We start from the raw sequence: 452,697 nt of genomic DNA on the forward strand, positions 1-452,697 counted from the left end.
TGACGTTGTCCGCAGTCCGTGCACCACTGGATTGAGGCTGTGTCATCGCAATTGGACCTTCTGACTTGTGATCAATGATGCGTCTCGCCTTGGCGGCGGAACGTTCAATCCGAACGTTCAAGCTTTGGCTCGTCCGACAAAGCGCGTCGCGCGCTTTTCGAGAAAGGCGTTGAGCGTCACGACGCGATATCCGGCGCGGATATCGGTCAACACCAAATCGCTGACCATGATGACCTCCCGTTGCGGCTTCTGGTGGCCGAAGGTTGCGTGACGTACGCTTGGATTACTATTGACCGTCCGGTCAGTCAATTATAATCCGCGTAACGGCTTGGGATGATGACACCGGGCAATATCGAGCGAGCACGATTTCGGTCTCGGTTGTATTTCAGACCCGACAAGAACGTCAGGATGATCCGGCCGAGCATCGCCTGTCGGCAGCAAAAGCGCCGACGCGTAAGCACGGGACCGTGCTTACGCGCGGTGTCATGCTGCCACAAATCGGCCGAATATCACCGGCCACCTCCTGCCGCCATGAGGATCAGCCGGTGACGATGCAGTCGCCGGATATCGCCGGGTTTCGGTTCTCGACCGCGGATTTCGGCGAGCGCGACCGCTTGCCGATCTTTCGCGAGCAGATCGGGCGGATGATCGTGAAGCTCGATCCGGAGCCACTGAGCGGCACGTTCCATGCCGAAGCCAATGTGCGCGAGCTGCCTGGGCTCGGGATCGGATCCTGGGCGTGCAGCAACCTCAAGATCGCACGGCCGCGCGAGTTGCTCGACGGCAATGACGACCTTGTGCTGACGATCATCACGAGCGGCAACGCCCGCGCGTCGCAGCGCGGCCGCGACATCGAGCTGGGCCCGGGACAGGCCGTGCTGAAGTCGAGCGCGGAGGTCGGCAACATGGTGGTCCCGGTCTCGCCGAGCCGTTTCGTCGGTCTCAGGCTCCCGCGCAAGGCGCTGGCACTGCTGGTCCGCGATCCCGAGGACATGCTGAACCGGTCGTTGCCCGCGAACACCGAGGCGATGCGTCTGCTGGCGCTCAACATCAGGGAGCTTGACGACAGCTACCAGCTCGCGACGCCCAAGCTGCGCGGCGCCGTCGTCCGGCATCTGGTCGATCTCGGGCCACGTCGCAAACAGCGCTCTCGGCCAGCCTGTGTGCTGTCGCGCACACAACATCGCCGCCCAATCACGTCCGCTGCGGGCGATTTCAGACGTCAATGCACGACAACGTGTTTCACATTGTTGCCCGATGTCGCATATGTCCAATCCCCTGTCGCCTCAGTCCGAGCCTGCCAATCGTCTCGCGCTTAAAAGGCAGCCCCCCGGGTGATCGTTGCAATCGGCGGATTCGTCGACTGCGATGCATTGAGGCGACTTGAGACGATCGAGGAGAATGTGATGAAGTCTGCACTTCGAGGATATTTTCTTGCGCTCGGCGCGAGCCTGGCCTTGTCCGGCGGCGCCATGGCACAGGATATCAGTGTTGCCGTGGTCGGGCCGATGACCGGCTCCGAGGCGAGCTTCGGCCAGCAGTTCAAGAACGGTGCTGATCTCGCGATTGCCGATATCAATGCGGCGGGTGGCGTGCTTGGCAAGAAGCTGAAGCTGGAGGTCGGCGACGATGCCTGCGATCCGAAGCAGGCGGTGTCGGTTGCCGAGAAGATGGCAGGCGCGAGGATTCCGTTCGTCGTTGGGCATTTCTGCTCATCGACCTCGATCCCTGCGTCGGACGCCTATGCAGAGGGCAATGTGCTGCAGATCACGCCGGGCTCGACCAATCCGCAATTCACCGAGCGCGGGTTATGGAACACGTTCCGTGTCTGCGGCCGGGATGACCAGCAGGGCACGGTTGCGGCCGCCTACATTATCAAGAACTACAAGACCAAGAACGTCGCGATCATCCACGACAAGACGACCTACGGCAAAGGCCTTGCCGACGAAACGAAGAACGCCATCAACGCCGCGGGCGTGAAGGAAAAGCTCTATGAGGCCTATACCAAGGGCGACAAGGATTTTGCTGCCCTGGTATCCCGCTTCAAGAAGGAGTCGATCGATTTCGTCTATGTCGGCGGCTATTATGCCGAGGCAGCGTTGATCCTGCGCCAGATGCGCGAGCAGGGCGTCAATGCGGTGCTGATGGGCGGCGACGCCCTGGTCGACAAGCAGTTCGCCGCGATCGCAGGTCCGCTCGCCGAAGGCTCGCTGTTCACCTTCTCGCCCGACCCGCGCAAGAAGGCGACCGCGGCCGCGACCTTGAAGAAGTTCAAGGACAAGGGCATCGATCCCGACGGCTACACGCTCTACAGCTATGCCGCGTTCCAGATCTGGAGCCAGGCCGCGGCCCGTGCCCAGACCACCGACGCCAAGAAGGTCGCGGCGGCCATCAAGGCCGGAAGCTGGGATACTGTGCTCGGCAAGATCAGCTACACGCCGAAGGGTGACATCACCCTGATCGACTACGTCGTGTACCGCCGTGACAAGGACGGCAACTACGCCGAATTGCCGGCCGGTCAATGATCGCCAGAGCGTTTTCGAGCGAAGCGGATGCCGGTTCGCGTGAGGAAAACGCGTCAAAATCGAGAGCCTCCGTTCCGATGCAATCGGAACGGAGGCAACCCTGGCCAGGCTGAATCGTTTCCCGCTGCGCCCGTGGTCGGCGCATCCGGTCACACGTTCCGGGGAAAGCGCGCAGCGCCGGGGATCGGCGCGAGCCATGCGACGGCGCGATCGGTATAGATCTCGGCTTGCGGCTGCAATCCCTCCATGCTGTCGAGCGTGCCGGCTTTCACCACGACCTTGCCGGGCATCAATGCGGTCTTCGCCAGCAGAGGGGACCCGCAGCGCCCGCAGAAATGACGATGGACCGGATGGCCGCTGTCGCCCTTGTCGACGAACGCCACCGTCTCGCCCGACTGCTGGTAGTCGGTTTCGCGGATCACGAGGTTGAATGAAAACAGGCTGCCGCTTTGCCGCTGGCAATGTGTGCAATGACATATCGCGATGCTCCGCGGTTCGCTCTTGAGCGTGTAACGCACCGCGCCGCACAGGCAGCCGCCGTTCCGTTCCTGCATGCTGGTTTCTCCCATTCGATGACGCCGTCGCCGCGACAAGGACGCCGCCTCAGGCGTCGCCAATCACGGCATCGATGAATGTGGTGGCCGACTCCCTCAACTGCTTGCGGCTGTATCCGGCGCGCTCCATCACGGCGAGCCCGCGCGTGAACGTCACGATGACGCGCGCCAGCCGGTTTGCATCGGCCGTGCTGCGCCTGTTCGGCGCCGCGCTGATGGCTTTGCCGACCAGTTGCTCGAGCCGGGTGAGCACGTCCAGCACGCGCTGACGCACATCCGCGCTCGAAACGGACGCGTCCAGCGCGGTGCGCGTCGTCAGGCAGCCCCGCTGCGGCGTGCCGTTCGTCATGTTGACGATGATCATGTCAAAGAAGCCCCTCAGTCTCGCTGAGGTATCGCCCTGCGCCAGCGCGCTGCCCGCCGCGTCCAGGAATTGCGCGGCATACTGATCGAAGGCGCGCAGGAAGATCGCTTCCTTGTCGCCATAGGCGTTGTAGAGGCTGCCGCGCTGGACGCCAGTCGCGGCCGCGAGGTCCTGCATGGTCGCATCGTGCAGGCCCTTGCGCCAGAACACGTCGAGCGCGGTTGCGATCATCTCGTCCTCGTCGAACTGACGCACGCCCACCATTCGATCTACTCCATCGGGTCATTCTTGACATGGTCGTCAATATTGACAATGATGTCAAGAATGAAGCCGAGGAGGTCCGGATGATTACCGCTGTCACGACGTTCAAGCTGCCGAAGCCGATCACGCGCGAGGAAGCTCGCAGCATCTTCCTGAGCACCGCGCCGATCTATCGCGGCATTCAGGGGCTGTTCCGAAAGACCTATGTGCTGTCCGAGGACGGGATGACGGCCGGCGGTATCTATTTCTGGAACTCGAGGGTGGAGGCGGAAGCACTGTATACCGACGCGTGGCGCGTCCGCGCCCGCGAGAAATATGGCGCCGATCCGACGGTGACCTATTTCGAGAGTCCTGTGGTGGTCGACAACCTTGCCCAGCAGATTGTTGCCGACGATTAGCAACGATGCAGCGCTGGCGGATGCGCAACACGGGTGCGCGGCGGCGCCCGGACCAGCTCGCGCGCGATCCAGACCGCCGCCGGTCCATGTGCGAGCTCGGCAACCGCCGCGACGGATCTCAGCCAGATCGGCGCGAGCTTCGGTGATGGCGGCAGGTGGTTCGCGATCTGTCGGCGAAACAGCTCGTCATCGGGCAGTCCCTTGATCGGAGCGGTGAATGCCTCCGGCGGCAATCTTCGCGGCCACAGCGGAATGCCCGCCGCGGCCGCGGCGTCCGCGAGCGAGCGGCCGTCGATGACGCATGCGCGTGCGCGCGCCGAAGCGATCCCGGCTCGCGGGACCGCCAGCGCGAACAACAGCGCAGGAAAGCTCGCGGCAAGGTCCGCAAGACGCGTGTGCCGCATGGCAGCGCGCGGACCCTTCCCTGAACGTGTGGATGATACCTCCGCAGCTGATGTTCGAGCAGCACGGAGCGTGTGGCTCGCGACGAGAGGTCACCTGAAGCGTCGAGGTCATGACAAAAGTTCCGCAAGCGCGGAGCCCAAGGCCCGCGGCAGATTCGATTGCGGGTGGGTGTTGCGATTTTACCCGGGATCCGATCCCGGGACGCGCGTCAAATATCGCGCGGCGAACCCGGGAAGCGCACAGACCTGAACATCGTCGCCTCCTGCGTTGAAGTTGCGGAGCGCTCCCATAGCCTATTTCCCGCCGATAGGCAACGTGAAGCTGTGCATTGCATTTTAGCGATGTGGTGCGTGCGCGATGAGAGACCACACCGCGGCGTCGGCCGCCAAGGTCTCTTCACGATCCCGGTCAACGACGCTAGTCTGATGAGGAGCTAACAAGAAACGCAGGCGGGAGGCCATAATGACCCAACAACAATCCTCCGATCCAGGCTCCCCGGCACTGCCACGCCGCAGGCTCGGCCGCACCGGGCTCGATGTCTCCATTCTCGGCTTCGGCACAGCACCGCTCGGCGACCTGTTCGCACGGCTCGACGACACTGCTGCGATCGCAGCAGCGGAGCGGGCGTTTGCGCTGGGCGTCAACCTGCTGGATTCCTCGCCGCTCTACGGCCATGGCCTCGCCGAACACCGCAGCGGCACCGCGCTGCGCCGCGTGGCGCGCGACGACGTCGTCGTCTGCACCAAGGTCGGGCGCTGGATGGACCCGTTCCACGGCCGCGGCGACGGCTCCAATTTCGCCGGCGGCGCGCCGCATCGCGCGGTGTTCGACTATTCCTATGACGGCACCATGCGCTCGGTGGAGCAGTCGCTGCTGCGGCTCGGCACCGATCGCATCGACCTGCTGCTGATCCACGACGTCGACGTCTGGACCCACGGAGCTGACGCGATCGAGGCGCGGTTTCGCGAGGCGATGGAGGGCGCCTATGTCGCGCTCGACAAGTTGCGTTCGGAGCGCGTGGTCAAGGGCATCGGGATCGGCGTCAACGAGGCCGAGATGTGCGTGCGTTTCGCCAAGGCCGGAACGTTCGACACCATGCTGCTTGCCGGCCGCTACTCGCTACTCGAGCAACCCGCACTCGCCGAATTCCTGCCGCTGGCGCAAGCAAAGGACATCGGCATGATGCTCGGTGGCGTCTTCAACTCCGGCATCCTGGCGACCGGCGCGGTTGCCGGCGCCAAGTACAATTACAGGGATGCGCCGCCGGACGTGATGCAGAAGGTGGCGGCGATCGATCGGGTCTGCCGCGCCCACAACGTGGCGCTGCCGACCGCGGCGCTGCATTTCGCGCTCGGCCATCCGGCGGTGGCAAGCCTCGTGCTCGGCGCGCAGACGCCGCAGGAGGTCGAGCGCAACGTCGCCGCGTTGTCGTCGCCCGTGCCTGCCGCGCTGTGGCGCGACCTGAAGAATGAGGGGCTGCTCGACCAGCATGCGCCGGTGCCGGCATGATGCGGATCGACGCCCATCACCATGTCTGGACCCTGGCGCGCGCCGATTACGGCTGGCTGACGCCCGAGCGCGGGCCGATCTACCGCGACTTCGGCTTGGCCGATCTCGCGCCGCATCTCGCCGCGGCCGGGATCGAAGGCACCATCCTGGTGCAGGCCGCGCCGACCGAAGCGGAGACGGCATTTTTGCTCGATATCGCAAAGGGCGCCGAGCAGGTGCGCGGCGTGGTCGGCTGGGTCGACTTCGACGCCGCCGATGCCGCGGCGCGGATTGACGCGTTTGTCGGGCGCGAGCTCCTGGTCGGCCTGCGGCCGATGGTGCAGGACATCGCCGATGACGACTGGCTGCTGCGCCCCGAACTGGCGGCGCCGCTCGAGGCCATGGCGCGGCATGACCTGGTCTTCGACGCGCTGGTGCTGCCGCGCCATTTGCCGCGGCTCATTCAGGTGGTCGATCGCCATCCGGACCTGCAATTCGTGCTCGACCATTTCGGCAAGCCGCACCTTGCGACCGGCGACATCGCAGCCTGGAAGGACGACATCGCAAGCCTCGCCACACGATCCAACGTCGTCTGCAAACTCTCGGGCCTTGCGACCGAGGCGGCACCGAACTGGCAGGTTGCCGATCTCAGCGAGGCCGTGGATCATGCACTGGTATGTTTCGGGCCGCAGCGGATGCTGTGGGGCAGCGACTGGCCCGTCGTCAACCTCGCCGGCGGCTATGCGCACTGGTTCGCGGCGGCGGAGACCTTGCTGGCTGATTTGTCAAGTGACGCTAGGGTCGCGATTTTCGGCGGCAATGCGGCGCGCATCTATTTGTCAAGCCGCGGACGGCCAACATCCCGGAAATAGATTGCGGCCCGCGCCCAATTTGATCCACAGCGCGCCTTGATGAATCAATCCGGGATGGTTCATAAGCGGCGTCCGCGCTGTCGGTGATCCGGCGGCGCAGCGGAATTTCAGAGAGACAGGCGTGGCAAAGATTCATCATCAGATTGCGCAGGAGCTGGGGGTTCGCGACGAACAGGTCGAGGCAGCGGTGACGCTGCTCGACGGCGGCGCCACGGTGCCGTTCATCGCGCGATACCGCAAGGAGCTCACCGGCGCGCTTGATGATGCCCAGCTGCGCACGCTGGAAGAGCGGCTGACGTATTTGCGCGAGCTCGAGGAGCGCCGCACCGCGGTGCTCAATTCGATCCGCGAGCAGGGCAAGCTCGACGCCGCGCTCGAGGCCCAGGTCATGGCCGCCGACAGCAAGGGCCGGCTCGAGGACATCTATCTGCCGTACAAGCCGAAGCGTCGCACCAAGGCCGAGATCGCCAAGGAGGCCGGCCTCGAGCCGCTCGCCGATCAGCTCCTGACGCAGCCCGAGAGCGATCCGAACGAGGCCGCGACGCCCTTCGTCAATGCCGAGAAGCAGGTCGCCGACGTCGCCGCGGCGCTCGACGGCGCGCGCGCGATCCTGGTCGAGCGCTTCGCCGAAGATGCCGACCTGATCGGCGCGCTGCGCGAGGAGATGTGGTCGAACGGCATCATGGCCTCGACCGTCCGCACCGGGAAGAAGACCGAAGGCGAGAAGTTCAAGGACTATTTCGATTTCTCCGAGCCGCTGCCGAAGTTGCCGTCGCATCGCATCCTGGCGCTGTTCCGCGGCGAGAAGGAAGAGATCCTCGACCTCGCCATCAAGCCGGAGGCGCAGGAGCCGGTCGTAGGCCAGCCCGGCCTCTACGAGCTCAAGATCATGAACCGCTTTGCGATCTCCAACCAGGGCCGCAAGGGCGACAAATGGCTGACCGAGACGGTGCGCTGGGCCTGGCGCACCAAAATCCAGATCCACCTCAACATCGATTTGCGGCTGCGGCTGTGGACGGCGGCCGAGACCGAGGCGGTGCGCGTGTTCGCCTCGAATCTGCGCGACCTCTTGCTCGCGGCGCCGGCCGGCGCGCGCGCCACCATGGGGCTCGATCCCGGGTATCGCACCGGCGTCAAGGTCGCGGTGATCGATGCGACCGGCAAGGTGGTGGCGCATACGGCGATTTTCCCGCACGAGCCGCAGCGGCGCTGGGATGAGGCGCTCGCCATTCTCGGCAAGCTCGCGATCGAGCATGGCGTCGAGCTGATTGCGATCGGCAACGGCACCGCCTCGCGCGAGACCGACAAGCTCGCCGCCGAGCTCGTGAAGCGGCTGCCCGAGCGCAAGATGACCAAGATCGTGGTCTCCGAAGCCGGCGCATCGGTCTACTCGGCCTCGGCCTTCGCCTCGAACGAATTGCCCGACCTCGACGTCACCATTCGCGGCGCGGTCTCGATCGCGCGGCGCCTGCAGGATCCCTTGGCCGAGCTGGTCAAGATCGATCCGAAGGCGATTGGCGTCGGCCAATACCAGCACGATCTCGGCGAGGCCAAGCTCGCCCGCTCGCTCGATGCCGTGGTGGAAGACTGCGTGAACGCGGTCGGCGTCGATGCCAATACCGCCTCGGTGCCGCTGCTCGCGCGGGTGTCGGGCATCGGCCAGGGACTGGCGCAAAGTATCGTGCAGCACCGCGATGCCAACGGCCCGTTCAAGTCGCGCAAGGCGCTGAAGGAGGTGCCGCGGCTCGGCCCGAAGGCGTTCGAGCAGTGCGCCGGCTTCCTGCGTATCAGCAATGGCGAGGATCCGCTCGATTCATCCGGCGTGCATCCGGAAGCCTATCCGGTAGTGCGCCGCATCCTCGAGGCGACCAAGAGCGACATCAAGGCGCTGATCGGCAATGCCGACGTGGTGCGGGGTCTCAAGCCGCAATCCTTCGTCGACGATACGTTCGGATTGCCGACCGTCACCGACATTCTGCGCGAGCTGGAAAAGCCCGGCCGCGATCCGCGTCCGGCGTTCAAGGCGGCGGTGTTCAAGGAAGGCGTCGAGGAGGTCAAGGACCTAAAGAAGGGCATGATCCTCGAGGGCACCGTGACCAACGTCGCCGCATTCGGCGCCTTCGTCGATATCGGCGTGCACCAGGATGGGCTGGTGCACATCTCGGCGATGTCGCGGAATTTCATCAAGGACCCGCGCGAGGTGGTGAAGCCCGGCGACATCGTCAAGGTCAAGGTGCTGGACGTCGAGGTCGCGCGCAAGCGCATCGCGCTGACGCTGCGGCTTGACGACGAGATCGGGCCGAAGAAGGACAATGCGGCGCCGTCGCGCGATTTCTCCCGCGGCTCCGGCAAGATGACGTCGTCGGCTCCGCGCCGGCCGCAGGAGCAGTCCGGCGGCGGCGCGCTCGCCGACGCGCTGCGCCGCGCGGCCGAGAAGAACGGACGCGGCAAGCCGACCTGAGCCGCGGAGGAGGGCGGCGAGCCGAGTTCGCCGCCTTATTCGAAATCGACCACCTGACGCTTCTGGCTGAGTTGCCTAAGCTGTCCCCGTCATCCTGAGGTGCGAGCTCTTGCGAGCCTCGAAGGATGCACGGCCCCATTTCTGGCCGATTCATCCTTCGAGGCCCGCTCCGCGGGCACCTCAGGATGACGGGGCCGAAGGGGGCCGTCCCGGCTACAGCTCTCCGGCAGCAAACCTCGCCAGCGCATCCGCGACGCCCTTGCCGTAGGCCGGGTCGGCCTTGCTGCAATTCGCGACGTGCCGTTCCTGGATGTGCTTCGACGCGTTGCCGACCTGACGGGCGGTGTTGTCGAACAGGGCCTGCTTTTGCGCGGCATTCATCTTGCGGAACAGGTCGCCCGGCTGCTGCCAGTGGTCGTCATCCACGCGATGATCCCAATGCGCGGCCGCGCCTGACAATTCGAGTGGCGGCTCGTTCAGCTGCGGCTGATCGGTCCACTCGCCATGGCTGTTCGGCCAGTAGGTCAGCGTGGCGCCCAGATTGCCGTCGGTGCGCATCGCACCGTCGCGGTGATAGCTGTGGAATGGGCATTTCGGCGCGTTGACCGGGATTTGGTGGTGGTTGACGCCGAGCCGGTAGCGCTGCGCGTCGCCATAGGAGAACAGGCGGGCCTGCAGCATCTTGTCAGGTGAATAGCCGATGCCGGGCACGACATTCGCCGGCGTGAACGCCGCCTGCTCGACCTCGACGAAGAAGTTCTCCGGATTGCGATTGAGCTCGAAATACCCGACCTCGATCAGCGGATAATCCGCCTTGGGCCACACCTTGGTCAGATCGAACGGATTGAACGGGAATGCCTTGGCCTGTGCATCCGTCATCACCTGGATGAACAGCGTCCAGCGCGGGAAGTCGCCTCGCTCGATGCTCTGGAACAGGTCGCGCTGGTGGCTCTCGCGGTCCTTGCCGACCAGCACCTCGGCCTCGGCATCGGTCAGGTTCTGGACGCCCTGCCGGGTGCGGAAATGGAATTTCACCCAGGCGCGCTCAATGTCGGCATTGATCATGCTGTAGGTGTGGCTGCCGAAGCCGTGCTGGTGACGGAAGCTTTTCGGGATGCCGCGCTCGCTCATGACGATGGTGACCTGGTGCAGCGCTTCCGGCAGCAGCGTCCAGAAATCCCAGTTCATGTCGGGGTCGCGCACCCCCGTGCGCGGATGCCGCTTGATGGCGTGGTTGAGGTCGATGAAGCGCAAGGGGTCGCGGAAGAAGAACACCGGCGTGTTGTTGCCGACCACGTCCCAATTGCCTTCATCGGTGTAGAATTTCAGCGCGAAGCCGCGAATGTCGCGCTCGGCGTCCGCCGCGCCGCGCTCGCCGGCGACCGTCGAGAACCGCGCGAACATCGGCGTCTGCTTGCCGATCTCCGAGAAGATGCTGGCCTTGGTGTAGCGCGTGATGTCGTGGGTGACGGTGAAGGTGCCGTGCGCGCCGGCGCCCTTGGCATGCATCCGCCGCTCCGGGATCACCTCGCGGTGAAAATGCGCCAGCTTCTCGATCAGCCAGACATCCTGCAGCAATGCGGGTCCGCGCGGCCCCGCCGTCAGGATGTTCACATTATCGGCGACGGGGGCGCCGGAGGCGTGGGTCAGATACGGTCTTTTGGTCTCGTCGCTCATCGAAAGCTCCTTGCTGAAGGTCAGCACTTCGCCGTCCCGGCGCCCGCAGGGAGGCCAGGCGAAAGGCGATTGCATCGCGGATGGATGACGGCCGGCGAGGAAGGGAGAGCCCGGTGATCGACAAATTGTGAAGCGGGTCTGCGATCCCTCGACGCCGTCGTTGTTCTCCGACAGCTGCAGGATTAAGAACCGCGGCCGATCGATTCAACGAGCGCTATCCGCCGATTCCAGCCAAATGTCCGTCGATCCCGGCCAACGCAATCGTGGCCGCCGGTCCGGGCAACTGCCGCTCGGCATGCCGGCGCGCGAATTCTAAATCCGGTGTCAGAATCTGGCGCATTTGTCAGTTGAAGTCGGGCATCGGCTTGCGTCTTCTGATCATGCTCGCGTGCGGCGATACGAATTCGCCGCGGTCCCAATCAGGGAGGGTTTCATGAAGAACAGGCTTCTCACGTGTCTCACGGCAGCGACGCTCGCTGTCAGCGTTGCGCTTGCACCCGCTGCCCTCGCCAGAGGCGGCGGTGGTGGCGGCGGACATGGCGGCGGCGGCGGCGGCTTCGGTGGCGGCCACGGCGGCGCCATGGGTGCCATGGGTGGTGGCATGCACGGTGGTGGCTTTGGCGGCGGCATGCATGGCGGTGGTTTCGGCGGCGGAATGCGTGGTGGTGGCGCGGCGTTCGCCGCCATGGGCGGCGGCGGGCATTTCGCTGGGGGGCACGTTGGTGGTCCCCGCTTCGTCGGTGCACCGGCAATCGGCCCGCGCTTTGCCGGCGCCAGATTCCACGGTTCGCGCTTCTTCCATCATGGCGGCTTCTTCCGCCACCACCGCTTCCATCGCTTCGCATTCTTCGGCGCGCCCTATCTCTACGCCGGCTATGATTATGGCTGCTACCGCAGGGCATGGACGGCTTACGGTCTGCAATGGGTCAATGTGTGCGGGGACTATTGGTGATAGCCCAACCAACCGCACCGTTGTCGCGGTCGTCGCCAGACGTTCCATCCTGCCCCGGAATGGGATAGTCTGGCGGCGATCGTCGCGGGGCGGCCGCTCGGAGAGTTTGAGAACTCGGAGAGTTCGACACAACTCAGAGAGTTCAGGAATATGACCGGTGCTCACCGCCGCATTCTCGTCGTCGAGGACGACCCGGAAACCGCGGATCAGCTCGTCGAGGAGCTCACCACCAGCGGTTATGATGTGGATCTGGCGGCGAACGGCCGCGAGGCGCTGAGCCAGGGTGCGGCGCGCGACTATGCCGTGATCACCATCGATCGGATGCTGCCCGACATCGACGGCATCACGGTGATGCGTCAGATGCGCGACGGCGGCATCGCAGTGCCGTTCCTGATCATCAGCGCGCTCGGCGAAGTCGACGACCGGGTGCGTGGCTTGCGCGCCGGCGGCGACGACTATCTTGTCAAGCCGTTCTCCTTTGTCGAACTGCTAGCGCGGCTGGAGGCCCTTGGCCGCCGCAGCGAGACCGTTGCAAAGGAGACCATCCTGCGGGTCGGCGATCTCGCGATCGATCTGATTTCGCGGACGGCGAGCCGCCGCGGCCGCAGGATTCCGCTGCTGCCGAAGGAATTCCAGCTGCTCGAATACCTGGCGCGCAACGAGGGCCGCGTGGTGTCGCGCGCCATGCTGCTGCGGCATGTGTGGGACCTGCACTTCGATCCCTCGACCAACATCATCGACGTCTATGTCGGACGTTTGCGCCGCAAGGTCGACGACCAGCAAGCCTATCCGCTGATCCACACGATCCGCGGCATCGGGTACTGCCTCCGTGCTCCTGGCTAAGACCCTCAAGTCGTCGACGTTCCGCCTGGCGTTGATCGCCATCGGTGTCTTCGGCCTGATCGTCTCCGCGATCTTCGCCTATGTCTACTGGTCGACGTTGTCCTATGTGCGCGACAGATCCGACCGCGCGATCATGACCGAGCAGGCGAGCCTCGATGATGCCTATGCGCGGTCCGGCCGCGATGGCCTGACCGCGTTGATCGCGCAACGCGTCGCGGACAAGGGCTTTGCCGATCATGTGTATTTGTTGGTCGGTCCCGGATCGACCGTGCTGGCGGGAAATCTCAGACAGTGGCCGGCGGGCGCTGCCGAGAAGGGATGGGCTGAATTTCGTGCCTCCCTGCCACAGCTTTCCTCGGGCCCCTCCCTGCTGCGAGGCGTGACGGAAACCCTGTCAAACGGCGATCGGCTGCTGGTCGGCCATGACATCAGCGATCTCGACGGCTTCATGGCGCAGATCAGGGCCGCCGGCATTGCCGTCGTCGTGCTGATCATCGGGCTTGCGGCTGCTGCCAGCATCGGCGTCACGCGGCGAACCGTCGGCCGGATCGAGTCGATCAATGCGACCAGTCGCGCTATCATGCTCTCCGGCCTCGACCAGCGCATCCCGCTTCGCGGCAGCCATGACGAATGGGATCGCGTCGCCGAGAATCTCAATCTGATGCTGGACCGGATCCAGACCTTGATGGGAGACGTCAAGCAGGTCAGCGAAAATATCGCCCACGACCTGCGCACGCCGCTGACCCGGATGCGCGGCCGGCTCGAGAAGGCCTATCACGCCCCGCGGAGCGGCGAGGGGGATGCTGCGCTGATCGGCGACACCATCGCCGATCTCGACGCGGTGCTCGGGATGTTCGCGTCGATCACGCGGATTTCCGAGATCGAGACGCGAGCCCGCAAGGGTGCGTTTCGCACCGTCAATCTCGTCGAGATCGCCGCCGAGGTGGTCGAGCTCTACGATGCCGCGGCTGAGGAGGTTACCACCCGGCTCGACCTTGCCGGCGATCAGGCGGTGCTGGTTACCGGGGACCGTGACCTGCTGTTCGATGCGATTGCCAATCTCGTCGACAACGCCATCAAGCATGGCCGCCCGGGTGGGCGGGTGACGGTGATCTGCGACAACGATGAGCGAGGCGCGGTGATTTCGATCGCCGATGACGGCCCCGGCATACCCGCCGAGCAGCACGACCGCGTCTTCAAGCGGTTCTACCGGCTCGAGCAGAGCCGCTACACGCCGGGCAACGGCCTCGGCCTCAGCCTGGTCGCGGCGGTCGCGAGCCTGCACGGCGCACGGATCGAATTGCGCGACAATGCGCCGGGATTGTTGTGCAGGCTGGTCTTTCCCGCCGCGGAAACGTAGGGATGGCCGAGGGCGTCTGTGGTTCTACCCCTGGGCGCCGATGCACGGCTCACACCTCAGTCAACACACGTCGTCGTCCCGGCGCAGGCCAGGGGACCCATTACCCCGAATGACAATTGTGATGCTGCGCTGGGGCCACGATCTCGTTTACATTCAGATTCGGTGGTTATGGGTTTCGCCAGGACGACGATGTGGTAAGAGCAGGTCAAAACCTCCCCGCCATCTCCACCAGCCGCCGGTGCGCCGCCTCGCGGGCGGCGCGGATCGGCTCGGTGGGCCCGGTGGTAGGGCCGATCGGTACGAAGCGCACGTCGCTGATGCCGATGAAGCGCAGCGCCTCGCGCAGATAGGGCGTTGCCATGTCGATGCGGCCGCGGTTCATGCCGGTGACGAAGTCGCTGCCGCTTGCGAGGATCACGATCGTCGGGCGGTCCTTGAGCAGCGGCAGGTAGCCCTGCGCCGGATCGAAGCGGAAGGCCAGCCCGGGCTGGATGATGAGGTCGAGCCATTGCTTGAGCTTGTAGGGAATGCCGAAATTCCACATCGGCGTCGAGATCAGCACGCGATCGGCCAGCGACAGCCGCAGCGCGAGGCGCTCGGCGATTGCGAAGGCGTCGTGCTGCGAATTGGTGAAGCTCTTGCCGCCGATCCGGGCGTATTTGGCCTCGAGCAGATACCCATCGAATTCCGGTAGCGGCTCGCGCCAGAGGTTCATCGCGTCTATCTCCCAGTCCGGTCGCGCCCGACGGAAGCGATCGAGAAAGGCACGTGCGCCGGCCGCCGATTCCGAGTCGGGGCGCGGTGAGCAGTTAAGGTGCAGCAGCTTCGGCACCGCGCCTCCCTAGCCAAGTGCCTTGATCACGGTGTCGGCGTTGGTCACGACGGAGACGTTCTGGAGCGCGAAATTGATCGCGGCGTTGTGCCAGTCGGTATTCATGGTCGAGCAGCAATCCTCCGGCACGATCATGAAATAGCCTTTGTCGGCGCCGGTGCGCGCGGTGTGCTCGACCGACATGTTGGTCCAGGCTCCGGTATTGATGATCATGTCGCGGCCGGTCGCCTTCAGGATGGTCTCGAGCCGGGTGCCCTCCCAGGCGCTCATCCGCATCTTCTCGACCACGAAGTCGCCCGGGCGCGGTTCGAGCCCCGAGACCGGTGCCGCGCCCCAGCTGCCGCGCACCATCGCCTTGCTGTCGACCAACCCCTCGAACAGCGGCGCATTGAGCGTGACGCCGGGCGCGCCCGGCTCGACGACGAACCAGACATGGATGATGGCGACGCCGCGCGCTCGCGCAGCCTCGGCCACGCGGCGCACATTCTCGACGACATGCTGCTGGCGGGCGTGTGCGGGCGCACCGGACTCGGCGAACGCGCCGCCGTCCATGATGACGTCATTCTGCATGTCCTGGATGATCATCGCGCAGCGTTGCGGATCGAGCTGCATCTCGCCGGCGGCGAGATTCGGCGCAGGCGTCGACGAGGCGGCGCCGGCGCCGCCGCGCTTGCCGCTCATATAGGGCTCGTGGCGCGGGCCGACCTTGGTCGGGATCGCATAGACCGAATGGGTCGCGGTCAGATAGAGCGTGCGGAAGTCGGCGCCGCCCCAGGCGAGGTTGGCGACGAGCTCGGGCAGGCGGACCTTGCCGAGCAGGTCGCCGGCGGGCGAATAGACCCAGACGCCGCCGGGCGCGGTGACCCAGACATTGCCGCGCTGGTCGCACTTCATGCCGTCGGGCAGGCCGGGCTCGAGCTCGGAGCGGATGCCGGAGGCGAACACGCGCGGATTGCCGAGCGAGCCGTCGGCATTGACGTCGAAGGCGCGGATCAGCGCCTGCACGGTGTCGTTGACATAGAGGATGCGCTCGTCGGGCGAGAAGCACAGCCCGTTCGGCTGCTCGAACAGGTAGCGGTCGACCAGCAGTTTCGGCGCGCCGCCGCCGGGCGGCACGCGGTAGACGCCCTGGAAGCCGAGCTGGCGCGGCCGTTCGACGCCATAGACCGGCATGCGGCCGTACCAAGGATCGGAGAAATAGATCGCGCCGGAGGAATGCACACAGACATCGTTCGGACTGTTGAGCTCCTGGTTCTCGTAATGCGAAGCCAGCACCTCGCGCCGCCCGTCGGGCCGCTCGCGGATCAGCGAAGACGTCGCGTGCTCGCAGACGATCAGATTGAGGTCCGTGTCATAGGTCATGCCGTTGCATTTGTTCGATGGCCGCCTGACCTCGACGACGCCGCGCCGCGCATCCCAGCGCCGGCGCACATCGCCCGGCATGTCGGAGAACAGCAGGAAATGATCCGCCGGATGCCAGATCGGTCCCTCCGTGAAATCGAAGCCGGTCCCGACCTGGCCGACCGGCGCGTAGGGATCGATCAGGTCTTCGAACTCGCTGCGCAGCGTGACATGCGTCATCGCCTCGATCCTCTACGCCGGGAACCAGTTGCGCTGCGGCAGGCTCTGCACGACAGGCCCTGGTACCTGGTCATGCAGGCGGCCGACCACCATGCCGCCCTCGATCTTGGCCGGGCGATCGTGCACAGGAAGCAGATAGCGGGAGCTCGAGAGCAGCTTCTTGATCGCTGCCTTCTCGGCGCGCTTGCTGGTGCCGTGGTTGCCCGTGGTGCGCGGCTCGGCGTCGTGGATCTCGTTAAAGGGATTCACGATCTGGTCGTTGAAATCATAGATCACGTCGCCGCAGATCGTCGCAATCCCGTCGGCGGTGTGGACATGGATGTTCATCGAGCCTTCGGTATGGGCGTTGGCAGCGTCGCAATAGACGCCCGGCATCAGCTCGACCGGGCCGGTGATTTCGAGGTCGAGAAAGCGCAGCGCGCTCTTGGTGTGCAGGCGGTCGATCAGGTGCTTGATGTCCGGCGCCGGATACTGCGGGTGCATCAGGCCCGAGACGGAGTATTCCAGCTCCTTGCGGTTCAGCACGACGGTCGTGTTCATCGGGAACAGGTCGTCCTTGCCGGCATGGTCGATGTGCAGGTGGGTGTGACAGACGAAGCGGACGTCGCCCATCCGCACGCCGTGGCGGGCGAGCTGGTTCTCGATCATGTTTTCGTGGAACTGGAGCCCGCGCATGCCGAGCGTCTCCATGATCTGGTTGGAGCGATAGCCGGTGTCGACCAGCACGGGATAGGGGCCGCCGAGGATCAGGAAGCCGAGCGTCAGCACGCGGCGGGTGCGGCCGCAATTGTGCCCGAGCACGAGGAAGCTCGATTCCAGCTCGATATCGCCATAGTCCAGAATCTTGATCTCTAGCGGCATCTGTCTCCCTCCCAATTCGTGTTCGTTGTTATGTTCGACCCCGCGGTGCGGCTATGGCTGTAGCCGATAGACCCGCGCCGCCGTCGTGCTGAAGATCGCATCGCGCTGTTCGGGGCTCAGCCGTTCGGCTGCCGCCTTGAAAGCGGCGACGAGATCGCGATAGCTGGTCCACAGCTTCTCGATCGGAAAGTTCGAGCCGAACAGGCAGCGGTCGGCGCCGAAGATCGCGACGGTATCGGTCACCACGCCGGCGATATGCGCGGCATCGTTGCGATGGATGAAGGTGCCGAGCCCGGACAGCTTCGACACCACATTCGGACATCGCGCGAGCCGCGTCATCCCGCTGCGCCAGGTGGCGCGGCCCTGCGGCGACAGGTCCTCCAGCATGCCGGCATGCTGCAGGATGAAGGTCACGTCAGGGCAAGCCTCCGCGAGGCCGGCCGCATCGGCCATCTGCGGCGCGAACACCTGCAGGTCAAAACTCCAGCCGTAGTCGGCGAGGTGGCCGACATTGCGCCGGATCACGGGATCATTGCAGAGATCGGCACGCGCGGCGAAGCGGTACAGCGGGTTCTCGTGCCAGTGCAGCTGCATGCGCACGCCGTGCACCAGCGGATAGCGCTTCAATCGATCGAGTTGCGGGCGGACGTCGGCGACGGAGAAATCGGCATAGGCGACGAGGGCGTGCGGCCAGCCGTGCTGGTCCGCGGTCTGCTGCACCCAGGCGGCTTCGTCCTCGAATTGGCCGTTCGGCCAGTTGGTCTGGACATAGACCGAGCGGGTGACGCCGGTGCCCTTGAGGTCGCCGAGATACTCCTCGATCGGATAGTCGCGGCGAATCGGCTCATAGGGGCCGAAGATGCGCGGCTGCATCGGGCCGGACAGCCAGGCGAGATCGGCCTGCCGCCAGATGTGATGATGTCCGTCGACAATGCCAGTCACGCGGCTCTCCTTGTTCCAAGCGACAGCAGATGCGCGACAACAGCCGCGCTGGATCCGCCGTCCACGAGATCGTCGACAAAGCGCTGGATCGCGATCAGCGCCTCGGTTTGCGGCGTGAAGCCGGGCGAGGTTGCGAGCGGCGTCAGCCAGCTGACGCGCCAGGCCCGCCGCGACAGTTTTGCCACGGCATCGCGCAGCGCAGCCGGATCGCCGCGTTCCAGGCCGTCGGAGACGATCACGACCGCGGCGCCGCGGGCATATCCGCCGAATCGCGGCACGGCGAGGAACGCCTGCAGCGCATCGCCGATCCTTGTGCCGCCGTCCCAGTCGCTGACCAGGAAGGAGGCCGCGTTCAGCGCCTGCTCGCGCCGCTTCAGCCGCAGCGCCGGCGTGACGCGGGTCAGTCTTGTGCCGAAGGTGAAGACCTCGACATTGCCGGCCGCCCGCACCAGCACATGCGCGAGCTTCATGTTCTCCTCGGTGCGCGCCTTCATCGAGCCGGAGACGTCGATCAGGAACAGGATCTTGCGCGGGCGTTGGCGGCGTCGCGTCCGCCCGAGCCGCAGCACCTCGCCGTCATTGCGGACGCTGTCGCGCAGCGTGCGGCGCAGATCGGCGAACGGACCACTGCGTGCGCGACGGCGCCGGTGGCCGCGCCGTCGCGGCAGCCGCCGTGCCGCTTCGCGCGACAGTTTTCGCAGCGGATCGCTGGTCGCGGTCTGGGCAAAGCGGCGCTCGACCAATGCCTCGGCGCGCGCCGCGGCGAGGCCGGACTCATTGGCCTCGTCGGCAAGCGGCGGCTCGTCCTCGCCGCGGCCTTCCTCCTGCAGGCGAACGGTCTCTTCGTCCTCACCCTCGGCCTGCTCGATCGCCTCGGCGCCGCGGAAGTGGATGTCGAACAGCCGGTCATAGGTCGCGCGGCGCTCCGGCGGCGGCGCCAGCGTCGCGAGCCCGGCCAGGCGGATGTGCTCCAGGCTGCGCGGACCGAGCAGCTCGATTGCCGCGAGGAAGCTCGTCGTCTGCTCCGGCGCAACCGAAAAGCCGTTGGCGCGCAGCAGCGCGACGAACGAAACAAATATCCGCGCGGCGCGCGGCAGCTGCAGGTCGTTGTTCACGCGGCCGCCTCCGCGATGATCGCATCGAGCCGGGGCGAAATGAAATGCAGATCCTCCTCGTCCTTCAGCGCGACGCCGATCGAGCGTTTGAACGCGTCCGGCCAGCGCGCGCCGCCCTTGTTGAGCAGGGTCGCGGCCTCGGCCCAGTCGACCGCCTCGGCGATCCCGGGCGCCTTGCTCAGCGGCTCGCGGCGCAGCCGGCCGACGGCGGCGACCACCGCGCGGGCGGTGGCCTCGGCGACGCTGGACGCCCGCATCATCACGATGCGCGCCTCGCGCTCGGCATTCGGATAATCGATCCAGTGATAGACGCAGCGCCGCCGCAGCGCCTCGTGCAGATCGCGCGTCCGGTTCGACGTCAGCACCACGACCGGATGCTCTGCAGCGCGCACCGTGCCGCGCTCGGGGATCGAGATCTGGAAGTCGGAGAGGAATTCGAGCAGGAAGGCCTCGAACTCCTGATCGGCGCGGTCGATTTCGTCGATCAGAAGCACCGTCGCGTCGGGCGCGCGCAGCGCGGCCAGCATCGGGCGCTCGATCAGGAAGGCGTCGCCATAGATATCGATGCTCTCCTCGCCGGCCTGCCGGATCGCCAGCATCTGGCGCGGATAGTTCCACTCGTAGAGGGCAGCGGCGGCGTCGATGCCTTCGTAGCATTGCAGGCGGATCAGCCTGCGGCCGAGCACGGCGGCGATCGCTTTTGCAGCTTCGGTCTTGCCGACACCCGGCGCGCCCTCGAGTAACAGCGGCTTGCCCAGCGCAAGCGAGAGATAGGAGGCGGTCGCGATGCCGTCGTCGGCGAGATAATAGGCCGCGCGCAGCGCCTTCTCCAGCGCCTCTGGGCTGTCGATGCCGACGATGTTGCTGCGGACCGGCATGGAGAAACCTCAGCGCCGTGGCTGCGGACGCGCGCCGCCTTGCGCCCTGATGGCGCGCAACACCTTTTCCGGCGTGATCGGGAGATCGTCGATCCGCACCCCGACCGCGTTGAAGATCGCGTTGGCGATCGCAGGCAGCACGGGATTGGCGCACATCTCGCCCGGTCCCTTGGCGCCGAACGGACCGTCGGGCGCCGGGCGTTCCAGCACCGCGATGTCGTGCGGGCAGATGTCGCCCGGACCCGGCATCAGATATTCGACGAAGTCGCGCGGACCGTGCACCGGCTCCGGATAATAAGGCTCCGGCGTCTCGTAGAGCGCGTGGCTGACGCCCATCCAGGCGCCGCCGACCAGCTGCTGCTCGACCAGCCGTGGATTGAGCGCGCGGCCGAGTTCATAGGCGGAGTCCATCCGGACCATGTCGACCTCGCCGGTCTCGTCATCGACCTCGACTTCGGCGACCAGGCAGGCATGCGCGTAGCATGTCGCCGGCGACATCTCGCCGGTCTCGGGGTCGACGTCGGACAGCGGCACCAGGAAGATACCGCGGCCGGAGATCGTCTTGCCCTGCTTGAACTGCGCGGCGATGGCGACGTCCTTGGTGGAGATCGAGCGATGCGGCGCGCCCTTGACGTGGATATTGCCGCGGCCGTCGGTCTCGAGGTCGGCGGCATTCACCTCCAGCTCCTCGGCGGCGGCCTCCATCATCACACCGCGTGCCTCGCGCGCAGCCGCCATTACGGCGTTGCCGACGCGATGCGTGCCGCGCGAGGCGAACGAGCCCATGCAGTGCGGGCCGGTGTCGGAATCCGCGGTGTCGACATAGACGTCCTCGACCGGCACGCCGAGCGTCTCGGCGCAGATCTGCCGCGTCACCGACTTCATGCCCTGGCCGAGGTCGATCGAGGACAGCGCCACGGTGAACTTGCCGCTCGGGTTGGAATGCACCAGCGCCTGGCTGGGATCGCCGCCGAGGTTCATGCCGATGGGATAGTTGACCGACGCGATGCCGCGTCCGCGATGCCGGGTCATGGTCAGCGCTTCCTGGTGCCGAAGACGGAAGAGAAGCGGGTGGCGCCGTGCGACGGCGCGCCCGGCCGCGGCGGCGGAGACGACGGTGGCGGCGAAGAGGGCGGCGGTGGCGGCGGCTCGCGGGTCGCGGCCGGCGCGCGGTCATACGTCGTGCGCTGCTGGGATGGTGAGGCCGGCGGTGCATGCGGCTCGCGCGGGGTCGGCGTCACGGCGGCTCGCGCGCCGCCACCATCCTTGCGCGACGACATCCGCTTGAAGTCTTCGCGGAGCGGCCACTTGGCCTTCTCCGCCGCGACCTGCACGCATTCGATCAGCGCGGTGTTCTTGGCCTCGCGGCGGTGCGCCTTCATGTCGCCGTCGCGATACGCATTGAGGATCCGGAACTCCATCGGGTCCATGCCGACGAGATGGGCGAGCTTGTCCATCTGGCATTCGATGGCGAAATCCATCGCGGTGACGCCGAAGCCGCGCATCGCGGTCGCCGGCGTGCGATTGGTGAAGACGCAGTAGACGTCGCCATGAACGTTCGGGATCGTGTAGGGGCCGGGCAGATGGGCGGCGCATTTCACCGCTGCATAGCTCGACAGCCGCGTATAGGCGCCGCTGTCGAAGTAGGCGCGCACCTTGCGGGCGACGATGCGGCCGTCGCGCATCACGCCGTCCTTGATGTAGATGCGCTCGGCGCCGCGCGGCGGCCCGTACTGCATCTCCTCCTCGCGCCCGAACACATAGCGCACCGGGCGACCGGTCAGCATCGCGCCGAGGATGCAGAGCGGTTCGGTCAGCGTATCGACCTTGCCGCCGAAGCCGCCGCCGACCGTGCCGCCGATGAAGTGGAAGGTGTTGGACGGCACGTCGAGGATCTTCGCGCAGGTGTCGACCGAGAAGAACAGCGCCTGCGTCGAGGTGTAGACGATGTAGCGGCCGTTGGTGTCGGGAGCTGCGATCGAGCCGTTGGTTTCGGTCGGCGCGTGCTCGATCGGCGACATCTGGTAGCGCTGTTCCAGCACATGGTCGGCCGTCGCGAGTGCACGGTCGGCGTCGCCGAAGCGCAGCTGCTGGTGATCATAGGTCTCGTGATAGGTGAAGGTGTTCTTGGGATAGACCTCGTTGACCACGGGCGCGCCCGCCTTCAGCGCGTCCTCGACGTCGAACACCGCCGGCAGCGGCTCATAGTCGATCTTGACCTTTGCGATGGCCTCATAGGCCTCGCGCGGGCTGTCGGCGACGATCGCGACGATGGGTTCGCCCTTGTAGCGCACCTTGTCGACCGCGAGCGAGGGCTCGTCGTCCTTGCCGAAATTGATCAGGCTGAGCAGCGTGTTCAGGTTGCGCGGCACGTCGGAGGCGCGGATCACACGCCGGACCCCCTGCGACCGCTCGGCCTCCGAGGTGTCGATGCGGCGGAGTCTTGCATGGGGATGCGCGCTGCGCACCACCTTCAGATGCAGCATGCCCTGCAGCTTGTGGTCATCGAAATAGGGCGAGGTGCCGGTGACATGGCCGAGCATATCCTGGCGCTGCGTGCCTTTGCCGATCTCCTTCAGATTGTCGTCGCGCTCGTCGGCGAAGATGTCCTTGCGCAATTCCAGCATGGCACTATTCCCTTACGCACGCGCCCGGCCGCCGGAAGCGGCTGATAGCACGGCGTTGATGATCGGCTCGTAGCCGGTGCAGCGGCAGATATTGCCGGAGATCGCCTCGACCACCTCGGCGCGGCTCGGCTGCGGATTGCGGTCGAGCAGCGCCTTCGCGGCCATCAGCATGCCCGGCGTGCAGTAGCCGCACTGCGCGGCGAAATTGTCGGCGAAGGCGTGCTGCAGCCGGTGCAGATTGGGGCCGTCCTTGATTCCGTCGAGCGTCTCGACCGAGCGGCCGGCGACCGTTTCGGCGAGCGTCAGGCAGGAGAGATGCAGCTCGCCGTCGATCAGCACGCTGCAGGTGCCGCAGCCGCCCTGGCCGCAGCCGAACTTCGGCGTCATGTCGCCGATCAGTTCGCGGAGCGCGACCAGAAGGTTGGTGCCGCCGTCGACGAAGATCGCGACGTCACGGCCGTTATGCTGGAATTGAAGGGCAGTCTTGGCCATCACGAATTATTCCTGACCGGACAACAGACGGCGGAGATGCACGCCGACGATCTCGCGGCGATACCAGGCGCTGGCGAGCGCATTGTCGCCGGGTGACGTTCCCTCAACGGCTGCCGCAGCAGCTGCGCTGATGGTGGAGGCGTCGAGCGCGCGGCCTTCGAGCGCGCGCTCGACGGCACGGGCGCGGATCGGCGTCGGCGCCATCGAGCCAAGCGCGACGCGGGCGCCGACGATGCGGCTGCCGTTAACGGGCAGGTGCGCCGCGAGCGTGATCACCGCGCCGCCGTTGGGCTTGATCCGCGCGATCTTGCGGTAGCGGAGGGCCTCAGTGCTGCCGGGCCTGGCAAAGGAGATCGCCAGCACCAGCGATCCGGCCTGCCGGTCGCGCGATTGCAGGAACTCCTCGATCGGGATCTCGCGCCCTCCGAGGCCGCCCTGGACGGACACGGTGGCATCAAGCGCGAGCATCGCGACCGTGAAGTCGCCGTACGGCACTGGCGCGAACAGATTGCCCCCGACGGTGCCCATGTTGCGCACCGCCGGCCCGCCGATCGAGCGCGCCGGGGCGTGCAGGAAGGCGAGGTCGCGTTCGGCCAGGATGCGGGCGAAGGTGACGCCGGCGCCGAGCGTGATGCGCGAGCCGGTGGCATCGATCCGTGTCATCGCTTGGTCGCTGGCGCGCACGATGGTCGAGATCGAGATGTCGCCCTCGTTCAGCGCTCGCATCACCAGCGTGCCGCCGCCGAGATAGCGGGCGCTGCGATCCGAGGACAGCGCCGCCGCGGCGTCATGGGTGCTGGTGAAGGTCTTCACCGTGACTGGCATGATGGTGCTCTCCGCTTACGCGGCCTCCTTCAGATGCCGGCGGATGGCGTCGAAGCCGGCCTGGTAGATGTCTTCCGAAACCATCCGCGTGATGCGCTCGCTGTCCTCGGTTCGCGTCGTGAAGCGCGACTCCCAGTGCCAGAAGGTGCGGTCACCATCGGTGACCGGCAGCAGACGGACATGCGCCACGTAGTTGAACATCGGGATCGGCGTATCGAGCAGGCAGTAGCTGAACGATTGCTCAAGATCGGACAGCGCCAGCAGTTGCTCGCGCAGCTCGGCGCCGTCCTTCAGCTTGAAGCGCCTGACGCAGCCGATCTTGTCGGACGGCTGGGCGCGCTCGATGCCGCTGCTCGCGACCGCCGGATGCCAGCGGTCATGACCGTTGAAATCGCGCAGCACGGCCCACACCGCATCGGTCGGCGCATCCAGGATCGTGCTTTTGACGATATGCGGCACGGTCTATCCTCCGAACGCCCGCTTCAACGCGTCGAACCCGCCCTGGAACACGGCGCCGCCGATATTGTTGACGAGCTCCGTCTCGCGCTCCGGCGCGCAGTCGAATTCGGCGGTCCATTCCAGGAAGGTCTGGTCGCCGTCGGTGACTGGCGTGAGCCGCAGCGTCGCGACGTAGTTCTCGACGCCCATCGGCGATTCCAGGATCGAATAGGTGCAGAACATGTCGTAGTCGGACAGCCCGAGCAGCTTCTCTCGGATGCGATCGCCGTTGCGCAGCCGGAAATCCCTGACGCAGCCGATCTTGTCGGAGGGCTCGCCGCCCTCGATCCGGCTTTCGGCGATCGCGGGATGCCAGTTCGGCAGCCCGTTGAAATCGCGGACGCGGGCCCAGACCCGGTCGTTGCGGGCGTTGACGACGGTGGAAACGTAAACCCGTGCCATGGCGTGAGCTCAGTCCTTCTTGCGCGGCGTGCGCTCAGGTCGCGCCGGCTCGCCGCCGCCCTCGGGCGCCGGCGGCTTTTCCTCGGCGCCGCTCTTGCGCGCGGAGTCCTTGATGCCTTGCATGTCTCGGGCTTCGCGGATCAGGCCGGGCATCTTGGCGAGGCTGCCGCCCTCGACGCCGATATCCGAGAGGATCGAGTCGATCAGCGGCGCCTGCACGCGGTAGCGCAGCGCCGAGTCGATCACTTCGTCAGTGGCGCTGCGTCCGGTGCCGTTGCCATGCCCGTTGCCGTTGAGGCCGTCGACCTGGAGGATGCGGATGCCCTCGATCTTCTCCATCGGCTTGACGCTCTCGCGCACGATGCCCTCGATCCGGTCGAGCAGCTTGCGGCGGAACAGCGAGTAGCGCGCCTGATCGGTCAGCACGTTCTCGGCCTCGTTAAGCAGACGCTGCGCCTCGGCCTCGACCGTGGCACGGACCCGTTCGGCCCCGGCTGCGATCCTGGTTTCCTCGGCCTGCTTTTCGGCGAGCAGCACCTCGACGGTCTTGCGCCGCTTTGCGATCTCGCTTTCGCGCGCGGTGACGACGCGTTCCGGCCGCTTCGGTGGCGTGGATCCGGGCGTCCTCGGCCGCGGCTCGTGCCGCGGATTCTTCCAGTGATTTCTGATGCAGCGCGATGGCCTTTTCCATCAGCGCGGTCTCGACATCCTTCTCGCGGTTGACCTCGAGCTTGCGTAGCTCGCGCTCGCGGCCGATGCGGGCCTCGTCGAGGCCACGGTCGGAGGCGATGCGGGCGCGTTCGACCTCCTCGCGGGCGACGATCTCGGCCTCCTGCAGCGACTGGTTGCGAGCGACCTCGAGCTGTTCGATCGCACGGCGCCGCTCGATCCGGGCCGCCTCCAGCGCCTGCTCGCGGGAGACGTCGGTGGTGTCGATGTCCTTGCGCGCCACAATTTCGGCCTGCCGGACCTGCCGGTCGGCATCGATCCGCTCGGAGCGCTTGGCGGCGAGCGCGATCACGCGCTCCTCGTCGGCGAGCTCGATCGCCTTCTTCTGGTCGATGTTGAGCACTTCGCGGGTCCTGGAGGAGGCGATCCGCTCACTCTCCAACGTCAGCTCGACATCGATGCGTTGCCGCTCGATGGCGTCGCGGCGCTTCAGCTCGGCGGCCTCGATCGCCTCGGTGCGCGCGATCTCGAGCCCGCGGGTTTCGCGCTCGGCGCGGATGCGCTGCGCGGCGACCGACTTCTCCTGCGAGATCCGCGCCGCCTCGATCGCCTCGCGGGAGGCGATATCGGCTTCCTCGATCGCGCGGGTGCGGGCGATCTCAAGCGCCCGGACGTGCTCTTCCTGGGCGATCCGCGACGCTTCGGTGGCTTCGCGGGCACTGATCCCGGCGATCTCGACCGCCTGGTTGCGCTCGATCTCGAGCTTGCGTGTGGTGTGGTCGGCGGCGATGCGCTCGGCGGCCAGCATCTTCTCGCGCGCGATGCGGGCGGCCTCGACCGCCTTCTGCGCCTCGATCTCGGCTTCCTGGATGGTGCGGACCTGCTGGATTTCCAGCGCGCGGGTGCGCTCGTCCGAGGAGATGCGCTCGACATTGACCGTCATGGTCTGGGCGATGCGCGCCTTCTCGGTGGCCTCGCGCGCGGCGATCTCGGCCTCGTCGACCGCGCGGGTGCGCTCGATCTCGCGGCGCCGGGTCTCCTCCTCATTGGCGATGCGGGCATCGGTGACGACGCGGTCCTGCTGGATCCGGGCCTTCTCGATCGCCTCGCGAGCGGCGATCTCGGCTTCCTCGACCGTGCGCATCCGCTCGATCTCGCGCTGGCGCACCTCGCGCTCGGAGGCGATGCGGGTGGTGTCGACCGAGCGCTGGTTGGCGATCCGGACCTTCTCGATCTCCTCGCGCGCCAGCAGCTCCTTCTCTTCGACCGCCCGCGTCCGCTCGATCTCCTTGTGCCGGGTCTCGCGCTCCGAGGCGATGCGTGCTTCGGTGATCGCCTGCTCGTTGGCGATGCGCGCTTTCTCGATGGCTTCGCGCGCCGCAATCTGGGCCTGCTCCGACTCGGTCTCGCGCAGCGCGCGCTCGCGGGCGACTTCGGTGCGCTGCAAGGCGCGGCGCATCTCGATGTCGCGTTCCTGCTCGAGGCGGGCGGTCTCGCTTTCGCGCTCGATCTCCAGCGCCTGCCGCTCGGCCTCGAGATTGCGGGAGCGGATCTTGATCATCGAGTCCTGCTCGATGTCGTTGCGCAGCTTGCGCTTGGCCTCGATGTCCTCCATCAGGCGGGTCAAGCCTTCGGCGTCGAAGCGGTTCGAGGGATTGAAATATTCGAGGTCGGTCTGATCGAGATCGGTGATCGCGACCGACTCCAGTTCGAGGCCATTCTGCGCCAGTGCTTCGGCGGCATTGGCCTTGACGCGCGCCACATAGTCGCCGCGCTGCTCGTGCATCTGCTCCATCGTCATCTCGGAGGCGACTGAGCGGATCGCGGAGATGAACTTGCCGGAGAGCAGGGTGTGGAGCTGTTCGGGCTCCATGGTGCGGCGGCCGAGCGTGGCGGCAGCGATCGAGACCGCTTCGCGGGTCGGCTGAACCCGGACGTAGAAATCGGCCTCGATGTCGACGCGCATGCGGTCGCGGGTGATCACCGCGTCCTGCCTGGAGCGCACGATCCCCATCGGCAGCACGTTCATGTTGACCGGCGTGTAGTCGTGGATGAAGGGCAGCACGAAGGCGCCGCCATTGATCACCACGCGCTCGCCGAGGAAACCGGTGCGGACGAAGGAGACCTCCTTCGACGAGCGGTGATACAGCCAGTTCACGACATAGACGATGATGACGATCGCGACGATTGCGACGATGAGCCAGAGGATCAATTCACCGACCAGCATCCCCGACATCTCTTCCTCCCTTGGTCACGGCGGCTAGCGCGCGCCGATCGCCTTGAATTTGCGAACCTGATCCGTCAGCGCTCGCTCGACCGGCAGGCGTTCCATCGAGGAGGCGCCGTAGAAGCCGTGGCAGTTGCGGGTCTGCTTCATGATGAAATCGGCATCGGCGGGGTCCGCGATCGGACCGCCATGCGCGAGCACGATGATGTTCGAATTGACGCTGAGCGCGGCCTCGGCCCAGGCCTCGATGCGGGCAGGGCAGTCGGCGAGCTTCGGCGCGGTCTGCGCGCCGATCGTGCCGCCGGTGGTCAGGCCCATGTGGCAGACGATGATGTCGGCGCCGGCGATCGCCATCGCGGCGGCCTCCTGCTCGCTGAAGACATAGGGCGTGGTCAGCATGTTCTTCTCATGCGCCTTCGCGATCATGTCGATCTCGAGCGCGTAGGACATTCCGGTCTCTTCGAGATTGGCGCGGAAGGTGCCGTCGATCAGGCCGACGGTCGGGAAGTTCTGCACGCCGGCAAAGCCGATCGCCTTGAGCTGGTCGAGGAAGAAATCCATATCGCGGAACGGATCGGTGCCATTGACGCCGGCGAGCACCGGCGTCCTGGTCACGACCGGCAGCACCTCGCCGGCCATCTCGACGACGATGGCGTTGGCATCGCCATAGGGCATCAGTCCGGCGAGCGAGCCGCGGCCGGCCATGCGGTAGCGGCCGGAATTGTAGATCACGATCAGGTCGACGCCGCCGGCCTCCTCGCATTTCGCCGACAGTCCCGTGCCGGCACCGCCGCCGACGATCGGCTCGCCGCGTGCGATCATGGCGTGAAACTTCTTCAGCAGCGCTGCGCGTTCAAACCTGGGCATGGGTCACCTCGCCACTCTCCGCCGCACACCGGCGCGTCCGAGCAAGGGGCGGAACGCGCTGACGATGGCGGCGGTGAACTCGGGATCGTTGATGTTGCGTTTGATGCGGATGATCTGCCGGTTGCCGGTCTGGCGCACGGTGCGCTCCAGCGCGCGGAACAACGCCGCGTCGGCCTCCGGGTCCCAGAACGGCTGGCCGGGTGCATCGAGCGCGGAGACGCCGCCTTCGGCCAGGAAGAAGCGCACCGGTCCGTCCATCTGGTTGAGCCGTTCGCCGATCCAGCGGCCCATGCGCTCGTTCTCTTCCGGCGTGGTCCGCATCAAGGTGACCTGCGGATTGTGGATGTGGAATTTGCGCTGCCGATAGCGCTCCGGGATCGTGTCGGGTGCGCCGAAGTTCACCATGTCGAGCGCGCCGACCGAGCCGACATAGGGCACGCGGCTGCGGATGATGGCGCCGAAGCGATCCTCGGTCGCCGGGAACACGCCGCCCATCAGGAGGTCGCAGACCTCGGTCGTGGTGAGGTCGATCACGCCGGCGAGTTGGCCGGACTCGACCAGCTTCTCCATCGAGCGGCCGCCGACGCCGGTGGCGTGGAAGACGAGGCACTCGAAATCCTCGCGCAGGTTGGCCGCGATCTTCTGCACGGCCGGGGTGGTGACGCCGAACATGGTGATGCCGATCGCCGGAAGGTTCGCGCCTGCGCTGCGCTGCTTGCCGGCCTGCTCATCGAGCCGCGCCTTAACCATGCCGACCAGCGCATGAGCGCCGTTGCCGAGCACCGTGCGCGAAATCGAGTTGAGACCCTGCACGTCGGTCACCGAATACATCATGGTGATGTCGGCGGGACCGACATAGGGACCGACGTCGCCGGACGCGACCGAGGAGATGATCAGCTTCGGTACGCCGACCGGCAGCGCGCGCATGCCGGGCGCGACCAGCGACGCGCCGCCGGAGCCGCCGGCGGAGATGATCCCGGCGATATTGCCCTGGCGACGCAGCCATCGCTCGAACGCCTCCGCCATCGCCGTCACCGAGGCGCCGCGATCGGCGCCGAACACGCCGGAGCCGCCGCGGCCGTGGTTCAGTGCGATCTCCTGCGCGGTGACATCGCAGCTCGCCGCTTTGCCGCTGGTCGAGACGTCGACCAGTCGCGTGCGCAGGCCGCTGCCGGCGATGATATCGCGGATGAAGCGCAGCTCGGCACCCTTGGTGTCGAGCGTGCCGACGATGAGGACGACCGGTGGCCCGGACGTTCGGGAGGTCGTCGGTTCGCGTCGCTGCCGGGTTGCCTCCTCGAGCCGAGTGACCCCGGTGGACTGCGTCCGTGCGGCGGCCTCGATGCGGGCGATCGGCACCGGCTGCGACCAGCGGGTCGGCAGCACGGGATTGGAGACGTAGATGCGGGTCGGCCCCTTGCGTTCCGGCTGCGGGGCACCGGCCGCTTCGGCCTTCGCCGGTGCTGGCTCGGCGTCGGTCTCGTCGGCGCCATGGGTGCCGACGCCGAGCAATCGCTGCTGCAGCTCGCGGTCGGTTGCAAGGCGGGCGGAATCGATGATCCGGTTGATCCGGCCATTGACCATGATGGCGACGTTGCGCGACACCGCCGTCGCCACACCGATGTTCTGCTCGATGACCAGCACGGAGATGTCGCCCTCATCGCCGAGCCGCAGCAGCATGTCCTCGACCTGGGCGACGATCACGGGCGCAAGACCTTCGGTCGGCTCGTCCATGATCAAGAGATGCGGATTGGTCAGCAGCGCACGCGCGATCGCGAGCATCTGCTGCTCGCCGCCGGACAGCTGGTTGCCGCCGTTGGTCTTGCGCTCGGCGAGGCGCGGGAAGGTGTCGTAGATTCGCTCGATGGTCCAGGCGCCGCGCCGCAGGCCGCCGGCAAGCGCAAGGTGCTCGTCGACGGTCAGCGACCGCCACAGGCGGCGGCCCTGCGGCACATAACCGACGCCGAGCCGGGCGATCCGTGCCGGATTGAGCCGCGTGACCTCTTCGCCGCGAATCCGGATCGAACCGGCGCTGGCACGCACGAGGCCCATGATCGCCTTGCACAGCGTGGTCTTGCCCATGCCGTTGCGGCCGACTACCGAGAACACGCCGGACTCGAGCGTGAGATCGACGCCCTGCAGCGCATGCGAATGGCCGTAATAGACGTCGAGGCCCTTCACCTCGAGCGCGGGCATTGCGCGGCGGTCATTCATGGCCGCCTCCGAGATAAAGCTCCTGCACCTCGGGATCGGATTCGATCTCGCGCGGCAGGCCTTCCTTGAAGATGCGGCCGTTGTGCATCATCGTCACGCTCTCGACGACGCGCAGTGCGACGTCCATGTCGTGCTCGATGATGATGTAGCCGATATGCGCCGGCAACGAAGTCAGGATCTCGATCAGCTCGCGCCGCTCGGTCGGCGACAGCCCCGCCGCCGGCTCGTCGAACAGGATGAAGCGCGGCGCGCCGGCCAGCGCCAGCGCGATCTCGAGCTGCCGCTGCTGGCCATGTGCGAGCTCGGCGACGCGCTGGTCCTTCACGCCGCTGAGGTGAACCGCCTGGACCAGCGTTTCGGTCGCGTGCATCAGCGCATCGTTCTGCCCCGGGCGCAGGAACGAGAACCGGCCACGCGAGACGCCACGGCAGGCGAGGTAGACGTTGTCCTGCACCGTGAGGCCGGGGAACAGCGCCGAGATCTGGTAGGTACGGCGTAAGCCCCGGCGGATCCGCTCATAGGGCGGGAACTGGGTGATGTCCTCGCCGAAGAAGCGGATCGTGCCGGAGGAGGGCGGGAAGTCACCGGTGATGCAGTTGAACAGCGTGGTCTTGCCGGCGCCGTTCGAGCCGAGCACCGCGCGCCTTTCGCCCGGCCGCACAGTGATGGTGACGTCGGTCAGCGCCGCCAGCGCGCCGAACAGCCTCGTCACGCCGCGCAGTTCCAGCGCCGCGCCGGCGCCGACCACGGACAGCCGCTGCGCGACGCTATCCATGACGGCCTCCGCCTGAACGTTGCGTCGAGGATGCATTGCGCTGCCGCCAGCGTTCCCACAGGCCGATCACGCCATCCGACGACCAGAACACGATGGCGAGGAAGCCGAGCCCGATCAGCAGCCGGAAGCGGTTGCCGTCGAGCCCGAACTTGATCAGCACGTCGAGCGCGAAGGTCCGCAGCAGCACGAAGATCAGCGCGCCGATGAAGGGTCCGATCGGCCGCGTGATGCCGCCGACCACGGCGATGATCAGGACGTCGATGCAGGCTCCGACGCTGACCGAGCCGGGCGAGATCTGCCGGTAGTTCCAGACCTGCAGCACGCCGCCGAGCGCGGCGATGAAGGCGGCGAAGGCGTAGGCCGCGATGCGGTGCGCATTGGGGTTGAAGCCGAGCGCCGCCATGCGGCGGGAATTGTCGCGGACGCCCTGCAGCGCGAGGCCGAACGGCGCGCGCGAGACATACTGGACGGCGAAGTAGCAGATCGCGGCGACGCCGAGCGTGACATAGTAGAAGGCGATATCGGCGCGCCAGTCGACGCCCCAGAAATGCGGCGTCGCGACGGTGTTGATGCCGGTGTGGCCGTTGAAGATCGCCCAATTCTGGTTGGTGAAGTAGTAGAACGCCGCGCCGATCGCGAGCGTGATCATGATGGTGTAGATGCCCTCGGTGCGCACCGCGAGCGCGCCGCCGAGCGTGCCGAACAGCGTCGCCAGCGCCAGCGCCATCGGGGTTGCCAGCCACCACGGCCAGCCGAGGCTGATATTGGCGTTGCCGCTGATGCCGAAGACCGCGACCATGTAGCCGGCGAAGCCCGCGATGGTGAGCTGCATCAGGCTGACCATGCCGCCATAGCCGGCGAGGAACATCAGGCTGAGCGCGATGATGCCGAGGATCAGCGTGGTGGCGAAGATCTCGATCAGAAAGAAGCCGTTGGCGATCAGCGGCATGATCACGAGGATCAACGCGACCAGCCAGGCCGCCGGGTTCTGGAATTCCGGCCAGGCACGGATGAAGGCGCGGCGGGTCGCGTTGGCGGACGGGTCGGGGCGGAACTGGGTGCTCTGCAGCAGCGACATCTGTCATCGCCTCGCGAGCAGGCCCTGCGGCCGCAGCGCCAGCACCAGCACCATGATCAGGAAGGTGACGACGATGGCGTAGGTCGGGATGTAGACCGAGCCGAGCTGCTCGGCGAGGCCGATGATGACGGCGCCGAGCGCCGCTCCCGGGATCGAGCCCATGCCGCCGACGATCACGACGACGAGCGAGGCGAGCAGGAACCGCGTATCTTCGCCCGGCGACAGCGACTGGAAGGTGCCGCCGACCACGCCGGCGATGCCGGCAAGGCCCGCGCCAAGCGCGAACACCAGCACGAACACCAGCTGGATTCGCACGCCGGTGGCGGCCAGGATGTCGCGGTCGTCGACGCCGGCACGCACGATCATGCCGATCCGCGTACGGTTGAGCGCCAGCCACATCGCGATTCCGATCACGACGGACGCAGCGAAGATCACCAGCCGCACCAACGGGTATTGCAGATAGACCGGTTCGCCCGATGATTTGATCGCGGTCAGCAGCGGCAGCTGGATCGGGCCGATCAACCAGCTCGGGGTCTGGATCTGGTAGAAATCGCCGCCGAACACCCAGAGCATCAGATCGGCGAACACGATCGACAGCCCGATCGTCACCATCGTCTGCCTGAGGTCCTGACCCTCCATGCGTCGGAATACGACGAGCTGCAGGATCACGCCGACCAGCGCCACCACGATGAAGGCGATGATGAAGCTGAGGAGCCACGACCCGGTCCAGCTGCTGATCGCGTAGCCGACATAGCCGCCGAACAGATAGAGCGAGCCGTGCGCGAGGTTGACGTTGCGCATCAGGCCGAAGATCAGCGTGAAGCCGCTGGCCACCAGGAAGTAGAGCCCGCCGAGCGTGATGCCGTTCAGCACCGCGTTGAGGAACACGCGCTTGCGGCCGATCGCGGCCTCCAGCCCCGGCGGCCAGATCGCGAACACCAGCCACGCTAGCACCGCGACCGCGATGATCACGATCAGCGCCCAGGCCGGATGGCGTTCGATGAACCTGGCCATCTCCGTCGCGTTCCCTCACTGGTCGCGACCGTCTGCCGGGCCGCGTGTCCAGTATCCTACCGAGGGCGTAGGCTCAGGATTTGATCGACAGTATCTTTTATCGTGCGCTCCGGAACTCCTTCACGGCCGCAACACCTTGGCGGCGCGGCGATAGTCGGTCGGGGCCATGCCGACATTGGCGGCGAAGAAGCGGGTGAAGCCGCTCTGCGAGGAGAAGCCGAGGTCGAAGCCGATATCGGCGATCGGCGTCTCGGTCGCCACCAGCGCATCGAGCGCCTGCTCCATGATCAGCGTGTTCATGTAGAGGTGAGGGGTGACGCCGGTCTGGGTGCGGAACAGCCGGTAGAAATGCGGCCGCGACAGCCCGGCCTCGCGCGCGATCGCATCGAGCTCGATCTCGGCGCCGGGGCTTTCCGACATCAGCTTGATCGATTTGCGCACCCTGAAATCGGTCACCGCGGCCGCCGCGCGCGCATCCTGCGCGGCCTGCCAGCTCTCCTCGTAGCAGGAGTCGATCAGCTGCCGGAGTTCGCAATCGAGGCTGCGCAGCGACGGCGCGCCGCACACTAGTGCTGCGGTGCGGCGGATCAGCCGGTCGAGCGCTTCGGTGCGCGGAAAGAAGGTGCGGCCGAACCGCAGGCCCTGTGCCGTCGCGGGCTGCGGCGCGAACCATTCGGCGTTGACATAAAGCACGAAGAAGATCGCGCCGTGGTCCATGTCGGTCGGCAGAAAGTTGTGCGGTTCCCACGGGTTGACCGCGACGACGGTGTCGTCCTTGAGCAGCAGCCGCTGCTCCGAGACGTCGATCTGCGCCGGCGTTCCGCCGACATGAAAGATCAGATGCCCCTCGCGGTGCGCATGCACGTTGAAGGGACGGTTCAACTGATAGACCGTCGCGCGACCGAACCGGCCGTGGAAGACGGCAAGCGCCCTGCTCATGCCTCCCCTCCCGCGGGATGTTCTTGTCTTTTCGACAAGCGTTCATCATCCGCCCGCGGAAAGCAAGGGCGAGCAGGGCACATCATGCAACCGCGCGCCTCGTCATGGCCGCAGTGCCTGCACTGCAACAAATACGTCAGTACTTCTTGCACTCCGGGACCGTGCGGCTCGGCAGGCCGATCTTGGCGAACACCGCCGGATCGTAGCCCAGCGTCTGGTTGACGTTCGGGATCACCTTGACGACCTTGCTGAACAGTGCGCCCTTGCCGTCATCGACCACCTCGGTGACGAAATTGGTGCCGATCGCCTGGCGGTTGGAGTCGAGCTTGATCTTGCCGTTCGGCGCGTCGATCTCGATCTTCGCCAGCGCGTCCTTGAGCTTGGCCTGGTTGTTGGAGAGATCGCCATTGACCTGGCGCAGCGCCAGGATCAGCGCCATCGTCGAGCCGTAATAGTTGGTCGCGAGCAGCGACGGGCTTGGGAAGCGTTTGGCCGGCGGGAAGGCATCCTGATAGGCCTTGACGAATTTCTGCCAGCCCGGATCCTCCCAGGTATCGGCCTGGCCGCTGGCGGCGATGGTGCCGATCAGAGCGTTCTTGGCGTTGCCCTTCGACGACAGGATGGTCTGGTCGATCATGATCGAGCCGCCCATCAGATGCGCCTTGCCGCCGGCCTGCTGATACTGGTTGAGGAAGTTGACGGCATCGGCGCCGCCGAGGCCGAGATAGATCGCGTCGACGTCGTCAGGCAGCGCGGCGATCACGGAGGCAAAGTCCTTGGTGCCGAGCGGCACCCATTGTCGGTTGGTGACCTGGCCGCCGGCGCCGCAGAACTCGAGCACCAGGCCAAATACCTGGGTGTAGATGAAGGAGTAGTCCTCGCCGACGGTCGCGATCTTGCGATAGCCCTTGGTCTCATAGGCGTATTTGCCGAGGCCGACCTGCCACTGCGCGCCGTCCATGTTGTAGCGGAAGAAGTTCGGCGCCGGATCGACATAGGTCGTTTCCTGCGCGCCGGAGGCGGCGTTGACGAAGGTCAGCTCCGGATGGGTCTTGGCGAAGTTCTTGACCGCGATGCCTTCGTCGCCGGACAGCGGCGACAGCAGGATTTGCACCTTGTCCTGCTCGATCAGCTTGCGCACCGCGCGCACCGCGGAGTCGGGCGTCGCGTCGGTCGAGGCGACGACGAATTCGAGCTCCTTGTCGCCGATCTTCTTGCCGAGCACGTTGAGCGCCGTCTGGAAGCCGCGCATGCCGTCCTCGCCGAGCACCGTGTAGGTGCCCTCGAGCGTCGCGGTGACGCCGACCTTGATCTTCTCCTGAGCGAACGCCGTGCCCGAAAGCAACAGGCTGCTCAACGCAATCAGTCCCAAACTGCCTTTCAACATCGCGCTCCTCCCTCTGCGTTGTCGCCGGCGTCCACTTGGCGTGCGAAGGCTGATGGGCGTCCGGTTGTTGCCGGCAAAGCTAGCCGAAGGCGGGCGCGGCGCGGATGTCGTCGGCGCCAATTGGCTTAACGGGCAGTCTCATTTTGATTGTTGCGCCGCAGCGCGGCTCGCGGTGCAATGCCGCGGAGCTTGTTCGGTGTCATCAGCGGGCAAGCTGGTGACCAGTATTCCAGAACGGTCCTGCTTGAGCCGCGAGGTCACGGCGCACTGGATGCCCGCATGTGCGGGCATGACACAGAGAGAATGCCGTCCATGGCTCTCTCCGCACGTCGTCCCGGCTTTCGCCCATAGGCGCTAAAATAGGATTTGCGCCTTGGATTCGTTTGTGATTCCAAGATGGAATGGCACACGAATCGCTTGTGAACAAAGATTGGGCGCGCGTTGTCGCCCGACTTGGCGGAGCCGAGGCTCTGAACATTAGCGCGCGCAAGACGAAGGCGTTTGTCCGTCCGCGGGAGATCAGCAATGCGGTCGACTTGCTGCGCCTGATCTTGGCTTATTGCCTTGGTGAGAAAGGGCTGCGGTTGACGGCGGCATGGGCCACGTCGGTTGGGCTTGTCGATATCTCCAACGTGGCTCTGTTGTATCGCTTACGTCAGTGCGGAGATTGGCTGGCAATCTTGGTCGAGCAGGCGCTTGCCGACGCGGCGCCGAAGGCGAGCCGCGGTCGTCTGATCCGTATTGTTGACGCCACGACGGTCCCCAAGGCTGGGACGAGCGGCAGGAACAAGAACGCAGTGTGGCGTATCCATAGCGCGTTCGATCTTCCGCAGGAGCGCTTTGGTCACTTCGAGCTGACCGATCAGCGAGCGGGCGAGACGCTGGATCGGATACCGGCGGTTGCCGGTGAGATCCGTCTTGCCGATCGCGCCTATCTGCAACCGGAGCGCATGGCGCATCTCGTCGATGCCGATGCAGACTTCGTGATCCGGGCCGGCTGGAAGAGCGCGCGCTGGCTCGATGCCGAAGGTAATCTTGTTGACCTCACTGCCGAACTGCGCAACGCCTCGGCGCGTGGCCTGATCGATCGGCCGATTTGGATAAAGCGCAAGTCAGGTGCGCCGCCGCTCGCAGTGCGTCTGGTTGCCGCGAAGAAGCCGGCGCAAGCTGCTGCGGCTGCGCGACGCAAGGCGCGCCGGACTGCACAAAAGGGAGGTCATCAGCTCTCCAGGCAAACACTTGACGCCGCAGATTGGGTGATCCTGGTGACCTCACTCAGGCCAGAGGACTTCACGACTGCAGATATCCTCGCCCTCTATCGGCTGCGATGGCGCATTGAGCTCGGCTTCAAGCGGCTGAAAAGCCTGATTGGCCTGAAGGGACCTCCCGGAACCGACGAGCGGTCCGCCAGACCCCATATCCTCGCTCATCTGCTGATCATTCTATTGCTCGAGCCGCTCGTCGACGAACTCGAAGACTCTCCCCGCTTGCCCGACGCCGCCTGACCCACCCAGTGACGTGGCGTCTGCTGCGCCAGCTCGTCGCTTCGCTACGGCAAGCGATCATTCCACAGCCCGCAATCGCTCTACTCTGCAGAGCCAGTCACGCTCTCCGGCGACATCTACGCGAGCCACCCAGACATAAGCGCCACTATCAGACTATGATCAAACTATCTTAGCGCCTATGGGCTTTCGCCGGGACCCATACGCCGCGGCGGGTGTCGTGAACGGGACTCGTCGTTCCACATCGTTCAACAATCACGCTCGGTGGTTATGGGTCCCGGCCTTCGCCGGGACGACACCGAATGTATTGCGCTGCCGGTGAGTCATACTTCCGCGCTCTCGCGACATGATCTGTCCGAGCTTTGCATTTCGTTTCGCCACTCCGGAAACAGAGGGCGCAGGGAAAGCCGGGTGCCGATCGCACCCATGGGTCCCGCGTAATAAAAAACGCGGGAGGTAAGACCACGGCCGCGGGGGCGTGCGCCGTCGGGCAAAGCAGTGGCAGGGTCCGGATTGGTTAATGCGCCCACGCAACGCGTTGCCCGATGACGGGCTCTGCGTTGATCGGCCACGGCAGCAGACTGCCGGCCCGACCTGAACCTGTCCCTCTGCATTTGCGGATTGGATCGGCCGAGCTTGCACTCTGCTTTTAACTGGCGACGGTTCCGGCATCAGCGCCATGGAATCGTGATGACGCGTGTAGCGGATTGTCCGCAAGATGCGGTTGCCGGAACCGATGGTGGCGCGCATCGGAGAGTCGATAACTTCGACGAACGTCGAAGTTCCCCTACGTTTGCCCAACATTGTCCATCATGAGTCTATCAACTTCGCGTGTGGTGCCTGTTGAATGCGGAGACAGGGGATCGCCGGAACCCGAGGTGCACAGACTCGGGTCGCGTCAACAGGCAGGCGGAGCGGAACAATCAAGCAAATCGTGGTGCGACGATGCCTGCCGCCTTTGCCGGGGCGGGCAAGGCGAAGGTATTTCATCGCTGCAGCGCGGCGCGTTCTGCGTTCGGCGTGCGTCGCTGTCGTCGGTTGCTCGCTGTGCGAGCAGGCTCACGCGCTCGACTTCTTTGGCCTGTTCGGTTCCGACGATCCGCCGCCGGTCAGCGCCACGACGCTGTCCTATCGGCTGGAGATCGAAGCCAAGACGCCGGAGGGCAAGAACGATAGCGACGCCGAACAGGCATTGCGCGATGCCGCCGGCACCTATCGCCTTCGACAGGAACCGCCGCCGGACGGGGAAGGTCTCGCGCGCCGGCTGCAGGCGGATATCAATCCGCTGCTCGATGCCCTTTGGGGGCTTGGCCGCTACAACGCCCAGATCGATGTGACGATAGATGGAGTTCCAATCTCCCTCGACGAGATCGGGCTTGCCGCGGCCGCGCGCCGGGCCGACAGCTTTCGCAATCGGACCGTTGTGCCCGTCAAGGTCATCGCGCGACTTGGTCCGTTGTTCAAGCTGCGTGCCGTTGATGTAGACTATCCGCGCGACCAAGCGCCGCAGGGATTGCCGCGCCGCGCGTTTGCGCTGAAGTCCGGCGATCCCGCGATCTCTGCCGACCTGCGCGCCGCGCAGGTGAAGCTCGTCGACTGGTTCCGCAGCAACGGACATCCGCTCGCGAAGGTCGCCGACGTCAAGGCCACCGTCGATCATGGCACCGCCGCGATGGACCTTCGGCTGCGGGTCGAAGCGGGCCCCAAGGCCGGCATCGGCGCCGTGACGATCTCGGGCGGAGACGTCGATCCGAGAGTAGTGGCCACGCACGTCTACCTGAGGGAAGGCGAGCCTTATTCGCCAGAGCGGCTCGCCTTGGCGAAAACCTCGATCGCAAAGATCCCGGCCATCGGGGGAATTCGCGTCCGCGAGGCGGACCAGCTCGATGAGAATGGCAATCTGCCGGTCTTCATCGATTTGACGGAAAGGCCAAGGCATGCGGTGGGCCTCTCGGCGAAATATTCCACCGTCGATGGTCCCGGCATTGCTGGCTACTACGAGGATCGGAACATATTCGGCGGCGGCGAGCGCCTGAGGCTCGAAGCGTCCGCCTCGCTTTTGCAACGGATCGACGGCACGTCCTTCACCGGCTTCAATAGTCTGAGCGGCTCGGATTTCGGCGCACGCTTTACCGGCACCTTCATCAAGCCGGGCTTGTTCGGTACGGCCAACGATCTACTGATCGAGGCCACTGCGTTCCGCGAGCGTGTCGGCAACAACGACCTCGGCGGTTACACTGACGACACGGTGCGCGGCACATTCGGCGTGATCCATCGCTTTTCGGAGGCGGCTTCGCTGCAGGCCGGTCTCCAGGTCGAGCAATCGAAATCGCAGGACGTGCTGGGGCGGGTCGATGCGACATTGATCGGCTTCACGGCGACCGGCCGCTACGACACGACAGACAATCCGCTCGACCCCACGCGCGGTGTGCGCCTCTCGGCGACCGTCAATGCCTATCCGAAGCTGATGGGTTCCACGATCGATCTGTTCGAAGCGCGGGTTGCGGGCTCGGCCTATTATGCGCTCGACGAGCAGGCCGACTACGTGCTGGCGGGTCGGTTGGCCGCAGGCTCGCTTGCGGGCGCGCCGCTCGACCAGATTCCGGACGCACATCGCTTCTTCGCTGGCGGCGGCGGATCCGTACGCGGTTACGGCTTCAACACCATTTCGCCGATGATGTTCGGTCAAATCACCGGTGGTCGCAGCCTGATCGAGGGCTCCGCCGAGGTGCGGGTCAAGATCACTCCCACCATCGGCCTCGTGCCATTCTTCGACTTTGGCACCGCCTCCCGATCGTCCCTGCCAGGCTTCGACGACTATGTGGGCTACGGCGCGGGACTTGGGTTGCGCTATCTCACGCCGGTCGGCCCGATCCGCCTTGACGTTGCGACACCGCTGAACCCTCGCCCCGGCGACAGCCGTTACGCGATCTATGTCAGCATTGGGCAAGCCTTCTGATGCGCATCCGACGGCTGTTCATTATCGGTTCCGCCGTCGCGGCCTTGGGTCTCATCGCTGCCGCGGTGCTTGGTGTCGTTGTCTACGGAATGGTGGGCGGGAGCGGCGAGAACCAGCAGGATGTGCTGGCCAGTCTCGTCTCGCGGACGCTCTCGACGCCGGCGACCCAGGTCCATGTCGGCGCCGTCGATGGTGTGCTGTCCTCGGATGCAACGGTCCGCGACGTTAGCATCACCGACAAGGACGGTGTCTGGCTGACGCTCGACAAGGCGCGCCTCGTCTGGCGACGCAGCGCATTGTTGCTGGGGCGGCTGGAAATCGACCGTCTCGAGATCGGCACACTTGAGATCAGGCGAAAGCCGCTTCCGTCCGACCAGCCTGCCGCCGAGTCCGATCAGCCGATGCTGCCTGACCTTCCGGTGAAGGTGCAGGTGAAGGCTTTCGACCTGCGGGCCCTGACGCTGGGACAGTCGATTCTGGGTGAAGCTTTGAGTGTCGCGGCGACCGGCAATACCGAGTTCGGCTCGCCCTCGGAAGGGCTCGTCTTCAACCTCGATGCCACCCGCAAGGATTTTCCGGGCCACTTCAAGGCTGCTCTCGCCTACGTTCCGCAGGGAAATGCGCTTACCCTCGACGTCACGCTCGACGAGCCAGCCCACGGACTCATGTCGAAGCTCGGCCATCTGCCGGGCGAGCCGCCCGTCACATTCGCACTGGGAGGCAAGGGCACGCTCGACAGCTTTCGCGGTGCCCTGAAGTTGCAGGCCGGCCCCACGATCGATGCGACCGGCACGATTGCGCTTGACCGAAACGGCGCGGCCCGAGTGCTCGCAACGCGCCTTGCCAGTCACCTCGAACCATTGTTGCCGGCGATCGCCGCGCCGGTCTTCGCGGGCGAAACCCATCTCGACAGTACGACGCATTTTGGTGACGACGGCAGCGTCGCCCTGGGCGGGCTGACGCTGACGAGCCGTCTCGCACGGCTCGACGCGAAAGGTCTGCTCCGAGCCGACAAGGTCGTGGATTTTGCGGCTTCGATCCGCGCCTTGCCAAGCAACGGCGACGTGACCGAGACTGACCAAGGCTCGATCCGCAGCCTCGTCTTCGACAGCCGCGTCAACGGCCCAATCAAGGCTCCTACAGCATCGGTCAAGCTCGCGCTGTCGGGTGTTCATCTGCCGGACGGAGACGTCGAGACGCTTGATGCTTCGATCACGGCCGTTCCTCGTGCCGAGGCCAGCGATCCCGCAACGCGTATCATCCTTGACGCGAACCTGCGCGCTTCCGGCATCGCGCCACGCGACGCGAGTTTGGCGGCCGCGATCGGCAACACCGCGTCGCTCGTGCTCCATGGCGATACGGACCTGGGCGGCCGCGCCAGGATCGAGCGTCTCGGGATCGGCACATCAACGGTTCAGGCCACCTATACAGGCGATGTCAGCGCCGATCGCCTGAATGGCCGGGCAACCGGAACCGTGCCCGACCTCGGCGCCTTTGCCGACCTTGCCGGGTTGAAGCTCAAGGGTTCGGTGGCGTTCGGCCTCGATCTCGACACGGATTTACAGCGTGGCAGCTTCGATATCAGAATGTCAGGTGCCGGCGAGAAGCTTGCGACGGGACTTGCGGCGCTCGATGGGCTCGCGGGGGCGCGGCTCGCACTGGCAGCCGACATCTCTGCTGACGGCCGCGACACTTACACGGTCCGCGACGCGTCGATCGATGGTGCCCATGTTGCGGTTCGCGCCAAAGGAACAGTGACGCGCGACTCGAGCGACCTGTCGGCGCGTGTGGACCTGCCGGATCTCTCGGCGGCCGATGCTCGCCTCACCGGTGCGGGAGCTCTCGACGTCGGCCTGACCGGCGGGCTCGCACATCCCGGGGTTTCGTTCGTGGCCTCGGTGGATCGCGCCACCGCGATGCGGCGTCCGATTCCGCATCTCGGGCTCGCCGCGACGGTCAACGACATCAACGGAGTCTGTGCTGTCGAGGCCAAGCTCGACGGCTCCGTCGACGGCAAGCCAGCGCGCGGGATTGTTCAGCTGAGTCGTCGATCGTCGGAGCCCGACGATCGCGCAGCTCCCGCCGCTGCCGGTTGGCATGCAAAGACCATCGACATCGCGATCGGATCGGTATCCCTGAAGGGGGCAGCAACGATCGACGCCCAGAGATTCGCCAGCGGGCAGATTCGCTTCGCAGCCGGGGCGCTCGCCGATCTCTCGCCGCTTGCCCTTACAGAGCTCGCCGGTTCGGCCTCACTCGACCTTGCCGCTTCGGCCGATGGCGGCCAACAGTCGATCCGGCTTGCCGGCAAGGGCGCGGGAATCCGTGCCGCGGGTGCGGCCGTCCGCAGTTTCGATCTGCGCGCCGATGGCGCCGATCTCTACAGCCATCCGGTGCTCAATGCTGATGCGCAGGTCAATGGTGCCGAGTTCGGCGGTCAGACAGTCTCAAACGTCACGCTGGCGGCCGCGGGCAATGCCGATGCGAGCACGATCGGCCTGTCCGCCAAGGCTGCCGGATTCGATCTCGATGCCGCGGGTGCACTGACCACCAGGGAGCGGGTGCGGTTCGATCTCAACCGCTTCACCGCGCGCCGTGGCGCCAAAGCGATTGCGCTGCAGGGCCCCGCGGGCTTCACGCTCGACGATGGCTCGGTGTTGATCGAGCATCTGGCGCTCGGGATTGGACGTGGCCGCTTCACGATGGACGGCAAAGCCGGTCAGGTGCTCGACCTTAAGGCCATGGCCAGCGCGATCCCGCTCGGCGAGGCCGATGTCGCGATACCCGGTCTGGGCCTGAGCGGGACCCTCGACGCGTCAGCGGCCATTGCGGGCTCCATGAGCGCGCCGACCGGCCAGTACAAGGTCGCGGTCAAGCAGCTCACCGCGCCGCAGACCAGAAGCGCCGGCCTGCCGCCGATCGACGTTGCCGCGGACGGACGGCTCGATGGCAGCCGCGCGAGCCTGAACACCACAATTGCCGCGGGAAGAGCCGGCGCGATCACGGCGTCGGGCACGGTGCCGTTCGACGCCACGGGTCCGATCGCGCTGACCGCGAAGGGCCGCCTCGATGCCGCCGTCGCCAATGCCGCGCTTTCCGCCTCCGGCCGTACCGTGTCCGGCAGCGTTACGCTCGATGCCCGTGTCGGCGGCACGCGTACCAGGCCACAGATCGGCGGTGTCGCCACCATGAGCGGAGGTACCTTCCGTGACAGCATGCTCGGTACGCGCCTTGATGCCGTCGAGGCGAAAATCACCGCCGAAGGAGAGCGCATCGTCGTGGAGCGCCTGACCGCGGTGACGCCCAACGGCGGTACGTTGTCCGGCTCCGGTGAGGTAAGGGTCGCCCCGGATGCAGGTTTTCCAGGCACGATCTCGATTCGCGGTCAGCAGGCGACGCTTGCTTCCAGCGCGCTGGCGACCGCGCAGGCCAATCTCGCTATCGACGTCACAGGCGCCTTGGCGCGCGATCCGCGGATCGTCGGTCGCGTCGACTTGACTCGCGTCAACGTCGATATTCCGGATCGCCTGCCGTCGACGCTGAAGCCGATCGACGGCATCAACCATGTGAACGCCTCGGGGCAGGCCGCTGCACGGCTCGCAGCTGCGCGCAAGGCCGAGACGCCGAAAGGCAACAAGAAGCGTCCGGCGCTCTTCAACGCCGCGCTCGACGTGACAGTTTCGGCGCCGAACCACGTCTTCATCCATGGCCGCGGGGTAACCGCAGAACTCGGCGGCTCCGTTCATGTCGGCGGCACGAGCAACGCGCCGGTTCCGAAGGGGGCTTTCTCGCTCTATCAGGGCAAGCTGGTGGTGCTCGGAAAGACGCTGACGTTCACCAAGGGCAATCTCTCCTTCAATGGCGATCTCGCGCCCGAGCTCGATTTCGCGGCAGAGATACAGGCCTCTGACATCACCGCGCAGGTCGGAATCTCGGGCCCGGCGGCCGCGCCGGTCTTCGCCTTCCATTCGCAGCCCGAGTTGCCGCAGGACGAGATCCTGTCGCGCATTCTCTTTCAGAAGGGTTCGGGCAGCCTGACGACCTCGCAGGCCGTGCAGCTCGCCGGGGCCGCCGCTCAGTTCGCAAGCGGTGGCGAGGGAACGGTGGACCGCATGCGCCGCTCGCTCGGGGTCGACAATCTGGACGTCGGCGCCGGAGCGGGCGGTCCGATGGTTGGCGCCTCGCGCGCGATCGGCGACAGGCTGAGCGTGGGCGTGCGGACGGGCGCGAGCGCCAGCCAGTCAGGAGTGTCGGCCAATGTCGACGTGACGCGCCATATCCGCGTCGAGTCGGATGTCGATGCGAAGGGCTCGACATCCGTCGGAGTCGGCACGCGATTCGAATGGTAAGGGCGACCGAGATCGCGCCTCACTTCGTGGTGTAGCCGCCGTTGACGAGGATGGTCTGGCCGGTCATCCACCAGCCGTCCGACACCAGCAGGCGGATCCACGGCACGATGTCCTTGATGTCGGTGAGCCCGGTCCTGGAGAAGCCCGACAGCGACGCCGCCGATTTGTGATAGGCGACCGCGTCCGCGCCTTCGGCCGGATAGAAGAACGGCGTGTCCATCGGTCCGGGTCCGATCGCGGTGACCGAGATGCCGCGCGCGCCGAACTCTTTCGATGCCGCGCGGGTGAAATGCTCGACCGGCGCCTTGGTCCCGGCATAGGCCGCATAGAACGGCGTGTAGGCGCCGAGCAGCGAGGTCACCAGCGTGCAGATCTTGCCGTTGTCGTTGACGTGGCGGCCGGCCTCCTTGAGGAAGAAGAACGCGGACTTGGCGTTGACCGCGCTCATCGCGTCATATTCGGCTTCCGAGATCTCGATCATCGGTTTCTTCAACACCTTGCCGACGGTGTTGATCGCGATGTCGGGGCGGCCGATCGCGGCGACCGCGTCGGCGAACAGTTTTTCCATCGCGCCCGATGTCGTGAGGTTGGCCTGGAAGGCGACCGCCTTGCTGCCTGCGGCCTGCAGCGCCGCCACCGTCGCGTCGGCATCGGCCTTGGTGGCCGCGCTGTTGTAGTGGATCGCGATCGCAGCGATTCCGGTCTGATCGCAGCCGCTCGGCGATCTGACGCTGATGAATGTCGCAGGCCCCGGATATCTCGCACGCCGCGAACGCCCGACGATCTCGGCGCGCATTGGGCGGTCAACTACGCCTCGCCCTCCACCGGCCGCATCGAGGAGTGGGAGTGGAGCGAGCAGGGCGCAACGCGCACGATCGCGATGCGTGGCCGCGTCACCGTCAACAGCGCCGAGGCTTATATCGCCTGCTGCCTCGCCGGCCAGATTCCCGCGGACGACGTGAAGCGGCATATCGACGCCGCAGAGCTCGTTGAACTGATGCCGCGGCACCGCGCCGAGCCGATGCCGATGACCTTGCTCTATCCGCACCGTCAGCACCTGTCGCGGAGGCTGCCGGTATTTGCCGACTGGCTGACGGTTTTGCTGAAGCAGAAGCTGCTCGCGGCGGGGTAGGGCGCAGGCTGGTGTTCCCGGTCGGTGGGACGTATAATCCCTGTACTCGTGACGGTAATCTGATGACCACTTTGGTAAGCAAACTCGGCCCCGCAATCGCAGTGTTGGCGCTGTGCCTGAGCGGCCAGCAGGCCAGTGCCCAGGCCGGCCCGGTGCGCTACTGGACGCCGGGCTCGCTGTTCGGCTTCGGCGGCAGCCTTGCCGACGGCCAGAAGGCGGATACTTACGGAAACTTTCCGAGCTTTGACGCCGCCGGCGCGCAAGGCGGCGATTTCTCATACCTGAACGGCCGGCCCGACGGCTGGTTCGCCGGCAGCGAAGGCGGTCGCGTCGGCTGGAACGCACTCGGCCAATCAGCGGCGTTCGGCTCGCTGGAATATCAGGGCGCGCAGTTCGGATACAATTTCAGGGGCGTCGGTAATACGCCCGTGACCTTCTTCGCCGGCTTCGACACCCTGAAATACAATCCGCCCGGTGCCGGCGGACCGCTGGCGCCGTTCAGCGGCAATCCGGGTGTCAACGCCGGCTATTCGGCGCGCGCGGGACTCGAGTTCCGGCCGACTTCGAATCTCAGCCTGTCCTTCGGCGCGAGCTTCACCCAGCAAGGGGCGGAGCGGATGGACAGCGACATCCATTCGCAGCTGCTGCCCGGCCAGTCTCCGGTCCTGTTCGGCGGCCGCTAAGGCGCGATCAGATTAGGCTGAATCGTCATCGCGCTTTAGCTCTTTGTTTGAGCATGATCTTTTCGGAAAACCGCTTCGCACTTTTTCCGGATCAAGCTTTAGCGGGTCAGCGCAAGACGGCAGCGCTGCGGTCCTGATTCAACCAAAACTTCAGAACCCAAGAAGGCTCGAGCTCACGGGCACAGTCAGGATCGAAACATGGACATGCAGGGCAAGATCGCACTCGTCACCGCCGCGGGATCCGGCGCGGGCCGCGCCGGGGCACGCATCCTCGCGCGCGAGGGCGCGGCGGTCGCGGTGGTCGACCAGAACGAGGCCGGCGCGAAGGCGGTGGTCGACGAGATCAAAAAGGGCGGCGGACGCGCGCTGGCGCTGACCGGCGATCTGCGCGACGACGGCTTTGCGCGCGACATCGTCACGGCAACCGTGAAGGAATTTGGAGCGCTCGACTGCGTGTGGAATCACCTCGGCATTCCCGGTCCGTCCGTGATCGACGATCTGGAAGGCTGGGATCTCAGCGTCGATCTCAACCTGCGCTCGCAGCTGATCACCACCAACGCGGCGCTCGGCCAGATGACCGCGCGGCGCCAGGGCAGCATCCTGTTCACTGCATCGACCTCGGGCCTGGTCGGCTCACCGTGGAGTCCGACCTATTCGGCGGCCAAGGCCGGCGTGATCGGGCTGGCGCGCGCGCTCGCCAAGCGCCACGCCAAGGACGGCGTCCGCGTCAACGCGATCTGCCCCGGTGCGATCGACACGCCGATGCTGCGGGTGTTCGTCAACCGGCCGGACCAGCCGGGCCACAACGAGGCCGATCCAGAGGAGCTGATCAAGGCCGCGGTCACCCGCAATCCGATGGGCCGCGCCGCGCGTCCCGAGGAGATCGCGGAGGTCGCGGTGTTCCTGCTGTCGGACAAGGCGTCGTTCGTCACCGGCATCGCGATGCCGGTCGACGGCGGGACGGTGGCGTAGCGTCTTCCAGGAATTGCCCTAAAGCATGATCCGGAAAAGTGCGAAGCGGTTTTCCGAAAAGATCATGCTCAGACAAAGAGCTAAAGCGCGATGACGATTCAACCTAATCTCATCGCGCTTTAGAACTTCGCCCTGATGCCGGCATAGGCGGCGAGCGGCATGCCGGGCACGAAGGTGCGCGGATCGGTCAGCTGCGCCATCAAATTGGGCGCGGCTCCGGCGCTGGCAAAGCCGCCAGTCTCGTAGAACGCGCCGCCGAGATAATAATGCTGGTTGAAGACGTTGTTGATCAGGCCGAACACCTCGATATTCGGCGTGATCCTGTAGGAGGTGTGCAGGTTCACGACCGCGTAGGCCGGGACCTTCTGGCTCTGGTTGGTGTCGTCGCCGATCAGCCACTGGCTGCCGACCACGTTGATGTCGGCGCCGACCTTCCATGCGTCGGTGGCGAGGTACTCGACACCTGCCTTGAAGCGGTGCGCCGGAATGCCCGGGATATGGTCGCCCGGCTTGACGTTGATGAACCGGACGTCATCGTTGTTCGGGTCGGTCAGGGCGTTCGGGTTGTCGGGAGCCGGCAACGTGTTTGCGCTTCGATAGGTCGCATCGATGAAGGTGTAGTTGGCATAGGCGTTCCAGCGATTGACGCGGTAGTCGAGCTTGGCTTCGATGCCCTGCCGCAGGGTCTGCCCCGCATTCTGGAAATAGCCGAAATTGCCTGTGCCGATGGGGCTCTGCACCCGGATGATATCGTCGTCGGACAGAGTGTGGAACGCGCCGACGCCCCAGCTCAGCATGCCGGTCCTGGCGTCGTTGCCCCAGGTGCCGCGGAAGCCGGCCTCGATGGTGTGCGACACCACCTGCTTGAGCGGCGGATCGGACACCAGGAAGGAATCGATGACGCAGGGGCGGGCCGGATCGGAGCAGCCGAGCTCGAGCGGCGTCGGCGCGCGGTTGGCCTCCGAATAGCCGGCATAGAAGGTGAGGTTCGGGGTGATCTTGTAGGTGCCGCCGATCACCGGGTTGAGGCGCTGGAATCGGTTGCTGCTGTTGAGCTGGTCATTTGTCCCGGTCTGGTCCTGCAGATCGATCTGGGCATAGTTGAATCGTCCACCAGCAGTGACCGAGAACCTGTTCGTCACGTCGAAGGTATCGGTGAGATATACGCCGGTGTAGGTGTTGGTTGCGCGCAGGTCGACCGGGGCGAGACCGGCATCGGGCTGGTTGATGAAGATGCCGGTGCCGGTCACGAACAGGTTGTTCGGATCGATCGTTCCGAGCTCGCTGGTCGCCGTGAATTTCGTGTTGCCGTGGTCGACGCTGACGCCCATCACGACGTGGTTGTCGTGTCCGAACAGCTTGTCCGAGTTGGTCAGCTGGGCTGTGCCGCCGAAGCTGTTGGTCGCGGCCCGGTTGCGGTCGACTTCGCCAACGAAGGCGTTGCCCAGCGTGTTCGGAACCGAGGGACCTCCCGCCGGACCGAAAATCGGCAGGTCGTCGCCGATGCACAAACTGTCTCCCCCGTCGCAGGCATGCACGTCGGTGCCGTTGCCGTCGACATGGGTCTGCCGGAAGCCGCGGAAATAGGCATTGCCCTGGAAGGACCAGGTATCCGAGAAATTATGGTTCAGCGTGGCGTTGACGAAGGCGAGCTGAAGCAGCGTCGTCTGCGGCCAGGTGTAGACGCTCGACCAGCGCTGATTGAGCATCTGCACCGGCGTTGCCGCAACGTTGCCGAGCAGGTTGCTGGCGCCGGTGAAATTGACGTGAAATTCGGTGTCGTCGTTGCGTGCGCCAACGTCCACATACATGCGGTTGATGTGCGACGAATTGGCGTAGTCGCGCCAGCCGCGATCATACGCGGATTCGAACGCAGCGTAGGCGGAGATGTTGTCCCTGTGGCCGCCGGCCTGCACGCTGCCCTGCACGCGCCCGTAAGCGCCGCCGAACAGTTCAGCCTCGGAGCCCTGATAGGTGAAGCCGTTCTTCATCTGGATGCTCAGTGCACCGCCGATCGCGTTGAGGCCGAACACCGGATTGTTGGGAAACAATGCGACGCTGTCGATGGCCTTTTCCGGGATGAAGTCCCAGTTGACCACGTCGCCCCAGGATTCGTTGATGCGCACGCCGTTCTGATAGACCGCGATGCCCTGCGGCGTGCCCTGGACCGGCGAGGCGGTAAAGCCGCGGTAGTCGAGGTTGCGCTGGAACGGATTGCCGGTCTGGTCGCCGAGCGTGACGCCGGGCAGCTTGCGGTTCACAGCATCGAGGAAGTTGGTCGAGTAGTTGTGGCTGAAATCCTGCGTCGTCATCACCGCGGTGTTGGACGGGACCTTGTCGCGATCAATCAGGGTGGAGTCGCGGTCGGAGGGGGCAGGTGCAGCGGTGCCGACATCGGGTCCCGCTGCCGGAGCAACAGGTCCGGTTCGGGTTCGCGCGGTTCGCGTGGTCCGAACCACCGGCCGTGCCGTCGGCCTTGCGCTGCGGGTGCCGGCCAGAGGTGTGGGCGCAATCACGTTGACGGGCGGCAGTTCAGTGGGGACCGGATCGGCCGTCTGAGCATGCAGGACAGTCGATGGCAGTGCAGAGCCAATAACAGCCAGCACGGCCGCAGCGCCTCGCGTATAGACCGAAGAAGACAAAGACCGTGTTGCCGCACGCAACAACGCAGCAGCCATGACGCCCACCCCCAAGCCGCGGTTCGGCTTGATCCCCGACGAACCTTGGCTCGGAGACTGCGGGAACGCCCTTGCTTTGGCAAACAAGATCAATCCCGGGGGACCGGGATTCTTTTCCATCTGGAATCGGGAAAAATTCCCGATTTTGATGGACGGGCACACGCACACGATACGGGCGGGATGATTCCGGCCGACTTGGCGCAAATTCGTGCCCAAAAGGCGGGCATCGCCGCCTTTGGGACCGCCGATCGTCTCAGTCCTTGAACTCGCAGCCGAGGCGCTGCAGGGCCTCGTCGACCCAGCGGCGGTCGCTGGTGCCGGCGAGGATTTGCTGGATGGCCTTTTCCTCGGTGGCCTTCTTGGCTTCGGTCAGCTTGCAGATCGCCTCGGCGTCGTCATGGGGCACGCACAGCACGCCGTCGTCGTCGGCCACGATGAGATCGCCGGGCTCGACGATCATGCCGTCGATCGAGATGGCGCAGTTGATCTCGCCCGGGCCGTCCTTGTAGGGGCCGCGATGGGCGACGCCGGCGGCGAACACCGGGAACGATCCGGCGCGGATCGCGCCGGCATCGCGGATCGAGCCGTCGATCACGAAGCCCGCGACGCCCTTCTTCTCGGCCAGCATCGACATGATCTCGCCGATGATGGCGTTGACGAGGACGCCTCCGGCATCGACCACGATGACGTCGCCGGGCTGGGCCAGGTCGATCGCCTTGTGGACCATCAGATTGTCGCCGGGACGGGTCTTGACCGTCAGCGCCGGGCCGCCGAGCCAGCCGCCCGCATGCATCGGCCGCAGCCGGTTGGTGCCCGCGATCCGCGACATCGAATCGCTGATATTGGCGACCGGCAGGGTGCGGTAGCGCGCGACGAGGTCAGGCGACACTTTCCGCTTCGCTTTGTGAATTGCAAATCCTATGGCCATCGGTTTTCTCCGAGATTGATTGGTTGAAGTCGATTGTCGGTCTTGCTGCTTGGTTGGACCCTCATGGTGAGGAGCGCGGAACGCGCGTCTCGAACCATGTGGCCCGGTTAGTGGCCTGCATCCCTCGAGACGCCCGCTTCGCGGGCACCTCAGGATGAGGAGTTGGAGTGCTTGTCTCGGCAACGTTCAATGCGCGCGGCGTTCGAGATGGGCGTTGAGGCGAGGATAGACGCGGCGGGCGTTGCCTTCAAAGATCTTGGCCTTGTCCGCCGCGCTCAGCGGCAGCGCGTCGATATAGCGGCGGGTGTCGTCGAAGTGATGACCCGTTTCAGGATCGATGCCGCGGACCGCGCCGACCATTTCGGACGCAAACAGGATGTTCTCGACAGGGATTACCCTGGTCAACAGCTCGATGCCGGGCAAGTGATAGACGCAGGTGTCGAAGAACACGTTCTTCAAGAGATGCTCCGACAGCGGCGGCAGCTTCATGTCCTGCGCGAGGCCACGGTAGCGGCCCCAGTGGTAGGGCACCGCGCCGCCGCCATGCGGGATGATGAACCGCAGGGTCGGGAAGCGCTTGAACAGATCCGAAGTCAGGAACTGCATGAAGGCGGTGGTGTCGCCGTTGAGGTAATGCGCGCCGGTGCCGTGGAAGCAGGGATTGCAGGACGAGGAGACATGGACCATCGCCGGCACGTCGAGCTCGACCATCTTCTCATACAGCGGATACCACCATTCGTCGGTCAGCGGCGGATCGCACCAATAGCCGCCGGCGGGATCGGGGTTGAGGTTGCAGCCGACGAAGCCGAGCTGGGTCACGCAGCGCTCCAACTCCTCGATGCAGTTGGCAGGCTTGATGCCCGGGCTCTGCGGCAGCTGGCACACGGGGACGAAGTTCTGCGGGAACAGCGTGCAGACCCGGTGCACGAGGTCGTTGCAGATCGTGGTCCATTCGCGGCTGGTCGCTTCCTTGCCGACGTGATGCGCCATGCCGGCGGCGCGCGGCGAGAAGATGGTGACGTCGGTGCCGCGCTCCCTTTGCAGGCGAAGCTGCGCGCCCTCGACGCTGGAGCGGATCTCGTCATCGGTGATGCCGAGATTGGTGGTGAGCGGCCGGCGCGACTTGTCGGCGAGGCCGGCGAGCTGCTTGTCGCGGAAGATCTGCAGCTTGGCCGGCTCGGTGGTGTAATGGCCGTGACAATCGATGATCATGGTTGCTTCCTTGGCAGGGGTGTCAGTGTGCGACGGATGACGGGATCGCGCCCGTCAATTCCGTCTCGCGCGGCTTGACGCGCATGGTGGCGGCGATGGCGGAGGCGACGAGCAGGAAGCCGGCGATGCCGACCAATGCCCAGGAGAAGCTTCCGGTGGAGTCCTTGATCAGGCCGATGCACCACGGCCCGATCAGGCCGCCGAACTGCGCCAGCGTGTTGACCAGCGCGATCGAGGCGGCGCCGGCCGCGCCGGTCAGCAGCGAGGCATTGATGCTCCAGAACAGCGGGTTGCCGGCATTGAGGCTGAAGCCGACGATGCACAGGAACACGAAGGCCAGCACCGGGCTCGCGACATAGGCGCTGCCGAGCATCGCGACCGCGGCCAGCAGATAGACCGCCGCGAGATGAAACTTGCGATCGCCGGTCTTGTCCGAGCTGCGACTGACCACGATGGTGCCGATGACGCCGAGCAGCGGCGGGATTGCCGAGAGGAAGCCGACCTGGATGTTGCTGAGATCGCCCATGCCCTTGATGATCTGCGGCAGCCACAGCAAGAGGCCGTAGATCCCGACCAGTGCGCAGCCGAACAGCGCCGCCAGCAGCCAGACCCGGATATCGAGGACGCATTCGATCAACCTGTGCTTCCCCTGTTGTTCGATCTCGGCCCGCTCGGCGGCGAGTTCGCCTTCCAGCCAGGCCGCCTGTTCCTTGGTGAGCCAGCTCGCCTTGGCCGGGCGGTCGGTGAGATAATAGAGCGTGAACAGGCCGAGCAGAATGGTCGGCACGCCCTCGGCGAGGAACATCCATTGCCAGCCGTGGAGACCGGCAATGCCATCGAACCAGGTCATGATGCTGGTCGAGATCGGCCCGCCCAAAACCGCCGAGAACGAGCCGGCGATGATGTATCCCGCCACCGCGCGGGCGCGATAGCGCGCCGGGAACCAGTAGGTGAGGTAAAGCACCACGCCGGGCATGAAGCCGGCTTCCGCGACGCCGAGCCCGAACCGCATCACATAGAGGCTGAGCGGATTCCAGACAAAGGCGGTCAACGCGGCGACCAGGCCCCAGGTGATCAGGATGCGCGCCAGCCAGATCCGGGCGCCGAGCCAGTGCAGCATCAGGTTGCTCGGCACCTCGAGCACCATGTAGCCGAGGAAGAAGATGCTGGCCGCGAAGCCGAAGATCGCGGGGCTGAGGCCGAGGTCCTTGTTCATCGTCAGCCCGGCATAGCCGAGATTGATACGGTCGAGATAGTTGAAGAACATCATCACGAACAGGATCGGGATCAGCCGCCAATAGACGCGGCGGATGGTCTGTTGTTCGAGCTCAGTGACGGACGCTCCGGCCATTGCAATCCTCCCGTTCATTGTAATGGCGTTCATTGGGTTGCGGCGCCATTTCGGACGTTGTTTGGGTGTCCGGCCTCTCGTTCGTGCGGCGGGCGTTCGGCTCCGTCCGGCGCGCCGCCCGCTGCCATTGTTCTGAGGTCGATGCCCTGCTGCTCGGGCAGCAGCAATGCCGCGCAGAACGCGGCGGTGTAGCCGCAGATGGCGCAGATCGCCATTGCGTCGCCGAGATGCATCCGCGTCGAGAGAATGCCGACGGTCGCCGGCACGATCGAGCCGAGGCCGCGCCCTGCGCTCAGCGCAAAGCCGGCGCCGTTGGCGCGGATGCTGGTCGGAAACAGCTCGGCAAAGGTCGGCATCAGGCCGGAGGCGAGGCCGGCCTGCAGCGCGCCGAGGAAGAATCCGAGGATGATGGTGATGCCTTGGCCGATCGGCGCCTGGGTGTAGACGACGACGTTCAGTGCCTGGCAGACCAGGAACAGCATGAAACCCTTGCGGCGGCCGATGCGGTCGGCGATCAGGCCGAAGGCGATCGGTCCGACGAACGATCCGAAGATGTTGACTGCGAGATAGCCGGCGGTGTGCGTGACCGGCAGATGCAGCCCGGTTTGCAGATAGGTCGGCAGCCAGGTGATCATCACATAGGCCGCGCCAAGCGTGCCGGTGGTGAAGAAGGTCGCGACCAGCGTCTTGAACAGATGCTCGCCGGTGAAGATGGTCCAGAAGCTATGCGCCGGCGAGGCGGCGCGCTGTGCCTTCTCCTCGACGAAGATCGCGGATTCCGGCACGAAGCGGCGGACGAAGAAGACCAGCAGCGCGGGGAGGATTCCGATCGCGAAGAACACGCGCCAGGCCATGTCCTGCGACAGCCAGCCGAAGATGACGGGAAACAGCGCCACCGACAGCGCATTGCCGACGGCGTATCCGCTCTGGATCGCGGCGGCGACGCGGCCGCGCATGCCGGCCGAAACCACTTCGGTCGACCAGCACGGCACCGACCGCGGCCTCGCCGCCATAGCCCATGCCCTGGATGGCGCGCGCGACCAAGAGATACCAGAAGCCGTCGGCAAAGGCGGCGGCAAAGGTCGAGACCGCGACCAGGAGGATGGTGAATTGCAGCACGCGCACCCGGCCGAACCGGTCCGCGGCAATTCCGGCGACCCAGCCGCCCAGGGCGGTGCCGATCAACGAGCTGGAAGCCAGAATGCCGGCGTCAGGCCGCGACAGGCTCAGCGTTGCGATCAGCGCCGGCGTGACCAGCGCGTAGATTGTCGTGTCCATCGAATCGAGTGCAAGGCCGCCGAAGGCAGCGAAGAAGGTCTTGCGTTCGACGGTGGACAGCTTGGACAGCCACCCCAGATTCATGTTCGTTTCCTCTTGATGTCGCGGCCTCTTGGTGGGCCGTTTCTGCGAGATTTAAGGCGCGTCGAGTGCCGCCGGGTTGACCACATTGGCGCGATCGATGTCGCGTTGCGTGAGGACAGCTGCGATGTTGCGCGCGGCCTCGACGCCGGTCCGCGTGATCGATGCGCCGGTTTGGGCTGCGATATGCGGCGTCACGATCAGGTTCGGCGCCTGCAGGATCGGCCTGTCTTTCGCCGGCGGCTCCTCCGCCAGCGTGTCGAGGCCGGCACCGGCGAGATGGCCGCTGCGCAGCGCCGCGCACAGCGCGTCCTCGTCGACCAGCGCGCCGCGCGCGGTGTTGATCAGGAGGGAGCCGGGCTTCATGGCGTTGAGCCGCCCGGCATCGATCATGCCGCGCGTCGCATCGGTCAGCGGCGCGTGCAGGCTGACGATGTCGGAGACCGCAAGCAGCTCGGCGAGATCGGCGGCTTCGCGCGCCAGCGCCGGATCGACACGGCCGCTGCTCCGGCCGAGCGCGACGATGCTCATGCCGAGCGCGGCCGCCGCGCGGGCGACGTGCCGGGCGATGCGACCGAAGCCGACCAGGCCGATCGTGCGGCCGCGGATTTCGCGGCCGCGATAGGTGGCGCGGTCCCAGGCGCCGGAATGGGTTCGCGCGTTCAGGCTGACGACGTCGCGCCCGAGCGCGAGGATTAATGCGATGGTGTGCTCGGCAACCGCAGGCGCATTCGCGTCGCCCGCGACCATCACCAGCACGCGCCTGGCGGTTGCGGCATCGATATCGACGCTGTCGATGCCGGCGCCGTGCTTTGCGATCACGCGCAGGTGCGGATTGCCGGCGATGGTGGCGGCGGAGAACACCGGATTGCCGCGCATCAGGATCGCCTGCGTCGGCGCCCGCGCCATCTCATGCGCGAGACGCTCAGGCGTGACGGCATCGCGCATCAGCACGACATCTGCACCGATCTCGCTGAGGACATTGACGGCGGCCGGCGCGAGGCTGTCGCCGGTGACGAGAACGCGAAACGGAACGGTCATCTTCTATCGTCCGCTGCGATATTGCATGGCTGACCCGCTGCGAGCGCCGCGCCGTCGTGTCTGAACCTGACGCATTTCGCGCGCTTCTCCCTTGGAGGACTGGTGATTTCGCGCGAAGATCGGGAAACGGCCCCGTGAGGTCAAATACCTTGTTGACCCCCGACTTATAGGGAATCGGAATAAGCGATGGATTACAGGCAGCTTCGTTACTTCATCGCGGTAGCCGAAGAGCTCAGCTTCAGCCGCGCCGCCAAACGCTTGCATGTCAGCCAGCCGCCGCTGAGCACGCAGATCAAGGCGATGGAGGAAGAGCTCGGCACGCGCCTGTTGGCGCGGACGCGGCGCGCGGTGGAACTGACGCAAGCCGGACAATTGCTGCTGGAACATGCGCGGCGCGCGGTCAGCGAGCTTGATCTGGCGTCGGAGACGGTGCGCCGTGCGGCGCGCGGCGAGGCCGGCATGATCCGCGTCGGCTTCACCGGCTCGGTCCCGATGCTCGACATGTTCGCCGAGCTGTTCCGCAGCTTTCGCGCCAGCTATCCGCGGGTGAAGATCGAACTCCGGCACATGTCGACGGCAACGCAGCTGCGCGCGCTTGCCGACGCCGAACTCGATGTCGCGATTATGCGCCCGCCGCTCGATTTCAGGCCGGCGGCCGATCTGCAGGTCCATGTGGTGTGGCGCGACCGGCTGATGGTGTTCCTGCCGCTGGATCATCCGCTGGCCGGCGCGAAGGGCGCGCTCGAGATGGCCAACCTTGCCGAGCATGAATTCGTCGGTATGGCCGAGAGCGGCTGCGGTGTCGGTGATCAGGCCGCGATGCTGTGCCGGCGGGCGGGCTTTGCCCCGCGCGTGGTGCAGGAGGCGCATGAACTGCGCACCGTGCTCAGCCTGGTTGCGGCCGGGATCGGGCTGTCGATCCTGCCGTCGTGCTACCAGCAGGCCGGCGTGATGAATGTGGTGGCGAAGCCGCTGGACACGCCGGATGCGGAGAGCCGCATGCTGGTGGCGATGCGCTCCAACGCCTCGCTGCTGCCGCGCCGGTTCGTCGAATGCGCGCTGCAGGCAGCGTCGCGCAGCGCACCGCCGGAGGTCGCGGCAGTGAGTCGTTGATCGTGCCGCACGCCCTATACTTTCGTCGGCCGTAGTCTTCCGGCATCCCGTCTGGCCCTGCTCTTGCATCGTTCAATGTCAGGTGCTGGGGCGCGGATGTGTCGTGCTCTCGCCTGCGGCGGCAGCGTCGCAGGCGAGCAGTCTGTGACGCGCGCCCGCAGCTGGATCGACACGGAGACGACGACATGCACGCCATCACGCGTGCGGCACTGCTGCTCGGGACGATGTGGCTGACATCGCCGACCCTGGCGCGGGACGACGGCCGCTACGCCAATTCACCGCTAAAGCCCTGGTTCGAAAGCCTGCACAGCGGCTATGGACAATGCTGCTCGGATGCTGACGGCTATGTGGTCGCCGATCCCGACTGGGAGTCTGATCACGGCAACTATCGCGTGCTCATCGACAATGAATGGGTTGTCGTGCCGAACGAGGCCGTGATTACCGAGCCGAACAAGATCGGGCGCACCATGGTGTGGAAGCACTATGTCGACGGCCACCCGCGAGTGCGCTGCTTCATGCCGGGCAGCATGACCTGAGGCGCATCGTCCGGGCTGCAACTCAGGCCGGCGGGACGAACACCCGGTTCGGGAATGCCTGCTCGACGACGTCGAGAAACGCGCGAACCTTTGCGCCGACCAGCCGTCGCGAGCTCTGCAGTGCCCAGATATCGACCGGAGGTCTGGCATCCGTTCCCCAATAGGCAAGCCGACCCGCGGCAATGTCGTCATCGACCAGCAGCTTCGGCAGCAGGGCCGCGCCCGCGCCTGCGAGCACCGCATCGCGCATCATCAGCATCGATGAGAGACGCAGCATTGGCCGCGGCCTGAGCATCATTTCTTCGCGTTCATGTCGGATGCGCCAGAGCGTATCCAGCGGCGTCTGCGACATCAGAACGGCATCGACGGAGACGCCATTCGGATCGCGCGCGGCGGTCGTCGGCCGTTGTCGATCGGGATGCGCCACGACGAGCAGTTCGTCGTTGAGGAAGCGGCGGCCGACCAGACGTTCATCCGCTGACGGGTTGATGCGGATGACGAAGTCATAGCCGTCCTCGACCGGGTCGACCAGGCGATCCTCCGCGACGATCTCGAGCTGGACGTCGGGATAGGCGTGCGCAAAGCGCGCACCGATCCGGTCGAACGCGACATGGGCGAGCAAGACCGGCGCACTGACCCGCAAGCGGCCGCGCGGCGTCGACGCGCCGAGCACCACGGCTTCGCCGGCCTCGGCGATGTCGGCAGCGGACCGCTGGTACGCTCGTGCAGCGCGCGGCCCTCATCGGTCAGTCGCAGACTCTGCGAACCCCGCTCGATCAAGCGGACGCCGAGACTCTGTTCCAGTTCGGCGACGCGGCGGGACAGCGTGGCCTTGGCCCGTCCGGAAGCCCGGCTGGCGCGGCCGAGCCCGCCATGCGCGGCCACCAGATTGAAATCGGCGAGTGCCTGAAGGTCCATCGAACTGTTCCATATTCGAAACGGCCTGTTCAGATAATGCCATCTCCAAAGGAAAATTGGAACGTCTAGCTTCGCCGCAGCGGCAGACGATCTGCCGCAACAAAGGAGTTATTCGACATGACCATTCTGGTGACAGGCAGCACGGGCACCATCGGCACCCAGGTTCTCAATCATCTCGCCGGTCAGGGCGTCGACGTTCGGGCCCTGACGCGTTCGCCCGGCAAGGCGCAATTTCCGCAGCACGTGACGGCGGTTCGCGGCGATCTTGCCGACGTGGATTCGGTCCGTGCGGCGCTCGTTGGCGTCAGCACGCTTTTCCTGCTGGTGCCGAACGCCGCCGACGAACTGACGCAGGCGATGCTGACGTTGACTGCCGCGCGCGAGGCCGGCGTCAAGGGCATCGTCTATCTCTCGGTGTTCAAGGGCGAGGCCTATGCGGACGTGCCGCATTCGCCGGCAAGCACACGGTCGAGCGGATGATCGAGGCGCTCGATCTTCCCGCGACCATCCTGCGTCCGGCCTATTTCATCCAGAACGATCTTCGGCTGAAGGAGCCGCTGCTGAACTTCGGCGCCTACGGCATGCCGATCGGCGCGAAGGGCATCTCGATGGTCGATATCCGCGACATCGGCGAGGCGGCCGCGATCGAGCTGCTGCGCCGCGAGCGCGCGTCCGCCCAGCTCGGCCGCGAGACTTACGCGCTGGTTGGCCCCGACGTCGTGACCGGCGAGGGCGCGGCTGCGATCTGGCGCGATGAGCTTGGCCGCGCGATAAGCTATGGCGGCGACGATCTCGCAGCGATGGAGCAGCGTTTCAAGGCAGCGATGCCGGCATGGCTCGCGCTCGACATGCGCCTCATGTTTGGCCGGTACCAGAGCGACGGCGCGGTCGCGACGGCCGACGAGCTGGCACGCCTGACGAAGCTGCTCGGCCGCGCGCCGCGGGCCTATCGCGATTTCGCCCGCGACGCCGCCGCGCAGTGGCGCAAGGGCTAGCTGCGAATGAAGGCTTTACAGCGAAGCAAGCGCTTCCTTCACCCCTCCTCCGCGTGCGGGAGAGGTCGCATCGCATCGAAGATGCGATGCGGGTGAGGGGGAACCTCCGCGAATTTTTCTGGCTCCGTTGACGTGGTGACAGCCCTCACCCCAACCCTCTCCCCGTAAGAACGGGGCGAGGGAGCGCAGTTCCGTTGCGGCCGCCAAGCGAACACGATGTCTAGTTGCTACGGCGCACGAGGAAGCGCGTGACCACGCCGCCAAGCGTGGCGTGGTCGAGCGGTTCGGTGAGCGAGGTCTTGGCGGCTTCGATCAGGGCATCCGGCGCGCGGCCGCGATGCAGATCGCACAGCGCGTCGGCATAGTCGGCGGTGAATTCCGGATGCGGCTGCACCGACAGCGTCGTGCCGTTGGCGTAGAGCAGGGCGGCGTGCGGCATGAACCCGGACGACAGGATGGTGCGCGCTGAGGCGGGCGGGTCGACCACTTGGTCCTGATGCGAGCAGGCGACGGCGATCGTCTCGCCGTCGATCAGCCCGTTGTCCGGCGCGATCCGATAGATATGGCGCCCGATGCCCCAGGCTTTCTCGGATTTGCGCACCGTGCCGCCGAGCGCCTGCGCGATCAGCTGATGGCCGAAGCAGACGCCGACGGTTGGAATGCGCTTGTCATGGGCCGTGCACACGAAGGCTTCGAGCGGCGCGATCCACGCGACGTCGTCGTAGACGCCGGCGGCCGATCCCGTGATCAGGATCGCATCCAATGCGACCGGATCCGGCAGCGTCTCGCCATTGGCGAGGCTGACGACGTCGCAGGTAACAGAGGAATCGGCGGTGGCTACCATCCGCTGAAACATCTGCGGATAGCTGCCGTGGCGCTCGCGGAATTGCGGACTGACGAGCCCGGTTTCGATGATGGTGATGCGGGGCATGGAACGCGCTGACAGATGAGCGGGGATGCCTCAGCCTTTACTCCGAAAGCACTGGCGGCGACAAGCCGCGCGCGGCGGTCGCCGATCAATTCCGCGACGGTGCCGCCGCGTCGATCGTGGCGGTGTGCTGCGCTGTCGGCGCCGTCGTCGTTGCGACGATCACGGGCTCGGTGCGGTAGCGCGGCAGCTGATCCTCGAGCGAGTAGCCGACGCAGAGCGCGAGGCTCGACCAGACCGCCATGCTGAAATACAGCGACATCCAAGCGATCTCCTCGCGCCACTCGGCGATGTCGTGGGTCACGACCCAGCGCCGGCTGACGTCGCGCAAGCCTTCCAGCGGATGCAGCAGCGTGCCGCCGGCGGCGAGGTTGGCGCGCCAGCGATTCAGATACATCGGGACGTCGACGGTCATCAGGAAGGCGAGGAAGGCGGCGATGCCGAGGATCGCGACGATGAAGGCCCAGCGCACCGGGCCATGAAACTCCGGCAGCAGCCGGCACAGCGCGATCCCGACCAGGAAGAACACCACCGCCCAGATCGAGTTCTCGATCGCGTTGCAGAGATAATGGGTGGTCAGCACCGCATACCAGGAGAAGCATTCCGCGATCACGATCAGCGGCACGATGATCCAGGCGATGTTCACGGTGGTCTCGGCGCCGGTCATGGTGCCGAGCTGATGCAGGATGATCGCCCATTGCGCGGCGAAGCAAACCTCGGCGACGGTGGCGACGGTGCGGCCGACCACGACGCTCGACAGCCAGGTGTCGAACAGGCAGATGCGCTGCACGTCGGCGCGCGGCAGGACCGAGCGGAAGGCACAGCCGAACACATAGGCCGCGCACAGCAGCATCATCAGGCCGATGCCCGAGGTGTTGCTGAAGCTGCCATTGGCTTGTTCATTGAACTGGCGGTAGAGCGCGAACCAGATCGCGATATTGGCGGCGCTGACGAGGCTCAAGAAGCCCCACCACCGGACCACTGGATTTGACCAAGCCAGCGAAACCGGCCGTGCCCGCCACTCCATGCTCATTCACCGCTCCACGTGTAACCGAATTGATATTGAACTGTAGCAATTCTGTCATAGAAGCCGGCGAATCACGAACTAAAAATTGCGTGTGGGAGCGAGCCGGGCAGATCCGATTATGACAGTGCCCGATTATGACAGTGCCCGATTATGACAGTGCCCGATTGTGACAGTGCGCGATTGTGACAGTGCGCGATGGCGCGTGACCGTCAGCCGCGCAGCGCCGTCTCGGGAATGGTGCGACGAACCACCTCGCGCATCGCGAAGCTGGAATGGATGCGGGCGACTCCCGGCATCCGCGACAGATGCTGCTTGTGGATGCGCTCGAAGTCGGCGATGTCGCGGGCGATCACCTGCAGATGATAATCGTCGCTGCCCGACATCAGATGGCAGGACACGACGTCGGGACAGCGCGCGATCGCAGCTTCGAAGGCTGCGAGATAATCCTCGCTCTGCTTCTCCAGCGTGATGGTGACGACGACGGTCGTCACCAAGCCCAGCGCCGATGGTTCGAGGTCGACGCGATAGCCGCGGATCACGCCGATCTCCTCGAGATGGCGGATCCGCCGCGCGCAGGCGGTCGGCGACAACCCGACCTTCTCGGCAAGCTCGATCTGGCTGGCGCGGGCATCGCTGACCAGCTCGGCGAGGATCCTGAGGTCGATACGATCGAGACCGTCCACGCAGATTTCCTTCAAGAGCTGAGCGGAATGCGAAGGATATGGGCGTATTTTGCTGTGAGCAAGCCGGAAATCGCCGAGAAACGCCGTGTGACGGGGCATAGCCTTGACGACGGCGGAAACGAATCCTTCAAGGAGCGGACCATGCGCATCGGCGTGCCCAAGGAAATCAAGGTCGAGGAATATCGGGTCGGGCTGACGCCTGACTCGGTGCGGGAATATGTGGCGCACGGCCACGAGGTCGTGGTCCAGCGCGGCGCCGGTGACGGCATCGGTGCCGGCGACGACGTCTACACGCAGGCCGGCGCGCGGATCGCCGATACCGCCGAAGAGGTGTTTTCCGTCGCCGAGATGATCGTGAAAGTGAAGGAGCCGCAGCCGTCCGAATGGATCAGGCTGCGCGAGGGACAGATCCTCTTCACCTATCTGCATCTCGCGCCCGATTTGCCGCAGACCGCGGGTCTGATCGCCTCCGGCTGCACGGCGGTGGCCTATGAGACGGTGACCGACGCACATGGCGGACTGCCGCTGCTCGCGCCGATGAGCGAAGTCGCCGGGCGGCTCGCGATCGAGGCCGCGGGCGCCGCGCTGCGCAAATCCGCCGACGGCATGGGCAAGCTGCTCGGTGGCGTGCCCGGCGTTCCGCCGGCGCGGGTTGCGATCATCGGCGGCGGCGTGGTCGGCACCCATGCGGCGCGGATGGCGGCAGGCCTTGGCAGCGAAGTCACCATTCTCGACCGCTCATTGCTGCGGCTGCGCGCGCTCGACGACCTCTTCCTCGGCCGCGTCCGCACCCGTTACGCCACGCTGGAAGCGATCGAGCAAGAAGTCTTCGCGGCTGATGTTGTGATCGGCGCGGTGCTGGTGCCGGGCGCCAGCGCGCCAAAGCTGGTGTCGCGCGCGCAGCTTGCAGGCATGAAACGCCGCGCGGTGCTGGTCGACGTCGCGATCGACCAGGGCGGCTGCTTCGAGACCTCGAAGCCGACCACGCATCAGGCGCCGACTTACCTCGTTGATGACATCGTGCATTATTGCGTCGCCAATATGCCTGGCGCGGTGCCGGTCACCTCGAGCCACGCGCTCAATCATGCCACCTTGCCGTTCGGGCTGGCGCTGGCATCGAAGGGGCTGCGCGCGCTGGTCGAGGATCCGCATCTGCGCGCCGGCCTCAACGTGCATCGCGGCCGCATCACCAACCGCGCCGTGGCCGAAAGTCAGCATCTGTCGGCCGTGATGCCGGAAGAAGCGCTGGCGTCGTAGGAAATTCGAAAGATCTAACTGCAGCGCGGGTCTCAAGCTCCCCGTGAAAAGGGGAGGTCGCTTTGCTCGCCAGAGCAAAGCGGGTGGGGATCAACTCTCTCCACATAGAGCGTCGCCTGCGGCTGACCCCCATCCCGACCTTCCCCCTTTCAGGGCAGGGGTGTCCGGGGAAATTCAGGCATAGCGGAGCTCCATCTGGTCAGGTGAGATGGTTGATTTCCGACGGCTGGGGTTGATGGGCGGAGGTTTGTCGATGGCAGCGAGGGATCGACGCGTGAGCAGGAGCTGGCCGACGAGTTCGGCGAACCTGAGCGGGAGCATTTTGATGCAGTTGGTGTGAGCGGCGATGCGCAGCAGCAGGTAGGCAATCATCGCAGCGAGCACCTGAAGGCGGATCGCGTTGTCGTTGGCGCCGAGGAACTTGCGAATATCGAGATGCTGCTTGATCCAGCGGAACAGCAGCTCGATTTGCCATCGGCTCTTGTAGAGGGCGGCGATCTCGACGGCGCTACGGGCAAGGTCGTTGGTCAGGAGTGTGATCTTGCCGCCTTTCTCGCGTCTGATCTTGATGCGGCGGAGCGGGATTGGAAGGCGCGAATCGCCCTTGCTGGTGAGCTTCACCTCGTCATCGGCAAGGATTTCGAAGCCATCCCCGTTACGCTTGCGGATGGCGCGATGCCTGAGCGAGCGAAGACGGATGCTCGTCTTCGCCCGGGTAACGAAGAAAGCCTTGCTATCATTGATCTTCTGCCACCAGTCGAAACGGCAATAGCCCTTGTCAAACACATAGGTGGTGGCGGGCTGGATTGGGGTCTGTCGGCCGATCTCGATGTCATTGACGTTCGCGGCCGTCATCTCGACGCAGGTCGGGACATCGCTCCTTGGGTCGTAGACGACATGCAGCTTCATGCCGCGAATGCGGCCGTTCCACGTCGCCCAACTGCAGACCTTGCCGAGCGGGATCGGACTGGCGTCGATCAGACGCACCATCTCCATGCCTTCACTCCGCAGCTGGCGACGCGCCATCGCCGACAGCGCCGCAAAGGTTTGCGCGAAAATGCCGATCGGACGGCGGGCATTGGCATCGGACAACGTCGAGCGCGACAGCTTGCCGGTTCCCAAGTGATAGTGATGCTGCGAATTGGCGTTGAAGCCAGTCACCACCCCGCGCAGACTGCTGTTGCCGCTAAGCTGGGCATAGATCAGCGCCACCAGATGATCCCAGCTCCTGAACGACTTGTCGTAGGCATCCCCGTCCAGACGATCCACAACCGTCTGAAACTGCCGTCGATTGATCGGTTCAAGCAGCCTTCCAAAAATGCTACCGCGATATCGCATGCTCGGCCCTCTGTGTCTCGACAACCAGAAAAGACCGATTTGCCTCGGTCCTGCCGAGCATGCACCGCGACACAGTGAATCATTCCCCGGACACCCCTGCTTTCAGGGGGAAGGAGAAGACAGATATTTAGTCCGAATGCTTCGCTTCATCCGGGCTACGGCTCCGTCATCCGCACGACGCGTTATGCGTCCCAAGAGGTCATTTCTCAACGAATCTTGGCCCGGCTTCATCTGCCAGTTGTTTCAGCCGGCTCTGCATGACTTCAATGATGTGCGCGCGCTTTGCCGCGATACGTTCGATGGGGCCGCCGATGCCGATAGCCAGCGGAGCGCGTCGCTTTGGCAGGGGAACGAGCATGCCTATTGTGTTTGCGCCTGGCGTCGTGCGGCCGCCTGTCTCGGAAAAGCCGCGGCGGCGAATGCGCTCGACCTCTTCGAGAAAGGCGGATTCGCGAACGCGCGCCGACTGACTCGGCTCCTCGGCATTGTTGCGCCGGATAATGCCGCGAATTTTGGTGTTCGGCATTTGGCTCAGCAGCACATGTCCGAGCGCGGTCCGCACCATCGGTCGTATTTGACCGGCTTGTGCCGTGTACTGAAGCTGAGAGCCGCCGGGGACAACGTGCAGATATTGCATCCCGGCGGCGCCGGCCTGTTGTCCGAGCATGACGGTTTCGCCGCCCGTCGCGGTCCAGAGTTCCTCCATCAGATCGGTGAGCTTGGTATCACGGAACGGGGAACGACGGATCCAGTCACCCAGCAAATTGACCCGGTAGCTCGGGATGAAGAGCCGGGTCTTTCGCTCGTATTCCAGGTAGTTCAATTCAACGAGACATCGAAGCAACACTGACGTGCTCGACTGGGGCATCTCCAGCGCGGACGATATTTCAGTCACGGAAGCAGCCCGCTTTGTTTTCCGAAAGAACTCCAGAACTGCAAATGTCCGCATGGCCGATTTGACGACCGCCGTCTTATTCGGATTCGGCATGGCTGGCTCCTCGGCGGGTCAAGTACCGCACCTCCATCACATATGTGATGTTAGGGCAAAACTGCTTCACTTGACGACAACTTTGGCCCAGATTGGCGTCAATAAGATCAAGCCGCATGGAAACGCACAGAGCAGGGGAAGGCGGATGCCCGGCCGAAGTTTGCTCGAGAAGATCTGGGACCAGCATGTCATTGCTCGCCTCAGCGAAGACACAGACCTCCTTCATATCGACCGCCATCTGCTGCACGATCTCGGCGGCTCGCGCGGCCTGCTCGATCTCAAGAGCCGGGGCCTCAAGGTCCACAATCCCGAACTGACCTTCGCAACGCCGGATCATGCGCTGTCCACGGCGCCCGGCCGCGCCGGAACCAGCAAGATCGGACTGGAATTGCTGGCTGCGCTGCGGGTCGAGACCTCGGCGAGCGGCATCACGCTGTTCGACGTCGACCAGCCCGGCCAGGGCATCGTCCACGTCATCGGTCCGGAGCTCGGCTTGAGCCTGCCGGGGGCGACCATCGTCTGCGGCGACAGCCACACCTGCACCCATGGCGGCTTGGGGGCGCTCGCCTTCGGCATCGGATCGAGCGAGCTCACCCATGTGCTGGCGACGCAGGCGCTGATCCAGCGCCGCCCGAAGACGATGCGCGCGCGCTTCGAGGGCAAGCTGCCGCTCGGCGTCACCGCCAAGGACATGATCCTGGCGCTGATCGGCCATATCGGCGCCGCCGGCGGCACCGGCTATGCGGTCGAATATGCCGGCAGTGCGATCCGCGCGCTGCCGATCGAGGGCCGGCTCACGATCTGCAACCTCTCGATCGAGCTCGGTGCCAAGATGGGAATGGTGGCGCCGGACGAGAAGACCTTCGAATTCCTGCGCGGCCGTCCCTATGCGCCGCAAGGCGCGATGTGGGATCGTGCGGTGAAAGCGTGGCGCGAACTGCCGAGCGATCCCGACGCGGTGTTCGACCGCGAGGTCGTGATCGATGTCGAGAAGATCATCCCGCAGGTGACCTGGGGCATCAGCCCCGAGCACGTCGTCGGCGTCGATGGCGTGATTCCCGATCCGAAGGCGGTGGACGATCCCTTGCGGCGCGCCGCGATCGAGACGGCGCTCGAGTATATGGGCCTGCAGGGCGGCGCGCCGATCGCGGGCACGCCGGTCGATTGGGTGTTCATCGGCTCCTGCACCAACAGCCGGCTCAGCGATCTGCGCGCCGCGGCCGAGGTCGCGCGCGGCCGCAAGGTCGCGGCCGGGGTCCGCGCCTGGGTGGTGCCGGGTTCCGAGAACGTCAAGCGCGAGGCGGTCGCCGAAGGGCTCGACAAGATCTTTATCGACGCCGGCTTCGAGTGGCGCGAGCCGGGCTGCTCGATGTGCCTTGCCGCTAATGGCGAGGTGGTGGCGCCCGGGCAGCGCTCGGTCTCGACCTCGAACCGCAATTTCGTCGGCCGGCAGGGGCCGCGCGCGCGGACGCATCTGGCGAGCCCCGCGAGCGCCGCGGCATCCGCGATTGCCGGCGCGATCGCCGATGTCAGGATGATGGGACGCTAGAGCATGCCAAAGCCGTTCGACAAGCTCACCGCAACCGCCGCGCCGATCATGCGCGGCAATATCGATACCGACGTCATCATCCGCATCGAGCGGCTGGTGGGCAATTCGATCCGCGGCACGCTCGGTAAATGGGCGTTCGGCTCGCTGCGCTATCTGCCCGACGGCTCGGAGAATCCGGAGTTCATCCTGAACCGCGAACCGTACCGCGAGGCGGAGATTTTGGTGACCGGGCCGAATTTCGGCTGCGGCTCCTCGCGCGAGGGCGCGGTGTGGTCGCTGCAGGAGCGCGGCATCCGCGCCATCATCGGCTCCGGCTTCGGCGACATCTTCTTCGCCAACTGCTTCCAGAACGGAATCCTGCCCGTCATCGTCGACAAGGCGGTGGTCGATCAGCTTGCCGCCGACATCGAGGCGACGCAGGGCGCGGGCAAGGTCTCGATCGACCTCGAGGCCCAGACCGTCGTCTCGCCGTCGGGCGCGCGGCATTCGTTCGAGATCGATCCGCGGCGGCGCGAGGGGCTATTGAAGGGGCTCGACGAGGTGGCGCTGACGCTGCAGCGCGACGACGAGATCCGCGCCTTCCAGGCCTCCGACCGCGCGGCGCGGCCATGGATTCATTCGACAACGACACCCGCTTCAAGGACACCGGCATGAGCACGCAATCCAATATGGTCAAGGTCGCCGTCGTCGGCGGCGAGGGCATCGGCCCCGAGGTCACCGCGCAGTCGCGCCGCGTGCTCGACTGGTTCGCGGCGAAGCGCGGCGTTCCGATGACGCTGCGCGAGGCGCAATACGGCCTGATCCCGTATCTGGCGACCGGCAAGGTGCTGCCCGAGGACACCGCCGAGGCGATGGACGAGGCCGATGCGATCCTGTGGGGTGCGACCGGCGGGCCGGAGACCACCGAAGTGCCGGCCGCGGCACGCAAGGCCGGCAGTCTGCTCGGCCTGCGCAGCAAATACGATCTCTATGCCAATCTGCGGCCGATCGTGGCGAGCCCGGCCCTGTCGGCCTCCGCGCCACTCAAGGCCGAGGTGCTCGACGGCGTCGATTTCGTCATCATCCGCGAATTGACCAGCGGCATCTATTTCGGCGAGCCGCGCGGCATCGAGACGCTGCACGACGGCCAGCGCCGCGGCTTCAACACCGAGCAATACACCACGAACCAGATCCGCCGCGTGGCGCGCTCGGCCTTCGAGCTGGCGCGGACCCGGCGCAACAAGGTCTGCTCGGTCGACAAGGCCAATGTGCTGGAGACCAGTGTGGTCTGGCGCGAGGAGGTGATCAAGCTGCACAAGGAGGAGTTCTCCGATGTCGAGCTGACCCATCTCTATGTCGACAACGCCGCGATGCAGATCGTGCGCGAGCCGCGGCAGTTCGACGTGATGGTGACCGGCAACATCTTCGGCGACATCCTGTCGGACTGCGCGGCGATGGCTTCGGGCTCGCTCGGCATGCTGCCGTCGGCCTCGCTCGGCCCGGTCGATCGCTTCGGCCGGCGCAAGGCGCTCTATGAGCCGGTGCATGGCAGCGCGCCCGACATCGCGGGCAAGGGCATCGCCAATCCGCTCGGTTCGATCCTGAGTGTCGCGATGCTGCTGCGCCTGACGCTGAACCGGCCGGAGGACGCCGACCTGCTCGAGAAGGCGGTGCAGGCCGCGCTGGCCTCCGGCGCCCGCACGGCCGATATCGCCGAGGCCGGGGCGAAAAAGCTGTCGACTGTCCAGATGGGCGATGCGGTGCTCGGCGCACTCGACAGGATCTCGGCCAAGGAGCACGCGTGATGGCGCGCCTCACCATGCCCCACATTTCAAGGCGATCGGCGCTGACGGTCATCGCCGCCGGCGGCGCCGCGCTGGCGACCGGGCGTGCGTGGGCGCAGGCGGCCGCGGGCCGCGCGATCTATCCGGTCGCGGTGCCAGTCTATCAGACGCAGTTCGTCGCCGACCGTATAGGCTACTTCAAGGAGGCCGGGCTCGACTGCAAGCTGGTGCAGGGCGGCAGCGGCGTGAAGACCCGCGAGATCATAGCCTCGTCGCAGGGCGATATCGGCATCGGCGACGTCACCCATCCGATGCAGCTGACCAATCACGGCCGCGCCGCGCGCGTGCTGTTGCCGGTCGACACGCGATCGAACTCGGTGATGTTCATTATCCGCAAGGACCTGAAGGACCAGGGCATCAACTCGCTGGAGGCGTTCACGCAATGGAAGCGGCCCGATGGCCGCAAGCCGATCGTCTCGGTCTCCTCGCTCGGCGGCACCAACCATGTCTGGTCGTCCTACTATATGGAAACCATGGGGCTTGACGACAAGGTGACCTGGATCGGCACCGGCAATGTCGACACCATGCTGGGATCGCTGAAGTCGAAGCAGGTCGATATCCTCGTCAGCTCGCTGTCGCTGTTGAACGAGGCACAGCAGCAGGGCTGGGGCGAATTGCTGTTCGATGGCACCGACGAGGCGATCTGGAACAAGCATATCGGCGGCAAGGTGCCGGTCACGGCGCATTTCACGCTGCAAGCCACCATCGACAAGGACCCGGCCAAGATGCAGGCCTACGTCACCGCGCTGTGGCGGGCCTCGCAGTGGATCAAGACCCACAAGCCGACCGAGGTCTACGACGCCATCGAGCCCTATGTCGGCAGCACCTCGCGAGAGGCCAATCTGCTGGAGATTACGTCGATCCAGAAGGTCGCGGACTATGAGGGCTCGATCGACGCCGCGAGCTTCGCTCGCGGCGAGAAGGTCTGGTTCCGCGAGATGACCGGCATCAAGCCGCTCAAGATCGCCGACGTGGTCAATTCCAACCTGACCGAAGCGGCGCGAAAGGCCTATCCGGGTTGAGCGCGCTCGAGACAAGCGCAACCGTATCGCCGCGCGCCTCGGCCGATCGCCGCGTCGAGGTCAAGGGCCTGAGCAAGTCGTTCCAGCTCGCCAAAACCACGATCGAGGCCGTGCGCGACGTGACCTTCGACGTCCGCCGCGGCGAGTTCGTCGCGCTGCTCGGGCCGTCGGGCTCCGGCAAGAGCACCGTGCTCAACATGATCGCCTCGCTGATCCGCCCGACCGGCGGCGAGATCCTGATCGACGGCAAGCGCGTCGTCGCCGGCAAGGCGACGCCCAACGTCGGCTACGTGTTCCAGCGCGACACGCTGTTTCCGTGGCGGACCGTCGGCGACAATATCGGCTACGGGCTGGAGCTATCAGGCGTGCCGGCTCACGAACGGAAGGAGCGCATCACCGAATGCGTCGCGCAAGCCGGCCTGAAGGGATTCGAGAACGCCTATCCGTCGGCGCTGTCGGGCGGCATGCGCCAGCGCGCGGCGCTGATGCGGACGCTGATCGTCGAGCCGCAGATTCTCCTGATGGACGAGCCGTTCGGCGCGCTCGACACCCACACCAAGATCGACATGCACGAGGTGCTGCTCCGGATCTGGGAGCGCGAGCAGCAGACCGTGCTGTTCGTGACCCACGATCTCGGCGAGGCGTTGACATTGGCCGACCGCATCATCCTGTTCTCGGCGCGGCCGGGCCGGATCAAGGACATGTTCGAGGTCGATTTCGACCGCCCGCGCGATGCGGTGAAGGTGCGCGAAACCCCGCATTATGCCGAGCTGTTCCAGCACATCTGGCATTCGCTGGGCGAGGAATTCGTCAGGGGCCGCAGCACATGAAGAGGTACGGCACGCTCGGCACGGTCGGCTGGCAGGTCCTGATCTGCGCAGTCGTGCTGTCGGTCTGGCAATGGGGCTACGACCTCCGCACCAAACTGCCCTGGCTGGTGCCCGACCTGCTCGATCCCTACTTCATCTCGAAGCCGTCGATGATCTTCGACAACTTCCTGATCCAGAGCTGCCTGACCTCGAAGCTCGGCGCCTTCAACAGCTGGTTCAACGGCGACTTCGGAAAGTGCCTGGCGCGCAACGAGAACAACCTCTGGGCCGCGACCGCCATCACCCTGAAGAACACTTTCTTCGGCTTCGTCACCGGCGTGGTCAGCGGCTTCATCGCGGGGCTGATCCTGGGACGATCCGACCGCCTGAGCGCGATCTTTCAGCCCTTCATCACCGCGGTGAATTCGATCCCGCGGATCGCGCTGGCGCCGATCATCGTGCTGGCATTCGGGATCGGCGACATGTCGAAGATCGTGACGTCGTGGATCGTCGTCGTGTTCCTGGTGTTCTTCAACACTTTCGAGGGCGCGCGCTCGATCGACGAAGGCTTCACCAACGCCGCGCGGCTGCTCGGCGCCAGCGAATGGCAGATCACCCGGACGGTGGTGATCCCCTCGACCATGGCCTGGGTGTTCGCTTCGCTGACGCCTGCGATCTCCTTCGCGCTGATCGGCGTGATCGTCGGCGAGTTCATCGGCGCCGAGCGCGGCATCGGTCGCCTCATCATCGAATCGGAGGCGCGCGGCGAGGCCTCGGGCATGATGGTTGCTGTCGTGGTGCTGATGCTGGTCGGTGTGGTGCTGTCGGCGATCATCTGGCGGCTGCAGGCCTATCTATTGCGCTGGCAGCGGCAACGCAGCGCCGAATAGGCCGCGGGGCCGTGGCGACGTCGCATTTGCCGCCACGGCCGGCCCGGATCTAGGCTGCATTTTCCGATGGCGAGGTCTCGCCGTCGAGCCAGTCCTGTTCCTTTGCCAGCGCGCGCCAAGCCGCTTCCATTCGCTTGAAGCGATTGTAGGTCGGCCCGTCGTCGGCACGCTCGGCAAGTTGCGCGCAGTTCTCCGCATTGTCGCGGAAGTGCTGTGACTGTTTCATGGAACGTCCTCCTATTAGTTAAGGACGTGGGACATCAATTCAGGCTATTCAACGCGCGGAACATGGGTATTTCGCCACACAGATGAATGCCTGTTCAGCGAGTTCCCGGTGCGATATTTCGCAACTGAGCGTGAGCAATTGCAGCACGGTCGATACAGGAACGGTGCGTCGCACTCGACGTTCCTCCTTCACGTCGCAACTGGAGGAGGAGAGACGGCATGAGGACGTATCTGCTAACCGCGGCCATGGTGACCGCGATCGCATCGCCTGTGTTCGCCGATGATATCGGTGTCCGCGCAGGTCCCGTCGGCGCAGGCGTAACGGTTGGTCGGGCACCCGAATATCGCGATCGCGATCGTGATCGCACCACGGTGATCAGGGAGCGTGAGCCGCGCCATGACCGGACCACGGTCATCAAGAAGCGGGACGAATTCGGCAATCGCAGCAAGACCGTCATCCATAACGACGACGATTGACGCCAACTCAGGCGATCTTGTGTGAGCATGAACGTCCGTCGCTGACCTCGTCACGGCGGACGTTTGCTTGGTGCCCCAGGCATGGAGCGACGATGGCGGCCGAGACGGAGCTCAAATTCCACGTTCCCGCGCGCAAGCTCAAGGGACTGAAGAAACCGCTGGTCGCCGGCAGCAAGAGCGGTGCACCATCCGAGAGCGATCTCGTCTCGACCTATTTCGACACCGCGAAGCACAAGCTCAAGCGGCACGGACTGACGTTGCGCGTGCGGCGGGATGGCGGCAACTATGTTCAGACTATCAAGTCGGGAGCGGGTCCGCAGTTTGAACGGGGCGAATGGGAGACTGACCTAGCGGACGGAAACCTCAACCTCGACAAGGCCAAAGGTACGCCGCTTGAAGGGCTCACGTCTGGCAGGCTGCGTCGCAAGCTGAAACCGGTATTCGAGACGTCAGTGCGGCGTATCACCGTGCCGCTGCGGACCAAACGCAGCGAGATCGAACTCGCGATCGATCGCGGCTACACCACGGCCGGGCACCGTTCGCGCCGAATCGACGAGGTCGAACTCGAACTCAAGAGCGGCCGCCCGCTCGACCTGTTCCGGGTCGCAAGGGCGCTGGAGCGGAAGGCGGCGGCGGAGCTCGATCTGCGCTCGAAAGCCGAACACGGCTATGAACTTGCCGATGGCGAGGAGCATGTCGTCGTCTCCGCCGGGAGCATCGTGCTCGACGCCGGACTTACCGCCGGCGCGGCGTTCCGGGTGATCGCGCGCGCCGCGCTTCGTCACTTCTCGTCGAATGCCGAGGCCGTCCGCGAGGGCGAGGCGGAAGGCATTCACCAAATGCGGGTTGGGTTGCGGCGGCTGCGCGCCGCGATCTCGCTGTTCTCGAAGATCCTGACCGTGGCCCCGACGGAAGACATCAAGACGCAGCTGAAGTGGCTCACCAATGCGCTCGCCCCGGCGCGCGAGCTTGACGTGTTCGTCAAGGAAGATATCGAGCCAGCATCGCATGACGCGCTGCTGCGGCGCGGCGGAAAAGCGATCCGGCAGGAATTTTCCGGCCGCCGTGATCGCGCATTTGCCGGCGCGAGGCACGCGGTCAATTCGCAGCGCTATCGCTCCATGCTGATCGATACGTTGCAATGGATCGAGGCAAAGCAGACCGTTGCCGCGGAGGACGAAGGCGGTCCGATCGAGGACTTCGCCGCCGCGCTGCTGCATCGCCGCATCAGGAAGCTGCGCAAGGATGGCCGGCGTCTCGACGGGCTGTCGGCCGAGGAGCGGCACAAGCTGCGCATCAGGGCCAAGAAGCTCAGATACGCGATCGACTTCTTCGAAAGCCTGTTTCCGCGCAAGGGTGAGCGCAAGCAACTCGCGCGGCTGTCCAGGCACCTGAAGCGGGTCCAGGATGCGCTTGGCTCGCTCAACGATTTTGTCGCGCACCGCAAGCTGGCGGTCGATGCGACGCTGAAGTCCCCGCATCGGAAGGATCGCGCCAGCGCCTTCGCCTCGGGCGTTGTGCTTGGCCGAGAGGAACAGGCGGTCAAGCCGCTGATCAAGGTCGCTGCCAAGGAAGTGCGAGGACTCCAGAAATTTTGACGAGCGTGTGGTGGCGAACCCGGACATCTATGCTGCTGGTGATGCTCCCGACTGCCTCTCCCGCTCGGCCGCTTCGATGCGACATTCCTCTGCGTAGGCACGCAGGCGCTCGGCCGTCAACGAGTCCATGCCGGTGCGTGCCAGCCGCTCGGCGCGGTCGGCCTGATCTCTGAGATCATTGATGGTCCGGGTCATGTGTGCCTCCATGCCCGGACAATTTGAATCGAATTGCGACGTTCCCCGGCCGATCAGGACGTGGCTAACGGGTGGTTAAGGAGGCACGGTTGCTCAGGTCACCGGCGCCGGGTTGAACAGCGTCAGATCGTTGTGGATGCCCCAGCGGTCCGACCATGGCTTGGTGCGCCCGCTCGCGACGTCGAGGATCAGGCGGAACAGGTCCCAGCCGGTTTCCTCGATGGTCTTCTCGCCGGTGGCGATGCAGCCGGCGTCGAAATCGATCAGGTCCTTCCAGCGCCGTGCCAGCTCGCTGCGGGTCGCGACCTTGATGACAGGCGCGGCGGCCAGGCCATACGGCGTGCCGCGGCCGGTGGTGAACACCTGCAAGGTCATGCCGGAGGCGAGCTGCAGCGTGCCGCAGATGAAGTCGCTCGCCGGCGTCGCCGCAAACAGCATGCCCTTCTGCCGCGCCTTCTCGCCCGGCGACAGTACGCCCGCGATCGGGCCGGAGCCGGACTTGACGATCGAGCCGAGCGACTTTTCGACGATGTTGGCAAGGCCGCCCTTCTTGTTGCCCGGCGTGGTGTTGGCGCTGCGGTCGGCGCCGCCGCGGGCGAGATAGGCGTCATACCATTCCATCTCGCGGATCAGCGCGCGGCCGACATCCTCGTTGACGGCGCGGCGGGTTAGAAGCTGGATCGCGTCGCGCACCTCGGTGACTTCCGAAAACATCACGGTCGCGCCGGCGCGCACCAGCAGGTCGGCGGCAAAGCCCACCGCGGGGTTCGCGGTGACGCCGGAGAACGCGTCGCTGCCGCCGCATTGCAGGCCGATCACGAGATCGGCGGCCGGGCAGGTCTCGCGCTTGCGGGCGTTGAGCACCGTCAGCCTGGCCTCGGCCTGGGTCATGATGGCGTCGACGATGGCGCCGAAGCCGTCAAAGGCTTCGTCCTGCATCCGCACGATGGCATCGCCGACGCCTTCCGGCACCAGCCGTTCCGGCGCGAGCTTCTCGCAGCCGAGTCCGACGACGAGGATCTCGCCGCCGAAATTCGGATTGAGCGCGAGATTCTGCAGGGTGCGGATCGGCACCACGGCGTCGGGTGCGGTGATCGCGACGCCGCAGCCATAGGCGTGCGTCAACGGCACGACGTCGTCGACATTGGGATATTTCGGCAAGAGCTCGGCGCGGATGCGCTTCACGGCATATTCCATCGTGCCCTTGACGCATTGCACGGAGGAGGAGATGCCGAGGATGTTCTTGGTGCCGACCGAGCCGTCGGGATTGCGATAGCCCTCGAAGGTGAAGCCTTCGAGCGGCGGCAGCACCGGCGGCACCGCGGTCGCGATCTCGAGCTGATCGAGCGGTGGCGCCTCGGGCATGCGGATGCGTGCCTCGTCGACCCACTCACCGGCCAGGATCGGCGACAGCGCCGTGCCGATCACTTCGCCATAGCGGATGATCGGGGCGCCCTCGGCGATGTCTTCCAGTGCGGTCTTGTGACCTTGCGGCACGAAAGCGCGCAGCGTCAGGCCCGAGGCGAAGCGGGAGCCGGCCGGCAAGCCGAAATCATTCACGACGATCGCGACATTGTCGCGCTCGTTGAGCTTGATGTAGCGGGGCTGCTCCTGCGCGCCGATCGACTGGTCCATGTGGCTGGCTTCTCCTGACTCTTCACCTCTCCCGCTTGCGGGAGAGGGGGCAGCGCTTGCGCGGCTGCAACTCGTTTCAACTGCTTCAGCCCGGGAACGTGTAAGCCGTCTTCACCGTGGTGTAGAACTCGCGGGCATAGGCACCCTGTTCGCGTGCGCCGTAGCTCGAGCCTTTGCGGCCGCCGAACGGGACGTGATAGTCGACGCCGGCGGTCGGCAGGTTGACCATGACCATGCCGGCCTCGCTGTTGCGCTTGTAGTGCGAGGCGTATTTCAGGCTTGACGTGCAGATGCCCGAGGCAAGGCCGAACTCGGTGTCGTTGGAGATCGCCAGCGCCTCTTCATAATCCTTGGCGCGGATCACGCAGGCGACCGGACCAAAGATCTCCTCGCGGGCGATCCGCATCTGGTTGGTCGCCTCGGTGAACAGCGCCGGCTGCAGATAGAAGCCGGGCGTCTCGCGGTTCAACAATTCGCCGCCCCAGTGCAGGCGGGCGCCTTCGTCCTGCCCGATCTTGATGTAGCGCAGATCCTGGTCGAGCTGGCTCTGGTCGACGACCGGGCCGACATGCACGCCGCTCTTCAGCGCGTCGTCCACCGAAAGTCCCTTCATGCGCTCGGTCATCGCGGCGACGAAGCGGTCGTGAATTCCCGCGGTGACGATCAGGCGCGAGGACGCCGTGCAGCGCTGGCCGGTCGAGAAATAGGCCCCGTTGACCGCGACCTCGACCGCGACCTTCACGTCGGCGTCGTCGAGCACGACCAGCGGGTTCTTGCCGCCCATCTCGAGCTGGAACTTCTTCATGGGGTTGGAGAGCACGCAGGCCTGCGCGATCTTGCGGCCGGTCTGCACCGAGCCGGTGAAGGAGATCGCGGCGACATCGGGATGATCGAGCAGAGTCTGGCCGACCACCGAGCCCGAGCCGACCACGAGGTTGAAGACCCCCGCCGGAATGCCGGAACGCGCGATGATCTCGGACAGTGCATGGGCGGAGCCCGGCACCAGCTCGGCCGGCTTGAACACCACCGTGTTGCCGTAGCAAAGCGCCGGCGCGATCTTCCACGCCGGGATTGCGATCGGGAAATTCCACGGCGTGATCATGCCGACGACGCCGACGGGCTCGCGGGTGATCTCAACGTCGAGGCCGGGGCGCACCGATGCGCCTTTCTCGCCCAGCAGCCGCAGCGCTTCGCCGGCGAAGAATGCGAAGATTTGTCCGGCGCGCGCCACCTCGCCGATGCCTTCCGGTAGCGTCTTGCCCTCCTCGCGGGCGAGCAGGCGGCCGAGCTCTTCCTTGCGGGCGAGGATTTCGACCGAGATCCTGGTCAGCGCGTCGAAGCGTTCCTGCGGCGTCGAGCGCGCCCAGGTCGGGAATGCGCCCTTCGCGGCGGCGATCGCCTTTTCGGTCTGCGCCTTGTCGGCCTTGGCGTATTCGCCGACGACATCGGTCGTGTTGGAGGGGTTGATGTCCCGCGTGATGCCTGTTCCGTCGACCCATTCGCCGGCGATGAAGTTCTTCTGGTGAGCGGTCATGTTTCCAACCTTTCTTGTTAGCGCACGAGGCAGGGACGCTTGTCGTCGAAGGTCCACCCCTGGATCAGGAACTGCATGGCCAGCGCGTCGTCGCGGGCGCCGAGACCATGCTGCTTGTATAGCGCGTTCGCGGCCTCGATGGCACCGCGATCGAGCTCGATGCCGAGGCCCGGCCGATCCGGGATAGCGATCTTGCCGCCCTTGATCTGCAGCGGCTGGCGCGTCAACGCCTGGCCGTCCTGCCAGATCCAGTGGGTGTCGATCGCGGTCACCTTGCCGGGCGCGGCGGCGCCGACATGGGTGAACATCGCCAGCGATATGTCGAAATGGTTGTTGGAGTGCGAGCCCCAGGTCAGGCCGTTGTCGTGGCAGGTCTGCGCCACCCGCACCGAGCCCTGCATGGTCCAGAAATGCGGGTCGGCGAGTGGAATGTCGACCGCGCCAAGCCGCAGCGCGTGCGAGAGCTGGCGCCAATCGGTCGCGATCATGTTGGTCGCGGTCGGCAGCCCGGTGGCGCGGCGGAACTCGGCCATGATCTCGCGGCCGGAGAAGCCGGCCTCGGCCCCGCATGGATCCTCAGCATAGGCGAGCACGCCATGCATGTTGCTGCACAGCCGGATCGCCTCGTCGAGCGACCATGCGCCGTTCGGGTCGAGCGTGACACGCGCCTTCGGAAAGCGTTTTGCAATTGCGGTGACGGCCTCGATCTCCTCTTCGCCCGTGAGCACGCCGCCCTTGAGCTTGAAATCGGCAAAGCCGTAATGCGCCTGCGTCGCCTCGGCGAGCCGCACGATCGCCTCCGGCGTCATTGCCACCTGATGGCGCAGATCGAACCAGTCGGGCTTGCCGGTCTCGCCCTCGACGTAAGGCAGGTTGGTCTTCCTGCGATCGCCGACAAAGAAGAGATAGCCGAGCGTCTCGACGCTGGCGCGCTGCTGGCCTTCGCCGAGCAGCGCTGCGACCGGGAGATTGAGATGCTGGCCGAGCAGATCGAGCAGCGCGGATTCGACCGCGGTCACAGCATGGATGGTGACGCGGAGGTCAAACGTCTGCTTGCCGCGGCCGCCGGCGTCGCGATCGGCGAAGGCCTGGCGCATCGAGGCCAGGATGTTGTTGCAGGCGCCGATGGTCTGGCCGACGACGAGGTCGCTTGCGTCCTCGAGCGTCTTCTTGATCTTCTCGCCGCCCGGCACCTCGCCGACGCCGGTGTGGCCGGAGTTGTCGGTGAGGATAACGAGGTTGCGGGTGAAGAACGGCGCATGCGCGCCGCTCAGATTGAGGAGCATGCCGTCGCGGCCGGCGACCGGGATCACCTCCATCGCCGTGACAACGGGTGCCCCGGCAAAGCCGGTGCGGATCGTGTCCTGGATCATCTGCTCCTCCCCTTCGTCCTTTGCTGTTTTCCTGGCCGTTCGGCTTATTCCGCCGCCTGCTGCGCGGCGGCCTGCGGCAGCTTGGCGACCAGCGCCGCGAGCTCGGCGATCTCCTGCTCGGTAAGATCGGTCAGCGGCGGCCGCACCGGGCCGGAGTAGCGGCCGATCACCTTCATGCCGGCCTTGATAATCGACACCGCATAACCCTTCTTGCGGTTGCGTATCGCGATCAGCGGCAGGATGAAATCCTTCAGGCCTGCATGGATGGTCTGATGATCGCGCCGGCGCACCGCGGCGTAGAATTTGGTGGCGAATTCGGGCACGAAGTTGAACACCGCCGACGAATAGGTGGTCACGCCCATGTCGAGATAGGGCAGGGCAAAGGTCTCCGCGGTCGGCAGGCCGCCGATATAAGTCAGGCGGTCGCCGAGCCGGGTGTAGACACGGGTCATCAGCTCGATATCGCCGATGCCGTCCTTGTAGCCGACGAGGTTCGGGCAGCGCTCGCAGAGGCGCGCCAGCGTATCAGGCTGCAGGATCGCATTGTCGCGGTTGTAGACGATGACGCCGATCTTAACCGATGCGCACACCGCCTCGACATGGGCAGCGAGGCCGTCCTGCTCGGCATGCGTGAGATAGGGCGGCAGCAGCAGCAGGCCGTCGGCGCCGGCCTTCTCGGCGCCAACCGCGATCTCGCGCGCGATCGCGGTGCCGTAGCCGGTGCCGGCCAGCACGGGAACGCGGCCCTTGGTCTCGTCGACCGCGATCTTCACGACGTGGGGAACTTCACTCGGCGTCAGCGAGAAGAACTCGCCGGTGCCGCCGGCGGCGAACAGGCCGGCGACGTCATAGCCGCACAGCCAGTCCATGTTGGCGCGATAGGTCGCCTCGTCGAACGAATAGTCCGCGTTGAACGGGGTCACGGGGAAGGACAGGAGGCCGCCACCGATTCTAGCGGCCATCTCCTGAGGGGTCATCTTGCTCATGGCGCCACTCCTTGAATGTTTCTGGGAACGGGATGCGCGAGCAGCGCGCGTCCATGGCGGAATTTCTAGGGAATGGTTCGATGCGCGTCCAAGCCAAACGCGGTATCGAGCGATGCTAACTCTGCATCAATCGCCGCGCAGATGCGGCGCTGCGATTTCGGTCGCGATCTCGATCAGCGACGGCAGCAACTGGTTCTCGTGATCGCGCCGCCATACCATGAACAGCTCGACCGGCACGGGCGATCGCAGCTTCAGCGGCTTCAACTTGACGTCCGCGATCTTCAGGCTGGCGGCCGCTTCCGGCACGATCGCTACGCCAAGCCCGGCGCGCACCATAGCGAGGATCGAATGGATCTGGCTGAGATGCTGCACATAGCGCGGCAGCACGTCGGCGCGCGTGAACATCGACACCAAGAGATCGTGGAAGTAGCGCGCCTCGTAGGGCGAATACATCACGAAGGGCTGGTCGTCGAAATCCTTAATGCTCACGGTCTCGGCCGCGGCCAGCGGATGCTTCTTCGGGATCGCGGCGAGCAGCGGCTCGGCCACGACGCGCCGGCTGGCGAATTCCGGCCGCGCGATCGGCGGACGCAGCAGGCCGGCATCGATCTGCCCGGTGGTGAGCGCCTCGAACTGATCGCCGGAGACCATCTCCTTCAGCGAAAAATCGACCTCCGGCAGCCGTGAGCGGCAGGCCGCGATCAGGTCGGGCAGGAAGCCGTAGGCGGCCGCCGCGGTGAAGCCGATCTTGAGCGAGCCGGTCTTGCCGAGCGCGATGCGGCGGGCGACCTGCGAGGCGGATTCCGCGAGCTTGAGGATGCGCCGCGCCTCGGGCAGGAAGCTGCGTCCCGCCGGCGTCAGCCGCACCGAGCGGCTGGTGCGTTCCAGCAGCGGCGCGTCGATGATGTGCTCGAGCACCTGGATCTGCCGGCTCAGCGGCGGCTGCGTCATGTTGAGCCGCGTCGCGGCGCGGCCGAAGTGCAATTCTTCGGCCACCGTGACAAAGCAGCGGAGCTGGCTCAGGTCGAACATCGATGCAAGCCCGGAATTGATCGCGCGGGGATTTGTACGTTCTAGCATCGATGCCTCCCACTGGCCAAGAAGACAAACAAGCAGACAAAAAAGCAGACAAAGACGGCGGCCGAAGCCGCTGTTTGGTTTTCTGCTCCCTCTCCCCGCAGAAGGGCGGGGAGAGGTGAAGCGCGTTCACGCAGCCTTCAGCTGCACCCGCTTGATCTCGCCGACGATGAACAGATAGGCGATCGCCGCGACCAGCGCGTTGGCACCGACGAACACCAGCGCGCCGTTGAACGAGCCGGTGGCGGCCAGAATGTAGCCGATGACGATCGGCGTCGTGATCGAGGACAGGTTACCGAAGGTGTTGAACAAGCCGCCGGAGACGCCGCCGGCTTCCTTCGGCGAGGTGTCGGAGACGACCGCCCAGCCGAGCGCGCCGATGCCCTTGCCGAAGAAGGCGAGCGCCATGAAGCCGACCACCAGTGCCTGGCCGTCGACATAGTTGCAGGCGATGATCGACATCGACAGCAGCATGCCGCCGACGATCGGGATCTTGCGCGCTATGGTCAGCGAGCCGGTGCGGCACAGGATATAGTCCGAGATCACGCCGCCGAGCACGCCGCCGATGAAGCCGCACAGCGCCGGCAAGGTCGCGACGAAGCCGGCCTGCAGGATCGAGATCCCGCGCTCCTTCACCAGATAGACCGGGAACCAGGTCAGGAAGAAATAGGTCAGGGTGTTGATGCAGTATTGGCCAATATAGACGCCGAGCATCATGCGGTTGGCGAGCAATTGGCGGATGTGGTCCCAGCTGGGGCCGCTGTCCTGGGTCTTGCCGGCCTTCGCCGCGTCCATGTCGACCAGCGCGCCGCCCTGCTTGATGTAGTCGAACTCGGCCTCGTTGATCGCGGGGTGCTCCTTCGGCTCGTAGATGGTCTTGATCCAGGCAATGCCCATGACGATGCCGAGCGCACCCATCACGTAGAACACATGGCGCCAGCCATACTCATGGGCGATCCAGCCCATCAGCGGCGCGAAGATCACGGTGGCGAAATACTGCCCCGAATTGAAGAAGGCCGAGGCGGTACCGCGTTCATTGCCGGGGAACCAGGAGGCGACGATGCGGGCATTGGCCGGGAATGACGGCGCCTCGGCGATGCCGACCAGGAAGCGCAGGGCGAACAACAGGACCACGGCCGCGCCCGCGGACAGGAATCCGACCAGGCCCTGCATCGCGGTGAAGATCGACCAGACGATGATGCTGAGCGCATAGACCCATTTGGAGCCGAAGCGGTCGAGCAGCCAGCCGCACGGCACCTGGGCGACCACATAGGACCAGCCGAACGCCGAGAACACGTAGCCCATCGCGACGGGATCGAGATGCAGTTCCTTGGAAAGGGCGGGGCCGGCGATCGAGAGCGTGGCGCGATCGGCATAGTTCACGGTGGTGACGAGAAACAACATCGTCACGATCAAGAGCCGGACGCGGGATCGCCGCGTGTCTGCGGCGGACACAATTGCGCTCATTAGCGCCTCCTCGAAAATTTCCTCAGGGTCTGTCCTAGAGAGATGACGACAATGGGTCCAAGCCGAAACGGGTATTGATCCATACCGATTTTGAATGGATCGGCCCGGTGTCATTCCACCTTCGCCGCTATTGCCAGGGTTTCGCATTTAGTGTACCAATAGTACAGTTATTAAGGGCGCAGCGTTGCGCCCGGCTGCTCGAGGTCGAATGCTGATGACCACGCCGCGCGACTATGAGGTGTTCGAGGCAGGCGATGTGACGCTGCAGGGCGGTGCCGTGTTTCCGCAACTGAGGCTCGCCTACAAGACCTATGGCACGCTGAATGCGGCGCGGGACAACGTCATCCTCTATCCGACGTCGTTCGCCGCACAGCACACCGACATCGAATGGCTGGTACAGCCGGGCGGCGCGCTCGATCCCGAGCGCTACTTCATCGTCATCGCGAATCTGTTCGGCAATGGCCTGTCTTCCTCGCCGTCGAATTCGGTCGAGGTGCTCGGCGGCGCGCCGTTTCCTGCCTTCACCTATCATGACGCGGTCGCGATCCAGCGGCGGCTGCTGGTCGAGCGGTTCGGCGTGACCAGGCTCGCGCTGGTCTATGGTTGGTCGATGGGCGGCATGCAGGCCTATCACTGGGCCGCGCGGTATCCCGACATGGTCGAGCGCGCGGCCGTGGTCTGCGGCAGCGCGCGGTGCTCGCCGTATAATCGTTTGTTCCTCGAAGGTGTGAAGGCCGCGCTGACCGCCGACCCGGCCTACCGGGACGGCCGCTTCGTCAGCAAGCCCGCGGCGGGCCTTCGTGCGATGGGGCGCGTCTACGCCGGCTGGGCGATGTCGCATGAGTTCTATCGCGAGGAAGTCTGGCGCGCGGCCGGCTTCAACTCGCTGGAAGACTACCTCGCGGGATCCTGGGACGGTGCCTTCGCGCGGCGCGATGCGAATGATCTGATGGCGCAGATCGCGATCTGGCAGGCCGGCGATATCAGCCGTTGCGATCAATTCGGCGGCGACTTCGACCGGGCGCTGGCCGCGATCAAGGCGCATGTCCTGCTGATGCCAGGGCGTACCGATCGCTATTTCGACCCGCGCGACAACGAGGCTGAACTCGGCCGCCTGGTCAACGCGCGCTCGGCCGCGCTGCATGCGATTCCGTCGATCCACGGGCACCGGGCCGGCAATCCCACCAACAACGCCGAAGACCGCGCCTTCATCAACGCCGAAATCTCGGCGCTGCTGCAACGCTGACAGGTGAGACGACCATGAGCACCGCAGAGACCAGTGACGCCGGACCCCGCCTGAAGCCGCTCAGCCCGCTGACCTTGCGCGATTTGTCGACCAAGTCGAACCTTGCCGGCGCGGTGCGCGCGGCAAGCCATTACGGGATGATCGTCATCGTCGGCGCGCTGATCTCCCTGGTCTCATCGCGCTACGGTCTGCCATGGGCGCTGCCGCTGATTGCCGTGCAGGGCTACTTCGTCGCATTCCTGTTCATGGTGGTGCATGAGACCGCGCACAAGACGGCGTTCCGCAGTCCAGCGCTCAATCTTGTCGTAGGCAATCTGTCCGCCTTCATGATCGGACTGCCCTACCAGTATTACTGCCTGTTCCACTGGGACCATCATCGCTACACGCAGGATCCGGAGAAAGACCCGGAGCTGATCGTCGGCCCCAAGCCCGCGTCGGACACCCAGCTGGCGATCGCCTATTCGGGACTGCTGCAGGTGTTGGTTCGCATCCGCCTGATGTTTTGGCATGCACTCACCGGAAAGGTGGTCGTGCCGTGGATTCCGGAGCACAAGCGCGCCTCGATCGTGCTGGAGGCGCGGCTCTATCTCGCGGGCTATCTGCTGTTGCTCGCGGCCTCGTTCGCGCTGCACAGTGCGATCCTGCTGTGGGTGTGGATCGTGCCGCTCCTGGCCGGTCAGCTCATCCTGCGCCCCTATCTCTATGCCGAGCACACCGGCTGCGAGCGGACGCGGAGCGCGTTCGAGAACACGCGCACAACGATGACCAGCAGGATCATGAAATGGTTCGCCTGGAACATGCCTTACCATGTCGAGCACCACGCCTATCCCACGGTGCCGTTCCATGCGCTGCCGAAGCTGAACGCTATCGTCGATGGCCACATCGTGTATCGCGGCAGCAGTTACCGGGCCGTCACGCGCGAGACCTGGGTCTGGTTCCGCCGTCAGCGCCAACGCTCTGCTTGATAGTCAAGCGTCCGTGCGCGGCCGCAGCACCAGATTGACGAGATTGCGGGCGTAGGCCGGCGTCAGCGGCTTGATGCCGAAGACGTAGCGGTAGAACAGGCTGCCGTAGATTGCGTCATAAATATCGCCGGGTACGCCCGGTGCGCCGATGCTGCCGTCCTTCTGGCCGGCGGCGATGATCTCCAGCATCTTGCTGCGGCGCAGGCCGAGGTAACGCTCGTAGAACAGTTCTGCCGTGCTGGTCTTCGAGATGCATTCCGAGATCACGGCAAGCTGCACGCGGCCGAACTCGCCCTGCAACGCCTCGACATAGGTTGCAACGTGGCGGCGGATGCGGGCCACCGGACTGCCGGTTTCGGGCAGCGGCACGGCCCGCGAGGCCTGGTCGAGGAAGGCATCGATCAGCAAGGCTTCGCGCGACGGCCACCATTTGTAGATCGTCATCTTCGAGACGTTGGAATGCCTGGCGATCGCGTCGATGGTGGTCGCGGCGAGGCCGGTCGTCGCCATCAGTTGATAGGCGCCTTCCAGGATCGCGGCCGTGGTCGCGGCGGAACGCGGCCGCCCGCGCCGCCCCGTTGCCGCTTCCTCTGTCTGCGTCTTGCCGCTGGCCATGGCCGGACTTCGCGTCCTGCGTCTTTCAATCATTGCGCTGCATGCGGGCATAGCATGAAATCGCGCTCGGTTTCAGATCGTCGCCGTCGCTGATAGTGTACAACGCGCAGGCCAGAGCTTGCGTGCGGCACATTGCCCTCGCTCTGTCCAGCTCAGCCGCCGATCCAACAGGAGTGTCCCCGTGAAGACCGTCTACAGTGATCTGCACCGCAGCCATGATCCGCAATTCTTCCTTGTCCGCGGTGTGGTCCAGCGTACCACCGAACAGCCCGAACGCGCCGACCGCCTGCTGGCGGGCCTGAAGGCCGGCAAGCACACGCTGATCGAGCCGACCAAGTTCGGGCAGGGGCCACGGGCGCGCGTGCACAGTCCGGAATATCTGAGCTTTCTCGCGGACGCCTGGGACGAATGGTCGGCGCTCGGCAATGCCGGACCGGAGATGATCGCGAACATCCACCCGGTGCGCAATGCCGGCACGTACCCTGCTCATATCGTCGGCAAGCTCGGCTGGCACACGATGGACACCGCAGCCCCGATCGGTCCCGGCACCTGGGCCGGCGCCTGCGCCGCGAGCGACGTGGCGGTCACCGCCGCGCAGATGGTGCTCGACGGCGAGGACGCCGTCTACGCGCTTTGCCGCCCGCCCGGTCACCACGCCTATCGCGACCTCGCCGGCGGCTTCTGCTTCCTCAACAACAGCGCGATCGCGGCCGAGCATCTGCGCCAGAAGCATGAGCGCGTCGCGATCCTCGACGTCGACGTGCATCACGGCAACGGCACGCAGGGCATCTTCTACGAGCGGCCGGATGTCTTCACCGTCTCGATCCACGCCGATCCGTCGTTCTTCTACCCCTTCGTCTGGGGCTATGCGCATGAGCGCGGCGCCGCAGGTGGCTTCGGCACCAATCTCAACATTCCCCTCGCCAAGGGCACCGGTGACGACGACTACATGAAGGCGCTCGCGGTGGCGGAGAAGGCGATCCGCTCCTTCGCCCCGACCGCGCTCGTGGTCGCGCTCGGTCTCGACGCCTCCGAGAAGGACCCGCTCGCCGGTCTCGCCGTCACCACCGACGGCTTCCGTCGTATCGGCGAGGGACTGGCCCGATTCGGACTGCCGACGGTGCTGGTGCAGGAGGGCGGCTATCTCTCCGACATCCTCGGCGCCAATCTGACGGCAGTGCTCGGCGGGTTTGAGGCCGCGCGCTAGCGCGGCTTTGGGCGAGGTGGCGACCGGTCCGCGCGAACAAAGCCCGTCAAGGCCGGAATCCGGAGCATCGGCCTTGATTGGTCAAAGCCGATACCCCGGCCGCGAGGCGCGCAACAGAACGTCGTGGACTTGCGTGTCCGCAACCAAAATCACATCATGCCGTTGGTATTCGGCGCTGGCTTATGATTCTGCCTGGCGACTTCAGCCGGCCAGGTGGACAGCAACGCGAGGACGGCCATGAGTGACCTGCTTCGCATCGCCATCGTCGGCTATGGCGAGATCGCGTGCCGGCAGCACGTGCCTGCGATCGCGAAGACGTCAGGCGTGGCTCTCGTTGCGGTGGCCGATCCCGTCAAGACCCCGCCCGGCCTGCCGCATTTCCGTGATTTGCAGGAGTTGTTGCGCGACGGGCCGGAGATCGACGCGGTCGCGCTGTGTACGCCACCGCAGATGCGCCACGCGCAGGCCGCCGCCGCGCTCGCCTCGGGCAAGCACGTGCTGCTGGAGAAGCCGCCGGGCACGACGTTAAGCGAACTCAAGCCGCTGATCGCGGCCGCGCAGGAGGCGGGTCGGACATTGTTTGCCACATGGCATTCACGCTATGCGGCCGCGGTCGGTCCTGCGCGGCAATTGCTCGCGAGACGCACCATCAACAAGGTCACCATCATCTGGAAGGAAGACGTGCGCGTCTGGCACCCAGGCCAGGCCTGGATCTTCGAGGCGGGTGGCTTCGGCGTGTTCGATCCCGGCATCAACGCGCTGTCGATCCTGACCGAGATCCTGCCGCGTGCGGTCTTTATCAGGAGCGCGGCGTTGGACTTTCCGTCCAATCGGGAGGCGCCGATTGCGGCAGAGATCGAACTCTCCGACGCGGGCGGCTTGCCAATTCACGCCGAATTCGATTTCCGCCAGACCGGATCGCCGAGCTGGGACATCCTGTGCGAAACCGAGGCCGGGCCCGTGACGCTGTCGAAAGGTGGAAGGCAACTGCGCGATGGCGGCAGGCTGGTGGTCGATGCGCCGGATGAGGAATATCCCGCGCTGTACCGCCGCTTCGTCGCGCTGACCTCGGAAGGAAAATCCGATGTCGACCTCGCGCCCTTGCGGCTTGTCGCCGATAGCTTCATGCTCGGGCGACGGCGCCTGGTCGAGGCGTTCGAGGACTGACAATGACATCAGCCAGCATTGGTCGCGCTCCCTTCGGCAAATTGCACGACGGCACCGTGGTCGAGCGCGTGATCTTGCGCGGCGAACATGGTTTTGAGGCCGCCATCCTTCCGTTCGGCGCCACGCTGCAGGCGCTGCTTGCGCCGGATCGTGACGGGCATTGCGACGACATCGTGCTTGGCCACGATGAGCTCGACGGCTATCTCGCACAGCGCAAATTCTTCGGCGCGACGATCGGGCGCTATGCCAACCGGATCGCCGGTGCGCGCTTCTTGCTCGATGGCGAGACCGTGCAGCTTGACGCCAACAACGGTCCCAACGCGCTGCACGGCGGCCTGCAGGGCTTTGATCGCAAGCTGTGGCGGATCGTCGAACTATCGGATGATCCGGGACCGACACTGGTGCTGGAGCGCGAGAGCCCGCATGGCGAGGAGGGCTATCCGGGCAATCTCGCGGCGCGCGTGACCTATCGCGTGCGCAGTCCGATGGAGCTCTCGGTCACCTACGAGGCGACGACCGACCGGCCGACATGCCTCAATCTCACCAATCATAGTTTCTTCAATCTCGAGGGCGCGCGCTCGGGCATGCAGATCCTCGATCACCGGCTGACGATCGTCTCCGACCATTTCCTCGCGGTGGATGCCACGGCGATGCCGCTCCACGAACCGCCGCGGCCGGTCGACGGCACGCCGTTCGACTTCCGCAAGCCTACAGCCATCGGCGCGCGGATCAGGATGAATGACGAGCAGCTGCGGCTCGGGCGCGGCTATGACCACAATTTCTGTCTGGCCAAGGGGGCGGGCCTTTGCCTTGCTGCGCGCCTCGAGGCGCCGCACAGCGGCCGCGTGATGGAGCTGTTCACCGATCAGCCGGGACTGCAGTTCTATTCCGGCAATTTCCTCGACGGCTCGACCGCCGGCAAGGGCGATCGTCTGTACCGGCAATCCGACGCGCTCTGTCTCGAGCCGCATGCCTGGCCGGATACGCCGAACCGGCCCGACTTCCCGTCGGCGCGGCTCGATCCAGGACAGCTCTATCGGCGCAGCATCGTCTACCGCTTCTCAACCGCGTGAGTGACGCCATGACCGACCGTGCCGCCGAGCCGCTGATGGAAGAGGTGCCGACATCGGTGCTGTCGGCGGAGCGTTGCCATCTCGGCGAAGGCCCGACCTATGATGCGGCGACCGACACCGCCTGGTGGTTCGATATCCGCGAGCGCCGCCTGTTCGAGCATCGATTTGCAGGTGGCCGCACCGTCATCCACGGATTGCCGAAAATGGCGAGTGCATTGGCGCGGATCGACGGCGAGCGGCAGCTGATCCTTGCCGAAGATGGACTTTATGTACGGCACGTTGCAGACGGCCGCCTGGAGCTGTTCGCTGCGCTGGAGGCCGACAATCCGCTGACGCGCTCCAACGACGCGCGTGTGCATCCGTCGGGCACGTTCTGGCTCGGCACCATGGAGCGCCATGCCGAGCAGGGTGCCGGCGCGATCTATGCGCTGCACCGGGGCCGCATCGTGCGACTCTATCCCGGGATCACCATCCCGAATGCGATCTGCTTTTCGCCCGCGGGCGACATCGGCTATTTCGCCGATACCGCAACCAATGTGCTGCATCGCGTGCCGCTCGATCCATCAACAGGACTGCCGACCGGTGAACCCATCGAATTGATCAGGCATCAAGGCAGCGGCGGCCTCGACGGCGCGATCGTCGATGCCGACGGCCTGATCTGGAACGCGCGCTGGGGTGGCGGTCGCGTCGACGTTTACGATCCCGCCGGCCGGCATCTGCGTTCGCTGCGCGTACCCGCGAGGCAATCGAGCTGCCCGGCATTCGTCGGCCGCGACTTCTCGCGCGTGCTGGTCACTTCGGCCTGGCAGGACATGGATGAGGCGCAGCGTGCGGCCGATCCCGAGCGTGGCAGGACGTTCCTGCTCGAGGCCGCCGCGCGCGGTCGGGCAGAGCCTGACGTCAAACTATCCTGACGGATGGGTGCCGCGCGGCGTTGTTGACGCGACCGGATTATTTGGACGATAGTACAAATATGGTCCGCAAACCTGCCAGGTCTGACGTGAAGGCCGCCAGCGCCCGCAAGCCGAACATGCGCGAGGCGATCCTCGCCGCGGCGGAGGAATTGTTCTCGACCTACGGCTTCAACGCCGTCTCGGTACGCGACATCGCGCAGGCCGCCGGCGCCAATCCGGGCAGCGTGACCTATCATTTCAGGACCAAGGACGGCCTGCTGCTGGAAATCTATCGGCGCCATTGCGGCCCGATGAACCGCCGGCGCTCCGAGCTGTTGGCGGCGGCGCGGCGGGTGCGCGATCTGCAGGACCGGCTGGAGGCGATCGTGCGCGCCTATGTGTTGCCGGCCTTTACGTCCGGCAGCGATCTTGCCGGCGGCGGAACGCGGTTCACGCGATTGCGCGCGATCATGTCGGCCGAGGGCAATGAGGTCGTGCGCAAGATCATCGCGCAGACCTTCGACGACACCAGTCATGCCTTCATCGACGCGATTCATGAAAGCCTGCCGCATATTCCGCGTACCGATCTGGTCTGGCGCAGCCACTTCCTGCTCGGCGCGCTCTACTACACGCTGGTGACGCCGGAGCGCGTCTCGCGCCTGTCGCGCGGCAGCGCCGACGGCTCCGATGCCGGCCACGCCATCGAGGAACTGGTGCGCGCCACCGTTGCCGCGTTGCAGGCCGCGCCGCTCGACGAAGGGGCGCCCCGCAAGATCCCGGGCGCGAATCCGGGCCGAGTGGTGACCTGAACGTCCGGAGCTTGTCGCGATGGAGAAACTTCGGCTGCGCGCCGTGCTCGGCAATCATCCGCACATCCGGGCGGTGAAGAACGGTGAGCTTCGCTCCGAGCTGTTCGATCTCGACTTCAAAGAATTCACGCCGACCAACGCCGCGTTCAAGCCGATGGTGCGCGAGCAGGCCTTCGACGTCTGCGAGATGGCGATCGTGACCTATCTGATGGCAAGGGCGCACGGCAAGCCGCTGGTGCTGCTGCCGGCGGCGATGGTCGGCCGCTTCCAGCACGGCCATGCGCTCTATCGCGCCGACCTCGGTACGCTTGAGCCGGCCGATCTCGAAGGCAAGCGGGTCGGCATCCGCTCGTTCACGACCACGACCGGGGCATGGATGCGCGGCATCCTTGCCAATGACCATGGCGTGAACCTCGACAGGATCAACTGGGTCACGTTCGAGGATCCACATGTTGCGGAATATGTCGACAGCACCGAGCGCGCGCCGAAAGGCAAGACAATCGTCCAGATGCTGGGGGACGGCGAGGTCGACGCCGTGCTGGGCGAGACCTCCAGCGATCCGGAGCTCAAGCCGCTGTTCGCCGATCCAGCCCGAGAGGCGTCCCTGTGGTATCAGCGGCACGGCGTGGTGCCGGTCAATCATCTGGTGGTGGTGACATCGCGGCTTGCGGCGTCGCGGCCGGACGTGGTGCGGAGCCTGTACGAGCTGCTCAAGCGCGGCAAGGCAGCGGCCGGCCCGCCCAGCATGCCGGACCTGCTGCCGTTCGGCGTTGCGGCGAACCGCAAGCCGCTCGAATTGATGATCGACTATTGCGTCCAGCAGGCGTTGATCCCCCGGCGCGTCACGGTCGATGAGCTGTTCGACGACACAACACGGGACTTGAACTGATGACAATCTCCGGCGATCCGCGGCAATGGCAGGTCGGCATGCTCGGCTATGGCGAGGTCGGTCGCATCCTTGCCGAGGATCTGCGCCAGCAGGGCGTGAGGGTTTCGGCCTACGACATCAAGCTTGACCGCGGGCAGGGCGCGGCGCTGCGCGCACACGCGGCCGAGATCGGCGTCGAGCTCGCGCAATCCCATGCCGATCTCGCGGCGCGGGCCGATTTCATCATCTCGGCGGTGACGGCGAGCCAGGCGGTGCCGGTGGCCGCGGCCTGCGCGCCCGGGATCCAGAGCGGGGTCTGGTTTCTCGATTTCAACTCGGCCTCGCCCGGCGCCAAGCAGCGCGCGGCGGCGCACATCGACGGCGCCGGTGGCCGCTATGTCGAAGGCGCGGTGATGACTTCGCTGCCGCCGTACCGGATCAGGGTGCCGCTGCTGCTCGGCGGCCAAGGCGCGCGGGAGCTGGCGCCGCTGCTGGTCGCGCTCGGTTTTGCGGCGAAGGTCGCAAGCGACGAGCTTGGGGTCTCCTCTGCAGTCAAGATGTGTCGCAGCATCATGATCAAGGGGCTGGAGGCCATGGTGATCGAGAGCTTCACCACCGCGCGCGCCTATGGCGTCGAGGATGCGGTGCTCGCCTCGCTCAAGGAGACCTTTCCGTCGATCGACTGGGAGAAGCAGGGCGCCTATTTCTTTCAGCGGGTGATCGAGCACGGCCGGCGGCGCGCCGAGGAGGTGCGCGAGGTGGCGGAGACCGTGCGCGAGGCCGGGCTGACGCCATGGTCTGCCTCCGGCACCGCCGAGCGGCAGGGCTGGATCGCCGACCTTGCCGATGAGGGCGTGTTCGGACCCAGGGGAACGCCGGACTTCGCCCGCAGCGCCGACTGGCGTACCGAGGCCGACCGGATTCTCGCGCGCATCAAGTCGTAAGGTCTCGCCCGGAGAATCCGCCGCGTTCCCTGCCGACGCGCAATGCGCTATTGCTCCATGAACAGTTTGTTCTGGAGGCACTCCCATGAAGAATTCCGGCAAGGTCGTCGCCATCACGGGGGCGGCACGCGGCATCGGCAAGGCCTGCGCGGCGCGCTTCCTGTCCGACGGCGCCAGGGTCGTCATCTCGGATGTCGACGCTGCAGGGCTGGTCCACACCGCCCAGGAACTCGGACATATCGATCAGTTGCGGGCGGTCGAGGCCGACGTCAGCAAGCGCGCCGATGTCGATCGCATTGTCGCGACCGCGGTGAAGGAGTTCGGCCGGCTCGACGTCATGGTCAACAATGCCGGCGTCGCGCGCAACCGCGACTTCCTCGACATCAGCGAGGCCGAATTCGACGACGTGATGGGCATCAACCTCAAGGGCGCGTTCTTCGGCGTCCAGGCTGCGGCGCGCCAGATGATCGCGCAGGGCGGTGGCGGCGTCGTCGTCAACATGTCCTCGGTCAACGCGCTGCTCGCGATCCCCTCGCTCGCGACCTATGCGATGTCCAAGGGCGCGATGAAGCAGCTCACCTCGGTCGCCGCCGTGGCGCTGGCGCCGCACGGCATTCGCGTCGTGGCGGTCGGACCCGGCACGATCCTGACCGAGATGGTGGCGACGGCGATCTTCTCGTCCGAGGATGCGCGGCGCAGCGTGCTGTCGCGGACGCCGGCCGGCCGCTGCGGCGAGCCGAGCGAGGTCGCTGCCGTCGTGGCATTCCTTGCCAGCGACGATGCCTCCTACATCACCGGCCAGACCATCTATCCCGACGGCGGGCGGTTGATCCTGAACTACACGGTCCCGGTCAGCGAGAAGAAGTAGGGCAGGTTCAACCGCGAGCACACTGCCAAAATATCGAAAACAACCCCATGCAAAGGAGCCGCCGGCGCCGGCGTTCGACCAGGCGACTTGACACGTCGGGCAAATCAGCGGCATTCTTCCATTATTCAGAAATCGTGCGATCGTCATCCGGCGTCATCACCCGCGCATGCGCATGCGGGTGATATTCCAGAGGCGGTCGTGCTTGAGCCGATGGGCCGCCGCGGACTGGATCGCCCGGTTGAACCGGGCGATGACCGGTGAGGATGAGGACGCCGCTACCGGCCCTTGAACTGCGGCTTGCGCTTCTCCATGAAAGCGTTGCGGCCTTCGCGGAAGTCCGCACTGTCCATGCATTCGATGCCGACCTGCTTGATCGCCGCCATGTCGCGATCGGCGGGATCCTTCAGCACCTGCGCGATGGTGATCTTGGCGGCTTTGATCGCCAGCGGCGCGTTGCCCGAAATGGTGCGCGCGATCTCTATGGTCGCGTCCCAGAGCTCGTTGTCCGGCAGCACGCGATCGACGAGGCCGATCCGCAGCGCCTCGGCGGAATCGATCCGCATGCCCGTATACATGATCAGCCGCGCCCAGGACGGGCCGACCAGCGATACCAGATGGCGCAGCCCGTCATAGCCATAGGCGATGCCGAGCTTGGCCGCGGGAATGCCGAACTGGCCGCTGGCGCCGGAGATACGGATATCGGTCAGCATCGCGACCTGCATGCCGCCGCCGAGGCAGAAGCCGCGGATGCAGGCGATGGTCGGCTTCGGATAGTCGGCGAGCAGGGTGCGCTGGGCGGCGCTGCGCCGTGAATATTCCTCGGAGGCCTCGGCGTTGTGCCTTGTCTTCTCGAACTGGCTGATATCGGCGCCTGATACGAACGCCTTGTCGCCGGCGCCGACCAGGATCACGACGCGGACAGCCGGCTCGTCGCGCAACGCCGTCAGCGCCTCGCCGAGCCCCTCCCACATCTCCAGCGACATCGCATTGCGCTTGTCGGGATTGTTGAAGGTGATGACGCCGACACCGTCGACGACGTCCTGCAGGATCTTGCCGTCGGCAAGCGATTTGTTTGACATGTTGAGCCTATGAGGGTCCGGACCGATCGAGCGAAGGCTAGCACCCGGCCGACAGCCGGGGCAGGCGGTTTGGAGCACGGCGCGATTGCATTGCCGGGCGGCAACTCTCCCGGCAGTTGTACGGTTCGCAAAATAAACCGCCGCGAAACGGTTGCGCCATGGAGTGCGCCGCCGACGCTCCGTCCCGGTTTAACTTTTTCCTAGTTTTTCGACGGTATGGCTGTACGCACCTGCGCGCCAGGACCATTCCGCCACGCGCTGGGATGCGTGCCGCAGCTGCCCGCTACCATCGCGTCGGTAGCGGACTTCCCCACCACCGGACCGGCAGTGAAGCCGGTCAATCCCGACCTCCGTGCACTCACATCGCCTCGGGCGAGGTTCAGTCGTGTCCGTCGAAAAGTTTCTCAAGCAACGCGCGGTCAAGATCACCGTCAATGGCAGCTACACGTTGCCGAACTGGTACGATGCCCAGGGCAAATTGCGCACCTTCGCCTGCCGCACGACGCGCGTCTCGCCGTTCCGGATGATCGTGGACGTGCCCGTCGTCGGCAAGGTCGGCGACCGGCTGACTTCGTATTTCGAGGAGTTCGGCAAATTCGAGGGCTGCATCACCGACACGATGAGCGGCAGCTTCCTGCTCGAGCTCGAGATGACGCATGCCATGCGTGAGAAGTTCGCCGACAAGCTGACCTGGATCGAGAAGAAGCAAAAGGATCCGAGCATCCGCGAGGCGCGCAACAACCCGCGTTTCGTTCCCGTCGCGCCGCATGCCATGTTGACGCTGGCGGACGGCACCATGCAGAGCTGCTTCATCATCGACATGTCGCTGTCCGGCGCGGCGGTCTCCTCCGAGGCGCAGCCGCCGGTCGGCATGCCGCTTGCGATCGGCGCCTGCGTCGGGCGGGTGGTCCGGCATCTGCCGAACGGCTTCGCCATCAAGTTCGTCGAGACCTACAAGCAGAGCGAACTGGCCCGCCTGATCTCGCGCAAATCCAAGGAATTGCAGCAAGCGTCGGCCGACGGGAACCCTGTCGCCTGACGGCCGGGATCCGCCGGCTCCCTAGGTCAGCTGTTCCGGGTCTTCGGCCGCGCGCATCCGCGAGATAGTGTGCTCGGTTGCATTTGGACCGGCCGCCGCGATCGCGATCTCCCGCGCCAAATTGGTGCATTCGGCCCACATCAGGAAGAACACCAGCGGTGGCCGTTCGCGCGCTTCCAGCAGTTGCCGGCAACGCTCGGCCGCGCCGTCGATCGCCCACCACTGTTGGGCGACCACCATGACTCTGCGGAAGCTCCGCAACGTGCCGGAAAATTTTTGCGGATCGGCGCCCACGAGCGCGCCGCAATGGTTCAGCCAGTTCAGGCCAGCGTAGATCGCAATCCCGTAGTCTTCGATCGCGGTGCCGGTGAAATCGACGACGGTCTTGTCGTGCGCGCGCTGGCGCAGGAAAGCATCGATCATCTCCGCCTGGCGGGCCGGATCGACCAGCAGCGAGATGTCCTGCCGCGGCACCATCGGGACATAGCGCATCGCTTCAAGCCGCGTGTGCTCCCAGATCGCACTGATGTCGCCGAGCAGATCGCCGGACTTGCGTTTGCAGGCCGGATAGACCAGCACGCCATTGTCGGCGAGATCGAGATAGCGCGGGACCACCTTGTCGAGCGCGGCGACAAACGCCAATGGATCGGTAAGGCCGCGCAAGTCGCTGGCGGCGTCCTCCGCTTGTGCAGGCTTGTTGCCGCGTGTCCAGCCGAAATTGGCCATCCCCGGACGTCCTGATCTCAACCCGGCTATCAGGTTAGTTGGAAAATGCGGCGAAGCAAATGCGGCATTTGCTGCTACGCCGCCGTGCGTGCCCGCCGCTGCCGGTTGACGCGAGAGACCGCCGCGCCTAGCTGATGGTTAATGGCGCAACGCAGGTTGTTGCCGCTTTCGGGACCTATCGCCATGACCGCTTCTGATTGGCAATCGCATTGGCAGACTGTCTATCTGACCAAGGGAGAGCAACAGGTGAGCTGGTCGCAGGCCGATCCGCAGCCATCGCTGCGCCTGATCGAAACGGTTGCGCCCGGCCGCGACGCCTCGATCGTCGACGTCGGCAGCGGAGCTTCGCGACTTGTCGATGCGCTGCTGGCGAGCGGCTTTCATGATGTGACCTTGCTCGATCTCTCTGAAGCGGCACTGGCGAACGCGCGGGAGCGGATCGGCGCAGCAGGTGACGCGGTGCACTGGATCGTAGGTGACGCAACGGTCTGGCAGCCGCAGCAGACCTTCGACATCTGGCACGATCGCGCGGCGTTTCACTTCCTGGTCGAGGAACCAGACCGTGCAGCTTATCTCGACCGGCTGCATCGCGGCGTCAAAGCAGGCGGGCACGCCGTGATCGGCACCTTCGCGCTGGATGGCCCGGAGAAGTGCAGCGGCCTGCCGGTGCAGCGCTATGACCCCGCGACGCTCAGCAGGACCATTGGTCCGGCATTCGAGTTGATCGCGCATGAGGCGCACCGGCACGTCACGCCCTGGGGCGCGACGCAGTCGTTCCAGTTCAGTGTGCTGCGGCGCAAGTGACCGGCCGCGGAGGGAGAGGTGAGATGACGGACGCGCCACGGATGATCGGCGAGATCGCGAGCTACCACGCCCATGTCTATTACGACCCCGCGGCCAGCCGGGACGAGGCGGAGCGGCTGCGCAACTGGATCGGCGAGCGCTTTCTGGTCACGCTCGGACGCTGGCACGACGTCAAGGTCGGCCCGCACGATCAGGCGATGTATCAGGTGGCGTTTGCGGCCGAGTTGTTCCCGACCCTGGTGCCGTGGCTGATGCTGAACCACGGCAGCCTAAGCATCCTGGTCCATCCCAACACCACCAATCCGCGCCGCGACCACCACGACGATCCGCTCTGGATCGGCACGCCGCTCGCCGTCCACGCCGACAAGCTGCCCGAAGAGGCGGAGATGGAGCAGGCGCCGACGCCGAACACGTCGCCGACACTGCGTCCCTGAGCGTCGCGGCTGTTGCGTAAAGTTTGACGCAATTGTGCTGCAGCCAAGTCGTTTCAAACTCATCGCGTTTTGCAACGTGAGGTTAAGTCACCATTCCTAGGCTACCCGATAAATTTCAGGGTCGGGGCGCATTGGGCATGTTCTTTTCGTTTCGAAGCTGGTCGTTGTGGCGGGTGGTGGGACCGCTGCTGGCCATCGTGTTGCTGCTGGGCGGCCTGTCGACGGGCAGCCTGCAGGTGATGTCCGCGGTCAGGGCCTATGTGGCCGGCGAAAGCATGTGGTCGAAGGGGCAGAAGGACGCCATCCACTACCTGCAGACCTATGTCAGCACCGGTGCGCCGATCTATCTGCAGAAGTTCGATGCCGCGATCGCGGTGCCGCTGGCCGATCGCACGGCGCGGCGCGCGCTGGAAGCGCCGGGCGACAATGACGCGGTGGCGAGGGCCGGCTTCGCCAGGGCAGGTAATCATGATGACGACATCGGCGGCCTGATCTGGCTGTTCAAATATTTCCGCACGATGCACCACGTGGCCGGCGCGGTGACGGCATGGCGCAATTCGGGTGCGCTGCTCGATCAGCTGATTGAAATCCGGAACGAGGCGGCGAGCGACGTCGCGCTGCACGATCCGTCGGCTGCGACCATCAGGCATTGGGCCGAACGGATCGGTACGGTTGATGCGGCGCTGAGCACGCTCGCCGTCGATTTCTCCGATCATCTGGGCAAGGCGTCGCGTCAGGTCTCCGCGCTGCTGCTGCTGGTCAACCTCGTGATCGCGGCCTGCCTTGCCGGCATCGTGCTGGTCCATACGCGGCGGATGCTGTGGCGGCGCTGGCTTGCCGAGACCGCGCTCGCGGTCGAGAAGGAGCGCGCCCAGCTCACGCTGGCGTCGATCGGCGATGCCGTCATCGTGACGACGCAGGACGATCGGGTCGACTACATGAACGCCGCCGCGCAGCGGCTCATCGCGGCAGGGCAGGAGGTGACGGGACGGCCGCTGTCGTCGCTGTTCAACATTGCCGAACAGCCGGTGCGCGGATCGTTCGACGCCGACGACGAAAGCCGGCCGCAGCTCCTGGTGCGGCCGGACCACTCCAGCGTGCCGGTCTCGGTGGTCGAGACCCCGATCGTGTATGCCGGAGAACCGGCCGGCCGCGTCATGATCATTCACGACATGACCGCCGAGCGGCGGCTGGTCGAGGAATTGGCGCGGGCTGCCTCGCATGACGCGCTCACCGGCCTTGCCAACCGCCGGCAGTTCGAGTTCGAACTGCACAAAGCGATGTCGGGCTCGCCGGCCGTCGGCGCCGACCTGATGCTGATCGATCTTGATCAGTTCAAGATCGTCAACGACACCTGCGGCCACATGGCGGGCGACCGGTTGCTGAAGCAGGTGGCGAGGCTGCTGGCGACCGAAGTCGGCAGCAGCGGCCTCGTCGCGCGTCTTGGCGGCGACGAGTTCGGCATTCTCCTGCGTGACGACGGCTCCGCGACGCACGACGTCGCTGCCGACGTTGCGGAGCGGGTCAGGGCGGTGATCGAGCAGTCGAACTTCATTTATGAGGGATCGAGCTTCCGGATCAGCGCGAGCATCGGCCTGGTCGGGCTGGCCGACAGCGCCGGCGTGCAGGACGCGTTGCGGCTTGCCGACGTTGCCTGTTTCCTTGCCAAGGACAAGGGACGCAATCGCGTCCAGGAGCACCGCCCGTCCGACACCGGCATGGCCGTGCGCGTTGCCGAGATGAGCTGGGTCAATCGCATTCGCAAGGGACTGGATGAGGGGCGCTTCTGCCTCTACGAGCAGGAGATCCGCCCGGTGAACGGCGTGCTGAAGGGCAACGACCGGCGCGAGCTCTTGCTGCGCCTGCGCGACGAGAGCGGCGCGCTGGTGCCGCCCGGCAGTTTCCTGCCCGCCGCCGAACGCTACGGGCTGATGCCGCTGATCGACCGCTGGGTGGTTCGCCGCGCCTTCGAGATCATCGCCGAGCGCAAGCACCAGCCGCGCAAGATTGCGAGCTACGCCATCAACCTGTCCGGCGCCACCATCGGCGACAGCGACTTCGTCGACTTCGTCGCCGGGCTGTTCGCGCAGCTTGACGTTTCGCCGGCATCGGTGTGTTTCGAGATCACCGAAACCAGCGCAATCTCGAACCTCGACGAGGCGCAGAAGTTCATCGCGCGGCTGCGCGAGATCGGCTGCAGCTTCTCGCTCGACGATTTCGGCACCGGCATGTCCTCGATCGCCTATCTGAAGCACCTGCCGGTCGACATCATCAAGATCGACGGTTCGTTCGTGAAGGAGATCCTGAACAGCAAGGTCGATCGGGCGATGGTCGAGATGATCACCAAGACCGCGAAGATCATGCAGAAGCAGGTGGTCGCGGAATTTGTCGAGAACCTCGCGATCCTGGACGAGCTGCGCCAGATCGGGGTCGATTACGCCCAGGGTTACGCCATCGGGAAGCCGGTCCCGGTGCTCACTCTCTGGGAAGAAAAGATCGCCTGAGCCGCCGAAATCGTCCCGAATCGGGACATTTTCGGTCAATTCAGCCCGCCCAAGGCTGATTCTCTGGCACTTTCCATCCGAAAAACGTTTAAAAAACCTCTCGTTGTGCGCTTTGTCTCGATTATGCCTTACTCTAATTCCCTGATATGATGAGTGATCGGTGAATCCCGGTGGGCCGGGTAACAGGCCCCAGAGCACCGAACTTGGGGATTGATGGGTCAACGAACGACGAAACCTGCCCGGCGCAAGTCGAGCCGCGGCATGTCTCTGGTGGGCAGCACGGCGTTTGCCGTGAGCGCGCTTGCCCTGTCGTCTGGCCTTGCCGCCTGGATGGTCGGCATCGACCCCACCGCATGGCTTCACGGTCCGGCGCTCGCCAACACCACCGCCTCGCTGAACTTCGACGATCGCTTCGGCTCTCGCTCCACGATCAATTCGGCCTCACTCTATTATCCACTGCGCCGCGGGTTCCGTTCGAGCCGCGGCGATTTCAATTCCGAGTTCGGCCAGATCGAGGACGCGCTGTCCGGCCAGCTGCGCGACACGCAGACCGAACTGCCGACCAGCCAGTCGGCGACGGCGTCCGTCGCCGCCACGACCACAGCGACGACGTCCACCGTGCCGATGCCGCGGTCGCGGCCGGCCGAGGCCAATCTGCTTGCGCGTAACGATCAGCCGCCACCGCCACAGGCGCCGGTGCAGCAGGGCGACAACCGGACGTTCCTGCAGAAGATTGCCGACATGATGCCGGGCAAGATGCAGCTGGCCTCGCTCGATCCGAATGACGGATTGTTGTCCGGTCCGAGCCCCGATCTCGGCAAGCTCGGCTATGACAGCACCACGGCGGTCTACGACATCACCGGCCGCGTCGTGTACATGCCCGACGGCACCAAGTTCGAGGCGCATTCAGGCCTCGGCAATCTGCTCGACGACCCGGCGCATGTGAATGCCCGCAACGCCGGCGCGACGCCGCCCGGCATCTATGAGATGAAGCCGCGCGAGAAGCTGTTCCACGGCGTGCCCGCGCTGCGCATGACCCCGGTCGATGGCAGCGACACGTTCGGGCGCGTTGGCCTCTTGGTCCACAGCTACATGCTCGGACCGAATGGCGACTCCAACGGCTGCATCTCGGTCAAGCACTACGACAAGTTCCTGCAGGCCTACCGCAGCGGCACGATCAAGCGCATCGCCGTCGTCATCAACATCAAGGATGTTCAGTCGGCCTCGACCCGCGCGGCGTCGAACTCGTAGGCCGCGCGCCGGCGCCTCCGGCAAATTGCGCAGGCTCTTGCAGAGTCCAACCTTCGATCCGCTGACCGCCTCCAGCGCGGCCTGGTTGCTTCTTCCATCGTCTCGGAAAATTGCACCACGTTGTCGCCAGCTCTCCCTGGAGGCGGCGCCGGCTTGATTGTCTTCCCGACACGGTGCAATTATGTATACTGAAAATCGGACATAAATACCCTGATACCTCGTATTTGCCTATTTTGCGAACACGATGTATACATAGCGTATTCATAAACGCTGAGAGGCGGACCAGTGCCAAAACCCTTTCCAATGAACGCATGGTACGCGGCCGGCTGGGATGCCGAGATCAAGCACGCGCTGTTGCCGAGGACGATCTGCGGAAAGCATGTCGTGATGTACCGGAAGGGCGACGGCGAGATGGTGGCGCTGGAGGATGCCTGCTGGCACCGCCTCGTGCCGCTCTCCAAGGGCCGGCTCGATGGCGATGCCGTGGTCTGCGGCTATCACGGCTTGAAATACAATGCGCAGGGCCGCTGCACCTTCATGCCCTCGCAGGAGACGATCAATCCGTCGGCCTGCGTCCGCGCCTATCCCGTCGTCGAGCGCCACCGCTTCATCTGGCTCTGGATGGGGGATCCCGCGCTTGCCGACCCGGCGCTGGTGCCAGACATGCACTGGAACCACGACCCGGCCTGGGCCGGCGACGGCAAGACCATTCACGTCAATTGCGACTATCGCCTCGTCGTCGACAATCTGATGGACCTGACGCACGAGACCTTCGTGCACGGCTCGAGCATCGGCAATGATGCGGTCGCCGAGGCGCCGTTCGACGTCACCCATGGCGAGAAGACGGTCACCGTAACGCGCTGGATGAAGGGCATCGAGGCGCCGCCGTTCTGGGCCAAGCAGCTGCAGAAGCCGGGCCTGGTCGATCGCTGGCAGATCATCCGCTTCGAAGCGCCGTGCACCGTCAACATCGACGTCGGCGTCGCGCCGGCCGGTTCGGGCGCGCCGGAGGGCGATCGCTCGCAGGGCGTCAACGGCTATGTGCTGAACACGATCACGCCCGAGACCGAGAAGACCTGCCATTACTTCTGGGCGTTCGTCCGCAATCACCGCATTACCGAGCAGCGGCTGACTAGCGAAATCCGCGACGGCGTCGCCGGCATCTTCCATGAGGATGAGATCATCCTGGAAGCGCAGCAGCGGGCGATGGACGAGAATCCGGACCGGGTGTTCTACAATCTCAACATCGACGCCGGCGCAATGTGGGCACGGCGCGTCATCGACCGCATGGTGGCGAAGGAAAATCCGCCGCAGCAGCTGCAGGCTGCCAAGTAGACGAGGGGCGAGCCCATGGCGGAACGCGAGACCGATCGTTCAGTGTCGCAGACCGTGCGGGCGCAGCTTGCGCTGCGCGACCTCGTTCTCTCCGGCGGCCTGCGGCCCGGCGAGCGGATCTCGGAGCTGCAGGCGGTCGAGTTCACCGGCGTGTCGCGCACGCCGGTGCGGATGGCGCTGGTCCGGCTGGAGGAGGAAGGCCTGCTGGAGGCGATCCCTTCCGGCGGCTTCATGGTCAAGGCATTTTCCGAGCGCGACATTCTCGATTCGATCGAGCTGCGCGGCACGCTGGAGGGACTGGCCGCGCGCTTCGCCGCCGAGCGCGGCGTCTCGTCGCGCGATCTCGAGCCGCTGAAGGAATGCCTCAACGAGATCGACGGCCTGGTGCGGCAGGATCCGATTTCGGTCGAAGCCTTTTCGTCCTATGTCGCGCTCAATGCGCGCTTCCACGCGCTGCTCACCGAGCTGTCGCGCAGCCCGCCGCTGATCCGGCAGATCGACCGCGCCTCGGCGCTGCCATTCGCCTCGCCGAGCGGCTTCGTGATGGCGCAATCGGCGTTGCCCGAGGCGCGTCAGATCCTGCTGATCGCGCAGGATCACCATCGCATTGTGGTCGACGCCATCGAGAACCGCGAGGGCGCGCGCGCCGAGGCGATCATGCGCGAGCACGCAAGGCTTGCGGCACGCAATCTGCGGCTGGCGCTGCGCAACCGCAGCCATCTCGATCTGCTGCCGGCGCTGGCGCTGATCAATTCGGCAGCCGGCTGAGCGGAGAACGCCATGCGATTCATCGAGACCTGGACACCCGCCACGCTGCTCGCCGTGCGCGACCTCACGCCCGGCATCCGTGAATTCCTGCTGCGGCCGGATAACTTTACGGGCGCGCCCTATCCGGTCGGCAGCCATATCGATGTCGGCGTCACCATCGAAGGCCAGCCGCAGACCCGCTCCTATTCGCTGGTCGGCGAAGTCGATCCGCAGGGCTACCGGATCGCAGTTCGGCGCGCAGCGGATTCCCGCGGCGGCTCGCGCTACATGTGGTCGCTCGCGCCGGGCGTGCGCCTCAACATCACGCTGCCGACCTCGCTGGTGCAGCTCGACTGGACGCGGCGGCAGTTCTGCCTGATCGCGGGCGGCATCGGCATCACGCCGATCGTCGGTGCGGCACAGGCGCTCGCCCGCCGCGACGCCGGCGTGACGCTGCACTATGCCGTGCGCACGCGCGGCGATGCGGTCTATCTTGAACCGCTTGAGCGTGCGCTCGGCGACCGCCTCACCGTCCACGCCGGCGACGAAGGCAGGCGGCTCGACCTCGAGCGCGTCTTTTCGGCGCTGCCGCAGGACACGATGACACTGTTCTGCGGCCCGATGCGGATGCTGGACGCGGCGCGGCGCGCCTGGGAGGAATCCGGCCGCCCGCTCTCCGACTTGCGCTACGAGACCTTTGGATCGAGCGGGCTGCTGCCGACCGAGCCGTTCCGCGTGCGGCTCAGGGGCGAGGGGACTGAGCTGGGGACCGAGTTCGTCATCCCGCGCGACCGGTCGATGCTGGACGTGCTCAACGAAGCCGGTCATGAGGTGATGAACGACTGCCGGCGCGGTGAATGCGGGGTCTGCGCGCTCGACGTGGTCGATGTCGACGGCGAGATCGACCATCGCGACGTCTTCTTCAGTGACCATCAGAAGCGGGAGAGCCGCAAGATCTGCGCCTGCGTGTCGCGCGCCCGCGGCACCATCACGGTCGACACCCTGCATCGGTCGGACACGCCCTGACGAGCCGATCGGCGCGGACGGTCGATCGGCGTTACGCCGCGTGCACCGAGTGCTGCGGATCGTGATCGAGCAGTGCGGAGATCTCGCTGCCTGACATCGGCCGCCCGATCAGATAGCCCTGGACCTCATCGCAACTGGTCTGGCGCAGATATTCGAGCTGATCCGCGGTTTCGACGCCTTCGGCCACGACGCCGATCTGCAGCTCCTGCGCGAGGCCGATCACCGATTTGACGATCGCGGCGCAGTCCGGCTGGGTCAGCATGTCCCGGATGAAGGATTGATCGATCTTGATACGGCTGAACGGCAGCTTGCGCAGATAGGTCAGCGACGAGAAGCCGGTGCCGAAATCGTCGAGCGCGACCGTCAGGCCGAGCTCGAGCAGCGCGTGCAGGATCGCGGGCGCCGATCCGTATTTCGAGATCAGCATCGACTCGGTGATCTCGATCTCGAGACGGTTCGGCGCGACGTTCGCCTCGGCCAGAGCGTCGACGATCGTCTGCAGGATGCCGACGTTCTGGAACTGGACCGCGGAGAAATTGACCGCGATCCGGATGTCATCCGGCCAGCGCGACAGCATCGCGCAAGCGTGGCGGATCACCCACTCGCCGAGCTGGTGGATCAGCCCGCTTTCCTCGGCGATCGGGATGAAGACGGTCGGCGGGATCAGGCCGCGCGTCGGATGCTGCCAGCGCAGCAGGGCCTCGAAGCCGGTGACGCGGCCTTTGCGGATGTCGAGGAACGGTTGGTAGACCAGAAACAGCTCGTCCGCCTCGATCGCGTGCTCGAGATCCCGCTGCAAGGCGCGGCGGTCGCGCGCCGACCGGTCGTCGCTAGCCTCGAAGAAGCAGATGGTACCGGGCGCGGATTTCTTCGCCCGGTAAAGCGCGATGTCGACATGCTTGAGCAGGTCGTGGGACGTGCTGCCGTCTCGGGGCGCCAGCACGATGCCGATGCTGACCATGCGGTTGACCTCCAGCCCGTCGATCGGGAACGGCTCGGCAAAGGCCGCGACGAACCGTTCGGCGATCGCCAGCGCATCCTCGGGCCTTGCCAGATTCGACATGATCAGGGCGAATTCGTCGCCGCCGATCCGTGCGACATGTTCGGCCGCGCGCGTGCAGCGCTGCAACCGGGCCGCGACCTGCACCAGGAACTCGTCGCCTGCCGGATGGCCGAACCTGTCGTTGACCTCCTTGAAGCGATCGAGATCGAGCAGCAGCACCGCGAATTCTTCGCCCGACCGCGCCAGCCGGTTCAGTGCGCTGTTGAGCGCTTCATTGAAGGCGACGCGGTTCGGCAGATGCGTCAGCGGATCCTGCCTCACCGTCCGTTCGGCCTCGTGCTGGGCGATGATCCGCCGCCTGAACTCGAACGCGTTGACGAACACGCCGCGCAGCAGCACCGAGCCGTAGACCACGACCAGCACGGCCATCAGGAGGTAGACGAAATCGCCGTCCCGGCCGAGGCAGATCGCGGTGCCGACGAAGATCGGCGCGGTGAACGCAATCGCGGCGATCGGGATGGTGGAGAACGCGAAGGCGCCGCCGGCCAGCATTCCGGCGCACAGGCAGGTGATGACGAGCTGGGCGCCGCTCGATGCGTTCGCGAAGAAGGCGACGGGGACGACGCCCCAGGCCGTCCCGAGCGCCAGCGCATTGCGCACCAGCCGGTACATGGTTCGGCGCGACACGAATTGCGGCTTGGCGATGCGGCGCGATGCCCGCGCCTGCAGGCCGAAGAACAGCGCCGCGCTGCCCACCGCGGCCGCCCACACCAGCGCGAAGGCCCAGTCCGGCGATTGCCACAGCGCAATCGCCAGCACCATCGCGTTGCAGGCATTGGCCAGCATGATGCCGAAGGAATAGCCGAGCACCAGCGAGACCTGTTCGGCGCGGATGTGGCCGGCAAGCGCTTCATCCGTCGGTGGTGCACCGAAGGCCGCGAGGTCGCCGGCGAACAGGGTCGCGAAATATGATCTCAGATGGGTACGCATCACTACGTTGCCTGCCCGGTTTGGCCATGGCGCCGTGGCGAAGAATTCTCTGCAAACCTTTGACAAACTATGAACTATTGGAACGGACCGTGCCGCGGCGGGCCGCTCCTTCGGTTCCACCGGCGGGCATTGCTAACAAATCGATACAAGTGCGTGACGCGGGGTCACGGAGCGGCAAAGCTTGCCGCGCGCCGCGCTGCTTGATCCCCCGCGGGTTTTTCGCAATGAGTCGGGTTCCCGCGAACGGCAAAAACCAGAAGGTGCGCATGAGCCTCCCGATCACGAACCACGATCCCGGGTTCCGTATTACGCGAGCCAGCCATGTCGTCCTGAGCGTTCGTGATCTTGCGGCGAGCCGGCAGTTCTACGAAAAGGTGATCGGGCTGATCCTGACCGCGGAGGAGGGCGGCGCACTCTATTTCCGCGGCGTCGAGGAGGCCTGTCATCACAGCCTTGTGTTGCGCAAAGGCGAGAGCGCCGCCTGCGCGCGGCTCGGCCTGCGGGTCTTTCAGGACGGTGACCTCGACCGGCTCAAGGCCTTCTTCGAAGCGCAGGGATGCCGGGCCGCCTGGGCCGAAGTGCCGCATCAGGGCCGCACCCTGCATGCGACCGATCCGGCCGGCACGCCGCTGGAGTTCTGCGCGACCATGCCGGTCGAGTCGCGCATGATCACCAAATTCACCCGCCATGCCGGCGGCTCGGCGCTGCGGCTCGATCACTACCAGGTGCTGACGCCGGAGCTGCGCAAGGCGTGCGAGTTCTACACCGCGGCAGGCTTCCGGCTCAGCGAATACATCGCGCCCGCTGATACCTTCGACCTGCGCGGCGTGTTCCTGCAGCGCAAGGGCAATCCGCACGACATCGTGTTCTTCAACGGCGCCGGACCGCGGCTGCATCATTTCGCATTTCTCGCGCCCGAAGTTCATCATCTGCTCAACGCCTGCGATGTCGCCGGCGAGCTCGGCTATGGCGCGGCGGTTGAACGCGGCCCCGGGCGTCATGGGCCGGGACACGCGATGTATGTCTACATGCGCGATCCCGACGGGCATCGCGTCGAGCTGTTCAACACCCACTATCAGATCATGGACATCGAGAACGAGCCGGTCGGCTGGGATCCGTCCGACCACACGATCTCGTTCCCGTGGGGGTTGCCGGCGCGGCAGGCCTGGTTCGAGGAGGCGACGCCGTTCGAAGGTGTCGCGATCCGCGAACCCGAGGTGAAGCCGAAGCCGCTGACGCTCGAGAGCTACCTCGCGAAGTAGCATGTCATTGTCAGCCGATAATCCCATCCATGACGTGGCCATCGTCGGCCTCGGGCCGGTCGGTGCCATCTTCGCCAACCTGCTCGCGAAATCCGGCTTGAGGGTCGCCATCGTCGAGCGCGTTGCCGACATCTACGACAAGCCGCGCGCGATCACGCTCGACCACGAGGCGCTGCGCGTGCTGCAGGCGATCGGGCTCGGCGATTTCATGGAGCAGGCGATCGCCCCGCATAACGGCTCGCACTATCTCGGCGTCGACGGCGAGATCATCAAGATCTTCGACCCGATGCCGCCGCCGTTCCCGCTCGGCTGGATTCCGAACGTGACCTTCGTGCAGCCGGACGTCGAGCAGGCGCTGCGCGACAAGCTCTGCGACTATCCGCATGCCGACATTTTCCTTGCGGCCACGGGCGTGGCGCTGCAGCAGGACGATGGCGCGGTGATGCTGACGGCGCGCCGCGAGTCCGGTGAGGAGTTCTTGATCCGCGCGCGCTATCTGGTCGGCTGCGACGGCGCCAACAGCTTCGTCCGCAAGCAGCTCGGCATCGGCCTCGACGACCTCGCCTTCGATGAATGGTGGATGGTGGTGGACACGCTGACCAGCGATCCCGCCAAGCGGCCGGCCAAGAGCTTTCAGTATTGCTGGCCGTCGCGTCCCGGCACTTTCGTGCCGGGTCCGCGCAATTTGCGACGCTGGGAGATCAAGTTGCTGCCCGGCGAGGACCCCGAGGCGGCCGGCGCGCCCGACAACGTCGTGACGCTGCTCAAGGGTTTCACCGATATCTCCGACCTGACGATCTGGCGCTCGGCGGTCTATCGCTTTCACGCGCTGCTCGGCCGGCGCTGGCGCGACCGCCGCGTGCTGCTGATGGGCGATGCCGTGCACCAGACGCCGCCGTTCCTCGGGCAAGGGCTGTGCGCCGGTATCCGCGATGCGGTGAACCTGGCCTGGAAGTTGCGGCTGGTTCTTCGCGGCGACGCGGGCGGTGCGCTGCTCGACAGTTACGAGATCGAGCGCAAGCCGCATGTCCGCGCCGTCGTCGCCAGCGCCAAGGAGTTCGGCAAGATCATCGGCGAGCTCGATCCGGTGGCCGCCGTCGAACGCGACATGCGGCTGCGCGCCGACCTGAAGGCCGGCAAGGCCGAAACCATCAGGCAGAAATTCATCCCCGATCTCGTCTCCGGCCTGATCGCGCGCGATGCCGCGCTTGCCGGGCGGCTGTTCGTGCAGCCGCATGTGCGCGCGCCGGATGGGCGGACGTGCCGGCTCGACGATCTGCTGCAGCCGGAATTCGCGATCGTGACGACCGCGGCGGAGCGGATGGCGTGGCTGTCGGACGCGTCCGCTGCCGCCTGGCAGCGTCTGTCAGGCGAGCGCGTCGTCATCGCCACATCAGGCGAAAGCGCCGATCGAGGCGGTATCCTGACCGTGATCGAACGCGACAGTTTGTTCGCGGACTGGATGCGGCAGCATGACTCCGCGGCCGTCATCGTGCGGCCGGACCGCTACGTCTTCGGCGCCGCGCGCAATGCCGGCGAGCTCAGTATGCTTGTCGGGCAACTGCTCCAGAACCTCAGCGCAGGGCACTAGTCTTTTCAAGGCTGCGCTTTGTCTGTACCACCGGAAGAAAGAAATTCCGGGGGAAACCAGTGAACAACAATAACGATGCGGCGGAGTATGATTACGTCATCGTCGGTGCCGGCTCGGCCGGTTGCGTGCTCGCCAACCGCCTGAGCGCTGACGGCAAGCACTCGGTGCTGCTGCTCGAGGCCGGCCCGAAGGACAGCAACATCTGGATCCATGTGCCGCTCGGCTACGGCAAGCTGTTCAAGGAAAAATCCGTCAACTGGATGTACCAGACCGAGCCCGAGCCGGGCCTGAACGGGCGGCAGGTGTTCCAGCCGCGCGGCAAGGTGCTCGGCGGCTCCAGCTCGATCAACGGCCTGCTCTATGTGCGCGGCCAGCATGAGGACTATGACCGCTGGCGCCAGCGCGGCAATGCCGGCTGGGGCTATGACGACGTCCTGCCCTATTTCCGGAAGGCGGAAGATCAGCAGCGTGGCTCCAACACCTATCACGGCGCCGGCGGCCCGCTGCCGGTGTCGGATTGGCGGCATCATGATCCGCTGTCGGAGGCCTTCGTGCATGCCGCAGCCGAGGTCGGGATTCCCACCAATCCGGATTTCAACGGCGCGACCCAGGAGGGCGCGGGCTTCTTCCAGACCACGACGCGGCGCGGCCGGCGCGCCTCGACGGCGCGGTCCTATCTGCGGCCGGCGTTGACGCGCGGCAATCTTCATGTCGAGACCTCGGCGCTGGCGCAGCGCATCCTGTTCGACGGCAAGCGCGCGAGCGGCGTCGCCTACAAGCAGAACGGGCAATTGCGCAAGGCCAAGGCGCGCAGGGAGGTGCTGGTATCGAGCGGTGCGTACAACTCGCCGCAATTGTTGCAGCTCTCCGGCGTCGGCCCTGCCGATCTGTTGAAGCAGCACGGCATCGACATCGTGCTCGATGCGCCCGGCGTCGGCAACGACCTGCAGGACCACATGCAGGTCCGCATCGTCACGCGCTGCGCGCAGACCGTCACGCTGAACGACGTCATCAATCATCCCGTGCGCCGCGTCATGGCGGGCCTCCGCTACGCCGCGCTGCGCAAGGGGCCGCTGACGATCGCCGCCGGCACCTCGGGCGCGTTCTTCAAGACCAGCCCGCGGCTTGCCTCGCCCGACATCCAGATCCACTTCCTGCCGTTCTCGACCGACAAGATGGGCGAGCAGCTGCATCCGTTCTCGGGCTTCACGGCCTCGGTCTGCCAGCTGCGTCCGGAGAGCCGCGGTTCGCTGAAGATCAGGAGCGCGGACCCGGGCGTGCCGCCGGAAATCCGCATCAACTATCTGGCGACCGAGACCGATCGCCGCGCCTTCATCGACGGCATCCGTATCCTGCGCAAGATCCTGGCGGCACCGGCGCTGAAATCCTATTCAGTGGGCGAGGTCGATCCCGGCGCCAAGGTGGTCAGCGACGACGACCTGCTCGATTTCTGCCGGCGCACCGGAAGCACGGTCTATCATCCGACCTCGACCTGCCGGATGGGCAACGATCCGCTCGCGGTGGTCGACCAGCGGCTCAAGGTGCGCGGCATCGAAGGTCTGCGCGTGGTCGATGCGTCCGTCATGCCGGACCTGATGTCGGGCAACACCAATGCGCCGACGATCATGATCGCGGAGAAAGCGTCGGACATGATCCTGGAGGATGCGAGGTAGGACGCCATCCGTCATCCTGAGGAGCGCGTAGCGCGTCTCGAAGGATGCACGGCCCCGGTCTGACGGCTCGGAAAGCTCCGGGCCGTCGACCCTTCGAGACGCGCGCAAGAGCGCGCTCCTCCAGCGACAAAGGCGAAGCCTTTGCGCGGTGACGGTGATAGAGTGGGCGACTGGACGTCAGCCCTTATACGCGCGCACCCGTGCGACCATCTGCTCGACATGGGCGATCGGCGTCTCGGGGAGGATGCCGTGCCCGAGATTGAAGATCATCCGCCCCTTGCCGAAGTTCTCCAGCACATCGTCCACCGCGCGGTCGAGCGCGGCGCCGCCGGCGATCAGGGCCAGCGGATCGAGATTGCCCTGCACCGCGACGCGGCTTTGCACGCGCTCGCGGATCATCGACGGCTCGGTGGCCCAATCGATCGAGACCGCATCGACGCCGGTTTGCTCGATATAGGCCGGCAGCATGCCTGCCGCGCCGCGCGGGAAGCCGATGATCCTGGCATCGGGGACCTGCTTGCGCACCCCGGCCACGATGCGCCGGGTCGGCTCGATCGCCCAGCGGGCGAACTCGCGCGGCGGCAGCACGCCGGCCCAAGTGTCGAAGATCTGCAGGCAGTCGGCACCGGCCTTCAACTGGCCGACGAGATAGTGGATCGAGTTCTCGACCAGCACGTCGATGATCTTGGCGAACGCATCCGGATGGCGGTAGGCAAGCATCCGCGCGGGTGCCTGGTCCGGCGTGCCCTGTCCGGCCACCATGTAGGTCGCAACCGTCCACGGTGCGCCGCAGAAGCCGATCAGTGCGATCTCGGGGGCGAGTTCGCGACGGACGCGGCGCAGTGCTTCAAAAACCGGCTCGAGCGTGTCGAAGTTGGCATCGGTTGCCAACGTCGCGATTTCGCCGGGCGTTGCCAGCGGATCGAGCCGCGGTCCTTCGCCGGCCTCGAAGCGCACCGAGCGGCCGAGCGCGTAGGGGATTACCAGGATGTCGGAGAAGATGATCGCGGCGTCGAAGTTGAACCGGCGGATCGGCTGCAGCGTGACCTCGGCGGCGAATTCGGGCGTGAAGCAGAGATCGAGGAAGCCGCCGGCCTTGGCGCGCAGCTCGCGATATTCCGGCAGATAGCGGCCGGCCTGCCGCATCATCCAGAGCGGCGGCACGGCCTGGCGGTGGCCCGATAGCACGTCGATGAGCGGCTTCTTGGTGGGATCCTGGGGCACGCGGATAGTTCCTGATCACGGTCAAATTTGCGCCCCTGATACACGCTGCAGCGCAATGGGCCAAGGCGGTTCTGGAACCCCCCTTTGCGCGGCCGCGTTGTCCCCCGAATGGAGGGACGACATGGCCGACAAATTCGATCCTGCCCCGCACGACAAGCATGCCGAGAAGCCGCACGAGGCGCAGGCTGCCGACCGCAAGGCCCGCACCCGGCTGAAGGAGGGGCTCGAGGATACCTTCCCGGCCTCCGATCCGGTCAGCGCCACGCAGCCCGCGCCGTCAAAGCACGACGGCAATCGGGACAATTAGCTGGTGTATGCCAGCGCCTGCTAACCACGATGCCAAGAGAGTTCCACATGCGGCGAACTATTCGCCGCGGAGCGATGGCCCGGAGCACCGGGCCCGTCCGCATACCGTGATCGCCGGGATAGTCTAGACGGGGCCGCTTGCGGGGCGCTGCATCCGGTCAGATTCGAAGGTCACGCCGAGCCGGCGCTCCAGGCGCCAGGCCACAATGCAGTGCCGCCGGATCGGTTCGCTCTCGATCTCGAGGTCGAACGCGAGCGGGATTGCGACGTCGCTTTCCACGGCGAGCCCCGCACCGCCGGTCGAGAGGTTGAGCACAAGACATCCGACACTGCTGTTGCGGAAGAAGATCGTCCCGCGCTTCAGCAGGATCGTTCGTTGGCTGTCGGTCTTGTATCTTATCGTTGTGCTCACGGCAGTCTCCTACCCCCGATGTGATGCCCGTCGCGATCGGTCCCCTCAAGCGCGATGGTCGCGCTTTCGCTTCTTTGTTCGAGCATGATCTCCGCGCAAACGCTTTGCGTTTGTCGCGAGGGAAAACCGCTTCGTACTCTTCCGGATCATGCTCTAGTTCACCAGCACGGCGCCATCGCAGCGGATGCCCAGCACCCAAACGTCGACCTGGCCGAGCCCTATGCCGAGCGTCGCGAGCAGCGACGCGAGCACCTGATCGACTGAACTCGTCACGCCGTTCAGGATGCTCATGACGAGCGCCCCCAATCCCGGGATCGGCAGCCCGAGCGGGCCGAGATTGATGGTCAGCGAGAGGTCGCCGAGCAGACTTCCTGTCAGCGATGAAAGGAAGTTGGTCGTCGTCACCGTCTTCTTGGTGCCCGACTGGATGTCGCTGTAGCTGAAATTGACATTGGTCGGCGTGGTGTTGCCCATGCCGGCATGGGCGAGGCCGGTGACGGTGGCGAGACCAAGGTTGACCAGTGTCGCCGGCGGCGGATTGGGCTTGGTCGTGAAGTTGGTCATGTCGGCGATCGTGACGTTGCCGATCCATGCATCCACGATCCCAGGCGTCACGCCGATCGTGACCTGCGAGGTGTTGATGTTGGGGTGGCCGCAGGACACCGCGTTGAGTGTCGCGGTACCCGAGGCGACCTCGACATAGACCGGGAGATTGATCGCAGACACGGTGCCGGAGCCGAGCACATTGATCGTCGCCAGGATCCTGGTCTGCGCGGTGTGGACGCTCACACCCTGGGTGCCGATCGCGATCCAACTCGAGCCGACCGGTCGCTCGCCGATCGTTGCGATCACGGAGACGTTGGCGATGCCGGGCAGGCCGAGATTGATCGAGGTCGCGATCTGATGGTTGCCGTTGGCGATCTGGGCCACCGTGGAAATCAGGTCGAACACCGAAACGCTGGCGCCGACCTTGGGTTTCTGCCCCACCGTGAGATTGGCGAAGGGACCGAGGTCGACCAGCGTGCCCGGCGAAATCTTGGTGGTGGAGCCGGTGACGGCCTGGGAGATCGTCGACAGCGCGGTGGTCGCCGCGTTGGCGCCGTTGGTGATCTGCTGGGTGGTCAGCGCCGACGCGACGATGTCGCCGACCTTGATGTTGCTGCTCAGCAGGTCGCTATAGGTGACGCCGGTCAGGTTGACCCGGGTCGCCAGTGCCGACAGGAAATCCAGTGCGTCGATCTTGGCGCTGATCAGCGCGTTGTAGTCCATCACCGAGAGCGACAGCGTGGTGCCGAGCATCGAGCCGAGCAGCGCATTGAGCGCGCCGCCGTTGACCGAGAGCAGCCTCGACCCGATCGCGAACGAGGCCATTTCGGTCGATGTCGCGGTGGCGGTCGTCTTGATGGTGAAGCTGTTCGCGCCGGTGAGGTACCGCGCGAAGTAGAGCGGGGTCTGGGTGTTCAGCGTGACCCGCGCGGCGTTGGGAGTGCCGACCGCCGGGGTCACGAAACGGGCCTGCGGCGCGATGGCGCTGTTTGCGGTGTAGGTTCCTGTCTCGACCTTGACCAGCGCACTGGCCGGGTACTTGTTCTGCGTAACCGTCGCGGTGGCGGCGTTGACCGGATTGTTCAGGTTGGCGGCGGCGACGATCGCGGCGAGATCGGCGGTGCTCTGCGTCTTGCGCCGGTCGGCGAAGATCGTGCCGAGATCGATGGCGAGCCCGGCGCACCCGATCAGGAGCGTCATCAGGCCGGCGCTGATCATCGCGAAGTTTCCTCGTTCGTCGGCGCCGAAGCGCCGCATCAGCATGAGGACGCCTCTCATCCTAGAATCCCCCGTACTGAATCGCCGCGGAGCGGACGATGGTGCTCGCCGGGGCGGGGACGAAGGGCAGCTTGTAGATGAAGTTGCCGGCCGCGTTGTAGTTGACCGTCACGACGTAGACGTTGGCATTCGATGGAGACGGCGCGGCATTGACCGTGAGATTGCCGGGAACGAGCAATGGATAGGTCGACGCGTTGGCGGTGACATAGCTCGTCGCGAGGCTGTTGCGTTCGGTGTCGGTCATTCCCGCGATGGATGACCGCGCCGCTTCGGCGGCGAGTTGCTGAACGCCATGCACCATGGCGAGATACGAGCCGAAGACGATGATGCCGAAAATGAAGGCAAGAAACAGCGGCAGCATCAGCGCGAATTCGACGGCGGACGCACCGCTTCGGCAGCGAAAAAAACTGGTCATTGCAACACACCTCGAAACGCCAACGACGACGTCACGTTGCGAGGCTTTGATTAAGGAAAACTATGAAAACGCTTTCACGAATCAGCGGCCGCAATTCAGACTTATCGGGTCAGTGAAGCATTATGGGGCGATCAGAATATTTGATGCGATACCCGCAAAAACCCGGGGTGTGGTGCGGTTGAGGTGCTGCAGCGTGTGGAGATGTAGTTGTTGGATACCGTGATATGCGGAGCAATGCACGTAACAATACATATGACCTGCAATATCAGTGCCTTGGCGGGTAATTGTGGCTAAACGAAAGTGCAACCAAATGTTAGTATAGCCTGATGGCATACTGTGGAGATTGGAATTGCGTCCCGTGCTGAGACTGGAGGGCTCGCGATGCATAGACCGCGTCAGCATTTGAATATTCCTACTGAAATCGTTCGTACCGTCGTTGCGATCGCGGAGACAGGCAGCCTGTCGAAAGCCGGGGAGCGTCTCGGCCTCAGCCAGCCGGCGATCAGTTCGCAGGTCAAGCGCCTGCAAAGCCTGATTGGTGGCGCACTCTTCGTCAGAACCGCAAACGGCACCACGACCACCGAGCTCGGCAAGGTCGCCGTGCAGCAGGCGAGGCGCATCCTCGAAGCCAACGATCAACTGCTTCGGCTCGGCGGCAATCATGAAGGACCCCAGCCGTTGCGGCTGGGAATCAGCACGATGCTCGCGGAGGAATTCCTGAAGCTGCATCCCTCCGATGCACTCGCCGACGTTCTGCTGCACGCCGACATGTCACCGGCCGTCATCAGGGGGGTGATCGACGGCTACATCGACATCGCGTTCGTCTACAGCAACCCTTCGCAGGAGAACGAAGACGAGGTGACGATCGCCGCCGAAGCCGAGGAGCGGTCGGTGTGGGTGCGATCGCGCGATTTTGTGCTGCGGCCGGGCGCCCCGATCCCGATCCTGGCCTGGCCAGGTGACGACTGGATGATCCGGACGCTCACCAAGCACAACATCACGTACAAGATCGTGTTCAGGAGCCCGAACCACCAGCTGCGACTGGAAGCCGCCCGGGCCGGGTACGGCCTGACGGCGTGCCCCGAGCGGATGATCCCGTCCTCGCTGATCTCGGCGAAGGACTATTATCTTCCGGAGCTTCCGTTGCAGAAGCGCCTGCTGTGCGTTCGCCCTGGTCTCGAAGGCAGCCGCGCCACGGCGATGGTGCAGCGGTTGTCCAGCCTGTTCTTCAGCGGCGCGAAGCCGATGCGTCAGGTGAGCAACATGTAGCTGGTGCTGCCGCGGTCCGGCGGCACCGATCAATAGTGCGGTGGGCGTTCGTTGGCGGGGCCGGGCGCCTGGCGTTCGGCCTCCTGAAGCCGGTCGCGCAACTCGGCGATCTGGCGCGTCAGCGCGTCGATCTGCTTCCATTGTGCCGTGATGGTCTGGTTCAGCGTCTCGATGGCCTCGTCCTGATAGGTCAGGCGAACCTCCAGCGCATCGATCCGCTCGCTCAGCTTGGCCGTGTCATTCATGGACGGCAGCCTCGCAGGGGGTACTCTCGCGCTCCGCGTCGCTCGAACGCGCACCCGCACGCTCGCGCAGGCCGTGGCCGAGCGCGACACGCTCGTCGAACACAAAACAGTCGCCGCGCCAGCGGCTGTCCAGCTGCGGGGTTTCCTCGAGATATTTCAGAATGCCGCCCTTGAGGTGATAGACCTCGGCAAAACCTTGCGCGAGCAGATAGGCGCTGGCCTTCTCGCAGCGGATGCCGCCGGTGCAGAACATCGCAATCCTGCGGTGCTTGGCCGGATCGAGGTGCCGCGCCGCAAATTCCTTGAATTGTCCAAAGCTCGCGATCCTGGGATCCACCGCGCCTTCGAACGTGCCCATCGCGACCTCGAACGCGTTGCGGGTATCGAGCACCATGATGTCAGGCGCGGCGATCAGCTCGTTCCAGTCGGCGGCATCGACATAGGTGCCGACCTGCCGCGTCGGATCGACCGTGGTGTCGCCGAGCGTGACGATCTCCCTTTTCAGCCGCACCTTGAGCCGCTGGAATGGCATCTGCGCCGCTTCGGAGAACTTCAGCTCGAGATTGTCGAGGCGGCCGCCGAACAGTGCTCCGTGCCTGAGCTCCGCAACGAAGTCATCGATGGCTTGGCCGGTGCCGGCAATGGTGCCGTTGATGCCCTCATGGGCGAGCAGCACGCTGCCCTTGAGATCGAGCGCGGCGCAGAACGCGCGCAGCGGCTCGCGCAGCGCGCGGAAGTCCGGCAGCGCGGCGAACTGGTAGAAGGCGGCGACCTTGAAGGGCATCGCCGGGGTTTATCAGGCCGGCCAGGCCGGCGAAACCCGCAAAGCCATGCATTGTCGGGATAATTCCCCTGGCATGCCAGGCATTGCTCAGCCGGGGATGAGTGTGCCATGTACTTTGTACTCCCTTGGCATCATCCGCCGCAGCCGCATCAGACCATCACGATCAAGCGAGCACTCCGTTATGAGGAATTTCCATTTCGCCGGCCGTTCCACGGTCCACGCCCAGAACGCGATGGTGGCGACGTCGCATCCGGAAGCGGCGCTCGCGGCCATCGAGGTGATGCGCGAGGGCGGCACGGCCGCCGACGCGGCGGTTGCAGCCTGTGCGCTGCTCGGCGTCATCGAGCCGCAATCGACCGGCATCGGCGGCGACTGCTTCGCGCTGATCCAGCCGAGGGGGGAAGGCAAGATCACCGCCTATAACGGCAGCGGCCGGGCGCCGATGGCGGCGACCGCCGACTGGTATCTCGAGCGCAAGATCCATTCGGTGCCGCTGACCTCGGCACATGCGGTCAGCATTCCCGGCGCGGTCGATGCCTGGGACGTGATCCTGAAGGACCACGGCAAGTTCGGCTTCGACCGGCTGCTGCAGCCCGCGATCAAGGCCGCCGAAGAGGGCTACGTGGTCGCGCCGCGCATCGCCTTCGACTGGAAGAACGGCTTCGAGAAGCTGAAGAACGGCACCAACACCGAGCGCTATCTGTTGCCGCACGGCAGGCCCGCGGTTGCCGGCGACGTGATCCGCCAGCCCGAGCTCGGCAAGACGCTGCGCGCGATCGCGCAAAAGGGCCGCGACGCCTTCTATAGCGGCGAGATCGCCGCCGACATGGTCGACACGCTGCGCGGCATCGGCGGCCTGCACACGCTCGAGGACTTCGCCGCGCACTCGACCGAGGCGACCTCGCCGATCGGCACGATGTACAAGGGCTACGACGTCTGGCAGTGCCCGCCGAACGGCCCCGGCATCACCATGCTGGTCATGCTCAACATCCTGTCGCGCTTCGACCTGACCAAGTTCAAGCCGCTCAGCATCGAGCGCTTCCATCTCGAGGCCGAGGCGGCACGCATCGCCTACATGATGCGCGAGCAGCATATCGGCGATCCCCAGCACGTGCATGTCGACGTTGCCGGCATCCTCGCCAGGGAATTCGCCGAAGAGCACATCAAGAACATCCGGATGGACCGGCTGCTCGAACTGCCGAACGTCGCGCCGCCGATGAATCCGTCGACGGTCTACATCACGGTGGTCGACAAGGATCGCAACGTCTGCTCGTTCATCAATTCGATCGCGCATTCGTTCGGCTCGGCGATCGTCTCCAACAAGACCGGCGTCCTGCTGCAGAACCGCGCCGGCGGCTTCCGCATCCAGCCCGGACATCCGAATTGCATCGCACCGGGCAAGCGTCCGCTGCACACCATCATCCCGGCGCTGGTCACCAGGAACGGCCGTGCGCTGATGCCGTACGGCGTGATGGGCGGGCAGTACCAGCCGGTCGGCCAGACCCGTGTGCTGACCAACATGCTCGACTATGGCTGCGACATTCAGGAAGCCATCGATATGCCGCGCGGCCTGCACTACGAAGGCGTCTACCAGCTCGAGGACTCTGTGCCGGCGGAGATCGTCGAAGGCCTGAAGAAGATCGGTCACAAGACCACCAGCGTGGTCGCGCCGCTCGGCGGCGGGCAGGGCATCTGGATCGATTGGGACAAGGGGACGCTGACGGGCGGCTCCGACCCGCGCAAGGACGGCTGCGCGCTCGGCTACTGATTGTCGCGGGCGATCAGGGGCCGGCGCAAACAAGGTTGTTGTCGCGGGGGGTGCTAGTCCTGCCCGACGGAAGCCCGTCACCGGCATCACCTACTCGTATCTGGCGGCGCAACTGATCGGTGATCTCATCGCGAGCGCGTCGTCGCCATTGCTCGGCGATTTTGCGCTGGACCGCGACGCCGGCATGGCCGGTCACTGAAAAATGGCTAGGGATTCGACCCGCACTGGGCTAGAGACGGCCGTCCTTCACGAGAGGTGCAAGATGCGATCTTCCCGACGCACGATCATCAAGACTGCATTTGCCGGCCTTGCGGCGGCAGTCTCCACGTCCGTTGTCAGCGGGACGGCAACGGCCCAAACTGCAGGAAAGCCCATGACCACAGCTTCAGGCCTCCAGATCATCGACAGCAAGGTCGGCACCGGCGCCTCGCCGAAGACCGGCCAGACCTGCGTCATGCACTATACCGGCTGGCTCTACGAGAACGGCCAGAAGGGCAAGAAATTCGATTCCTCCGTCGATCGCAACGAGCCGTTCGAGTTTCCGATCGGCCAGGGTCACGTGATCAAGGGCTGGGACGAGGGCGTCGCCACCATGAAGGTCGGCGGCAAGCGCACCCTGATCATCCCGCCGAACCTCGGCTACGGCGCGCGCGGCGCCGGCGGCGTGATTCCGCCAAACGCCACGCTGATGTTCGACGTCGAGCTGCTTGGCGTCAAATAAGCCGATGGGCGTCAAGTAACCGGCCCACAGCAACAGGGGCGCAGCGATGAAGATTTCGATCCTCGACGATTATTTCGACACGCTGCGCACCCTCGATTGCTACCGCAAGCTCGACGGGTATGACGTCAAGATCTGGAACGATCATGTCCAGGACGTCGATGCGCTCGCCGAACGGCTGCGCGATACCGAAGCGCTGGTCCTGATCCGCGAGCGAACCCAGATCCGCACGCCGCTGCTCGAACGTCTGCCGAAGCTGAAGCTGATCAGCCAGCGCAGCGTCTATCCGCATATCGACATCGACACCTGCACGCGGCTCGGCATCATCGTGTCGTCGAGCCAGCATGCCGATACGCCGTCCTACGCCACCGCCGAGTTCACCTGGGGCATGATCCTTGCGGCGATGCGCGCGATCCCGCAACAGATGGCGGCGCTCAAGGCCGGCAAGTGGCAGATCGGCGTTGGCCATACGCTGCGCGGCAAGACGCTCGGCATCTATGGCTATGGTCGCATCGGCGCCGTGGTCGCGGGCTATGGCAAGGCGTTCGGCATGAATGTGCTGGTCTGGGCGCGCGAGCCGGCGATGGCGAAGGCGCGTGCCGACGGCTATGAGACATCAGCCAGCAAGGCGGATTTCTTCGCCCGCTGCGACGTGCTGTCGCTGCATATGCGGCTGGTCGACGCGACGCGCGGCATCGTCAAGGCGGAAGACCTCGCGCGGATGAAGCAGACCGCGCTGATCGTCAACACCAGCCGCGCGCCGCTGATCGAGCCCGGCGCGCTGGTCAACGCGTTGCGTGCCGGCCGGCCAGGCATGGCCGCGATCGACGTCTACGAGAAGGAGCCGCTGCGCGACACGGCGGACCCGCTGCTCAACATGGACAATGTGGTCTGCACGCCGCATCTCGGCTACGTCTCGCGCGACGAGTACGAAATCCAGTTCACCGACATCTTCGACCAGATATTGGCCTACGCGGCCGGCACGCCGACCAATGTCGTGAACCCGGATGTTCTGGCACATCCGGATGTGCTGGCACATCCGCGCCCGCGCGGCTGAGCAGCGTCGTTCATGCTCGATCGGCCGGCTCGATGGGGCGGCCGTGTCATCTCTCGTTCAGCGAGGCCAGTGAGCCGCTGAGGTCACCCTGCCGACAATCCTCTTGATGCCGCCGAGTGCCTTCTGTCCCTTGCCCTTGGCTTCCAGGATCGCGCCTCGGCCCTGCATCGCCGGAGAGCCGGTGACCTTGCCAAGACGCCGCTTGAACCTGCCGATCGCCTCGTTGGCCGTGCCCTTGATCCTATCGGTCGCGCTACCCATGAAATTACTCCTTCGGAATACGCTGAGGTAACGCGCCGGAACATGGCGATGTTCCGATTCGGCGAGGTTCCGATTTTCCGCTCGCCTGCGCGGCTGCTTTTCGCTAGCGTTCCACGCACGAAATTAGGCCAACGAAAGCAAGAATGATGAGCGGTTCCCACGATCACACCCATTCCCACGACCATCACCATCACGACGAGCGCTGGAAGCACGACGGCGTCCGCGTGATTCCCGGCAACCAGCTCGATCCGAACGTGCCGTCGACCGCCGGCATGGACCGCAAGGCCGCGATCAATTTTGCCCGGGTCGGGGCGCAGAAATTGTGGGCAGGCACCGTCAGCATCAAGCCGGATGCCAAGACCGGCGCGCATCATCACGGCCATCTCGAAAGCATCATCTATGTCGTGAAGGGCAAGGCGCGGATGCGCTGGGGCGAGAAGCTGCAGTTCACCGCCGAGGCCGGCCCCGGCGATTTCATCTTCGTGCCGCCCTACGTGCCGCATCAGGAGATCAATGCCAGCCGCGACGAGGTGCTGGAATGCGTGCTGGTGCGCTCCGACGGCGAGGCGGTTGCGATCAACCTCGATATCGAGCCGATCGAGAAGCCGGAGACCGTGCTGTGGGTCGACCCGGTGCACCGCCATCCCGACGAGAAGAAATAGCGCGCGGCGCCGCTATGCTGTCATTCCGGGGCTCGCGAAGCGAGAACCCGGAATCTCGAGGTTCCGGGTTCGCGCTATGCGCGCCCCGGAACGACATCCCAGGAAGGGCTGAGATACCAGGGAGGCCAGCATGACGCTCGTGCGTTACGAGAGCGCCGACCACGTCGCGACCATCACGATGGACCGCGTCTCCTCGCACAACGCGCTCAACAACGCGCTGTGCGACGAGTTGCAGCAAGCCTGGCGGCGCTTTCGCGACAGCGATGACCGCGTCGCGGTGCTGGCTTCGGCCGAGGAGAAGTACTTCTGCGTCGGCGCCGACGTCCGGGATTTCCCCGCCAATATGTGGCAGGCGGTGCCCGGGCTCGGTGTCGAGCTCGACAAGCCGGTGATCGCGGCGACGTCGGGCTGGGTGGTGGGCGGCGGCTTCGTTCTGGTGCAGATGGCCGACATCTGCGTCGCCTCGGAGACGACGCGGTTCGTCTATCCGGAAGCCAAGATCGGCACCACCGGCGGCGGTGTCTCCTCGGTGCTGGCCCGCATGCCGCACAAGATCGCGATGGAGTTCCTGCTCGTCGGCGAGGAGCTGTCGGCCGAGCGGGCCTACCAGATCGGCTTCGTCAACCGCATCACGCCACCGGGGCAGCACCTTGCGGCGGCGCAGGAGCTGGCGGCCAAGATCGCGGGCAACGCGCCGCTGGTGGTGCAGGCGCTCAAGAAGCTCGCCCGTGACGCGATGCCGAAGGGGCCGCTGGAGACGGTCGCCGAGGTGCGCCGGCAACTCGACGCCATCAAGGACAGCGACGACCTCAAGGAAGGCGCCAGGGCGTTCAGCGAGAAGCGCAAGCCGAGATTTACGGGACGATGACCTTCTCCGTCATTGCGAGGAGCTCGCGACAAAATTGCAAGCAATTTTGCGCTGAAGCGACGAAGCAATCCATCTGTCCCTGAGCGGAGATATGGATTGCTTCGCTGCGCTCGCAATGACGGGGCCTAACCCCTACGCAAACACCCGGTGATCGATCACACCGTTCGGCACCACATAGCCGTAACGCGTGTTCGACGGCTCTACGCCAGCCTTCTCATACTGCGCCTTCATCATCGCAAATCGATCGCCCTTGAGGTCGAGCATCGCGCGCTTCGGCTGGATGTTGTAGAGCCGGGCGTTGTTGTCGCCGAAGATCGCCGTCTTGACCGGCCCGTCGGCGGGGCCGAGCGGTGCATAGCCGAACTTCTTCTGCATCATCTCGGGGATCTCCAGCCGCCGCAGGCCCTCGATCTGCCATTGCGGCGCGCCGGTCCACAGCGCATCGGTACCCCAGCAGATGTGGTCGACGCCGAGCCCCTTGATCAAGGTACCCATCAGCGCGGCGCAGACATTGGGCTCGGCGACCAGCGTGGTCGCGAACAATTGCCCGACGTCGCCATAGACATTGTCGACGCCATACTGCGCCGGGATGTCGGCGAGATCCGAGGTCCAGGCGATGCGGCCGGTGCGCTCGAACTCGGCGAGCGCGACCTTCGGATCGCCGCCGACATGGCGATAGGCCGAGTGGTAGATGATGAAGTTGAGCTGCGGCCAGTCCTTGGCGGCCTTTCCGACATCGGCAACGTCGGCGAAGCCGCGCAGATTCGGATACTGCTTCTCGATCCCGGGCGGAAACAGTCCCTTGTGGACGCAGACGTTCTTGATGCCCGCCTTCACCATCTTCTCATAACCCTTGTAGGCGACTTTCTCGTCGTCCAGCCGCCAGGGGTAGCGGCTGATCTCCTTGTGGGTGTTGTCGCCGATCGTGTAGCCCTTGCAGGATTCCGGCTTCAGCGCCAATGCGGCGTCGAGCTTGTCGAGCCAGCCGGGCTGCCCGGGCGTGAAGATGGCGTGGCAGAACACGCGCCGCGAGCCGGCCTCGTCGTTCATTTTCTTGCGCGCGTCGGCCATCTGCTCGTTGGTCAGGAACCAGTCCTGCTCGATATCCGACGGCGCCGAGGAGATCAGCGCGATCTTGGTGTCGGAATCGAGAAACATCTCCTTCTTGTAGTTGTTGAACTTGAGATCCTCGATGGTCTGCTCGTGATCGTTGAGCTCCTTGTTCCAGCCGGCCTTGCCGACCGCCTTGCGCATTTCCACAAAACCCATGATGCGGGTGTCGTCGCGCAGGAAATGCGTGTGCATGTCCATGATGAACTGGTCTTTCAGGGAGTTGGCGCGCTCCTGCGCCATTGCGGGTGTCGCGGCCTCCGCCGGCGTCACGGCGAACAGCTCCCCGTAGACCTGGTTCATCGCGACGAAGCAGGCGGCCATGCCGGCCGCGGTCTGGAAGAATCTGCGGCGGTCGAGGCCCTGCTTGCCGCCGAGATCGTCGGCCATCGCGAGCAGCCGCGCCTCGACCTCGCGCTGCCGTTCATTCTGCGGGTCGGGATAGAATTCGTCGCTGGAGACGATCTGGGTCGGGATCGGCGTCTGGTGCTGGCACAGTTCGGAGGGCATCAAGGCGGCAAGTTCATCGTCGGTGAGATTGCTGCTCATTCTTCGCTCCCACTTCTCGCCGGATTTTTCCGGTCGGATCGCCGCGGAGACTAGGACCAAGTCCGCCCGTCGTCCGCGCCGTTTGCCGGAAAACGCATTCACAAAATCGTGCATCGGATTGGCGGAGGCGAGATGCGCCCGTCGCGCAACCGGACATGCCCGCTGCTATGCTCGATCGCGCCGGATCGGACGAAGAAATCCGGAAGGGAGCGAACCATGATGTCATCTGACCATTCGCGGCGCAGCATGATCAAAGGCATCGGCATTGCAACGGCAGCCGGCGTGCTCGGCGCAGCGTCGGCACAGGCCGCGACCGCGGTTCCTGCCGAAGGAGAAATATGGAGCAACGAATACTGGGCTAAGAAGGGCGACATCCCCCTGTGGATGTTCCGCAAGCGGATCGGGGCGCCGAAGCCGGGCGAGCCGGCGCGGCCCGTGGTGTTCTTCGTCCACGGCTCGTCGGTGACATCGCGGGTGTTCGACCTCACGGTGCCGGGCAAGGGCGAGTATTCGCTGCTGAACACATTTGCCCGCTACGGCTTCGATTGCTGGACCATGGACCACGAGAACTACGGCAAGTCCGGCCGCACGTCGGGCAATGCGGATATTGCAAGCGGCGTCGAGGATCTGAAGGCCGCGGTCGAGGTGATCGCGCGCGAGACCGGGCAGGGGCGATATCACTTCGTCGGCGAATCCTCGGGCGCGCTGCGGGCCGGCGCATTCGCGATGGCCGCGCCCGAGCGCATCGACCGGCTGGTGTTCGCCGCCTTCACCTACAAGGGCGAGGGCTCGCCGACGCTGGCAAAGCGCGCCGAGCAACTCGCCTATTACCGCAGTCACAACATGCGCAAGCGCGACCGCGACATGATCCGCTCGATCGCGACCCGCGACAGGCCCGGCACGTCGGACCCCGCCGTGGTCGAGCTGCTGGCCGATGTCGAGATGCAGTTCGGCGACCAGATCCCGACCGGCACCTATCTCGACATGACCGCCAATTTGCCGGTGGTGCATCCGGAGAAGGTGCTGGCGCCGGTGCTGCTGGTCCGCGGCGAATATGACGGCATCGCCGCGGTTCCGGACCTCGAGGAGTTCTTCAACAAGCTGCCGAACGGCGATCGGCAGTTCATCATCCTGCCCGGCACCGCCCATTCGGTGGCGCTTGCCACCAATCGGGAGCTGTTCTGGCATGTGACGCGGGCATTCCTGACCATGCCGACACCGATTGTGACCTGACGTCACCCTGCGGCAGGACGCCGCAAGAAAAATCGGCGCGGTGATGTCGGGACGCGGCGAGGCGGTTCGTCCTCGGGGCACAACCCGCGAAAAGGAGCGCCTTTCATGGCCAAGCCGACAATGATCTTCGTCAACCTGCCGGTCAGCAATCTCGCCCACGCGACCGCCTTCTATGAGGCGATCGGCGCGACCAAGAACGCGCAATTTTCCGACCACACCGCCTCCTGCATGGTGATCTCAGACACGATTCACGTCATGCTGCTGACGCACGACAAGTTCCGCGAATTCACCCCGAAGAAAATTGCCGACACCAAAACCACGAGCGAAGTGCTGATCTGCCTGTCCGCCGACAGCCGCGACGCGGTCGACGGCTACGTCGCCAAGGCGAAGGGCGCGGGCGGCAGCGCCGATCCGTCGCCGCAGCAGGATTACGGCTTCATGTACGGCCGCAGCTTCGAAGATCCCGATGGTCACATCTGGGAAGTGATGTGGATGGACGTCGAGGCGGCGATGAAGGCGCAGTCCGCCGCGGCGACCGCCTGATCGCATCCCGTCATCACGAGGAGCTCAGCATGTCCAAGGTATCTCCCTGCCTGTGGTTCAACGGCGAGGCCGAGGAGGCCGCGAACTTCTACGTCTCGCTGCTGCCCGGTTCGCGGATCGAGACCGTCCAGAAGAATGTCATCGACAGCCCCGGCGGAAAGGCCGGCACGGTGCTGCTGGTCGAATTCACGCTCGCCGGTCAGCGCTTCATGGCGCTGAACGGCGGGATGAGGATGGAGCATACCCACGCGGTCTCGTTCGCGATCGACTGTGTCGACCAGGCCGAGGTCGATCGCCTGTGGGACGCGTTGCTCGCGGCCGGCGGCACCGCCGAGCAGTGTGGCTGGCTGCGCGATCGCTATGGCGTCGCATGGCAGATCGTGCCGGCGGCGGTCCGCCAATATCTCGGCGGGTCCGACGCCGGCGGCGCTGCGCGCGTGATGCAGGCCGTGCTCGGGATGATCAAGCTCGATATCGAAGGTCTGCGCCAGGCCTATGAGGGCGACGCGGCGGCGTAAGGCAGGGCTTCGCTGGCACCGCCCGGCTCGCCGCCTTCGCTAAAGCTTCGGCGAGCCAGGGATTCGTGGCCTCGTCGAAGCCTTGGCGTAGACGGGACCGGGCGATCCAGCATTCCAGAGATTTCGGTGCTCGGCCGACAGGCCGCGGCGTACTCGATGCCCGCATGAAGCGGGGCATGACAGTATGGGCATCGATGGTTCCGTCACATGACCGTGGCGACGGATCGCGGATGCAGCTGATATCGTATATTTGTCACAAGCTGTGTTCCCCTCGCACCATGCTTGCCCTTTGAACACCGTATCCAAATCTCCTTCTGTTCCGCGACGTCCCGCCGCGCGCACGGCGATCGTCGCAGCAATCGTCTTCATCGTCGCCCATGTCGTGCTGCTGCTCGGGATCACGGCGCCGGACAAGCTCTATTTCGACGAGGTGCATTACGTGCCGGCGGCGCGGCAGATGCTGCTGCCGGTGCGCGAGGGCCCGATCCTCAATCCGATGCATCCGCCGCTTGCCAAGGAGATCATCGCCCTCTCGATCAAGGCATTCGGCGATGGGCCGCTGGGATGGCGCTATCCCGCGGCGCTGTTCGGTGCGCTGGCGCTGGTCGGCGTCTATCTCGGCGGGCTTGCGCTGTTCGCGTCGCAGCAACGCGCGATCGCTGCCGCGCTGCTCGCCTTCTTCAACCAGATGCTGTTCGTGCAGTCGCGGATCGCGATGCTGGATATTTTCGCGCTCGCTTTCGGCCTGTTCGCGATCGCGGCGTTCGTCCACGGCTTCAGGCAACAGCAGCCGCAATTCGCCCTTGCGCTGGCGGGGCTGTTCGCGGGGCTTGCCAGTGCCTGCAAATGGAGCGGGCTGTTCGTGCTCGCGACCTGCATCGCGATCGTCGCTGCGATCCGCTTGATGCAGGGCTGGCGCACGCGCTTTGCCGACGCCAATGCGGAGGATTGGTACCGGCCGGAGCTGTGGCCGGATTTTCGTGTTCCGCACTTCATGGTCTGCTTCGTGCTGATCCCGGCGGCCGTCTATCTCGCGACCTTCGTGCCGCTCTACGGCCTCTCGTTCACGGATATCATGGAGGCGCAGCGTTGCATCTTTGCCGACAACACCACGGCCGCCATCGCGGGCCACACCTATATGAGCTCATGGCCGTCCTGGCCGTTCCTGGTGCGCCCGGTCTGGTACCTGTTCGAGAAGGTCGACGATGACAGGTTCGCCGCGATCGTGCTCCTCGGCAACCCGTTGGTGCTGTGGCCGGCATTGATCGCGCTGATCATTGCGCTGCGCGACTGGATCGTCGGGCGCGGCCGTGATGCATTTCTCGTGCTGGCGTTCTACCTCGGCCCGTATCTCGCCTGGGCCCTGCTGCCGCGCACGCTCGGTTTCATCTATTACTATCTCCCCGCGGCGACCACCGCGAGTTTCGTGCTGGTCTACGCCTTGACGCGCAAGGGTGCGCCGCGCTGGCTGCTGTGGGCGTTCGTTGCGGTTGGATGCGCAGGGTTTGTTGCGATGCTGCCGGTCACGGCCGCTGTCATCGAGACGTCGATGGCGACGTTCAACCGCCTGATGCTGTTTCAGGGCTGGATATGACGGTCTTTAAAGCAAAGTGATCCGCCTGCCGGGCATGGCAGGCGGATCGAGGCTGCGGGAGATTACTGCGAGGCGGTCTTGGTATCCATGTTGACGACCTGCACGCGGCGATTGGTCGGGTCCATCGGCGCGCTCGGGTCCTTCGGCCGGGTCTTGCCGTAGCCGACCGTCACGAGATCCGAGCCGTTCAGGCCGTAATGCTCGACCAGAAATTTCTTGATGGTGTAGGCGCGGCGCTCCGACAGGTCCTGGTTATAGGCCTCGCCGCCGATCGCGTCGGTGTGGCCGGCGACGACGAAGGTCGAGCCCTTCATGCTGGCATCGGACAGTGCCTTGCCGAGCTCCTGCACCGCCTGGGTCGAGCCCTTGCTGATGTCGGCCGAGTTGTAGTCGAAGTGGATCTCCAGATCGATCTTCGGCTTGTTCGCCGCGATGTCGGCGATCTCCTGGCGTTCAACGCGCGACAACGAACGGGTCTGCCGGTTGCGGATGGTGTTGAGGAAGCTTGCCTCCTTGGCGGAAGCCGCGAGGTCGACCTGCGTGCCCGCGGAAAGGCCGCGGGTGGCCGACTTCGGCTTCAGCGCATTGAGAATCTGTGCGGCCGGAACGGCCTCGCTGCCGGCCAGTGCGACGCCCGCCGTCATCGACAGCGCGGCGCCGATCGTCAGAAAAGACAAGGAAAAAGAGCGGGTCATGGTTTTCGTCCTCAAATGTCGGGCTAGCCAATCCGGCTTGCTGTCGTTTTGATGCTGGGAGGATAGGACCGGTTCAAAGCTCGGAATGTGATCTGGGTCACGGTTGGGTGTGCCGCCCCGCTTGCGCCAGGCAGGCAGACGGGAAGCGAGGACATCATGGCCAACGTCAATCGTGTCCTCCGCTCGATCAATGACGAAGCTGCCTCGCGCTGCGTCGATATCTTCCTTCGCCCGGACGGCAGCATCGGCTTCGAGGAATATCGGCGGGACGTCGAAGATGGCCGTGGCTGGTTTCCGGTCGGCGGTCATTCGTCCCGCATCTTCCATGGAGAAAGCGCCGCGCTCGCGGCGGCGATCGGGGACGTTCCGTGGTTGCGGCGGGTCGTCGGATCGACGTAGCCGTTCCGAATGATGCGGAGCTGATTTCCGCCGCGCGGCTCTCCACAGCTGCGCGAATCTCACTACATTGCTGGGGCAATGTCCCGCGCCGCCGAACCCCTTTCGTTGAACAATGCTGCCGCCCGCCATATCTGGCTGCGCGCGCAGCGGCTCGATACCCAGGTGCCGTTCGGCGAAGGGGCATCAGCGGTGGCGGCCGCCGTCGATCATCTCGGCTATGTGCAGATCGACACCATCAACGTGATCGAGCGCTGCCATCACCACATCCTGTTCAGCCGCATTCCGGACTACCGCCGCGCCGACCTCAAGCAGGCGCAGAGCCGGGACAAGAGCGTGTTCGAGTACTGGACGCACGCGCTGTCCTACATTCCGTCCAAGGACATCGGCTTCTTCCTGCCGGCGATGAAGGCGCACAAGCGCGAGGGCCACAAATGGTTCTCGTCGGTGACCCCGGCGGATACGCGCAAGGTGCTGCGGCTGCTTCGTGCCGGTCCGCTGACGATCCGCGACATCGATGACGACGTGCTGACCGAGAAGGAGCATCTCTGGCAGAGCCGCAAGCCCTCCAAGCGCGCGCTGCAGCTCGCCTTCTACGGCGGCGTGGTCACGATCAGCGAGCGCGCCGGCATGCTGAAGACCTATGAGTTGATGACCCGGCACTTCGGCTGGGACAAGCCGCCGAAGCCGGCCCCGGCCTCGGCCCGGACGGCCTATCTGCTCGACCGCGCGCTGCGCTCACAGGGCATCGTCAGCCTGGATTCGATCTGCCATCTCGACGCGCCGAGCAAGAAGGCGGTGCGCAGCCTGATCGAGGCGAGGGTGCGCCGCAAGGAGCTGGTGCGGATCGCGCTCGATGGCGCCGGCAAGCAGGAGCATTGGGCGCGGCCCGAGGTGCTGGACGCGACCGGCGAGGGTGATCCCACCCTGGTCCACATCCTCTCGCCGTTCGATCCGCTGATCATCCAGCGCAAGCGCACCGAGCTGTTCTTCGGCTATGGCCACCGTTTCGAGGCCTATGTGCCGAAGGAGAAGCGCCTGTTCGGCTATTTCGCGCTGCCGGTGCTGGTCGGCGACGACATCGTCGCCGCCCTCGACCTCAAGACCGACCGGCAGAACAAGAAGCTCCTGATGCAGAAATGGAGCTGGGTCGGCAACGGCAAGAAGCAGGCGGCACGCAAGGAGCTGAAGCGGCGCATCGAGGAAGAGCTCGACCGCTTCGAGCGCTTCCAGCTGGCTGAATAGGGGTGGCTCCGTCATTGCGAGCCAACGGGTCGCGCGAACGCGCGCCCGATGACAGGCTCCGCGAAGCAATCCATCGCGCCACAAGCGGATAAGTGGATTGCTTCGCTTCGCTCGCAATGACGCCGTGCACAAAACGCACAGGTTTCCCGTTTGCGCTGTGAGCTATGAGTTTTTGCCATTGCTCAATGTGGGGCCAGCCAATAATCCTCACGGCAAGCAACACCCGGGGAAAGCTCATGAGCCAGACAGCTACTATCGCGCCCGATCGCGGCGCCCGCAGCGAGATCGAGACGTCGACGATCCGCGCGATCTCTTGGCGGCTGATCCCGTTCCTGATCCTGGCCTACTTCTTCTCCTATCTCGACCGCGTCAATCTCGGTTTTGCTGCGCTCACCATGAACAGCGAGTTGAAGTTCTCGCCGGTGGTGTTCTCGTTCGGCGCCGGCATCTTCTTCATCGGCTATTTCATCTTCGAGGTGCCGAGCAATCTGGCGCTGGAGCGGTTCGGCGCCAGCAAGTGGATCGCCCGCATCATGGTGAGCTGGGGCATCCTCTCGGCGTTGATGGCGGCGGTCTATGACGAGCACAGCTTCTATGCGCTGCGCTTCTTCCTCGGCGTCGCCGAGGCCGGCTTCTTCCCCGGCATCATCCTCTATCTGACCTACTGGTATCCGGCCGAGTATCGTGCGCGCTTCGTCGCCGCCTTCGCGCTCGCGGTGCCGATTTCGACCGTGATCGGCGCGCCGATCTCCGGCCTGTTGCTCGGCCTCGACGGCGTGATGGGCTTGAAGGGCTGGCAGTGGCTGTTCGTCATCGAGGGCATTCCCTCGGTGCTGCTCGGCATCGTCACTTGGTTCTATCTGACTGACCGGCCGGAGAAGGCCGAGTGGCTCTCGGCCGAGCAGAAGGCGTGGCTCAAGGCGAAGCTCGACGCCGAGGTCGCGGCCAAGCAGGCGGCGAAGCATTTCACCTTGGGCGAGGCGCTGTCCTCGCCCAAGGTGCTGGCGCTCAGCGCGATCTATTTCGGTTTCGTCGCCTCGCTCTACGGCATGCAGTTCTGGCTGCCGCAGATCGTCAAGGCGTTCGGTCTGACCAACGCGCAGACCGGCTTCGTCACCGCGATCCCGTACGCATTCGGCACCGTCGCGATGATCCTGTGGGCGCGCCGTTCCGATGCCACGCGCGAGCGCGTGTTCCATGTCGGCGCGCCGCTGCTGCTGACCGCGCTGGCGCTCGGCGTCTCCAGCTACATCACCGACCCGGTCATGACGATGGTGGTGCTGACGGTCGCCGCGATCGGCGTGTTCTGCACCTTCGCGGTGTTCTGGACGCTGCCGACCGCCTGGCTCTCCGGTACTGCCGCGGCCGGCGCGATCGCGCTGATCAACTCGATCGGCAACCTCGCCGGTTTCGGCGGGCCCTATCTGATCGGCTGGGTCAAGGAGGCTACCGGCAGCACGTCGACCGGCCTGCTGGTGCTGTCGCTGTTGCCGCTCGCCGCGGGCCTGCTGGTTTTCCTCGGCAGCCATGAGACCAAGACCGAGTTCGCCGGCGCGAAGTAGCTCGCCCTCAAATCACGTGTTCCCGTAGCCCGGATGGAGCGCAGCGCAATCCGGGGAGCCGCCACCGGTGATGTCCCGGATTTCGCTCCGCTTCATCCGGGGCTACGCATTTTCCGATCTCTGCACCCGCCAAATCCGACCCCGCTCACGAATTGGTTATCACTGACGAATATTGACATTTATCAGTGATAAATCGATACTCTTCATCAGTCGTCAGCCCGATGGAGATTTCAGATGTTCGTTCGTTCCGTTTTTTCGAGCTATTACAGGCTCTTGACGGGAGCATCATTGGCTTTTGCGGTGTTCGCGCTGACCGGCTGCAATGAAAAGGCGGCTGAAAACGCCGATCCGGGGCGCCCCGTTCTGGTGGCGACCGTCCATTATGAAGCTGAAACCCCTGAGCGCAGCTTTGTCGGCACCATCAAGCCCCGTATCGAAGCCGATATGGGCTTTCGGGTCGCCGGCAAGGTGGCCAAGCGGCTGGTCGAGGTCGGACAGACAGTCGACGTCGACCAGCCCTTGGCCACCCTCGACGAGGTCGACCTGAAGCTGCAGGCCGAGCAGGCCGAGGCCGAATTCCGCGCCGCCACCGGCGTGCTGGCGCAGGCCGCCGCCGCCGAGCAGCGCGCCAAGGATCTGAAGGCGAAGGGCTGGACCACCGACGCGGCACTCGATTCCGCCAAGGCCGCCGGCGACGAGGCCCGCGCGCGGCTGAACCGTGCCGAGCGCTCGGTCGAGCTGACCAGGAATTCCCTCTCTTATGCAACGCTGGTGGCCGACACCCGGGGTGTCGTCACAGCGACCATGATCGAGCCCGGCCAGGTGGTTGCCGCGGGCCAGGCTTCGATCCGTGTCGCCCGACTTGGCGAGAAGGAAGCTGTCGTCGCGATCCCCGAGACGCTTCTTGCTCGTGCCAGGTCGGGCGTAGCCACGGTGACGCTGTGGTCGGACGCCAAGAAGAGCTATGCCGCCAGGCTGCGCGAGGTCGCGCCGCAGGCCGATCCCGCCACCCGCACCTATCTCGCAAAATTCTCGCTGCCGGACGCGGACGAGGCGGTCTCGCTCGGCATGACCGCGACGCTGACGCTGGCCGACAAGGCGAGTGAGCGCGTCGCCAAGTTGCCGCTGTCGGCGCTGTACAGCCAGGGCGGCGATCCCTCGCTCTACATCGTCGACCACAAGGGCGACATCGCGCTGAAGCCGGTCAAGGTGAAGGCCTATGAGAGCAACAACGTCGTCATCTCCGGCGGCGTCGACGATGGCGCCAAGGTGGTCGCCCTCGGTGTGCAGAAACTCGATCCGAGCCAGAAGGTGCGGGTCGTGTCGTCGCTGTCGTTCTAACCCTCGCATAGCAGCGGAAACGGTTCTGGGACTGGTCTAGAACTTGGAGAGTTCGATGAAGCGCTTCAACCTTTCAGCCTGGGCGGTCAGCCATCCGACGCTGGTGCTGTTCCTGATGATCATCCTCGCCGCCGCCGGCTTCTTCTCCTACGAGAAGCTCGGCCGCGCCGAGGATCCGTTCTTCACCGTCAAGGTGGTGAACGTCTCGGTGATGTGGCCGGGCGCGACCTCGCAGGAAATGCAGATGCAGGTCGCCGATCCGATCGAGAAGAAACTGCAGGAGCTGCCGTTCTTCGACAAGGTGCAGACCTATTCCAAGCCGGGCTTCACGGCGATGCAGGTCTCCTTCAAGGATTCGACTTCGCCGAAGGACGTGCCCTATCTCTTTTATCTGTTGCGCAAGAAGCTGGTCGACGTGCAGGGCGAGCTGCCCTCCGGCATCCTCGGTCCCGTCGTCAACGACGAATTCTCCGACGTCGATTCGATCCTCTATATGATGACCGGCGACGGCGCCAATTATGCGCAGCTCAAGAAGGTCGCGGAGGGTTTTCGCCAGCGCCTGCTGAAGGTGCCGGGCGTCACCAAGATCGATCTCTACGGCACCCAGGACGAGCGTATTTTCGTCGAGTTCTCGCATGCCAAGCTGGCGACGCTCGGCATCACGCCGCAGGCGCTGTTCGACTCGCTCGCCAAGCAGAATAACGTCACCCCGGCCGGTACCGTCGAGAGCTCGTCGCAGCGCGTGCCGCTGCGCGTCACCGGCGCGCTTGACGGCGTCAAGGCGGTTGCCGAGACGCCGGTCGAGAGCAACGGCCGCGTGTTCCGCCTCGGCGATATCGCGACCGTCAGCCACGGCTATGTCGATCCGCCGAGCTTCAAGGTGCGTCAGGAAGGCAAGCCGGCGCTCGGTATCGGCGTCGTCACCGCCAAGGGCGCCAACATCCTCGAGCTCGGCAAGGAGGTCCAGAAGGCGACCGCCGAGTTCCTGAAGGCGGTGCCGCAGGGCGTCGATATCCAGCAGATCGCCGACCAGCCCAGGGTGGTCGAGCACGCCGTCGGCGAGTTCGTGCACTCCTTCGTCGAGGCGCTCGCGATCGTGCTGTTCGTCTCCTTTGTCGCGCTCGGCTGGCGCACCGGCATCGTAGTCGCGCTGTCGGTGCCGCTGGTGCTCGGCATCGTCTTCATCGTGATGAACGCAATGTCGCTCGACCTGCACCGCATCACGCTCGGCGCGCTGATCATTGCGCTCGGCCTTCTGGTCGACGACGCCATTATCGCGGTCGAGATGATGGTGGTGAAGATGGAGCAGGGCTGGGACCGCATGAAGGCGGCGTCCTTTGCCTGGGAATCCACCGCGTTTCCGATGCTCACGGGGACGCTGGTCACGGCCGCTGGCTTCCTCCCCATCGGCTTTGCCAATTCTGCGGTCGGCGAATATGCCGGCGGCATCTTCTGGATCGTGGCGATCTCGCTGGTCGCCTCCTGGTTCGTCGCGGTGATCTTCACGCCCTATATCGGCGTCAAGCTGTTGCCCAACATCAAGGTGCACCAGAACCACGATCCGCACGCGATCTACGAGACGCGGATGTATCGCGGCCTGCGCAGCGTCGTGCAGTGGTGCGTCGATCACCGCATCAAGGTGGTGGCGGCGACCGTCGGCGTCTTCGTTGCCTCCATCGTTGCGTTCGGCCACGTCCAGCAGCAGTTCTTCCCGCTGTCGGAGCGGCCCGAGCTGTTCCTGCAGCTGCGTCTGCCCGAGGGCACCGCCTTCAACGTCACCGAGAAGGCGGTGAAGCAGGCCGAAGGGCTGCTGAAGGGCGATGACGATATCCAGACCTACACCGCCTATGTCGGCCAGGGCTCGCCGCGCTTCTGGCTCGGCCTCAACCCGCAGCTGCCGAACGAGGCCTTTGCCGAGATCGTGATCCTCGCCAAGAACGTCGAGGCGCGCGAGCGCGTCAAGGCCAAGATCGAGCAGGCCGCCGCCGACGGCGCTTTGAACGAGGCACGGGTCCGGGTCGACCGCTTCAATTTCGGTCCGCCGGTCGGCTTCCCGGTCCAGTTCCGCGTGATCGGCCCCGATGCCAACAAGGTGCGCGACATCGCCTACCAGGTGCGCGACGTCATGCGCCAGAACAAGAACGTCAAGGACGTCCAGCTCGACTGGAACGAGCAGTCGCCCTACCTGAAGCTCGCCGTCGACCAGGATCGGGCGCGTGCGCTCGGCCTGACCCCGCAGGACGTCTCGCAGGCGCTGGCGATGCTGATCTCGGGCGCGCCGGTCACCACGATCCGCGACGGCATCGAGAAGGTCGGCGTGGTCGCCCGCGCGGTGCCGTCCGAGCGGCTCGATCTCGGCCGCGTCGGCGATCTCACCATCACCACGCGCAACGGCGTCGCCGTCCCGCTGCAGCAGATTGCCAAGATCGAATATGCGCATGAGGAGCCGATCCTGTGGCGGCGCAACCGCGACATGGCGATCACCGTGCGCTCCGACGTCGTCGACGGCGTGCAGGCGCCCGACGTCACCAACCAGATCTCGCCGAAGCTGAAGGACATCCAGGCCCATCTCGAGCCAGCCTACCGGATCGAGCCGGGCGGGGCGTTCGAGGAATCCGCCAAGGGCAATGCGTCGATCTTCATCCTCTTCCCCGTGATGGTGATGGTGATGCTGACGCTGCTGATGATCCAGCTGCAGAGCTTCTCGCGCCTGTTCCTGGTGTTCCTGACCGCGCCGCTCGGCATCGTCGGCGCCTCGCTGGGGCTCAACGTCGCCAACCAGCCGTTCGGCTTCGTGGCGCTGCTCGGCCTGATCGCGCTCGCCGGCATGATCATGCGCAACGCCGTGATCCTGGTCGACCAGATCGAGAGCGACGTGGCGTCTGGCCTGACCCGGCGCGAGGCGATCGTCGAAGCCACCGTCCGGCGCGCCCGGCCGGTGGTGCTGACGGCCCTGGCCGCCATCCTCGCCATGATCCCGCTGTCGCGCTCGGCGTTCTGGGGCCCGATGGCGATCACCATCATGGGCGGTTTGTTTGTTGCGACTTTCCTGACCTTGCTGTATCTGCCGGGCCTTTACGCCCTCTGGTTCCGCAAGACCCTCGAGGAGAGCGGCTCCGAGCAAACCGATACTGCGCCGCAGCATGCCGGCGATGCGCAACGCGCATTTCCACTTGCTGAGGCGGCCGAATAATTGAAGATTGAGCAGGCCAACATGACACTGATCTCGGAACATAGCGAAACCGACACCCGCGAGCGGATTCTCGTGGTGGCGGAGCGCTTGTTCCGGCAGATCGGGTATCAGAAGACGACGGTCGCCGACATCGCCAAAGAGCTGCGGATGAGCCCCGCCAACGTGTACCGCTTCTTCGATTCGAAGAAGTCGATCCACGAGGGCGTGGCCCGCGGCCTGATGGGCGAGGTCGAGATCGAGGCCCGGCGCATCGCGCGCTCGGAAGGGCCGGCGGCGCCACGCTTGCGCCAGATGATGACGACCATCAATCGCATGAACACCGAGCGCTATGTCGGCGATTCCAAGATGCACGAGATGGTCGAGATCGCGATGCAGGAGGACTGGGACGTCTGCGTCGCGCATATGGAGTGTATCGCCTCCATTATCGGCGAGGTGATCGCGCAAGGAGCCGCGTCGGGGGAGTTCGAGATCACGGACCTGCAGCTCGCCTCGCTCTGCGCCTGCACGGCGATGATGCGGTTCTTCCACCCACAGATGATCGCCCAATGTGCCACCAAGCCGGGCCCGACCATCGACCAGATGATCGATTTCGTGATCGCCGGCCTGTCGCCGCGCGGCCGCGCCAATTGAGCGCCAGCCCTTGAGCGCCAGCACTGACATTTTCGTCAGTTGACTTCCTTGTCATTCCGGGGCGATGCGTAAGCATCGAACCCCAATGCGCAATCGCGCATTGTGGAATCTCGAGATTCCGGGTCTGGTCCTTACGGACCATCCCGGAATGACGAGGACGCAATCGTGACCGCCAAAGACCTGCATTTCTACGAGCCGAAGAACGGCCACGGCCTGAAGCACGATCCGTTCAACGCCATCGTGGCGCCGCGGCCGATCGGCTGGATCTCCTCGCGCGACAAGGGCGGCAACGTCAACCTCGCGCCCTACAGCTTCTTCAACGCCTTTTGCTACGTGCCGCCGATCATCGGCTTCTCCTCCACCAACTGGAAGGATAGCGTCGCCAACATCCAGGACACCGGCGAGTTCGTCTGGAATCTGGCGACGATGGATCTCGCCAGACACATGAATGCGACGGCGGCGCATGTCGCGCGCGATGTCGACGAGTTCAGGCTCGCGGGCCTCACGCAGGTCGCCGGCAAGCTCGTCAACGTGCCGCGGGTCGCCGAAAGCCCGGTGTCGTTCGAATGCAAGGTCAGCCAGATCGTCCAGCTCCAGGGCGCCGACGGCAAGAAGGCCGAGGCCTGGCTGACGCTCGGCGAGGTGGTCGCCGTCCACATCGACAAGGCCTTCATCAAGGACGGCGTCTACCAGACCGGCCTCGCGCATCCGATCGTCCGCGCCGGCCGCCGCGGCGACTACTTCGAGATCAAGCCGGAAAACATGTTCGAGATGATCCGGCCGGATTGAGTGCTGCTCTATCCTCCCTCTCGCCGTTCTTCACGGGGTCGAGACGAGCGAAGCTCGCTCTTAGAGGGTAGGGTGAGGGGCTGCTTCCACCAGCTGTGATGGTCGTGAGACCTGTACCCCCTCACCCGAAATTCAAGCTGCGCTTGAATTTCGACCTCTCCCCGCAAGCGGGGCGAGGTAAGGGACGTTGCTCCGCTGCGGATTCGTGCGCTCCGCAACGACGGCCCGCACCACAACAATGTGAAATTTTCGCGCACGGGGATGAAAAACCGTCACTCGCAACCTCTCCGAGAGCAGTCTAACCTCCACTCGCCAGGCCGGATCAACGGCCGGCCAACAGAGTGGGAGGATGCGATGACACGCCACGAGCGGAGCGATCCGAACGAAGAACAACGCGATCCGAATGTTTCACGGCGCACGCTGGTTCAGGGACTGGCGGTTTCCGCCGCTGCCGTAGCCAGCATCGGCAGCGCGCTGGCCCAGAACGCGCCCGCGCCGGTCGGGCCGCCGACGACGATCACCAGCCCGCCGCGCGACTTCAGTCCGCGCGGTGCGCCGACCACCTATTTCTGGGACCCCGACATCATCGCGGTCGATCCGTCCTTCAACGACCTTGCCCAGCCCAACACCTCGATCAAGCGCCTCTATACCGGCCTGTTGTGGGCGGAAGGCCCGGCCTGGAGCTCGCAGGGCCGCTATCTGCTGTGGAGCGACATCCCGAACAACCGGCAGATGCGCTGGTCGGAAGATGACGGCCATGTCAGCGTCTTCCGCATGCCGTCGAACTACTCGAACGGCAATTCGTTCGACTTCCAGGGCCGCCAGCTGTCCTGCGAGCATCTCACCCGCCGCGTGACGCGCTACGAGAATGACGGCACCGCGACCGTGCTCGCCGACAACTATCAGGGCAAGCGGCTGAACTCGCCGAACGACGTCGTCGCGCATCCGGACGGCAGCTACTGGTTCACCGATCCGCCCTATGGCGGCCAGCTCTATGAGGGCGAGCCTGATGCCGCGGGCGGCCCGAGCAATCCGGCCGGCAAGCTCAATCCCCGGATCGGCCAGCCGGCGGGCTTCGTGCCGGCCAAGCGCGAGCTGCCGACCAATTGCTACCGCATCGACCCGTCCGGCCGCGTCGATCTCGTAGTGAGCGAGGACCAGGTGCCGGACCCGAACGGCCTCTGCTTCTCGCCGGACTACAAGAAGCTCTACGTGGTCTCGACCGGCAAGGGACCGGGCGATAGCGGACCCGGCGGCAAGGGTGACGTTTTCGTGTTCGATGTCGGCGCCGACAACAAGCTTTCCAACGGCAAGCGGTTCAGCGATTTCACGATCGACGGCGTGAAGTGCGGACCGGACGGTATCCGCTGCGACGTCAACGGCAATGTCTGGTGCTCGAGCAATGCCGGCCGCGCGGTCGGGTACAGCGGCGTGACGGTGTGGTCGCCGGAAGGCAAGCTGCTCGGCCGTATCCGGCTGCCCGAGGTCTGCGGCAACATCACCTTCGGTGGTCCCAAGCGCAACCGTCTGTTCATGGCCGCAAGCCAGTCGCTCTACGCGGTCTATACCGCAACCCAGGGAGCGGGGGCCGCCTAGCTCGTCTTGCATGGGGATGGCGTCTGCGCCATCCCCCGCTACCTGATTGTCGCACCTCAGCTTTCGGAACTGAACCCGCGGCGTGCCGTTAACAAAATGGCGCCTGGGCCGCGTCAATTTCGCTTTATCTGCGAAGCGAAGTGTTCACCGGTGAACGGCACTTTCCGATAAGATCACCCATCCGCGCCGCCGTTTCATGAGGGATCCGCCATGAGCTTCCGCCGCGACTATATGACAAAACCGATCTTCTCCTGGGCGCGTGGCGTGCTGCCGACGATGTCGGACACCGAGCGCGAGGCGCTGGAAGCCGGCGACGTCTGGTGGGACGCCGATCTATTCACCGGCAACCCCGACTGGTCGAAATTGCTGGCGTTCGCGCCGGCCAGATTGACCGAGGAAGAGCAAGCCTTCCTGCACGGTCCGGTCGACGAGCTCTGCAGGATGCTCGACGAGTGGAAGATCAACTGGGAATGGCGCGATCTGCCGCCCGAGGTCTGGGCTTTCATCAAGGCCAAAAAATTCTTCGGCATGATCATCCCGAAGGAATTCGGCGGCCTCGGCTTCTCGCCCTACGCGCATTCCGAGGTGGTGCGCAAGATCTCGTCGCGCTCGCTGACCGCGGCCGTCACCGTGATGGTGCCGAACTCGCTCGGGCCCGGAGAGCTCTTGATGCGCTTCGGCACCAAGGAGCAGCAGGACAAATGGCTGCCGCGCCTCGCCTCCGGACAGGACATTCCCTGCTTCGGCCTGACCAGCCCGGAGGCAGGCTCCGACGCCGCCTCGATGATCGACACCGGCATCATCTGCAAGGGCAATTTCGAAGGCCGTGAGGTGCTCGGCTTGAGGCTCAACTGGCACAAGCGCTACATCACGCTCGGCCCGGTCGCGACGCTGCTCGGCCTTGCCTTCAAGGCCTATGATCCCGATCACCTCGTCGGCAGCGAGGAAGAGCTCGGCATCACCGTCGCGCTGATCCCGACCCATCTGCCGGGCGTGTCGATCGGCCACCGCCACCTGCCGGCGATGCAGGTGTTCCAGAACGGCCCGAACTGGGGCAAGGACGTCTTCATCCCGCTCGACTACATTATCGGCGGCGAGGCACGGCTCGGTCAGGGCTGGAAGATGCTGATGACGGCGCTTGCCGCCGGCCGCGGCATCTCGCTGCCGTCGCTGTCGGCGGCCGGCGCTGCCTATGCCGCGCGGACCACCGGCGCCTATGCCCGCGTCCGCGAGCAGTTCGGCATCTCGATCTCGAAATTCGAAGGCATCGAGGAGCCGCTCGCGCGTATCGCCGGCACGGCCTATCTGCTCGACGCCGCGCGGCGGCTGACCTGCGCCGCGCTGAACGAGGGGCATCATCCCGCCGTCATCTCCGGGATCATGAAGTTGCACGCCACCGAGCGGATGCGGATCGCGATCGACGACGCCATGGACATCCATGGCGGCAAAGCCGTGATCGACGGGCCGCAGAATTATCTCGGCGGGCTCTACCGCTCGGTGCCGGTCGGCATCACGGTCGAGGGCGCCAACATCCTGACCCGCAATCTGATCGTGTTCGGGCAGGGCGCGATCCGCGCGCATCCCTATCTGTTGCTGGAGATGAACGCGCTCGGCGAGACCGACCGCGACAAGGGTCTGACCGCGTTCGACATCGCGTTCTGGAAGCATGTCGGCCACAGCTTTGCAACCATGTTCCGCGCCTGGGGCCGCAGCTGGAGTTTTGGGATGTTCGCACCGGCGCCGGATGCCGGCGATGCGACCGAGTTCTATCGCCAGCTGTCGCGCTATTCGTCGGCGTTCGCGCTGTGCGCCGACATGGCGCTGCTCACCCTCGGCGGCGCGCTAAAGCGCAAGGAGATGCTCTCGGCACGCTTCGGCGACATCCTGTCCGAGCTGTATTTGCTCTCCGCTGCTTTGAAACGCTGGCAGGACGAGGGCCGGCAGAAGGCGGATCTTCCCGCGCTCGAATGGTGCATGGCATCCGGCTTCAAGACCATCGAGAACCGCTTTGCGGAAATCTTCGCCAATCTGCCGAACCGCCCGATGGCTTGGCTGCTGAAATTCCTGATCCAGCCGTTCGGCGCCCGCGTCACGGGCCCGACGGACCGCGTCGTGCAGCAATGCGCGCAGCTCGTGCTGTCGCCGTCGGCGGCGCGCGACCGCCTGACGCCGGACCTCGCCTTTGTCGAGGATGACGGCGGCATCGCAAGGCTGGAGAAAGCCTTCCGCCTCGTCACCGAGGCCGAGGATGCCGCTAAGCAGCTGCGCGCGGCGCGTCTGCATGACTGGAAGGAGGCGGTCAAGAAGGGCGTTATCACCGAGGCCGACGGCGAGAAGCTTGCCGCTGCCCACGAGGCCGTCGCCAAAGTGATCGAGGTCGATGATTTTGCGCCGGAGGCGCTGTCCCCGATTTACAAGAAATCCGCCGACGTGCATCAGTTCTTCCAGGAGCTTGGTGAGCAGAGGGCGGCGAGCTGATGGCGCGACCAGTCTTTATTGTCGACGGCAGCCGGACGCCGTTCCTGAAGGCGCGCTCCGGTCCCGGCCCGTTCACCCCGGTCGATCTTGCCGTGCAATGCGGCCGGCCGCTGCTGGCGCGGCAGCCTTTCGCGCCCACCGCCTTCGACCAGGTCATCCTCGGCTGCGTCAACGTGATCGCCGACGAGATGAACCCGGCGCGCGTTGCGGCTCTCAGGCTCGGCATGGGCGAGCAGATGGTCGCCTTCACGGTGCAGATCAATTGCGGCTCCGGCATGCAGTCGATCGACACCGGCTATCGTTACATCCGCGAGGGCATCTCCGACCTGATCCTCGCCGGCGGTGCCGAAGCCTTGAGCCACGCGCCGCTGGTCTGGCCCAATTCGGGCGTGCGCTGGTTTGCCGACTTCGCCGGCGCCAAGGGGCTAGGTGCCAAGATCGCCGCGGCGCTGAAGGTGAAGCCGAGTTACTTCAAGCCGATCATCGGCCTCGAGCGCGGGCTGACCGACCCGATCACCGAGCTCAACATGGGGCAGACCGCCGAGAAGGTCGGTCATCTCTTCGGCATTACGCGCGCGCAGTCTGATGCGTATGCCGCCGAGAGCCATCAGCGGCTGGCCAACGCGCAGCAGCAGGGCTTTCTCAAGGGCGAGGTCGAGACCGCGTTCTCCCGCGACGGCAAGTTCTTCGACCATGACGACGGCGTCCGACCGGACTCGACGCCCGAGACGCTCGCAAAGCTGAAGCCGGTGTTCGAGCGTCCGTGGGGCCAGGTCACCGCCGGCAATTCCTCGCAGATCACCGACGGCGCCTCCTGGGTGATCCTGGCGTCCGAGAAGGCGGTGGCCAAGCACGGGCTGACGCCGAAGGCCGTCATCCTCGACAGCCAATGGTCGGCGCTCGATCCCTCGATCATGGGCCTCGGCCCGGTGCTCTCGGCGAGCGCGCTGCTCAAGCGCAATAGCCTGACCTTGCAGGATGTCGAGACCTGGGAGCTGAACGAGGCCTTCGCCACCCAGGTGCTGGGCTGCCTCGCGGCATGGAACGACGAAAAATTCTGCCGCGAGATCCTTGGCCTCGATGGCGCGGCCGGCGAGATCGACCGCGCGAAGTTGAACGTCGACGGCGGCGCGATCAGCCTCGGCCATCCGGTCGGCACCAGCGGCAACCGCATCGTGCTACATCTGGTCAATGCGATGAAGCGGCTCGGCACCAGGCGCGGCGTCGCCACCGAATGCATCGGTGGCGGGCAGGGCGGCGCGATGTTGATAGAGACGGTGTGATCATGGATTCACGGATCATGGACGTTCTCTCCGGCCGCGTGCTCGAACTCGGGCCGAAGCCTGCCGCCGACAGTCCCTACAAGAATTTCAAGCTGACGCGCGATGACGACGGTATCGCCTGGCTGCTGTTCGACCGCGCCGGCGCCAGCGCCAACACGCTGTCCGCCGATCTACTCGAGGAGCTCGATGCCATCGTCGCGGCGCTGGAGAACCAGCGGCCGACGGGTCTCGTGGTGCGCTCGGCCAAGCCAAGCGGCTTCATCGCCGGCGCTGACGTCAATGAGTTTCGCGGCGCCAGCGATTCCAGCGCGGTCGAGACCGCGATCGGCCGTGCCCATGCGGTGATCGACCGGCTCGAGGCGCTGCGCGTGCCCTCGGTCGCCGTCATCCACGGCTTCTGCCTCGGCGGCGGCCTCGAGGTCGCGCTGGCCTGCCAGATGCGGATCGCGATCGACGATGCCAGGTTCGGTTTCCCAGAGGTGATGCTCGGCCTGCATCCAGGTCTTGGCGGCACCGTGCGCTTCACCGAGCTGGTCAACCCGATGCAGGCGATGACCTTGATGCTGACCGGCAAGACCATCGACGCGCGCCGCGCCAAGGCGCTCGGCCTGGTCGACGCCGTCACCCAGGAGCGCCATGTCCGCAACGCGGCGAAGGATGCGGTGTTCGGCCGGCTGAAGCGCGCCAGGCCGGGCGCGCTCAACTCGATTCTCAATCTTGGTCCGGTCAGGGGCTTCCTCGCCTCGCGGATGCGCAGCGAGGCCGAGAAGGCCGCGCCGCGCAAGCATTACCCGGCGCCCTATGCGCTGATCGATCTGTGGGAGAAGCACGCCGGCAACCGCTCGGCGATGCTGAATGCGGAGAAGGCCTCGTTCGCCAATCTGATGGTGACGCCGACCGCGCAGAACCTGATCCGTATGTTCTTCCTGCGAGAGCAGATGAAGAAGCTCGCCGGCAGCGGCAACAAGGTTGCGCACGTCCATGTCATCGGCGCCGGCGCGATGGGCGGCGATATCGCGGCCTGGTGCGCCAACCAGGACATGCTCGTGACCTTGGCCGACATGAAGGCCGAGCCGATCGCGGGCGCCATGAAACGAGCGTCAGAGTTGTTCGGCAAGATCATGCGCAAGCGGATCGACCAGCGCGACGCGCTCGACCGGCTGATCCCCGACATGGACGGCGAGGGCGTCCGCAATGCCGATCTGATCATCGAGGCGGTGCCGGAAAAGCTCGAGCTGAAGCAGAAGGTCTATGCCTCTCTCGAGCCGAAGATGAAGCCCGGCGCGATCCTCGCCACCAATACGTCGAGCATCCCGCTGCAGGATCTGCGCACCACGCTGGCACGGCCGGAGCGGCTGCTCGGCCTGCACTTCTTCAATCCGGTGTCGCGGCTGCAACTCGTCGAGGTCGTCAGCCATGACGGCACCGATGCGGCGATGCTCAAGGAGGCGCTCGCGTTCGTCGGCGCCATCGACCGCCTGCCGCTGCCGGTGAAGAGCTCGCCGGGCTTCCTCGTCAACCGCGCGCTGACGCCCTACATGCTGGAAGCGATGATGATGCTGGACGAGAAGACCGACCAGCGCCTGATCGACGCGGCCGCCGTCGAGTTCGGCATGCCGATGGGGCCGATCGAACTCGCCGACCAGGTCGGCCTCGATATCTGCCTCGATGTCGGCGACATGCTGCGCTCGAAGTTCGGCGACACGCTGCCGCCGACGCCTGCGTGGTTGCGCGAAAAAGTCGCCAAAGGCGAGCTCGGCCGCAAGACCGGCAAGGGCTTCTACACCTGGAAGGACGGCAAGGCGGAAAAGGCGCCGCTGCCGGAGACCGGTCCCCGGGTCACCGATGAGATGATCGACCGCCTGGTGCTGCCGATCTCGAATGTCTGCGTCGCCGCCTTGCGCGAGGGCATCGTCGACAATCCCGATATGGTCGACGGCGCGATGATCTTCGGCACCGGCTATGCCCCGTTCCGCGGCGGCCCGCTCAACTATGCGCGCAGCCGCGGCGTCGACGATGTGGTGTCGGCCATGCAGGCCTTGATGCGCAAGTTCGGCGGACGATTTGCGCCGGATCCCGGCTGGGAGGCATTCAAGTGAGCGATTCGCAAGTGACCGGCTCGCAAGTGACCGCCGCCCACGCTCACGCGCCGCTGAGCAACGACGCCGAGCCGAAGGGCGATCTCTGCATCCGCACGCTGGCGATGCCGGCCGACACCAATGCCAATGGCGACATCTTCGGCGGCTGGCTGCTCAGCCAGATGGATCTCGGTGGCGGCGTGTTCGCCTCCAAGGTGGCGAAGTCGCGCACCGTGACGGTCGCGATCGACGCGATGAACTTCCGCAAGGCGGTCAATGTCGGCGATCTCGTCTCCGTCCACGCCAATCTGGTGCGCATCGGCCGCACCTCGATCACGGTGCATCTGGAGGCCTGGGTGCTGCGCCGCCGCGAGCAGCAGTCGATCCTCGTGACCGACGGCAATTTCACCTATGTCTCGATCGACGAGCAGGGCCATCCGCAACCGATTCAGCGCGACGGCGCGACGATCGAAACCTGACATTTTTCGCGCGCCAGTGCCGCTGATTCGGTGGGAAAGGAAACGCGTCGAAACTGGGTCCGGAGCGTGGGTTTGATTGCAAAAACCCGGAGTTTTTGGCGCTTCGCCGCGCAAAATAATCGAGGAACAAACAGCCAGCGACTCCGTTGTCGGGCCGAAGTCAAACCGAGGCTGACAATGTCCGACAGTTACGTGATCGAAGTGAGTTCGCAGACGGCGGGTATCGTGGTGCGCGATACGCGTGGTTATCAGTTCTTTGCTGCATCGCACCTTTTTGACCGCCTTGAAGGCCAGATCTTCCGCAATGCGCGCGAGGCCGAGCGCGCGGCGCGCCGGCTGCTCGCCGGTCAATCCATGCAGATGGCATCGTAGAACGCCTTCGCGTCATTGCGCATGGCCCGGGCGAAGCGTCCACCTTCGCCTAGGCCTTCCCTGACCCGGCACTGCACGTTGACCTCCGTGCCGAACGGTCGCACCATGGGCGACTCGCCGTTTCAAGGGGGCCGCCGTGGCCGGACTCTCCCATCGCCAGACTGAAATCCTCAACATCGCGCGCGCGTTCGGCCGGGTCATGGTCGAAGACCTCGCCAAGCGGTTCGAGGTGTCGGCGCAGACCATCCGCAAGGACCTCAACGATCTCTGCGACCAGCGCTCGCTGACCCGCATCCATGGCGGCGCGATCATCGCCTCGGGCGTCGAGAACCTCGCCTACGAGGCGCGTCGCTTCGTCGCCGCCGAGGAGAAGAAGGCGATCGGCGCTGCCGCGGCGGCACGGATTCCGAACGGCTGCTCGCTATTCATCAATATCGGCACCACCACGGAAGAGGTCGCGAGCGCGCTGACCTCGCATGAGGATCTTCTGGTCATCACCAACAACCTCAACGTCGCGATGCTGCTGTACCGCCATCCGCGCATCGAGGTAGTGGTGGCCGGCGGCACGGTGCGCCGCGCCGACGGCGCCGTCGTCGGCTCCACCGCGACGCAGCTGATCGGCCAGTTCAAGGTCGACTACGCCATCATCGGTGCATCCGCGATCGACGAGGAGGGTGCGCTGCTCGACTTCGACTATCGCGAGGTGCAGGTCGCGCAGGCGATCATCGCCAATGCGCGCAACGTGATGCTGGTCTCGGACTCGACCAAGCTGCGCCGCAGCGCGCCGGTGCGGATCGCCCATATGAGCCAGATCCAGACCTTCGTGACCGATTCACCGCTTCCTGCGGGCCTCGCCAATATCTGCCACAGCCGCGGTATCGAGGTGGTCGTCGCGATGGACAAGCCGCAAGTCGATCTCGACGACAACGCCGCCGACGCGGCACCCGCGGCGCTGCGCAGCGCGCAAGGCGCTTGATCTCTCAAGTTTTAGCGAACCTGTTTCGGATGCCTTTCGGCCGCTGTTGTAGCCTGCCTGAGGTGGAGCGGTTCATTGGTCAGCACGCAATTCAAGATCGTCACGGCATTGGGCATGGCGGAGATGTTCGGCGTCGTCTCGTTTGTCCTTGGCTTTAACGTCGCATCCGCGTGCGCGACGGCGCTGGCCGGCGCTGTTTCTGCGCTTGTGGTCATGCGTGCGTTCGATGGTGAGACCCAGCCGCCATCGAAGAGCGTCCCTGCCGACATCTTTCGCCTCGGCAGCGAGAGCCGCCAGGCTTGGCTTTCGGAACTGGAACAGCAGAACGGCCGTGGCAGGAAACTGCTTTACGGACTGTCGCGGATCTTCCTTTCGGGATCGCCGTGTCAGCGCATCGCGAGCGGGGGCTTCCTCGCGCAGTCGGTAATCGGCCTGGTGGCGATCGTCCTGTTCTGGCTTGGCCAGGCGATGGGCTTTGACATGCGGCTGTTCGTAATCCCGCCGTTCGGGAGCCCGTTTGCGGATGGCATCCCGATGTCGGCTGAAGCAATCGCGGGGGTGAGGTTCGAGCACCTCTTCCTGCCGCTGGTCGCGCTCTACGCCGTCACGTTTTCCCTGTTCCTGATCGCATTGCTTGGCGATCTCGCGACCATCCTGCGCGACTGGCGAGAGCAGTGGAAGTATCTCACGATGCCGCTGTTTTGCTTTGCATTCTGGGCACTCCTGGCGCACCGAAAATCATCGGGATATAGCGCCCTGCAAGTCGCGCTCGGCGGCGGACACCTCTGGGCCTATGTCGCGATCTTCGTGTTCTTTCCGCTTTTCTTTCTCGTGCTGTCGGCGTCGCTGCCAGGCAATCGGGCGATCCGATGAACAGGGCTCGCTCGATCGGGCGAATCTATCTCCGCTTCGCGCTCAAAGGTATGCGATCCTTTTCGTCGCATCGTTGGTCTTCTACGTCCTGTTCGCCAGCGGTCACACATTCGTCGCGTCGACCGGTGTGCTCTTGCTCGCCGTCTACTTTGTGCGCGACAGCCGAGCTTGCGCCAAGCGGGTAGGCGGTGAAGTTCACCGTACCTACGATCCCGAAAAGGCTCTGCCGGAATTGCGCGTCGGACGATCGCCACAGCGTCCCTGACCGTCCGCCACCGCCTTGCCTGGCGTCACGCCAAGCGTCGCTCGTCCCATCCCTCCAAAAGCCCTGACCACGGGCGCTCCGCCCAAAGAATCCCCAGCCCGAGTTCCCCATTTTCACTTTGCTTTCGTTTTTGGTTGTGATTTACTCCAATACGAAAGTAAAACCGTCAAAGCGAAGGCGGTTGCCGGGGGAAGCGTTCTTTGGACCAGATTTACGACCTCGCCATCATTGGAGGCGGCGTTAATGGCTGCGGCATCGCACGCGATGCGGCGGGCCGGGGTAACTCTGTTTTCCTCTGTGAAATGAATGACTTGGCTAGCGGGACGTCGTCCTGGTCGACCAAGCTCGTGCATGGCGGTCTGCGCTATCTCGAATATTACGAGTTTCGTTTGGTGCGCGAGGCGCTGATCGAACGCGAAATCCTCTGGCAGATCGCGCCCCACATCATTCGGCCGCTACGTTTCGTTTTGCCGCACCACGCCGGCCTGCGTCCGGCCTGGCTGCTGCGGCTCGGCCTCTTCCTCTACGACCATATCGGCGGCCGGCATTTGCTGCCGGCGACGCGCTCGGTCGATCTGACGCGCGACGCGGTCGGCAAGCCGCTGATCCCGGGCCGCTACACCAAGGGCTTCGAATATTCCGACTGCTTCGTCGACGATGCCCGGCTGGTTGCGCTGACCGCGCGCGATGCCGCCGATCGCGGCGCCGAGATCCGCACCCGCACCCGCGCGGTCGAGATCAGGCAAGTCGACGGCGTCTGGCACGTCACGGTCGAGGACAGCGTCACGGGTGTCCGCGACACGATCCAGTCACGCGTGCTGGTCAATGCCGGCGGTCCCTGGGTCGAACAGGTCCTGGCCTCGGGCGCCGGCGTCAACGCGCGCGCCAAGGTGCGCCTGGTGCAGGGCTCGCACATCGTGGTGCCGAAGCTCTACGACCACGACCGCGCCTACATCTTCCAGAACGCCGACGGCCGCATCATCTTCGTCATTCCCTATCAGGGCGACTTCTCGCTGATCGGTACCACCGATCGCGACTATGACGGCGATCCGGCCAAGGTGAAGGCGACGCAGGAGGAGATCGAATATCTCTGCGCGTCCGCCAGCGCGTATCTCGCCAAGCCGGTGAAGCCCGAGGACGTGGTCTGGAATTACTCCGGCGTGCGTCCGCTCTATGACGACGGCGCCAGCGAAGCCAAGGCCGCGACTCGCGACTATGTGTTCGAGCTCGATACGCCCGGCGGTGCGCCGCTACTGTCGATCTATGGCGGGAAGATCACGACCTATCGCCGCCTCTCCGAAGAGGCGCTGGAGCGGCTGTCGCCTTATCTCCGCGGCACAAAGGCGCAGGAGGGCTGGACCGGCAAGGCGCCGCTGCCCGGCGGCGACATGGATGTATCCGCGGTCGCGGCGCTGAGCGCCGAATTGATCCGCACCTATTCGTTTCTCGCGCAATCGCACGCCAATCGTCTCGCGCATGCCTATGGCACGCGCGCCAGCAAAGTCTTGGGCAATGCAACATCGACGGCCGATCTCGGCCGCTCCTTCGGCGCCACCTTGACGGAAAGCGAAGTCAGGTACCTGATGGCGAACGAATGGGCTCGGACTGCGGACGATGTCGTCTGGCGACGATCCAAGCTGGGCTTGCGGATGACGGCGGGTGAAATCGCCGCGCTCGACGAGTGGATGCTCGCCAACCGCGTGTCCGGTGAACGTCCCCTCCGCGAAGCGGGAGGACGGGCATGAGCGTCACATTGCAGAATGTCACGCGAACCGTGGATGGCATTCCGACCATCCGCGACGTGTCGCTGACGCTGGAGCGTGGCACGCTCAGCGTGCTGCTCGGGCCGACGCTGTCGGGCAAGACCTCGATCATGCGGCTGCTCGCCGGCCTCGACAAGCCGACCACCGGCCGCGTGTTGGTCGACGGCAAGGACGTCACCGGCGCCGACGTGCGGCAGCGTTCGGTCGCGATGGTCTATCAGCAGTTCATCAACTATCCCTCGCTGACGGTCTACGAGAACATCGCCTCGCCGCTGCGCGTGCAGGGCAAGCCGCGCGCCGAGATCGAGCGGCGGGTGGCGGGAAGCGGCCGGCCTGTTGCGGCTCGAGCCGTTCCTGAAGCGCACGCCGCTGCAACTCTCTGGCGGCCAGCAGCAGCGCACCGCGATCGCGCGGGCGCTGGTCAAGGGCGCCGACCTCGTGCTGCTCGACGAGCCGCTCGCCAATCTCGACTACAAGCTGCGCGAGGAGCTGCGCGCCGAGCTGCCGCGCATCTTCGAGGCCTCCGGCGCGATCTTCGTCTATGCCACCACCGAACCGTCGGAAGCGCTGCTGCTCGGCGGCGACACGGTGTGCATGTGGCAAGGCCAGGCGCTGCAAACCGGCGCGACGCCGAAGGTCTACCGCCATCCCGACACGCTGCGCGTTGCCCAGGTGTTTTCCGATCCGCCGCTCAACATCATCGGCATCGAGAAGAAAGGCGCGCAAGTGATCTATGCCGGCGGCGAGCAGGCGCCCGCGGCCGGCCTCTATGCCAATCTGCCCGATGGCCGCTACCGGACCGGCTTCCGCGCGCACCAGCTCGAGGTCGGGAACGTCGCGGCCGGCCGCCACAAATTTTCCGCCGCGGTGACGGTGACCGAAATCACCGGGTCGGAGAGCTTTGTGCACGTCCATGTCCACGGCTCGAACTGGGTCGCGGTTCTCCACGGCGTGCACGAATATGAACCCGGGCAGGTGCTCGATGCCGCGCTCGATCCCGACAACATCTTCGTGTTCGACGCCGCCGACCGCCTCGTCGCATCGCCCGCGACCTCGTTTTCGGGCAACGTGCATCGCAGTGCGCGCGCTGCAAACGCGTCAGCCGGCAACGGCACGTGAGGGAGATGCTTCATGGCCCGCATTGACCTCGTCGATCTCGCGCACTCCTACGGCGGCAACAACGCGCCGCAGGAATCCTTTGCGCTGAAGCCGGTCACCATGACCTGGCGGCAGGGCGGCGCCTATGCGCTGCTCGGGCCGTCCGGCTGCGGCAAGACCACGCTGCTCAACCTGATCTCCGGCATCGTGACGCCGTCGCGCGGAAAGATCCTGTTCGACGGCCGTGACATCACGCCGCTGTCGACGCAGAAGCGCAACATCGCGCAGGTGTTCCAGTTCCCGGTGATCTACGACACCATGACGGTCGGCCAGAACCTGGCCTTCCCGCTGAAGAATCGCGGCGTCGCGAAGGCCGAGGTCGACGCGCGCGTCAGGCAGATCGCCGATCTGCTCGACCTCACGCCCTATCTCAAACGCAAGGCGACGCGGCTCACCGCCGACGCCAAGCAGAAGATCTCGCTCGGTCGCGGCCTGGTGCGCTCCGACGTCGCGGCCGTCCTGTTCGACGAACCGCTGACGGTGATCGATCCCGAGCTGAAGTGGCAGCTGCGCTCCAAGCTGAAGGCGCTGCATCGCGAGCTCGACCTCACGATGATCTACGTCACCCACGACCAGACCGAGGCGCTGACCTTCGCCGACACCGTCGTCGTGATGCATGACGGCCGCGTGGTGCAGAGCGGCACGCCGGCCGAATTGTTCGACAAGCCGGCGCATACGTTCGTCGGCTACTTCATCGGCTCGCCCGGCATGAACATCGTGCCCGCCGAAGTCAGTGGTCACGAGGCGCGGGTCGACGGCCATGTCATCGGCCTGCATCGAAACTATGGTGTGCTACCTGCGGGCAAGAAGATCGAGATCGGCGTGCGGCCGGAATTCGTCGATGTCGCGGCGCCGGCGTCAGGGCTGCTGTCGGCCACCATCGAGCGGATCGACGATCTCGGCCGCATCCAGTTCGCCCGCGTGCGGGTCGGCGATACCAAATTCGCCGCGCGTGTGCCGCCGGGCTTCTCGGTCTCCGGCGACACCGCCGGGCTGATCTTCAATCCCGCGCACGTCCACGTCTATGCCGACAGCCATTTGGTGGAGGGGGTCGCCTGATGGACAAGACGATCAACCAAAAAGCCTGGTTCCTGGTGCTGCCGGTGTTCCTGGTGGTGGCGTTCTCGGCGGTGCTGCCGCTGATGACCGTCGTGAACTATTCGATGCAGGACACCTTCGGCAACAACCAGTTCTTCTGGAACGGGGTCGGCTGGTTCAAGGAGCTGCTCGATCCATCGACCGATCTCGGCGGGCGCTTCCTGGCCTCGCTCGGCCGCAACCTGTTCTTCTCTGCGGTGATCCTCGCGATCGAGGTGCCGCTCGGCATCATCGTCGCGCTGTCGATGCCGCGCGAAGGCTGGAGCGTCGCGGCCTGCCTCGTCATCCTCGCGTTGCCGCTGCTGATTCCGTGGAACGTGGTCGGCACCATCTGGCAGATCTTCGGCCGGCCCGATATCGGCCTGCTCGGCTATGTGCTGAACCACCTCGGCCTCAACTACAATTACGTGTCCAATGAGGTCGACGCCTGGGTCACGGTCATCGTGATGGACGTCTGGCACTGGACCAGCCTCGTCGCGCTGCTCTGCTACGCCGGGCTGAAGTCGATCCCCGACGCCTATTACCAGGCGGCGCAGATCGACGGCGCCTCGCGCTGGGCGGTGTTCAAGGCGATCCAGCTGCCGAAGATGAACCGCGTGCTGCTGATCGCGGTGCTGCTGCGCTTCATGGACAGTTTCATGATCTACACCGAGCCGTTCGTGGTCACCGGCGGCGGCCCCGGCAATTCGACGACCTTCGTCTCGATCGAGCTCGTCAAGATTGCGCTCGGCCAGTTCGACCTCGGCAAGGCCGCGGCGCTGTCGCTGGTCTACAATCTGATCATCCTGATCGTGTGCTGGGTATTCTACACCGTGATGGTCAATGCCGGCTCCGAGCGTCCGGCCAAGGAAGGAGCGGCGTGATGCATTCGATCCCCGGCCGCCGCCTGATCATGGCGCTGTTTTTGATCTTCCTGCTGTTGCCGATCTACTGGCTCGTCAACATGAGCTTCAAGACCAACGCCGAGATCGTCTCGACGATGACGCTGTGGCCGCACACGCCGACGCTGCAGCACTACAAGCGCATCTTCACCGACGAGAGCTGGTATTCGGGCTACATCAATTCGCTCGAATACGTGGTGCTCAACACAATCATCTCGATCGCGGTGGCGTTGCCGGCGGCCTATGCGTTCTCGCGCTACCGCTTCCTCGGCGACAAGCATCTGTTCTTCTGGCTGCTGTCAAACCGCATGGCGCCGGCGGCGGTCTACGCGCTGCCGTTCTTTAACCTGTATTCGGCGATCGGCCTGTTCGATACGCCGTGGGCGGTCGCGCTCGCGCACTGCATCTTCAACGTGCCGCTGGCGGTGTGGATCCTCGAAGGCTTCGTCTCCGGCGTGCCGCGCGAGATCGACGAGACCGCGTTCCTCGACGGCTATTCGTTCCCGCGCTTCTTCATCAAGATCCTGGTGCCGCTCATCGCAAGCGGCATCGGCGTCGCCGCCTTCTTCTGCTTCATGTTCTCCTGGGTCGAGCTGCTGCTCGCGCGGACGCTGACCTCGGTGCAGGCCAAGCCGATAGCGGCGATCATGACGCGCACGGTCTCGGCGGCCGGCATGGACTGGGGCCTGCTCGCCGCCGCCGGCGTGCTCACCATCATTCCGGGCGCGCTGGTGATCTGGTTCGTCCGCAACTACATCGCGCGCGGCTTCGCGCTCGGCCGGGTCTAGGAGGCGATCATGGAATCCATCGCATGGATGGCCTGGACGCTGCCGACCGCGATCTTCTTCGTGCTGCTGGCCTCGACGCTCGGCGTGATGACCTGGCTCGCGGCGGTTTATCCCGAGGCCGAGCGGGTCGGCGTGCTGCGCATCCCGACCACGCGCGGCGATCGTTTGTTCATTTCGCTGGTGCTGGCGGCGGTGATCCACCTGTTGTGGATCGGCCTCGTAGGCACCGATCCGATCCTCACCCTGCCGATCGGCGAGGGCGTGGAAATTTCGAGCCTGTGGCTCGCAACGCTGATTTCGCTTCTTTCAGCCGTGGCGATCTTTCGCACCGTCTGACGAAAGCGAAGAAGAGCAGATCCGGGGTCAACCCGGGCCTGGGGTTTTGTTTGTCGCTGCAACCGGAGGAATCATAATGCGACATTTGAGAACGACAAAGGATAGTCTTTTGACTATGACCAGCGCCGCCGCGCTGATCGCGGCTTCGCTCGCGGTCGCCACGCCGGCCCGCGCCGCCGACGATGCCGTGATCCAGAAGTGGATCGCGGAATTCCAGCCCTCGACGCTGTCGAAGGAAGACCAGAAGAAGGAGCTCGAGTGGTTCGCCAAGGCCGCCGAACCCTTCAAGGGCATGGAGATCAACGTCGTCTCGGAAACGATCACGACGCACGAATATGAATCGCAGACGCTGGCCAAGGCGTTCTCCGAACTGACCGGCATCAAGCTCAAGCACGACATCATCCAGGAAGGTGACGTCGTCGAGAAGCTGCAAACCCAGATGCAGTCGGGCAAGAACGTCTATGACGGCTGGATCAACGATTCCGACCTGATCGGCACCCACTTCCGCTACGGCCAGACCATCATCCTGTCGGACTACATGAAGGGTGAGGGCAAGGAGGTCACCGACCCGATGCTCGACGTCGACGACTTCATCGGCAAGTCGTTCACCACGGCGCCGGACGGCAAGCTGTATCAGCTGCCCGACCAGCAGTTCGCGAACCTCTACTGGTTCCGCTACGACTGGTTCACCAACCCCGAGTACAAGGCCAAGTTCAAGGCCAAGTATGGCTACGAGCTCGGCGTGCCCGTGAACTGGTCGGCCTATGAAGACATCGCCGAGTTCTTCACCAACGACATCAAGGAGATCAACGGCGTCAAGGTCTACGGCCATATGGACTATGGCAAGAAGGATCCCTCGCTCGGCTGGCGGTTCACCGACGCCTGGCTGTCGATGGCCGGCAACGGCGACAAGGGTATCCCGAACGGCCTGCCGGTCGACGAGTGGGGTATCCGCATGGAAGGCTGCCGTCCGGTCGGCTCCTCGGTCGAGCGTGGTGGCGACACCAACGGCCCGGCCGCGGTCTACTCGATCACCAAATATCTCGACTGGCTGAAGAAGTATGCCCCGCCGCAGGCCCAGGGCATGACCTTCTCGGAAGCAGGTCCGGTGCCGGCGCAGGGCAACATCGCCCAGCAGATGTTCTGGTACACCGCCTTCACCGCCGACATGGTGAAGCCGGGCATCGCCGTGATGAACGCGGACGGTACGCCGAAGTGGCGTATGGCTCCGTCGCCGCACGGCGCTTACTGGAAGGAAGGCATGAAGCTCGGCTATCAGGACGCCGGCTCCGTGACGCTTCTGAAGTCGACCCCGCCGGATCGCCGCAAGGCAGCCTGGCTCTATCTGCAGTTCATCATCTCCAAGTCGGTGTCGCTAAAGAAGAGCCATGTCGGTCTCACTTTCATCCGTGAGTCCGATATCTGGGACAAGTCGTTCACCGAGCGTGCGCCGAAGCTCGGCGGCCTGATCGAGTTCTACCGCTCGCCCGCGCGCGTGCAGTGGACCCCGACCGGCAACAACGTGCCCGATTATCCGAAGCTCGCGCAGCTGTGGTGGCAGAACATCGGCGATGCGTCGTCCGGTACCAAGACGCCGCAGCAGGCGATGGACGCGCTGGCCGCGGCCCAGGATTCGGTGATGGAGCGTCTTGAGAAGTCCGGTGTGCAGGGCGCCTGCGGACCGAAGCTGAACAAGAAGGAATCCGCCGAGTTCTGGTACAAGAAGGCCGAGAAGGACGGCACCATCGCTCCGCAGCGCAAGCTCGCGAACGAGAAGCCGAAGGGCGAGACGATCGACTACGACACGCTGATCAAGTCGTGGCCGGCCAACCCGCCGAAGCGCGCCGAAGCGAAGTAAGGCGCAAGCAAAGGCGTACCAGCCCACGCCATCCGAAGACGACGAAAGGCCGGGAGCGATCCCGGCCTTTTTGCTGATTGCCAGGTCATTCCGGGATGGTGCGCAAGCACCAGACCTCAGGTGCGCAACTGCGCACCGGGGAATCTCGAGAATCCGGGTTCGATGCGTCGCATCGCCCCGGAATGACGATGTGGAGAGAGGAGCGCTCCCTACTCCGCCGCCTCGGTCGCCTTCAGCGTCGGATAATCCGTGTAGCCCTTGGCGCCGCCGCCGTAGAAGGTCGCCTTGTCCCACTCGTTGAGCGGCGCGCCGGTCTTGAGCCGCTCGACCAGGTCGGGGTTGGAGATGAATGGCTTGCCGAACGCGATCAGGTCGGCTGCGCCGGCCTCCAGCACTTTCTCCGCTAGCGCGAAATCGTAGCCGTTGTTGGCGACATAGGCCTGCTTGAAGCGCTTGCGCAGCGAGGCGTAGTCGAACGGCGCGATATCGCGTGGGCCGCCGGTTGCGCCCTCGACGACGTGGAGATAGGTCAGCTTCAGCGCACTGAGCTGTTCGACGATGTAGTCGAACAGCGCTTGCGGATTGGAGTCGGTGATGTCGTTGGCCGGCGTCACCGGCGAGATCCGGATGCCGGTGCGATCTGCGCCGGCCTCGGTGGCGACCGCCTTGGACACGTCCAGCATCAGCTGGGCGCGGTTCTCGATTCCGCCGCCATAAGCGTCGGTGCGCTTGTTGGTGCCGTCGCGGGCGAACTGGTCGAGCAGATAGCCGTTGGCGCCATGGATCTCGACGCCGTCGAAGCCGGCCGCCAGCGCATTCGCCGTGCCTCGCTTGAAGTCCTCGATGATCCCGGGAATTTCCGACAATTCGAGCGCGCGTGGCTCGGACACGTCGGCAAACGTGCCGTTCACGAAGGTCTTGGTCTTGGCTTTGATCGCGCTCGGCGCCACCGGTGCGCCGCCGTTCGGCTGCAGTGCGACATGCGAGATGCGGCCGACATGCCAGAGCTGGATGAAGATGCGGCCGCCGCGCTCATGCACCCGATCGGTGACCTTGCGCCAGCCCTCGACCTGTTCCTTCGAATAGATGCCGGGCGTGTCCTGATAGCCCTGGCCCTGCTGCGAGACCTGGCTCGCCTCGGTGATCAGAAGGCCGGCGGAGGCGCGCTGGCCGTAATAGTCCACCGCGAGCGGGCTCGGCACCATGCCGGGCGGCACCGCGCGGTTGCGCGTCAGTGGCGCCATCACCAGGCGGTTCGGCAGCGTCAGCGCGCCGAGCTTGTAGGGCTCGAGAAGTTTGGTCGATTGGCTCATGTAAATGTTCCAGAGAATGACTGATGAAGGACAATTGTGCATTGCCGCGACGAGCGCAATGCCCGAGGCATTCGCGCTCCGCAGACTAGCCGCGCACAATTCCGCCCATGTGGCCGGCATCGAGGAACAGGGTGTGCGCGTTGACGTAGGAGGATTCATTCGAAATCAGGAACAGCGCAGTATAGGCGACCTCCCAGCCGGTGCCCTGGCGGCCGAAAGGCACTGTCACGGCGCGGTCCGATCGCCTGCGGCTGGCGTCGCGCCCCATCGGCGTGTCCATGAAGCCGGGCGCGATCACATTGCAGCGAATGCCCTTGTCCTCGCCGGCCCGCGCGATCGCCCGCCCCAGCGCGATCTGCGCCGCCTTGGAGGATTCATAGGCCGGGTTGCGGCCGCCGGCGCGCTGGCTCGCCATTGAGGAGATCAGGATGATCGCGCCGCCCGGCGCCATCACCTCCAGCGCCTTCTGCGCGAACAGCATGTGGCTACGCACATTGACGGCATAGTCGCGGTCCCAGGCTTCGGCCGTCATCTTGGGCAGCGACAGGCCGGAGGAGATGCCGACATTGAGCGCCAACCCGTCGAGCCCGCCGAGCTTCTGCGCGCAGCGTTCGACCGCGGGCGCGATCGCCGCGACATCGGAGACGTCGACCACATCGGTGAGGGCCTTGCCGCCTTCCTTGGTGATCTGCGCGACGGTGTCGTCGGCCGCGTCCTTGTTGACGTCGAGGCAGGCGACCGACGCGCCCTCGCGCGCGAACAGCACGCTCATGGCGCGGCCGTTGCCGATCGGCGGCGCTTCATCCACGGTTGTGCGCTGTCCCGCGCCGACCACGATGATGCGCCGCCCGGCGAGGCGGCCGTGGTTCTTCGCCAGTCCAAGCGCTTCGGCATGCAGCGAAGCGGACGGATCGATGGCTTTCGGTGCGTGGGTTGTGGTCGACATGGCGTGCTCCCTGACGTCTTGTTGTTGTCAGGGAGCAGTAGCACGGGCGAGGGCGTGAAGCGAAAATCCCGTCGCGGGGAATATGGATCGCCGAAGCGCGTCAGCTGACGCCGAGGAAATCGCGCTTGCCGATCTCGACGCCGTTGTGGCGCAGGATGTCGTGCGCGGTCACGGCGTGGAAATAGAAGTTCGGGAACGAGAACGCGCTGAGGAATTGCTGGCCCTTCAAGGTCATCGTGCGATCGGGGCCGATCGGGAAGGTGACGTCCCTGGCGTCGGCGCCGTTGAACTGCGCCGGCTTGAACGACTTCACATAGTCGATCGTCTTGGCGAGCCGCTGCTTCAGCTCACCGATGCTCTTCTCGGTGTCGGGCGTCGACGGCACTTCGCTATGGGTCAGCCGCGCGCAGCCCCGTGCGGCGTGATCGCAGACAAGTTGCACCTGCTTGGTCAGCGGCAGCATGTCGGGATAGAGCCGCGATCCCAGCAGCACCTCGGGCGCGATCTTCTTCGCTTCGCAATGCGCCTCGGCCTTGGTCAGCTCGCCGGTGAGGCTGTTGAGGATCTGCAGGTAGGCGGGGACGACGGCGTCATGAAAGGACATGTGATGCTCCCTGTTCTGATGAAATCCGGATGTTACCGAACGGCGATGCTGCAAGTGGGGCGGCAAGGGGAAGAATACAACTGCGGGCGGCTGTAACACTTGGTCAAATATTTCCCGCGGGCGGCATTCTTGATCCCGTCATCCCGAGGAGCGCGAAGCGCGTCTCGAAGGATGCACGGCCCCAGTGTGGCCGATTCATCCTTCGAGGCTCGCTCCGCTCGCACCTCAGGATGACGGATCGCCAGAGTCTGCGTAGCCCGGATGGAGCGCAGCGCAATCCGGGGAGACGCATCGGGGCTTGTCCCGGATTTCGCTGCGCTGCATCCGGGCTACGGAAAATGGGCGTTCGCTCTACCGCATCCCCGGTGCCGCGGCATCGGCGGCCGGCTGGGTGCGGGGCCCGCCGCGCATGCGCGCCAGGAGCTCCGCGGTCGGCCAGGAATCCGCCGGCAGGCCGTACTTCATCTGCATCGCCTTCACCGCACTGCGGCTTGCCTGTCCGAGCACGCCGTCGATCTTGCCGACGTCGTAGCCGGCGCGCGCGAGCAGTCCCTGCAGCTCCTTGATCTCATTGAACGGCAATTGCGCGACCGGACCGTGCGGCCGCTGCAGCGGCGGTGCGCCCGCGATGCGGCCGGCGAGATAGCCGGCGGTGGTCGAATAGATCAGCGAGTTGTTCCACTCGGTGTAGGCGGCGAAATTCGCATAGGCGAGGAACGCCGGACCCATCCGGCCCATCGGCAGCAGGAGCGAGGCCGGCATCTCGTCATTCGGCAATGGCTTGCCGTCGGTCAAGCTGACGCCAAGCGATACCCATTTCGATCGCGGCAGCTTGATGGTGAGGTCGGCCTGGTCCCACGGGAAATTTGCCGCCTGCGGCACGCGCACCTCCTGCAGCCACGGCTCGCCGCGCCGCCATTTCAATCCGGTGGCGATGTAGTTCGCGGTCGAGCCGATCACGTCGGGGCCGCTTTGCAGGAGATTGCGGTGGCCGTCGCCGTCATAGTCGACCGCGTAGTTGAAATAATGCGTCGGCAAGAATTGCGTCTGGCCGAGCTCGCCGGCCCATGAGCCGATCATCTCGTCGGGCGTCAGGTCGCCGCGCTCGATGATCTTCAGTGCGGCGATGGTCTCGCCCTGGAACATCTCGGAGCGGCGGCAATCATAGGCCAGCGACACCAGCGATTTCAGCGTCGGCAAATTGCCCATCTGGACGCCGAAATCGCTCTCCAGTCCCCAGAACGCGGCGATCACCGCCGGCGGCACGCCATATTCCTTCTCGGCGCGCGCGAACGCGGCGGCATAGGTCCGGATGTATTGCTGGCCCTGCTGCATGCGATAGTTCGCGGCCATGCGGCCGGCGAACTGGGTGAAGATCTGCCCGAATACGCGCTGGCCGCGGTCGCGGTTGACGATGCCCTGGTCGTAGATCAGGTAGGGGGCGGTCTCCGCGATCGTGCGCTGCGAGACGCCGGCGGCGACCGCCTTCTGCTTCAGCTCGGCGAGGAAGCGATCGAAGTTTTGCCCGTTGTGGCAGGACGCTGCGCGCGGCGAGGCGACGGCGGCCGGGCGCGGCCTGACTGGCGCGGGATTCAAGGGGCTGGGCAACGGCTGCTGCGCCGAGGCGAGGGTGGAGAGCGCCAGCGCCCCCGCGATCGCTGCGATCATGATCCGGGCGCGGAGGGGAGAGGCTGGCATCGATGTCACCGGCTGGAAAAGGGGAATTGAAGCCCAATCTGCATACACCAGGGCGACACCGGGCAACAACGGGGGTAGCGCCGTTAGACCAATTGGGCTGAGGTAGGTTGAGCCGCGGCCGCTATGATCGGCCGGTGATTCGCGCGCAGGGGTGTCGGCGGATCGATCACGCCCGGAGGGACCCATGTGGAGTTTTCTCGAGCGTCTTTTGGATTCGTCGACGTTTTCGCCGCACGGCATCTGCCTGCTGTGGGAGCCCGGAGCTGATCTGGCTCCACGTGATTTCAGACGCGATCATTGCCGCTTCGTATTTCTCGATCCCGTTCGCGCTGGCGATCCTCGTCTCCAAGCGGCGCGATTTCCAGTTCGGCTGGATGGCCTGGCCGTTCGCCACGTTTATCCTCGCCTGCGGCCTCACCCATGTGTTCTCGATCTACACGCTGTGGGTGCCGATCTACGGTCTCGAGGGCCTGCTCAAGGCGCTAACCGCTGTCGCCTCGATCTTCACCGCAGTGCTGCTCTGGCCGCTGATCCCGCGGATCCTCGCGATCCCGACCGAAGAGCAGTTGCGCGAGGCCCATGTCGCGCTCGCCGAGGAGGGACGGCAGCGCCAGCGATCGGAATTCCTGCTCGAGCGCCTTCGCGAGGCCGAGGCCAATGAGAGCAAGATCCGCCAGGCGCAGAAGATGGAAGCGGTCGGCCAGCTCACCGGCGGCATTGCGCACGACTTCAACAACATCCTCACCGTCATCACCGGCACGATCGACATCCTGGCCGAGGCGGTCACTCACAACCGCCAGCCCACGGAGATCACCGCGCTGATCCGCGACGCCGCCGAGCGCGGCGCATCGCTGACGCGGCATCTGCTCGCCTTCGCGCGCAAGCAGCCGCTGCAGCCGACCACGCTGTCGGCCAATAACGGGAGCGAAGCCCTTGCCGTGCTCGACAGCGGCGCGCCGATCGATCTGTGTTCACCGACGTCATCATGCCGGGCGCGATGAACGGACGCGACCTCGCCACCGAGGCGCGGAAGCGCCGCCCGGGCCTGCGCGTCCTCTTCACTCGGGCTATACCGATGACGCCATCGATCAGGACGGCAAGCTCGAGCAGGGCATCCTGTTCCTGGCAAAACCCTACAGCCGCGCCGAGCTCGCCCGCATGTTGCGCGTCGCGCTGCGCGAGGAGGGGGCGGTGATTGCACAGGAGCCGGCGGCGTAGCGAGAGATCGTAGCCCGCATGAGCGAAGCGACATGCGGGACCGGTCTTACCCCGCATGTCGCTTCGCTCATGCGGGCTACGGACGGCGCCGCACATGACCAATCATTAACCCGCGCCGCGTCGCTGCGACGCACTGGTTCCCCTTGCGGCTTCTGCGGCAAAGTCCCTACCTCAGCGGCGTCAGTTGTGGCAGCATTCCGCTCGCCGTGAGGGAACAACGATGAACTATTTCCGCACCGCGCTCCTGCTTGCCGGCCTCACCGCCCTGTTCATGGGGGTCGGCTATCTGATCGGCGGCGGCACCGGCGCCGTGATCGCGCTGATGGTCGCGGCTGCGACAAATCTGTTCACCTACTGGAATTCCGATCGCATGGTGCTGTCGATGTACGGCGCCCATCAGGTCGATGCGGGCTCGGCGCCCGAACTCTACAATCTCGTCGCCGAGCTCGCACAGCGCGCCGCTCTCCCGATGCCGCGCGTATTCCTGATGGACGAGGCGCAGCCCAATGCGTTCGCGACCGGCCGCAACCCGGAGAACGCGGCGGTCGCCGTCACCACGGGCCTGATGCAGCAACTCAGCCGCGAGGAGCTTGCCGGCGTGATCGCGCATGAGCTTGCGCATATCAAGCATCACGACACGCTCACCATGACGATCACGGCGACGATCGCCGGCGCGATCTCGATGCTGGCGCAGTTCGGTATGTTCTTCGGCGGCAACCGCAACAACAACGGCCCCGGCATTGTCGGCTCGATCACGATGATGGTCCTGGCGCCGCTCGGCGCCATGCTGGTGCAGATGGCGATCAGCCGCACCCGCGAATACGCCGCCGATAATTATGGCGCGCGCATCGTCGGTCAGCCGATGTGGCTTGCCTCCGCGCTCGCGAAGATCGAGAACGCCGCGCATCAGGTGCCGAACATGGAGGCCGAGCGCAATCCGGCCACCGCGCACATGTTCATCATCAACCCGCTGTCGGGCCACGGCGTCGACAACCTGTTCGCGACCCACCCCTCGACCGCGAACCGCATCGCCGCGCTGCAGCAGCTCGCCGCCGAGCTCGGCACCCAGACCGCGCCGCGCCCGGCCGGTGGAAGCTATCCGCCGCGCAGCCCGTGGGGCGGATCCGGCCAGCGCGGCCCGTGGGGGTAGGGTGAGACCAAGCCGTAGCCGCGAAGGCGGTGTGCTCCCTCGCCCCGTTCTTAGCAGGGGTGTCCGGGGAAATTCAGGCATAGCGGAGCTCCATCTGGTCAGGTGAGATGGTTGATTTCCGACGGCTGGGGTTGGTGGGCGGAGGTTTGTCGATGGCAGCGAGGGATCGACGCGTGAGCAGGAGCTGGCCGACGAGTTCGGCGAACCTGAGCGGGAGCATTTTGATGCAGTTGGTGTGAGCGGCGATGCGCAGCAGCAGGTAGGCAATCATCGCAGCGAGCACCTGAAGGCGGATCGCGTTGTCGTTGGCGCCGAGGAACTTGCGAATATCGAGATGCTGCTTGATCCAGCGGAACAGCAGCTCGATTTGCCATCTGCTCTTGTAGAGGGCGGCGATCTCGACGGCGCTACGGGCAAGGTCGTTGGTCAGGAGTGTGATCTTGCCGCCTTTCTCGCGTCTGATCTTGATGCGGCGGAGCGGGATTGGAAGGCGCGAATCGCCCTTGCTGGTGAGCTTCACCTCGTCATCGGCAAGGATTTCGAAGCCATCCCCGTTACGCTTGCGGATGGCGCGATGCCTGAGCGAGCGAAGACGGATGCTCGTCTTCGCCCGGGTAACGAAGAAAGCCTTGCTATCATTGATCTTCTGCCACCAGTCGAAACGGCAATAGCCCTTGTCAAACACATAGGTGGTGGCGGGCTGGATTGGGGTCTGTCGGCCGATCTCGATGTCATTGACGTTCGCGGCCGTCATCTCGACGCAGGTCGGGACATCGCTCCTTGGGTCGTAGACGACATGCAGCTTCATGCCGCGGATGCGGCCGTTCCACGTCGCCCAACTGCAGACCTTGCCGAGCGGGATCGGACTGGCGTCGATCAGACGCACCATCTCCATGCCTTCACTCCGCAGCTGGCGACGCGCCATCGCCGACAGCGCCGCAAAGGTTTGCGCGAAAAGGCCGATCGGACGGCGGGCATTGGCATCGGACAACGTCGAGCGCGACAGCTTGCCGGTTCCCAAGTGATAGTGATGCTGCGAATTGGCGTTGAAGCCAGTCACCACCCCGCGCAGACTGCTGTTGCCGCTAAGCTGGGCATAGATCAGCGCCACCAGATCCCAGCTCCTGAACGACTTGTCGTAGGCATCCCCGTCCAGACGATCCACAACCGTCTGAACTGCCGTCGATTGATCGGTTCAAGCAGCCTTCCAAAAATGCTACCGCGATATCGCATGCTCGGCCCTCTGTGTCTCGACAACCAGAAAAGACCGATTTGCCTCGGTCCTGCCGAGCATGCACCGCGACACAGTGAATCATTCCCCGGACACCCCTGCGTTCTTAGGGGAGAGGGTTGGGGTGAGGGGCTGTCTCCGCAAATACGGCGATAGCTGCACTCGCGGAAGCTCCCCCTCACCCGGAACGCATCTAGCGATGCGTTCCGACCTCTCCCCGCACGCGCAGGGGTGTCCGGGGAAATTCAGGCATAGCGGAGCTCCATCTGGTCAGGTGAGATGGTTGATTTCCGACGGCTGGGGTTGATGGGCGGAGGTTTGTCGATGGCAGCGAGGGATCGACGCGTGAGCAGGAGCTGGCCGACGAGTTCGGCGAACCTGAGCGGGAGCATTTTGATGCAGTTGGTGTGAGCGGCGATGCGCAGCAGCAGGTAGGCAATCATCGCAGCGAGCACCTGAAGGCGGATCGCGTTGTCGTTGGCGCCGAGGAACTTGCGAATATCGAGATGCTGCTTGATCCAGCGGAACAGCAGCTCGATTTGCCATCTGCTCTTGTAGAGGGCGGCGATCTCGACGGCGCTACGGGCAAGGTCGTTGGTCAGGAGTGTGATCTTGCCGCCTTTCTCGCGTCTGATCTTGATGCGGCGGAGCGGGATTGGAAGGCGCGAATCGCCCTTGCTGGTGAGCTTCACCTCGTCATCGGCAAGGATTTCGAAGCCATCCCCGTTACGCTTGCGGATGGCGCGATGCCTGAGCGAGCGAAGACGGATGCTCGTCTTCGCCCGGGTAACGAAGAAAGCCTTGCTATCATTGATCTTCTGCCACCAGTCGAAACGGCAATAGCCCTTGTCAAACACATAGGTGGTGGCGGGCTGGATTGGGGTCTGTCGGCCGATCTCGATGTCATTGACGTTCGCGGCCGTCATCTCGACGCAGGTCGGGACATCGCTCCTTGGGTCGTAGACGACATGCAGCTTCATGCCGCGGATGCGGCCGTTCCACGTCGCCCAACTGCAGACCTTGCCGAGCGGGATCGGACTGGCGTCGATCAGACGCACCATCTCCATGCCTTCACTCCGCAGCTGGCGACGCGCCATCGCCGACAGCGCCGCAAAGGTTTGCGCGAAAATGCCGATCGGACGGCGGGCATTGGCATCGGACAACGTCGAGCGCGACAGCTTGCCGGTTCCCAAGTGATAGTGATGCTGCGAATTGGCGTTGAAGCCAGTCACTACCCCGCGCAGACTGCTGTTGCCGCTAAGCTGGGCATAGATCAGCGCCACCAGATGATCCCAGCTCCTGAACGACTTGTCGTAGGCATCCCCGTCCAGACGATCCACAACCGTCTGAAACTGCCGTCGATTGATCGGTTCAAGCAGCCTTCCAAAAATGCTACCGCGATATCGCATGCTCGGCCCTCTGTGTCTCGACAACCAGAAAAGACCGATTTGCCTCGGTCCTGCCGAGCATGCACCGCGACACAGTGAATCATTCCCCGGACACCCCTGCCGCACGCGGGGCGAGGTGAAGTGAAGGCAGCTGCTACGCGCTCGCGGCGTCCAGCCGTTCGACCTGATCCTTGCTCAGCTCAAGTTCGGTCGCCGCGACCAGCGTTGCGACCTGCTCGGGCCTGGTAGCGCTGGCAATCGGCGCGGTGACGGAGGGTTTTGCCATCAGCCAGGCGAGCGCGACCGCGGCCGGCTCGGCGCGGGTTTCCGCGGCGACCTCGTCAAGACCGGCCAGGATGCGCATGCCGCGCGGGTTCATGTATTTTGGGATGCTGCGTGCACCGCGGGGGCTCTTGGCGAAGTCGCTCTCCGAGCGATATTTGCCGGTCAAAAATCCTGCGGCGAGCGAGAAGAACGTGATCACGCCGACGTCGTTCGCCTCGCAGACGCGTTGCAGCGCGCCTTCGTAGCTCGAGCGCTCGGCGAGGCTGTATTCGGGCTGCATGCTCTCATAGCGCGGCAACCCGTTCGCCTTGGCAATGTCGAGCGCACTCTGGAGCCGCTCCGCCGAGAAGTTCGAGGCGCCGATGGCCCTGACCTTGCCGGCCTTGATCAGCTTGTTGTAGGCCGCGAGCGTCTCTTCCTGCGGTGTCGTCTCATCGTCCTTGTGGGACTGGTAGAGATCGATGAAATCGGTCTGTAGCCGCCGCAGCGAATCCTCGACGGCGCGCGCGATGTAGTCCGGCTTCAGCCCGACATTGCCGCCTCCCATGTCCATGCCGACCTTGGTGGCGAGGATGACGCGGTTGCGGTTGCCGCGCGCCTTCATCCATTTGCCGATGATGGTCTCGGATTCGCCGCCGCTGTGGCCCGGCACCCAGCGTGAATAGACATCCGCCGTATCCAGGAATGTCAGCCCCTGATCGAGCACGGTGTCGAGCAGGCGAAACGACGACGTCTCGTCCACGGTCCAGCCGAATACATTGCAGCCGAAGCACAGGGGAGGGACAGTGAGGCCGGAGCGGCCGAGCGCGCGATGCTTCATGAGTTTTCTTTCGCTTGTTCTTGATGGCGGGCGCCGAACACTGAGGCAGATCGCCCTTGTTTGCAAGGCGTTGTCCCGCCACCGCCTAGCGGGCGCCGACGCGTCACTCGGCGGGCTCGGATGGATCGCGTTCGTCGGTCGGGTCAGGCGCGCTGCCCTTCAGTGCCGCATCGACCAAGGAGAGATTTCGTCGCAGAGCAGAAACGCGATTTTATTTGCCGCGGGTCTGATGTAGATTGCGCGGCGAGCTGCCACCGGTTGCGCCGAAATCCGGAGAATGAGCGGCAGCGCGACTGGCCATCGGCAGGCCATTTCTTCTCATTTTTCAGTACGAAATGCTCTGCCCGGGCCGCGCGCCTGGGTGAATGTTTTTTTCATTCCAACCAAACGGAGCGATTGCCATGCATTTCTGCTTCTCTGGTGAATACACCCCGCGTTCCCTGAACAACATCATGGAAAACCCGACGACGAATCGATACGAGGCCGCGAAGAAGTTGATTGAGGCCGCCGGCGGGAAACTGATTTCGATGTACAGCACGGCGACCGATGGCCCCGGCGTGATGGTGATCTTCGACGTGCCGGATCCGAGCTTCGCGCCTGCGGTCAGCGGCGTGGTGGTTGCGGCCGGCGCCATGCAGAACGTGCGGCTGGTCCGGCTCTTTACCCAGGACGAGATCAAGGTGGTGCGTCAGCACGCGACCAAGCTCAAGGCCGCCTACACGCCGCCCGGTGGCTAGCAGGCCGAGCGATCCAAAACGGCGCAGATTGATCTGATGGCCGGTGTCACTCTCGCGCGGCGGCGCTTGCTGGCGTCCCGCGCGGAGGCGAGGGCCGTTGCGCGCCGCTGATCCGGGGCGTCAACGGAATGGGCACTAGCTCAGGCGGATGTCCTGGCTACGTGCATGCCGGCCACAGCCCCGGCCGGTTGTGCCGTCGCATGACGTCCGCCGCCTCGCTCGGCCTCCGCTTCAGCAAGACGAGCGCAGTACGCGCTAAGGCGCGATGAGATCAGGGCGTGTACTCATGAATTCTTCGCGTCCGCTTTGATCTCGGAAGCTGACGTTGAGGCCGACATCGCCGTATGTCGGCCTTGGGCCAATAAGCAACATCCAAAGAAGTTCAGTTGACTAGGGGCGGGCCTCAAAGTTCATGTTGAACGGCGTCTCGGTCGCGCGACCGAACTACTTAGAGCCCGCCCCTATAACGCATGCTCGCATGTCCAGCTCTTCTTAGCGGACGACTAGCAAATGCGACAGGGGATGCGAAGTATCGCCTTGGCCGACCAGCGCCGCTTGGGGATGGAAAAATCACACCCCCCGCTTCTTCAGACCGAGCCCCTCGAACTGCGTCTTCTGCTCGTCACTCAGGTTCCAACGGAAATCGTCGACCGCGTCGTTCACGCTGATGATCGCCTCTCTCATCGCTTCCAACCGCGCCTTCGCGGCCTTAAGGCGGGCCGGTGGGGTGAGCGCGTCCTTTGGCGGGCATGGGTTTAAGGCTTCCATGGTGCCCATCGTGGTATCCTGCACCACTTCGAGCGCGGCGCGTTGCGTATCGTTCAGTTTCAGGCTGGCGACGATGTCGTCGAGGGGCCATTGCTGGGCGACGAGCTGGCGGTATTGCTTTTCGGCCTGTTGCTCGTCTTGCGGTTCACGGCTCGCCTGGCAGGCGGCGTCCTGCATCTCCTTCAGCTTCGCGGCCGCAGCGTTGGCGCGGCGGTCGCGTTCGGGCGTGTTGAGCTGGGCCTTCTGTTCATCGCTTAGGAGATCGTAGAATTTTTGAAATGGCGGCATAACGGTCGCAACTGCGCTCAGCATCGCGTTGACGCGGCTCTGCATGGCCGCGAATCGCTCCAGCGCGGTGGTTGCGGTCTGTGCTGTACAGGAAGCGCGGATGGTGTTGCCGGCGGAAATCCAGGCGCTCGCGAGCTCGTCGAAGGCTGCGCGCTGCGCCTCGTTCGCCGCGACCGCCAGGCCGATCCGCTCGAGGGGAAGGCCGGTCGTCTCGGCGGTGTCGCCGCTACAGAATTCCTGCACCGAGGGCGCTTTGCGATGCCGCCTCCCGGCGGGGCGCTCGGCCGCAAACGCTGAGAGATCGCTCGCAGCGTAAGGCGAGAAGATCGCGGCGTAGAGATCGCCGTAGCCATAGGCCCAGAAGCCGCTGCCATCATTGAGAAGCGCGTAGTCATAGAGATCGCTGTAGGCAAACGGCCAGAAGAGCGGACCGACCCAGCCGTATGAACCGTCGGAGTGCTGCCACCAGCCTTGCGCAGCTCGGCCGCCCTGCCAGCCGGCCAGCGCGGCGACGGCAGTGAGCTGCGCGCGCTCACTCGGGCCGATCGACTCGGCGGCGGGGCGAAGATCTTGCGGTCTTAGAGCAGCCATGCGGACGCGGCTGTGGCGCGCCGCCATGCGTGCGTGGCGGCGACCTGCGACCGACAGCACGCCGGCCATCGCGAAGCGCGCGACACTCACGGGGCCGCCAACGCGCAGGCGGAAGCCCGCCTCGGCCGCGCTCGGCAGCGCTCCCAGAACGCCAATTGCAACGCCGGCCGCAGCCATTCCAAGGCGGGACTTTGACATGATCTCTCCCTCGGTCTCTTCCTTGGCGGTCCAGGCCACATCGCGTCACAAATATGACTCGCAGCGGAACCGAAAGTTCCTCCCGCCGTTTTCATTGGGTGAACCTGCGGTCAGGTGACGACGTCAACGGATTAGTCGCGTCGAGTACACGCGCTGGGTCGAATCGTCATCGCGCTTTAGTTTGGTGTGTGATTCGCGCAAACGCGTTGTCGCGAGGGAAAGCCGCTTCGCACTTTTCCGGATCATGCTTTAGCGCACGTCGTCCTCGGTCGAATCCTCCTCCGTTTTCGGCGGCCAGGCGCCGCGCCGGACCAGCGCCTCGTGCAGGAGATGTGCTCGCTGTTCGTCGCACCCGATGGCTGCAAGGTGGTCGAAGGTGCGATCAGCAAGGACGGCTGGTGCAAGGCCTTTGCCGCGGTGGATTGATCGGTGGATTGATCCTTGGCTCACAACTCCCGCGCATTCGAGAACGCGAACGAGGACACGCGCCGCGTGGTCTCGTCCAGGATCAGGGTGCGCGTGATCGGCGGCTCGGCGCGCTGGCTGCAATTCTCGCGCTCGCAAAGCCGGCAGTTGACGCCGATCGGGGTGCCCTCGACCTTCTCCAGATCCATGCCGGTGGCATAGACGAGCTTGGCTGCATGACGGATCTCGCAGCCGAGCCCGATCGCAAAGCGCGGCTGCGGCTGCGGGTAGGGCGCCACCGGCCGGCGCACCATCTGCGCGATCGAGAAGTAGCGCGTGCCGTCCGGCAATTCGATCACCTGGCTGAGCAGGCGGTCCGGCATGTCGAAGGTCGAGTGCACGTTCCAGAGCGGGCAGGTGCCGCCGAACTTGGAGAACGGAAAGGTGCCCGAGGAGAACCGCTTCGACACGTTGCCGGCATTGTCGACGCGGAGCAGGAAGAACGGCACGCCGCGCGCGTTCGGCCGTTGCAGCGTGGTGAGGCGGTGGCAGACCTGCTCGAAGCCGGCGTTGAAGCGCTGCGCCAGCACATGGACGTCGTAGCTCAAGGCTTCGGCTGCGGAATGAAACGCCTGATAAGGCATCATCGCGGCGGCTGCGAAGTAATTGGCGAGCGTGATGCGGTAGAGCCGGCGCGCGGTATCGTCGAGCGGACCGGCGCGGCTGACGATGGCGTCGATCGAAGCGCCGCACTCGACAAAGCCGATCTGCAGCGCAAGCTGGAAGCTGCGGCCGGAGCTGTCGACCAGTTCGGAGATCAAGAGCTGCCGGCGATGCCGATCGAAACGGCGCAGCGTCTCGCGCATCACGTCGACCGGCATCACGCGAGTCAAAATCGAATGTTTTTCGCGGAGGCGCGTGGTCAGCGCCGTAAACAGGCCTTCGGTCGGCACGTTGAGCTCGTCGCGCAAATTCTCCGCGGCGGTCTCGAGCTCCGGAAAATAGTTGCGGTTGGCTTCGATCAGGTCGCGCACCCGCTCGATCGGATTGGCGTCGAATTGCGAGCCTTCGCGGTCGGCCATCTGCGCCGCCACCAGCGTCTCGCCGCGGCGCGCCTCGGTGTAGGCGGCGTAGAGCCGCTGCAGCGCGTGCGTCACGCCGGGGCAGAGTTCGGCGAGGTCCCGCAGCTCCTGCTTCGGCAGGTCGATCTGGCGGAACAGGGGATCGGAGAAGATCTCGTTGAGTTCCGCGAAGAAGCGGTCCTCGTCGGCGGTGGCGAGGTCGCGCAAGTCGAGGTCGTAGGTCTCGGCCAGCCGCAGCAGGATCTGCGCCGTCACCGGGCGCTGGTTGCGCTCGATCAGGTTGATGTAGGAGGGCGAGATGCCGAGCCCCTCGGCGATCTGGGTCTGCGACAGCCCCAATTGCTGGCGGATCCGCCGGAAGCGCGGACCGACGAACAGCTTCTTTCCGGATTCACCGGGCACGGGTTGGTCTCGCTTGCCGCAGCAAATTCTGACCGCCTCGCCCCGCGCGCGGGGAGAGGCCGGATCGCATCGCTAGATGCGATCCGGGTGAGGGGGACCCTCCGCGAGTCTCGCTGCGGAGACAGCCCCTCACCCCAATTCTCTCCCCGTAAGAACGGGGAGAGGGAGAAGAAAAACCGGCGGGCATGGCAGGCTTCCTGACCTATTTTGTGACAAAATTTACAAGTCGACATTTATTACAAGTTCGGATGTTACATGACATCACCAATAAAAAACAAGGCATCTGTACGAACTTCGCGTTTTCGCGTTTATCTCCTGACACGCAATTCGCAATACTCTGTCAAGAATGTCGATATGAGCAGATTGCGGAGATCAAGGTGCAGGCGGCTGGGCAAAGGCAGCCCGATTTTTTGAAGGAGACTGACGATGAGCAAGGGCAGCAATTTCTGGGTGATCGGCGGAGAGTTCGGGTCGATGAACTTCCACAAGCTCGTCGAAGGCTCGGCCCAGGTCCGCGGTCCGTTCAAGACCCGCAAGGAAGCCGAAGAGTGCTGGAAGGAAGTTTCGGAAGAGAGCCGCCACAAGGCCGGCGTGCGCTTCTCCATCGTCGAGGAGCCGTCGCGGGTTTCGGCCTGAGCGCCAGAATTTCAGAGCTAAGAAAACGTCCAAGGACGGCGGCCCCATCCGGTTCATCCGGGTGGGGTCGACCGCTTTTGGGACAGCGTCAGGTATCTTTGATCTGGGGATAAGTGGCGGCCTAAGTGCTTGGGAACCAACGCCCTTTGCGGACATCTTGGTTGCTGATAGGTTAATGCGCAGGAAACCCGTCACCACGAGACCGCAAGGCATGTCCGATCCGCAGAACACCGGCAGCGAGGCGCGCGAGATGCGGCCGACGCTGCGAGAGGCGTTGCGACGGGCGCGGATCGAGGCGGCCGATCGCACCGGTGTCGTCGTCGAGTTGCGCGACGCCGAGGTGGCGCGGCTCGAGATCCTCAACGATGCGCTCGATCCGCTGTTCGCGCAGGTGCCGGACAAGGTCGATCTGTTCGACCGCGGCATCAGCCAGGGCGAGACGCCGCGGCTGTGGATCGACGTCGTCGCGCATGTGCTGATGGGGCGCGACAAGCGGATCTACCGCTTCGTGCAGGACACGAGGTTCGGCCGCATCGTGCTCGCCGAATCGCATGACGTGGCCGCGATCGTCGATGCCGTCACCGACTATGTCGCGCGCCGCCTGATCGAGCGCGAGCATGCGATGGTGGCAACGCCGCTTCCGGTTGCCGAGCCGCCGGCGCCGCCGCCCGTCCCGGTGGTGACGCCGAGGCGCCGCGGCGGGATCGGCATGTTCGTGTTCGGCTTCGTCATGGGCGCGCTCGCGCTGTTCGGTCTCGCGCTGTATGCGAGCTTGCAAAACTTCTAGCCGCTCAAGGGGCGGGGCATCGTGGTCATAACACCCGCCTCGGCATTTTTCGGCGTCCTGGCGGCGGCCGCGGTGGTCGGCAGCGCCGTGCTGTTCGGCAAGTGGCAAACGTTGCGGCGTGCCGAATACATCCGCACCTTTCACTGGCCGGCGGGCCTGTTGGCGCGGCTCGAGAAGCGTCACCCCGGCTTCACCCGCAAGGACAGCGCGCTGGTCTCGCGCGGCCTGCGGCAGTTCTTCCTCGCCTATCTGATGAGCGGCAAGCGTTACGTCTCGATGCCCTCGCAAGCGGCCGACGACCTCTGGCACGAATTCATCCTCTACACCCGCGAATACGACGCGTTCTGCCGCCGCGCCTTCGGCGGCTTCCTGCATCACACCCCCGCGGTCGTCCTGGTGAAGGAGCGGCGCAGGAGCAATGAGGGGCTGCGCCGGGTCTGGTGGTACTGCTGCAAATACGAGAACATCGATCCGGTCAGGCCGACCCGGCTGCCGCTGCTGTTCGCGCTCGACGCCAAGCTGAACATCGCGAACGGCTTCATCTATCACACCGACTGCGAGGCGCTGCGCCGCAGCGGCATCGGTGGCAGCAGTCCCTATTGCGGCGGCGATTTCTCCGACTCCTCGATCGACGGATCGTCAGCCGGCTTCGGCGATGCCGGCAGCGACGGGAGTGGCGGCGGCGATGGCGGTGACGGCGGTGGTGGTGGCGGCGACAGCGGAGGCGGCTGCGGCGGTGGGTGTGGCGGCGGCGGGGGCGGCGATTAGGAAAGTCGTGCTTGCTTCAATTCGCGAATGCCGGCGTGCTCGCCGAGCCCGCGCACGGTCTGCTCGCAGCGCCACGCATTGCCGTCACGCTCGATCGTGAACAAATTGTAGGCCGCCGCCGGATAGTGCTTGCGCGCCAGCGCCGATGCCGACGGCACGCCGATCGCCGGGATCTTCCGTTCCGGGCCGTCGAGCCACATCGTCGAATGGATGTGGTCGTGGCCATGCAGCACCAGCTCGACGCCGTGGCGCCTGAGCAGCGCCAGCAGCTGATGCGAGTCGGTCAGCCGCTTGGCGCGGCCGTCGGAGTGCAGCGGGTGATGCACCAGGAGGACGCGGAAGGCGTCCTCCCGCGACAGCTGCGCGAGAATCGCATCGAGCGCATCGAGCTGAGGATGGCCGAGCCAGCCGGTCGCCATCAGCGGCGGGGTCGGCACCGCCGAGGAGACGCCGATCAGCGCCAGCGGCCCGCGGCGGCGCACGAACGGAAAATGCGTTGCCGCGCCGTCGGCGTCGCCGCGCAGATAGTCGCCGAAGTGACTGACGAAGCGATGCCGGGTCGCGCGCACATAGGCGTCGTGGTTGCCGGGGACCACGGTGACGTCGGCAGGCGAACCTACCCCCTCCAGCCATTGCCGGGCCGGATTGAACTCGGCATCCAGTGCCAGATTGACCAGGTCGCCGGTCACGGCAATGTGGTCCGGCTGCTGCGCCTGCATGTCCGACACCAGCGCGTCGAGCACGTCGCGGCGGTGATATTTGTGACGGTTGCGCGTCCAGTTCAGATAGCCGAAGGCGCGCTTGCCGGCGAGATCGCGCAGCCGCGCCGCCGGCAGCGGCGGCAGATGCGGGTCCGACAGATGCGCGAGGCGGAACGCCGCCATCATGCGATTCCCTTCGGATTGTCCGCGAAAAGTGGCCGGCAGCCGGTCATGTCGTGCTATCCCGAACGTCCTGCCCTGTATTGGCAAGAGCTGCGCAGGCGCGCAAGGATCAAAGCACGGATCAAACACCATGATGTCGAGGGTTCAGTGACGGTCCTGCTCGATTTACGCAAGCGCTACGAGCCGCAGATCAGATGGGTGTTTCATTTCTACTGGCGGCTCGTCCGCAGCATGACGCTCGGGGTCCGTGCCGTCGTGCTCGATGCCGACAACAGGGTGTTCCTGGTCAAGCACAGCTACGTCCATGGCTGGTATCTGCCTGGCGGCGGGGTCGAGGTCGGCGAAAGTTTTATCGAGTCGCTGCGGCGCGAATTGGAGGAGGAGGGGCGGATCGAGCTCAAGGGCGAGCCGGTGCTGCACGGCATCTTCCACAACAGCCACGTCTCGCCGCGCGATCATGTCGCGGTCTACGTCGTCAGGAACTACCGGCAGGACCGCCTGCCGGAGCCGAATCGCGAGATCGTGGCCTGCGGCTTCTTCGATCCGGCTGATCTGCCTGACGAGACCACCCCGGGCACGCGGCTGCGGATCGCGGAGGTGCTCGAGGGCAAGCCGCCGACGGCGACATGGCGGTGATGGACCGCGCCCGCGCCAGATGCTATCCCGCGCCCCACAATGACCGAATTGTCCCTGACCATCCTGCCCGAGACCCCGAAAGACGCCCAGGCGATCGAGCGTCTGCACGAGCGCACCTTCGGGCCTGGCCGCTTCGTGCTCAGCGCCTACCGGCTGCGCGAGCATGTCGATCATTTGCTCGATGTCTCCTTCACGGCGCGGATCGGCACGCTGCTGGTCGGCTCGGTGCGCCAGCTGCCGGTCACGATCGGCGATACGCCGGCCCTGATGCTTGGGCCGTTGACGGTCGAGCCGCCGTTCCGCAGCCGCGGCGTCGGCCGTGCGCTGCTCGAGCGTGCGATCAACGACGCCCGCGCCAAGGGCCATCGGCTGATCGTGCTGGTCGGCGACGAGCCATACTACGCGCGGGTCGGCTTCAAGCCGGTCCCGAAGGGGCGGATGACCATGCCCGGCCCGGTCGATTACAGTCGCCTGCTTGTCATGGAACTGGTCGACGGCGCGGCCGAGGGCGTGTCCGGGCCAATCCTGCCGGACTGGAGCAAGGCGATCTGACATCCGCGCGAGCGGTGCCGGAACGGTTGCGCACCATCGGAAACTGAAGCACAGTTGAGGCAAGCGCCGGGACAAGACCGGCGCATGTCATATCAACAGGGAGAGTGCGCGCCATGATCAAAGTCAGTGTGATGTATCCGAACAATCCAGGCGCACGCTTTGATCACGACTATTATCGCGACAAGCACATGCCGCTGGTGAAGGCGCGCCTCGGCGACGCGTGCAAATACTACACCGTCGACAAGGGTCTCGCCGGCGGCGCACCGGGGCAACCCGCAACCTATGTCGGAATGTGCCACATCTTCTGCGACTCGGTTGAGGCCTTCGCGGCCGGCATGGGCAAGCACGCCCAGGAGATCATGGGCGATATCCCGAACTACACCGATCTGCAGCCGGTGATCCAGATCAGCGAAGTCGTCGTCGGCCACTGATCGTCCAGACCGAGCAGGTTACGCGGCTCCCTCAGAGACGCTCGTAGCCCGGATGAAGCGAAGCGAAATCCGGGATCAGTCTCACCGCGGGAGCAGTCTCCCGGATTGCGTTGCGCTCCATCCGGGCTACGCGATAAATCCCTCTGCCGCTGGCGGCAGAGGGATGACCTTGGCTCAGAACTTCAGATTGGCGAACGCCCGTATGCCGAGGCCCGGCATCAGCACCTCGTCCTTGGTATAAGAAACGGAGTTGCGGATGTTCTGGTTGAGCAGGTTGTTGCCGACCAGACCAAGCGTCATCTCGCGTGCGCCGATCCATGACGAATTCAGCTTGGTGTTGTAGGTGATCTCCGCGTTGAGGAGATTGTAGCCCGCGGTCGGGGTCTCGCCGATGACAGCGATGTCGTTCTGCGCGAAGGCGTGCACCAGATTGATGCGGGTCAGCCAGTTGCTGTCGCGCCAATAGAAGCCGCCGCCAAGCCGCACCGGTGGAATCCGCGGCACGTTGGTGCCGTCGGTGAAGGTCGCGCGCACCACGTCGAACTGGTTCTCGATGCCCCAGATGCCGCCGTTGAGCGGGCCGATGTCGAGCTGGCTCTGGAACTCGGCGCCGCGGAAGATCGCGTCGCGCTGCGAGTAGCGCGCCTGGTTCAGTTCGAGGCCGGGGCCGAGCTGGCACGCGCTCTCGTCACACGTGTTGCCCGTCAGCCGGCGGAATATGAAGCCGTCGAACCTGGTGTAGTAGCCGGTGAGTTCGAACCGCAGCGGTCCGGTCGCCCGCCGTAGTCCGATCTCGATCGATTTTGCGGTTTCGATGCCGAGATTGGGATTGCCGATGTCGAACGTGGCAGTCGCATCGTGTGGGCCGCGCGAGAAGAGCTCGGCCGGTTTCGGCGCGCGTTCGACGTATTGGGCGGTCGCGCTTGCTACCAGATCCCATGGCAGATTCTGGATCAAGCCGATGCTGCCGCTCTTGGGTGTGAAACTGGGATTTTGCGGTGTCGCTGGACCGATGCTTGCGGGGTCGGTGGCCACGTCGAACACGGGGGGAATGAAGGCCGGCGTTGTGCCGGAAAGATCGACGTGTTCGATCCGCCCGGCAATCTGTGCTTTGGTGGTGTCGGTGAACTTCAGCTCGTTGAACACGTAACCGGCGACCCTGTTGTTCTTGTTGGGGTCCCATAATCCGTTGAGCGGGCTGGTCGGATCGTCCGGACTCGGGGCGGTCAGCTCCTGGTGCCCACCCTGCAGGCCGAATGCCGTGGTCACGGTGGCGAAGCGCGCGTTGAACGGCATCATCTGCACCTCGACGCGCGCCTCCTGCTCCTTGCTGGTGAAGGTCTGTCTCACGCCGTCGCTCAATGGATCGGCCGGATCGGCAAGGCCAATCTCGTTGTGGCGATAGTCGGTCGCGCCGACCCAGAACCGCACGGCGTCGATCGCCGCGGCATCGGGCCGGTACTCGCCCTTGACCGCGATCTTGGTCTGGTGCGCGTCGATCCGGGTCTGGTGATCGGCGCCGTCGATACCGGGGATGTGGTAGAGCGAGTCGTTCTGGGTGATCGCCGCGCCGATAAAGCCGCCCTGGAAGAAATAGGAGGCGCCGACTGACGCGCCGTCCGACTGCGTCGCGGAGTTCGGCTGGCGTCCATTAAACGGCTGGCCCGGGACGAACAGATAAGGGTAGCTCGGAATGCTGTAGCCGCTGGTGGTGCGGCCATAGACGTCGGCATGCACGGCGACATTGTTGCCGCCGGCGTCCAGCAGCATGCCGCCGTCGACGCCGCGATTGACCGAGCTCACCGACGTGCGGGTCTCGACATTGAGGCAACCCGGGCCGCCGGCATCGGCCAGCGGCGCCTTCACCGGCAGCCCGTAGGATTGGAACGGCGCCGCCGTGCAGGTCGGCATCGCATCGGGGATGCGGTTGTTGGTGGCGCTCACTACGCCGCCGATCGAGGTCGAGCCGTAACGCAGCGCGGCCGGGCCGCGCACCACCTCGATCTGATTGGTCGAGAGCGGATCGATCGGCACGAAATGGTCTTCGCCAAGATCCGAGGCGCCGCCACCGCCGAGACCGTTCTCGACAATGCCGACGCGGTTGACGTCGAGGCCGCGGATAATAGGCCGGCTGGATGCGCCGGGGGCGAAGCTCGAGCCGGTGATGCCGGGCTTCGAGAACAGCAGATCGCCGAGCGTGGCGGCGCCGGAGCGCCGCAGTTCCTCGTTCGGGATCACGGTGACGGTGGCGAACTGATCGGTGACGACGGGCAGCACGCCCTGCTGCGGTGCTGGCGCCGCCGCTGCGGGCGCCGGTTGTACCGCGGCGGCGCGTTCGCGGCTGCGGCTCGGCGCAGCCCGAGCAACACGGGTCGGCGTGCGCGTCGGCGCAGTCCGGTGCCGCTGGATCGGGCTCGGCGCCGTCACGGTGATGTCAGGCAGTTGCGTCGGCGTCTCCTGGGCCAGCGCGCCGCTACTCATTGCGCCCAGCAATAGCCAGCTCGCGCTCCCGATGTGGAATGCTCGTTTCTTCTGAAGTGTCATTGTCCCGATCCAAGTCCCGATCCAGGGCCCGTCGAAATGACGGATCGATCCCGATTTGCCCCGCTGGAGCAGGCCGCATGTGACGCGGCCGTCCGCTCAGGGCGTGCAGCAACCAGTCGATGTCAGGACAGGGGAGGGGCGCGGGAATGAAAGGCCGCAGGCGCCGACTTCAGATGGAGGAATTCGGCATTGGTGGTTCGGAACAGAAGCTCGACGGCTTCCGGCAGCAACAGCACCGGCGGCGCCGTGAACAGCATGCTGCTCGCGAGCGAGATGACGGCGCAGATTGCGCAATTGTCGGCCGGATGCCGGTCGTTGTCTTGCTTGGCGGGCGGCTCGGTCCCGGTCACCTGGACCGCGAGGTCCGGCGTCGCCGAGGTCCCGATATAGGCGAGATCGATCAGCGACAGCCCGGTCTGAACTGCGGGCGCCGCTTGCGCGGCCGCGATCGGATGGAAATGCCCGAACGACAGCATGAACTGGACGGCGAGCGCGAACAGCGCCAGCCGCGAGCCAGTCTTGATGTGTCGCCGGAACCACTGCATGCCGATAACGCCCGCCCAATCGGGAGCGCGTCAACACCCCAGCGCCCCGATGTTACATTATAACATCGGATGGCATCCGCGATGTCAACCGGCGTTCAGACAATCCGTGTCGATGCATTGCCTGTGTGTGCTTGATGCAACGCAGACGTGAGCCCGGCCGGACTCAGCGTCCCTCGCGCAGCCATGTTGCCGCGAATGCGCCGAGCAACAGCAGCAGGCCAACCAGGCCGGCGAACATCGGCAGCACGCCGACACCCTTCACGACGCTGGCGTCGCGCATCTTGACGCCGAGCCAGCCGTCGCCGCGGAAGATCGAGGAGGAGCGTACCGGCACGACGCGCGGCATGTCGACGCTCGAACCGTCGACGATGCGCCGGGCGTCGCCGCCGGTTGCCTGCGCCAGCGGCTTCAGCATGTCGGTGGTCGAGGTGACCTCCGAGAATTCCTTCGGGTTGGTCGGCCCGACATTGATCAGCGCCTTCAGCGTGCCGTCGGTGGCCTGCCACAGGCCGAGCTCGTTGGCGGGCAGCGTCGCGCGCCACTCGCCGGGATCGCCGGCGGTGAGCGTCAGTTCATGCGTGGTGCCGCTCGGCGACGTCACGGTGACCGGCGATACGGTGTCGGCCATGGTCTGGCGCACCACCATGAGATCCTTACCCTGCACCTGCATGCGCAGCGCCTCTTCGTCGAGGTCGGGCTGCTTCATCAGCCAGTGCGACACCCGCCGCAACAAATCGAGATGCGGGCCGCCGCCCTCGTAGCCGCGCGCCCACAGCCAGATGTGGTCCGAGAGCAGCAGCGCGACGCGGCCTTCGCCGAAGCGCGACAGCAGCAGCAGCGGCTTGCCGTCGGCTCCGGTCATGACCGGCGGATTGATCGCGTTGCGGGTATCGACGGTGCGGAAGAACCGGCTCCAATGCGGCGGCTCGGCATTCGAGCCTTCCAGCCCGCGCGTCACCGGATGGCGCTTACCGGCATCGCTCAGATGCGCGTAGAACGGCTTCTCGGTCACGCCGACCGGTTCGGCCGGCAGCACGGAGTCCAGCGGCGTGCGCCAGATGCTGGTGGTCGAGGCGTAGTCGGGACCGGCGGACACCAGCACCGCGCCGCCGGCGCGGACATAGCGCGCGATGTTGTCGAAATAGGCGATCGGCAGCACGCCCTGGCGGGCGTAGCGGTCGAAGATGATCAGCTGGAATTCGTTGATCTTCTGCTGGAACAGCTCGCGGGTCGGAAACGCGATCAGCGACAGCTCGTTGATCGGCGTGCCGTCCTGCTTCTCCGGCGGACGCAGAATGGTGAAGTGCACGAGATCGACGCTGGGGTCGGACTTCAAGAGGTTGCGCCAGGTGCGTTCACCGGAATGTGGCTCGCCGGAAACCAGCAGCACGCGCAGCTTGTCGCGCACGCCGTCGATCGCGACCACGGCGCGGTTGTTGACCGGCGTCAGCTCGTTCTCGAGCGGCGAGGCCTCGATCTCGACGATGTTGGGCCCGGCGTGCTTGATGTCGATGTCGACGCTCGAGGTCTGGCCGCTGGTCAGCGTGCGCTCGTTGATCACTTCGCCGTCGCGGCGGATCGTGACCTTGGCGCGCTCGCCGGTGACGCCCTGGTCGTCGAGCCGGAAGGTGATGGTCTGGGTCTGGCCGACGATGCCGAAGCGCGGCGCGGCGGTGATCGCGATGCGGCGGTCGCGCTCGTCCTTGCGGCCGGTGATCAGCGCGTGCACCGGCGCCTGGAAGCCGAGCGCCTGGGCGTTGGCGGGAATGTCGTGCACGCGGCCATCGGTGATCATGAAGGCGCCGGCGACGCGCTCGACCGGAACGTCCGACAGCGCCGACGTCAGCGCGCCGAACAGCTTCGTTCCGTCGGTCTCGCCATCGGCCTGACCGGCCTCGACGACGCGGACCTCGAGGCCCTTGATCTGCTTCAGGCTGTCGACCAGCGCCTGCCGCGCCATGTCGGTCTCCTGGTTGCGCGTGCCGAAATTCTGGCTCGGGCTCTTGTCGACCACGACGGCAGCGACCGAGGACAGCGGCTCGCGGTCCTCGCGGGTGAAGGAGGGATTGGCCAGTGCCAGCAGGATCAGCGCCAGCGCCGCGACCCGCACCGCGGCGCCCCGCGCGCGCGACACAAGCAGCAGCACGGCAATGACGACGATCGCGCCGAGCGCGAGCCACAGCACGAGCGAAGGAACCAGCGGTGTGAACGCGATGCCGTAGTTCATGACGTCACTCCGTCATTCCGGGGCGATGCGAAAGCATCGAACCCGGAATCTCGAGATTCCGGGTCTGGTCCTTCGGACCATCCCGGAATGACGGTGTTGGCAGCTGAAGCACTTGCATCTCTATTGTCCCAGCCGCTCGATCAAGGCAGGCGCGTGCACCTGGTCGGCCTTGTAGTTGCCGGTCAGCGTGTACATCACGATGTTGACGCCGGCGCGGAAGGCAAATTCGCGCTGGCGCGGCTCGCCCGGCGTCAGCGGCAGCATCGGCTGGCCGTCGGGGCGGATCGCCCAGGCGCCGGCGAGGTCGTTCGACGTGATGATGATCGGCGAGACGCCGTCGCCGCCGCGCGCCGGGCGCTGCGCAGCCTCGTCGTCGTCCTCGCGCGGCAGCGCCTCGACCCAGGTCTGACCGGAGTTGAAGCGGCCGGGGAAGTCGCGCAGCAGATAGAACGTCTTGGTCAGCACGTGCTCGCGCGGCACCGGCTCGAGCTCGGGCACGTCGAGGGTCGACAGCAATTCGCGCAGCGTCTGCATGCCGGGCGTTTGCGATGAGCCGCTGTCCCCCGGCGGCGCTTCGATGGCGTCACGGGTATCGAAGATGACCGTGCCGCCCTGCTTCATGTAGGCGTCGATCTTGTTGATGGCGTCCTGCGGCGGCTTCGGCGCGCCGGGCACGATCGGCCAGTAGATCAGGGGGAAGAACGTCAGCTCGTCGCGCGCGGGATCGATGCCGACGGGATCGCCGGCTTCCAGCGCGGTGCGCTGTCCGAGGAACAGCGTCAGTCCGGACATCCCCGCCTTGACGATGGAATCGACGTCGGCATTGCCGGTCACGACGTAGGCCAGCCGCGTCTGCGACACCGCCTTGATGGCGAAGTCGTCGCTGCTGGCGTTCTGCGCGCGGCTCGGCGAGGGCACCATCGTGGTCGCAAGGATGAAGGCCAACGCGAGCACGGCCGGTGCCGCGCGCCGCCGGATCAGCGCTGCAAGGCCGCCGCCGAGCATGGCCACCACGATCGCATCGAGCAGGAACAGCGCCAGCGCCGTCGACAGCATGATGCCGCGCAAATCGCGCGGCTCGGCGTTGGTGTAGCTCGCACGCGTCGCGCGCAGGGCCGAGGTGTCGAGCGGCGCGATGCGATCGGCGGAGGCGAGCGTGTTGACCGCGATCGGGCTCTCGGCAGTGCCGTAGAAGCCGGGCGGATGGTCGGCCGTGCCGCGATCGCGATAGTCCGCCGACATCGGCTTGGCGCTCGAGGGCGGCGGGCCGAAGACGCCGAAGCCGTCGAGCGTGCGCAGCGGCGCAACCGTCTCGGCATTGGGATCGCTGGCGACGCCCGGGCCGGGCTTCGAGGTATAGCCGGACATGTCGATCAGCCGGCGCAGCATCTCGACGAAGGTGCCGGACATCGGCAGATCCGACCAGCGCATGTCAGCGCCGACATGGAACAGGCTGACAACGCCCTTGCCGCGACGCTCGCCGGTGACCAGCGGCGTGCCGTCCTCCAGCGAGGCCCAGCTCTTGGTCGAGAGCACGGCGTCGGGCTCGGCCAGCACCTGGCGGTTGACGGTGATGTCCTTCGGCACGGTGAGGCCCGAGAACGGGCCATCGGCGGCGAACGAGGCCATGTGCTGCGGCTTCTCCCAGGTCAGGCTGCCGCCGAGCGTGCGTCCGCCGCGGCGGAGCTTGACGGGAACGAGGTCGTCATCGGCCTGGGCGAGGCGCGGACCTGCGAAGCGCACCAGCACGCCGCCTTGCTCGATCCAGGCATTGAGCCGGTCGCGAATCTCTGGCGATAGCGTGCCGACGTCGGCCATCACGATCATCGGCAGCCGCTGGTCGAGGAATTGCCCGATCACCTGCTGCGGCGCGCCGCGATCGCCGAGCCTGACATCGGCGAATGGCGACAACGCCCGGGAGAGATAGAAGGTCGACGCCAACAGCGGCTGCGCGGTGTCGTTGCTCGCACCCGAGACCACGCCGATGGCGCGGCGGCGCCAGCGCCGGTCGAGCAGCTGCACGGCGCCGGCCGAATGCTCGCCGGAGATTTCGAGCCGTGCGATGTCGTTGCGCAATTCGACCGGAAGATCGAAGGCGGCTTCGGTCTCGCGATCCTGCGGTCCGAATGTGTAGCGCGCCTCGCCGATCGGCGATCCCTTGGCGTCGACCGCGCGTACCGTTCCCGCCGCGATGCCGCTCTCGGTGCGCAGCACCTTCACCGTCATCTTGGCGGCGGCGTTCTCGGCCGCGACCAGCGCCTGCGCCGACTGCGCACCGCCCGCATAGATCGTCAGATTGCGGCTCTCGATCACCTTGCCGAGCCCCTCGGTGAATTCGCTGCCGCGTCCGGTGTCGACGCCGTCGGACAGCCAGGCGATGTCGCAGTCGCCGGTCGACTTGAGGAAACGTCCAAGCGCGCCGAGAGTTTCAACCCGATCGACCGAGTAGGGCTTCGGCGCGAGCTGGCGCAGCGCGACGCGCGCGGCGCCGGCCGGCATCAGTGTGATGTCGCGCGCGGGCTCGGACAGCGGCACCAGCGCGACGCCGCGGCGGTCGCTGTCGGCGTTGGCGATCAGTTCGTCCGCGGCCCTGATCCGCGCATCCCAGCTCGAGGCCGCGCTCCAGCCGTCGTCGAGCAGGATCACCAGCGGCAATTTGCCGGCGGCAACGCCGGTCTGTGGATTCCAGATCGGGCCGGCGGCTGCGAAGATGACGAGCGCGGCGGCGGCGAGCCGCAGCAGCGTCAGCCACCATGGCGTGCGCGACGGTGTCTCCTCCCTCGGCGCGATGTCGAACAATAGCCGCGTCGGCGGGAATTCGATCCGGCGCGGCCGCGGCGGCATCACGCGCAACAGCCACCACAGCACCGGCAGGCTGACCAGCCCCAGCAGCAGCAGCGGTTCGGCAAAGGAGAGGGGGAGGCCTGCGATCATGCGCTGCGTCCCGCCTTGACTATTGAGCGGCCGCCGCCCTTGCTCACCATCATGCCGGCATGCAGGAACAACAGCAGCTCGGCAGCGGAGCGGCTGGTGGTATGGGTCGAGAACAGCCAGTCGAGCCGATTGGTCTCGCCGCGGATCTGGTCGCGATGCAGCGCGACCCGGGCGACATAATCGCTCGCCCAGCTCTCGGCGCGGCCCGCGGTGATGACGCTGCCGATCTCCGGTTCGACGAATTCGACGCGCCCGGAATAGGGGAAGGTCTCTTCGGCGGGATCGACGACCTGGATCATGGTGCCGTGCGCGCCGGAGGAGGAAAGCCCGGCCAGCATCGTCGTGATCTCTGTGATTGGCGACCAGAAATCCGACAACACGACGACTTCGGCCAGCGACGACGGCACGAAGGACGGCGGCAGGCTCGCGCGCGTCTTCTCGTCGTGCAACATCGCTTCCGCCATCTTGTCGATCACGTTGAGGCTTGCCGTCGGATTCAGCAGGCCGGGAATGCCGACGCGTTCTCCGCCCGCAACGAGCAACTCGGCGAGCGCGAAGGCTACGATCAGTCCGCGCTCCAGCTTGCTGTCGCGCGCCTCGCGCGAGGCAAAGGCCATCGACGGCGAGCGGTCGGGCCAGATCCACACCGTGTGCGCGGCTTCCCACTCCTGCTCGCGGACATAGAGATGGTCGTCGCGTGCCGAGCGGCGCCAGTCGACGCGCTGCGACGGCTCGCCGGAGACGAAGCGGCGGTATTGCCAGAAATTCTCGCCCGAGCCGGCGCGGCGGCGGCCGTGCAGGCCATGGATGACGTTGGCAGCGACACGGCGGGCCTCAAGCACCAGACGCGGCAGCGATGCGGCGAGCGTTCGGCTTTCGCCATCGGCACGTCGAACCGCAAGGATCTCCTCGTTGTGGTGCCTGTTGTCTGCGGCCATCAACCGATCCGGGTCTTCAGTTGCTTGATCACGTCGGGAATGGTGCGACCCTCGGCGCGCGCCGAGAACGTCAGCGCCATGCGGTGCTTGAGCACGGGCTCGGCGAGATCGAGCACGTCGTCGATCGACGGCGCGAGTCTCCCGTCGAGCAATGCACGGGCGCGCACCGCGAGCATCAAGGCCTGGCTGGCGCGCGGACCCGGGCCCCATGCGATCAGCTTGCCGGCCTCGCCGCCCTCGGTGCCGGGACGCGCGGCGCGGACCAGCGTCAGGATCGCCTCGACCACGGAATCACCGACCGGCAGCCGCCGCACCAGGCGTTGCGCGGTGAGCAACGTCTCGGCGTCCATCGACGGCTTGGCCGCGGCCTCTTCGGCGCCGGTGGTTTCGAACAGAATGCGCCGCTCGGCGTCGCGATCGGGATAGTCGACGTCGATTTCCATCAGGAAGCGGTCGAGCTGCGCCTCGGGCAGCGGATAGGTGCCTTCCTGCTCCAGCGGGTTCTGTGTCGCGAGCACGTGGAACGGCTTTGGCAAATCATGCCGCGCGCCGGCAATGGTGATGTGCTGCTCCTGCATGGCTTGCAGCAGCGCCGACTGGGTGCGCGGGCTGGCGCGGTTGATCTCGTCGGCCATCAGCAGTTGCGCGAACACGGGACCTGCGATGAAGCGGAACGAACGCTTGCCGGCCGAGCTCTCGTCGAGCACTTCGGCGCCGAGAATGTCCGACGGCATCAGGTCGGGGGTGAACTGAATGCGCTTGGCATCGAGGCCGAGCGTGACGCCGAGGGTCTCGACCAGCTTGGTCTTGGCGAGGCCGGGCACGCCGATCAACAGCGCGTGGCCGCCCGACAGAATCGTCACCAGGGTGTTTTCGATCACCTGCTCCTGGCCGAAGATCACGGTGGAGACCGCTTCCTTGGCGGCCTTGATCTGGCCCGCGACCTGCTCGGCCGAACGGACGATCACATCCTCCAGTTTCTCGACGCTGTCTGCACCAGCCATTCGATCCGCTCCTTCTTGACGATGCGCGCACATCGGCGCGTCGTCATCATCTGTCGTCATCTCGGCCCTCATGCTAAACCTGAGCGAAGGCCATGTATTCGTTGAATTAAACTATCCCCACCTTATCGGTGTTTCAGGGTATGAACGGCATCACGATGTGGCGAGAATGACATCCCGACCACATCTCAGGATATGTGCACCAAACGTGCCAGATTGAAGGTAGGAAACTTTAAGGCAAACAATGGCGAAGCAAGGGCAGAGCGATTCCGGCAGGGAAACTACGGGCCTCGGGAGCAAGGGTCTCGAAGGGCTCACCACGGCCGCCAATCAAGCTGCGACATCGGGTTCGGCCGGACGCAAGGGTTTGCCGCCGGTTCACCTGTGGAATCCGCCATTCTGCGGCGATCTCGACATGCGAATCGCGCCTGACGGCACCTGGTTCTACATGGGAACGCCGATCGGCCGCCCCGCGCTGGTGCGGTTGTTCTCCACGATCCTGAAGCGCGAGGACGGCAAGCACTTTCTCGTGACACCGGTGGAGAAGGTCGGCATCCGCGTCGATGACGCGCCGTTCCTTGCCGTGGAAATGCAGGCCGGGGAAGACGCGCGCGGCCGCCTGCTCAGGTTCCGCACCAATGTCGACGATTGGGTCGATTGCGAGAAAGGCCACGGCCTCAGATTCGAGGCGGCCGAGGACGGCGGATTGACGCCCTATCTGCACGTCCGCGCCGATCTGTGGGCCAAGGTCACCCGCGCGCTCTATTACGATCTGGTTGACATGGGCGAGCAGCGGATGGTCGATGGTCAGGAGATGTTCGGCATCGAGTCCGGCGGCGAGTTCTTCGCGATGGCCGATGCCAGTCAGGTGAGGGACGCACTTTGAACGAGCCGTTGCTGAAGGTGGAGCCGGCGACGATCAGCTCGACGGAATTCTTCGCGCGGGCCCGCACGCGGCTCACTTTCGATGTGCCGCCGGGCCTGGTCGATCCGCATATCATTCCGCGCACCGGAGATTCCGGCAACGACCGCATGCTCGAGATCGTGGCGCAGGAGCAGCCGGTGCGGCCGGCCGCGGTGCTGATCCCGGTGGTCGATCACCCCGAGCCGACCGTGCTGTTGACGCAGCGCTCGCCCAATCTGTCGAGCCATGCCGGCCAGATCTCGTTTCCCGGCGGCAAGATCGACGCCACCGACGCCTCGCCGCTCGATGCCGCGCTGCGCGAGGCCTGCGAGGAAGTCGGACTGAAGCGGGAATTCATCGACCCGGTCGGCTATCTCGACCTTTATGGCACCGCGTTCGGCTTCCGCATCCTGCCGACGGTCGCCAAGGTGAAGCCGGGATTCACGCTTGCGATCAACGAGGCGGAGGTGGTCGATGCGTTCGAGGTGCCGCTCGCCTTCCTGATGAATCCCGAGAATCATCAGATCCACACCAAGGAATTCCGCGGCATGGACCGGTCCTATTACGCGATGCCGTTCGCCGAGCGCTACATCTGGGGCGCGACCGCGGGCATCCTGCGCGTGCTGTATGAGCGGATCTATCTGTCATGATCCGCACGGTATTGACCGAGATCGGAATCTTTCTGGTCCCCTTCGCGGTCTATGCCATCTTCCTCATCGCGACGCGGTCCGGCGTGACGCTGCCGGCGTCATGGCCGCTCGACATGATCGCAAAGCTGACGCTGGTGGCGCTGGTGATGGTCATCGTGAGCTTCGTGCTGCTGGCCGAATTGACTGGCGCGCCGCCGAATTCGATCTACGTTCCAGCCCATATCGAGAACGGCAAGCTGGTGCCGGGAGTTGAGAAATGAGCGAGGTGCGCCTGTTGTCCGACGCGCCATGGCTCGCTTCCGGGCCCGCGGCGCGCGTGCTCGATCTGCTCAATGCCGACGGCGAGGAAGCGCGGGTGATCGGCGGGGCCGTGCGCAACGCCTTGATGCAGATTCCGCTCGCCGACATCGACATCGCCACCACGGCGCTACCGGAGGAGGTGATCCGCCGCGCCAAGCGGGCGGGCATCAAGAGCGTGCCGACCGGCATCGAGCACGGCACGGTGACCTTGGTCGTCGACAGCCAGCCCTTCGAGGTGACGACGCTGCGCGAGGATACCGAGACCTATGGCCGCAAGGCCAGGGTGGCGTTCGGTCGCGACTGGGTGCGTGACGCCGAGCGGCGCGACTTCACCATCAACGGCCTGTCGGTCGACGCTTCGGGCGTCGTGCACGATCACGTCGGCGGCCTCGCCGACATCGAGGCGAGGCGCGTGCGCTTCATCGGCGATCCCGCGCAGCGGATTGCCGAGGACTATCTGCGCATCCTGCGCTTCTTCCGTTTCCACGCCGCCTACGGCGCGGGCGAGGTCGATCGCGCCGGCTATCTCGCCTGCATCGGCGGGCGCGCCGGTTTGAGCGGCCTGTCGGCCGAGCGGATCCGCATGGAGATGCTCAAGCTCGTGGTCGCGAACGGCGCCGCAAGTGCAATGGTCGCGATGGGTGACGGTGGTTTGCTGCAGCCGCTGTTCGGCGGCATCGCCTATACTGGACCGTTCGCGGCGATGATCGAGATCGAGCGGCTGATGAAGCTCGCGCCGAGCGCGATGCGAAGGCTCGCCGCGCTGACGGTCGCCGTGACCGAGGACGCGCGGCGTATCGCCAGCCGGCTGCGGCTCTCCAACGCCGAGGCCAAGGCGCTCGATTCGATGGGCCATCGCTGGTGGCGCTTGCCCGGCATGGACGAGGCGCATGCCAGGCGCAGGCTGTACCGGCTCGACGAGGAGCCGTATCGCGACCGGGTGCTATTGGCCTGGGCGCGCACCGGCGCGGGCCAGGATGTCGATCAATGGCGCGCGCTCGCCACGCTGCCGGAGCGCTGGCGCGCGCCGCACTTTCCGTTGCGGGCGTCGGATTTCATCGCGCGCGGCATTGCCGAGGGACCGGCACTCGGACATGTCCTGACCCTGGCGGAGGATGCCTGGTTGGCCGCGGACTTTCCGCTGGAGCCGAAGATACTGTCTGATATCGCCGACCAGACCGCGGCCCGTTTCACCCGCGACCATCGGCTTTGAATTTCCTCTGAGTTTTCTCTGAGTTTTCTTGCCGACGTCTCGATGCCGCCGTGGTCAGCGGCGGCACGGTGACGATTGGCTGAACGACGATCGGTCGAACGTCGCATGGAGGCGATGCTGCCGGCATCTGCCAGTCAGCATCGCGCCAACTGATCTCACGCCGCCTTGCGCTTCTTCTTGCGGTCGCCGTCGTCGTCTTCGTCCTCGTCGTCCTCTTCTTCCGCGTCGTCCTCGTCTTCGTCGTCTTCCTCTTCATCGTCCTCCGGATCGAGCTCGGTCGATTCGAGTGCGACAAGCGGCAAGGTTTCGCGAAACACGTCGCCGTCCGTACCCATCCACAGGCACTCGACCTTGTCCTCGTCGATTTCGACGACCGTGATCGGATGGCCGCCGGACTTCAGCATGACAACATCGCCTGGTTTCAGTTCCATGGTTTTCCCTCCGCGCTGGATGACGCGGGCGGCAGGCTAGCGACCGGTGATGACAGCCAAATCACGGCCGGCGCCAGCTTCAATGGAATTGACGTGGAAAACGGCCGCGATGCGCTATTTGCGCGCGGCAGGAACCAGTTCGCTCAGCGAGCGGATGATGCGGTCGGGCTTGATGGTCGATCCCGGCGGCAGCCCGACACCGTGCACGTCCATCCAGATCGCATAGATGCCAAGCCGCTGTGGCGCCACGACTTCCCACTCGAGATTGTCGCCGATCATCCAGGTGTCGGATGCGGTGACGCCGAGCGCTTCCATCGCGTGCAGGTAGGCGCGCTCCTCCGGCTTGCCGAAGCCGTGCTCGCCCTCGATCTGGATGTGATCGAAGCGATGGCCGAGCGCGAAGCGTTCGACCTTGGCGCGCTGCATGTCGGCGGCGCCGTTGGTGACCAGCGCGAGCTTGATGCCGAGCGCCTTCAACGCATCGATCGCTTCATGCGCGCCGGGGAAGACGAACATCTCTTCCTCGCGATAGGCGGTGAAGCGATCGGCGATGCGGTCCGCAAGATCGTCCGGCAGCGCGCGGTGACCGGCTGCCGCGAGCGCCGCGAAGCCGCCCTTCACGGTGAGCCGCCGAGCCTCGCCGAGCTTGATCCGCCAGATCGGCTCGGCGGTCGACCAGAATTGCCGTGCATAGGCCAAGAGCGCGGTCGCGACCTGATCCGGGGGGAGGGGCGCCAGTTCCGCGGCGAACTCCGTGGTGATCGTGTTCCAGGCGATCTCGGGGCGTCCATAGGCCGACAGGATGGTGTCATCCATGTCGATCAGCATCGCGCGCGGCAGGTTCATCACGGCCATTTCACCTCCGGCGGCAGCGACGACAGGATCGAATCCACATTGCCGCCGGTCTTCAGGCCGAAGATGGTGCCGCGGTCATAGAGCAGGTTGAACTCGACATAGCGGCCGCGGCGGACCAGCTGCTCGTCGCGATCCTCCGCGCTCCAGGCGGCCGCGAAATTGTGCCGCACCAGGTCGGGATAGATCTTCAGGAAGCTGCGCCCGACGTCCTGGGTGAAGGCGAGATCCGCCTCCCAGTCGCCGCTGTCGTGCCAGTCGTAGAAGATGCCGCCGATGCCGCGGGCTTCCTTGCGGTGCGGCAGGTAGAAATAGTCGTCGCACCATTTCTTGTACTTGTCGTAGTCGGCGACGCCGTTCGGTCCGCTGCACGCCTCCTTCATCGCGGCGTGGAAGGCGACCGTGTCGGGGTCCTCCTGGGTGCGCCGGCGGTTCAGCACCGGCGTCAGGTCGGCGCCGCCGCCGAACCACGCCTTCGTGGTGACGACGAAGCGGGTGTTCATGTGCACGGCGGGTACATTCGGATTGCGCAAATGCGCGATCAGCGAAATGCCCGACGCCCAAAAGCGTGGATCGTCGGCGGCACCTGGAATCTGCGCGCGGAATTCGGGGGCGAACTCGCCGTGCACGGTCGAGCAGTGCACGCCGACTTTCTCGAATAGCCGGCCCTTCATGATCGACATCACGCCGCCGCCGCCCGGCTTGCCGGTGTGGTCGGTGCGGTCCCAGGGGGTCCGCGCGAACCGGCCGGCGGCGCCGGGATAAAGCGTGGACGGGGCGTCGTCCTCGAGCTTCTCGAAGGCGGCGCAGATGTCGTTGCGTAGCGCCTCGAACCAGCCGCGCGCACGCGCCTTGCGGTCCTCGATGATGGCGGGATCTGTTGGCAGCATGACTAACCTTGCGGGCCGAAATAGGTGCAGCTTTCGTTGCAGCTGTCGCGATGGACGCTGACGCGGGTCAGCTTGCCTGCGTGTTGCAAGCGCTCCCAGATGAAGCGCGACAGATTCTCCAGCGTCGGCACGCCGATCGCCTCAATCTTGTTCAGGAACTTATGGTCGAGCGTCTTCTGCACCTCGGCCATGGCGCGTTCGAGGAGGCCGAGATCGACCACCATACCGGTCGCGGGGTCGGGCGTGCCGCGGACGGTAACTTCGGCTCGAAAGGAGTGGCCGTGAATCTCCTCGCTGGCGGCGCCAAAGGTCGTTCCGGACAGCGCATGCGCAGCCTCGAACCGAAACGCTTTCGTCAATTCCCACATCTCGTTCAACAACCCGATTCTGTTAGTTCATCTAATGCCGAGCGACTTGTGCGTCTGCACGCTAAGGCGCCATTGCGGGTGCTTCAGGCAATAGGCGATCGCCCGCTCAGTATTCTCGATCACGTCGGGGCCGTCCATCGGCTGCAGCGAGAAGCGCTCGAAGGCGAGGCCGGCGAAATCCTCCGGTGCGTTCTCCATTTGCGGATAGACCAGTTTGAGCTCGTGCCCCTTGCGGATCACGAGCTCGGCCGCGGCCTTGGGACTGACGCAGATCCAGTCGAGCCCGTCGGGCGGGACGATGGTGCCGTTGGTCTCGATCGCGATCGCAAAGCCGTGGCCGTGCAGGGCATCGATCAAGGCCGCGTCGACCTGCAGCAGCGGCTCACCGCCGGTCAGGACCACGTAGCGGTCGGCCTCGCCTCCCGTCCACTGCGCGGCAATGGTGCCGGCCAGCTCTTGGGCGGTCGCAAAGCGGCCGCCCAGCGTGCCGTCGGTGCCGACGAAATCGGTGTCGCAGAACTTGCAGACCGCGCCGGCGCGGTCCTGCTCGCGGCCGCTCCAGAGGTTGCAGCCGGCGAAGCGGCAGAAACACGGAGGCGCGGCCCGCATGGGCGCCTTCGCCCTGCAGGGTGAGAAAGATCTCCTTGACCGTGTAGCTCACCAAAAATCCCTTAAGTTGCCGAACCGGCGATTCCTGAACCGGTCTGCCGCAGCGCCTCGCCGACGGCCATGGCCGCCGTGACGGCCACATTGAGCGAACGCATGGTCGGCCGGATCGGAATCACCAGCCGCGCATCCGCAGCGGCCACCACCGCGTCGGTCACCCCTGCCGTCTCGCGCCCGAACAGCAGGACATCGGAGGCCGTATACGCGAAATCAAGATAGGATTTCGCCGCCCTTGTCGTGAACAGCACCAGCCGGCATCCGGCCTCGGCCCGCCATTCCTCGAATTTCGACCATGAGTCGTGACGCTTCAACCGCACATGGTCGAGATAGTCCATACCCGCCCGGCGGAAATTCCGGTCCGAGGTGTCGAATCCCGCCGGTTCGATGATATGGGCTGCCACGTCCAGGCAAGCGCAGAGGCGTAGAATCGTCCCTGTATTCTGGGGGATGTCGGGCTGGAACAGCGCGATCTGCATGGTGCGGGCGGCCTGTGAAATCCGGATGAAATTGTCTCAATAAAACATCGCTCGGCGCGGATTTCGTGCATTGCACGTGTGCGAGCCGATAGCGGGCTTGCGCTCGTCCGGCAAGGGTGCCAATAGAACGATTCTGGACTGCTGTTCCGCCATTTGGGGTGGGGAATAGCGGTTTTCTGCCGCCGCGGGGGCCGCGGGCGCCGGCAGCCTTTCTTGGGGCGCGTCCTGCGTCTCCAGGGCGGTTCCACCGGCTGCAGAAAAGAAAGGGCTAGGAATCGTGACGACAGCGTCTTCGGCGGACCATCCGACACGCCGTGATTTTCTCTTTGTTGCAACCGGAGCAGCCGCCGCGGTCGGCGCAGCCGCCACCGTCTGGCCGCTGGTTGCGCAGATGAACCCGGATGCCGCGACGATCGCGGCCGGCGCGCCGATCGAGGTCGATCTGACGCCGATCGCCGAGGGCCAGGACATCAAGGTCTTCTGGCGCGGCAAGCCGATCTACATCAGCCATCGCACCAAGAAGCAGATCCAGGAGGCCCAGAGCGTGGCGCTCTCGAGCCTGCCCGATCCGCAGCCCGACTCGGCCCGCGTCAAGGCCGGCCACGACCAGTGGCTGGTTGTGATCGGTATCTGCACCCATCTCGGCTGCATCCCGATCGCCCATGAAGGCAATTACGACGGCTTCTTCTGCCCCTGCCACGGCTCGCAGTACGACTCCTCCGGTCGTATCCGCCAGGGGCCGGCGCCCGCCAACCTGGCGGTGCCGCCTTACGCCTTCCTTTCCGACACCAAAATCCAGATCGGCTAAGTCCCGGCCCCTCGGGATTTCAGCTTCCACTTGGACCCATCGCGTCGTTTTTCTTCTTCAGGATCGCATCAATGAGCGGACCATCTGATTTCCAACCGAGCAACCCCGCCTTGAAGTGGATCGAACGGCGCCTTCCGATCTTCGGCCTGATCCACTCCTCGTTCGTGGCCTATCCGACGCCGCGCAACCTGAACTACTGGTGGACCTTCGGCGCCATCCTTTCGATGATGCTGGCGCTGCAGATCCTGACCGGCGTGATCCTGGCGATGCACTACACGCCGCACGCCGACCTCGCCTTCAAGTCGGTCGAACTGATCGTCCGCGACGTCAATTACGGCTGGCTGCTGCGCAACATGCATGCCTGCGGCGCGTCGATGTTCTTCTTCGCCGTCTACATCCATATGTTCCGCGGCCTCTATTACGGGTCGTACAAGGAGCCGCGCGAGGTGCTGTGGATCCTCGGCGTCATCATCTACCTCCTGATGATGGCGACGGGCTTCATGGGATACGTGCTGCCATGGGGCCAGATGAGCTTCTGGGGCGCCACCGTCATCACCAATCTGTTCTCGGCCGTGCCCTATTTCGGCGAGAGCATCGTGACCCTGCTGTGGGGCGGCTATTCGGTCGGCAACCCGACGCTGAACCGCTTCTTCTCGCTGCACTATCTGCTCCCGTTCGTGATCGCCGGCGTGGTCGTGCTGCACGTCTGGGCGCTGCACGTCGCGGGTCAGAACAACCCGGCCGGCGTCGAGGCCAAGACCGAGAAGGACACCGTTGCGTTCACGCCGTATGCGACGATCAAGGACATGTTCGGCGTGTCCTGCTTCCTGATCTTCTTCGCCTGGTTCATCTTCTACATGCCGAACTATCTCGGCGACGCCGACAACTACATCCCGGCGAACCCGGGCGTGACGCCGGCGCACATCGTGCCTGAATGGTACTACCTGCCATTCTACGCGATCCTGCGTTCGATCCCGAACAAGCTCGCCGGCGTCGTGGCGATGTTCTCGGCGATCATCATCCTGTGCTTCCTGCCCTGGCTCGACAGCGCACGGACCCGTTCGTCGAAGTATCGCCCGCTGGCCAAGCAGTTCTTCTGGATCTTCGTGGTGGTCTGCATCCTGCTCGGTTACCTCGGCTCGCAGCCGCCGGAAGGCATCTATGTGATCGCCGGCCGCATCCTGACGGTCTGCTACTTCGCCTACTTCCTGATTGTGCTGCCGCTGCTCGCCCGCATCGAGACGCCGCGCCCGGTGCCGAACTCGATCGCCGACGACGTGCTGGCGAAGAGCAAGGGCAGGGCCGCGACCGCGGCCTCTGTGATGCTCGCGATGGTCGTGGCCGGCAGCCTGCTCGTCGGCGGCACCCAGAACGCCAAGGCCGAGGAGGGTGGCAACGCGCCGCCGGCTCAGAAGTGGTCGTTCTCCGGTCCTTTCGGCACCTATGACCGTGGCTCGCTGCAGCGCGGCTTGAAGGTCTACAAGGAAGTCTGTGCGGCCTGTCACGGCCTGTCCTATGTCGCGTTCCGCAACCTCGCCGATCCCGGCGGTCCCGGCTATTCGCCGGCGCAGGCGGCGGCCTTCGCGTCCGAGTACAAGATCAAGGACGGTCCGAACGACCAGGGCGAGATGTTCGAGCGTCCGGGCCGCCCGGCGGATTACTTCCCGTCGCCGTTCCCGAACGAGCAGGCCGCGCGCGCGGCCAATGGCGGCGCGGCGCCGCCCGACCTCTCGCTGATCACCAAGGCGCGGTCCTACAAGCGCGGCTTCCCGCAGTTCGCGATCGACTTCTTCACCCAGTACCAGGAGCAGGGACCCGACTACGTCGACGCCATCCTGCAGGGCTTCGAGGACAAGGCTCCGGCGGGCGTCACGATCCCGGAGGGCTCGTACTACAACAAGTACTTCCCCGGCCACGCCATCAAGATGCCGAAGCCGCTGTCCGACGGTCAGGTGACCTTCGACGACGGTTCGCCGGCGACGGTCAAGCAGTACGCGCATGACGTCACCACGTTCCTGATGTGGGCGGCCGAGCCGCACATGGAGGAGCGCAAGCGGATCGGCATGCAGGTGTTCTTCTTCCTGGTCGTCTTCGCCTTCCTGATGTACTTCACCAAGCGCAAGGTCTGGGCCAACGCCCACTGATCTCGGGTACGGTATAGCGAGTTTGAGAAAGCCCCCCTTCGGGGGCTTTTTTGTTTGCAATCTCTCCGTCATTCCGGGGTGACGGGGTAGCATCGAACCCGGAATGACAGTGTCGTCAATTGCGTCGGCCGCCGAGTGCGGACAAGATGCCGGCCAATCAGCCGGCAAACATTGCGGAGGAACTCATGGGTACCAGCATCAGCTTCAAGCGTCCGGACGGCAAGGATGCGTCGGGCTATCTCGCCAATGCGGCGCGCGGCAACGCACCCGGCGTCGTCGTGATCCAGGAATGGTGGGGCCTGTCGGACCAGATCAAGGGCCTGTGCGACCGCTTCGCGGTGGCTGGCTTCGATGCGCTGGCGCCCGATCTCTACAAGGGCAAGGTGGTGCCGTATCACGACACCGATGCCGCGGGCAAAGAGATGAACTCGCTCGACTTCATGGACGCCACCACGCAGACGGTGCGCGGCGCCGCGCAGTATCTCGCCAAGAACGGCGCCAAGGTCGGCCTGACCGGCTTCTGTCTCGGCGGCGCGGTGACCATCATCGGCTCGGTGCATGTGCCGGAACTAACTGCGGGCGTGGTGTTCTACGGCATTCCGCCGGAGCAGGCGGCCAAGCCCGCCGACGTCAGGATTCCGCTGCAGGCGCATTTCGCCAACAAGGACGATTGGTGCACGCCGGAGCTCGTCAGCAATTTCGAGAAGGCGATGAAGGCCGCCGGCAAGTCGCTCGAGCTGTTCCGCTACGACGCCGAGCACGCCTTCGTCAACGAGCAGCGCCAGTCGGTGCACGACCGCGAGGCCGCCGAACTCGCCTGGGGCCGCGCCACGGACTTCTTCAAGAAGCACCTGGGGTAAGGCGATTGCCAAAACCACCGGCGTCGTCCCGGCGAAGGCCTGGCGAAGGCCGGGACCCATACGCCGTGGCTTTTGCAATGGGCACGCTGGCAGTCATCTCGCCAAATAACTAGGCCCTGTGGTTATGGGTCCCTGCTCCCGTGCGCAATTGCGCACTAGGCAGGGACGACGGCGAGATCTAACTCTCCGCCTTCACCCCGTCCCACCACGGGCAGGTCCCCGACATTAGCCTGAAATTGCCTTCCATCACCTGCACCGGTGCGCGCTTGCCCTCGGCGGCGGCGCGCATCCGCATCTCGCGCGCGACGGCGCGGTCCTCCGGCGACAGCCAGACCCGCTCGTGGCCCCACAGGCTCGGGCCGTCATGCATCTCGAACGGTGTCCAGTTCGCCGGATCGATCTCGCGGCCGCCCCACCCGCACTCGACCATGAAGGCGGACGGCGACCTCGCGTAGAACGACGTCATCAGGTCGTTGGTGTGACGGCCGAGCGTGACGTTGACGCGATCTTCCTGCTGGGCGACGTCGTAGGCTTGGCCGACATCGTCGAGCGAGAACAGCTCGACCATCAGATGATGCATGCCGTTCGTGCCGGTCTCGATCAGCGCCAGCGAGTGATGGCGGGCATTGACATGGAAGAAATAGGCGCGGAACGGTTTTTCGATGTAGTCGCTTAAGCCGAAACCGAGCACGTCGACATAGAAGCTCATCACCGGGGTGATGTGCTCGACGGTCAGCACCGCGTGGCCGAGGCCGAGCGGCCCGGTGCGGAAGCCGGAGATCGAGCGCCCCGGCCTGAACGGCGTGTCGTCGATCTCGGCGCCATGAAACGCCTCGAGGCGGTTGCCGCCGGGATCCCGAAACGAGATCAGGCCGCGCACCCGCCTGCTATCTGCGAGCGCCAGCGGCTCTGATGTCACCGCGACGCCGGCGCGCTCCAGCCGTGCCGCCAGCGCATCGAGGGCCGCACTGTCAGCCACCTCCCAGCCGAAGAACCGGGTGCCTTCGCCCTGAGCGCGGTCGATCACGATGCGTTGCTTGCGGTCGTCCATCCGGAACGCGAGCAGCGAATTGCCGCGTTCGACCGCCTGCAGCCCGACGAGGCCAGTGCCGAACCGCCGCCAGTCGTCGAGCGCGTCGGAGCCGAAGCCGGCATATCCGAGACCCAAAATCGCCATCTGCGCCTCCGCCATCTGTCTGTTTTTTGGGCGGCCGACCAGCCGCCATTTCAGCAAATCCTACGCGGATTCCTGCCCCTTCAAACCCGAAAATGCCGCCCGAAAGGGCGTCCAGGATTGGGGCAGGGGTGCCGGGCCATCTCTTGACACGGCCCGCGCCGGGTGGTGAGTAACGGGCATGAGCACCGTTGCCAGTCCATCCCGTCGTTGGTGGCCCACCTTCTCATAGGTGGCCGGTGCGTTTTCTTTTTTCACAAACGTCGAAGGTCGCCATCGCAGTGCGACCGATGGTTAGTTTATTTGCCCTTCGTTTGTCCTGTGTGGCGCTCTCTCGGCAAGTCTCGTAAGAGGATCACATGAACAGGACAGTCTTCTCCCTGCCGGCTCGAAGCGAATATCTGACCAATGGCGGCCTTGCGGTCGCGCGCGTGGTCGAGCAGTTCACCGGCGGCGCCAACCGTCTCGACGATTTGATCGCGCTGCTGGACCGCCGCCGCGGCGTGGTGCTGTCCTCGGGCACGACCGTGCCGGGCCGCTACGAGAGCTTTGACCTCGGCTTTGCCGATCCGCCGCTGGCGCTGGAGACGTCGGGCACCAACTTCTCGTTGCAGGCGCTGAACCCGCGCGGCGAGGTCCTGATCGCCTTCCTCGGCGACGTGCTGCGCGAGCCCTGCGTCGTGATCTCGGAGCGGACCCCAACGCGGCTCGCCGGCCATATCATCCGCGGCGCCGCGCCGGTCGAGGAAGACCAGCGCACGCGTCGCGCCAGCGTGATGTCGCTGGTGCGCGACATGGTGGCGGCGTTCACCTCCAATGCCGATCCGCTGCTCGGCCTGTTCGGCGCCTTCGCCTACGACCTCGTGTTCCAGATCGAGGACCTCGTGCGGAAGCGCGCCCGCGAGGCCGACCAGCGCGACATCGTGCTCTACGTGCCGGACCGTCTCTTGGCCTATGACCGCGCCACTGGCCGCGGCGTGGCGCTCACTTACGAGTTCGCGTGGAAGGGCAAATCCACCGCCGGCCTGCCGCAGGAGACCGCGCCGAGCCTCTATGCCAGGAACGGCCGGCAGGGCTTTGCCGATCACGCCCCGGGCGAGTACCAGGCGACTGTCGAGGTCGCGCGCGCGGCGTTTGCCCGCGGCGACCTGTTCGAGGCGGTGCCCGGGCAGCTGTTCGCCGAGCCCTGCGAGCGCTCGCCGGCGGAAGTGTTCCAGCGGCTCTGCCGCATCAATCCGTCACCCTATGGCGCGCTGATGAATCTCGGCGACGGTGAATTCTTGGTCTCCGCGTCGCCGGAGATGTTCGTGCGCTCCGACGGCCGCCGGGTCGAGACCTGCCCGATCTCGGGCACCATCGCGCGCGGCTCGGACTCGATCGGCGATGCCGAGCAGATCCGCAAGCTCCTGAACTCGGAGAAGGACGAGTTCGAGCTCAACATGTGCACCGACGTCGACCGCAACGACAAGGCGCGCGTCTGCGTGCCCGGCACCATCAAGGTGCTGGCGCGGCGTCAGATCGAAACCTACTCGAAGCTGTTCCACACCGTCGATCACGTCGAGGGTATGCTGCGGCCGGGCTTCGATTCGCTCGACGCCTTCCTGACCCACGCCTGGGCGGTCACCGTGACCGGCGCGCCGAAACTGTGGGCGATGCAATTCGTCGAGGATCACGAGCGGTCGCCGCGGCGCTGGTACGCCGGCGCGATCGGCTGCGTGAATTTCGACGGCAGCATCAACACCGGGCTCACCATCCGCACCATCCGCATGAAGGATGGACTTGCCGAGGTGCGCGTCGGCGCGACCTGCCTGTTCGATTCAGATCCCGCCGCCGAGGATCGTGAGTGCCAGGTCAAGGCGGCGGCGCTGTTCCAGGCGCTGCGCGGCGATCCGCCGAAGCCGCTGTCGGATTTCGCGCCCGACGCCACCGGCTCCGGCAAGAACGTGCTCTTGATCGATCACGACGACAGCTTCGTGCACATGCTGGCCGATTACTTCCGCCAGGTCGGCGCCACCGTCACCGTGGTCAGGCACGTCCATGCCCAGGACATGCTCAAGAAGAAGGGCTGGGACCTCCTGGTGCTGTCGCCCGGGCCGGGTCGGCCGGAGGATTTCGGCATCGCGAAAACCATCGACACCGCGCTCGAGAAGCAGCTGCCGATCTTCGGCGTCTGCCTCGGCGTGCAGGCGATCGGCGAGTATTTCGGCGGCCAGCTCGGCCAGCTCGGCCAGCCCGCACACGGCCGTCCCTCGCGCGTCCAGGTGCGCGGCGGCCGGCTGATGCGGAACCTGCCCAATGAGATCGTGATCGGCCGCTACCACTCGCTCTATGTCGAGCGCGACAGCGTGCCCGAGGTGCTGGCGGTGACCGCGACCACCGAAGACGGCGTCGCGATGGTGATCGAGCACAAGACCCTGCCGGTCGGCGGCGTGCAATTCCACCCGGAATCGCTGATGTCGCTCGGCAACGAGGTCGGCCTGCGCATTGTCGAGAATGCATTCCGGCTTAATGTGAGTAGCAAGTGAAGGCTAAGTTTAACCATCGTCATTCCGGGATGGTGCGTTAGCACCAGACCCGGAATCTCGAGATTCCAGGTTCGATGCTTCGCATCGCCCCGGAATGACCCTCAGAGCGAGACCAATGACCTTCGACCACGACATCAAGGCGACTGTTCGCACCATCCCGGACTACCCGAAGAAGGGCATCCTGTTTCGCGACATCACGACGCTGCTGGCGGATGCGAGGGCCTTCCGCCGCGCCGTCGACGAGCTGGTGCATCCCTGGGCGGGGGCGAAGGTCGACAAGGTCGCGGGCATCGAGGCCCGCGGCTTCATCCTCGGCGGCGCGGTGGCGCATCAGCTCTCCGCCGGCTTCGTGCCGATCCGCAAGAAGGGCAAGCTGCCGCACACCACGGTGCGGATTGCCTATTCGCTTGAATACGGCATCGACGAGATGGAGATGCATGCCGACGCCGTGCAGCCCGGCGAGCGCGTGATCCTGGTCGACGATCTGATCGCGACCGGCGGCACCGCGGAGGGCGCGGTGAAGCTGCTGCGCCAGATCGGCGCCAATGTGGTCGCCGCCTGCTTCATCGTCGACCTGCCCGACCTCGGCGGCGCGGCCAAGCTGCGCGCGATGGACGTTCCGGTGCGCACGCTGATGGCGTTCGAGGGGCATTGATCTCTTAGCCTCGCCCCGCGTGCGGGGAGAGGCCGGATCGCATCGAAGATGCGATCCGGGTGAGGGGACTCTCCGCGCACTCCAATCTCGGTCGAATTTGCGGAACCAGCCCCTCACCCCGACCCTCTCCCCGCAAGAGCGGGGCGAGGGAGCAGAGTCATCCCCGCTGCAGCAGCATGCTCAATTCGAGATCGCGGAACGTCGTGTAATTCCGCCGGATCCATTGATGCAGCTCGGTCGATGAATCCTTTTCCTGGCGCAGATAGCCGGTGAAGGAGAAGTTCAGCCGGTCGATATAGGTCTTCAGGAACACAGGCAGCGCGCGGAAGCGCAACACCCGGCTGGCGGTCATGACCGGCGGCAGCTCGCCGCGCACCACGAATTCGTTGTCGATGACGATCAGCGCGTTCGGCGGGATCGTGCCGAGCAGCGTCTGGTAGCCACGCACCGAGGCGCGGTCGGTATCGGCGACATACAGGATGACCGGCGCGACGCGACGGCGCAGCGCCTCCTTCATCAGCCCGATCTCGTCGCACATTTTGAAGAATTCGTCGAAGGCGTGGTAGCCGAGGTCGATCACCTTGCCGATGCCGTCATTGACGATGACGCGGTCCATCAGCTGCATCTTGCCGTAGGTGTCGATCACGTCCGCGGTTTCGGTGATTCGCGGCAGGTAGTCGAGCAGCGACGGCTCCTTCAGATTGATGTCGTAGCAGACCACGTCGCCGTTCTTGAGCAGCAGGAATTCGCCGAGCAGCCGCGCGATCAGCGTCTTGCCGACCTGCGGGCGGGGCGAGCAGATGATGTAAACGGGCGTGGACGACATCGCCCGCTATATCAGGCCAAATTTTCGCCTAATCCAGCCCCATCAAGGTCGAAGGTCCGACTATTTTTCGCCTTTGGCCGACTTGGCGCCGACGAGATCGGTCAGCTTGATCCGGTCGTACTCGCTCCAGACATTGGCGAGCCAGTGCCGGACGTAGCCGCGCAGCACGAAGGAGTAGTTGGCGGCGTCGTCGTTGATGCCCTTGTTGGCGACGAATTTCAGGAACGGAACCGAGGAGACCTCGACCTGCTCATAGGCCATTTCGTTGAGCTTCGGGATGGTCAGGTCCACGGCATCCTTGATGCGGTGGAAGTAGGAATTGTAGGTCGCCTGGTCCCACTGGAAGAACTGGGTGTCGTTGATGAAGTTCTTCACCAGGAAATATTTCGCGCCGCTCATGAAGTTGGCGGTTTCGGCGATCTCGTCCAGCGAAGCGATCGACGGGCCGAGGATATGGAACACGGCGAAGGTGATCTGGCCGGAACGCGCCGCGTCGAGGAAGCCGATATCGCGCAGCGAGGCCAGCGCGGGCGACAACAGGCCGGCGCGGACGTCGATCACGGTAACCGAGGGCCCCGAGTTCAGCGTGTCGAAGATCTTCATCTGGTCCGCGGTCGTCGTCATGTCGACGATCTCGGTGATGTCAGGATGGAAGCGCTTCAGCGTGCCGCGCGGCGATTCGGTGTCGAACGCCCGGGTCTGCACGTTATTGGCACTGAAATAGTCCAGGAGCGTCCGCGAGACGGTGGTCTTGCCGACCCCGCCCTTGTCGGCGCCCACCACGATCACAACCGGCTTTGCCATGGAAGTCCCTTAAAGCGCGCTCCCGATCGCGATGGCGATCGGCAAGTCCCCACACTGCTTTGGGCGCGAACATGGCAGAAACGAGGGAGAATTCAATTCCTTAAGGCGGCCACGATGGGTTTGGTGGGAATTTCCTTAATGGACTGAGTAGGCTAGGGCGCGATTAGCGGTGTCGTCCCCAAGGGCCCTGGAGAGGACCCAATGGTCCCTGCGTGGGGTTGTTGCCCGGCAGCGCTGGCGGATTGCTCTTCTGTGTCGGCGGCACATCGCCCCATGGGCCATGGGTCGCCGGCGGAGGCTGGTCGCCCGCCGCGGGCGGCTCATCCTGCGGCTCCGTCTCGTCCGACAGCGCCAGCGGTCCGGGATCGTGGCCGCCGGCGTATTTCACCAGGGCATCGACCCGGGACTTCACCGAAGGATGGGTGGCGAACAGGTCGGCAAACCCCTCGCGCGGATTGTCGACGCAGAGTTCCATCACCGCCGAGGTGGCGTCCGGCAGCTCGCCGCGGTTCTCGATCTTGCGCAGCGCCGAGATCATCGCGTCGGGGTTCTTGGTCAGCTCAACCGATCCGGCATCGGCGAGGAATTCGCGCGAGCGCGACAGTGCGAGCTTGACCACCTGCGACAGCAGCCAGGCCAGCAAGATCAGCGCGACCGCGATGATGATCACGATGATCGCGCCGCCGCCCGAGCCCTTGCTGTCGCGGTCCGAGGAGGATGACGAGGAGCGAGAGGATGAAGACGACCAGCCGCCTCCGCCGCCGCTCGAGTTCCACGACAGGTTCGTGAACAGGCGGAAGAACAGCTCGCCGAAGAAGCCGACCACGCCGGCGATGATCACCGCGATCACCATCAGCTGCACGTCGCCGTTTTTGATATGGGTGAGCTCGTGGCCGAGCACGGCCTCGATCTCCTTATCGTTCAGCGCCTTCAACAGGCCTGTGGTGACGGTGATAGCGTATTGACTCCGGTTCAGTCCGGTCGCGAACGCATTCAGCGCCGGGCTGTCCATCACCTTCAGCTTCGGCATCGGGATGCCGCGCGAGATGCAGAGATTTTCCAGGAGATTGTAGAGCCGCGGCTCTTGCTGCCGCGTCACGCTCTCGCCGCCGGTGACGGCATCGATCATCTTCTGGTGGAAGAAATAGGCGATCACGATCCAGGTCGCTGCCGCGATCGTCGCCCACGGGAAGGCCGAGACCAGGTCGCGCGAGGCCCGCGTCAGGTAGTAGTCGACGGTGCGGCCGCTATCGATCATCACCTCCGCGACCAGCGCGCCGGCATAGACCAGCACGTAGATCAGCAGGAACAGGCCGGCAAGTAGCAGCATCGAACGAAACTTGTTCGATGCGATATGCGTGTAGAGACCATAGGCGGCCATGGTGCGCGTCCGCTCTCACCGTCATTCCGGGGCGCGCGGCACGCGCGAACCCCAATGCGCAATTGCGCTTTGTGGAATCTCGAGATTAGTGAGTGAGATGAGATTCCGGGTTCGATGCGTTGCATCGCCCCGGAATGACCGAAGGGGTGTCATCTCGAAGGAAGTAATCAGAACTTCACGCTCGGCGCCGCCTCGACCTCCGTGCGGCTGGCGCCGAGGTCGAAGAAATCCTTGCGGGTGAAGCCGAACATGCCGGCGAACAGCGCGGCCGGCATCTGCTGGATGCCGGTGTTGTATTCCTGGACCGCGTTGTTGAAGAAGCGGCGGCTGGCGGCGATCTTGTTCTCGAGATCGGAGAGCTCGGAGGCGAGCTGCTGGAAATTGGCGTTGGCCTTGAGGTCCGGATAGGCCTCCGACAGCGCGATCAGCCGGCCGAGCGCGCCGGAGAGCTGGTTTTCCGCCGCCGAGACCTGGGCCGGGCCCTGCGCCGACATCGCCGAATTGCGCGCCTTGATGACGTCGTCGAGCGTGCCGCGCTCATGTGCGGCATAACCCTTCACCGTCTCGACCAGGTTCGGGATCAGGTCGTGACGCTGCTTGAGCTGCACGTCGATGTCGGCAAAGGCCTGTCCGACCCGCTGGCTGAGCGCCACGAGGCGGTTGTAGGCGCCGAATGCAAACAGCACGAGAAGCACGATGACGCCGATAACGATCCAGCTGGTCGACATGACGGGGCAGCTCCTGATGGACGAGACGGCGGCACCGTAGCCCAAGATCGGGGCGCAGGGCAGCCCGCCGCGGAAAGGTGGGCAAGCGTTAGTCGAAGGTTGGCCGACATCGGTTCAACATATTCCGTCGTCCCGGCGAAGGCCGGGACCCATGCGCCGCGGCCCGCGGTAGGGGCACAAGCGGCGACGGCTTCACTCACAACAAACTTCGGTGGTTATGGGTCCCGGCGAAGGCCGGGACGACGAGATACCGCATCGCCCCAGCGCCAGCGCCGGGCGCTTGCGTATTCGGCTCTGGCGCGGCGCGGGATCCGCGCAACCGATACGCCCTCGGGCGTGCACAGTTTCGCCGCGATCTCGACCTTGCCGACGTCCGGCTGCGCCAGCACGCGCGATGGCCTGTTCTCAACGCGCGCGCGGCTCAGCGCGACATAGGCGAAGCGCTCGTCCTCGAACGGGACGTCGGCGCCCTTGAGCTGCTTGTGCGCGCGGGAGCGCTGCAGGCGCTGCGAGAAGTGGCACCAATCGGGCGCGACCAGCGGACAGCCGCCGTCATGCGGGCAGGGGGCCACGACATGCGCGCCGGCAGCGATCAATCGCGCGCGGAGTGCGATGATCCGCGCGTAGCCGGCGGGCGTACCGGGCTCGACGACCAGTAGCGTATCGCTGGTCTTCGACCACAGCGCATCGGCCAGCGCCCCGCGCTCGGCATCGCCGAGTTCGCCGATCATGTAGCTGGCGACGACGAGGTCGGCGGGCTCGGCCTTGTCGAGCAGGGCGCGCGCCTCGCCGAGTTGATAGCTGGCGTCGTGCAGGCGAATGCTGCCGTGAAACAGCTCCTCGGCGAGCGTCCGCAACGCGCCGTTGGCATCAAGTAGGGTGAAGTCCCGCAGCGACGTGAACGCTTCCGCGGCGGCCCAGGTCACGGTCCCCGGACCGGCACCGACATCGAGCAGGCGCGCCGGCGCGAAGTCCGGCCTGATCTCCGTCAGGGCGTTGAGGCTCGCTGCGACGGCGGCATAGGTCGCCGGCATCCGCGCCAGCGCATAGGCCAGCGCATCGGTCTCGGTCCTGATCGTCGAGGAGCCGCCGCCCTCGCGATAGGTCTGCGAGATCACCGCCGCGCGGCCGGCGGCGTCGCTGCGCGACAGGCCTTCGAGCCTGGCGTTGAGGGCTGCGCGCAGTTCGGCGGGGAGATCGGGTGAGGTCATGTGACGGACTATCCCACGTCATTGCGAGCGGAGCGAAGCAATCCATAGCGCCGCGTGCTGAGGCATGGATTGCTTCGTCGCTATCGCTCCTCGCAATGACGATGCGGAGGCGCGGGTATCCAGAAAATGACGTCGACGCGTAGGTGCTACGCCTAAGCCACGTTCTGGTCGAGGATGTCCACCGCGCCCTGCAGGTCGACCGACACCAGCTGCGACACGCCGCGCTCGGCCATGGTGACACCGAACAGCCGGTTCATCCGCGCCATCGTGATCGGATTGTGCGTGATGATGATGAAGCGTGTCTCGGTCGAGCCGGTCATCTCGTTCAACAGGGTGCAGAACCGTTCGACGTTGTGGTCGTCGAGCGGCGCGTCGACCTCGTCCAGCACGCAGATCGGCGACGGGTTGGTCAGAAACACCGCGAAGATCAGCGCGAGCGCCGTCAGCGCCTGCTCACCGCCCGAGAGCAGCGAGAGCGTCTGCGGCTTCTTGCCGGGCGGCTTGGCGATGATCTCGAGGCCGGCCTCGAGCGGATCGTCGCTCTCGATCAGATGCAGCGCGGCTTCGCCGCCGCCGAACAGCTCGGTGAACAGCCGCTTGAAGTGGTTGTTAACGGTCTCGAACGAGGTCAGCAGGCGCTCGCGCGCCTCGCGGTTGAGGCTCTGGATGCCCTGGCGCAGCCGCTTGATCGCTTCGACCAGATCGTCGCGTTCGGTGGTCAGCGCGGTGTGCTGGGTCTCGACTTCCTTGAGCTCTTCCTCGGCACGCAAATTGACGGCGCCGAGCCGCTCGCGGTCGCGGCGCAGCTTTTCGAGCTCTTCCTCGACCTGCGTGACCGGCGGCAGCTCCTGGCCGGGTTCGATCTCGGCCATGCCGACGACCGCGCTGGGCTCGACCTCGAGCATGTCGTGGATCTCGCGCTCGATGTCGGCGAGGCGGCGGCGGGTGCCTTCCATACGCTCCTCGGCGCGCGCGGTAGCTTCGCGGGATGAGGACAGCGCTTCGAGCGAGGCCTTGGCGAGGCGATCGGTTTCCGCCATCGCGGCTTCCGCGGTCGCCAGCGCGTCGGCGGCGATGCGGCGATCGCCCTCGGCGTGCTCGATCTCCGTGATCAGCGCGCTGCGCTTCTCGGCGAAGATTTCGGGCGCATTGGCGAGCTCCTCGCGCTCGGCCGACACTTCGGCGATGCGCGCCTCGACGGTCTCGACCTGCGAAGCGGCGCTGGTCTTGCGGTTCTGCCACTCGTTGCGCTCGGCAACGATCGCCTGCACGCGGCGGTCGGCGAGCTCGGCCTCGCGGGCCAGCGCCTGCGCCTCGGCGCGGACTAGTGCCGCGGCCCGGCGCTGGTTGTCGATCTCGGCGCGAACCGCGGCGAGCTGGGCCTCGGTCTCGACACCCGGCGGCAGTTCGGCGAGCGCGGCAGCCGCGCTCTCATATGCGGCTTCGGCCTCGGCGCGGTCGGCGGCGACGCGGCTGTGCGCCTCGGTCAGCGCCGATTTGCGTGCGGCGTGGCGGTTGATCTCGCGCTCGGTGGCGGCATGACGTTCGCGCGCGGCGTCGGCCTCGCGGCGGGCGGCGCGGACGGCTTCGCGCGAGGCGCCCTCGGCGGCGGACGCCGAGCGCAATTCCTCTTCAGCCGTCTCCAGCGCCTGGCGCTTGGTGGAGGCATCGATGCGGGCCTGTTCCAGCTCGTGCTCGATGTCGACAAGACGGGCGCGCTCGGCAAGACGGCGGGCGGCGCCGGTCGGGGCATGCGCGTCGGCGACGAAGCCGTCCCAGCGCCAGACGTCGCCTTCGAGCGACACCAGCCGCTGGCCGGTCTTCAGCTGCGACACCAGCGCCGCGCCGCGTTCCTTGGCCACGACGCCGATCTGGGCCAGGCGGCGCGCCAGTTCCGGCGGCGCCTGGACATGGTCGGCCAGCCGCTCGACGCCATCCGGCAGCGCCGGATCTTCGCCGGCCACGCCTATATTGGTCCAGCGCATCGGCGCCGAGGAATCCACCGGCGCATCGAGGTCGTCGCCAAGCACGGCGCCGATCGCCTTTTCATAGCCCTTGGCGACGGTGATGCCGTCGATGATCGGCGGCCACAGATTCTTGGTCTCGCTGGTGACGAGCTTGGAGATGGTGCGGGCTTCCGTCTCGAGCCGCTGCACGCGCTTCTCGGCTTCGGTGAGCGGATTGCGCGAGGCTTCCAGCGTCTGCCGCGCGGCGGCGTGATGCGCCTCGCTGGTCTGCACGGCGGCCTCGGACTCGGCAAGGGTCTGCTGCGCCATCTCCATGGCGGCGGCCAGCGCGTCGATGTCGCCGAGATTGCCGGTCTCCTGCGCGAGCCTGGATTCCTCGGCCTGGACGTTGGCGATCTCCTGATCGAGCCGCGCCAAGCGGTCGCGATGCGTGCGCACGCCGGCTTCGAGCTGATTGCGCTTGGCGGTGAGATCGGCGAGCTGCGTGGTCAGCTCGGAGAACTGGCGCTCGGTCGCGGCCAGGATCTCCTCGGCCTCAGCGACGCGCTCGTCGACGCCGGAGCGCTTCTCGACGCGCGACTTGATCTCTTCCTTCAGCTCTGCGTCTTCGGTGTCGAGCCGCTGCAGCGCGATGTCGGCATCGGAGGTCTGCTGCTGCTCGCGCGCGATGTCCTGGGCGAATTGGGTGAGACGGCGATCGAGCTCGCCGACGCGCTCCTTGGCGCGCTGCTCCTCGCGGTCGAGCATCTCGCGCGTGTTGGTCAGGCGCTGCAGGCCGGCGGCGGCGCGCGCTTCGGCATCGCGCAGCGCCGGCAATTCGGCGGCGCGGATCGCCTGGATGCGGGCGGATTCGGCCTGCTCGCGGGTGCGCTCGGCCATCTCGCGCACGGAGATATCATGGGTCTGCGCGGCGTCGTTGACGTCGGCATTGGCCTCGATCCAGCGCAGATGGAACAGCATGGCTTCGGACTTGCGCACCTTGGCCGCGACCTCACGGTAGCGGATCGCCTGGCGCGCCTGCTTCTTCAGGCCTTCCATCTGGCCTGTGAGCTGGCCGATCACGTCCTCGACGCGGGTGAGGTTGGTTTCGGCCGCCTTCAGCCGCAGTTCCGCCTCGTGGCGGCGGGCATGCAGACCCGCAACGCCAGCGGCGTCTTCCAGCACGCGACGGCGCTGCTCGGGCTTGGCCTGGATGATCTCGCCGATCTTGCCCTGGTGGACCAGCGCCGGCGAGCGCGCGCCGGTGGCGGCGTCGGCGAACAGAATCTGCACATCTCTTGCACGGACATCGCGGCCGTTGATGCGGTAGACCGAGCCGGCCTCGCGCTCGATGCGGCGGGAGATTTCCAGGAGCTGGCTGTCGTTCACCGCGGCCGGCGCCGAGCGATCGGAATTGTCGATCGTCATCACGACTTCGGCGTGGTTGCGCGCCGGACGGTTGCCGGAACCGGCGAAGATCACCGCGTCCATGTCGGCGGCGCGCAGCGACTTGTGCGAGGTCTCGCCCATCGCCCAGCGCAGCGCTTCGACGAGATTGGATTTGCCGCAGCCGTTCGGTCCGACGACGCCGGTCAGGCCCGGCTCGATCATGAAATCGGTGGGTTCAACGAACGACTTGAAACCGTGCAGGCGGAGGCGCGTGAGCTTCATGTACACAAATCTCGTTTGGCCGGGCGCGAATCTCCCTGCCGTGACAATACCATGGAAGGCAATGTCGGTGTGTGGGTGAGTTGCTGCGTGCAGCTCTCATGAGCGGCGACAATGGCGATGCGAGCGCGTCAGGGCAACCGCTTGAGCAAGCTTTTCCCAAGGGATTTGCAGGGTTTTATGGCCCTTGCATGTCCTCGATGATTCGCATCGCGCGAATCAGGTTTTCAACAACCAAATGATGCGACGGCTGCGTGCCGTGATCGCAAATCATCCACAATTATCGTGCCTCGACTCGAAAGCGAGCCACGAAGACGTCAGGTTCGCGGGCTCCCGATCAGCTCTTCAGCAGCGGATCGATGTGCTTGCTGAATTCCTCGAACGAGGTCTCGCCCTTCAGCATCTCGCCGTTGACGAAGAAGGTCGGCGTCGAGTTCACCTTCAGCACCTCGTTGGCGTATTTCTGGTCGGCCGCGATCTTGTCGAGCAGCTTCTGATCCTTCAGGCAGTCCTCGACCTGCTGCTGGGTGAGGCCGGCCTGCTTGCCGATCCGGGTCAGTGTCTCGGTGGTGTTCTTCACCACCCAGTCGTTCTGCTGGCGGAACAACAGGTCGATCACGGCAAAATACTTCGGCGCGTCGTCCTTGGCGATACAGCGCGCCAGCATCGAGCCGGCGGCGGCCTTGATGTCGAGCGGGAATTCGCGGAACACGTAGCGGACCTTGCCGGGGTCGATGTAGGTCGACTTGATCTTCGGGAACACGGTTTCGTTGAAATTGGCGCAGTGCGGGCAGGTCATCGAGGCGTATTCGATGATGGTTACCTTGGCGTCCTGCGGGCCGAGCCCCATGTCCGGCAGCGACTGCGGCTTGGCGACCTCGGCGGCGGTCTGCGCGAACGCGTCGGTGATCAGGCGCAGCGGCGACAGGCCGGCGAGGGCGGCGAGCCCGGTCAGCGAGAGAGCGGTGGTGAAAGCGCGGCGCGTGATGATCAAGGTCAGCTCCCGGATTGGCGCATTCACGCCACAATGAAGGGGTCCCGAAAAGAAGCCTTCGCTAGCTTGAAACGGCCATTGTGGCAATGCCGCGGTCTCGCGGCTGGCCCGCCGAAAAGCGTCAATTTCGCTTGATCGAGGCACCCAAACGGGCCAGCGCCGCGCGCAGATCGTCGTCCTCGACGGCCGCAAGGTTGGCCGCCTCCCGGGCCACGGTTTTGGCGTCCGGCGGGCGCGGCCGTACCGGGCGGCTGCGGCGCGAGAGCGGCGCCTGTCGGATGGTCAGGCGGCCGACCGCATGCCAGCCGAAGAAGCGGTTCACCCGTTCCAGGATGACGTCGGAGGAGTGCTGGATCTCCAGCGCCATCGGCCCTTCGACCCGCAGCACCAGCGTCGCCGGCTCCTGCGGCTGTCCCTCCACCGGCCGCGGCCACTGCATCTTCAGCGGCTCGCAATAGGCCGCGATCCGCTCGCCCGCGATCTCGGTCCAGCGCGTCACCAATTCGCGCGCGGCAAAGCCCTGCTTGGCATAGGCGTCGGTGAAGACATCGCTGAGCAGGATCGACAGGGGCTTGGCGCTGATCGGGCCGGGTCTGGACATGGGAGGGTTATAGCAGTGGTGGTGATGTGGCTGAAACCGTGTTCATCATTGTGGCGGCGTTTTCCGTGCCGGGCGAAGAAAGACGTGGATGCCCGGGTCAAGCGCGGGCATGACATGGCGAGATGTGGCTTAAGATGCGTTCATGAGTTCTCGCGCTGCCGCCAAAATCAAATCGACCGATCAGCAGGCCGACCGCCCGGCGCGTCTGCTCGCCTGGTATGACCGGCATCGCCGGACGCTGCCGTGGCGCGCGGTGGCGGGGGAGCGGGCCGATCCGTATCGCGTCTGGCTGTCGGAGATCATGCTGCAGCAGACCACGGTACGGGCGGTCGGGCCCTATTTCGAGAAATTCGTGTCGCGCTGGCCCGACGTGACCGCGCTTGGGCGTGCCTCGCTCGACGACGTCCTGAGGATGTGGGCCGGGCTCGGCTATTATTCGCGGGCGCGCAATTTGCACGCCTGCGCGGTCGCGGCGATGGGCGACCACGGCGGGGTGTTTCCGGACACCGAGGAGGGCCTGCGCGCGCTGCCCGGCATCGGGCCGTACACCGCGGCCGCGATCGCCGCCATCGCCTTCGACCGCCGCACCATGCCGGTGGACGGCAACATCGAGCGCGTGGTCAGTCGGCTCTACGCCATCGAGGAGGCGCTGCCGCAGGCCAAGCCGCTGATCAAAGAGATGGCGGCGACATTGCTCGGCCCGTCCCGCGCCGGCGACAGTGCTCAGGCGCTGATGGATTTGGGCGCGACGATCTGCACGCCGAAGAAGCCGGCCTGCGCATTGTGTCCGCTGAATGACGACTGCGCGGCGCGCACGCGCGGCGATCAGGAAACGTTCCCGCGCAAGGCACCGAAGAAGAGCGGCATCTTGCGCCGCGGCGCGGCCTTCGTGGTGACGCGCGGCGGCGAGCTTCTGGTGCGCTCGCGCGCGGAGAAAGGCCTGCTCGGCGGCATGACCGAGGTGCCGGGATCGCAATGGCTGGCCGAGCAGGAGGACGCGGCGGCGCTGGCGCAGGCGCCGGACCTGAAGGGCGTCACGCGCTGGCACCGCAAGGCGGGCGTTGTCACCCACGTGTTCACGCACTTCCCGCTGGAGCTCGTCGTCTACACTGCCAGCGTGCCCGCCGCGGAGCCGCGCGCCGGATGGCATGCGCTGGGTGCCGGTGGCGACGCTGGACGGCGAGGCGTTTCCGAACGTGATGCGCAAGGTCATCGCGCATGGGCTCGATCTCTGACGATGCGATGAATCACATCATCGGCTCATTTTTTTGAGCATGATTTTTTCGGAAAACCGGTTCCCACTTTTCCGGATCATGCTCTGACCTGCTGACACCATGCTGGCAGCAGGGCTTCGCTATCACCTCCGGAAACCGGAGGCCGCCATGATCGCAACCGCACTCGACCGCATTCCGATGCCGCCCGTCGCAAAGCTACTGGGGTGGCGCGTGGTCGACGCCCGTCCGCAGGAGGGCTGGATCAGGATCGTGTTCGACGGCAAGCAGGAGTTTTGCAATCCGGCCGGCTTCATCCAGGGCGGCATGCTCTCGGCGATGCTCGACGACACGATGGGGCCGGCAGTGTTCGTGATGACCGAGGGGCGGCTCTTCACCACGACCATCACGATGACCGTGAATTTCCTGGCGCCGGCAAAGCCCGGACCGATCACCGGCGAGGCGACGGTGACGCAACTCGGCAAGACCATCGCCTTCGTCGAGGGAAAGCTGAGCGCCGCCGACGGCACACTGCTCGCGACCGCGAGCAGCAGCATCCGCCTGGTGGAGGCGGCGCGCGCGCTGCGTTGAAGCCGCGCCTGCATTGGTAGGTCCGTCATGCTGAGGTGCGAGCGGAGCGAGTCTCGAAGCATGCACGGCCACCGGCCGGGCCGTGCACCCTTCGAGACGCCGCTTCGCGGCTCCTCAGGGTGACGGTGATACATAGTGCGCCGCGCTACAACTCAGCCTGCCCGCTGCACGATCGGCGGCTTGGCGTTCAGTCCCTCGACCTGGAAACCGGCGACGCGCTTGTAGTTGGCGGCGATGTCTTCCAGCTCCTGCTGCGACAGCACGTCGGTGACGACCTTGAAGCCGTCAGGCGCGCGCTCCTCGACCAGCTGCATCACCTGCTCCGGGCCGTTGCGGCGATTCAGCATCACGAGGTCCGTGGTCGCAGGCCGCCGCTCGGCCTCATAGGCCGCGAGTGCCGCCTGCGTCGGGCCATGCGCCAGAATCTCGCGCGTCAGCACGCGCGCATCCAGGATCGCCTGCGAGGCGCCGTTGGAGCCGATCGGATACATCGGATGCGCGGCATCGCCCATCAGCGTGACGCGGCCAAAGGTCCATTGCGGGATCGGATCGCGATCGACCAGCGGATATTCGTAGGCATGCGGACAGTTCCGGATCAGGCCGGGGACATCGAGCCAGTCGAAATTCCAGCTCTCGAACCACGGCAGGAACTCGTCGAGCTTTGCGGTCCGGTTGTAGTCCTCGCGGCGCCATTGATAGGTCGGCGGCATGTGTCGCTCGGCGACCCAGTTGATGTCGAACTTGCCGTCGGGGCCTGCCTCCTTCGAGATCGGGTAGCAGACGAATTTCAGGATCTCGTGGCCGGCCATGATCATGGTGCGGCCGGTCAGGAAGGCATCGCCGCGGGTGATGCCGCGCCACAGGATGCGGCCGTTCCAGATCGGCGGCCCCTCCTGCGGATAGAGCTTCTCGCGCACCGCCGAATGGATGCCGTCGGCGGCGATCAGCACCACGCCGTCATAGCTGCCGGCGGGCTTGCCGGTGGCGCGATCGATGAAATCGGCGCGGACGCCGTCGGCGGTCTCGGTCCAGCCGGTGAGGTGATGGCTGGTGAGAATGTTCGCAGCCCCCAGCCGTTCGGTCGCGGCATCGAGCAGCAGCTGTTGCAGCCGGCCGCGATGGATCGAGAATTGCGGCCATTTGTAGCCGGCCTCGAGCCCGCGCGGCTCGCTCCAGATCGGCTTGCCGTGCTTTGAGAAATAGGCGAGCTCGCGGGTGCGCACCGCTGAAGCGTCGAGCACATCGTGCAGGCCGAGCTCGATCAGTTCGCGCACCGCATGCGGCAGCACGTTGATGCCGACGCCGAGCGGCCGCAGCTCGGGCACGCTCTCGAAGACGCGGGCCGGCACGCCGATCTGGTGCAGGCTGAGCGCCAGCGTCAGCCCGCCAATTCCGCCACCTGCAATGAGCACAGTCATGAAAGATCCCCTCGATTGGCCATGGTCATCGCACGACGGCACCGCCGCGGGCAAGGTCCGCGGCGCGCGGGGTGGACGGCAAAGGGGGCTACCGCTAACCTCCGCGCCGTCAGAACAAGAACCAGAGCCGCGTTCGCAACGAACCGACAAGGCTCGGAGAGGACAGCAACATGCTCAAGCTCTATTTTGCTCCCGGCACCTGCGCGCTCGCGTCCCACATCGCGCTGGCCGAGGCCGGCGCGCCCTACACGACCGAGAAGATCGACTTCAAGACCAACCAGCAGAACAGCCCGGAATACCTGAAGATCAATCCGAAGGGCCGCGTGCCTACTTTGGTGACCGATCGCGGCGTGCTGACCGAGACGCCGGCGATGCTGGCCTACATCGCGCAGACCTTTCCGCAGGCGAAGCTCGCGCCCGACGACGCCTTCGAATTCGCCAGGCTGCAGGCCTTCAACTCCTATCTGTGCTCGACGGTGCACATCTGCCACGCCCACAAGATGCGCGGTCCGCGCTGGGCGACACAGGAGACGTCGTTCGCCGACATGAAGGCGATGGTGCCGAAGACCATGGGCGCCTGCTTCAACCTGATCGAGCGCGACATGCTGAAGGGCCCGTGGGTGATGGGCGAGAATTACACCGTCAGTGACGCCTATCTCTACACGCTGACCCTGTGGCTCGACGGCGACGGCGTCGACATCGCAACGCTGCCCAAGGTGAAGGCGCATCGCGCGGCGATGGAGAGCCGCCCGGCGGTGCAGAAGGTGCTGGCGGAGCAGAGGGCGTAAGGCCCAAAAATTCGGTGTCGTCCCGGGCAAGCGCAGCGCGACCCGGGACCCATAACCACTAAGGATCGTTGTTACGCGACGTTGGGGCCGCAGCCCGCTCTCACAACGCAACCCTGTGGTTATGGGTCCCGGCCTTCGCCGGGACGACGTGTGGAGAGAGCTGGGCTACACCTTCCCCGTCTCCAGCTCGCGTCCGGTCTCCAGTATCAGCTTGCGCAGCCACAGCGAGCCCGGGTCCAACTGGGCACGGGTCGGATAGAACATGTGCTGCTCGTCGATCCCTGGATCGAGCGGCGGCGTCACCGTCATCAACGACAATTGCTTCGACAGCGCCGAGATCAGCCGGCGCGGCACAAAGGCGACGAGGTCGGTGCGCGCGGTGACGTGCAGCGCCTCGATATAACCCGGCACCACCAGCGCGATCCGCCGCTCGATGCCCTTGGCGCGCAGCCAGCTGTCGATCAGGTCCTCGTTCTGGCCGCGGATGATCACGGCGACATGGCGCGCGGCGAGGAACGCCTCGCGATTCTTCAGCTTCGTGCCGACGCCGTGGCCGCGCCGCACCGCGAGTGCATCGCTGTCGGTGTAGAGCCGCTGGCGGTGAAAGCCCTTGAAGGAGTCGCCGATCGAGATCACGAGATCGATGGTGCGGGCGAATTCGGGCGTGAAGATCGCAGGTCCCCGCCACGGCACCACGTCGATGGTGACGTTCGGCGCGATCTGCGTCACCTTCTCCATCAGCGGCGGCATCAGGAGCTCGACCGCGAGGTCGGGCATCATCAGGCGAAAGTGCCGGTCGCTGCGCGCGGCGTCGAAATCGTCGGAGACGAACAGCGCGCGCACCTGGTCGAGCGCATGGGCCAGCGGCGAGCGCAATGCCTGCGCCCGCGGCGTCAGCTCCATCCGCGCGCCGGTGCGCACCAAAAGCGGATCGCCGATCAGGTCGCGCAGCCGCTGCAGCGCGTGGCTGGTCGCCGGTTGCGACAGATTGAGCCGCATCGCCGCGCGGCTGACATTGGCTTCGCGCAGCAGGGCGTCGAGCGCGACCAGCAGATTGAGGTCAAGCGAATTCAAATTCATCGAGTGAATATATATCATACTACCTATCGATTGGAAGAATGCGCGCAGGCGCCGCAGGATTGCGGGCAAGGCGTTTTTCACGAGAGCCGAAGACCGCATCGCGTGAGGAAACGCCTGAAATCAGGGTCTATCAATCGCAAGGAGACGCGCCATGAGCGCAGCCGACAACAAGAAACTGGTGCAGGAGATGTTCGTGATCGCAGGCAGTCCCGATCCTGCGGTGCGCGAGAACTCGCTGTTCATGGCAACGCTTGCCGACGACGCGATCTGGACCGTGACCGGGCAATATTCCTGGTCGCGTACCTTCACCGGCAAGCAGTCGATCATCAACGATCTGCACGGCCATGTCCGCTCGAAACTGGTCGAGCGCGGCCGCACCGTCGCCCATCGCATCATCGCCGACGGCGACATCGTCGTGATCGAGGCCAAGGGCGACAACCTCACCAAGCAAGGTCAGCGCTACGACAACGACTATTGCCTGGTGTTCCGTTTCGACGGTGGTCGGATCAAGGAGGTGCGGGAATATTGCGACTCGGTCCTGACCGAGAAGGCGCTCGGCGCGTTTCCGGCGTAGCGGTCCGCCGCCAACGGACGGCACAAACGAAGACGGCGCCCATCCGGGCGCCGTCGTCTTGCCGTCGTGTGGATTGGCTTACGCCACCTTGGACTTGAGGTGGCCGAACATGATGTCGCGCGCCGCGTCGTCCATCTCGGCCTTGAAGGTGTGCTTGTCCTTCAGCGCGATCGCGCGCGCCGCCGCCGGCCGCGCCGAGATCTCGTCGACCAGCCGCTTGACGTTCGGATATTTGGCGTAGCCTTCCTCGCCGAGGATGAACGCCGCCATCCGCGCCCAGCCCCAGAACGCCATGTCGACGATCGTGTAGCTGTCGCCGACCATGTAGCGCTGTTTCGCCAGGTGATCGTCGAGGATCTTGTAATGGCGGTGCGCCTCGTACTGGTAGCGGTTGTTGGCGTAGTCGAGATCCTTCGGCGCGAAGTGCTTGAAGTGCACGGCCTGGCCGGAATAGGGGCCGAGGCCGGTCGCGATGAACATCAGCCAGGACAGCGTCGCGGCGCGATTGGCCGGCGTATTGGCGGGCAGGAACTTGCCGTGCTCCTCGGCGAGGTAGAGCAGGATCGCGTTCGAATCGAACACCAGCACGCCGTCATCGTCGATCGCCGGCACCTTGCCGTTCGGGTTGACCTTGAGGAATTCCGGCGCGAACTGCTCGCCCTTGCGGGTATCGACCGGGATCGCCTCGAACGGCAGGCCGGACTCTTCGAGGAACAGCGCGACCTTGTTCGGGTTCGGCGCACCATTGAAATAGAATTTGATCATGAAGGGACTCCCTTGGTTCTTGTAGCCGGCGAGATCGCGACGCGGCGGGGAAGGCCGCAGACCGGCTCCTCTTGCGCAAATTTCACGCCGCGGCGCAAGCGACGAGTTTGTGAATCAGGGTCGCGTGGCGCGCTGGTCAGCCGGCCCAGAAGAAGCCCAGGATACCCGCGACGACCAGCGCGATGCCCGCGACGTTCAGCGCGGCGGCGGAGCGGGTCGCAGCACGCAAATGGGAGACCTGCGCCGCGCGTTCTGATCCCCGCGCGTAGCCATGGACGATGATCTCTTCATTGAACTCGCCATGCGCCTCGAGGGCGAGCGTCAGGCCGACGCAGACGAGCAGGATGCCGAAAATGATCAGGCCGAAGAATCCGAGCAGGCCGATCAGCAGCATCGGAAACATGCCGAGCAGGAAGACCGGCAGCAGCGGCACCAGCAGCAATGTCTCGGATTTTCTGCGCATCGGGCGACCAGTCGAAGCGGCAAGTGGTGGGACCGAATCTAGTCCCGCCGTCGCGGCGCAACAAGGCGGGCCGCATTCAAGACGGCGTCATCTTTCCCAACGTGTCATTCCCCGGTGCGCAATTGCGCATCTGAGGGCGCCGGGAAGCGGCGAGCCCGGAATGACGAGGAAGATTAGTCGGCTTGCCTCAGCCCGCCGCCATCTCGGAGCGGATCTCGGCGCGCAGCTCGTCGATCAGCCGCAGGCCGCTCTTGGTCTCGACGTGCCAGAAGGTCCAGCCGTTGCAGGCGCCGGAGCCCTGCGCGACCGCGCCGATGCGGTGGATCGAGCCGACCTTGTCGCCGAGCATGATGGCGCCGTCGGCGCGCACCAGGGCGCCGTGGCGCTTCTTGGCGTCGACCAGCCTGGCGCCCGGCACGATCATGCCGCGTTCGATCAGTTCGGAGAACGCCACCCGCGGTGCCTCGCGCGCGGTCATGAACGGCGCCAGCGTTGCTTCCGGCAGCGGCTCGATCGCGGCGATGCGCGCCTCGGCGGCGGCGGCATAGGCCTTGTCGCGCTCGAAGCCGATATAGCTGCGGCCGAGGCGCTTGGCGACGGCGCCGGTGGTGCCGGTGCCGTTGAACGGATCGATCACGAGATCGCCGGGCTTCGAGGACGACAGCAACACGCGGGCGAGCAGCTGCTCGGGCTTCTGCGTCGGATGCACCTTCTTGCCGTCGCCGTCCTTGAGGCGCTCCTCGCCGGTGCACAGCGGGATCAGCCAGTCGGAGCGTGCCTGCACGTCCTCATTGGACGCCTTCAGCGCTTCGTAATTGAAGGTGTAGCCCTTGGCCTTCTCGTCGCGCGCGGCCCAGATCATGGTCTCGTGCGCATTGGTGAAGCGGCGGCCGCGGAAATTCGGCATCGGATTGGACTTGCGCCACACGATATCGTTCAGGAGCCAGAAGCCGAGGTCCTGCATGATCGCGCCGACGCGGAAGATGTTGTGATAGGAGCCGATCACCCACAGCGTTGCCGACGGCTTCATCACGCGGCGGCAGGCCAGCAGCCAGGCGCGGGTGAAATCGTCGTAGGCAGCGAACGACGAGAACTTGTCCCAGTCGTCGTTGACGGCATCGACATGCGACTCATCGGGGCGCTTGAGGTCGCCCTTGAGCTGCAGATTGTAGGGAGGATCCGCGAAGACCAGGTCGACCGAGCCGGCCTGAAGCTTCGACAATTCGGCCACGCAATCGCCAATGACGATGTGGCTCGATGGGGCACTCTCAAATTTAGTGCGGGGCGCCCTTGCAGACGCCCCGCGACGCGACACTACCATGACTCAAGAACTCTGACTCAGGCGACGCTGTCGGCGACGCGGGACTAAACAACCGACTGGCGTCACATTGACCCGGCAAAGTAAAAATCGACTTAATTGGAAATCTTCATGCAAAAGATTGCAGCATCTTTTGCGCGGCACGTCGCGATGCCACCGGCGTTGTGCTGCAACATCAGCGCGTTCGGCGAAAAAATTTGCGGATCATCAAACCGGCACGATTCGCGCGGTAAATTTGCGCTCATTGGCAACCGTTTGCACCGCAAGGGATGCGCCTCTTCCGGACTAGGCAATTATTGCCGGGCAGGATATTGATTAACAGAATGGAAATTTTAAGTTGGAGTGTCCCGCGTCGGGTCGCCGACTGGAATGAAGGGAAACCACCATGCGCTATGATGATTTCCGCCGCAGCGACGACATCGAAGATCGTCGCGATGAAGGCGGGATGGGCGGAGGGGGCGGTGGCGGCTTCGGCGTTCCGATGGGTGGTGGCGGGCTCGGCATCGGTACCATCATCGTGCTCGGCTTGCTCGGCTATGCCTTCGGCATCGACCCGCGCATCCTGATCGGCGGCGCCGAGATTCTCACCGGCGGCGGCCAGGCGCCGACCTACCAGACCGACCGGCAGTCGTCAGGCGGCCAGGCCAAGCGCGGCGCCCCGACCGACGAGATGGGCAGCATGATCGCCGGCATCCTGGGTGAGATCGACGATCGCTGGAGCGAGATCTTCAAGGCCAGCGGGCAGACCTACACCGGTCCGAAGATCGTGCTGTTCCGCAATGCCACGAATGGCGGCCGCTGCGGCATGGCGCAGTCGGCGATGGGACCGTTCTACTGCCCGCCGGACAAGACCATCTTCCTCGACACCGGCTTCTTCCGCGAGGTCGAGACGCGCTTCCGCGGCTGCTCGGGCAACGCCTGCAAGTTCACCGCGGCCTATATCATCGCGCATGAGGCCGGCCATCACATCCAGAACCTGCTCGGCATCATTCCGCGCGTGAATCGGCTGCAGCAGCAGGCCGGCAGCAAGGCCGAGGCCAACGCGCTGCAGGTCAAGGTCGAGCTGCAGGCCGATTGCCTTTCCGGCGTCTGGGTCAACCGCGAGGAGAAGAAGCGGCCGGGCTTCCTCGAGGCCGGCGACATCGACGCCGCGCTGACCACCGCGAACGCGATCGGCGACGACACGCTGCAGCGGCAGGCGACGGGCAGGGTGGTGCCTGATTCCTTCACCCACGGCTCCGCCGCGCAGCGCAAGGAGTGGTTCATGAGGGGCTACCAGCAGGGCACCGTGCAGGCCTGCAACACGTTCGGCGGTAGCTTGTAGCCGTGTGCCGGTAGCGTCATCCCCGGATGAGCGCGAACGCGCTCACTCGGGATATGTTCGCCTGTTGGCGAGCCTCGAAGGATGACGGAAGCCCGTGGCCCATCCTGAGGTGCTCGCCCAGTGATGCAAGTGCACCGCGAGGCGAGCACCTCAGGATGTCGTCAGCGGGATGGAAAGAGGTGCAAATGTCCTCACTCGACGAATCCAAATCATTCATCCCGCTCAATATCGCGGTACTGACGATTTCCGACACCCGCTCGCTGGCGGATGACAAGTCGGGCACCACGCTGGCCGACCGTCTCACCGCGGCCGGCCACAAGCTCGCGGCGCGCGAGATCGTCACCGACGATGTCGAGGCGATCAGAGCCGTGATCCGGCGCTGGATCGCCGATCCCGCTGTCGACGCCGTCATCACCACCGGCGGCACCGGCTTCACCGGCCGCGACGTGACGCCGGAGGCGGTCGAGCCATTGTTCGAGAAGCGGATGGACGGCTTTTCGATCGCCTTCCACATGCTGAGCCACGCCAAGATCGGGGCGTCGACTGTCCAGAGCCGCGCCACCGCTGGCGTTGCGGGCGCGACCTTCATCTTCTGCCTGCCCGGCTCGCCCGGCGCCTGCCGCGACGGCTGGGACGGCATTTTGGCGGCGCAACTCGACTACCGCACGCGCCCCTGCAATTTCGTCGAGATCATGCCGCGGCTGGATGAACATCTGCGCCGCCCGAAGGCGAAAGGCGCGAGCGCTTAGCCTCCCTCATTCCGGGGCGTGCGAAGCGCGAACCCGGAATCCAGAGATTGTGGCGCGAGATGCCGGGTTCGATGCTGCGCATCGCCCCGGAATGACGCCGGAGGGTAAAGAGCCCTATAACTCCAGCTCCCAGGTCTCGCCGACTAGGTCGACGCCAAAGCTGTGGTGCTTTTCTTCCTTGACCCGCTCGAAGCCGGCACGGGCGTAGATGCCGCGCGCGGCGACCAGGATGCTCTGGGTCCACAGCGTCATCTTCTTGTAACCCTTCTCGCGCGCGGCGCGGATGCATTGCTCGACCAGTGCGCGGCCGACGCCGAGCCCGCGCGCCTTTTCTTCCACCAGCAGCAGGCGCAGCTTGGCGACCCCGTCGCCGCCGTCGACCAGGAAGACCGAGCCGACCGGCTCGCCGTCGACCTCCGCGATCCAGCAATGCTCGCGCGCCGGATCGAACGATCGCAGAAACTGCGCGCAGATCTCGGCCACCAACGCCTCGTAGCTAATGTCCCAGCCATACTCCTCCGCGTAGGCTTGTCCCTGCCGCGAGACGACCCAACCCATGTCGCCGACGCGATGGCTGCGCAGCAGGAAGCCGACCGGTTTCTCGGCCGGCGGCTCCAGCGATTGCTCGATCGTGCCCATGGCGCGCACCACCGCGGCGCGACGGTCGCCGTCCATCTGCTTCAATAGCGTCCCGACCTCGCTGCGCGAGCGGCAGTCGAGATCGGCGGCAGCAGTGCGGCCCTTGGCGGTGAGGGCCACCTCGTTGACGCGCTTGTCGGCCTTCGATGGCTTCCGCGTCACGATCTGGCGCCTTTGCAGCGCCGCCAGCGTGCGGCTGACGAAGCCGGCATCGAGGTCGAGATCGCGCACCAGATCGGTTGCGGTGCAATTTTCGCGGTGCGCGAGCTCGTAGATGATCCGCGCTTCCTGCAGCGTGAATGGTGAGTGCAACAGCTTCGGCTCGATGATGCCGAGCTTGCGGGTATAGAACCGGCTGAAGCCGCGGACCGCGGCGACCTGGCTCTCGAGCGTGGTGTCATGGAAGTTTGATTTCATCAAGCATATTATTTGACGGAATCAAATAATCCGCAAGCGCTTTGTTCAGGCCACCATGATCCGGCTCCGCAGCATGGTGCGGGAGGAACGGCCGAGCCGGCGCAGCAGGCGCGCCTCGGAGCGGCGGGCATCGGGCCGGTAGCCGCCGATCCGCTCGTAATGCTCGCGCGCGATCAAAAGGCCCTGTTCGGCCGAGGGCCCGGTGATCATCCGGGCAACGAATTTGAGGCCGTCGCGCAGGCCCGGGTCGGTGTAGGGTGCGCGGGCGTGGCGGAAGATGCCGGCGCGGTCCTTGCCGCTGGCCGCCACCATCTGGATGAACTGGGTGGTTTCCTCGATCCAGCCGGCATCGAGCACGGCGCCCGGATGCAGGAACATCAGCCAGGGCGACCGCGCCTGCCGCGCGCCTGCCGCAAGCGCGGCGGCGCGCGTGCCCTCGAAGCGCAGGAAGCGGCAGCCGGCGACGTCGGCGACGCGCTCCATCACATCGCTGTGGCTGCGGTCGACCAGCAGCACTTCGCGGATGACGCCCGCGGCCGCGCCCGGCACCAGCGCCGCCAATGTTACGACCGCGGTGCGCTCGACGCCGTCGGTTGGAATTATCACGCTCAGCATGATTTTGAGGCTTCGATGGCTCAAACGGTGGAGAAACTCCGGCCGTGTTATCACCTTGTCATATTCAAAGCAGCCTGTTCGCCTGCAGAATTTTGTAGCGAGGTTTTGTGGAATTTCTCCGTTCATGTTCTTGATTTGTTCTCGTGCTGTGTTAGCTTCAAAGCATGAGCCGAGCATCCTCTCATGCCCTCAAGCACCCGCCGGTAACGGCGCCCTCCGATAACCCGGCGGGTGCACCTTCCCCTTTTCCCGAGCTTGCGGTCGCGATCGAGCGCGAGCGGCGGCGCGGCCGCGGCGCGCAGTCCAACGCCAGCGGCCGCTACGAGGCCGAGGCGCGCGTTGCCTTCGACGACGGCTGGCAGAGCCTCGAGGACCTGCCGCCATTTGCGACCAGCGTGGCGCTCGACACCTCGCGCAAGGTGATCACCCGCAACGACTCGCCCGACATCGGCTTCGACCGCTCGATCAATCCGTATCGCGGCTGTGAGCACGGCTGCGTCTATTGCTTCGCGCGGCCGACCCACGCCTATCTCGGCCTGTCGCCGGGGCTGGACTTCGAATCGAAGCTGTTCGCCAAGCCGGACGCACCCGCGCTGCTCGAGAAGGAGCTGGCGGCACCGGACTACGAGGCGCGGATGATCGCGATCGGCACCAACACCGATCCCTATCAGCCGATCGAGCGCGACCGGAAGATCATGCGCGGCATCCTCGAGGTGCTGGAGCGCGCCGGCCATCCGGTCGGCATCGTCACCAAGTCGGCGCTGGTCACCCGCGACATCGACATCCTGGCACGTATGGCCAAGCGCAATCTCGCCAAGGTCGCGCTCTCGGTGACGACGCTCGACCCGAAACTCGCCCGCACCATGGAGCCGCGCGCCTCGACCCCGCCGAAGCGGCTCGAGGCGATCAAGCGGCTCACGGATGCCGGCATCCCGACCACGGTGATGGTCGCACCCGTGATCCCGGCGCTGAACGATTCCGAGATCGAGCGCATCCTCGATGCCGCCGCACATGCCGGCGCCAGGGAGGCGAGCTATGTGCTGCTGCGGCTGCCGCTCGAGGTGCGCGATCTGTTCCGCGAATGGCTGATGGCCAACTATCCCGATCGCTACCGTCACGTCTTCACGCTGATCCGCGACATGCGCGGTGGCCGCGACTACGACTCGCAATGGGGCACGCGGATGAAGGGCACCGGCCCGATGGCCTGGATGATCGGCCGCCGCTTCGAGATCGCCTGCGAAAAGCTCGGCCTCAACAAGCGGCGGACCAAGCTGACCACCGATCACTTCGCCAAGCCGAAGCGCAGCGGGCAACAGCTGAGCTTGTTTTAGGTGCCAGCAAGTGATGATCGTCATTGCGAGGAGCGAAGCGACGAAGCAATCCATGCATCCGAATATGTGGAACAATGGATTGCGTCGCTTCGCTCGCAACGACGGGAAAGGTAAACATGAGTAACGCCCCGACCGCACGCTTCACCGTCCTCACGCTGGGCGTCAGCGACATGCGCGCCAGCATCGGCTTTTATGAATCGCTCGGCTTCTCCAGGAAGATGCGCGCGACCGGCGAGGAGGTCGCCTTCTTCGAGACCGGCGGCACCGTGCTCGGCCTGTTCCCGTGGCATCTGCTCGCTGCCGATGCCGGGCTGCCGGATCAGCCACGGCCTTCAGCGTTCCGCGGCGTCGCGATCGCCTGGAACTGCAACGACGACGCCGAGGTCGATCGTGTGATGGCGTTCGCGCTGTCGAAAGGCGCCAGGCTGCTGAAACCCGCGCAGCCGACCAGCTATGGCGGCTATTGCGGTTATTTCGGCGATCCCGACGGCCACGCCTGGGAAGTGGTGCGCGCGCCGGGCTTTGAGGTTCGCGACGACCGCCGGGTGTCAATCCCCGATTAGAGCGCCGATCCCGATTAGGGTGGCGGATTGAATAACGGGGAAGGGCGCCAGGTTCCCGGTTGCGCCGCGGGGCGGGCTTGACCACGATCCCCGCATGATTCGGGACAAGTCCAATCGCACGTCAAAGACCGCGTCGAAGAAGAAGCCGGCCGAGCCGGCCAAGCCGGACAAGCGCGTCATCGTGGTGACGCGGCCGAGCTTTCGGCGCGAGCGCGCGCTGATCAAGCGCGGCGTCTGGCCGGTCGCCGGCTGCGACGAGGCCGGGCGCGGGCCGCTGGCGGGCCCGGTGGTCGCCGCCGCCGTGGTGCTGGACCCAAATCGGATACCCAAGGGCCTCGATGATTCGAAGCGGCTGACCGTCGAGCGCCGCGAGGAACTGTTCGAGGAAATCTGCGCGACAGCAGCGTTCTCGGTCGCGGTGGCGTCACGGGCGCGGATCGACCGCGACAACATCCTGCGCGCCTCGCTGTGGGCGCTGGCGCGCGCGGTGCATGCGCTGCCGGAAATGCCGAAGCATGTCTTCGTCGACGGCCGCGACAAGCTCGCCACGCCCTGCGACTGCGACGCCGTGATCGGCGGCGACGGCATCGTGGCCTCGATCGCGGCGGCCTCGATCATCGCCAAGGTGACGCGCGACCGCCTGATGTGCGCGCTGGCGCTGGATTGCCCCGGCTACGGCTTCGAGCAGCACAAGGGCTATGCCGTCCCCGAGCACCTCGAGGCGCTCGACCGGCTCGGCCCCAGCAGCCATCACCGTAGCTTCTTCGCTCCCGTCGTCGCGGCGCGGCTGAAGCATTTCCCGGTCCCGGCGGAGCCCGACCTGTTCACGGTGGACGCCGAAAGCGAAGCCGCGGCATCCGAAGCGGCGTAAAGCGCGGCGGCGCCGCACTCTCGGTGTTATCGCCCGGCTCGCCGCCTCCGCTAAAGCTTCGGCGCGCCAGGGGGCCCTGGCCTCGTCGAAGCCTTGGCGAAGACGGGACCGGGCGATCCAGTATTCCAGAGACCGTCGTGCTCAAGCCTGGCCGCCGCGGCGTACTGGATGACCGCCTTCGCGGGGCATGACAGCGATGTTTGACTTTGCACCGTGGACACATCCAGCCCGGTTGCCTCCATCGCCGCCGCCGTTTATCAAAAAACCTCGGGATCGGATGGCGCCGCTTGATACGGGTGGCTGGGGCATTTCAGGCGTTTCATGCGGTTTACCTCCCTGGTTGTCGAACTGATCCGCGCCCGGCCGCGCCTCGTGGTCTGGATCGTGGTGCTGGCGCAGGCCGCGATCTGGCTGTTCCTGCCGGCCATCTTCTACGGCAGTCCGCCCGGCAACCTCGCCACCATCCTCGCCTTCGGCCGCGAATATCAGGTCGGCACCGACATGGGGCCGCCGCTCGCGTTCTGGCTCGCCGACATCGCCTTCCGCGCCGTCGGCAATCACGTGTTCGGCGTCTATCTCCTGGCGCAGGTCTGCGAGATCGTCACCTTCATCGCCTTCTACGCCTTGGCGCGCGCCATCGTCGGTGGCCCGCAGGGCGTGCTGGCAGTGCTGCTGTCGATGACGGTCGTGGTGTTCTCCTCGCCAAGCGTCGAGTTCGGCCCGCTGATCCTGGCGCGCCCGCTCTGGGCGCTGCTGTTGCTGCATTCCTGGCAACTGATCGGGCAGAACCGGCGCAACGCCTGGTTCGCCTGGTCGATCGATTGCGGGCTCCTGCTGCTGACGACGCCGGCGGCGATCGGCATGATCCTGCTCGTGACAGGCTTTGCGCTCGCAACCGAGCGCGGGCGGCGCATGCTCAAGTCGGTCGATCCGATCTACGCGCTGCTCGTCATCATCGTGCTGGCGCTGCCCTACCTGATCTGGCTGCTCCGCGCCGACGTGCTGGCGCTGCCCGCCTTGCCGGCATTCGCCGATCTCAAGGCGCACGCGCTGCGCTGGGGCGTGGTGCTCGGCGGGCTGATCGTGGCGACCGCCGCGATCGCGCTGCTCGCGATCCTCAATTCGCGCTGGTTCGCCCGCGATACGGAGGATGCCCCGATCATCTACCGTCCGCCGGTCAGTCCGCTGGCGCGGCAATTCGTGTATTTCTTCGCGTTCGCGCCGGCGATCGCGAGCAGCTTCGTCTCCGCGCTGTTCAATCTCGATCGCGCCTTCGGCGGCGCCGGAGTGGCGCTGTTGATGTCCGGGCTTGCCGTCGTGGTCGCGACCGGCGAACTGATCCCGCTCAGGCGGCAGCGGCTGCTGCGTTCGGTCTGGGCCTTGGCGGTCGCGGCGCCTGCAGCGCTCGCGCTGGCGGCGGCGCTGTTCCTTCCCTGGACCAGCACCACGGAGGCGTCCACCTCGCTGCCGGCAGCCGCGATGGGCCGCTTCTTCGATGACAGCTATGAGCGCCGCACCAACCAGCGCCTGCGCGCGGTGGCCGGCGATCCCGAACTTGCCAGCCTGATTGCGATGAACCGCCGCCGCCCGCATCTTTTGCTCGACGCCACGCCGCAGCGGACGCCGTGGCTGTCGGTCGCAAAATTCAACGAAACCGGCGGCGTCGTGGTGTGGCGCGCACAGGACACCGCCGGCACGCCGCCGCCCGACATCGCGCAGCGCTTCCCCGGCCTCGTGCCGGAAGTGCCGCGTTCGTTCGACCGGCTGGTCAACGGACGGCAGCCGGTGCTGCGGATCGGCTGGGCGATCGTGCGGCCGAAAGGGACGTGATTTGACGTGACGTGGAGCCGTAGCCCGGATGAAGCGGAGCGAAATCCGGGGCCGCTCTTTTACGCCACCTGATCCACCCGGATTGCGCGGAGCCTGTCATCGGGCGCGCGTCCGCGCGACCCGTTGGCTCCATCCGGGCTACGAAGCTACGCGCTCGCCACCTGCAACACCTTCGCGATCGCGCGCAGATCCTGCCACGACAGCCGCTTGTACGACGGCGAGCGCAGCAGATAGGCGGGATGGAAGGTGGCGACGGCGCGGATCGTGCGGGTGCCGGTGTCGTAGTCGATCCATTTGCCGCGCGTGCGCATGATGCCCTCGCGCGTTCCGAGCAGCGCCTGCGTCGAGGGATTGCCGAGCGTCACCAGCACGTCGGGATTCACGAGTTCGATATGGCGCTGGATGAAGGGCAGGCACACCTGCGTCTCCTGCGGCGTCGGCGTGCGGTTGCCGGGCGGCCGCCACGGGATCACGTTGGCGATATAGGCTTTGCTGCGGTCGAGCCCGATCGCCGCGATCATGCGGTCGAGCAGCTTGCCGGAGCGGCCGACGAACGGCAGGCCCTCGATGTCCTCGTCGCGGCCCGGCGCCTCGCCGACGAACATCACGCGCGCCTGCGGATTGCCGTCGGCGAACACCAGCCTGGTTGCGGTGTGCTTCAACGCGCAGCCGTCGAAATTCTCCATCAGCGTGCGCAGGGCTTCAAGCGTCGGCGCAGTCCGCGCAGCCTCGCGCGCGGAAGCGATCGCGGCATCCGGCGCCACGGTGATTTCGCTGCGCGGAACTGACGGCATCGGCGGCGGACGCAGCGGATTGAGTGCAACTGATGGGCGCGGCGCGGCTGGGGCGGGAACTGGCTCCGGCTCCTCGAGCCGGTTGATCGGCGCATCGCCAAGCGCGCAATCGACCCCGGCCTCAAGGTAAAAGGCCAGCAATTGCTGCAGTGTAGGGGTGGGCTCGGGCGGCAGGGCCATCATGGGCGCAATCTAGAGCATCGACCAGAAAAGTGGAGGGCGGTTTTCGGAAAAGATTATTCTCTTGCGGTACCCGGGCCGTGCAAACCCATGGAAGCGCAATTCCATGGTTGTCCTTCCGCCAAAAATCGGAAACAACGACCCGTGAAAAGCTTAGAAGCGTTCTCAATGGGCTGAGATCAAAGATCATGAGTGCTGAAGACCTTCCTCCGCGCGAGTCTATGGAATTCGACGTCGTCATCGTCGGCGCCGGCCCGTCGGGCCTGTCGGCCGCGATCCGGCTGAAGCAGCTCAATCCGGAGCTCTCGATCGTCGTGGTGGAGAAGGGCTCCGAGGTCGGCGCGCACATCCTCTCGGGTGCGGTGATCGATCCGGCCGGGCTCGACAAGCTCGTGCCCGATTGGCGCGACGACGCCGATTGTCCGCTGAAGACGCAGGTCAAGGACGACCGCTTCTACTGGACGACGTCGCAAGGCTGGTTCCGCCTGCCGAACTTCATCATGCCGCCGCTGATGAACAATCATCACTGCTACATCGGCTCGCTCGGCAATGTCTGCCGCTGGCTGGCACCGAAGGCGGAAGCGCTCGGCGTCGAGATCTATCCGGGCTTTGCCGCGGCCGAAGTGCTTTATGACGACAAGGGCGCGGTGCGCGGCATCGCCACCGGCGACATGGGCATTGCCAGGGACGGCAGCCATAAGGATTCCTACACCCGCGGCATGGAGCTGCTCGGCAAATATACGCTGTTCGCCGAAGGCGCACGCGGCTCGCTGTCCAAGCAGCTGATCGCGAAGTTCAATCTCGATGCCAACTCCGAGCCGCCGAAGTTCGGCATCGGCCTCAAGGAGGTCTGGCAGATCGACCCGGCGAAGCACAAGAAGGGTCGGGTGCAGCACACGCTCGGCTGGCCGCTGAACGACAGGACCGGCGGCGGCTCGTTCCTCTATCATTACGACGACAACCGCGTCGCGGTCGGCTTCGTCGTGCATCTGAACTACAACGATCCCTATCTGTCGCCGTTCGACGAATTCCAGCGCTTCAAGACCCATCCCGATGTCCGCGAGCTGTTCGAGGGCGGCAAGCGGCTCGCCTATGGCGCGCGCGCCATCACCGAGGGCGGCTACCAGTCGGTGCCCCGGCTCTCGTTCCCGGGCGGCGCGTTGATTGGCTGCGCGGCGGGCTTCGTCAACGTGCCGCGCATCAAGGGCGTCCACAACGCGATGGGCTCCGGCATGCTCGCCGCCGAGCATGTCGCGGCCGCGCTCGGCGCCGGACGCGCCAATGACGAGCTCGTCGAGTACGAGAACGCCTGGCGCTCGTCGGCGATCGGCAAGGACCTGTTCAAGGTCCGCAATGCCAAGCCGTTGCTGTCGAAGTTCGGCAACATGCTCGGAACGGTGCTCTCCGGCTTCGACATGTGGTGCAACACGCTCGGCTTCTCGCTGTTCGGCACCCAGTCGCACGCCAAGCCGGACCGCAAGACGCTCGATCCGTCCAAGCAGCACCAGCCGATCGCCTATCCGAAGCCGGACGGCAAGATCTCGTTCGACAAGCTGTCGTCGGTGTTCCTGTCCAACACCAACCATGAGGAGGACCAGCCGGTCCATCTCAAGGTCGCCGACCTCAATCTGCAGAAGACCTCGGAACACGACGTGTTCGCCGGTCCGTCCAACCGCTATTGCCCGGCCGGCGTTTATGAATGGGTCGAGGAATCGACGGGTCCGCGCTTCCAGATCAACGCCCAGAACTGCGTCCACTGCAAAACCTGCGACGTGAAGGACCCCAACGGCAACATCACCTGGGTTCCGCCGGAGGGCGGCGGCGGTCCGAACTACGAGGCAATGTGAGGCCAGGGTGAGCTCGAGGCGGCCGACCACATTTGCGTGAGGCGGCCGCGCGAGTTGCCGCAACCTCCGCTTGGCCTCTCCGCGCGTGGAGCGGCCGGATTGCACTTCAGGTTACAACGGAAGACGCAAAAAGGGGTGCCGTGGCACCCTTATCTCGCGCCTTTTTGCGTCCGCGCGCGAATATGCCCGGCCCGGTCACGATACCGCCATAGTGGAAGCGTCTTGCGGAGGCTGGCTGGATCGGCGGGCCTAAAGGCCTAATCTGCCAATTGATTCGTCATGGGTTGCCTTTGGGCGATCCTTGCGGATAAGCGCCAAAAGCGGCATTGTCCCCCGCCGTGATGCCGCCGCTTGGGTTCGCATTTTGAGACTGATCGCAAGATCTTGGCCGTAAAATCCATCTTGGCGTAAATCCCTGGAGCAAGGCGACCGTGATGCTGTCCACCCGATTCCACCGCCTGACGATTGCCGTTCTCGCTGCCGCAGCGCTTGCCGTGCCTGCGCAGCTTGCAGCGCAAACGCCGGACCATCCGACCGACAATGCCGCGCAATTCCCGTCCAAGAACGACCTGAAGTCGCTGACCACCGCCGGCAGCTATCTCGCCGCCCGCCACGCCAGCGTCGAGCGCGATGCGACCTCGGCCGCGACGTTCTACCGCTCGGCGCTGCGCACCGACCCGAAGAATTCCGAGCTGCTCGACCGCGCCTTCATCTCCTCGCTCGCCGACGGCGATATCGAGGAGGCGGTCAAGCTCGCCGACCGCATCCTCACCCAGGACAAGGCCAACCGCGTCGCGCGCCTCGTCGTCGGCGTGCGCGATCTCAAGCTGAAGAAATATGCCGCCGCGCAGTCCAACATCAACCAGTCGGTGCGCGGCCCGATCACCGATCTCGTCGCGACGCTGCTGTCGGCCTGGGCCGCCTATGGCGCCGGCGACAGCAAGGCCGCGGTCGCCTCGATCGACAAGCTGACCGGCCCCGAGTGGTACCCGATCTTCAAGGACCTGCATGCCGGCATGATCTATGAGCTGTCCGGCAAGGAGAAGGATGCCGGCGCCCGCTTCGAGCGCGTCTACAAGCTCGACGATTCGATGCTGCGCACGGTCGACGAATATGCGCGCTGGACCTCGCGCAACAAGGACGCGGCCGCCGCGACCGCGATGTACGAGGCCTTCGACAAGAAGCTGCCGCGTCACCCGCTGGTGCTGGAAGGCATCAAGGAGACCAAGGCCGGCAAGAAGCTGCCGCCGCTGGTCGAGTCGCCGCAGGCCGGCGCGGCCGAGGCGCTCTACGGCATCGGCGCGACGCTGACCCGCCGCGGCGGCGAGGACCTCGCGCTGGTCTATCTGCAGCTCGCGCTCTATCTGCAGCCCAACCATCCGCTGGCGCTGCTGTCGCTCGCCGATCTCTATGAATCGGTGAAGAAGCCGCAGATGGCGATCAAGGTCTATGAGCGGATGCCGGCGTCCTCGCCGCTCAAGCGCAACGCGCAGATCCAGCTCGCGACCAATCTCGATGCCGCCGACCGCAGCGACGAGGCGATCAAGATCCTCAAGGAAGTCACATCGGATCAGCCGAAGGACATCGAGGCGATCCTGGCGCTCGGCAATATCGAGCGCGGCCGCAAGAAGTTCGCCGACTGCGCCACCACCTATTCGCAGGCGATCGACGCACTGCCGGCCGGCGGCGACAAGAACGCCTGGGTCACCTATTACTATCGCGGCATCTGCGAGGAGCGCTCCAAGCAGTGGAACAAGGCCGAGGCCGACATGCGCAAGGCGCTCGAGCTGCAGCCCGAGCAGCCGCATGTGCTGAACTATCTCGGTTATTCCTGGATCGACCAGGGCATCAACCTCGACGAAGGCATGAAGATGATTAAGCGTGCCGTCGATCAGCGCCCCGACGACGGCTACATCGTGGACTCGCTCGGCTGGGCCTATTACCGGATCGGCAATTACGAGGAGGCGGTGAAGAACCTCGAGCGCGCGATCGATCTGAAGCCGGAAGATCCGACCATCAACGACCATCTCGGCGACGCTTACTGGCGCGTCGGCCGCACCCTGGAAGCCAAGTTCCAGTGGGCGCATGCCCGCGACCTCAAGCCCGAGCCGGAAGAGCTGCCGAAGATCCAAGCCAAGATCGACAACGGCCTGCCGGATGACACCTCCAACGCCGCCGCCGCCGAGAAGAAGAAGGACGACGACGGCAAGGGCGGCTGAGCGGCGGTCGTCGCGCTGCATCTTCATAAAATACCGTGATGCCCGGGCAAAAGCGCGAAGCGCGTCTTCGCGCAAGATGTCCCGGGCATTGACGTTTGCCCGTCATGGCCGGGCTTGACCCGGCCATCCATCCCTTCGAGAAATTCGTTCTTGGTTGATAGATGCCCGGGTCATAGGCGAGCGGAAGCGACGCCGTCCTTCAGACGGCTATGCCCGGGCATGACGAGTCATGGCGGAATTTCCATCCAAACAAAGGGATAGGATCGTACGGCGATTTACGCTAATCGCATCACGATGTTTGTTTTTTAGGGGTTTATCGCCGTGCCGGCGCTGATTGAAGAAGGGCGTGCCAAGGTCAACCTGACGCTGAAGGTTGTCGGGCGGCGCGTCGACGGGTTTCACGACTTGGAGAGCGTCGTCGCGTTTGCCGATTGCGCCGATCGCCTGATGCTCGAGCCGGGACCCGAGCTGTCGCTTTCGATGGCGGGGCCGCTGGCCGATGCCTGCGGCGACACCTCTGACAATCTGGTGCTGAAGGCCGCGCGGCTGCTCGGCGAGCGCGTCGCGGACCTCGAGGTCGGCCACTTCACGCTGGAGAAGGTGCTGCCGGTTGCGGCCGGCATCGGCGGCGGCTCGGCGGACGCCGCGGCGGCGCTGCGGCTGTTGGCGCGGCTCAATGAGCTCTCGCTCGACGATAGCCGGATCATGGAGGTCGCGCTGCAGACCGGCGCCGACGTGCCGGTGTGCGTCGCCTCGCGGGCCTGCGACATGACCGGCGTCGGCGAAGGCCTGCTGCCGCTCGACCTGCCGAAAATGCCGTGCGTGCTGGTCAATCCGCGCGTGCCGGTTGCGACCAGGGACGTCTTCAATGCGCTCGGCCTGCGCAATGGCGAGCTCCTGATCGGCGCCACCGACGTCGTGATGCAGGCGCCGTCATGGCCGGAAGCCGGGCGCGCGATCGACGATTGGATCGCGGCGCTGGAGCGCGGCACCAACGATCTCGAAGCCCCCGCGGCGCGCATCCAGCCCGTCATCAGTGACGTGCTGTCCGCGCTGCGTGAGACCCGGGGCGTTCGTCTGGTGCGCATGTCGGGCTCGGGCGCGACCTGCTTTGCAGTGTTCGGAACCGACGCCGACGCCGAGGCGGCCGGCGAACAACTCCGCGCCGGTCACCCCGGCTGGTGGGTGCATGCGGGCACGCTGAGCTAGTGCGCGCCCATTCTCTCTCCGTCATTCCGAGGCTCGCGCCAGGAGGCGCGCCCTCAGGCGCGCAATTGCGCACTGGGGAATGACGACGGAGAGGGGTGCGACAAAACAACCCGACGGGCAACTCAGCAAAACCTGTCAATCCTCGCGCGCGAAAATATTTCGCTTTATCCGAATCGCGAAGCTCGGACGGTGTCGCGAGAACGCGGAAGTTTGACTCACTGACCGTGCCACCTATTCGGTGTCGTCCCTGCCTAGCGCGCAATTGCGCACTAGGCAGGGACGACAGGGGCATTTGCGGCGCGCCCATCCCGCCCCAACGCCGGGCAGCCTTGCGGGGCCATTGCTTGGCAAGCCAAACCCCGTTTGCCATAACAGGATGAAACAACAACGTTGCGCGTGCGGGGCCGTTCGGAATCCGCCTGCAGCCAAAGAGCCGGGAGGATGCCATGGCCAATATCCGAGTTCTCGCCACCGATCTGGAGTTTCCCGAAGGTCCCGTCGTCATGCCCGACGGTTCGGTCGTGCTGGTCGAAATCCGCGGCCAGCGGCTGACGCGGGTCTATCCCGACGGGCGCAAGGAGATCGTCGCCAAGGTGCCGGGCGGCCCGAACGGCGCGGCGCTCGGTCCCGACGGCAAGATGTACATCTGCAACAATGGCGGCTTCTCCTGGATTCCGACCCGCAACATGATCATGCCGGGGCCGCAGCCCGAGGATTATCTCGGCGGCTCGATCCAGCGCGTCGATCTGCAATCCGGCAAGGTCGAGACCGTGGTGACGAAATGCGGCGAGCACGCGCTGCGCGGGCCGAATGACCTGGTGTTCGACAGGCAGGGTGGCCTGTGGTTCTCCGACCTCGGCAAGCGCCGCGCCCGCGACATGGATGTCGGCGCGTTCTATTATCTGAAGCCCGGCATGAACGAGATCGTCGAGGCCGTGCACGGCATCCTGCCAGCCAACGGCATCGGCCTGTCGCCGGACGAGAAGACCGTCTACATCGCGGAGACGCCGACCGCGCGGCTGTGGGCGTATGAAGTTTCCGAGCCCGGCACCGTCAAGCCGCGCGACGTGATCTATCGCGGCGAGCGCGGCAAGCCGATCGCCGGCCTCGGCGGCTACCAGATGTTCGACTCGCTCGCGGTCGAGGCATCGGGCAATGTCTGCGTCGCGACGCTGGTGTCGGGCTGCATCTCGGTGATCGCGCCCGACGGCACCGTGGTCGAGCAGGTGCCGACCGGCGACCGCGTCACCACCAACATCGCCTTCGGCGGCCCCGAGCTGAAGACCGCCTACATCACGCTGTCGGGCAAGGGCGAGCTGATCGCGATGGACTGGCCGCGGCCGGGATTGCCGCTGAATTTTCTGAATAGATGACGATTGCGGTTCGCGAAGCGCAATCGTCATTCCGGGATGGTGCGAAGCGCCAGACCCGGAATCTCGAGATTCCCCGATGCGCAATTGCGCATCTGAGGTTCGATGCTGCGCATCGCCCCGGAATGACAAAGATGGAGAGATCTCGAATGCCCTGGCTTGAACCGGTCACCCTTCGCGGCGCGCATGCGCGGCTGGAGCCGTTGTCCCACGATCATCGCGACGGGCTGGTCGAGGCGGTGAAGGACGGCGAGCTGTCAAAGCTCTGGTACACCGCGATCCCGCAGCCGGAGAACATGGCCAAGGAGATCGACCGCCGGCTCGGCCTGCAAAAGGCCGGATCGATGCTGCCGTTCACGGTGTTCGACGCCGACGGCAAGATTTCCGGCATGACGACCTACATGAACGTCGACACGCCGAACCGTCGCGTCGAGATCGGCTCGACCTGGTACGCCAAGCGTGTGCAGCGCAGCGCGGTCAATACGCAGTGCAAACTGCTGCTGCTGACCCATGCCTTCGAGAAGCTTGATTGCATCGCGGTCGAGTTCCGCACGCATTTCTTCAATCACCAGAGTCGGCGCGGCATCGAGCGTCTGGGTGCGAAGCAGGACGGCATCCTGCGCAGCCATCAGATCGCGCCCAACGGCACGTTGCGCGACACTGTGGTTTACAGCATCATCGCCAGCGAATGGCCGACGGTGAAGGCGCATCTGACCTATCAACTCAACGAAAAGCCGCGCTGACACTTTGGTCGGCGCCAGAAACGAGACGATGGAAACGTTCGATTATGTGATCATCGGCGCAGGCTCCGCCGGGAGCGTGCTGACCAACCGCTTGAGTGAAGACGCGGGCACCAGGGTGTGCGTGCTCGAGGCCGGGCCGAGCGACTGGCATCCCTACATCCATCTGCCGGCCGGCTTCATCAAGACCTTCCATATGAAGAGCGTGAACTGGGCCTATCAGCAGGAGGTGGGTCCCTACACCGGCGGGCGCAGCATCTATGCGCCGCGCGGCAAGACGCTCGGCGGCTCGTCCTCGATCAATGGCCACATCTACAACCGCGGCCAGCGCCAGGACTTCGACACCTGGGCGCAGCTCGGCAATCGCGGCTGGGGCTATCCCGACGTGCTGCCCTATTTCCGGCGCATGGAGAGGCGGATCGGCGAGGGCGACGACACCTATCGCGGCCGCGACGGCAACCTCACCGTCACCACCATGGACTGGCAGGATCCACTCTGCGAAGCCTTCATGGCAGGCGCGGTCAGCCTCGGCATTCCGCGCAATCCAGATTACAACGGCCAGATCCAGGAGGGCGTGTCGTACTGCCAGCGCACCATCCTGAACGGCCGCCGGGTCAGCGCCGCGACCGCGTTCCTGCATCCGGCGCGGCGGCGGCCCAATGTCGACGTGCGCACGCATGCCCATGTCACCGGCATCATCTTCGAGGGCAAGCGCGCGGTCGGCGTGCGCTACAACCGCGGCGGCAAGCACGGCGATCCCCTGGAGATCCGCGCCACCAAGGAGGTCATCCTCTCCGGCGGCGCCTACAACTCGCCGCAGCTGTTGCAGCTCTCCGGCGTCGGCTCGCCCGAGCTGTTGCAGGCGCACGGCATCGAGGTGCGCCACGCGCTGCCGGGCGTCGGCGAAGGTTTGCAGGATCATTACGCGCCGCGCTCGGTGGCGCGGGTCAAGAACATCAGGACCATCAACGAGCTTCGCCGCGGCTTCAGCCTGTGGGGCGAGGCGATCAAATGGGCGACGACGCGGCGCGGCCTGCTGTCGCTGTCGCCTACCATGGTCTACTGCTTCTGGCATTCCGGCGAGACCACCGAGAGCTCCGATCTGCAGCTCACCTTCACGCCGGCGAGCTACAAGGAAGGCGTGCAGGGCCAGCTCGAGGACGAGCCCGGCATGACGGTGGCGTCATGGCAGCAGCGGCCGGAGAGCCGCGGCTATGTCCGGATCCGCTCCGCCGATCCGTTCGCGCCGCCGATCATCCAGACCAACTACCTCGCCGAGGAGATCGACCGCCGCGTCGTCGTCGCCGGCATGAAGCTGGCGCGCCGGCTGCTCGCCTCCGAGCCGCTCAGTCCGTATTACGCCTATGAGGACTTTCCGGGCCCGAAGGTCACGAGCGACGACGAACTGCTCGCGGCCGCGACCGAGCGCGGCACCACCACCTTCCATCCCGGCTGCACCTGCCGGATGGGACCGGCGGACGCACCGTGGGCGGTGGTCGACGACCAGCTTCGGGTCCATGGCATGGAGGGCCTGCGCGTGATCGACGCCTCGATCATGCCGCGGATGATCTCAGCCAATCTCAACGCCTCGACCTTGATGATCGCCGACAAGGCCTCCGACATGATCCGCGGCAAGGCACCCGAGGCGGCTGCGAAGCTGCCGGAGTATGCGTGACGGAATAGAGGCGTACGCGATGTTGCTTTTTGATCAGCGCGCTGTGTCTAACACCGTCATGCTGAGGAGGCCGCGAAGCGGCCGTCTCGAAGCACGACGGCCCGAGTGGGGCCGTGCATCCTTCGAGACGCGCTACGCGCTCCTCAGGATGACGGGACTAATATCAGGAGCTCAGCCGTAGACGAACGCCTTGTCCTTGAGGTCGATCGCCGGGAATTCGTCCTTCTCGGCCCAGTAATCCTGGTTGTGCTGCCACTCCGGCTTGTCGCCGCGCTTCGGCAAGAGGTGCATGCCGCGCATCATGTAGCCGGGGTTGAAGTTCTCCGGATCGATCCACGGCAGCAGCGGCATGTTGTGGTCTTCGGGGCGCAGTTCCGGCGTCACCTTGTTCGCGCCGGTCGCCTTCATGTGCTGCAGCAGGCGGCAGACGAAGTCGCCGACCAGATCGACGCGCAAGGTCCAGCTGGCGCGGAAATAGCCGAACACCCAGACGAGGTTCGGCACGCCGGTGAACATCATGCCGCGATAGGTTACGGTATCGGCGAAGTCGAGCGGCTTGCCGTCGATCTCGAAGTCGATGCCGCCGTTGGCGGAGAGGTGGAAGCCGGTCGCCGTGATAATGATGTCGGCCTCGAGCTGCTTGCCGGACTTGAGCAGGATGCCCGTCTCGGTGAAGCGGTCGATCTCGTCGGTGACGACCGACGCCTTGCCGCCCTTGATGGCGTGGAACAGGTCGGCATCCGGCACGAAGGCGATGCGCTGCCGCCACGGCCGGTAGCTCGGCGTGAAGTGGGTGGCAATGTCGTAGTCCTTGCCGAGGACGGCTTCGACCGCCGCCAGCAGGTCCTTCTTGGCGCCCTCGGGCTCGGCGAAGGTCCGCCTGGTGAAGGCGTCCTGCTCGAACAGTATCTTGCGGCGGGTGATCTCGTGGATCCAGTGCTCGTCGACCTGCAGCCTGCGCAGCTCCTCGGCGATCTCGATGGCGTTGCGGCCGGTGCGGAAATAGGTCGGCGAACGCTGCAGCATGGTGACATGGCCGGCGTCCTTGGCCATCGCCGGGATCAGGGTCGCGGCGGTGGCGCCGGAGCCGATCACGACCACGCGCTTGCCCTTGTAGTCGAGGTCGTCGGGCCAGGTCTGCGGATGCACGACGGTGCCCTTGAACTTCGCCATGTCGGTCCATTCGGGCGTATAGCCCGCGTCGTGGCGATAATAGCCCTGGCACATCCAGAAGAAGTTGGTGGTGAAGCGCAGCCGCTCGCCGGTGTCGATGCGCGTCGCATCGATGGTCCAGAGATTGGTTTCGTTCGACCACTTCGCCGCGGTGATGGTGTGGCGATAGCGGATGTGACGGGCGATGTCGTTCTCCTCGATCACCTCGCCCATGTACTTCAGGATCTCGGCCGCGGTCGCGATCGGCGCGCTGGTCCACGGCTTGAAGCGATAGCCGAAGGTGTGCAGGTCGCTGTCGGAGCGGATGCCGGGATAGCGGTGGGTGGACCAGGTACCGCCAAAAGTCTTCTGCGTCTCCAGCACCACGAAGCTGGTGCCGGGGCATTGCGTGGTGAGGTGGTAGGCGGCGCCGACGCCGGAGATGCCGGCGCCTGCGATCAGGACGTCGAAGTGCTCTGTCGTGACGGGCTCGGCGGCCCGGATCTGGGTTTGGACGTTCATCTTCCCTGGTCTTCTTGCTTGTTGGCTTGTTTGTTGAGCTGCAGAAGCAAAACGCCGGAGCCATCGCCCCGGCGTTTGCCGATATCGGAACTAGACTTCGCGGCGGCTGAGGAAAGCGAGCCGCTCGAACAGATGCACATCCTGCTCGTTCTTGAGCAGCGCGCCATGCAGCGGCGGGATCAGCTTGCGCGGATCGCGCTCGCGCAGCATCTCGGGGGTGATGTCCTCGTTCAACAGCAGCTTGAGCCAGTCGAGCAGTTCCGAGGTCGAGGGCTTCTTCTTCAGGCCCGGCACCTCGCGGACTTCGAAGAAGATCCGCAGCGCCTCTTCCACCAGGCGCTTCTTGATACCGGGGAAATGCACGTCGACGATCTTGCCCATCGTCTCGTTGTCGGGGAACTTGATGTAGTGGAAGAAGCAGCGGCGCAGGAAGGCGTCCGGCAGTTCCTTCTCGTTGTTCGACGTGATCATCACGATCGGGCGCAGCTTCGCCTTGATGGTCTCGCCGGTCTCGTAGACGTGGAATTCCATGCGGTCGAGTTCGAGCAGCAGATCGTTGGGGAATTCGATGTCGGCCTTGTCGATCTCGTCGATCAGCAGCACCGGGCGCTTCTCGTTGGTGAAGGCCTCCCACAGCTTGCCGCGCTTGATGTAGTTCTTGATGTCGGACACGCGGGCGTCGCCGAGCTGGCTGTCGCGCAGTCGCGAGACGGCATCGTATTCGTAGAGGCCCTGCTGCGCCTTGGTGGTCGACTTGATGTGCCAGGTCAAAAGCGGCGCGTCGATCGCCTTGGCGACTTCCTCGGCCAGTACGGTCTTGCCTGTGCCGGGCTCGCCCTTCACCAGCAGCGGGCGCTCGAGCACGATGGCGGCATTGACGGCGACCTTGAGGTCATCGGTGGCGACGTAGTCCTTGGTACCCGTGAATTTCATCTATCTGTTTGCCTTGCTTCGTTCGTCGGCGGCCCGGGCCCCCACACGAAACGACCGCTCTCGCAGCGGTCGCATGTCCTCTCCGATATCTTGTCCGCTACAATTCTAATTGAAAAAGCCGGGCGGTCTAGCGCGGATTCCGCAGCGCAGCGGTACCGATGTGGGCTTCCGCATGGAATGTCATGCATCATCTTTCCGCTCTGCGGAATGATCGCCGGCGTGGCGCGACCTTGCCGCGATGGCGCGGGCGCCGCCACGGACCGACGGCGGCGGAGGTAACCCGGTGAAAGTGGATGGCTGATCTCGGGATGAAGCACGGCCGGGGGCCCTTGACGCCACCGGCCCAGCGGGCGATCTAGGTGGGTATGTTCCTGCAGTTTTTCACATCGCTGCGCGACGCCCAGGTCCCCGTGACGCTACGGGAATATCTGACCTTGATGGAAGCGCTTGACGCCGATCTCGCCGAGCAGACGGTCGAGAACTTCTACTATTTGTCGCGCGCTGCGCTGGTGAAGGACGAGCGCAATCTCGACAAGTTCGACCGCGTGTTCGGCACCGTGTTCAAGGGGCTCGAGAGCCTGCTCGATGCAATGGGCAAGGCCGAGATCCCCGAGGAGTGGCTGAAGAAGCTCGCGGAGAAATATCTCACCGAGGAAGAGAAGAAGCAGATCGAGGCCATGGGCTGGGACAAGCTCATGGAGACCCTGAAGAAGCGGCTCGAGGAACAGAAGGGCCGCCACCAGGGCGGCAGCAAGTGGATCGGCACCGCCGGCACCTCGCCGTTCGGCGCCCATGGCTATAATCCCGAGGGCGTGCGGATCGGGCAGGAGAAGAACCGCAACAACCGCGCCGTGAAGGTGTGGGACAAGCGCGAGTTCAAGGATCTCGACGGCAATGTCGAGCTCGGCATCCGCAACATCAAGGTGGCGCTGCGGCGGCTGCGCAAGTTCGCGCGTACCGGCGCGCCAGATGAGCTCGACCTCGACACCACGATCAAGGAGACCGCCAACCACGGCTATCTCGACGTGCACATGCGCCCCGAGCGGCGCAACGCGGTCAAGGTGCTGGTGTTCTTCGATATCGGCGGCTCGATGGATTCGCATATCGAGCAGGTCGAGGAACTGTTCTCGGCCGCCAAGAGCGAATTCAAGCACATGGAGTATTTCTACTTCCACAACTGCCTCTATGAAGGCGTCTGGAAGCAGAACAAGCGGCGCTTCACCGATCGCACGCCGACCTGGGACGTGCTGCACAAATATCCGCACGACTACAAGGTGGTGTTCGTGGGCGACGCCTCGATGTCGCCTTACGAGATCATGGTTCCCGGCGGCTCGGTCGAGCATGTCAATGAAGAGGCCGGCTCGGTCTGGCTCGATCGAATCATCCGCACCTATCCGCACGCGGTGTGGCTCAATCCGGTGGCGCAGAAGCACTGGGACTATTCGGAATCGACCACCATCATCCGCCGCCTGTTCTCCGAACGCATGTATCCGATCACGATCGAAGGTCTGGAGAACGCGATGCGGGAGTTGGTGCGGTAACCAATCCCGTCATTCCGGACGGTCCATGGGATCGATCCGGAATCTCGAGTTGATGAAATTCGATCGTCATTCCGGGTTCGATGCTGCCGCATCGCCCCAGAATGACGATCAAGAAAAGCCAGGGAGAGCCCCATGCCCCAGAACATCCACCGCGGCATCAAGGTGATGATCGACGAGGCCAATGCCGAGATCGAGACCATCAGCGCGGCCGACGCGATCACGCTGATCGGCAAGAACGACGTCGTCATCGTCGACATCCGTGATCCCCGCGAGATCGAGCGCGACGGCAAGATCCCCGGCGCGTTCTCCTGCACCCGCGGCATGCTGGAGTTCTGGATCGATCCGAACAGCCCCTATGCCAAGCCGATCTTCCAGGAAGACAAGAAGTTCATCTTCCACTGCGCCGGCGGCCTGCGCTCGGCGCTCGCCGCCAAGACCGCAAAGGACATGGGCCTGAAGCCGGTCGCGCATATGGGCGGCGGCTTTGCCGCCTGGCGCGAGGCCGGCGGGCCGATCGAGGCGTGGGAGCCGAAGAAGAAGGGCTAGGCAGGATGTCACACGCGGGCTTGACCCGCGTGTCCATCGCTTCAAGGCAAGATGGATTGCCGGATCAAGTCCGGCAATGACGATGGAGAAACACGCAAGATGACGATGACCGACGATCCGCTCGTTTCGACCGAATGGCTGGCTGCGCATCTCGGCGATGCCAACGTCAAGGTGCTCGACGCGACCTTCAAGCTGCCCGGCGTGCTGCCATTGCCGAAGGACGATTATCTCGCCGCGCATCTGCCGGGTGCTGTGTTCTTCGATGTCGACGCGGTGTCCGACCATGCCAATCCGCTGCCGCACATGTTTCCGAGCGCCGAGCAGTTCGGCCGCGACATCGGTGCGCTTGGCATCGGCAATGCCGACACCGTGGTGATCTACGATTCCGGCGGCTGGGTCGCGGCACCGCGCGCCTGGTGGATGTTCCTGTCCTATGGCCATCGCAACGTGCGCATTCTCAACGGCGGTTTGAAGAAGTGGCGCGCCGAGGGCAGGGCGGTCGAGAGCGGCGAGGTGAAGCCGAAGCCTGCGACCTTCAAGGCGAGCTACGATCCGCAGCGCGTGCGCAGCATCGAGCAGATGATCGCCAATGTCGAAAGCCGTGCCGAGCAGGTGATCGATGCGCGCGCCGCCGACCGCTTCGAAGGCCGCGCGCCGGAGCCGCGTCCGGGCATCCGCGCCGGCCACATCCCAGGCGCCCGCAACGTGCCCTACAACCAATTGTTCGATGCCGCGACCGGCGAGATGAAGCCGCTCGATGACCTGCGCAAGTCGTTCGCGGGCGCCGGCGTGAAGCTCGATGCGCCCATCGTCACGAGCTGCGGGTCCGGCGTCTCGGCCGGCGTGCTGACGCTTGCGCTCTACCGGCTCGGCGTCACCGAGAGCGCGCTCTATGACGGCTCGTGGTCGGAATGGGGGCAGGCGAGCGGCCCGCCGATCGCAACGGGGCCGGCCTGACAGGTCGTTCCTGCTTGCTAGCGCCGGGTGAGCGGCACCAGGGTCGGCTGGCCGAACGGATCGAGCTGCTGCTGCTGAACGACCTGCCGAACCGGCGGCGCGCGGACAATCCGCCGCCGCTCCTTGCGATGTGCCGGCTCGCTGACCGCGCTGCGCTCCGGCTTCTTCGCCTCAGCGGCCTTCGGCGCTACCGGCACTTCGACAACAACTTCGGGCCCACCCAGCGTTGCGATCTTGGTCGCGGCCGCGATCGCCTCGGGTGATGGCGGCGGGGCGGGCTCCGGCGCTGCCATTGCGGGTGCCGGCGGCGGAAGCGCGGGCTCGCTGGGGGCAGGCGGATCGGCGACGGCGGCGACCTTGGCCTCGGTGGCCGCCGGTGCGGCTTCGGCGGCAGCGGGCGTTGGCTCCGATGCCGGCGAAGGATCTGCGGTCGGAATCTGCGCCGCGCCGTCGGCGGGCTGAGCTGGCGCGGGGGTCTCCGTGGCTTGGGCCTCCGGCTTCGGCGGAGCGGGTGGGACCCGATCATCCGCCGTCACGGCGGCGACCTTCTCCGGCTCGGCTGCAGGGGCGGCGATCTCAGCGGGAGCGGCCGGCTCGGACGGGGCTGCCGGCGTATCGGTCGTCACCTTGTCGGCGGCGGGCGGATCGACCCGCACCATGGCAAGCACCGGCGGGGTCTCGGGCTGCTGCGCGAATTGCGGCTCGGGCGGCGGCGCCCGGCGGGCCGGAATGCTGGCGAACTCTTCATGCGCCGCGCGGAACAGCGCGGCTGCCCCTAACCCGAACACCAGAAGCGAAGTCGCCAGCACGATCGCGGCGAACAGAAAACGAAGGCCGGGGAGCATGGGCGCGGGTTCCCCCTTCTGCGGGAGGGTCTTCGATGTCGAGGGAACGCGGTGACCACACAAGAAAGCCGGCGTCGCGAGCGCGAATCAGGCCAATTCGAAGATATCGCAACGTCCGGGGACTGTTTGTTACAAAATGCGGGTGATTGATGACTTTGGCCACGTGGACAAACATTCCCGACCCGTGAGACATCTTTGCCGCAGCGTTGACGCGAAATCACAAAAGGCCCGGAATAGCCCGGGTTTCGCGGATTTGTCTTGAATGCGCCGCTATCTTCCTGCATTGGGCCGTTAACAGTCCGGTGTGGCTTGGGGACTATAACAGAGCAATGATGATCAACCGCATTCTGACGATTTGCGCTGCCGGGGCTCTCGGCGTGGCAGGAACCTCGCTTGCGCATGCGCAGCAGGGTTATCCGGCGCCCCAAGGCACCGCCTATTCGACGGCGCCCCAGCCCTACCCCCAGGGCAGCATGCCGGATTTCGACGCACTCAATGACGATGACGGGCAGGATTCGGCCGCATTGCCGCCGCCCGGCCCGGTGCTGTCGCCGAACGACCCGCGCTATGGCCGTCCGGCGAATGCGCCCGCCTATTCCGATCGTGGCGCGCCGACCGGCCCAGTGATGTCGCCGGACGATCCGCGCTATGGCCGCCCGATGAATGCTCCTCCGGTCTATTCCGACCGTGGCGCGCCGACTGGGCCGGTGATGTCGCCCGATGATCCCCGCTATGGCCGTCCGATGGGGCCGCCGCCGGTGATCTACGGCGATCGTCCGGGTGCGCAACAAGCCAATCGCGACAATGGCGTTCCGGCCGCCGGTGTTTCCTACGGCGACGACCGCGGCGGCATGCGTCCGCCCGAGGGCGTTACCGGAGCCGTGCCGCAGCAGCAGGCGCCGGTTGATGCCAACGGCAAGCCGGTGCAGATCGCGGCGCTGCCGCCGGACGACCAGCCAGAAGACGCCCCGGCGCAACTGCCGCCGAAACTGCGTCGCCAGGAAGTGTCGTTCGCGACCAAGGAGCCGGCAGGCACGATCGTTGTCGATACGTCGAACACCTACCTCTATTACATCCTGGGCAACGGCCGGGCGATCCGTTACGGCGTCCGTGTCGGCCGCGACGGCTTCACCTGGACCGGCGTGCAGAAGATCACCCGTAAGGCCGAGTGGCCGGATTGGCATCCGCCGACCGAGATGATCGAGCGTCAGCCCTATCTGCCGCGCTTCATGGCCGGCGGACCCGGCAACCCGCTCGGCGCCCGCGCGATGTATCTCGGCTCGACCGTGTACCGTATTCACGGCACCAACCAGCCGTCGACCATCGGCAAGTTCGTCTCGTCGGGCTGCATCGGCATGCTGAACGAGGACGTCTCCGACCTGTTCGAGCGTGCCAAGGTCGGCACCCGCGTGGTTGTGCTGCCCGGTGGTCCGCCGCCGGGAACGGCGACGGCTTCTGCCGCGCCCGCGAACCCGATGGCTCCCTCTGCGGCCCAGGCTCAGGCGGCCGCGCCGCTGCCCGGCACGCAGCCGACCACGGTGCAGCCGCTGCCCGCACCGGTGACGGTGCGCTAGGCCAACCGGCAAGTTCATCATTGAAAAAGGCGCGCGAACAGCGCGCCTTTTTTTGTTGCAACAAGCCGCGCATTTCGACGTTGCAGCTTGGGAAGCAATGCGATGCAGGACGTCTGCGAGACCTATCCGCCGCTGAATGCGCCAAAGCCTGTCGCCGATGACGTATGGATGATCGATGGTTCGATCATCCGGTTCGGTCCGCGCTGGTTCAAGATGCCGTTTCCAACGCGCGCGACGATCGTTCGTCTGCCGGGTGGGCGGCTGTTCATTCACTCGCCGACACCATTGCTGGCCGAGCTCAAGGCCGCAATCGTTGAGCTGGGCGTACCGCGCTGGATCATCGGTCCGAACCGTCTGCATTACTGGTGGATTCCGCAATGGAATGCTGCCTATCCCGACGCGCGCATCTTCCTTGCGCCCGGGATCAAGCAACAGGCGGACAATCGGCTGACCTTCGAAGGCGAGCCACTGGAACGATCATCCGGCTATCCCTGGGATGAGTGGATCGCGACGCTGCTGGTGGCAGGCAGCTACATGACGGAGGTCGTGTTCTTCCATCTGCCGTCGCAGACATTGCTGCTGACGGACCTGATCGAGAATTTTGAGGCCGGACGAGTCCGCTCGCCGTTGATGCGGTTCCTGATCTGGCTCGGCGGCGTGCGCGATCCCGACGGCAGCACGCCAACCGATCTGCGCTCGACCTTCCTGCAGGACAGGGACGCGATGAAGGCCGCGGTCGCCCGCATGATCGAATGGGATCCGGAGCGGATCATTCTCGCCCACGGGCGCTGGTACGACCGGGACGGCCGCGCCGAGCTCGAACGCGCGTTCCGCTGGCTCGGCTAGCCGCAGTGAATGCCGCTGTCAGGCCAGGCGCCGCGGCGGCTCGTTGCCCTTGGTGAAAGCATCGATGCACTCGACCATCTGCTGATAATGCGCCTGCAGGCTCTCGCGCGTCGCGTAGCCGAGATGCGGCGTGATCACGACGTTGTCGAGCTTGCGCAGCGGGTGATCCGACGGCAGCGGCTCGACCGAGAACACGTCGATGCCGGCGCCGGCGATCGTCTTGTCGCGCAGCGCCGCGAACAGGGCGTCCTCATCGACGATCGGCCCGCGCGCGGTGTTGACGAGATAGGCCGACGGCTTCATGCGGGCGAGATCGGCGGCGCCGACCAGTCCGCGCGAGCGCGGGCTCAGCACGACATGGATGGTGATGATGTCTGATGTCGCGAACAGCTCGTCCTTGCTGGCATAGCCGACGCCGGCCTCCTTGCACTTCTCCGGCGTCAGATTGGGACTCCAGGCGATGACGTTCATGCCGAACACTTTGGCCATGCCGGCGACCTTGCTGCCGAGCTTGCCGAGGCCGATGATGCCGAGCGTCTTGCCCTCGATCTCGGTACCGGCAAAGGTCTGCCAGGCCTCGCCGGCGTGCATGCGCGCATTCTCGCGGCCGATGCCGCGCGTCAGTTCCAGGATCAGGCCCATGGTCAGCGGCGCGGTGGGATCGCGGCTATATTGGGTGCCGCACAACACCACCTTGCGGTTCTTGGCGGCCTCCATGTCGATCGCCGCGTTGCGCATGCCTGACGTGATCAGGAGCTGCAGCCTGGGCAGCGCGTCGAGCAGGCTCTTCGGGAACGGGGTGCGCTCGCGCATCGCGCAGATGATCTCGAAATCCTTCAGCTTCGTCGCCGCTTCCGCCTCGCTCGCGAACGGCTTGTCGAACACGGTGACGTCGACCCGGTCCTTGACCTTCGGCCAGTCGGCCACCGAAAGCGCGATGTCAAAATAGTCGTCGAGGATTGCACAGCGGAGCCGCGTCATCGGGGAGGTCCATTCAGGGTGAGGACGACGGCGGGAGATCAACCGTCGGGATACCCGTCATGGTCGCGCGCAATCGGCAGGCGCGCAAGCGGCCGCGGGTTCAAAAAGCGGCGATTGTCACACGCGCGGCGACGGCTTCTTCGTGGCGCGGATATCGGCGAGCATCGAGCGGACCGCCGGCGACAGCGCCATCTGCTTGGCACGGCAGGCCGGACCCGGGCCGCGCATATAGTGCAGTTCCGGCCGGTAGGGATTGAAAGCCTTGGCGACGAAGGCGCGCCAAAAGGCGCGGAATTCGGCGAACAGCGTCGCCTCGCCTTTGGTCGTCGGGCGCGGAAGGGGTGCTGAAATGATGGTAGCCATGACGTGGCCTCAACTGTTTTGGCCGCGGTTCTGCCGCGAAAATCGCCGTTTTTCGGCGTTGAGAACGAGTTTTGGCCTGATTTATTAAAAGATGGTTTCAATTGTCGTGATTCGGCGCACACATGACGTCGAGCCCGTAATCATCCGTGGTGAAGCCGCGAAACGTGGTGAACGGACGGAAAACAGAGGTCCCGCGGTTGCGCTTTCGGGGGCCGGCCGTTACATCGGCGGCAGCAAAATTTCCACAAATCGGATCAATTCCAGGGACAGCGGATGGCTCGCCAGTTCATCTATTTCATGCAGGGTCTGACCAAGGCGTACCCGACCCGCAAGGTGCTCGATAACATCCATCTGAGCTTCTACCCGGACGCCAAGATCGGCGTGCTCGGCGTCAACGGCTCGGGCAAGTCGACGCTGCTCAAGATCATGGCCGGCCTCGACAAGGAGTATAACGGCGAGGCCTGGGTCGCCGAGGGCGCCCGCGTCGGCTATCTCGAGCAGGAGCCGCACCTCGATCCGGCACTCAACGTTCGTGAGAACGTCATGCAGGGCGTCGCCAAGCAGAAGGCGATCCTCGACCGCTACAACGAGCTTGCGGTCAACTATTCGGACGAGACCGCCGACGAGATGACCAAGCTGCAGGACGAGATCGAGGCCCAGGGCCTGTGGGATCTCGACAGCAAGGTCGACCAGGCGATGGACGCGCTGCGCTGCCCGCCCGACGATGCCGATGTCACAAAACTGTCCGGCGGTGAACGCCGCCGCGTGGCGCTGTGCCGCCTGCTGCTCGACCAGCCGGAATTGCTGCTGCTGGACGAGCCGACCAACCATCTCGACGCCGAATCGGTGTCGTGGCTGGAAGGCCATCTGCGCAACTATCCCGGCGCGATCCTGATCGTGACCCACGACCGCTACTTCCTCGACAACGTCACGGGCTGGATCCTCGAACTCGACCGCGGCCGCGGCATCCCGTACGAGGGCAATTACTCGTCCTGGCTGGTGCAGAAGCAGAAGCGACTCGAGCAGGAAGGCCGCGAGGATGCCGCGCATCAGAAGACGCTGGCCCGCGAGCAGGAATGGGTGGCGTCCTCGCCGAAGGCGCGCCAGGCCAAGTCGAAGGCCCGCTACCAGCGCTACGAGGATTTGCTCAAGAAGGCGAGCGAGAAGCAGACCCAGACCGCGCAGATCATCATTCCGGTCGCCGAGCGGCTCGGCGCCAACGTCGTCGACTTCGAAGGTCTCAGCAAGGGATTTGGCGATCGCCTGCTGATCGACGATCTCACCTTCAAGCTGCCGCCCGGCGGCATCGTCGGCGTGATCGGTGCCAACGGCGCCGGCAAGACCACGCTGTTCAAGATGATCACCGAGCAGGAGACGCCGGACAAGGGCACCATCACGGTCGGCGAGACCGTGCATCTCGGCTATGTCGACCAGTCGCGCGACGCGCTCGAGGGCAACAAGACGGTGTGGGAGGAGATCTCCGGGGGCAACGAGCTGATCCTGCTCGGAAAGAAGGAAGTCAATTCGCGCGGCTACTGCTCGGCGTTCAACTTCAAGGGCGCTGACCAGCAGAAGAAGGTCGGCGCGTTGTCAGGCGGTGAGCGCAATCGCGTGCATCTCGCCAAGATGCTGAAGTCGGGCGCCAACGTGCTGCTGCTCGACGAACCGACCAACGACCTCGACGTCGACACGCTGCGCGCGCTGGAAGAGGCGCTCGAGGATTTCGCCGGTTGCGCCGTCATCATCAGCCATGACCGCTGGTTCCTCGACCGCATCGCGACCCACATCCTGGCCTTCGAGGGCGACAGCCATGTCGAATGGTTCGAGGGCAACTTCCAGGATTACGAAAAGGACAAAATGCGCCGGCTCGGCCAGGACAGCATCATTCCGCATCGCGTGAAGTACAAGAAGCTGACGCGCTGACCAGTATGAACGGTCGAACGCGGCATCTCGCCGCGCTCGACCGTTCTTCGTTGGCAGGATCGTGACGGCATCGCGGCGCAATGTGCGGCCAGTTGTCGCTTTTCAAGCGCGCGGGATTGCGTAGATAGAGCGCTCCGCAATTTTCAATCCTGCGAGCACTCCACCATGTCCGCACTTTCTGAGGCGCGCGCCCCCGCGAAGGGCCGGTCGCTGCGTCCCGTTCCCATGCTGATCTTCGGATCGCGCTGGCTGCAATTGCCACTCTATGTCGGCCTGATCATCGCCCAGGGCGTCTATGTCGTGCTGTTCCTCAAGGAACTATGGCACCTGTTCGCCCATGCCTTCGATTTCAGCGAGCAGCAGATCATGCTGGCCGTTCTCGGCCTGATCGACGTCGTCATGATCTCGAACCTGTTGGTGATGGTGATCGTTGGCGGCTACGAGACCTTCGTCTCGCGCCTCAATCTGCAGGGCCATCCGGACGAGCCGGAATGGCTGAGCCACGTCAATGCCAGCGTGCTGAAGATCAAGCTGGCGATGGCCATCATCGGGATCTCCTCGATCCATTTGCTGCGCACCTTCATCGAGGCCGGCGCGCTGTCGTCAGGCAAGGGCAACTACACCGAGACCGGCGTGATGTGGCAGACCATCATCCACTGCGTCTTCATCCTGTCGGCGATCGGCATCGCCATCGTCGACAAGCTGTCGAACGACTCGATCGAAGGCGCCAAGCAGGCCGCGCATTGAGCGCGGCCGCCAAGGTTCACAGCAATCCGGTGTCGTGGTAAGGCTCACGACACTGATATCGCGGGCGTTGGCCTGATGCCGCGCCCATTGGACCGCTGCGTGAACAGGTTGTTGGATTTGACATTCCTCCGCGCGCTTGCCCTCGGGCTCCTGCTCGCATCCGTCGTCTCACCCGCGCGCGCCGCCGATGCTGCGTTCACCCAGTTCATCGCCTCGCTGTGGCCGGAGGCCAAGGCCGCCGGCGTGTCGCGCGAGACCTTCGATCGCGAGACGCGCTCGCTCGAGCCCGACTACAAGCTGCCCGACCTGATCCTGCCCGGACGTCCGAAGACCGGCGCACCGGCGCAGGCCGAGTTCGTGCAGGTGCCGGCCGATTACATCAGGGAAGCCTCGATCGCGCGGCTCGCCGCCGAGGGGCAGCGGCTGTTGCAGAAGTATCGCTCCTCGCTCGATGCGATCGAGAAGCGGTTCGGCGTCCCGGCCACCGTCGTGCTGGCGATCTGGGGCCGCGAGACCGACTACGGGCGCTATTCGCTGCCCTACGACACGCTGCGCGTGGTGGCGACGCAGGCCTATGTCGGCCGTCGCAAGGATCAGTACCGTACCGAGTTCATCCTGGCGCTGAAGATCCTCGGCGAGGGTGCGGTGACGCGCAAGGAGATGCGCTCCTCCTGGGCCGGTGCGACCGGCTACACCCAGTTTCTGCCGTCGGAATATTACAAGCACGGCGTCGATCTCGACGGCGACGGCCGCGTCGACATCTGGCATTCGGTGCCGGACGCGCTCGCCTCCGCCGCGCAGCAGCTGGTCAACAAGGGCTGGCAGCCCGGCGTGCGCTGGGCCTATGAGGTGCAGGCGCCGGCCAATGCCGACTGCACGATGGGCGTGCCTGAAGTGACGAAGCCGATCAGCCAGTGGCTGCGCGCAGGCTTCGTGCCGGTGCGCGGGCAGAAGCTCAGCGCCGCCGAGCAGGCGCAATCGGCGTCGCTGCTGCAGCCGGAAGGCAGCTACGGTCCCGCCTTCCTGACCACGCCGAACTACTTCGTGATCAAGGAATACAATTTCTCCGATCTCTACGTGCTGTTCGTCGGCCACCTCGCCGACCGCATGACGAGCCCGCAGCCATTCGCGACGCCATGGTCGGCGTCGAAGCAGCTGCGCTCCGCCGATGTCGAGGCGATGCAGCAGCAGCTGACGAAGATCGGTCTCTACAAGGACAAGCTCGACGGCAAGGCCGGGATGCAGACCCGCGCGGCGCTCGGCGCCTATCAGAAGCAGGCCGGGCTGAAGGTCGATTGCTGGCCGAGCGAGGCGGTGCTGCGCGCGATGAACGGGCAGCGCTGATCGGGCCGGCTCGCAGGGCCGCCTGTGGCGAAAAGCAAAAACCCGGCCGCGAGGCCGGGTTTTCGAATGTGATGCTGAAAACGTGTCGGTCGATCAGTCGCAAACCTGGATGCGACGGAAGCGCCAGCCGTAGCCGTCCCAGAAGCGCTCACGAACCATGCGGCACGGGGCCTCTTCGACGTAAACCGGCGCCGGTGCGACATAGACCGGGGCGGGGCGAGCGCCTGCGATAGCGCCGCCCAGCAGGGCGCCGCCGATCAGGCCGCCGGCAACGCCGGCCGCGACGGCGCCGCCGTCACCAGCCTTGGCAGCCGGAGCAACGGCCAGCGAACCGGCAATCGTGGTGACGGCGACAAGGGCAGCTAAAGTCTTCTTCATGTCTTTGGCTCTCCTGGAAGGTGGTGGCGTCGTGGTTCGGCGCCAGGTTGAGGTGACTCACACGCTGATCTCGAACTGCTGTCTTGCTAAACAGCGCAGAACAGTCAACCGAAAGTAAACGTCCGCAGGCTGATCGCGCAGAAAAGCGGTTTTTTCTGGCCATCTGCAGCAGATGTCCCGGAGAAACAGTCGGTTTTTCCGGGACATTTGGTTCGATTTAATCGAGATGAACGGCGATCAATCGCAAACGCGGACGCTGCGAACGCGCCAGGTGTAGCCGTCCCAGAACCGCTGGCGCTGCCAGAAGCAATCGGGACCATAGCCGGGCTCGGCGACATAGGCCGGACCGGGCGCATAGTAGCCGTATCCGGGACCGTAATAGCGGTTCTGCGATGCGATCGCGCCACCGACAATGGCGCCACCGATCAATCCCGCAGCGACGCCGGCGGCGACACCGCGTTGTGCCTGGGCGGGGGCGGGCACCGCCACAGTCGAAGCCGCCACAGCGGCAACGGCGCAAAGCGCCAGCAATGTCTTCTTCATGGCCTCACCTTTCTCGCGGCAGCAGGGACAGCGTGCATTGGCGATCTGTCTCGCCGGAGGGTTCCATATTCAGCTTGAATGATCAATGAACGACGCTGCCGCATTCGCGACCAAATGCTTGCAGTTTTTGCAATATCTTGCAACGCACAAGCCCGATAGCGCCGCGGCGAGGCGCCTACTCATGGGGGCCGGTGGCGAAGGCAGCGGTTATTGGCCCGTCAGCCACCCGGCGGGTGTCGGATTCCTGACCTCCGACCGATTTAGACTCATTCCAATATGAATCCCGCATCAGTTTGGAATTGCTACAAAAACCGCTTTTTCCTTTTGCATCCCGCGGGAGCCGACAATATCCATATTGCCAAGCATCACCGTTGGACCCCGCCTTTCTCCGATGATTGTCTGTTCCTGTAACGTCCTTAGCGACCACGATGTCCGCAATGCCGTCAATGGCGGTGGGTCCGTGACTCGAAATGCCAAGCAGGTGTACGGCTGCCTCGGCTGCAGTGCCGAATGCGGCCGCTGCGCGCGCACCATCAAGGCGATCATCGACGAGGCGCTCGGTCCCTGCGCTAAGGCCTGCTGCTCCGGCTGCCCCCACAGCGGCCATCCGCACGCCGCCAACGAGGACGCCGAGCCGGCCGAATTCGCGCTCGCGGCCTGCTAACGCTTCTCGTTTCGACGCGCTTCCTGACGGCGAACCGGCTTCCGTTTCGCTGGAAGACGCTGCGCTAATCCTTCGAATCCGGTTATCCACGCGCTGCTTCTGCGAAGAGTTGCTCTTGCCGATAATCTGATTTAGAAGCATTCTAAGTTTAGCGCCGGCCAAGGTTGGCCGCGACAGGTGGAGTGGATCATGCAAGGCGACCCGAAGGTCATCGATTATCTGAACAAGGGGCTGCGCAGCGAACTGACCGCCATCAATCAGTACTGGCTGCACTACCGGATGCTCAACAATTGGGGCCTCCTGGAGATGGCCAAGGTCTGGCGCAAGGAGTCCATCGAGGAGATGGAGCACGCCGACAAATTCGTCGATCGCATCCTGTTCCTCGACGGCTTCCCGAACCTGCAGGTGCTCGATCCCCTGAAGATCGGCCAGGACGTCAAGGAGATCATCGAGTGTGACCTCGCCGCTGAGATCGGCGCGCGCACGCTCTACCAGGAGGCGGCGACCTACTGCCATGGCGTCAAGGACTATGTCAGCCGCGACCTGTTCGAGCAGCTGATGAAGGACGAGGAAGACCACATCGACTTCCTCGAGACCCAGCTCGACCTGATCAAGCGCATCGGCCTTGAGCTCTACACCCAGAAGCACGTCGGTCATCTGAAGGGCGAGGATTCCTGACCGGCTGTCAGCCGCGCGCCGAGCGTCTGCCAAAATACGAGAGGCCGGCCTTGCGGGCGGCCTCTTTTGTTTTTGTGAACGAGCTATTCGTCAGTAGCACCGCGTGATGTTGATGGTGCGGTCGCCGCCGCGGCCGGGCACCGTGACGCTCTCGGTGGGGCAGCTCGACACATAGGGCCGATCCGACGGCACCACGGCCGGCGGATAGCGGTGCGCCCAATCCCACGGCACGTCCTGGGTGTAGGTGTAGCGGACGTCGCTCGAGACCGGCGCCGGGACCTCGGCGGCGAAAGGAACGCTCGCCGCGCCATCATAATATCCGCCCGCGTCCGGCAACACGATGCCGGGCACCCGCACATGATGGCGGAAAGCTGGATGATGCGAGGAGAACGTGCCGCGCGCTGCGGATCCGGATCTCGCATAGGTCTCGGTCGGGGAAGCAAGCAGCAGCGCTGCAACGCCAAGGTAAACACCAAGGGACGCCATCAGCGCCCCAGTTGTTCGATACGCCATTCTTCGAAGAGCCATGGCACGCACCAACTCGCGGTTACGGAGCATTTCTGCAGACGCTAGGCCGCGCCTCATGGCGCCCGCAAACTCATCCTTAATTATTGGTTAAAAAGTAAGGTTAACAGGGAGTAACTGTTTCAAATTGACGCGACCTCGCGCGCAGGCTTCCCGCGCAGGCGGCGGGCGCCGTTCAGACCGCATCCGCCGGAACGAAGCAGCTGATGATGATGCTGCCGCGGTGGTGCACGTACCACACCACGGCCTCGCCGACCGGGTTGCCGCGATCGCGGATCACGGCGCGCTCCGGCACCATCATCCACTCGCCCTCGATCGGCACCCAATAGGCGCCGCCCCGAACGTCGTAGCTGGTGCGATGGCCGTCGGAGATGTCGCAGCACGGCACGCCATTCGGCGCGATCACGCTCTTGAACCAGGCGCGGATATCGGGCGGCACGTTGTCATATTGGCCGTTGTCGAACGCCAGTGCAGCGCCCGCCATCATGGCGAGCCACGCAAGCACCGCGACATGCGTGAGCCTTCGCATTACCTTCCTCCGGCGAAAACTTCTACGTGACCCGCGCGTAGCGTCACGCGAATCCGGTGTTTGCGCGATTAGGCACGAACCGCGCGCGGGATGCATGCTCAAAGAATCGGCGAAACCGCGCAGTCAGGCGTGATGCAGTGCGGGATGGTTGCGCTCAGGTTGGTTGCTTCGTGCGCGCCTTCTTCGCGGCTTTCACCGCGATATTGTCCCGCGCCATTTCGAGCACGCTGCGCAGCGTGATCTGATCCGCTTTCGCGAGGCGGACATTGGTGCTGCCGCTCTTGCCCCAGCCGCCCGGCACCGGCCGGAGATCTCCGGCTCGGCCTCGACCACCATCGCCTGCTGCTCAGGTGTCAGCTTCACCATGCCCCAATCCTGGTCGGGATAGCCGAGCGTCGCGAAGATGCGCTTGCCGACGCGGAAGTCGGCGGTGCCGTGATGCGCGCCTTCAACGACCTCGGGCAGGCTCAGCGCAATGCGGCGGAAGCGATCAGCGGACATCGCCCTGGCCTCGATCGCTACATCGTGCGTTGCGGCGCCGTCTGCAACAGTTCCTGCAATTGCCTGGCATAGAACCGCGCGTCGCCGGTGGTGAGATGGCCGCGTGTCTCGCTGCTTGCCGGGATCAGATCAATCCTGCCGTTCTTGATCCGCTTCACTGCAGCTTCGGTGACGCCGGTCTCCGGCGGATTACGCTCATCGTCGGCCGCATTGATCGCAAGCAGGGTGGCCTCGATCTTCTCCAGTCCCGCCGACGGATCGTAATCGTGCGAGGCCTCCCATTGATACATGTAGTCGTTGGCATCTGATGTGACCGGCAGCGCCAGCTGGTCGTCGACCAGCTTGTCGGCCTGCGCCGCGGTCGGCGCCAGCGTCTGGTAGCCGAGCGTGCCGCCGGCACTGGCGAAGCGATAGGCGGCGACGGCGTATTTCATCATCCGCGGCTGGCTGGTGTAGTTGCCGCCATTGTAGTCGGGATCGTTGCGGATCGTTTCCAGCATCGTCCGCCGCAGCATCCAGTTGCGTGCCCCCATCGCTGTCGGCTGCGAGGCCATCGGCACCAGCACGTCCATCATCCGCGGATAGCGCACGCCCCAGATCCAGGTGTGCATGCCGCCCATCGAGTTGCCGATTACGAGCCGCAGGTGCTTGATGCCGAGCCCTTCGGTGACGAGCCGATACTGCGCGTCGACCATGTCGTTGTAGTCGTATTTCGGAAAGCTCGTCCGCATCGCGTCCGACGGCTTCGACGATTTGCCGTGCCCGATGCCGTCGGGGATGATGATGTAGTATTTCGCCGCATCGAGCGGCTGGCCGGGGCCGAACAGCTGGCCGGCAAAGCTCGGCGTCATCATGCTGGCCGCCGAGCCGCCGGAGCCGTGCAGCACCAGCACCGGCTGTCCGGTCGGCGCGCCGACCGTGGTGTAGTGCAGCCGCAGTTCCGGCATCACCTCGCCGCTGTGAAACTTGAAGTCCTTTGCGATCCATTCGCCATCCTGCGGCGTGGGATAGTCTGCAGCCATGGCCGGTACCGACATCGAGACAACAACAGCGGCCACAAAGGCCGCGCACCAACGGATCATTATGCTTCTTCCCACGCGCGGCGCATTTGTCCAGCCGCTTGCGTGCAAGCCTAGCATGACGGAAGGCGTCGTCCGATAGCGGCGCCGCGCCCCTGACGCAGAAGTGTCCGGTTAACTCGCCTTCAGCACGTTCAGCGCATACCATCCCCAATAGACGCGGTGACGCTGGATCAGGCCGTCATCGATCTCCATGACCTCGACCAGATCCATCTGATCGCCGTCCGGAGACTGCCGTGGATACTCCCAGGTGAGAAGGCGGTCGTCGCTGAAGAAGCCCTGCTTGAAGCGCCGCCGTTGCGGCGGGTTGGTGCGGAACACGCGCGTGATGAACTCGCACAGCGCGTCGCGGCCGCGGACGATCCCGTCTTTGGTCTGCATCAAATGCTGGACCAGCGGGCTCTCGATCGAGGCGTCGGCTGCGTAGAGCGCGAGCGCCGCCTCGAGGTCCTTGTTACCGAGCGCATCATCCCAGAGCCTGTAGATACGTTCCGCGTCGTTGCTGCCAGCTGTCATGATCGTTCCCTTGTGTTTGGTCGACTGCCGCCCATTTGAACGGAACAGGCCGCCGCGACGTTTCAGGAAAATCTGAAATGAGCTGCGTGGCACGGCGCATGCGGGTAGGACGTTTCGGCGCGATCTGGAGGACGATGCGGTGGGATCATCCCAGGGCTTGCAGACAGGATTTTCGCGGATCGCCGAGGCCTTGGGCGATCCGGTCCGCGAGGCCATGGTCAGTGCGCTGGCCGACGGCAAGGCGCTGCCGGCGGGCGAGCTTGCTGCGGTCGCCGGCATTTCGCCGCAAGGCGCCAGCGCGCATTTGCAGAAGCTGGTCGACGCCCGCGTGCTGTCGGTGTGGGCACAGGGCAGGTTCAGATATTACCGGATCAGGGACGACGACGTCGCGGCGCTGATCGAGAACCTCGTCGATCTTGCGGCCAAGGCCACCGTCGGGCGGCGGCGTGCGATGCCGGCCGAGCAGCTCAGGCGATCGCGGACCTGCTACCACCACCTTGCGGGTCAGCTCGGCGTGCTGTTGTCGAATGCGCTGATCCGCCGCCGCCTCGTCGTGATCGACGGCCGCGATGGTCGCGTGACCGAGCAGGGGTTAGCCTGGTGCCGGGCCGAGGCAATCGATTTCGATTCGGCGCGGCAGCCGCATCTGCGGCTCTGCAACGACTGGACCGAGCGCGTGCCGCATCTCGCCGGTCCGTTTGCCAATGCCGTTCTGGCGCGGCTGGTCGAGATGCGCGGCGTTGCGCCGCATCGGATTCCGCGCGCATTGCGGATCACCGATCGGGGGCGGGCGTTCTTCGACCGGCTTGGCGTCCAGGTTCCGTTCTGAAAGCGACGAGGTGAACTAGCGGCCGTCCTCGACCTCGGTCTCCGGGCGGTCGTTGCCGGAGGCGGTTTCGGTCAGCCATTTGCCGTCCGACGTCTCGTACTGGATCGCCTCGGTGCGGCCGGGGACGCGCTGCTCGTTGGCGGCGCGTCGGGCAGCGGCGAGTGCCGCGGCGTGGGTAGGAAATGGTTCCGAGAACACCCCGTTGACGGTATAGGCCCAGCCGCCGTCGTGCTGGACTACTTTGTAGATCACGTGGCTCATCCGGAACCTCGCTCCACCGTGGACGATGACACTGCCAGAATAGACCACGATGTCGTATTTTGCAGCAGCCGATCGTCCTGAGAGAGCCGCCCCGTTGCCGCGGGCGAGGGAGACCGACATGTGCCGCAATATCAAGACGCTGTTCAACTTCGAGCCGCCCGCCACCGAGGACGAGATCCACGCCTCGGCGCTGCAGTTCGTGCGCAAACTGTCCGGCTTCAACAAGCCGTCGCAGTCCAATGAGGCCGCCTTCAACCTGGCCGTGACCGAGGTCTCGAATGCCGCGCGCAGGCTCCTGATCTCGTTGCAGACCACGGCACCGGCGCGCGATCGCGAGGTGGAGGCGGAGAAGGCGAGGGAGCGTTCGCGCCTGCGGTTTGGCTGAGGGCGGGGCGCACCGTGATGCAGATCACGGTACGGCGCCACGCGTCCGGGCATCGGTGCAGTTCACCGATCCCGGAGCGACGCCATGAAGCCTGCCCTGCTCACGTCCTGTTCGATTGCGTTCGCCGTGCTCTGGACCTGCGGCATGCTGTGGTCGAGCGGGACGATCGACCTTGCCAACGTCATCATCCTGTCGGCTTGCGGGGCGCTCGCGGGCGTTGCCTGGTATTACGCCATGCGCTGGGTCTTCCAACTCATGCACCTCGCTCGACCCTCCGATCCTCCGGCCAATCCGGGCGCGGAGCGGTAGGCATAGGGCGCGGCACGGACAGAGCTGGCCGCGTCGCCGCGCCAGGACAAGAAGGACTACTTCTTGTCCTTCTTGCGGTGCTTCTTCTTTTTCTTGTGATCGTCGTCCTCGTCGTCATCTTCCGCGAAGTCGATGGCGTCGACGTCAAGCGCGATCGCCTCCGCTGCCGCGCGCTCGGCGGCATCGCGCTCGGCGAACTCGGCGGCTTCACGCTCCTTGGTGCGCTTGTAGTCTTCCCAGGCGTCGAAGATCATGTGCAGCCACGGCATCACCTGCTCGATCGACGGCAATTGTCCGGGCGGGCCGGCTTCACCGCGCGGGCCGGCCGGTCCCTGCGGTCCCTGTGGGCCAGCCTCGCCGCGCGGACCCTGCACGCCCGCCTTGCCTTGCGCTCCCGGCTTGCCCTGGGGCCCCGCCTTCCCGACCAGTCCGGGCTTGCCCTGCGGACCCGGCTTGCCGCGCGCACCTTCCGGCCCCGGCCGCCCCGGATGTCCTTGCGGACCGGGCCGACCCGGCTCGCCCTGACGGCCCTGCGGCCCCTGCGCCCCTCGTGACCCCTGGCGGGAGATTGTCTCGTCAGCCACTGATATGCTCCGTCGCGATTTCAAGCCGCTTGTAACAGAGGTTGGATGACGGCTTCAATTCTGCCGGGCGCGGATGATGCAAGCGATCAACAATCATAATTCGATGCGAAGATCGTGACGGGAGGACGCGTTGCGGATTCTGAACGACAGGCGCGGGGCAGTTGCAGGCGACGCAACAGGGACGCTGACGTTCGACATCGTGGTGACGCGGCACGATCTGCGCGACGAAGCGGCGTTTCGCAACACTGGCGTCCTCGATCTGTATGCCGAGCTGTTTCCCCCGAACGAGCGCGACGCCCCCGACGACATTGTGCGTTGGGTGTTGTCAGATGATGTCGGCGAGCGACGAGAGTTCAGCGTCGGTGATCAGCAGCTGTCATATTGCCTCGACTCGCGCTGCTTCATCCTGCGCGCGGAAGGGCGCGCGATCGGCCTCGGCTTCTTCACCTACGATCACGCAAGCGAGCTGATCTACTGCAACTATGTCGGCGTCGCGAAGGCGTGGCGCGGCGGCGGCCTGGCGGGCCGGTTCTATCGCGAGATGATCGAGATGCTCGACGCCTTGTTTCCGCGCAATATCGGCGTGGTGCTCGAGGTCGAGCCGTATGATCGCGATCGCCTGGCGGCGATCATCGGCGATCTCGAACTGACGGGCATGAGGCGGCTCGCAGCGGATCAACAGACCGAGATTCGCAGATTGCTGCGCGTCAACTGGTACGACAAGCTTGGCTATTGCTTCTTCTGCGACGCGCGCGGCATGCAGCCGCTTGAGTGTCGCTCGCCATGCCTCGATCCATCGCTATTGCCATCCGCTTGGGGCGGCGCGGAGGAAAATTATTGGTTGGCCTGGCAGTCGCGGGCCGGCGCGTCCTTGGCGGAGGGCGAGCGCGCGGGTGAGCTCTGGCAAAGAGCCGTCGCTGCGATCTATGTCGAGATCCTCGCAAAATCGCTGGTCGACGACGATCCGAAGGGGCGGCGCGACTATTGGAACTATGCGACGGCGCTGGTCGCGCAGACGCTGCAACAGGCCGCGACGACCGAGGTGCGTCTCGCTCGCTGCCTCGATGCCGACGGCAGCGAGCTGTTGTCGCGCTGGCGGCGGCTTTCGATCGATCTGCCGATCTAGCGTCGACGTGCCGCAAAGCGTGATGAGATCCGGTTGAATCGTCATCACGCTTAGCTCGTTGTCCAAGCACGATCTTCCCGGAAAGCCGCTTCGCGCGTTTCCGGATCTTGCTCTAGGCTGCGGCGTGCTCGCTCAGCGGCACGTCGATCCCGTCGGCCGAATATTCGCGGATCTTGTTCCGCAATGTCCGGACCGACAGCCCGAGCACGCGCGCGGCGCGGGTGCGGTTGCCGTCGCAGCGCGCAAGCGTTTGCAGCACGAGCTCGCGCTCGACTTCATCGACGGTCGCGCCGATCAGCAGTGGGACGATTTCATTTGGAGCCAGCGACGGCAGCAGAGCTTCCGGCGACGGTACGGTGGACGCGTAAGACATGAACTCCTCCCGATCAACGCCCGCTTCGTCGGTGAAGCGAAGACATCGAGAACCAACTACCCCGTAGATCAACGGTGTGCCGGTTTGGTTAACAAGCCCTTAACGCGCCCCTAACTCCCTGCTCTGTAAGCAAAATACCCAGAAATCGCCACGATTGCGGTTCCATCCGTCACAATGTGCGGTAGCCGCCATCGACCATCACGATCGATCCCGAGACATAGGCCGACAGGTCCGAGGCGAGGAAGATGGCGGGGCCGACGATGTCCTCCGGCTTGCCGGCGCGGCCGAGCGGGGTGTGGTCCATGAAGACCTTGACGAGGTCGGGATTGGTGGCGCGCACCTTCTCGTTCAACGGCGTCTCGATGAAGCCCGGCCCGATTGCATTGACGCGCACACCATCCTTGCCGAGTTCGGCGGCCAGCGCCTTGGTGAAGCCGAGCACGCCGTGCTTGGAGGCGGTATAGGCCGGCGAACTCGGCGTGCGCAGATGCACGAAGGACTGGATCGAGCCGATGTTGACGATGCGTCCCTTGTTCTTGCGCAGTGGCGCGAGGAACGAATGCGTCACGTTGAACACGCCGGTGAGATTGATCGAGATGATGTCTTCCCAATCCTTGATCACGGCCTCGTCGGTGCCGAGCATGCCGTTGCGGCGCGCGATGCCGGCATTGTTGACCAGGATCGAGACCGGCCCGGCCTTGTCGGCCACTTGCTTTGCCATCGCGACGCAGGCGTCGCGATTGGTCACGTCGAGCGCAAAGCTCTCCGCCTTGCCGCCGGCATTGCGGATCTCCCTGGCCGCTTCCGCCGCCGCATCGCCGTTCATGTCGAGCAGCACCACGCGCGCGCCCTCGCGGCCGTAGCCCAGTGCGATGGCGCGCCCGATGCCCGAGCCCGCACCGGTGATGACGGCGATGTGATTGTCGAGAAGGGCCATGGCGTTTCCTCGTTCTGATTTGTGAGCGTTGTCGACAACACTATTCAAAACTGCGCCAACCGAAACGCCAAGCCGCGTTTGCGCGTTGCTGTTATCCGGATTCGGATGACAGTTACGGACCGCGGACATGGACCCGCATATCAGACACTGGAAAGTTGCGATCGAGCGCTTTTGCGCGGCGCCGGATCCCGACTACCGCGAGATGGCCAAAATGGTCGCGGAGATCGCCGCGACCGACATCGACGAGACGCTGCGGCATGCTGCCGCACAGGTGCTGCCGATCCTGCGCCAGGCGGCGATGAAATCGGCCGACCGCCGCACCAAAGCGATGGCGCTGCGCCGTCTCGGCATCGTCAACGACGCACTGCACATGCTGTCGGCACCGCGGTTTGGCCAGCGCGGCCTGGCGCCGAAGGCGCTGACGCAGGAGGAGCAGTACCGGCAATTGCTCGGCCTGCCGTTCGGCCGCCGGCTCGCAGCGACCGAAGTCCAGCAGGCTTTCAAGCGCGCCGCCAAGACGGTGCATCCCGACGGCGGCGGCAACGGCGCGGCATTCCTCGAACTCGCCGCCGCGCGCGACGCCCTGATCAAGCATCACTGACGCTGGATCGCGTCATATCTGACAGCACAAGGACGGACGCCGCGCTGTTGCCGCGTGTCCGCCTGTGCGTGATCGAATGGCGTTCGCTCAGAACGCGCAGGTGCCGTTGTTCAGGAGGCCGGTCTTGTAGCTGAACGCAGCGTCGAAGGTCGGCAGCTCCTCGCTGACGATGGAGAAGTTCGCCGGCCACGGCGTGGTCGGGATGCTCTGGTCCCAGATCTGGCAGAAGCCGGTGTCCTGCCAGCGGATCAGATGATAGGGCGTGGCGCTTGCCGGGCTTGCCGCAGCAAGCACGGACACGGTGGCGGCAATGGCGGCACAGGCAATCGCAAGACGACGCATGGGAAATCTCCGGTTTGAAAATGAATGCTCCGCGGGGCAATCCTGGAGCTCAGGGGCCGATCGCCCCGGACATGCAGTGAGTATTGCAACCCCGGGAACAGGTTCAAACACCGGTCGTGCGAAAGCACCCGTCAACAAATCGGCCATCGCTGTGCCAAATTGCGCCTGTTTACGCGCTTGCTACAGTCGGAGCATCGCGATTCGCAGCCGTGTCACGACGCGAGCAAATCGACGAGAGCAAATCGACGTGAGTAAATCCTGGGGAGACCACACATGAAACCTTCATCCACCCTGCGTGCTGCGCTTGCCGCGCTGCTGGCGTTCATTGGCCTTGCGTTCTCTTCCGCGGCCCGCGCCGACAGCGGCTTCGTGACGCTCACGATCTACAAGGCCGGATGGATCATCGGTGGCTCCGGCGGCAGCGGCGTGTTGACCTTCCGCGGCCGCTCCTACCGGCTCTCCACCGGCGGCCTCGACTACGGACTGGTGTTCGGCGGCTCCAAGACCCTGCTACGCGGCCGGGTCAGCAACATCAACCGTCCGTCCGACGTTGCCGGCGTCTACGGTGCGGCCGGCGCGGGGCTTGCCGTCGGACGCGGCGCGCGTGCGATCGTGCTGACCAATCAGAAGGGCGCGGTGTTGGAGTTGACCGGCCACCAGGTCGGCCTGATGGCCAACGCCGATCTGAGCGGGCTTGCGATCACGATGCGGTAGAGCATTTCGTTCGGTTTATCCCCGTCATCCTGAGGAGCGCGTCTTCGCGCGTCTCGAAGGATGCACGGCCCGGCTGGTGACCGATTCATCCTTCGAGGCTCGCCGAAGTGGCTCGCACCTCCAGCGACAATGGCATAGCCATTGCGCAGGGATGACGGGGACAGTTAGTCTAAAGCGTTGAGTGCGCGAAGCCGCGTTCACCTGAACAGATGCAGCGCGGCGTATTGCAGCAGCATGATGGTCTTGGCGTCGACGATGCGGCCGTCGCTGATCATGGCGAGCGCGTCGTCGATCGCAAGCTCGAGCACCTCGATGTCCTCGCCCTCGTCGGCGAGCCCGCCGCCGTCACCGATGCGCATCGCGGCGTCGTATTCGGCGACGAAGCAATGCAGCTTCTCGGTCACGGCGCCCGGAGACGTGAAAGCCTCGAACACCTTGCGCACATGCGCGAGCCGGTAGCCGATCTCTTCCTCCGCTTCGGCGCGGATGCGTGCTTCCGGCTCGGCATCGTCGAGCATGCCGGCGGCAACCTCGATCAGCAGATCGTCATAACCGTTGGCGAAAGCGGGGAAGCGGAACTGGCGCACCAGCACGACGCAGCGGGTCGTCAGATTGTAGGGCAACAGCGCAGCGCCGTTGCCGCGATCGTAGACCTCGCGCACCTGGGTCTGCCATTCGCCGTTGGCGCGCCGGTAGTCGAACGTCGCGCTCTTCAGCTCGTAGCGGCGCTTCGAAAGCAGCTCGACGTGCTTGACGCGAACGCGGTCGGCGATGCTCATGCGTCGGTCCTCAGCCCTCTCACGGCGTCGCTTCGCGCCCGTCGAGCCATTTGGCCAGCATCACCGAGGTCGACTCGTCATAGCCGAGCGATTGGTAGAACGCGCCGGCCTTGGCGTTCTCCCGCCGCACCAGCAGTTGCAGCTTCGGCACGCCGGCGGCGCGCAGCCAGTCCTCGGCCGCCGCCATGATGGTGCGGCCAAGCCCCTTGCCCTGGCGGTTGGGATCGACCGCGACGTAATAGACCCAGCCGCGATGACCGTCGTGGCCGACCATCGCGGTCGCCACGATCGCATTGGCGTCGCGGCCGACCAGCACGGCTGAATTCGGTCCGCGCCGCGCCAGCGCGATGTCGGCAGCAGGATCGTTCCATGGCCGCGTCAGGCCGCAGGCCTGCCACAGCGCGACGACATCGGCGATGTCGTTATCGGTGATCTCTGCAATGGCGAGGGAGGCAGAGGAGGAGGGCATCGTCGCCTGCGCGGTCACAGCACCTTGCCCGGGTTCATGATGCCGAGCGGATCGAGCATCGCCTTGACCTGCCGCATCAGCTCGATCGCGACCTTATCCTTGACGTCAGGCAATTCGTCGCGCTTGAGCACGCCGATGCCGTGCTCGGCCGAGATCGAGCCGCCCATCCGCAGCACGATCTCGAACACGACGGCATTCACGTCGTGCCAGCGCGCCAGGAAGTCGGCCGCATTGGCGCCGACCGGCTGGCTGACATTGTAGTGGATGTTGCCGTCGCCGAGATGGCCGAACGGCACCGGCCGCGAACCGGGGATCAGCTTCACCACGGCAGCATTGGCTTCCTCGATGAAGGCGGGCACGGCTGCGACGGGCACCGAGATGTCGTGCTTGATCGAGCCGCCTTCCGGCTTTTGCGCCGCCGACATCTCGTCGCGCAGCTTCCAGAACGCCTGGCGCTGGCTCAGATTGGCGGCGATGACAGCGTCATCGACGATGCCGTCCTCCATGCCCTGGGCCAGGATAGCCTCCAGCGTGTCGCGTGCATCGTCGCGCGACGACGACAATTCCATCAGCACGTACCAAGGGTGCTTGCTCTCAAGCGGATCGCGGATATCGATGCCGTGGCGGATCGAGAAGTCGACCGCGACGTCGGCGAGCAGCTCGAAGCTCGTCAACGCACCGGCCGCTTGATCGCGCGAGATCGACAGCAGCTTGAGTGCGGCCGCCGGTGAAGCCAAGCCGACATAGGCGGTCTCGACCGCACGCGGCCGCGGAAACAGCCTTAGCGTGGCCGCGGTAATGATGCCGAGCGTGCCTTCGGCGCCGATGAAGAGGTTGCGCAAATCGTAGCCGGTGTTGTCCTTTTTCAGCTTCGACAGCGCGTTCAGCACACGGCCGTCAGCCAGCACGACTTCGACCCCGAGCGCCATTTCGCGCGCCACGCCATAGGCAAGGGCTCCGGTGCCGCCGGCATTGGTCGAGAGGTTGCCGCCGATCGTGCAGCTGCCTTCTGCGCCGAGCGACAGCGGAAACAGCCGGTCGACCTCGACTGCCTTCTGCTGCGCGACCTGCAGCACCACGCCGGCCTCGCAGGTCATGGTGTTGGATTCGACATCGATATCGCGGATCTTGTCGAGACGCCGCAGCGAGACCACGACCTCGCCATTGTGCGGCGTCTGGCCGCCGACCAGGCCGGTATTGCCGCCCTGCGGCACCAGCGCGATCCTGTGCTCGGTCGCGAGCTTGCAGATCGCAGCGACTTCGGCGGTCGAACCGGGGCGCAGCACCAGCGGCGAGCGGCCGTGGAACAGGTCACGCTCCTCGGTGACATAAGGCTCGATGTCGGCAGCGTCGGTCATCGCATATTTCGCGCCGACGATGGCGCGGAATTTTTCAAGCAATTCGGGCGGAAGCGGCGGCACCGCTGATTGGACGATGTTCATTTTTTCTTGGTCTTTCACTCAGTCGGGGATCTTTGCCTAAGCATGCCCTTCGCGCAAACGCTTCGCGTTTGTCGCGAGGGAAAACCGGTTCCCGCTTGGCGCCAACGCGGCCGTTCCGGTCCGGGTCATGCTTGTTACCGCCCAACGGCTGCGCGGCGCAGCCGGTCATTGATGGCTTCGCCCAATCCGTCCTCGGGAATCGGCGTCACCGCGATCGCATCCGCGTTTCTCTTGTCGAGGGTGCGAAGGTAGCCGAACAGATTGGCGGCGGCCTCGGCAAGATCGCCGCGCTCGGACAGGTTCATCTCCACGGAGGCGCATTCGCGCCGCGCGACCTTCGCCGGCCCGAACGACAGCAATGCTTCGCCGACATGGACGTCGCTGGCATTGAGCCGGACCGGTGTCCGCGGTGCGTAGTGCGAGGCGAGCATGCCGGGGGCAACCGGCTGGGCGTCGCTTTCCGCGTCTTGCGGCGGCGACTGCAAGGGCTGGCCGAGCACGCGCTCGATCTCTGCGCGCCTCAGCCCGCCCGGTCGCAGCAGCACCGGATCGGAGAAGCAGCCGACGATGGTGGATTCGACGCCGACCTCGCCCGGCCCGCCGTCGACGATCAGGTCGATGCGGCCCGCCAGATCGCCGTTCACATGCTCGGCGGTGGTCGGCGAGACGTGGCCGGAGAGATTGGCCGACGGCGCTACCACGGCACCGCCGAAAGCCTTGATGATGTCGCGCGCCACCTTGTGGGCCGGGATGCGTATGGCGACCGTGTCGAGCCCGGCGGTCGCGAGTTCCGCAACCGGGCAGGACAGCGCCTTCGGCAGCACCAGGGTCAGGGGACCCGGCCAGAACGCGTCCGCCAATCGCAGGGCCTGCCCATTGAATAGGGCAATCCGGCGGGCGGCGCCCAGATCGGCGACATGGGCAATCAGGGGATTGAAGGCCGGCCGGCCCTTGGCCTCGTAAAGCCGGGCGATCGCTGAGGCGTTGCCGGCATCGGCGCCGAGGCCGTAAACCGTCTCGGTCGGAAACGCCACCAGGCCACCCTCGGCCAGGACCCCGGCGGCGGTCGCCGTCGCGGCGGCGCCGGCGGACAAAACGTGCGTTTTCAGACCTGTATCCACTGTGACTAGATTCCTCAATTGGGTGGCTCGTGGTCCCTTGCGGTCCCCGAAACCCGACGCTATAAGCCGGCCCTCAGTCGGAGTGTGGCTCAGCCCGGTAGAGCACTGCGTTCGGGACGCAGGGGTCGCAGGTTCGAATCCTGCCACTCCGACCAGATTTCCTTAGGTTTTTTGTTCTCATCGGTGACCGTTCCCGAGTCAACCACCGATTTGACCACCGAAACATACCGCGCTTTTTGGCCAATGGCTGCTGCCGCCCCGTGCAAATGATCGGGATGGTGATGGCCATAGGTATCCTGCAAGACCTCCGACGACATGCCGAGGAACCCGGCTGCCTCCCAGATCGGCACGCCGCGCTGCATCAGCCAGGTCGCCGCCGTGTGGCGCAACGTGTGCGGAGTGACTTTCCCGGGCAGCTTGGCCAGATCCACGGCAGATTTGAAGCCTTTCTTGACGGAAGCGACCGGCTTGCCGTTGAACTCGACGAAGCAGGTGCTGATCAGCTTCCGGTCTTTCCAACGACGCATATGAGCAAGCAGCCGGGGTGGAAGGGGAGCTGGCGTCTGACGCTTCTTGGTGGCTCGCTTCCCGATCGGCCTGCGATAGAAGATACCACGCTCCAGATCAACGTACGAGTGCCCAAGCTCGGGGTATGGCGATGCCGCTGCGATCGCGCCGGCCCTGGTGCCAGTGTAGAGGCCGATCAGGATAAATCTGGCAACGTGTCGCAGTGGCCGGCGGTCCGTCCATACCGGATCGCCCTTTGAGCTGCCGGCGTGGACCGTCTGCTTTTCGCGGTAGCGCCAACATTGCCAAATCAGGGCTGCCGCCTCCGTGCGCGTCAGCCACCGGTCGCGCGCCTCGCCTTTCGGCGGGAGGGATACGCGAACCGTACCCCGGTGAAAGCCCTCTTTTGCATGATGGTTGATCGCAGCACGAAAGGTCTCGAGGTCACGCCGCGCGCCGCCCTTGCTGCCGCGATGTTTGACGTAAGCCGCGCAGGTTTGCGCGTTGACCGCCGACAGCTTCTTGCCGCCCCAAAAATCGTTGAGCCGGTCGATCCTCGCTTCAATTTCAAACTGATCACCGGGCTCACCGATATCGGTCAGATAGATCGACAGCACGTCGGCACAGTCGATGTCGTCGATATCCCGCCGACTGCGCTCCGGTTGATATTTCTGCGCGATGTAGTTTGCTAGCGCTTGCTCTGCTTCTCGAGGCGGCTTTGTTTCAGACGGGCCCGCAAGGCAGCCTGTGGCGATATGGCGCTCGCCGTCTTTGATGATCCAGACTGCTTGGGCGACGAGCTTTCCGCCGCGATATCGTGCCTTTCGCTTATAGAGACGGGCTCCCTTACTTTGACGCGGCACAGTTCCCTCATCTTCTCGATGTTTTCGAGCGTAGTATAATCTCTGCCGGCAATTCTTTCTATTTCGAGCCGGCCGCGGCGTGCTTCTCGTCGCAGGCCAGAAGCAGTCATCGATCCGTCTGGAAAAGCCAACGATGCGGCAGCAGACAGGCGGATAGGCATATCACGCGAAACCAGACTTGGGGAGAGATGCGCTCTGGCCATTCTAAGACCAAGTCATCTAGATCCGAGTGGCATGCATTTGTCGATGGTCCAAGTCCACTGTCGACGGTCCAAGTCCACGCGAGCCTTCCGATGGTCTGAGGGCAGCCAATTTTTCTGGTGACGTTACGACCTCAAAATTCGAGCAGTCGAAGCTTTGCGCGGCATGGCAAAGTCAACTAACCTTGGAGAAGTACACGGACCTTTGCAAGAATCGGTTCGTCGTCGCTCCATTGAGCGAGGTTCGCGCTCTTCCCTTACGCGATCAATGCCTCGCTTCGAGCGTCATAGTCCATTCCTATTAGTATAAGCGAAGGCTTCTACTGTGAAAGCGGAGCGTGCTCGCTAGTAGGACAATCGGCGGCTTCCGAGTGCAAATTGGAACACTGAGACGGGTTTTGAAATGGTCCAAATCGAAAGTGCCCTCATCGCATGTTACCTCATAACCCTTGGCCCATGTGTGCATCGCCAATGCAAGCCTAATGCGGTCCCGACGTTCATGTCCGAGTTCATGTCGACAGTGCGGGAGAGCGTCGCCAACCAATCGTGACAATAGTCCGCGCGCCGATGCTAGAGAATGCGAGTCCTATCAGAAGGTAGATATTTACGATTGAGTGCATGCTCTATAAGTCCTGACTAAGGGGCCGGCCTTTGTCAGGCGACAAATCGTGCCTCGGTGAGGTACGCGCGCTCGCTTGGGTGGCGCGCTAATCTTCTAGATATGGCTTCGCTGGATCCATTCAACCGACTAATAGGCAAATGAAGTCTCGCTGACTGATAAGAGAATCGCTGAAAGCTTATCAGTGCTGTCGGCCACTGCGCGCTGGCTTTGTTCGAGAATGCATCAAAGGCACTCACCGTTGACGATGCCGATCCCTAGTGGCTCCAGCCGAAGTCTCGTCAGAATGCCACCGCACGTAGCTCTATAACCATCAGCAGATGCGCGCAGGCGGAGGCCGCCCTAGGCGGCTTTACCCTCTAACATCGGGGGCTCGTCGATGGCCCCGATCTCGGGCATTGCCTGGCTCATAATGCCGTGAAGATCGCCTACCATTATCCCCCCACGACGTCGACGGCGTAGCTTCGCTGCAGTGCGCGGCTACCGCGATTGCAGCCGGTTTATGCCGTCATGTCCTGATCCTAATCGGCCGCGATGCATTTGCTGGCGGACGGGCTGCGACGCGTGTCCACCAGATTCCAGCGTTTCGCACGGTGGGTGAATTCGAACTGCCGTTATGAGCGGTGTCACGCGCGCAGCTATACGCATCGATGCCGCGCCGCTATATGAGCAGTACGACGCCACAATTCGCGATTTTGCGGAAATCGCAGTTACCATGCGCCAGCACGCCGCGTTGAACGACCGCGCCATCATGCGCAAGCCGATCACCATCGAGGATCATCACGCCTCGCGGATGATCTCAGATCCTTTCCGGCTGCTCGATTGCAGCCAGGAGAGCGACGGTGGCGCAGCGGTCATCGTGAGCCGCCCTGATGCCGCCCGCGAGCTCCCACGGCCGTTCTGATCAGCGGTACCGCAGATGGGCACCTGGATTCGCCCGCTTCCATTCACCTTCATCGTTCTCTGTCAGATCGAGGATCTGGGCTTTTGCGCAAAGGGGGAGGGCGGCCATTTCATCCGCGAAAAGGGAATTGGACCGAAGCCTCAGGCCGGCTCGGGTGCACATGCAGAGCTCGGCCCATAGTGCCAGCATGTTGCCGCTGCGATTGTATAACGCAATCTCCCTATTGATGGCGGCATCCCGGTCCGAATCACCCGTCGAGGCGGGTGGGATAGGGGTGGTCGATTTCGTACGACGCATTGTGCCATTACCAAAGCTGTTGTTGCCAGCGTCTGCATTGGACACCAAGAGTGACGACCAAATGCCACGTCATTTTCGCGCGCGGCAAGTGCCTAGTCTGAAGTAACGGACGCCCGGGGACTCTTGCCAACCGGACGGCGCGCTGCGGGCCGAAATGTGTCGGCCGCAAGACATCCGGTCCTTGTACTCCGTAGCCGCCCAGCGATATGGAAGCCGTCGGCTCAGACGAAGTATGGAAGCAACTGACAACCCTTCGGCAACATTATCGCTTGGCCCCGGCCCACGGCGACCTTCACGGCGAAAACGTGCGCGTGAAGAACGACCAGGCGATTCTCATCGACCTCGCTTCGGTGCTGCGGCAGGCTCCGCTCACCGCAGACCTCGCGGCTCTTGAGACGTGGTTCGCCTTCGAGCTGACTCCAGAATGCAATCGAGAGCAGTACGAAGATCTGGTTTGGTGGTCCGAAATAGATCGCCTCTATGCGCCGTCTAGTTTCATCCATGCCCAGGCCCTTGCGAGCCGACCGCCCAGTACTGTTGGATGTCCACGGTCGTGCGGCAACTGAGGCGGTTGGGAATGGCAAACCAATCGTGCCCAAGCGAGTATCAGGCCGCGGTCGCCGTGCAGCTCCTTCGACGATGCCAGTGGGACGATGGACCCGCCGCCGATCGCTATCGGCGCACGAAGGATTATGTCGTCCCGTTGAAATAGCGGCCCCAGAATTTCGGGAGACCGCCGTTCAATCCGCTCGCGTCCTTCAACAAGGATTGGCTGGCGGGTTGGGAGGTGTCGATGCCGAACATGGCCATGGCTGCCTGGTGCCTCTGGATTTGAGCTACGAGAAAGCTGCTCCCGCGATTTTACTCGTCGGCTGGGCGGTCGATGCTCATTTGTACGCCGGCGAACTCCATCAGCTTGGCGACTGCGTTCGGATATAGTTCTCGGACGCTCGAAAGAGGCTGTACGTCTAGCTTCCCCGTCAACTGTTCTACGTCGTCGTCGGTCGCCCACGCGTAGCAGGCGGATCCGAATACGAACTTCTTATTGGAGGAGCCGGACGTCATTCCGATCATGTCGCGCGGTCGCCCCGGGTCGCGACTGGTCGTCAAGTAGATTCCGCGCGGCAGTTGAGTGCCGGGGATCTCGCCTAACAAGAAGACCGAATTCTGGGATGCGTAGTAGAAGCCTTCGAACTCGGTCGTGGGTCCGCGCTTCGCCTCGAAGAGCGCGCGCCGTGCATCGCTTTCGCGCTGCTTCATCTCGATCCATGTGACTCGCGCTGACTCCGTGCCGATGAGAGTGAGGAAGATATATCGGCCGGTAGCCGCGTCCAATCCATCTTCATCTCCGACGGGCATGCTGTCCGATAGCTTCAGGATGTGGTCGGGCTCATTGGTCTCGCGCAGCTCCGCGGTCACTTCGTATTCTTCGCGGCACCAGATCACGAACCTATCGTAGGTCTCGACCGGCCAATCGGCGCGACCGTTTATGCCGTTCTTCGTGTGGCTGTCGAAAGCCAGCGAAGTCTTGTTTATCTTGCTCTTCTTTTGCTTTTTGCGTTCCTTCTCCAGGACCTGATCGAGAAGCTCCTCCATATGAGCGAGCTGTGCCTGTGAAAGCGCCTTCTTCTTCCGCCGTCCCACTTCAATCTCCCCAAGGTCACGCACCGCCGTCGGTCCGATCCGCCTTCGGGCGATTTTGGAAATTTTGCCCGAACTTTGCAAATGCTTTCGGGAATATCTGCCGAATTTACCGATGCGATTGCGATCGTTTCGACCGGAACGTCCTTCCTTCTCGCGCTTATTTCGGATGGGCCGCGACGCCCAGCTAAACGGAGCCGGCCGGGCTCTCCGGCCAGAAAGTAGAGATGGTCATGATGTACGCAAAAGCTTGCTGACCCGCACTTCCGGTCGCCGCGGAAAAGCGGCGACCGGAATTCGTCCCATCAAGAATAGGATTTCGAAATGTCTAGGTCTCGTAAGGCGGGCTTCATCGCCGGAATTGCGTTTGGCTGCAGTGTTATCGCTGCATCGCTTGCCCATACCGGTGTGAGCTTGACCAAGTACTGGCTGGAGCACGGGCCGTCGATCACGGAAGCCGTGAAATCGACCGTGGAGCACGCCGAGAACGTCGTGGCGGCGCCTGCGGAGGCCAAGGTGCCTCCGCCGGATCAGTATCTCGTCATGGGCTACAACAAGGATAGCGACCCGCTCCAGACTTGGCGCGTCACCGAACGCAAGAGGCTGGCGGACGGGACGGAGACCGGCGTCATCGTCACCGAGAAGAACGTGCGGCATCCGTTCACGGCCTATCACGTCGATGGCTTCTACATGATCGACTACCGTCCCGGTGAGGACAGCAATCCCGGCTTTGGTCGCTTCTACTTCCGTGTCTCCGCCAAGGGTAATCGTGCCCAAGCCGGCCGCGGTATCGTGCTGGATTGCGCGTGCCACAATGGCGCGATCACGGCCAACGCCAATGTGTCCGACGTCCCGGCCATGCTGTTGACCTCGGGCGAGATCACCGATGCGGACCGCAGACTGTTGCTCAGCGTCGATGTGCAGACCGCGGTTCCGCAGTCCTCGCTTGACAAGCTGATCAAGGACGACAAGTAGGCGGCATAGCGCGGAGTTTGCGAGACGATGGTCGAGAGCTCGAATTGAAAGTGGCGCGGAGGCATCGAGAGCGAGCCTCCGCGTACGGCCGTTGCGGCCATCGCATCCTAGAAGAGATCGAAGTCGGCCCCATTTTCCAACTTCGTCAGTCCTCCATAGGCGTCGATAATTCGCTTTTCCTTGTCTTCCGGCATGGCGTCATGGAAGGCCGGCCCGAGAACGAAATTCTCGACACATTCGATGATCAGCCTAGAGAGTTCGCGCTTCTTGTCGATTGGCTCCGTCGCGGCGAACAGCGCCGACAAATGCTCCTCAACCTTGGACTTCTGCTTCTTCGGGAAGGAGACGATGGCGACGGTCTTCTCGGCGTCGACGGGAATCACGGTCAACGCTGGACCGATGATGTCCCCTTTGGAGTCGATCTCCACCGAAAAGAGCGAAGCTGCCGCCAGAGTTGGCGTCTGCTCCTTCAATTCGATGATGCGATGGATCAACGGCGGATCCTTTCCCGCTGCCATCGGCTTGTCGAAATGGGTCCCTCTGTATCGGATGACGCGCCATCCCTTGTCCCAGAAGATGGCGGAGGGGCTCGGCGTATCCTCATCAACCAATCCGTCGCGAACGTGCTGCTGATGCAGCAGATCGATCCGATAGGCACCCTCTACGCATGCGTGGAGTTCGCGCATCACTGCACGATAGGCAAGCTGTGCGAACTGCGTCGCGTTGCTCGTATCCAAGGGCTCCGTGTCGGCCAGGCGGAAGAGTTCTTTGTCGTGCTTCGCGCACAGGCCGGTGAAGGTCGAAGCATCGTTGCGCCCGATGGACTTGAATTTCACGCCTGGTCGGGTCGCCGGGTCCACGTACGGCAAGGGCGCGACGACGTGGTTGTCCCGCTGAAGGAGGTCGAGGACCTTCGAGTTCTGGATCGAATGCGCGCGTATGGGCTTTTCTTTGCAGTCGAAGCCGACATGAAGGCACCTTTCGTACTTCTTCTTCCGGAGATCGAAGAAGCGAGCGATCTGGCTGCCGTCGGACTTCGTTGCCTCGACCAGCGATTTCGGTGCGGCCTTGTCCGGAGGCGAGGAGGCCGCGTGGGCGTCGGCATTCGCTGCTGTCATGGCTTTCCTCGATGCAATCGTCTCGCTGTTCAGTTTGGCATCAGCTCGTTCACGCTCGCGATCATTTTCGACCATTCTTCGGAGATGAGGGTCAGAACGCGCTCGTCGGCATTCTTTCCGACCGCGGCCTTGAACCAGTCGGCGTTCCGACGGTTGACGCGGTCGCGATAGCCGTTGCCCCATTCGCGCGCGCAGGTCTGCCAAAAGTCCGAGTCCGTCGCGAGATCCTCCGAATAGACGCCTTGTCCGACAAGCTGGACCTTTCGCACCAAGGCGTCGAATCCGTCCTCCATCGCGCGGATCGACTGGCGTACGAAGTGGTGTCCTTGCGCAATTCTTGGCCTCGTCGCGCAGGATGACGTGATTGTTCCAGAAACGGGATATGACTTCCTGCAGCAAGTCGAAGATCGAGCGTGCCACGATCAATATGTACTCCACCTCGGCGCGGACGAACGAAGCGATGAAACCGTGGCTCAACGAATCCCGCACCGCGTAGAAGTGCTCGAGTTTCGCTGCGCTGGTTGCGAGCAGGTGAAAGTCGTCCTCGAGCGCGTGCGTGAAGCCGACGAGATCCCGGTAGCTGAGGCGCTGCCAGACGAGCTCGATCAGCGGGATCCACAGATCGGTGTCGCTGGCCGGCTTGGTGTTGGTGACGTACAGCGATTGCGCGGTACCGACGATGCGGATCGGAAGGAGTTGGTCATCCGGCCCGTCGAACCAATGCGACCAGTTCTCGCCGTCCCACAACGGAAGGAGCCTTAGCGCGCGTCCCGAAAGGGCCTTGACGTCGAGGTATCCGAGCTTCGCGAGTTCATCGAGTTTCACTTCCCCGGTCATGGTGTACTTGTATCACCGAACGGGCATCTCGAACATCGCTGGCCATCATCGAGATCCCCTCATCGATAGCGATCGTCTGTCCGGGTCAGCTACAATGCAACATAATTCGGAACCTGCCGGAGTGGATGTCGGAATCGGCCGTGCGCGTCGGGCGCCTGTGGTTGCCCGGGCGACAGGTCGAGAAGACGCTGGCGAATTATACCAAGCAGATATTCTGTCTGACGGGGAATGAAAACTTCCCGTACTCGCTGCTGGGATCCGCGACAGCGGTGCGACTGGGAGACAGGTGCTTTCTCGTCTGGTGTCGGCATCAGACCATTCTCCGAACGACGTCACGATCACGATCGAACAAGGCAAGATCCTTGTGTCCGGGTCTCGCTTCGTGTTCGCAAACGACGACGACGGCACGGCTGATGAGGACTTCAAGGATCTTTGCGCCATGGAGTTCGTGCCGGAGAACTACGGCTCGCCGAACCTGGAATCGGCGTTCCTGCCGTTGGTGGAAGGCGACATTTGGCAGGGCGACGTCGGTGCGCAATTCTACCTGTTTGGCTTTCCCACCGAGCTGCGGCTCGTCGACTACCCTGCGCGGTTGCGGCCGCGCACGAGCCACGCCCAGAATTCAGATTGTGCAGATCGCGCAAGCCTCTCGACTCTCTTGATCTTCTTCTTCGAACGATCTGGCGAACACTTGCTCCAAGGTCAGGTTCGCGCCTCGAATAGAAGCCTGGGTCTTGCGTCGTTCGTATTCGTCTCGGATCCTCTGCATGCGATCGGGCTGCTCGAGTTCTGCGAGGCTCTCGCCGGAGGTCCACGTGAAGACGTTTCCGCTACCTTCGTAAGGGCGCTCGTACTTCTTCGCCTCGTCGAACAGGCCTGGATGGGCTTCCTTCAGTCGGACCCATTCGATCTTCTGCTGATAGAAGCAGAAGAAGCAGCCTGAGCGCGTCCTGCCCCAATCCGTGTAAGGGGGCATCCCAACGCCGCTGGACATGAGGATTTCGTGAATGTCGACGAGCTTCAATCCGTCATCCTTGAAGGGATAGATCGGCGTGATGTTCGGTTTGTGGCTGATGTAGCCGCTGCGCTCTTCATCCGCGCGCAGTCCGACGTAGTTGAGAACCGGCTCCTCTCCGACGAACTCCTCGAAGGGCTTCAGCTTGAGCATCTTCGTGCACCATCTGCGATGGTTCGAAGGGATCATGCCGCCGTACACTTCGTACCAATGATCGAAGCCGAGCTCAGCGTTCAGGCGATGAACCCGTTTGCCGAGGTAGTCTTCGATCCTTTCGAGGTATTGGTAGGTCTCCGGCAGTTCCTTCCGCGTATCGCTGAAGATGTACTCCATCTCCGGCACGCGATCGCGCATGTAGATGGCGAGAGCCGCGCTGTCCTTTCCTCCGGAAAGGCTGAGGATGTGCCTGGTCTTGTTCGTCTCAGCCATCGGTCGGCGCTTTCGTATCCTTGGGAGCCATCTTGAGTTGGTCGGCCACCACATGGGCGAGGACCGAGGAAGGATCTTTGGCGCTCGCCAGAAGCTTCTTGATCTGAGCGACCTTGTCCTCGGTTTCCTTCGTAAGCGTGCCCTTGCGAACGACGACCATTTCTTCATGCCCGGCGGTATCCACCACGTGGACGCTGACCAACGGAGTGGTGTTCGCGTCCTCGAGCTTCATATGCGCCAACCATCTGGCCAGACGGGCGGCGATCGCCCTGGACTCGAAGATGAGATTGTCGATCGTGTCGTCCTTCCAGGCATCGATGCGTTTGCCGGTGAGCAGACTGGCCACGCCGTCCAGCCAGGCCTGGTCGCCAGTACTGCTGTCGGAAGCGCGCTCGATGAACGCCCGCAGACGGTAATCAGTAAGCTTCAGCGTGTGCTGCCCGTAGTCGTTTGCGATCTGACCTCGCAGCTTATCGATGGTACGAGCACCGAACGCCTCCAATAGAGCCGCTTGCGCTGAGCTACGGACCCGGGAAGCAGCATCCGCAATTTCCAGCAGGGAGGTGTTGAGGATCTCGACGAAATTACCTGCCTGCTCCTCGTCGTATCCCTCCGGCTTCAAGGCGGAGAGGCCGCAGGCTTGAGGCAAGTGCGTGTAGATGAGGTCGATGGGTTCGTCTGCCTTCTTCAAGGCTGCTCGAATCGCCTGTGCCGACTTCGAGATCGTGCTGGTTTCCTTCCCGTATGCGGGTATGGCCTGCCACCAGCGATAGAGAGCCTCCACGAGAGGCTTCAACGATCCCTCTGGCCGACCATCGCTGGGCCAGATCTCCAAACCGGACGCGAGGCGTTCCAGGATGGCGGCCGTAGACTCCGACTTGCCCAGGTACTTCAGCGCGAAGTTTGAGGGATTCTTCGCCAGGCGCATGAAATGCGCGGCTGTAAGCTCGGGCTGGAAGCTATTGCGCTCGAAGATCGCGACTTGTCGGCGATGATGCAGCATGAATGCGGCGATCATCGGCAGAGAGGGGCCGGCGCGTAATCCGATCGGCGGCTTCGCAAGCTCCGCGGCGATCTCTTCGAACGAGCAATATCCCTTCGAGCGGAGGAACTCCTCGATCTTGGCCCAAACGGGTCCCCAATTCAGCTCGTCCGGAGAAGGCGGCAGAAACGACCAGCGTCCGTCCTCTTGCCGGTGAACGTTCGTCGATTGGAAAAGAGAAAGGTAAACCGTGCGCTCGGGCGGAGCGCCGGTGAAGCCGAGATAGGGCTGATCCGCGGTATCGACCATGGCTTCGAGCAAGCGCATACGCGCGCTGGCCGCAGCGCTGGACAGCTTCGACCGATTGATGAGCTCGTTCCGCAGGATCGGTCCCTTCGAGAATACGTCGTCGCAGATGTCGCTGAGCTTGCGGTTGAGCAGCGTGCGGTCGGCGATAGCAAGCGGCTTGGCGCGATAAACCCAGAGCTCCTTGGATCCCGGGAGCGAAGGCCGTCCGAACGGTTCGAGCGCGGACTGGAGTGCGCTGGAGGCGCTATCGATACGCCCACGCACTTCGCGTCTGGCGAGATCGTCGACCCGCAGGTCACCGCAATTCTGGTCGATCCAACGCCAGAGAGCCAAATCCCAAGCGGCGGCCAAAGCGTTCGGAGTGATCTGACGTACGCAGTAAAGCGTGAGTTCGTCGGCTACGTCGGCGACGGACTCGATCTTCCGGGCCACTTTCCGGATGTCTTGGTCGGGATAGACCGGTACGACGACGACCGTGCCGTCGTAGTCGGCAGCTACCTTGAACGAGGGATCACCTTCGCCGTTCCAGTAAGCGATCGAAAAGGCGCGCAAGGTTCCCGTGCGATGATAGTGCTTGTGCGCGACGAGCGGGCGGGCCGGCGGAAGAGCCGCGAGCACGGAATCCAAGCGCCTGATCTGAGGGTTCTGCGTCCTTGCCTGTTCGAGCCACCCGTCGAGATCGACGCTCGTGCTTGCCCAAAGGCTGTAGTCGTCGCGATGCGCGCGCACATATAGGAGCTTCCGCTCGACCAGCGTCTTGAGCGCCTTTTCGGTGTCCTTGGCGGTCGTTCCGAGGCACCAAGCAACGGTGGTTGGGTCGGCGCGCAGGCCAGGGGTCGGTTCGAGCACGGCAAGCAAGCCGACGCACTTCAAGGCACGCAGCGGCAAATCTTCGAGATCGACGCCTTCCGCTACCGCATTCCGGAGGAGTTCCCAGCGACGCTCCCGGTCCGCGGACCTGAAGCGGACGTCGCCCAGTGCGGCCACGTAATCGTAGAGATCCGCCAGGCTGTACCAGACGTCCGGAGAATGAGTGTTCGCGTGGATGAAGCGCTGGAACCCGTGCGGTTCGAGAGAATGCAGGAAGCTGAAGACCGACCGCTCGTTCTGGCCGAAGCGCCCGGCGATATTCGCGAGGCAAGCGACCGAAGCAGGGTGGAGCGGATAAAGTCGGGGGCCGATCTTCGATAGCTCGCTCTTTCGGGTCGTGAAAACGCCTTTGGCCGCGGCTTCGCCGAAGAGCTTTTGCGCGCGCGACGCGATTTCACCATCCTCCATTGGCCGATGAACGATGGCTTCCGCCAGCAGGAAGGCCGTCTGTTCGGTGGAGTCATGCAGCGAAATGTCTTCGTAGCGCTCTGCCGATCGGACCCATTCTGCTTCTACCCATTCACCCAGTCCGGCAGCATAGTCCGCGAAGCGATGATGCAGGAATGCGACGACCGCGAGCGGATCCTTCTGAACGCCTCCGGCCCGCTCGGCGAGCTGCTGGAAGAAGGAAGGATCGGACTCGTGCCGATGAAGCGCCGCGTACTCCAAGAATCGTCCCATCTCGTCGACGAGAAGGAGCACGCCGCCGCCCGGATTGAGTTCCACGGAGAGGCGCCGAAGAAGATTAAGCACTTCAACGTCGCTTCGGACGCCCTTGGCCCGCGATTTGGCCAGCGCCTCGCAATCTTTCGCGAGCGCCGCTGCCTTCGCTCCGCGGAATGAGCGTGCAGCTTGCGCGATCTCCGCCAAGAGGCAATCCGCGAAATTCGCGCGCCGACCGATGACCACCAACGGCAGGTACTTCGGAACGCCGGGCAGCGGGACGTCTTCAGTACGCAGCAACCTGGCGGCCGCTCCGCTTTTCCCGTCGACGCGATCTCCGAAGAATTTGGCCAGTAACAGGCCGAACGCCGATTTGCCGACGCCATACGGACCGGTGACGCGAAACGCCCTTTGAGTGGAATCATCGCGAAGACCGTTCAAGATGCGCTGCAGCGCATCCCGGACCGCCGGCGTAATGACGTAGCCCGAGAGAGCGTGCGGATCTTCAAGGTCTCGTCCCAGATCGACGGAACGGATGTACCTGCGCCCGATCGAGATTCGATCGGCGAGCAGGGCCGTGCGCTTCAGTGCTGCCACGCGGCATCCTCCAGACGGCTAAGCGGAGTTGATTGTGATCGGACGAGATCGACGCCGCCGGCACCATCGTCGCGAAGCGAAAGTCCTCTCACGACCTCCGTCAATTCGACGAGAGACCGATGCATCGACGCTTCGTCGAGTCTGAAGACCGTGCCTGGCGAGCGCCGGTCGACCATCAGAGAGCGAAAAGACAGCGAAAGGCTGTTGGGTGCCACGGACCGCCAAAAGTCTGCGACGGCGAAAGCCGTCGTCGCGACGTCGATGTCGGGCTTTGGACCACGTTTGAAACGGATGACGGGACTAGCGCCGGCGTCCGTGAGTTCGAGCAGCCCCAGTTCCTGGAGCGGACAGCCGAGACCCTCTTCGACGACCGCCGTAGCCGAGCCACGCCCTGCGTCGTACGTGCGGAGAAAGATGTCGACGTGCTGCGTTACGGTGCCCGATGTGATCGCACCGCGTGCTGATACGGCCTTGCCTTGGACCGCCTTCAGAAAGGCATCCTTCAGTATCTCCGTGTCGGCGAGATCAAGAAAGGCCGATGTCCAGGCCCCTAGGTTCGCCGAGGTCGTGATGTTCCAATGCAGGCGCCACAGAGAGGCGTTGCTTTCGAGGTACGGGTCATGCCCCTTCTTTTGGTCCAGGAGGGCGACGCCGAACTCAGTCGGAACGACGCGCTTGCCCTCGGCCTTAGTGAGCCCGAAGGCATCACCCCAAAAGCGGATCGATCGGACCATGTTCTTGCCGATACCGAGCGTCACGATCGCTGCGTCGTCGTCGCCGAACAGCTCCGGATCCTTGAGAAGCGCCTCGTGGAGCTTGGGGAGCCAGCCATAGCGGCAGGCAAACGACTCATGGCCGGAGAAGACTTCGAATTCTCGTTCAGACATTTCGATACCTGACCCTAGCGGCGGCCTTGATTGCGCGACTTGGCTGCTCTGTCGACACTGAGGGACCCTCCGGAAAGACGCAAGGCCTTCACCGCTTCTGCGATCAAGTCGACCGCGGCGTCGACTTCATTCGCCTGCGTGTCCCGCCCAAAGCCGATCCTCACTGAAGCCTGCGCGGCTTCCTGGGTGAGACCCATCGCGATAAGCACGTGAGATGGCGCGATTGCAGCAGATGAGCAGGCCGAACCGGTCGAAAGCGCGAGTTCGGGGAGACGGTACAAGAGTGACTCGGCGTCGATGCCGTCGAAGGCGACGTTGAGATTTCCTGCAATGCGCTCGACGAGAGAGCCGTTCACCTGAACGCCTTGGAGGGCTTCCAGTAGGCGGCCCAAGAAGCGCTCCCTGAGGCTTGCCAAACGGGAGGATTCTTCGGACATTTCGGCCTTTGCGATGCGGCAAGCGGTGCCAAGGCCGACACAAAGCGCAGTCGGCAGAGTGCCCGAACGAGTGCCGCGCTCCTGCCCTCCTCCGGTCAGGATTGGACTCAACGAGCGACGCAGCGATTGCCTGCAGTACAGGGCGCCGATCCCTTGGGGGCCGTAGAGCTTGTGTGCCGAGATGCTCAGCAGATCGATCTTCATTCCGCCGACGTCGAGAGGAATCTTGCCCACCGCCTGAGCGGCGTCGGTATGGAACGCGACGTTTTGGCTGCGGCAAGCAGCGCCGATATCGGCCAGCGGTTGGATTGTTCCCACCTCGTTGTTCACCGCCATCACGGAAACTAGGCGGGTATTGGTGGTGATCGCGGCTTCGATATCCGCGGGGTCGACGAGCCCGTTGGGGCTTACCGCGACCTCCGTTACTGAAGTGCCTTGCTTCGAGAGCGCTCGTAGCGTCTCCCGGACGCAGCTGTGCTCGATGGTCGTCGTAATCGCGTGGCGGCCGCGCCCCAGGGATCCTCGGAGCGCCAGGTTGGAGGCCTCCGTCGCGCCGGACGTGAAGACGATCTCCTCGGGCTGGGCTCCGATTAGCGCGGCCACTTCGGCCCGCGAAGCTTCGATCGCATCGCGAGCGGCGTGACCCTGGACATGCGGCGAGTGAGCGTTCGCGGCCCGATCGCGCCACCACGGCATCATGGCGTCGATTACGCGAGGGTCGACGGCGGTCGTTGCTTGATGGTCAAGATAAATCAATGGGTTATCGCGAGCTTGGTGCTGAGATTCAGACTTGCTACATCTACAACGAATAGCCGCAGGCTCACACGTTGCGGATGCATCTTTCAACCGCTTTGTTCACCCCCCGCGACGGCAGCTCGCCGCCGAGAATCCCATGAGCAAGACACCCGTTCGTCGCCCCAAAGCGAGTGGTCCAAAGTCGGTGCCTGATGACGGCACGCGGCGGTTCTACGAAGCGCACGCCGACGAGTATGCGCACACAACTCGCATTCGGGCCTTGGCCCCTCAGTTGGCAGATTTTTCTCGCCGTTTGGCCGGTGGCAGTGTCTTGGATCTTGGCTGCGGCGCCGGATACGACCTGGCGAGCTTCCGGCTTCTGGGCCACCCGGTGGCGGGGCTTGACTACTCGGAAGCGATAACGAAGATCGCGCGCTCTACCGCGCAAGCTCCAGTCGTCGTGGCCGACATGAGAGGAATTCCATTCCGATCACAAGCCTTCGACGGTGTCTGGGCGTCGGCCTCGTTTCTCCATCTTCCACGGCCCGATGTCGTCGCAGCGCTGGCTGAGGTGAGGCGCGTTCTGAAGCCGGGTGGGCTCCTGTTTGCTTCGCTGAAGAGGGGAACCGGCGAGCTCCTCGGCGGTGACGGAAGATTCTTCGCGTTCTACCAGGCTGATGATTGGCAGCAGCTATTGACCGCCGCGGGCTTTCGAACGATGACGACCGCATTCAACGGCGGACTTCGAAAGGGTGCAGAGGGCCTTCAGGAGCAGTGGATGACATCGCTGGCGACGTCGGAATGAAGCAGTTCTTTGCACTTTTGATCCTCGGGGCGCTCCTGATCCCGGTCGTTCAGCCCAGCTTGGCGATTGCGGAAGAGCCGGCTCGCGCAGCGCCGCAGGCTCCAAAGGCACCATCATCGCCGTCTACGAAGGTCGAGCCGCCGAAAGCGCCGGCCATCGCTCCAGTCGCCGCACCAACTCCTGCGGCTGCGGCTTCAAATCCGACCGTGTCGCCGTCGCCGTCCGGCGATCCCGGTCGGAATGTTGTGGTCCAGTACGCGTGCTCTCCTCCTAAGGATGGCGGAGGATGGACCGCGAAGGACCTTGCTCCTCTGTTGACCGGCTTGGCCGGCCTCGCCGGCGCGTTCGTCGCCGCGATTGCTATCATATTCAACAGTAGGACGAGCCGGGCGACCAACGTCCAGAAGGCGAATGAAGCGGAATTGGAATCCCTTCAGGAGAAGCTAGACAGTTTCTACGGGCCGTATCAGCAGTTATCGAACACGAACCAGTTGATCGCGACCGATCTGAAGGCGAGGCATGCGGCGGGCGCGGAAATGCGGATACTGTTGCTGCTGGTGGATCCGAAGTGGGAGGATCAGTTCACTCCGGGCGAGGTGACGCTCGTCAAGGAGATCCTGTCGATCGACGAGAAGCTGCTCGGCCTGATCCAGGACAGGTCCGGCCTTGTGAGCGAACAGGTGCAACCTTACCTGTGGCGAGCCGCCAGCCATTTCAGGATCATGCTGTTGGCCGCGGGGCACAAACTGGACGACGATCGGGATCGATACGCTCACTACGTCTATCCGAGGCAACTCGATGAGATCATCGAGTTGGAGATCAAGCGAATCCGCGATCGGATCGCTCTCATTCGCGCCGAGCCTCTTGTTCTGCATCCGCCGGCTCAGGAGTTGACAATTCCGGAACGTCTAGCGTTACCCGATTGGCCTGGCCGTCGCGTGGGTGCCGAGGAGACGACGTAATGGTCCCTGAGCGAAGGGCGAAGGTCAATTGCACATGACGGGCGGGTGCCGAGTAACCCTCGGCTACGCTTGCGATATTTTCAACTATTTGGTGCTATTGTCGGCCCAATCAACCGATTTTTAACCATCGGGGCCCCGCTCTTGAAATTCAAGGTAGCCGCTAGAACCGTCCTCGAGCTTGGGGCCGAACTGATCAGCTCGGACGCGATCGCCATTTATGAGCTTGTGAAGAACGCATTCGATGCGGGCTCGCCGGACGTAAAGGTCAGCGTCGAGGTGCTGTTCACGCGCAGCACGCTCTCTGAAATCGAAAGCGGCATAGCTGAGGAGCGGATCGAAACGGTCGAGGATGCGATTGCCGAGCTGAAGTCCAAGCTCAGGAAGCCCTTGACCGATCCTGCGGCAGCCAAAGCGTTAGCAAAACTTCAGGTCAAATCTCTCGCCGAATTCCGGCGGCGTCTCCACGAGATCTATTCGACCGAGAACCTAATCCAGATAGATGATACCGGGAGCGGAATGTCCTCTGACGACCTTGCAGAGGCATTCCTGACTATCGGTACCGCCAATCGGTTGCTTAAACCTTCGAAGGACAAGCGCCCTACGCTCGGCGAAAAGGGCGTTGGTCGCTTGTCGTCCATGCGTCTGGGAAGCAAGCTGGAGGTTCGAACGACTCGCTCGGGCGAGCGATTCTGGAATGTTCTAAACGTCGACTGGAGCGTCTTCTCCTCTGATCCACGGCGATTACTGGATCAGGTCGATCTGTCGATCGAGGTCGGCGAACGGAAGACAAATCCAAAAGTAAGCGGCACAAAACTGACTATCCGCGACCTCGCCGCTGATTGGGACCTTTCCAAGGTCGAAAAACTAGCCAGCGGAGAGTTCAGTCGCCTTGTCGATCCATTCCTGTCGGCGAAGGAGGGATTCCCGATCGAGCTGTCGCTTAATGCCGAGCCCGTGTCGACCAAGAGGATTACGCAAGCGCTGTTCAAGGCCGCTCACGGCTATTGCAAGGGAAACTATATGATCGAGAAGTCGCCGAGGCTCAAGGCGACATTCGACTATCGGCTATATTCCGAGAAGACAGACTTCGTGCTGACTCATCATGAGCTCGGCGACTTCCTGGGCGAGAACGTCCCGAAGTCGGCCTTGACCTCTCTCGGCCCCTTTTCGTTTGAGTTCTATTGGTTCAATCGACGCATTCTGAAGAAGATCGATGAAATCGGCGACCGAGCCCAGGTGAAGGAACTGGTCAACGCGTGGACCGGGGGGCTGATGCTTTACCGCGATGGCTTCCGAGTGAACCCTTATGGAAGCAAGGGGGACGATTGGCTCGACTTGAATACCCAGGCTTTCAAGTCGAGCGGATATCTGCTCAACACCGACCAAATCCTCGGTCGAGTTCAGATAACGCGCTCCGGAAACAAGCATCTAGTCGATCAGACGAATCGCGAGGGACTTCGCGACAACTTCGAAAAGCACGCTCTCATTTCCATCTTGCACAATTTTCTGACCAAGCCGCTCAAGGTTTGGATGGATGGAGTCAACGATGAATACGCGGGTCTTCGTGAACTCGATCTAACCGAGACGACCGAGAAGGTCGAAAGCTACAACCGGCGCGTCCGGGCGAATATCAAAGAGCTGAAGCGCACTTTTCAGGGGGAGGACGTAGTCGTTGACAGCCTTCAAAGCTCGTTCAACGACATGTATGTCGCCTATACTAAGGCCCAAAATTACGCCGAGAGGACGGAGGGCGAGAAGGATCGGCTGATCGAGCTCGCGGGTATCGGCCTCATGGTGGAAATCGTCGCGCACGAACTCGCCCGCACGACCAAATACACACTGGATTTGATCAGATCGTCGGGGGGCATGAAGCTCCCGCCGGCGGTGAGATCGCTGTTCCAGAATTTGGAGGCGCAGCTAGTCACTATCGAGCGTAGGCTTCGTGTGTTGGATCCATTGAGCGTATCCGGCCGTCAGAAAAAATCCGACTTCGATCTCGTTCAGGCTGTGCGCGACTCTTTTGAGGCCCGCGCAGACGTCCTGAGCGAGGCGGGAATCTCTTGGAAGGTCAACTCGCGGGCGCCGAACGGCCGTCCGATCAGGGTCAAGGCCGTCAAGGGAATGGTCGTTCAGATTGTGGAGAACCTGCTCTCCAATTCGATACATTGGCTGAATATTGCCAAACGCGATCGCAAGCGTCTACAACCGCACATTGAAGTGGAGGTTCGTCCTGAAGCGGGAGGCTCATTCGTGTTCTGGGACAATGGCACCGGGGTAGCCAAACAGTTCTCCGACGTTATTTTCAATGCGTTTTATACCACTCGTGGCGATGAAGGCGGTCGCGGACTGGGCCTGTACATCGCGCGGGAAAATGCCCGCCATCACGGGGGAGACCTATACATGACCCCCCAACATGCGGCGCATGAAGGTAGGCTCAATGCTTTTGAACTCGTGCTTACGGCAGCATCATGAACGATTTGGCTGATGTCTTTGCGCTCGTCCAAACTCATCAAATCAAGCAAGCCCTCATCATAGACGACGCTTATGATACAGTTCCGTTTGCGGATGACCTCCTCTTCTCGGATACGGATGCCGCAGCGACTGCGCTGTACGATCGCTCGTCGGGGCCCGTTCGAAAGGTGCTGGGGGCCATCCTGGAAGAAAAGGGCTTTGATTCCGAAGACTTCGCTGCTGGTTTGAAAGACGATAGCTTCGTTGAGAAGCTTTGGAAACTTGCTCAAGCTGGAAAATTGGCAAAGCAGGTGGTGTCGCAGCTGTTTGGATCCTTTGAGGCCGTCCAGGCGTCTAAGAAGAAGCAGCTCGAGTACCTCGAGGAATTTCTGTCGAAGTCGAAGATAGAATTCACGCCTCAAGGGCGCCGTGAAATGAGCGGGCCAGAGAATGTGCAGATCATCTTTCTCGATTTGTATCTTGGAATTACGGACACAGAAGCCGCGCTGGAGGATGCGGTAGAACGCATTCGTGGGCTGCTGGAAGGCAAGCCAGACGAGCAACGCCCGCTAATCGTCGTTATGTCGACTACGGGAAGCACCAGGCTATATGACGTAGCATCAGAGTTGCAGGTGCGGGCAGAGCTGATCGGATGTAAGTTTCGCGCGATCAACAAGGAAGACTTTCCGAAGGCGCTGCCGAAGGCCCTAATGGACCTTCTCAATCACAAGGACGATGCTCAACGCGTAGCGAAATGGATGGACGGATGGTTCGATGCCATCTCTTCCGCCGCCGTCGAATACCGCAAGCACATGCGCTTGTTGGATCTCTCCGATTTGGCCTACCTATTCAAGTTTCGGCTTGAGGACGATAGCACTGCCCTCGGCGAGTACCTGAATTCAATGTCGTCGACTTACGTTCAGTTCTGCATCGAGAAGCAGCTTGCATCGGGGCGATTTGATCGTCTGCTGGACGACATGAAGTTTGAGAAGTTTCCGGCGTCGCATTTCCTGCCGTCGGTTCAGATCCCCAAGCTGAAGTACGCATCTTCTTTCGTGTGCGAAGACGTGATCAGAAGCGAGGGCTATAATTTCGACGAGGCTAAGTCGGTGCTTCAGCTAGGCGATCTCATCGTCGAAAAGCCAAAGAAATGGGAAAAAAATCGGACGTTGGATCTTCACGATCAGCCCGTCTTCGTCGTCATCAGTCAGGCCTGCGACATCGCGCAAAAGAAGAGTGATGCGATTCTCATGCTGCGTGGAATTGTCCGCAGACGAGACTGGACGGCGGCCATATCCAATCGGCCGGAAACTACGGACGTATTCCTGTACGACAAAGATCAATTTCAGATCGAGTGGCAGAAAGCGCAGATTTCCGCTTGGCCCGTTAAGTTCGCGGATCGGCGATTGGCCAAGAAGGGGAATTATCTTCGAATTGGTCGGTTCCGCGATGTCGAGGCTCTGAAGCTGCAGCAAATATTCGCCAGCAATCTTACGCGCGTCGGCACGATCGCTGCTCCACATCAGCACATCGATGTCGGTATCAGCCTGACTGCGCCTGCGAAAGCAGGAGGTTATGTCGAGATTTTCAGATTCACCCCACTGCAGCGAATTGCGGCCGTTATGCAGGTGCGACCGGTTCGGGGCGAAACGTATCAGGTGTTGATCTTCAACGGGGATGCGGCCGAGAGAATTGCCGGCGTAATCGCTGACATCGATCTTTCGACGGTCAAGGATCCTTTTGCGGGGCAGATTCGGGCACTGGTCAAATCACCCGCCCAGCTAAACACCTTCAATGTGGCGACCAAGATTAAGTCGGGACTGGATTTCGGATCGGGCGTCAAGATCGATACGAAATGGCTGAAAAGCTTGGACGCGAGTAAGGATAAGGATCCGCGCGACCTCAAGCTCGTTATGGCGCTCAGCACGATTGAAGAAAGTTGAGACACCGGCTTCAATGGGAAGCGCAGGAAACGCCCCCAAACGCTAGAGCGAAGGATCGACGCGAACCATAGCGCCCAGGCGAGGAGGGCGTGGTTTCATCGGGATCCGACTCAGTTGCAGCGCCAGCCTCAGGCAGTCTGAGGCGAACGCCTTCGCCCGACACGTCGCTACGAAAAATGAACTCCACGCCTTGTTGCTCGAACGCTTGCCTGATCGCTTTCAATGCGTCGCGCCTGCGCTTGTTCTTGACTGAAAAATCCTCACCGCCTTCGAAGCGGGAAATGGTGTTCTGCTTCAAGCCCGCTAGTTGCGCGACCTGAGCCTGATCGAGGCCAAGTAGGCCCCTCGCCGCGCGCATTTGCGCCGGTGACAGCACATCAGCGGTTTCCGAACTGACTTCCACAGCGAATCGCCCCCTGCACGCAATTAAGGTTTAACAGATTTTTCGTGCTGTGGCATCGCGAAGTTGCTTTGCTAACCGGACATTTCAGGATAATATATCCCGAAATAGCCAACTGAAGCATCGAATTGAATTAACGGATCTACATGGGCAGCGACGCCTGGCGTCGAAATCCCGCGCGCCTGAAGGCCCTCGATGACGCGCAAGAGCATTGGCGCCTGCGCGGCAAGAAGGCGCCGCTCGAGGTCCACCACGCCAGCTACGAGCGGCTCGGCGCCGAGCGGGACAGCGATCTGATCGCTCTGTGCTGCCCATGTCATCGTGAGGTGACCAGCATGATCCGTGACGCCGCTATGTGATCACCACGCCGAAGCACGCCGATGTCGTGCGGTTCCAACATCGGTCGGGAGCATCTCGTCCAGGCCATTGCGCAAGCAGGTGTCCGAAAGGGACTCGGCGACTGGCGGCCCCAAAGCGGCACGTTCGAGGTGACGTTGATCGATTGAGAACTCGTGGCGGGGCGTGGTCCGGCGAGGCATGGCGTGGCCCGGTGAGGCGAGGCTAGGGTGAGACGACGGCGTAAGCCGGCGTCTCCAGACCATAGAGGCGTCGGCCTCCTATCAAAAACAAGGCAGCATCCGCACCACTCGGAGCGATCCGAGCGAGCGGGAAAGCATTGCCTCTTCGAGAGACAGATGACGAAACAGAAGACCAGCAAGATCGCGAAATGCCGGCGGACACCGCCTGCTCGGCGTGAGCTACCGACGGAGCCGCTCTCGTGGTGGCGCACCGTGCCGGCAGATCGCTTCGACGCGACGAGTGTAGAGCAGGTGGCCGCCGTAAGCGATCGTGGTAACTGAGACGATGGTCAGGGCAAGACGCCAAAAGCCGAGGTTCAGCTAGGCGACCATGCAAATGATCATGCGGCCGGTCGGGCTCGAAAGATTGTGAAAACGGATCTTTGGGGGAACGGTCCCGACCGCCCCCGAAAGATTGGGGCCTACCGATCGTTCGTTCCGACCAGGGCAGTTTTTGGAGCAAACACATAGAAGACAGCTTGTCGGAAGAGGGTATTGATCTTCCTGTATTCAGGCTGACTGTCCAATCCGCTGTCTATCGGAAGACCGCCTGCTCGAGTGTCGCTCCCATTTGAAGTTCACTCATTCGACAGTCATGGAAAAGTAGGCTGGGATCTTATGACTCAACAGTTTGGGCGGTCATTTTGACACGCCTTGAAATACAATGAGGCGTGCCCTACCCAAACAGTTCCGTAAGGCATTGAGTTCGCTTTCTTATTTCAGTTCCCTAGGGAGCGCCAAATGTTCGCTATTCCACGACATTTTACGATACGGCTCCATTCGCCGGGAGCTTTCCTGCTCGACGACTGATTGATCACGCCGGCCGCCTGAGCAGTTGCCGCCTTGTGCTCATTTGCGTCCCGGTGACGCAGCTTCGAGCCCTCATCGCGCCTTGGCGGGCAATCCCCACCACGAAACAAGCGGCGGGCGTCCCTCGTTTCCGCTATGATGAAGTCATGACGATCGGGATTACCGGACCCGGCCGGAAAGGACCACGGCAAAGTGGCGTGGTCAGGCTGATCGTTGCGGCCATCGTCATCACGATTTGCCTGATCCTGCTCTCGTTCGCGAGCGACTTCCTGGTCGATTGGCTGTGGTTTTCATCGATCGGCTACCTACAGGTTTTCCTGACGGCGATCGGCGCCAAGGCAATCGTCTTTCTCTCCGTCTTCGCGGTGACCACCGTCGTCCTCTCGCTGAACGGACTCCTGGCGGTGCTGTTTGCCATGCAGCAGCCGCTACAGAACCGATTTGCCCCGGGGAAGGTCGCCGGTTTTACGGCGCCGCCCGATCCGTTCGTAGAGCTGCGCGACCAATTAGCCCGGCCGCGGTTTGTCGCGCTCGGTGCGGGTGTGCTCGCCTTGCTGGTTGCCGCAGGCGAAGTCGGCAATTGGAACATCTTCCTGCAGTTTCTCTACCACGTGCCCTACGGTACGCAGGATCCGCTCTACAACAAGGACATCGGGTTCTATCTCTTTTCGCTACCCGCCTATATCGCGATCAAGAACTGGATGCTGCTGACAATTATCCTGGGCGCACTGTTTGCCGGAGCGATCTACTGGGTGCGCGGCGACATCGAATACGATGTTCACAACCGTTCAATTTCGCCGACCGTGATCGCGCATGGCTCGGCGCTGCTTGGCCTTCTGTTCGCGGTGAAAGCCTGGTCCTATGGGCTCGACCGCTATCTGCTGCTCTACGGCGACAATGGTGTCGTGGTCGGGGCGAGCTACACCGATGTCCATCTGGGGCTGCCGGCTCTGTGGTTGATGATCGGGCTTTCGATCATCGCGGCGCTCATCGCATGGGCCAATTTGCGGGCGTGCACCTACCGGCTTCTTGCCGCCGCGTTCATCCTCGTCGGCGTCGGCTCTGTCATGCTGTCGAGCCTCGTCCCTTCGCTTTTCCGGCACTTCGTCGTCAAGCCGACGGAGTTGGAGCTGGAGAAGCCCTACATCGAACGCAACATTGCGCTCACCAGGCAGGCCTACAATCTCGACCGGATCGCAACCAAGCCGTTTGCCGCTGAACAGAGGCTGACCTTCAAGACGCTGGAAGCGAACAAGGCGACCATCGACAACATCCGGCTGTGGGACTGGTTGCCGCTGTCGAATACCTACGCGCAGCTGCAGGAGATCCGTACCTATTACAAATTCCACGATCTTGACGTCGATCGCTATTGGCTCGACGGCTCCTACCAGAGCGTGATGCTCTCGGCCCGCGAACTCCGGGCCTCCCTGCTGCCGGCGAACGCCCAGGCCTGGGTCAACCGCCACGTGCTGTTTACGCACGGCAACGGCGCAGTGATGAGCCCGGTCACCCGCAAGAGCACGGAAGGACTGCCGTTCTTCTATTTGCGCGATATTCCGCCCGTTGCCGACGGTGGCCCCAGGATCGACGAACCGCGCATCTATTTCGGCGAAGAGAGCGACGACTACGTCATCGTCAAGGCCAGCATCCCGGAGTTCGATTATCCGAAGGGGAAGGACAACGTCTATGCGGCCTATGACGGCAGCGGCGGTGTGCCGATCGGAGCATTGGGATGGAGAACGCTGTTCGCCTACTACTTCAACGACGCGAATCTGGTCCTCTCAAGCTATATCACGGCCGACAGCCGGATCATGATCCGGCGCAACATTACGGAACGGGTGCGCACGATCGCCCCATTCCTCAGGCTCGATCATGATCCCTATCTGGTCGTCAGCAACGGTCGGCTGTTCTGGATGCAGGATGCCTACACCACGAGCTCCTATTTCCCCTCAGCGCAGCCCGTGCCGGAGCTCGATCTCAACTACATCAGGAATTCGGTGAAAATTGTCGTCGATGCCTATAACGGGACGGTCGATTTTTACCTGATCGACCCAAGCGATACCATTGCAGCGACCTACCAGCGCATCTTCCCGGACCTGTTCAAGCCGTTCATGGCCATGCCGGCGGATTTGCAGAAGCATATCCGCTATCCGGAGAATCTGTTCCTGATCCAGGCGCGGCTGTATCAGACCTACCACATGGAGCAGGCCGAAATATTCTACAACCGCGAGGACTTCTGGCAGTTTCCGCGACAGCCGGGCGGCGACGGCACTTCGGTGATGACCCCCTATTACATCATCATGCGGCTGCCCGGCGAGCCGCAGGCCGAGTTCTTCCTGATGCTTCCCATGGTACCGAGCCGTCGCGACAATATGATCGCGTGGCTCGCGGCGCGTTGCGACGCCCCCGACTACGGCAAGCTGATTGTCTACGAGTTCCCCAAGGACAAGCTTGTCTACGGGCCGTTTCAGATCGAGGCACGGATCAATCAGAATACCGAGATCTCGCAACAACTCACGCTGTGGAATCAGATGGGCTCGCGGGTGATACGCGGTGCGAACCTGCTGGTGATCCCGATCGAGAACTCGATCCTTTATGTCTCGCCGCTCTATTTGCGCGCCGAGCTTGGACACCTGCCGGAGCTGAAACGCGTGATCGCGGCCTACGGTGAGCACGTCGTGATGAAGGAGACGCTCGCTGACGCCCTGGCCGCGTTGTTCGCGGAGCCCGGTGCGGTGCCGGCGGTTTCAAACGCAACGGAAACGGTGTCCCCTGCAGGCGGGACGGCGAGCCCGGCGCAGCAGGCGCTCGATCACTACAATCAGGCGATGGAGCGATTGAAGGCGGGAGACTGGAAAGGTTTCGGTACCCAGTTCGATGCCCTGCGCGAGCCCCTTGAGGAAATGAACCGACGCTCCGCCGGTCACTAGAGCATGATCCGGAAAAGCGTGTAGCGGTTGTCCGAAAAGATCGTGTCAAATCAAAGGGCCAGAGCGGGATGACGATTCGAAGAAAAGTCATCGCGCTCCAATGGGCTCGGGGAATTGTGAGTGCGGACGCACGCCTCAATCGGGTATTGTTAAAGGTCGCATTGCAATTTCAATCACATAAGAGTTCGCAGTTTCGTTCCGATTGGCGCGCCATTGAGCCCTCATCCGCAAACCCGGAACTGACCCGCTTCAGCACGTAAAAGCGGCCATTTCGCGCGCATGCCTGCGGCTCCCGATTCAGATTGCGGTGCCGTTGGCCGCGATCACATTCGTGAACGATTGCGCAGGTCTTTCGGAACGGGCTCGCGCGAGAGCGTGCCCTGGTCGTTCGCCCATCGCGAACTGATCGGCGCAGCATCAGACGCGATACCTAGACTCCGCTGCAAATCCGCTGCTATACTTTCAGTTGCTCGACCGGCGTAAGGCACGCGCCGACATTTCGTTTGATTGCGATATCGCGAAAAGGAGCTCAACGATGGCGATCACGCTGACGGTCTTGGCGAGCCTGCTGCAACTGCACGGGCCGGGTGCGACAATCGAAAGCGATCATCAGGGTATCGACGCATTGCTGAGTGGTGTGCGCGAGCAGAGCCTTCAGGAACAGGGCGCTCAGGAACAGAGCCCTCAAGAACAGAGCTTGCAAGAACAGAGCCCTCAAGACGTACAGGGCTTCCAGCTGGGGGTGGTTTCCGACCAGCCTCAGGCAACTCAGGTTTATTTCAGGCGCGGGGCCTTTGCCAGGGGGCCCTATGCGGGCGGCTTTCGCAGGGGCGGCGGCTACTATCCGGGCGCCGGCGCATTTCGCAGGGCCGGCGGATATTATCCCGGAGCAGGCGCGTTCCGACGAGGTGGCTTCGTCAGGGGCTACTAGAGCATGATCCGGAAAAGTGGAAACCGGTTTTCCGAAAAGATCATGCTCAAACAACCAGATGAGATCATGATGCGATTCCGTGGAAACGCATCATGATCTAGCCCGATCGCAGCTTGCCGGTAATCCGCATGTCGGTTGACGCTTCAAATTCCGTCGCGTTCCAGGAGCAGCCGATCACGCAGTTGCTGGTCAAGGTAGCGGCGAGGTGCAACATCGATTGCTCCTATTGCTACTGGTTTCGCGATGCGGCCGTCTATGACAAGCCCAAGCTGATGAGTGCGGAGGTGCTGAAGCAGCTGTTGCTGCGCCTCGAACAGCACGTCGCCAGATACTCCCTCGTCGACTTTCCCGTGATCCTGCACGGCGGTGAGCCGCTGCTTTGGGGTGTCGATAATTTTCACCGTTTTGCGGAGGGCTGCGAGGGCATTTCATCCCGGACCGGCTGCGAGATCCCCATCGCGGTGACGACCAACGGCATCCTGGTTGACGATGAATGGCTCGACTGCTTCGAGGCCCGCAACATTTCGGTGGCGATCAGTATCGACGGGCCGGCACATATTCACGACGCTCACCGCAAGACGTTTCAGGGGACCGGCACCCATGCCGCCGTGGAACGCGCCGCCCGCATGCTGGTATCGCGCGACATCGGCGTGATCGCGCTCGCGGTGTGCAACCCGGCCTACGCGCCGCAGGAGTACGCGGATTTTTTCGCGGCGTGCGGCATCGCCAACTACGACATCATGATTCCCGACGCGACGGTGGACGAGAAGCCGTCGTCCATTGCCCCGTTCTATAACGGCCTTTTCGATTTGTGGCTGGAAGCCAATCGCACGACGCCGACATCGAATGTCCGCATCATTTCCGACATGGTCGCGGCCCTGATCGGCAACAACGCGCCGACCGAAGGTGTCGGCCACAAGCCGGTCGAGCTTTGCACGGTCATGACCGACGGCACGGTGGAGGCCCACGACGTGTTGCGCATTGCGGGTGACGGTTTCACCAACACGCGGTTCAACATCTTCGATCACGCGATCGACGACGTCAGGACCGAGCCGCGCTGGAAAGCCGCACGCGATGCTTCAGTCAATCTTTGCGAGAAGTGCCGGCAATGCAAGTTCATGAACGCCTGCGGCGGAGGCTACCTTCCGCACCGCTTCTCCACCAAGAACGGTTTCGACAATCCGTCGGTTTATTGCGACGATCTCTATTCGATGTTCGAGAACATGCAATCCGTGCTGGAACGTCATCTCTACGTCCGCAAGCAGGACGGGGAACGGATTGGAGTGCGCTGAGCGCAACGCCCGACCGCCTTAAGACCACCGTCGAAAAACCAGGCTGGCGTTGACGCCGCCAAATCCAAAGCCGTTCGAGATCGCGTGTTCGATCGCCATCGGCCGCGCGACGTTCGCGACGAGGTCAATGCCCTGTGCAGCGGAATCGGCGTTCTCCAGATTGAGCGTCGGCGGCGCGACCTGGTCGCGCAGCGCCAGGATCGTGAAGATCGCCTCGATGCCACCGGCGGCGCCGAGTAGATGTCCGGTCGCCGACTTGGTGGCGCTGACGGCAATTCCTCCCGCGCGCCCGAACACGCGCTTGATCGCCTCCAGCTCGGAGAGATCGCCGACCGGCGTCGATGTCGAATGCGCGTTGAGATGCTGGATCTGGTCGGGCCGCAAGCCGGCCTGCTGCAGCGCCGCCTCCATCGCGCGCCGGGCGCCGTCGCCGTCTTCGGGACCAGCGGTGATGTGATAGGCGTCCGCCGTCGTGCCGTAGCCGATGAGCTCGGCGATCGGTTTCGCGCCGCGCCGAAGCGCGTGTTCGAGCTCCTCGATGACGAGGACGCCCGCGCCTTCGCCCATCACGAAGCCGTCGCGGTCGCGGTCGAACGGCCGCGACGCCCGCGCCGGCGTGTCGTTGAACGACGTCGAGAGCGCCCGCGCCGCCGCAAAGCCGCCGAGGCTCACCGGATCGATGCAGGCCTCCGCGCCGCCGCAGATCGCAATGTCGGCTTCGCCTGATCTGATCAGGCGCGCGCCGTCGCCGATCGCTTGCACGCTCGCGGCGCACGCGGTCACCGGCGCGCCGATCGGACCCTTGTAGCCGTAGCGGATGCTGATCTGCCCGGCCGCGAGATTGGCCAGGAAGGAGGGAATGGTGAACGGCGACAGCCGGCGCAGGCCGCTCTTCTCCGCCGTGCGCACGGCGTCCGCGATCGCGGGAAACCCGCCGATCCCGGATGCGATCACGGTCGCGGTGCGCTGCTGCGCCTGCGCGTCGGCCGGCATCCAGCCGGCTTGCGCCACGGCTTCAGCCGCCGCGAGCAGCGCGAACAGGATGAACCGGTCCATCTTCTTCTGGTCCTTGCGCGGGGCCGCCAGGTCAGGATCGAAGCCGCCCTCGGCATCCCCGGCCTTGTCGGGAACCTGTCCTGCGACGCGCGCCGGCAGCGCCGCCGCCCATTCCGGCAATGCCGTTAGCCCGGAATGCCCCGCCAGCAGCCTCGACCACACCAGTTCGGTGCCACAGCCCAGCGGCGACACCGTCCCCAGGCCCGTCACAACAATTCGACGCATGGCTCTCCTGTCGCGCCCTGGTGCGATCCGGCATGGCCGGGATTCGAACCTGCCCGGGCGTCGGTCCATTATATGATGATTGTCATCTATTGTCTCGACCGGCCGGACGTCAAGGGATTGACTTCGCTCTCAGCGCTCCGCTGACGAGCGACTGCCGTCAGCCAGCAACGATCACGCCGGGACGACGATATGGTCCGGCGCAATGCCCGCGCGGTGACGCGCATACATCGTGGTGTAGGCGGCCTCGATATGCCGGGTGAAACGTTTGGTATCGAACAACGGCGCCGTCAGTCGGTTGGCCGCCAGCCTGGTGCTGAGCGCCGCGAGCCTCGAAGGATCGGTCGCAAGATCGACCGCCATGCGCTCATAAGCCTCCGGAGATTCCGCAATGAGCTCGGGCAGGCCGACCGCATGGAGCAAGCTCGCCGCGACCCGGCTGGCAAACGTGTCGCCGAGAATGGTCAGCACCGGCAGGCCGGCCCATAGCGCATCGCTGGCGGTGGTGTGGGCGTTGTAGGGCGTGCTGTCGAGGAACAGGCCGGCGAGGCGATGGCGTGCGAGATGGTCGGGTGACGACATACGCGGTGCGAACACGAGGCGCTCCGCAGCGACGCCACGCGCGACCGCCTCCTTTCGCAAATTTGCGGCAGAGTCGGCGTTGGCTTCGAGGAGCCACAACATGCTGCCCTCGACGCGGCCGAGAATCCTCATCCACCGATCGAACATGTCAGGCGTGATCTTGTAGTTGTTGTTGAAGCAGCAGAACACGAAGCCGGTCGGCGCCAGCCCGACGTCGCCGCGCGTGAACACGCGATCGGCAATGACGCGTTTGTCGTCGTTGGCCTGATAGCTGTCGGGCAGGGCGACCACCTTTTCGCTGTAGAATTCGCGATGGCGGTCCGGGATCACGGTACGGTCGGCGATGATGTAGTCGATGAACGGGGCACCGAGCGTTCCCGGATAGCCCAGATAATTGACCTGGATGGGGGCGGGCCGGCGGCCGAGGACTCTGGTGCGGGATCCCCCGGTAAAGCCTTTCAGATCGACCAGGATGTCGATCTCCAATTGTCTGATCAGGTCGGCGACCTCATCGTCGTTGATGTCCCGGACCTCGACAAATCGATCGAACGACGCATCCAGCCGCCGACGCATCTCCGAGGGCTCGTTGGGCGACCATGAGATTGCCACCGTCTCGAATTTCGACCGGTCGTGGCACTCGAACATCCCTGCCATCAAGAGCGATGTCGCGTGGTTGCAGAAATCCGACGAGAAATAGCCGATGCGAATTCGATCGTGATGGTAGCGCTCGCCCCGCCAGCGCTGGCTTATGGACGTCGGATGATTCTTCGCGGTCCATCGCGTGGCGCACAGCAGCTGGTCGGCGGTCGATGAAGGAACGCTACAAAACAGAAATGGCGGCGTCGTCGCGTTCCGGGTCCTGATCAACTCGACAAGTCGGTCGCACTCGGCGTCAAAGTCGGCCCAGTCGCAAATGTGGGATTTGGCGTGCAGACGATAGCCTTCGATGTCGGCCTGGTCCGGTTTGAGCGCGACGGCCTTGTCATAGGCGGCGAGTGCCTCGGGGTAGCGCGCCAGAACGGATAGAACCTTGCCGCGGTTGGCGTGGGCAGCCGCATCGTCGCCCTTGTGCCGGATCGACTTGTCGATGCTGGCGAGCGCCGCCTCATGATGCCTGAGCCTGAACAGCGCCGAGCCGCGGTTGTTGTAGGCTTCGGCATAGTCGGGCCGCAGGGCGATCGCCTTGTCGTAACTTGCAACGGCCTCTTCGAGACGATCCAGTTCGACCAGCACGTTGCCGCGATTGTAGCACGCGCCGGCGATTCCCGGGGCCCGGTCGTAGCTCGCGAGCGCATCATCGAACCTCTTGATGTCGTTGAGCACGTTGCCTCGATCGTTGTGTGCACCGGCATCGTTGGGCTTGAGCGCAATCGCCCTGTCCAGGCTCGCCAGCGCCTCATCTAGCCGCTGCAGCTTTCTCAGCGCGGCGCCCCTGTTTCGATGGGCGTCTGCATGGTCGGGCACCAGCGCGAGCACGCGATTGAAGCTTGCGAGCGCCTCCTCGTGGCGCCCGAGGTCCGCAAGCGTGATTCCGCGATTATAGAGCGCCGGCGCAAGGTTTTGCTTGAGCGCGACCGCCACATCGAAGCTCGCGAGCGCTTCGTCGAAGCGACGCAACGCGCGCAGCGCGTTGCCGAGGTTGCTGTGCGCGTCCGCGACGTTGCCGTTGAGCCTGATCGCTCGCCGGATCAGGTCGACGCCGCGCTCGCTGCGGCCGGTCTGCGCCGAAATCAGGCCCAGCAGATGCAGCGCATCGAAGTTGTCCGGCTGCTGTCGGAGCATGTCTTCATAGATCTTTTCTGCGGCCGCGAGCTGCCCCCGCTGATGCAGCGCGACAGCCTGCGCGAAGGCGCGCTGCAAGGCGGTGGCGCTGGATTTTTGAGATTCTCCTGTTTCGGGCATCAGACGTCTTCACGCGCTCCGTGTCCGGGTCCTGGCCTCACGCTCGCAGACATGTCGCATGCTGTGCCCGCGCTATGGATCGCCCGCCTATTAAAGGTTGAAAACTGGCAGATCGTCCTCGATCGCGCAACGGCCTCCAGGAACAGCTCCAGGAACAGCTCCACCAATAGTCGGGCTGGAGCGGATGGTCCTCGATCAGCCCGGCGGCTGCCTCGTCGGCCGCAGCCGAACCGTGGACGATCACGACGGAAGCGGGGGCATCGTCTGGAGCATTAAAGCCGGCGTTCACGACGCGCCTGCCATTCTAGCTTGAACACGCGTCGTTGCTGAGCAGCGGCGTCGGGTTCTCGGTCGAATTTTCCCCGCCGCGATACCATGGCTTGAAGCGAAACCCGGTTCTCGCATACGACCATGGCGCGATCAGGGATCGGGCGTTGCCCTCCGTCGTATATTCTGAAGCGACGCCAGGGTCTGGATTGTAGAGCGAGAAGACTCCGCGCCAGCTGCCGTCCGGCTGCTCCTGGGCGTAGGACAGCTCCACCTTGTTTCGCGAGACCGAAACCAGACGATCCGAAGCGTGATCGAACACGAATGGCCGCTCGAACCAGATCGTGGTCTCATCCTGCTTGATTGCGACGTTGGCCTCCTGTCGTGCCGTGCCGCCACCGACCAGCAGGGGAATCCCCAGCGGCACCGCGACATCAGCGGTGGCGGTTGCATTGAGACGGTGGGCGGAAAGCGTCGACGCAAAACCATCCGGCCGCGCAATGACGGTCTTCTTCGTGAACGGGCCGTGCGGGCCATCTGCCGTGGCAACCAGCGCGACGGCATTCTGCGTGTTGTTGTAGTAGCCGTGATAGAAGATGACATATTCGCCGTTCGCGCGCCGACAGGCATAGCTGATCGACAGCCCGGACGCTTCCTCGGGCAGTGAGGGCGTGATCACGGCGCCGTGGCGCGTGAACGTCATGCCGTCAACGCTGGTCGCAAGCTTGATCTGCTTCGCCGCGCGGTCGAGGTAATAGATCATGTACGGCTCGGCTGCTCCGGGCTCATACACCACCTGCGCCGGTCCGATCCCGCCGGGCTCGGACGCGTCCGACTGAAAGGCGATTCCCTGCGGAATCCAGGCTCCTTCGTTCGTCGACGTCCAGAGCCGCAGCTGAAACCAGCCCGTCGTATAGGCCGACGCATAAAGACGCCTTGTATGCGCATCCGGCGCGATCGCGGATGGCCACGCCAAATGAAGAACGCCATCGGGCGGCGACAGCGCCGGCGTCAGGCTCGACACCAGGCCGTCGTCGCCGAACTCCCAGATGTGATAAATGCCGCTGCTCCCGACGCCATTGAGAAACCAGCTTCTGGCAATTGCGCCTGCCGGGAAAAGCGTGAGGATGACGAAAACAAGTCCCCGCACAATCATGAAATTTATCCTGGGTCGTGCCGTCTATCGAGCAAACAATTCCGCTGTGATGACACACTCGGGCGCCCGTTTCGCCCGGAGATTTGTTTCTGAAAATGACGCGGACCTCGGATTGAAACGCGCAGGATGCTCGGCGGATCAGTTACCGGCGGTGCTCGCAGTCGAGGTTGCGGCCGCTGCAGAGTCTTCTTGAAATCGCTGCCACGGCGGAGATCAGATCGTATTGCACAACGATCGACTCGCTGCCGCGGACTGCAACCAGTACAACGACTGACCGGCCTGATTTCGGTACTCAGGACCGGTTCCGCGCGACCATATCTTGGGAATTTGCAACGACAGGAGAATCCGGCTTTTGTGACCAGCATGGGCTCTAAATCTCGGGAGTACTTGTTCGGAGCGACGGTCAGGCATCTGGCCGAGCGCGCCAAGGAGGCTCGGCTCGAGGCGGATGGTGCGGCCTGCCGGGCATGGAACGCCCGCATGCTCGCTTTTCAGGGGCCCGCCCAGCCGTCGCCCGCGCTCGGCGATGCACTCAACGCCGGTTTCCGCTACCTCGAAGTGAAATGCCTCGGCTGCGAGACGCATCAGACGGTCGCGCTCGATATCGTGAGGCGGCCGAAGTGGACGCCGATCCACGAGCTGGAGCGCTATATGCGCTGCAAGCTGTGCTCGCGACGCTCCGGCTACCCGTTCAAGCGCAGCCATCTTGTGGTACTGCGGACGACTAAGATCTCCGCCATGAACCCGCCCTCAACCTGGTGGCCGGGAGAGCGCTGACACCGTCGCAGAGCATGCTGCGCCCAAAGTCCCACCTCACTATTGGAACATTCCAGGCCTTACCCGCTTGTTCCGAAATCCAGAACGAGTTCACTAACGTGACGGACGAATTTGAATATCTAGCGCACCGATTGGTGATTATCGAGCAACCCGGCGGTGGGTTCTTGGTCGAAGTCACGCCGATCGCCGGCGGCCAAACCATCAGAACAATGACCTACCAACGTACTCAAGAAGCGATCGCTGCAGCGAAGCGGACAATCGACAAGCATCCCGAAGGCAGGCGACCTGCCAATCTGGCCCGGTCTTAAAGTGGCTGACCACCCGCTGCGAAATTCAAGCTGAGACCTGTTCGCTCAAAAAGCACCGGCGCGTCAGTTCCTAACGGATGAAAAAATTTCGAGCGCCTAGATTATCCCAGGACAATGCGAGCCCGTGCGGCTGGTGTTCTGACGGTCGCTAGAGCGGTTTCCAGTTGAGGTGAATCGGAACAGTCAAAGGGGATTCCCACGGGCACGCAAATCAGATTCGGTGTTGCCCGCGACAACATGCGGGGCATGCGATGGCGAAGGGATACTCCAAGGACCTCAGGGTGCGTGCGGTTGAGCTTGTTGAGTCCGGCGAAAGCGCACGTGAGGCTGCGCGCATTCTCAATCTCGGCGCTTCGACTACGATCCGATGGATGGATCGTTGGAGGAAGACCGGAAACGTTGAGGCCAAGCCCGGCACCGGGCACAGCCGCTCGCCGTTGGAGCAGCACAAGCAGTGGCTGGTCGAGCTGATCGCCGCGGAGCCGGACCTGACGCTCGAGGAGATCCGCGCGCGTCTGCGCTCTCAGAGAAAGCAAAAGGCCGGCATCGGTTCGATCTGGCGTTTCTTCGACCGTCACAGCATCACCTTCAAAAAAAACACTGCACGCCGCCGAGCAGGATCGACCTGACGTCGCTGCCGAGCGTGCCGCGCTGAAAGCCGAGCAGCCCAAGCTGCGTGCACCGCGCCTCATCTTTATCGACGAGACTGCGGTCACGACGAAGATGGTCCGGCACTATGGGCGCTCTCCTCGCGGTGAGCGCCTCGTCTCTGGCGTGCCCCATGGTCACTGGAAGACGCTGACGCTTGTCGCCGCGCTGCGCATCGATGGCCTCACGGCGCCCTATGTCATCGACGGTGCAATGGATGGGCCCTCGTTCCTGGCTTATGTCGAGCAAGTCCTGGCGCCGACCTTGCGCAAGGGCGACATCGTCTTCATGGACAACTTGCGCACTCACAAGATCGCCGGTGTCCGCGAGGCGATCGAGGCTGTCGGCGCCCGCGTGCGTTATCTGCCGGCCTACTCGCCCGACCTCAATCCAATCGAACAGGCCTTCTCCCGGTTGAAAGCTGCGCTGCGCAAAGGCGCCACCCGCACGGTCCAAGCCCTGCTCAAACTCATCGGCAAACTCGTCAAGTCGTTTGCGCCGCAGATGTGTGCCAACTACTTTAGGCATGCTGGATACACCAGATGATCCACATCATGTGGAAAATGCTCTAGTTGGAATGTCAGGCGAACTGTCATGGTAAAGAAACGGCGCAAACGGACGATACAAACGTTGTCGCTCACCGCTCGGCTTGACCGGCTTGCTCAGGAATCGAGGGCGAAAGCGGCAGGTCTTCCCCCCGGAGTAGAGCGCGAGCATTTGCTGAAAAAAGCGCGCGAAGCCCGGCGGGCCATTGAGATCGAGGACCTGCTCAAGCGGCGAGGTATCGAGCTGCCGGTTTGATTCTCGGCGGCGGGATAGCACCGTTAGGCTGGCGCCCCAAAGAATGGCCCCAGCGAGGGGGTACACGCTGAGGCCAAGACGGTTGGATCATCCATGAGATGGCAGGCTCATCACATAAACAGGGCGCCGACGCCTACGATGAGCGCTACGAACGATATCGCCGCCAACGCCATGAGGCTGTACTCGACGCCATCGTCGTGACTGAACCTGAACATATGGAGAGCTTGCGCCGCGGCCTTGGTGTTCGCATTTACTTAGGCGTGTCAGGAGCCGTGTCCCATCTAGGTTCCGGCCTTATCTTAAGTGAAGATTCTTCGCGGGAAGAAGCTGTTGAGCGAGCCTAGCTCCCCGCCGCGAGACGCTTCCTCATTATCGTCAGTCGGGCGCTGACTGCGGCCTCTGTGCGGCCGAGTTTCTGGGCGATCTCGCGCTGGGTTAGCTCGGTCTCGCGGATCATCTGTAGCAGGCGCTGCTCTTCCTCTTCGGCCCAAGCTGGCAAGATGTTCTCCGAATTGTTTCGTCCTGAAATGCCAGTACCAATTGCACATCCTGGTCATCTCGTCTTCCCGGGATTTGCCGGTCCTTCTCGTTTGTTCGGTCGAGTGTCCTAATTAGGACAGTATCTCCCTTAGCACGGGATGCCCGGCCCAAAGCTCGCCGTCGGTCGTCCCGAAAGGGATGACCGGCGCGGGTGGACAGTAAATCAACTTGCCAGGCTTGCTGCACTGGCTCATTGTCCCGCGATCACCGGCGAAGGCTTTGTCCGTAGGCGTCGGTGGCTGAAGACCGAGCGCGCTCCCGCCTGCAAGGAGGAGCTGCGCCATGAGCCAGCCATTCAACGAAGAGACGATAGCGTTATTGGATCGCGCTCAGCGAGCCATTGATATGCGATCCTGGTGCGTGAACAGAGGCGACGCCATCTCGCCGAGGCCGGCCTTCGGTCGTTCCGGTTAGAGCTAGCGCTTTTCGAGGCAAACAAACGTTCCGGTTAGAGCTAGCGCTTTTCGAGGCAAACAAAGGCCTTTGGCTGGAACAGCATGCTCCAAGATGTTCCATGCCTTTTTAGGATTCGCGGCGCAACCCAGGAACAACTGTTCACTTTGTAACTTAAGGAGTCCACTAAGAGCGCATCGAGAACTGAAGTGAACCAGCCCACTCTAGATCAGCGAACGACGCCGCACAAAGCCATGAACTGGCAGCAGTGCCCCAGATGCTCTGACATCCCCGAACTCGTCCGTGCCTTCCTCGATCCTGTCGGCGGGAAAACCGTGCGGCTCATGGAATGCAAATGCGGCGAACGCATCTGGAGCGACCAAATGACGGAATGACCCAATTTGGGCTACGGCCGCCTCCGTTGGCGGCCTCTTTCTTTTCGCATCCGCCCAAGAGAAAGCCGACCACGCTCGCGCCGGGCTTTTTTCTTGGCCCAAGAAAATGCCCTCAGCGAGGGCGATGGCCCGCGCTTGGCTGACGGCGCTCGGCCCGTCTGGCTCTGTTGGCGATCACCACGAGCCGGTTATTAGCCCCAGCCTCGGTCCGCGCATCTGGACCGCTATGAGCCGGTGATCCATCTCATGTAGGATAGCACCCGTCGCCGCCGTGAGACGGCTCCGGCGCTTTGCGGGGCTAGCGTGCGCGCCAGAGCCGTCCCCACGCGCGCTCATGTCCGAGAGCGCACTGCATATTACCGGGGAATGCGACAAACGCCGACGGCACCTTGGATTACCCCTTAATTGTAAAAACGGCCCCAGCACCTCTGGGGGCCGGGAGGCCGGTGCTGGAGCCGCTACCTGATTCCGGTCTGTGTTGTTGGAGGCAGGTTCACCGGATCATGCTGGCGACGAAAGTTCCGGCACTTGCATGTGTTAATCTCTTGAAGCCCTTAGCTAGCCGAAGTTCGTGTCAGCTCGTCTGGCGAGATGGCGACTTCCTAGCAATTCGATGGCGCCCCCTTTAGGTAATCGCAAAAAGGCCCCAGCACGCCGAAACGCCGTTGCTGAGGCCCAGTCGTCCGATATTGCCGGGGCGCGACCCGACGGAGCTATTGCTAGCACGCTCCTGTGCGACCGCCAGTTTCTCCCAAAATATGCGCAGTAGGCAAGGAACCATCGAGAGGACAAGAGCGTCTAATTGGCGCTTCTGGTCAGCCAAGGTGCCCCCCGACTGCCTGGAAGAAAACCCGTATCGCTCGGGTTGGCGGCCCCCTCGTTGGGGCCGTTTTCAGTTCGCTGCGGAAAGCGCGAGCGGTGCTTGTCCAAAGTTGATCGCAACGATTCACATAGTTCAATGCGGAGCGCACCATCCTGCAAGCTAATCGGTGAACTTGCGTTTCACAGGTGGATGGTTGCAATGGAATTTATTGGACGCCCGATGCGAGGCCGTTTCCTCGTTCGGCAAGGAAGCATTGGCTGGATGGTCTACGACAGCGAACTCAAAGGACCGGCACAGATAAAGAAAAATGGCCCCTTTGCCGAGAAGCTGACCAAGGAAAAAGCCGAGATCATATCGCAGGCGCTGACGAACCAGATTCGTGCGAGATCGGATGATCCTGCGCAATCGCGGTGCGTCAAGGCCGCTATAAACGCGCGGTGAAAATGATCGTCCGGAGGGGGGACCATTGTTCATCATCGAACTCTTGAACCCTGACGCGTTCTCGGGAACAGGCAGCATCATCCTGCTCGAACTGACGGACGAGGATTCCGCGATGCGAGCCGCCCGAAAGATCGCTGCCGAGACAGGACGCCGCGTAACCGTGCGGAAAGAAGACATGCAAATCATTGGGACTATATCCGCGCCCACGACCCATTAGATCCGAGCCGAGCGGCGAGGCCGGTCATCTAAGCCCTTGCTCCGAGAAATATTCAGGCCTACGCTCAATCCTGTACGAGCAGTCCAGTTATTCGGAGCCGGCAATGCTTGTTTACCGCCCAACGAATTTGCAGATTGAACTCGAACGGCTGTGCAGGTCAGCGGACGATCTCCTCGCCCGAGCCAACGCTGCGCTGGGGTTGCCCAAGCCCGACACGTTTCTGGGACGAAGTCACCATGAGCCGATTCCGCTTCCGAACGAGCGCGATTTCGGGATCGAATGAGTACCGGTTGATTGCTGCCGACCAGGCCCTAACTCCGACCGGCACCGCAACTCGGCCGACGATCGACGCGCTTGCGGCTGACGGCCACCGAGACAAAGGAGCGGGCTGTTTACTCTCGCGAAACGGCCTCTGGACTCCTGCTTGTTCCCCGAAGCGAAACGGCCCCAGCGAGAGGACATGCCGAGGCCGATTCGGTGCCCCAGCGAGGTGCCAGCCGGGGCCGCTCAAACTGATCGAGAATGTGCCCCGGTCTTCGGGGGCAAGAGCCGGGGCACTTTCATCCATGATGCCGCTCTGCCGCGAGCAGCACATTGCTAACGTCGCTTCGAAGGTGCCGTTCCTAACGACCTTTTCATCGCCGACCCGAGCCGACGCTCAACTCGCTTGCGGCTGGTGCCGACCTTCTTGACGGCCTTCTTCACCGATGCGGCCGACTTGCCGGTCTTCTTCGCCTCATAGCGCACTTCGTAATCCTGCCCGCCGGCGACGCGCGCTCGGTCCTGCTTGCGACCGCGCGCGGTCTGCTTCTTCGCTTTCTTTGCCATTCCGGCCTCCCTGTCGATGAGGGCCAACTCGGTTTATGATCGACCGTTCCATTTGCGGACCCGCGTCGGAACGATTGCGATTGCGCCAGTTTGAATCAGCTTATTGTTTGTGGAGTTGCGTTGTGGCGTTTCAGCGTAGGAAGCCCGAGGCGATCGGGACCAAGGCGCTCTTTCCCGGCTTCATCGCGCCGGCCCTGGCATCGCCGATCGAGAAGGTGCCGAGCGGCACACGCTGGATTCACGAGATCAAGTTCGACGGCTACCGGGTTCAGACTCACATCGCTAATGAAGACGTGAAGATCTACACCCGGCGCGGCAACGACTGGACCAGGCGCTTCAAGAAGGTGGTCCAAGACGCCTGGCACATTTCCGCATCATCAGCCATCATCGACGGCGAGATCGTCGTTCCCTCACCAGACGGCACGACCGACTTCTCCGTGCTGCAGAACGAGCTGCGCGGTAAGTCGACCAGGATCGTGATGGTGGCCTTCGACCTGCTCTATCTCAATGGCCGCGATCTCCGGAAGCTGCCGCTGAAGGAGCGCAAAGCGCTGCTGAAGAAGCTCGTCGCTGGCACCGAGGTCCAGTTCAGCGAAAGCTTCGAGGTGGACGGCCCCAAGATGTTCGCGCATGCCTGTAGGCTCGGCTATGAGGGCGTGGTGTCGAAGGTGGCGGATAGCGCCTATCCGACCGGCACCCGCAGCCGCGACTGGGTCAAGAAAACCTGCGCCCAGCGCGAGACGTTGACCATCGCCGGCTTTGCACTGGACGACAACGAATGGGACGGAATTTACGTCGGCCGGCGCAAGGGCAACGAGCTGATCTACGCCGGCAAGGTCGACCACGGCTTCGACAAGGCCTCGGCCGCCGATCTCCGCAAACGCCTGACGCCGCTGATCCGCAAGACGCAGCCCTACACCAAGCGCATTGCACACAAGGCGATCTGGGTCGAGCCGAAGGTGCTGGCCGAAATCGAGTACCGCGCCAAATCCGCCGAGGGCAAGGTGCGGCATCCGTTCTTTCGTGGGGTGCGAGAAGATCTATGAGCAAGCCTCGCTGCATCTTTTGCGACGACACAAGATGGGTGTGCGAGAATCATCAGGACCAGCCCTGGACCGGTCCGCACGCCTGCGCTTGCGGAGGCGCCGGTGCGCCCTGTCCGGCCTGCAATCAGCCGAATGATGACGGTCCTCCTCGAATGCCGGAGGGCTTCCAACCAGACGAATAAACGAGGCTTGGCCGTGACGTTGCCGACGATCTCGCAGCTGGCGTCCTCCAGCTTCACGTTCTGCACGGTGATAAGCCCAACGGGCCGGCAATTGGAAAGAGAGGGGTACTTCCTCAGTCGGACGCAAAGAGCCCACGGGGTCGGCGCCGGCAGCTTACAGGGGCTAGCCCGGATGGACGGTCCCGTATTTTACCATGACCCGGAATTCCAGCTGCTCGGCGCCGGAGCGGGCGCTAAGTTGATGGCGCGGGGGCGGCGCCTTGAGGGCAGGAGGCCGCAATGGAGCGTCTGTATTTGGGCATCACCGTCACCAGCACTTACGCGCTGGTCACCTTTGCGCTGATGCTGGCTTTCGTGCACTGACCGCCGGGAATCCGGATATTTGCTCGCGGGGCCGCTACGGGGTGCGTTGTCTTCGCGGAACGCGGCGATGTCCGGCAACCGGCAAGCTTTTACTGCGTCAGCGGGTTTAAACGTATGCCGAGGCCTGTAGCGATAACCCTGATGAGTTTGGCCGTTGCAACGCTCACGGCGTTCGGCATCGCCGCAGCCCTCATGATCCATTAAAGCGCGATGAGATTAGGTTGAATCGTCATCGCGCTTTAGCTCTTTGTTTGAGCATGATCTCCGCGCAAACGCGTCCCGCGTTTGTCGCGAGGGAAAACCGCTTCGCACTTTTCCGGATCATGCTTTAGCGGGAATGGGCCGGCGGGATTTCGCGCCCGGCGGCCCATTGGTCGTTTCTGCGCGCGGCCATTTGCGAAACGCAATCACTTCATCCCCTCCAGCATCCTCCGCACCTCCCCCAACAACACCCGGATCTGCCTTCGCTCGGCGATCGCGTCCCCCGTGAACCGGCCGTGCTTGCGCGCATTCCGGTTCGCCCGTGGCGCGCCGGATCCCCTTGCGCCGCCGTGCATGCGGCAGCGCGTCTTGCCGCGCACCGCCGGCGCGCGGCAAGAACCGCCGCAGCGGGTCCTGGCGCCGCAACGCCGGCTGGCCAGCATCGGGCCGGTCGTTTGGATGTGGCCGCTCATGCCTGTGGGTCCCGCGCCGCATCGGTGGAATTCCGCCGTCGCCTCGCGCCCGCGGGCCTCAGTGCCCGCGCCGCGGATGCCGGGCTGTTCTCGGACACGATCACGCTCGCATGCTGCGTGACGGTGCCGACGATGGCGTTGCCGCCGTCCTCGACCTTGACGTTCTGCACGGTGATGGCGGGCTCGCCATGGCTGCGGTGGCGGTTCAGCGCCTCGATCTGGGCGGGAAAGGTGCGGGCGAGCCGGCCCAATGCGCGCGCGGCGCTGTCGTGCTGGGCGAGGTCCTTGGCATGCGCGAGGTGATGGGCGCATCGCATTGCCATCACATGAACCGACACCATCTGCGCCACCAGCATGGCCTCGACGGAATCCCGTGGACGAATGCTTCTCACCATCGAGATCATGAAGGCGAGGTTGACCTCGCAGGGCTTGCCGCCGCTCACGCTGGCCTTGACCAGTTGCCGCAGGATGCCGTCCATCGCGTCGCGGTCGGCGACCCCCAGCGCGTTCGCCATCAACTGTGCGCCGAACTCCGGATCAGGATGGTCGATGCAGAAGCCGTGCGAGGAGAATTTGATCCGCGGAGGAGTGGCAGCCTGGGTCTGGGCGGTTGCGGCGATCGCCGTTGCCGTCGCGATGTCGGGAGCGGTGTCCATGTCGGGTAGTCCCTGGAATGCGCGCGGCAAGCGCGCAGACGATCGCTCGCTGCGGCAGCCGGTGCGATGTCGATTGTGGGGAGGGGTTTCGGTCTCACGTGCATCCGTCGCGCCCGCTGTTGCGGGCGACGGGGCACTTGCACGATTTCGGAATATTGGAAGTGTATCCCTGATTTGCCCGACGCGTCAAGTGGCGTTGTCGGGCGCCGGCGGCCGCCCGGCGCCCTTTGCATGGGGTTGTTTTCGATATTTTGGCGGCGTGGCCCCGGCGGGAGTTCCGCCGCCGTCAGCCGCAGTCATGCCGGCAAGGCACGGTGCGATCCGTGTTAGCGGGTACCGCGCGCCGATTGGATCATTATACTGGCCGGAACGTTGCGACGGCGCGGCGAGGTGCCGGCCTCGGATGAACCGGCCTGGGATGAAGGAGCATCGATGAGCGAGACCATTGGCCACCCCGATCCCGGCCTCGATTTGTCCGACGGTTTCAAGCCGCACACCTCGCATTGGGGCGTGTTCTCGGCGCGGCTCGGCAAGGCGGGTCTCGAAGTCAGGCCCTATGCCGCCGATCCCGATCCGAACCGCATCATCAACAATTTCCCCGGCGCGCTGCGCCACCAGGCGCGCATCGCGCAGCCTGCGATCCGCCGCGGCTGGCTCGAGCGCGGGCCGGGCCCAGACGATCGGCGCGGCCGCGACGACTTCGTCTCGGTGAGCTGGGAGCAGGCGCTCGATCTGCTCGGCGGCGAGCTGACGCGGATCCGCGACACGATCGGCCCCGGCGCGGTGTTCGGCGGCTCCTACGGCTGGTCCAGTGCGGGCCGCTTCCATCACGCGCAGAGCCAGGTGCACCGCTTCCTCAACATCGCGATGGGCGGCTATGTGCGTTCGGTGAACACCTATTCCTCGGGCGCGTCATCGGTGCTGCTGCCGCAGATTCTGACCGGCTACGAGGACATCACCAAGCGCAACGTCACCTGGGAGCAGATCGCGGCCGAGACCGACATCGTGCTGGCATTCGGCGGCATGGCGCTGAAGAACTCGATGGTGGCCGGCGGCTCGATCAGCAAGCATGTCGAGCGCGGCGCGATGGCAGCCGCGCAGCGGCGCGGCTGCCAGTTCGTCCTGGTCAGCCCGCTGCGGGACGATCTCCCCATCGAGGCCGGCGCCGAATGGCTGACGGCGACACCCGGCACCGACACCGCGCTGATGCTCGGTATCGTCCATACGCTCGTCAGTGAAGGCCTGCACGATCAGGCCTTCCTCGATCGCTACACCGAGGGCTGGCCGGTGTTTTTGCGCTATCTGACCGGCGAGAGCGACGGTGTATCCAAGAGCGCCGAATGGGCCGCGGCGATCTGCGGCATCTATGCCAGCACCATCAAGGCGCTCGCGCGGCGGCTTGCCGGCCGCAGAGCGCTGATCACCGTGTCGCATTCGTTGCAGCGCGCCGAGCATGGCGAGCAGCCGGTGTGGATGGGCATGGTGCTGGCGGCGGCGCTCGGCCAGATCGGCCTGCCTGGCGGCGGCTACGCCTATTCGCTCGGCGCGATCGGCTATTACGGCCGCCGCGTCAACGCCGTGCCCGGACCGACGCTCGGGCAGGGCCGCAACGGCGTCGCCGACTTCATTCCGGTGGCGCGCATCGCCGACATGCTGCTCAATCCCGGCACCAGCTATCGCTACAATGGCGAGACGCGCACCTATCCGGATATCCGCCTCGTCTACTGGGCCGGCGGCAATCCTTTCCACCATCACCAGGACCTCAAACGCCTGCGCAAGGCGTTTGCGCGGCTCGACACGCTGGTGGTGCACGAGCTGGCCTGGACCGCGACCGCGCGCCACGCCGACATCGTGCTGCCCTCGACCATGACGCTGGAGCGCGAGGACATCGGCTATTCCAGCAACGATCCCTTGATGGTCGCGATGCACCGGATCGCCGAGCCGTTCGGCCTTGCGCGCGACGACTACGAGATCTTCGCCGATCTCGCCGAGCGGTTAGGGGCCCGCGAGCCCTTCACCGAGGGACGCACGTCGCGAGAGTGGCTGGAACATCTCTTTGAGCCGACCCGCAAGGCGCTCGCCGCGCGCGGGCTCGAGGCGCCGAGCTTCGACGAATTCTGGGAGCGCGGCAGCCAGGTGGTGCCGCAGCATCTCGACGACGGCGGCTCGCTGCGCCGTTTTCGCGAGGACCCCCTCGCGCGCCCGCTGCCGACGCCGAGCGGCCGCATCGAGATCTTCTCGCAGAAGATCGCTAGCCACGGCGATGCGGACTGTCCGGGCCATCCGGTCTGGCTCGAGAAATCAGACACGCCGACGCCGGGCGCGCCGTTCTTCCTCGTCGCCAACCAGCCGGTGACGCGGCTGCACAGCCAGCTCGATTTCGGCGGCCATTCGCTTGACGCCAAGCATCGCGGCCGCGAGGTCGCGCGCATGAATCCGCGCGACGCCAAGCCGCGCGGCATCGCCGACGGCGACATCATCCGCATCTTCAACGCGCGCGGCGCCTGCCTCGCCGCGGTGCATGTCACCGACGGCATCGCGCCCGGCGTGGTTCAGCTGCCGACCGGCGCCTGGTACGATCCGATGGATCCCGAGGAGGAGGCATCGCTCTGCGTGCACGGCAATCCGAACGTGCTGACGCGCGACATCGGCACGTCATCCTTCGCGCAGGGCTGCACCGGCCAGCTCACCAGCGTCGAGGTCGAGCGCTTCAACGGCAATCTGCCGCCGATCCGTGCGTTCGATCCGGCGTAATTTCGCGCGGGATCACGAACAAATCATCGCTGGGCGCTGGATGGCGCCCACGCGTTCGGCTACGGCATCACCAAGTCGTCCCCGTGTTCTGGATTTGTCGAGATGCACCTGAAAACCCTGTTTCACCTTGCCGTCGCCGCGACCGTCGCGCTCGGTTCGTCCAACGCATTGGCGCAATCGGCCGCCGAGCCGGCCTATGGACCAGAGCTGCAGGGCTTCGACTATCCCTATCCGGTGGAGCATTATCGCTTCAGCTCGCAGGGGCAGGAACTCGACATGGCCTATCTCGACGTCAAGCCGGCGACGCCGAACGGCCAGACCGCGGTGCTGCTGCACGGCAAGAATTTCTGTGCCGCGACCTGGGACGGCACCATCAAGGCGCTCAGCGGCGCCGGCTATCGCGTGATCGCGATGGACCAGATCGGATTCTGCAAGTCCAGCAAGCCGGAGCGCTATCAGTTCACCTTTCAGCAGCTCGCCGGCAACAGCCGCGCGCTGCTCGCCTCGCTCGGGATCGCGCATTCGATCATGGTCGGCCATTCGACCGGCGGCATGCTGGCGATGCGCTATGCGCTGATGTATCCGGAGGCGACCGACCATCTGGTTCTGGTCGATCCGATCGGGCTGGAGGACTGGAAGGCCAAGGGCGTGCCGTGGCTCAGCCTCGACGGCTGGATGCAGCGCGAGACGCGCGTCACCGCGGACAGCATCCGCGCCTATGAGCGCGCCACCTATTACGCCGACACGTGGGATGCGTCCTACGAGACATGGGTGCAGATGCTGGCCGGCATGTATCGCGGAGAGGGCCGCGCCGCCGTGGCGTCGAGCTCGGCGCGGCTCTACGACATGATCGCGACCCAGCCGGTGTTCTACGAGTTCGAGCAGATCAAGCCGCCGACGCTGCTGTTTGTCGGCGACAAGGACACCACCGCGATCGGCAAGGACACTGCGCCGCCGGAGATCCGCAAGACGCTCGGTAATTATCCGGTGCTGGGCAAGGAGGCCGTGAAGCGGATCCCGCATGCGCAGCTGATCGAATTCCCCGACCTCGGCCATTCGCCGCAGATCCAGGCGCCGGCGCGCTTCCACGAGGCGCTGCTCGGCTGGCTGCAGCATCCGGAGACCGGCGCGACGCTGGTCAAGTAGGGACGGCGAGACAGGCGAGCGACATCATGGCGACAGCGGAACTGGTCAGCGTGTTCACGGTGGATGGGCAGGGCGGCAATCCCTGTCCGATCGTGGTGGATGCAAGCGGCATGAGCGCGTCCGAGATGCAGGACGTCGCCCGCCGCCATGGTCACGAATCCGGCTTCGTGCTGCCGGCGCAGAGTGACGATTTCGACGCCACGTTCCGCTTCTTCGTTCCGAATCACGAAATGGAAATGTGCGGCCACGCGACCATCGGCGCGCTCTGGCTGCTTGCGCGCCATGGAAAGTTGCCGGGCGACACGATGCGGATCTCGACGCGCAGCGGTCCGGTCACCGGCTTCATCAGCCGTGATCGTCACGGCGAGCCGCGTGTCGAGATCACCCAGCCGGCCGGGAAGACCGTTCCGCTGACCACGGGGCAACGCGACGACGTGCTGCGGGCGCTCGCGGTCGGGCCGCAAGCGATCGATGCGGTGGCACCGTGCAATGCCGTCACATCGCGGATCAAGACCCTCGTTCCGATGCGCTCTCCCGACGCGCTGAATGCGCTCGATCCCGCGGCCGAGCAAGTCGAGGCGGTCTGCGGCCGGATCGGATCGACCGGGCTCTATCCATTCGCCGTGATCGACCGAAAGGCTCGCCTGTTCGAGGCGCGGCAATTCCCGCGCTCCTCCGGCTATCGTGAGGATGCCGCGACCGGCATTGCGGCCGCGGCGCTGGCGTTCGGCCTGCTCGACTACGGCCTGGTCGCTCCTGATGACGACGAGATTCGAATCCTGCAGGGCAGGGCGATGGGGCGGCTGTCCGAGATTCGGGTCCGCATCGGCTTCGCTGGCGGCCGTGCCGTCGGCTGCCTGCTTGGCGGCAATGTCGCGCTGATGGCTGCTCCGTCAGGCTGAGTAGCCGCCAGCGCTGGGCGCCGGCTTCGCGAACAGCATCCAGGTCTAGTCAGCGGCACGCCTGGCCCGCTCGTGCGCCTTGGCGTGCACGGGTGAGGATTTCCGCGCACCCGGGCCCGGATGCACGTGGACCGCCTTCGCGCTCAGCGGCTCGCCGCATTCCGAGCAGACCATGACGGGATCGAACATCTTCTTGCAGGTCTTGTGTTCGTGCAGCATCGGCCGGCCGCGCGAATCGACCATGTGGACGTTGCCCCAGTGCACGATCGACATGATGATCGGATAAAGGTCGAGGCCCTTCTGCGTCAGGATGTATTCGTAGCGCTTCGGCGCTTCCTGATAGGGGATCTTGCGCAGCACGCCGAACCGCACCAGCTTCTTCAGCCGGTCGGCGAGCAGATGCCGCGTGATCCCGAGCGAGGCCTGGAAGTCATCGAACCTGCGGATGCGCAGGAAACATTCGCGCAGGACCAAGAGGCTCCAGCGGTCGCCGATGACAGCCACCGTGCGGGCCACCGAGCACGGCTCCTCCTCGAGGGCATCCCATTTCATCAGCATCTCCTGCGGTCAGCAACGATATCGCTTAGTAAAATTCTAAAACAGAACTAACGTCATTTCAATAGGATGCGTCACCTGGAGCCGTGACTTGGTCACTAGATGACAAATATCATATTGACAGTTCTAAAATAGAACTTAAGGTCCCGGCTCGATCAACGCGGCGGCTGAGGGCTGCTGGTACTCAAAGGGAAGGGCGTTCCATGGTTGCTCCGCTCAAGGTCGAATTCCATTTCGATTTTGGAAGTCCGAACGCCTATCTGGCGGAGCAGGCGCTGCCCGAAATCGAGAAGCGCACCGGCGTGAAGTTCGACTACATCCCGGTGCTGCTCGGCGGCGTCTACAAGGCGACCGGCAACATGTCGCCCGGCGAGTCGCTGCGCGGCATCAAGAACAAGCCCGAATACAACGCGCTCGAGACCGAGCGCTTCCTGCGCCGCTACAACATCACGACGTTCAAGACCAACCCGTTCTTTCCGGTCAACACGCTGATGCTGATGCGCGGCGTCGTCGCTGCCGATTTCGAAGGGCTGTTCGAACCGTACTTTCGCGCCGCCTATCACCACATGTGGTCCGAGCCCAAGAAGATGGACGATCCGCAGGTGTTCCGCGAAGCGTTCCTGTCCTCCGGCCTCGATATCGACCGCATCATCGCCCGCGCCCAGCAGGACGAGGTGAAGAAGAAGCTGATCGACAACACCAGCAACGCGGTGGCGCGCGGCTCGTTCGGCTCACCGACCTTCTTCGTCGGCGACGAGATCTTCTTCGGCAAGGACAAGCTGCGCGAGGTCGAGGACGAGATCGTCGCGCAGCTGGCTGCGCCGCGACGCAAGACCGCCTGAGCGGGAAAATTCCTCAAGACAACAAATCAGGCCCAAAGGGCTGTCACAGGGAGGTTTCAGTGCAGGCGTCGACCCAGTTTGAAGGAAGTGTGGAAGGCTTGCCGAACCGCATCCACGAGGTGATCGATCACCACGTCGGGGCGACGCCGGATCATCCGGCGCTGATCGACGACAAGATGCGGCTGACCTACCGCGAGCTCGACCGAACGGTCGGTCGCGTTGCCGAGGCGCTGCGGGCGCTCGGCATCCGTGCGGGCGACCGCATGATGATCGTGAGCGAGAATTCGATCCCGCTCGCCTGCCTGCTGCTGGCGGCGAGCCGGCTCGATGTCTGGTCCATCGTGGTCAATCCGCGGCTGTCGCCGCGTGAACTCGACCAGATCAGGGATCACAGCGGCGCCCGCCGGGTGCTGCTGACCGCCGAGGTGTCGCAGGAGGCGGCTACGCATGCCGCACGCTATGAGGCGGCTGTGCAGGATGTCGGGCCGCTCCGCGGCATCGCCGTCACCGGCCTGAACCTGGCAACCGTGGCTGAGCCGGTCGAGGCCGACGGCGCCAACCAGGTCGCGGTTCTCATCTACACCTCCGGCACCACGGGCACGCCAAAGGGCGTGATGCTGACCCATCGCAATCTCTTGTTCAGCGCCCGGGCGACGGCAAGCTTCCGAAAGATGGCGGCCGATGACGTGCAGTATTGCGTGCTGCCGATCTCGCATATCGTCGGCATCTCGTTGCTGACCATGACCCTGATGATCGGCGCCACCGTGCGTCTGGTGGCGAAATACGATCCGGCCGCGCTGGTCAAGGCGATGACTGAAGAGGGCATCACGATCCTGAACGGCGTGCCCGCGACCTATCAGCGTCTGCTCGAATACCGGCGCAATGCCGGCCTGCCGAAGCTCGATCGCGGCCGGTTGCGGGTGATCTCGGTGGCCGGCGCGCCGCTCGACCTCGATCTCAAATCCCGGGTCGAGCAGGAGCTCGGGCTGCCGCTGCTCAACGGCTATGGCATCACCGAATGCTCGCCGGGCATCTCCGGCGTCCGGCCCGACAATCCGCGGGCTGACCATGCGGTCGGCACCGTCATGCCCGGCCTCGAGGCCAAGCTGATCGGCCGCGACCTCAAGCCGGTTGCGTCAGGCGAAGTCGGCGAGCTGCATGTTCGCGGCCCCAACGTGATGCGCGGCTATTACCGCGCGCCCGACCTGACGGCGAAGGCGATCGACCTCGACGGCTGGTTCAACACCGGCGATCTGGCCCGCTTCGAGAATGATGCGCTCTATATCGTCGGGCGGACCAAGGAGATGATCATCCGCTCCGGGTTCAACGTCTATCCGGCCGAGATCGAGGCGGTGCTGAGCACGCACGACGCCGTGGTGCAATGCGCCGTGGTCGGCCGGCCGGTCGAGGGCAACGAAGAGGTGGTTGCCTTTGTGCAACTGATCAAGGGTTCGACCGCCACGGTACAGGACCTGATGGCCCATATTGCCCCGCAACTCACCTCGTACAAGCGGCCGTCGGAGATTATCCTGATGGACGCGCTGCCCGCGACATCGACGGGCAAGCTGCTGAAGCACAAGCTCGCGGAGTCGCTGCGCGGCTGAGGCTGAGCCATCGCCCGCGAGCCAGTTCACTCAAACAAGACCGGAGAACACCATGCAGAAGAGAAACAGGACGGTGGCCGTCATTGGTGCCGGTGATTTCATCGGCGGCGAGATCGCCAAGAAGTTCGCCTCCGAAGGCTTTACGATTTTCGCTGGCCGCCGCAACGGCGACAAGCTGGCGCCGCTGGTCAAGGAGATCGAGGCCGCCGGCGGCGAGATCCATGCGCGCTCGCTCGATGCGCGCAAGGAAGAGGAGATCACGGCCTTCCTCAACGACGCCGACAAGCATGCGCCGCTGGAGGTCTGCATCTTCAATATCGGGGCCAACGTCAATTTCCCGATTCTCGAGACCACCGAGCGCGTGTTCCGCAAGGTCTGGGAGATGGCCTGCTACTCCGGCTTCCTGGCCGGGCGCGAGGCGGCGCGGCTGATGATGCCGCGCGGCGAGGGCAACATTTTCTTCACCGGCGCCACCGCGTCACTCCGCGGCGGCAGCGGCTATGCCGCCTTTGCCAGCGCCAAGTTCGGCTTGCGCGCCGTGGCGCAGGCGATGGCGCGCGAGCTGGGACCGAAGAACATCCATGTCGCGCATCTGATCATCGATTCCGGCGTCGATACTGAATGGGTGCGGCAGCGCCGCATCGAGGCGCTCGGCCCGAACGCGCTCGACGATCCCGATCTCTTGATGCCGCCGGCATCGGTCGCGGGCGCCTATTGGCAGCTCTATCAGCAGCCGAAGAGCGCCTGGACCTTCGAGTTGGAAATCCGGCCCTTCGGCGAGAAGTGGTAGGGAGCCGGTCAGATGGAGCTCGCGCTATCCCCTGAAGATGCGGCGTTCCGCGATGAGGTTCGCGCCTTCATCAAGGACAACTACCCGGCGGAGATGCGCGTCGCCAATCCGGAGACCGATCTCTCCAAGGAGCAGATGCTGCTGTGGCATCGCATCCTGCACAAGAAGGGCTGGATCGCGCCGCTCTGGCCGAAGGAATATGGCGGGCCCGGCTGGTCGATCACCCGCCGCTTCATCTTCGAGCAGGAGACGACGCGCGCTGGCACGATGCCGCCGCTGGCGTTCAGCGTCACCATGGTCGGGCCCGTCATCTACACCTTCGGCAACGATGTGCAGAAGAAGAAATTCCTGCCGCGCATCTTGTCCGGCGAGGATTGGTGGTGCCAGGGCTATTCGGAGCCGGGCTCCGGCTCCGACCTCGCGACCGTCCGCACCAAGGCGGTGCGTGACGGCGACCACTACATCGTCAACGGCCACAAGACCTGGACCACGCTGGCGCAGCACGCCGACTGGATCTTCTGCCTGGTGCGCACCGATCCCACGGCCAAGCCGCAGTCCGGCATCTCGTTCCTCTTGATCGACATGAAGTCGCCCGGCGTCACCGTGCGCCCGATCATCACCATCGACGGCTCGCACGAGGTCAACGACGTCTTCCTGGAGAACGTGCGCGTTCCCGCCGAGAACTTGATCGGCGAGGAAAACAAGGGCTGGACCTACGCCAAATTCCTGCTCGGCAATGAGCGTACCAGCATGGCCGGCATCGGCCGCTCGACGCGCTACATCGCGCGGCTGAAGAAGATCGTGAAGGCGGAGATCCCCGAAGACGATCCGGCGCATCTAGAATTCATCCGGGACATCGCCCGCGTCGAGCTCGACGTGCTGGCGCTGGAGGCGACCGAGCTTCGCGTCGTCGCCCAGATGGCGCGCGGCATCGACCCGGGACCGGCCGCCTCGTTGTTCAAGATCCGCGGCACCGAAATCTTCCAGAACATCACTGAGCTGACGCATCGGGCGATCGGCAATTACGGGCTTGCGATCCGCGAGCATCCGGTCAGCGCCAATCACTTCATGCCGGGCCCCGACTACGGCCACACCGCGTCGGAGAAATATCTGAACTCGCGCAAGCTCTCGATCTACGGCGGGTCGAACGAGATCCAGCGCAACATCATCGCCAAGGCGGTGCTTGGACTCTAGCCACAAGCAACGAGGATCGGATGGATATCCAGTTCACGGAAGAGCAGGAATTGTTGCGGTCCAGCGTCCAGCGGCTGCTGCGCGATCAGTATGATTTCGACGCCCGCCGCAAGATCGTCGCGAGCGAAGAGGGGTTTGGCCGCAAGCAATGGGCTGAATTCGCCGAACTCGGCCTGCTCGCCGCGCCGTTCTCGGAAGCGGTTGGAGGGCTCGGCGGCGGGCCGCTGTCGACCATGATCATCATGCAGGAGTTCGGCCGCCATCTCGTGGTCGAGCCATTCGTCGAGACGGTCGTCGTGGCGGGCGGCTTGATCGAGCAGGCAGGTTCCGACGCGCAGAGGCAGGCGTTCAGCGCCGACATCATCGCTGGCACGAAACTTTGGGCGCTGGCCTGGACCGAGAAGGGCTCGCGCTTCGATCTCGCCACCGTCACCACCACGGCGCGCCGCGACGGCAACGATTACGTGCTCACTGGCGAGAAGACGGCGGTGCTGGCCGCGCCGTGGGCGGATTACCTCATCGTCTCCGCGCGCACCTCGGGTCATCGTCACGATCGCGGCGGCGTCAGCCTGTTCGTGGTCGATCGCCGCGCCGCCAATCTCGACCTGCAAAGCTTCAGGACGATCGATGGCCGCAGGGCGGCCGAGATCAGCCTGCGTGGCGTGCGCGCGGAATTGCTGGGCAGCGAAGGCGAGGGCGTCGCTGCGCTGGAAGCCTGTCGCACCCGCGCGATCGGCGCGCTCTGCGCCGAGGCGGTCGGCGCGATCGGCGAACTGAACGCCGCGACGCTGGACTATTCCAAGACGCGAAAGCAGTTCGGCGTCACGATCGGCAGCTTCCAGGTGCTGCAGCACCGGATGGTCGACATGTTCATCGCGCATCAGGAGGCGTTGTCGCTGATGCAGCATCTGAGCCTCAGTCTCAGCGACGATGAGGCCGGCGTGTCTCGGCTCGCCTCCGGCGCCAAGTCGAAGATCGGATATGCCGGCAAGTTCGTCGCCGATCAGGCGGTGCAGCTGCATGGCGGCATGGGCATGACCGACGAGCTCAATGTCGGCCATTACTTCAAGCGGATTTCCTCCATCAACATCCAGTTCGGCGATCCCGCCTATCACGTGCTGCGTTATGCGCAGCTCGACGCGGCCGCCTGATTCAGAGAGGCAAGCATGTCACAAGATGCAGTCATCGTCTCCACCGCGCGCACCGGCGTCGGCAAGGCCTATCGCGGCGCGCTTAACAAAACCGACGGCCCGACTTTGGCCGGCCATGTGATGGCCGAGGCGGTGAAGCGCGCCGGCATCGCGCCCGGCGAGGTCGAGGACGTGGTGATGGGCTGCGCCATGCAGCAGGGCACCATGGTGATGAACGTCGCGCGCAAGGGCGCCATCCGCGCTGGACTTCCCGTCACGGTCGCCGGGACCACCATCGACCGGCAATGCGCCTCCGGCCTGCAGGCGATCGCGGTCGCCGCCCGCTCTGTCATGCTCGACGGCGTCGAGATCGCGATCGGCGGCGGCATCGAGTCGATCAGCCTGGTGCAGAACGAGCACATGAACAGGTTCCACGCCGTCGACGACGAGCTGATGGCAATGAAGCCCGAGATGTACATGTCGATGCTGGAGACCGCCGAGGTCGTCGCCGAGCGCTACGGGATCGGCCGCGACAAGCAGGACGAGTACAGCCTCGAGTGCCAGCGCCGCGTCGGCGCCGCGTTGCAGGGCGGCCGCTTCAACGACGAGATCGTGCCGATCACGACCAAAATGGCCGTGGCCAACAAGGACACCAAGGAGGTCAGCTATCAGCAGGTGACGCTGGCCAAGGATGAGGGGCCGCGGCCGGATACCACGGCGGATGGGCTCGCCAAGATCAAGCCGGTGTTCGAGGGCAGGACCATCAGCGCCGGCAATGCCAGCCAGCTCTCGGACGGCGCCTCGGCCTGCGTGATCATGAGCGACAAGGTTGCCGCGCAGAAGGGCCTGAAGCCGCTCGGCATCTTCCGCGGCTTCGTCGCCGCCGGCGTCGAGCCGGACGAGATGGGCGTCGGCCCGGTTGCCGCGATCCCGCGGCTCCTCAAGCGGCACAACCTCAAGATCGACGACATCGATCTCTGGGAGCTCAACGAGGCCTATGCGGTGCAGGTGATCTATTGCCGCGACAAGCTCGGCATCGATCCGGACAAGCTGAACGTCAATGGCGGCTCGATCGCGATCGGCCATCCCTACGGCATGACCGGGGCGCGGCTCACCGGTCACCTCTTGATCGAGGGCCGGCGGCGCAAGGCGAAATACGGCGTGGTGACCATGTGCATCGGCGGCGGCATGGGCGCGGCGGGCCTGTTCGAAATCGTCCACTGAGCGGAAACGCGGGAGAGACTTGTGAAGACAGCAATCACTGAACTGTTCGGCATCCAGCATCCGATCATCCAGGGCGGCATGCATTTTGTCGGCTTCGCCGAGATGGCGGCCGCGGTGTCCAATGCCGGCGGTCTCGGCATCATCACCGGCCTGACCCAGAAGACACCGGAGCTGCTGGCGAAGGAGATCGCGCGCTGCCGCGACATGACGGACAAGCCGATCGGCGTGAACCTCACCTTCCTGCCGAGCTTCACCGCGCCGCCCTATCCCGAATACATCGCGGCGATCCGCGAGGGCGGCGTCAAGGCGGTGGAAACCGCGGGCCGCAGCCCGGAGCAGTACATGCCGGCGCTGAAGGCGGCCGGCATCAAGGTCATTCACAAATGCACCTCGGTGCGGCATTCGCTGAAGGCCGAGAAGATCGGCTGCGACGCGGTCAGCGTCGACGGCTTCGAGTGCGGCGGTCACCCCGGCGAGGACGACATCCCGAACATGATCCTGCTGCCGCGCGCGGCGGACGAGTTGAAGATCCCGTTCGTCGCTTCGGGCGGCATGGCGGATGCGCGCAGCCTCGTCGCGGCGCTGTCGATGGGCGCGGCCGGCATGAACATGGGCACGCGGTTCATCGCGACCAAGGAAGCGCCGGTTCATCCCAATGTGAAGCAGGCGCTGCTCGACGCCGACGAGCTCGACACCCGCCTCGTGATGCGCGCGCTGCGCAACACCGAGCGGGTGCTGAAGAACAAGGGCGTCGATGAGCTGCTCGAGATCGAGCGCGAGAAGGGCGCCAGGCTGAAGATCGAGGACATCCACGAGCAGGTGGCCGGCGTCTATCCGAAGGTGATGATCGACGGCGAGATGGATGCCGGCGCCTGGAGCTGCGGCATGGTGGTCGGCCTGATCCACGACATTCCGACCGTCAAGGAGCTGATCGACCGCATCATGGCCGAGGCCGAAGCGATCATCCGGCAGCGGCTGACCGGCTTCCTCGACGGCAAGTTCGAAACCACGGCGGCCCGCGCGGTCGCCTGACGGGAGAGTGCCATGACCGAGCATGTCAAGGTTGAGATCGCCGCCGGCGTCATCACGCTGACCTTGCAGCGACCCGAGAAGAAGAACGCGCTGACCGGCGCCATGTATGACGCCATGTCGCAGGCGCTGAAGCAGGCCGAGACCGATCCGGCCGTCCGCGTCATCCTGTTCCAGGGCGACGGCGACAGCTTCACCGCGGGCAACGACCTCGCCGACTTCGCGAGCCAGGCACGCGGCGAAAGCGCAGTCGATAGCCCCGCGCATCGCTTCATCGAGACCATCAGCAAGGTCGGCAAGCCGCTGGTCGCCGCCGTGCAGGGCAATGCGGTCGGCGTCGGCACCACCATGCTGCTGCATTGCGACCTGGTCTATCTTGCCGAGAATGCGCGGCTGATCACGCCGTTCGTCAACCTCGCTCTGGTTCCGGAAGCGGCGTCGAGCTGGCTGCTCCCCTTGAGGATCGGACACGCGCGGGCCTATGCGATGTTCGCGCTCGGCGAGCCGATGGATGCGCAGGGTGCGCTGGCATCTGGTCTCGCCAACGCCGTGGTGCCGCAGGCCGATCTGCGCAAGAGGGCGCATGACGCGGCTGTCGCACTGACCAGGCGGCCGGCGGGGTCGCTCAGCATGACCAAGAAGCTGATGCGCGAGCAGCAGAAGATCGCGGCGCAGATCGCCGAGGAAGGCGTGCTGTTCAAGGAGCGGCTGACGACGCCCGAGGCGCGCGAAGCCTTTGCCGCCTTCGCCGAACGGCGTCAGCCTGATTTCACCAAGCTGTCGGCCTGACCGACAGCGGAACTCACGGACACATCGAGGGAGTGAAAGCATGCGCGTCACCGGCAGCCATCAATACCCGACCATGGAATCCGTGATCTACGGCAAGCCGGCGGCCGAAGCGCTGCGCGAGGAGGCCGAGCGGCTGGATGCCAGGCGCGTCTATCTGATCGCCAGCCGGACGTTGAACACCACGACCGACGAGATCGGGAAAATCCGTCAAGCCCTCGGCGACCGCCACGCCGCGACCTTCGACGGCGTGCCGCAGCACACGACGCGGGACGTGGTGACGCAGATCGCGCGGCAAGCCGGCGAGGCCAAGGCGGACCTCGTCGTCGCGATCGGCGGCGGCTCGGTGGTCGATGCGGCGAAGATCGTGCTGATGTGCATGGAGCACGAGATCTTCGAGCCTGATGGCCTCGACGGCTTCGAGACCACGCCGGACCGCCGCTTCGGGCCGTTCCGCACGCCGAAAGTGCGCATGATCGCGATCCCCAGCACGCTGTCCGGCGGCGAATACAATTCCGGCGCGCTGGTCACCGATACCAGCCGCAAGCTGAAGCAGATCTTCAACCACCCGATGATGATGCCGCGCAGCATCATCCTCGATCCCGCGATCACGAAATATACACCGGAGAAGCTCTGGCTCGGTTCCGGGACGCGGGCGATGGATCACGGCATCGAGGCGATCTGCTCCAGCCGCCCCAACGTGCTGGTCGATGCGGTGTGCCAGCAGGGGCTGCGCTATCTGCACGACGGTCTGCTGCGCACCAAGGCCCACCCCGACGACGCGGCGGCGCGGCTGAGCTGCCAGCTCGGCTCCTGGCTGTCGGCGTTCGGATTGCAGTCGCGGGTGCCGATGGGCGCCAGTCATGCCATCGGCCATGTGCTCGGCGGCACCTGCGATGTGCCGCATTATTTCTGCACGGCGGTGATGATGCCGAGCGTGCTGCGCTACAACCGCCCGGCGACGGAGGCAGCCCAGCAATCGATCGCCGCCGCGCTCGGCGCGCCGGGGCGCGACGCCGGCGAGGCGTTTGCGGCGTTCATCGCGGAGCTCGGCCTGCCGCGCCGGCTTGCCGATGTCGGCGTCGGCGAGGATCGGTTTGAGCTGATCGGCCGGAACGCCATGCTGTCGATCTTCACGCGGGCCAACCCGCAGCCGATCCGCGAGCCCGCCGACGTCGTCAAGATCCTGAAGCTGGCCGCCTGAGGCATCAGCACCGGAGCAGCCGCCATGGCCGCCTTGCGCATCTTCTCCTATCTGCCGAACCCACGGGTCTGGAAGGCGACCATCGCGGCGCGGTTCTGCGGCGTCGACGTCGAGGTCAGGGGCGCGTCCGGCAAGGAGTTGCGGGACTGGTTGTGGGACTATGATGCCCGCCCGCTGGCGGAGCATGAGCGCGCCTCGCTGTCGTCGCTGGCACGGACCGGGCGAGTCGGACTGACCGGGGCGCAACTGTTCAAGACCGATGCGTTCATGGCGGCGCAGCCGTTCGGTAATGTGCCGGCCGCGTTCGGCGCCGACGGCAAGGTCGGAATCTTCGAATCGAACAGCATCATGCGCACGGTGGCGCGGCTCGGCGAGGCGAAGTTCCCGCTCTACGGGCGCGACGCCTTTGAGGCGTCGCGGATCGACAGTTTTCTCGATGTAAGCCTGGTGTTCGCGCGGGACTCGCAAATCTATCTGCTGGCGCTCTCGGGCGGCACCGTCGATGCGGCCATTCATGCGCGCGCCAAGGATGCGTTCGCGATCTATGCGTCCGGCATCGAGCAGGCGCTGTCGCCGCGGCGGGAGGCGCTGGTCGGGAACGGTATCTCGATTGCCGACATCTGCTTTGCCGCCGAACTCGCGCTGTTCATGAATGAACATGCGCGGACCGAGCAGCTGAAAAAGCAAGGATTGGCGAAAATCCTGCATTCGGGCGTGCAGGATGAGTATCCGCTGATGTTCGCGCACTTTGGCCGCCTGATCGCGCATGAGCATGTCGGGCCGGACCTCAAGCCTTACGTCGAGAAGCTGCTGTCGAAGGCGGCCGCCTGACCATGAAGGCCATGAGCCGCAACGCGGAGGGTTGATCGCATGACCGCACCTGTCTCTCTGATATCCGGCGTTGGGCCCGGCACCGGTTCGGCGCTCGCCAGGAGATTCACTGAGGGCGGCTATCGCGTCGCGCTTCTCGCCAGGAACGAGGCGCGCATCGCCGCGCTCGAAAAGCAGCTGCCGGGCGCAAAGGCCTATCGGTGCGACGTGTCCGATCCCGCGCAGGTCGAGGCGGTGGCCTCCGCCGTGGAGCGCGATCTCGGCAATCCCGCCGTGGTCATTCATAACGCCGTCGGCGGGGCGTTCGGCACCTTCCGCGAGATCGATCCAGAGATTCTCAATCGCAACTTCCAGGTCAACACGATGGGATTGCTGTACCTGGCACGGCGATTTGCCCCGGCGATGATCGCTGCCGGCAAGGGCGCCATCGTCGCGACCGGCAATACGTCGGCGTTGCGCGGCAAGGCCGGCTTCGCGGGGTTCGCGCCGACCAAGGCGGCACAGCGGATTCTCGCCGAGGCGATGGCCCGCGATCTGGGGCCGCAAGGTGTTCACGTCGCCTATCTCGTGATCGATGCCGTGATCGATCTGGAGTGGACGCGCAAGCGCTGGCCGGATCGGCCGGACGACTTCTTCATCAAGCCGAAAGCGATCGCCGACGAGGTCTGGCACGTCGCCCATCAGGATCGCAGCGCGTGGTCGTTCAATGTCGAGATCAGGCCGTTCGGCGAAGCCTGGTAGCGCCGCGCGCCGATCGCAAGAGTTGGTCAATTCATAAAAGCTCAGGAGGAATTTCATGTTGTTGAAGACGCTTGCCGTGTCCGTTGCGATGCTCGCGGCGCTTGCCGCGGCTCCAGTCCGCGCCGAAACGCCGGGGGTATCGGAATCAGAGATCAAGGTCGGGGCGACGTTCCCGTTCAGCGGCCCGGCGTCTCCGCTCAGCAACACCGGCAAGGGCCTGATCGCCTACGTCCATTCCGTCAATGACCGCGGCGGCATCAACGGCCGCAAGATCAACCTCATCACCTATGACGATGCCTACACGCCGCCCAAGGCCGTGGAGCAGACCCGCAAGCTGATCGAGAGCGACGAGGTGGCGTTCCTGTTCAGCCCGCTCGGCACGCCCGGCATCGGCGCGACCATCAAATACGTCACCGCGAAGAAGGTGCCGCATCTGTTCGTCGTCAGCGGCGCGACCAAGTTTACGAATTTCGCGGAATTTCCGCTGACCACCACGGGACTGCCGAGCTACAACACCGAAGGCAAGATCTACGCCAAATACATCACGCAGACGGCGCCCGATGCGAAGATCGCGATCCTCTACCAGAACGACGATCTCGGCCGCGATTTCGTCGCCGCGTTCAAGGAGGTGTTGAAGGCCGATTTCGACAAGAAGGTGGTGACGTCTCCCTATGAGGTCACCGAGCCGACCATCGAATCCCGCGTGGTGACGTTGAAGGCGTCGGGTGCGCAGGCGTTCCTGATCGCCGGCACACCGAAATTCGTGGCCCAGGCGATCAAGAAGGCGAACGAGATCGGCTGGTCGCCGCTGACCATCGTCAACTATGTGTCGAGCTCGGTGTCCGCGACCATCGTGCCGGCGGGCGCGGACAAGGCGGTGGGCGTTGTCGTGGCGACCATCACCAAGGATCCGAACGACAAGAAGTGGGCCGACGATCCCGGCATGAAATGGTATCGCGCCCATTTCGAGAAGTATCTTCCCGGCGCCGATATCGGCGACAACAACTATCTGTTCGGCACCCAGCAGGGCCAGATCCTGGAGCAGGTGCTGAAGCAGTGCGGTGACGACCTGTCGCGCGAGAACATCGTGAAGCAGGCGCGCAACATCAGAGGGCTCGTGCTGCCGACGCTGATGCCGGGCATCGCCATCAACACAGGCCCCGACAACAGCATGGCCTATACGCAGCTTCAGCTGCAACGCTGGACCGGAAGCTCATGGGAGCAGTTCGGCGGCGTGCTGAGTGCCGACCTGAACTGAACCGGGTCGACCGAGGCTAGTGGAGCCGTCGCGCGATCGGCTTCGCCAGCGTGCCTTGCCACTCCCGCTGGGCTGGTCGGTCGCTTGACCGCAGGCTGTTCAGCAAGGCGGTGGTCTTCGGCTGGACCCGCGAGCCGTCGATCACCTCGAGCCGGCCGCAGCGGTTGAGCGTGTGCAGCTTGCGTCCGGTCCACAGCGGCCCGGGTTTGAGCAGATGGCGCACGGCCTGCCGGTAGGTCGTCGGCGACAGTTCGAGCACTTCCGCAAGTCCGAGCGCCGCGCCGTATCCGTTGGTGCAGTCCTGCACCGGCCGCCACAGCTTGCCGTTGATGGTCACGAAATTGCCGGCGGGTCGGGTCGTCGCGCGATCCATCAGGATCGGATTGCTTGCATGCGGCCGCCAGGGGCCGAGCAATTGCTCGGCGTAATAGATCGCCAGCGTGTCGGAATATCCGCCGGTGCCGTCGCGCCAGGCTCCGAACATGTAGTAGAGGCCGTCATGCTGCGTGATGGTCGCGTCGGCGAGTTCGAGCCCGGACAGCAGCGTGCCCTGCCGTTCCCACTTGTCGGGAAAGCGAACGCATTTGTAGATCGGGACATCGCGATGCGCGGTGCTTTCCGGGATCATCCACAGCTCGCCATTGTTCTCGATCAGGAACGGGTAGGACAGGTGCCACGGCTCTTCGAGCACCGGCAGCACCGTGCCGACCGGACCGTTGCCGTCGAATTCGATCGCGGAGATGATGCCCTTGCCGGTTCGGTGGTCGAGATCTTCGAAGAACACGAACGTCCTGCCCTGCCATTTCACCGGGACGGGATCGGCATAGAAGTGATTGCCGGGATCGCCGAGCACGTTCCAGGCAGGTCCCGACAGGTCACCGGTCCGCCAGATATCCGCGTCGTCGGCGTAGCGCCAGCCGACATGCCAATGCGGCGCGTAGCAGCAAAGACGATAGATCTCCTTCGCGATCGAGGTCGCGACGCCGCGCAGGACAAAGGGCGCGGGATTTCCCGGCGCGCTGCCGGTCGCCGGCACAGCGAGTTGCGGCACCAGCCGTGGAGCCCCGGACAGGATCGGCGGCAGCATGGACAGGGTGCGCGCCATCACCGTTTCGAGCCCGCCGCTCAGGCCGGTGGCGATTTCCGCCGAGGGATGGCCGCGGTCCATGACCGTGCCGTCGAGCTCGTTGACGATTTCAATCACCGGCAGGTCGCCGGCGAGAATGGCGGCCAGTGCGGCGGCTTCGCCCGCCTGTCCGTTGAAGCGTGGACGGAGGTAGAGCCTGGCGGAGCAGTTCGGGTCCCGCTCGGCAGTGGTGAAGTCGACCACCACATCGGGGTTGCCCATGCGCGGCCGTTCCGCAATCGTCTTCAGCCTGTCGACATCACCCGCCTTGCCCTTGCGCAGCACGATGCGTTCGAGCTCGAACAGCATGTCGAGGCCGGCGGGCCTCGGCCCCGGCGTCGTCGTCCAGGCGATCTGAACGGGAATATCCTGATCGCTGACGCGCAGCGTCTCGCGACGCATCCAGAGTCGCGCCTGCGCGCGATCGCAGCGAAACTCGATAATCATGTCCAGCCCAATTTCCTAGTGCGCGTCCACTCCCACGGCATTGCCGAGAATGCGGACGTATTCCTCTATCATGGCATCCAACGAATAACGCGACTTCAGGCCCACGGCACTTTGCCGCAGCTGATCGCTCAACAAACGATCGGTCAGGACTTTCGACACGGCGGCCGAAAACTCGGCCTCGTTAGCCGCGTCAACGAAGACCGCCGCGGGCTGTCCCTGGTAGGACAGCACCTCGCGCAGCACGGGAAGATCGTTGACGACGCAGGGAATGCCGGCGCTCGCGGCTTCAACGGCGGCAAGGCCGAAGGTTTCGGCCTGCGTCGGAAATACAAAGACGTCGAGGCACGCCAGGAATTCGGCCATCTGGCGCGGTGGGATCTCGCCGATGAAGTGCAGTCGATCCGCGACTTTCAGCTCGCTCGCCAGGGCTCGCAGCCGTTCCTCGTCCGCTCCTTGTCCGGCAAGGGCAAGATGCCAGGATTGGTCGGCGGCCAGCAGGCGAATTGCCGCATCGAGCCGCTTGTGCGGATGCAGTCTTGCCGCGCAGCCAAGCAGCGTGCGATCCGGCGGCAGCCTGAACTGCTGCCGCGCTACGTTCTTCGGCAGGCTGTGCGACTTGTCATCGAAGCCGTGCGGGACGTGCGTCATGCGCGCGCGATAGGTCGCGGGGTAGCGGGCGTATTCACGCTCCATGTCCCGCGAATTCAGCGTGATGCACTGGAAGAAGCCGGTCGAGCCCATGAAGATGTCGGCGGCGCGCACCGGCATGCTCATCGACATCGCCGAGGACACCTGATTGGCGATCACCGGAGCGCGGCAGACGAGCCGCGACACGCCTCCGCCGATCACATTGCCGAAGTGCTGGAAGGTCAGCACGACATCGGGCCTGATGGTCCTGAGATGACCGGCGAGCGTCCACAGCATCCGCAGCAGGGCCAGGGGATTTCCCGGGCGGGTCTGCGCGCAATAGAAAGTATTGGGCGGCTCGTCGAAGGAATCCGATTTGCGGAAGAAGAACAGGTTGGCGACGTCATAGCCGCGCGCGGAGAGGCCCGCGCCGAGCAGCCGCGATATCTCCTGCGCGCCGGCGTTCTCGGCCTGGGTCTGTACCAGGACGACACGCAGCTTTGGCTTGCTCTCGTTCGGTCGATCGCGTGATGCGGTCGATGCCTCGCGCAATTCTGTGCTTGGCCTGTAATGAAGCACGGCTTCCTCACCCGTCGAAGGAGTGAAATCGTCTCCCTCGCTATTGCGCGCGTACTTATCACGCGAAGCGCGCTCGTAGATCGAGTAGCGCGTGTTGAGGTTACTGCTCATTTAGTGCGATCAGACATTGCCAGCAATCGAGAGCCATTGTTTCACACATAGGGTACAGCTGGCTCGTTAACTAATTGGTTACGTCCGCATGAGGAGGGGGTAACCGTGGATTAACCATAGATATTTACGTTGGAGCAGCACTGTCAGTTGAATTCGAGTAACCGCCCCATGAAGTTCGGTAGCCGCGTAGGCCCGAGACGTTCCGAAGCCACGGAACCCGCCGCGTCGTGGGAAGCTGCCGGCGTGCCGACCAGCCGATCCTCTGCGGAAACCACCCAGGGCGTGCTTAGCATTCCCGGCGTGGTGGCTTTTTTCCGCGAGAACGGTCAACGCATTCTGATGCTCGCCGCGGTGATCTTCGCGGTCGGCGTCATTCTGCTGATGTTGATTCCGGCGCGCTATGCCGCGACCGCGCTCGTCGTGGTCGACCCGCGCGAGCAGCGCGTGACCACCGATCAGGACGTCCTGCCGGGGATCGGTCAGGATGCCGCAGCACTGCAGAGCTATGTCGAGATCGCCAAATCCGACGGATTTCTCGGGCCGCTGATCGAGCAACTCAAGGTCGCCGAGGACAGCGACATCTCCGGCGGCAGAACCGACCCGACGCGCCTGCTCGACCGGTTTCGCAACCGGCTCGACATCTCCCGGCGCGGATTGACCTATGTCATCGCCATCAAGTTCACGTCCAACAACCCGCAGCGTGCGGCCTACTACGCCAATGCGGTGGCTGAGGCGTTCGTCGCCAGCCAGCGTGGCACGCGCAGCGTGGCGACCGACGAAGCCGCCGACTGGCTGAAGAGCCGGCTCAAGACATTGGACGACCGCTTGCGGTCTTCGGAAGATGCCGTTGCGAAGTTCAAGCTCGAGCACCGGATCGTCAACGCCGGCAAGGAATCGACGACGCAACAATTGCGCGTCACCGATTTGACCCAGCAGGTCGCCGCCGCGCGCGCCCGCACCGAGGAGGCCAAGGTCCGCTATGAGCAACTGCAGCGCGACCTGAAGGCCAATGTCGACGGCCCCGTCAAGCAGGACCTGCTGAGTGCGCTGCGCGCCCAGCGCTCCGCGCTCAACGACCAGATCGCACAGAAGCGCGGGGTGCTGGGCGACCGTCATCCAGACCTCGTGATGGCCCTCAGCCAGCTCAGCGATCTCAACCGACAAATCGAGATCGAGCGGAAGAAGAACATCGACACCGCGAAGTCGGAATATGAGGCGCAGCGCGATCAGCAGAAAGCGCTCGAGGATCAGCAGAAGGCGGTCGAACAGCAAATCCTGGTCGACGGTCAGGCGCTCGTCAAGCTGCAGGGATTGCAGCGCGACGCCGATGCCAACAAGAATATCTACGAGCAATTCCTCTCGCGCTACAAGACCACCGACGAGCAGCGGCTGCTGCAGAGCTCGCAGACCAAGGTCGCATCGCCTGCTACGCCGCCGGTGCGCTCGACGCTGCCGCCGCTTCCGCTGTTGCTGGTCGCGCTCGCGATCGTCTCGCTGTTGACGTCGACGGCGATCGTCGCCGTTCCCGGCCTGAATCTGAAGCAGCTCCCGATCAAGGCCATTCCGCCGCTTCGTCGGGCCGAGGCGCCCGCACCGCCGGCGCCGGCCGCGCCGCAACCTGCGCTGCCGCCGGAATTGCCGGTGCTGGCCCGCATTCCCAACATCGCGTCGCCGGATGCCGTCAGGAGCGTCTGGCAGACCCCGATCCCGTCGACGGCCGAGCCCGATCTCGCGCCGCATCTTCAGCTGCTGATCGAGAACATCGAGCAGCTTTCGGGAGAGCACGGCAAGGTGGCGCTGTTGCTTTCGGTCGAGGGCGGTGCGGGCGGCAGCACCGTTGCGCGGTCGCTCAACCGATCCGCCGTCAAGAACGGCATGCTCAGCGTCTTGATCGAGATGGAATCCAGGCGCGCCGAGGACGCGCCGCCGCAAGGCTCGGGGATCATCAAGGCCGATCTGCCGTCCGTCGTCGAACTGCTGGGCGCCAGCAGCAAGGCGCCGCCCTTTCCGCCGGACGATATTCGCGCCGATTTCGGCCTGATCATCGCCGACGCATCGTCGTTTGCGCTGCAGCCTGCCGCGGTGGCGCTGGCTGCCCATGCCGACCTCGTGATCCTCGTGGTTCGCGAAGGGGCTGCCAACTCGGCTGCGATCGGCAAGGCGCGGGCCGATCTATCCGGGTATGGTTCGGTCCCGACCGTGCTGGTCGTCAATCGCGTGGCGGTCAATGCCGCCGTTCGCGATCCCCAGGGCGAGGCGCTGGGCCTGGCGAGCTGAAGGCGGTTCGGCTGAAGCTAGAGCCGTTTCCGTTCCCAGAGTATCGGAACGCGGCTCCGGATTCTTGTTTTGACGCGCTTTCGTCACGCGAACCGGTAATCTACTTCGCTCGAAAAACGCTCTAGTCGTTGCTGTCCGCAACGCGGACCGCGTAGGCGTCACCTTTCGACGGCCACAGATGCGACAGCACCAGAATGGATGGGTCGACGCCGGTCCGCCGCCGGCACAGCACGTTGAGCGCGATGGTGGCGACGACCAGCGAAACCGTCGCCGAGATCGCGGCGCCGAGCACGCCGAGCCACGGGATCAGCACGACAAATCCCAGCAGCCGTAGCGCCACATTGGCCGCGACGACGGGAACATAATCACGCTCATGGCCTGTCAGCTGCAGAACAGCGGCAGAGGGTCCGCCTGCCGCCTGGAAGGCCGTTCCGATCGCGAGTACGATCAGCACCCACTGCTGCGCCGCGAAGTGCGGCCCGAACAGGCCGAGCAGATAGGGGGCGCCCACCCAGACAATGACGAGCCCGCTGAGCACGCAGAGCGCGGTCACCTCGGCCATCAGCTTCAACGTATGTTCGAGCTCGCCGTGGTTCTTGCTGAAATACAGCGAGGGCAGCCGGCGCGCCCCGAACGTGTAGAGCGCAGCCGACAGCATCGCGAAGATGTTCGCCAGCCGCGAGGCGGCGAAATAGACGCCGGCGGTGGCCGGATCCAGCATCCAGTAGACCAGGATGACGTCGAAATACTGGTTTGCCGCTTCGAGAATGGAGGCGAGCCAGAACCGGAATGCGCTCTTGTTCCAGCGCGAGGCCTCGAAGCGCGCCGTGACCGACCGCAGGTTCGGCAGCGCCCGCATGATCGATACGATCTGCACGACGAGCCCGAGCGCCATCGCGGCCGACATCGCGCTGAACAGCTCGGCGGGGGTGAGCTGCCGGTGGCCGAACAGCACCGCGATCAGGAACAGGACGACGGCGACGCGCCAGAAGAACTCCCGATTGCCTTCGCCCATCAGGATGCTGACCAGCGATCGCGCGATCTGGCTGCCGAGCATCAGCCCTGCATTGATCGCGGTGAACGCCGAGACCGACAGGATCAACAGCCACCACTCGCCGCGAATGCTTGCCACCGCGGAGATCGCGGCGATCGAAATCAGCATCCCGATCGCGGAGTTCTTCAGGCTCGACAGCAGCACACCCTTGGTGAACTCGGCCTGGCCGCGCACCTCATACTCATTGAGAAATCGAACCAGGAGCAGCTCCTGGCCGACCAGGCCCACGACCGAGGCGATCTGGGCGACGGAGAGCAGGGTTGCGAAGTTTCCAAACGCGTCCGGCGTCATCGCCCGCGCGGCGAGCGAGAACAACGCGAATGCGAGCCCGCCGCTACCAACCTTGAGCAGGATGGTCCCGGCAACGCCGCGCGTAACGTCGCGCCGTAACAGTTGGAGCACGGAGGCAATCACCAGAGACGTCTCAATATCCAGTCGGGCTGTTGACCGCAGCAATCGGTGAAGCCTGGAGTGTTAATGTTCTCTTGCTAAGATTCCGTTCCTTTCGAACGGCTGCCGGGCCCAACGCAGTTGTGAACAGGGCCAGGTCGCGTTGCTCCATTCTGGAACGGCGCCGTCTGCCCTGTCTCCAAGCGGCGCAGGTTGGATTTGCCTCCAGCGTCCAGTCCAGTGGTGCGAACCTTACCGGAAGAGACCGCGCTTGCGCGTCAACGCCATTTGTCGCTGCTCGATGGCCTGGCAATTGCCTCGCCATCCCGCTGCGGAGCCTGCAAAGATTCAGTTTCATGGCCGACCGTCGTGCAAGCCATGTGCCGAGAGACCGCAGATCGTGGTCCGGACGTTTTCATTAACCGCAATTCTGGAACTCGCCGTGTTCGATCGGCAAGGCGGCACCGCAGGCAAGGAAATTGCAGTCCTGCAGCCAACCAGAGCTTTTCCCGTTCCGATGGAATCGGAACGGGGCTCTAGATTCTTGTTTTGACGCGTTTTCTTCACGCGAACCGGTATCCACTTCGCTCGAAAACGCTCTAGCCGTCGGAGCGGACGAACATGATTGCCGAGAAAAGTGCGACCAAGCCAATCGTGGCCTGCGAGGCCGAGGTCATCGAAGCGGACGTCGCAATTGTCGGAGCCGGTCTGGCAGGCTCGCTCGCAAGGGCTGTGCTCGCCCGAGCCGGATACCGCGTCGTCCTGATCGACAAGCGATCGATCCCGCCGGACGAATTCCGGGTTGAAAAAATCGCCGGACGGCAGATCGATATCCTGCGCCGCCTCGGCTTCATCGACGACGTCGAGGCCATTGCCGCGCCCTATGACCGGGTGCTCAACATCAGGAGCGGCAAGCTGGTCGATATCGGCGTCGGCCGGTCCTACGGGATTTCCTATGCCAACCTCGTCAACATGGCACGCGGCCTGACGCCCGATGCGTCGAGCTTGCTGCTCGACCAGGTGACCAATGTCAGCTGCAGCGAGGAACGTCAGCAGTTGACGTTGGCCTCCGGAAAGCGCGTCGTCTCGCGTCTGGTCGTTCTGGCGACCGGCATGGCGAACGTGCTCGGCCACAGTCTCGGAATGCGCCGGCAGATGCTTGCTGCGCGCCACTCTGTCTCGTTCGGCTTCACGATTGCACGGCCGGACAACGCGCCATTCGATTTCGATGCGCTGACCTGCTATGGCGAGCAGGCGGCTGACGGCGTCGACTATCTCAGCCTGTTTCCGATGTCGGGCGGCATGCGGGCGAACCTGTTCATGTTCCGCGATCCGACCGATCCGATCATGCGTGAGCTGCGCCGCGACACCAGACGAACGCTGCTTCGCCTGATGCCGGGATTGCAGCCGTATCTCGGCGATTTCGAGGTGGTCGGCCAGGTGCAGAACTGGGTCATGGATCTGACCGTGACCGAGGGCCATCTGCAGCCCGGCGTCGTGTTGATCGGCGATGCGTTTCAGACCAATTGTCCCGCAGCCGGAACCGGCGTTGGCCGACTGCTGGTGGACGTCGAACGTCTTTGCACGGACTATGTGCCGCGCTGGCTGAAGACCGCCGGTATGGGCGCGGACAAGATTGCGCAGTTCTATTCCGATCAGGACAAGCTCGCCGCGGATCAGCACTCGCTGCACCTGGCAAGCTTCCGCCAGGCCTTGACGTTGAACACCGGTGTGCGCTGGAACTTGCGGCGGAAGCTGCACTTCCTGCGCCGCATGATCACACATCGGGTGGACCGGATTCATCCGGGATGGGTGATGCGCGTCCGCAGCGCGCTCCGCTGATCGGGCTGCCAGCGCCGGGCGGCGCTAGCGCGTGCCGGTCGAGGTGCGGACCGGCCTGAAATCGGTCACACGCTTGGCGGCCTGCTTGATCCAGGGCGCCTGCTTCAAGGCAAACAGCGCGAGCGAGCCGGCCGCGCTCCCGGCCTGCGTCACGGCCGACATCGGGGTCGGCTGACCGCCGAAGTACGTCTTGTAGGGTTCGTCACCGATGGTGAAGTCCAGCACCCGACCGCCGCGCTCGATGCAATCCTTGGCGACGCTCTCGAATGTCAGCGCGCCGATCGATTGGCTCTTGTATCCCTCGACATCGAACGCCGTCATGACGACAAGGAGGCTGTCACGGTGAACCAGCCCAAGGGCCGCCGCGATGACTTTGCCGTCCATCTTCATGGCGTAGAGCCGGGTAAACGAGCCCATGCCGCGAAGCGCCACGCTCGAGTAGAAATCGAAATACTCCGGTCGCTGCAACAGGTCGCCATCACCCTGTTCGTGAAACCGCGGACCGCGAAACTTTCTCATCGTCTCCATGGCTTCGCCGACGGAAGCGCTATCGGCGCAGCATGAGAAGGTGAGTGTGCCTTTCTTGTGGATCTGGCGCCATTTCTTTGCCAGCTCCTTCTGGTACGACTTTCCCATTGCATTGATCTGCCACTGCTCGAACGGCGCAACCAGGACCGTCGCGTAGGCATTGGTATCCATCAGGCTGCGATGGGGCGCTCCGAGCAGATTCTCGATCGGCATCCTCGCATCGAGCAGCTTGGGTATGCGCAGCAGGTCGAACGGCCGCAGCAACTGTCGAAGCCGTTCGCAGGCACGCTGGTCTTGCAGCAGGTCGGTGAAGGTCGCGATGCTGCACACCGGCGACAAATAGTCGGACACGCGGAGATCGGCGAATTCGATGGTGCGCATCGGGCCGCGCCGCACGCGCAGCATCGGCAGCACGGCCGCAAGCGACCTGTTCGCACGATGGCGGACGGCGACGACCAGCGGTTTGGCCGCCGCAGCGGGAGCGAGCTTGCGATAAAGGCTGTCCAGCCATATCGGATGCTGGAAGGCAGTCGCGTCCGAGCCTTCAAATAATTTGACGTACTCTTCAGACAGGAAGTCGAATGCGTCGTCGATGCTGACATCGAACGCGTCATCATTCTTGTTCATGTGAGACCAAACAAAACGACAGTTTCAAAGCGCCGATTGTATCCGGCACGCCGCCCTTATAGCAAAGGTCGATCGGCTCGGGCAGCGGCAGAACACGATTTGTATTAATGTAATGCCTCGACCTTTGCACATTGTTGCTGGGGCGAGCCATTGCCTTCATCGCATCGACTGCGATCGGCTGTCATCTCAGTTGGCCGCGTCCGGGGATCAGCATCGTTAACAATCCCTTAAGGATGCGTTCAATCGCGCCGTGGTGAGATATCGCACCCGGTCTGGACCGGATATTGCAGTTAAGGGCTCGCAAGTCCTGGAGTCCCGCCGAAATGCTGAGTCACAGCCAAAAAACCCGCGCTTCCTACGCAATTTCGTTCCCGCAGGCCGACCGCAAGCCGCCTCGGCGTCTCAATTCGGACATCGCTGCTCCGCCTGTCCGGATTTGCGACACGTCGCGGGCCGAGCAGATGTCCCCGGCGTCGGCGCAGATCGGATCATTGCCACACGGTGCGCCGGAGCGGCGTATCAATCCTGTCGGCAGGGCTGCGACTGCCGGTGTTCCCCGGGCGACCATCGGTGGACTGCGGCTCGCCGTGCTCGATCGCGAGCAGACCGCCGAGTTCATGGTCGAGGCGGTGCATCCGAACCGGCGTGTCAATCGTCCGCTGTATCTGACCTCCGCCAACGGCGAGGTGCTGTCGCGCTGCTCGACCGAGCCGATGACGGATCGGCTGTTCCGTACCGCCGACCTGATCAACGCCGACGGGCAACCGCTGGTCATGGTGTCCAAGCTTCGGTCGCCGAATCCGCTTCCCGAGCGCGTCGCGACCACGGACCTGTTTCACGACGTCGCCCGCAAGGCGGAAGAACTCGGGCTGACTTTCTATCTGTTCGGCGCCAACGAGGCCGAGAACAAGGCTGCCATCGCCAATGTCCGCCGGGCCTATCCGGCGCTCAAGATCGTCGGCCATTCGCACGGCTATCTGCGCGGCGACGCGCTGCGGGCCAAGGTCGACGAGATCAACGCCCTGGCGCCGGATTTTCTCTGGGTCGCGCTCGGCGTGCCCTATGAGCAGGCTTTCGTCGACGAATTCATGCCCCGACTCGGCAATGTCGGCGTCATCAAGACCTCGGGCGGGCTGTTCAACTTCCTGTCCGGCTCGCGGCCGCGTGCGCCGAGATGGATGCAGATCGTCGGCCTCGAATGGGCCTGGCGCCTGTGGCTCGAGCCGCGGCGGCTGTTCTGGCGTTACCTGACGACCAACCCGCACGCGCTCTATCTGCTGTTCAACCGGACCCGATCCTCCTCAACGAAAGACTGACGCCTCTCACGAGTGCAATGTGCTGCTCCGATCCACCGGAGCAGCAAGCTCATTCCATGAGCGGAGTACAACCGAATGGACGGACGTGCGATCGACAGTTCGGTCTGGCAGGCACCCGGCGTCGGGGCGGAAAATTTCGCCAGGACCGTCATCGGTTGGTCGATCACCATCAATGTGATCATGTCGATGGGGACCTTCCACGCCGCGCTGCTTCCGACCGAGTTGACTCTGGTACAGCAAGCCGTCGCCCTGTTGATGTGGGGCGTCCTGATTTACGCAAGCCTGTTCATCCGTCCCTGCCTGCGGCTGGCCCTCAATCTCGACACGCTCATGATCGTTGCGTTCTATGCGTTCGCCACTGTTTCCGTGCTGTGGACCAACCTCGGCGTGGCGGCCCTCATGAAGGCCGCGGCGCTCGCAATCACGACGCTCGGCGCGTTCTGTATGATCACCCGCGTCGATATCGACGACATCGTGACATCGGCCACCCGCGGTTTGTTGGTGCTGATCGCGGCCTCTGCGCTCTGTGCGGTGATCCTCCCGGACATCGGGATCGATCAGACCTGGATGCACAAGGGGCAGTGGCAGGGGGTCTTCGAGTCGAAGCAAACCCTCGGCTTCGCCGGGGCCTATCTCATGTTCTTCGCCTGCTATCGAAAGATAGCGGGACAAGGATGGCTGCCGTTCCTCGTGACGTTCGTGCTGGCCTCGACCTGCGTCATGCTTTCGGAGTCGCGCGGCGCCGGCGCCCTGTCGTTGGTTGCCTGCGCGCTGCTGCTCACCTCCCTGTGGTCGGTCCGGTGCATGCAGGTCTACGCGATCCTGCCATGTGTCATGTGCGTCGCGGCAGCGCTATTGATCCTGTATTTCTACACGACCGGATACGATTCGATTCATGCCTTCGACACGACGATCGACTTCACCGAGCGAACCTTCATCTGGCAGTACGCCATCAGCCATTTCGATGACGCGCCGCTGTTCGGATTTGGCATCAACGGATTCTGGACCAATCCGGCGATCTACGACTATTTCAACCAGAACCACGGCTGGGTGCTCGACAATTATCACAACGGCTATATCGCCATTCTCGTCGAGACCGGATTCCTGGGCTATTTCCTGTTCACGGCGAGCGTGTTCCTGTTTTCCTACAAGGTGCTCTGCCTGATCGCAGGGCGGGCGATCGACCGTCTGCACTGCGCGTTGATCATCGGGTTCGTCTTCCTCAACTGCCAAACCAATTTCACCGAGACGGTCTTCCTTCGCTCGACGATGTTCACGTCGGTGCTGCTGATCGCCTTCTTCCTCGCCATTTGCCGGCCGGTGCCGTCATCGCGCGTAGAGCCGCGCGAGTTGGAGCAGCCATGACCGCGTTCCGATTGCTTCTGCAAAGAGCCTTCGTCATGCTGGCGGCGGCACTTGCTCTCCCGCTGATCGCGCCGGCGAACGCTGCGGGGCAGGGGGCATCGCCGGTCGCCGCGGCATTGGGGCGCGGCATCAATATTCTCGGCTATGACGGCATCTGGGAAGGCTACCGGAACGCGCCGTTCCGCCTGGAAAACCTCGCCGCGATTCGCAGGGCTGGCTTTTCCCATGTCCGGATCAACTTCTTCGGCTTCAGGCATATGGAGTCCGGCAACATCCTCGATGATGCCGTCCTGCGGCGCCTCGATGCCGTGATCGAGCAGGTGCTGGCAAACAGGCTGGTTCCGATCCTCGATGAGCACGACACCGATCTCTGCCAGCGCGACGTGGCGGAATGCGGCGTGAAGCTCAAGGCATTCTGGCGCCAGATCGCATCGCGCTATGCGGGGAAATACCCGGCGCTGGTGTTCGAGATACTGAACGAGCCCGGCGGCAACATGACCTCGGCCGAATGGAATGCGCTGCTCGGCGATTGCCTTGCCATCATCCGGGATACCAACCCGAAGCGCAATGTCGTGGTCGCGATCCTGAACATCGAGGAGCTGCCGATCGATCAGCTGGTGCTGCCGGCCGGCGACCGAAACCTCATCGTCACATTCCACTATTACCTGCCGCTGCAATTCACCCATCAGGGCGCGCCGTGGTCGCCGACCTTCTCGAAGATCGGTCCGTTGCGCTGGGGCTCTGCGGAAGACGAAGCCAGGGCCTCGGCCGATTTCGACAAGATCCGCTCCTGGTCCGAGAAGGAACAGCGCCCGATCTATCTTGGCGAGTTCGGTGTCTATGAACGTGCGCCCGCGGAGAGCCGCGCGACGTATCTGTCGTTCATGGCGCGACGCGCGGAACGCAATGGCTGGGCGTGGGCGTACTGGCAGTTCGACCACGATTTTGCGGCATTCGACGGCGCCCGGCAACGCTGGAAGGCGGACATCGTCCGCGCGATCATCCCTCCGGGCCGCTAAGCCGTTCGATTGGACGCAGCGTTCGATTCAGGATTGGCCGGCGGCCTTGACGACGCGATTGTCCCGCGCAACGAGCACGCCACCCTTGTAGACTGAACGCCCGGACGGCCGCGCCACCACGGCCTCCTGGATATGCACGGCGTTCAAGGTCACGAAATCGGCCTTGGCCCCCACATGCAGGCCGTAGTCCTCGAGCCTGAGCGCCTTGGCGCCGGCCACGGTGATCACGTCGAACGCGATCGCGAGCTCCTCATCGGTGTAGAAGCCCGAGCGGTATCCGATCATCATGGCACGGCCCAGCATGTCGCCGTCGCCATAGGGCCACCAGGAGTCGCGGATGTTGTCGTTGCCGCTGAACACCGTGACGCCGGCTTTCCGCAACAGCGCGACCGGCGGGAACGGCCGGCTGCCCGGGGCATTCGTCATGATCGCCACGCCCGAACGCGCCAGACTGTCGGCGGTCTTCTTCAGCGCATCGGCAGGAATGTCGCCGAGCCCGTAAGCGTGGCTGACGGTGACGCGGCCCGCCATGCCGAGCGCGCGCGTTCGCGCCGCGATCTGCTCGACCTCGAAGGCACCGAGCATGCCGCCGTCATGAAGATGGATATCGACATCGACGCCGTGCTTTTGCGCAACGCCGAACACGACGTCGAGATGGCCCTCGACATCCCGGTCGAAGCTTGCGGGATCGAGCCCGCCGACGGCATTGGCCCCGAGCTTGATCGCCTCGTCGAGCAGCTGCGGCGTGCCCGGGCTGGTGAGGATGCCGTTCTGCGGAAACGCCACGAGCTGGATATCGATCAAGTCGCTGTATTCCTCGCGAACCCCGAGGATGGTCTCCAGCGACTTCAGCCCCACCGAGCCGTCGACCATGACGTGGCTGCGCATCTGCGTCGTGCCATGGCCGATGCAGAGGTCGAGCTGGTTCCGCGCGCGCACGTCCATCGGCGCGGCGGCGGCAAGGTTCTTGGCCTGAAACGCCACCCGCTCATGGACGTCGAATCCGTCGGTGCAGGGACGGTGTGGCCGCCAGGTATCGCCGTAAAAACTGGTGTCGAGATGGATGTGGCCTTCGACGAAGCCGGGCACGACCAGCGCATTGCCGAGATCGACGATCTCGACCCCGCTGGGGCGTTCGCCCTTCGCCTCAATCGCAACGATGCGGCCGCCACGAACCAGCATATCGCGGCTGGCGCCGTCACCGAACCTGGCATTGATGAAGAGTTTGTCGGCTGGCATCGGATCTGTTCCTCTTCTCGCTTGCGTCGCATGCAGATCGCGCGGCTCTCCATGCCTTGCCTAACATGGTCAGAGGAATAATACTCCGCTCGCACAAGCAGACAAGGAACCGAGAGCGTTGCCGGAGATTGCAAGCGGGGAACAGTTCGATGTCAAGCGCGCAGCCTTTGCCGCGACCATCGGCAACATGCTGGAGTTCTACGACTTCATCACGTACAGCTTCTTTGCGACCGAGATCGGCCGCACCTTCTTCCCCGCGCACAGCGAATACGGCAGCCTCATGCTGTCGCTTGCGACCTTCGGCGCCGGTTTCCTGACGCGGCCGATCGGCGGCATCGTGCTCGGCATCTTCTCCGACCGGGTCGGCCGGCGGCCGGCGATGCTGCTGAGTTTTGCGCTGATGGGCGGCGCGATCCTGACCATCGCGCTGACGCCATCCTATGCCGCGATCGGCATTGTGGCGCCGATCATCGTGATCCTGGCGCGGATGGTGCAAGGATTTGCGCTGGGCGGCGAGGTCGGGCCGACCACGGCCTATCTGATCGAGATCGCTGCACCGAGGAACCGCGGCCTCGTGGTCGCCTGGCAGCCTGCCAGCCAGGAGATCGCGGCGACGGTGGGCGCGCTTGTCGGTGTCATCCTGAGCAGCGCGATGGCGCCCGACATGCTGCAGGCCTATGGATGGCGCATCGCGTTCCTGCTCGGCGCCGTCTGCCTGCCGTTCGGCATCTGGATGCGCCGCACGCTGCCGGAAACCGTCTCGCACGGCGAGCACGTCGCCGGGCAGATCGAACGCTCGAGCCATGTGGCGCTGGCGCGGCGGCATCTTCGTGTCATCGTGCTGGCGGTGATGATCCTGGCCAGCGGCACGATCTCGACCTATGTGACGCAATACATGACGACCTACGCCAAGAATACGCTGCATGTGTCGCCGTCGCTGGCGTTCACGGTATCGCTGGTCAGCAACGGACTGCAGATCATCGGCGCGGTGCTGGGCGGCTGGCTTGCCGACCGGCTCGGCCGCAAGCCGATCATGATCTGGCCGCAGCTGGTCGTGCTGGTGCTGACCTATCCGGCCTTCCTGTGGATCGTCCAGGACCCCGGCGCGTGGTCGCTGCTGTTCGGCTTCGGCATCCTGTCGTTCATCGGGTCGCTGCCGTTCACCGCGTTCTATGCCGCCTTCACCGAAGCGCTGCCACAGAGCATTCGCGGCGGCGTGTTCGCCACGATCTACGCGGTCGCCATCGCGACGTTCGGCGGCACCGCGCAACTCGTGGTCACGTGGCTGCTGCACGTGTCAGGCGATCCGTTGGCGCCGTCCTGGTATCTTCTGCTCGCGGCGGCGGTCGGCATTGTGGCCATGAGCCTGATGCCCGAGACCGCCCCGGTGAAGGTCGGCGAGAAATAACGCCGGCAGACGCGCTCAATCCATGTCGCGAAAGGCGTGGCCGTTGGCCTCGATCTCCTTCACGAGCTGCGGCGGCAGATTGGCCTGCGCCGAGGTGCCGTCGAACACCCAGTCCTTGGCGTCGGCGAGATCGGGAAGACCGGCGCCCTTGCGGACGTAGAGACCGACCGATGTCTTCTTCGGATTGATGTAGAGATCGTAGTCCATTGCGCGCCTCCTCTCCGTTTCACGTTTGGCGGAAGCTCCGGCAACGGCCGGAGACTTCCCGGATAGGTCAACGCCGGCAAGACTAGGCGGGTTTCTTCGCCTCCGGCGCAAGCACCACCGACGCTTCGCTCGTCAGCATCAGGAAGGTGATGGTCTCCTGGAAATACAGCTGAACCGATTTCGCCGAGTGGCTGAGATAGCCGATCGAAAGATCCTGGCCGATCGAGAGCTGGAAATCGCCGCCGCGGGTGGTCAGCAGGACGCCACCCTCGATCGCGGGCGCCCAGATGATCTTGCCGTCAATCAGGCGCTGGATGTGCTGCAGCACCGGATAGCCGTCGTCGGTCGCCCCGCCGATCGCGGTATAGGGCTCGGTGCCGAGCAGCAGCGTATAGGGACCGTTGACGCCGGCAAGCCGCAACTGGCTGACCGCCTGCGCGACCACGGCGGGATAGTTCTTGACGCTCGGCGGCAGCGTCAGCACCGGGTTGCTGGTGCCCTGACGGATACCTTCGATGCCGGCGGCCGCGTAGCCGTCGAACACCGTGCGATCCTCGGCGAAGGCAATCTTGCGCGCCGCTTCCTTGAGCGGATCCCAGTCGGAATCATTCGCGCCGCGCTCGACATCGTCGATCGCCTGGCGCGAGAGCTCGAACGGCACGCGCAGTTCGACCAGCGCGCGAACGTCGCGTTGCGTCGCCTCGACCCCGTCGCCGGGCGCCGCAATCTTCTTGAGATGACCGGTGCCGACCGCGGAGAAATCCGTTCCCTTCGGACCGTCGACGTCGACGACACGGCGCGCCGCCAGATGGCGCTTCAACGTGCGCGAGGCCTCCTCCTCGATCTGGGCCCATGCCGCGTCCGAGATAGGGGCGAGTCCCCGATGAAGATTATTCATGTCCAGCCTCTCCTTTCAGTGAGCCGATCCCGAGCGAGCCGTCGGACGGCGGTATTCCTGGTGCAGGTGTGTCGCGAGCCCCGGCGTCATCCGGAGACGGCTCGGCGGGCGAAGGTGCCGGCGCCTCGCTCGCGACATCCTCCAGGAAGGTCGCCGACGGGACGAAGAACAGCATGCCGGTGACGGCGCGGCTGAAGTCGAGCAGGCGGTCGTAATTGCCGGGTGGCTTGCCGACGAACATGTTCTCGAGCATCTGCTCGATCCGCTGCGGGGACTTGGCATAGCCGATGAAATAGGTGCCGAACTCGCCCTTGCTGATATTGCCGAACGGCATGTTGTCGCGGACGATATCGAGCTCCTCGCCATTCTCGACGATCGTGGTCAGCGCGTTGTGCGCGTAGCTCGGCTTCACCGCATCGTCGAGCTCGATGTCGGACAGCTTGGTTCGGCCGATGATCTTTTCCTGCATCTCGACCGGCAGCTCGTTCCACTTCTTCAGATCGTGCAGGTATTTTTGCACGATCACATAGCTGCCGCCGGCGAACGCCGCGTCCTCGTCGCCGATGATGGTGGCGTCGGCGGCCGCCTGGTCCTCCGGATTCTCCGTGCCGTCGACGAAGCCGAGCAGGTCGCGTTCGTCGAAATATTTGAAGCCGTGCACCTCGTCGGAGGTCGCAACCGCATCGCCGAGCCGCGTCACGATCTGGGTCGCCAGCTCGAAGCACAGATCCATCGGCACGGCGCGGATGTGAAACAGCAGGTCACCCGGCGTTGCGACGGCGTGGTGGACGCCGTTGATCTCGCGGAACGGATGCAGGCCTTTCGGCTTCGGCGCACCGAACAGCCGGTCCCATGCGTCGGAGCCGATGCCCATGACGCATGACAGCCGGCCCTCGAGATCGCGGAAGCCCACCGCACGCAGCAGCGCGCCCAGATCGGCGCACAGCGACCGCACCACCGCGTCATATTCCGGATTGGGCTTGATCGTGACCGCAAGGAAGATGGCCGCGCGCGTCAGCTTCGCAGCGACCGGTTGCGGAACGGCTGATGGCACGCATGTCTCCTTGACTAAACGGCACTTCCACGAGGACAAAAGGCAGGCGCTGGACGCCGGATCGGCGTCCAGACAGGGGCAGAGGAGCATGCCACTGGAACCTTTACAAGGGCTCGAATGGCTCACGCTCTTGCAGAGGTGCCTGCCTCAATCGACGGGCTTGCCGGACTTCTCTTCCTCGAGGGTCACCGCGATCGCGGCGTTGGCCGAGAGCCGAACCTTGGAGCCTTCGACACCCGCCACGAAGCCGAGCTCGATGAAGTGGTGATGGCCCTTGTGGAAGCCGTCGCTCTCGCTCTTCTTGAGCTTGATGCGGTTGCCCTCGACGTGATCGACGGTGCCGACATGCACGCCATCGGCGCCGATGACCTCCATGTTGTCCTTGATCTTGTGCTGCGTCATGGCGCTCTCCTGGTTGCAGGTCAGCTTGTATATTCGGCTTGCATATGATGCCGGCAGACGACGCGGCGATGACAGCGCGTCGTTGGCGATCCGGCCTGTCTCACACCGGTTCGAATTCGTCCGCCGCCGCGTTCTCCGGCTTCTTGCCGTTGAAGGTGAGGCCGGCCTTGGTGGCCGAGAGTTTTACCTCTGAGCCGTCGCGCACATCGCCGGAAAGGATCATCTCCGCCAGAGGATCCTGCACGCTGCGCTGGATCACCCGCTTCAGCGGGCGGGCGCCGTAAGCCGGATCCCAACCCTTCTCGGCGAGCCAGTCCCGCGCCTTCGGGTCGAGCTCCAGCTCGATCTTGCGATCCTCGAGCAGCTTGCGCAGCCGCGAGAACTGGATCTCGACGATGCGGCCCATGTCGCTCTTCTGCAGCCGGTGAAACAGGATGATCTCGTCGATCCGGTTGAGGAATTCGGGCCGGAAGTGCGCCCGTACCATGTTCATCACCTGCTCGCGCACCGCGCTCGTGCTCTGGCCTTCCGGCTGGTTGACCAGATACTCGGCGCCGATGTTCGAGGTCATGATGATCAGCGTGTTGCGGAAATCGACGGTGCGGCCCTGGCCGTCGGTGAGACGGCCGTCGTCGAGCACCTGCAGCAGTACGTTGAAGACGTCGGGATGCGCCTTCTCGATCTCGTCGAACAGCACCACCTGATAAGGCCGCCGCCGCACCGCTTCGGTCAGGGCACCGCCCTCATCATAGCCGACATAACCGGGAGGCGCGCCGATCAGCCGCGAGACCGAATGCTTTTCCATGTATTCGGACATGTCGAGGCGGATCATCGCGGTCTCGTCATCGAACAGATATTCGGCAAGCGCTTTCGCAAGCTCGGTCTTGCCGACGCCGGTGGGACCTAAGAACATGAACGAGCCGATCGGCCGGTTGGGGTCCTGCAGGCCGGCGCGGGCGCGGCGCACCGCGGTCGACACCGCGCGGACCGCCTCGGCCTGGCCGACGACGCGCTTGCCGAGCATCTCCTCCATGCGTAGCAGCTTGTCCTTCTCGCCTTCCAGCATCTTGTCGACTGGCACGCCGGTCCAGCGCGACACCACCTGCGCGATGTTGTCGGCGGTCACGGTCTCGCTGGCGGACGAGGTCTCGCTGGCTTCGACCGCCGCGAGCTTCTTCTCGAGCTCGGGAATCCGGCCATAGGCCAGCTCACCGGCCTTCTGGAATTCTCCCTTGCGCTGCGCATTGGCAAGCTCGGTACGCAACTGCTCGAGTTCGCCCTTCATCTTCTGCGCATCGGAGAGCTTGCTCTTTTCCGACCGCCATTTCGAAGTCATATCCGCCGATTTCTTTTCCAGGTCGGTGAGATCCTTCTCGAGCGTCTGCAGGCGGCTCTTGGAGCCGAGATCGGTCTCCTTCTTCAGCGCCTCCTGCTCGATCTTCAGCCGGATGATCTCGCGGTCGAGCGAGTCGAGTTCTTCCGGCTTGGAATCGACCTGCATCTTCAGCCGGGCGGCCGCTTCGTCCATCAGGTCGATGGCCTTGTCGGGCAGGAAGCGGTCGGTGATGTAGCGGTTCGACAGCGTCGCGGCTGCAACCAGCGCCGAATCCGCGATGCGCACGCCGTGATGTTGCTCGTATTTGTCCTTCAAGCCGCGCAGGATCGAGATGGTGTCCTCGACCGTCGGCTCGGAGACGAACACCGGCTGGAAGCGCCGCGCCAGCGCTGCATCCTTCTCGACATGCTTGCGGTATTCGTCGAGCGTGGTGGCGCCGATGCAATGCAGCTCGCCGCGAGCGAGCGCGGGCTTCAACAGGTTGGATGCGTCCATCGCGCCGTCGCCCTTGCCGGCGCCGATCAGCGTGTGCATCTCGTCGATGAACAGGATGATGCCGCCCTCGGCCGAGGTCACTTCCTGCAGCACTGCCTTGAGCCGTTCCTCGAACTCGCCGCGATACTTTGCGCCGGCGATCAGCGCGCCGAGATCGAGCGCGAGCAGCGCCTTGTCCTGCAGGCTTTCCGGCACGTCGCCGTTGACGATGCGCAGCGCGAGGCCCTCGACGATCGCGGTCTTGCCGACACCGGGCTCGCCGATCAGCACAGGATTGTTCTTGGTCCGCCGCGACAGCACCTGGATGGTGCGGCGGATCTCCTCGTCGCGGCCGATCACCGGGTCGAGCTTGCCGTCGCGCGCGGCCTGGGTGAGGTCGCGGGCATATTTCTTCAGCGCGTCATAGGCGTTCTCGGCCGATGCGCTGTCGGCGGTGCGGCCCTTGCGCAGCGCGTTGATGGCCGCATTCAGGTTCTGCGGATTGACACCGCCCTTGGCGAGCAGCTTGCCGGCCTCGCTGTCCTTGTCGGCTGCGAGCGCCTGCAGCAGGCGTTCGACGGAGACGAAACTGTCGCCGGCCTTGTCGGCGGCCTGTTCCGCCGCGGCGAAGGCGCGCGCGGTCTCGGGCGCCAGGTAAATCTGTCCTGAGCCGGCGCCGCTGACCTTCGGTATCTTCGCCAGCGCGTCTTCGGTCGCCTTGAGGATCGCGCGCGAATTGCCGCCGGCGCGGTCGATCAGGCCGGCCGCGAGGCCCTCATTGTCGTCGAGCAGCACCTTCAGGATGTGCAGCGTCGAGAACTGCTGATGCCCCTCGCGCATCGCGAGCGATTGTGCCGACTGAATGAAGCCGCGAACGCGATCGGTATATTTTTCTATGTTCATCGTGGCACCTCAAGGCAACGCAGGCTCGTCGAGATCCATTATGCCACGCAGTTCCGTCGGCGACAGATGGCGGAACGATGACATCCATCATGCAACAGCCCCGTGCAATTGCGCCGGCGGAAAACCGCGGGCCAAAGGCTGCCGCATCTCGCATCGTGTGGTCCTTTCAGGGGAGTGTCAATCGCGCAGCGCGCTCGCTGGGATGCTTCGGTTAAGCCGTTGCGAGGGCTGATGTTCGTCGCTGGCACTCATCGGGAGGCACTGCTACGGCCGCGCCGGCAAGCCGGGTGCACGCATCGCGCTGACTACGGTTCGATGGATCGCCGGGCTCGCGAAGCGAGTGTTGGATGAGCATGGACCGCTGTGATCGTATAAAGGCCCAGGTCATGATCGGGACACGTTATCGGAATCGATCGCGTCGCGTTTCGCGTAGCTCGCCCGATGATGCAGAGAAGCAACGCGCGATGTTCCACTGCATCGCGCAACGTTGCATCACGGCGCGCTCTGAACCGACCATGAATAGCCGGATGAGCGCGTTTCCGTTTGCGTCGATGCGTTTCAGCCTGGTGTAAGGTCAAGGCGCTAGCGATGAAGTGTGTCGGTGCATTGCCGATGCACGGAACTTTTGTTCCGTCTCACGTTGAACGTGCTCATCGAAGAGGCTCCCAATGACAACTCGTCTCCTTTCGACCGCGTCGTGTGCAGCGATTGCCACGGCGCTGTTCTATGCGACCGCGGTGCCCGCAATCGCGCAGGATGCGGCATGCGCGCCGGTCTCTGCCGTCGAGACCGCGCCGCCGCCGTTGCCGACCTACGATCAGCCGCCGGTGCCTGGTCCCGGCTACATGTGGTCGCCGGGCAATTGGTCGTGGGACGAGGATCGCGGCGACTACTACTGGGTGCCGGGCACCTGGGTGCAGCCGCCGCGGGTCGGACTGCTGTGGACGCCCGGCTACTGGGGCGCGTTCGGTGGCGGCTTCATCTTCCATCAGGGCTACTGGGGTGATCGCGTCGGCTTCTACGGTGGCATCAATTACGGCTTCGGCTACGGCGGGTCGGGCTATGAAGGCGGCCGCTGGGATCACGGCAACTTCTTCTACAATCGGACCGTGAACAATCTGCAGGGTGCGCGGATCACCAACGTCTACGAGAAGAACGTCACGATCAATCAGACCACCGTCAACAACGTCAGCTACAATGGCGGCCGCGGCGGCATCGAGGTGCGGCCGACGCCGGCCGAGCGCGCGGTCGCCAAGGAGCAGCACTTCGCGGCGACGCCGTTGCAACGCAAGCAGGTCGAGACCGCAAGCCAGGATCCGAGCCTGTTCAAGCGGACCAACAATGGCGTGCCCGCAGTCGCCGCAACGGCGCGTCCTGGCGAATTGAAGGGACCGGGCGTGGTTCGCGCGCGGCCGCTCGGCGAGGCGGTGCCTGCCAACGCCGCACGGCCGGCGGCCGGGGAGCCGGGGCACCCGGGAGCCGCACCCGCACCCGCAGCAGCACCGGCTGCCTCCCATGCGCTCCCGGTCCCGGGAAAGGAGCTTCCGGCGGCGCATCCGCCCGCCGAGGCGAACAAGCCCGCGGCGGAGGAGAAGCGCGCGGCACCTGCTCCCGAGACCAAGGCCGAGCCGCATCCTGCCGCGCCGGCGCCTGCCGGATCCCACGCGCTTCCGGTTCCCGAGAAGGGCGTTGCGGCGCATCCGCCCGCCGAAGCGAACAGGCCCGCGGTCGAAGAGAAGCGCGCGGCGCCTGCCGCCGAGCCGAAGCTTGAGCCGCATCCTGCAGAAGCGACGCGGCCTGCCGTGCAGGAGAAGCGGCCCGAAGAGGTGCGCAAGGAAGAGCCGCGTCCCGAGCCTGCCGCGAAGCCCGTCGCGCGGCCCGAGCCAGCGAGGCCCGAAGCGCGACCGGAGCCAGCAGCGAAGCCGCAAGCGCACCCGGAGACGATGGCGCGCCCTGAGCCGCATCCGCAGCCGCAGGCCGCCCATCCCCAGCCGGCGGCACGGCCGGAGCCGCACGCCGCTCCGCATGCTGCGCCTGCGGCAGGTCATCCCGCAGAGGAGAAGCGGCAGGAGCAACACTAAGGCACGTCCGCGCTCCGCTGGCTCGTTCCGGCGGAGCGCGGTATTGTTCCGCCTGTGCAAGCGATCATCACGGGAGGTTGGTCATGGCACAGAGTCATGGCGGCGATGGACAGCTCGACGATGGCAAGCCGCGTTTGAGCGAGGACGATATGCAGCGCGCCCTGCTCGGTCCGCGGGGCGTGCCAGGCAAGGCGGATACCGCCAAGATGACGCCGCAGCAGCAAAAGAACATGCCCACTTATCTGGACCCCGGACATACATCCTAACTTGTCATGTCACGTGAGCGCATGCTGCGTCGGCCGCTTCCGGGCGGCGCGCCTGCGCACTTGCAAATCGCCTGCTTTTGCGCCCTCATGATTGCAGGTGCACTCACGGTGTTGCGGAGCAGGTTGTGAGAAATCCGTACGAGGTTCTTGGCGTTGCCCCGACGGCGTCTGCGGCCGATATCCAGAAGGCCTATCGCAAGCTGGCGAAGAAGCTGCATCCGGATCTCAATCCGGGCGACAAGGCAGCCGAAGACAAATTCAAGGAAGTCGCTGCTGCGAACGATCTGCTCTCGGATGCCGAGAAGCGCAAGCGCTTCGACGCCGGCGAGATCGATGCTGATGGCGCCGAGCGGCCGCAGCATCGCTACTACCGGGATTTTGCCACCGCGGATGCGGGGCATTCCTATGCCGACAGCTCCGGCTATGCCGACTACATGGACCAGGACGACGCCTTCGCCGAATTGCTCCGGCGCAGCGAGCAGGCGCGCGCCAACCGGCGCGGCCGCGATTTGCATTACGCTCTCGCGATCGACTTCGCGGAATCGATCACCGGTGCGAGCAAGCGGCTGACGCTTCCCGACGGCGGTACGCTCGACGTGACGATCCCACCGGGGCTCGTCGATGGCCAGATCATTCGTCTGCGCGGCAAGGGCATGCCCGGCAGCGGCAAGGGCGGTCCCGGCGATGCGCTGATCGAGGTGGAAGTTCGCCCCGACCCGCGCTTCACCCGCGAGGGTGACGACATTACGCTGGAACTGCCGATCTCGCTGTCCGAGGCGGTGCTCGGCGGAAAAGTCCGCGTTCCGACGCCGACCGGTGCCGTGACCATGACGGTTCCGAAGGGATCGAACACCGGCACGACCATGCGGTTGCGCGGCAAGGGTGCGCCCCGCGTCGGCGGAGGCCATGGCGACGAGCTCGTCAAGCTCAAGGTGGTCCTGCCCAAGGGACCCGATCCCGAGCTCGAGGCGTTTGTGTCGAACTGGGATCGAAAGGCATTCGATCCGCGCGAGGATGGTGCATCATGAACAAGCAGCAGTTCCTCATCGATGCGGGTCTGGAGGTGCAGACCCTGGAGTTCTGGATCGAGCAGCAATGGCTCGTGCCGGACGAGACCGCCAGCGAGATCAGCTTCTCCGACACCGACGTGGCGCGCGCGCATCTGATCCGCGACCTGAAGGGCGACTTCGGCGTCAACGACGAGGGCATCGACGTCATCCTTCATCTGGTCGATCAGCTGCACGGCCTGCGCCGCGCGTTCGAACAATTGCACAAGGACATGGCGTCACCACCGCGCTAGGCGCCTCACTTGCGATGAACCTCAGCCTTGGGACTCAGCCTTGGGATCAGCCTGGGAGGCGATCATGACGGACAAGCCGACGCCGCTGGCGCATGGCGAGATCGACGTTCTTATCCTGCAGGCGCTGGTGCGCAAGCTGATCGCGAAAGGCGTGCTGACGCCGGACGACGTCCGGTCGATGCTGTTCGAGGCCGCCAAGAATCTTGACCTGGTCGGCAGCGAACTGACGACGGAAGCCGCCAACATCATCGTGCAGGAGGATCTCGCGCCGGCATTCCTTGGCAGCTAGTGTCCCGAATCCGAAGTTCGCATCATTTGCCGCACCTTCGGGGCGAACTTCGGATTCGATAAGGACACTAGCGAACTTATGATTCTAGTGTGCTTTATGAATGCGAAGTTCGTGAAAGTGGCTGCCGCGAAGTTGCACGAACTTCGCATTCAGCACACTCGCGCATGATCCGGAAAAGTGGAAGCCGGTTTTCCCTCGCGACAGACGCAAAGCGTTTGCGCGGTGATCACGCTCAAACAAAGAGCTCAAATAATGAGGCTTCAGGTCTGGCCGCCGCGGGTGGAGACCAGTCGGATCCGGGTGACCTGGCCGGCATTGCCGGCGAGATAGGCTTGTGCGTCACGCACCAGCCGCTCCACGGCGGCCGCGTCATAGCTCGGATGACGGGTGTTCAGATGCAAGTCGGTCTCGATCTGCATGACGTTTGTCGTGTCCGCGGCGCCGATCTCGACCGAGAACGACACCAGCGATACGTGCGGGCTCTTGAAGGCCATCGCTCGATCTCCCTCATCGCGTGACGCGCGGCGCGCATCTGTACGGTGGGTGCAGTCTATCTCAAGCTGCCGAATCCTGCTCGGCCGTTCGCATAGCAGCCGGACGCGCCCTGTCGAGCTCCTCGATCATGCCGCGGGCGATCTCGCGCTCGCCCATGATCACGATGTCGGCGCCAAGTGCTTTGAGATGATCGACCTCGGCGTCGGAATGTGCACGGGCGATGATCTGGATATCGGCATTCGCGGCGCGCGCCTGTTCGACGATCTGGCCGGCCTCGAAGGCTTCGGGAATGGCGATGACCAGCGATCGCGCGCCGGCCGGATTGGTCGCGCGCAGCACGCTGGCGCGCGCGGCGTTGCCCATCAGCGCTTCGATGCCACGCTCCTTGAGCTTGGCGACCATGTCGTCGGATGCCTCGACCGCGAGAAACGGCGCGCTGCGTTGATGCAGCGCATCGCCGACGATGCTGCCGACCCGGCCGTAGCCGACCAGGATGGTGTGATCCTGCAATTCAGTGACCGGGATTGGTTCAGAAGCTGCGGCAGTTGGCGAGGAGGTCTGCGGCTTCTCGAGCCGCGACGTCAGCCAGTCGACGACCGCGAACACCAGCGGGTTGAGCATGATCGAGAAGATCGCGCCCGCCAGGATCAGGTCGCGGCCGGCCTTCGGCAGCAGATTGAGCGCAACGCCGAGTTCGGCCAGGATGAAGGAGAATTCGCCGATCTGGGCGAGGCTCGCCGAGATCATCAGGGCGGTTGCCATCGGATGACGGAACAGCACGACGATCAGAAGGGCTGCGATCGACTTGCCGACCACGATGACGAACAGCGTCGCGACGAATGGCCAGGGCTCGCGGACCACGCTCATCGGGTCGAACAGCATGCCGACGGAGACGAAGAACAGCACCGCGAACGCATCGCGCAGCGGCAAGGTCTCCTGGGCCGCGCGCTGGCTGAGCGGCGATTCCCGCAGCATCATTCCGGCGAAGAAGGCGCCGAGCGCCAGCGAGACGCCGAACAGCTTGGTCGCGCCGAACGCGATGCAGAGCGCGATCGCGAGCACGGTCAGCCGGAACAGCTCGCGCGAGCCGGTATGCGCGATGTAGTGCAGGACCCACGGGATCAGCCGGCGTCCGACCACCAGCATCAGCGCGATGAACACGGCGATCTTGATCAGCGTCAGCACCAGCACGCCGGTGAGCCCGAGACCGAAACGGGCGGCGAGCGGGTCGGAGGTGAGCGCCGCGCCATCGCCGCCCTGCAGGCTCGCCACCGCCGGGAACAGCACCAGCGCAAGCACCATGGCGAGGTCTTCGACGATCAGCCAGCCGACCGCGATCTTGCCGCGTTCGGTGTCCATCAGGCGGCGCTCCTGCAGCGCGCGCAACAGCACGACGGTACTTGCGACCGACAGCGCGAGGCCGAACACCAGACCCGCGCCGACGGTCCAGCCCATCAATAGCGCGAGGCCGAGGCCCATCAATGTGGCGACCGCAATCTGCGCTATCGCGCCGGGCACCGCGATCGCGCGCACCGACAACAGATCGTTCAGCGAGAAATGCAGGCCGACGCCGAACATCAGGAGAATGATACCGAGCTCCGCCAGCTCGGTTGCCAGCGCCTGATCGGCAACGAAGCCGGGCGTGAAGGGACCGACGGCCACGCCCGCGAGCAGATAACCGACCAGTGGCGGAACCCGAAAGCGCTGGGCGATGGTTCCGAAGACAAAAGCGAGGCCGAGGCCCGCGACGACGGTCGCGATCAGAGGTGTGTCATGCGGCATTTCGCCTTGTCGCACAGCATCCGTGGCGGTGCACCGCGACCATTTGAGGCGCGGCATTCCGCGCGGAAACTGTGATCTATTGCTCATGGCGTGAGCATATGATCTCATGTCGGGATGGATCCGCGGCTTCCCGAGACTGATCTCGTCATCTTCGACTGCGACGGCGTGCTCGTCGACAGCGAGGAATTGAGCTGCCGCTGTCTTGCCGAGGCGATGGTTCGGGCCGGCATCGGGATGAGCACCGAGCGGGCGCTCGAGCTCTTCCTCGGCCGCAGCACCGCGGCCCTGGTCGACTACTGCCGGGGCGTGGGAAAGCCGTTGCCCGAGACGTTTCTGCCTGACCTCGCGCTGCAGGTCCGTGAGACCTTCCGCTCCCGGCTGAAGCCGATCGCCGGCATCGCGGCGGTGCTCGAGGAATTGCGGCTGCCATATTGTGTCGCCTCATCGAGCGATCTCGAGCGGGTGAAGTTTTCGCTGGAGCTGACCGGCCTCGCTGCCAGCTTCGGGCCGCGGCTCTACACCGCGCAGATGGTCAAGCGCGGCAAGCCGGCCCCGGATCTGTTCTTGCATGCGGCAAGCGCAATGGGCGCCGCGTCGCGCCGCACGCTCGTGATCGAGGACAGCGTCAGCGGTGTGATGGCCGCGAAGGCGGCGGGCATGAAAGTGTGGGGATTTGTCGGCGGCGCCCACTATCGGTTGGCGGATGGCAGTGCTCTGCTGCGGCAAGCGGGGGCGGATCGAATCTTCGCCGCGATGACGGATTTCTGGATGGAAGGCTGACGCAAGACGATGGCTGCGCCCGACAACGAAAAGTCTCGCCTCGACGATGCGGCGCGCGCCGGCTGGCTGTATTTCATCGCGGGCCACACCCAGGATGAGATTGCGAAAATGCTGCAGGTGTCGCGCGCCTCCGCGCAGCGTCTGGTGTCGCTGTGCTTGGCGGAGCGGCTGATCACGTTTCGCCTCGAACACCCCATCGCGGCCTGCATGGAGCTGGCCTCCCGGCTGAAGGCGCGGTTCGATCTGGTGCATTGCGACGTCGTGCCGACCGATCCGGCGGCGCCGCTGTCCAATGCAGGGATCGCCGAGCGCAGCGCCAATCTGCTGGAGACGACGCTGCGCTCGGAGACGCCTGTGATCGTGGCGCTCGGCACCGGCCGCGCGGTGCGCGCCGCGGTCGAGCGGGTCTCGCCGATCGAGCGGCCCGATCACCAGATCGTCTCGCTGGTCGGCAACATCTCCGCCGACGGCTCGGCGAGCTTCTACGACACGGTGGGACGGCTCGCCGACCGCACCGGCGCGCGCCATTACCCGATGCCGCTGCCGTTCCTGATGTCGAGCGAGGACGAGCGCAACCGCATGGTGCGCATCGACCCGATCGCGCGGGTGAGGGCGGTCGCCGCCAAGGCCGATCTGCGGCTGATCGGCATCGGCCAGATGGACCAGAAGGCCCAGGTCCATGTCGACGGCTTCGTCACCCGCGAGGAGCTGCTGGAGATGATGCGGCTCGGCGCGGTCGGCGAGGTGACCGGCTGGGCCTATGACGCCAAGGGCCGCCTGATCAAGGGCGGCACCAACAAGCGGCTGACGAGCATTCCGCCGCAGATCCCCGCGGAAGCGACCACGATCGCCGCGGCGGTCGGCGCCGCCAAGGTGCCCTCGATCAAGGCCGCATTGGCGGGCCGGGTGGTCAACGGCCTCATTACCGATGAGGCCACCGCGCGCGCGGTGCTGGATCGTTAGGCGCCACGAGTCGTACTTCACCTCGCCCCGCTTGCGGGGAGAGGTCGGATCGCATCGGAGATGCGATCCGGGTGAGGGGAGTCTCCGCGCATTCGTCCGCTTCGTATGCGCGGAAAGAGCCCCTCTCCCCGTAAGAACGGGGCGAGGGAGCGCAGTCCCGCTGTGGCCGCAAATCAAGTTGCCTTCTGGGTCTCAGCGCCCTTCTTCATCTCCGCAAACACCTCCATTCCAGCGTGCAGTGGAACCCGCAAACGCGCGGGACGGCGCTCCCGCGTGCTTGACAAAGTTTGGCGACGGAGTGAACATACGCTCAACACGTGGGCATATGCTCAACGTGACATAAGGGAGGTCACCTTGAAAAACGTCCTTTGCGCCGTTGCGGGCGCGGCTGCTGTTTTGATCTCTGCCCCCTCGATCGCCCAGACCACGCTGACGGTGGCGACCGTCAACAATGGCGACATGATCCGCATGCAGGGGCTCACCAGCGAATTCACCGCGAAGAATCCCGACATCACCGTCAAATGGGTGACGCTCGAGGAGAACGTGCTGCGCCAGCGCGTGACCACCGACATCGCCACCAAGGGCGGCCAGTTCGACGTGCTCACCATCGGCACCTATGAGGTGCCGATCTGGGCCAAGAAGAACTGGCTGGTGCCGCTCGACAAGCTCGGCGCCGATTACGACGTCGGCGACCTCCTGCCCAAGATCAAGGATGCGGTCTCGGTCGACGGCAAGCTCTATGCCGCGCCGTTCTACGGCGAAAGCTCGATGGTGATGTATCGCACCGACCTGTTCGACAAGGCCGGCCTGAAGATGCCGGAGAGCCCGACCTGGGACTTCGTGGTCGACGCCGCCAAGAAGCTGACCGACAAGTCCGCCGGCGTCTATGGCATCTGCCTGCGCGGCAAGGCCGGCTGGGGCGAGAACATGGCGTTCCTGACCGCGATGGCCAATTCCTTTGGTGCGCGCTGGTTCGACGAGAAGTGGGAGCCGCAGTTCAATTCGCCGGAATGGAAGAAGACGCTGACGACCTATGTCGACCTGATGAAGCAGGCCGGCCCTCCCGGCGCCTCTTCCAACGGTTTCAACGAGAACCTCGCGCTGTTCAACGCCGGCAAATGCGCGATGTGGATCGATGCCACCGTGGCGGCGTCGTTCGTCAGCAATCCGAAGGAATCCACGGTCGCCGACAAGGTCGGCTTTGCGCTGGCGCCGAACACCGGGCTCGGCAAGAACGCTAATTGGCTGTGGGCGTGGAGTCTCGCGGTCCCCGCCGGCTCGAAGAAGGTCGAGGCGGCCGAGAAGTTCATCGCCTGGGCGACCAGCAAGGACTACACCAAGCTCGTCGCCGCGAAGGAAGGCTGGGCCAACGTGCCGCCGGGCACGCGCACCTCGCTGTACAAGAACCCCGACTACCTGAAGGTCGCCCCCTTCGCCAAGCTGACCTTGGCCTCGATCGATGCCGCCGATCCGAACAAGCCGACGGTGAAGCCGGTGCCTTACGTCGGCGTGCAGTACGCGGCGATCCCTGAATTCCAGGGTGTCGGCACCCAGGTGGGCCAGCAGTTCTCCGCGGCGCTCTCAGGCTCGACCACCGTCGATGCGGCGCTCACCGCTGCGCAGTCCGTGACCGAGCGCGAAATGAAGCGCGCGGGTTATATCAAGTAGAGCACGCCGGAACCAAAGCCAGGGCGCGTCGAACGCCTTGGCCGCCCGACCAGCTTAGACCTCCCGAGCTGGGCCACTTGCGACCATCCTGTCCCGCAGCGGGATGGTCGCTCCTTTCCTTGAGAAGGAGGCGGGGATGGCGACCCAGCAGACCCAACTGCTTGCACGCACGCTGCTCACGCCCGCGGTGGCGCTGCTGTTCATCTGGATGATCGTGCCGCTGGCGCTCACGATCTATTTCGCGACCCTGCATTACAATCTGCTCGATCCCGGCTCTGAATCATTCGTTGGGCTGGAGAATTTCCGCTACTTCCTGACCGATCCGGCCTTCCTCGCCTCGTTGCAGAACACCCTGGTGCTGGTCGGCTCGGTGCTCGCGATCACGATCATCCTCGGCGTGCCGCTGGCGCTGCTGCTCGACCAGCAGGTGGTCGGGCTCTCGATCGTCCGCCTGATGGTGATCGCGCCGTTCTTCGTGATGCCGACGGTGAGCGCGCTGGTCTGGAAGAACCTGTTGATGCATCCGGTGTCGGGCCTGTTCGCCTGGATCGCGCATCTGTTCGGGCTGCCGGCGATCGACTGGTTCAACGACGCGCCGCTGTTCTCGGTGATCCTGATCATCTCCTGGCAATGGCTGCCGTTCGCAACCCTGATCCTGCTCACCGCGCTGCAATCGCTCGACGAGGAGCAGAAGGAGGCGGCCGAGATGGACGGCGCGAGCGCGATCTCGACCTTCATCTACATCACGCTGCCGCATTTGGCGCGCCCGATCACCGTGGTGATCCTGATCGAAACCATCTTCCTGCTCACGGTGTTCGCGGAGATCTTCGTCACCACCGGCGGCGGCCCCGGCCTGCAGACCACCAACATCGCCTTCCTGATCTATTCGCAGGCGCTGATCCAGTACGATGTCGGCAGCGCCTCGGCGGGTGGCCTGGTCGCGGTGGTCCTCGCCAACATCGTCGCCTTCTTCCTCGTTCGTATCGTCGGCCGGAATCTGGAGGCGTAACGTCATGGCGCGGATGGTCACGACACGGCGCAAGGTGATCTCGACGGCGGCGGCCTGGCTGGTCGGCTTCCTGATCTTCTTCCCGATCCTCTGGATGGTGCTGGCGAGCTTCAAGACCGAGCTCGAGGCGTTCGCGATCCCACCCTCGTTCCTGTTCTTTCACTGGACCACCGAGAACTATGCCACGGTGCAGGAGCGCAGCGACTATTTCCATCACGCGCTCAACTCGATCATCATCGCCGGCGGCTCGACCTTGATCGCGATGCTGATCGCGATCCCGGCGGCGTGGTCGATGGCGTTCTCGCCGACCAAGCGGACCAAGGACGTGCTGCTCTGGATGCTGTCCACCAAGATGATGCCGCCGGTCGGCGTGCTGGTGCCGATCTATCTGATCTACCGCACCTTCGGCCTGCTCGACACAAGAAGCGGCCTGATCTTCATCCTGTGCCTCGGCAATCTGCCGATCGTGATCTGGATGCTGTTCACCTATTTCAAGGAGATCCCGAAGGACATCCTCGAGGCGGCGCGAATGGACGGCGCCACGATCGGGCGCGAGCTGATCTATGTGCTGACGCCGATGGCGGTGCCGGGGCTCGCCTCGACGTTGTTGCTCAATCTGATCCTGGCGTGGAACGAGGCGTTCTGGACCCTCAATCTGTCGACGCTCGAGGCCGCGCCGCTCACCGTCTTCATCGCGTCCTATTCCAGCCCGGAAGGATTGTTCTGGGCGAAATTGTCGGCGGCGTCGACGCTCGCGATCGCGCCCATTCTCGTGCTCGGCTGGTTCAGTCAGCGGCAGCTCGTCCGCGGACTGACCTTCGGCGCGGTCAAGTAGCAGAAAGGCTTTTGCCATGGGTCAGATTACGCTGCAGGGTGTGCAAAAATCGTTCGGGCCGGTCCACATCATCAAGGGCGCCGATCTCGACATCGCCGACGGCTCCTTTGTCGTGTTCGTCGGTCCGTCCGGCTGCGGCAAGACCACGCTGCTGCGGCTGATCGCAGGGCTCGAGGATGTCACCGGCGGCGCCATCCTGATCGACGGGCGCAACGTGGTCGACGTGCCGCCGGCCAAGCGCGGGCTGTCGATGGTGTTCCAGTCCTACGCGCTCTATCCGCATATGAGCGTGCGCGGCAACATCGCGTTCGGCCTGAAGATGGCCGGGATCGCCAAGGGCGAGATCAACCGCAAGGTCGAGGCGGCCGCGGCGACGCTCAATCTGACGCCCTATCTCGACCGCAAGCCGCGCGAGCTCTCCGGCGGCCAGCGCCAGCGCGTCGCGATCGGGCGCGCCATCGTGCGCGAGCCGAAGGCGTTCCTGTTCGACGAGCCGCTGTCCAATCTCGATGCCGCGCTGCGCGTGCAGATGCGGCTCGAGGTGACGCGGTTGCAGAAGCAGCTCGGCACCACGGCGATCTACGTCACCCACGACCAGGTCGAGGCCATGACCATGGCGGACAAGATCGTGGTGCTGAACGGCGGCAAGATCGAGCAATACGGATCGCCGCTCGAGCTCTACGAAAAGCCGGCCAATCTGTTCGTCGCCGGCTTCATCGGCTCGCCGAAGATGAATTTCGTCACCGGTGAGATCGCCAAGCAGCAGGGCGGCGCGACCATCGGGGTGCGGCCCGAGCATCTGAAGGTCGAGCGCGACGGGCAGGGCGGCTGGCACGGCACCGTCTCGGTCGCCGAGCATCTCGGCAGCGACACCTTCCTCTATGTCGACGCCGGACCGCTGGGAATGCTGACCGCGCGCTATGTCGGCGAGCTCGACTTGCATCCCGGCGACCGGGTGTCGCTGATCCCGGATCCGGCGCGCATCCACCGTTTCGACGACAGCGGAAAATCGATTCACGCGTAGAGCGTGATCCGGACCCGGAGGGGCCGCGTTAGCGCAAAGCGTGAAGCGGCGTTCCGAACAGATCATGCTCAAAGAGAAGCTAAGGAAGAAGAAAATGTATCTCGAAAAATTCAGGCTCGGCGGCAAGACCGCCATCATCACCGGCGCGGGTCAGGGCATCGGGCTCGCCTGCGCCGAGGCGCTCGCCGAAGCCGGCGCCAAGGTCATCATCGGCGATCGCGACGCCAAGGTTGCCAATGACGCGCAGGCGGCGCTGAAGGCCAAGGGCTTTGACGCCGACATCGCGCTGATGGACGTGACGGATTCCGGTCGCGTCGCCGCGGTCGCCGACGAACTGGTCGGCAAGTACGGTAAGGTCGACATTCTCGTCAACAATGCGGGCATCGCCCGCAGCGAGACGCCGGCCGAGACCGTAACCGACGAGCACTGGCTCAACGTCATCGACGTCAACTTGAACGGCACCTTCTGGTGCTGTCGCGCCTTCGGCAATCACATGCTGAAGGCGAAATCCGGCACCATCGTCAATGTCGGCTCGATGTCCGGCTTCATCGTCAACAAGCCGCAGGAACAGTGCTTCTACAACGCCTCCAAGGCCGCGGTGCATCACCTGACGAAATCGCTCGCCGCCGAATGGGGCGCGCGCGGGGTTCGCGTCAACGCCGTGGCGCCGACCTATATCGAGACGCCGCTGAACGCCTTCGTGAAGAACAGCCCCAGAATGTACGACGCCTGGATCGGTGGAACCCCGATGGCGCGGATGGGGCAGGTTGACGAGATCGCCTCCGTGGTGCTGTTCCTGGCGTCCGAGGCGGCGAGCCTGATGACCGGAAGCATCGTTCTGGTCGATGGCGGCTACACTTGCTGGTAGGCTTGCGCCCGGGGATCGTGCTCAACGGAAGATAGAGCGGTCATGCGGCAAGCCTATATCGGGGTGGACGTCGGCAGCACCAGCGCCCGGGCGGGCGTGTTCGACGAGTCGGGGAAGCTGCTCGGGTCGGCCCGGCATCCGATCCGGGTCTGGCACGAGCCCGGCGATATCGTGGAGCAATCGTCCGATGACATCTGGGCGGCCTGCGTCGCCTCCGTGCGCGGTGCGATGCGGGAGGCTGCGGTTGCCGCCGAACACGTCAAAGGCATCGGCTTCGACGCGACCTGTTCGCTGGTTGTGCTGGATGGGGAAGGCCGGCCGCTCACCGTCAGCCCGTCGGGCGATCCCGTACGCAATGTCGTGGTCTGGATGGACCACCGCGCGATGGACGAAACCGAATTCGTCAACGCGACCGGCGACAAGGTGCTGCGCTATGTCGGCGGCGCCATCTCGCCGGAGATGGAGATCCCGAAGATCCTCTGGCTGAAGCGGCATCTGCCCGTGACCTTCGAGGCCGCCGGGCATTTCTTCGATCTTGCCGACTATCTCTCATTCCGCGCGTCCGGCTCGCTGGCGCGCTCGACCTGCACGGTCACCTGCAAATGGACCTATGTCGCCGGCGAGGGCGGCTGGAGTGAATCCTTTTTCAAGCGGGTCGGGCTCGAGGCGCTCGCGGCCGACCGTTTTGGGCGGATCGGCAGCGAGATCGTGCCGCCCGGCTCGCCGCTCGGTCGCGGGCTGTCCGAGGATGCCGCGCGCGATCTCGGCCTGCTGCCGGGAACCGCGGTCGGTGCCCCCCTGATCGATGCCCATGCCGGCGGCGTCGGCGCGATCGGCGGCCGCGATGGCTCCGGCGCCGAGGTCGATGTCTGCCAACGGCTCGCCTACATCATGGGAACGTCGGCCTGCATCATGGCGACGACGGTCGATCCCTGCTTCGTGCCCGGCGTCTGGGGCCCGTATTTCGAAGGCATGGTGCCGGGCTTCTGGCTGAACGAGGGCGGCCAATCGGCGGCGGGCGCCGCGATCGATCACCTGCTCAAGTCGCATCCGGCGCATGCCGAGGTTGCGCTCGCGGCGAAGACCGACGGCGTCGACGTCATCGAATATCTCGAGAAGCGCATCCTGGCGCGCAGCGGCAATGCCGGTGCTGCGGCGCTGCTCGCGCGCAACGTTCACGTTCTGCCGGAGTTCCTCGGCAACCGTTCGCCCTATGCCGATCCCGGCTCGCGCGCGGTGATCGCGGGGCTCGATCTCGACACCGACGTGTCGGCGCTGGAGCGGCTGTTCATCGCCGGCCTGTGCGGGCTGGCCTATGGCCTTGCCGACGTCATCGACGCCTTGCAGGCGCATGGCGTCAAAGGCAAGACCATCGTGATCGGCGGCGGCGCGAGCCGCAGCCCCCTGGTGCGCCAGATCATGGCCGACACGACAGGCTACACGGTGGCACTGCCGCAGACCCAAGAACCCGTCTTGCTCGGCGCCGCGATGCTGGGCGCGGTCGCCAGCGGCGCGCACAACTCGATCAATGCGGCGATGGCCGGCATGTCGGCGCTTGGACGGTTGAGCGAGCCGACCAGGCCGGAGCTCGCCGAGTTCCACCGCAAGAAGCGCGGCGTGCACAAGCTGCTGCGAGAGCTTGACCGCGACAGCCGCGAGGCGATGAGGCGGGTGCCCGGCGAAGCGCCGACGTAAGGTTTGCCCCATGCTGCTGAGTTGCGGAGATGCGCTGATCGATTTCCTGCCGTCGAAGACGGCGGACGGACGTGAGGCCTTGACGCCCGCCGTCGGCGGCTCCTGCCTCAACATCGCGATCGGCAGTGCCCGGCTCGATGTTCCCACCGGCTTTGTCGGCGGCATCTCGACCGACACCTTCGGCAGGATGATCGCCGATCATGCCGCGGCGTCCGGCGTCGATCTTCGTCGCGCCACGCGGAGCAATCGCCAGGCCACGCTGGCCTTTGCGCGCGTCACCGGCACCGAGACGCAATACGCCTTCTATGACGCCGACACCGCGTCGCGGAACTGGACCTATCGGCGCGATGCGGTCGCGCTTGACGGCGTCACCTGCGTGCATACCGGCTCGACCACGCTGGTCCATGACAAGGGTGCGGCGGAGACGCTGGCCTTGATCGAGGTTGCGCGGCCGAACGTGACGATCTCGCTCGATCCGAACTGCCGACCGAACCTCGTCAAGGACAAGGACGCCTATCGCGCGCGCATGCTGGCGTTCTGCGGCAAGGCCGACATCGTAAAGATGTCCGACGTCGACTTCGCCTATCTGTTCGGTGACGAGGCCCATGCTGCGCGGGCCGAGACGCTGCTGTCGGGCGGCGCATCGCTCGTCGTCATTACGCGCGGCAATGATGGCGCTTGCGCCTGGCATCGCAAGGCAGGACCGATCGCGGCCGAAGCGCCGGTGGTCAACGTCGTCGATACGATCGGCGCCGGCGACAGCTTTCAGGCGGCGCTGCTCGCCGCGTTGCATCGGTTGGACCGGATCGCGCAGCCGCAGTTGCGCGACGTCTCCGCAGCCGAGCTGACCCGTGCGTTGTCCTTTGCCTGCAAATGCGCCGCTTTCACCTGCACGCGGCCCGGCGCCGATCCGCCGCGCAGCCGGGAGTTGCCGGCCGACTATTGGTAAGCCATGCAGGGCCTCAGCCGGCGCGGCCTCCCGCGCGATGCCGTCGCTTGACGCTTAGTCTCATTTTGCGTGCTGCGCCTGCGAAGGCAAATCCGCCCGGTGATGCGTGAAGGCGTCCGAAGCACTCGATATCGCTTGGATTTGATGCCAACCCGCGATCGCTGCATTTCGATCGTACGAAGTCATGCTGCTTCGGCTTCGCATTGAGCGCATCGGTTGTCTTTGTGAAAGACCGCGCTAACATGGAATCCATCCATCGATACCTGTCTTCGTCCTTTTTTGATCGTCTATTGCAGCGCAACCAGGCCACGCAACGGGTTGCGGGCTCGCCAGGGCGACCGGGCCTCGAAGGGAAGTAGCAGACACGCATCCCTAATATTGCAACCAAGAAACAACGGGGGAAGATATGTATGTGAGAGGGATTGCGGCATTCGCCGCCGCGCTTGGCGTTGGCCTGTTGTCGGGCGCCGCCATCGCGCAGGAAGTCAAGCAGGAGAAGCAGTCGGTCCTCGGCAACGCCAATGTTTCTCCGGTGACCCAGGAGCAGCTCAACGCCGCCGACAAGAACAGCAGGGATTTCCTGCTCACCAACGGCAACTATGCCCAGACGCGATTCTATCCGGGCAAGCAGATCAGCCGGGACAATGTGAAGGACCTGCACGTCGCATGGATCTTCCAGACCGACGTCAAGGAATCGCTTGAGACGTCTCCGATCGTCGTCGATGGCGTGATGTTTGTCACGACGTCGTTCAGCCATGTCTATGCGCTCGACGCCAAGACCGGTCAGCAGCTCTGGCACTACGCCCACAAGATGGGCCCGATCACGGTTTATTGCTGCGGTCCCAACAATCGCGGCGTCCAGGTGCTCGGCGACCGGGTCTATCTGGCGACGCTCGATTCCAAGCTGATGGCGCTGAACGCCAAGACCGGCGAGGTGGTCTGGACCACCAACATCGCCGATCCCGAGCTCGGCTACAGCGAGACGATGGCGCCGACCGTGGTCAAGGACAAGGTGCTGATCGGAACCAATGGCGGCGAGTACGGCATCCGCGGCTTCGTGCGCGCCTATGACGCCAAGACCGGCAAGCAGCTCTGGAATTTCCACACCATTCCGGAGAACTCCGTCGGTGTCTGGGCGACCAAGGATGCCACCGGCCGTGACATGCATCGCAATATCCAGGCCGAGAAGGACATGCTCGCCAAGATCGGCGATCCCTATGCCAAGCTCGGTGGCGGCGTGTGGCAGAACCCGTCGGTCGATCTCGCGACCAACCGGATCTACTTCGTCGTCGGCAACCCGTCGCCCGACCTCGACGGGTCGAACCGGCCCGGCGACAACCTCTACACCAATTCGCTGGTCTCGCTCGATCTCGACACCGGCAAGTATGTCTGCCACTTCCAGTACATCGCCCATGACGTCTGGGACCTCGACGCGGTCAGCCCGACGGTGCTGGTCAACGTCAAGGACAAGAGCGGCAAGACGATTCCCGGCGTCATCCATGCCGGCAAGACCGGGCACATCTATGTGCACGATCGCAAGGATTGCAGCCTGATCCGCTTCTCCGAGGCGATGGTGCCGCAGGAGAACATGTGGGTGCTGCCGACCAAGGAAGGCGCGCGCATGCTGCCCGGCGCCAATGGCGGCGTCGAATGGTCGCCGATCGCAACCGATCCGGGACAGGAGCTGGCCTACGCGATCAATCTGCACCAGCCGATGACCTACCACGTCGAAAGCTCGGCCTATCCGAACGGCAAGCTTTGGCTGGGCGGCGCCTTCAAGGTGATCCCGGGCGAGAAGCAGGCAGGCAACATCACCGCGGTGAACTACAACAACGGCAAGATCAAATGGCAGGTCAACACGCCCGAGCCGATGATCGGCGGCATCCTCGCCACCGCCGGCGGCCTGGTCTTCACCGGCGAAGGCAACGGCAAGTTCGCGGCCTACAATTCGTCGAACGGCAAGGAGCTGTGGAGCTTCCGCGCCGGCGCCGGCGTCAACGCGCCGCCGTCGAGCTACATGGTCGGCGGCAAGCAATATATCGTGGTCGGCGCGGGCGGTAACACCCAGCTCGACTACAAGCGTGGCAACAACATCATCGCCTTCACGCTCGACTGAGCCGGGCCTGATGCATCATCACGCGTGCAAACATTGACGGCGAGGCGGGACCGGTTCGGTCCCGCCTCTTTTTTGGTCGGATAAAAGGTCCAGCCACGTCATTGCGAGCGAAGCGAAGCAATCCATTGTGCCGCGTTTGTGGAAGCATGGATTGCTTCGTCGCTCCAGCGCAAAATTGCTTTGCAATTTTGTCGCGAGCTCCTCGCAATGACGGAGGTGGACCGATACTGCACCTCAGGATGAGCCAATGTTCGGTAAATTGATGATTTGCGGCGTCGCGCTGTTGCTGATGGCAGCGCAGGCGCGCGCAGAGACGATTGAGGAAAAAGTACAGGTCTGCGCCGGCTGCCATGGCGAGAACGGCAAGCCCGTCGACAAGACCATTCCGACGATCTGGGGCCAGCAGGCCGGTTATCTCTACATCCAGCTGCGCGATTTCAAGCGCGGTGATCGCAAGAACGAGATCATGCAGCCGATCGCGGCGCAGTTCGAGCGCGACGATATGCTGGCGATCGCGGAATATTTTTCGCAGAAGCCGTGGCCTGACCTCAGCCAGCCGCGCGCGCCCAAGGACGTGGCGGAGAAGGCGGTCAGCGCCAGCCGCTCGGTCGGTTGCCCGGCTTGCCATCTCGATCGCTTCCAGGGAGACGGCACGGTGCCGCGGCTTGCCGGCATGGGACGGGATTATCTCGCCAAGACCATCGCCGATTTCCGCACCCGTGCGCGCGGCAACAATCCCGGCATGTCCGACCTGATGCTGGCAACGTCGCCCGACGACCTTGCCGCATTGGTGGACTATCTGGCGGGGCTGTGAGCGGCGGGCACTCGTCATGCCCGGGCTTGTCCCGGGCATCCGCGTCTTGGTATCCAGGCAAAAGAAGACGTGGATGGCCGGGACAAGCCCGGCCATGACGTCCGAGCAAGTCGCCTCAACGCGGCGTCAGCTCTTCGCGCAGCACTGAGAGGATGGTGAGATCGGCGGCGTGCTTGCCGGCCTTGTCGGCCAGCGCAGGGTCGGCGCCGTGCGCCAGCAGTGTCCTGGCAATCGCCGGATGATTGCCTTCGGCGGCGATCATCAGCGCGGTGCGGCCGCGCGCATCGCGGTCGTCGACCTTGGCGCCGGCGTCCAGGAGATATGAGACGACCTCCAGCGCCTGCGCTTCCGGCACGGTCTCGTCAGGGCCGGCGGCCCACATCAGGAGCGTCAGATCGTTGGCATAGCGCGCGTTGATGTCGATCTCGCGCGCCAGCAGCTGCTTGACGATGCCGAACTGGCCGCCGGCCGCGGCGTAGACGATCGGCGGCTTGCCGGTGTCGTCAGCCTTGCGGCCGTCGGCGCCGTGCGCCAGCAGCATGCGCACCACCATGTCCCTGCCGGCATAGGCGGCGGCCGCGACCGGGGAGGCGCCGCTGCGTCCGGTGAGATTGACGTCGGCGCCGCGGTCGATCAGGCGCTGCACGATCGCGACATGGCCGCGCTCGGCGGCAAAATACAGCGCGGTCGATCCCGCGAGGTTGCGCGCATCGAGCGGCGCGCCGCGTGCCAGCAGCAGGTCGACCATCGCGAGATGGCCGGAGCGGGCGGCGTGGCTCAGCGGCCTTGCGCCCAGCCGGTCCCGCGCATCGACCGAGGCGCCGTGATCGAGCAGCTCGGTAGCAAGGTTGACGCAATCGGCATTGGCGGCCGCAAACAGCGACAGCGAGATCTCGATCGCGCTGAGCTGGGCCTTGTCGGTTTCGTATTTGCGGATCAGCTCGCGGCACCGCGCCGGATCGGGCGCCGCGAGGCTGCCGTGCACGCTGCCGGCAACGATCAGCGCGGCGAGGGCGATGCGGCGATACAAGGCGTGGTCCTCCGTCATGCTGACAGCAGCGCCATTCGGTTCGAGCGTCGCATGATCCTCCGTCGCTGCCAAGCCGCGCGGCCGGGAAGGGCCCGCCGCGCCGGCAGGCCATGCGCCGTCGCGGCTCGGTGGCGGGCGCGCCATGCGTCCGAGCGGATGGACTTGCCGTATGCAGCGCGGCACGATGCGGGCGTCGACCCTATCTGACGCGAGTCCTTGCCCAAATGAGCGACGATCTGTGTCTGCTGTCTGCCGTTGAGCTTCGTGGGCGCATCGCCCGCAAGGAGGTTTCGCCTGTCGAGGTTACGCGCGCGGTGCTCGCCCGTGCCGAGCGGCTGCAACCCGAATTGAACTGCTTCATCACGCTGTGCGGTGACGCGGCGATGGCGCAGGCGAAAGCTGCCGAGCGGCAAATCACGGCTGGCGAGCCGGCCGGTCTGCTCCACGGCATCCCCTTCACCGTGAAGGACATCGTCAACACCAAAGACGTCCGGACGACCTTCGGCGCGGTGCCGTACCGGGACAACGTGCCCGACAATGACGCCGTCGCGGTGGCCCGCCTCCGTGCCCAGGGCGGCATATTGATCGGCAAGACCACGACGCCGGAGTTCGGCAGCAAGTGCCTGACCGACTCGCCGCTGTTCGGGCGGACCCGCAATGCATGGAGTGCCGAGCGGTCCAGTGGCGGCTCCAGCGGCGGCGCGGCGGTGGCCGTCGCGAGCGGCATCGCGCCGCTGGCGGTTGCGACCGATGGCGGCGGCTCCACCCGGATTCCCGCCGCCTGCAACGGTGTGGTCGGAATCAAGCAGAGCAACGGGGTGATCCCGCATAGCCAGGTGCAGGACGCTTTCGGCAACCAGACCTATGTCACGCCGACCACGCGCACCGTTGCGGATACGGCGCTGATGATGCAGGCGATGGCGGGAGAGGATCCGTCGGACCCCTGGTCGATCGGGGTGCCGGTGCCTGACTATCTCGGGCTTGCCGCCCCGCGCGGCGACCTCAAGGGCCGGCGGGTGCTGTTCTGCGTGTCGCCGCCGCGGCGTCCGGTCACGTCCGATGTGGCTGACGCGTTCAAGGCAAGCCTCGACCGTCTGGCGAGCCTCGGCGCCGAGCTCGAAGAGTTTTCCGGCGACGGCTTTGACATCGAGCCGATCTGGCGTGCGATCAATCACACCGTCTGGCGCACCCGCTTCGAGAAGCTCGCGGCCGATCATCCGGATGATCTCAGCGCAACCTTCCTGAAGCAGCTCGCGCTGGCGGCCCAGGTCAGCGGTGTCGACTACCAGCGGGCGATGTTCGAGCGCACCGCGCTCTTCCGCCGGGTGCAGTCGCTGTTCGCGCGCGGCGATCTCCTGGCGATGCCGACCTTGACCCGGTCGGCGCTGCCGATCGACCAGGACCTGTTCGGCACGATCGAGATCGACGGCCGGAGTTTCGACAGCGTGCGGCCGCACTGGTTTCCCTGGACCATGCTGTTCAACATGACCGGGCATCCCGCCGTCAGCATCCCCGCAGGTTTCGGCCGCGACGGCCTGCCGATCGGACTGCACCTGGTCGGCCGCTTCCGGGCCGATGCCGAACTATTGCGCGTTGCAGCGTTGTTCGAGGCGGCGAGCGACTTGCTTGGTCGCTGGCCGGCCTGATGTTGTCGGCGCCGCCGGTCGCGGCGTCGCCGGTTTAGCCGGTCTGCCCGGTGCTCGCATTGGCGACGGCGCGCGCGACATTGGCGATCACCTCGTTGCACTTCTCGATGGGAGCACTTGCCCCGGTCAGGTAAGCCGTCACCACGATCGGCTTGCGGCCGGGCGGCCAGAACACGCCGATGTCGTTGTAGGTCCCGCGCTCGCCGGTGCCGGTCTTGTCGGCAACCCGCCAGTCGCGGGGCACGCCGGCACGCAGCCTTGCGTCGCCGGTTTTGTTTGCGACCATCCAATCGATCAGTTTCTGGCGCGAGGCCGCGGACAGGACATCGCCGAGCACGACGCGCTGCAAGTCCTTCAGCATCGCCACCGGGCTCGTGGTGTCGCGCGGATCGCCTGATACCGCCTCGTTCAGCGCCAGCTCCCAGCGATCGAGCCGGCTCACATTGTCGCCGATGGTGCGGAAGAAGCCGGTCAGGCCGGCTGGCCCGCTGATCTCGCGGAGGATCATGTTGCCCGCAGTGTTGTCGCTCCTTGTGATGGCGGCCTCGCAAAGCTCGGCAAGCGTCATGCCCGAGGCGACGTGCTCCTTGGTGACGGGCGAGTTGGCCAAGATATCCTTGGCCTCGATTTGCACGCGCTGATCGAGGCTGGATTCGCCGCGGTCGACCCGGTGCAGCACCGCGGCCGAGGCCAACGCCTTGAAGGTGCTGCACATCGGGAACCGCTCGTCGCCGCGCCGGCTCGCGCGCAATCCCGTCTCCATGTCGAGCGCGGCGACGCCGAGCCGGCCGCTGGTTGCCAGCTCGATGCGCGCAAACTCCTGCTGCAGCCGCTGCGCCGGCTCGCCTGGTCCTGCCGCTGCGCCTTGCCGCGGCAAAGTGCAGGACACCGCAAGGCCCAGCGCGCGCAATCCAAATGTCCGTCTCGTCAGCATGTCGAATCTCCCGTTGGCGGCGCGAACCTGCCGGGCGGCGTGACGGCGCACAAACAATCATTTATACAGCGAGACATGAGGAAAACTTGGTCATGACGCCGTGCGCCGGCATCTCCCGCTGAACGCGCTGCGCGCCTTCGAGGCCTCCGCGCGGCTGCTCAGCTTCACCCGCGCCGGGCTGGAGCTGCGCGTGACGCAGACTGCGATCAGCCATCAGGTCAAGCAGCTCGAGGATCTCCTGGGCACGAGCCTGTTCCGCCGCCTGCCGCGCGGGCTGGTGCTCACCGACGAGGGGCTGGCGCTGCTGCCGGTGCTGTCAGACGCGCTCGACCGGATCGGCGCCGCGATCGACCGCATCGAGGCCAAGGGCACGCGCGAGGTCGTGACCGTCGGCTGCGTCACGACGTTCGCGACCGGATGGCTCTTGCAAAGGGTCGACCGCTTCAAGCGCGCGCATCCCTATATCGATTTGCGTCTGCTCACCAACAACAACCGCGTCGACATAGCAGGCGACGGGCTCGATCTCGCGCTGCGCTTCGGCGACGGCTCGTGGCACGGCACCGAGGCGATCCATCTGTTGTCCGCACCGCTCTCGCCGGTGTGCTGCCCCGACGCGGCGGACCGGCTGCGCAAGCCGTCCGATCTCGCGCAGGAATTCCTGCTGCGGTCCTACCGCGCCGAGGAATGGCCGCTATGGTTTGCGGTCGCCGGCGCGCCGTGTCCGAAAATCCAGGGGCCGATCTTCGACAGTTCGGTCGCGATGGCCGAGGCCGCCGCGCGCGGCGTCGGCGTCGGGCTGGTGCCGATCGCGATGTTCGAAAATGAGCTGGTCTCCGGCCGGCTGCTGCGTCCGTTCGCGGCCGAGGTCCCGGCGGGATCCTATTGGCTGACCTGGCTGAAGTCGCGCGAGGTGACGCCGGGCATGCGCGCGTTTCGCGACTGGCTGCTCGAGACGCTGCGGACGGAGGTGAATGAGGTGGAGGACGCCGTCGCGCCTGCACCGCGGCGGAAGATCAAGACAAAGGCCGGACCGAAGCCGCGGACCAAGACCAAGCGGCGTTAACGTCTGACGACGTGACTTCAACTATCGTCGCCATTATTTCTGAATTATCGAATGATGCCGCTGATTTGCCCGACATGTCAAGTGCCGTGTCGGACGCCTGTCAGTAGCTCGTGATCTGTCGCCTGTTTGTAGCTCGTGAAGTGTCGTGTTTTCGGTGCTCCGGAACAAGGGGGGCACGATGGGCACGGCATCCATTCACGAGGGTGTACGACGGATGCGGTTTTCAGATTTGCTGGATCGGACGGAGGCGAAGGAACTGACGCAGGAGGCAGCTTCGGAGGTTCTTGGGATCAGTGTTCGGACGTTTCAACGCTGGGCGGAGCGCTATGAGGCGGAGGGCGACGACGGGCTTGTCGACCGCCGGCTGGGGCGTCGTTCGCCACGGCGGGCGCCGGAGGAGGCGCTGGAACGGATGCTGGCGCTGTACCGGGACAAGTACGCGGACTTCACGGTGAAGCACTTCCACGAGCAGATGCAAAAGCGGCACGACTATGTGCTGGGCTATACGGTGACGAAGCTGGCGCTGCACGCGGCGGGGCTGGTGCGGAAGGCTCCGAAGCGTTCGGCGCACCGCAAGAAGCGGCCGCGGCGGCCGCTTCGGGGCATGCTGCTGCACCAGGACGGATCGCGCCACGTTTGGATCGAAGGCCTGCCCGCGAGGGACCTGATCGTCACGATGGACGATGCGACCAGCGAGGTCTACTCGATGGTGCTGGTCGAGGAAGAAGGAACGGCCTCGACCTTCCAGGCCTTGCGCGAAGTGATTGGCGAACATGGCCTGTTCTGCGCGCTCTACACCGACCGCGGCAGCCATTATTTCCTGACCCCAAAAGCTGGCGAGAAGGTCTCGAAGACGCAACAAACCCAGGTGGGACGGGCTTTGTCGCATCTTGGGATCGAGCATATCGCAGCCTATTCGCCGCAGGCGCGCGGGCGTTCCGAGCGGGTGTTCGGCACCTTGCAGGACCGGCTGCCGAAGGAGCTGCGGCTTGCCGGGATCACGACGGTTGAGGCTGCCAACGCGTGGCTGAAGGCGCATTACATCCCCGGGCACAACGCCGCGTTTGCGATCAAGCCCGAACAGGAAGGCACGGCATTCGTGGCCGACCGGCATGAGGCCTGGCGCGAGGCGCTGTGCGTGATCGAGGAGCGAACCGTCGCCAACGACAATACCGTTGCATGGAACGGTCGGCGGCTGCAGCTGCCGCAGAGCCGGCTCAGGCCTCACTTCGTCAAGGCTGTGGTGCGCCTCCATGAGTATCCCGATGGCACCGTCAGCGTGTTCCTTGGACCGCATCGATTGGCGAGGTTTGCGCCTGACGGACAGCAGATCAGCCCCGACGCGCTTCAGCCTGGCGGCGTGCTCGGAGCCGTCAAGGACAAGCCCTGGCGGGCGCGCAAGCGCGCGTCCTTGACCGCTCCTGCGCGCGCCGCCGTCGAGAAAGCGCGGGTCGGGACGGAGAAACGGGCTTCAAGTCGAACAAAGAAACTCACCCACAGGGCTAAAACCGCCACAACAGCCGTGGCATGATCAATCAGGGAAAGCCGTCCCCGCCTTCCGGCTCCCCTGCAAATCAGAAACGAAGGCGACAGATCACGAGCTACAAAAACACGACATCTTCACCCGCTACGGACAGTGCCGTGTCGGACGCCCGCAGCCGCCGGCTACTTTGCATGGGGTTGTTTTCGATATTTTAGGCGGTGCGCTCCCGCGCCGGCTGGCTATCGCATCTGGCGCGCGACCTACGCCAGATGGCACGCCACGGAATGCCCGTTCCTGCCTTCCAGCAACTCCGGCGCGCTCTGCCGGCAGCGCTCCTCGGCGATTGGACACCTCGTGTGGAAGTGGCAGCCCTTGGGCGGATTCATCGGGCTCGGCACGTCGCCCTTCAGGCGGATGCGGTCGCGCTTCGCCTTGGGATCCGGCACCGGCACCGCCGAGAGCAGTGCCTTGGTGTAGGGGTGCTGCGGGTTGCGGTAGAGATCGCTGGCCTTGGCGAGCTCGACGATGCGGCCGAGATACATCACCGCGACGCGGTCGGAGATGTGCTCCACGACCGAAAGATCGTGGGCGACGAACAGATAGGTGAGGTTCAGCTCGGCCTGCAGATCCTCGAGCAGGTTGATGACCTGGGCCTGGATCGAGACGTCGAGCGCGGAGACCGGCTCGTCGCACACGATCAGCTTCGGCTCCAGCGTCAGCGCGCGGGCGATCGCGATGCGCTGGCGCTGGCCGCCGGAGAATTCGTGCGGGTAGCGGCGCATGTGCTCGGCCTTCAGCCCGACCTTGACCAGGAGGCTCGCGACGCGGTCCTCGCGCTCGCTGGCCGAGCTCACGAGGTTATGGATGATGAAGGGCTCGCCGAGGATCGCGCCGACCGTCATGCGCGGATTGAGCGAGGCGAACGGGTCCTGGAACACCAGCTGCATGTTGCGCCGCATGGCGCGCAGGTCGCCGCCGCCGAGGCCGGTGACGCTCCGGCCGTCGAACACGACCTCGCCCGAGGTCGGCTCGATCAGGCGCAGCACGCAGCGGCCGGTGGTCGACTTGCCGCAGCCGGATTCGCCGACGAGGCCGAGCGTCTCGCCGCGATTGACCGAGAACGACACGCCGTCGACCGCATAGACCTGGCCGACCTCGCGCGAGAGCAGGCCGCCCAGCACCGGAAAGTGCTTCTTCAGATTGGAAACGCGCAGCAGCGGTTCGCTCATGACGCGTCTCCGAGGTGGCAGGCCATGCGGTGGCCGGGCGCGATCTCGCGCAGCCGCGGCTCCTTTTCGGTGCAGATGCTCATGGCGTATTTGCAGCGGGCGGCAAAGCGGCAGCCGGGCGGCGGGTTGATCAGGATCGGCACTGAGCCGCCGATCGCCTCCAGCCGCGTCTTGTGCGCGGCGTCGAGATCGATGCGCGGGATCGAGCGGATCAGGCCCTGAGTGTAGGGATGGCCGGGATTGCCGAACAGTTCGTCGACCGGCGCCTCCTCCACCACCTTGCCGGCGTACATCACGACGACGCGCTGCGCGGTCTCGGCGACGACGCCCATCGCGTGCGTGATCAGCATCACCGCCATGCCGAAGCGTTCCTTCATGTCCTGCAACAAGTCGAGGATCTGCGCCTGGATGGTGACGTCGAGCGCGGTGGTCGGCTCGTCTGCGATCACAAGCTTGGGCCGGCAGGCCAGCGCCATCGCGATCATCACGCGCTGGCGCATGCCGCCGGAGAACTGGTGCGGATAATGATGCACGCGGCCCGCGGCGTTGGGGATCTGCACCAGCTTCAGCATCTCGATGGTGCGCTCGAGCGCCTGCTTCTTGGTCACCGCCTCGTGGCGGCGCAGGCTCTCGGCGATCTGCTCGCCGATGGTCAGCACCGGATTGAGCGAGGTCATCGGCTCCTGGAAGATGAAGCCGATCTCCTTGGCCCTGATGTCGTCGAGCTGGTGGCTGGTCAGCGGCACCAGGTCGCGGCCCTCGAAGATGATCTCGCCTTCGACGATCTTGCCCGGCGGCATGGCGATCAGCTTCAGGATCGACATCGCGGTGACGGTCTTGCCGCAGCCGGATTCGCCGACCACGCACAGCGTCTCGCCGCGGTTGATGCTGATGTCGACGCCGTCGACCGCCTGCAGGATGCCGTCGTCGGTGGTGAAATGGGTTTTCAGGCCCTTGATGTCGAGCAGCGCCATCAGATCACCTTGCGCGCGTCGAGCGCGTCGCGCAGCCCGTCGCCGATGAAGTTGATGGCGACCACCGCGATGAAGATCGCGCCACCCGGGAACAGCGCCCAATGCGGGCCGATGTCGAGAAAATCCTTGGCGTCATAGAGGATGCGGCCCCAGGTCGGCGTATCCGGCGGGAAGCCGAGGCCGAGGAACGAGAGTGTCGATTCCGCAATGATGGCGGCGGCGACGTCGATCGTGCCGGCGATGATCACGGGGCCCAGCGCGTTGGGCAGGATGTGGCGCACCACCTGGCGCACCGGGCTTGCGCCGAGCGCGCGCGCCGCCTCGACGAATTCCTTCTCGCGCAGCGACAGGAACTGGGCGCGCACCAGGCGCGCGACCGGCATCCAGCGCAAGCCGCCGATCACCAGCACGATCAGGATGAAGATGCCGCCCTCGGGACCGAACATCGCCTTTAGCCCGTCGCGGAACAGATAGATCAGCATCAACAGCAGCGGCAATTGCGGCAGCGACAGGAACAAGTCGGTCAGCCACATCAGCGCGTAGCCGAGCGCGCCGCGCGACATGCCGGCGAGCGCGCCGATCAGCGTGCCGACGAACACCGAGACCAGCATCGCGGCGAGACCGACCGCGAGCGAGATGCGCCCGCCATAGATCATGCGGGCGAGCAGGTCCTGGCCGAGATCGTCGGTGCCGAACGGATGCGCCAGCGACGGCCCCTGCAGGCCGGCCACGACGTCCATGTCGCTGATCGAGACGCGCCAGACGAACGGGCCGATCACGACGGCCGCGATCAGCAGCAGCAGCAGCACGGCGCTGACCACGGCCGGCCGGTGCCGGCGGTACCGCCGCCAGGTTTCGCGCCAGGGCGAATAGCCGCGCCGCTCAGCGGAAGGAGATGCGAGGGTCAAGCCAGCCATAGAGGACATCTGCGATCAGGTTGAACAGCACCACGAGACATGCGAAGACGAAGGTCACGGCCATCACGACCGGCGTGTCATTGGCGAGGATGGAGGAAATCAGCAGCGAGCCGATGCCGGGAATCCGGAAGATCTGCTCGGTGACGATGGCGCCGCCGAACACGGCAGGCATTTGCAGCGCAATGAGCGTGACGACCGGGATCATCGCGTTGCGCATCACGTGCTTGACGATCACCTTGGCCTGCCCGAGTCCCTTGGCGCGGGCGGTGGTGACATAGTCGAGCCGGATCACGTCGAGCATCGCCGAGCGCACGAAGCGGGTCATCGACGCCGCCTGGAACAGGCCGAGCACCATCACCGGCATGATCGCCTGCCGGATCATCTCCAGCAGCCAGGGAATGCCGCTGCCCGGCACGTCGGTGTAGACGAAGGGCAGCCAGTCCAGCTTCACCGAGAACACCAGGATGAACAGGATGCCGGTGAAGAAGGTCGGCAGCGAGAAGCCGATGAAGGCGAAGGTGTTGGCGAGCTGGTCGAAGATCGAATACGGCCGGGTGGCGGCATAGACGCCGACCGGGATCGCGATCAACAGCGCCAGCAGCTGCGCCGAGCCGATCACGTAGAGCGTGGTCGGCAGCCGCTGCAGGATCAGCGTGTCGACATTGATCCGGCTGACAAAGGAGAAGCCCCAGTCGCCCTGCGCCATCGCCGCGAGCCAGTGCAGGTAGCGAAGATAGATCGGGTCGTCGAGGCCGAACTTGGCTCGCAGCGCGGCCTGCACCTCGGGCGGCACGTTCGGATTGGTCGCGAGCTCGCTGAACGGATCGCCCGGCGCGAGCGCCAGCACGACGAACAGCACGAGCGAGATCCCGAGCAGGCTCGGGATCGCGATCATCAGGCGACGCAGGATATATTGACTCATCGAGAGATCATCTAACTAACGCTCGCACCTTGAGCACGTTGATCTTGCTTCCAGTCGAAAGGCGAGCTTCACCTCGCCCCGCGTGCGGCAGGGGTGTCCGGGGAAATTCAGGCATAGCGGAGCTCCATCTGGTCAGGTGAGATGGTTGATTTCCGACGGCTGGGGTTGATGGGCGGAGGTTTGTCGATGGCAGCGAGGGATCGACGCGTGAGCAGGAGCTGGCCGACGAGTTCGGCGAACCTGAGCGGGAGCATTTTGATGCAGTTGGTGTGAGCGGCGATGCGCAGCAGCAGGTAGGCAATCATCGCAGCGAGCACCTGAAGGCGGATCGCGTTGTCGTTGGCGCCGAGGAACTTGCGAATATCGAGATGCTGCTTGATCCAGCGGAACAGCAGCTCGATTTGCCATCGGCTCTTGTAGAGGGCGGCGATCTCGACGGCGCTACGGGCAAGGTCGTTGGTCAGGAGTGTGATCTTGCCGCCTTTCTCGCGTCTGATCTTGATGCGGCGGAGCGGGATTGGAAGGCGCGAATCGCCCTTGCTGGTGAGCTTCACCTCGTCATCGGCAAGGATTTCGAAGCCATCCCCGTTACGCTTGCGGATGGCGCGATGCCTGAGCGAGCGAAGACGGATGCTCGTCTTCGCCCGGGTAACGAAGAAAGCCTTGCTATCATTGATCTTCTGCCACCAGTCGAAACGGCAATAGCCCTTGTCAAACACATAGGTGGTGGCGGGCTGGATTGGGGTCTGTCGGCCGATCTCGATGTCATTGACGTTCGCGGCCGTCATCTCGACGCAGGTCGGGACATCGCTCCTTGGGTCGTAGACGACATGCAGCTTCATGCCGCGGATGCGGCCGTTCCACGTCGCCCAACTGCAGACCTTGCCGAGCGGGATCGGACTGGCGTCGATCAGACGCACCATCTCCATGCCTTCACTCCGCAGCTGGCGACGCGCCATCGCCGACAGCGCCGCAAAGGTTTGCGCGAAAATGCCGATCGGACGGCGGGCATTGGCATCGGACAACGTCGAGCGCGACAGCTTGCCGGTTCCCAAGTGATAGTGATGCTGCGAATTGGCGTTGAAGCCAGTCACTACCCCGCGCAGACTGCTGTTGCCGCTAAGCTGGGCATAGATCAGCGCCACCAGATGATCCCAGCTCCTGAACGACTTGTCGTAGGCATCCCCGTCCAGACGATCCACAACCGTCTGAAACTGCCGTCGATTGATCGGTTCAAGCAGCCTTCCAAAAATGCTACCGCGATATCGCATGCTCGGCCCTCTGTGTCTCGACAACCAGAAAAGACCGATTTGCCTCGGTCCTGCCGAGCATGCACCGCGACACAGTGAATCATTCCCCGGACACCCCTGCGCGTGCGGGGAGAGGTCGGAATTCAAGCACAGCTTGAATTCCGGGTGAGGGGGACTCTGCACGAACTCACCTTCCAACGCATTTGCGGAGAGAGCCCCTCACCCCAACCCTCCAAGAGCGAGCTCCGCTCGTCTCGACCCCGTAAGAACGGGGAGAGGGAGAAGATGCACCTACTCAAACTCCGAACCTGTCCCCGTGTCTCAGGTTTCACGATACCAGTCTTGCAGATTGTCGGTCTGGTTGGCCCAGCCGGAGAGTGCGGGCCGCACCGTGTTGGAGCAGGCTTCCACCGCGAGGCGGTGCATCACCGGGATCACCACCGTGTCCTGCCACATCAGATCGTTGCACTTGATGTAGAGCTCGGCCCGCTTGATCGGATCGGTCTCGGTATCGGCCGCCTCGATCGCGGCGTCGAAATCCTTGTTGACCCAGCGCGGGAAGTTCTGCCCTTGCCACTTGTTCTCCTTGGTCGCGACATTGCGCGACAGATAGCGGCGCATGTGCAGGCCCGGGTCGGGTTGTGTCATCGGGATCTGGAACATCTCGATGTCGGCGTAGAACTTGGAGTAGGTGTCGGGGTTGGCGACGTCGGAGGAGAAGAACACCGAGGCCACCACCGACTTCAGCTCGACGTCGATGCCGGCCTTCTGGCAGGCCTGCTTGACGATCGCCTGGGTCTTCTGCCGCGGGCCGTTGATCGAGGTCTGGTACAGCAGCTTCAGCTTCTTGCCGTCCTTCTCGCGGATGCCGTCGGAGCCGACCTTCCAGCCGGCCTGTTCGAGCAGCGCGCTCGCCTTCTCGACCGAGAACTCCCATCTGGTGTTCTTGGAAACGAACTCCTCGGGGCCGTTGAGATAATTGGCGGTGGCGCGGCCGGCGCGGCCGTAGATCACCTTCTTGACGGAGTCGCGGTCGACCAGCAGCGCCAGCGCCTTGCGCACCGCCGGATCCGACAGGATCGGATGCTTGGTCTTGATCGACGAGCGTTCACCGTCGACCTCGGTGTTCGGGTCGGTGAAGTTGATGGCGATGAATTCGATGTCGCCGCCGACGGCATAGAGCGTCTTGCCCTTGCCGCCCTTTTCCAGCCGCAGCAGCACCTCGTCCTCGACCTGGATGTTCCAGGCGAAATCATATTCGCCGGTCTGGATCACCGCGCGCGCCGCCGACACCGCATCGCCGCCGCCCTTCATTTCGATCGTGTCGAAATAGGGCCGGTTCGGCATGTGGTAATCGGGATTAATTTCGCCGCGCACCAGATCGCCCGGCTTGAACTCGACGAACTTGTAGGGGCTGGTGCCGACCGGCTTCAGATTGTTCGGCGCCTCGCGCGACTTGCTGCCCTTGTACTCCGCGAAGAGATGTTTTGGGATGATGCAGCCATAGGCGCCGACGAACGCATTGGCCCAGAACGGCGTCGGATCCTTGAACTTGATGCGGACCGTGAGGTCGTCGACCTTCTCCACGGTCATGCCGGAATAGGTCCCGCTCGAGACGGCTGCGGTCGCGGGGTCGGTGGCATATTCCCAGTTGAACACGACGTCGTCGGCGGTGAAGGGTTTGCCGTCATGCCATTTGACGCCGGGCTTGAGTTTCCAGACCACCGACTTGGCGTCTTTGGAAAGCCCGCCGTTCTGGATCGAGGGGATTTCGGCGGCGAGGATCGGGTTGAGATGGCCGTCGACGTCCCAGCTTGCCAGCGGTTCGTAGAACAGTCGCGAGCCGTCCTGGTCCTTGGTGCCGGTGGCGAAGTGCGGATTGAGCAGGGTGGGGCCCTGCCACCACAACAGCTTCAGCGGACCGCCACCGCCGCGCTTGGTCGGCTTGTAGGGATTCGGGCTCTGCGCCATCGCGACGCCGCCGATCGCAAGGATCTGGTTGGCCATCGGCGCGGTAAGGCCGACGGCAATCATTCGCTTGACGAAGGCGCGGCGATCCATCCGCCCGTCCTTCACGTCGTCGATCATGCCACGCAGATTCCTGTCGAACATTGTCCCCTCGGTCCGGCTCAATTGGATATTGCGGCGGGCCGTGGAACCGGCCGCCGTGTTGGCGGCAGGATGGCACACCGAATGACCGCGAAGGTCAACGCCTCCCGCCCTTCAGCGCCTAGGTCTTTTGGCTATCGCTTGTGCAGAACCTCCCCTTGCCGCACACCGGTTCAGCAGATCGGCGCCAAAAGCGCGCCCTTGCGCGCCTCGCAGTGCGGAAAATTTGTTCGTTATCCTTTGTTCCGAGATGCTTTTTTGCCACGCAGGCCGGAGTTCGCGTCTGAAGCGATCCGTCCACAAACTCGTCATGCCCGGCCTTGTGCCGGGCATCCACGTCTCCGTTTCCGCGTGAGAAAGTCGTGGTTGGCCGGGACAAGCCCGGCCATGACGATGGGGATATGCGATTGGTTGATCCCGGAGAGCAGGTCCGGCCCGCACACGCGGCTCTCAGGCGATCGACATATCCAACGGCGGTGCAACATTCGCCGGCAGCGGACTGACGTAGGGCGTTCTTGTGGTCCGCTTCTTGAGGTCGGCCTTGGCGGCCGCGATCAGCTCCGGCTCCATCAGCGCCTTGACGCCGAGGCCGGCCATCGCCTTGGCGGCCTGCACCATCGCCTTGTGCGCGGCCGGCGTCTTGCCCTGCGCCACAACCTGCCAGGTGTGGAACGGCGTGCCGATTGCAACCGTCGGTGCATGGACCTGCACGGTCGGCACCACCCAGCTGACGTCGCCGACGTCGGTCGAGCCGATCAGCGGATTGCGCTTGGCGTCGATCGGCACCAGGAAGTCGGCGAGCGGCCGGTCGGTCGGCTCCATGCCGATCGCGTAATAGACCGAGGCGATGTCCTTGTCGGTCAGGGTTGCGCGGATCCTGCCGGCGAAATCCTTGTCGGCATCGTCGAAATGCGGCGGGCCGAGCTCTTCCATGATCCGGTGCAGCGTCTGTTCCAGCGGCGTGTTGGGCAGGATGTTGGAGACCGCGGAGATGATCTTCATCTCCACCTTGGTCTCGGTCATCAGCGCCGCGCCCTGCGCGATCTTGTGCACGCGCTCGACCAGCTCGTTCATGCCGGGCAGGTCGCGGGCGCGGATCGAATAGCGCACCCGGGCATGGGCCTGCACCACGTTGGGCGCGATGCCGCCGGTGTCGAGCAGCGCGTAGTGCACCCGCGCGTCGCTCGGCATGTGCTCGCGCATGTAGTTGACGCCGACATTCATCAATTCCACCGCATCGAGCGCGCTGCGGCCAAGATGAGGCGAGGCTGCCGCATGCGAGGTGCGCCCGGTGAAGATGAAATCGGCGCGGGTGTTGGCGAGCGACGGCGTCACCGCCACCTCCCAGAAGCTGTGCGGATGCCAGGTGATGGCGATGTCGGCGTCCTCGAACGCGCCACAGCGCACCATGAAGGCCTTTGCCGCGCCGCCTTCCTCGGCAGGACATCCGTAATAGCGCACGCGGCCCGGCACCTTGTTGGCCGCAAGCCAGTCCTTCACCGCGGTCGCGGCGAGCAGCGCGGAGGAGCCGAGCAGATTATGTCCGCAGCCATGGCCGTGGCCGCCGCTCTCGACCGGGCGATGCTCGGCGATTCCGGCCTCCTGGCTGAGACCGGGCAGGGCGTCATACTCGCCGAGGAAGGCGATCACCGGGCCGCCTTCGCCCCATTCGCCCATCACCGCGGTCGGGATGTCGGCGACGTTCTCGGTGATGCGAAAACCCTGATGGCGCAGTTCGGCCAGATGTTCGGCGGATGAGCGCGCCTCGGTGTAGCAGACCTCGGGCATCGCCCAGACCCGGTCGCTCAATTCGATGAAACGCGGCTTGATCGCGTCGACGCCGCGCCAAACATCACTACGGTTGTCCATTTGCTCCGATCCCTTAACGCTAGAGCATGATCCGGAAAAGTGTGAAGCGGTTTTCCGAAAAGATCATGCTCAGACAATGAGCCAAAGCGCGATGATCTCATCGCTCTTTGGGCAATCTGAAGCGCGAAACGCTAGCAGCTTGTCGCGACGCCGCCTAGCGCGCGCCGGAAGACCTGCTTTTCCGAATGTCACGTCTTGGTGTGCAGAAATGTTTCTGCGTCAGGCGGCGCTGAGCCGCTCCAGGCCTTTCCAGTCGAAGGCGATGCCGTGCCCCGGGCGATCCGGCGCGATCGCCATGCCCTGCTCCAGAACCAGCGGGTGCTCGATATAGCGGTCGAGGCCGAAGCCGTGCGCCTCGAGATACGACCGGTTCGGGCACGCCGCCAGCAGATGCACGGTGATGTCATGCGCGCCATGGCTGGTGACGGGAATATTGAAGGCCTCGGCGAGCCGGGCGATCTTCATGAAGCTGGTCACGCCGCCGCAATTGGTGACGTCGGGCTCGGCATAGGACAGCGCGCCGCCGGCGATATACGGCTTGAACTCCCACAGGCTGCGCAGGTTCTCGCCGGCCGCGATCGGCACGCCGCCGGCCTGCACGATGCGGGCGTGTCCCGCGACGTCGTCCGGAATCGTCGGCTCCTCGATCCAGGTCAGGTCGAAGGGTTGCAGGGCGCGCGCGGCGCGGATCGCTTCTTCGACGGTCCATTTCATGTTGGCGTCGGCCATCAGCGGAAACTCGTCGCCGAGATGGCCGCGCATCGCCTTCACGCGCGCCACGTCGGACGCAAGGCTCGGCCGGCCGACCTTCATCTTGATGGCGCGAAAGCCCTTGGCAAGATTGTCGTCGGTCTGCTTGAGCAGGCCATCGAGCGGCAGATCGAGGTCGATGCCGCCGGCATAGCAGGGCACGCGACGGTCGAAGCCGCCGAGCAGCCGCCACAGCGGCAGCGATGCCCGCCGCGCCTTGAGGTCCCACAACGCGATGTCGAGCGCGGACAGCGCCAGCACCGCCGGCCCGCCGCGGCCGCCATAATGCAGCGCCCACCACACCTTGTGCCAAAGCTGCTCGGTGTCGTCGGCCTCCATCCCGCGCGCGATCTCGGTGATTTCGCGGCCCAGGATATCGGCGATGGCGCCGCCATTGCGGCCGACCGTGTAGGTGTAGCCGGTGCCTTCGGCGCCGTCGGCATCGCGGGCGCGGATCGTGACGAGCTCGAACGCCTTGATCTCCCCGTGCGTGCTGTCGCTCAGCACCACCGGGAGCGGGATCTTGTAGAATCCGATGCTGAGGTCCTTGAGGATGGCCACGCCGGAACTCCTTGTCATGGGACGACTGCAATGCGTGACACACGATCTCAAAAGCCCCGGCTGCCTGCAACCTTGCGCCTGCGAATGTCTGCCTTGAGCGATTAGTCTGCCTTCCTTTATGATGTGGCTCGCGAGGACGTGGTCCGACCATGGATGATGCAATTCCGGCTCTGTTACCGAGATATTCGGGCCACCAGTTCGTGATCTATGCCGATGCCTGCTCGGGCGTTCCGGGCGCGCTGCATTGAGCGCACCTTCGCATCGGTGAACGATGTGGTGCGCCGGCTGCATCCTGCGCCCGAATTCATTCTGTTCCCCGGCGACGAGATCATCGGCCTCACCGCCGATGCCGACGCGCTGCGCGCGCAATGGCGGCATTGGTTCGAGGTCGAGATGTCTTGGTTCGACCGGCGCGCGGTGCCGCTGTGGCACACGACCGGCAACCACACCACCTATGACGAGATGAGCGAGGCGGTGTTCCGCGAGGTGCTGCAGCTGCCGCGCAACGGCCCGCCCGGTCAGGAGGGGCTGTCCTACTGGGTTCGCCGCGACGATCTCGTGATGGTGTTCGTGCACACGCTGTGGAGCGGCCTCGGCGGCGAGGGGCATGTCGAGACCGACTGGCTGCAAGCGGTCCTCGCACAGCACAAGGACGCCAGGCACAAGCTGGTGCTGGGCCATCATCCCGTGTACCCCATCAACGGCTACAGCGGCAGCTATCAGCGCGAGATCGGCCACGAATACCGCGAGCGCTTCTGGGATATCCTCGTCCGCGCCGATGTCACCGCCTATCTGTGCAGCCACATTCTCGCATTCGACGTCCAGGTTCATCGTGGTGTGCTGCAGGTCTGCACGGCGGGCGCCGGCACTGCGCACCGGATGCCCGAAGGCGTCGAGTATCTGCATTGCGTGCAGGCCGCGCTCGATCAGGATGGGTTCCGCTATCAGGTGCTCGATACCGAAGGTGTGGCGCGCGAGCAGCTGGCATGGCCGCTGCCATCGCTGGACCAGGCCGCGTGGTCGCCGCTGCCGCGCGGGACCAGCCCTGCACCGCTGTCGGGGACATTGGCGCCCGCGGCGGTCATCGCGCTGAAACTGGCGGGCCGCACCGCCGCGGGAACCGCCGCGCCACAAACGCTGCTCTGCACGCCCGCGCCCGGCGTGATCGCACCGCTCTGGCTTGGCTTGCGCGGGCCGAATCAGACGCTCACCTTGATCCTTGGACGCGAGCGTGGACGCAGTCCCTATTACTGGATCGGTCCCGATCTCGGTGCCAACAGCGATTTCAACCTCGACATCGCCTTCTATCCGGACATGGGACCGGGCGGCGTGCTGTGGCGACGCAGCGGTGACACGCGCTGGACGTCGTGCGCGGCGATATCGGCAACGGGGCTGGAGCGGTTCGCATGGCCGGCGGTCTGGAACGTCGGGTGCGGCGAGGGTGGGCCGGATGACAGGCGCTATGCCGGACCACGGTTCGAGATCGCTATTTCCGTCACCGCATTGTAGTTAATCGCGCCCGGGGCCGACGTGCTGGACGTCGACGCTGCGGCTGAGCGGGCTTCGACGCCCGCATTGCGGTCGCATTGGCTCCAATGAATGGCCATGGAAAAATCAGACGTCAGCCAAACTTCGCGCGTAGGTTTTATCGCTTGCTGACCTCGAAAAGGAATCGACCATGCGCAATCTCACAGCATTCGTCACTGTTGCCGCGCTCGTCCTCGGAACGCCCGCCTTGGTGCAAGCGCAAGGCACGCAACCCAATGCGCCGCCGCAGTCATCTGATCAGTCCACTGTCATCCGGAGCATACAGGTCGTCGACATCAAGGACCTCAAGCCCGAAATGCGATCGAAGATCGAGGATGCGATGGCAAAGACCAAGGAAGACGACATCCAGTCGCTTCGGAAGTCGATTGACGCGACACCGCAGGCGGTCTCCGCGCTCAAGGCCAAGGGCCTGACTTCGTCGCAGGTCGTCGCTATCAACATTGCCGATGGCGTGCTGACGATGTTCGCCAAAACAGCCTGACCAGGGTCAGCGAATGTCGGTATCGGTGGTTGGACCTCCCCGCGGCCACCGATGCCAACAACTCCCGCAGCCGGCGCTGCGGGAGTTTTCATTTCTGATAGGCGCGGCCCGTCCAATGGACCCTCACCGGGGAGAGCGATCAGTCAGGCTCGTTGGGCCTGGTACGTTCCGCGCGTTTCAATTCGCGATCGATCAGCGTGCAGACGCGCCGCCGCGCCAGCAGGTCGAGCCGCGCGCGCGTGGTGCCTTGCTTGGTCTTGCCGTTGATGTCGAACGACCAGGCCCAGAGGTCGGGTTCGATGTTGGTGAGTGTGTATTGAATGTCCCGATGACGACCGATCAGCTTCTTCATGCCGTTTCTTCTTGTTGGCTGAAGATTGCATAGCCAGATCGTGAAGGCGTCTGTATCCGGTCGAATACTGAGTCGGGTGTCCGCAGGGCGGAATTTTCCAAATCACTGATTTGGGGTCGCTGTGCAGTGGCTGCGTGCAACTGACGAGTGCGCACGAAGATTCGCAGTCGTCCTGGCGAAGGCCAGGACCCATTACCCCAAGTGCGCAATGTTGCGCGACGCTAGGGCCACGATCTCGTTCACTGTCAAATGCGGTGGTTATGGTCCTGGCTTTCGCCAGGACGACAATGACGAGTCCTGCCTGCAACATCCGCCGCAGCGTACGGGTCCCTGCTTTCGCAGGAACGACGGGTGGAGAAATCTCAGCTCAGCGTCACTACAACAGTCATCCCACCCATCACAAATTGATCACCCCGCGCCGCGCGGCATGGGCGACGGCGTCGGTGCGGCCGGTGGCGTCGAGCTTGTCGAGCAGCGAGCCGACATGAAACTTGGCGGTGTGGACGGAAATCCCGAGCCGCTGTGCGATCATCTTGTTGGACGCGCCTTCCGCCAGCAGCGCCAGCACGTCGAGCTCGCGCGGCGTCAGCTCGAAGTCGCCGGCGCCCGCGGCCTCGCGGTTGCGTGCGACGACCGCCGCCGTGGCCTGTTCGCCCGGCGCGGCGAGCCGCAGGCCGGCGACGCTGCCGAGCAGGGTCGCCAGCCGGTCGGCGAGGACGGCGTCGTCGACCTCGAGCGCGATGACGATGTCGTTGGCCGGCTCACCGCTCACGTCTCGGGCCTCTCGCCGACTGTCACCTTGAACTTCAGCGGTTCGCCGCCGCGATGCACGGTGAGCTCGACCACCGTGCCGACGCTCTGCGGTCCGAGGCCGCGCGACAGCGCGCGCACGCCGGACAGCTTCTCGCCATTCACGGCAATGATCACGTCGCCTTGCCGGATGCCGGCGGCGGCCGAGGGGCCGGCCTTGTCGACGTTCATCACCATCGCGCCGAGGCCATCGTCGAGCCGGACCGGCTGCAATCCGACGCCAAGATATCCGCGCGCGATGCGGCCGCTCTTCTCGAGCTGGCCTGCGACCCGCTCGATGGTCGTAGCCGGGATCGTCAGCACGCGGCGCGGGCCGAGCACGGCCATGCCGAACGGCTCGCCCGCGGCGTTCAGCGCGAGGCCACCCTGCTGGCTGTGCCGCAGCCGGACGTCGAGCTCGATCCGTGCATCGATTTCGCCGCCGCGCAGGCTGCGCCAGGCCGGGCCGGACAGTGCGACCATGCCGAGCCGCGCGGTCGGCGCGCCGCGGTCGGCGGCGACGATCACCGCGAGCGATCCCAACGCGGGGTTCTCGGTCGAGAGCTTGACGGGGGCAACGTCGCCTTCGACGCGCAGCAGCGCGACGTCGGTGGTGTGGTCGCGTCCGACGACGGTCGCTGGCCTGCGGCTGCCGTCGGCGAACTGGATTTCGATCTCGCCCTCGTCGGCCAGCGCTTCGTCGGCGGTGACGACGAGGCCTACCTTCCAGACAAAGCCGGAGGCGCGCGCGCGATGCGAATGCACGGAGACGATGGCGGGCGCAGCGCGTGCAATGGTCTCCGCAAGGGCAGATGACAGCGATGACAGGATATTCGGTTCGGTCATGGGAAACTCCGTTGGCTTCCCTCAATCTGGGATGTCGCGGCTGACGGCGATACTGGCCGGATGGGCAGGGCGTGGCCGGGCCGCCCGGAACTGCCGCTCAGCTCAGCCGCTGCAGGGTCGCCTTCGGGCTCTCGCCGAACTTGGCGCGGTAGGCGCTCGCCATCCGGCTCAGATGGGTAAAGCCGAGGTCGAATGCAATATCGACGATGCGCTCGCCCGGCCGTGCCGTCTTGAGGCGGGCGTTGAGATGGGCGAGGCGGATGTCGAGCAGCATCTCGGACACGGTGGTGCCGAAGTGACGGCGGAAGCCGAGTTGCAGCGCGCGGATGCCGGTGCCCGCGATCTCCGCGAGCTCGGCGAGGTCCATCGGCTCGGTCGCGCGGCTCTCCAGATAGGCGCGCACGCGTTTCAAGGCGGCCGGCTGGGCCTCGGTGCGGCCGTTGAAGACATCGATCGCCGAACTCAGGCTGTGCCGCTGCTCGTTGAGCAGCACATTGAGAAACGACTCGCGCCAATCGGCCGCCGCGACCGCCGACAAAGCCTTGCGCGGCCCGAGCTGCTCGGCGGCCGTGACAAGCTGCTCGATCTTGGCCGAGAGCGTCTGCCCGAGTGGCCCGCTCAGCGCGACGGCCGGATCGAACTCGACCGGCCTCACCGCCAGGCCGCCAAGCGCCGCGGCGCGATGCTCGACCAGCTTGCGGTCGAGCAGCAAGATCAGCTGAGCGCAGTCGCCGCGCCAGGTCATCTCGGTCGGAATGGTCGGCGACAGCAGCGAGGCCGTGTGCCGTGGTCCGGTGGTGAACTCGCGCGCGGCGGTCCGCACCGCGGCCGAGCCGGACAGCGGCATCTGCAGCAGGAAGAAGCGGTCGAGGCAGCCGGGATTGATCGCGACCGATCCGCCATAGGCGACATAGTTGACGGAGAAGCCGTCGAAGTCGGCGCAATTGTGATGCGCGGAGAAATCGCTCGCGGAATGATCGACCGGCGTCAGATCGTGCGGACAGAAGATGCGGCCGATCGCTTCCGCCGCGTCATCGACGCGCGCCGTCGCGACGCGTGCGAAATCCTTGAGCCTTGCGCTTGCCGGATTTGCGCTTGCCGAAACCTTCTTGCCAACAGCAGTCACGCCGGCCGTCCGGAGTTGTTTGAGGTCTAAAACATCAGGCAGCCTAGAGCATCCCGCGGCAAAGGGGAACGCCGTTTCGTCGTGCAATCTGCCTGATCGGCGGTCAGGACGATGCGACGGCATTGGGCAGCAGCCGGCCGGCGCAATGCTCCCGCATTGCAGCATGAAGGTGCCGGGTGTGGATTCGTTTATCGGCTAGACAGCCTCACCGGCCGGCGACAGGCTCCGTGCCGGCACTGCGCATCAAAACTGGAGAGGCTGACATGGGCACGCTCGAAAAAGGCATTACCCGAACCGGCACCGGCTACGGCGGCAAGACCTGGAATATCCTGGGCCAAATCTACTATCCGAAGGCGGTCACCGACTCGACCTTCGCGTTCGAAACCAACAGCGATCCCGGCCAGTTCGTGCCGGTGCACATCCACCCGACCCAGGACGAGTTCATCCTGGTGCAGGAAGGCGTGCTCGACCTCAAGCTCGACGGCGTCTGGGTGCAGGCCAAGGCCGGCGACCTCGTGCGCATGCCGCGCGGCATCCCGCACGGCTATTTCAACAAGTCGGACAAGCCGGCGCGGGCGCTGTTCTGGGTGTCGCCGATGCAGAAGCTCGAGGCGCTGTTCGAGAAGCTGCACAATCTGCAGGACCCCGCCGAAGTGGTGCGTATCTCCGCCGAGCACGAGGTGGACTTCCTGCCGCCGGAAGCCAACGACTAGCCCGGCGGTCAAACAGACAATACGCACACGAGGCGGCAATCGCCGGAGCTGGACTCCGGCGATGACGGGGACGCGTGCGCTTAACGAAATTGGACCTGTTCATTCAATTCGGAGCGGTTTCATGGTCAAGCAGAAGCATGTGTGCGTCATCGGCGCCGGCATTTCCGGGCTCGCCGCCGGCAAGGCCTTTGCCGGTCGCGGCCACAAGGTGACCATCATCGAGCGCAGCGGCGATCTCGGCGGCGTTTGGGAGCCGGCGCGCTCCTATCCCGACGTGCAGACCCAGAGCCCGAAGGAGCTCTATCGCTACACCGACAAGGCGATGCCGGAGTCCTATCCGGAATGGCCGAAGGGTCCGCAGGTTCATGCCTACTTGCGCGACTATGCCCGCAGCCACGGGCTCGACGGCGCGATGCGGTTCGACACCAAGGTCGAGACCATGACGCGTCGCACTGACGGCAGGCCGGGCTGGACGCTGGCGCTGCGCTCGACCGACGGCGCCACCGGCCACGAGGATTTCGACTTCGTCGCGGTCTGCACCGGGCAATTCAACGAGCCGCAGGCCCTGCCGCTGGCCGGCGAGGACGGCTTCAAGGCGCAGGGCGGGCAGATCCTGCATTCATCGCAATACGGCGATCCAACGCTTGCCAAGGGCCGCAAGGTGGTGGTGCTCGGCGGCTCCAAATCGGCGACCGACATCGCGGTGAATGCGGTCAATTCCGGCGCCAGCGAAGTCACCATCGTGTTTCGCGAGCCGGTCTGGCGGATTCCCTATTTCGTCGGCGGCCTCGTCAACTTCAAGCGCATCCTCTACATCCGCGCCCAGGAGGAGATGTTTGCCAGCTGGGGCATCGGGCCGATGGCGCGCCTCGCGCATGTCGTGGCAAAGCCGTTCGTGTGGGCGAACTGGCGCGGGCTCGAGAGCATGCTGAAGATGCAGCTCAAGCTGAAGCAATGCGGCATGGTGCCGAAGGAGCGGATCGAGGATGGTGTCAACTGCTCGGTGCCGATCGCAACCCCCGGCTTCTATCCGATGGTCGCCGACGGCCGGATCAAGGCGGTGCGCGGTACCTTCGACCATTACGACGGCAAGACCATCGTGATGAGCGGCGGCCAGCGCGTCGCGACCGACGTCGCGGTGCTCGCGATCGGCTACAAGCTCGGCGTGCCGTTCCTGCCCGAGGAGTATCAGAGCAAGCTGGTCGAGCCCGACGGGCAGTACCGGCTCTACCGGCTGATCGCCAATCCCGATCTGCCCGACATGGGCTTCGTCGGCTTCAATTCGAGCTTCTGCACCGTGCTGTGCGCCGATCTCGCTGCGAACTGGCTGGTGCGCTACGCCGACGGTCAGCTGGCACGGCAGCCGAGCGCGGCCGAGATGAATAGCAACATCGCGATGATGCTGAACTTCAAGCGCGTCGAGCGTCCGGCAGCGGGCGTCTATGGCGGGCTGTGCGTCGCGCCGTACCACTTCAAGCATTTCGACGAGCTGCTGGCGGACATCGGCACCAAGGCGTCGCGCCGCAACCCGCTCGTCGAAAAGTTCACGCCGCCGGACGCCGACGCCTATGCCCGCTTCCTCGCGACTGCGCCAGCATACAGAGCGGTGGCGTAGAGCATCACGGGATTGGGGCGAGCAGCAAGGGCGCTGCGCTCCCTCTCCCCGTTCTTACGGGGAGAGGGTTGGGGTGAGGGGCCGTCCCCGCATCTGCGGTGATGGCTGCGTTTGTGGAGACTCCCCCTCACCCGGAACGCATCTAATGATGCGTTCCGACCTCTCCCCGCACGCGGGGCGAGGTGAAACGGAGGCCGCTAATCGCGGCCGGCGTCGAGGAAGGCCTGCGCCAGCCGCTCGGGGTTGGAGAAGCACAGCTCGTGGCTGCCCGGCACCTGGACCAGGCGGAACAGCCCGAGCTTCTCCGACAATCGCGGATGCCAGGGCAGGCTGTGCGGCATCGCGGTGTCCTCCGTGCAGTTCACGTAGGACTTTGCGATCGGCATCTCGGCCGGATTGGTGCGCAGCGCGATCTTGTCCTGGAAGGTCTTCAACGGGTGCGGGTTGAGCTTGTCATAGGCGCGCTGCGCCGTCTCGAGATCGGCGTCGTTGATGAACGCCTCGCGCCAGATCGGGAACGGCAGCACCACCGAGCCGTCGCCCCGCTCGGCATGAATGGCGTCGAACAGGCCGCGATAGTGCGGCGGCACCATGTCGTTGAGGCATTCGCCATTGTTCGGGACAAAGGCGTTCCAGTAGACGAGGCGGCGGATGCGGTTCGCGGCGGCGTCGGCAACGCCGGTGATGACCATGCCGCCATAGCTGTGGCCGACCAGCACGATGTCGCTCAGATTATGCTCGGCGAGATAATCCACGATCGACTGGATCGCCTCGGCGAGGCCGGAGTCCTTCCGGTCGCCGGGCCGGTTACCCCTGATGGTCGGGGTGTGGACGACATGGCCGGCCTTGCGGATGGCGGCCGCAACCGGCTCAAACTCGGCGCCGGTATGCCAGGCGCCATGGACGAGAACATAGGTCGACATGTTGTACCTCCCTGTCTGGATTGCCGCGTCCGGACGGCCCGGGATGCGCGCAGGTTTCATCCGCTTCCTGATGGATATTGACCTGGATATTGACCTGGACCCGCGGAACGCGCTTGGCTGTGAGCGAACCGAACTGGGCTCGGAGTGAACTGATGCAGCAAATCGCCGCCGCGGATCGCTCGCGCAGGCTGAGCTGGAATACCGCGGACACGAGGCCCGGCGAGCAGTTCGCGTATTACCGCGAGGCGATCTGCCAGGCCTTCATGAACCTGACGCCGGAGCCGCCGGCGACGCCGGGCTTCCTCGCCCGCGTCGAGACCGTTGGGCTCGGGGATGGCGCGGTCAACCGGGTCAGCTTCCCGGAGCATGTCGTGCGACGCTCCGCTGCCGACATCGCCGCGTCCAGCCGGCGCTGCTACTACCTCAATCTGAAGCTTGCCGGCCGCTGCCGCATCCAGCAGGCGGGACGCGAGATCAGCCTGTCGCCGGGGCAGGTCGGAATCTTCGACAGCGGCCAGCGCTTCGCGCTGCTGCACGACCGCGGCCCGGCGCTGCAGGTCGCCTCGTTCTGGGTGCCGGCCGAGGCGCTCGATGAACGGCTGCCGTCGGCGCCCGAGGTCGCGCCGGCGCGGGTTTCGGATGATCCCTTCGTCGGCCATCTCATCGCCGAGACGGCGCAGGTTCTGAACACATCCGCCCTCCGTGCTTCGGATGCGGACAACGCGCGGCTGTTTGGCGTGCTGCTCGATCTGGTCGCGCTCAGCCTGTCGCGCAGTGGTCGCGCAGGCGTCGGGGAGAGCGCAAGCCTTGCCGATGCGACCTGGCTTGCGCTGCGCCGTGCCGTGGACCGCAGGCTGCGCGAGCCCGGCCTCGGCGTTGCCGCCATTGCGGCTGCGATCGGCATCAGCGAGCGCTATGTCCACAAACTGTTCGAGCGCGCCGGCACGACATTCGCCAGCCATGTGATGGACCGCCGTCTCGACGGCGCCGCGCGCGATCTGAGGGATCCCGCGGTCGCCGGGCGCGCGATCGGCGACATCGCGTTCGACTGGGGCTTCTCCGACCTGTCGCATTTCACGCGGCGCTTCAGGCACCGCTTCGGCTGCACGCCGCGCGACTGGCGCCGCGGCTGACCAACCCTTCGGAAATCGCCATGGCGCAGCCGTTCACCTACCAGGTCAGCCCGATGCGGGTCGTGTTTGGGGTCGGCACCGTCGCGCAGCTGGCGGACGAGCTCGACCGGCTCGGCATCAATCGCGCGCTGGTGCTGGCGAGCCGGCGGCAGCAGGCCGAGCTCGGCGATCTTGCTGACCTGACCGGCGGCCGTGTGGCCGGATTGTTCGACGGTGCAGTGGTGCACACGCCGGTCGCGGTGACCGAACATGCGATGGAGATCGTCCGCGAGCTCAAGCCGGACGGCGTGGTTGCGATCGGCGCCGGTGCCGCGACCGGCCTCAGCAAGGCGATTGCGCTGCGCACTGACCTGCCGCAACTGATCGTGCCGACCAGCTATGCCGGCTCCGAGATGACGCCGGTGCTCGGCGAGACTGTCGACGGCGTCAAGACCACGCAATCATCGCCCAAGATCCTGCCCGAGACCGTGATCTACGACGTCAACCTGACGATCTCGATGCCGGCAAAATTCTCCGCGATCTCCGGCCTCAACGCGATCGCGCACGCGGCCGAGGCGCTGTACGCGCGGGACGGCAACCCGATCACCTGGCTGATGGCGGAAGAGGCGATTGCGAAGCTTGCCTCGTCGCTGCCCAACGTGATCGCGCGTCCGCGCGATCTCGAGGCACGCGCGGACGCGCTCTATGGTGCCTGGCTGTGCGCCGTCTGTCTCGGCACCGTCGGCATGGCGCTGCATCACAAGCTCTGCCACACCGTCGGCGCGCTGTTCGACCTGCCGCATGCCGAGACCCATGCGGTGCTGCTGCCGCATACCATCGCCTACAACACGCCGGCCGCACGCGAGGCGATCGGCCGTGCCGCGAACGCGCTTGGGGCGGCCAGCGCCGCCGATGGCCTGTTCGATCTGTCGGCAAGGCTCGGCGCGCCGCGCTCGCTCGCCGAGATCGGCATGCCCGAGGACGGCATCGCAAAGGCGGCCGCGCTCGCCACCAAAAATCCTTACTGGAATCCGAGGCCGATCGAGGAGAGCGGCATCCGCGACCTGCTGAAGCGCGCGTGGTCCGGGTCGCGGCCGCAGGCCGAATAGATCACACCCCGATCGCGTTGCGCGCGATCACGTCGCGGTAGAACGCCGCGCTCAATTTCGGCACCCGGGCCTGGGTCTCGAAATCCACCCGGTAGAGGCCGAAGCGCTTCTCATAGCCGAAGATCCATTCGAAATTGTCCATCAGGCTCCACAGGAAATAGCCGTGGACCGGGACCCCGTCGGCGGTCGCGCGCTGCAATTGGGCGAGATAGTTGCGCAGGAACATGATGCGGTCGAGATCGTAGATCTGCCCGTCCGGATGCACCTTGTCCTCACCGGACGTGCCGTTCTCGCTGATATAGATGCTCTTGATGTTCCACAGCTTGGCGGCGATCCGCGGCGCCCAATAGATCGTCTCTGGCGCGATCCGCAGCCATTCCGAGCTCATATGCGGGAAGGAAGCCGGCATCGGCAGCGGCTTCCAGCCGGGGGCATGGTCGGTGGCAAGGATGTAGCATTGCGGCGCGTAGATGTTCAGCCCGACGAAATCATTGGGCTGCGAGATGATCTTCAGCTCGTCCGCGGTGAATTTGGGCGCATCCGCGCCGGCATATTGCAGGAATCCCTCGGTGTACTTGCCTTCGAGGACGACACCGAGAAAACCTGCATTGAGCTCGCGGGTCGCGGTCTCGGTGGCGCGGATGTTCTCCGGCGTGTTGAAGGCGGGCACGCAGGCGGTGATGTTCTCGGCCGGCCCGACCCGCGTGCCGGCACGGCCCTTGGCGCGGATCGCCTGCACCGCAAGGCCGTGCGCCAGCGCCACATGATGGCGCGCCTGGTTCACCTCGCCAGCCGGCAGCTTCAGCCCCGGGGCGTCGACGCCGAGCGCATAGCCGAACGGGAGGAAACGTCCGACCTCGTTGAGGGTGAAGACGTTCTTCACGCGGTCGGTCAGTCGCTGCGCCACGTAGCCGGCATAGTCGCCGAACGCCTTCGAAGTGTCCCGCGAGCGCCAGCCGCCGACGCGGTCCTGCAGCGCCTGGGGCAGGTCCCAGTGATAGAGCGTGGCGTAGGGCTCGATGCCGTTCGCCAGCAGCTCGTCGACCAGACGGTTGTAGAAGTCGAGGCCCTTCGGGTTCGGCGTGCCGGTGCCGTCGGGAAATACCCGAGGCCAGGCGATCGAAAACCGATACGCCTTGGCGCCGAGATCCTTGATGAGGCGAACGTCCTCCTTGTAGCGGTGATAGTGGTCGTTGGCGCGGTCGCCGGTCGAGCCGTCCTCGATCTTGCCCGATGTGTGGGTGAAAGTGTCCCAGATCGATGGGCCGCGGCCGTCCTCATTGACCGCGCCCTCGACCTGGTAGGACGAGGTTGCGGTGCCCCAGACGAAGCCGGTGGGAAAGTTCGTGCCGTCCGGCCGCGACGCGCGGTTTGCAGCCTCGGCAGGGCCGGTCAAACCGAGCGCCGAGAGGCCTGCAAGGCCCGCAAACTGCCGGCGCGAGAACTTTCCGAACATTGTTGTCTCCCGTCGCGGATGTTGCCGCTGGAATGCGGGCCGTAGGTTAACCTTCCATCCCGCCGTTGAGCAAAAGGGCCGGCGGGCCAAAGCGCCGTGGCGAGCGGCGTACCAATCAATGCGAACCATTGTGATGTCAATGTCGCGGAGTTGTCAGTTTTGTGGCGACATTTTCTCTACTAGATTGCCTGCTACGTCATTCCGCAATGACATCCGAATATCCCCGAGATTCCCGTGAGCTGCGCGCGATGAACAAGCCTGCAACCCATGTCCGAACGGCGCTACTGCGTCGTCTTGCCACTGCGATCGGCTTGGCTTGGGCGATGGCCGCAAGCGCGCAGGCCGAGCAGACATTTGCGTTCGACCGCACGCCCGGAAAGTTGCCGAAGACGGTCGTCCCGTTGCATTACGCGATCGAGCTGACGCCTGATATCACGGGCCTCGCTTTGCCAGGCGTCGAGACCGTCGACATCGAGGTGCGCGAGGCGACCGCGCAGCTGACGCTGAACGCCGTCAACACGACATTCGCAGAAGTTACGATCGATGACGGCGCGCAGCGCGCGGAGGTCGCGACCGACGCCACCGCGCAGACCGCAACGCTGACCTTCGCCAGGCCGCTTGCGGCCGGCCGCCACAAGCTACGCATCGCCTTCACAGCGCAGATCAACAAATTCGGCACTGGCCTGTTCTCGGTCGACTACCCGACCAGGACCGGGATCAAGCGGATGATCTCCAGCAAGCTGGAGCCGGCCGATGCCAGGCGGATCTTCCCGTGCTGGGACGAGCCGTCGTTCAAGGCGAGCTTCGCGCTGACCGTCGTCATTCCGCGCAATCTGCTCGCGGTCGGCAACATGCCCGTGACCAGCGAAGAGCCGGTCGCCGGCGATCTCAAGAAGGTTGCGTTCGCGCCGACGCCGAAGATGTCGAGCTATCTGTTCGTGCTCACGGTCGGCGAGCTCGAGCGCGTCACAGCGGATGCCGGCGGCGTCACGGTCGGCGTGGTGACGACGGAGGGCAAGAGCGGGCAGGGCCGGTTCGCGCTCGACAGCGCGGTGAAGCTGCTCGCCTATTACAACGACTACTTCGGCGTCAAATATCCGTTGCCGAAGCTCGACCTGATCGCCGTTCCCGGCGGGTTCGGCGGCGCGATGGAGAATTGGGGCGGCATCACCTTCTTCGAGAGCCGGCTGCTGTTCGATCCCGCGACGTCCGCCGAGACCGCGCGGCGTGGCATCTTCGCCATCATCGCGCACGAGATGGCGCATATGTGGTTCGGCGATCTCGTCACCATGGCGTGGTGGAACAATCTCTGGCTCAACGAGGGCTTTGCCAGCTGGATGGCAACCAAGGCCTCGGAGCAGTTCTATCCGCAATGGCAGGGCTGGCTGAACGGCTACGGCGCGAAGCAGTTCGCCATGGCGCTCGATGCGCGGCGCACCTCGCATCCCGTGCAGCAGCCGATTGCCGATCACAGCGAAGCGGTGACGGCGTTCGACGCCATCACCTACAGCAAGGGGCAGGCGCTGATCCGCATGCTCGAGAACTATCTCGGCGAACCGGCGTTCCGTGACGGCATCCGCAAATACATGGCTGCGCATGCCTACAGCAACGCGACGACAGCTGATCTCTGGCAGGCGCTCGAGAGTCGCGGCGGCAAGACCATCACCGGTATCGCCGCCTCGTTCACCGAGCAGGACGGCGTGCCGCTGGTCGTGGCCGAGGCGGCCTGCGATGGCATGGCGCAACGTCTGACCCTGCGGCAGGATCGCTTCGTGATCGCGGCGGCCAACAATCCGCCGCTGCCGGCCCGCAACTGGCAGATCCCCGTTGCGGTCGGACCGGCGCATGGCAAGCCGTTTGACGAGATATTGTTGAAGGGGAGCACCAATATCCCGGCCGGCGCCTGCGGCGATGCGATCAAGGTCAACCTCGGCGACGTCGGCTACTTCAGAGTCGAGTACGGCCCGAAGAACCGTGCGGCGTTGCTGAACGCATTCCCGCAAATGCAGGTCACGGACCGTCTCAATGTCGTCACCGACAGCTGGGCGCTGGTGCAGGCGGGCCGCGCGGAGGCGCCGTCCTATCTCGCGCTGCTCGATGCGCTCGATGCCGGTGACCAACGCGCGGTGTGGGACCAGGTGATCTCGACATTCGCGGCGCTGAACCGGCTGTCGCGCGGCCGCACCGAGCGGCCGGTGATCCAGGCCTATGCCCGCGCCAAGCTGCGCCCGGTGTTCGATCGGGTCGGATGGGACGGCGCCGGTTCAGGCGACGATGACACTGCGTTGTTGCGTGCAAGCCTGATCTCGACGCTTGGCGATCTCGGGGATGCAGCTATTGTGGCGGAAGCGAGGCGGCGCTTTGCGGGATTCGTCGATGATCCCAATTCGCTTCCGACCGCATTGCGCGATGCCGTCACGCATGTTGTCGGTGTGACCGCCGATCGGGCGACCTACGACCAGCTGCTGGCGCTCGCGCGCAACAGCACGGCGACCAATGAACGGCTGCGCTATTATCTCGCGGCGGCAAGCGCCCGCGATGCCGAACTGGCGCGGGCGACGCTGGCGTTGACGCTGACCAACGAATTGCCCGACACGATCGTGACGGGGATGATCAACGCGGTTGCGTCTTCAGGCGAGCAGCCGCAGCTCGCCTGGGACTTCGTCCGGACTAATTTCGATACGTTGCTGGCAAGGCAGGGGCCGAACTTCCGCGACCAGTTCGTGCCGAACTTCATGACCAATTTTACCGATGAGGACCATGCGGCGGAACTGACCGCGTTTGCTCCGTCGCAATCGACCACCGGCGGACGGGTGATGGTGGCGCGATCCGTGCAGGCGATCGCGATCTCGGCCGATCTCGCCGCGCGCGTGCTGCCCGCCGCCGACGGCTGGATCAGGGCGCGCAAACCGTGAGATCGCGAAGCAGTTTCCGGCGGCGCGCGATGCGGCTATGCTCCGTGCGCGGCATGCAATCAACGATGCGAGGCTGAGATGGTCAAAGGTTCCGATTTGCTGGTCGCGGCCCTCGAGAATGAGGGCGTGGAGCGGGTATTCGGCGTCCCGGGCGAGGAGAATCTCGATGTCGTCGAGAGCCTGCGCAAATCCTCGATCAAACTGATCGTGACCCGCCACGAGCAGGCGGCGGCGTTCATGGCGGCGACCTATGGCCGGCTGACCGGTAAGCCCGGCGTCTGCATGACGACGCTCGGCCCCGGCGCGCTTAACCTCACGACAGGCGCCGCCTATGCGCTGCTCGGCGCGATGCCGATGGTGATGCTGACCGGACAGAAGGGCATCCTGAGCAGCCGGCAGGCCAAGTTCCAGATTGTCGACATCGTCAACACGTTTCGCCCGCTGACCAAATTGTCGCTGCAGATCGTCAGCGGCGCGACCATTCCGACCCTGGTTCGCGACGCCTTCCGAATTGCGACGCAGGAACGGCCGGGGCCGGTGCTGCTCGAACTGCCGGAAGATATCGCAGGCGAGGAGACTGCGCCGGTCGAAATGATACCGCCGCATCCGATCGAGATTCCGATCGCGCACGCGGCTGCGCTCGATCGCGCCGCCGACATGATCCTGAAAGCGCAGCGCCCGCTGATCATGCTTGGTGCTGCGGCATCGCGTCCGCGTTCGACTGCCGGGATCGGTGACTTCGTGCGGCGCACGAAGATCCCGTTCATCACCACGCAGATGGGCAAGGGCACGGTGTCGGGCGGCACCAATCAGTATATGGGAACCGCCGCGCTGAGCGAGCGCGACTACGTGCACGAGGCGATCGACCGCGCCGACCTCATCATCGCGATCGGTCACGACACGGTCGAGAAGCCGCCTTTCATCATGGGCCCGAAGGGGCCGCAGGTGATCCATGTCAGCTACATGCCGGCAACGGTCGAGCAGGTCTATTTCCCGCAATGCGAGGTGATCGGCGACGTCGGTCCGAGCCTTGAATTGCTGGCCGATCGGGTCGAGGGAAAGCTGCCGCATGCCAGCGCGCTGCTCAGCCTGCGCCAAAGCATTCTGGCCAAGATCACCGATCGCGCCACCGAGGGCCGCTGGCCGCCGACGCCGCAGCGCATCGTGCACGATGTGCGGCAGGTCATTCCCGAGGACGGCATCGTCGCGCTCGACAACGGCATGTACAAGATCTGGTTCGCGCGCAATTACCGCACGCTGCTCGCGAACTCGCTGCTGCTCGACAACGCGCTCGCGACCATGGGCGCCGGCCTGCCGTCGGCGATGATGGCGGCGATGCTGTATCCGAATAACCGCGTGCTCGCGGTCTGTGGCGATGGCGGCTTCATGATGAACTCGCAGGAGCTCGAGACCGCGGTCCGCCTCAATCTCAATCTGGTGATCCTGATCCTGGAGGATTCCGCCTACGGCATGATCCGCTGGAAGCAGGCGGTCGACAATTTCCCGGATTTCGGCCTGACCTTCGGCAATCCGGATTTCGTCAAATACGCCGAAAGCTACGGCGCCAAGGGTTCGCGGATCGCGAGCACGGATGCGATCGTTCCGACCCTGGAACGGGCGTTTTCCGGCGGCGGCGTGCATCTTGTCGTGGTGCCGATCGACTATACCGAGAACAAGCGGGTGCTGGTCGACGAATTGCGCGAGAAGGTGCAGCAGATCGATGTGTCGTAGAGCATGATCGGGAAAAGTGCGAAGCGGCTTTCCTCGCGACAAACGCAGAGCGTTTGCGCGGAGATCATGCTCAAACAAGACGCTAAAGCACGGTTGCGGTGGGCAAGGAACGAAAAGCCCTCGGCTTGATTGAACGTAAGCCGCCATGGTAGCACGCCACTGCATCACCATTGCGCAGATGGTCGGCGATACCAGATCTGAGAGGTCACGTGACTGCACCAAATCCTGCCGCCGGCAAACCCATCGATCCCGCCCAGCTCGCCAATGTGCCGCGGCTGGTCACGGCCTATTTTGCCGGCAAGCCCGACGCTGGCGATCCCGCTCAGCGGGTTGCGTTCGGCACCTCGGGCCATCGCGGCTCGTCGCTGAAGAATTCCTTCAACGAGGACCATCTCCTCGCCACCACGCAGGCGATCTGCGATTACCGGCGCGAGAAGGGCCTCACCGGACCGCTGTTCATCGGCATCGACACCCATGCGCTGGCTGAGCCGGCGCTGGCCAGCGCGGTCGAGGTGTTCGCGGCCAACGGCGTCGAGATCATGATCGACGCGCAGGCCGGCTACACCCCGACGCCGGTGATCTCGCATGCGATTCTGAGCTACAACAAGGGCCGTAGCGCGGGCCTCGCCGACGGCGTCGTCATCACGCCGTCACACAACCCGCCGGAGGACGGCGGCTACAAGTACAATCCACCGCATGGTGGTCCGGCCGACACCGACGTCACCGCCGTGGTCGAGAAGAACGCCAACCGCTACATCGAGGCCGGCCTCAAGGGCGTCGCGCGGCTGTCCTATGATCGCGCGCGCAAGGCGGCGACCACGCATCTGCACGATTATATCACGCCCTATGTCGCCGATCTCGGCAACACCGTCGATCTCGCGCTGATCAAGTCTGCCGGCGTCAAGATCGGCATCGACCCGCTCGGCGGCGCGGCGGTGCACTACTGGCAGCCGATCATCGCGCGCTACGGCATCAACGCGTCAGTCGTCAACGAGGCGGTCGATCCGACCTTCCGCTTCATGACCGCGGACTGGGACGGCAAGATCCGGATGGACTGCTCGTCGCCTTATGCGATGGCGAGCCTGATCGGGATGCGCGACCGTTTCGACGTCGCTTTCGCCAACGACACCGACGCCGACCGCCACGGCATCGTGACCCGCTCGAACGGGCTGATGAACCCGAACCACTTCCTTGCCACCGCGATCGCCTATCTGTTCGCGCACCGGCCGCAATGGAGCAAGGACGCCGCGATCGGCAAGACCATCGTGTCGAGCTCGATCATCGATCGCGTGGCGAAGAGGCTGGGCCGCAAGCTGGTCGAGACGCCGGTCGGCTTCAAATGGTTCGTCGACGGGCTCGGCAGCGGCGGCTTCGGCTTTGCCGGCGAGGAGAGCGCGGGCGCTTCGTTCCTGAAGCGCGACGGCTCGGTGTGGACCACCGACAAGGACGGCATCATCCTCGGCCTCTTGGCAGCCGAGATCATCGCCAGGACCGGCCGCGATCCGAGCGAATTGTTCGGCGAGCTGACCGCCGAACTCGGCGTTCCCTATTACGAGCGCATCGATGTGGCGGCGACGCCGAAGCAGAAGAACGCGCTGAAGGCGCTCGGGCCCGAGCAGCTCAACATGACGCAGCTCGCCGGCGATGCCGTGCGCGCGGTCAGGACCAAGGCGCCGGGCAACGACCAGCCGTTCGGCGGCATCAAGGTCGAGAGCGAGGCGGGCTGGTTCGCCGCGCGTCCCTCCGGCACCGAGGATGTCTACAAGATCTACGCCGAGAGCTTCCGCGGGCCGGATCATCTGAAGCAGATCCAGGGCGATGCGCAGGCCGCGATCGCCAAGGTGTTCTGAAAGGCGCGGGCCGGGCAGAATTCATGCGAATATTGTTGACCGGCTCCTCCGGCTGGCTCGGCCGTTTCCTCGCGCCGCGGCTTCGACAGGCCGGCCATGACGTGGTCGGCCTCGACGTCGTCCCGGGTGAGGCGACCGATGTCACAGGCTCGGTAGCCGAACGATCGGTGGTCGAGCGTGTGTTCGCCGATCACGGCATCGAGGCCGTGATCCATGGCGGGGCGCTGCACAAGCCTGATATCGCGCGGTTCGCGCCGCAGGCCTTTGTCGACGTCAACGTCACAGGCACGCTCAATTTGCTGCAGGCGGCAGTGGCTGCCGGCCACGACCGTTTCGTCTTCACCTCGACGACCTCGCTGATGATTTCGCAGGCGATCCGCGACGAGGAAGGCCATGCTGCGGTGTGGCTCGACGAGACGACAGGACCGCTCGAGCCGCGCAACATTTACGGAGTGACAAAACTCGCCGCTGAAGGGCTGTGCCGCCTGTATAGCCGCGAGCACGGGCTGAACTGCGCGGCGCTGCGCACCAGCCGCTTCTTCCCGGAGGATGACGACACCATCCGTGACATCCATGGCGAGAACCTGAAGGCGACAGAGCTGTTGTACCGCCGCCTCACGGTCGAGGACGCCGCCGATGCCCATGTCGTGGCGCTCGACAAGATCCGCGGCTTCGAGGTCTTCGTGATCAGCGCGCCGACGCCGTTCAAGCGTGGCGATGTCGCCGACCTGAAGACGGACGCGGCCGGGGTCATCGCGCGCACATTCCCCGATGCGCCGGCGCTGTTCGCGCGGCGTGGCTGGCGCCTGCCGAAATCGATCGGCCGGATCTACGATGCCGGCAAGGCCGAACGGCTGCTCGGCTTCCGCGCCGGCACGGATTTCGCAGCGGTGCTCGGCGCCTTGCGCAGCGGCGCGCCGCTTCCCTTTGCGCACGATCCCGATTATGTCTCGCCGTCAACGAGGCTCGCAAATGGCTGATTTCCACGGCGTCTTTCCGTACCTGGTGTCCCCGGTCGACCCTGCCGGCCATGTCCGCACCGAGGTGCTGGGCCGGCTCTGCGACGATCTGGTCAAGGCCGGCGTCCACGGCCTGACGCCGCTCGGCTCGACCGGCGAATTCGCCTACCTCAACAATGCGCAGCGCATGCAGGTGGTGGCGACCACGATCGAGGCCGCGCAGGGCCGCGTGCCGGTGGTCGCCGGCGTCGCCTCGACCTCGACGGCGGATGCGGTGGCGCAGGCCAAGGCCTACCAGAAGCGCGGCGCGACCGGCATTCTCGCGATCATGGAGGCGTATTTTCCGGTCGGTGATGCGCAGGTGGAAGCCTATTTCCGCGCCATCGCCGACGCCGTCGACATTCCGGTCGTGATCTATACCAATCCGAATTTCCAGCGCTCCGACCTCACGCTTGACGTCATCGCGCGGCTCGCCGGGCATCCGCGCATCGGTTACATCAAGGACGCCTCGACCAACACCGGGCGGCTGCTGTCGATCATGAACCGTTGCGGCGACAGCCTGAAAGTGTTCTCGGCCTCCGCCCATATTCCGGCCGCGGTGATGCTGATCGGCGGCCATGGCTGGATGGCGGGCCCGGCCTGCATCATCCCGCGGCAGAGTGTCGAGCTCTACAATCTGTGCCGCCGCACCCGCTGGGATGAGGCGATGGCCCTGCAGCGCAAGCTGTGGCGTATCAACGAGGCGTTCGCCCGCTTCAACCTCGCCGCCTGCATCAAGGCCGGGCTCGCGAGCCAGGGCTACGACGTCGGCGATCCCGTGCCGCCGCAGGCGCCGCTCACGGCCGAGCAGCGCAAGGTGGTCGAGGCGGCGTTGCGCGATCTGGCCTGAAGCCGTCGGGGACTGCGCGGCAAAATGCCGGGCAATCCGCCTTGGCTATGCCGGAAACCTCCGCTTGGTCAGCGCGTTTGTTGCGTGGAGCACAGCAATGAATCGGCGTACCGTCCTTGTCCTGGCCGTGATCGCGGCCATTCTGCTGATATTCGCGGCCGGCAGCATCCGTCAGGCGCCGTGGAGCGGCCCGGCTGCCCGCGCGGTCGCCGAGCGCGGCGCGCTGTCGGATGCCGAAAAGGCAAATGTCGAGATCTTCGAGAAGGTCTCGCCGTCGGTCGTGCAGGTGGTGACGCAAACCGCCGCCAATCCGCTGAGCGAGGAGCAGGAGGGCGGCGCGGCGTCGGGCACCGGCATTGTCTGGGACAATGACGGCCACGTCGTTACCAACAACCACGTGGTGCAGAACGCAAGCCAGGTCGCGATCCGCTTTGCCTCCGGCGAAGCGGTACGCGCCGAAATCGTCGGCACGGCGCCGAACTACGATCTGGCCGTGCTGCGCATCCGCAGCGCGCGCAAGCTGCCGCCGTCACTGGCGCTCGGCAGCTCGGCCGATCTCAAGGTCGGCCAGTTCGCCTACGCGATCGGCAACCCGTTCGGGCTCGATCAATCGATGTCCAGCGGCATCATCAGCGCGCTCAAGCGCCGGCTGCCGACCTCGAGCGGGCGCGAGATCTCCAATGTGATCCAGACCGACACCGCGATCAATCCGGGCAATTCGGGCGGCCCGTTGCTCGATTCCGCCGGCCGGCTGATCGGCGTGACCACGGCGATCCTGTCGCCGTCGGGCTCGAATGCCGGCATCGGCTTTGCGATCCCGGTCGACATCGTCAATCGCGTGGTGCCAGACCTGATCCGCAACGGCCGCGTGCCGACGCCGGGGATCGGCATCGTGACCGCGAATGAGGCGGTCGCCACGCGTATCGGTGCCGAAGGATTGATCGTGGTGCGCACGACACCGGGGTCGCCGGCCGAGCGCGCCGGGATACGCGGGGTCGACATGTCGACCGGTGAGCTCGGCGACGTGATCACCGCGGTCGACGGCAAGCCGGTGCACCGGCTCTCCGATCTGGCCGACCAGCTCGAGCAGATCGGGGTCGGCAAGAAAGTGCGGCTCAGCGTGAACCGCGACGGCTCGGCGCGCGATGTCGAGGTCGCCATCGTCGATATCGGCCGGGCGCAATGATGTCGTCACTGGCCTGACGCGTGCCACCGGATTGTGCTTCCGCGCGCCGCGCGACGACACGCCTGTCCTCTGGCCGGCGCTGTGGTTGTCAGGCCGCCAAAATCCGCTAAAACCGCCGCCAAATTCTCTGGAAATTCTTGGAAGCTCGAAGGACCCTCTGATGAACATTCTTCCCGGCAATATGCGTTTTGGTGCGGGCCAGCCAGTCAAGCGTCTGGAGGACCAGCGGCTGGTCACCGGGAAGGGGCATTTCATCGACGACAAGCCGCAGGACGGTGCGCTCTGGCTGCACGTGCTGCGCTCGCCGCACGCCCACGCCAACATCAAGGCGATCGACGCCAGGGCGGCGCTGGAGATGCCGGGCGTCAAGGCCGTCTATACCGGCGCCGACCTCGTCAAGGACGATATCGGCACGCTGCCGACGCTTGCGATCTTCAAGCGGCCCGACGGCTCGCCGATGACCGTGCCGCCACGGCGCCTGCTGGCGCATGATGTGGTGCGTTACGCGGGCGAGGGCGTCGCGGCTGTGGTCGCGACCTCGCGGGTGCTGGCGCAGACCGCGGCCGAGGCGATCGAGATCGATTACGAGGTGCTGCCCTCGGTGGTTGATCCGGTCGAGGCGATCAAGCCCGGTGCGCCGGCGGTCTGGCCGGAGGCGCCCGACAACATCGTGGCCGCGATGAGCTATGGCGATGCCGCCAAGGTCGAGGAAGCCTTCGCCAACGCCGCGCACAAGGTGTCGCTTGACCTGGTCAGCCAGCGCCTGGTGCCGTCGGCGATGGAGCCGCGCTCGACCATTGCCGAGATCGAGAAGAAGACCGGCCGGCTGATCCTGCACGTGCAGTCGCAGACTCCGGGTTCGACCCGCGACCTCTTGGCGGAATCGATCCTGAAGCGGCCGAAGGACAGCGTGCGCGTGCTGGTCGGCGACATCGGCGGCGGCTTCGGCCAGAAGACCAGCCTGTATCCGGAAGACGGCATCGTCGCCTACGCCGCGACCAAGCTGAACGAGAAGATCCGCTGGCGCGGCGACCGCACCGACGAGTTCGTCGGCGGCACCCATGGCCGCGACCTGACCTCGACCGGCGAGTTCGCGCTCGATGCCAAGGGCCGCGTGCTGGCCTACCGGGTGCGCTCGATAGGCGGCACTGGGGCCTATTCGTCGGGCACCGCCAACATTATTCCGCTGGTGCTCGGCCCGTTCGTGCAGACCGGCGTCTACGACCTGCCGCTGGTGCATTTCGAGGTGAAGTCGGTGATGACCCACACCGCGCCGGTCGGCGCCTATCGCGGCGCCGGCAGGCCCGAGGCGGTGTTCATCGTCGAGCGGCTGTTCGACGCCGCCGCGCGCCAGATCGGCATGGACCCGCGCACCATCCGCAAGGTCAACTACATCAAGCCGGCACAGCTGCCCTACACCAACGCGGTCGGGCAGGTGTACGATTCCGGTGCCTTCGCGCACATGCTGGAGCGCGCGTCTGATTTGGCCGACTGGAACGGCTTTGCCGCACGCAAGAAGGCGGCGAAGAAGAAGGGCCTGCTCTACGGCCGCGGTCTCACCAGCTACATCGAATGGACCGGCGGCCGCGCCCACACCGAGAACGTCTCGCTGCACGCGACCGCCGAAGGCCGCGTCATCCTGCACTCCGGCACGATGGCGATGGGGCAGGGCCTCGCCACCACCTACACCCAGATGATCGCTGATACGCTCGGCATCGCCATGGACAAGATCGACGTGATTCAGGGCGACACGGACCTCGCCACGGGCTTCGGCAGCGTCGGCTCGCGTTCGCTGTTCGTCGGCGGCACCGCGGTTGCGGTCTCCACCAGCGACATGATCAACAAGGCGCGCGACAAGGCCTCCAATTTGCTGGAAGCCTCCGTCGAGGACATCGAGTATCGCGACGGCTTCCTCACCGTGGTCGGCACCGACAGGCGCATCAGCCTGTTCGAGATCGCGGCGAAGGAAAACGGCGCAAAGCTCTCGGTCGAGAGCGAGGGCAATGTCGACGGGCCGAGCTGGCCGAACGGCACGCATATCTGCGAGGTCGAGATCGATCCGGAGACCGGCGTCACGCGGGTGGTGCGCTACACCACGGTCGACGACGTCGGCGTCGCCGTCAATCCGATGCTGGTGACGGGGCAGGTGCATGGCGGCGTTGTCCAGGGCATTGGCCAGGCACTCTACGAGGGCGTGGCCTATAGCGAGGAAGGCCAGCTGCTGACCGCGAGCTATCAGGACTATTGCATCCCGCGCGCGGACGACATTCCGCCGATCACGGTGACGCTCGATGGCTCCGCGCCGTGCAAGACCAACCCGCTAGGCGCCAAGGGCTGCGGCGAGTCCGGCGCGATCGGCGGGCCGCCCTGCATCACCAACGGCGTGATGGATGCGCTGAGTGAGGTCGGGATCACCCAGCTCAACACGCCGCTGACGCCGTCGAAGATCTGGCAGGCGATCCGCGACGCGAAGGTGGGGGCGGCATAGGCCGCGCTTTCTCCTCCACCGTCATTCCGGGGCGCGCGTTGGCGCGAACCCGGAATCTCGCGCTACAACATCGAGGTTCCCCGGTGCGCAATTGCGCACCTGAGGTTCATCGCTCTGCGATGCCCCGGAACGACGGTGCCCTATAACCCCAACACCATCTTCGCGATGATGTCGCGCTGGATCTCGGATGATCCGCCGAAGATCGTATAGGCGCGGCCGTTGAGATATTCCGGCACCACCGGCAGCAGTTCTTCGGGGATCGCCGGCTCGTGGTTGAGCCGGTAGAACGGACGCGCCGGCTCGACGGCAAGCCCGTCCTGGCCGATCACGTCGACGCCGAGCCGCGTCACCGCTTGGCGGATCTCGCTGACCCTGAGCTTGATCAGCGACGACACCGCGCCCGGATTCTGCCCGGTCTGCAGCGCCGACAGCACCCTGAGCTCGGTCATCTCGAGCGCGTCGATATCGACCTCGACCTCCGACATCCGGATCGCAATATCGGGATCCTCGATGGCGCGGCCGGTGACCTCGGAGTCAGCGAGATCGGTGATCGTCTTCAGCGCCTCGCGCAGCTTGGCCGACGCGATGCCGGAGCCGCGCTCGAATTCGAGCAGATACTTGCCGTAGGTCCAGCCCTTGCCTTCCTCGCCGACGCGGTTGGCGACGGGCACGCGGACGTCGTCGAAGAACACCTGGTTGACCTCGTGGTCGCCGCCGATGGTCAGGATCGGGCGCGTGGTGATGCCCGGCGTCTTCATGTCGATCAGGATGAAGCTGATGCCGTCCTGCTGCCGCTCGCCGTCATTGGTGCGCACCAGCGCGAACATGCGGTTGGCGTGATGCGCATGCGTGGTCCAGATCTTGGTGCCGTTGATGATGTAGTCGTCGCCGTCGCGCACCGCGCGGGTCTTCAGCGAGGCGAGGTCGGAGCCCGAGCCCGGCTCGGAATAGCCCTGGCACCAGTAATCCTCGCCGGAGAGAATTCGCGGGAGGTAAAAGTTCTGCTGCTCGGGCGAGCCGAACCCGATGATGACGGGGCCGACCATCTTCACGCCCATCACGTTGACATTGGGCACGCCGGCGCGCGCGCATTCGGCCTCGAAGATCCAGCGCTGTGCCGGTGTCCAGTCCGGTCCGCCATGCTCCACCGGCCAGCCCGGCGCACCCCAGCCCTTCTTGTGAAGCGCGCGCTGCCAGGCCATGCCGATGTCGGGATCGGAGAACACCGACGGCGTCAGCGCGGTGGCGCGCTTCATCTCCGGCGTCAGGCTGCCGGCAATGAAATCGCGGACTTCCTGCTCGAAAGCGCGTTCCTCGGCACTGAAGGTGAGATCCATGGTGCGCTCTCCGTTAGGCGTGGGCGCGGCCGCTGAGCGCGGCGTGGCGGCGATAATGATGGGCGCTGTTGCCGAACAGCGTATCGAAGGCGAGCAGCCGCTTGAAATAGGCGCCGATGTCGAGCTCCTCGGTGACGCCCATCGCGCCGTGCAGCTGCACCGCCTGTTCGGCGACGAAGCGCGCGCATTTGCCGATCTTCGCTTTGGCGCCGGACGCCGCACGGCTGCGGGCCACGGGCTCGGCATTGGCCATCAGCGCGGCGCGCAACGCCATCGAGCGCGCCTCGTCGACCTGCATCGCCACGTCGGCGAGGCGATGGCGGATCACCTGGTTGGCCGATAGCGGCCGGCCGAACTGCTTGCGGATCTTGGTATATTCGAGCGTGGTGTCGAGCAGCGTCTGCATGATGCCGACCGCCTCGGCGCCGAGCGCGGCCATCGCGCGGTCGACCACGGTTTCGATCGCGGGTAGCGCATCGCTGCCGTCGCCGAGCAGCGCATCGGCGGGCAATTGCACATCCCTGAGATCGAGATTGCAGCCGCGCCCGCCGCCGAGCCGCGCGTAGTCGCGCAGCGTGAGCCCGGGCGTTTTCGCCGGCACCAGGAACAGGCCAAGCTTGCCGGATGCACCATTGGCGTTGGCGATACGGGCCGAGACGATGATCTGGTCGGCTGAAGCGCCGTCGAGTACGGCGATCTTGCTGCCGTTCAGGCGCCACCCGTCGGCGGTCTTGCTGGCCGTGGTGTCGACATGAGCGAGATCGAAGCGCGCGGCGCGCTCGGAATGCGCGAAGGTGAGCGTAAGCTTGCCCTCGGCAACATCAGGCAGGATCGCCTGCTTCTGCGTCTCGGTGCCGCATTCGGCAACCAGCGCGGCGCCGATCACGACCGTGGAGAGGAAGGGCTCGGACACCAGCCCGCGGCCGAACGCTTCCATCAACAGTCCGACCTCGATCGCGCCGCCGCCGAGCCCGCCATGGGCTTCGCTGATCGGCAGCGCCAGCCAGCCGAGCTCGGCGAACTGTTTCCAGATCGCGGGCGAATAGCCCAGCGGATCGTTCGCCGCTTTCTTGCGATGATCCGGGGTAAAAGTTTCCGCCACGAAGCGGTCGGCACTTTCGCGCAGCAGGCGCTGCTCGTCGCTGAGGGTGAGGTCCATCTGGCTTGCTACACGTTGGCGGTTTTCTTGACGGAGGGATGCAGACCCGCGGGGTCCACCACCATGCCGAATTCCTGAAGGTTGTGGGCGTGGCAGAGCTGATGCAGCGCGAAGGCCTGATCGATCGCGGCAGGCTGCCCCATGATGTCGATCGAGCGGTTCACCGCCTCCTTGGAAAGCTTCAGCGCAAAGGCGGGCTTGGCGGCGATCCGCCGTGCCAGCGCCAGCGTGAACGACGAGAGATCGCCGCGCGGCACCACGTGATTGACCATGCCGAGGCGATGCGCCTCGTCGGCACTCCAGACATCGGCGGTGAACAGCATCTCCTTGGCCTTGCGCGCGCCGAGCTCCCAGGGATGCACGAACCACTCGACGCCGCAGATGCCCATCGTCACGACGGGGTCGCAGAACTCGGCATCGTTGCTGGCAACGATCAGGTCGCAGGCCCAGGCCAGCATCAGTCCGCCGGCGATGCACTTGCCGTGCACCTCGGCGATCGTCGGCTTTGCCAGATTGCGCCAGCGCCTTGTGATCTGCAGGTAGATCTCCTGCTCGCGCGCGAAGCGGCCATGGGCGTTCGGCTCGGCGAAGCCGCCCCAATTTCCGACTGGCGGGAAATCGACCCCGGCCTGGTTCTTGGCCCCTGGCCTGAGATCGTGACCGGCCGAGAAATGCGGGCCGTTGCCGGCGAGGATGATGACCTTGACCGCGTCGTCCTGCACCGCTCGGTCGAAGGCGGCGTTGAGGTCGTAGGTCATTTGCAGGTTCTGGGCGTTGCGGGCCTCGGGGCGGTTCATCACGATCCGCGCAATCGCGGGCTCGGGCCGTTCGACAACAATCGTCTCGAATTGTTCAGACGCCAATGGATCCTCCCGCGATCGATTTTTTCGCCATGATGAACGGCGCGGGCAAGGATAGGCAAGCGTCATCATCCGCAAAAGAAGCCGCGAAATCCGCCGCACGGGATTATCCGGCGAAAATCTGTTACGCTGACGCAGAATCCACCCGGGGAGGACCATCTTCATGCGCAAGCTTTGGACCGTGCTCGCAGCGCTGGCGACATTGAGCCTGACCAACTGCGGCTACAACGCGATCCAGACCAGTGACGAGCAGGTCAAGTCGAGCTGGTCGGAGGTGGTGAACCAGTACCAGCGGCGCGCCGATCTCGTGCCCAACCTGGTCAACTCCGTGAAGGGCTTTGCGCAGCAGGAGAAGGACGTGCTGCTCGGCGTCACCAACGCGCGCGCCAAGGTCGGCAGCATCCAGGCAACGCCGGAGGTGCTCAACGACCCGGCCGCGTTCCAGAAGTTCACGCAGGCGCAGGGCGAACTGACCAGCGCGCTGTCGCGGCTGCTGGTCGTCACCGAAAACTATCCGCAGCTGAAATCGGACGCGCTGTTCCGCGACCTGATGGCGCAGCTCGAGGGCACCGAGAACCGCATCACGGTGGCGCGCAATCGCTACATCAAGGCAGTGCAGGACTACAACGTCGGCATCCGCACCTTCCCGAACAATCTGACAGCGATGGCGTTCGGCTACAAGGAGAAGCCCAACTTCACGGTCGACAATGAAAAGGAAATATCGACCGCGCCGAAGGTCGATTTCAATAATCCGTCACCGGCTCCCGCGCCGTCGAAATAGCGCCGGCGCGCGCATCGCGATGACCGCCGCACGCGTCATCCTGCTCGCCTTCCTGCTGGGCTTCGTGTGCCCGGCATGGGCCGAGGTCGCAGTGCCTCCGCTCACCGGCCGCGTCGTCGACCAGACCGGGACGCTGTCGGCGAGCGATGTCGCCTCGCTCACCGACCGGCTGAAGGATCTGGAAGCCCGCAAGGGCAGCCAGATCGCGGTCTTGATCGTGCCGAGCACGGGCGAGGAAACCATCGAGCAGTTCTCGATCCGCGTGGCCGAGGCCTGGAAGATCGGGCGCAAGAAGGTCGACGACGGTGCGCTCCTAGTCGTCGCCAAGAACGACCGGCACTTGCGCATCGAGGTCGGCTATGGCCTCGAAGGCGTGCTGAGCGATGCCGTCACCCATCGCATCATCGACGAAGACATCACGCCGAAATTCAAGGCCGGCGATTTCGCTGGCGGCATCTCGGCCGGCGTCGACCGGATGATCCGCCTGATCAATGGCGAGCAATTGCCGGCGCCGGAGCCCGAGCATTGGCAAGGGCCGAACCTGGTCGACTTCGCCAATCCGGTGACGATCTTTATCGTCATCATCGTGGCCGGCGTGTTGCGCGGGATACTGGGGCGGTTGTTGGGCTCGGTCGCGACCGGCGGTGTCGTCGGCGTCTTCACCTGGATGGTAGCCGGCTCGCTCGCCACGGCGCTGGTGGTCGGCCTGTTCGCCGCCGTCGCGGCGCTGATCTTCGGCGGATTGAACTTCGGCGGTCCGACGGCAGGCTCGGGACCGTACCGGCGCGGCGGCGGTTATTCCGGCGGCGGGGGCTGGAGCAGCGGCTCGAGCTCGAGCGATAGCGGCGGCTTCAGCGGCGGAGGCGGCAGCTTCGGCGGCGGCGGCGCCTCGGGGAGCTGGTAGGCATGGGCATCAAGCGCATCGGCAAGCATCTGCTCGAGCACCGCTGGCGGGTGCGGCGTGATTTTCCGCCGCGCGTGCTCGACGCCATCGAGCGGGCGATCAAGGCCGGTGAGGCCACTCATTCCGGCCAGATCCGTTTCGTCGTCGAGGGCGCGCTCGACGGCGTGCCGCTGTTCCGCAATCAGCCTGCGCGGGAGCGCGCGCTCGACGTGTTCTCGCATTTGCGGATCTGGGACACCGATCACAACAATGGCGTCCTGATCTATCTGTTGCTCGCCGACCGCGACGTCGAGATCGTCGCCGACCGCGGCATCGACGCGAAGGTCGGCCATGCCGGCTGGGAGGCGATCTGCCGCACGATGGAAACGGATTTCCGGGCCGGCCGGTTCGAGCAGGGCGTGATCAAGGGGATCGAGGCGGTGTCGCGCGAGCTGGCAAAGCATTTCCCGCCACCGGCCGGCCCGAACGAGCTGCCGGACAAGCCGGTGGTGATTTAGGGACTGAGTGGTCGGGTGCTCTTCATCCTCCCCTGGAGGGGGAGGATCGACGCGAATGCAATGAGCGGCGAGGTGGGGTGAAGGTCTCTCCGCGTGAACGCTACCCGAGGGGAGAGATCACCCACCTCGGTTCGCATTGCGCTACGCTTCATGCGAACCAATCCTCCCCCTCGAGGGGAGGATAAGACGACCGCCTTTTACGCCTTCACCGATGCCCGCGCGCCGACGCGGTTGAACCAGGCGACGATGTTGGCGTTCGACTGGTCCAGCGGCTGGCCGACCTGGTTGCCGAAATCGAGCCAGCAATAGAGCAGCATGTCGGCGAGCGTGAAGCGCTTGCCGCAGATGTAGTCGCGGCCGTCGGCCATCTGGTCGTCAAGCCATTTGATGCGGTTGGCGGCGATCATCTTCAGGCCGGGCGAGGCTTCGGGCGCAACGGGAATGCGCTTCTCGAAGAATTTCAGCGCTTCGCCGAAGCGGTAGCCGTTGGCGAGCGGCTCGGCGATGTTGAGATCGACGCGGCGCGTCCACATCCGGCATTCCGCGCGCTCTTCCGGCGTGGTGCCGATCATCGCGGGCGAGGGGTGCTTCTCCTCGAGATATTCGCAGATCGCCGTGATCTCGGAGAGGTAGTTGCCGCAGTCGAGCTCGAGCGCCGGCATCTGGCCGTGCGGATTGCGTTTCAGGTGTTCCGTCTCGCGGTTCTCGCCCTTGCGCAGGTCGACGGCCTGTTTGGGTATCTCGATGCCCTTCTCCGCCATGAACATGCGCACGATGCGCGGATTGGGTCCGATCGAGTCGTAAAGCTTCATGATCCTCGCTCCCTGTTTCTTCAACGTTGTTGTTGCCGCTGTTGAACAGGCCGGGCGCGGATTTGTCAAATGTGAAGGCGCTCGGTCGCCCGAACGTCATTGCGACCCGTTGGCTCGCAACGACGGGGAGGAACTGAGCTCAATCGTCGAGCTTGTTGAGGTCGCGCACCGACTGCATGATCGGCTCGAAATTCGAGCGCGCATCGAGTGCATCGAACAGTTGCGCGGTGTCCTCGAGCAGGCCGTGCGAGCGCTGCAGCGCGATCCGCACATCGTCCTGTGGCGTGTCGGACAGCCGGCCATGTCCCGACAGCAGGATCTTCGAGTTGAGGCCCTTCAGCCGCTCCAGCGACTGGATATAGTCGGCGATCGAGCCGGAGCCGAACACGCCGCCCATCACGCCGCCGGGCATCAGCGTGTCGGCGGCGAACAGCAGGCCCTTGTCCTGGTCGAACAGCGTGATGCAGGCCGAGGTGTGGCCGGGCGTGTACATCACGTTGAGGCGGAAATTGCCGAGGTCGATCAGGTTGCCTTCCTCGAGCCAGATGTCGATATCGATCGGCACGTTCGGCTCGTTGAACATCTTGCGCAGCATCGAGAAATCGTCGCGCAGCATGATCTTGTTGGCGGCGAGCCGGTGCGCGGCGACGTAGGCGCTGCCGTGGAAATGGTACGCCGCGCCGATGTGGTCGAGATGCTCATGGCTCAGCACCACCATGTCGACCATCTCGGGCGTCACCCCGAGATGGTTGAGACAGGCGACGAGCGACGGATAATTGCTCGACAGTCCGACGTCGATCATGATGGTCCGTTTGCTGCCGCGCACCAGATAGGCGTTCGCCGCACGGTTCTTGAAGCGGATCTGATAGACGTCGTCGGCGGCCTGGATCAGCGTTGCGACCTCGGCGTCGAACAGCGTCTTGAACGGGCTTGGCTTGCGGTCGCTCATGGGGTTGCCGCCGTCCGGTAAGTGACCGCGTTGGATGCGCGCAGGCGCTTCGAGAGCGCATCCATCACCATCAGCGCGAACGCCGGCTGCTGGCTGACCAGATAGACGAAGCGGGCGTGGTTGATCCGCATCACCCGCGTTGCGGGCGCGGAGGCGATGGCGGTCGCCGAGCGCGCCGAGCCGTCGATCACGGCCATCTCGCCGAAGAACTCGCCCTTGCCGAGGCTGACGATAACAGTCTTGTTTCCGCGATCGATCTTGGCGATGTCGACCTTGCCGTCGAGCACGACAAACAGCTCGCGGCCGGTCGAGCCTTCCTCAAAGATGACGTCATCGACACCAAATTCCTTGATGCATTTCTCGATCGTCATGGCGCTCTCCTGCCTTCTGGCTGGAAGATGACGGTATGTTAATCGGGAAAGCGCCGCGCGCAAACGGAAGCGGCGCAGATTGCCGCAGGGCAGCATCGCCTAAATCCGGTCCGGAAAACTCCCTAAAATTTAGGTAATGGCGGAGCGGGGTAACCATTTCGCAAGCAATAAAAGTTACCGAATTGTCAACCTAGTCTGGAGACTTTGAACGTGAGTGAGCAGCAGAGCGAGCCGGTCAGCGGTCAAACCGGCGCCGAAATGGCGGCGAAAAGCGAGCCCGTGATGGCCGCGACCGGTGTCGAAGCTCCCCGGCTTGCGCCCGAGCAGGAAGAGACGTCGCCAAAGGCGGACGCGCCCCGGATGGACGCGCCCAAGGTTGAACCCTCGAAGGTTGAACCCTCAAAGGTTGAACCGCCCAAGATCGAGTCCATGATCGAGCCGAAGGTCGAGGCCAAGGTCGAGCCGACCAATATGGACGTGCCCAGGGTCGCGACCGGCAAGCGGGAAGAGCCGCATTTTCCGGGCAAGCTGATGATCATGGCGCCGGGTGACCGCACCTGGGACCATGAGGCGACCGCATCCAGGCCAGGCGCCGAACAGGCGGCCAAGGCGGCAGGCAAGCCGGCCGGCACGCGCCGGATCGGCGCGATGGCCGCGGTGATCGCGCTGGCGACCGTGGCCGGCGCCATCGGCGGTGCGCTCGCGACCGCGGGGCTCGGCCATCTCGCCGCCCCCGCTGCTGCCTCCGTCAGGGATGTGGCTGCCAAGGACGCCGCCGCCAACAAGGAGGCGGCCGATGCCGCGCTCGCCCGGATCGAATCCGAGGTCGCCGCGCTGAAGGCCAGCGTCGAGCAGACCGCCAAGGCCGGCCAGGCCCAGTTCAGCAAGACCAATGACCGGATCGAGAAGGTCGAGAAGGCCCAGGCCGACCCGATGGCCAAGCTCAACAAGCTCAGCGAGGCGGTCGACAAGCTCCGCGCCGCGCCGCAGACCACCGTCGCCGCGGCGACGCCCGCCCGCGAGGTCACGGGCTCGATCACCCCGGCGACTGCCGCGGCGGCGCCGGCCGCCCCCAGGCCAGAGGTCGGCCGCCTGCCGGTGGTCGACGGCTGGTCGCTGCGCGACGTCGGCAATGGCGGCGCGCTGATCGAAGGCCGCGGCGGCATCTACGAGGTTTACGCGGGCGACCCCGTCCCCGGTCTCGGCCGCGTCGATGCCATCCGCAAGCAGGACGGCCGTTGGGTGGTCGTCACCAGCAAGGGCCTGATCGTTTCGCGCTGATCTCCGCAACCCGACAACACCAAGGCGCTTCACCACGATGTGAAGCGCCTTTTTTTCTTGAATAGGGTTTGCCGCGCGGTGTTAGTGGGGGCATGAGCCGCGCGCTGAAATGCCTTCTGGTGATGTCCGTTCTGCTCTGCGGCGCCGCGCCTGGACGTGCCGCCGAGGATCGCGCGCTCGAGCGCGGCGCGGCGGTTATCGATCCCGCCATTCTGCGCGAGCTCGATCACGGCCGCTTCAACCTCGGCCGGATGCTCGCGCCGAAGCGTTCCGCCGACACGCCGCTGTCCAACCGTGATCTGTTCGGGCTCGCCGCGATGGTTCCGGTGCGCGAGGCGCTGGATCGCGAGTTCGATCGCTATGTCGCAAAGCATAAAGCAAGCCTGCCGAATGAGAGCATCGGCATCGGCGACGGCTTCGCGTTTCAGCTGTTCGATCGCGCGCTACTTGAATCCTCCGACGTCCGCTTCGTGCTGTCAGGCATCGTCAACCGCATGGACCGCGCCTATGTGGCGCCGAAAGATTGCGGCGAGATCCGGTTGATCTACCGGCTGACCCGTACCGATGTGTCGCCGATCGGCGAGAACGCGGTGTCGCAGCGGCTGCCGATGACGCTGAACCTCGTGCTGAAGGCGAAAGGCGACGGCAACGACGCATCGCTCGGCTGCCGCGAAATCGCGCGGCGCTGGCTCGCGACCGGCAGCGCGCCGCCGGCGATGGAGAAGTTGCTCGGCAAGGATGGTCCGCTCGACCTGATCGATGCGCGCAATATCGATCGTATCGAGACCAATCTGCAGATCGCGCACGCGCCGAAATCCGCGGTGCGCGATTTCCGCACCGACTATCTGCTCAAAGTGTTCGATTATGACGGCGTGGCAAAACGGTTTGCCGAAGCGCCGCTGGAGAACCAGATCGATCGCGACCGTATTCTGGCGGACGGGGCACTGAGGCGCGACTTCAAGGCGTGGTTGCTCGATCCCAAACATCTTGCCGAGCTCGATCGCGGCACCTTGCTGATCCCCGATCGCTTCCTCGCGACCGTAGCGGTCGCGCCGACGCCGACTGGTTTCGATGTCAGCGAGCTGGAGCCCGAATTCGGCATGGTGCAGGGTGAGGGCACGGCCGGCAATGCGGTGTTCTCCGATGGTGACGTCGTCGGCGCCCTGCAGAAGGCTGCGGCCGACGGAACGAAGCTGCAAAACATCCAGTCGCTGGCCGGCTTCGAGCGGCGCCTCAACGATGTCACCTGCGCGGGCTGTCACCAGACCCGCGGCATCGGCGGCTTCCATTTCCCCGGCGTCGACTGGATGGCGGCAAAGCCGTCGAACTCCACCGTGGTGCCGGCCTCGCCGCATTTCTTCGGCGACCAGCCTCGCCGCCGCGATATCCTCGCAAGCTTCCGCGACGGCAAGGCGCCGGACTTTTCGCGCGGCTTCTCCAACCGGCCGCAGCAGCGCGGCAGCGCGGAACTTGCCGGCACCGAATACAGCGACGGCTGGGGCGCGCATTGCTATCTGCCGGGCGCGAGGCCCGCCGAGACCGACCGCAGCTTCCGCGGCTGGACCTGCGCCGACGGCCTTGCCTGCCAGGTTGCCGGGAAGGCCTCGCGCATCGGCATGTGCTTCGTGAAGGGCCGGTGATTTCCGCCGGAACCGAAGCCGCTGCGCGTCATTATTCGATGCTACATTCCACGTTGCGACCATGCCCCGAACAGCCCAGCCTTGAGCGGAGACCGGCCGATGAGTGCTCCCGAGGACGACAAGCAGCGCGACCGCGAGATCGCGGCCAACGAGGCCGAGCGTCAGGCGGTCAGCGCCGTCCGCGTCAGCAGCTGGGCGATCGGGCTCGCGGTCATCCTCGGCATCATCGTTGTGGTCCTGGTCTGGGCCTGGATGAAAAGATAGCTTTCTAGGCGTTGGATGCCTGCGATGGAATGCTCGCTGACCTAGTAGATGGGGTAACGGGCCGGCCGCCCGCTCGCTACGGCGCAATTTGGAAGCGCGCTCGCGAGCGGCCTGTTGGTTGGAAGGCGGTCGTCCCTCAAACTGATGGTGTTCAACGGAGTCGGGCAAGCCCGCTCCAAGCATCATTAAGGGACGACCATGTACCACTATGCAGGAATTGACGTGTCTTTGGAATGCTCGAGCGTTTGCCTTGTCGATGGGACAGGCAAGATTTTGCGCGAGACGAAGGTTGCGAGCGAGCCGGCGGCGCTGATCGCCTGGTTCCGGTCGCTGGGTCTGGTACTGGAACGGATCGGGCTGGAGGCAGGCCCCTTGTCGCAATGGCTGTATGCGGGTCTGCGAGACGCAGGGCTTGCGGTCGAGCTGCTGGAAACGCGGCACGTTCGCGAAGCCTTCAAGTCGATGCCGGTGAAGACGGACCGCAACGATGCCCGCCGGATCGCGCAGTTGATGCGGCTCGGCTGGTTCCGGCCGGTGCACTGCAAGTCGGTCGCGGCGCAGGAGACCCGCGCCATCCTGACGGCGCGCAAGCTGCTGCAATCCAAGCTTCGCGATGTCGAGAACAGCCTGCGCGGCATACTTCGCGGTTTTGGCCTGAAGGTCGGTGCGACCACCGAGCGCACGTTCGCCGGACGCATCCGCGAGCTCGTGACCGGCCATCCCGGACTGGAGTTGGTCGCGGCGGCGCTGCTCCAAGCCCATGCGGTGCTGCTGCGGGAGTTCAAGAGCCTGGACAAGCACACCCAGAAGCTCGCCAGGACGCATCCATCCGCCAAGCTCCTGATGACAACGCCGTCCGTTGGTCCGATCGTGGCGCTCACCTATGCCGCGGCGATCGACGACCCGAAGCGCTTCCGCTCCTCGAAGGCCACGGGAGCCCACTTTGGGCTCACCCCGAAGAAGTACCAGTCCGGTGAGACCGACTACACCGGCCGCATCAGCAAGATCGGGGATGCCTCCGTGCGCGAGGCACTCTACCAGGCAGCTCACGTCATGCTGACCAAGCCGGTCAAGAATTGCTCGGCATTGAAGAGCTGGGCGATGCGGATCGCCCGGCGCGCAGGCATGCGCAAGGCCAAGGTAGCGCTGGCTCGCAAGCTCGCCGTGATCCTGCATCGCATGCTCGCCGACACCAAACCGTTCAACCCGATGACCAAGGCCATCTAGCCAGGAGCAGCAATCGGTTCCGGGCGGGCCACGACACCAGGCTCTCCCCGAGCGAAGTCCCTCCGCTGGGACGATGGATCCGGTCAGGCCGCCATCCGGGAAGTGGCTCACGACCACGCAATCCGTAGATTGGCCGGCCGGCTCCTCAATGCACCCCATCAGGCGACGGCCTTCGCGCCGATCCCGTACAGAAGCAAGTGCCCGGCGAGTGGATGACGCGAAAAGGGATTGACTAACCAAGGCCCGTTACAGAAGCCCGGATGGAGCGAAGCGAAATCCGGGATTGCGTGATCCGATTGCGAGACTTGTCCCGGATTTCGCTTCGCTCCATCCGGGCTACTCACGAAGGTGGTTAGTTCGCTACGCCACCGCGCCCGACGCGCGCAGCTTCTGGATCGTGGCCTCGTCGTAGCCGGCCTGGCGCAGGATCTCGTCGGAATGCTCGCCGACCTCGGGCGGTTTGCGCGGCTGCACCTTCCTCGCGCCGTCGATGAAGATCGGGCTGTTGACGGTCAGCATGGTGTCGTTCTCGAAGCGCACCAGCACCTCGTTCTCGATCATCTGCTTGTCGTTCGGGATGTCGTCGAGGATGCCGACGACGCCGAACACGAGACCGTTGCCGTCGAGGATCTTGCGCCATTCGGCGAGGTCCTTGCCGGCGAACACCTCGTCGAAGATCTTGATCAGCTCGACCGAGCGCGCATGGCGGTCCGCCTTGGTGGCGAAGCGCGGATCGGCGACGAGATCCTCGCGGCCCATGCAGCGCGCCAGCGTTGGCCATTGCCGGTCTTCGTTGAGCAGCGACAGGATCAGCCAGCGGCCGTCCTTGCACTTATAGTGGTTGGTGACCGCGTTCAGCGCCTCCTCGCGCGGCTTGCGCTTCTTGAACTTGGCGCCGGCGAGCTTGGCCTGCGCCAGCACGCCATTGGCCCAGACGCCGTTGGCCATCAGATTGGTCGAGACGTGCGAGCCCTTGCCGGTCTTCTCGCGCTGGAACAGCGCGGTGACGATCGCGCCGTAGAACGCCATCGCGCAGGGGTGATCGCCCATGCCGGCGACGGAACGGGCCGGCGTGGTCTCCTCGTCGGCGCGCACGAGATCCATCAGGCCGGAGCGGGCCCAATAGGCGTTGGAGTCGAAGCCGGGCTTGTTGGCCTCTTCGCCCTTCTCGCCATAGCCGGTGAAGGACGCGTAGATCAGCCGGTCGTTGAGATGGGCAAGATGGTCGTAGGTGATGCCGAGCTTTGCGCGCACCTGCGGCGGCATGTTGGTGATGAACACGTCGGCCTCGGCGACGAGCTTGTACAGCACCTGCTGCGCGTCAGGCTTGGTGAGGTCGAGCGCGAGGCTCTTCTTGTTGCGGGCCTCCAGCATCCACGCGAAATTGTGCTCGCTCGATGGATAGCCGGGCAGATTGGGCAGATTGCGATAGGGATCGCCGGCGCCGGGCGGCTCGATCTTGATGACGTCGGCGCCGAAGTCGGACAGCACGGTGGCGGCCGCGGGTGCCGCGATGAAGCTCGCGCAGTCCAGGACCTTGAGCCCGTCAAAAATGCCTTTTTCCATCGTGCCGTCGCTCCCGTGGCGCTTGTTGGTGTTTTTCCGGTAGCTGGAATTATCGCAAGCAATGATCCCGATCGGACCGCCATTTGACCCATCTGGGGGGCACGATGCAACCAAGTCATTCCGGACCTGGCGCCCATGCACCATGCCGGAATGACATGTCGGTGATGAGTATTACTCCACCCCCGCCATCAGCGCCGCATTGCCGCCCGCGGCGGCGGTGTTGATGGTGATCGTCTGCTCGGTGGCGAAGCGCGCGAGGTAATGCGGGCCGCCGGCCTTGGGGCCGGTGCCGGACAGGCCGCTGCCGCCGAACGGCTGCACGCCGACCACCGCGCCGATCATGTTGCGGTTGACATAGATATTGCCGACCTGGAGGCGCTCGATCACGTGCTCGATCGTGTCGTCGATGCGGGAATGGATGCCGAGCGTCAGCCCGAACCCGGTCGCCTCGATCGCACTCAGCACCTCGCCGAGCTTGTCGGCGCGGTAGCGCACCACATGCAGGATCGGGCCGAACACCTCTTCCTTCAATTGCCCGGCCGCCGACAGTTCGAAGATGTGCGGCGCGACGAAATTGCCTGATGGCGCCTCGCCGGCGAGATGCACGCGCGCCTCCTGCTTCATTTGCGCGATATGCGCATCGAGCCGCTGCTTGGCGTCGGCATCGATCACCGGTCCGATATGCGTCGACGGTTCGGAGGGATCGCCGATCTTCAATTCGCGCGCGGCGCCGGCGATCATCTCGATCATGCGGTCGGCGACGTCGTCCTGCACGAACAGCAGCCGCAGCGCCGAGCAGCGCTGGCCGGCGGAGCGGAACGCCGAGGTCACGACGTCATCGGCGACCTGCTCGGGCAGCGCGGTGGCGTCGACGATCATGGCATTGATGCCGCCGGTTTCGGCGATCAGCGGCACGATCGGGCCGTCCTTGGCGGCGAGCGTGCGGTTGATCGACCGCGCGACCTCCGTCGAGCCGGTGAAGACGACCCCGGCGATGGTGGGATGCGCCACCAGCGCGGCGCCGACCGCGCCGTCGCCCTGGATCAGATGCAGCGCCGATGGCGGCACGCCGGCCTGATGCAGCATGGCAACGGCTTCGGCTGCGATGCGCGGCGTCTGCTCGGCCGGCTTTGCGATCACCGCATTGCCCGCCATCAATGCCGCCGTCACCTGGCCGAGGAAGATCGCGAGCGGGAAATTCCACGGCGAGATCGCGACGAACGCGCCGCGGCCGTGCAGCTCCAGCACATTGCTTTCGCCGGTCGGGCCCGGCATCGTCTCGCCTTCGCCTAACAGCTTTTGCCCCAGCGCGGCATAGTAGCGGCAGAAGTCGATCGCCTCGCGCACTTCCGATAGCGCATCATCGAGCGTCTTGCCGCCCTCGCTTTGCAGCAGAGCGAGGAAGTGGGCGCGGCGCTGCTCGAGCAGCTCCGCGGCCTTGTCCAGGATCGCCGCACGCTTTATGGCCGGCGTGGCGTTCCAGGCCTTGAAGCCGCGGCGCGCCGCGGCAACGGCGGCATTCGCCTGCTCGGTGGTTGATGGCGTGACGGAAGGCGAAGCCTTCCGTTCGGCCGCGATCGCCGACGTCAGCGCGCCGAGCGCCTTGCGTTCGCCGAATTCGATGCCGTGCGAGTTCTCGCGCTGCGGCCAATAAAGCTCGGCCGGCAACGGAATCGCGGAGTGCGACGCCTTGTCGTCGGTGCCGACGATCTCGGCCGGGCGGCGCAGCAGGTCCACGATGGACACGCGATTGTCGGCGGCCAGCGCCACGAAGGACGAGTTGGCGCCGTTCTCGAGCAGCCGCCGCACCAGATAGGCGAGCAGGTCGCGGTGGCTGCCGACCGGCGCATAGGTGCGGTGGGCGATCTCGGGCCTGTCCTCGCCGAGCTGGGCGTAGAGCGCTTCGCCCATGCCGTGCAGCCGCTGGAATTCGAAGCTTGAGGGATCGTCGGCGAGTTCGAGGATGGTTGCGACCGTCAGCGCGTTGTGGGTGGCGAATTGCGGAAACAGCCGAGGCCGCAGCGCCAGCAGCTTGCGCGCGCAGGCGACGTAGTTCAGGTCGGTCATCGCCTTGCGGGTGAACACCGGATAGCCGTCGAGCCCGCGCTCCTGCGCGCGCTTGATCTCGGTGTCCCAATAGGCGCCCTTGACCAGGCGCACCATCATCCTGCGATCCAGCGCACGCGTCAGCGCATCGACATAGTCGATGACGTCGGCGGCGCGCTTCTGATAGGCTTGGATCGCGAGGCCAAAGCCGCTCCAGCCGGCGAGCGAGGGGTCGGCGAATGCGGCGGCGATGACGTCGAGCGACAGCTCCAGCCGGTCGGCCTCCTCGGCATCGACGGTGAAGTTGAGGTCGAACGCCTTGGCGCGGCGCGCGAGATCGATCAGCTGCGGCACCAGCTCGGTCATCACCCGCGCGTGGCTCACCGCCTCGAAGCGTGGGTGCAACGCGGAGAGTTTCACCGAGATGCCGGGCCGGTCGGGCAGGGGCTGATCGCCGGCCGCCTTGCCGATCGCATCGATGGCGCGGGCGTAGGATTCGAAATAGCGATGGGCATCGTCGGCGGTGCGCGCACCCTCGCCGAGCATGTCGAACGAATAGCGCGAGCCGCGCGCCGTGTGCGATTGCGCGCGCGACAGCGCCGCCTCGATGGTCTCGCCGAGCACGAAATGGCTGCCCATCAGCCGCATCGCCTGCCGTGTCGCGGCGCGCACCGCCGGCGCACCGAGTCGCTTCGTCAGCCGCCCGATCGTGCCCTGCGGCGTCTCGCCGGGCTGGATCACGCGCGCCGACATGCCGAGCGCCCAGGCCGAGGCGTTGACCAGGAACGCGCTCGATCTGGTCTCGTGGTTGACGAAGTCGCCCTGACCGAGCTTGTCCTCGATGAACTGGTCGGCGGTACGCGCGTCCGGCACCCGCAGCAGCGCCTCCGCCAGCACCATCAGCGCCAGCCCTTCCTTGGTCGACAGCGCGAACTCCCGCAACATGTCCTCGATCCCGCCGAGCGGATCGTCATTGGCCCGGATCGCCTCGATCAGGCGCGTCGCGGTGCGGTCGATCCGTGCCTCCGCCTCCGCGCCGAGCGTCGCGTCCTGGCGCAGGCGGGCGGCGATGGCGCTGTCGTCTGGCGCATACGGCGCGCTGAACGGGGGCGGGAGCGGCAACGGGTCTGGCATGGCGGTTCCTTGAGATTGTGTGGGAACACGTACGCGCTAGTGAACCGTAGTTCGATAGACAAATTAGCAGATTTGCCTTAAAAAATCAGGATCAATTCGAGAATTACCGTAGATATGACAGAAATCGACAAGACTGACCGCAAAATCCTCTCGATCCTGCAAGGGGATGGCCGGATTGCCAATGTGGAGTTGGCGGAAAGGATCGGCCTGTCGCCGACCTCGGTCGGCGAACGGTTGAAGCGGCTGCAGCGCGACGGCTTCGTCGAGGGCTATGGCGCCCGGCTCAATCCGCACCGGCTCGGGCTTGGCCTGCTGGTGTTTGTCGAGGTGCTGCTCGACAAGACCACGCCCGATGTATTCGAGAAGTTCGCCAGGGCGGTCCAGACCGCGCCGGAAGTGCTCGAGTGTCACATGGTGGCCGGCGGCTTCGACTATCTGGTCAAGGCGCGGGTCGCCAACATGACCGCCTATCGCAAGTTTCTCGGCGAGACCCTGCTGGCGCTGCCGGGCGTGCGGGAAACGCGAACCTACGCGGTGATGGAGGAAGTCAAGCGCGACGCGCCGCTGCCGGTCTGATCCACAGCCATGCGCCGGATGTCTTGGCATCGCGACACGCCCGCGATAATCCTTTGGTCGAGTTGGGGCGGTGGTTCATGAAAGACGCTGATCAGCCGATACGAATGAAGCGGGCCGGATTTGCCGGCGCGCTTGCTGTGCTCATGCTGTCGTTGCCGTCGGCCATGCCGGCCCGCGCGGCCGAGCTCAGCTCCGGCATCCTGCAGCTCTACACCTCGGTCTCGATCTATCCGCCGTCGGCGACGGGGATGACCGTCTGTTACGGCTTCGTCTGCCGGCGTCGCGAGATGCTCGACTTCAGCGCAGCCGACCGGGCGGCTCTGGCCAAGATCATGGCCACGGGCCGCGCCAATGCCGCCGCCGAACGCGCGGCCGTGCAAAAGGCCGTGATCTGGTTCGACCGGCGCATGGGGCCGATCCTCGGCACCGACAAGCGCGTGGCGAAAGCGGATTTCCGCGCCAACGACGACAAACACAATTATGATTGCTGGGACACGACGCGGAACACGACCAGCCTGATGCTGGTGATGCAGGCGTGGAACCTGTTCAGGTTTCATGACGTTGGGGATCCCCACTACCGCGGATTTTCGTTGGTGCAAACGCCGCACAACACCGCCGTTCTCGTCGAGCGCGCGACCAAGGTGGAATGGGCGGTCGATCTCTGGCCCCGCGGCTATCTGCAACCGCCTGATGTCATGACCGTCGCCAAATGGGTGACGGAAGATTGAACGGCTGAGCGTCGCAGCTGCGCGTTCCGCGCTGTTCCATCCTCATGGATCGCAGGGATAGCGTTGGAACCGAACGCCAGGATTCGAACAATAGCTTCGCACGATATGGTTCCAAAAAATACGTTCAGTGCCGATCACCATAAGAACCAAGTGACGCGTTAACACCGGCAGCATTCGGTCAACCCGAGGCTACCATATGCGTTCACGTTCGATCTGCATTGATGCCGCCACCCGCGGCGTTCGTTTCCCGCAGCTGCTGGCGCTTGCGCTGCTACTTTGGCCCGTGCTCGCCGGTCCGGCCCGCGCGGGCGATGTCGAGGATTGCAGCGGGCCGCCGACGGACAAGGTCGAGGCGGCGTGCTCGGGCATCATCAACGATACCGCACGCTCCACGGAGGACCGCACCAAGGCCTTCACCGGCCGCTCGCGATTTGGCATCGCGCGCGGCAAGATCGATCAGGCCCTCAGCGATGCCGATGCAGCGGTGCAGCTGAATGGACAATTCGTGCCGGCGCTGATCGCGCGCGGCTATGTCCAGCAACGCAAGGGCAGCTTGGATCAGGCCCGCGCCGATTTCGATCGCGCGATCGAGCTCGAGCCGAAGAACCCGTTCGGCTTCCTGGCGCGCGGCAATCTGCGCGCCGACCAGCACGCCTGGAGCGATGCGATCTCGGATTACGACCAGGCGATCACGTTGCGGCAGGATCTTCCCGCTGCCCGTGTCGGGCGCGCGCGGGCCTATGTCGAAACCGGACAGCCCGATGCGGCGGTGGCCGACGCCAACACCGCGATTGCCGTCAACGCCGGCACGCCGAATGCATTCTACTGGCGGGGTCAGGCCCATCGCCGCAAGGGCGACATGGATAAAGCGATCGAGGATTTCTCGCGTGCGATCGCGCAGGCGCCGCAGGCCGAGCGCAACGCTTATTTCGCCCGTGCCCAGCTCTACAGCGCCAAGGGTGACTATGCCCGCGCGATTGCCGACTTCGACCGGTTGTTGGCGGTGCTTCCCGACAACAAGGAGATCCAGCAGCAGCGCCAGCAGGCGGTCACGATGCAGGCCGAACTCGCCAAGGCAGCAGGCGGCGCCGCGCCGCCGCAGGCCGCACCGGCTCCAGGCGCGCCGCCGGCGCGGCCAGCCGGGCCGGCGGCGGGTAACCAGCAGGTCGAGCAGGCCAAGCAGCTCGTCGCACAGGGCAACTACGCGGGCGCCGTTGCCAATCTCACCCAGGTGCTGGGCGGCGATCCCCGCAACGAGGCTGCGCTGCGCCTGCGTGCAGTGGCCTATTCAAAGCTCGGCCGGTCGGCGGACGCGCGCAACGATCTCAATGCCCTGCTCAAGGTCAAGCCGGACGATCCGCAGCTGCTGGCGGCCCGCGCGCTCAATGCCGCCGGCACGCGGCAGTTCGATCAAGCGATGGCCGACGCCGGCCGTGCCATCACGCTCGATCAGAACAATTCGTTGGCGTATCTGGCGCGTGGCCTCGTCAAGGCCGGCACCGGCAAGGTGCAGGACGCGCTCGCCGACTACGATCATTCGATCTCGCTCAATCCCAAGGAGACGCTCGCTTTCACAGAGCGTGGACTCGCCCATATCGGCCTCAATCAGCTCGACAAGGCGCTGCTGGATTTCGATCAGGCCCTGGCGCTGGTGCCGACCAATCTGATCGCCAAATCGTGGCGCGGCCTCGCGTTGATGCTCAAGGGCCGCGCAGATGAGGGACTGGTCGATATCGACGCTGTGCTGGAGCGAAGCCCGAACAATCCGACGGCACAGCTCGGCCGCGGGCTCGCGATGCTGACTTCCTCCCAGTACGACCGCGCCATCGCCGCCTTCGACCAGATCATCACGCGGGCGCCCAACGATGCTTTCCCGCATGTGCTGCGCGCCCGGGCCTATCTCGGGCTGAAGAAGCCGGATAACGCGATGAAGGATCTCAACTTCATCCTCTCTGCGCGGCCCGATTATCAGTCGGCGCTGACATTGCGCGGCATCACTTGGTCGGCGTTGCGCAACTACGACAAGGCGGTCGAGGATCTCGACCGGGCGATCGCGCAGAAGGAGACGGTTGAGGGCCTGTTCGCCCGCGCCAAGGCGCATGAGGCGCTCAACCATGTCGACAAGGCGACCGAGGACTTCCGCAAGGCCACGCAGCTCACCCCGTCAAGCGTGTTCGACGTGCTGGCGCAGGCCGAGTCGAAGCGCAAGGTTCAGCAGCTGTCGAAGCGGGTGCCGTGCGGCAACGGCCAGAGCGGCACGTGCCTGTGATGCTGCAATGCGCAGCCGCGCGCTTCCCGGCGCAAAAGGCTGTTGTCGGCGCGCGAGCGGTGGCCGCCGAAATAGTTCAACGCCATATAGTTCAACGCCATGGCGCGCGGGCATCGTGCCCGCCCCGCCGAACGTCACGTTGTCTGGTGTGTGGATCGGCCCCCACTCCCGGATGGCGTCCGAGAGTGCGCCGCCGGATCTGGCGCTGTGACGCTAGACCTTGAGATTTTCGGCTGACGTCTTGCCGCGATTTGCAATCTCTTCGTATTCAACCGACTGACCTTCGTTGAGGGTCTGAAGGCCAGCCTTCTGAACTGCTGAAATATGAACGAAAATGTCCTTGCCGCCCGATGCGGGCTGGATGAATCCATAACCCTTGGTCGGGTTGAACCACTTCACTGTACCTTTGGGCATTCCAGTCGTCTCCGCGGAATCAATCGAAAACAGACCAGTCGGTCCCCGCAAAAACCGGCTTGTCCGCAACGACAGGATAGCAGTTTGAAAAAAGCTGGGTAGATCAAACGACGGTGTGTTTTTGACCGGAAACAACCCGCTTTGCGGGGGTTTTACGCCGGATTGCCCGTTTCGTGGTCAATTGATGCGCTGCAAAAACGGACCGGTTCCAATGTACCGAACTGGATCGATCGTCCCGCGCGCTGCCTTTTCGGCCGGCACGCGGGGATCGACCGGCCGCGTTTCAATAGGTCGCGGAGAGGTATTCGACGATCTTGCCGACGTCGGCTTCGTCGATCGGCGCACTGTAGACCTTGATCATCTTGGTCACCTCGGCCTGCCAAAAATCCTTCTTGAACTTCTCGCCCTGCGGTTGGGTCTTGATGTAGTCGGCAGAGTGGCAGGCGGTGCAGTTGTTTTGCACCACCTCGAGGTTGGGACCTGGCTTGAAGGCCGCGGTTTCCTCGGGGACCGTGTAGTTCACGGGCGCGGCGATGGCGGCGCCGATCGACAGCGCGGCGATCGCGGCGAGGGATGGAAGCAGCTTGCTGGTCATGATGCTTCTCCTCACGCTGCGGTGACGCGCACGGTTTCGACGACGTTGCGCAGATAGCCGGCCGGATTCCACAACGGATCCATCGGCTGGGTGTCGCCGGCATTGTTGGTGGCGCGCACCTTCAGCTCTGCGGGACCGGCCGCGAGCTTCACCGGCAACTTCCATTCGCGGAAGGCGTATTTGCCGAGGTCCTTGCCGAGCTTGGCCGGCGTCCAGCTCTTGCCGCCGTCGGTCGAGATCATCACCTCCTTGATGCCTTTACCGCCGTCGAAGGCAATGCCGCGCAGCATGGTGCGGCCGGCCTTCAGCTTGGCGCCGTCGGCAACGCTGGTGATGAACGAGCGCACCGTGAAGCGATTGATCGGGATCGTCGCCTTCGGTGCGGTGCCGGGCTCGACCGCATTGTTCGGCGTATCCGGTATCCGGTAGGCGGACTTCATCCAGAAGCCCTCGAACACGTTGTCGATCACGGTGATCTCGTTGAGGTGCTTCACCCAATAGGTGCCGTAATAGCCGGGCACCACGAGGCGGAGCGGGAAGCCGTTGAGGAAGGGCAGGTCCTCGCCGTTCATGCCCCAGGCCAGCATCACCTCGCCGTCGCGTGCGTGGTCGATGTCGAGTGCCTTGACGAAATCCGGCGTCTTGTCGCTGACCGGACCATCCATGCCGTTGAAGGTGACCTGCTTGGCTCCGGCCTGCACGCCGGCCATGTCGAGCACGGTCTTCAGCGGCACGCCGTGCCAGCGCGCGCAGCCCATCGCGCCGTTGCCGAGCTGGCCGCCGGCGACGCGCGGACTGAAGAAGCCGCGGCTGTTGCCGGAGCACTGGTTGACGGCAACGATATCGGTCGCCTTCAGCTTCCTGATGTCCTTCAGCGACAGCTTCAGCGGCTTGTCGACCTTGCCCTTGACCTCCAGCGTGAACTTGTCCGGATCGAGATTGTAGGGGAGGTCTGCCAGATGATAGCGCACGAAGAACGCATTGTTCGGCGTGATCGGGCCGTCGTTGAAGACCGCAAACGGCGTTTCCAGCTGCGGCGGGCGGGCGGTCAGGCCGATCATCGGGCGCTTTTGCGGGTAGCGCACCAGCGGGCGCTCGCCATTGCCAAAGGGCAGCGTCACGGTGTCGAGGGCGAATGCACCCCTTGATCCCAGCCCCGTCACCAAAGCGGCCAATCCGGCGCGCTTCATCAAGTCTCGTCGATCGAGCATTCCGCTTCCTCCGAAGCTGTTCTGTCGTGAGCCGGTCATCACCAGGCCCAGATTGCCTTGCGCGCCTTCGCATCATGGAATGCGCGCGGTCCAAATGTCGCACCTGACAACCGCGAGTCAATTGAGCTTTCGCAGCGTTGCGTCGCAACAACGAAAAGCCCCGGTCGCGTCGGCGACCGGGGCGTTTCCATCCAAGTAGAAGGTTCGATCAGTAGCAGACGTTCACGGTGCGATAGCGATAGCCATAGGGCGTCAGCACCAGGCGGGTGGCGTAGCAGCCGGAGTCGACGAAGCCGACGGCAATGCCCGGGCCACCCCAGAAGTGATGGTGATGCGGATGCCAGAAGAACGGCTTGGCGGAAGCTGCGGTCGGCGCCAGCGCGGCGGCGCCGAGTGTTGCGGCAGTGGCGAGAGCGAGCGTGACTTTGCGAAACATGGTCTTCTCCTTCAGGTGCGCGTTGAGCTCTGTCGCGGCGCGGTTGCAGTGTTACCCATCGCCAGTCAGTCGCATCCGGCATCGGGCACGTTCGAGCATCTCTGCTGAACGCACCGTCGGATGTGCGGCAGGTCACATTGGGCTGAAGCGGAGATGAACCGGTCAGGCCGCGACGGCACGCCGGTCGTCGACCAGCGTCGACAGGAGCTGCGTCTTTTCGACCGTGCGCACGGTCATCGGCTCGTTGCGGCCGCGGATCGCGACCTCCTGCGCCGGCAGGGCATCGTCGGCCAGCCCGGCGGTGACGCGCACCTCGTCCGAGATGATCGCCTCGCAGGCCAGCGCCTTGGTCATGTCCTGCAGCCGTGCCGCGACGTTGACGGCATCGCCGAGCGCCGTGAACACCATGTGGTCGCGATAGCCGATATCGCCGACGATCACCTCGCCGCCATGGATGCCGATGCCGAAGCGGATCGGCTCGCGCAGATCGTGGCTCAGGAACTGGTTCAGCTCGTCGATATGGGTTGCGATCAGCGCCGCCGCGCGCAACGCCTGGCGGCAGGCCACCTGCCGGTCGGTGGCAAGCCCGAACAGCGCCAGCATGCCGTCGCCGATGAACTGGTTGGGCCGCCCGCCGGCTTCCAGCACCGCCTGCGACACCGCGCCGAGGAAGCGGTTGACGATGAACACGGTGTCGAACGGCAGCCGCTTCTCGGCAAGCTGCGTCGAGCCGCGCATGTCGACGAACATGCTGACCAGATAGCGCTCCTGGCCGACCCGTGCCGGATTGGCGGCGTGCGCGTTGGCCGATGTCGTGCTCGGCAGGAACAGCTGGAAGAAATTCAGGTCGGCGGTCGGCCGCAACTGGCAGGCCAGCCGGATCGACGGATCGTCATTGCCGACCCGGTGCAGCACGAAGGCTTCGCGCGGCGAGGGCTCGGGCAATCCGGCGTGGTCGCCGATGATACGGATGCGGCAGGTCGAGCAGCGTGCGCGGCCGCCGCAGACGCTCGCATGCGGCACGTTGTAGCGCAGGCTTGCTTCCAGCACGCTCAATCCCTTCGGTACCCGCAGCGTGCGGCCGTTGCCGTAGGACAGCGCGATCATGCCGCCGCGGCGCTCCAGCAGGGCCCGCGCGCCGCGCGCCAGCAGCACGAGGCCGAGCAGGCCGAGATAGCCGATGGTCAGGCCGTCGGTGATCTTCTCGAGCGTGCTCCCCTGCGCCGCCGTGCCGAGCTTCTGCACCGAGAGCTCCTCGCGCCGCCAGTCGGGATCTTGATAATCCGCGACCGTGGCGCGGCCGCCCTGGTAGACGCCGAGCATCGCCAGGGTTGGGATCAGCACGGCTCCGGCGAGCAGGAACGGCGCGGCGCGCTTGAAGAACGGACGCAGCCGCAGCCAGAAATACAGGCCGATGCAGCCATGCACCCAAGCGATCACCAGCACCGCCAGCATCTGCCACAGCCGGTTCGGCGAGGCGATGAAGAAGGTGTACAGCTCCTGGGGGTAGAGCTTCTCGTGCCCGTACAGGGTCTGGCCGAGCCGTACGCCGACGACGTGGGCGACGATCAGCATCGGGATGCTGAGGCCGAGCGTGAGTTGCAGCGGCTCGATCGCCTTCCAGTGGAACTCGCGGCGCTGATAGAGTGCCCAGATGCCGAGCCCGGTATGGACCAGGCAGGCGCTGTAGAACACGATCGCGACCGGCAGGAACTGCCAGAACTCGGTGTGGTAGTAGACCCCGATCGCCAGCGCCTGCGTCGAGATATTGCCGAGCGCGTGGTTGAGGAAATGGCTGGTCAGGTAGGCGAACATGATCGCCCCCGTGACGATGCGGACCTGCCGCAGGCCGATACCGCGGGCCATGTCCTGCAAGTGCTCGCGCGAGGGGGAGGCCATGTGATTCATGATCGGCAAGTCTAGTGGTTAATTCCCGCGCTGAACACCACCGCGGGTCCGGACCAGCCGTGAGAGCGGGCCGCGCGGCACGTTGACACTCCGTTAAGAGTCGAACAAAAAGCGCGCCGTGACGATAGCCCAAGCCGAACCTGGAGCCGATAACAACAGCGTTAAGCCGGCCCGTTCGCGCGCGCCGGACTGGCGGGGCGTCATCGCTGTGATCGTTGCCATGACCGCGATGCGGTTGGTCTACGCCCATGCGCTCGATCTGCGCACCGACGAGGCCTATTACTGGACCTGGTCGAAGGAAAACGTGCTGTCGTTCCTCGACCATCCCCCGATGGTCGCCTGGTTCATCCGCTTCGGCACCGCGATCCTCGGCGACACCAATCTCGGCGTCCGCCTCGGCGGCATCGTCGCGATGCTGGCCACCCAGCTCCTGCTCGCCGACATCGTCCGCCGCGTGACGGCCAACAACGTCCGCGCCGTGATGATGGCGCTGCTGCTGCCGGAGGCGGCGCTGTATTACGGCCTCTTGATGGCAAAGGTCGCGCCGGATACGGCGCTGATCCCGTTTTCGGTGGCGATGCTGTGGTCGCTGGTGCGGCTTGCGCAAAGCGGTGACGGGCGCTGGTGGCTCGCCGCGGGGCTGTTTGCCGGGCTGGCGCTGCTGTCGAAATTCACCGCGATCATGTTCGCGCCGGCGGTGCTCGCCTTTGCGCTGGTGCCGGATTGGCGCTGGCGCTGGCTGCGCAGCCCGTATCCGTATCTTGCCGCGCTGATCGCGATCGTTGTGTTCTCGCCGGTGCTGATCTGGAATGCCGAGCACGACTGGGCCTCGTTCCGCTTCCAGGCGGTGCGCGCCACCGCCGAGCGCGCCTTCACGCTGCGCACCGTCGGCGAATTCGTCGGCATGCAGTTCGGCCTCGTCGGCTTCGTGCTGCTGCCGGTGACGCTGTTCGGCACCGCGCTGACGGCATGGCGCGGCTATCGCAAGCGCGAGCCGGTTGCGATCCTGCTGGCGACCGCAGTCTTGGTGCCGTTCATCTACTTCCTCTGGAAGTCCTTGACGCTGCGGGTCGGCGACACCTGGCCGATGTTTTTGTGGCCAGCCGGATTTGCGGCGGTCGCGATCAACGTCACGCGGATGCCGTTCGAGGGCTGGTCGGTCGGGCTCGTCAAATCGACGGTGTATTGGGCGCGGACCGCGATCACATCAGGCATCGTGTTCGTCGTCTGCGTCTTCCTCTACTACATGTTCGCGCCGTGGAATCTGATCGGCCGCACCGATCCGATCGGCACCGAGGCGGGCTACGATGTGGTGGCTGCGCGCACGCTGGCGCAGGTTGAGGCGACCGGCGCGACCTGGGTCGCGACCACGGATTATCGCACCTATGCGATGCTGCGCTGGTTGCTGCGCGGGAAGGTGACGGTCATCGAAATCAACGAACGCGGCCGCTTCCAGGGCTTTGCCGATCCCGGCATGAGCAAGATCCGCGATCACGCCGGCATTTATGTCGGGCGCGAGCCCGAGAACAATCTGCCGCTGTGGAGCGAGACATCAGCGGTGCGCCAGCCGCTGGAGCGCGTGACGCGCAGCTGGCGCGGCATGGTGATGGACACCTATGCGCTGGAGAAGATCAGCGGCTGGACCCCCGATCTGTCGCCGCCGCCGGACACCACCTTCTTCCGCTGGCGCGTGCTGGCCTCCTCCTTCTCCCCGCTTGCGGGGACGAGACGATCAGAGCTCGCTCTGCGAAGGTCGGGATGAGGGGGAGTCTCCACGGGGACGGCGAGAGTTGGTCTCGCGGAGACTCCCCCTCACCCGAAATTTGCGCTTCGCGAAAATTCCGGCCTCTCCCCGCAAGCGGGGCGAGGCAAGCACCTCATTCCTCTTCCTCGCGCTTGCGGATCAGGTCTTTCGCGAGATCCGTCAGCGCCGGGCGCGGCAGGGCGTTGAAGGGAAGCGGGCGGGTGACGTCGATCGCGGCGAGGCCGAGCCGGGCGGTCAACAGGCCGTTGAGCATGCCTTCGCCGAGGCGTTGTGACAGTTTTGCCGCGATGCCGTGACCGAGCATCTGCTGGATCAGGCTGTCGCTGGCCGCCATGCCGCCGGTGATCGCGAGATGCGCGATGACGTGGCGCAGCAGTCGGATCATGCCGAGCGCGCCGGGCCGGCCGCCATAGAGCCGCGCCAGTTGGCGGATCATCCGCAAGCTCGCCACGAACACGAACAGCACGTCGAACAGCGCGCGCGGGCTGACCGCGGTGACGACCGAGACGCGCTGCGCGGCCGTCGACACCAGCCGTCGCGCTTCCTCGTCGAGCGGTGTCATCAGCTCGCGCTCGGCGAGGCGGATCATGTCGGCGCCGTCGATGATGTCGTCGGTGTGGCTCTGCAGCTCGCTGCGGGCGCGAGCGAGCTGCGGGGTCTGGTGCGCGAGCTTGAGCAAATCGGCAACGATCGCGCGGCTCGCGGCCCGGTCGTCGCTGATCAGCACCTCGGCGGCGCGCAGATGCAGCTTCTCGATCGTCGCAAGCCTTGCCAGGCCGACGAGCTCGCGCGTGGTCACGACGGCGAGCGCAACCGCGGCGATGACGGCGAGTCCCAGCCCGAGGACGCCGAGGCCTTCATTGCGTGCGAACAGGTCCTCGACCAGGTTGAGGACGCCAAGCCCGGTGCCGAGCACCACGAGGCCCGCGACCGCGCTCCAGAACAGTGTGCCCCAGCGGAAGCCGCGGCGCGCCGGCACCAGCGGCGTATCGACCGGGACCGGGAGCTGCGCGGGCTCGGCCTCGGGCACGATCTGGATCGTGCCGCGGGTGAGGCGGCTGCCGTCGTCCGGATCCATCACGACCACGCCGGGATCGTCGAGCTTGAACGTCGCCGGCCGCCGCGGGGGCGTCTTCTCGTTCATTGCAGTTTGTCTCCGATCAGGAACTGAAGGGCGCGGTCAAGGCGGATGTGAGGCAGCACCGGCTCTGCATCGCCGTTTCGTTCCAGCTTTGGCGGACGGAAGCGCAGGAAGCGGTAGTCTACGGCCTCGGTGTCCGAGCTTGAGAGGCCGCGGAAACCGCCGTTGAACAGCTCCTCCGGATTATCGGGCAGGTCGCCCGGAAAGGTCGCAACTTCCGTCTCGCCGTCGAGCCGCTCGCCATTGGCGACCTCGCCCGGCGCCGGCGTGCCGAGGATCGACGGCAGCCGGTCGCGCCCGCGCTGGACCTGCGCCTCGCGCGTGGCGCGCACCGCGGCGAGCGCGACGACGTCGATATCGGCGCCGGCATATTCGGCGCGCTCGGCGGCCTTGGCCACGATCCGCCGCAGCACGGCCTCCAGCCGGTCGTGGCTCTGGTGGTGCAGATGGTCGGCCTTGGTGGCCGCGAACAGGATGCGGTCGATGCGCGGCCGGAACAGCGCGCTCAGGATCGTGCTGCGGCCGATCCGGAAGCAGTCGAGAATGCCGGCGAGTGCGGCCTCGAGATCGTGCAGCGCCTCGGGGCCGGCATTGAATGCGGCGAGCGCATCGGCCAGCACGATCTGGCGGTCGAGCCGCGCGAAATGGTCGCGGAAGAACGGCCGCACCACGACGTCCTTGTAGGCTTCAAAGCGCCGCCGCATCATCGACCATAGCGAGCCGTCACCCGCGCTGCCGCCTGCGGGCACGTCGAGCGGCGCAAAGGTGAGTGCCGGCGTGTCGGCGAGATTGCCGGGCATCAGGAAGCGGCCGGGCGGCAACAGGCTCATCGCGAAGCGCTCGTCGCGGCAGGCGCGCAGATAGTCGGTGAACAGGCGTGCTTCGGTGAGCGCGGCCTGCTCGTCCTCTTTGGCTTCGGGCTTCAGCGTCGCGAGATGGGCGTGCCAGGACGCCGCGAGTTTTGCGCGCAGCGGCTCGCGCGACAGCGCAAGGCTCTCCGCCGACCATTGCTCGTAGCTCTTGTTGAGCAGCGGCAGGTCGAGCAGCCACTCGCCGGGATAGTCGACGATATCGAGGGTCAGCGTGCGGTCCGCGCCATTTTGCCGCTGATACTCGATCACGAGACGGAGCTCGGAGATGTCGGTGGTCGAGCTCGGCCAGCGTCGCTCCTCGACCAATGTCCGGACATGGTTCTCATAGGCGAAGCGCGGCACCGCATCGTCGGGCTGCGGGGCGAGATAGGCGCGCGCGATCCGCCCCGAGGCATAGGCCTCGAACACCGGGAAGCGGCCGCCGCGGGTCAGGCCGTGCACCAGCGCGGTGATGAACACGGTCTTGCCGGCGCGCGACAGGCCGGTGACGCCGAGCCGCACCGTCGGGTTGAAGAAGCCCTCGCCATAGTCGAGCAGCGCCCGCGCCGAGAGACGGGCTTCCTCGACGATATCAGTGAAGCTGGGGGCCATGGAGGGTTAACGAAAACCCGGCAGGAGGGACCAAAAGGGGCGGGCGATCACCCGCAAGGTGGCGATTATCGGGCCAAAATCAAGCTTCACATTTCCGGCGCCTTTGCAGGCGAGGGGTTGTCGGGGGGCAGGGGAATTGAACGCGTCAGACCACCCGCGCTACCCATCGTCCATCGGCCCACGGGAAAGCCTGCATGACGGTCTTCCGCCTGAAGCAACTTGCCTCGACCTCGATCCACGCGGCCGGCGCCGCGCTGTGGAACTACGACCGTGCCGAGCTGATCGCCGACGGCGTCGTCCATCTCGTCGGCGTCGCTTTCGGGCTGGTCGCCGCCACCGCGCTGATCGTGCTGACCGCGGTCTATGCCGGCCCGTTCGACATCGCCGTGGTGTCGGTCTATGTCGCCGGCCTGCTCGCGATGCTGGTGTTGTCGGCGACCTATAATCTGTGGCCGGTGTCGCGCGCCAAATGGGTGCTGCGGCGCTTCGATCATTCCGCGATCTATCTGCTGATCGCCGCGACTTACACGCCGTTCATCGTGGAACTGAAGGACAGCACCTTCGCGATCGCGCTGCTGGTCGGGGTGTGGTGCGTGGCGATCGTCGGGATCTGGCTCAAGCTGCGCTATCCCGGCCGCTTCGACCGACTCTCGATCGGGCTTTATCTCGCGATGGGCTGGAGCGGCATCATGCTCTACGACCGCGTCGTGAAGGCACTGCCGGCGATGGCGCTCGGCTTCGTGCTGGCCGGCGGCATCCTCTACAGCCTGGGCGTGATCTTCCACTCCTGGCGGCGGCTGCGCTTCCAGAACGCGATCTGGCACTGCTTCGTGCTGCTCGGGGCCGCCTGCCACTACACGGCCGTGTTCGACGTCGTGTTGGCGAGCTGAGCGGTCCGCCAGCGTTACGCACAGGGCCGGGCCGGCCTCGCGAAAAGATCATGCATCGGCAAAAGATGGGATATCATGATCCCTCTGTTTGAACATGAGACCGGCTCTCCGGATCATGCGCTGAAATCAAGATATCGGGAGGATGGCCATGCAGGTGGCAGGTAAGGTTGTGGTGGTCACCGGCGGTGGCAATGGCATCGGCAAGGCGCTGTGCGAGGCGTTCCATGCCGCGGGCGCATCGAAGGTCGTGGTCGTCGACCTCGATCATGGCGCGGCCGAGAAGGTCGCGGCCACGGTCGGTGGTGCCGCCTTCAAATGCGACGTCGGGCAGGAGAAGAACATCCTGCATGTGATCGACGAGACCGAGCGCATGTTCGGCCCGATCGCGCTGTTCTGCTCCAATGCCGGCATCGGCGGCGGCTTCGATCCGCTGTCGGTGAACGCCGGCGGCACCTCGGACGAGCCGTGGTCGCGGAGCTGGGCGATCCATGTGATGGCGCATGTCTATGCCGCGCGGCATCTGGTGCCGCGCATGAAGACGCGCGGCGGCGGCTATTTCCTCAACACGATCTCGGCCGCGGGCCTCTTGTCGCAGGTCGGCAGCCCGGCCTATTCGACCACCAAGCACGCCGCGGTCGGCTTTGCGGAAAACCTCGCGATCTCGCACCGCGCCGACAACATCAAGGTCTCGATCCTCTGCCCGCAGGGCGTCGACACCAACATGCTGCGCTCGATCCCGAAGGGCCCGCAATCCGGCGACGGCGATCTTTCCGCCGAGCAGGTGGCGCAGGATGCACTCAAGGGCATCGAGCAGGAGACCTTCCTGATCCTGCCGCATCCGCAGGTGCTCGGCTACATGCGCAAGAAGACCGAGAATTACGACCGCTGGATCGGCGGCATGGCCAAGATCCAGGCCAAGGTGCGGGAAGCGCACGGGAAGTGAGACCTGTAGCCCGGATGGTGCGAAACGTAATCCGGGTCGAACGTGCGCGCGTGAATCCCGGATTTCGCTGCGCTTCATCCGAGCTACGATATCGGCCGCGCAACTGAGGCGCCTCACTCCTTTGCGATCTGTGCGATCCTGTCGCGCAGATAGGCATCCATCAAATCGGGTGCCGAGGCGCCGAACATCCTGATGCGGCCGGTGTGCAATAGCAGCAGGAGGCCGGTCGCATGCGCGAAGCAGTCCACCATCACCGTGTTCGCCTTCGACCTGGAGGCGCCGAGCGCCTCTGCGGCTTCGGCGATCGGATGCAGCGCCGCCTCCAGCGCGGCGTTCAGCGCGTGATCGCGGTCATGGCCGAGCCCGGCCGGCTTCATGCCGCCGCGGAACAAGTAGAAGCCGAGATCGAGGTCGCGCGGGTTCTCCGCGTAATAGCGGAAGAAGCCCATGCCTGCTGCGTGCAGCTTCTGCTTGGCGCCGCGCGTCGTCGCGACCGCCGCACTGACGGCTTCGCCGAGCGAGGCCAGCGATTGCCGCAGCACCTCGGCGTAGATCGCCTCCTTGGAATCGAAATGGAAATACAGCGCCGCCGGCGTGTAGCCGGCCCGCGTCGCGATCGCACGCAGGCTCGCGCCCTCGAGGCCTTCCTCCGCGAACACGCTGCGCGCCGCGTCGAGGATCAGCTCCCGCTTGTGGCGGCTGACCGCTTCCTTCCTGCTCTCGCGCATCTGCATGGCCCGGCAAATCCGTTCTTGACTCAATTCTAACAGCGTTAGATAATTTAACAGTGTTAGAATAAATGAGCAAGGGAGAAGCGCCATGCTGATGACGGCTGCGGACTACCGGGAATCCCTGCGCCGCTACAAACCGCGTGTGTTCATCAACGGCGCGGCCGTTGCGAGCGTCGCGGACGAGCCGTTGCTGGCGCCCGGCGTGGCAGGCGTCGGCGTGACCTATGATTTCGCGCTACAGCCCGAGCATGTGCCGATCATGACGGCGCGGCAGGGTACCTCGGGCAAGACCGTCAACCGCATGCTCCACATCGATCGGAGCTCGCAGGACCTGCTCGACAAGCTCGAGGCGGTGCGGCTGGTGTGCAGGACGTCGGGCTGCGCGCAGCGCTACCTGACCCATGATGCGCTGAACGGTCTCTTTCAGGCGACCAGGCTGACCGACGATCGCCACGGCACCGATTACAGCCAGCGCTTCCTCAACTATCTGCACGAGGTTCAGGACCAGGATCTGACGCTCGGCATCGCCATGACCGATGCGAAGGGCGACCGCTCCAAGCGTCCCGGCCTGCAGGCCAATGCGGACGTCTACGTCCATATCAAGGAGCGCCGGCCCGACGGCATCGTGATCCGCGGCACCAAGGCGATCGTGACCGGCGCGCCTTACATGCACGAATTCCTTGTCATGCCGTGCCGCACCCATGTGCCTGTCGACAAGGATTTTGCCGTCTGTTGCGCCGTGCCGGTCGATGCGCCCGGCGTCACCATCGTCGCGCGTCCGGCCGGCCGGCCCGGCGATGCCGCGGCGAAATTCTCGGCGAAGTACGGTCAGTCGGTCGGCGTCGTGATGTTCGACGACGTGTTCGTGCCGCATGACCGCGTGTTCCTCGCCGGCGAGACCGAGGAGGGCGGCTTCCTCACCACCTCCTACGCGACGCATCACCGGCATTCCTGCATCGGCGCCCGCGCCGGCTTCGGCGATCTCCTTATCGGCGCCGGCGCGCTGATGATCGAGGCCAACGGGCTCGATGCCGAGAAGCATGCGCATATCCGCGAGGCGATGGTCGAGCTGATCACCATCACCGAGAGTTTCTATGCCTGCGGCGTTGCCTCCTCGGTCTACTGCACGAAGGATCCGGCGGGCTCGGTGATGCCGGATGCGGTGTTCTCCAACATCGGCAAGCTGCTGCTGGCGACCAAGATCTACGACATGCACCGCGTCGCGCATTACGTCTCCGGCGGGCTGATCGTCGCGCTGCCGGGTCCCGACGAGGATCACAATCCGGAAACGCGCGCCTCGCTTGCCGCTGTCATGGGCGGACGTCCCGATATCCCGGCCGAGCAGCGCGCCGAGGTGGCGCGGCTGATCGAGGACCTCACCGTCTCGCACGAAGCCGGCTGGTATTCAGTGATCTCGTTGCACGGCGGCGGCTCGCCGGAGGCGATGAAGCGCGAGATCTGGCGCAACTATCCGGTGATGGAGAAGGCCGAGCTGGTCGAGAATTTGCTCGGCCGCGACCTCGTCGACCAGGGACAACGGGTGTCGAAGCAGCCCGGACGCTGCTGCGCCTCCGGCTGCGAGGTGCCGACGCCGTCAGCGGCGCCCATGCTCGGCGATCCAATGCCCTCGTAATAAGGTTGCGAATATATGTCCAGTCGTCATTGCGAGGAGCGGCAGCGACGAAGCAATCCATATCTCCACTTGCCGAAAGATGGATTGCTTCGCTTCGCTCGCAATGACGTGGCGAGATTGCCGCTCAGCTCTTCTGCGTGTAGAGCAGCGGCACCGCGGAATCGACCATCACCTCGATCAGGCTGGTGCCTTGATGCGACAGCGCGCGCTGGTAGGCGCCGGCGAGCTCGGCTGATTTCGTCACCCGCACGGCGTCGCAGCCCAGGCCTTCGGCGAGCTTGACGAAATCGATGCCGGGCAGATCGAGGCCCGGCACGTTGCGCACCTGCATCACCTGGCTGAACGAGCGCATCGCGCCGTAGCCGGAATTGTTCAGCACGACGACCGTCAGCGGCAGCTTGCGCTGCGCCGATGTCCACAGCGCCTGGATCGAATACATCGCCGAGCCGTCGCCGATCAGGCAAACCGTGCGTCCCTGACGTCGACCGAGCGCCATGCCGACCGCTGCCGGCAGGCTGTAGCCGAGGCCGCCGCTCGCCATGGTGTAGAAGCTGTCCTGGCCGTGCATCGGCATCGCCTTCTGCATCAGCGGGCGATGCGACGGTATTTCCTCGACCAGCGCATCATACGGCCCCATCGCGGCCGAGAGCGCATGCAGCGCGTATTCGGCAGGGATCGGGTCGCCGGCGGCCGGAGCCGGCGGCAGGACACGGCCAGTCGGCGCGGTGCGTTTCGTCTCAAGCAGCATCTCGAGCAGCGCTGTCAGCGCGGGCTTCATGGTCGCGACGATGCTGTGGCCGGTCGGCGTCATCGCGGCGGCGTCCGGATCGTCGGTGATCTGGAAGATCGTGGTCGAACCGTCGAAGATCGCGGCATGGCCCTCGACATGGAAGGTGAAGACCGGCGCGCCGACCACGACGACGAGATCGTGATCGCGCAGCGCATCGGAGAGCTGGCCCGGCGCGGCATGCAGGAAGCCGGCAAACTGCGGATGCCGTTCGGGGAACGAGCAGCGCGCCGAGAACGGGCTGGCCCAGACCGAGGCTTTTGATTTCTCGGCGACCTTCACCATGAGATCGACTGCCTCGGCCCGATCGACGGCCGGGCCGACGACGAGGGCAGGGCGCTTGGCCTCGCCGAGCGCGGCCCCCAATGCCTGCATCGCCGACAGGTCGGGGCCGATCTCGCGGCTGACTTGGCGCGCGTCGAGCGGCTGCGTCGCATGCGCCCAGTCGTCGATCGGCACCGAGACGAAGGTCGGCCCGCAGGGCGGCTGCATCGCGACATAATAGGCGCGCGCGATCGCGGCAGGCACGTCCTCGGCGCGCGCCGGCTCGACCGCGAATTTCACGTAAGGCCGCGGGAATTCCGAGGCCCGCTCGGCATAGAGGAAGGCCTGCAGCGGCATGATCGAGCGCGCCTGCTGGCCCGCGGTGATCACCAGCGGGGTCTGGTTGCGATAGGCGTTGTAGATGTTGCCGAGCGCGTTGCCGACGCCGGCCGCCGAATGCAGATTGACGAAACCGGCATTGCGCGTCGCCAGCGCGTAGCCGTCGGCCATGCCGACGACGGATGCCTCCTGCAGGCCGAGCACGTAGTCGATGTCGTCGGGCCAGTCGCTCAGGAACGGCAGCTCGGTCGAGCCGGGATTGCCGAACACCTTCTTGATGCCCCATGCGCGAAGCAGGCCGAAGGTGGCATCCTTGACGGTGACAGTCTTGCCTTTGCTGGCGGCGGGTTTGCGCGAGGACATCGGGCGGCTCCCATTTCTGTCTTGTTACGTTCCGTCATTGCGGGCGGCAAAAGCGGAAAGGCAATCCACCTGTCGATGGATTGCCTGACGATGTCAAGCCGCTGCGCGCATAGTTGCCGCGGCAACGGCTGCAAATTTGCGTAGGCGGCTATCCCGTCATCCTGAGGAGCGCGCTTGCGCGCGTCTCGAAGGATCGACGGCCACGGCGGGGCCGTTCATCCTTCGAGACGCGCTACGCGCTCCTCAGGATGACCGGGTGACTACCTAATTGGCCTTCTGCAGCGCAGCGGTCTGCTTGGCGAGCTGCTTGTCGAAATCCTGCTCCAGCCCGGCCACGTAGGTGGCATTTTCGCCCGGCTTGACGAACGGGTTCGGCGCGCCGTCCTTCATCTGCGCCCGCTTGGCCTGCATGGCGTAGACCTCCGGATGCGGCCCGAGCAGCACGTCGACCTTCATCGCCTTGACCTTGGTGAAGGTCGAGCGGTAGTCGTCGACGATGCCGGGATAGGTCGGACGGCCGACCAGCCGGTTCAGCGCCACCGTTCCGCTGCAGAAGAACAGCACGTTGCGCGCCTGGCTGCCATCCTTGACCGTGATCTCCCAGCTGGTGCAGCCGGGCGAATGGCCGGGGGTGGTGTGCGCGGTCAGCGTGACATCGCCGAGCGTCACCTTGTCGCCTTCCTTGACGGTGCGGTCGACCTTCACCGGCGTAAAGGCGAGATCGGCGTTGTTCTCGTCGCCCGGATAATAGCCGCCCTCGAGCAGGGGCTTGTCGCGCTCGCCGGCGATCAGTTGCGCGCCGGTCTCCTTCTTGATCTCGGCAAAGCCGCCGGTGTGGTCGAGATGGGCGTGGGTGTTGAGGATGATCTTGATGTCGCCCTCCTTGAAGCCGAGCTTGGCGATGTTGTCCTTGATCATGCCGGTCGACTGCTGCATCGCCGTGTCCATCAGGATCAGCCCTTGCGACGTCTTGATGATGTAGACCGCGATCCCGTCAGTGCCCACGTAGTAGATATTGTCGATGAGCTGGAACGGCTCGAACGGCGCGGTCCATTTCTTCATGACAACAGCCACGAAGTCCTTGAGCGTCTGTGCCTGCGCACCGGTTGCGATCAGCGTGAGCGCGCACAGCGCGGCTGCGATCGTCCTCATGGTTGCCTCCCTGTTTGTTGTTGTTCGTGCACGGGCGGCACTATGCGTGCTGGCGACGCCGGCCGCAAGCTGCGGACGGCAAGCCGCAGGGCTGACGGCCGTCCGTCCGGCGCATTCCTGTTCTGCGTTCAGCTCGCGTATTGCGCGATGCCGTGACCGAACGACCAGTTCTCCTTGGCGACCTCGACGAGGTTGATGACAACATCGTCCGGCCGTCCCTGCAGCTGGCTCTGATAGTCGTCCACGATCCGCTTGTAGAACGCCTTCTTCATCTCGACGGTACGCCCGGCATTCATGGTGATCTGGATGAAGATGAGATCGTCGCTGTAGGTATTGCCGAGATAGTTGTCGGCGTAGTTCAGGTCGCCACGGTCGTGCTCGGTGATGACCTGAAACTTGTCATTCTCGGGCACGTTGATCACCTCGCGCATCGCCTTGTAGACGATCTCGCCCAGCGTCTTGCGATATTCGGCGGACTTGCCGCGCTTCAGGTCGATGCGAACGAATGGCATGGTGGTCTCCTGTGTTGTGCGAGGCTCGGCCGGATCGGCCCCGTGTGATCGAGACGCTGCGGCGGTGCGAAGGCTCTCGCGTCGTCCGCTTGCGCCGGCGGCGTCGGGGAATTCAGCGGGTCGCCTTGAAGGCCTCCCAGCGCGCATCTCGCTCTTTTTGGTATTTGGGAGTTCGCTCGCCCACCATGTCGGCGCGATGAACCGGCTCGCCGCAGGACTCGCAGACCGGACCGAGCCCGGCCGGCTTGCCGCAGACGCGATGGGTGTAGTTCATTGCGCGGCCTTCCCGCGGTGACTTGCACCAGGTCTCGCCCCAGGCGCGCAGCGCCATCAGCACCGGAAAGAACGCGTCGCCCTTCTCGGTGAGGTGATATTCGTGGCGCAACGGGCGGTTTGTTGTAGACGCGCCGCGTCAGCAGGCCGTCCGCTTCCAGCTTTTTCAGCCGTGCCGTGATCATCTGCGGCGTGCCGCCGGACTGCGCCTGAATCTCCTCGAAGCGATGATTGCGCGCGAACAGTTCGCGCAGAACCAATACTGTCCAGCGGTCGCCCACGACGGTTTCGGCGCGAGCGACAGGACAGAGCGTTTGGTCAGCCGTGTTGTCCTTCATTTTCGTCATCACGTTTTCTTCATCAGGCTTGAGACTATGATTTTCATAGTAATATGACCCGACATCATCGCAAATGCAATGGGCCGTCGATGGCCCGATCTGTCATCGCCAAGGAGTGAGCCATGACCACCGAACCGGGGCCGACAGCGGCCAAAGTCGATTTGAAGCTCGAGGTCGTCGTCATCCCCGTCTCGGATGTCGATCGCGCCAAGCGCTTCTATCAGGACCTGGGCTGGCGGCTTGATGCCGACTTCGTCAGGCCCGACGGCTCGCGCGCCGTGCAGCTAACGCCGCCGGGTTCGCCGACGTCGATCCATCTCGGCTCGGGACCCGCGCTGCCGCGCTTCCTGATCGTCAATGATATCGAAGCGGCGCGCGCCGAGCTGATCGCGCGTGGCGCCGATGTCAGCGAGGTGTTTCACCGCGGCGCGGAAGGCCGCATCAAGGGGCCGGACCCGGAGCGGCCGAGTTACGGGTCGCTCGCCACGTTCAACGATCCCGACGGAAACGTCTGGCTGCTGCAGCAGGTGACGCAACGCCTGCCCGGGCGATTCGACGGCAACAGTACGAATTTCTCCTCATCGGCTGATCTTGCTGCCGCGCTGCGCCGCGCGGCTATGGCCCATGGCGAGCACGAGAAGCGAACCGGCGGCCACGATGCGAACTGGCCCGATTGGTACGCCGAGTACATGGTCCGCGAACAGGCCGGCAAGCCGCTGCCCGAGTGAACGGAGCTCGTCATTGAAGCAAATCCAACCGGCCGCCTGATAGCCAAGGAGCGATCGATGTCCCAGATCACCTATCCACGCGAGCGGACCGCGCTGCTCCTCGTCGATCCTTACAATGATTTCCTCTCTGAGGGCGGCATGGTCTTTCCGCGCATCAAGCCTATCGCCGACGAGGTCGGGCTGCTCGACAATCTGCGCCAGCTCGACGGCGCGGTCCGGGCCGCCGGCATCCAGGTGGTGATCGTCCCGCACCGTCGCTGGGAGCCGGGCGATTATGAGGATTGGGATCATCCCAATCCGACTCAACGCTTGATCATGCAGCGCCATAGCTTTGCGCGCGGCGAATGGGGCGGGGAATGGCATCCGGACCTTGCGCCCAAGCCTGGCGACCTGATCGCCCAAGAGCATTGGGGGCAGAGCGGGTTCGCCAACACCAATCTCGATTTCCTGCTGGAGCAGAAGGGCGTCACGCATGTGATCGTGGTCGGGCTGCTGGCCAACACCTGCATCGAATCGACCGCCCGCTTCGCAATGGAGCTCGGCTACCACGTGACGCTGGTGCGCGATGCCACCGCCGCCTTCTCGCACGACATGATGCACGCCGCTCACGAGCTGAATGGCCCGACCTACGCCCATTCCATCCTGACAACCAAGGAGGCGATCGCGGCGTTGCCGGCGGCCTCTCATTCCAAGGAGACTGTCAAATGAGCGCGCCATCGAAGACGCCCGTTGCAATTGCGATAAGCCAATCGACCCAGGAAGCGATCGACCAGGACCGGCGCAGGCTGCTGACGGGCGCGGCGTTGGGCCTGGCTGCTGCCGGTGCTGCCAGCCTGTTCCCCGCGCATCCCGCCGCAGCGGCCACCAGCGATGCGATCCGCCCGTTCCGCGTCGACATTCCCGAGGAAGACCTTGTCGATCTTCGCCGCCGTTTGGCCGCAACCCGATGGTCCGACAAGGAAACCGTCAATGACGACTCCCAGGGCGTCCCGCAGGCGATGCTGCGCGATCTCGTCCGCTACTGGCAGACCGACTACGACTGGCGGAAGGTGGAGGCGCGGCTCAACGCCCTGCCGCAGTTCATCACCGAAATCGACGGGGTGGACATTCACTTCATTCACGTCCGCTCGAAACATGACAATGCGCTGCCGCTGATCGTCACGCATGGCTGGCCGGGTTCGGTCATCGAGCAGATGAAGATCATCGACCCGCTGACCAATCCCACCGCGCATGGCGGCAGTGCGTCGGACGCGTTCCATCTCGTGATCCCGTCGATGCCGGGCTACGGCTTCTCCGGCAAGCCGACCACGGTCGGCTGGGATCCCCAGCGCATCGCACGGGCCTGGGTGCAATTGATGAAACGGCTCGGTTACAGCAAGTTCGTGGCGCAGGGCGGTGACTGGGGTTCGCCGGTCTCCAATGAGATGGCCAAGCTTGGTGCGCCGGAGCTGCTCGGCATCCACGTCAATCTGCCCGGTGTCGTTCCGCCCGAGGTCTTCAAGGCGGTCATCACCGGCGGCCCTGCGCCGGACAATATGTCGGCGGAGGAGCAGCACGCCTTCGACCAGATCAAGCTTCAATTCGCGAAACGGCGGGCCTACGCGCAGATCATGGGCACGCGCCCGCAGACGCTTGCGGCCTTTGCGGATTCGCCGGCCGGCCTCGCCGCCTGGCTGCTCGATCACGGCGACGGCTATGCCCAGCCGGCCTCCGCGATGCAATCAGCTGTGCTCGGGCGCGAGGTCAACGGGCATTCCGCCGGCGCACTGACCCGCGACGACGTGCTCGACAACATCACGCTCTACTGGCTGACCAACACGGCGATCTCTTCGGGCCGCCTGTACTGGGAAAACAAGACCAACCTTTATCTGCCTGCCAATGTCGCGATCCCCGCCGCGGTGACCGCATTTCCCGGCGAGAGCTTCGTGGCGCCGCGGAGCTGGGCGGAGAAGGCCTATCACAAGCTGATCTACTTCCATCAGGCTGAAGCCGGCGGCCACTTCGCCGCATGGGAGCAGCCCGACATCTTCAGCAGGGAAATTCGCGACGCGTTTCGGCCGCTCCGCAGCTGATCTGAACGTGCAAAAGAACCGAAGGCGGATTCGTCATGTCGAAACTTGCACCGATCGCCACCGTCGAGGTGGCGCCGGAGAAGCGCGATCACGCGCTGTCGCTGCTGTCAGCGCATGGCGCCCGGTCGCTCAGGGATGAACCGGGCACACTGAATTTTGAGATCCTGGTGCCGCGCGAGGATGCCGCCAAGCTCTTGATCTACGAGGTCTATCAGGATGACGCCGCGTTCGAGGCGCACCGCAATGCGCGGTCGATCGCGCAGTTCCGCGAGGAGAGCGCAGGGCTCGGCATCAAGATATCAGCGATGCGGTGCACGCCTGCCGCCTAGGGAGCTGCCGCGAGCGGCGTCACGCCTTGAGGCAGGCGCCGCGCTCGGACAAAACCTTCTCGGCCTTCGGCGTCAGCTCGTAGAGGTCGCCGTCCTTGGCGACGTATCCCTCCCTGATGAGCCGGTCGACTTCGCCTTGCACGTCGTCAGCGAAGGCAATGGATTGGGCGATGTCGCAGAGAACCGCGACCTGTTCATCTCTAAGCATGGCGTCCTCCGTCAGGGCGGGGAACGCGCAAGCCGGCATTCGGTTCCAAGGGGCCGGATGATACACCCGGCTTTCACCCGGTGAGCTGTGGCTCCGGGTGTTGCATCTTACCCATGCCGCGCATCGAGTACCGGCGCGTAGCCACCGCCGTCCCGACGAACATGAGCACAGCGCGGGCCGCGGAAGTGGGCGGGTATGACGAGGCGGCCGCTGTCCGCAGCCTCTGCCAGGATCTTCGTCCTCGTCTCGCGCGCGAGCTGCGGGTCGGCACAGGATGATGTCGACAGATCGGGCTGGAAGATCTGCACCGGATTGTGCACGGCATCGCCGCAAAAGATCGCGCGATGTTGTGCGTAGTCTACCATCAGCCCCATCTGGCCGCTGGTGTGGCCCGGCAGCGGGACCAGCCGCAGGCCCGGTCCCAACTGATGGCCATCGTCGACCAGATCGACACGGCCTGCCTCGACGATCGGGATGACGCTCTGCTCCAGGGCGCGGGCGTGGATCGGCGGGGCACGCCCGGCATCATGCTGTGTCATCCAGTCGGCAAGCTCGCGGCGGCCGAACAGATACCGCGCGTTAGGAAAGGTCGGCTGCCAGCGGCCGTTGTCCTGGCGCGTATTCCAGCCGACGTGATCGACATGCAGATGGGTGCAGAATACGACGTCGATGCCGGCCGGGTCGATGCCGCTCGCGCGCAGCCGATCAAGGAAGCCGCTGCCGCGCCGCCGATGCCAGGCCGGAATCTCGGGGATGTCCTTGTGCTCGCCGATGCAAGCGTCGATCAGCAGCGTTCGGCCGCCGGTTCGCACCACAAAACTCTGGATCGCGTGTTTCGCGACGCCCCGGGCGAGGTCGATGAACACCGGCTCCAGCGTGGCACGATGCGCTTCGATCAAGCCGCGATCGTATCCGGGCAGGAATTCGGCGAGCGGAAGGCCGAAATCGTCGTCGTCGACGATGACGTCGACGGTTGCGTCGCCGATCGCAAATCGCATGACCGCTCCTTCCCGGAGAACCGTGCATCCCAACGCGCGGTCACTATGCAGGGTGGCGCCGTCGATCGCAAGTTGGTGAACGGCTATCAGGCCATGCCGCGCAGCAGGCCGATCAGGCGGCCGCACTCATCGTCGGTGCCGACCGTGATGCGCAAAAAGTCCTCGATCCGCGGCTTCTGGAAATGCCGCACCAGCACGCCGCGCTCGCGCAACCTCGCGGCGAGATCGGCGCCGCGATGGCTGGGATGGCGGGCGAACACGAAATTCGCCTGCGACGGCAGCACCTCGAACCCCAGCTCAATGAGGCTGCGGACCAGCGCCTCTCTGCTCCTGATGATGCGTTGCCGCGTCTCCTCGAACCACGCCTCGTCCTCGATGGCGGCGACCGCGCCGGCGATCGCGAAGCAGTCCAGCGGATAGGAGTTGAAGCTGTCCTTGACGCGCTCCAGCGCCTCGATCAGCGGGCGTTGGCCGATGGCGAAGCCGACGCGCAAGCCGGCCAGCGCGCGCGATTTGGAGAGCGTCTGGATGACGAGCAGATTGTCGCGGCGCGCGACCAGCGGCACGGCGCTCTCGGCGCCGAAGTCGACATAGGCCTCGTCGACCACCACGAGCCGGTCGGGATGCTCGGCGAGCAGCGCCTCGATCGCGGCGCGCGGCAGCGCGGTGCCGGTCGGTGCGTTGGGGTTGCACAGCAGGATTGCGCTGCCGGGCCGCCGGTAGTCGGCAAGCTGCACGCGCATCGCGGCGTCGAGCGGCACTTGCTCGCAGCTGACGCCATAGAGGCGGCAATAGACCGGGTAGAAGCTGTAGGTGATGTCGGGAAACAGCAGCGGCGCGTCGTGCTTCAGCAGCGCCGGGAAAGCGTGGGCCAGCACCTCGTCCGAGCCATTGCCGACGAACACCTCGTCCGCCGTGACGCCGTAACGCCTCGCGATCGCCTCGCGCAGCGCGGTTGCGCCCGGATCAGGATAGAGCCGCAGGCGATCCGTGTTCGCTGTGATCGCCGCCACCGCGCGCGGCGACGGCGGGTAGGGGTTTTCGTTGGTATTGAGCTTGATGAGGCCGTCGATCTTCGGCTGCTCGCCGGGCACGTATGGCGACAGATTGTGGACGACCGAACTCCAGAAGCGACTCATGATCTGCGATCCAGGGATGAACGCGATCACAATAAGGAATACGAGGCGCTGATGAAAGCGCCTCTTTATTCCCTCGCGTTATGACAGGCGTCGTGCTCGCGCGTTACCAGGTCGCCGTGCCCTTCATGGTCGGCTGGCCCTCGGCATTCGCGGTCCACAGCTCCATGCCGCCGTCCTTGTCGCTGGCATTGATCGA

At 64.8% G+C, this 452,697-nt stretch carries 401 protein-coding genes, 1 tRNA gene and 14 pseudogenes (2 of these 416 running past the window's edge); 226 read left to right on the forward strand and 190 right to left on the reverse strand.

Features of this window, described 5'->3' with window-relative positions; all coding sequences use genetic code 11:
• Position 1, reverse strand: partial view of a phenylacetic acid degradation bifunctional protein PaaZ gene (paaZ, locus tag ACVWZM_RS28065; protein ID WP_456855374.1) — a 1-nt sliver only. It extends 2,027 nt beyond the left edge of the window; just 1 of its 2,028 coding nucleotides falls inside the window; its start codon straddles the left edge of the window (only 1 of its three bases is visible, at position 1); its stop codon lies off the left edge, out of view.
• Between the two features lie 116 nt (positions 2-117).
• Entirely contained in the window at positions 118-309 is a 192-nt protein-coding gene (locus ACVWZM_RS28070) for a hypothetical protein (RefSeq protein WP_456855375.1), read from the reverse strand.
• 242 nt (positions 310-551) lie between these two features.
• Between ACVWZM_RS28070 and ACVWZM_RS28075 the strand changes: the two genes are divergently transcribed.
• Together ACVWZM_RS28075 and ACVWZM_RS28080 are read left to right on the forward strand one after the other, a co-directional pair.
• Complete coding sequence (locus tag ACVWZM_RS28075; RefSeq protein WP_456856786.1) at positions 552-1,319, forward strand: AraC-like ligand-binding domain-containing protein; 768 nt, start codon at positions 552-554, stop codon at positions 1,317-1,319.
• Between the two features lie 87 nt (positions 1,320-1,406).
• A complete protein-coding gene (locus ACVWZM_RS28080; protein ID WP_456855376.1) occupies positions 1,407-2,525 on the forward strand; it encodes a branched-chain amino acid ABC transporter substrate-binding protein in 1,119 nt (372 codons plus the stop codon).
• Positions 2,526-2,674: 149 nt separating this feature from the next.
• On the opposite strand, the gene ACVWZM_RS28085 is transcribed toward ACVWZM_RS28080, so the two are convergent.
• Positions 2,675-3,079, reverse strand: coding sequence for a GFA family protein (locus ACVWZM_RS28085; protein ID WP_168855362.1), 405 nt, complete (start codon positions 3,077-3,079; stop codon positions 2,675-2,677).
• A gap of 49 nt (positions 3,080-3,128) precedes the next feature.
• Positions 3,129-3,707 carry a TetR/AcrR family transcriptional regulator gene (locus tag ACVWZM_RS28090; RefSeq protein WP_229193258.1) on the reverse strand — a complete coding sequence of 193 codons (579 nt, stop codon included), beginning with the start codon at positions 3,705-3,707 and terminating at the stop codon, positions 3,129-3,131.
• An 80-nt stretch (positions 3,708-3,787) separates the two neighbouring features.
• Between ACVWZM_RS28090 and ACVWZM_RS28095 the strand changes: the two genes are divergently transcribed.
• Positions 3,788-4,102: a monooxygenase gene (locus tag ACVWZM_RS28095; RefSeq protein WP_092081380.1), complete on the forward strand. Its 315-nt coding sequence runs from the start codon at positions 3,788-3,790 to the stop codon at positions 4,100-4,102.
• Here the strand turns inward: ACVWZM_RS28095 and ACVWZM_RS28100 are convergent.
• On the reverse strand, positions 4,099-4,506 hold the full coding sequence (locus tag ACVWZM_RS28100) for a hypothetical protein (RefSeq protein ID WP_168855364.1): 408 nt from the start codon (positions 4,504-4,506) through the stop codon (positions 4,099-4,101). The two genes, ACVWZM_RS28095 and ACVWZM_RS28100, sit on opposite strands and share 4 nt — an antisense overlap.
• Positions 4,507-4,969: 463 nt before the next feature.
• Between ACVWZM_RS28100 and ACVWZM_RS28105 the strand changes: the two genes are divergently transcribed.
• The 3 genes from ACVWZM_RS28105 (at position 4,970) to ACVWZM_RS28115 (ending at position 9,328) form a co-directional block, all read left to right on the forward strand.
• Entirely contained in the window at positions 4,970-6,016 is a 1,047-nt protein-coding gene (locus tag ACVWZM_RS28105; protein WP_168855365.1) for an aldo/keto reductase, read from the forward strand.
• Positions 6,013-6,867, forward strand: coding sequence for an amidohydrolase family protein (locus ACVWZM_RS28110; RefSeq protein ID WP_456855377.1), 855 nt, complete (start codon positions 6,013-6,015; stop codon positions 6,865-6,867). Before ACVWZM_RS28105 ends, ACVWZM_RS28110 begins: the two co-directional genes overlap by 4 nt.
• Positions 6,868-6,988: 121 nt before the next feature.
• Positions 6,989-9,328 carry a Tex-like N-terminal domain-containing protein gene (locus tag ACVWZM_RS28115; protein ID WP_168855367.1) on the forward strand — a complete coding sequence of 780 codons (2,340 nt, stop codon included), beginning with the start codon at positions 6,989-6,991 and terminating at the stop codon, positions 9,326-9,328.
• Between the two features lie 213 nt (positions 9,329-9,541).
• On the opposite strand, the gene ACVWZM_RS28120 is transcribed toward ACVWZM_RS28115, so the two are convergent.
• Positions 9,542-11,005: a catalase gene (locus tag ACVWZM_RS28120; protein ID WP_456855378.1), complete on the reverse strand. Its 1,464-nt coding sequence runs from the start codon at positions 11,003-11,005 to the stop codon at positions 9,542-9,544.
• 433 nt (positions 11,006-11,438) lie between these two features.
• Between ACVWZM_RS28120 and ACVWZM_RS28125 the strand changes: the two genes are divergently transcribed.
• The 3 genes from ACVWZM_RS28125 (at position 11,439) to ACVWZM_RS28135 (ending at position 14,160) form a co-directional block, all read left to right on the forward strand.
• Positions 11,439-11,957 carry a hypothetical protein gene (locus ACVWZM_RS28125; protein ID WP_456855379.1) on the forward strand — a complete coding sequence of 173 codons (519 nt, stop codon included), beginning with the start codon at positions 11,439-11,441 and terminating at the stop codon, positions 11,955-11,957.
• A gap of 150 nt (positions 11,958-12,107) precedes the next feature.
• Entirely contained in the window at positions 12,108-12,800 is a 693-nt protein-coding gene (locus ACVWZM_RS28130) for a response regulator transcription factor (protein ID WP_168855370.1), read from the forward strand.
• On the forward strand, positions 12,787-14,160 hold the full coding sequence (locus ACVWZM_RS28135) for a sensor histidine kinase (protein WP_310881594.1): 1,374 nt from the start codon (positions 12,787-12,789) through the stop codon (positions 14,158-14,160). The genes ACVWZM_RS28130 and ACVWZM_RS28135 overlap by 14 nt, the downstream gene beginning before the upstream one ends.
• A 205-nt stretch (positions 14,161-14,365) precedes the next feature.
• On the opposite strand, the gene ACVWZM_RS28140 is transcribed toward ACVWZM_RS28135, so the two are convergent.
• From ACVWZM_RS28140 to ACVWZM_RS28235, 20 genes and pseudogenes are all read right to left on the reverse strand, one after another.
• Positions 14,366-14,992, reverse strand: a complete 627-nt coding sequence (locus tag ACVWZM_RS28140; RefSeq protein ID WP_456855380.1) for an FMN-dependent NADH-azoreductase — start codon at positions 14,990-14,992, stop codon at positions 14,366-14,368.
• Positions 14,993-15,001: 9 nt separating this feature from the next.
• Complete coding sequence (locus ACVWZM_RS28145; RefSeq protein ID WP_456855381.1) at positions 15,002-16,573, reverse strand: isochorismatase family protein; 1,572 nt, start codon at positions 16,571-16,573, stop codon at positions 15,002-15,004.
• 12 nt (positions 16,574-16,585) lie between these two features.
• On the reverse strand, positions 16,586-17,434 hold the full coding sequence (locus ACVWZM_RS28150) for an MBL fold metallo-hydrolase (RefSeq protein ID WP_026193286.1): 849 nt from the start codon (positions 17,432-17,434) through the stop codon (positions 16,586-16,588).
• A gap of 51 nt (positions 17,435-17,485) precedes the next feature.
• Positions 17,486-18,376, reverse strand: coding sequence for an amidohydrolase family protein (locus ACVWZM_RS28155; protein WP_057016867.1), 891 nt, complete (start codon positions 18,374-18,376; stop codon positions 17,486-17,488).
• Entirely contained in the window at positions 18,373-19,491 is a 1,119-nt protein-coding gene (locus tag ACVWZM_RS28160) for a vWA domain-containing protein (RefSeq protein ID WP_456855382.1), read from the reverse strand. Before ACVWZM_RS28160 ends, ACVWZM_RS28155 begins: the two co-directional genes overlap by 4 nt.
• The gene (locus ACVWZM_RS28165) at positions 19,488-20,369 is read right to left on the reverse strand and encodes an AAA family ATPase (protein ID WP_028338483.1); all 882 of its coding nucleotides are present in this window, start codon (positions 20,367-20,369) and stop codon (positions 19,488-19,490) included. Before ACVWZM_RS28165 ends, ACVWZM_RS28160 begins: the two co-directional genes overlap by 4 nt.
• A 9-nt stretch (positions 20,370-20,378) precedes the next feature.
• Positions 20,379-21,401, reverse strand: coding sequence for a xanthine dehydrogenase family protein molybdopterin-binding subunit (locus ACVWZM_RS28170; protein ID WP_168855376.1), 1,023 nt, complete (start codon positions 21,399-21,401; stop codon positions 20,379-20,381).
• A 2-nt stretch (positions 21,402-21,403) separates the two neighbouring features.
• Positions 21,404-22,996: a xanthine dehydrogenase family protein molybdopterin-binding subunit gene (locus ACVWZM_RS28175; RefSeq protein ID WP_456855383.1), complete on the reverse strand. Its 1,593-nt coding sequence runs from the start codon at positions 22,994-22,996 to the stop codon at positions 21,404-21,406.
• 12 nt (positions 22,997-23,008) lie between these two features.
• The gene (locus ACVWZM_RS28180; protein WP_456855384.1) at positions 23,009-23,488 is read right to left on the reverse strand and encodes a (2Fe-2S)-binding protein; all 480 of its coding nucleotides are present in this window, start codon (positions 23,486-23,488) and stop codon (positions 23,009-23,011) included.
• A gap of 6 nt (positions 23,489-23,494) precedes the next feature.
• Entirely contained in the window at positions 23,495-24,313 is an 819-nt protein-coding gene (locus ACVWZM_RS28185; RefSeq protein ID WP_456855385.1) for an FAD binding domain-containing protein, read from the reverse strand.
• A gap of 15 nt (positions 24,314-24,328) precedes the next feature.
• On the reverse strand, positions 24,329-24,772 hold the full coding sequence (locus tag ACVWZM_RS28190) for an SRPBCC family protein (RefSeq protein WP_057016876.1): 444 nt from the start codon (positions 24,770-24,772) through the stop codon (positions 24,329-24,331).
• Between the two features lie 3 nt (positions 24,773-24,775).
• A complete protein-coding gene (locus ACVWZM_RS28195) occupies positions 24,776-25,213 on the reverse strand; it encodes an SRPBCC family protein (RefSeq protein ID WP_229193472.1) in 438 nt (145 codons plus the stop codon).
• Between the two features lie 9 nt (positions 25,214-25,222).
• Positions 25,223-28,118 (reverse strand): annotated as a pseudogene (locus ACVWZM_RS28200) (flotillin domain-containing protein).
• Between the two features lie 24 nt (positions 28,119-28,142).
• Positions 28,143-28,976 carry a phosphoenolpyruvate hydrolase family protein gene (locus ACVWZM_RS28205; protein ID WP_229191102.1) on the reverse strand — a complete coding sequence of 278 codons (834 nt, stop codon included), beginning with the start codon at positions 28,974-28,976 and terminating at the stop codon, positions 28,143-28,145.
• A gap of 3 nt (positions 28,977-28,979) precedes the next feature.
• On the reverse strand, positions 28,980-31,190 hold the full coding sequence (locus tag ACVWZM_RS28210; protein ID WP_456855386.1) for a Tm-1-like ATP-binding domain-containing protein: 2,211 nt from the start codon (positions 31,188-31,190) through the stop codon (positions 28,980-28,982).
• Positions 31,183-31,965 (reverse strand): ABC transporter ATP-binding protein, encoded by a 783-nt coding sequence (locus tag ACVWZM_RS28215; protein WP_016847809.1) that lies wholly within the window; start codon positions 31,963-31,965, stop codon positions 31,183-31,185. The genes ACVWZM_RS28210 and ACVWZM_RS28215 overlap by 8 nt, the downstream gene beginning before the upstream one ends.
• Positions 31,958-33,043, reverse strand: a complete 1,086-nt coding sequence (locus ACVWZM_RS28220; RefSeq protein ID WP_076826017.1) for a branched-chain amino acid ABC transporter permease — start codon at positions 33,041-33,043, stop codon at positions 31,958-31,960. Before ACVWZM_RS28220 ends, ACVWZM_RS28215 begins: the two co-directional genes overlap by 8 nt.
• Positions 33,044-33,046: 3 nt before the next feature.
• The gene (locus ACVWZM_RS28225; protein ID WP_076826018.1) at positions 33,047-34,057 is read right to left on the reverse strand and encodes a branched-chain amino acid ABC transporter permease; all 1,011 of its coding nucleotides are present in this window, start codon (positions 34,055-34,057) and stop codon (positions 33,047-33,049) included.
• Positions 34,058-34,177: 120 nt separating this feature from the next.
• Entirely contained in the window at positions 34,178-34,996 is an 819-nt protein-coding gene (locus ACVWZM_RS28230) for a helix-turn-helix transcriptional regulator (protein ID WP_016847806.1), read from the reverse strand.
• Positions 34,997-35,132: 136 nt separating this feature from the next.
• On the reverse strand, positions 35,133-36,383 hold the full coding sequence (locus ACVWZM_RS28235) for an ABC transporter substrate-binding protein (RefSeq protein ID WP_028333311.1): 1,251 nt from the start codon (positions 36,381-36,383) through the stop codon (positions 35,133-35,135).
• Positions 36,384-36,802: 419 nt separating this feature from the next.
• On the opposite strand from ACVWZM_RS28235, the gene ACVWZM_RS28240 reads away from it, so the two are divergent.
• From ACVWZM_RS28240 to ACVWZM_RS28250, 3 genes are all read left to right on the forward strand, one after another.
• Complete coding sequence (locus ACVWZM_RS28240) at positions 36,803-37,888, forward strand: IS4 family transposase (protein ID WP_456851881.1); 1,086 nt, start codon at positions 36,803-36,805, stop codon at positions 37,886-37,888.
• 931 nt (positions 37,889-38,819) lie between these two features.
• Positions 38,820-40,844 carry an autotransporter assembly complex protein TamA gene (locus ACVWZM_RS28245; RefSeq protein ID WP_229191098.1) on the forward strand — a complete coding sequence of 675 codons (2,025 nt, stop codon included), beginning with the start codon at positions 38,820-38,822 and terminating at the stop codon, positions 40,842-40,844.
• Positions 40,844-45,193: a translocation/assembly module TamB domain-containing protein gene (locus ACVWZM_RS28250; protein WP_456855387.1), complete on the forward strand. Its 4,350-nt coding sequence runs from the start codon at positions 40,844-40,846 to the stop codon at positions 45,191-45,193. The genes ACVWZM_RS28245 and ACVWZM_RS28250 overlap by 1 nt, the downstream gene beginning before the upstream one ends.
• A gap of 19 nt (positions 45,194-45,212) precedes the next feature.
• Here the strand turns inward: ACVWZM_RS28250 and ACVWZM_RS28255 are convergent.
• Positions 45,213-45,893, reverse strand: a pseudogene (locus ACVWZM_RS28255) (SDR family oxidoreductase); the annotation flags it as partial.
• On the opposite strand from ACVWZM_RS28255, the pseudogene ACVWZM_RS28260 reads away from it, so the two are divergent.
• The 3 genes and pseudogenes from ACVWZM_RS28260 to ACVWZM_RS28270 form a co-directional block, all read left to right on the forward strand.
• Positions 45,885-46,325, forward strand: a pseudogene (locus ACVWZM_RS28260) (LysR substrate-binding domain-containing protein); the annotation flags it as partial. The pseudogenes ACVWZM_RS28255 and ACVWZM_RS28260 overlap by 9 nt on opposite strands.
• 62 nt (positions 46,326-46,387) lie before the next feature.
• Positions 46,388-47,008 (forward strand): hypothetical protein, encoded by a 621-nt coding sequence (locus ACVWZM_RS28265; RefSeq protein ID WP_076826023.1) that lies wholly within the window; start codon positions 46,388-46,390, stop codon positions 47,006-47,008.
• A 198-nt stretch (positions 47,009-47,206) separates the two neighbouring features.
• A complete protein-coding gene (locus tag ACVWZM_RS28270; RefSeq protein WP_076826024.1) occupies positions 47,207-47,980 on the forward strand; it encodes an SDR family NAD(P)-dependent oxidoreductase in 774 nt (257 codons plus the stop codon).
• A 119-nt stretch (positions 47,981-48,099) separates the two neighbouring features.
• Here the strand turns inward: ACVWZM_RS28270 and ACVWZM_RS28275 are convergent, their stop codons facing one another.
• The 7 genes and pseudogenes from ACVWZM_RS28275 to ACVWZM_RS28305 form a co-directional block, all read right to left on the reverse strand.
• Positions 48,100-50,586, reverse strand: coding sequence for a TonB-dependent receptor (locus tag ACVWZM_RS28275; protein WP_456855388.1), 2,487 nt, complete (start codon positions 50,584-50,586; stop codon positions 48,100-48,102).
• 325 nt (positions 50,587-50,911) lie between these two features.
• Positions 50,912-51,586 carry an RraA family protein gene (locus tag ACVWZM_RS28280; RefSeq protein WP_076826028.1) on the reverse strand — a complete coding sequence of 225 codons (675 nt, stop codon included), beginning with the start codon at positions 51,584-51,586 and terminating at the stop codon, positions 50,912-50,914.
• A 186-nt stretch (positions 51,587-51,772) separates the two neighbouring features.
• Positions 51,773-52,798: an amidohydrolase family protein gene (locus ACVWZM_RS28285; protein WP_057016890.1), complete on the reverse strand. Its 1,026-nt coding sequence runs from the start codon at positions 52,796-52,798 to the stop codon at positions 51,773-51,775.
• 22 nt (positions 52,799-52,820) lie between these two features.
• The gene (locus ACVWZM_RS28290; protein WP_456855389.1) at positions 52,821-54,149 is read right to left on the reverse strand and encodes an MFS transporter; all 1,329 of its coding nucleotides are present in this window, start codon (positions 54,147-54,149) and stop codon (positions 52,821-52,823) included.
• A gap of 29 nt (positions 54,150-54,178) precedes the next feature.
• Complete coding sequence (locus ACVWZM_RS28295) at positions 54,179-55,105, reverse strand: MFS transporter (protein WP_456855390.1); 927 nt, start codon at positions 55,103-55,105, stop codon at positions 54,179-54,181.
• A gap of 82 nt (positions 55,106-55,187) precedes the next feature.
• Positions 55,188-55,511, reverse strand: a pseudogene (locus ACVWZM_RS28300) (MFS transporter); the annotation flags it as partial.
• Positions 55,512-55,562: 51 nt separating this feature from the next.
• Positions 55,563-56,549 carry an NAD(P)-dependent oxidoreductase gene (locus ACVWZM_RS28305; protein WP_456855391.1) on the reverse strand — a complete coding sequence of 329 codons (987 nt, stop codon included), beginning with the start codon at positions 56,547-56,549 and terminating at the stop codon, positions 55,563-55,565.
• Positions 56,550-56,735: 186 nt separating this feature from the next.
• On the opposite strand from ACVWZM_RS28305, the gene ACVWZM_RS28310 reads away from it, so the two are divergent.
• Positions 56,736-57,662 carry a LysR substrate-binding domain-containing protein gene (locus tag ACVWZM_RS28310; protein WP_456855392.1) on the forward strand — a complete coding sequence of 309 codons (927 nt, stop codon included), beginning with the start codon at positions 56,736-56,738 and terminating at the stop codon, positions 57,660-57,662.
• Positions 57,663-57,847: 185 nt separating this feature from the next.
• A complete protein-coding gene (locus ACVWZM_RS28315; RefSeq protein ID WP_210262513.1) occupies positions 57,848-58,198 on the forward strand; it encodes a hypothetical protein in 351 nt (116 codons plus the stop codon).
• Between the two features lie 22 nt (positions 58,199-58,220).
• Here ACVWZM_RS28315 and ACVWZM_RS28320 read toward each other — a convergent pair.
• Positions 58,221-59,116, reverse strand: a pseudogene (locus ACVWZM_RS28320) (LysR family transcriptional regulator).
• 117 nt (positions 59,117-59,233) lie between these two features.
• On the opposite strand from ACVWZM_RS28320, the pseudogene ACVWZM_RS28325 reads away from it, so the two are divergent.
• Positions 59,234-60,111, forward strand: a pseudogene (locus ACVWZM_RS28325) (NmrA family NAD(P)-binding protein).
• A gap of 220 nt (positions 60,112-60,331) precedes the next feature.
• On the opposite strand, the gene ACVWZM_RS28330 reads toward ACVWZM_RS28325, so the two are convergent.
• The 3 genes from ACVWZM_RS28330 to ACVWZM_RS28340 form a co-directional block, all read right to left on the reverse strand.
• Positions 60,332-61,042, reverse strand: a complete 711-nt coding sequence (locus tag ACVWZM_RS28330) for a type 1 glutamine amidotransferase (protein ID WP_456855393.1) — start codon at positions 61,040-61,042, stop codon at positions 60,332-60,334.
• A gap of 85 nt (positions 61,043-61,127) precedes the next feature.
• Positions 61,128-62,066 carry a hypothetical protein gene (locus ACVWZM_RS28335; RefSeq protein WP_456856787.1) on the reverse strand — a complete coding sequence of 313 codons (939 nt, stop codon included), beginning with the start codon at positions 62,064-62,066 and terminating at the stop codon, positions 61,128-61,130.
• 209 nt (positions 62,067-62,275) lie between these two features.
• A complete protein-coding gene (locus tag ACVWZM_RS28340; protein WP_028333294.1) occupies positions 62,276-62,764 on the reverse strand; it encodes an Lrp/AsnC family transcriptional regulator in 489 nt (162 codons plus the stop codon).
• Positions 62,765-62,890: 126 nt separating this feature from the next.
• Between ACVWZM_RS28340 and ald the strand changes: the two genes are divergently transcribed.
• Positions 62,891-64,006 carry an alanine dehydrogenase gene (ald, locus tag ACVWZM_RS28345; RefSeq protein ID WP_456855394.1) on the forward strand — a complete coding sequence of 372 codons (1,116 nt, stop codon included), beginning with the start codon at positions 62,891-62,893 and terminating at the stop codon, positions 64,004-64,006.
• Between the two features lie 174 nt (positions 64,007-64,180).
• Here ald and ACVWZM_RS28350 read toward each other — a convergent pair whose 3' ends face one another.
• Entirely contained in the window at positions 64,181-65,344 is a 1,164-nt protein-coding gene (locus ACVWZM_RS28350; protein WP_057015126.1) for an IS4 family transposase, read from the reverse strand.
• Positions 65,345-65,543: 199 nt separating this feature from the next.
• Positions 65,544-66,332 carry an IclR family transcriptional regulator gene (locus ACVWZM_RS28355; protein ID WP_456855395.1) on the reverse strand — a complete coding sequence of 263 codons (789 nt, stop codon included), beginning with the start codon at positions 66,330-66,332 and terminating at the stop codon, positions 65,544-65,546.
• A 145-nt stretch (positions 66,333-66,477) separates the two neighbouring features.
• Here ACVWZM_RS28355 and leuC point away from each other — a divergent pair, with 145 nt between their 5' ends.
• Genes leuC through ACVWZM_RS28385 form a run of 6 tightly spaced genes read left to right on the forward strand, consistent with a single transcriptional unit; the run spans position 66,478 to position 72,425 of the window.
• Entirely contained in the window at positions 66,478-67,881 is a 1,404-nt protein-coding gene (gene leuC, locus ACVWZM_RS28360) for a 3-isopropylmalate dehydratase large subunit (protein ID WP_456855396.1), read from the forward strand.
• Positions 67,882-67,884: 3 nt separating this feature from the next.
• The gene (gene leuD, locus ACVWZM_RS28365) at positions 67,885-68,535 is read left to right on the forward strand and encodes a 3-isopropylmalate dehydratase small subunit (protein WP_141340738.1); all 651 of its coding nucleotides are present in this window, start codon (positions 67,885-67,887) and stop codon (positions 68,533-68,535) included.
• Complete coding sequence (gene leuB / locus ACVWZM_RS28370) at positions 68,532-69,665, forward strand: 3-isopropylmalate dehydrogenase (protein WP_141340766.1); 1,134 nt, start codon at positions 68,532-68,534, stop codon at positions 69,663-69,665. The genes leuD and leuB overlap by 4 nt, the downstream gene beginning before the upstream one ends.
• Positions 69,665-70,726: an ABC transporter substrate-binding protein gene (locus ACVWZM_RS28375; RefSeq protein ID WP_456855397.1), complete on the forward strand. Its 1,062-nt coding sequence runs from the start codon at positions 69,665-69,667 to the stop codon at positions 70,724-70,726. Before leuB ends, ACVWZM_RS28375 begins: the two co-directional genes overlap by 1 nt.
• Positions 70,723-71,556, forward strand: a complete 834-nt coding sequence (locus ACVWZM_RS28380) for an ABC transporter ATP-binding protein (protein ID WP_456855398.1) — start codon at positions 70,723-70,725, stop codon at positions 71,554-71,556. The genes ACVWZM_RS28375 and ACVWZM_RS28380 overlap by 4 nt, the downstream gene beginning before the upstream one ends.
• Positions 71,553-72,425 (forward strand): ABC transporter permease, encoded by an 873-nt coding sequence (locus ACVWZM_RS28385; protein WP_456855399.1) that lies wholly within the window; start codon positions 71,553-71,555, stop codon positions 72,423-72,425. The genes ACVWZM_RS28380 and ACVWZM_RS28385 overlap by 4 nt, the downstream gene beginning before the upstream one ends.
• A 49-nt stretch (positions 72,426-72,474) precedes the next feature.
• On the opposite strand, the gene ACVWZM_RS28390 is transcribed toward ACVWZM_RS28385, so the two are convergent.
• The gene (locus tag ACVWZM_RS28390) at positions 72,475-72,651 is read right to left on the reverse strand and encodes a hypothetical protein (RefSeq protein WP_168857282.1); all 177 of its coding nucleotides are present in this window, start codon (positions 72,649-72,651) and stop codon (positions 72,475-72,477) included.
• A 218-nt stretch (positions 72,652-72,869) separates the two neighbouring features.
• Here ACVWZM_RS28390 and ACVWZM_RS28395 point away from each other — a divergent pair, with 218 nt between their 5' ends.
• A complete protein-coding gene (locus tag ACVWZM_RS28395; RefSeq protein WP_057016905.1) occupies positions 72,870-73,127 on the forward strand; it encodes a hypothetical protein in 258 nt (85 codons plus the stop codon).
• 92 nt (positions 73,128-73,219) lie between these two features.
• Positions 73,220-74,725 carry a CYTH and CHAD domain-containing protein gene (locus tag ACVWZM_RS28400; protein ID WP_456855400.1) on the forward strand — a complete coding sequence of 502 codons (1,506 nt, stop codon included), beginning with the start codon at positions 73,220-73,222 and terminating at the stop codon, positions 74,723-74,725.
• Positions 74,726-74,752: 27 nt separating this feature from the next.
• Here the strand turns inward: ACVWZM_RS28400 and ACVWZM_RS28405 are convergent, their stop codons facing one another.
• The 7 genes from ACVWZM_RS28405 to ACVWZM_RS28435 all read right to left on the reverse strand — a co-directional run bounded on the left by ACVWZM_RS28405 (position 74,753) and on the right by ACVWZM_RS28435 (position 82,992).
• Complete coding sequence (locus ACVWZM_RS28405; RefSeq protein ID WP_168857280.1) at positions 74,753-74,920, reverse strand: hypothetical protein; 168 nt, start codon at positions 74,918-74,920, stop codon at positions 74,753-74,755.
• 93 nt (positions 74,921-75,013) lie between these two features.
• Positions 75,014-76,555: a galactarate dehydratase gene (gene garD, locus ACVWZM_RS28410; protein ID WP_456855401.1), complete on the reverse strand. Its 1,542-nt coding sequence runs from the start codon at positions 76,553-76,555 to the stop codon at positions 75,014-75,016.
• Positions 76,556-76,640: 85 nt separating this feature from the next.
• On the reverse strand, positions 76,641-78,089 hold the full coding sequence (locus tag ACVWZM_RS28415) for an aldehyde dehydrogenase family protein (RefSeq protein ID WP_456855402.1): 1,449 nt from the start codon (positions 78,087-78,089) through the stop codon (positions 76,641-76,643).
• A gap of 17 nt (positions 78,090-78,106) precedes the next feature.
• Entirely contained in the window at positions 78,107-79,462 is a 1,356-nt protein-coding gene (gene gudD / locus ACVWZM_RS28420; RefSeq protein ID WP_253625537.1) for a glucarate dehydratase, read from the reverse strand.
• Positions 79,463-79,506: 44 nt separating this feature from the next.
• Positions 79,507-80,448 (reverse strand): 5-dehydro-4-deoxyglucarate dehydratase, encoded by a 942-nt coding sequence (gene kdgD, locus ACVWZM_RS28425; RefSeq protein WP_253625538.1) that lies wholly within the window; start codon positions 80,446-80,448, stop codon positions 79,507-79,509.
• Positions 80,449-80,574: 126 nt separating this feature from the next.
• Positions 80,575-81,480, reverse strand: a complete 906-nt coding sequence (locus tag ACVWZM_RS28430) for a LysR substrate-binding domain-containing protein (protein ID WP_141340767.1) — start codon at positions 81,478-81,480, stop codon at positions 80,575-80,577.
• A 174-nt stretch (positions 81,481-81,654) separates the two neighbouring features.
• Positions 81,655-82,992 (reverse strand): MFS transporter, encoded by a 1,338-nt coding sequence (locus ACVWZM_RS28435; protein WP_456855403.1) that lies wholly within the window; start codon positions 82,990-82,992, stop codon positions 81,655-81,657.
• Between the two features lie 214 nt (positions 82,993-83,206).
• On the opposite strand from ACVWZM_RS28435, the gene ACVWZM_RS28440 reads away from it, so the two are divergent.
• Positions 83,207-84,238, forward strand: coding sequence for an alpha/beta fold hydrolase (locus tag ACVWZM_RS28440; RefSeq protein ID WP_456856788.1), 1,032 nt, complete (start codon positions 83,207-83,209; stop codon positions 84,236-84,238).
• A gap of 14 nt (positions 84,239-84,252) precedes the next feature.
• Positions 84,253-85,203 (forward strand): fatty acid desaturase, encoded by a 951-nt coding sequence (locus tag ACVWZM_RS28445; RefSeq protein ID WP_253625539.1) that lies wholly within the window; start codon positions 84,253-84,255, stop codon positions 85,201-85,203.
• Between the two features lie 3 nt (positions 85,204-85,206).
• Here the strand turns inward: ACVWZM_RS28445 and ACVWZM_RS28450 are convergent, their stop codons facing one another.
• Complete coding sequence (locus ACVWZM_RS28450; RefSeq protein WP_057016914.1) at positions 85,207-85,818, reverse strand: TetR/AcrR family transcriptional regulator; 612 nt, start codon at positions 85,816-85,818, stop codon at positions 85,207-85,209.
• A 181-nt stretch (positions 85,819-85,999) separates the two neighbouring features.
• On the opposite strand from ACVWZM_RS28450, the gene ACVWZM_RS28455 reads away from it, so the two are divergent.
• The 8 genes from ACVWZM_RS28455 (at position 86,000) to ACVWZM_RS28490 (ending at position 93,647) form a co-directional block, all read left to right on the forward strand.
• Positions 86,000-87,025, forward strand: coding sequence for a histone deacetylase family protein (locus ACVWZM_RS28455; protein ID WP_456855404.1), 1,026 nt, complete (start codon positions 86,000-86,002; stop codon positions 87,023-87,025).
• Between the two features lie 237 nt (positions 87,026-87,262).
• Positions 87,263-88,192, forward strand: coding sequence for a Gfo/Idh/MocA family protein (locus ACVWZM_RS28460; protein WP_253625541.1), 930 nt, complete (start codon positions 87,263-87,265; stop codon positions 88,190-88,192).
• 2 nt (positions 88,193-88,194) lie between these two features.
• The gene (locus ACVWZM_RS28465) at positions 88,195-89,265 is read left to right on the forward strand and encodes an aldose epimerase family protein (RefSeq protein ID WP_456855405.1); all 1,071 of its coding nucleotides are present in this window, start codon (positions 88,195-88,197) and stop codon (positions 89,263-89,265) included.
• A gap of 35 nt (positions 89,266-89,300) precedes the next feature.
• Entirely contained in the window at positions 89,301-90,179 is an 879-nt protein-coding gene (locus ACVWZM_RS28470; RefSeq protein ID WP_456856789.1) for an SMP-30/gluconolactonase/LRE family protein, read from the forward strand.
• Between the two features lie 59 nt (positions 90,180-90,238).
• Entirely contained in the window at positions 90,239-90,967 is a 729-nt protein-coding gene (locus ACVWZM_RS28475; RefSeq protein WP_076826067.1) for a TetR/AcrR family transcriptional regulator, read from the forward strand.
• Positions 90,968-90,986: 19 nt separating this feature from the next.
• Positions 90,987-91,856, forward strand: a complete 870-nt coding sequence (locus ACVWZM_RS28480) for an ABC transporter substrate-binding protein (protein ID WP_253589261.1) — start codon at positions 90,987-90,989, stop codon at positions 91,854-91,856.
• Between the two features lie 5 nt (positions 91,857-91,861).
• Positions 91,862-92,779: a DUF1932 domain-containing protein gene (locus tag ACVWZM_RS28485; RefSeq protein ID WP_253626116.1), complete on the forward strand. Its 918-nt coding sequence runs from the start codon at positions 91,862-91,864 to the stop codon at positions 92,777-92,779.
• An 85-nt stretch (positions 92,780-92,864) separates the two neighbouring features.
• The gene (locus ACVWZM_RS28490) at positions 92,865-93,647 is read left to right on the forward strand and encodes an SDR family NAD(P)-dependent oxidoreductase (RefSeq protein ID WP_092089647.1); all 783 of its coding nucleotides are present in this window, start codon (positions 92,865-92,867) and stop codon (positions 93,645-93,647) included.
• A gap of 275 nt (positions 93,648-93,922) precedes the next feature.
• On the opposite strand, the gene ACVWZM_RS28495 is transcribed toward ACVWZM_RS28490, so the two are convergent.
• Complete coding sequence (locus ACVWZM_RS28495) at positions 93,923-94,726, reverse strand: enoyl-CoA hydratase (RefSeq protein WP_253625543.1); 804 nt, start codon at positions 94,724-94,726, stop codon at positions 93,923-93,925.
• A 385-nt stretch (positions 94,727-95,111) separates the two neighbouring features.
• Here ACVWZM_RS28495 and ACVWZM_RS28500 point away from each other — a divergent pair, with 385 nt between their 5' ends.
• Positions 95,112-95,765 carry a PilZ domain-containing protein gene (locus ACVWZM_RS28500; protein WP_076826071.1) on the forward strand — a complete coding sequence of 218 codons (654 nt, stop codon included), beginning with the start codon at positions 95,112-95,114 and terminating at the stop codon, positions 95,763-95,765.
• Between the two features lie 21 nt (positions 95,766-95,786).
• Here ACVWZM_RS28500 and ACVWZM_RS28505 read toward each other — a convergent pair whose 3' ends face one another.
• Positions 95,787-96,491: a hypothetical protein gene (locus ACVWZM_RS28505; RefSeq protein WP_076826073.1), complete on the reverse strand. Its 705-nt coding sequence runs from the start codon at positions 96,489-96,491 to the stop codon at positions 95,787-95,789.
• Between the two features lie 183 nt (positions 96,492-96,674).
• Here ACVWZM_RS28505 and ACVWZM_RS28510 point away from each other — a divergent pair, with 183 nt between their 5' ends.
• From ACVWZM_RS28510 to ACVWZM_RS28540, 7 genes are all read left to right on the forward strand, one after another.
• Entirely contained in the window at positions 96,675-97,295 is a 621-nt protein-coding gene (locus tag ACVWZM_RS28510) for a class I SAM-dependent methyltransferase (RefSeq protein ID WP_076826075.1), read from the forward strand.
• 23 nt (positions 97,296-97,318) lie between these two features.
• The gene (locus ACVWZM_RS28515; RefSeq protein WP_057016923.1) at positions 97,319-97,729 is read left to right on the forward strand and encodes a DOPA 4,5-dioxygenase family protein; all 411 of its coding nucleotides are present in this window, start codon (positions 97,319-97,321) and stop codon (positions 97,727-97,729) included.
• 137 nt (positions 97,730-97,866) lie between these two features.
• A complete protein-coding gene (locus ACVWZM_RS28520) occupies positions 97,867-100,233 on the forward strand; it encodes a putative bifunctional diguanylate cyclase/phosphodiesterase (protein WP_253625544.1) in 2,367 nt (788 codons plus the stop codon).
• Between the two features lie 261 nt (positions 100,234-100,494).
• Entirely contained in the window at positions 100,495-101,484 is a 990-nt protein-coding gene (locus tag ACVWZM_RS28525) for a DUF2778 domain-containing protein (RefSeq protein WP_076826079.1), read from the forward strand.
• A 303-nt stretch (positions 101,485-101,787) separates the two neighbouring features.
• Complete coding sequence (locus ACVWZM_RS28530) at positions 101,788-102,819, forward strand: aromatic ring-hydroxylating dioxygenase subunit alpha (protein ID WP_456855406.1); 1,032 nt, start codon at positions 101,788-101,790, stop codon at positions 102,817-102,819.
• 15 nt (positions 102,820-102,834) lie between these two features.
• The gene (locus ACVWZM_RS28535) at positions 102,835-103,587 is read left to right on the forward strand and encodes a GntR family transcriptional regulator (protein WP_038382468.1); all 753 of its coding nucleotides are present in this window, start codon (positions 102,835-102,837) and stop codon (positions 103,585-103,587) included.
• A 12-nt stretch (positions 103,588-103,599) separates the two neighbouring features.
• A complete protein-coding gene (locus ACVWZM_RS28540) occupies positions 103,600-104,592 on the forward strand; it encodes a PDR/VanB family oxidoreductase (RefSeq protein ID WP_253625547.1) in 993 nt (330 codons plus the stop codon).
• A 31-nt stretch (positions 104,593-104,623) separates the two neighbouring features.
• Here the strand turns inward: ACVWZM_RS28540 and ACVWZM_RS28545 are convergent, their stop codons facing one another.
• Positions 104,624-106,585 (reverse strand): putative bifunctional diguanylate cyclase/phosphodiesterase, encoded by a 1,962-nt coding sequence (locus tag ACVWZM_RS28545; RefSeq protein ID WP_253625548.1) that lies wholly within the window; start codon positions 106,583-106,585, stop codon positions 104,624-104,626.
• Between the two features lie 266 nt (positions 106,586-106,851).
• Here ACVWZM_RS28545 and ACVWZM_RS28550 point away from each other — a divergent pair, with 266 nt between their 5' ends.
• Genes ACVWZM_RS28550 through ACVWZM_RS28560 form a run of 3 tightly spaced genes read left to right on the forward strand, consistent with a single transcriptional unit; the run spans position 106,852 to position 111,111 of the window.
• Positions 106,852-107,847 carry a VOC family protein gene (locus ACVWZM_RS28550; protein ID WP_456855407.1) on the forward strand — a complete coding sequence of 332 codons (996 nt, stop codon included), beginning with the start codon at positions 106,852-106,854 and terminating at the stop codon, positions 107,845-107,847.
• A 1-nt stretch (position 107,848) separates the two neighbouring features.
• On the forward strand, positions 107,849-109,438 hold the full coding sequence (gene mhpA / locus ACVWZM_RS28555) for a bifunctional 3-(3-hydroxy-phenyl)propionate/3-hydroxycinnamic acid hydroxylase MhpA (protein WP_456855408.1): 1,590 nt from the start codon (positions 107,849-107,851) through the stop codon (positions 109,436-109,438).
• A gap of 59 nt (positions 109,439-109,497) precedes the next feature.
• Positions 109,498-111,111, forward strand: coding sequence for a GMC family oxidoreductase (locus tag ACVWZM_RS28560; RefSeq protein WP_057016931.1), 1,614 nt, complete (start codon positions 109,498-109,500; stop codon positions 111,109-111,111).
• A 177-nt stretch (positions 111,112-111,288) separates the two neighbouring features.
• On the opposite strand, the gene hemE is transcribed toward ACVWZM_RS28560, so the two are convergent.
• Positions 111,289-112,335: a uroporphyrinogen decarboxylase gene (gene hemE / locus ACVWZM_RS28565; RefSeq protein WP_057016932.1), complete on the reverse strand. Its 1,047-nt coding sequence runs from the start codon at positions 112,333-112,335 to the stop codon at positions 111,289-111,291.
• A 121-nt stretch (positions 112,336-112,456) separates the two neighbouring features.
• Between hemE and ACVWZM_RS28570 the strand changes: the two genes are divergently transcribed.
• Positions 112,457-112,642: a hypothetical protein gene (locus ACVWZM_RS28570; RefSeq protein ID WP_028333252.1), complete on the forward strand. Its 186-nt coding sequence runs from the start codon at positions 112,457-112,459 to the stop codon at positions 112,640-112,642.
• Positions 112,643-112,765: 123 nt separating this feature from the next.
• Here the strand turns inward: ACVWZM_RS28570 and ACVWZM_RS28575 are convergent, their stop codons facing one another.
• From ACVWZM_RS28575 to ACVWZM_RS28585, 3 genes are all read right to left on the reverse strand, one after another.
• Positions 112,766-113,053 carry a PilZ domain-containing protein gene (locus ACVWZM_RS28575; RefSeq protein ID WP_229189556.1) on the reverse strand — a complete coding sequence of 96 codons (288 nt, stop codon included), beginning with the start codon at positions 113,051-113,053 and terminating at the stop codon, positions 112,766-112,768.
• A 153-nt stretch (positions 113,054-113,206) separates the two neighbouring features.
• Positions 113,207-114,877, reverse strand: coding sequence for a pilus assembly protein TadG-related protein (locus ACVWZM_RS28580; RefSeq protein ID WP_076826093.1), 1,671 nt, complete (start codon positions 114,875-114,877; stop codon positions 113,207-113,209).
• Position 114,878: 1 nt separating this feature from the next.
• On the reverse strand, positions 114,879-115,292 hold the full coding sequence (locus ACVWZM_RS28585; RefSeq protein WP_057016934.1) for a TadE/TadG family type IV pilus assembly protein: 414 nt from the start codon (positions 115,290-115,292) through the stop codon (positions 114,879-114,881).
• A 381-nt stretch (positions 115,293-115,673) separates the two neighbouring features.
• On the opposite strand from ACVWZM_RS28585, the gene ACVWZM_RS28590 reads away from it, so the two are divergent.
• A complete protein-coding gene (locus ACVWZM_RS28590; RefSeq protein ID WP_229189553.1) occupies positions 115,674-116,561 on the forward strand; it encodes a LysR family transcriptional regulator in 888 nt (295 codons plus the stop codon).
• Between the two features lie 29 nt (positions 116,562-116,590).
• Here the strand turns inward: ACVWZM_RS28590 and ACVWZM_RS28595 are convergent, their stop codons facing one another.
• The gene (locus ACVWZM_RS28595; protein WP_028333247.1) at positions 116,591-116,806 is read right to left on the reverse strand and encodes a SlyX family protein; all 216 of its coding nucleotides are present in this window, start codon (positions 116,804-116,806) and stop codon (positions 116,591-116,593) included.
• The gene (trhO, locus tag ACVWZM_RS28600; RefSeq protein ID WP_253625553.1) at positions 116,799-117,590 is read right to left on the reverse strand and encodes an oxygen-dependent tRNA uridine(34) hydroxylase TrhO; all 792 of its coding nucleotides are present in this window, start codon (positions 117,588-117,590) and stop codon (positions 116,799-116,801) included. The genes ACVWZM_RS28595 and trhO overlap by 8 nt, the downstream gene beginning before the upstream one ends.
• 181 nt (positions 117,591-117,771) lie before the next feature.
• Here trhO and ggt point away from each other — a divergent pair, with 181 nt between their 5' ends.
• The 3 genes from ggt (at position 117,772) to ACVWZM_RS28615 (ending at position 121,133) form a co-directional block, all read left to right on the forward strand.
• Entirely contained in the window at positions 117,772-119,358 is a 1,587-nt protein-coding gene (gene ggt, locus ACVWZM_RS28605; protein ID WP_076826098.1) for a gamma-glutamyltransferase, read from the forward strand.
• 262 nt (positions 119,359-119,620) lie between these two features.
• Positions 119,621-120,079, forward strand: coding sequence for an FKBP-type peptidyl-prolyl cis-trans isomerase (locus ACVWZM_RS28610; RefSeq protein WP_028333243.1), 459 nt, complete (start codon positions 119,621-119,623; stop codon positions 120,077-120,079).
• Positions 120,080-120,125: 46 nt separating this feature from the next.
• Positions 120,126-121,133: a D-2-hydroxyacid dehydrogenase family protein gene (locus ACVWZM_RS28615; RefSeq protein ID WP_057016939.1), complete on the forward strand. Its 1,008-nt coding sequence runs from the start codon at positions 120,126-120,128 to the stop codon at positions 121,131-121,133.
• A gap of 57 nt (positions 121,134-121,190) precedes the next feature.
• On the opposite strand, the gene ACVWZM_RS28620 is transcribed toward ACVWZM_RS28615, so the two are convergent.
• On the reverse strand, positions 121,191-121,394 hold the full coding sequence (locus ACVWZM_RS28620) for a CsbD family protein (protein ID WP_057016940.1): 204 nt from the start codon (positions 121,392-121,394) through the stop codon (positions 121,191-121,193).
• A gap of 146 nt (positions 121,395-121,540) precedes the next feature.
• Between ACVWZM_RS28620 and ACVWZM_RS28625 the strand changes: the two genes are divergently transcribed.
• Both ACVWZM_RS28625 and ACVWZM_RS28630 read left to right on the forward strand, forming a co-directional pair.
• A complete protein-coding gene (locus tag ACVWZM_RS28625; RefSeq protein ID WP_057017016.1) occupies positions 121,541-122,056 on the forward strand; it encodes a cupin domain-containing protein in 516 nt (171 codons plus the stop codon).
• Between the two features lie 130 nt (positions 122,057-122,186).
• Positions 122,187-122,924, forward strand: coding sequence for an enoyl-CoA hydratase/isomerase family protein (locus ACVWZM_RS28630; protein ID WP_253589281.1), 738 nt, complete (start codon positions 122,187-122,189; stop codon positions 122,922-122,924).
• A 132-nt stretch (positions 122,925-123,056) separates the two neighbouring features.
• Here the strand turns inward: ACVWZM_RS28630 and ACVWZM_RS28635 are convergent, their stop codons facing one another.
• Positions 123,057-124,583 carry an amidohydrolase family protein gene (locus ACVWZM_RS28635; RefSeq protein WP_456855409.1) on the reverse strand — a complete coding sequence of 509 codons (1,527 nt, stop codon included), beginning with the start codon at positions 124,581-124,583 and terminating at the stop codon, positions 123,057-123,059.
• 216 nt (positions 124,584-124,799) lie between these two features.
• Here ACVWZM_RS28635 and ACVWZM_RS28640 point away from each other — a divergent pair, with 216 nt between their 5' ends.
• The 4 genes from ACVWZM_RS28640 (at position 124,800) to ACVWZM_RS28655 (ending at position 128,471) form a co-directional block, all read left to right on the forward strand.
• Positions 124,800-125,816, forward strand: a complete 1,017-nt coding sequence (locus tag ACVWZM_RS28640; protein ID WP_253625555.1) for an alpha/beta hydrolase — start codon at positions 124,800-124,802, stop codon at positions 125,814-125,816.
• A gap of 105 nt (positions 125,817-125,921) precedes the next feature.
• Positions 125,922-126,359 (forward strand): VOC family protein, encoded by a 438-nt coding sequence (locus ACVWZM_RS28645; protein ID WP_225158606.1) that lies wholly within the window; start codon positions 125,922-125,924, stop codon positions 126,357-126,359.
• 29 nt (positions 126,360-126,388) lie between these two features.
• Positions 126,389-126,877 carry a VOC family protein gene (locus ACVWZM_RS28650; protein WP_141340500.1) on the forward strand — a complete coding sequence of 163 codons (489 nt, stop codon included), beginning with the start codon at positions 126,389-126,391 and terminating at the stop codon, positions 126,875-126,877.
• Between the two features lie 289 nt (positions 126,878-127,166).
• On the forward strand, positions 127,167-128,471 hold the full coding sequence (locus ACVWZM_RS28655; RefSeq protein ID WP_456855410.1) for a phospholipid carrier-dependent glycosyltransferase: 1,305 nt from the start codon (positions 127,167-127,169) through the stop codon (positions 128,469-128,471).
• Between the two features lie 62 nt (positions 128,472-128,533).
• Here the strand turns inward: ACVWZM_RS28655 and ACVWZM_RS28660 are convergent, their stop codons facing one another.
• Positions 128,534-129,166, reverse strand: a complete 633-nt coding sequence (locus tag ACVWZM_RS28660) for an OmpA family protein (protein ID WP_456855411.1) — start codon at positions 129,164-129,166, stop codon at positions 128,534-128,536.
• 156 nt (positions 129,167-129,322) lie between these two features.
• Here ACVWZM_RS28660 and ACVWZM_RS28665 point away from each other — a divergent pair, with 156 nt between their 5' ends.
• The 22 genes and pseudogenes from ACVWZM_RS28665 to ACVWZM_RS28770 all read left to right on the forward strand — a co-directional run bounded on the left by ACVWZM_RS28665 (position 129,323) and on the right by ACVWZM_RS28770 (position 156,604).
• Positions 129,323-129,565: a hypothetical protein gene (locus ACVWZM_RS28665; protein ID WP_057017018.1), complete on the forward strand. Its 243-nt coding sequence runs from the start codon at positions 129,323-129,325 to the stop codon at positions 129,563-129,565.
• 78 nt (positions 129,566-129,643) lie between these two features.
• Positions 129,644-130,807: a winged helix-turn-helix domain-containing protein gene (locus tag ACVWZM_RS28670; protein WP_057016945.1), complete on the forward strand. Its 1,164-nt coding sequence runs from the start codon at positions 129,644-129,646 to the stop codon at positions 130,805-130,807.
• Positions 130,808-131,043: 236 nt separating this feature from the next.
• Positions 131,044-132,369, forward strand: a complete 1,326-nt coding sequence (locus ACVWZM_RS28675; protein WP_253625557.1) for an MFS transporter — start codon at positions 131,044-131,046, stop codon at positions 132,367-132,369.
• Positions 132,370-132,603: 234 nt separating this feature from the next.
• Positions 132,604-133,710: an efflux RND transporter periplasmic adaptor subunit gene (locus ACVWZM_RS28680; protein ID WP_253625558.1), complete on the forward strand. Its 1,107-nt coding sequence runs from the start codon at positions 132,604-132,606 to the stop codon at positions 133,708-133,710.
• Between the two features lie 55 nt (positions 133,711-133,765).
• On the forward strand, positions 133,766-136,903 hold the full coding sequence (locus tag ACVWZM_RS28685; protein ID WP_057016948.1) for an efflux RND transporter permease subunit: 3,138 nt from the start codon (positions 133,766-133,768) through the stop codon (positions 136,901-136,903).
• A gap of 21 nt (positions 136,904-136,924) precedes the next feature.
• Positions 136,925-137,533 carry a TetR/AcrR family transcriptional regulator gene (locus tag ACVWZM_RS28690; RefSeq protein ID WP_253625559.1) on the forward strand — a complete coding sequence of 203 codons (609 nt, stop codon included), beginning with the start codon at positions 136,925-136,927 and terminating at the stop codon, positions 137,531-137,533.
• A 165-nt stretch (positions 137,534-137,698) separates the two neighbouring features.
• A complete protein-coding gene (locus ACVWZM_RS28695; RefSeq protein ID WP_057016949.1) occupies positions 137,699-138,322 on the forward strand; it encodes a flavin reductase family protein in 624 nt (207 codons plus the stop codon).
• 354 nt (positions 138,323-138,676) lie between these two features.
• Positions 138,677-139,918, forward strand: a complete 1,242-nt coding sequence (locus tag ACVWZM_RS28700; protein WP_168857240.1) for an SMP-30/gluconolactonase/LRE family protein — start codon at positions 138,677-138,679, stop codon at positions 139,916-139,918.
• 210 nt (positions 139,919-140,128) lie between these two features.
• Positions 140,129-142,396 carry an acyl-CoA dehydrogenase gene (locus tag ACVWZM_RS28705; protein WP_456855412.1) on the forward strand — a complete coding sequence of 756 codons (2,268 nt, stop codon included), beginning with the start codon at positions 140,129-140,131 and terminating at the stop codon, positions 142,394-142,396.
• A complete protein-coding gene (locus ACVWZM_RS28710; protein ID WP_168857239.1) occupies positions 142,396-143,679 on the forward strand; it encodes an acetyl-CoA C-acetyltransferase in 1,284 nt (427 codons plus the stop codon). The genes ACVWZM_RS28705 and ACVWZM_RS28710 overlap by 1 nt, the downstream gene beginning before the upstream one ends.
• Positions 143,680-143,681: 2 nt before the next feature.
• Positions 143,682-145,778: a 3-hydroxyacyl-CoA dehydrogenase NAD-binding domain-containing protein gene (locus tag ACVWZM_RS28715; RefSeq protein ID WP_456855413.1), complete on the forward strand. Its 2,097-nt coding sequence runs from the start codon at positions 143,682-143,684 to the stop codon at positions 145,776-145,778.
• Positions 145,775-146,236, forward strand: a complete 462-nt coding sequence (locus ACVWZM_RS28720; protein ID WP_456855414.1) for an acyl-CoA thioesterase — start codon at positions 145,775-145,777, stop codon at positions 146,234-146,236. The genes ACVWZM_RS28715 and ACVWZM_RS28720 overlap by 4 nt, the downstream gene beginning before the upstream one ends.
• Positions 146,237-146,413: 177 nt before the next feature.
• Positions 146,414-146,608: a hypothetical protein gene (locus ACVWZM_RS28725; RefSeq protein WP_057016955.1), complete on the forward strand. Its 195-nt coding sequence runs from the start codon at positions 146,414-146,416 to the stop codon at positions 146,606-146,608.
• Between the two features lie 136 nt (positions 146,609-146,744).
• Entirely contained in the window at positions 146,745-147,584 is an 840-nt protein-coding gene (locus tag ACVWZM_RS28730; protein WP_057016956.1) for a DeoR/GlpR family DNA-binding transcription regulator, read from the forward strand.
• A 75-nt stretch (positions 147,585-147,659) separates the two neighbouring features.
• Positions 147,660-148,457 (forward strand): hypothetical protein, encoded by a 798-nt coding sequence (locus ACVWZM_RS28735; protein ID WP_456855415.1) that lies wholly within the window; start codon positions 147,660-147,662, stop codon positions 148,455-148,457.
• Between the two features lie 465 nt (positions 148,458-148,922).
• Positions 148,923-150,467 carry a glycerol-3-phosphate dehydrogenase gene (gene glpD / locus ACVWZM_RS28740; protein ID WP_141340514.1) on the forward strand — a complete coding sequence of 515 codons (1,545 nt, stop codon included), beginning with the start codon at positions 148,923-148,925 and terminating at the stop codon, positions 150,465-150,467.
• Positions 150,464-151,604 (forward strand): annotated as a pseudogene (locus ACVWZM_RS28745) (ABC transporter ATP-binding protein). Before glpD ends, ACVWZM_RS28745 begins: the two are co-directional and overlap by 4 nt.
• A gap of 12 nt (positions 151,605-151,616) precedes the next feature.
• Positions 151,617-152,702 carry an ABC transporter ATP-binding protein gene (locus ACVWZM_RS28750; protein ID WP_456855416.1) on the forward strand — a complete coding sequence of 362 codons (1,086 nt, stop codon included), beginning with the start codon at positions 151,617-151,619 and terminating at the stop codon, positions 152,700-152,702.
• Positions 152,702-153,604: a carbohydrate ABC transporter permease gene (locus ACVWZM_RS28755; protein ID WP_028338609.1), complete on the forward strand. Its 903-nt coding sequence runs from the start codon at positions 152,702-152,704 to the stop codon at positions 153,602-153,604. Before ACVWZM_RS28750 ends, ACVWZM_RS28755 begins: the two co-directional genes overlap by 1 nt.
• A complete protein-coding gene (locus ACVWZM_RS28760; protein WP_028333212.1) occupies positions 153,604-154,410 on the forward strand; it encodes a carbohydrate ABC transporter permease in 807 nt (268 codons plus the stop codon). The genes ACVWZM_RS28755 and ACVWZM_RS28760 overlap by 1 nt, the downstream gene beginning before the upstream one ends.
• A 9-nt stretch (positions 154,411-154,419) precedes the next feature.
• The gene (locus ACVWZM_RS28765; protein WP_057016960.1) at positions 154,420-154,746 is read left to right on the forward strand and encodes a DUF2160 domain-containing protein; all 327 of its coding nucleotides are present in this window, start codon (positions 154,420-154,422) and stop codon (positions 154,744-154,746) included.
• Between the two features lie 115 nt (positions 154,747-154,861).
• Positions 154,862-156,604: an ABC transporter substrate-binding protein gene (locus ACVWZM_RS28770; protein ID WP_038382516.1), complete on the forward strand. Its 1,743-nt coding sequence runs from the start codon at positions 154,862-154,864 to the stop codon at positions 156,602-156,604.
• Positions 156,605-156,813: 209 nt separating this feature from the next.
• Here ACVWZM_RS28770 and ACVWZM_RS28775 read toward each other — a convergent pair whose 3' ends face one another.
• From ACVWZM_RS28775 to ACVWZM_RS28790, 4 genes are all read right to left on the reverse strand, one after another.
• A complete protein-coding gene (locus ACVWZM_RS28775; protein ID WP_456855417.1) occupies positions 156,814-157,917 on the reverse strand; it encodes an alkene reductase in 1,104 nt (367 codons plus the stop codon).
• A gap of 85 nt (positions 157,918-158,002) precedes the next feature.
• A complete protein-coding gene (locus ACVWZM_RS28780; RefSeq protein WP_168857231.1) occupies positions 158,003-158,863 on the reverse strand; it encodes an SDR family NAD(P)-dependent oxidoreductase in 861 nt (286 codons plus the stop codon).
• Between the two features lie 100 nt (positions 158,864-158,963).
• On the reverse strand, positions 158,964-159,467 hold the full coding sequence (locus ACVWZM_RS28785; RefSeq protein WP_456855418.1) for a DUF1993 domain-containing protein: 504 nt from the start codon (positions 159,465-159,467) through the stop codon (positions 158,964-158,966).
• A 351-nt stretch (positions 159,468-159,818) separates the two neighbouring features.
• Positions 159,819-161,165: a lytic murein transglycosylase gene (locus ACVWZM_RS28790; RefSeq protein ID WP_456855419.1), complete on the reverse strand. Its 1,347-nt coding sequence runs from the start codon at positions 161,163-161,165 to the stop codon at positions 159,819-159,821.
• A gap of 278 nt (positions 161,166-161,443) precedes the next feature.
• On the opposite strand from ACVWZM_RS28790, the pseudogene ACVWZM_RS28795 reads away from it, so the two are divergent.
• From ACVWZM_RS28795 to htpX, 3 genes and pseudogenes are all read left to right on the forward strand, one after another.
• Positions 161,444-161,656, forward strand: a pseudogene (locus ACVWZM_RS28795) (hybrid sensor histidine kinase/response regulator); the annotation flags it as partial.
• 120 nt (positions 161,657-161,776) lie between these two features.
• Positions 161,777-162,383: pseudogene (locus ACVWZM_RS28800) on the forward strand (response regulator); the annotation flags it as partial.
• A gap of 220 nt (positions 162,384-162,603) precedes the next feature.
• Positions 162,604-163,533 carry a zinc metalloprotease HtpX gene (gene htpX, locus ACVWZM_RS28805; RefSeq protein WP_456855420.1) on the forward strand — a complete coding sequence of 310 codons (930 nt, stop codon included), beginning with the start codon at positions 162,604-162,606 and terminating at the stop codon, positions 163,531-163,533.
• Between the two features lie 73 nt (positions 163,534-163,606).
• Here htpX and ACVWZM_RS28810 read toward each other — a convergent pair.
• The 3 genes and pseudogenes from ACVWZM_RS28810 to ACVWZM_RS28820 all read right to left on the reverse strand — a co-directional run bounded on the left by ACVWZM_RS28810 (position 163,607) and on the right by ACVWZM_RS28820 (position 167,257).
• A pseudogene (locus tag ACVWZM_RS28810) lies at positions 163,607-164,766 on the reverse strand (IS4 family transposase).
• A 243-nt stretch (positions 164,767-165,009) separates the two neighbouring features.
• Positions 165,010-166,173: an IS4 family transposase gene (locus tag ACVWZM_RS28815; RefSeq protein WP_057015126.1), complete on the reverse strand. Its 1,164-nt coding sequence runs from the start codon at positions 166,171-166,173 to the stop codon at positions 165,010-165,012.
• A gap of 133 nt (positions 166,174-166,306) precedes the next feature.
• On the reverse strand, positions 166,307-167,257 hold the full coding sequence (locus ACVWZM_RS28820) for an aldo/keto reductase (protein ID WP_057016967.1): 951 nt from the start codon (positions 167,255-167,257) through the stop codon (positions 166,307-166,309).
• Between the two features lie 401 nt (positions 167,258-167,658).
• Between ACVWZM_RS28820 and ACVWZM_RS28825 the strand changes: the two genes are divergently transcribed.
• Positions 167,659-167,994 (forward strand): GYD domain-containing protein, encoded by a 336-nt coding sequence (locus tag ACVWZM_RS28825; protein ID WP_057016969.1) that lies wholly within the window; start codon positions 167,659-167,661, stop codon positions 167,992-167,994.
• Positions 167,995-168,564: 570 nt separating this feature from the next.
• On the opposite strand, the gene ACVWZM_RS28830 is transcribed toward ACVWZM_RS28825, so the two are convergent.
• The gene (locus ACVWZM_RS28830) at positions 168,565-169,818 is read right to left on the reverse strand and encodes a Spy/CpxP family protein refolding chaperone (protein WP_057016970.1); all 1,254 of its coding nucleotides are present in this window, start codon (positions 169,816-169,818) and stop codon (positions 168,565-168,567) included.
• Positions 169,819-170,285: 467 nt separating this feature from the next.
• A complete protein-coding gene (locus ACVWZM_RS28835) occupies positions 170,286-171,728 on the reverse strand; it encodes a helix-turn-helix domain-containing protein (protein ID WP_057016971.1) in 1,443 nt (480 codons plus the stop codon).
• A gap of 426 nt (positions 171,729-172,154) precedes the next feature.
• On the opposite strand from ACVWZM_RS28835, the gene ACVWZM_RS28840 reads away from it, so the two are divergent.
• From ACVWZM_RS28840 to ACVWZM_RS28850, 3 genes are all read left to right on the forward strand, one after another.
• Entirely contained in the window at positions 172,155-172,364 is a 210-nt protein-coding gene (locus tag ACVWZM_RS28840; protein WP_016839740.1) for a DUF4170 domain-containing protein, read from the forward strand.
• A gap of 211 nt (positions 172,365-172,575) precedes the next feature.
• On the forward strand, positions 172,576-173,151 hold the full coding sequence (locus ACVWZM_RS28845) for a hypothetical protein (RefSeq protein ID WP_057016972.1): 576 nt from the start codon (positions 172,576-172,578) through the stop codon (positions 173,149-173,151).
• 21 nt (positions 173,152-173,172) lie between these two features.
• The gene (locus tag ACVWZM_RS28850) at positions 173,173-173,919 is read left to right on the forward strand and encodes a glycine-rich domain-containing protein (protein WP_141340522.1); all 747 of its coding nucleotides are present in this window, start codon (positions 173,173-173,175) and stop codon (positions 173,917-173,919) included.
• Here ACVWZM_RS28850 and ACVWZM_RS28855 read toward each other — a convergent pair.
• The gene (locus ACVWZM_RS28855) at positions 173,916-174,803 is read right to left on the reverse strand and encodes a metallophosphoesterase family protein (RefSeq protein WP_456856791.1); all 888 of its coding nucleotides are present in this window, start codon (positions 174,801-174,803) and stop codon (positions 173,916-173,918) included. The two genes, ACVWZM_RS28850 and ACVWZM_RS28855, sit on opposite strands and share 4 nt — an antisense overlap.
• A 147-nt stretch (positions 174,804-174,950) precedes the next feature.
• Here ACVWZM_RS28855 and ACVWZM_RS28860 point away from each other — a divergent pair, with 147 nt between their 5' ends.
• The 3 genes from ACVWZM_RS28860 (at position 174,951) to ACVWZM_RS28870 (ending at position 176,422) form a co-directional block, all read left to right on the forward strand.
• Positions 174,951-175,439 carry an NUDIX domain-containing protein gene (locus ACVWZM_RS28860; protein WP_016839736.1) on the forward strand — a complete coding sequence of 163 codons (489 nt, stop codon included), beginning with the start codon at positions 174,951-174,953 and terminating at the stop codon, positions 175,437-175,439.
• Positions 175,440-175,478: 39 nt separating this feature from the next.
• Positions 175,479-175,991, forward strand: a complete 513-nt coding sequence (locus tag ACVWZM_RS28865) for a GNAT family N-acetyltransferase (protein WP_057016974.1) — start codon at positions 175,479-175,481, stop codon at positions 175,989-175,991.
• Positions 175,992-176,104: 113 nt separating this feature from the next.
• Entirely contained in the window at positions 176,105-176,422 is a 318-nt protein-coding gene (locus tag ACVWZM_RS28870) for an EthD family reductase (RefSeq protein ID WP_016839733.1), read from the forward strand.
• A 174-nt stretch (positions 176,423-176,596) separates the two neighbouring features.
• Here the strand turns inward: ACVWZM_RS28870 and ACVWZM_RS28875 are convergent, their stop codons facing one another.
• The 6 genes from ACVWZM_RS28875 to ACVWZM_RS28900 all read right to left on the reverse strand — a co-directional run bounded on the left by ACVWZM_RS28875 (position 176,597) and on the right by ACVWZM_RS28900 (position 186,614).
• The gene (locus ACVWZM_RS28875) at positions 176,597-178,966 is read right to left on the reverse strand and encodes a TonB-dependent receptor (protein ID WP_456855421.1); all 2,370 of its coding nucleotides are present in this window, start codon (positions 178,964-178,966) and stop codon (positions 176,597-176,599) included.
• Positions 178,967-179,088: 122 nt separating this feature from the next.
• Positions 179,089-179,511 (reverse strand): DUF2946 family protein, encoded by a 423-nt coding sequence (locus tag ACVWZM_RS28880; protein ID WP_168855849.1) that lies wholly within the window; start codon positions 179,509-179,511, stop codon positions 179,089-179,091.
• 163 nt (positions 179,512-179,674) lie between these two features.
• Positions 179,675-181,738 carry a hypothetical protein gene (locus tag ACVWZM_RS28885; RefSeq protein WP_456855422.1) on the reverse strand — a complete coding sequence of 688 codons (2,064 nt, stop codon included), beginning with the start codon at positions 181,736-181,738 and terminating at the stop codon, positions 179,675-179,677.
• Positions 181,739-181,858: 120 nt separating this feature from the next.
• Positions 181,859-184,669, reverse strand: a complete 2,811-nt coding sequence (locus ACVWZM_RS28890) for a DUF4159 domain-containing protein (RefSeq protein ID WP_456856792.1) — start codon at positions 184,667-184,669, stop codon at positions 181,859-181,861.
• Positions 184,669-185,610, reverse strand: a complete 942-nt coding sequence (locus tag ACVWZM_RS28895) for a DUF58 domain-containing protein (protein ID WP_076830268.1) — start codon at positions 185,608-185,610, stop codon at positions 184,669-184,671. Before ACVWZM_RS28895 ends, ACVWZM_RS28890 begins: the two co-directional genes overlap by 1 nt.
• Positions 185,610-186,614 (reverse strand): AAA family ATPase, encoded by a 1,005-nt coding sequence (locus ACVWZM_RS28900; protein WP_038386028.1) that lies wholly within the window; start codon positions 186,612-186,614, stop codon positions 185,610-185,612. The genes ACVWZM_RS28895 and ACVWZM_RS28900 overlap by 1 nt, the downstream gene beginning before the upstream one ends.
• A gap of 241 nt (positions 186,615-186,855) precedes the next feature.
• On the opposite strand from ACVWZM_RS28900, the gene ACVWZM_RS28905 reads away from it, so the two are divergent.
• The 4 genes from ACVWZM_RS28905 to ACVWZM_RS28920 are packed head-to-tail and all read left to right on the forward strand — an operon-like array spanning position 186,856 to position 189,678.
• Positions 186,856-187,497 (forward strand): DUF1285 domain-containing protein, encoded by a 642-nt coding sequence (locus tag ACVWZM_RS28905; RefSeq protein WP_057016979.1) that lies wholly within the window; start codon positions 186,856-186,858, stop codon positions 187,495-187,497.
• Positions 187,498-187,529: 32 nt separating this feature from the next.
• The gene (locus ACVWZM_RS28910; RefSeq protein ID WP_371852161.1) at positions 187,530-188,165 is read left to right on the forward strand and encodes a CoA pyrophosphatase; all 636 of its coding nucleotides are present in this window, start codon (positions 187,530-187,532) and stop codon (positions 188,163-188,165) included.
• Entirely contained in the window at positions 188,162-188,425 is a 264-nt protein-coding gene (locus tag ACVWZM_RS28915) for a DUF6111 family protein (protein ID WP_057016980.1), read from the forward strand. The genes ACVWZM_RS28910 and ACVWZM_RS28915 overlap by 4 nt, the downstream gene beginning before the upstream one ends.
• The gene (locus tag ACVWZM_RS28920; RefSeq protein WP_057016981.1) at positions 188,422-189,678 is read left to right on the forward strand and encodes a CCA tRNA nucleotidyltransferase; all 1,257 of its coding nucleotides are present in this window, start codon (positions 188,422-188,424) and stop codon (positions 189,676-189,678) included. The genes ACVWZM_RS28915 and ACVWZM_RS28920 overlap by 4 nt, the downstream gene beginning before the upstream one ends.
• 155 nt (positions 189,679-189,833) lie before the next feature.
• On the opposite strand, the gene ACVWZM_RS28925 is transcribed toward ACVWZM_RS28920, so the two are convergent.
• From ACVWZM_RS28925 to ACVWZM_RS28950, 6 genes and pseudogenes are all read right to left on the reverse strand, one after another.
• Positions 189,834-190,109 (reverse strand): DUF2158 domain-containing protein, encoded by a 276-nt coding sequence (locus ACVWZM_RS28925; RefSeq protein WP_456855423.1) that lies wholly within the window; start codon positions 190,107-190,109, stop codon positions 189,834-189,836.
• Positions 190,110-190,223: 114 nt separating this feature from the next.
• Complete coding sequence (locus ACVWZM_RS28930; protein WP_028338635.1) at positions 190,224-190,964, reverse strand: HAD family hydrolase; 741 nt, start codon at positions 190,962-190,964, stop codon at positions 190,224-190,226.
• Positions 190,955-191,851, reverse strand: a complete 897-nt coding sequence (gene hemF / locus ACVWZM_RS28935) for an oxygen-dependent coproporphyrinogen oxidase (protein ID WP_210262578.1) — start codon at positions 191,849-191,851, stop codon at positions 190,955-190,957. Before hemF ends, ACVWZM_RS28930 begins: the two co-directional genes overlap by 10 nt.
• A 2-nt stretch (positions 191,852-191,853) precedes the next feature.
• A complete protein-coding gene (locus ACVWZM_RS28940) occupies positions 191,854-192,219 on the reverse strand; it encodes a 6-pyruvoyl trahydropterin synthase family protein (protein WP_076830472.1) in 366 nt (121 codons plus the stop codon).
• A gap of 27 nt (positions 192,220-192,246) precedes the next feature.
• Positions 192,247-192,880 (reverse strand): annotated as a pseudogene (gene queE / locus ACVWZM_RS28945) (7-carboxy-7-deazaguanine synthase).
• Between the two features lie 10 nt (positions 192,881-192,890).
• On the reverse strand, positions 192,891-193,361 hold the full coding sequence (locus tag ACVWZM_RS28950) for a tRNA (cytidine(34)-2'-O)-methyltransferase (RefSeq protein ID WP_168855845.1): 471 nt from the start codon (positions 193,359-193,361) through the stop codon (positions 192,891-192,893).
• Between the two features lie 277 nt (positions 193,362-193,638).
• Between ACVWZM_RS28950 and petA the strand changes: the two genes are divergently transcribed.
• The 3 genes from petA to ACVWZM_RS28965 all read left to right on the forward strand — a co-directional run bounded on the left by petA (position 193,639) and on the right by ACVWZM_RS28965 (position 197,173).
• Complete coding sequence (gene petA, locus ACVWZM_RS28955; RefSeq protein WP_016839713.1) at positions 193,639-194,169, forward strand: ubiquinol-cytochrome c reductase iron-sulfur subunit; 531 nt, start codon at positions 193,639-193,641, stop codon at positions 194,167-194,169.
• A gap of 71 nt (positions 194,170-194,240) precedes the next feature.
• Entirely contained in the window at positions 194,241-196,313 is a 2,073-nt protein-coding gene (locus ACVWZM_RS28960) for a cytochrome c1 (protein WP_026193258.1), read from the forward strand.
• A 185-nt stretch (positions 196,314-196,498) separates the two neighbouring features.
• Entirely contained in the window at positions 196,499-197,173 is a 675-nt protein-coding gene (locus ACVWZM_RS28965) for a dienelactone hydrolase family protein (protein WP_057017022.1), read from the forward strand.
• A gap of 178 nt (positions 197,174-197,351) precedes the next feature.
• On the opposite strand, the gene ACVWZM_RS28970 is transcribed toward ACVWZM_RS28965, so the two are convergent.
• Positions 197,352-198,350 (reverse strand): VOC family protein, encoded by a 999-nt coding sequence (locus ACVWZM_RS28970; protein ID WP_233475358.1) that lies wholly within the window; start codon positions 198,348-198,350, stop codon positions 197,352-197,354.
• 356 nt (positions 198,351-198,706) lie between these two features.
• On the opposite strand from ACVWZM_RS28970, the gene ACVWZM_RS28975 reads away from it, so the two are divergent.
• Together ACVWZM_RS28975 and ACVWZM_RS28980 are read left to right on the forward strand one after the other, a co-directional pair.
• Complete coding sequence (locus ACVWZM_RS28975) at positions 198,707-200,872, forward strand: anthranilate synthase component I (protein ID WP_168855843.1); 2,166 nt, start codon at positions 198,707-198,709, stop codon at positions 200,870-200,872.
• 115 nt (positions 200,873-200,987) lie between these two features.
• Entirely contained in the window at positions 200,988-201,527 is a 540-nt protein-coding gene (locus ACVWZM_RS28980; RefSeq protein WP_018273383.1) for an adenine phosphoribosyltransferase, read from the forward strand.
• A 157-nt stretch (positions 201,528-201,684) separates the two neighbouring features.
• Here the strand turns inward: ACVWZM_RS28980 and ACVWZM_RS28985 are convergent, their stop codons facing one another.
• The 8 genes from ACVWZM_RS28985 to ACVWZM_RS29020 form a co-directional block, all read right to left on the reverse strand.
• Positions 201,685-202,353, reverse strand: coding sequence for a P-loop NTPase family protein (locus tag ACVWZM_RS28985; protein WP_057016987.1), 669 nt, complete (start codon positions 202,351-202,353; stop codon positions 201,685-201,687).
• Between the two features lie 60 nt (positions 202,354-202,413).
• Complete coding sequence (locus tag ACVWZM_RS28990; protein WP_016839706.1) at positions 202,414-203,157, reverse strand: P-loop NTPase family protein; 744 nt, start codon at positions 203,155-203,157, stop codon at positions 202,414-202,416.
• Between the two features lie 163 nt (positions 203,158-203,320).
• Entirely contained in the window at positions 203,321-204,538 is a 1,218-nt protein-coding gene (locus tag ACVWZM_RS28995) for a M48 family metalloprotease (RefSeq protein WP_168855842.1), read from the reverse strand.
• Positions 204,539-204,705: 167 nt separating this feature from the next.
• Complete coding sequence (locus ACVWZM_RS29000) at positions 204,706-205,266, reverse strand: LemA family protein (RefSeq protein WP_016839704.1); 561 nt, start codon at positions 205,264-205,266, stop codon at positions 204,706-204,708.
• Positions 205,267-205,481: 215 nt separating this feature from the next.
• Positions 205,482-206,477, reverse strand: coding sequence for a small ribosomal subunit Rsm22 family protein (locus tag ACVWZM_RS29005; RefSeq protein WP_168855841.1), 996 nt, complete (start codon positions 206,475-206,477; stop codon positions 205,482-205,484).
• Between the two features lie 152 nt (positions 206,478-206,629).
• A complete protein-coding gene (gene smc / locus ACVWZM_RS29010; protein WP_168855840.1) occupies positions 206,630-210,094 on the reverse strand; it encodes a chromosome segregation protein SMC in 3,465 nt (1,154 codons plus the stop codon).
• 334 nt (positions 210,095-210,428) lie between these two features.
• Positions 210,429-211,085 (reverse strand): DsbA family protein, encoded by a 657-nt coding sequence (locus ACVWZM_RS29015; protein ID WP_076830481.1) that lies wholly within the window; start codon positions 211,083-211,085, stop codon positions 210,429-210,431.
• A 121-nt stretch (positions 211,086-211,206) separates the two neighbouring features.
• Positions 211,207-211,686, reverse strand: a complete 480-nt coding sequence (locus tag ACVWZM_RS29020) for a DUF721 domain-containing protein (RefSeq protein WP_028334785.1) — start codon at positions 211,684-211,686, stop codon at positions 211,207-211,209.
• 114 nt (positions 211,687-211,800) lie between these two features.
• Between ACVWZM_RS29020 and mutY the strand changes: the two are divergent.
• Positions 211,801-212,921 (forward strand): annotated as a pseudogene (gene mutY, locus ACVWZM_RS29025) (A/G-specific adenine glycosylase).
• Between the two features lie 147 nt (positions 212,922-213,068).
• Positions 213,069-213,488, forward strand: a complete 420-nt coding sequence (locus ACVWZM_RS29030; RefSeq protein ID WP_076830297.1) for a PaaI family thioesterase — start codon at positions 213,069-213,071, stop codon at positions 213,486-213,488.
• Positions 213,489-213,640: 152 nt separating this feature from the next.
• On the opposite strand, the gene ACVWZM_RS29035 is transcribed toward ACVWZM_RS29030, so the two are convergent.
• Positions 213,641-214,906: a flavin-dependent oxidoreductase gene (locus tag ACVWZM_RS29035; RefSeq protein WP_076830300.1), complete on the reverse strand. Its 1,266-nt coding sequence runs from the start codon at positions 214,904-214,906 to the stop codon at positions 213,641-213,643.
• Positions 214,907-215,076: 170 nt separating this feature from the next.
• Between ACVWZM_RS29035 and ACVWZM_RS29040 the strand changes: the two genes are divergently transcribed.
• Positions 215,077-215,694: a glutathione S-transferase family protein gene (locus ACVWZM_RS29040; protein WP_076830302.1), complete on the forward strand. Its 618-nt coding sequence runs from the start codon at positions 215,077-215,079 to the stop codon at positions 215,692-215,694.
• A gap of 165 nt (positions 215,695-215,859) precedes the next feature.
• Here the strand turns inward: ACVWZM_RS29040 and ACVWZM_RS29045 are convergent, their stop codons facing one another.
• Positions 215,860-216,774 carry a LysR family transcriptional regulator gene (locus ACVWZM_RS29045; RefSeq protein ID WP_456855424.1) on the reverse strand — a complete coding sequence of 305 codons (915 nt, stop codon included), beginning with the start codon at positions 216,772-216,774 and terminating at the stop codon, positions 215,860-215,862.
• Positions 216,775-216,925: 151 nt separating this feature from the next.
• Here ACVWZM_RS29045 and ACVWZM_RS29050 point away from each other — a divergent pair, with 151 nt between their 5' ends.
• Positions 216,926-217,348 (forward strand): nuclear transport factor 2 family protein, encoded by a 423-nt coding sequence (locus ACVWZM_RS29050; RefSeq protein WP_057016996.1) that lies wholly within the window; start codon positions 216,926-216,928, stop codon positions 217,346-217,348.
• A 78-nt stretch (positions 217,349-217,426) separates the two neighbouring features.
• Here ACVWZM_RS29050 and ACVWZM_RS29055 read toward each other — a convergent pair whose 3' ends face one another.
• From ACVWZM_RS29055 to ACVWZM_RS29065, 3 genes are all read right to left on the reverse strand, one after another.
• Positions 217,427-218,113: a glutathione S-transferase family protein gene (locus ACVWZM_RS29055; protein ID WP_028334792.1), complete on the reverse strand. Its 687-nt coding sequence runs from the start codon at positions 218,111-218,113 to the stop codon at positions 217,427-217,429.
• Between the two features lie 136 nt (positions 218,114-218,249).
• A complete protein-coding gene (locus tag ACVWZM_RS29060; protein ID WP_076830307.1) occupies positions 218,250-218,576 on the reverse strand; it encodes a hypothetical protein in 327 nt (108 codons plus the stop codon).
• A gap of 187 nt (positions 218,577-218,763) precedes the next feature.
• Positions 218,764-219,897, reverse strand: coding sequence for a site-specific DNA-methyltransferase (locus tag ACVWZM_RS29065; RefSeq protein ID WP_057016998.1), 1,134 nt, complete (start codon positions 219,895-219,897; stop codon positions 218,764-218,766).
• A gap of 108 nt (positions 219,898-220,005) precedes the next feature.
• Between ACVWZM_RS29065 and ACVWZM_RS29070 the strand changes: the two genes are divergently transcribed.
• The 3 genes from ACVWZM_RS29070 to moaB all read left to right on the forward strand — a co-directional run bounded on the left by ACVWZM_RS29070 (position 220,006) and on the right by moaB (position 221,967).
• Positions 220,006-220,209, forward strand: coding sequence for a hypothetical protein (locus ACVWZM_RS29070; protein WP_156436184.1), 204 nt, complete (start codon positions 220,006-220,008; stop codon positions 220,207-220,209).
• Between the two features lie 70 nt (positions 220,210-220,279).
• Complete coding sequence (gene ypfJ / locus ACVWZM_RS29075; protein WP_057016999.1) at positions 220,280-221,218, forward strand: KPN_02809 family neutral zinc metallopeptidase; 939 nt, start codon at positions 220,280-220,282, stop codon at positions 221,216-221,218.
• Between the two features lie 185 nt (positions 221,219-221,403).
• Positions 221,404-221,967, forward strand: a complete 564-nt coding sequence (gene moaB, locus ACVWZM_RS29080; RefSeq protein ID WP_076830310.1) for a molybdenum cofactor biosynthesis protein B — start codon at positions 221,404-221,406, stop codon at positions 221,965-221,967.
• A gap of 114 nt (positions 221,968-222,081) precedes the next feature.
• Here the strand turns inward: moaB and ACVWZM_RS29085 are convergent, their stop codons facing one another.
• Together ACVWZM_RS29085 and ACVWZM_RS29090 are read right to left on the reverse strand one after the other, a co-directional pair.
• Positions 222,082-223,023 carry a bifunctional helix-turn-helix transcriptional regulator/GNAT family N-acetyltransferase gene (locus tag ACVWZM_RS29085; protein ID WP_076830312.1) on the reverse strand — a complete coding sequence of 314 codons (942 nt, stop codon included), beginning with the start codon at positions 223,021-223,023 and terminating at the stop codon, positions 222,082-222,084.
• Positions 223,024-223,068: 45 nt separating this feature from the next.
• Positions 223,069-223,638, reverse strand: a complete 570-nt coding sequence (locus ACVWZM_RS29090; protein ID WP_076830315.1) for a glycosyltransferase family protein — start codon at positions 223,636-223,638, stop codon at positions 223,069-223,071.
• Between the two features lie 164 nt (positions 223,639-223,802).
• On the opposite strand from ACVWZM_RS29090, the gene ACVWZM_RS29095 reads away from it, so the two are divergent.
• From ACVWZM_RS29095 to ACVWZM_RS29110, 4 genes are all read left to right on the forward strand, one after another.
• Entirely contained in the window at positions 223,803-224,969 is a 1,167-nt protein-coding gene (locus ACVWZM_RS29095; RefSeq protein ID WP_253625579.1) for a PA0069 family radical SAM protein, read from the forward strand.
• A 116-nt stretch (positions 224,970-225,085) separates the two neighbouring features.
• On the forward strand, positions 225,086-225,532 hold the full coding sequence (locus ACVWZM_RS29100; protein ID WP_057017003.1) for a VOC family protein: 447 nt from the start codon (positions 225,086-225,088) through the stop codon (positions 225,530-225,532).
• A 94-nt stretch (positions 225,533-225,626) separates the two neighbouring features.
• Complete coding sequence (locus ACVWZM_RS29105) at positions 225,627-226,403, forward strand: ribonuclease HII (RefSeq protein ID WP_076830319.1); 777 nt, start codon at positions 225,627-225,629, stop codon at positions 226,401-226,403.
• Between the two features lie 321 nt (positions 226,404-226,724).
• Entirely contained in the window at positions 226,725-228,233 is a 1,509-nt protein-coding gene (locus ACVWZM_RS29110) for a glycosyltransferase family 39 protein (RefSeq protein ID WP_076830321.1), read from the forward strand.
• 146 nt (positions 228,234-228,379) lie between these two features.
• Here ACVWZM_RS29110 and ACVWZM_RS29115 read toward each other — a convergent pair whose 3' ends face one another.
• Entirely contained in the window at positions 228,380-229,210 is an 831-nt protein-coding gene (locus tag ACVWZM_RS29115; protein WP_371852159.1) for a uracil-DNA glycosylase, read from the reverse strand.
• 185 nt (positions 229,211-229,395) lie between these two features.
• On the opposite strand from ACVWZM_RS29115, the gene ACVWZM_RS29120 reads away from it, so the two are divergent.
• The 6 genes from ACVWZM_RS29120 to ACVWZM_RS29145 all read left to right on the forward strand — a co-directional run bounded on the left by ACVWZM_RS29120 (position 229,396) and on the right by ACVWZM_RS29145 (position 238,267).
• Positions 229,396-231,054: an electron transfer flavoprotein-ubiquinone oxidoreductase gene (locus tag ACVWZM_RS29120; protein WP_141342589.1), complete on the forward strand. Its 1,659-nt coding sequence runs from the start codon at positions 229,396-229,398 to the stop codon at positions 231,052-231,054.
• Positions 231,055-231,488: 434 nt separating this feature from the next.
• Positions 231,489-233,273 (forward strand): tetratricopeptide repeat protein, encoded by a 1,785-nt coding sequence (locus ACVWZM_RS29125; protein ID WP_076830325.1) that lies wholly within the window; start codon positions 231,489-231,491, stop codon positions 233,271-233,273.
• Positions 233,274-233,594: 321 nt separating this feature from the next.
• Positions 233,595-234,482 carry a 4-(cytidine 5'-diphospho)-2-C-methyl-D-erythritol kinase gene (locus ACVWZM_RS29130; protein WP_057019120.1) on the forward strand — a complete coding sequence of 296 codons (888 nt, stop codon included), beginning with the start codon at positions 233,595-233,597 and terminating at the stop codon, positions 234,480-234,482.
• 446 nt (positions 234,483-234,928) lie between these two features.
• A complete protein-coding gene (locus ACVWZM_RS29135; protein WP_057019121.1) occupies positions 234,929-235,855 on the forward strand; it encodes an SMP-30/gluconolactonase/LRE family protein in 927 nt (308 codons plus the stop codon).
• Positions 235,856-236,001: 146 nt separating this feature from the next.
• Positions 236,002-236,595: a GNAT family N-acetyltransferase gene (locus ACVWZM_RS29140; protein ID WP_076830332.1), complete on the forward strand. Its 594-nt coding sequence runs from the start codon at positions 236,002-236,004 to the stop codon at positions 236,593-236,595.
• 28 nt (positions 236,596-236,623) lie between these two features.
• Complete coding sequence (locus ACVWZM_RS29145; protein ID WP_253589329.1) at positions 236,624-238,267, forward strand: GMC family oxidoreductase N-terminal domain-containing protein; 1,644 nt, start codon at positions 236,624-236,626, stop codon at positions 238,265-238,267.
• Between the two features lie 171 nt (positions 238,268-238,438).
• Here ACVWZM_RS29145 and ACVWZM_RS29150 read toward each other — a convergent pair whose 3' ends face one another.
• The gene (locus tag ACVWZM_RS29150) at positions 238,439-239,941 is read right to left on the reverse strand and encodes a flavin-containing monooxygenase (protein ID WP_057019124.1); all 1,503 of its coding nucleotides are present in this window, start codon (positions 239,939-239,941) and stop codon (positions 238,439-238,441) included.
• Between the two features lie 90 nt (positions 239,942-240,031).
• The gene (locus ACVWZM_RS29155; RefSeq protein WP_016847781.1) at positions 240,032-240,874 is read right to left on the reverse strand and encodes an AAA family ATPase; all 843 of its coding nucleotides are present in this window, start codon (positions 240,872-240,874) and stop codon (positions 240,032-240,034) included.
• A 365-nt stretch (positions 240,875-241,239) separates the two neighbouring features.
• Here ACVWZM_RS29155 and ACVWZM_RS29160 point away from each other — a divergent pair, with 365 nt between their 5' ends.
• The 3 genes from ACVWZM_RS29160 to sseA all read left to right on the forward strand — a co-directional run bounded on the left by ACVWZM_RS29160 (position 241,240) and on the right by sseA (position 243,918).
• Positions 241,240-242,415: a vWA domain-containing protein gene (locus tag ACVWZM_RS29160; RefSeq protein WP_016847779.1), complete on the forward strand. Its 1,176-nt coding sequence runs from the start codon at positions 241,240-241,242 to the stop codon at positions 242,413-242,415.
• A gap of 132 nt (positions 242,416-242,547) precedes the next feature.
• On the forward strand, positions 242,548-242,961 hold the full coding sequence (locus ACVWZM_RS29165; protein WP_016847778.1) for a rhodanese-like domain-containing protein: 414 nt from the start codon (positions 242,548-242,550) through the stop codon (positions 242,959-242,961).
• Between the two features lie 99 nt (positions 242,962-243,060).
• A complete protein-coding gene (gene sseA / locus ACVWZM_RS29170; protein ID WP_253607152.1) occupies positions 243,061-243,918 on the forward strand; it encodes a 3-mercaptopyruvate sulfurtransferase in 858 nt (285 codons plus the stop codon).
• Between the two features lie 17 nt (positions 243,919-243,935).
• Here sseA and ACVWZM_RS29175 read toward each other — a convergent pair whose 3' ends face one another.
• Positions 243,936-244,763 (reverse strand): hypothetical protein, encoded by an 828-nt coding sequence (locus ACVWZM_RS29175; RefSeq protein WP_456855425.1) that lies wholly within the window; start codon positions 244,761-244,763, stop codon positions 243,936-243,938.
• A gap of 329 nt (positions 244,764-245,092) precedes the next feature.
• Between ACVWZM_RS29175 and ACVWZM_RS29180 the strand changes: the two genes are divergently transcribed.
• Entirely contained in the window at positions 245,093-246,337 is a 1,245-nt protein-coding gene (locus ACVWZM_RS29180; RefSeq protein WP_456855426.1) for a L,D-transpeptidase family protein, read from the forward strand.
• Positions 246,338-246,439: 102 nt separating this feature from the next.
• Positions 246,440-247,183, forward strand: a complete 744-nt coding sequence (locus ACVWZM_RS29185) for a DUF4336 domain-containing protein (RefSeq protein WP_456855427.1) — start codon at positions 246,440-246,442, stop codon at positions 247,181-247,183.
• A gap of 18 nt (positions 247,184-247,201) precedes the next feature.
• On the opposite strand, the gene ACVWZM_RS29190 is transcribed toward ACVWZM_RS29185, so the two are convergent.
• Both ACVWZM_RS29190 and ACVWZM_RS29195 read right to left on the reverse strand, forming a co-directional pair.
• Positions 247,202-248,164, reverse strand: a complete 963-nt coding sequence (locus ACVWZM_RS29190; protein ID WP_225160019.1) for a D-2-hydroxyacid dehydrogenase family protein — start codon at positions 248,162-248,164, stop codon at positions 247,202-247,204.
• Positions 248,165-248,281: 117 nt separating this feature from the next.
• A complete protein-coding gene (locus ACVWZM_RS29195; protein ID WP_057019128.1) occupies positions 248,282-248,527 on the reverse strand; it encodes a hypothetical protein in 246 nt (81 codons plus the stop codon).
• A gap of 273 nt (positions 248,528-248,800) precedes the next feature.
• Between ACVWZM_RS29195 and ettA the strand changes: the two genes are divergently transcribed.
• The 3 genes from ettA (at position 248,801) to ACVWZM_RS29210 (ending at position 252,541) form a co-directional block, all read left to right on the forward strand.
• Entirely contained in the window at positions 248,801-250,450 is a 1,650-nt protein-coding gene (gene ettA / locus ACVWZM_RS29200; RefSeq protein ID WP_057019129.1) for an energy-dependent translational throttle protein EttA, read from the forward strand.
• A 165-nt stretch (positions 250,451-250,615) separates the two neighbouring features.
• Positions 250,616-251,197 carry a TIGR00645 family protein gene (locus tag ACVWZM_RS29205; protein WP_057019130.1) on the forward strand — a complete coding sequence of 194 codons (582 nt, stop codon included), beginning with the start codon at positions 250,616-250,618 and terminating at the stop codon, positions 251,195-251,197.
• A gap of 99 nt (positions 251,198-251,296) precedes the next feature.
• Positions 251,297-252,541, forward strand: a complete 1,245-nt coding sequence (locus ACVWZM_RS29210) for a lytic murein transglycosylase (protein ID WP_371852160.1) — start codon at positions 251,297-251,299, stop codon at positions 252,539-252,541.
• Positions 252,542-252,634: 93 nt separating this feature from the next.
• Here ACVWZM_RS29210 and ACVWZM_RS29215 read toward each other — a convergent pair whose 3' ends face one another.
• On the reverse strand, positions 252,635-252,919 hold the full coding sequence (locus tag ACVWZM_RS29215) for a hypothetical protein (RefSeq protein WP_016843728.1): 285 nt from the start codon (positions 252,917-252,919) through the stop codon (positions 252,635-252,637).
• Between the two features lie 237 nt (positions 252,920-253,156).
• Positions 253,157-253,462 carry a hypothetical protein gene (locus ACVWZM_RS29220; protein WP_016843729.1) on the reverse strand — a complete coding sequence of 102 codons (306 nt, stop codon included), beginning with the start codon at positions 253,460-253,462 and terminating at the stop codon, positions 253,157-253,159.
• Between the two features lie 391 nt (positions 253,463-253,853).
• Here ACVWZM_RS29220 and ACVWZM_RS29225 point away from each other — a divergent pair, with 391 nt between their 5' ends.
• Positions 253,854-254,126: a (2Fe-2S)-binding protein gene (locus tag ACVWZM_RS29225; RefSeq protein ID WP_016843730.1), complete on the forward strand. Its 273-nt coding sequence runs from the start codon at positions 253,854-253,856 to the stop codon at positions 254,124-254,126.
• A gap of 189 nt (positions 254,127-254,315) precedes the next feature.
• Positions 254,316-254,804, forward strand: a complete 489-nt coding sequence (gene bfr / locus ACVWZM_RS29230; protein WP_026193251.1) for a bacterioferritin — start codon at positions 254,316-254,318, stop codon at positions 254,802-254,804.
• Positions 254,805-254,894: 90 nt separating this feature from the next.
• Here bfr and ACVWZM_RS29235 read toward each other — a convergent pair whose 3' ends face one another.
• From ACVWZM_RS29235 to ACVWZM_RS29255, 5 genes are all read right to left on the reverse strand, one after another.
• A complete protein-coding gene (locus ACVWZM_RS29235) occupies positions 254,895-255,290 on the reverse strand; it encodes a hypothetical protein (protein ID WP_141342584.1) in 396 nt (131 codons plus the stop codon).
• Between the two features lie 214 nt (positions 255,291-255,504).
• On the reverse strand, positions 255,505-255,858 hold the full coding sequence (locus tag ACVWZM_RS29240; protein ID WP_225160027.1) for a hypothetical protein: 354 nt from the start codon (positions 255,856-255,858) through the stop codon (positions 255,505-255,507).
• Positions 255,859-256,050: 192 nt separating this feature from the next.
• On the reverse strand, positions 256,051-256,359 hold the full coding sequence (locus tag ACVWZM_RS29245) for an MmcQ/YjbR family DNA-binding protein (RefSeq protein ID WP_456855428.1): 309 nt from the start codon (positions 256,357-256,359) through the stop codon (positions 256,051-256,053).
• Between the two features lie 17 nt (positions 256,360-256,376).
• Positions 256,377-257,441, reverse strand: a complete 1,065-nt coding sequence (locus ACVWZM_RS29250; protein WP_456855429.1) for an alpha/beta fold hydrolase — start codon at positions 257,439-257,441, stop codon at positions 256,377-256,379.
• Positions 257,442-257,552: 111 nt separating this feature from the next.
• On the reverse strand, positions 257,553-257,954 hold the full coding sequence (locus ACVWZM_RS29255; RefSeq protein ID WP_456855430.1) for a nuclear transport factor 2 family protein: 402 nt from the start codon (positions 257,952-257,954) through the stop codon (positions 257,553-257,555).
• Positions 257,955-258,093: 139 nt separating this feature from the next.
• On the opposite strand from ACVWZM_RS29255, the gene ACVWZM_RS29260 reads away from it, so the two are divergent.
• Positions 258,094-258,783: an ArsR/SmtB family transcription factor gene (locus ACVWZM_RS29260; protein ID WP_225160029.1), complete on the forward strand. Its 690-nt coding sequence runs from the start codon at positions 258,094-258,096 to the stop codon at positions 258,781-258,783.
• Between the two features lie 15 nt (positions 258,784-258,798).
• Here ACVWZM_RS29260 and ACVWZM_RS29265 read toward each other — a convergent pair whose 3' ends face one another.
• Entirely contained in the window at positions 258,799-259,044 is a 246-nt protein-coding gene (locus ACVWZM_RS29265; RefSeq protein WP_016840968.1) for a DUF2188 domain-containing protein, read from the reverse strand.
• Positions 259,045-259,162: 118 nt separating this feature from the next.
• Here ACVWZM_RS29265 and ACVWZM_RS29270 point away from each other — a divergent pair, with 118 nt between their 5' ends.
• Positions 259,163-259,429, forward strand: coding sequence for a DUF2277 domain-containing protein (locus ACVWZM_RS29270; RefSeq protein ID WP_057019313.1), 267 nt, complete (start codon positions 259,163-259,165; stop codon positions 259,427-259,429).
• Positions 259,430-259,513: 84 nt separating this feature from the next.
• A complete protein-coding gene (locus ACVWZM_RS29275) occupies positions 259,514-259,738 on the forward strand; it encodes a hypothetical protein (RefSeq protein ID WP_076830377.1) in 225 nt (74 codons plus the stop codon).
• 56 nt (positions 259,739-259,794) lie between these two features.
• On the opposite strand, the gene ACVWZM_RS29280 is transcribed toward ACVWZM_RS29275, so the two are convergent.
• Complete coding sequence (locus tag ACVWZM_RS29280; protein WP_057019139.1) at positions 259,795-260,322, reverse strand: collagen-like domain-containing protein; 528 nt, start codon at positions 260,320-260,322, stop codon at positions 259,795-259,797.
• 130 nt (positions 260,323-260,452) lie between these two features.
• On the opposite strand from ACVWZM_RS29280, the gene ACVWZM_RS29285 reads away from it, so the two are divergent.
• Positions 260,453-261,448: a hypothetical protein gene (locus ACVWZM_RS29285; protein WP_456855431.1), complete on the forward strand. Its 996-nt coding sequence runs from the start codon at positions 260,453-260,455 to the stop codon at positions 261,446-261,448.
• Positions 261,449-261,560: 112 nt separating this feature from the next.
• Here the strand turns inward: ACVWZM_RS29285 and ACVWZM_RS29290 are convergent, their stop codons facing one another.
• Both ACVWZM_RS29290 and ACVWZM_RS29295 read right to left on the reverse strand, forming a co-directional pair.
• Positions 261,561-261,821, reverse strand: coding sequence for a helix-turn-helix domain-containing protein (locus tag ACVWZM_RS29290; RefSeq protein WP_016840962.1), 261 nt, complete (start codon positions 261,819-261,821; stop codon positions 261,561-261,563).
• Between the two features lie 169 nt (positions 261,822-261,990).
• Positions 261,991-262,758, reverse strand: coding sequence for an SDR family NAD(P)-dependent oxidoreductase (locus ACVWZM_RS29295; protein WP_057019141.1), 768 nt, complete (start codon positions 262,756-262,758; stop codon positions 261,991-261,993).
• A gap of 127 nt (positions 262,759-262,885) precedes the next feature.
• On the opposite strand from ACVWZM_RS29295, the gene ACVWZM_RS29300 reads away from it, so the two are divergent.
• The gene (locus ACVWZM_RS29300) at positions 262,886-263,359 is read left to right on the forward strand and encodes a hypothetical protein (protein WP_057019142.1); all 474 of its coding nucleotides are present in this window, start codon (positions 262,886-262,888) and stop codon (positions 263,357-263,359) included.
• 87 nt (positions 263,360-263,446) lie between these two features.
• On the opposite strand, the gene ACVWZM_RS29305 is transcribed toward ACVWZM_RS29300, so the two are convergent.
• Positions 263,447-263,701 carry a hypothetical protein gene (locus tag ACVWZM_RS29305; RefSeq protein ID WP_225160034.1) on the reverse strand — a complete coding sequence of 85 codons (255 nt, stop codon included), beginning with the start codon at positions 263,699-263,701 and terminating at the stop codon, positions 263,447-263,449.
• Positions 263,702-263,974: 273 nt separating this feature from the next.
• Between ACVWZM_RS29305 and ACVWZM_RS29310 the strand changes: the two genes are divergently transcribed.
• A complete protein-coding gene (locus ACVWZM_RS29310; RefSeq protein WP_057019144.1) occupies positions 263,975-264,415 on the forward strand; it encodes a hypothetical protein in 441 nt (146 codons plus the stop codon).
• A 197-nt stretch (positions 264,416-264,612) separates the two neighbouring features.
• Here the strand turns inward: ACVWZM_RS29310 and ACVWZM_RS29315 are convergent, their stop codons facing one another.
• From ACVWZM_RS29315 to ACVWZM_RS29330, 4 genes are all read right to left on the reverse strand, one after another.
• Positions 264,613-265,194, reverse strand: coding sequence for an NUDIX hydrolase (locus tag ACVWZM_RS29315; RefSeq protein ID WP_057019145.1), 582 nt, complete (start codon positions 265,192-265,194; stop codon positions 264,613-264,615).
• Positions 265,195-265,213: 19 nt separating this feature from the next.
• Positions 265,214-265,663 carry a GNAT family acetyltransferase gene (locus ACVWZM_RS29320; RefSeq protein WP_035632483.1) on the reverse strand — a complete coding sequence of 150 codons (450 nt, stop codon included), beginning with the start codon at positions 265,661-265,663 and terminating at the stop codon, positions 265,214-265,216.
• 14 nt (positions 265,664-265,677) lie between these two features.
• The gene (locus ACVWZM_RS29325) at positions 265,678-267,105 is read right to left on the reverse strand and encodes an FAD-binding oxidoreductase (RefSeq protein ID WP_456855432.1); all 1,428 of its coding nucleotides are present in this window, start codon (positions 267,103-267,105) and stop codon (positions 265,678-265,680) included.
• Positions 267,106-267,239: 134 nt separating this feature from the next.
• Complete coding sequence (locus tag ACVWZM_RS29330) at positions 267,240-268,226, reverse strand: L-threonylcarbamoyladenylate synthase (RefSeq protein WP_456855433.1); 987 nt, start codon at positions 268,224-268,226, stop codon at positions 267,240-267,242.
• Between the two features lie 78 nt (positions 268,227-268,304).
• Here ACVWZM_RS29330 and ACVWZM_RS29335 point away from each other — a divergent pair.
• Positions 268,305-268,381, forward strand: a tRNA-Pro gene (locus ACVWZM_RS29335).
• A gap of 132 nt (positions 268,382-268,513) precedes the next feature.
• On the opposite strand, the pseudogene ACVWZM_RS29340 reads toward ACVWZM_RS29335, so the two are convergent.
• Positions 268,514-269,071, reverse strand: a pseudogene (locus ACVWZM_RS29340) (site-specific integrase); the annotation flags it as partial.
• Here ACVWZM_RS29340 and ACVWZM_RS29345 point away from each other — a divergent pair.
• The 4 genes from ACVWZM_RS29345 to ACVWZM_RS29360 all read left to right on the forward strand — a co-directional run bounded on the left by ACVWZM_RS29345 (position 269,003) and on the right by ACVWZM_RS29360 (position 272,182).
• Positions 269,003-269,425, forward strand: a complete 423-nt coding sequence (locus ACVWZM_RS29345) for a hypothetical protein (RefSeq protein WP_456855434.1) — start codon at positions 269,003-269,005, stop codon at positions 269,423-269,425. The pseudogene ACVWZM_RS29340 and the gene ACVWZM_RS29345 sit on opposite strands and share 69 nt — an antisense overlap.
• A gap of 1,606 nt (positions 269,426-271,031) precedes the next feature.
• Entirely contained in the window at positions 271,032-271,319 is a 288-nt protein-coding gene (locus ACVWZM_RS29350) for a hypothetical protein (RefSeq protein ID WP_456855435.1), read from the forward strand.
• Positions 271,320-271,334: 15 nt separating this feature from the next.
• Positions 271,335-271,499 carry a thiolase C-terminal domain-containing protein gene (locus ACVWZM_RS29355; protein ID WP_456855436.1) on the forward strand — a complete coding sequence of 55 codons (165 nt, stop codon included), beginning with the start codon at positions 271,335-271,337 and terminating at the stop codon, positions 271,497-271,499.
• Between the two features lie 323 nt (positions 271,500-271,822).
• Positions 271,823-272,182 carry a hypothetical protein gene (locus tag ACVWZM_RS29360; RefSeq protein ID WP_456855437.1) on the forward strand — a complete coding sequence of 120 codons (360 nt, stop codon included), beginning with the start codon at positions 271,823-271,825 and terminating at the stop codon, positions 272,180-272,182.
• Positions 272,183-272,477: 295 nt separating this feature from the next.
• On the opposite strand, the gene ACVWZM_RS29365 is transcribed toward ACVWZM_RS29360, so the two are convergent.
• Entirely contained in the window at positions 272,478-273,260 is a 783-nt protein-coding gene (locus ACVWZM_RS29365; protein WP_456855438.1) for a hypothetical protein, read from the reverse strand.
• Between the two features lie 321 nt (positions 273,261-273,581).
• Here ACVWZM_RS29365 and ACVWZM_RS29370 point away from each other — a divergent pair, with 321 nt between their 5' ends.
• Positions 273,582-274,232: a hypothetical protein gene (locus ACVWZM_RS29370; RefSeq protein ID WP_456855439.1), complete on the forward strand. Its 651-nt coding sequence runs from the start codon at positions 273,582-273,584 to the stop codon at positions 274,230-274,232.
• A 107-nt stretch (positions 274,233-274,339) separates the two neighbouring features.
• Here the strand turns inward: ACVWZM_RS29370 and ACVWZM_RS29375 are convergent, their stop codons facing one another.
• From ACVWZM_RS29375 to ACVWZM_RS29395, 5 genes are all read right to left on the reverse strand, one after another.
• Positions 274,340-276,187, reverse strand: coding sequence for a hypothetical protein (locus ACVWZM_RS29375; protein WP_456855440.1), 1,848 nt, complete (start codon positions 276,185-276,187; stop codon positions 274,340-274,342).
• 622 nt (positions 276,188-276,809) lie between these two features.
• The gene (locus ACVWZM_RS29380; protein WP_456855441.1) at positions 276,810-277,631 is read right to left on the reverse strand and encodes a phosphoadenosine phosphosulfate reductase family protein; all 822 of its coding nucleotides are present in this window, start codon (positions 277,629-277,631) and stop codon (positions 276,810-276,812) included.
• Complete coding sequence (locus ACVWZM_RS29385) at positions 277,624-281,052, reverse strand: hypothetical protein (protein ID WP_456855442.1); 3,429 nt, start codon at positions 281,050-281,052, stop codon at positions 277,624-277,626. Before ACVWZM_RS29385 ends, ACVWZM_RS29380 begins: the two co-directional genes overlap by 8 nt.
• Complete coding sequence (locus tag ACVWZM_RS29390; RefSeq protein WP_456855443.1) at positions 281,040-281,939, reverse strand: DUF4007 family protein; 900 nt, start codon at positions 281,937-281,939, stop codon at positions 281,040-281,042. Before ACVWZM_RS29390 ends, ACVWZM_RS29385 begins: the two co-directional genes overlap by 13 nt.
• A 14-nt stretch (positions 281,940-281,953) precedes the next feature.
• Positions 281,954-283,132 (reverse strand): cysteine desulfurase family protein, encoded by a 1,179-nt coding sequence (locus tag ACVWZM_RS29395; RefSeq protein ID WP_456855444.1) that lies wholly within the window; start codon positions 283,130-283,132, stop codon positions 281,954-281,956.
• Between the two features lie 136 nt (positions 283,133-283,268).
• Here ACVWZM_RS29395 and ACVWZM_RS29400 point away from each other — a divergent pair, with 136 nt between their 5' ends.
• The 4 genes from ACVWZM_RS29400 (at position 283,269) to ACVWZM_RS29415 (ending at position 289,272) form a co-directional block, all read left to right on the forward strand.
• Positions 283,269-283,916: a class I SAM-dependent methyltransferase gene (locus ACVWZM_RS29400; protein WP_456855445.1), complete on the forward strand. Its 648-nt coding sequence runs from the start codon at positions 283,269-283,271 to the stop codon at positions 283,914-283,916.
• Positions 283,913-284,878 (forward strand): hypothetical protein, encoded by a 966-nt coding sequence (locus ACVWZM_RS29405; protein WP_456855446.1) that lies wholly within the window; start codon positions 283,913-283,915, stop codon positions 284,876-284,878. Before ACVWZM_RS29400 ends, ACVWZM_RS29405 begins: the two co-directional genes overlap by 4 nt.
• Positions 284,879-285,019: 141 nt before the next feature.
• Entirely contained in the window at positions 285,020-287,350 is a 2,331-nt protein-coding gene (locus ACVWZM_RS29410; RefSeq protein ID WP_456855447.1) for an ATP-binding protein, read from the forward strand.
• On the forward strand, positions 287,347-289,272 hold the full coding sequence (locus ACVWZM_RS29415) for a hypothetical protein (protein ID WP_456855448.1): 1,926 nt from the start codon (positions 287,347-287,349) through the stop codon (positions 289,270-289,272). The genes ACVWZM_RS29410 and ACVWZM_RS29415 overlap by 4 nt, the downstream gene beginning before the upstream one ends.
• A 10-nt stretch (positions 289,273-289,282) precedes the next feature.
• Here the strand turns inward: ACVWZM_RS29415 and ACVWZM_RS29420 are convergent, their stop codons facing one another.
• The gene (locus ACVWZM_RS29420) at positions 289,283-289,675 is read right to left on the reverse strand and encodes a helix-turn-helix domain-containing protein (RefSeq protein WP_456855449.1); all 393 of its coding nucleotides are present in this window, start codon (positions 289,673-289,675) and stop codon (positions 289,283-289,285) included.
• A 143-nt stretch (positions 289,676-289,818) separates the two neighbouring features.
• Here ACVWZM_RS29420 and ACVWZM_RS29425 point away from each other — a divergent pair, with 143 nt between their 5' ends.
• The 4 genes from ACVWZM_RS29425 to ACVWZM_RS29440 all read left to right on the forward strand — a co-directional run bounded on the left by ACVWZM_RS29425 (position 289,819) and on the right by ACVWZM_RS29440 (position 296,213).
• Positions 289,819-290,031, forward strand: a complete 213-nt coding sequence (locus ACVWZM_RS29425) for a hypothetical protein (protein WP_456855450.1) — start codon at positions 289,819-289,821, stop codon at positions 290,029-290,031.
• A gap of 1,175 nt (positions 290,032-291,206) precedes the next feature.
• Positions 291,207-293,990: a UPF0182 family membrane protein gene (locus tag ACVWZM_RS29430; protein ID WP_456855451.1), complete on the forward strand. Its 2,784-nt coding sequence runs from the start codon at positions 291,207-291,209 to the stop codon at positions 293,988-293,990.
• 535 nt (positions 293,991-294,525) lie between these two features.
• Positions 294,526-294,921 carry a hypothetical protein gene (locus ACVWZM_RS29435; protein WP_229189152.1) on the forward strand — a complete coding sequence of 132 codons (396 nt, stop codon included), beginning with the start codon at positions 294,526-294,528 and terminating at the stop codon, positions 294,919-294,921.
• Positions 294,922-295,049: 128 nt separating this feature from the next.
• Entirely contained in the window at positions 295,050-296,213 is a 1,164-nt protein-coding gene (locus ACVWZM_RS29440) for a radical SAM protein (protein ID WP_456855452.1), read from the forward strand.
• 18 nt (positions 296,214-296,231) lie between these two features.
• Here the strand turns inward: ACVWZM_RS29440 and fabF are convergent, their stop codons facing one another.
• The 3 genes from fabF to ACVWZM_RS29455 form a co-directional block, all read right to left on the reverse strand.
• Positions 296,232-297,494 (reverse strand): beta-ketoacyl-ACP synthase II, encoded by a 1,263-nt coding sequence (gene fabF / locus ACVWZM_RS29445; RefSeq protein ID WP_456855453.1) that lies wholly within the window; start codon positions 297,492-297,494, stop codon positions 296,232-296,234.
• 171 nt (positions 297,495-297,665) lie between these two features.
• Positions 297,666-299,975, reverse strand: coding sequence for a tetratricopeptide repeat protein (locus tag ACVWZM_RS29450; RefSeq protein WP_456855454.1), 2,310 nt, complete (start codon positions 299,973-299,975; stop codon positions 297,666-297,668).
• Positions 299,976-300,279: 304 nt separating this feature from the next.
• Positions 300,280-301,398 carry a hypothetical protein gene (locus ACVWZM_RS29455; protein ID WP_456855455.1) on the reverse strand — a complete coding sequence of 373 codons (1,119 nt, stop codon included), beginning with the start codon at positions 301,396-301,398 and terminating at the stop codon, positions 300,280-300,282.
• A 363-nt stretch (positions 301,399-301,761) separates the two neighbouring features.
• On the opposite strand from ACVWZM_RS29455, the gene ACVWZM_RS29460 reads away from it, so the two are divergent.
• From ACVWZM_RS29460 to ACVWZM_RS29475, 4 genes are all read left to right on the forward strand, one after another.
• The gene (locus ACVWZM_RS29460; RefSeq protein ID WP_076830452.1) at positions 301,762-302,175 is read left to right on the forward strand and encodes a hypothetical protein; all 414 of its coding nucleotides are present in this window, start codon (positions 301,762-301,764) and stop codon (positions 302,173-302,175) included.
• Between the two features lie 98 nt (positions 302,176-302,273).
• Positions 302,274-302,483 (forward strand): hypothetical protein, encoded by a 210-nt coding sequence (locus tag ACVWZM_RS29465; RefSeq protein WP_141340037.1) that lies wholly within the window; start codon positions 302,274-302,276, stop codon positions 302,481-302,483.
• A 251-nt stretch (positions 302,484-302,734) separates the two neighbouring features.
• A protein-coding gene (locus tag ACVWZM_RS29470; protein ID WP_456854999.1) for an IS630 family transposase occupies positions 302,735-303,677 on the forward strand; the annotation gives its coding sequence in 2 pieces (ribosomal slippage) (positions 302,735-303,073 and positions 303,075-303,677; 942 coding nt in all).
• Between the two features lie 48 nt (positions 303,678-303,725).
• Entirely contained in the window at positions 303,726-303,932 is a 207-nt protein-coding gene (locus tag ACVWZM_RS29475; protein WP_456855456.1) for a hypothetical protein, read from the forward strand.
• Positions 303,933-304,272: 340 nt separating this feature from the next.
• On the opposite strand, the gene ACVWZM_RS29480 is transcribed toward ACVWZM_RS29475, so the two are convergent.
• A complete protein-coding gene (locus ACVWZM_RS29480; protein WP_200844582.1) occupies positions 304,273-304,431 on the reverse strand; it encodes a sigma factor-like helix-turn-helix DNA-binding protein in 159 nt (52 codons plus the stop codon).
• Positions 304,432-306,281: 1,850 nt separating this feature from the next.
• On the opposite strand from ACVWZM_RS29480, the gene ACVWZM_RS29485 reads away from it, so the two are divergent.
• The 3 genes from ACVWZM_RS29485 (at position 306,282) to ACVWZM_RS29495 (ending at position 307,024) form a co-directional block, all read left to right on the forward strand.
• Positions 306,282-306,524, forward strand: a complete 243-nt coding sequence (locus ACVWZM_RS29485) for a hypothetical protein (RefSeq protein WP_456855457.1) — start codon at positions 306,282-306,284, stop codon at positions 306,522-306,524.
• A gap of 25 nt (positions 306,525-306,549) precedes the next feature.
• Positions 306,550-306,741, forward strand: a complete 192-nt coding sequence (locus ACVWZM_RS29490; protein WP_057019190.1) for a hypothetical protein — start codon at positions 306,550-306,552, stop codon at positions 306,739-306,741.
• A gap of 103 nt (positions 306,742-306,844) precedes the next feature.
• A complete protein-coding gene (locus ACVWZM_RS29495) occupies positions 306,845-307,024 on the forward strand; it encodes a hypothetical protein (protein ID WP_316399447.1) in 180 nt (59 codons plus the stop codon).
• A 314-nt stretch (positions 307,025-307,338) separates the two neighbouring features.
• Here ACVWZM_RS29495 and ACVWZM_RS29500 read toward each other — a convergent pair whose 3' ends face one another.
• On the reverse strand, positions 307,339-307,569 hold the full coding sequence (locus ACVWZM_RS29500; RefSeq protein WP_092090290.1) for a DUF3606 domain-containing protein: 231 nt from the start codon (positions 307,567-307,569) through the stop codon (positions 307,339-307,341).
• A 122-nt stretch (positions 307,570-307,691) separates the two neighbouring features.
• Here ACVWZM_RS29500 and ligD point away from each other — a divergent pair, with 122 nt between their 5' ends.
• Entirely contained in the window at positions 307,692-308,615 is a 924-nt protein-coding gene (gene ligD, locus ACVWZM_RS29505) for a non-homologous end-joining DNA ligase (protein ID WP_057019192.1), read from the forward strand.
• A gap of 952 nt (positions 308,616-309,567) precedes the next feature.
• Here the strand turns inward: ligD and ACVWZM_RS29510 are convergent.
• Together ACVWZM_RS29510 and ACVWZM_RS29515 are read right to left on the reverse strand one after the other, a co-directional pair.
• Positions 309,568-309,834: an HGGxSTG domain-containing protein gene (locus tag ACVWZM_RS29510; RefSeq protein ID WP_253638847.1), complete on the reverse strand. Its 267-nt coding sequence runs from the start codon at positions 309,832-309,834 to the stop codon at positions 309,568-309,570.
• A complete protein-coding gene (locus tag ACVWZM_RS29515) occupies positions 309,831-310,490 on the reverse strand; it encodes a hypothetical protein (RefSeq protein ID WP_456855458.1) in 660 nt (219 codons plus the stop codon). Before ACVWZM_RS29515 ends, ACVWZM_RS29510 begins: the two co-directional genes overlap by 4 nt.
• 432 nt (positions 310,491-310,922) lie before the next feature.
• Here ACVWZM_RS29515 and ACVWZM_RS29520 point away from each other — a divergent pair, with 432 nt between their 5' ends.
• The 3 genes from ACVWZM_RS29520 to ACVWZM_RS29530 all read left to right on the forward strand — a co-directional run bounded on the left by ACVWZM_RS29520 (position 310,923) and on the right by ACVWZM_RS29530 (position 315,292).
• Positions 310,923-313,244 (forward strand): molybdopterin guanine dinucleotide-containing S/N-oxide reductase, encoded by a 2,322-nt coding sequence (locus tag ACVWZM_RS29520; protein ID WP_456855459.1) that lies wholly within the window; start codon positions 310,923-310,925, stop codon positions 313,242-313,244.
• 102 nt (positions 313,245-313,346) lie between these two features.
• Complete coding sequence (locus ACVWZM_RS29525; protein ID WP_456855460.1) at positions 313,347-314,390, forward strand: alpha/beta fold hydrolase; 1,044 nt, start codon at positions 313,347-313,349, stop codon at positions 314,388-314,390.
• A 26-nt stretch (positions 314,391-314,416) separates the two neighbouring features.
• Positions 314,417-315,292 (forward strand): PhzF family phenazine biosynthesis protein, encoded by an 876-nt coding sequence (locus tag ACVWZM_RS29530; RefSeq protein ID WP_456855461.1) that lies wholly within the window; start codon positions 314,417-314,419, stop codon positions 315,290-315,292.
• A gap of 45 nt (positions 315,293-315,337) precedes the next feature.
• On the opposite strand, the gene ACVWZM_RS29535 is transcribed toward ACVWZM_RS29530, so the two are convergent.
• On the reverse strand, positions 315,338-315,844 hold the full coding sequence (locus tag ACVWZM_RS29535) for a winged helix-turn-helix transcriptional regulator (RefSeq protein ID WP_316398899.1): 507 nt from the start codon (positions 315,842-315,844) through the stop codon (positions 315,338-315,340).
• Positions 315,845-316,050: 206 nt separating this feature from the next.
• Here ACVWZM_RS29535 and ACVWZM_RS29540 point away from each other — a divergent pair, with 206 nt between their 5' ends.
• The 12 genes from ACVWZM_RS29540 to ACVWZM_RS29595 are packed head-to-tail and all read left to right on the forward strand — an operon-like array spanning position 316,051 to position 328,480.
• Complete coding sequence (locus ACVWZM_RS29540; RefSeq protein ID WP_456783695.1) at positions 316,051-316,689, forward strand: DsbA family protein; 639 nt, start codon at positions 316,051-316,053, stop codon at positions 316,687-316,689.
• Positions 316,690-316,748: 59 nt separating this feature from the next.
• Entirely contained in the window at positions 316,749-318,293 is a 1,545-nt protein-coding gene (locus ACVWZM_RS29545) for a class I adenylate-forming enzyme family protein (protein ID WP_456855462.1), read from the forward strand.
• 52 nt (positions 318,294-318,345) lie between these two features.
• Positions 318,346-319,083 carry an SDR family oxidoreductase gene (locus ACVWZM_RS29550; protein ID WP_076830559.1) on the forward strand — a complete coding sequence of 246 codons (738 nt, stop codon included), beginning with the start codon at positions 318,346-318,348 and terminating at the stop codon, positions 319,081-319,083.
• Between the two features lie 12 nt (positions 319,084-319,095).
• Positions 319,096-320,277, forward strand: coding sequence for an acyl-CoA dehydrogenase family protein (locus ACVWZM_RS29555; RefSeq protein WP_253625624.1), 1,182 nt, complete (start codon positions 319,096-319,098; stop codon positions 320,275-320,277).
• A gap of 20 nt (positions 320,278-320,297) precedes the next feature.
• Complete coding sequence (locus ACVWZM_RS29560) at positions 320,298-321,428, forward strand: acyl-CoA dehydrogenase family protein (protein ID WP_456855463.1); 1,131 nt, start codon at positions 320,298-320,300, stop codon at positions 321,426-321,428.
• Positions 321,429-321,443: 15 nt separating this feature from the next.
• On the forward strand, positions 321,444-322,631 hold the full coding sequence (locus ACVWZM_RS29565; RefSeq protein WP_456855464.1) for an acetyl-CoA C-acyltransferase: 1,188 nt from the start codon (positions 321,444-321,446) through the stop codon (positions 322,629-322,631).
• Between the two features lie 21 nt (positions 322,632-322,652).
• Complete coding sequence (locus ACVWZM_RS29570) at positions 322,653-323,663, forward strand: NAD(P)H-dependent flavin oxidoreductase (RefSeq protein ID WP_253625626.1); 1,011 nt, start codon at positions 322,653-322,655, stop codon at positions 323,661-323,663.
• 12 nt (positions 323,664-323,675) lie between these two features.
• Positions 323,676-324,449, forward strand: coding sequence for an enoyl-CoA hydratase-related protein (locus tag ACVWZM_RS29575; protein WP_253625627.1), 774 nt, complete (start codon positions 323,676-323,678; stop codon positions 324,447-324,449).
• Between the two features lie 40 nt (positions 324,450-324,489).
• Complete coding sequence (locus ACVWZM_RS29580; RefSeq protein WP_253625628.1) at positions 324,490-325,650, forward strand: iron-containing alcohol dehydrogenase; 1,161 nt, start codon at positions 324,490-324,492, stop codon at positions 325,648-325,650.
• Between the two features lie 24 nt (positions 325,651-325,674).
• Positions 325,675-326,481 (forward strand): glutathione S-transferase family protein, encoded by an 807-nt coding sequence (locus ACVWZM_RS29585; RefSeq protein WP_168855807.1) that lies wholly within the window; start codon positions 325,675-325,677, stop codon positions 326,479-326,481.
• A gap of 39 nt (positions 326,482-326,520) precedes the next feature.
• Positions 326,521-327,222 (forward strand): SDR family NAD(P)-dependent oxidoreductase, encoded by a 702-nt coding sequence (locus tag ACVWZM_RS29590; RefSeq protein WP_456855465.1) that lies wholly within the window; start codon positions 326,521-326,523, stop codon positions 327,220-327,222.
• 55 nt (positions 327,223-327,277) lie between these two features.
• Complete coding sequence (locus tag ACVWZM_RS29595; RefSeq protein WP_076830579.1) at positions 327,278-328,480, forward strand: ABC transporter substrate-binding protein; 1,203 nt, start codon at positions 327,278-327,280, stop codon at positions 328,478-328,480.
• A 16-nt stretch (positions 328,481-328,496) separates the two neighbouring features.
• On the opposite strand, the gene ACVWZM_RS29600 is transcribed toward ACVWZM_RS29595, so the two are convergent.
• Positions 328,497-330,053 carry a glucosamine inositolphosphorylceramide transferase family protein gene (locus ACVWZM_RS29600; protein ID WP_456855466.1) on the reverse strand — a complete coding sequence of 519 codons (1,557 nt, stop codon included), beginning with the start codon at positions 330,051-330,053 and terminating at the stop codon, positions 328,497-328,499.
• Positions 330,054-330,068: 15 nt separating this feature from the next.
• Positions 330,069-331,259: a glycosyltransferase family 4 protein gene (locus ACVWZM_RS29605; protein WP_076830674.1), complete on the reverse strand. Its 1,191-nt coding sequence runs from the start codon at positions 331,257-331,259 to the stop codon at positions 330,069-330,071.
• 279 nt (positions 331,260-331,538) lie between these two features.
• On the opposite strand from ACVWZM_RS29605, the gene ACVWZM_RS29610 reads away from it, so the two are divergent.
• A complete protein-coding gene (locus ACVWZM_RS29610; protein WP_456855467.1) occupies positions 331,539-333,647 on the forward strand; it encodes a GumC family protein in 2,109 nt (702 codons plus the stop codon).
• 121 nt (positions 333,648-333,768) lie between these two features.
• Here ACVWZM_RS29610 and ACVWZM_RS29615 read toward each other — a convergent pair whose 3' ends face one another.
• Positions 333,769-335,094, reverse strand: a complete 1,326-nt coding sequence (locus ACVWZM_RS29615; RefSeq protein ID WP_210262584.1) for a lipopolysaccharide biosynthesis protein — start codon at positions 335,092-335,094, stop codon at positions 333,769-333,771.
• A gap of 618 nt (positions 335,095-335,712) precedes the next feature.
• Here ACVWZM_RS29615 and ACVWZM_RS29620 point away from each other — a divergent pair.
• The gene (locus ACVWZM_RS29620) at positions 335,713-336,933 is read left to right on the forward strand and encodes an FAD-dependent oxidoreductase (protein ID WP_456855468.1); all 1,221 of its coding nucleotides are present in this window, start codon (positions 335,713-335,715) and stop codon (positions 336,931-336,933) included.
• 24 nt (positions 336,934-336,957) lie between these two features.
• Here ACVWZM_RS29620 and ACVWZM_RS29625 read toward each other — a convergent pair whose 3' ends face one another.
• The gene (locus ACVWZM_RS29625) at positions 336,958-338,088 is read right to left on the reverse strand and encodes a GNAT family N-acetyltransferase (RefSeq protein ID WP_456855469.1); all 1,131 of its coding nucleotides are present in this window, start codon (positions 338,086-338,088) and stop codon (positions 336,958-336,960) included.
• Positions 338,089-338,549: 461 nt separating this feature from the next.
• Between ACVWZM_RS29625 and ACVWZM_RS29630 the strand changes: the two genes are divergently transcribed.
• From ACVWZM_RS29630 to ACVWZM_RS29640, 3 genes are all read left to right on the forward strand, one after another.
• Positions 338,550-339,404, forward strand: coding sequence for a WecB/TagA/CpsF family glycosyltransferase (locus tag ACVWZM_RS29630; protein WP_316398888.1), 855 nt, complete (start codon positions 338,550-338,552; stop codon positions 339,402-339,404).
• Positions 339,405-339,479: 75 nt separating this feature from the next.
• Complete coding sequence (locus tag ACVWZM_RS29635; protein ID WP_168855801.1) at positions 339,480-340,769, forward strand: O-antigen ligase family protein; 1,290 nt, start codon at positions 339,480-339,482, stop codon at positions 340,767-340,769.
• Complete coding sequence (locus ACVWZM_RS29640; RefSeq protein ID WP_456855470.1) at positions 340,766-341,788, forward strand: glycoside hydrolase family 5 protein; 1,023 nt, start codon at positions 340,766-340,768, stop codon at positions 341,786-341,788. Before ACVWZM_RS29635 ends, ACVWZM_RS29640 begins: the two co-directional genes overlap by 4 nt.
• Before the next feature lie 27 nt (positions 341,789-341,815).
• Here the strand turns inward: ACVWZM_RS29640 and ACVWZM_RS29645 are convergent, their stop codons facing one another.
• Positions 341,816-343,027, reverse strand: a complete 1,212-nt coding sequence (locus ACVWZM_RS29645; RefSeq protein ID WP_456855471.1) for an amidohydrolase family protein — start codon at positions 343,025-343,027, stop codon at positions 341,816-341,818.
• A gap of 118 nt (positions 343,028-343,145) precedes the next feature.
• Between ACVWZM_RS29645 and ACVWZM_RS29650 the strand changes: the two genes are divergently transcribed.
• A complete protein-coding gene (locus ACVWZM_RS29650) occupies positions 343,146-344,435 on the forward strand; it encodes an MFS transporter (RefSeq protein ID WP_076830603.1) in 1,290 nt (429 codons plus the stop codon).
• Positions 344,436-344,450: 15 nt separating this feature from the next.
• Here ACVWZM_RS29650 and ACVWZM_RS29655 read toward each other — a convergent pair whose 3' ends face one another.
• From ACVWZM_RS29655 to clpB, 5 genes are all read right to left on the reverse strand, one after another.
• Positions 344,451-344,642, reverse strand: a complete 192-nt coding sequence (locus ACVWZM_RS29655; RefSeq protein WP_028334885.1) for a hypothetical protein — start codon at positions 344,640-344,642, stop codon at positions 344,451-344,453.
• Positions 344,643-344,724: 82 nt separating this feature from the next.
• On the reverse strand, positions 344,725-345,540 hold the full coding sequence (locus ACVWZM_RS29660; RefSeq protein ID WP_168855797.1) for a family 1 encapsulin nanocompartment shell protein: 816 nt from the start codon (positions 345,538-345,540) through the stop codon (positions 344,725-344,727).
• Complete coding sequence (locus ACVWZM_RS29665; RefSeq protein ID WP_168855796.1) at positions 345,533-346,594, reverse strand: Dyp-type peroxidase; 1,062 nt, start codon at positions 346,592-346,594, stop codon at positions 345,533-345,535. The genes ACVWZM_RS29660 and ACVWZM_RS29665 overlap by 8 nt, the downstream gene beginning before the upstream one ends.
• A 147-nt stretch (positions 346,595-346,741) precedes the next feature.
• Positions 346,742-346,996 (reverse strand): DUF2171 domain-containing protein, encoded by a 255-nt coding sequence (locus ACVWZM_RS29670; protein ID WP_057019219.1) that lies wholly within the window; start codon positions 346,994-346,996, stop codon positions 346,742-346,744.
• A gap of 100 nt (positions 346,997-347,096) precedes the next feature.
• Positions 347,097-349,709 (reverse strand): ATP-dependent chaperone ClpB, encoded by a 2,613-nt coding sequence (gene clpB, locus ACVWZM_RS29675; RefSeq protein ID WP_057019220.1) that lies wholly within the window; start codon positions 349,707-349,709, stop codon positions 347,097-347,099.
• 668 nt (positions 349,710-350,377) lie between these two features.
• Between clpB and ACVWZM_RS29680 the strand changes: the two genes are divergently transcribed.
• The 5 genes from ACVWZM_RS29680 (at position 350,378) to ACVWZM_RS29700 (ending at position 353,645) form a co-directional block, all read left to right on the forward strand.
• Positions 350,378-351,790, forward strand: coding sequence for a hypothetical protein (locus tag ACVWZM_RS29680; protein ID WP_456855472.1), 1,413 nt, complete (start codon positions 350,378-350,380; stop codon positions 351,788-351,790).
• Between the two features lie 83 nt (positions 351,791-351,873).
• Positions 351,874-352,056: a hypothetical protein gene (locus ACVWZM_RS29685; RefSeq protein ID WP_057019222.1), complete on the forward strand. Its 183-nt coding sequence runs from the start codon at positions 351,874-351,876 to the stop codon at positions 352,054-352,056.
• Between the two features lie 125 nt (positions 352,057-352,181).
• The gene (locus ACVWZM_RS29690; RefSeq protein WP_456779374.1) at positions 352,182-353,084 is read left to right on the forward strand and encodes a DnaJ C-terminal domain-containing protein; all 903 of its coding nucleotides are present in this window, start codon (positions 352,182-352,184) and stop codon (positions 353,082-353,084) included.
• Positions 353,081-353,356, forward strand: a complete 276-nt coding sequence (locus ACVWZM_RS29695; RefSeq protein ID WP_057019224.1) for a chaperone modulator CbpM — start codon at positions 353,081-353,083, stop codon at positions 353,354-353,356. The genes ACVWZM_RS29690 and ACVWZM_RS29695 overlap by 4 nt, the downstream gene beginning before the upstream one ends.
• Positions 353,357-353,420: 64 nt before the next feature.
• A complete protein-coding gene (locus ACVWZM_RS29700; RefSeq protein WP_057019225.1) occupies positions 353,421-353,645 on the forward strand; it encodes a hypothetical protein in 225 nt (74 codons plus the stop codon).
• A gap of 260 nt (positions 353,646-353,905) precedes the next feature.
• Here the strand turns inward: ACVWZM_RS29700 and ACVWZM_RS29705 are convergent, their stop codons facing one another.
• Together ACVWZM_RS29705 and ybaL are read right to left on the reverse strand one after the other, a co-directional pair.
• Positions 353,906-354,139: a hypothetical protein gene (locus ACVWZM_RS29705; RefSeq protein ID WP_028343292.1), complete on the reverse strand. Its 234-nt coding sequence runs from the start codon at positions 354,137-354,139 to the stop codon at positions 353,906-353,908.
• Positions 354,140-354,200: 61 nt separating this feature from the next.
• On the reverse strand, positions 354,201-355,922 hold the full coding sequence (gene ybaL / locus ACVWZM_RS29710) for a YbaL family putative K(+) efflux transporter (RefSeq protein WP_057019226.1): 1,722 nt from the start codon (positions 355,920-355,922) through the stop codon (positions 354,201-354,203).
• A gap of 114 nt (positions 355,923-356,036) precedes the next feature.
• Here ybaL and ACVWZM_RS29715 point away from each other — a divergent pair, with 114 nt between their 5' ends.
• The 11 genes from ACVWZM_RS29715 (at position 356,037) to ACVWZM_RS29765 (ending at position 368,643) form a co-directional block, all read left to right on the forward strand.
• Complete coding sequence (locus ACVWZM_RS29715; protein ID WP_168855791.1) at positions 356,037-356,702, forward strand: HAD family hydrolase; 666 nt, start codon at positions 356,037-356,039, stop codon at positions 356,700-356,702.
• Between the two features lie 9 nt (positions 356,703-356,711).
• The gene (locus ACVWZM_RS29720) at positions 356,712-357,665 is read left to right on the forward strand and encodes a sugar-binding transcriptional regulator (RefSeq protein WP_057019228.1); all 954 of its coding nucleotides are present in this window, start codon (positions 356,712-356,714) and stop codon (positions 357,663-357,665) included.
• A gap of 354 nt (positions 357,666-358,019) precedes the next feature.
• Positions 358,020-359,333 carry an ABC transporter substrate-binding protein gene (locus ACVWZM_RS29725; RefSeq protein WP_456855473.1) on the forward strand — a complete coding sequence of 438 codons (1,314 nt, stop codon included), beginning with the start codon at positions 358,020-358,022 and terminating at the stop codon, positions 359,331-359,333.
• A 136-nt stretch (positions 359,334-359,469) separates the two neighbouring features.
• Positions 359,470-360,342 carry a carbohydrate ABC transporter permease gene (locus tag ACVWZM_RS29730; protein ID WP_024583852.1) on the forward strand — a complete coding sequence of 291 codons (873 nt, stop codon included), beginning with the start codon at positions 359,470-359,472 and terminating at the stop codon, positions 360,340-360,342.
• A 4-nt stretch (positions 360,343-360,346) separates the two neighbouring features.
• Positions 360,347-361,177 carry a carbohydrate ABC transporter permease gene (locus ACVWZM_RS29735; RefSeq protein ID WP_028334898.1) on the forward strand — a complete coding sequence of 277 codons (831 nt, stop codon included), beginning with the start codon at positions 360,347-360,349 and terminating at the stop codon, positions 361,175-361,177.
• Between the two features lie 16 nt (positions 361,178-361,193).
• On the forward strand, positions 361,194-362,201 hold the full coding sequence (locus ACVWZM_RS29740) for an ABC transporter ATP-binding protein (RefSeq protein WP_076830629.1): 1,008 nt from the start codon (positions 361,194-361,196) through the stop codon (positions 362,199-362,201).
• A 94-nt stretch (positions 362,202-362,295) separates the two neighbouring features.
• On the forward strand, positions 362,296-363,069 hold the full coding sequence (locus tag ACVWZM_RS29745) for an SDR family NAD(P)-dependent oxidoreductase (RefSeq protein WP_057019317.1): 774 nt from the start codon (positions 362,296-362,298) through the stop codon (positions 363,067-363,069).
• A 42-nt stretch (positions 363,070-363,111) separates the two neighbouring features.
• Positions 363,112-364,764, forward strand: coding sequence for an FGGY-family carbohydrate kinase (locus ACVWZM_RS29750; protein ID WP_456855474.1), 1,653 nt, complete (start codon positions 363,112-363,114; stop codon positions 364,762-364,764).
• Positions 364,765-364,774: 10 nt separating this feature from the next.
• The gene (locus ACVWZM_RS29755; protein WP_456855475.1) at positions 364,775-365,713 is read left to right on the forward strand and encodes a carbohydrate kinase family protein; all 939 of its coding nucleotides are present in this window, start codon (positions 364,775-364,777) and stop codon (positions 365,711-365,713) included.
• 406 nt (positions 365,714-366,119) lie between these two features.
• Positions 366,120-367,829, forward strand: coding sequence for a pyrroloquinoline quinone-dependent dehydrogenase (locus ACVWZM_RS29760; protein WP_168855785.1), 1,710 nt, complete (start codon positions 366,120-366,122; stop codon positions 367,827-367,829).
• 247 nt (positions 367,830-368,076) lie between these two features.
• Positions 368,077-368,643, forward strand: coding sequence for a c-type cytochrome (locus tag ACVWZM_RS29765; protein WP_229190982.1), 567 nt, complete (start codon positions 368,077-368,079; stop codon positions 368,641-368,643).
• Positions 368,644-368,758: 115 nt separating this feature from the next.
• On the opposite strand, the gene ACVWZM_RS29770 is transcribed toward ACVWZM_RS29765, so the two are convergent.
• Positions 368,759-369,691 (reverse strand): ankyrin repeat domain-containing protein, encoded by a 933-nt coding sequence (locus ACVWZM_RS29770; protein WP_456855476.1) that lies wholly within the window; start codon positions 369,689-369,691, stop codon positions 368,759-368,761.
• A 206-nt stretch (positions 369,692-369,897) separates the two neighbouring features.
• Here ACVWZM_RS29770 and ACVWZM_RS29775 point away from each other — a divergent pair, with 206 nt between their 5' ends.
• Positions 369,898-371,319 (forward strand): amidase, encoded by a 1,422-nt coding sequence (locus ACVWZM_RS29775; RefSeq protein ID WP_076830648.1) that lies wholly within the window; start codon positions 369,898-369,900, stop codon positions 371,317-371,319.
• Positions 371,320-371,353: 34 nt separating this feature from the next.
• Here the strand turns inward: ACVWZM_RS29775 and bla are convergent, their stop codons facing one another.
• Positions 371,354-372,253, reverse strand: coding sequence for a class A beta-lactamase (gene bla / locus ACVWZM_RS29780; protein WP_456855477.1), 900 nt, complete (start codon positions 372,251-372,253; stop codon positions 371,354-371,356).
• Between the two features lie 100 nt (positions 372,254-372,353).
• Here bla and ACVWZM_RS29785 point away from each other — a divergent pair, with 100 nt between their 5' ends.
• Positions 372,354-373,316 (forward strand): LysR family transcriptional regulator, encoded by a 963-nt coding sequence (locus ACVWZM_RS29785; RefSeq protein WP_253607242.1) that lies wholly within the window; start codon positions 372,354-372,356, stop codon positions 373,314-373,316.
• Between the two features lie 214 nt (positions 373,317-373,530).
• Entirely contained in the window at positions 373,531-374,847 is a 1,317-nt protein-coding gene (locus ACVWZM_RS29790; protein WP_456855478.1) for an ISNCY family transposase, read from the forward strand.
• A gap of 212 nt (positions 374,848-375,059) precedes the next feature.
• On the opposite strand, the gene ACVWZM_RS29795 is transcribed toward ACVWZM_RS29790, so the two are convergent.
• The 8 genes from ACVWZM_RS29795 to ACVWZM_RS29830 all read right to left on the reverse strand — a co-directional run bounded on the left by ACVWZM_RS29795 (position 375,060) and on the right by ACVWZM_RS29830 (position 385,380).
• Positions 375,060-376,028: an ABC transporter ATP-binding protein gene (locus ACVWZM_RS29795; protein ID WP_057019236.1), complete on the reverse strand. Its 969-nt coding sequence runs from the start codon at positions 376,026-376,028 to the stop codon at positions 375,060-375,062.
• Positions 376,025-377,005, reverse strand: coding sequence for an ABC transporter ATP-binding protein (locus tag ACVWZM_RS29800; protein ID WP_141340051.1), 981 nt, complete (start codon positions 377,003-377,005; stop codon positions 376,025-376,027). The genes ACVWZM_RS29795 and ACVWZM_RS29800 overlap by 4 nt, the downstream gene beginning before the upstream one ends.
• On the reverse strand, positions 377,002-377,919 hold the full coding sequence (locus ACVWZM_RS29805; RefSeq protein ID WP_028334911.1) for an ABC transporter permease: 918 nt from the start codon (positions 377,917-377,919) through the stop codon (positions 377,002-377,004). The genes ACVWZM_RS29800 and ACVWZM_RS29805 overlap by 4 nt, the downstream gene beginning before the upstream one ends.
• Positions 377,885-378,841 (reverse strand): ABC transporter permease, encoded by a 957-nt coding sequence (locus ACVWZM_RS29810; protein WP_016842735.1) that lies wholly within the window; start codon positions 378,839-378,841, stop codon positions 377,885-377,887. The genes ACVWZM_RS29805 and ACVWZM_RS29810 overlap by 35 nt, the downstream gene beginning before the upstream one ends.
• Positions 378,842-378,948: 107 nt before the next feature.
• Positions 378,949-380,112, reverse strand: a complete 1,164-nt coding sequence (locus ACVWZM_RS29815; protein ID WP_057015126.1) for an IS4 family transposase — start codon at positions 380,110-380,112, stop codon at positions 378,949-378,951.
• A 300-nt stretch (positions 380,113-380,412) separates the two neighbouring features.
• On the reverse strand, positions 380,413-382,203 hold the full coding sequence (locus ACVWZM_RS29820; protein ID WP_057019238.1) for a peptide ABC transporter substrate-binding protein: 1,791 nt from the start codon (positions 382,201-382,203) through the stop codon (positions 380,413-380,415).
• A 447-nt stretch (positions 382,204-382,650) separates the two neighbouring features.
• Entirely contained in the window at positions 382,651-384,069 is a 1,419-nt protein-coding gene (locus tag ACVWZM_RS29825; RefSeq protein ID WP_057019239.1) for a M20 family metallopeptidase, read from the reverse strand.
• 219 nt (positions 384,070-384,288) lie between these two features.
• The gene (locus tag ACVWZM_RS29830; protein ID WP_076830666.1) at positions 384,289-385,380 is read right to left on the reverse strand and encodes a mandelate racemase/muconate lactonizing enzyme family protein; all 1,092 of its coding nucleotides are present in this window, start codon (positions 385,378-385,380) and stop codon (positions 384,289-384,291) included.
• Positions 385,381-385,653: 273 nt separating this feature from the next.
• Between ACVWZM_RS29830 and ACVWZM_RS29835 the strand changes: the two genes are divergently transcribed.
• Positions 385,654-386,889 (forward strand): metallophosphoesterase family protein, encoded by a 1,236-nt coding sequence (locus ACVWZM_RS29835; RefSeq protein ID WP_456855479.1) that lies wholly within the window; start codon positions 385,654-385,656, stop codon positions 386,887-386,889.
• A gap of 169 nt (positions 386,890-387,058) precedes the next feature.
• Complete coding sequence (locus ACVWZM_RS29840; RefSeq protein WP_057019241.1) at positions 387,059-387,409, forward strand: hypothetical protein; 351 nt, start codon at positions 387,059-387,061, stop codon at positions 387,407-387,409.
• Between the two features lie 139 nt (positions 387,410-387,548).
• On the opposite strand, the gene ACVWZM_RS29845 is transcribed toward ACVWZM_RS29840, so the two are convergent.
• The 4 genes from ACVWZM_RS29845 to ACVWZM_RS29860 all read right to left on the reverse strand — a co-directional run bounded on the left by ACVWZM_RS29845 (position 387,549) and on the right by ACVWZM_RS29860 (position 390,522).
• The gene (locus ACVWZM_RS29845) at positions 387,549-387,761 is read right to left on the reverse strand and encodes a hypothetical protein (RefSeq protein ID WP_168855778.1); all 213 of its coding nucleotides are present in this window, start codon (positions 387,759-387,761) and stop codon (positions 387,549-387,551) included.
• Positions 387,762-388,158: 397 nt separating this feature from the next.
• Positions 388,159-388,533, reverse strand: a complete 375-nt coding sequence (locus ACVWZM_RS29850; RefSeq protein WP_028342536.1) for a response regulator transcription factor — start codon at positions 388,531-388,533, stop codon at positions 388,159-388,161.
• Positions 388,530-389,396 carry a S1C family serine protease gene (locus ACVWZM_RS29855; RefSeq protein WP_253625652.1) on the reverse strand — a complete coding sequence of 289 codons (867 nt, stop codon included), beginning with the start codon at positions 389,394-389,396 and terminating at the stop codon, positions 388,530-388,532. The genes ACVWZM_RS29850 and ACVWZM_RS29855 overlap by 4 nt, the downstream gene beginning before the upstream one ends.
• Before the next feature lie 97 nt (positions 389,397-389,493).
• Positions 389,494-390,522: an AraC family transcriptional regulator gene (locus tag ACVWZM_RS29860; RefSeq protein WP_456855480.1), complete on the reverse strand. Its 1,029-nt coding sequence runs from the start codon at positions 390,520-390,522 to the stop codon at positions 389,494-389,496.
• A 263-nt stretch (positions 390,523-390,785) separates the two neighbouring features.
• On the opposite strand from ACVWZM_RS29860, the gene ACVWZM_RS29865 reads away from it, so the two are divergent.
• A complete protein-coding gene (locus ACVWZM_RS29865) occupies positions 390,786-391,235 on the forward strand; it encodes a cupin domain-containing protein (RefSeq protein WP_057019245.1) in 450 nt (149 codons plus the stop codon).
• A gap of 121 nt (positions 391,236-391,356) precedes the next feature.
• On the forward strand, positions 391,357-392,850 hold the full coding sequence (locus tag ACVWZM_RS29870) for a flavin-containing monooxygenase (RefSeq protein WP_456855481.1): 1,494 nt from the start codon (positions 391,357-391,359) through the stop codon (positions 392,848-392,850).
• Between the two features lie 197 nt (positions 392,851-393,047).
• Here ACVWZM_RS29870 and ACVWZM_RS29875 read toward each other — a convergent pair whose 3' ends face one another.
• Positions 393,048-393,773: an alpha/beta hydrolase gene (locus ACVWZM_RS29875; protein WP_456855482.1), complete on the reverse strand. Its 726-nt coding sequence runs from the start codon at positions 393,771-393,773 to the stop codon at positions 393,048-393,050.
• 152 nt (positions 393,774-393,925) lie between these two features.
• On the opposite strand from ACVWZM_RS29875, the gene ACVWZM_RS29880 reads away from it, so the two are divergent.
• Together ACVWZM_RS29880 and ACVWZM_RS29885 are read left to right on the forward strand one after the other, a co-directional pair.
• Positions 393,926-394,906 (forward strand): helix-turn-helix domain-containing protein, encoded by a 981-nt coding sequence (locus ACVWZM_RS29880; RefSeq protein WP_456855483.1) that lies wholly within the window; start codon positions 393,926-393,928, stop codon positions 394,904-394,906.
• A gap of 20 nt (positions 394,907-394,926) precedes the next feature.
• Positions 394,927-395,994 carry a maleylacetate reductase gene (locus ACVWZM_RS29885; RefSeq protein ID WP_456855484.1) on the forward strand — a complete coding sequence of 356 codons (1,068 nt, stop codon included), beginning with the start codon at positions 394,927-394,929 and terminating at the stop codon, positions 395,992-395,994.
• A 1-nt stretch (position 395,995) separates the two neighbouring features.
• Here the strand turns inward: ACVWZM_RS29885 and ACVWZM_RS29890 are convergent, their stop codons facing one another.
• Positions 395,996-397,450, reverse strand: a complete 1,455-nt coding sequence (locus ACVWZM_RS29890; RefSeq protein WP_057019250.1) for a GH1 family beta-glucosidase — start codon at positions 397,448-397,450, stop codon at positions 395,996-395,998.
• A gap of 248 nt (positions 397,451-397,698) precedes the next feature.
• Between ACVWZM_RS29890 and ACVWZM_RS29895 the strand changes: the two genes are divergently transcribed.
• The 7 genes from ACVWZM_RS29895 (at position 397,699) to ACVWZM_RS29925 (ending at position 409,468) form a co-directional block, all read left to right on the forward strand.
• Positions 397,699-400,365, forward strand: coding sequence for a M1 family metallopeptidase (locus ACVWZM_RS29895; protein ID WP_456855485.1), 2,667 nt, complete (start codon positions 397,699-397,701; stop codon positions 400,363-400,365).
• Positions 400,366-400,443: 78 nt separating this feature from the next.
• Positions 400,444-402,096: an acetolactate synthase large subunit gene (locus ACVWZM_RS29900; protein ID WP_456855486.1), complete on the forward strand. Its 1,653-nt coding sequence runs from the start codon at positions 400,444-400,446 to the stop codon at positions 402,094-402,096.
• A gap of 209 nt (positions 402,097-402,305) precedes the next feature.
• Complete coding sequence (gene pgm / locus ACVWZM_RS29905; protein ID WP_456855487.1) at positions 402,306-403,946, forward strand: phosphoglucomutase (alpha-D-glucose-1,6-bisphosphate-dependent); 1,641 nt, start codon at positions 402,306-402,308, stop codon at positions 403,944-403,946.
• A 23-nt stretch (positions 403,947-403,969) separates the two neighbouring features.
• A complete protein-coding gene (locus ACVWZM_RS29910; RefSeq protein WP_253625662.1) occupies positions 403,970-404,926 on the forward strand; it encodes an NAD-dependent epimerase/dehydratase family protein in 957 nt (318 codons plus the stop codon).
• A complete protein-coding gene (locus tag ACVWZM_RS29915; RefSeq protein WP_057019254.1) occupies positions 404,919-405,794 on the forward strand; it encodes a dihydrodipicolinate synthase family protein in 876 nt (291 codons plus the stop codon). The genes ACVWZM_RS29910 and ACVWZM_RS29915 overlap by 8 nt, the downstream gene beginning before the upstream one ends.
• Positions 405,795-405,891: 97 nt before the next feature.
• The gene (locus tag ACVWZM_RS29920; RefSeq protein WP_057019255.1) at positions 405,892-406,980 is read left to right on the forward strand and encodes a S1C family serine protease; all 1,089 of its coding nucleotides are present in this window, start codon (positions 405,892-405,894) and stop codon (positions 406,978-406,980) included.
• Positions 406,981-407,140: 160 nt separating this feature from the next.
• A complete protein-coding gene (locus tag ACVWZM_RS29925; RefSeq protein ID WP_456855488.1) occupies positions 407,141-409,468 on the forward strand; it encodes a xanthine dehydrogenase family protein molybdopterin-binding subunit in 2,328 nt (775 codons plus the stop codon).
• A gap of 140 nt (positions 409,469-409,608) precedes the next feature.
• Here the strand turns inward: ACVWZM_RS29925 and ACVWZM_RS29930 are convergent, their stop codons facing one another.
• The 3 genes from ACVWZM_RS29930 to ACVWZM_RS29940 are packed head-to-tail and all read right to left on the reverse strand — an operon-like array spanning position 409,609 to position 412,827.
• A complete protein-coding gene (locus tag ACVWZM_RS29930) occupies positions 409,609-410,805 on the reverse strand; it encodes an acyl-CoA dehydrogenase family protein (RefSeq protein WP_141342655.1) in 1,197 nt (398 codons plus the stop codon).
• Between the two features lie 13 nt (positions 410,806-410,818).
• Positions 410,819-411,964 (reverse strand): acyl-CoA dehydrogenase family protein, encoded by a 1,146-nt coding sequence (locus tag ACVWZM_RS29935; RefSeq protein ID WP_076830709.1) that lies wholly within the window; start codon positions 411,962-411,964, stop codon positions 410,819-410,821.
• Between the two features lie 8 nt (positions 411,965-411,972).
• Positions 411,973-412,827, reverse strand: a complete 855-nt coding sequence (locus ACVWZM_RS29940) for an enoyl-CoA hydratase (protein WP_456855489.1) — start codon at positions 412,825-412,827, stop codon at positions 411,973-411,975.
• 160 nt (positions 412,828-412,987) lie between these two features.
• Between ACVWZM_RS29940 and ACVWZM_RS29945 the strand changes: the two genes are divergently transcribed.
• The 3 genes from ACVWZM_RS29945 to ACVWZM_RS29955 are packed head-to-tail and all read left to right on the forward strand — an operon-like array spanning position 412,988 to position 415,006.
• Complete coding sequence (locus ACVWZM_RS29945) at positions 412,988-413,605, forward strand: LemA family protein (RefSeq protein ID WP_028334935.1); 618 nt, start codon at positions 412,988-412,990, stop codon at positions 413,603-413,605.
• A 19-nt stretch (positions 413,606-413,624) separates the two neighbouring features.
• Complete coding sequence (locus tag ACVWZM_RS29950) at positions 413,625-414,509, forward strand: TPM domain-containing protein (protein ID WP_076830712.1); 885 nt, start codon at positions 413,625-413,627, stop codon at positions 414,507-414,509.
• A gap of 2 nt (positions 414,510-414,511) precedes the next feature.
• On the forward strand, positions 414,512-415,006 hold the full coding sequence (locus ACVWZM_RS29955) for a TPM domain-containing protein (RefSeq protein WP_057019261.1): 495 nt from the start codon (positions 414,512-414,514) through the stop codon (positions 415,004-415,006).
• Positions 415,007-415,203: 197 nt separating this feature from the next.
• Here ACVWZM_RS29955 and ACVWZM_RS29960 read toward each other — a convergent pair whose 3' ends face one another.
• From ACVWZM_RS29960 to ACVWZM_RS29970, 3 genes are all read right to left on the reverse strand, one after another.
• Positions 415,204-415,818 (reverse strand): glutathione S-transferase family protein, encoded by a 615-nt coding sequence (locus ACVWZM_RS29960; RefSeq protein WP_076830713.1) that lies wholly within the window; start codon positions 415,816-415,818, stop codon positions 415,204-415,206.
• Between the two features lie 139 nt (positions 415,819-415,957).
• Positions 415,958-416,767 carry an MBL fold metallo-hydrolase gene (locus tag ACVWZM_RS29965; protein ID WP_057019263.1) on the reverse strand — a complete coding sequence of 270 codons (810 nt, stop codon included), beginning with the start codon at positions 416,765-416,767 and terminating at the stop codon, positions 415,958-415,960.
• A complete protein-coding gene (locus tag ACVWZM_RS29970; RefSeq protein ID WP_018273297.1) occupies positions 416,764-417,138 on the reverse strand; it encodes a Crp/Fnr family transcriptional regulator in 375 nt (124 codons plus the stop codon). The genes ACVWZM_RS29965 and ACVWZM_RS29970 overlap by 4 nt, the downstream gene beginning before the upstream one ends.
• A 204-nt stretch (positions 417,139-417,342) precedes the next feature.
• Between ACVWZM_RS29970 and ACVWZM_RS29975 the strand changes: the two genes are divergently transcribed.
• The 4 genes from ACVWZM_RS29975 (at position 417,343) to ACVWZM_RS29990 (ending at position 421,550) form a co-directional block, all read left to right on the forward strand.
• Complete coding sequence (locus tag ACVWZM_RS29975; RefSeq protein ID WP_076830716.1) at positions 417,343-418,419, forward strand: hypothetical protein; 1,077 nt, start codon at positions 417,343-417,345, stop codon at positions 418,417-418,419.
• 92 nt (positions 418,420-418,511) lie between these two features.
• Positions 418,512-420,059: a hypothetical protein gene (locus ACVWZM_RS29980; RefSeq protein ID WP_456855490.1), complete on the forward strand. Its 1,548-nt coding sequence runs from the start codon at positions 418,512-418,514 to the stop codon at positions 420,057-420,059.
• Between the two features lie 99 nt (positions 420,060-420,158).
• Complete coding sequence (locus tag ACVWZM_RS29985) at positions 420,159-420,323, forward strand: hypothetical protein (RefSeq protein WP_168855758.1); 165 nt, start codon at positions 420,159-420,161, stop codon at positions 420,321-420,323.
• Between the two features lie 198 nt (positions 420,324-420,521).
• A complete protein-coding gene (locus ACVWZM_RS29990) occupies positions 420,522-421,550 on the forward strand; it encodes an IS110 family RNA-guided transposase (protein ID WP_057016162.1) in 1,029 nt (342 codons plus the stop codon).
• A gap of 360 nt (positions 421,551-421,910) precedes the next feature.
• Here the strand turns inward: ACVWZM_RS29990 and ACVWZM_RS29995 are convergent, their stop codons facing one another.
• Together ACVWZM_RS29995 and putA are read right to left on the reverse strand one after the other, a co-directional pair.
• Positions 421,911-423,116: a CaiB/BaiF CoA transferase family protein gene (locus ACVWZM_RS29995; protein WP_057019265.1), complete on the reverse strand. Its 1,206-nt coding sequence runs from the start codon at positions 423,114-423,116 to the stop codon at positions 421,911-421,913.
• A 171-nt stretch (positions 423,117-423,287) separates the two neighbouring features.
• Positions 423,288-426,296 (reverse strand): bifunctional proline dehydrogenase/L-glutamate gamma-semialdehyde dehydrogenase PutA, encoded by a 3,009-nt coding sequence (gene putA, locus ACVWZM_RS30000; RefSeq protein WP_456855491.1) that lies wholly within the window; start codon positions 426,294-426,296, stop codon positions 423,288-423,290.
• A gap of 114 nt (positions 426,297-426,410) precedes the next feature.
• Between putA and ACVWZM_RS30005 the strand changes: the two genes are divergently transcribed.
• The 3 genes from ACVWZM_RS30005 to ACVWZM_RS30015 all read left to right on the forward strand — a co-directional run bounded on the left by ACVWZM_RS30005 (position 426,411) and on the right by ACVWZM_RS30015 (position 429,869).
• Positions 426,411-426,872, forward strand: a complete 462-nt coding sequence (locus tag ACVWZM_RS30005) for an Lrp/AsnC ligand binding domain-containing protein (RefSeq protein WP_456855492.1) — start codon at positions 426,411-426,413, stop codon at positions 426,870-426,872.
• A 104-nt stretch (positions 426,873-426,976) separates the two neighbouring features.
• Positions 426,977-427,600, forward strand: a complete 624-nt coding sequence (locus ACVWZM_RS30010; protein WP_057019267.1) for a hypothetical protein — start codon at positions 426,977-426,979, stop codon at positions 427,598-427,600.
• 196 nt (positions 427,601-427,796) lie between these two features.
• The gene (locus tag ACVWZM_RS30015) at positions 427,797-429,869 is read left to right on the forward strand and encodes a tetratricopeptide repeat protein (RefSeq protein ID WP_456855493.1); all 2,073 of its coding nucleotides are present in this window, start codon (positions 427,797-427,799) and stop codon (positions 429,867-429,869) included.
• Between the two features lie 213 nt (positions 429,870-430,082).
• On the opposite strand, the gene ACVWZM_RS30020 is transcribed toward ACVWZM_RS30015, so the two are convergent.
• The 5 genes from ACVWZM_RS30020 to ACVWZM_RS30040 form a co-directional block, all read right to left on the reverse strand.
• A complete protein-coding gene (locus ACVWZM_RS30020) occupies positions 430,083-430,283 on the reverse strand; it encodes a cold-shock protein (protein WP_057019268.1) in 201 nt (66 codons plus the stop codon).
• A 283-nt stretch (positions 430,284-430,566) separates the two neighbouring features.
• The gene (gene sorB, locus ACVWZM_RS30025) at positions 430,567-430,878 is read right to left on the reverse strand and encodes a SorB family sulfite dehydrogenase c-type cytochrome subunit (RefSeq protein WP_456855494.1); all 312 of its coding nucleotides are present in this window, start codon (positions 430,876-430,878) and stop codon (positions 430,567-430,569) included.
• Between the two features lie 11 nt (positions 430,879-430,889).
• Positions 430,890-432,089 carry a SorA family sulfite dehydrogenase catalytic subunit gene (gene sorA / locus ACVWZM_RS30030; RefSeq protein ID WP_456855495.1) on the reverse strand — a complete coding sequence of 400 codons (1,200 nt, stop codon included), beginning with the start codon at positions 432,087-432,089 and terminating at the stop codon, positions 430,890-430,892.
• 208 nt (positions 432,090-432,297) lie between these two features.
• Positions 432,298-432,525, reverse strand: coding sequence for a hypothetical protein (locus ACVWZM_RS30035; protein WP_028342505.1), 228 nt, complete (start codon positions 432,523-432,525; stop codon positions 432,298-432,300).
• A 162-nt stretch (positions 432,526-432,687) separates the two neighbouring features.
• Positions 432,688-434,433, reverse strand: coding sequence for an adenylate/guanylate cyclase domain-containing protein (locus ACVWZM_RS30040; protein ID WP_410469703.1), 1,746 nt, complete (start codon positions 434,431-434,433; stop codon positions 432,688-432,690).
• 220 nt (positions 434,434-434,653) lie between these two features.
• On the opposite strand from ACVWZM_RS30040, the gene ACVWZM_RS30045 reads away from it, so the two are divergent.
• Positions 434,654-436,195 (forward strand): glycosyltransferase family 39 protein, encoded by a 1,542-nt coding sequence (locus tag ACVWZM_RS30045; RefSeq protein ID WP_456856794.1) that lies wholly within the window; start codon positions 434,654-434,656, stop codon positions 436,193-436,195.
• A gap of 115 nt (positions 436,196-436,310) precedes the next feature.
• On the opposite strand, the gene ACVWZM_RS30050 is transcribed toward ACVWZM_RS30045, so the two are convergent.
• Together ACVWZM_RS30050 and ACVWZM_RS30055 are read right to left on the reverse strand one after the other, a co-directional pair.
• Entirely contained in the window at positions 436,311-437,342 is a 1,032-nt protein-coding gene (locus ACVWZM_RS30050) for a YcjF family protein (RefSeq protein ID WP_316395305.1), read from the reverse strand.
• Positions 437,339-438,802, reverse strand: coding sequence for a YcjX family protein (locus tag ACVWZM_RS30055; RefSeq protein WP_456855496.1), 1,464 nt, complete (start codon positions 438,800-438,802; stop codon positions 437,339-437,341). Before ACVWZM_RS30055 ends, ACVWZM_RS30050 begins: the two co-directional genes overlap by 4 nt.
• Before the next feature lie 194 nt (positions 438,803-438,996).
• Here ACVWZM_RS30055 and trhA point away from each other — a divergent pair, with 194 nt between their 5' ends.
• The gene (gene trhA / locus ACVWZM_RS30060; protein WP_057019273.1) at positions 438,997-439,692 is read left to right on the forward strand and encodes a PAQR family membrane homeostasis protein TrhA; all 696 of its coding nucleotides are present in this window, start codon (positions 438,997-438,999) and stop codon (positions 439,690-439,692) included.
• A gap of 148 nt (positions 439,693-439,840) precedes the next feature.
• On the forward strand, positions 439,841-440,635 hold the full coding sequence (locus ACVWZM_RS30065; protein WP_456855497.1) for an SDR family oxidoreductase: 795 nt from the start codon (positions 439,841-439,843) through the stop codon (positions 440,633-440,635).
• A gap of 113 nt (positions 440,636-440,748) precedes the next feature.
• Here ACVWZM_RS30065 and ACVWZM_RS30070 read toward each other — a convergent pair whose 3' ends face one another.
• On the reverse strand, positions 440,749-441,363 hold the full coding sequence (locus tag ACVWZM_RS30070) for a TetR/AcrR family transcriptional regulator (RefSeq protein WP_229190944.1): 615 nt from the start codon (positions 441,361-441,363) through the stop codon (positions 440,749-440,751).
• Between the two features lie 91 nt (positions 441,364-441,454).
• Here ACVWZM_RS30070 and ACVWZM_RS30075 point away from each other — a divergent pair, with 91 nt between their 5' ends.
• Positions 441,455-442,999 carry a 4-hydroxyphenylacetate 3-hydroxylase family protein gene (locus ACVWZM_RS30075; RefSeq protein ID WP_057019275.1) on the forward strand — a complete coding sequence of 515 codons (1,545 nt, stop codon included), beginning with the start codon at positions 441,455-441,457 and terminating at the stop codon, positions 442,997-442,999.
• 124 nt (positions 443,000-443,123) lie between these two features.
• Here the strand turns inward: ACVWZM_RS30075 and mdlC are convergent, their stop codons facing one another.
• The 5 genes and pseudogenes from mdlC to ACVWZM_RS30100 form a co-directional block, all read right to left on the reverse strand.
• Entirely contained in the window at positions 443,124-444,752 is a 1,629-nt protein-coding gene (mdlC, locus tag ACVWZM_RS30080; protein ID WP_076830735.1) for a benzoylformate decarboxylase, read from the reverse strand.
• 264 nt (positions 444,753-445,016) lie between these two features.
• Complete coding sequence (blaBJP, locus tag ACVWZM_RS30085; protein ID WP_076830738.1) at positions 445,017-445,904, reverse strand: BJP family subclass B3 metallo-beta-lactamase; 888 nt, start codon at positions 445,902-445,904, stop codon at positions 445,017-445,019.
• 128 nt (positions 445,905-446,032) lie between these two features.
• Positions 446,033-446,416 (reverse strand): tautomerase family protein, encoded by a 384-nt coding sequence (locus tag ACVWZM_RS30090; RefSeq protein ID WP_016848571.1) that lies wholly within the window; start codon positions 446,414-446,416, stop codon positions 446,033-446,035.
• Positions 446,417-446,528: 112 nt separating this feature from the next.
• Positions 446,529-446,801, reverse strand: coding sequence for a winged helix-turn-helix transcriptional regulator (locus tag ACVWZM_RS30095; protein ID WP_456855498.1), 273 nt, complete (start codon positions 446,799-446,801; stop codon positions 446,529-446,531).
• A 52-nt stretch (positions 446,802-446,853) separates the two neighbouring features.
• Positions 446,854-447,036 (reverse strand): annotated as a pseudogene (locus ACVWZM_RS30100) (winged helix-turn-helix transcriptional regulator); the annotation flags it as partial.
• A gap of 113 nt (positions 447,037-447,149) precedes the next feature.
• Here ACVWZM_RS30100 and ACVWZM_RS30105 point away from each other — a divergent pair.
• From ACVWZM_RS30105 to ACVWZM_RS30120, 4 genes are read left to right on the forward strand one after another with little or no spacing between them, the layout of a single operon-like run.
• A complete protein-coding gene (locus ACVWZM_RS30105; RefSeq protein ID WP_076830743.1) occupies positions 447,150-447,755 on the forward strand; it encodes a VOC family protein in 606 nt (201 codons plus the stop codon).
• Positions 447,756-447,812: 57 nt separating this feature from the next.
• Positions 447,813-448,463: an isochorismatase family cysteine hydrolase gene (locus tag ACVWZM_RS30110; protein ID WP_076830745.1), complete on the forward strand. Its 651-nt coding sequence runs from the start codon at positions 447,813-447,815 to the stop codon at positions 448,461-448,463.
• Positions 448,460-449,827: an epoxide hydrolase family protein gene (locus ACVWZM_RS30115; RefSeq protein ID WP_076830748.1), complete on the forward strand. Its 1,368-nt coding sequence runs from the start codon at positions 448,460-448,462 to the stop codon at positions 449,825-449,827. The genes ACVWZM_RS30110 and ACVWZM_RS30115 overlap by 4 nt, the downstream gene beginning before the upstream one ends.
• Positions 449,828-449,862: 35 nt before the next feature.
• The gene (locus ACVWZM_RS30120; RefSeq protein ID WP_057019283.1) at positions 449,863-450,156 is read left to right on the forward strand and encodes a putative quinol monooxygenase; all 294 of its coding nucleotides are present in this window, start codon (positions 449,863-449,865) and stop codon (positions 450,154-450,156) included.
• 19 nt (positions 450,157-450,175) lie between these two features.
• Here the strand turns inward: ACVWZM_RS30120 and ACVWZM_RS30125 are convergent, their stop codons facing one another.
• The 4 genes from ACVWZM_RS30125 to ACVWZM_RS30140 all read right to left on the reverse strand — a co-directional run.
• Positions 450,176-450,364: a Rossmann-fold NAD(P)-binding domain-containing protein gene (locus tag ACVWZM_RS30125; RefSeq protein ID WP_038386258.1), complete on the reverse strand. Its 189-nt coding sequence runs from the start codon at positions 450,362-450,364 to the stop codon at positions 450,176-450,178.
• Between the two features lie 107 nt (positions 450,365-450,471).
• A complete protein-coding gene (locus tag ACVWZM_RS30130) occupies positions 450,472-451,362 on the reverse strand; it encodes an MBL fold metallo-hydrolase (protein WP_076830751.1) in 891 nt (296 codons plus the stop codon).
• Positions 451,363-451,448: 86 nt separating this feature from the next.
• Complete coding sequence (gene hisC / locus ACVWZM_RS30135) at positions 451,449-452,501, reverse strand: histidinol-phosphate transaminase (RefSeq protein WP_456855499.1); 1,053 nt, start codon at positions 452,499-452,501, stop codon at positions 451,449-451,451.
• A gap of 103 nt (positions 452,502-452,604) precedes the next feature.
• A protein-coding gene (locus ACVWZM_RS30140; protein WP_057019285.1) for an FAS1-like dehydratase domain-containing protein crosses the window boundary here: on the reverse strand, positions 452,605-452,697 show its end. 762 nt of this gene lie beyond the right edge of the window; the window shows 93 of its 855 coding nt (coding positions 763-855); the start codon falls outside the window, past its right edge; it ends in the stop codon at positions 452,605-452,607.

It is taken from the genome of Bradyrhizobium sp. USDA 4501, from assembly GCF_054062115.1.

What these genes read in the sequence shown, in the direction of transcription:
- ACVWZM_RS29300 (WP_057019142.1), top strand. Translation starts at nt 262,886, where the DNA reads ATGGACCCGCATATCAGACACTGGAAAGTTGCGATCGAGCGCTTTTGC.
- ACVWZM_RS29325 (WP_456855432.1), bottom strand. Translation starts at nt 267,105, where the DNA reads ATGAACATCGTCCAATCAGCGGTGCCGCCGCTTCCGCCCGAATTGCTT.
- ACVWZM_RS28330 (WP_456855393.1), bottom strand. Translation starts at nt 61,042, where the DNA reads ATGCCCCGCATCACCATCATCGAAACCGGGCTCGTCAGTCCGCAATTC.
- ACVWZM_RS29685 (WP_057019222.1), top strand. Translation starts at nt 351,874, where the DNA reads ATGGCACAGAGTCATGGCGGCGATGGACAGCTCGACGATGGCAAGCCG.
- ACVWZM_RS29855 (WP_253625652.1), bottom strand. Translation starts at nt 389,396, where the DNA reads ATGACCGAACCGAATATCCTGTCATCGCTGTCATCTGCCCTTGCGGAG.
- ACVWZM_RS28675 (WP_253625557.1), top strand. Translation starts at nt 131,044, where the DNA reads ATGAGCCAGACAGCTACTATCGCGCCCGATCGCGGCGCCCGCAGCGAG.
- ACVWZM_RS29915 (WP_057019254.1), top strand. Translation starts at nt 404,919, where the DNA reads ATGGCTGATTTCCACGGCGTCTTTCCGTACCTGGTGTCCCCGGTCGAC.
- ACVWZM_RS29020 (WP_028334785.1), bottom strand. Translation starts at nt 211,686, where the DNA reads ATGTCCAGACCCGGCCCGATCAGCGCCAAGCCCCTGTCGATCCTGCTC.
- ACVWZM_RS30020 (WP_057019268.1), bottom strand. Translation starts at nt 430,283, where the DNA reads ATGCCCAAAGGTACAGTGAAGTGGTTCAACCCGACCAAGGGTTATGGA.
- ACVWZM_RS29270 (WP_057019313.1), top strand. Translation starts at nt 259,163, where the DNA reads ATGTGCCGCAATATCAAGACGCTGTTCAACTTCGAGCCGCCCGCCACC.
- ACVWZM_RS28840 (WP_016839740.1), top strand. Translation starts at nt 172,155, where the DNA reads ATGAGCAAGGGCAGCAATTTCTGGGTGATCGGCGGAGAGTTCGGGTCG.
- ACVWZM_RS29765 (WP_229190982.1), top strand. Translation starts at nt 368,077, where the DNA reads ATGTTCGGTAAATTGATGATTTGCGGCGTCGCGCTGTTGCTGATGGCA.
- ACVWZM_RS30010 (WP_057019267.1), top strand. Translation starts at nt 426,977, where the DNA reads ATGAAGCGGGCCGGATTTGCCGGCGCGCTTGCTGTGCTCATGCTGTCG.
- ACVWZM_RS28125 (WP_456855379.1), top strand. Translation starts at nt 11,439, where the DNA reads ATGAAGAACAGGCTTCTCACGTGTCTCACGGCAGCGACGCTCGCTGTC.
- ACVWZM_RS28905 (WP_057016979.1), top strand. Translation starts at nt 186,856, where the DNA reads ATGGCGAAGCAAGGGCAGAGCGATTCCGGCAGGGAAACTACGGGCCTC.
- ACVWZM_RS28580 (WP_076826093.1), bottom strand. Translation starts at nt 114,877, where the DNA reads ATGAGAGGCGTCCTCATGCTGATGCGGCGCTTCGGCGCCGACGAACGA.
- ACVWZM_RS28110 (WP_456855377.1), top strand. Translation starts at nt 6,013, where the DNA reads ATGATGCGGATCGACGCCCATCACCATGTCTGGACCCTGGCGCGCGCC.
- ACVWZM_RS29500 (WP_092090290.1), bottom strand. Translation starts at nt 307,569, where the DNA reads ATGGCAAAGAAAGCGAAGAAGCAGACCGCGCGCGGTCGCAAGCAGGAC.
- ACVWZM_RS28755 (WP_028338609.1), top strand. Translation starts at nt 152,702, where the DNA reads ATGGACAAGACGATCAACCAAAAAGCCTGGTTCCTGGTGCTGCCGGTG.
- ACVWZM_RS29600 (WP_456855466.1), bottom strand. Translation starts at nt 330,053, where the DNA reads ATGATTATCGAGTTTCGCTGCGATCGCGCGCAGGCGCGACTCTGGATG.
- ACVWZM_RS30090 (WP_016848571.1), bottom strand. Translation starts at nt 446,416, where the DNA reads ATGCCATTCGTTCGCATCGACCTGAAGCGCGGCAAGTCCGCCGAATAT.
- ACVWZM_RS29760 (WP_168855785.1), top strand. Translation starts at nt 366,120, where the DNA reads ATGTATGTGAGAGGGATTGCGGCATTCGCCGCCGCGCTTGGCGTTGGC.
- ACVWZM_RS29625 (WP_456855469.1), bottom strand. Translation starts at nt 338,088, where the DNA reads ATGAACAAGAATGATGACGCGTTCGATGTCAGCATCGACGACGCATTC.
- ACVWZM_RS28785 (WP_456855418.1), bottom strand. Translation starts at nt 159,467, where the DNA reads ATGTCCTTTCATGACGCCGTCGTCCCCGCCTACCTGCAGATCCTCAAC.
- bla (WP_456855477.1), bottom strand. Translation starts at nt 372,253, where the DNA reads ATGCTGACGAGACGGACATTTGGATTGCGCGCGCTGGGCCTTGCGGTG.
- ACVWZM_RS29995 (WP_057019265.1), bottom strand. Translation starts at nt 423,116, where the DNA reads ATGGAAAAAGGCATTTTTGACGGGCTCAAGGTCCTGGACTGCGCGAGC.
- ACVWZM_RS29090 (WP_076830315.1), bottom strand. Translation starts at nt 223,638, where the DNA reads ATGCTGAGCGTGATAATTCCAACCGACGGCGTCGAGCGCACCGCGGTC.
- ACVWZM_RS29610 (WP_456855467.1), top strand. Translation starts at nt 331,539, where the DNA reads ATGAAGTTCGGTAGCCGCGTAGGCCCGAGACGTTCCGAAGCCACGGAA.
- ACVWZM_RS28450 (WP_057016914.1), bottom strand. Translation starts at nt 85,818, where the DNA reads ATGGCCAGCGGCAAGACGCAGACAGAGGAAGCGGCAACGGGGCGGCGC.
- ACVWZM_RS29925 (WP_456855488.1), top strand. Translation starts at nt 407,141, where the DNA reads ATGAACATTCTTCCCGGCAATATGCGTTTTGGTGCGGGCCAGCCAGTC.
- ACVWZM_RS29900 (WP_456855486.1), top strand. Translation starts at nt 400,444, where the DNA reads ATGGTCAAAGGTTCCGATTTGCTGGTCGCGGCCCTCGAGAATGAGGGC.
- ACVWZM_RS28305 (WP_456855391.1), bottom strand. Translation starts at nt 56,549, where the DNA reads ATGACCGTTCCGTTTCGCGTTCTCGTCACCGGCGACAGCCTCGCGCCG.
- ACVWZM_RS30040 (WP_410469703.1), bottom strand. Translation starts at nt 434,433, where the DNA reads ATGAATCACATGGCCTCCCCCTCGCGCGAGCACTTGCAGGACATGGCC.
- ACVWZM_RS28440 (WP_456856788.1), top strand. Translation starts at nt 83,207, where the DNA reads ATGACCACGCCGCGCGACTATGAGGTGTTCGAGGCAGGCGATGTGACG.
- ACVWZM_RS29440 (WP_456855452.1), top strand. Translation starts at nt 295,050, where the DNA reads ATGTCGGTTGACGCTTCAAATTCCGTCGCGTTCCAGGAGCAGCCGATC.
- trhA (WP_057019273.1), top strand. Translation starts at nt 438,997, where the DNA reads ATGACGGTCTTCCGCCTGAAGCAACTTGCCTCGACCTCGATCCACGCG.
- ACVWZM_RS29575 (WP_253625627.1), top strand. Translation starts at nt 323,676, where the DNA reads ATGACCGAGCATGTCAAGGTTGAGATCGCCGCCGGCGTCATCACGCTG.
- ACVWZM_RS29735 (WP_028334898.1), top strand. Translation starts at nt 360,347, where the DNA reads ATGGCGCGGATGGTCACGACACGGCGCAAGGTGATCTCGACGGCGGCG.
- ACVWZM_RS28350 (WP_057015126.1), bottom strand. Translation starts at nt 65,344, where the DNA reads ATGCGATATCGCGGTAGCATTTTTGGAAGGCTGCTTGAACCGATCAAT.
- ACVWZM_RS29495 (WP_316399447.1), top strand. Translation starts at nt 306,845, where the DNA reads ATGCTTGTTTACCGCCCAACGAATTTGCAGATTGAACTCGAACGGCTG.
- ACVWZM_RS29245 (WP_456855428.1), bottom strand. Translation starts at nt 256,359, where the DNA reads ATGTCCGCTGATCGCTTCCGCCGCATTGCGCTGAGCCTGCCCGAGGTC.
- ACVWZM_RS28220 (WP_076826017.1), bottom strand. Translation starts at nt 33,043, where the DNA reads ATGTCGCTGCTGCAGAGCACCCAGTTCCGCCCCGACCCGTCCGCCAAC.
- ACVWZM_RS29085 (WP_076830312.1), bottom strand. Translation starts at nt 223,023, where the DNA reads ATGAAATCAAACTTCCATGACACCACGCTCGAGAGCCAGGTCGCCGCG.
- ACVWZM_RS29825 (WP_057019239.1), bottom strand. Translation starts at nt 384,069, where the DNA reads ATGGACAACCGTAGTGATGTTTGGCGCGGCGTCGACGCGATCAAGCCG.
- ACVWZM_RS29110 (WP_076830321.1), top strand. Translation starts at nt 226,725, where the DNA reads ATGCGGTTTACCTCCCTGGTTGTCGAACTGATCCGCGCCCGGCCGCGC.
- kdgD (WP_253625538.1), bottom strand. Translation starts at nt 80,448, where the DNA reads ATGAGCAAGATGACCCCTCAGGAGATGGCCGCTAGAATCGGTGGCGGC.
- ACVWZM_RS28750 (WP_456855416.1), top strand. Translation starts at nt 151,617, where the DNA reads ATGGCCCGCATTGACCTCGTCGATCTCGCGCACTCCTACGGCGGCAAC.
- ACVWZM_RS29455 (WP_456855455.1), bottom strand. Translation starts at nt 301,398, where the DNA reads ATGATTGTGCGGGGACTTGTTTTCGTCATCCTCACGCTTTTCCCGGCA.
- ACVWZM_RS29095 (WP_253625579.1), top strand. Translation starts at nt 223,803, where the DNA reads ATGAGCCGAGCATCCTCTCATGCCCTCAAGCACCCGCCGGTAACGGCG.
- ACVWZM_RS28290 (WP_456855389.1), bottom strand. Translation starts at nt 54,149, where the DNA reads ATGGCCGGAGCGTCCGTCACTGAGCTCGAACAACAGACCATCCGCCGC.
- ACVWZM_RS29275 (WP_076830377.1), top strand. Translation starts at nt 259,514, where the DNA reads ATGAAGCCTGCCCTGCTCACGTCCTGTTCGATTGCGTTCGCCGTGCTC.
- ACVWZM_RS28080 (WP_456855376.1), top strand. Translation starts at nt 1,407, where the DNA reads ATGAAGTCTGCACTTCGAGGATATTTTCTTGCGCTCGGCGCGAGCCTG.
- ACVWZM_RS29370 (WP_456855439.1), top strand. Translation starts at nt 273,582, where the DNA reads ATGTCTAGGTCTCGTAAGGCGGGCTTCATCGCCGGAATTGCGTTTGGC.
- ACVWZM_RS28465 (WP_456855405.1), top strand. Translation starts at nt 88,195, where the DNA reads ATGACATCAGCCAGCATTGGTCGCGCTCCCTTCGGCAAATTGCACGAC.
- ACVWZM_RS29035 (WP_076830300.1), bottom strand. Translation starts at nt 214,906, where the DNA reads ATGACTGTGCTCATTGCAGGTGGCGGAATTGGCGGGCTGACGCTGGCG.
- ACVWZM_RS29030 (WP_076830297.1), top strand. Translation starts at nt 213,069, where the DNA reads ATGATCGCAACCGCACTCGACCGCATTCCGATGCCGCCCGTCGCAAAG.
- ACVWZM_RS29215 (WP_016843728.1), bottom strand. Translation starts at nt 252,919, where the DNA reads ATGAAGAAGACTTTAGCTGCCCTTGTCGCCGTCACCACGATTGCCGGT.
- ACVWZM_RS30130 (WP_076830751.1), bottom strand. Translation starts at nt 451,362, where the DNA reads ATGCGATTTGCGATCGGCGACGCAACCGTCGACGTCATCGTCGACGAC.
- ACVWZM_RS29415 (WP_456855448.1), top strand. Translation starts at nt 287,347, where the DNA reads ATGAACGATTTGGCTGATGTCTTTGCGCTCGTCCAAACTCATCAAATC.
- ACVWZM_RS29070 (WP_156436184.1), top strand. Translation starts at nt 220,006, where the DNA reads ATGCAAAAGATTGCAGCATCTTTTGCGCGGCACGTCGCGATGCCACCG.
- ACVWZM_RS29435 (WP_229189152.1), top strand. Translation starts at nt 294,526, where the DNA reads ATGGCGATCACGCTGACGGTCTTGGCGAGCCTGCTGCAACTGCACGGG.
- ACVWZM_RS30115 (WP_076830748.1), top strand. Translation starts at nt 448,460, where the DNA reads ATGAGCGCGCCATCGAAGACGCCCGTTGCAATTGCGATAAGCCAATCG.
- ACVWZM_RS29660 (WP_168855797.1), bottom strand. Translation starts at nt 345,540, where the DNA reads ATGAATAATCTTCATCGGGGACTCGCCCCTATCTCGGACGCGGCATGG.
- ACVWZM_RS29880 (WP_456855483.1), top strand. Translation starts at nt 393,926, where the DNA reads ATGCAGCAAATCGCCGCCGCGGATCGCTCGCGCAGGCTGAGCTGGAAT.
- ACVWZM_RS29840 (WP_057019241.1), top strand. Translation starts at nt 387,059, where the DNA reads ATGCGCAATCTCACAGCATTCGTCACTGTTGCCGCGCTCGTCCTCGGA.
- ACVWZM_RS28145 (WP_456855381.1), bottom strand. Translation starts at nt 16,573, where the DNA reads ATGACGCATGTCACGCTGCGCAGCGAGTTCGAAGACCTGATCGATCCC.
- ACVWZM_RS28170 (WP_168855376.1), bottom strand. Translation starts at nt 21,401, where the DNA reads ATGACCCGGCATCGCGGACGCGGCATCGCGTCGGTCAACTATCCCATC.
- ACVWZM_RS28435 (WP_456855403.1), bottom strand. Translation starts at nt 82,992, where the DNA reads ATGAGCGCAATTGTGTCCGCCGCAGACACGCGGCGATCCCGCGTCCGG.
- ACVWZM_RS29990 (WP_057016162.1), top strand. Translation starts at nt 420,522, where the DNA reads ATGTACCACTATGCAGGAATTGACGTGTCTTTGGAATGCTCGAGCGTT.
- ACVWZM_RS28150 (WP_026193286.1), bottom strand. Translation starts at nt 17,434, where the DNA reads ATGCCGCTAGAGATCAAGATTCTGGACTATGGCGATATCGAGCTGGAA.
- ACVWZM_RS29730 (WP_024583852.1), top strand. Translation starts at nt 359,470, where the DNA reads ATGGCGACCCAGCAGACCCAACTGCTTGCACGCACGCTGCTCACGCCC.
- ACVWZM_RS28270 (WP_076826024.1), top strand. Translation starts at nt 47,207, where the DNA reads ATGGACATGCAGGGCAAGATCGCACTCGTCACCGCCGCGGGATCCGGC.
- sseA (WP_253607152.1), top strand. Translation starts at nt 243,061, where the DNA reads ATGACGATGACCGACGATCCGCTCGTTTCGACCGAATGGCTGGCTGCG.
- ACVWZM_RS28550 (WP_456855407.1), top strand. Translation starts at nt 106,852, where the DNA reads ATGAGCCTCCCGATCACGAACCACGATCCCGGGTTCCGTATTACGCGA.
- ACVWZM_RS29430 (WP_456855451.1), top strand. Translation starts at nt 291,207, where the DNA reads ATGACGATCGGGATTACCGGACCCGGCCGGAAAGGACCACGGCAAAGT.
- ACVWZM_RS29585 (WP_168855807.1), top strand. Translation starts at nt 325,675, where the DNA reads ATGGCCGCCTTGCGCATCTTCTCCTATCTGCCGAACCCACGGGTCTGG.
- ACVWZM_RS28475 (WP_076826067.1), top strand. Translation starts at nt 90,239, where the DNA reads ATGGTCCGCAAACCTGCCAGGTCTGACGTGAAGGCCGCCAGCGCCCGC.
- ACVWZM_RS28230 (WP_016847806.1), bottom strand. Translation starts at nt 34,996, where the DNA reads ATGAGCAGGGCGCTTGCCGTCTTCCACGGCCGGTTCGGTCGCGCGACG.
- smc (WP_168855840.1), bottom strand. Translation starts at nt 210,094, where the DNA reads ATGAAGCTCACGCGCCTCCGCCTGCACGGTTTCAAGTCGTTCGTTGAA.
- ACVWZM_RS28265 (WP_076826023.1), top strand. Translation starts at nt 46,388, where the DNA reads ATGACCACTTTGGTAAGCAAACTCGGCCCCGCAATCGCAGTGTTGGCG.
- ACVWZM_RS28590 (WP_229189553.1), top strand. Translation starts at nt 115,674, where the DNA reads ATGCATAGACCGCGTCAGCATTTGAATATTCCTACTGAAATCGTTCGT.
- ACVWZM_RS28280 (WP_076826028.1), bottom strand. Translation starts at nt 51,586, where the DNA reads ATGGCCATAGGATTTGCAATTCACAAAGCGAAGCGGAAAGTGTCGCCT.
- ACVWZM_RS28825 (WP_057016969.1), top strand. Translation starts at nt 167,659, where the DNA reads ATGCATTTCTGCTTCTCTGGTGAATACACCCCGCGTTCCCTGAACAAC.
- ACVWZM_RS29360 (WP_456855437.1), top strand. Translation starts at nt 271,823, where the DNA reads ATGGAAGCCGTCGGCTCAGACGAAGTATGGAAGCAACTGACAACCCTT.
- ACVWZM_RS28505 (WP_076826073.1), bottom strand. Translation starts at nt 96,491, where the DNA reads ATGGCCAATTTCGGCTGGACACGCGGCAACAAGCCTGCACAAGCGGAG.
- ACVWZM_RS29485 (WP_456855457.1), top strand. Translation starts at nt 306,282, where the DNA reads ATGGAATTTATTGGACGCCCGATGCGAGGCCGTTTCCTCGTTCGGCAA.
- ACVWZM_RS29160 (WP_016847779.1), top strand. Translation starts at nt 241,240, where the DNA reads ATGTTCCTGCAGTTTTTCACATCGCTGCGCGACGCCCAGGTCCCCGTG.
- ACVWZM_RS29755 (WP_456855475.1), top strand. Translation starts at nt 364,775, where the DNA reads ATGCTGCTGAGTTGCGGAGATGCGCTGATCGATTTCCTGCCGTCGAAG.
- ACVWZM_RS28495 (WP_253625543.1), bottom strand. Translation starts at nt 94,726, where the DNA reads ATGTCAAACAAATCGCTTGCCGACGGCAAGATCCTGCAGGACGTCGTC.
- ACVWZM_RS28095 (WP_092081380.1), top strand. Translation starts at nt 3,788, where the DNA reads ATGATTACCGCTGTCACGACGTTCAAGCTGCCGAAGCCGATCACGCGC.
- ACVWZM_RS28985 (WP_057016987.1), bottom strand. Translation starts at nt 202,353, where the DNA reads ATGTCGTCCACGCCCGTTTACATCATCTGCTCGCCCCGCCCGCAGGTC.
- sorB (WP_456855494.1), bottom strand. Translation starts at nt 430,878, where the DNA reads ATGACCAGCAAGCTGCTTCCATCCCTCGCCGCGATCGCCGCGCTGTCG.
- ACVWZM_RS29540 (WP_456783695.1), top strand. Translation starts at nt 316,051, where the DNA reads ATGGTTGCTCCGCTCAAGGTCGAATTCCATTTCGATTTTGGAAGTCCG.
- ACVWZM_RS28660 (WP_456855411.1), bottom strand. Translation starts at nt 129,166, where the DNA reads ATGACCCGCTCTTTTTCCTTGTCTTTTCTGACGATCGGCGCCGCGCTG.
- ACVWZM_RS29960 (WP_076830713.1), bottom strand. Translation starts at nt 415,818, where the DNA reads ATGAAGCTTTACGACTCGATCGGACCCAATCCGCGCATCGTGCGCATG.
- ACVWZM_RS28880 (WP_168855849.1), bottom strand. Translation starts at nt 179,511, where the DNA reads ATGCAGTGGTTCCGGCGACACATCAAGACTGGCTCGCGGCTGGCGCTG.
- garD (WP_456855401.1), bottom strand. Translation starts at nt 76,555, where the DNA reads ATGGACCAGTCGATCGGCGCGCAGGAGCAGCCCCGCTACATCAAGCTC.
- ACVWZM_RS30055 (WP_456855496.1), bottom strand. Translation starts at nt 438,802, where the DNA reads ATGGCCCCCAGCTTCACTGATATCGTCGAGGAAGCCCGTCTCTCGGCG.
- ACVWZM_RS29845 (WP_168855778.1), bottom strand. Translation starts at nt 387,761, where the DNA reads ATGAAGAAGCTGATCGGTCGTCATCGGGACATTCAATACACACTCACC.
- ACVWZM_RS29700 (WP_057019225.1), top strand. Translation starts at nt 353,421, where the DNA reads ATGACGGACAAGCCGACGCCGCTGGCGCATGGCGAGATCGACGTTCTT.
- ACVWZM_RS29895 (WP_456855485.1), top strand. Translation starts at nt 397,699, where the DNA reads ATGAACAAGCCTGCAACCCATGTCCGAACGGCGCTACTGCGTCGTCTT.
- ACVWZM_RS29535 (WP_316398899.1), bottom strand. Translation starts at nt 315,844, where the DNA reads ATGAAATGGGATGCCCTCGAGGAGGAGCCGTGCTCGGTGGCCCGCACG.
- ACVWZM_RS29805 (WP_028334911.1), bottom strand. Translation starts at nt 377,919, where the DNA reads ATGGCTGGCTTGACCCTCGCATCTCCTTCCGCTGAGCGGCGCGGCTAT.
- ACVWZM_RS28650 (WP_141340500.1), top strand. Translation starts at nt 126,389, where the DNA reads ATGTCCAAGGTATCTCCCTGCCTGTGGTTCAACGGCGAGGCCGAGGAG.
- ACVWZM_RS29635 (WP_168855801.1), top strand. Translation starts at nt 339,480, where the DNA reads ATGGACGGACGTGCGATCGACAGTTCGGTCTGGCAGGCACCCGGCGTC.
- ACVWZM_RS29185 (WP_456855427.1), top strand. Translation starts at nt 246,440, where the DNA reads ATGCAGGACGTCTGCGAGACCTATCCGCCGCTGAATGCGCCAAAGCCT.
- ACVWZM_RS28130 (WP_168855370.1), top strand. Translation starts at nt 12,108, where the DNA reads ATGACCGGTGCTCACCGCCGCATTCTCGTCGTCGAGGACGACCCGGAA.
- ACVWZM_RS28865 (WP_057016974.1), top strand. Translation starts at nt 175,479, where the DNA reads ATGACCGAATTGTCCCTGACCATCCTGCCCGAGACCCCGAAAGACGCC.
- ACVWZM_RS29795 (WP_057019236.1), bottom strand. Translation starts at nt 376,028, where the DNA reads ATGAGCGAACCGCTGCTGCGCGTTTCCAATCTGAAGAAGCACTTTCCG.
- ACVWZM_RS29195 (WP_057019128.1), bottom strand. Translation starts at nt 248,527, where the DNA reads ATGGCTACCATCATTTCAGCACCCCTTCCGCGCCCGACGACCAAAGGC.
- ACVWZM_RS29165 (WP_016847778.1), top strand. Translation starts at nt 242,548, where the DNA reads ATGCCCCAGAACATCCACCGCGGCATCAAGGTGATGATCGACGAGGCC.
- ACVWZM_RS29515 (WP_456855458.1), bottom strand. Translation starts at nt 310,490, where the DNA reads ATGGACACCGCTCCCGACATCGCGACGGCAACGGCGATCGCCGCAACC.
- ACVWZM_RS29250 (WP_456855429.1), bottom strand. Translation starts at nt 257,441, where the DNA reads ATGATCCGTTGGTGCGCGGCCTTTGTGGCCGCTGTTGTTGTCTCGATG.
- ACVWZM_RS29590 (WP_456855465.1), top strand. Translation starts at nt 326,521, where the DNA reads ATGACCGCACCTGTCTCTCTGATATCCGGCGTTGGGCCCGGCACCGGT.
- ACVWZM_RS28725 (WP_057016955.1), top strand. Translation starts at nt 146,414, where the DNA reads ATGTCCGACAGTTACGTGATCGAAGTGAGTTCGCAGACGGCGGGTATC.
- ACVWZM_RS28225 (WP_076826018.1), bottom strand. Translation starts at nt 34,057, where the DNA reads ATGGCCAGGTTCATCGAACGCCATCCGGCCTGGGCGCTGATCGTGATC.
- ACVWZM_RS29520 (WP_456855459.1), top strand. Translation starts at nt 310,923, where the DNA reads ATGAGCGAGACCATTGGCCACCCCGATCCCGGCCTCGATTTGTCCGAC.
- ACVWZM_RS29105 (WP_076830319.1), top strand. Translation starts at nt 225,627, where the DNA reads ATGATTCGGGACAAGTCCAATCGCACGTCAAAGACCGCGTCGAAGAAG.
- ACVWZM_RS29965 (WP_057019263.1), bottom strand. Translation starts at nt 416,767, where the DNA reads ATGAGCGACCGCAAGCCAAGCCCGTTCAAGACGCTGTTCGACGCCGAG.
- ACVWZM_RS28715 (WP_456855413.1), top strand. Translation starts at nt 143,682, where the DNA reads ATGGATTCACGGATCATGGACGTTCTCTCCGGCCGCGTGCTCGAACTC.
- ACVWZM_RS29295 (WP_057019141.1), bottom strand. Translation starts at nt 262,758, where the DNA reads ATGGCCCTTCTCGACAATCACATCGCCGTCATCACCGGTGCGGGCTCG.
- ACVWZM_RS29595 (WP_076830579.1), top strand. Translation starts at nt 327,278, where the DNA reads ATGTTGTTGAAGACGCTTGCCGTGTCCGTTGCGATGCTCGCGGCGCTT.
- ACVWZM_RS29930 (WP_141342655.1), bottom strand. Translation starts at nt 410,805, where the DNA reads ATGGATCTCACCTTCAGTGCCGAGGAACGCGCTTTCGAGCAGGAAGTC.
- ACVWZM_RS28615 (WP_057016939.1), top strand. Translation starts at nt 120,126, where the DNA reads ATGAAGATTTCGATCCTCGACGATTATTTCGACACGCTGCGCACCCTC.
- ypfJ (WP_057016999.1), top strand. Translation starts at nt 220,280, where the DNA reads ATGCGCTATGATGATTTCCGCCGCAGCGACGACATCGAAGATCGTCGC.
- ACVWZM_RS28610 (WP_028333243.1), top strand. Translation starts at nt 119,621, where the DNA reads ATGCGATCTTCCCGACGCACGATCATCAAGACTGCATTTGCCGGCCTT.
- ACVWZM_RS29740 (WP_076830629.1), top strand. Translation starts at nt 361,194, where the DNA reads ATGGGTCAGATTACGCTGCAGGGTGTGCAAAAATCGTTCGGGCCGGTC.
- ACVWZM_RS28105 (WP_168855365.1), top strand. Translation starts at nt 4,970, where the DNA reads ATGACCCAACAACAATCCTCCGATCCAGGCTCCCCGGCACTGCCACGC.
- ACVWZM_RS29425 (WP_456855450.1), top strand. Translation starts at nt 289,819, where the DNA reads ATGGGCAGCGACGCCTGGCGTCGAAATCCCGCGCGCCTGAAGGCCCTC.
- ACVWZM_RS28870 (WP_016839733.1), top strand. Translation starts at nt 176,105, where the DNA reads ATGATCAAAGTCAGTGTGATGTATCCGAACAATCCAGGCGCACGCTTT.
- ACVWZM_RS30070 (WP_229190944.1), bottom strand. Translation starts at nt 441,363, where the DNA reads ATGCGCGAGAGCAGGAAGGAAGCGGTCAGCCGCCACAAGCGGGAGCTG.
- ACVWZM_RS28530 (WP_456855406.1), top strand. Translation starts at nt 101,788, where the DNA reads ATGAACGCATGGTACGCGGCCGGCTGGGATGCCGAGATCAAGCACGCG.
- ACVWZM_RS30005 (WP_456855492.1), top strand. Translation starts at nt 426,411, where the DNA reads ATGACAGAAATCGACAAGACTGACCGCAAAATCCTCTCGATCCTGCAA.
- ACVWZM_RS28180 (WP_456855384.1), bottom strand. Translation starts at nt 23,488, where the DNA reads ATGGCCAAGACTGCCCTTCAATTCCAGCATAACGGCCGTGACGTCGCG.
- leuB (WP_141340766.1), top strand. Translation starts at nt 68,532, where the DNA reads ATGAGCACGCAATCCAATATGGTCAAGGTCGCCGTCGTCGGCGGCGAG.
- ACVWZM_RS30065 (WP_456855497.1), top strand. Translation starts at nt 439,841, where the DNA reads ATGCAGGTGGCAGGTAAGGTTGTGGTGGTCACCGGCGGTGGCAATGGC.
- ACVWZM_RS28090 (WP_229193258.1), bottom strand. Translation starts at nt 3,707, where the DNA reads ATGGTGGGCGTGCGTCAGTTCGACGAGGACGAGATGATCGCAACCGCG.
- ACVWZM_RS30015 (WP_456855493.1), top strand. Translation starts at nt 427,797, where the DNA reads ATGCGTTCACGTTCGATCTGCATTGATGCCGCCACCCGCGGCGTTCGT.
- ACVWZM_RS29790 (WP_456855478.1), top strand. Translation starts at nt 373,531, where the DNA reads ATGCGGTTTTCAGATTTGCTGGATCGGACGGAGGCGAAGGAACTGACG.
- ACVWZM_RS29750 (WP_456855474.1), top strand. Translation starts at nt 363,112, where the DNA reads ATGCGGCAAGCCTATATCGGGGTGGACGTCGGCAGCACCAGCGCCCGG.
- ACVWZM_RS29640 (WP_456855470.1), top strand. Translation starts at nt 340,766, where the DNA reads ATGACCGCGTTCCGATTGCTTCTGCAAAGAGCCTTCGTCATGCTGGCG.
- ACVWZM_RS28920 (WP_057016981.1), top strand. Translation starts at nt 188,422, where the DNA reads ATGAGCGAGGTGCGCCTGTTGTCCGACGCGCCATGGCTCGCTTCCGGG.
- ACVWZM_RS29890 (WP_057019250.1), bottom strand. Translation starts at nt 397,450, where the DNA reads ATGTTCGGAAAGTTCTCGCGCCGGCAGTTTGCGGGCCTTGCAGGCCTC.
- ACVWZM_RS28205 (WP_229191102.1), bottom strand. Translation starts at nt 28,976, where the DNA reads ATGCCCAGGTTTGAACGCGCAGCGCTGCTGAAGAAGTTTCACGCCATG.
- ACVWZM_RS28570 (WP_028333252.1), top strand. Translation starts at nt 112,457, where the DNA reads ATGGCCGACAAATTCGATCCTGCCCCGCACGACAAGCATGCCGAGAAG.
- ACVWZM_RS29910 (WP_253625662.1), top strand. Translation starts at nt 403,970, where the DNA reads ATGCGAATATTGTTGACCGGCTCCTCCGGCTGGCTCGGCCGTTTCCTC.
- ACVWZM_RS29865 (WP_057019245.1), top strand. Translation starts at nt 390,786, where the DNA reads ATGGGCACGCTCGAAAAAGGCATTACCCGAACCGGCACCGGCTACGGC.
- ACVWZM_RS29550 (WP_076830559.1), top strand. Translation starts at nt 318,346, where the DNA reads ATGCAGAAGAGAAACAGGACGGTGGCCGTCATTGGTGCCGGTGATTTC.
- ACVWZM_RS29745 (WP_057019317.1), top strand. Translation starts at nt 362,296, where the DNA reads ATGTATCTCGAAAAATTCAGGCTCGGCGGCAAGACCGCCATCATCACC.
- mhpA (WP_456855408.1), top strand. Translation starts at nt 107,849, where the DNA reads ATGTCATTGTCAGCCGATAATCCCATCCATGACGTGGCCATCGTCGGC.
- ACVWZM_RS28640 (WP_253625555.1), top strand. Translation starts at nt 124,800, where the DNA reads ATGATGTCATCTGACCATTCGCGGCGCAGCATGATCAAAGGCATCGGC.
- ACVWZM_RS29055 (WP_028334792.1), bottom strand. Translation starts at nt 218,113, where the DNA reads ATGATCAAATTCTATTTCAATGGTGCGCCGAACCCGAACAAGGTCGCG.
- ACVWZM_RS29950 (WP_076830712.1), top strand. Translation starts at nt 413,625, where the DNA reads ATGACCGCCGCACGCGTCATCCTGCTCGCCTTCCTGCTGGGCTTCGTG.
- ACVWZM_RS29390 (WP_456855443.1), bottom strand. Translation starts at nt 281,939, where the DNA reads ATGTCTGAACGAGAATTCGAAGTCTTCTCCGGCCATGAGTCGTTTGCC.
- ACVWZM_RS29670 (WP_057019219.1), bottom strand. Translation starts at nt 346,996, where the DNA reads ATGACGCAGCACAAGATCAAGGACAACATGGAGGTCATCGGCGCCGAT.
- ACVWZM_RS29985 (WP_168855758.1), top strand. Translation starts at nt 420,159, where the DNA reads ATGAGTGCTCCCGAGGACGACAAGCAGCGCGACCGCGAGATCGCGGCC.
- ACVWZM_RS28385 (WP_456855399.1), top strand. Translation starts at nt 71,553, where the DNA reads ATGAAGAGGTACGGCACGCTCGGCACGGTCGGCTGGCAGGTCCTGATC.
- ACVWZM_RS29005 (WP_168855841.1), bottom strand. Translation starts at nt 206,477, where the DNA reads ATGACCTCACCCGATCTCCCCGCCGAACTGCGCGCAGCCCTCAACGCC.
- ACVWZM_RS28250 (WP_456855387.1), top strand. Translation starts at nt 40,844, where the DNA reads ATGCGCATCCGACGGCTGTTCATTATCGGTTCCGCCGTCGCGGCCTTG.
- ACVWZM_RS30075 (WP_057019275.1), top strand. Translation starts at nt 441,455, where the DNA reads ATGCTGATGACGGCTGCGGACTACCGGGAATCCCTGCGCCGCTACAAA.
- ACVWZM_RS29310 (WP_057019144.1), top strand. Translation starts at nt 263,975, where the DNA reads ATGAAACCTTCATCCACCCTGCGTGCTGCGCTTGCCGCGCTGCTGGCG.
- ACVWZM_RS28960 (WP_026193258.1), top strand. Translation starts at nt 194,241, where the DNA reads ATGAGCGGACCATCTGATTTCCAACCGAGCAACCCCGCCTTGAAGTGG.
- ACVWZM_RS28470 (WP_456856789.1), top strand. Translation starts at nt 89,301, where the DNA reads ATGGAAGAGGTGCCGACATCGGTGCTGTCGGCGGAGCGTTGCCATCTC.
- ACVWZM_RS29000 (WP_016839704.1), bottom strand. Translation starts at nt 205,266, where the DNA reads ATGTCGACCAGCTGGATCGTTATCGGCGTCATCGTGCTTCTCGTGCTG.
- ald (WP_456855394.1), top strand. Translation starts at nt 62,891, where the DNA reads ATGCGCATCGGCGTGCCCAAGGAAATCAAGGTCGAGGAATATCGGGTC.
- ACVWZM_RS29715 (WP_168855791.1), top strand. Translation starts at nt 356,037, where the DNA reads ATGGATCCGCGGCTTCCCGAGACTGATCTCGTCATCTTCGACTGCGAC.
- fabF (WP_456855453.1), bottom strand. Translation starts at nt 297,494, where the DNA reads ATGCGTCGAATTGTTGTGACGGGCCTGGGGACGGTGTCGCCGCTGGGC.
- ACVWZM_RS29120 (WP_141342589.1), top strand. Translation starts at nt 229,396, where the DNA reads ATGAGTGCTGAAGACCTTCCTCCGCGCGAGTCTATGGAATTCGACGTC.
- ACVWZM_RS29235 (WP_141342584.1), bottom strand. Translation starts at nt 255,290, where the DNA reads ATGGCGTCCCTTGGTGTTTACCTTGGCGTTGCAGCGCTGCTGCTTGCT.
- ACVWZM_RS28700 (WP_168857240.1), top strand. Translation starts at nt 138,677, where the DNA reads ATGACACGCCACGAGCGGAGCGATCCGAACGAAGAACAACGCGATCCG.
- ACVWZM_RS28210 (WP_456855386.1), bottom strand. Translation starts at nt 31,190, where the DNA reads ATGAATGACCGCCGCGCAATGCCCGCGCTCGAGGTGAAGGGCCTCGAC.
- ACVWZM_RS29810 (WP_016842735.1), bottom strand. Translation starts at nt 378,841, where the DNA reads ATGAGTCAATATATCCTGCGTCGCCTGATGATCGCGATCCCGAGCCTG.
- ACVWZM_RS28215 (WP_016847809.1), bottom strand. Translation starts at nt 31,965, where the DNA reads ATGGATAGCGTCGCGCAGCGGCTGTCCGTGGTCGGCGCCGGCGCGGCG.
- ACVWZM_RS29045 (WP_456855424.1), bottom strand. Translation starts at nt 216,774, where the DNA reads ATGAATTTGAATTCGCTTGACCTCAATCTGCTGGTCGCGCTCGACGCC.
- ACVWZM_RS29150 (WP_057019124.1), bottom strand. Translation starts at nt 239,941, where the DNA reads ATGAACGTCCAAACCCAGATCCGGGCCGCCGAGCCCGTCACGACAGAG.
- ACVWZM_RS28355 (WP_456855395.1), bottom strand. Translation starts at nt 66,332, where the DNA reads ATGCCGAATCCGAATAAGACGGCGGTCGTCAAATCGGCCATGCGGACA.
- ACVWZM_RS29560 (WP_456855463.1), top strand. Translation starts at nt 320,298, where the DNA reads ATGGATATCCAGTTCACGGAAGAGCAGGAATTGTTGCGGTCCAGCGTC.
- ACVWZM_RS28685 (WP_057016948.1), top strand. Translation starts at nt 133,766, where the DNA reads ATGAAGCGCTTCAACCTTTCAGCCTGGGCGGTCAGCCATCCGACGCTG.
- ACVWZM_RS28760 (WP_028333212.1), top strand. Translation starts at nt 153,604, where the DNA reads ATGCATTCGATCCCCGGCCGCCGCCTGATCATGGCGCTGTTTTTGATC.
- ACVWZM_RS29140 (WP_076830332.1), top strand. Translation starts at nt 236,002, where the DNA reads ATGCCCTGGCTTGAACCGGTCACCCTTCGCGGCGCGCATGCGCGGCTG.
- ACVWZM_RS29265 (WP_016840968.1), bottom strand. Translation starts at nt 259,044, where the DNA reads ATGAGCCACGTGATCTACAAAGTAGTCCAGCACGACGGCGGCTGGGCC.
- ACVWZM_RS28390 (WP_168857282.1), bottom strand. Translation starts at nt 72,651, where the DNA reads ATGAAACAGTCACAGCACTTCCGCGACAATGCGGAGAACTGCGCGCAA.
- ACVWZM_RS29125 (WP_076830325.1), top strand. Translation starts at nt 231,489, where the DNA reads ATGCTGTCCACCCGATTCCACCGCCTGACGATTGCCGTTCTCGCTGCC.
- ACVWZM_RS28975 (WP_168855843.1), top strand. Translation starts at nt 198,707, where the DNA reads ATGAACAGGACAGTCTTCTCCCTGCCGGCTCGAAGCGAATATCTGACC.
- ACVWZM_RS28970 (WP_233475358.1), bottom strand. Translation starts at nt 198,350, where the DNA reads ATGGCGATTTTGGGTCTCGGATATGCCGGCTTCGGCTCCGACGCGCTC.
- ACVWZM_RS28480 (WP_253589261.1), top strand. Translation starts at nt 90,987, where the DNA reads ATGGAGAAACTTCGGCTGCGCGCCGTGCTCGGCAATCATCCGCACATC.
- ACVWZM_RS29375 (WP_456855440.1), bottom strand. Translation starts at nt 276,187, where the DNA reads ATGACCGGGGAAGTGAAACTCGATGAACTCGCGAAGCTCGGATACCTC.
- ACVWZM_RS30050 (WP_316395305.1), bottom strand. Translation starts at nt 437,342, where the DNA reads ATGAACGAGAAGACGCCCCCGCGGCGGCCGGCGACGTTCAAGCTCGAC.
- ACVWZM_RS29720 (WP_057019228.1), top strand. Translation starts at nt 356,712, where the DNA reads ATGGCTGCGCCCGACAACGAAAAGTCTCGCCTCGACGATGCGGCGCGC.
- ACVWZM_RS29620 (WP_456855468.1), top strand. Translation starts at nt 335,713, where the DNA reads ATGATTGCCGAGAAAAGTGCGACCAAGCCAATCGTGGCCTGCGAGGCC.
- ACVWZM_RS28415 (WP_456855402.1), bottom strand. Translation starts at nt 78,089, where the DNA reads ATGACCGCTCACCAGAAGAACTTCATCGCCGGCGAATGGGTCGACGGA.
- ACVWZM_RS28830 (WP_057016970.1), bottom strand. Translation starts at nt 169,818, where the DNA reads ATGGCTGCGGCCGGCGTTGCAATTGGCGTTCTGGGAGCGCTGCCGAGC.
- ACVWZM_RS28875 (WP_456855421.1), bottom strand. Translation starts at nt 178,966, where the DNA reads ATGACACTTCAGAAGAAACGAGCATTCCACATCGGGAGCGCGAGCTGG.
- ACVWZM_RS28595 (WP_028333247.1), bottom strand. Translation starts at nt 116,806, where the DNA reads ATGAATGACACGGCCAAGCTGAGCGAGCGGATCGATGCGCTGGAGGTT.
- ACVWZM_RS28175 (WP_456855383.1), bottom strand. Translation starts at nt 22,996, where the DNA reads ATGCTGGAATTGCGCAAGGACATCTTCGCCGACGAGCGCGACGACAAT.
- hisC (WP_456855499.1), bottom strand. Translation starts at nt 452,501, where the DNA reads ATGAGTCGCTTCTGGAGTTCGGTCGTCCACAATCTGTCGCCATACGTG.
- ACVWZM_RS29190 (WP_225160019.1), bottom strand. Translation starts at nt 248,164, where the DNA reads ATGACGCGGCTCCGCTGTGCAATCCTCGACGACTATTTTGACATCGCG.
- ACVWZM_RS28940 (WP_076830472.1), bottom strand. Translation starts at nt 192,219, where the DNA reads ATGTGGGAATTGACGAAAGCGTTTCGGTTCGAGGCTGCGCATGCGCTG.
- ACVWZM_RS29525 (WP_456855460.1), top strand. Translation starts at nt 313,347, where the DNA reads ATGCACCTGAAAACCCTGTTTCACCTTGCCGTCGCCGCGACCGTCGCG.
- ACVWZM_RS28405 (WP_168857280.1), bottom strand. Translation starts at nt 74,920, where the DNA reads ATGACCCGGACCATCAATGATCTCAGAGATCAGGCCGACCGCGCCGAG.
- mdlC (WP_076830735.1), bottom strand. Translation starts at nt 444,752, where the DNA reads ATGTCCTCGCGCAAACCCGCCGCCAGCAAAGGCAAGACTGTCACCGTC.
- ACVWZM_RS28295 (WP_456855390.1), bottom strand. Translation starts at nt 55,105, where the DNA reads ATGCGCGGCCGCGTCGCCGCCGCGATCCAGAGCGGATACGCCGTCGGC.
- ACVWZM_RS29945 (WP_028334935.1), top strand. Translation starts at nt 412,988, where the DNA reads ATGCGCAAGCTTTGGACCGTGCTCGCAGCGCTGGCGACATTGAGCCTG.
- ACVWZM_RS29135 (WP_057019121.1), top strand. Translation starts at nt 234,929, where the DNA reads ATGGCCAATATCCGAGTTCTCGCCACCGATCTGGAGTTTCCCGAAGGT.
- ACVWZM_RS30105 (WP_076830743.1), top strand. Translation starts at nt 447,150, where the DNA reads ATGACCACCGAACCGGGGCCGACAGCGGCCAAAGTCGATTTGAAGCTC.
- ACVWZM_RS29695 (WP_057019224.1), top strand. Translation starts at nt 353,081, where the DNA reads ATGAACAAGCAGCAGTTCCTCATCGATGCGGGTCTGGAGGTGCAGACC.
- ACVWZM_RS28645 (WP_225158606.1), top strand. Translation starts at nt 125,922, where the DNA reads ATGGCCAAGCCGACAATGATCTTCGTCAACCTGCCGGTCAGCAATCTC.
- ACVWZM_RS29555 (WP_253625624.1), top strand. Translation starts at nt 319,096, where the DNA reads ATGGAGCTCGCGCTATCCCCTGAAGATGCGGCGTTCCGCGATGAGGTT.
- ACVWZM_RS29220 (WP_016843729.1), bottom strand. Translation starts at nt 253,462, where the DNA reads ATGAAGAAGACATTGCTGGCGCTTTGCGCCGTTGCCGCTGTGGCGGCT.
- ACVWZM_RS28235 (WP_028333311.1), bottom strand. Translation starts at nt 36,383, where the DNA reads ATGTTGAAAGGCAGTTTGGGACTGATTGCGTTGAGCAGCCTGTTGCTT.
- bfr (WP_026193251.1), top strand. Translation starts at nt 254,316, where the DNA reads ATGCAAGGCGACCCGAAGGTCATCGATTATCTGAACAAGGGGCTGCGC.
- ACVWZM_RS29775 (WP_076830648.1), top strand. Translation starts at nt 369,898, where the DNA reads ATGAGCGACGATCTGTGTCTGCTGTCTGCCGTTGAGCTTCGTGGGCGC.
- ACVWZM_RS28915 (WP_057016980.1), top strand. Translation starts at nt 188,162, where the DNA reads ATGATCCGCACGGTATTGACCGAGATCGGAATCTTTCTGGTCCCCTTC.
- ACVWZM_RS28635 (WP_456855409.1), bottom strand. Translation starts at nt 124,583, where the DNA reads ATGAGCAGCAATCTCACCGACGATGAACTTGCCGCCTTGATGCCCTCC.
- sorA (WP_456855495.1), bottom strand. Translation starts at nt 432,089, where the DNA reads ATGCTCGATCGACGAGACTTGATGAAGCGCGCCGGATTGGCCGCTTTG.
- ACVWZM_RS28630 (WP_253589281.1), top strand. Translation starts at nt 122,187, where the DNA reads ATGACGCTCGTGCGTTACGAGAGCGCCGACCACGTCGCGACCATCACG.
- ACVWZM_RS29530 (WP_456855461.1), top strand. Translation starts at nt 314,417, where the DNA reads ATGGCGACAGCGGAACTGGTCAGCGTGTTCACGGTGGATGGGCAGGGC.
- ACVWZM_RS29955 (WP_057019261.1), top strand. Translation starts at nt 414,512, where the DNA reads ATGGGCATCAAGCGCATCGGCAAGCATCTGCTCGAGCACCGCTGGCGG.
- ACVWZM_RS28520 (WP_253625544.1), top strand. Translation starts at nt 97,867, where the DNA reads ATGTTCTTTTCGTTTCGAAGCTGGTCGTTGTGGCGGGTGGTGGGACCG.
- ACVWZM_RS28775 (WP_456855417.1), bottom strand. Translation starts at nt 157,917, where the DNA reads ATGAGCCAATCGACCAAACTTCTCGAGCCCTACAAGCTCGGCGCGCTG.
- clpB (WP_057019220.1), bottom strand. Translation starts at nt 349,709, where the DNA reads ATGAACATAGAAAAATATACCGATCGCGTTCGCGGCTTCATTCAGTCG.
- htpX (WP_456855420.1), top strand. Translation starts at nt 162,604, where the DNA reads ATGAACTATTTCCGCACCGCGCTCCTGCTTGCCGGCCTCACCGCCCTG.
- ACVWZM_RS30045 (WP_456856794.1), top strand. Translation starts at nt 434,654, where the DNA reads ATGACCGCGATGCGGTTGGTCTACGCCCATGCGCTCGATCTGCGCACC.
- ACVWZM_RS29240 (WP_225160027.1), bottom strand. Translation starts at nt 255,858, where the DNA reads ATGCGAAGGCTCACGCATGTCGCGGTGCTTGCGTGGCTCGCCATGATG.
- ACVWZM_RS29060 (WP_076830307.1), bottom strand. Translation starts at nt 218,576, where the DNA reads ATGCGCAGAAAATCCGAGACATTGCTGCTGGTGCCGCTGCTGCCGGTC.
- ACVWZM_RS28930 (WP_028338635.1), bottom strand. Translation starts at nt 190,964, where the DNA reads ATGGCCGTGATGAACCTGCCGCGCGCGATGCTGATCGACATGGATGAC.
- ACVWZM_RS28375 (WP_456855397.1), top strand. Translation starts at nt 69,665, where the DNA reads ATGGCGCGCCTCACCATGCCCCACATTTCAAGGCGATCGGCGCTGACG.
- ACVWZM_RS28790 (WP_456855419.1), bottom strand. Translation starts at nt 161,165, where the DNA reads ATGCCAGCCTCTCCCCTCCGCGCCCGGATCATGATCGCAGCGATCGCG.
- ACVWZM_RS28780 (WP_168857231.1), bottom strand. Translation starts at nt 158,863, where the DNA reads ATGTCGACCACAACCCACGCACCGAAAGCCATCGATCCGTCCGCTTCG.
- ACVWZM_RS28515 (WP_057016923.1), top strand. Translation starts at nt 97,319, where the DNA reads ATGACGGACGCGCCACGGATGATCGGCGAGATCGCGAGCTACCACGCC.
- ACVWZM_RS30125 (WP_038386258.1), bottom strand. Translation starts at nt 450,364, where the DNA reads ATGCTTAGAGATGAACAGGTCGCGGTTCTCTGCGACATCGCCCAATCC.
- ACVWZM_RS29225 (WP_016843730.1), top strand. Translation starts at nt 253,854, where the DNA reads ATGATTGTCTGTTCCTGTAACGTCCTTAGCGACCACGATGTCCGCAAT.
- ACVWZM_RS29705 (WP_028343292.1), bottom strand. Translation starts at nt 354,139, where the DNA reads ATGGCCTTCAAGAGCCCGCACGTATCGCTGGTGTCGTTCTCGGTCGAG.
- ACVWZM_RS29400 (WP_456855445.1), top strand. Translation starts at nt 283,269, where the DNA reads ATGAGCAAGACACCCGTTCGTCGCCCCAAAGCGAGTGGTCCAAAGTCG.
- ACVWZM_RS29770 (WP_456855476.1), bottom strand. Translation starts at nt 369,691, where the DNA reads ATGACGGAGGACCACGCCTTGTATCGCCGCATCGCCCTCGCCGCGCTG.
- ACVWZM_RS29065 (WP_057016998.1), bottom strand. Translation starts at nt 219,897, where the DNA reads ATGGTAGTGTCGCGTCGCGGGGCGTCTGCAAGGGCGCCCCGCACTAAA.
- ACVWZM_RS28950 (WP_168855845.1), bottom strand. Translation starts at nt 193,361, where the DNA reads ATGCAGATCGCGCTGTTCCAGCCCGACATCCCCCAGAATACAGGGACG.
- ACVWZM_RS29510 (WP_253638847.1), bottom strand. Translation starts at nt 309,834, where the DNA reads ATGAGCGGCCACATCCAAACGACCGGCCCGATGCTGGCCAGCCGGCGT.
- ACVWZM_RS29820 (WP_057019238.1), bottom strand. Translation starts at nt 382,203, where the DNA reads ATGTTCGACAGGAATCTGCGTGGCATGATCGACGACGTGAAGGACGGG.
- ACVWZM_RS28460 (WP_253625541.1), top strand. Translation starts at nt 87,263, where the DNA reads ATGAGTGACCTGCTTCGCATCGCCATCGTCGGCTATGGCGAGATCGCG.
- ACVWZM_RS28990 (WP_016839706.1), bottom strand. Translation starts at nt 203,157, where the DNA reads ATGGCAAAGCCGGTTGTGATCGTGGTGGGCGCCGACAAGGGCGGGGTC.
- ACVWZM_RS28100 (WP_168855364.1), bottom strand. Translation starts at nt 4,506, where the DNA reads ATGCGGCACACGCGTCTTGCGGACCTTGCCGCGAGCTTTCCTGCGCTG.
- ACVWZM_RS29970 (WP_018273297.1), bottom strand. Translation starts at nt 417,138, where the DNA reads ATGACGATCGAGAAATGCATCAAGGAATTTGGTGTCGATGACGTCATC.
- ACVWZM_RS29565 (WP_456855464.1), top strand. Translation starts at nt 321,444, where the DNA reads ATGTCACAAGATGCAGTCATCGTCTCCACCGCGCGCACCGGCGTCGGC.
- ACVWZM_RS29475 (WP_456855456.1), top strand. Translation starts at nt 303,726, where the DNA reads ATGGTAAAGAAACGGCGCAAACGGACGATACAAACGTTGTCGCTCACC.
- ybaL (WP_057019226.1), bottom strand. Translation starts at nt 355,922, where the DNA reads ATGCCGCATGACACACCTCTGATCGCGACCGTCGTCGCGGGCCTCGGC.
- gudD (WP_253625537.1), bottom strand. Translation starts at nt 79,462, where the DNA reads ATGATCCAGGACACGATCCGCACCGGCTTTGCCGGGGCACCCGTTGTC.
- ACVWZM_RS28165 (WP_028338483.1), bottom strand. Translation starts at nt 20,369, where the DNA reads ATGCCGGTCCGCAGCAACATCGTCGGCATCGACAGCCCAGAGGCGCTG.
- putA (WP_456855491.1), bottom strand. Translation starts at nt 426,296, where the DNA reads ATGCCAGACCCGTTGCCGCTCCCGCCCCCGTTCAGCGCGCCGTATGCG.
- ACVWZM_RS28085 (WP_168855362.1), bottom strand. Translation starts at nt 3,079, where the DNA reads ATGCAGGAACGGAACGGCGGCTGCCTGTGCGGCGCGGTGCGTTACACG.
- ACVWZM_RS29870 (WP_456855481.1), top strand. Translation starts at nt 391,357, where the DNA reads ATGGTCAAGCAGAAGCATGTGTGCGTCATCGGCGCCGGCATTTCCGGG.
- ACVWZM_RS29380 (WP_456855441.1), bottom strand. Translation starts at nt 277,631, where the DNA reads ATGGCTGAGACGAACAAGACCAGGCACATCCTCAGCCTTTCCGGAGGA.
- ACVWZM_RS28710 (WP_168857239.1), top strand. Translation starts at nt 142,396, where the DNA reads ATGGCGCGACCAGTCTTTATTGTCGACGGCAGCCGGACGCCGTTCCTG.
- ggt (WP_076826098.1), top strand. Translation starts at nt 117,772, where the DNA reads ATGAGGAATTTCCATTTCGCCGGCCGTTCCACGGTCCACGCCCAGAAC.
- moaB (WP_076830310.1), top strand. Translation starts at nt 221,404, where the DNA reads ATGTCCTCACTCGACGAATCCAAATCATTCATCCCGCTCAATATCGCG.
- ACVWZM_RS30035 (WP_028342505.1), bottom strand. Translation starts at nt 432,525, where the DNA reads ATGTTTCGCAAAGTCACGCTCGCTCTCGCCACTGCCGCAACACTCGGC.
- ACVWZM_RS28815 (WP_057015126.1), bottom strand. Translation starts at nt 166,173, where the DNA reads ATGCGATATCGCGGTAGCATTTTTGGAAGGCTGCTTGAACCGATCAAT.
- ACVWZM_RS29350 (WP_456855435.1), top strand. Translation starts at nt 271,032, where the DNA reads ATGAGCGGTGTCACGCGCGCAGCTATACGCATCGATGCCGCGCCGCTA.
- ACVWZM_RS28665 (WP_057017018.1), top strand. Translation starts at nt 129,323, where the DNA reads ATGGCCAACGTCAATCGTGTCCTCCGCTCGATCAATGACGAAGCTGCC.
- ACVWZM_RS29655 (WP_028334885.1), bottom strand. Translation starts at nt 344,642, where the DNA reads ATGGACTACGATCTCTACATCAATCCGAAGAAGACATCGGTCGGTCTC.
- ACVWZM_RS28770 (WP_038382516.1), top strand. Translation starts at nt 154,862, where the DNA reads ATGACCAGCGCCGCCGCGCTGATCGCGGCTTCGCTCGCGGTCGCCACG.
- ACVWZM_RS29885 (WP_456855484.1), top strand. Translation starts at nt 394,927, where the DNA reads ATGGCGCAGCCGTTCACCTACCAGGTCAGCCCGATGCGGGTCGTGTTT.
- ACVWZM_RS28585 (WP_057016934.1), bottom strand. Translation starts at nt 115,292, where the DNA reads ATGACCAGTTTTTTTCGCTGCCGAAGCGGTGCGTCCGCCGTCGAATTC.
- ACVWZM_RS29180 (WP_456855426.1), top strand. Translation starts at nt 245,093, where the DNA reads ATGATGATCAACCGCATTCTGACGATTTGCGCTGCCGGGGCTCTCGGC.
- ACVWZM_RS28620 (WP_057016940.1), bottom strand. Translation starts at nt 121,394, where the DNA reads ATGGGTAGCGCGACCGATAGGATCAAGGGCACGGCCAACGAGGCGATC.
- ACVWZM_RS28885 (WP_456855422.1), bottom strand. Translation starts at nt 181,738, where the DNA reads ATGAACTACGGCATCGCGTTCACACCGCTGGTTCCTTCGCTCGTGCTG.
- ACVWZM_RS29460 (WP_076830452.1), top strand. Translation starts at nt 301,762, where the DNA reads ATGGGCTCTAAATCTCGGGAGTACTTGTTCGGAGCGACGGTCAGGCAT.
- ACVWZM_RS29405 (WP_456855446.1), top strand. Translation starts at nt 283,913, where the DNA reads ATGAAGCAGTTCTTTGCACTTTTGATCCTCGGGGCGCTCCTGATCCCG.
- ACVWZM_RS29920 (WP_057019255.1), top strand. Translation starts at nt 405,892, where the DNA reads ATGAATCGGCGTACCGTCCTTGTCCTGGCCGTGATCGCGGCCATTCTG.
- ACVWZM_RS28395 (WP_057016905.1), top strand. Translation starts at nt 72,870, where the DNA reads ATGAGGACGTATCTGCTAACCGCGGCCATGGTGACCGCGATCGCATCG.
- ACVWZM_RS28525 (WP_076826079.1), top strand. Translation starts at nt 100,495, where the DNA reads ATGTCTCTGGTGGGCAGCACGGCGTTTGCCGTGAGCGCGCTTGCCCTG.
- ettA (WP_057019129.1), top strand. Translation starts at nt 248,801, where the DNA reads ATGGCTCGCCAGTTCATCTATTTCATGCAGGGTCTGACCAAGGCGTAC.
- ACVWZM_RS28540 (WP_253625547.1), top strand. Translation starts at nt 103,600, where the DNA reads ATGCGATTCATCGAGACCTGGACACCCGCCACGCTGCTCGCCGTGCGC.
- ACVWZM_RS28400 (WP_456855400.1), top strand. Translation starts at nt 73,220, where the DNA reads ATGGCGGCCGAGACGGAGCTCAAATTCCACGTTCCCGCGCGCAAGCTC.
- ACVWZM_RS28315 (WP_210262513.1), top strand. Translation starts at nt 57,848, where the DNA reads ATGCACGCCATCACGCGTGCGGCACTGCTGCTCGGGACGATGTGGCTG.
- ACVWZM_RS28335 (WP_456856787.1), bottom strand. Translation starts at nt 62,066, where the DNA reads ATGGAGTGGCGGGCACGGCCGGTTTCGCTGGCTTGGTCAAATCCAGTG.
- ACVWZM_RS28075 (WP_456856786.1), top strand. Translation starts at nt 552, where the DNA reads ATGCAGTCGCCGGATATCGCCGGGTTTCGGTTCTCGACCGCGGATTTC.
- ACVWZM_RS29875 (WP_456855482.1), bottom strand. Translation starts at nt 393,773, where the DNA reads ATGTCGACCTATGTTCTCGTCCATGGCGCCTGGCATACCGGCGCCGAG.
- ACVWZM_RS28670 (WP_057016945.1), top strand. Translation starts at nt 129,644, where the DNA reads ATGTCCCGCGCCGCCGAACCCCTTTCGTTGAACAATGCTGCCGCCCGC.
- ACVWZM_RS28535 (WP_038382468.1), top strand. Translation starts at nt 102,835, where the DNA reads ATGGCGGAACGCGAGACCGATCGTTCAGTGTCGCAGACCGTGCGGGCG.
- ACVWZM_RS29050 (WP_057016996.1), top strand. Translation starts at nt 216,926, where the DNA reads ATGAGCGCAGCCGACAACAAGAAACTGGTGCAGGAGATGTTCGTGATC.
- ACVWZM_RS28900 (WP_038386028.1), bottom strand. Translation starts at nt 186,614, where the DNA reads ATGGCTGGTGCAGACAGCGTCGAGAAACTGGAGGATGTGATCGTCCGT.
- ACVWZM_RS29305 (WP_225160034.1), bottom strand. Translation starts at nt 263,701, where the DNA reads ATGCGTCGTCTTGCGATTGCCTGTGCCGCCATTGCCGCCACCGTGTCC.
- ACVWZM_RS28310 (WP_456855392.1), top strand. Translation starts at nt 56,736, where the DNA reads ATGGATTACAGGCAGCTTCGTTACTTCATCGCGGTAGCCGAAGAGCTC.
- ACVWZM_RS29290 (WP_016840962.1), bottom strand. Translation starts at nt 261,821, where the DNA reads ATGTCTTACGCGTCCACCGTACCGTCGCCGGAAGCTCTGCTGCCGTCG.
- ACVWZM_RS30120 (WP_057019283.1), top strand. Translation starts at nt 449,863, where the DNA reads ATGTCGAAACTTGCACCGATCGCCACCGTCGAGGTGGCGCCGGAGAAG.
- ACVWZM_RS29040 (WP_076830302.1), top strand. Translation starts at nt 215,077, where the DNA reads ATGCTCAAGCTCTATTTTGCTCCCGGCACCTGCGCGCTCGCGTCCCAC.
- ACVWZM_RS29630 (WP_316398888.1), top strand. Translation starts at nt 338,550, where the DNA reads ATGTCCCCGGCGTCGGCGCAGATCGGATCATTGCCACACGGTGCGCCG.
- ACVWZM_RS28625 (WP_057017016.1), top strand. Translation starts at nt 121,541, where the DNA reads ATGAGCGGTTCCCACGATCACACCCATTCCCACGACCATCACCATCAC.
- ACVWZM_RS28765 (WP_057016960.1), top strand. Translation starts at nt 154,420, where the DNA reads ATGGAATCCATCGCATGGATGGCCTGGACGCTGCCGACCGCGATCTTC.
- ACVWZM_RS29255 (WP_456855430.1), bottom strand. Translation starts at nt 257,954, where the DNA reads ATGACAGCTGGCAGCAACGACGCGGAACGTATCTACAGGCTCTGGGAT.
- ACVWZM_RS28445 (WP_253625539.1), top strand. Translation starts at nt 84,253, where the DNA reads ATGAGCACCGCAGAGACCAGTGACGCCGGACCCCGCCTGAAGCCGCTC.
- ACVWZM_RS28980 (WP_018273383.1), top strand. Translation starts at nt 200,988, where the DNA reads ATGACCTTCGACCACGACATCAAGGCGACTGTTCGCACCATCCCGGAC.
- leuD (WP_141340738.1), top strand. Translation starts at nt 67,885, where the DNA reads ATGCCAAAGCCGTTCGACAAGCTCACCGCAACCGCCGCGCCGATCATG.
- ACVWZM_RS29155 (WP_016847781.1), bottom strand. Translation starts at nt 240,874, where the DNA reads ATGAAATTCACGGGTACCAAGGACTACGTCGCCACCGATGACCTCAAG.
- trhO (WP_253625553.1), bottom strand. Translation starts at nt 117,590, where the DNA reads ATGCCCTTCAAGGTCGCCGCCTTCTACCAGTTCGCCGCGCTGCCGGAC.
- ACVWZM_RS28705 (WP_456855412.1), top strand. Translation starts at nt 140,129, where the DNA reads ATGAGCTTCCGCCGCGACTATATGACAAAACCGATCTTCTCCTGGGCG.
- ACVWZM_RS28285 (WP_057016890.1), bottom strand. Translation starts at nt 52,798, where the DNA reads ATGATCATCGATTGTCACGGCCATTACACCACCGAGCCGGCCAAGCTG.
- ACVWZM_RS29450 (WP_456855454.1), bottom strand. Translation starts at nt 299,975, where the DNA reads ATGCCCGAAACAGGAGAATCTCAAAAATCCAGCGCCACCGCCTTGCAG.
- ACVWZM_RS28195 (WP_229193472.1), bottom strand. Translation starts at nt 25,213, where the DNA reads ATGGCACGGGTTTACGTTTCCACCGTCGTCAACGCCCGCAACGACCGG.
- ACVWZM_RS28490 (WP_092089647.1), top strand. Translation starts at nt 92,865, where the DNA reads ATGAAGAATTCCGGCAAGGTCGTCGCCATCACGGGGGCGGCACGCGGC.
- ACVWZM_RS28545 (WP_253625548.1), bottom strand. Translation starts at nt 106,585, where the DNA reads ATGCGTACCCATCTGAGATCATATTTCGCGACCCTGTTCGCCGGCGAC.
- ACVWZM_RS29175 (WP_456855425.1), bottom strand. Translation starts at nt 244,763, where the DNA reads ATGCTCCCCGGCCTTCGTTTTCTGTTCGCCGCGATCGTGCTGGCGACT.
- ACVWZM_RS28965 (WP_057017022.1), top strand. Translation starts at nt 196,499, where the DNA reads ATGGGTACCAGCATCAGCTTCAAGCGTCCGGACGGCAAGGATGCGTCG.
- ACVWZM_RS29315 (WP_057019145.1), bottom strand. Translation starts at nt 265,194, where the DNA reads ATGAGCATCGCCGACCGCGTTCGCGTCAAGCACGTCGAGCTGCTTTCG.
- ACVWZM_RS29320 (WP_035632483.1), bottom strand. Translation starts at nt 265,663, where the DNA reads ATGCCCTCCTCCTCTGCCTCCCTCGCCATTGCAGAGATCACCGATAAC.
- ACVWZM_RS29100 (WP_057017003.1), top strand. Translation starts at nt 225,086, where the DNA reads ATGAGTAACGCCCCGACCGCACGCTTCACCGTCCTCACGCTGGGCGTC.
- ACVWZM_RS28680 (WP_253625558.1), top strand. Translation starts at nt 132,604, where the DNA reads ATGTTCGTTCGTTCCGTTTTTTCGAGCTATTACAGGCTCTTGACGGGA.
- ACVWZM_RS29205 (WP_057019130.1), top strand. Translation starts at nt 250,616, where the DNA reads ATGTCCGCACTTTCTGAGGCGCGCGCCCCCGCGAAGGGCCGGTCGCTG.
- ACVWZM_RS29980 (WP_456855490.1), top strand. Translation starts at nt 418,512, where the DNA reads ATGAGCCGCGCGCTGAAATGCCTTCTGGTGATGTCCGTTCTGCTCTGC.
- ACVWZM_RS28430 (WP_141340767.1), bottom strand. Translation starts at nt 81,480, where the DNA reads ATGTTCGACCTGAGCCAGCTCCGCTGCTTTGTCACGGTGGCCGAAGAA.
- ACVWZM_RS28855 (WP_456856791.1), bottom strand. Translation starts at nt 174,803, where the DNA reads ATGGCGGCGTTCCGCCTCGCGCATCTGTCGGACCCGCATCTGCCGCCG.
- ACVWZM_RS29645 (WP_456855471.1), bottom strand. Translation starts at nt 343,027, where the DNA reads ATGCCAGCCGACAAACTCTTCATCAATGCCAGGTTCGGTGACGGCGCC.
- blaBJP (WP_076830738.1), bottom strand. Translation starts at nt 445,904, where the DNA reads ATGAGGACGATCGCAGCCGCGCTGTGCGCGCTCACGCTGATCGCAACC.
- ACVWZM_RS29145 (WP_253589329.1), top strand. Translation starts at nt 236,624, where the DNA reads ATGGAAACGTTCGATTATGTGATCATCGGCGCAGGCTCCGCCGGGAGC.
- ACVWZM_RS28120 (WP_456855378.1), bottom strand. Translation starts at nt 11,005, where the DNA reads ATGAGCGACGAGACCAAAAGACCGTATCTGACCCACGCCTCCGGCGCC.
- ACVWZM_RS30110 (WP_076830745.1), top strand. Translation starts at nt 447,813, where the DNA reads ATGTCCCAGATCACCTATCCACGCGAGCGGACCGCGCTGCTCCTCGTC.
- ACVWZM_RS28510 (WP_076826075.1), top strand. Translation starts at nt 96,675, where the DNA reads ATGACCGCTTCTGATTGGCAATCGCATTGGCAGACTGTCTATCTGACC.
- ACVWZM_RS28925 (WP_456855423.1), bottom strand. Translation starts at nt 190,109, where the DNA reads ATGGAACTGAAACCAGGCGATGTTGTCATGCTGAAGTCCGGCGGCCAT.
- ACVWZM_RS28845 (WP_057016972.1), top strand. Translation starts at nt 172,576, where the DNA reads ATGTCCGATCCGCAGAACACCGGCAGCGAGGCGCGCGAGATGCGGCCG.
- ACVWZM_RS29935 (WP_076830709.1), bottom strand. Translation starts at nt 411,964, where the DNA reads ATGGACCTCACCCTCAGCGACGAGCAGCGCCTGCTGCGCGAAAGTGCC.
- ACVWZM_RS29680 (WP_456855472.1), top strand. Translation starts at nt 350,378, where the DNA reads ATGACAACTCGTCTCCTTTCGACCGCGTCGTGTGCAGCGATTGCCACG.
- ACVWZM_RS29580 (WP_253625628.1), top strand. Translation starts at nt 324,490, where the DNA reads ATGCGCGTCACCGGCAGCCATCAATACCCGACCATGGAATCCGTGATC.
- ACVWZM_RS29355 (WP_456855436.1), top strand. Translation starts at nt 271,335, where the DNA reads ATGGGCACCTGGATTCGCCCGCTTCCATTCACCTTCATCGTTCTCTGT.
- ACVWZM_RS29815 (WP_057015126.1), bottom strand. Translation starts at nt 380,112, where the DNA reads ATGCGATATCGCGGTAGCATTTTTGGAAGGCTGCTTGAACCGATCAAT.
- ACVWZM_RS28995 (WP_168855842.1), bottom strand. Translation starts at nt 204,538, where the DNA reads ATGGCCGCCTATGGTCTCTACACGCATATCGCATCGAACAAGTTTCGT.
- ACVWZM_RS28820 (WP_057016967.1), bottom strand. Translation starts at nt 167,257, where the DNA reads ATGAAGCATCGCGCGCTCGGCCGCTCCGGCCTCACTGTCCCTCCCCTG.
- ACVWZM_RS28185 (WP_456855385.1), bottom strand. Translation starts at nt 24,313, where the DNA reads ATGCCAGTCACGGTGAAGACCTTCACCAGCACCCATGACGCCGCGGCG.
- leuC (WP_456855396.1), top strand. Translation starts at nt 66,478, where the DNA reads ATGCCCGGCCGAAGTTTGCTCGAGAAGATCTGGGACCAGCATGTCATT.
- hemF (WP_210262578.1), bottom strand. Translation starts at nt 191,851, where the DNA reads ATGCTGCCAACAGATCCCGCCATCATCGAGGACCGCAAGGCGCGTGCG.
- ACVWZM_RS28895 (WP_076830268.1), bottom strand. Translation starts at nt 185,610, where the DNA reads ATGGCCGCAGACAACAGGCACCACAACGAGGAGATCCTTGCGGTTCGA.
- ACVWZM_RS28690 (WP_253625559.1), top strand. Translation starts at nt 136,925, where the DNA reads ATGACACTGATCTCGGAACATAGCGAAACCGACACCCGCGAGCGGATT.
- ACVWZM_RS29115 (WP_371852159.1), bottom strand. Translation starts at nt 229,210, where the DNA reads ATGATGGCCCTGCCGCCCGAGCCCACCCCTACACTGCAGCAATTGCTG.